Genomic DNA, 461,373 nt, shown 5'->3' on the forward strand with positions numbered 1-461,373 from the left:
GTCGTGGTGGGGGAAACTGCTAGTGCCTTCGCCGCCGGGAAATGGTCACCGGCTCGCGGTCAGGCGACCCGATGCCGTGCGGCGGCGGAGCCGGTTCGAACCAGCTTCCGGCGCTCCAGCTCGGTGGTTCCCCCGAAGATCCCGTTGCCGAGACCGTTGTCGAGAGCATAGGAAAGGCATTCCGCGCGGACCGGGCATCGCGCGCAGACCGCCTTGGCCTTCGCGACCTGCTGCGCCCCCGGACCCATGTCGGAAATCGGGAAGAACAGTTCCGGGTCCTCGTCCTGGCACGCCGCGCGAGCGAGCCAGCTGGTGGCCGTGAGTTCCATTGTTGCTTTTCACCTCCTGTCCTCATTGTTGAACCGTGGTCAACCGACTTCTCCGCGCGCACAGGCCAGCCATGCCTTCGGAGGGTGTTCGGTGGGCTTTTCGGCCGAACCGCCCCGGGCCGCGAGGGACCCGTCGGACGACCGGCTTTCCAAGTTACCACCGATCACCGCCCGCGCGGGGAATTTCGATTCAGCTCACATCGCGGACGCGCTTGCCGCCGGACGTGCTACGGCGTCGCGGCCGCCCGGCTTTCCGCCCCGGAGAGCCCGATTTTCCTTGTGCGCACGCTGTTTCCCCCTTCCGCCGCGTCGGCGGGCGAAGTGGCCGTCCGAACGAGGTACCCGCCGGTCCCGCCCTCGCACACATTTCCGTGACCGGATCGTTACATCCCACGGGCGCGTCACCGCACCTGTTCGACAGGTCCGGGTTCGGGAGGGGTGCGCGTGGCGGGATTCGACGGTTTCTTTCGGGGCGATTTCCCTCGCCTCGTGGCGTTCCTGTGCGCCGGCGGGCTCGGACCGGGCACCGCGCGCGAGGTGGCGGTGGAGGCGTTCGTCCAGGAAACCGGGACCTGGCCGCCGCAGGGCGACCCGCGCGTCGCGGTCCGGCTGACCGCGGCCCGGCTCGCCGCCGAGCAGACGTGGTTCGACGGCGGCGCCCCGCCCGCGGACCCGCCGGGCGACCGGCTGGCCGCGGTCGTGGAGCGGAACGCGCGCGGGGTCGAACTGCTCGCGACCCTGCCGGAGACCCAGCGCACAGTGCTCACCTGGTCGCTCGACGGGTTCTCGCCCGCCGCCATCGCCTCGGCGCTCGGCATGGCGGGCACCACTGTCCGCTCGAATCTCCGGCATGCCAGGGAACGGCTGAGACACCGGCTCGGCGCGGCCGGTCGCGAGGAGGCCCTGATGACCGCACTGCTCGAAGCCGAAACAGCACTGGTCAGCGCGCTGCGCTCGGCACTCGACGTCGAAGAGGCGCTGACCAGGGTCAAAACCGAGGCGACCGCGTTGGCCGCGCCGCGCGTCCCGGCCGGCCGGTTCGGGTTCGACGGCCCGGTGCGCGCCGCGGTCGACGGCGATCCGGAGGCGGCGCAGGACCTGCTCGCCGCGGTCCAGCCGCTGATCGTGCGCTACTGCCGGGCCCGGCTCGGCGGCGCCGACGCCTATTCCTCGGCCGACGACGTGGCGCAGGAAGTCTGCCTGGCGCTGCTGACCGCGTTGCCCGGCTATCGCCATCAGGGCAGGCCGTTCCTCGCTTTCGTTTACGGGATCGCGCAGCACAAGGTCGCCGACGCGCACCGGGCGCAGGCGCGCAACCGGACCGAGACGGTGGCCGAGCTGCCGGAGTCGGTCGATCTCGCCGACGGGCCGGAGGACCGCGCGCTGCGCTCCGAACTGAACCGTCAGCTGGCTCGGCTGCTGCAGCTGCTGCCGGAGCGACAGCGGGAGATTGTGTTGCTGCGCATAGTAGTCGGGCTGTCCGCCGAAGAAGCGGCTGAAGCGGTCAGCTCCACGCCGGGCGCGGTCCGGGTCGCGCAGCACCGTGCGCTGCTGCGGCTCCGCTCAGCCCTCGAACGACGGCACTGACCCGATCCGCGCCACGACGAACTCCGCCAGCGCGGCGACCGGCCCCTCGCCGCCGTCGCGGGACAGCAGGATGAAATCCACGTCACCCGGGTCCGGAAGGCCGAGTTCGGCGGGCAGTTCGACGAGATCGGCCGGCACCAGGCTCCGCGCGTGCACGGTGACGCCGAGGCCGGCGGCCGCCGCCGCGCGCAGCCCGGTGAGGCTGGAGGTCAGGCAGGCCGCCCGCCATTCGAGCCCGGCGCGTTCCAGCGTTTCCACCGCGAGCTGCCGGGTGACCGACGGCATCGGGTACTGCACCAGCGGCACCGGCTGGCCGGGCAGGAGTTCGGTGGCCGCCGAGCCGATCCACACCAGCGGTTCGCGGCGCAGCAGCCGTCCCGGACCGGACGCGCCCGGACGGCGTTTGCCCAGCACCAGGTCGAGCCGCCCGTCGGCGATCCGCCGGGCGAGCACATCGGACAGTTCCACGTGCAGTTCGACGTCCACCAGCGGATGGCTTTCCCGCAGCCGGCGCAGGATTTCCGGCAGCTCGCCGAGCGCGAAGTCCTCGGACACACCGAACCGGACGCGGCCGCGCACCTGAGCGCCGCGGAAATGCCGGATCGCGCGCTCCTCGGTGTCCACAATGGTCTGCGCGAACCCGAGCATCGCCTGCCCGCGCGCGGTGAGGTCGACCGCGTGCGTGTCCCTGGCGAACAGCAGCCCGCCCGCCTCGGTCTCGAGCCGCCGGATGTGCTGGCTGATAGTGGGCTGGCCCACACCGAGGCGCCGCGCGGCCGCGGTGAAGCTGCGAGTTTCCGCCACGGCAAGGAAAGAACGGCACAAGCGCGGATCCAGCATGCGTCACATCTTATCGTCTTTCGGAATGACAGTCAGTACGGTCATCGGGGTTCCGAATGACCGACCCCGGCGAGAGAATGAACGGGAAAGGAGATCCACCGTGCTCGCTTCGTTCGCCCGCCCCGTCTCGGCCTTGCTCGCCAAGCTGCGGATCGACCCGTTCATCGCCCTGATCCTCGTCACCGTAGGCATCGCGTCGCTGCTTCCGGCGTCCGGCGCGACCGCGACCGGATTCGGCGTCGCGACGAAGATCGCGGTCGGTCTGCTGTTCTTCCTTTACGGCGCAAGGCTTTCCAGTCAGGAAGCGGTCGAGGGGATGCGGCACTGGCGGTTGCACGTCACTGTGCTCTGCGCCACGTTCGTGCTGTTCCCGCTGCTGGGGCTCGCCACGTCGTTCCTCTCCCCGGGCTGCTGACGACGCCGCTGTACACCGGCGTGCTGTTCCTCTGCCTGCTTCCGTCCACAGTGCAATCGTCGATCGCGTTCACCTCGATCGCGAAGGGCAACGTCGCGGCGGCGATCTGCAGCGCGTCGCTGTCCAACCTGCTCGGCATCGTCCTGACGCCACTGCTCGTCGCGCTGCTGCTGGCCACCGACGGCCCGGGCGTGAGCGGTTCGGCGGTGCTGGACATCGTGTTGCAGCTGCTGGTGCCGTTCGTGGCCGGGCAGCTGGCGCGCCGCTGGATCGGCGGCTGGGTTTCGCGGAATTCCGCGCCGCTCAAGATCGTCGACCGCGGTTCGATCCTGCTGGTGGTCTACACCGCGTTCAGCGAGGGGATGACCGAGGGCATCTGGCACCAGCTGGAGATCGGCCCGCTGCTGGTGCTCGTCGCGGTCTGCGGCGTCCTGCTGGCCGCGGTGCTCGGCGCGACCAGCGGCGGCGCGCGGCTGCTCGGCTTCGACCGCGCGGACCGGATCACGATCATGTTCTGCGGTTCGAAGAAGAGCCTCGCGAGCGGCCTGCCGATGGCGACGGTGCTGTTCGGGCACGCCGAGGTCGGGCTGATCGTGCTGCCGCTGATGCTGTTCCACCAGATCCAGCTGATCGTGTGCGCGGCGATGGCGCGCCGGTACGCACGGCAGGCCGCGGCGGCGGAGCAGGGGGAACTCGCGCCGGTCGGCTGAGGCTGCGTGGCGGAAGTGCCGTGAAGGACTCCTTGCGGGAATCTGATTCCCGCAAGGAGTCCTTCACGGACGTTGGGCGGGCTACTCGCGCATCCCGATCCCCTCCACCGGCCGGGCCCGTAGCGCGAACCTCGCCGGCACCAGCACCGACGCGGCGCCCACCAGCGCGGTCGCCGCGACGATGCCGAGGTACAGCAGCGGCGGAATGCTCGGGATCGGCGATCCGGTGAGGCCCAGGCTGACCGTGACCAGCGGGACCAGCGGCACCGCCGAGCCCACCGCCACCGCGATCAGCACCACTGTCAGCGCCTCGATCCGCAGTACCTTCAGCACCTGGTCGCGCGTCATCCCGACCAGCCGCAGCAGCGCGAACTCCCGTGTTCGGGCGAGTGTCGTCATCACCAGCGTGTTGGCCACCGCGAGGGCGATGTAGGCGAAGACCAGCACCAGCGGCAACGCGCTGCTCAGCAGCGAAGCCGTCGCCGCGTCGCGTTGTTCGTCGGACAGGCCTGCCTCGGCGGACACGGTCAATCCTGGGTATTTCGCGGACAGGCTCGCCAAGGCCGGCTCCAGATCCTCCCCGGGCGGGCCCGGACCAGCACCTGCTGGTCCAGCTGCCGGACGCTGTGCGCGAACACGTCCTCGTGCGCCAGGGTGACGTCGCCGAATCCCATGCCCCGCTGGTAGATCGCGACGACAGCCGGGGTCGCGGCGAAACCGTCCGGGAGGTTCAGCTTGATCTGGTCGCCGAGTTCGACCCCGAGCGTGCTCGCCGCGCTGGCGCTGACGGCGACCTTTCCCGGGGCCAGATCGGCGAGATTTCCCGACGAGACCGCCAGATCCATTGTCTTGGCCGCGTTGTCGACGGTGATGCCCTGGGCGGGGAATTCGAAGATCTCCGGCGAATCGAGCACCTTCGCCGAGGCGAACACCTGCACCCGCGCCACCCCGGTCGCGGCCTCCGCGCCGGGCAGCGCGGCCGCGTCCCGGACGGCGTCGTCCGGCAAGCCGCCCGCCACGCCGGTGAGCGTGTACTGCGCGGTGATCCCCTCGTCGGCCTGGTCGGCCGCCGCGGCGGCGAGGGTGGCGGGGATGAACAACTGCACGCAGGCGAACCCGATCGCCAGCACCAGCGGTCCGATCCCGGCGGCCAAGCGGCGCGCGTTGGCTCGCGTGCTGGCGGCGGCGAGGTAGCCGTATTCCTTGAAGCGCCGCGTGATCGGCCCGGCCAGCAGCCGCGTCGCGAATGCCGCCACCGGAGGTGCGAGCAGCAGGATCGCGACGATCATCAGCAGTCCGCCGCTGCCCGCACCCGCCACGGCGAAGACACCGGAGAAGAACACCGGGAGCAGCGCGGCGGCCAAACCGAGCAGCAGCAACAGCACCCCGAGCGTCCGGCGGCCGCCGCTGATGCCCGGCTGCTCGGCCGCGGCGTCGCTCAATGCCTCGACTGGTCGCACCGACGCGGCTTTTCGCGCCACTGCGAACGTCGCGATCTGCGCCGTTGCGACCCCGGTCGCCACCGCGACAAGCATTGGCACAATGCCGACGGAGAAAGAGAAATCGCTGGGCACGACGCCGATCAGGACGAGCGCGCCGCGCAACAGCTGCGCGGCGAGGATGCCGGGCAGACACCCGAGCGCCGACGCCACGGCCGACAGCACCAGTGCTTCCGCGGCGAGCATTTTCCAGATCTGGCGCGGGGTCGCCGCGATCGCGCGCAGCACAGCCAGTTCGCGGCGGCGCTGGTGGACGCTCAACGCGAGTGTGCTGGCCACGACCAGAATCGAAATCAGGATCACCGTGCCGCCGAGCGAACCCGCGATCTCTTGCAGAGAGCCGCGTGCCGATGCCACGTCGGGGTTCTCGATGCGGCTCCGGTCCTCTTCCGTCGTCACCTCTGCCTCGGCACCGACTCGAGAGGCCAGCCGGTCGGCCAGGTCTCCGGGATCGGTGCCCGGCCGGGGAAACACCCCGACGGCGTCCACCCGGTCGCCGCGTCCGGCCAGGCTTTCCGCTTCCGCGTCGGCGAAGAACACCACCGGTGCGCGGAGTTCTCCGTCCACACCGGACAGTTTCGCCACGCCGACGACGCGGTATTCGGCCGCGGCCTTGGTTGTCTGGATCCGGACCGCGGCGCCCAGCCCGGTGTCCTTGGCCAGCCCGGCGTCCAGCACCACCTCGCCGGGCCGTTGCGGTTCGCGGCCCTCGACGAGATCGAACGGACCGAGCCGGGCGCTCGACCACGGATGTCCGGCCGGAGTGCCGTCGCCCTCCGCCAGCACGGCGGGAAAACTCACGTCCGGCACCACCGAGCCGACGCCGTCGGTCCCGGCGATCTTCCGCACGGTCTCGCGGGTCAGCGGCACCGGGTCCTTGAGCGTCTTGGACTTGGTCTTGCCGTTTTCCCGCACCTCGAACGATTTCGCGCCGCCGACGACCACCGGGACCCCGGCGTACCGCTGCGGAGCCACCCCGGCTTCCGTCCCGGACTGCAGGAGAATGCCGAACGCGGTGACCAGCATCGCCGCGCCGAAGAGTGCGACGAACGCGCCGGCGAACCCGGAAGCGCGCCCGCGCAGTGTTTTGACCGCGAGTTCGAGCATCGCTCACCACTGCCCGAGCGTGGTCATCCGCTCGGCCACGCGATCCGCGGTGGGCTCGGTCATCTCGTCGGCGAGCGCGCCGTCGGCGAGGAAAACCACCCGGTGCGCATACGAAGCGGCCACCGGATCGTGCGTCACCATGATCACCGTCTGGCCGGTCTCGTCTACGAGCTGCCGCAGCAGTTCGAGCACCTGACGGCCGGTCCGGGTGTCGAGCGCGCCGGTCGGCTCGTCGGCGAACACCACCTGCGGCCGCGGCGCGAGCGCGCGGGCGATCGCCACCCGCTGCTGCTGGCCGCCGGACAGCTGGGCCGGGCGCCGGTCCAGCCTGCCGTCGAGCCCGACGCGCCGCACGACCTCCGCCAGCCAGGCCTGGTCGGGGGCCACCCCGGCCATCCGCATCGGGAGCGAGATGTTGTCCGCGACGGTCAGCGACGCCAGCAGGTTGTAGGCCTGGAAGACGAACCCGACCCGCTCCCGGCGGAGCACGGTCAGCCCGGTCTCGTCCAGTCCGGCCAGGTCCGTGCCGCCGAGCAGCACCGTCCCGCCGTCCGGCCGGTCGAGCCCGGCGGCGCAGTGCAGGAAGGTGCTCTTGCCCGCGCCGGACGGGCCCATGACCGCGGTGAACGACCCGCGTCCGAACCGGACGGTGAGGTCGCGCAACGCCGTCACCTGGCCCGTGCCGGAACCGTAGGTCTTGCGGACCGACCGCAGCGAGACCACGTCGTCCGGCGGTGCTCCGGTCTCAGCCGGTGCCGGGCGTTGCCGTTTTTCGCGTGCCACTTCGTCCTCCGGATGCGGTGATCTTGCTCCTCCCGGACGCTACGGAGCCGGGATACGGCCGGACAGCACGTATCCTGCAGATCCCAGGTGCAGAAAACTGCACCTGCCGAGCGAATCCCCCGGGGGACGGATGGAGCCGGTGGCCGCAGACCGGCGGTTTCCCTGGTCCAGTGCGCGCGACTACCTCGCCGCGTTCGGCGTTTCCTTCCGCTACCTCGCCGTCGGCGCCGCGGCCGGGCTCGCCGGGCTGCTGCTGTGCTGGCTGGCCGCGGGCAGCCTGCTGCTGAGCCTGGCCGGGATCGGGCTGCCGCTGCTGGTCCTGCTCGTCCCGCTGGTGCGCCGATTCGCCCGCGCGCAACGGAAACGGGTCGAACGGCTGCTGGGCACGCCGGTCGGCGAGAAGTACGCGGTGCCCCGCTCGCCGTTCGGCGTCCTCAAAGACCGTGCGGTGTGGAAGGACCTGGCGTTCCTCGCGGTCAGCACCGTGCTCGGCACGCCGCTGTGCTTCCTCGGGCTGAGCCTGCTGTCCGGCGCGCTCTGCTGGGGCACCGCGCCGATCTGGTGGACCCTCCTTCCGCCCGCCGCGCATCTCACGTTCCGGCCGGTCACCAGCTGGGCACAGGCGTTCGGCGCGACCGGCATCGGGCTCGGGTACGCCGCCGGGCTGATCCTCCTGACGCCGCTGCTGGCTCGCGGGCACGCGATGCTCGCCAGTGCGCTGCTGCGTCCGCCGCGCGGCAGCAGGCAAGCCCGCCGGATCGAGGAGCTGACGGTCAGCCGGGCCGAGGCACTCGAAGCGCACGGCGCGGAGCTGCGCCGGATCGAACGGGACCTGCACGACGGCACCCAGGCCGGGCTCGTCGCCATCTCGCTCCGGCTCGGGCTGATCAAGCACGCCCTGCGGAACCAGCCGGACAACGCGCTCGGGCTGCTCGAGGACGCGCAGGAGCTGACCGAGCATTCGCTGGCGTCGCTGCGCACGATCGTCCGCGGGATCTACCCGCCGCTGCTGACCGACCGGGGTCTGCCCGGCGCGGTGCAGGCGCTCGCGGCGAGCAGCGCGGTCCCGGTCGAGGTCGACGTCTCGGGCGGCGGGCAGGCCCCGGCCGCGGTGGAGGCGGCCGCCTACTTCGTGATCGCCGAGGCATTGACGAACATCGCCAAGCACAGCGGAGCCGACCGGGCGTGGATTACGCTCGCGCTCGGCCGGGAAAGGATCAGGATCACTGTGCGCGACAACGGAAAAGGCGGAGCCGCGGAGAACTTCGGCACCGGGCTGGCCGGGATCCGCCGCCGCGTCGCGGCCTTCGACGGCAGCACCGAGCTGAGCAGCCCCGAAGGCGGCCCGACGGTGCTGCGGGCGGAGCTGCCGTGCGCGTCGTGATCGCCGACGACAACGCCTTCATCCGGGAAGGGCTGGCGTTGCTGCTGTCCACGGTCGGCCACGAGGTGTGCGCCGTGCTGGAGCGCGGGCCCGACGTGCTGCCCGCGCTGCTGGAGCACCGGCCCGACGTCGCTGTGCTGGACGTCCGGCTGCCGCCGGGTTACACCGACGAGGGCCTGCGGGCGGCCGCCGCGGCCCGCGAGGAAATCCCGGGCCTGCCGGTGCTGATGCTGTCGCAGTACGTCGAACCCGCCTACGCGGCCGAACTGCTGGCCAAGGGCGCGTCCGGAGTGGGCTACCTGCTGAAGGACCGGGTCGGGCGGATCGAGGAATTCCGGGAGGCCATGGACCGGGTCGCCGCGGGCGGCACGGCGATGGACCCCGAGGTCGTCTCGCAGCTGATGGCGCGCCGGCACGCGGCGAACGTGCTCGACGTGCTCAGCCCCCGCGAACGCGAGGTGCTCGCGCTGATGGCCGAGGGCCACGGGAACGGCGCGATCGCCGAGAAGCTGTTCATCGCGGAAACCTCGGTGAACAAGCACGTGGGCAACATCTTCGCCCGGCTGGGACTGTCCGCGGGCACCGGCGACCACCGGCGGGTGCGGGCGGTGCTCGCCTACCTCGGCGCCTAGCCCGAAAACCGGTGGAGCCGTGCCGGTGCGCGCGGCTACTCTCGCTCGACCAGTGCTGCCCAGGCAAGGACGTGCCGTTGTACATCGCGTGAGGCATCCCAAGCTCTGATTTCGTCGCGCGCCGCGTTCATGCGCCGCGCTTCTTCGTGCTGCGGAATTCTCACTGGAATCGGTGTACTCCTGTGCTCTATAACTGGACAGTCCTGCCCACTCGCCTGCCGCTCGTCCGGCGCCGGTGCCACACCTGCGCGTCCGGAAGCTTCCGGGCGGACGGCAAATTCCGGGTCAACGCCCATCACAAACTCATCGACGCCTGGCTCCTCGTGCTCTGTACCGGCTGCGGGGAAACGGCGAAACTCACCGTGTTCGAACGGGCGAAGGTGCGCTCGGTCCGACCGGTTCTGCTGGATCGCTTGCACCACAACGATCCCCGCCTCGCTGCCGAACTGCTCCAGGACCCGGTCCTGCTGCGGCGCAACCACGTCGCGCTCGACTGGGACGGCGCCTGGCGGCTCGACACTGGTGGTTCGGACCACTTGAAGCACGACGCGATCGACGTCTCGGTCAGCTTCGCGGCCCGGATCCCGGTCCGGCCGCTGCGGCTCATCGCCGAGGGCTGCGGTCTCGCGCGGGCTGAAGTGCAGCGGCTGCTCGCCGAGGGGAAGGTCGTGTCCGGCGTCCGGCTGAGCGGCAAGCTCTCCGGCGACTTCGCCTTCACGCTCAAGTACTGAGCAGACGGACGGGTCCGGCCTCGCCGCCGGACCCGTCCGTCCTCAGTGGACAGCCCGGGTCCACTCGCGACGAGCGCTGTCCGCTCGCATGAGCGCGGAACGCTAACCAGGGCAACAGCGGTGGCTGAACGGGCAATGCCGCGTAACCGCTTCCGGCGAAAGGCGTTGCCGCAATTCACCGCACCCAGGTGGAGGAGCCGGTTGCCCACCCGACCGCGCGCTGGTGTTCAGAAGGGAACAACGCGGCGACAACCCGTAGACCGGCGCTTACCGTAAGTCCGCAGTCTCCCCACTGCTCTTTCGTATCGGCCGAACGAAGGGCATCCGCGGCGACGTCGGCGGCCTGGCATGCCAGTCCGTCATATCCGGAGAACCCGATCAGAGGAGAAAGCATGGCTTCGCAGGACGGCGCACGCGTCGACACCAACGTCATGCGCAAGGGCGCGCAGACGATCAGCGACACCGGGCAGAACATCACCGGGGTGAACCAGAAGGTCGACGGCACGATGCAGACGCTGTTCGGCACCTGGCAGTCGGACTCGGCGAACGTGTTCCACCAGGCCATGGGCCAGTTCGACCAGACGGTCCGCAAGATCGTGCAGAAGCTGGACGAACTCGCGCAGAACGTGCAGACCTCGGCGAGCGAGTACGACAGCCGCGACTCGGACAACACCTCCACCGCCAACAACGCCTCCGCGGTCATCGGCGGCGGCGGGCTGCGCGGCTTCTGATCCCCTTCCCTTCCACGAAAGGACGCTTCCCATGGCTTTGGGCCAGTTCCAGATCAGCTTCGCCACCATGCAGGACACCGTCGGGCAGGCCAAGCAGCAGTCCAACCAGATCACCGAGCTGCTCGACCAGATGAAGGCGGTCATCGAGGGCCAGCGCGAAAACTGGACCGGTGTCGCGGCGGACATGTTCCACGAGACCTACAACTACTGCCACCAGGCGGCGCTGACCCTGCCGCAGGCGCTCGACGCCGCCGCGCAGACCCTCGGCCAGATCAACGAGGGCACCTCCAACACCGAGGGCAACAACGCCAAGCGGTTCGCCGCGAACTGACGCCGCCGCCCCGGGCACGACTGACCTGAAAGGAGGGTGAACGACAGTGGACGGAAACGGCAACGGGGAGCACAAGGACACCTCCTCGGACAACCACCAGACCACTTCGGACGACGGCAAGTTCCACAGTCCGGGCGACCAGACTCCCCGGACGTGAAGAACGAGTGGATCCCGCCGGGCGACGTCGGCAAGCCGCCGCCGGTGCCGGGCGGCTCCGAGCATCCGGGCAAGGGCGTCACCGCGGTCAACACCGAGGCGATGCGCACGTTCGCGAAGAACATGCAGGCGCTCGCGGACGGGCCGCTGAAGGATCTGCCGGCGAAACTCGACAGCATCCAGCTCAAGCCCGGCGTGTTCCTGACGGCGCAGAGCAAGATCTTCACGCCGATCCAGGGCACGAACGCGCTGCGGGACACCACCCGCACCGCGATCCACGACCTCTGCAAGGCGCTCGACGAGGTGGCGGACGCGGTGAACAAGGCCTCGAAGGCGTACGACAACGCCGACGAGGTCAACAAGATGTCCGCCGACGATTACAACCAGTATTTCAACACAGTCAGCGGCCACATCACCGGCGCCGGTCAGAAAGCCTGACCGGACGGGCGGCGGTCTTTCCGGGTTCTCTCCCGGGTCTCTCAGGTTCGAAGCGATCGAGGGAAGATGGCGGACGAAAACACCCACGGGTTCACCTCGGACGACAACGGGGTCTGGCCCGACACCACGCAGACCGGCAACCAGAACACCACTGGTGACCCGTCGAAGGATTTCGACGGGCTGACGTGGAAGCAGATCGAAGCGGCGATCCTCGGCGGCGGTTCGCTGTCGGGCGGCCAGGACAACCGGGACAAGGCCTACGGCAACGTCAACTGGCAGTCGCTTCAGGACGCGGCCGGGGTGTTTCAGGAGACGCAGCAGAACCTCGCGATGGTCGCTCAGTCCATTCAGGACCAGACCGCCGCCCTCGCCGGACCGGACGGCCCGTGGAAGGGCGACGCCGCGACGAAGTTCAAAGACATGATGACCACGCTGCAGAACAAGTTCTCCGATCTGGCGGACCGGATCGGCGACGGCGGCGGGTCGAACAACGTGCCGGCGAATCTGGTCAATTCCGCGGCCTACCTCAAGTGGGCGCAGGACACGATCCGCTACATCGACAGCTATTACGCCAGCCAGGTCCTCGCGCAGGGCAGCAAATACGAACTCAACGACGGGCGCGCGTACATCTCGCAGTTCCCCGAAGCCGTCGAAATGATGACCAACGACATGCGCAAGGTGGGCGGCCAGCTCGCGCAGAAGTACAACACGGTGCACGTCAACGCGGGCAAGACGACCCCGCCGCCGACGCCGGGCGGTGGCGACGGCAACCCGCCTCCGCCGCCTCCCCCGCCGCCGACTCCGCCGCCGCCACCCACTCCGCCGCCTCCTCCGCCGCCGGTGACGCCTCCGCCACCGCCGCCCGTTTCTCCGCCGCCGCCACCGGTGACGCAGCCGCCGCCTGCCCCGAAACCGCCGCCGGTGTCTCCGCCGCCGGGCGGCGGCAATGGCGCGCCGCCTCCGCCTCCGGTGAACCCTGCCGCGATTCCTCCGCCGCCGGGCGGCAACAACGGTCCCGGCGGGAACAACGTGCCGCCGCCGCTCAAGAACGCCGTCGTGCAGCCGCCGCCGGGCGACCTCAAGGGTCCCGGCGGCGAGGGCGCGCCTCCTCCGCTGAACCCTGCCGCGATTCCGCCGCCTCCCGGCGGGAGCAACGGTCCCGGCGGCAAGTCGCCGAACCTGCAGAAGCCTCCGGGCGACGGAGGTTCGCAGCCTCCGCCGCAGGTCAAGCCGCCTGCCATTCCGCCGCCTCCCGGCGACTCCGCCGGCGGCGGCAACGTGAAATCGCCGCAGCTTCCGCCTCCGCCGGGAGATTCGGCCGGCGGGAACAACCTCAAGACGCCGTCGGTCCCGCCGCCGCCGGGAAGCTCGGGCAATAACCTGGGCGGGCACGTCAACCCGCCGTCGATCCCGGCACCGCCCGGAAGCTCCGGCAACAACCTCGGTGGGCACGTCAACCCGCCCTCGATCCCAGCACCGCCCGGAAGCTCGGGCGGCAACCTGGGCGGGCATCCCTCCGTCCCGGCACCGCCTGGAAGCTCGGGCGGGTCCGGCCACGTCAACCCGCCGTCGATCCCGCCGCCGCCGGGCGATTCCGGCAACCTGGCGAACAACGCGCTCAACCCCGCGCATCTGCCGCCGGGCGTCAACAACCCGCCGGGCAGCCAGCCGCCGGGCGGCAGCGGCATCCCGATGATGCCGCCGGGCGGCATGGGCGGGGGCGGCGGACTGAACTCGCCGTCCGCCGAACGACCGGACTCCTCCGGGCTGCTCGGCAACATCAAAAAACCGTGGCTCAGCCCTCCCCCGGACGGCATCGGCAACCCCGACTCGCACGGCGACACCCCGCCGCTCAGCTCGGCCAAGTGGGCTCCGCCGCCCGGCGCGAGCGGCGGGACCGGCAACGGCGCGGGCGGGCTCGGCAACGGTCCAGGCGGACTCGGCGGCCACGGCGACGGTCCGGGCGGGCTCGGCGACAGCGGTCCCGGCGCGATCAAGGGCCTCGGCGAAAGCGACCTGCCCAAGCTGCCGGACCCGATCGGCAACCAGAACCACGAGCAACAGCAGCAACTCCCGGGCGCCGGGACCCCGCCGATGGTGCCGCCGGGCGGCATGGGCGGCGGCAGCGGGCTGAACACGCCGTCCGCCGAACGACCGGACTCCTCCGGACTGCTCGGCAACATCAAAAAACCGTGGCTCAGCCCACCGCCGGACGGCACCGGCAACCCCGACTCGCACGGCGACACCCCGCCGCTGCACTCGGCCGAATGGGCACCGCCGCCTGCTGGCGTCGGCGGTCCTGGCACTGGCGGTCCAGGTGCCGACGGCATCGGCGGTCCCGGAGCGGGCGGACCAGGGGTTGACGGCGTCGGCGGCCCGGGCGTTGACGGTCCGGGCGCTGGCGGCGGAGAGCCGGTCGGGCCAGGGGTCAAGGGCCTCGGCGAAAGCGACCTGCCGAAACTGCCGAACCCGATCGCCAACCACGAACAGCAGCAGCTCCCGACCTCGGGAATGCCTCCGATGATGCCGCCCGGCGGCGCAGGCGGCGGGCTGAACACACCCGCCGCCGAACGACCCGACTCGGCCGGGCTGCTCGGCAACGTCCAGGAGCCGTGGACCGCGGACCTGCCCGGTGGCGTCGGCGACCCGAGCGCGTTCGGCGAGACTCCGCCGAGCGAATCGGCCGACTGGGCACCTCCGGCGAAGAGCCCCGGCGGTCCCGAGCATGCGCCTGGCATGCCCATGGTTCCGCCAAGCGGCGGCCTGAACACGCCCACCGCCGAACGGCCGGACTCGGCCGGACTGCTCGGCAACGTCCAACAACCCTGGACAGCAAACCCACCGGACGGCATCGGAAACCCTGACGCCCCAGGCGAAACCCCGCCAAGCACCTCCGCCGACTGGGCCCCTCTGGCGAAGAACCCCGGCGGTCCCGAGCAGGCGCCTGGCATGCCCATGGTCCCGCCAAGCGGCGGCCTGAACACGCCCGCCACCGAACGACCCGACTCCGCCGGACTGCCCGGCACCATCCAGCAACCCTGGGCAGCAAGCCCACCGATCGGAAACCCCAACGCACAGACCGAAACCCCGCCAAACACCTCAGCACAGAACAACAGCCCCACCCCGCAAGGCCCCGGCATGCCCATGCTCCCGCCAGGCGGCACCGCCGGAACGAACACCCCCGCCGAACGACCCGACTCCGCCGGGCTCCTCGGCAACATCCAGCAACCCTGGACAGGAAACCCACCGGACGGCATCGGAAACCCCACCCCACAGGGCGAAACCCCGCCCACCGAGCCCGCCCCCTGGGCGTCCACGACAAATCCGCCGGTCGTTGCCCCACCGGTTCCGCGCGACACCAACCGCGCCCCGGCGAACACCGGCTGGGCCACCACCCCGGACGACGTCCGGATCCCGGTCGTGCAGCCGCTCGACACCGAGGACACCTCCGCCTGGGACGTCGGCACCGCTGAGTTCCTCCCCGCCCTCCTGCCGGTCAGCACCCCGGCCGACGACCGGGCCGAGGAGATCAGCACCGATTTCGTCCAGCGCAGCGACGCGCCGTGGCGGCCGGCCGACGAGCCGCTCAGCACCTACCAGCGGGTGCGCGGCGGACCGGCCGAAGTCCTCCCCGACGAGCTGCCCACCTGCGGCGACGCTCCGGAACCGCCGGAGCCAGACACCGTCGAGGAAGAGACCGAGGAAGAGGAAGAAGAGGAACGCACCATGGCCGATCTGCTGCGGCAGGACGACGCGGCCTGGGGCAAGCGGCGCGGAACCTCGGGGGTGCTCGAATGAGCACGGAAACGGTGAAGCGGGGCCCGCGCGCGGCGGGCCCGGAAATGCCTGAGGGGCAAGAGGAACTGCAAGAACCGCCAGTCATGGCGGAACCGGCGGCGCGCGATTTCAACTCGCTGCTCATGATGCTGCCGATGGCCATCGGGTCGCTGGTGATGGTGCTGGCGTTCTCCGGGGTCGCGGGCAGTTCGCCGTTCACCTACGTGATCGGCGGCGGCATGGGCGTGTCCATGATCGCGATGAGCCTGGGGCAGCTGTCCCGCGCGGCCGCCGAGCGCAAGCGCAAGATGCAGGCCGAACGGCGGGACTACCTGCGTTACCTCGGCCAGGTCCGCGACCGGGCCCGGTCTACTGCAGAGGATCAGCGGCACGCGGTGGCCTGGAACAACCCGGCACCGGATTCGCTGTGGTCGCTCGCGATGGGGCCGCGGCTGTGGGAACGCCGGATCAGCCACGAGGACTTCGCCCGGGTGCGGATCGGGCTGGGCACGCAGCAGTCGGCGCTGGAGCTGGTGCCGCCGGTGACCAAGCCGATCGAGGACCTCGAACCGCTTTCGGCGATCTCGCTGCGCCGGTTCACCGAGACCTACCGCACGCTGTCCGGCATCCCGACCGCGGTGGGGCTGCGCAGCTTCACCAGCGTCGAGTTCGACGGCGACCCGGACGCGGCCGCCGCGCTGGTCCGGGCGATGCTCGCGCAGCTGGTCGCCTTCCATTCGCCGGACGAACTGCGGCTGGCCGTGCTCACCACGGAAGCCGCGCAGGCGCAGTGGGACTGGGTGAAGTGGTTGCCGCACAACAACCATCCGACGCTGCGCGACGCGGCGGGCCCGCTGCGGCTGCTCGCCGCCGACCACGACGAGCTGATGGACCTGCTCGGCCCGGACGTGGCCGATCGCGACGACCACGACAAGACCGTCGGGCCGACGACGACCGAGCCGTTCGTGGTGGTCGTCGCGCATCTGGCGACGATCCCGGAGTCCTCGCGGCTGGTCGGCGCGGGCCTGCGCAACGTGGTGCTGCTGGACGTCACCGGCGCGCTTCCCGGCGGTCCCAAGGTGCTCCGGCTGACCACCAAGGACGATCTGGTCGAGTTCCCGGCGGGCAGCGGCGTGGGTTCGGCGACCCGCGACGAGCTGTCGGTGACCCAGGTCGAGGGGCTGGCCCGGCTGCTCGCGCCGAAACGGACCAGCGGCACCCTGGAGATCGCGGACCAGCCGCTGGAAAGCGATTTCGGGCTGACCGCGCTGCTGGGCATCAAGGACGTGCACACCTTCGACGTCCCGGCCCAGTGGCGGCCGCGGGCGGCGCAGCGGGCGCGGATGTCGGTGCCGATCGGGGTGACCGAGGACGGCGAGATCGTCGAGTTGGACCTGAAGGAATCGGCGCAGGGCGGCATGGGCCCGCACGGGATGCTGATCGGCGCGACCGGTTCGGGCAAGTCGGAGCTGCTGCGCACGCTCGTGCTCGGGCTGGCCGCCACGCATTCGTCGGAGATCCTCAACTTCGTGCTCGTCGACTTCAAGGGCGGCGCGACGTTCCTCGGCATGGACCGGCTGCCGCACACCTCGGCGACGATCACCAACCTCGCCGACGAACTGCCGCTGGTCGACCGGATGCAGGACTCGCTCAACGGCGAAATGGTGCGGCGGCAGGAACAACTGCGCGCCAGCGGCTACCCGTCGCTGTACGAATACGAAAAGGCGCGCGCGGCCGGCGAACAGCTGGCCCCGATGCCGACGCTGTTCCTGGTCGTGGACGAGTTCTCCGAACTGCTGAGCGCGAAGCCGGAGTTCATGGAGCTGTTCGTCTCCGTCGGACGGCTCGGCCGCAGCCTCGGCGTGCACCTGCTGCTCGCCTCGCAGCGGCTCGACGAGGGCCGCATCCACCGCGTCGAAGGCCACCTGTCGTACCGGATCGCGCTGCGCACCTTCTCCTCGATGGAGTCCCGCAGCGTGATCGGCGCAGGCAGCGCCTACGAACTGCCGCCGGAACCAGGCAACGGCTACCTGAAGATCGACACCACGAACCTGGTGCGGTTCAAAGCCGCCTACGTCTCCGGTCCGGTCCCGGCGGGCAATGGCGAGAACTCCGCGGCGTCCGCGGCGCGGGCCAGCCGGGAGGTCGTCCCGTTCCGCACCGAAGCCCGGCCGGCCAAGCTGATCATCCGCGACGACGAACCGGAACCGGCCGAGAAGGTGTCCGATGTGGACGCTCTGGAAGCCGCCGTGCCGGGCGGGCCGACGCTCGCCGACGCCTTCATCGACCGGCTGACCGGCGCGGGCCCGGCGGCGCGCCAGGTGTGGCTGCCGCCGCTGGCCGAATCGCCGAGCCTCGACTCGCTGCTGCCGAGCGTCACGCCGGACCCGGTGCGCGGCATGGCCGTGCAGGACCCCGCGCACTGGGGCAAGCTCCGGGTGCCGATGGGGATGATCGACCGGCCGTTCGAGCAGGTCCGCGAGCTGCTGACGGCGGACCTGTCGTCGGCGGCCGGGCACGTCGCGGTGGTCGGCGGGCCGAAGACCGGCAAGTCGACCCTGCTGCGCACGCTCGTGCTGGCGCTCGCGATGACGCACACCCCGCAGGAGGTCCAGTTCTACGGGCTGGACTTCGGCGGCGGCGGGATCATGTCGCTGTCCGGGCTGCCGCACGTCGGTTCGGTCGCGACCCGGCTCGAGCGCGACCGCGTCGTCCGGACGATCGAGGAAATCTCGCAGGTCATGGAAGGCCGCGAGACGCTGTTCTCCGAGCACGGCATCGAGTCCATGGACGCTTACCGCGCATTGCGCCGCAGCGGCCGGATCGAGGACCCGTTCGGCGACGTCTTCCTGGTGGTCGACGGCTGGTACAGCCTCAAAAACGACTACAGCGACCTCGAGCAGAAGATCGGCGAGCTGGCCTCGCGCGGCCTGTCCTTCGGTGTCCACGTCGTAATCGGCGCGACCCGCTGGTCGGAGATCCGGCCGTACCTGCGCGACCTGCTGCAGACCCGGTTCGAACTGCGTCTCGGCGATCCGATGGAATCGGAAATCGGCTCCCGCAAAGCGAAAACGGTCCCGAACCAGCCGGGCCGCGGCCTCACCCCGGACGGCCTGCACTTCCTGGCCGGGCTGCCGCGGATGGACGGCAGCGGCAACACCGACGACCTCGCCGCCGCGGCCAAGGCCGTCGCCGAAGAGGTGCACCTGTTCTGGCCGGGCGCACCCGCGCCGTCGGTGCGGCTGCTGCCCGCGAAGCTGCCGATGGCGCAGCTGCCCCCGCCGGACGGCGACCTCCGGATCGCGCTGGGACAGGACGAGCAGCGGCTCATGCCGGTGTGGCACGACTTCGCGGCCACCCCGCACCTGCTTGCCTTCGGCGACAACGAAACCGGCAAGACCAACCTGCTCCGCGTGGTCTTGCGTTCGGTGCTGGCGCGCTACTCGCCGAGCGAGGCGAAGATCGTGCTCGCCGACCCGAGCCGCCAACTGGACGCCGAAGTGCCCGAGGAATACCGCGTCGGGTACGCGACGACCACCGAGGCACTGCAGGAATTGGCGCAGCAGGCCAGCGTTTCGCTGACCCCGCGCGTGCCGGACCAGACCATCACCGCGAACCGGCTCAAGCGCCGCGACTGGTGGACCGGCCCCCGGCTGTTCTTCGTGATCGACGACTACCAGCTGCTGACCAGCGGCATGGGCTCGCCGCTGGAACCGCTGCTTTCCTTGCTGTCGCAGGGTTCCTACATCGGGTTCCACCTGATCCTCGGGCGCAGCACCTCCGGCGCGATGCGCGCGCTGAGCGACGCGGTGGTCCGCCGGATCTGGGAACTCGGCAGCCCCGGCGTGGTGTTCTCCTACCCCAAGGAGGAGGGCAAGTTCCTCGGCGAGGCGGCCCCGCGGCAGCTGCCCGCCGGCCGCGCGCAGCTCGTCACCCGCCGCGGCGTGAAGCTCGTGCAGACCGCGATCGCGGAAGAAGACCGGGCGGGCGAAACCCGGTCCCCGCTGGCGATGACCGAAAGGGGCGTGCGATGACCGCGTCGACCGGCGAACTGTGCCGGATCACCGTGTACGGGCCGCAAGGCAGGGCGGACCTGGCGGTGCCGATGTCCGTCCCGCTGACCAGCCTGCTGCCGGTGCTGCTGGAGCACACCGGCGGCCGCGACGACCTCGGCGACGCCTGGGTGCTGCAGCGGCTCGGCGAGGAACCGCTGGACGCGTCCGGCACTCCGGAGTCGCTGGACTGGAAGGAGGGCGAGGAATTCCACCTCCGCCCTCGCACGGACCCGTTGCCTGAGCTGGATTTCGACGACATCGCGGACGGCATGGCCACCGCGGTCAGCCGGCATCCCGGCCGCTGGCGACCGGAGTACAACCGCGGCCTGTTCCTCGGGTTCGCGATCTTCTCCCTCGCGGTGCTCGCGAAGGTGCTGCTCTACCCGGGTTCGGCCGGGCTGACCGCGATCGGCGGCGGCGTGGTGTCGCTCGGGCTGCTGGTCGCGGCCGTAGCGACCGGGGTGCGTTCCGAGGACAAGGCCCTGCTGACGTTGCTCGGGCTCGGCGGCTGCGCGTTCGCGTTCCTCTCGGGCGCGGTCGCGGTGGCCGGGCTCGATCCGGCGTTCGACCTGCAGGGCGCGCCGGTGCTGACCGGCTGCCTGACCTTCGCGCTGGCCGGCGGCCTCGTGCTCGGCGGACGGGCCGCGTGGTCGCCCGCCATCCCGTTCGTGCCGTTCGGCGCGGTGGCCGCGACCGGGCTGGCCGGGGCGATCTCGCTGTGGCTGCACCTCGGCGCCGGGTTCACCACCGAACAGGCGGCCGGGCTGGTGTCCTTCGTGCTGGTCGGGCTGATGGTGTTCGCGCCGCGGATCGGCATCCGGTTCGCCCGCATCCGCGGTCCGCAGCTGCCGCGTTCGGCCGGGGAACTGCAGTACGACATCGAACCGATGCCCGCCGCGCAGATGACGCACCAGACCGAGTACGCCGACGGCTACCTCACCATCGCCTGCCTCGCCGCCACCGCGGTTTTCGTCGGCTGCTTCCCGTTCCTGATCGGCCACGGGCTGTTCCCGGCCATCCTCGGCGGGCTGGTTTCGGCGGCGGTGCTGATGCGTTCGCGGGCGCTGCTCGGCGTGTGGCAGCGGGTTCCGCTCGCCGCGGCCGGCGCGATCGGGCTGGTGCTGCTCGGGCTGTCGCTGATCCAGCCGTTGCCGGCGCAGTGGCGGGGCGCCTGCCTCGCCGGGCTGTGCCTGGTGTTCTTCCTGCTCCTGCTGGCGATGCTGCGCCCGCCGCCGCGCCGGCTGCTGCCGATCTGGGGGCATCTGGCGAACTGGCTCGAAACGCTGAGCGCGGTGGCGATGATCCCGATCCTGCTGCAGCTGTTCGGCGTCTACGCGTGGGCCGTCGGGCTCACCGAATAAGCGAAGGAGAGGTGCGATGGTGCAGACGCAGAAGGACCACGTCGAGGCGTACTCGTTCCTGATCGGGCGGATGACCTCGGCGCTGGTGCTCGGCGACGCGAGCCACCTCGACGTGCCCGCGCGGCGGGCCTGGGTCGGCCTGCTGGTCGGGCTGGTGCTCGGGCTGCTGATCGCGGTCGGGTTCTTCGTGTACGGGCTGATCGCGCACCACACCGGCGCGGCCCCGGCCGTCGGCCGCCGAGTCTGAGAAGGAGGCAGCCATGGAGCTTTCGCTGATCCGGCGCGACGACGGTGCCTTGGAGAAGAAGACCGTCGGCAACGCGCTGGTCGTGCACCTCGCGGAGGGGATGACCGGCGAGGCGCAGTCGCTCGCGCTCGGAGTCGCGGCCGATCCCGAGCACGACCTGGTCGTCGTGGACCTCCCGGTGGATTCCCCCATCGCGATGTGGGAATCGGTGGCCAAGGCGCTGCCCCGGCGCCGGCGCGGCGTGCGGCTGGTGATCGGCGGCCGCTCGCGCGAGACCACCGCGCTGGCCGGGCAGTGGCTGGCCGAGCGGATCAACCGCCCGGTGCTCGCGCCGGACGGTTCGGTGATCCCGAGCGCGGGCGGCGCGCTGTTCGTGCACGCCGGACGCGGCGGCGGCTGGGTGCGCTTCCGGCCGGGCCGTCCGCCGTCCTGGGAGGCGAAGCGGTTTCCGCGGCCGGCTTGGGATTCCGGGATCGCCGCCGAGCTGACCCCGACGAGTTCGCGCGGGGTCGCGGAGCCTCTCCCGGGCGGTCTGTGGGTCCGCCCGGTCGGCTTCGACGCTCCCCAGCGGCACCACCGCACGGCGCTCATCTCCCGGATGCCCGCGCAGCACGACACCATGACGATCGTGCTGGGCTGCCCCGGCTGTCCCCCGCTGGCCCTCGACGACGCGGCCCGGCTGTGGGTGCAACTGCCGGAGAAGGTGCGGGCCAAGGCGCGGTTCGTCCAGTACGGCCCGCTGGCGGTGCCCGGCGAGGCCACCGTCGGACAGGCGCTGGCCGATCTGCTCGGCAAGCCGGTCGCGTTCTACGCCGGGGTGCCGGTCGGTTCGCCGCAGATGCCGACATTGCAGACCGTGCTCTTCGACGGCCGGTTCGGCTGGCGTCCGTTCGTCACCGAACTCGGCTACGAACCCGGCGCGCCCATGCCGGAGCTGCTTTCGCACCGTCCGCCGGTCCACGGGCTCGACCAGATCTCGCCCGCGGTGTACTGGTACTCGCCGGACGCGGTGGTCGAGGTCGTGCAGTCCGGCCTGCTGGTGCGTCCGCCGCAGGACGGCCCGTCCACCGCCGCGGTCCGCGAGATCACGCTCGATGCTGCGGTGCACAACCTGACCTTCGACGCGCCTGACGAGCATTCGGTGCCCCGGATGCGGTTGCTGGCCGAGGACCTGCTGGGCCGGTTGGATGAGCGGACCCGCCGGATGAGCCGGGTGCTGCCCGCCGCCGCGCTGCTCGCCGAACGTGCCCGGCCTCGGGTTGCTGCGCGGGCTATGGAGGCGATCGAGGCTGGGCAGCCGGTGCCTGTTGCCGAGACTCCGGCGGTGGTCGAGGCTCCGGTCGCTGTCGTCGCTCCGGTCGTTGCCGAGGCTCCGGTCGCGTATCAGCCCGCGGCTCCAGCGGCGCTGGGGATCGCCGCGCCTACGGAGGTCCCTGAGGCGATCGTCCCGGCAGAGGCTCCCGACGCGGCCGAGCCGCCACCGGCCAAGGTCTCCGCCGCTCCTCCGGCAGCACCTCCGGTCCCCCGCATCGTCTCGCCGAAACCGGCCGAACCGCCGGTCGCGAAGCCCCCGGAAAAGCCCGCAGCTCGCCCGGCGGAGCTGCGCTTCCAGGAAACCCCCGGCGCGGAATCGACCGCCCTGCTGCCCAAACGCGGCGCGGACAAGGAACGCCAATGGCTGCGCAAATCGCTCGGCGCGGAGTTCGGCCTGATGTCGAACACCGTCGCGCGGATCCTGTCCGAGCACCCGGGCTTCCAGGGCGTGCTCTCGACGTCGTCCTCGGCTGAAGTACTCACCGACGCCGTAGCCGTGCAGCTTTACCTCTCCCCCAAGGGTTCGACGATCGACGCGGGGCTGCGGCGCGGCGCGAACGGTCCGCACGTGCCGGTCGCCCGGTGCGTCGTAGCCGGGTTGAGCCGGCTGCCGTCGCACCGCGGCCCGGCGACCTTCGCGACCGAGCTGCCGCCGTCGGCGTGGCCGCTGCTGAACAGCCGGAAAGTGCTGACCGAATGGGGTTTCCTCAACGCGCTGACCCAACCCTCGTCCACTGTGGACGGCGGGACGGACGTGCTGGTGTGGTCGATCACCGGACGGCGCACCAAATTGCTGGAACCGAGCGAGGGCGGCGTCGAGAACCGCGTGCTGTTCGTGCCGGGGACCAGCTTCAAGGTGCTGGAAACGCGCGAGCCCGCGGCGGGCGAGCGCGGCGCGGTGCTGCTGCGGGAGCTGACCGCGAGCGAGATCGACGAGACCGGCCGGGTCGCGAACGACCGGGCGTCGCTGGACGAACTGGCCATGAACTCGCTCCGGCAGACGATGCGGACCTGGGCGGAAGCGGGCGAGGACCTGGTGCGGACCGTGATGGACGAGCAGGCGGCGGAGCGGTTCGGGGCGCTCCCGGGCCTGGCGTGAGTGCGGAGAGGCGGAGACGATGAACCGACAGCTGCTCGTGGTCGGCGGCGACCGGCCGGGTGCGTTCGGCACCATCGGCGCGGCGCTGGCGCAGGCGCAGCCGGGGGCGACGATCAGCGTGCACCCGGGCCGGTACGAGGAAAACCTCGTGGTGGACCGGATGGTTTCGCTCGTGGCCGAACAGGGCGCGGGCACCGTGGAAATCGTGGCGAGCACCGGAAGCGCGCTCGTCGCGAACGCCGAAGCCGTGCAGCTGAGCGGATTCGTCCTGACCGGAGCCGACGATCAACTGGTCACTGTGGACGTGGTCCGCGGCGAGGCGGCGCTGGACGGCTGCCAGGTGTCCGGGAATTCGTGGGCCACGCTGCTGGCGCGGCTGGAGGGTTCGCTCGCGCTGCGGGGCTGCACGGTGACCAGCACCGGCGGTGCGGGCGTGGTGATCGCCTCGCCAGTGCAATCGGCCATTGAGGACACTGAGATCGTGGACGCCGCGTCGTCCGGCGTAGTCGTGGCCGAGGCAGGTTCGGTGCTGCTGCGCCGATGCGCGGTGCGGGGCGCGGCGGGCAACGGGGTGTGCGTCAACGGTGAAGCGGTCGCGATTGTCGAACAGTGCGAGATCGTGGGCGCGCAAAAACCGGCGATGGTCGTGGAACAGCAGGGGCGCGCGACGATCACCGGACTGACCGTGCGGGACAGCGCGAACGTTGACCTTTACGTCACCAGCAAGGGCCGGGTTTCCGTGGCCTCGTCGCAATTCCGGTCGGCACCGATGCAGGCGGCGCACATCGCCGCGTCCGCGGAACCGCTGCTGCGCGAGTGCGTTTTCGCCGGTGCGGGCGCGAACGCGGTGCAGGCCACCGGAACCGCGGTGCCACAGTTCGTGGACTGCACCTTCGAGGGTTCACCGGTCACGATCCTGGTCGACGACCAGGCCCGGCCCCGGTTCGAACGCGCGACCGTTCGAGGCTCGACGCACACCGCGCTGTCAGTCAGCGCGGAAGCCGCGGTGACCGTCGGCGGACTGCGCATGATCCCGGAGAGCGGCCTCGGTGTCGTCCTTTCCGGACAGTCCACGTTGGATCTAGCCGACGCTTCCATTGAGACCGGCCGGGAAAGCGGAGTGCAGGTCACCGAGGATGCCCGGTTGACCGTGACCGACCTCCGGGTCGATTCGACCGCGGACGAAGCCGTCTCGTTCGCGGCCAGCGCACCGTCCTCGGCGAAATCGGTCCAGGTGCGCGGCGGTGGCCTGCACATCGCTGGAACCGCGGAAGTGTCCTTACAGGACTGCGAGGTCATCGATTCCACAGTGGACGGAATCACGGTCGCTTCGGGTTCCTCGCTGACTGCTTCACGGTGCCGGGTGCGCAACGCGCGAGGCAACGGCGTGTACGTCGCGGCTCAGGCGTCCTTCACCGAATGCGAGGTCCTCGGCGCGGGCCAGGACGGCTTCCACGTGGACACTTCCGAACCGGTCAGCATCCGCGATTGCGTGGTCAACGACGCCGCAGGTGAACTCGTGAGCGGCGAACACGCGGACGTGGACAACCTGAGCACCGATTCCGCGCGCCCGGTCGAACCGATGCCCGCCGACCCTCCTTCGGCCGAGCAGACCGTGAGCGAAGCCGCGGGCGAGGTGCTCGAAGGCCCGCTGGGCGATCTGGAGGCGCTGGTCGGGCTGGCCGGGGTGAAGAAGGAGGTCACCGGCCTGATCAACCTGATCAAAATGTCCCAGATGCGCGAGCGGATGGGGCTGCCGATGCCGCCGATGTCGCGGCATCTGGTGTTCGCCGGCCCGCCCGGCACCGGCAAGACCACCGTCGCCCGGCTTTACGGCACGGTGCTCGCCGAACTCGGCATCCTGTCGAAGGGGCACATGATCGAGGTGGCCCGCCAGGACCTGGTCGGCCAGTACATCGGGTCGACCGCGATCAAGACCACCGAGGTCGTGGAGAAGGCCGTCGGCGGCGTGCTGTTCATCGACGAGGCGTACACGCTGAGCGCGCCGACCGGCGGTTCCGGCCCGGACTTCGGGCAGGAAGCCATCGACGCGCTGATGAAGATCATGGAGGACCAGCGCGATTCGCTGGTGGTGATCGTCGCGGGCTATTCCGAGCAGATGGAGCAGTTCCTGCAGTCGAACCCCGGTCTCGCGTCGCGGTTCACCCGCACCATCGAATTCCCGAACTACAGCGTCGACGAACTAGTCACCATCACGACCGGACTGACCCGCAAGCACTACTACGAAATGACCGACGACGCGCTGGCCGCGCTGCGCGAGTATTTCGAGCGGGTGCCGAAGAATTCGACGTTCGGCAACGGCCGCGTCGCGCGCAAGCTGTTCGAGGCGATGGTGAACAACCAGGCGTCGCGGCTGGCGCTGCACCCGCCGTCCAAGGACATCGAACTGAACCGGCTGACCGCCGACGATCTGCAAGCGGAACTGACGCAACTCCCCTCCGCGACAAAGTCGGCGGTCTCGGTCACCGCCGATCCAGCCGCCGCAGTTTCGACCAGCACGGGCTGGAAACGGCTCAGCAGCCTGGTCGGCCAGAAATCGGTGCGGGAGAACGCGGAACGGCTGCTGCTGAACCTCGGCAGGCTCACCCACGAACGGAAACCCCTCGGCCATCAGGCAAACCTGGTGATCAGCGGCAAACGCGGCACCGGACGGTCGGAATACGCGAAGCTGTACGCGCAAATCCTCTCCGAATTCGGCATGACCCCGACGGGGCAGCTAGTCCGCCGCACTCTCGCCGAAGAACTGTCGCCGCAATGGCCGGGCCAAGCCGAACACCTGGTCCGAGCCGCGGTGGAAGACGCGTCCGGCGGCACCCTGGTCATCGATCTGGACGGCGAGTGGGACACCTCACCGCACACTCCCGGAATCGAAGCCCTGGAAGCGTTGTCCGAAATGATCAGCCGCCGCCCGGCCGACCCCGTCGTGGTGTTCACCGGAGAAAGCACCCGCGTCGGCGAACTGCTCGCCCAAATGCCCACTCTGCGCGACGCTTTCCCCTACGGCTGGCAACTCAGCGAGTACACAGTGGACGAACTCGCCGAAATCGCCGTGCGCCTGCTGGTCCGTCGCGGCCACGAGGTCCCCGACGACGTCCGCGACGCACTCGCCCACGAACTCTCCGCCGCGTCCGACCACACCGCACACGCCGCGCACGAACTCGCCCGCACCCTCTCGGCCGCCGCCGCGTCCCGCACGCTCGCCGCCGCCGACCTGCGCGGCATCCGCCCGCCCGACACCGGAGCCATGGCCCTCGGACCCGGCCTGGCCTCGGTCGGCTGACCCCTTACGGAGACCCGATGAGTTCGCAGCACGAAAAGATGCTCGAGGACGCGATGAGCGCCTACCAGCGCCAGCGCGACCACTTCGCCGAAACCCGCCGCGAGGTCGAAACCGCCACCAGCACAGTCACTTCCGCCCGCCGCGAGGTGACCGCGACCGTCGGCCGCACCGGCGAGCTGACCGAGCTTTCCTTTCCCACCAGCGCCTACAAACGCATGGCCCCGGCGGAACTGGCTTCGGTGATCGTGCAAACCGTCTCCGCCGCACGGGAGAAGTCGATCGCCGCCGCCGCGGAATTGATGTCCCCCATGCTGCCGCCCGGAATCTCCGCACAGGACCTGATGAGCGGAAAAGCCGACGTGAACGCTCTGTTCTCGGCCAGGGTGCCGGGATTCGACGAAGGGATCCTGCCGTGACCGACCAGTTTTTCGTAGACGCCGACGGTCTGGACGGCGGCCGCGACGGCTTCGACGGCAAGAGCGACGAACTGCGCACCCTCGCCCAGCGCGTGCAAAGCCTGGCCAACCCCAGCCGGATCCAGGACGCGGCCGGAAACGACAAGAACGGCAACGAGTTCTCCAAAACGCACATCCAGTCGGCCGCCGAGATCTACAACGGCATCAACGCCTGGGCCTTGGCCGTGGAAGCGACCCGCGACGCGATCAGCGACATGGCCACCTCATTCCGCGAAGCCGACCAGGGCGCCTACGACGGATCCAACGCGCTTTTCAAGAACTTCACCGACCTGAACGGCAAAGTCCACAAAGCCGACCCAGGCGGCACCGATTCACCGCCGACCGAGTACCGCCGCGGCGTGCGAATCCAAGGCAAACTCCTGGGCAAGCAAGACCCCGACGCCGAAGACGGCAGCGGCTGGACCCCAGCCAAAAGCCTCCAGGCACAGATTCCCGACCGAGGCGAAGAACCCCAGCGTTTGAGGCGGCTCTCGGTCGAACGCCCCGTGCCCGCCGACGGCAAGACCGAGGAGGGCGAGGTCACCCCGCTGCAACCGGTCTTCGTCCGCTCGCGGGCACCCGAGGTTGCCCACCCGCTGGAACCGACGGAGTCCTGGCTGCCCGCCAGCCGGGAGAAGTCGATCCCCGCCCAGCCGCCCATTCCCCCGGAAGACCCCGTTTCCTGACTTTCCGCTCCGCACAAGGAGGTGACCCGCGATGAGCCTGATGGTGGACCCCAGCCTGAACTGGGTGTTCTACATCATCGCGGGTGACGCCTGGCCGCAGGGCGACGAGGACAAGGCCCGCGAACTGGCCGCCGAATGGGACCAGGTGGCGCAGCAGATCGCGGCCGCGGGCACCGGTTTCAGCCAGCTTTCGCAGCAGGTGGTGGCCAATGTCGGCGGCGAGGTAGCGACGAACTTCGCCGACTACGCGAACAAACTCAGCACCATGGGCGCCGGTTTCTCCTACCGGGCGCAGCAACAAGCCGCCGCCCTGCGCGAATACGCGCTGAATGTGGAAAACGCCAAATACGGCATCCTGATTTCGATCGCAGTCACTGCCGCGGACCTGATCTGGGCGATGACGAACCCGTTCACCGCCCCGTTGATCCCCGGAATCTGGGCAGCCGGACGGTCCGCCGTGATGCAGATCGAACGCTCGCTGATGTCGCGCTTGATGAGCCTGCTGTCGAGGGTCGCGAGAGAGGCCGCGCAGGAAGCCGCGGAAGAGGCGGCCGAGGAAATGCTGGCCGAATTCATCCAGATCGCCCAAGGCAATCGCGACGGCTTCGACTGGAAACAGATCGGCCAAAACGCCGCCCTGGGAGCAATCGGCGGCGCGTTCGCCGCCGGCGCCCACAGCGGTTTGGGAAAGTGGGGCCACAACGTCTTCGGCGCCGCCGGCGTGGAAGCGGCCACGGAGGTAGTAGTCGGCCTGTCCGGCGCCGGCCTCTTCGGCGGAGACCTGGACAGCCTAGGCTGGGGCGCCCTGAACGGCGGCCTCAGCGGCGCAGCCACGCACGGCGCACACCATGCCGGACAAAGCCTGCACGACAAACTAACTGGCGGCGATGCGGGCGGCGGCCAGGGGAAGGGCCCGAACGATCCCGGCGGGGACGGCGGGACGGGGAACATCAACGTCGACCCGATCAACGGCCCTACCCCACCTGGCGGCTCCGGCGGCTCGGGTGGCTCAAACGGCACCGGCGGCTCGAGCGGTTCAGGCGGGTCCGGCGGCTCAGGTGGGCCGGGCGGCCCCAACGGCACCGGCGACTCAAGCGGGTCAGGCGGTTCCGGCGGGTCAGGTGGCCCTCGTGGCTCGGATGGCTCCAGCGGTCCTGGCGGATCGAGCGGCCCTGGAGCCTCGAACAGTCCGAACGGCTCCGGCGGCCCGAACAGCTCCAACAGCCCGGGTGGCCATGGCGGATCGGGTAATCCGAACGCGCCCGGCGGATCCGGCAACACCAACGGCCCGAACAGCTCCGGCAATCCTGGCCACTCCACCGGCACAGGCGGCCCGAACGACTCCGGCAGCTCCCGGGGTCCCAGCAGCGACAACTCCCCCGCCAGCAACTCCGCCACCCCGAACAACCAGCCCCCGCCGGGAAACTCCCCCGGCAGCTCAACTACGACAAGCACCCCCAACCCATCCACCAACCAGAACCCCACGAACGACTCACCCTCGGCTGGCAACCCCAGCGACTCCAACGGCTCGACCAGCAACCCCAACACCGCGGGCAGCCCACCCCCGGCAAACGCCCCCAGCAGCTCCGACCCCACCCCCGCGAGCACCCCACCGTCGACCGCGGCAAACAGCTCGCCCGGCGACTCCAGCGCACCCAACGGCTCCGCAGGCAACACCACGTCAGCAAACAGCTCCAACTCGACCGGCAATTCCCCGCAGAGCCCCGGCAGCAACCACAACGCCGCCACCCCCTCCCCGCCCGGCACCAGTCCCAGCGCCGGAAACGAGGGCGGAGCCAACCACAACGTCACCACCCCCGCCGCTCAAAACCCGACCGGCAACCAGACCCCACCCCCAGCCACCAGCCCCAGCACGAACGCCAACCAGACCCCATCCACCAGCCCCGGTACAAACGGCAACCAGACCCCGTCCCCAGGCGCGAACTCCTCACCCCCCGGAACCAGCCCAAACCCAGCCCCCACCGGCCAAGGCGCGACCGGCACCGAGCACAACACCACTCCGCCCCCGTCCACTCAGGACTCGGTCAGGACCGGAACTCCCGTCGCACCCCCGACCGACGCCGGCAACCCCGGGACGTCGACCCCGTCCACACCAGCCCCCGTCAACCCCGGCAACCCCAACGGCCAGCCGATCCCCCCACCCACGGGCAACCACAACCCCACGACAACCCCCGCCAGCAACCACAACCCGGCAGCAACACCCGCCCCCAGCAACCACGTGCCCACCCCGTCCCCCATCACCACCCCGCACCAGGGCACCGGCCTCCCCGGCTTCGACGGCACCCAGAACGCAACCCCCAGCTCCGCACCCCACCCCAGCCCATCGAGCACCACCCCTCACTCCACCCCGGAAAGCACCGACAACCACCCCGGCACCAGTTCCGCGCACAACCCCAGCACTCAGACCAACACGAACATCAACACCTCCCCGGCCCCGCCGCCAAGCCCATCGCCCGGCCCGAACCCCGCACTTTCCCCAGCCCCCAGTCCAAACCCTTCCCCGGCTCCGGCCGACAACAACGCCTCCCCGTTCCCCGACCCCAGCCGCACCTCGAACACCAACCCAGGCCCGGCCTCCGTCACCCCTGGCGCGAAAACCACCTCCGCGACCAACCCCGGCCCCACGCCCACCAACTCAAACACGTCCCCGCAGCCCAAGCCGGCTCCCCCGCCGACGTCCACCAGCGTCACCGGCATCGACTCCACTCCAAGCCCGACGCCCACACCAGGCACGGTCACCAGCCAACCCATCTCCCCGGCCCCGCACGCCAACGCACACCAACCCGACACCCCGGCCTCGAACCCGAAGCACTTCGCCACCCCCAGCCCGATCCCTTCCACCAACCCGCCGATCACCGGCCCCACCACGGCTCCAGCTCCAAACCCCAGCCCGAGGCCAGCCCCCTCCCCAAACCCGGCGACGAACCCCAACTCAGCCATAGCCCCGCGCCCGACGACCCGTCCAGGCCCGAACCCGGCTACAGACCCAACCCCGAACGCCACCACCGCCCCAGGCCCGAACCCGCGCTCCACCCCAGCGACCGGTCCAGGCCCGAACCTGGCCGCAGACCCGGACCCGAGCCCCACGACCGACTCACGCCCCAACCCGGCCACAGACCAGCACCCCACCACCGATCCACGCCCCAACCCCGCTGCCGACCAGGCCCCGAACCTGACGACGCACCCAGGCCCAACCCCGGCGGCGAGCCCCAGCCCGGATCCATCAGCCAATCCGGATCCATCGACCAACCCCGCCCCGTCGACCAACCCGGGTCCAACCCCGGCGGCGAGCCGCAACCCGGATCCGTCAACCAACCCGGGCCCATCGGCCAACCCGGGCCCGTCGAGCAACCCGGATCCGTCAACCAACCTGGCCCCGGCACCAAACCCCGCCCGAAACACCAGCACCTCCCCCACCGCCAACCCGAACCCAGGCCACACCGCCACCCCCAACCCGGCCGCCGCGAAAACCGACCCCAAGCCACCCTCTGCCCCAGCGAAGCCGATCAGCACCAACCCCACCCCCGCCCCAAAACCACGCCGCAGCCTCCCCAACCCGGCCGCCGTGAAAACCGATCCCAAGCCACCCCCGGCCTCGGCGAACCCGATCAACACCAACCCCACCCCGGCCCCCAAACCAGGCCGCCCCCTCCCCTCCCCAGCGCGAGGCAATCTCCACACCCCAGTCGCCGCCCCGAAGAAACCCGCCTCCCCCAAGAACCTCCACACCCCCGTCGCGGCACCGAAAAAACCCGCACCGGCCACCGGACCCGGCCCGAATGTCGGCAAGCAGCCTCCGGTCACCGGCGGCAAGGGCGACTTCGCTCAGCACCACAAGAACTTCAAATACACCGTCGTCCACGAAACCGGCATCATCGGCAACCTCGGAACCCGCAACGAAACCAACCAGAACAGCATCGGCGTAGTAGCCACCGTCGCGGCGACTCCGAACGACGATCTCCGCACCATCGCCGAGAAGTACTCCACCGGGTTCGCCGAGAACTCCGCAGACGGCCGCTTCGCCCTCGTAATCGGACTCAACGGCACACCGGGAACAGAACGAGCAATAGAACAGAAGATCCAGCAATTCCAGAATACCTGGGACAACCGCTTCCCGGTAGCGATAATCGGATTCACCTGGAAACACCCGAGCAACCCGAACATCGACCAGAAGACCATCCCCTACGGCGGAATCCGCGAGACCATCGCCCGCAACCCGGTCACCGGGCAGCTCGTCGACAGCATCCGCGAAGCAGGCGGGAACAACGAGGTCTACCTGCACACCGGCGACGCTGACGTCCACTCCCTGAACACCCGCAACGGGCCGCTGTTCGACGCGGTCAACACCGCGGTCGACCAAAACCCCGAAGGGCCGCCTGAGGCCATCAGCGGTGGTTATCACGTCCGGCCGGACGACGGTGACCTCGCGAACCGGGCTGCCCAGCTGGATCTTGACGTGCGGCAGGCCTTGGCCGGGGTCGACTCCCGATCCGTCTATTTTCCCGAGCCGAACACCTTCGTCCGAATGGCGGGGAACAAGCTCGAAAACGACGTGACGTTCGGCGTCAAGAACCCCAACACCGGCACCTTCGAATACGGGGCGAAAGAGGGCCGGGGAATCGTCGATTCGGTTCTGTCGCAGCGCAATCCTGGCTGGCAATACAGCGACCATCCGACCGCGATCGCGAAATTCTCCTCCGACCTCGCCATTCAGACCGACGGATCGCGCATCGCGGGCAAGCTCGGCACGGATCCGAACGGCATTACCGCGCTCGCCCAGAGTCACGCGAACGAGACGCGCTGGGCCGACCAGATCGGGCATTATCTCGGCAATCACACGACTCTCGACCCGAATCTGGCGAAGATCGCCGCCAAAGCCGCGTTCCACGGGATCACGGCGACCGGTCCGACGCCAAGCAAACCGGACAAGTTTTCCGACGCGGTCGCGAATCTGCCCAAGGACGACCGCACCGCGCTGGTCAAGGGCATGAAGGAAAACGTCGAGGACGGCAAGAAGCTCGCTGAACTTACGCTGGCGACCCGGCAGGCCCTTGTGGACAACCTCAGCGGCAACCGTCCGCCGAATATCCAGACTCCGGCGGCCGCGCCGAGGAATACCGGGAACACGGCGAAAGACCTGAAACCGGAAAAGAAATTCCCGGGGCCGAAGGACTGGAACGGCCGTCGCGATACCGCACCGGTGACGCGGTTTTCCTCGGAGCGGTTCGATCCGATCAAGAAAATCGCCGGGCAGTTCGCCGGAAATCGCTCGGGTCTCAAGGGCGGGCAGCTCGCCGGAGCGATGGCGCAGATCCGGTTCGACGTGCGGCGGTTCGAGATCGCGCCCGGACAGTGGGTCCGCGAGCACACCGTCCCGATCGATCTCACCTCCCATTCGGGGTCGGTGTCGCCCGAGCAGCGCGATCAGTTCGTCCAGGACTTGCAAAACCACCTCGACGACTGGGTCAACCAGTCCTACCGGCTGCCCGGCGGCGACCAGCTGCACGTCCGCCTCGACGTCCGCGTCGCCGACGACATCCACCCGGACGACACCGGCTGGCAATCCGACCCCCGCCGCCGGATCCCGGTGAATCTGCACGACTCCACTGTGGACCCCGAAACTCCGGAAACGAACCAGCTGAACTGGGACGTGCGCGATTCGAGTTTCGGCGCTACGCACGAGTTGATGCATTTCCTCGGCCTTGGCGACGGCTACAAGAACGACGAAATGCTGTTCAACCGCGAAGACCAGACCGGCGTGATGGGGCCGGAAGCATGGCATGACTCCCGGTTGAACCAAGGCAATCTCGATCAGCTCGAGTCGGTGTCGAACACGGCGAATATCCGCGACCACCATCTCGGCGACGCGCCCGCACCAAATCCGCAGCCGAGTCAGGACCACCACTCACAGCCCGATTCCGACGGCAAGCCGAGTCTGCACACGCCGATCAAAGCCCCGCAGGAGCAGCACGAAGACGCGGTGCTCGTAGCGGACGAACAGACCGAGGAGAAACCCGACAACCGCCCCCTCTCGGAGCGGCTGCCCGAGTTCGCCCGCAACGGAAAGGCGCTCGGCTCGGTTGTCCCAGTCGACGTCCGCGGCGCGAAAGACGTCGGCACGAGCATCGAGAACCTCATCCACCGCCTGAACCCGAAGCAGCAGAACCCGCCGCGGGCGCACGGGATCGACGCCATCACCGATTCGTTGTCCGGCCCCGAGTTCGAGTCCTTTATGGGCGATGGACGCAAGTCGATGGTGCGCGTCGGCGAGAAGTGGTACGAGGTGCACGTCACCGCGGAACCGGACTTCAGCACGGTCAACGCCGACCAGATCACCAAGCTGCCGCAGCCGACGATCGGCGACGTCAAGAACGAGGTCAAGACCACCCACGCGAGCGCGAATACCGACACCACCGCGAACGTCGTCGGCACCTCGTACTTCGGGCTGTTTCCGGCCGGTCCGTACGCGTCGGTCGGCGGAACCGCACAGCTCGCCACTCCTTCCGCCGAGCACACCGGCACGACGACCGGCACCGAGCAGCGGGTGATCCGCACCGCGGGCGACACGCAACGCGCCGACGCACCGGTGACCTACAAGATCACTGTGCGCAACGAAACTGGCGGTCTGGTCGGTTCTACTGTGGATGGACAAGTTGGACTCGTTCTCTCCACTGATCTCGCCAACCTCAAGCAAGAGCAGACCGCCGGATCGACGGAGCCGAAGCCTGACTGGGCCAAGAAGATCGAGTTCCTCTCGCCCGAAGCGGTCGACTTCGACGAGAACGCGCTGTTCGATCAAGTAAGCAAGAACCTGCATCCGTCGGTGACGAAATTCGGTGCCCCGGGCCGCACGTCGCTGCGGGAGTTCCTCAGTCGCGGCGGGGTGCGCAGCATCCTCGGCACCGCGATGCAAGGCAGCCCGGTGATGTCGAACGACCTGCTCAGCCCGCACGGTGCCCACCGCGACGCAGTGCAGCTGGCGGCTCGGCCGACGAAGGTCGAATACCTCGGCACAATTCCCGGCGACAGCGAGCTGCGGTTCAACGATTCCTCAGTGAACGGCGGAAGCACCACCGTCTCGTCAAAGTACGGTGGAGAGGTCAACGCGATCTTCGGCGGTGGGTCCTATGTGCCCGGTGCGGTCGGAGGGGTCGGCGGGGTCAGCGGCAGCTATTCCCGGAAGGTCAATCAACAGTCCACAAGCGGCACCAGTTTCACCAACAAGTCCACAGTGAACGCGAAGGGCGACATCGGGCTGTACAAGGTGACTGTCGACCTCGACGTCACCACCTCCACCGGCGAGAACACCACCGTACAGGCCACTTCGTACACGCGGATGGGTTTGCCCGAGGCGAAAGCGCAGGGCCTGCCGGTCCCGAAGAACACCTCGGCGAAGTTCAAAGACGTTGGCGTGCGGTACGAGCCGCCCTATCTCGCGGCGGCGATGGCGGCCGGGACCGCGCGGCCTGGGTCCTTCGAACCTGCGACCCGGGTGCAGCCACAGATCGAAAACGCGTTGCGGAATCTTCCTGGCGCGGACAAGTTCCTCCCCCGCTGGGACAAGTTCCAAAGCGACCAACAAGGCTCCAGTCGCGACATCTCCGAACGGTTCGCGAACCTGCGGAAGATCACGTCCACCTTCTCGGTCGCCTCGCTACGGGGCAAAATGGACAGTCTGTTCACGCAAGGCGTGTCCGCGCAGCTCAAGCGGCGCGGCCTGTTCACCGACGAGTTCATCAACGTCACGGTAAAGGCGAAGCCCGGGCCCGGCCGGCACCTCGGCCAGGCGGACGGCCGCGCGGTCAAGAACAGCAACGAAACGAGCCCGTCGCTGACCAGCGCGACTACCACGGAGCGAGGCTGGTCGGTCGGTGTCGAAGGCCGCGTGATCATTCCGGGGGCATCAGCGGTCGCGAATCTCGGCATCAGCCCGACCGTCACGCCGCTGCAATACTCGGACAACCGGACCTGGAAGAATTCCGGCGGTCCCACCGTCACCACGACAACCGGCAAAGGCGGCAGCCCGGATTCGCAGGTCTTCGAACACGACGTCGAATTCGAGGTTGAGATCACCAGCTACACCCGCAACCGGCCGTGGGTGCGGCGGCTGACGCCCGGGTCGCCGTTCCGGGTCACGCCCAAGGTGTCCACTGTGGCCAAAACCGGCGATCCAGATCTGCCGCCGATCTCCGGCAAGGTCGATGTGTGGGTCAACGATGGTGCCGCACTGAAGAAGGACCCGGCCGAATTCAAGCCGGGCAAGCCGGGAGTCGTCTCGATGCGGCCGGACGAGACTCCCAGTATCGACGATCTGCTGACTCAGCAGCAGAACCAGACGACGCCGAAGTTCCTGCACGTGGAAGCATTCGCCAACACCGAAGCGCTGCGGGACGAGGCATTGCGCCAGCTCCAACGCGCCGCCGGCGGTGACGCGGTACTCGGCCTGCCGGGCAGCGAAGCGCGTGCTCGCGTGGACCGGATGTTCTCCCCGGAGAATTTCCGCGGCCTTACCCCGAAACTGCTGAAACAAGGCGGAACGGCGAACGGATTCCGGTATGAACGACGTGTCGCCGATCGCGTCGGCGGCCTTGGCATCGGTGTCTCGCTGAGCAATCCGAAGCTCGTCGCGGTCTCGGAGACCGGCGGCGGAGACCGGACGTATTCCGGCGGTTCCAAAGCCAGCTACGAGGGCTCGCACAAGCAATCCGTCGAAGCCAACGTGCAACTAGGCCTCACGGTTCGTCCGACGGGCAATGACGCGCATGGCCAAGGCCAGTTTTTCGGGACCGCCAAATGGAGCCCGTGGCAGCGGAGTTCGGGTTCGTCGAACGAGATCACCGCGAGCATCGACCACACCAACCGGTCCTCTTCGGACAGTCGCACGGTGCTCGTGCAGTACGACACGAATGTCCGGCTGATCACGGAAAGCCGCCAGGAAGGCTTGCTCAACGGCTCGATTTCGCGAGCGGGCGCGGACGTCAAGCTGCCCGGCTCGGTCTTTGTGGCGATGACCGAGGACGAGGCTCGCGCGGAAGGACTGCTGCCACCGGTCGAGCCGCGTACTCCGGCACCGGGCAAGCTTTCCGCTCCGCCGCTGGTCGGCGGCAAGTCCAGCTCGCTCGGCGCGGCCGTGCTGGAGGACGCGCCCAACCTGTCGAAGCTGGTGCAGGACGCGAGGCAGCAACTCGGCAAGCTCGGCCACCGGCTGCTGCCGAAGTCGGTGCTGGACGATTCGATGAACAACCTCCAGCGGACGCTCGACACCGCGTCTCCGGAAGCCGTGACCTCCCTTGTGGACGGTGCGCTAGACGGCGGCGTCTCGTTGCTGGCCCAGGATCCAGGCGTGCTTTGGACGGACAACTACCAACTGCTGCTCAAGGCGAAGATCCTCGACACGCAGTTCCTCGACGTGAAGCACGACGGCAGCGAAGTCGACCACGTCGTCAATTCGACCCGGACGGACAAACAGAACTCCGGCCACGGTTCGTCCTATGGCGGGCAGATCCGCGGCGCCGGCCGCGGGTTGTTCCAGGACAGCCAGCCCAAGGTCAGCGGCTACGACGGCGCGTATCTCGGAGTCTCCGGAACCAAGGCGAAGAGCGACCAGACCGTCGAGAACAAAGCCACGACCACGGCCTTGACTTCGTCGTCGAGCGGGCCGTCCGCGCGGTATCAGCACCAAGTCCAGTTCGAGTTGGTCGTCACCCGGGACGGGCACACCTATCCGGTCGCTTCGCAGGAAGCGACGGTGACTTCGAGGTCGTCCGCGGATGATCAACAGATCTCCGGCAGCGAGCAGTATCACACCAAACTGTACGGATCTCGGACCACCGAACTCAGCGCCGCGGAGTCCACTTCGGACCGTCTCGATGCCTGGCAGCAGGAGGGTTTCGGGCCGCTGCCGAAGTCTTCGACGGTCGAAGGGATTCGCGGTGCCGGCGATGTGCGAGCCGCCGCCATTCGCGCGCTGCGGCTCGCTGGGGCGGGCAATGGCCTCACTGGGCCCGGAACCGGCGCGCACAATACGCTTTCCTCCTCGATCACCAATGAGACGCTGCAGGCGCATCTCCCGAACATGGTGGGCAAACCGTTCGCGACGCCGGACCTGCATTCGTCCGCGATGACCGGCAGCAGCCACGCCTCGGTAAAGGTGTACACCCGCGTGGTGAAACCGGATCTGGTCGGCCTGAGCGATTCGGTGAAACTGGAGCGTTCGGACCAAACCACCTCCACCTTCACCGGCGAGGCGAAGGAAACGGTCACCGGCGAACAGCAGGGCAACCTCGGCAACGGCGGGATCACCGATCCGGGACGGAACACGCAATCCTGGGGCGGGCTCGACGTTCGCCGCCCCGTCGGCCCGACCGATCCGACTTCGAGCACCAGCGCCGCGCAGCGGTCCGTCGTCGGCAAGGACAAAGGCCGGACCGGTCTGGTCGGGTTCGATGTCGAGTACCGTGTCGTCGCGACGGTCGACGGCAAGACCGCGGCGGTCGAGGTGCGGGTTCCGCAATCCTCGCGGACGCGGATGAGCGAGACGGACTTGGAGCAGTCGCTGGGTCAGCCGTTGCCGGAGACGCTCGCCTCAGCGCAGGACGCGGTGAAGAAGGCCGCCGAGGAATGGCGCACCGCGGAAGAGGAACTAGAAAAGGCGCAGCGCGATTTCGACGACGCGTGGCTGTCCGAGAACGACAACGTGCGCACCGCGACTGAGGGTGCGCACGGGCTGAACATCGCCGTCGATGACAACGCGGTACAGCAGATGCGACAAGCGGTGCGGGACGCGCAGAACGAGGCGCGCGACGTGGGCCAAGCACTGCGTACCGGCAACGACGAGATCGCCCGGCTCAACGAACTCGACGAACAGTTTCTTTCCTTGGCTCTCGGCGAGGAACCAGGATCCGTCGCGCAAAGCGATCTGGTCGCGAATGCGTGGAATGCGCAACGGCAAGCTCAGCAGATCCGCAACGAGCAGGCCGAACTGGTCCAGCAGCGGCAGGCGGCCCAGGATCGCGCGGCGGAAATCCTGGCCGTGCTCGACGAGTACCGCAACAACCACACCGAACATGCTGCGCGGCAGGACGACGCGAACAACCGGATCCAACAGGCTCGGGAGAAGGCCGACGAAGCGCTGCGAAAATGGTGGCAGGCCAAGTCCGATGTGGACACGCAGGTCACCGCCCACACGTGGCCGCGTCCGGTCGAGGAAACCCCGGAGCAGCACCACGAAGGCACCGTCGAGGCGAACGACACTACGACAGTGTCCGGTTGGGACAGCGACACCGACCGCCCGTACGACTTCGACCTGTCCGAAATCCAGACCCGTCGGATCACCGACAGAACCGGCCGGGTCCGCGCGATCTCGTTCCTTCCGGCGAACGAACACACGGAGGGCGTCGAACAGGACTGGGTGAACGACAATTCCGGCACGGTCAGCACCCTTCCGCAGGGTGCGACGCCGGAGAAGTTCAACCCGCTTTTGAAACAGGCCAACGCGAACGGCGCGACCCCGGAGCTGGCTGGCCGCCGATTCGGCGAATGGGGCGACGAAACCACGGCACCGTGGGACAAAGATTCCCTCTTCGTTTTCGCCCACGGCCGTTCGCAGTCCGTCAAGGTGAACCTTCTCGGCGGCCGGACGGTGCGGGTCGACGGGGATACCTTCGCCCGGATCGTGGCGCAAGCCGCTCCGTTGGCTCAATCCCATTCGTCGATCACGCTCATCGCGTGCAGCACCGGCCAGACCGACGGCCCCGGCGGCCTCGCGCACGATTTCCAGCGAGCGCTCAGCGAACTCGGCGGACCGTCCACAGTGCACGCCCCGACCCAACCAGCGTTGTTCGGCCGGAGTTCGGCCACGCTCGGCAAAGCCGTCGGAGCGACACACGGTTTCACTACCGTCACCGATGACGGGCATTTCCGCACCTTCGGACCTCCGGCCGCGGTCGCCCCCAGCGAGCAGCACCACGAGGAAAATCACTACTCGTCGCCCACCGACCTGGTGGCCGACCTGCACCGGACCAAGGTCAACGGCCCGGCGCCGGCTCCGTTGCTGGGCCCGGATCTGTTCGGCCTGTACCGCGCTCCAGAGCCGCCGGAATTCCTGCGCGGACACGACTTCGGCACCCTCACCGCCGGACAGGGCATCAGCTTCCTGGACCTGCTGGACCTGACCAAGGGTTACCAGCTGAGCCGGGAACACCTGGATCCCGCGCAACTGGACGACAATCGCGAGTGGACACTGGAGAAGGAACGGCCCGACGACAAGCTGGCCACGTGGGCGCCCGGCGACGTCGAGCCCCTCGCCAAGACAACGTCGACACCGTTGCTGATGCACGCTATCTGGCTCGGCGGCCCGCTCCAGGACACCGGCACCATGCACACCTTCCGCCGGAATTTCGGCGACGCGGCCGACCGGCTCGGCGAGGGCATCGTCCCCGTGCTGTGGACCGACGTACCGCGCTGGCAGACCGAACTGGCGCTGACCACCGCTGCGCCGGAAGAAGGCCCGGACCCGCTGCACGATGTCCGGGATCTGCTGCGCTGGGCGGCGGAACACCGGATCCAACTGGTCAATGTGGACGAAGTCTTCACCAGCGAGCATCCTATGCGGACACAGGAGTTCTACCTGTCCGAGCTGGCCAAGCAGACCGGACCGGGCTTCGCGGCCGCGAGCGACATCCTGCGGCTGGAACTGATGCACCGGTTCGGCGGCCTCTACACCGACGGCGACAACGTCGTGCACGGGCTGGGCGACGTCGTCCGCGCCGCCGAGTCCGACGCCGGTTACGCGGTGCACCGGGTCGGCGGGAACATCGCGAACTCGGCCTTCACCATGTCGAAAGGACACCCGTTCGCCGAGTCCTATTTGGACCAGCTGCGCGACAATTACGGGCAGACGCAAGCGAACCTGATGCCGCGCGAAGTCGACTCGCTCGGCCAGGGCTTCTTCGCCACCCCGCTGGGCCGGGTGCACCGTCAGTCGGTGATGTACCGCTCAGGCCCGGTCGCGATGACCGAAACGGCCCGGCGGATCGGCCTGAACTCTGCGCTCGAACTGCCGGGCATGACCGAAATCCGGATGAACAGCGACCACAGCTGGTTGCTGCCGCCGCAGGGCGATCCGGCTCCGCTGTCGGACCGGTTCGAGACGCTGGAGCTGACTCAGCGCGTGGTCCAGACCCTGGTGCGTGGCCTGTACAACCGGGACGGCGACTTGCATTTGACCGCCGTCGAGCCCGCAGTGCGCAAGCACGCCGATCCGGACCTCGTGTGGCAGGCCGCGTTGACCTATCTCGCCGACGATCCGGAATTGTCCGCCCTCGTCCGGACAGTCACCGATCGCAGCAGCTACACCGGCAAGGTGCACGACGTTCCCCTGCCCCCGGCCGCTCGCGCGCTGCTGACCATTGAGGACAGTCGCGTGCACTACCACCTTGGCGAGGTGCAGCGCGCCGCCACCCTGCACGCCGCGGAGGCCGTCCTGGTGGCGGACTCGCCGGACCCGCTGGAAAACCTGATCGACACGCTCCGCTCGACGGACGGTCCGGTCGAGCCGATCGAAGTCACTGGAACGGGACCGGACGGCCGGGCGCACGCCACCGCCGCAGCTCGCGAACTCGCCGGGCATCTCGCCGACACCTTGGGCTCCGACGTGCTGGACCGCGTACCAGTGAAGATCCGAGTGTCCGAAGGAGACGGTCGCGTCCACATTTCCTTCCGTCCGACCCCGGCTCCGAGGGTCTTCCGCGGTCTGGACGACGAGCCCGCGCCCGCGACGCCACGGCCCTGGACGCAGAACGGCCGCACCGTGGGAATGCACTACTCAGTCCCCGATGGACCGTCCACAGCGGACTTCACCCTGACCACCGATGCGACGGTCACCCGAGCCTTCACCGAGCAGCTGCGTACCGACGGCACCGACCGTCCGGCCGACGCGATCAGCGTCCAGCTGTCGGCCAGTCCACACCCCACCGCGGACTACCTGATCAGCGGCGGCGAGCGGACCGCCGAAACGGACCTGATGCTCGAAGAGCTGGTCCGGACCGCCTCGCACCGCTGGTGGTTCCGTCCGCGCCCGCCAGCCGGGCCGATCGCCCTGAACGACCGGAAGGGCACCGTCAAACTGCTCGGCTGGGTCCTCGCGGAACTCCGCCGGGATAAATTCACAGACTCGATCGACGTCTCCCGCCACGAACGTCCGGATTTGATCTGGGCCGCTGCTCGCGAACTGGCCGCGCTGTCATCGCTTCACTTGACCGAGCAGCACGCCCTACTGCAACTGCACGGCGTAACCGACACCCTGCTAGGCAAACCGGACGCGGCCGCAGTGCTCGCGGACCTGGCCGAAGCGACTCACGACGTCACTCGCGTCGCCGAGGCAGTTGAGATCCTGGACCGGCACGGCACCTTGGACGCCGTCCTCAACTCCCCCGGTGGCCGCGCACTGCTGCTGGAAGAGATCGCCCGGATCGCCGACCGCCCGAACCCCGACGGCTACGCCCGCGACCTGGCCGCCGCCATCGAGAAGCTGGCCGCGAAAGACCTGACCCCGGACGCGTTCCGCACCGCATTGCGCCACACCCTCGACGGCTCCCGGCCGACCTGGCATCGGCTGAGCGTCGTCGGGCTGGGCTGGCTGGACCGCTGGCACACCGCCGCCGCCATCCGCCGCTACCAGGCCGAGGAGCGCGCCGCGTCCGCCCGGCAAGCCGCCGAACTGGCCGGACTCGCGACCCGATCAGTAGATTCACCGGAAGGCAGAGGAGGTACCGGCGATGTCCGATAGCCAGTGGGTGCTGCTAGTCGACCCGGCGTGGCAACCGGAGTCGACGGCCTCGAGCCCGCCACCGCAGTCCGTCGTCGGCGGCTGGCTCGCCCGCGAGGACGGCTCCGTCAGCCGCTTCGAGCCCAACCCGGCGTACGAACCGGCCGCGGAAAACTCCCCGACCGACCCGCTGGACGCCGTACTCCGCCTGACCGCCCGCGGCGAAGCCGACTTCGACCAGCTGGCGACCGTCTTCCGCGAGTCCGCCTTCGCCGTCGCCGTGGACACTGACGAGACACCGCTGATCGCCCCGTCGCCGGACAACATCCCCTGTCTGCTCGTAACGACAGCCCCGGCGCACCGCCACCGGGTCCGCGCCGCCGGCTGGCGTCCGGCCGCGCCCGTCGATCTGCTGCGCCTGCTGAACGACTACGACGACGTCGACCTGCTCCTCAACCCCGGCTCGCCGGGCTGCCTCCGGCTGCTCGCGGACAGCGTCCGGGAAATCATTTCCTGACGGCCGTCAGGACGCTGCTTCGCTTGCCACACCCCGGAATCCGGTGATCCTGTCCCGCCTTCGCTGGCTGAGACTCCGGTTTTTGTCGGTGCCCCGCGCGATGATGTCTCCGACAGCAGCCGAAGGGGAGGAACGGCGATGCGAGTGATGATGAGCGGCGAAGCACCGGTCAGTTACGGGCAGATCTATGTCCAGAGCGATCAGGGGCCGCCAAGGCTTGGCGAGTGTTTCGGCGGCCAGCGCAACGGGCTGTGCGGCGGTGCGGTGCCAGGAGCGCTGGCCTTGATCACCGGGCTGCACACCGGCGAGGTCGGCTTCCGGGTGGAGTCGCACGACGAGGAACCGCCGCTGGACGACGCTTGGGAGGAGATCGTCGAGGTGTCGTTTCGTCCGGTCGGCGAGGCAGCGCTCGTCTCCTGGGGCGGAAGTGAGTTCTGGCCGCTCGACCTGCGCGAGATCGACTATCGGGTGCGCTACAGCGGAACGCGGATGGACGAGGCGCGCCGGCTGGGCATTTCGGAGGACGAGTATTTCGAGCCCGACCGCTACCTGCTCCAGTTCTGGCCGAGTCCGCCGGGGCCGGACCGCGTGGTCAAGCAGACCAGCGCGGCCGCCGCCTACTGGCACGACGCGGCCAGAAAGCGGCCGCCGCCCCCGACTCCGGAGGAGAAAGCCGAAGCCGAGCGTCTCGCTCGCCTGGAACAGGAACGGGTCGCCGAGGAAGCGCACCTAAGGGCGGAGAAACAGGCGTGGGGCGGGAGCCTGCCCAGCGAACGGCTGCGGCAGCTGCGGGGCAACGTGATGAGCGTGGCGAGGCTGGACCGGTCGCTGGTCGACGCCATCGAGCGGACGAATCCGGCGAGCCAGCGGCAGATCGCCCGGTGGACGGCGCGGCGCGCGTTCGCCGAGGCGCGGCTGACCGAGGTCGAGTGGATCGCCCCAGCGCTCGCGGCGATGGACCGGGGAGCGCCGCTGCCGCCGCCGTTCGACGGCGACCGGCGGGCGGCGTGGGATCGGCTGTTCGCGGACGAACAGGTGCCGCACACGCTGGCCACCTCGCCGGACGGACAGCACGACAACTGCCTCCAGCAGGCGATGGCGTTTCCGGCGGTGTTCTCCGCGCGGGAACCGGATCCGCTGGCTGCCGCGTTCGACGCGCTCTGGGACGCGGCGGTGACGTTCGGCTATGGACGGCACGGGGTGTTGTTCACCGAGGTGCGGCAAGCTTTTCCGGCGCTCGAGGGAGGTGAGATCGGATAAGCGCGAACCCTTGGCACACAGCCGTTTTGGTGTGCTCGAGGGCGCGTCCGAGCAGAGGCGAACCGGATCGACGAGACACCGCACCGGGAGGTCAACCACGCGGCATACGCTGGGCCACATCAGCACTCACAACGGCACCGACCGAACCGGCGAGACGCCTGGCTGCGAGTCGACCGACAGCCAGTCGTTGCGGGTGGCGTGCAGGGCGAGCTGGAAACGGTTGGCCGCGCCGGTGCGGGCCATCAGGTTCTCGAGGTAGCGGAACATCGTGCGGCGGCTGACGCCGAGTACACGGGCGACCTGGTCGTCGGTGAGGCCTGCCGCGAGCAGGCCGAGCAGACGGCGTTCGCTGGGCCGGATGGCGGGGCCGGAGGTGTCGTCGGCGAGGCCGAGCGGGAGGGCGACCTGCCAGCACATGTCGAAGAGTCCGGCCAGCGCGTCGAACAGGCCGCAGGCGCGGATCAGCAGCACGGTGCGGTCCGCGCCGGAGAGTGCGGCGCAGTCGTCGACGATGAGGAGCTTCACCGGCACCTCGGGCAGCACCCGGGCTTCCTCGCCGCTTTTCCCGCAGGGCAGGATGTTTTTCGCCACGTACTCGGGCCGCTCCAGCGCGAGCCTGCCGTAGACGGCGCGGTAGCGGACGCCTCGGGCCAGGTTCTCCAGTTCGATCTCGTTGGCGTCCGCGTCGGCGTAGTACGGCGGGGAGTCCAGTCCGCGCACCTCGGTCCGCGCCGCCCGTTCGAGCTGCTGCACGCGTTCGGCGGCGGTGGTCCCGCTGACCACCTCGATCATCGGGTCGGCGACGTCGCGGACCGACTGTCTGCGGTAGTGCTCGTACAGGCGCGTCATCGCCGCTCTGGCACCAGCCAGTTCGGCCTCGCGCTGTCTGCTCAGCACTTCCAGCACCGGCTCCGGGCGCAGCGCGGACATCGGCGAGCCGGGGCCGTCGACCGGGCCGGCCAAGCCGATGCCGGCCAGCGCGGTCAGCACGCGGCGCACCTCGCCCGGGTCGCGGCCGGTCGCCGCGGCTAGGCGGTCCGGCGGAACCGGGCCCGACGAAAGTAGGTCGAGATAGATTTCTGCTTCGTCCGCTTTGAGCCCGAGAAGCCTGAGATGGCCGGTTGCTTCGGGAACCATTCGGGGGCACCTCCACCGGGCGAGCCGACACCATTGCGCCACTGGCACCAGCGCGACACCGCCAGGGCTGAACGAACTGTAGACAACGGAGCACCGAATGGCCCGACGCCGTTCGCAGGAATTTCCCTGGGAGGGATCGTGTCCCGTTCAGCTCGAAGAATCCTTGCCATGGCCGGTTTCGCGGCCTTGGCCTTGACCGCCCCGGCCCTGCCCGCCGTGGCCGCGCCCGCCGCGGCGCATCCGACCGCCCGCGTCTGCGCCGAGAACGCGAAGCCCGGCATGGTCACGTGTTTCGCCGAACGCCAGACCGACACCATGCGGGCGCTGCTCTCCCCGGGCGCGCTGCCCAGCGGGTTCGGCCCGGCGGACCTGCGCTCCGCCTACAACCTCACCGCCGCGGGCAGCGCGTCGGCCACCGTCGCCATCATCGACTCCAACGACGACCCGAACGCCGAATCGGACCTCGCGAGCTACCGCTCCACCTACGGGCTCCCGGCGTGCACCACCGCGAACGGCTGTTTCAAGAAAGTGAACCAAAACGGGCAAACCAGCCCGCTGCCGAGCGCGGATTCCGGCTGGGCGGGCGAAATCTCGCTCGACGTCGACATGGTTTCGGCGATCTGCCCGAATTGCCACATTCTGCTCGTCGAAGCGAACCAGCCGAGCATGGCCGATCTCGGCACCGCGGTGAACACCGCCGTGTCGATGGGCGCGAAGTACGTCTCCAACAGCTACGGCGGCGGCGAAGACGGCTCTGAACCCTCCTCCGACTCGAGCTACTTCCACCACCCGGGCGTCGCGATCACCGCGAGCACCGGCGACAGCGGCTACGGCATCAGCTACCCGGCCTCGTCGCAGTACGTGACCGCGGTCGGCGGCACCTCGCTGAGCCGCAACAGCAGCGCGCGCGGCTGGGGCGAAACCGCGTGGAGCGGCGCGGGCAGCGGCTGCTCGGGCTACGTGGCCAAACCGTCGTTCCAGAACGTGACGACCAGCTGCAGCAAGCGCGCGGTCGCCGACGTCTCGGCCGTGGCCGACCCGCAGACCGGCGTCGCGGTGTACCAGACCTACGGCGGCAGCGGCTGGGCCGTGTACGGCGGAACCAGCGCGTCCGCCCCGATCATCGCGTCCGTCTACGCCCTCGCCGGCACGCCCGGCGCGTCCGACTCCCCCGCCGCCTACCCGTACTCGCACACCGGCAACCTCAACGACGTGACCTCGGGCAGCAACGGCAGCTGCTCGGCCACCGTGCAGTGCAAGGCGGGACCGGGCTGGGACGGCCCGACCGGGCTCGGCACCCCCAACGGCACCGCGGCGTTCACCGCGGGCGCACCCAGCGGCGGCGTCACGGCGGCCAACCCGGGCAACCAGAACGGCGTCGTCGGCACCGCGACGAGCCTGCAGCTGTCCGCGTCCGGCGGCAGCGGCGGCTACACCTGGACCGCCAGCGGCCTGCCCGCCGGGCTGTCGATCAGCTCCGGCGGCCTGATCTCCGGCACGCCGACCACCGCCGGCACGTACTCGGTGACCGCGACCGCCAAGGATTCCTCCGGCGCCACCGGCGCCACCACGTTCACCTGGACGATCACCCCGACCGGCGGCGGCACCTGCTCCGGGCAGAAGCTGGGCAACCCCGGCTTCGAGAACGGCACCAGCCCGTGGACCGCGTCCAGCGGAGTGATCAGCACGTCGTCCAACGGCGAACCCCCGCACGGCGGCACCTACCTGGCCTACCTCAACGGCTACGGCAGCGCGCACACCGACACGGTTTCGCAGTCGGTGAGCATCCCCGCCGGATGCCACGCCACGCTGAGCTACTACCTGCACATCGACACCGCCGAGACCACCGCCTCGACGTCGTACGACAAGCTGACCGTCAAGGCCGGTTCGACCACGCTCGCCTCGTACTCGAACCTGAACCAGGCAAGCGGATACCAGCTGCGCACCGTTGACATGTCGGCGTTCGCCGGGCAGACGGTGACGCTGACCTTCACCGGCACGGAGGACTCGAGCCTGCAGACGTCCTTCTGCCTCGACGACACGGCGCTGACCGTGAGCTGAGGTTGTAGCGGAGGAAGGCCGTCCCGTACGCGGGGCGGCCTTTCCTTGCTGCGCGGGGAACTGCTCAGCGAGCGTCGTCCGGCTCGGCGGTTTCGGTAGCCAGCAGATCGAGTCCGAGCGGAGTGCACTGGTGGCGCACAGCTTTGCCGTCGCGAAGCGACACGATCAGCCCGGCCTCGCGCAAAGCCTTGGCGTGCAAGGACGCCGCGGCGACTGACACGGAAAGCTTACGGGCGAGCCCGGTGGTGGTGCGCCCGCTGACCAGGCAACGAAGGGCCCGCGCGCGAGTGGCTCCGAGCAGCCCGGTCAGCGGGTCCGCCGCGCTGTCCGGGTTCAGCAGCGGGGTGAGCGCGGGATACAGCAGCGTGGTGGGACGGTCCGCGTAGTAGGCCACCAGCGGATGCCCCGACCACAGCAGCGCGGGCCGCAGGACGATGCCGTGCCCGTGCAGGGCGAGGTCGACGTCGCGGGGAAAGTCCGCTTCGAGCGTCCGGCCGCTCCACCGGACAGCCGGGCCGAGGCTGGCGAACAGCGCGCGGATGCCTTGCCGCGCAAGGATTCTCGCCCGCCACGCGGTTTCGGCGTCGAAGCCCGCGCGCAGGCCGCGCCAGCGTTCGGTCCGGTAGCCGGCGCGCATGGCCTCCTCCAGCACCTGCCATGCCTCGCGGCCCTGCCTGGCCAGCCCCTTCGTCCTCGGCCGGCGGTCGATCGCGCGGAGTTCGGCGCCCGCGGCCGTCGGGCCCGAGCGCGTTGCGAGCTTCAGCAGCGGCTTGCCCTGGGCGGACACCTGCGTCGCCAGGACCAGCTCGACGAGCGGTGCCGGACGTTCGGCGATCGACACGCGCAGAAGGTCTTCCGGTGTGCAGCGCAACCGAAACACGCAATCCCCCTTGGTTTGAGTTTTAGCTTAAACCATCGCGCCGCCGCCTTCCGCTGCGCAAACATCGAATTTACCAGCAGGGGGACGGGAATTGAGCTTTCACCCGGACCGGCGGCCGCGTTCGGCCCATCGGGATGCTCCGTTCGCACCCCTGGACAGCGATACCGGAAGAGGGGTTTTCATGCGAGTGAAAATGGGTGCGGTCCTGGGGGCGGCGTTGATTTCGCTGGCCGCCGTCGCGACGACGGCGGCGCAGGCGGAGGCCTCCCCGGCCGGGGGCTTTGCCGCACAACTGCGTTCCGCGGGGTTCACCGCCCAGCAGACCGCCACGCTGCAGAGCGAGATCGACCGCGACCTGACGGTGCTGCACGGGAGACAGGTCTCGCCCAATCAGATCGTCACGGGCGACAATTCCGTTGTCACGTATCCTTTGCCCGGCGATAAGTATGCGCACGCGTTCGGCGACGGACTGAACGGCAACGACCCGCGCACGCCGTTCGTACTCTGTTCGTACGGTGCTTTCTGCGGATGGAAGAAAGACAACTTCGAGGGCCCCGGATTCACGCACGCGACCTGCGGCGATTTCTACGAAATCCCGAACGGCTTCAAGGACGGCGGCTCCTGGATCAACAACCAGACGCACCACTACACGACCTCGTTCTACGGGAAGGTAGGCGAGTACCTGTCCACCTCGCCGAAGGCCTACTACAAGCAGCCGCACGGGAACTGGCGTCCCGTGGGGTACATCTCGAACAACTGCTGACTGATCCGGCGGCGGCACCCGGCAGGATGCCGCCGCCGTGTCACGCGTCGAGCACCTCGGCCAAGGTCGGCAGCGACGGATGCGCCCCAGGCCGCGTCACGACCACAGCCGCTACCTTCGCCGCGAAACCGCACGCTGCCACCACATCCGCCGTGGTCGGCTCGCCGGGCATCTCCGCGAGCCGGGCGGCAAGGGCTCCGACGAACGAGTCTCCGGCCGCCGTCGTGTCCACTGCCCGTACGGCGACCGCCGGGACCTGCGTGGCCGACGCGGCATCGAGGACCACGCATCCCGCGGCCCCGAGCGTCACGATCACCCAGCGGCATCCCGCGGCGAACAGCCCGGCACTGCCGCGCCGCGCACCGTCGAACGGGTCCTCGCCGGTGAGCTGGCGGAACTCGATTTCGTTCGACACCACCACATCGCTGAGCGGCAGCAGCCTCGCGGCCACGTCGTCCACCGGCGCGGTGTTGAGCACCGTCAGCACGCCACGCGCACGAGCGGCCGTGAAAGCGCGTTCCGTCGCTTCCACCGCGGCCTCCAGCTGACCCACGACGACCCGAAGCCCCGGCAGGTCGCTGATCGCCGTTTCGGCCGCGGCAGCCGGAATATCGGCATTCGCCCCGGCCACCACGACAATCGAGTTGACGCCCTCCGCGTCAACGGTGATCGCTGCCCGGCCGGTCGGCGACGCTGACCGTCGCACGTGCGTCACGTCTATGCCCTCGGCGAGCAGAGCTTCCAGGTACTCGTCGCCGTCCTCGTCCTGGCCGACGCAGCCGAGCACGGCCACGCTCGCGCCGAGGCGGGCGGCGGCCACCGCCTGGTTGCCGCCTTTCCCGCCCAGTTCCCGGCTCGTCGAAAACCCCAGCAGGGTCTCCCCCGGCTCCGGAATGCGCGGCGCCTGGACGATGTGGTCGACGTTGAGCGACGCGACCACCGCTACCGAGGGGCTCATGCGGTGAGCCACCGCGCCGGGACGTCGCGCATCAGCCGGGCCACCGCGTCGGCCGGCACGCCTTCGGCTTCGAGGAGATCAGCGAAGATCGTCGGCACGAACACGAGCCCGTTGCCGCCGTTGTGCGTCCACATCTGCTTCAGGAACAGGTCGTGCGACAACATGATCTGCTCCCCGAAGCCCTCGTGCACCCACCGCGCCACAGCCCGCGCGGTCTGGGCGACCGTCGGGGCCACGCCTTCGCCGGGGAACGAGATGTCGAGCCCGATCATGTCGAACTCCAGCAGCACGCCGCGTTCGAGAAGCTCGCGCTGATAGCCCGGGTCGTCGCCGGACGGATCGCTGTGCGCGAGCGCCACTTTGGCCGGCCGCGCACCGCATTCGTCCAGCACGAGGTCGAGCACCTCGTGCCCGCGGCGCTGCCAGCCCGGCATGTGGATGTTGAGCCCGACGGCAGGCCGCTCCGCCTGGGCGAGCGCCGCGGCCCGCAAGGAAGCCCGCTCCCCGTCGGTGAAGAGCGGCGAGACGCCGACCTCGCCGATGACCCCGGCCCGGATTCCCGTTTCGCCGACACCCTGGTCCAGCTCCGCGAGAATCCGCGAGGTCTGCGCGTCGACGGCGACTACGGTGATGCGCTCGCCCTCGAACTTCTCCAGATACGCGCCCGTGCCCATGACGACGTTGACCCCGGTCGCCTCGGCCACCGCCGCGAGGGCACGCGGATCCCGGCCGATCGCGGCGCTGCCGGTCGCGTCGACCACCGTGCCGCCGCCGGCCGCGGCGAACGCCGTCACCTCGCGCACGACGCTCGCGTGGTCCTTCACCGCCACGTTATCCGTGCAGCAGTACGGATCCTGGCGAAGCAGGAACTGCCAGCCCGGCCCCACTTCCGCGTCGACGAGCCGCCGAGTGGACGCGTAGGCGGGTTCGGCGACCGCGGACGACAGGTCGTTGAAGAGGTGCTCGTGCGGCAGCACCAGCCCGAGGTCCGCCGCGTCGATCGCACCGAGGACGCCGCGCACCTCAGCCATGATGCACCTCCGCGGGTTGCGCAAAGGCCGCTGGTTCCGCGGTATGCCGGGACGGGATCATCGCGATCGCCGCGGCCGCCAGAGCCACGAAAGCACCGATGACGGTGACCAGATGCAGGCTGGACCCCGCCGCGGGAGCGACGACCTCGAGCAGCAGCGACCCGATGAGCTGGCCGGCGGTGGAGGCCAGCCCCAGCAGCAGAAGCCCCAAACCGCGCACCAGCAAGGCCATCAGCGCGATCGACAGCAGCCCGAGCGGTCCGCCGAAGTACATCCACCACGTGCCGGGCAACGCGAAGTGCGCGCCCGAGGCCGCCATCCGCACCACGTACACGAGGCCGAGCGCGACGAAGCCGATGAGGAAGTTCCAGGTGATGGAGACGAACATCGACCCGGAGAGCAGGCCGATCTCGGAGTTGCCCGCGGGCTGCCATCCGGCGAGCAGGCCGCCGACGAACGGCATGACCGCCAGCGCGATCATGTGCGGGGCCGACCAGTTCGGGGAAACGACCAGCACGGTGGCGCAGATGGCCAGGATCGCCCCGGCGATGCGCGGCGCGCTCATCGCCTGTTTGAACGGGACGCCGATGCCGAGCCGGTCGCACACCACGCCGGAGATGACCATCCCGGAGATCAGCGAGGTCTGGAAGATCGCCACCCCGAGGAAGCCCACCGTCACGCCCTCGGAGAGCACGATCACCGCGCCGCACAGACCGGCGAAGAAGTTCCACCTCGGGATCTCGCCGCGCACCAGCTGTCCCGGCAGCCGGAGGAACGCGGTGCGCGTTTTCGGCCGCGACAGCACGAGGATCAGCATCAGCACGAGGCCGGTGCCGAAGGACACCAGCGCGGCGGCGTGCCCGTCGCCGAGCGCGGTGCCGAGATGCCCGTTGACGAGCGACTGCAACGGGCCGAGCATCCCGGCGAAGACGGTCGCGATCGTCAGTACGACGACCGAGGTCGCGCGGCGAGTGGGTGACGTACTCATCGAATCCTCCTTGATCCTGAGTGCGGCGCGGCTCAGATTTCGCGGCCGGCGAGCCAGGCCATCGCCTGCGCGAAGAGCTTGCGGTAGCCGTCCCAGCTCATGAATTCCTCGGGAGCCCAGTGCGGGGAGATGTCCGAGGTGAACGCGAGCGTGCGGCCGCGGCCGACCTGGCGCGCGGCCAGCATGACGTCGCCCTCGACGGTGGCGAGCAGTTCGGCGTCCGGCTTCAGCGTCGTGTGCTGGTAGCCCAGCAGGATCGGCCATTCCTCGTCGAGCCCCGCGACCACCGGGTGGGAGGACTGCACGACGCGGGCGTTGACGCCCTCCGGGGTCTCCACGCGGTCGTCGTGCGGATCGATGTCGACCGGCAGGATCTCCTCGATCGGCGTGCGGTGGTAGTTGGCCTTGCCCTCGAAGCCCTGGAAGCTCAGGTAGCCGCCGGCCATCATGAGCCCGCCGCCGTTCTCGACCCACTCGCGCAGCAGCTTCAGCCGGTTCGGCGTCGGACGGCCGCGGGTGAAGGTGTCCGGGTGCAGCAGGAGCGTGTTGGAGCCGACGTCGGACAGCAGCACGACGTCGTAGGCGCCGAGTTCTTCCAGCGTCTGCGGGAATTTCTCGGCCACGTCGTGCGAGCGCAGGTGAGTCACCTCGACCCCTTCCGCCGCCAGCGCCGCGAGCAGCCGCTCGCACCCGATCTCGACCTGCGTGTGCGCGAACGGGTCGTATCCCTTGTGGTCGATCGTCGCACTGACCCACGACTCCCCGGCTAGCAGGACCTTGACCATCGACGACTCCTTCAGGGCGAAAACCGTTTAGCGTGTGTTGCGCAACGTAGCGCAACACCGCCAATATAGGATGCGGTTGCAGTCGCCGTCAACGCTCGAACGGGGAGGAGCCGGATGTCGCTGGCGAAGGTGGCCCGGGAGGCCGGAGTGGCCGTGTCGACGGTGTCGAGGTATGTCCGGGGCGAGCTGAACGTCGCCACCGACACCGCCCGCCGCATCGACGCCGCGCTGTCCGCCGAAGGGCATCCGCCCGTGCAGAAACAGGCGACCGGCCTCAGTCTCGGCCTGGTCGTCCCGTCGCTGGAAAACCCGTATTTCTCCGCGCTGGCGGACGCGGTGGTCGACGCCGCCGCGGCGGACGGCATCGACGTGTTCACCGCGCTCACCGGGTCCTCGCCCTCGCGCGAGCGCGCCAGCGTGGAACGGCTCATGCGGCTTCCGGACGTGTCCGGGCTGATCTACCTGGGGATGAACACCACCAACGAGGCCTTCGCGAACCGCTTGCCCGGCGACTTCCCGGTCGTCTTCCTCGACGAGTACGTCAAGGCCGCCGGGCAGCGGATCGCGCACATCACCGCGAACAGCTTCGGCGGCGCCTTCCAGGCCACGACCCATCTGCTGTCCCTTGGCCACCGGCTCATCGCCCACGTCGGCGGCCCGGCCGGGCTGCGGACAGCGGACCAGCGCGAGGCCGGGTACCGGGCGGCGCTGAAGGCGTACGGGGTCGAGGCGAACGAATCGCTGATCGTGCGCGGGGCCTTCAGTTCAGCCTTTGGCATGAACTTTTTCGCGCACATGGCCCGGGCCGACGCCACGCCGACCGCCGTGTTCACCGCCAGCGACATCGCCGCCGTCGGCCTGCTCGAAGCGGCCCGGCGCGCGGGGATCTCGGTGCCGAAGGACCTGTCGGTGATCGGCTGCGACGGAATCGCTCTTGGCGAATGGACGTCGCCGAGGCTGACCACCGTCGCGCAGCCGACCGAGGACATGGCCCGCAAAGCGGTCGACGAGATCACCCGCCTCGCGGCCGGCATCGCCCCCGCGGACCACGTGCTCTCCATGCAGCTCGTCGTCCGCGAATCGACCCAGGAGTACCCCGCATGACCGACGAAGCCCTGGCCCTGCTCGGCGATCTGGTGCGCCAGGACACCACCTCGGGAGGCAACGCCGCGCAGTCCGCCGCCCAGGAGCTGGCAGTCTCGTACGCCACCGCCACCTCGGGCGTACGCGTCTTGCAGCGCTCGGCCTCCGGGCGGCCATGGGTTCTCCTCGGCACCGGCTCGCCCGACGGGCCGCTTTTCGTATGCCACATCGACACCGTCCCGGTCGGTTCGCTCGACCTCTGGGACCGCGCCCCGTTCTCCGCGGACGTCGACGAGGAGTTCCTGCACGGCCGCGGCAGCGTCGACATGAAGGGCGGGCTCGTCGCCGCCTTGGCCGTGTTGCGCAACGCCGCGGAAGCCGGCGCCGACGCGCAGGTCCTCATCACCAGCGACGAGGAGATCGGCTGCCGGGGCGCCGCGGAGGCCTCGGCGGCGCTGAACCTGACGCCCAGGATCGTCGTCGTGCCGGAAGCAACCCAGAACCACGTCTCGCTCGGCCACCGCGGCGCCACCTGGCTGCGGCTCGCCGCCGAGGGCAAGGCCGCGCACGGCTCCACGCCCCACCTCGGACGCAACGCGATCCAGCTGCTCGCCGACCGGGCCCTCGGCGCGCTCGGCTCCCTTCCACTGTCCACCGAGGACTATCTGGGCGAGGAAACCGTCAACGTCGGCACGTTCGAAGGCGGTACCGCGACGAACATCGTGCCCGCGTCGGCGACCCTGACCCTGGACGTGCGCACCGTGGACGGCGGCGCGCCCGCGATCGCCTGGGCGGCCTCGCTCGATCCGGCGATCACCGCCGAAGTGGAGCTTGACCTGCCCGCGGTCCGCACCCCGCACCTGCCGGACGCGCTCGCGGGCCACGCCACCGCACCGGCTGCCAGCTATTTCACCGACGCCTCGGCCCTGTCCGGGTCCGTGGGCGGTGCGCCGATCGTGATCTGGGGTCCCGGCGATCCCCGCCAGATGCACGCGGCGAACGAGAAACTGGAACTGGAGTCGTGGCGGCAGGCGTTGCGCAACTACCGGGAGCTGGTGCTGTCCGTCGCGCGCTGACTGTTGCCCCTCCCGGTAGTCCGATGTCGACGGTCAACCGTCGCCGGGCGGCTTCGGCAGGGCCGAGACAAGCAGCAGCTCGCGCTGGGCAGCCTCCAGCGCGAGCGCGTCCGCCACGCGCTGCACGGACATGATTTGCGGATTCCGGTGCTGCCCGGTCTCCCAGCGTCGGATTGTGCGCTCGGAAAGGCCGGCCATTTCCGCCAGCTCTTTCTGGGTCAGATTCCGTTGCTTCCGATGGCTCCGCAGCACGGCACCGAATGGCGCATCCACAACGCTTCCCCGTTTTCGGTTTCCCCGATCCTCCTCCGCGAACAGTAGTTGACTTCCTCGCACCGGCAAGCGGTTCGGCCCGGACGCGGACATAGATGGCCGGTCGGCCGGTCTAGCCAAGCTTCGGCCTCGTCGCCAGGATGGAAAGCGCCATCCGAGAATTCGGCGCGAACGGAACGACCTGATTTCCGCACCGCATGGATGCGGCTGCCGCGATACCGGAAAGGTCTCCGTCGCGAAAACCAGAAAAGGGGAGATAGGGTGAAAAACCGACGCCTTACCGCGTTTTCCGCGGTCGTTCTCGGCGCCGTCGGGTCGCTGGCGGCCGCCGCTCCAGCGGGAGCGGCTCCGCACCGCGTCGAGACCGTGATGCACATCGGCCGGTTCGACGCGGCGGTCGCGGCCGCGCACGGCTACGAAATCCGCACCTACCCGAACGGCACCCAGTACTCGGTGCCCAAGGGCGCGCCGGCCGGGTTGGCACCGCACAACGTGGTGACCGGCGACTGCGGCAGATCCTGGGTCTGGGAGGACGGAATCGGCAACGCCTCCGTGCACCTGGACACCGGCTTCAACGTCCGCACCGCCGTCATCGGCCGATCGTGGACCGTCACGCTCGACGACAACGGCGGCGAGAGCACCCAGGGCTTCTCCGGCGGGCCGAGCGGAGCCTACTGGGACGAAGGACGCAACGTCGGCGGCCTGACCCGCGGCCCGGGCTACGCGGTCGTCAAGGGCGGCGGCGGGAACTTCGCCATCCTCATCGACGGCGGCGTCTGCTATTCCGGCGGCCCCTCGGCAAGCACTACCATCTACTGAGCGCACCCGGAAACGCCTGGATCTGCGATTGCGAGCGCCGCATGGACGCTGACGGAAGCGGGGTCCCGCCACCGCGGGGCCCCGCCCTCGCCGACTACCTCACCCGTTTCCCCTGCCCTCTCGCGGCCGCGAGGAAAGCCCCGCCGCGAGCTGGAACGTCCAGGGCACCGACTCGCTGGTGACCGCGCTCGAACTGGTCTACGAAAGCGACGCCCGCTGCCAGCTGACGGTCAAGACCGTCCGTTCCCGCGAGGGCCTCGATCCGCGCGGCCTGCCGTTCGACACCACCGCCGACCTGCTGAGCAATTTCCTCAGCCGTGCCGACGTCGTCGCCGATCCGGAGCACGCGTCCGATCCCGCCGCCCGCCGCGAGCGCTATCAGCGCATCCAGCACGCCGCCGGCCACGCCCCCAGCAGGCCCGCGACGGTGTCCTGCGACGGAGCCCCGGCCACCGGGCAGCGCATCGACGCCCTCGGCCTCGCCGTGCTCGAACTGCCCTGGCACGACGGCGCGACCGTGCTGTGCGTCGGCGTTCCCGAACTCGTCGACCGCCTGGTCCTGCACACCGCCACCGCCGAAGACCTCTCCCGCTTCTGACCCGATGCCAGCGCCAGGCTGACCATCCACAAAGGACACAAACTGCCACCGGAATGCCCGGTTGGCGTCCATTTACCCGTATTCTCAAGCCCGCTAGGGCGAGCGGGGAGCCGAGGCGGAGTCCTGTTTTCGACGCACTAATCCCCTGGCGCGGCGGGGAATCGGTCGGATCCGGACTGCGTTCGCCAGCACGGCGCAAGGCTCCGGGCCGGAAGCCTCCGGTGCTAGAGCATTGTTGCCCTAGCCGGGGCCGGCGGTCCGGCCATAGCGTCGGGAGTTCGTGCAGTCCTCAGCACGGAGGCGCGGCTGTGGTGATCGAGCAGGACCTCGCCCGGATCTACGAGGCGATCCGCGCGCTCGCCGGGGGTTCTCCGGTGGCGCTGCGGCATGTCGTCCAAGTCTGCCGGGAAGTGCTGGCGGCCGACGGCGCCGGGGTGCGGCTGACGGATCCGCGCGGGCTCGGCGAACCGGCCTACGCCACCGATCCGCGCGCCGAGCGGATGCTCGAACTCCAGATCACCGTGGGGGAAGGCCCTGGGCTGACCGCGTTGCGGCGCCGGTTCGCGGTGCTGTCCGCCGGTCTGGACGAGCCGCGGCGGATCCGGCAGTGGCCGCTGTTCGCGCCGGCCGCGGTCGACGAGGGGATCCGCGCGATGTTCGCGTTCCCGCTGTCCACCGGGGCGGCTTCGATGGGGGTGCTCGAAATCTACCGGGCGAGCGGCCGGACCCTCTCCGATCCCGAACTGGATCTGGCGCTGACGATGGGCCAGGTCACGACCGGCCACCTCCTCGACAAGGTGGCCCGCACGGCCGCCGGCGAGGCCGACGCGATGCTCGACGAGGAGCTTTACCACCGCTGGCGCACCGTGCACCACGCCACCGGGACGCTCGTGGCGCAGCTGGGCTGTCCGGTCACGGAGGCGTTGCTGCGGCTGCGCGCCCACGCGTACGTCACCGGCCGCCGGTTGTCCGAGGTGGCGGACGACGTCACCGCCGGCGTGCTGCGGCTGCCCTCTGACCAGCACGACGACCGCGAGAAGAACGACTCGGAAGACCGCCGCGACGAAGACGACGGCGGCGAGGGCAGGAGGCGGACGGAATGAACACGTTGGGCGGAGAGTGGGCGTCGCTGCTGCTGGAGGCGGCCCGGACGGTGGCCGTCCCCCGGGCCGGGCTGGACGCGGCCTGCTTGCTCACCGATCTCTGCGTCCGATTGCCCGGCGTGGACGAAGCCGTCGTGCTGCTGCCCGACGACCACGGCCAAGCTGTTCCGCTCGCGGGCACCAACGGGCAACTGTTCGACGATTTCCTCGCTTTCCGGGCCGACGAGGACTTGTTATCGGCCGGGAAACCCGGGCAGGGCCACGAAAACAACGATGCCGTGACGGTGTACGCCGACCTCGGCCGGCAGGCCGTCCGGTGGCCTGGACTGGCCCAGATCGCCGCCGTGCACGCCGTCACCACCGTGCACACGGTCGCGATGGAGGCGTTCGGCACGGTAGTCGGCACCGTCGTGCTGACCAGCCGCGAGCACTGGACGCCGTCCGCGAGCGAGATCGACGCCGTGCGCGGATGCGCCTCGATCGCCGCGGCGGGCATGCTGGCCGACGTCGTCGCCGACAGCTTGCCCGACACCGCGCTCCGGCTGACCCGCTACACCGCGCAGCAGGACCAGATCGCGGTCTGGCAGGCCACCGGGATGGTCGCCACCAGCCAGGGCGTCGGCCTCCCGGCGGCGGAGGCGATGCTGCGCGAGCACGCCCGGAACCGGGCCCAGCCGCTCGCGAGCAGCGCCGCGCACGTCGTGGACCGCGGCCCGGACGCCGCGGACGAGTTCGCCGACCCCGGCGACGATCCCCGGATCCTCGTGGTGGATCCGGACCGGTTCACGGTCAGCTGCCTGTCCGACGTGCTGCGTGCGGCCGGTTTCGAGGTCACCGCGACCACGTCCGCGACGGCGGCGCGGACGGCGCGCACCGCGCTGCCGCCGCCGGTGGCGATCGTCGACCAGACCGCCGCGGGGGCGGCCGAGCTGATCCGGAACCTCGCCGAGGAGCCGGGCACGCAGGTGATCGTGATCTCGCCGATGGCGGTCCGGCAGGCGCCGCCCGCCACCGCCAGGGTGCTGCCCAAACCCGTGCACCCGTCGCAGATCCTGGCCGCGGTCCGCGATCTGCATCCCGCCTCGGGCAAGCGGGTCGCGTGATGAAACAGCGGCTCGCCAGCGGGTGCGACCGGCTGGACACGATTCTGGGCGGCGGGCTGATCGACCCGTCGATCACCCTGCTGGCGGGAGCCCCCGGGTCCGGCAAGACCGTGCTGGCCCAGCAGTACGCGTTCGCCAACGCCGACCCCTCCCGTCCGGTGGTGTACTTCAGCACCCTCACCGAACCCCTGTCGAAGATCACCCAGTTCCTCGACGGCCTCACCTTCTGCGCGCCGGACCGGATCGGGACCTCGGTGCTGTTCGAGGACCTCGGCGACGTGGTGACCTCGGGCGGGCTGAACGCCGGGCTCGCGAGAATCACCGAGATCGCGACCCGCAGCCGCTGCGCGATGCTGGTCGTCGACAGCATCAAGGCCCTGCGGTACGCCACCCCGGACCCGGCCGCCTACACGCGGTTCCTCTACGAACTGGCCGGGCGGCTCAGCGCGCTGGCGACCAGCACCCTGTGGCTGGCCGAATACGGGAGCGCGGAACTCGCGACCTCGGCCGAGTTCACCATCGCCGACACCACCATCGCGCTGTCCACCCAGACCAGCGGCCAGCGCACCAACCGCGCGCTGCAGGTGCTCAAGCTCCGCGGCAGCGGGTTCCTGCCCGGCTGGCACGCCTACCGCATCTCCGAGGACGGGCTGGACGCCTTTCCCCGGCTCAGCGACTCCTCCGACGGCGACGGCGCGCCCGACCCGGCCAGCCCGGCCCGGGTGAGTTCGGGCATCGCCGGGCTCGATTCCTTGCTGGACGGGGGTTTCTGGCCCGGGTCGAGCACCATCGTGGCCGGGCCGCCCGGCTCCGGCAAGACCGTGATGGGCCTGCACTTCGCGTTCCACGGCACCGAACTGGGCCAGCACAGCACGTTCACCACCCTGCAGGAAAGCCCGCTCCAGCTCGACCGGGCCGTGCACAGCCTCGGCTGGCAGCCGCGGTCGCGCGGCGTCACGCTGCGCTGCGAATCCCCCAACGACATCTACATCGACGAATGGTGTTACGACCTGCTGGAATCGCTGAACGCCACCCAGTCCCGCAGGCTGGTCATCGACAGCCTGACCGACCTCGCCGCGGCGTGCGAGGACGAGCGGCGGTTCAGCGAATTCCTGCACTCCCTGCTGGGCCGCTGCGCCCAGCTGGGGGTCAGCACGATGCTCACCCTGGAAATCCCGGACCTGTTCGGGTGGGAGGGGCTGTCCGACAGCGGGGTTTCCCACCTGTCCGACAACGTGATCCTCCTGCAGTACCAGCGCGCCGCCGCGCGCGTCGACCGGGCGCTGACCGTGCTGAAAACCCGGGCCAGCACGAACCGTCCCTACACCACCACCTTCGAGATCACCGGCAACGGCATCGTCATGGACAGTCCGGCTGACCCGGACCGTCACCGCAGCGGGTCGTAGGCGCTGAGGTCGATCCCCGGGTCGGCCTCGCGAGCCAGCCGGGCCGCGATCGACCCCGCGTACGGCCCCATCGTGAGCCCGGACGCGCCGAGCCCGTTGGCCACCACCAGCCCCTTCACCTGCGGCACCGTGCCGAGCAGCGGCCGGAGGTCCGGCCCGGCGGGACGGAATCCGACCCGGGTCTCCACGTACGTCGCGTCCGCCAGTCCCGGTGCCACCGCCAGCGCTTCGGCCAGCACTTCCGCCAGCCCGGCCGCGGTCACCCGGTTGTCGAACCCAGCGCCGTCCTCGCGCGTCGCGCCGACCACGATCCGCGAATCGTCGAAGGCCAGCAGGTAATGGCGCGACTGCGGCAGCACCACCGGCCAGTGCGCGGTTTCCGTTCCCGGCAGCCGGAGATGGACGATCTGCCCGCGCTGCGGTTCGACCCGCACCTCGACCCCGAGCGGCTTGAGCAACGCGGGCGACCAAGCCCCTGCTGCCGCGATCACCGAATCCGCGCCGAGGAACTCGTCGCCGACCCGCACTCCCCCGTCCGCGATTTCAGCAGTGCCCTCGACAATCCGCGCCCCGCGCCGAACCGCGGCCCGGCGCATCGCTTCGCGCACCAGCCGGCCGTCCAGGCGGGCCGCGCCTGGAATGTGGACGGCCGGGCCGTCGTGCGCGAGCGGCGGGAACAGTTCCCGGGCCTGCTGCGCGTCGATCAGCTCGACGTCGCCCGCCAGCGGCGATTCCTTCGCCCGGTTCGAGATCCGCCGAAACTCTTGCGCCGCTTCGCTTTCGGAGACCAGCCGCAGCGAGCCGACCCGGCGGTAACCGAGGTCGGTCTCCCCGTCTTCGGCGAGCGCCGCCCGCAAGCCCTCGTAGTACTCCGCGCCGCCGCACGCCATCCGGTACCAGTCCGGATCGTCCACGGCGGACGACCACGGGCAGATGATGCCCGCGCCCGCCGACGTCGCGCGGCCGCTTGCCGCCTCGTCCACCAGCACCGTGTCCACCCCGGCCCGGACCAGCTCGTATCCGGCTGCCGCGCCGACGATCCCGCCTCCGACTACGACTACCCGCATTTCGTCCGCCCCTTCTCGTCCGATTGTTTTCTTCTCACCGCACGCCGCTCATCCGCCGCTGCACCCAAGGCGCGAGCAGCAGCAAGACGACGCCCGCCGCCATCACCGACGCGCCGACCCCGGCGAAATAGCCGATTTCGGTGTCCTCGCTGTACAACTGCACCAGTTGCGCGTTGATCCCGCTCGCCGCCGCGGACGCCAGGAACCACAGGCTCATCATCTGGGCGAGGAACGCCCGCGGCGCCAGCTTGGTTGTCGCCGAAAGCCCTACTGGCGACAGGCACATCGACCCGCAGATCACCACGAAGTAGCTCGCGACGAGCCACCACGGACTGGCCGGCACGTGCACCCCGTGCAGCAGGCCCGGCCCGGCCATCAGCACGAACGACGCTCCGCCGAGCAGCAGCCCGAGCGCGAATTTCCGCGGCGTCGCGGGCTGCCGGTCCCCCAGTTTGATCCACAGCCAGGCGAACGCCGGGGCCAGCACCAGCGTCGCGATCGGGTTCAGCGACTGAAACCACGACGACGGCACGGAAAACCCGAAAATCTCCAGATCCGTTCGCTTGTCCGCGAATTGCGCCAGCACCGAACTGGTCTGCTCGTTGACCACCCAATAACACACCGCGCCGAGGAACAGCGGAATGTAGGCAAGCAACCGAGACCGCTCGACGGCGTCCGTCCGCGGGCTGCGCAGCATCATCGCCAGGTACGCCACTGGCAACACGACTGCCAATACCGTCACCGCGTTGATCAGCGTGCGCACCGTCAGCGCTCCGGCAATCCCGAACGCGCCGACTATCAGTGCCAGCACCACAATTCCCGCACCGGCCCGAATCGCGACCCGCCGCCGTTCCCCGTCGCGCAGCGGATTCGTCGGCGCTGCCCCGGCCTGGCCCAGGTGCCGGCCGCGAGCGAACACCAGCAGCCCGGCCGCCATCCCGACCGCGGCGAGCGCGAACCCGACGTGGTAATCCACCTTCTGCCCGAGCGTGCCCACGAGATAAGGCGCGATGAACGCACCGAGGTTGATTCCCATGTAGAACACGGAAAACCCGGCGTCGCGGCGATTGTCCTTCATCGAGTACAGCTCGCCGACCAAACTGGACACATTCGGCTTCAGCAGCCCCGTGCCCGCGACGATCAGCAGCATCGACACCAGCAGCGCGGGCAGCCCGCCCGGCACCGCCAGCGCCAGGTGCCCGCACATGATCAGCGCGCCGCCGGCCTGCACCGCGCGCCGCATGCCCAGCACCCGGTCGGCCAGCCATCCGCCGCCGACGCCGGACATGAACACCAGCGCGCCGTAAATCGACACCAGCGCCGAGGAGGTCGCCTTGTCCAGGCCGAGGCCGCCCTCGGAAGTCCGGTCGTACAAGTAGTACAGCAGGATCGCGGACATTCCGTAATAGGAAAACCGCTCCCACATTTCGACGAAGAACAACGTCGCGAGGCCGCGGGGATGGCCGAAAAACCGTCGGTCATGCGCGGACGGCAGTGCGGACGCCATTGTCTGCTCGTTCATAGCCGCCTTTCGGTAAAGAGGGCAGTCGCTGAACGAAGAAAACGTTCAGCAGGTCGCGCCGTCGGACCGCCGCAGCAGCGGACGGTCGACAGTCCAGAGCACCTCGGCGACGACGTCGCCCTGGTTGTGCACCGCGTGCGGAGTCGTGGACTTGAAGTGGATCGAATCCCCTGCCGCGAGCACCACGGTCTCGTCCGGCAGCAGGAAGGCCAGTTCGCCGCTCAGCACGTAACAGAATTCCTCGCCGTCGTGCTGAGTGACCGGCGACGGCTGATCAGTGGGACGCACCCTGGTGGCCAGCACCTCGATGCGCTGGTCCGGCAAATCCGCGGTGAGCACGCGGTGTTCCCGCTCGCCCAGCACCACCCGGGCGGCGCGCGGATCGTCGTGCCGGGTCACGGCGTATTCCGCTCGGCTCCGCTTGCCCGCGGCGCCGAGCAGTTCGACCGCGTCCGTCTCGAGCGCGCTGGCGATGGAAAACAGCGAGGTCAGCGAAATCGCATTGACGCCGCGTTCGGCCAGCGAGAGAAACCCGGGCGAAAGACCGCACCGCTCGGCCAGCTCCCGCAACGTCAGGCCGCGTGCGGACCGGAGCCGCTTGATCGCCGCCCCGACTTCACGGGCTGGATCTGCTTCCGCCACGGCTCCGACCTCCTTCCGTCCGCCTGAGTTTAGTCCGGCAAAACAGAGCCAGTCAATACTAAACACGAGTGCGCGCACCGCATCGCTCGGCGAATTCCCTTGCCGGACAACGAGAAACGCGTTCAGCCCGCCCGGTGGCCGGCGGGCCGGGCGGTGACGGCCGCGGCCTCCGCCGCGACCACCTCCTCGGCATCGTCCAATCGGGCCGCCAGATTGGCCCGCGCCTGCGCTACCGCCCCGGACACCAGCTGCTCCGCGAACTCCTTGTGCACGGCCAGCCGTTCCTTGAGGTTCTCCCGGACCTGCGCCTCCTGCTGCTCGGTCGCCGTGATCACCAGCCGCAGCTTCTCCATCAAATGCCGGTGCGCGCTGGTCAGATGCCGCGACCCGAGCAGCTCGACCACCTCGACGTGGCACCGGATGTCCGCCTGCACGAACCCGGTGACGTCGTGGTCGTGCACCGTCTTCTCCAGGTCCCGCACCGCGTCGGTGATGCGCGCCAGCTGCTCGGCCGAAGCGTGCGCGGCCGCCTCGACCCCGCCCAGTTCGAGGAACCGCCGGGCCCGGTAGATGTCCCGCACGTCCTCCGGGCTGAGCGTGGTCACCTGAAGCACCCGGGTCGCCGGGTGCCGGGTGAGCAGGCCGTCCATCAGCAAGGTGTTGAGCGCCTGGCGGATCGTCGCCCGGGACGCCCCGAGGTCCTCGGCCACCGCGTCCTCGGTCACCGGCGTGCCAGGGCTCAGCTCGCCGCTGAGAATGCGCTCGCGCAGAATCGCCACGCTCTTCTCGGCGACCGTCTCCCGCTGAATTCGGCCCATACCCCCGGTTCCCTTCTCGAACAAACCTGGATCGATTCTACTGGTCGCCCGGGCGGCGAGGCGGCTGCGTGCGGGCGTGCCGGACCCCCGGCGCGAGAAGCCGATCGGGCCGGAAGTCCGCGAGCAGGTCCTGCGCCGCGCCGTCGTGCACCTCCTTGGCCACGAGATCGCCGAGCAGCGGCGCGAGGGTGACGCCGCTGTGCGTCGCGACCACGTAGAGCCACGGCTGCGCGGGCACCGGCCCGGCGACGGTGAGCCCGTCCGCCGGAAGCGCCCGCTGGCCGACCCGCAGCTCCGAAACGGTCGCGGCCCTGGTGTGCCGCAGCACGCTCCGGAGCCGGTCGAGCAGCTCCTCCGCGAGCGGCGACCCGGGATCCGGCACGGCCCGCGGATCCGCCGTGCGGTCGAGGTCGAGCGCCTGCAGCTGCAGCCGGCCCGCCCCGTCTGGACGGACGTTGAGCCGGGACGTCGTGAGCAGCCCGCGCAGCGCGGCCGGGACCGGGCTGGTGACCGCGAGATAGCCGACCGTCGCGTCGCCGGGATGGGTGAAGGTTTCCATCGCCAGCGGCACGTCCGCCTGCGCCAGCAGCTCGCTGGTCCACCGGCCGACGCAGCTGACCACCCGGTCGCAGCCGAGCGCCGTGCCGTCGGCGAGCCGCAGCACCGGCCGCCCGCCGTCGGTATCGAACGCCTTGACCTGCGCCCCGCTGACCACCTGCACGCCCAGCTCTTCGGCCGTCGTGAGCAGGTGGGCGAGGTAGAGCTGCGGATAACAGTGCGCCTCGCTCGGGAAGTAGGCGATCAGGCCCGGGTCCGGCGGGACGAGGAGGTCCGGAACGAGCTGCCGCGCGCGTTCCGCCGTGACCTGCTCCACGGGGTAGCCATGACCGGTCAGACGCGCCATCCGCTGTTCCAGCTCCGCGGCGTGCGCCGGGTCGGTCGCGACCTCGAGGTGCCCGCCGGTGCCGAGCCAGCCACCGCCGGTGGTTTCGGCGAGCCGGCGATGCGCGTCCATGCCCGCGAGGTTGAGTTCGTAGTAGGACTGGGGCTCCTTCTTGTTCGCGTTGACCCAGGCGTAGCTGGTCGAGGACGTGCCCGCGCCGGGGACGTGCTGGTCCACGACGGTGACGCGCGCGCCGCGGCGGGCGAGCGCGGTGGCGACGGACAGGCCGATCACCCCGGCCCCGATGACGACGATCTGCACGGAACGCTGCCCCTTTCCAGGCTTTCCAGGCGCGAGGGAGTTCACAGGACTTTCCCGAGGAACGCTTTCGTCCGCGGATGCTGGGGATCGGTCAGCACCTGCGCCGGATTCCCGCTCTCGACCACGACCCCGCCGTCGATGAACACCGCGTGGTCGGCGACCTCGCGCGCGAACCCGATCTCGTGCGTGACCACGACCATCGTCATGCCGGAGCGGGCGAGATCCTTCATCACGTCGAGGACCTCGCCGACGAGTTCCGGGTCGAGCGCGGACGTCGGCTCGTCGAAAAGCATCAGTTTCGGTTGCATGGCAAGGGCTCGCGCGATCGCGACCCGCTGCTGCTGACCACCGGAAAGCGCACTGGGATACGCCGACGCCTTGTCAGCGAGCCCTACCCGGTCGAGCAGTTCCAGCGCCCGTTTCCGGACGACTTCGCGCTTCTCGCGGCGGACGCCGACCGGTGCCTCCATGACGTTCTGCAATGCCGTCATGTGCGCGAACAGGTTGAACCGCTGGAACACCATGCCGATCTCGGCGCGCCGCCGCTGCACAGCCGAGGGCGGCAGTTCATGCAGCCGCCCATTGCGTTCGCCGTAGCCGATCAATTGCCCGTCGACGTACAAGCGACCGGCGCTCAGCGTCTCCAGATGATTGATCAGCCGCAGAAAGGTGGACTTCCCGGACCCCGACGGCCCCAGCAACGTCATCACCTCGCCGCGCCGCACTTCGAGATCGATTCCCTTCAGCACGGCGGCGGAACCGAAACTCTTGCAGACGTTCACCGCCTCCACCATCGGCGCTTCGCTGCTGGTCATCGGCCCTCCGAAGGAATCGCGCGCCGCGACACGGCCCGCTCGCTGCGGTTGAACCGGCGCTCCAGGAAATGCTGGCCGACATTCAGCACCGACGTCATCAGCAGATACCACAGCGACGCGGTGATCAGCAGCGGAATCGTCTTGAAGTTCGTCGAATAGACGAGCTGCGCCGAATAAAGCAGCTCCGGAAAGGCCAGCACGCTCACCAGCGAGGTCGTTTTCAGCATGGTGATCACCTGGTTCCCGGTCGGCGGAATGATCACCCGCATCGCCTGCGGCAGCACGACCCGGCGCAGGGTGCGCAGCCGCGACATGCCCAGCGCCTGCGCCGCCTCGGTCTGCCCGCGGTCGACCGACAAGATCCCCGCCCGCACGACTTCCGCCATGTAAGCGCCCTCGTTCAAGCCCAGCCCCAGAATCGCCGCGATGAACGGCGTGATCAGCACGTTGGTCGGCGCGGACACGAACTGCGGCCCGAACGGAATCCCCAGCCCGAGCCGCGGATACAGCGCCGAGGCGTATCCCCAGAACAGCAACTGGACGAACACCGGAGTACCGCGGAAAAACCAGATGTAAAGGGAGGAAAACCCCTTCAGCGCCGGATTCGACGACAACCGCATCACCGCGAGCGCGACGCCCAGCACGATCCCGATCGCCATCGCGATCACGGTCAGCTCGATCGTCTTCCCCAGCCCGGCGAGGATTTCCCCGGACCCGAGATAGTTCCCGACGATGTCCCAGCCGAAGTTCTTGTTGGTGAGCAGGGTGTGGACGAACATCGCCGCCAGCACCGCCGCGACCGCGTAGGTGACCCAGCGCCCCGGGCGGCGCAGCGGCACTACCGGTTCTTCCTGGATCCGTGGCGCACTTATCGCTGTCATGTTCCCCGTTTCCCTTCCGGGTCCGCCGTTTCCCGCTTACGATTGCGCGCCGTTGATCTCGGACTTGTCGATCGCGATCTTCTCCAGATTCCACTTCTTCAGAATCGTCCGGTAAGTGCCGTTCTTGATCAGCACCCCGATCGCCTCGTGCACCGGCTCCACCAGCTTGCTGCCCTTCGGAAAGGCGACCCCGCCCGGATTCGGATTGCGGAAGAACGGCCCAGCGGTCTCGAAGACGTCCTTCTGCTGCGCGGCGACCGCCAGCAACGGCGGAGCGTCCTCCATGACCCCGTCGATCCGCCCGCTCTGCAACGCGAGCTGCGCCTGCGGCCCGTTCTGGTAAACCTCGACCGTCGCGGCCTGCTTCCCGGCCCCCGCGCACTTCGCCGCCTGCGACGGCAGGAAACTCGTCTGCTGCAAGGACCCGCGAATCACCCCGACGCGCGCACCGCACACCTGATCGGCCTTGAGCTGCGCCGGATTCCCGGTTTTCACCAGCACCAGCGTGCCGTTCCAGTAGTAGGTGACCAGATCGACCGTGCGCTCCCGTTCCTTGGTGTCGCCGATCGACGACATCGCGAGATCGACCTTGTTCGAGGTCAGCGACGGAATGATCGCGTCGAACGAGGTGTTCACGAACTCCACCCGCACCCCGAGCACGCCGCCGATCGCGTTCGCCAGGTCCGGATCGAGCCCCACCACCTTGCCCGCCTGAACCGACTCGAACGGCGGATAGGTCTCGTCCATCGCCACCCGGAGCACCCCCGCGCTCCGCACCTCCGCGGGCAGCTTGGCCGCCAGCGCGGCGTCCTTGGCCACCGCCGGAACCACGACCTCCGACGACGGCGCGGCCGCCTCCCCGCCACCGCCTCCACACCCCGCCAGAGCAGCGCAAACAGCGACAGCGCCGGTGACGAGCAGGGCGGCTCCACGTCGGTTCATACTGTCTCCTTGTCATTCTGTCTAGCTGTCTGACAGCAGACTCTCCTATGGACGAGGGCGCGGGTCAAGAAGCAAAAAAGTCGATCTAGAAACCGGGACTGCCGGGAGCAGGGCCTGGCGGAGCGGCGCGGCCCCGGCTTCAGACCGTCCGGATCCGCCGGTCGATTTCGCGGATCACAGCCAAACTGCCGACCTCGGCATTGGACAGCACCACCACGTCGAGATCCTCGACCGGATAGTGCCGGGCAATGCCGCCGACGCCCGCGTTGCCGCCGTCCTTGTAGTAATTCAGAACTGAACCGTCCGGCCGCAAAGTAAACTCCAGCCCGAAGCCGAACCACACCTCTCCGTGGTGGTGCACCTGCGGGGTGAGGAACAGCTCGGTCCGCTCGGTCGACATCAGCTCACCGGCACGCACCGCGCGCAGGAACCGCACCAGGTCGTCCGCGGTGACGTGCGCTCCGCCGTCGGGCGAGCCGATCGGCGGATAGCTGAAGATGTTCTGCTTCCAGCCGGTGATCCGGCCCTCGGAATCGGTGACCGGATCCCAGCCCTCGGCGACGTTCGGGGCAGCTTCGCGGCGGTCGTAAAAGTCCGACGAGGCCATTCCCGCACGCGCGAAAACGGCGCTCCGAATGTGCTCGCGATACTCGGTCCCGGTGATTTCCTCGATCGCCAGCCCGACCAGGACGTATCCGGCGTTGCAATACCGGCATCCCTCGCCCGGCGGGAAATTCGGCGGCTTGTCAGCGAAATTCGGCACCAGGTCCCGCGTCCGCGTCACCGAATAGACCGGCTTGTCGACCCACAACGCCTCGTAGCTCTCGCCGGCTTCCTCGTCCGCGTCGTCGGCGATCCCGGAGGTGTGCGTGAGCAGCTGCCGCACGGTCACGCGCGGCGAGATCGCCGTGCCGGCCAAGTCGACGAGGCCGGTGATCGGCGCGTCCAGGTCCAGCCGTCCTTCGTCCACCAGCTGCAACGCGGCGACCGCGGTGAACAGCTTGGTGATCGACGCCGTGTCGAACCGGAGGTCGAGCCTGTTCGGCACCGCCCACCGGCGGCTGGCCTGGCCATACGCGCCGGAGAACACGACGTCGTCGCCGCGGCGGATCAGCACCACGCCGGAGAACTGGTCAGCGGCGGCTCTCGCGCTGAGCCAGGAATCCAACCCGGTGAAGCACATTCTCGAATAGTAGCGTCGCAGGCCAGACCAGCGTCTCGCGAAACAGCGGCGGCCGAGGCGGCGACTCTACGGACATGAGACCGATGCGGCGTGCGCGCGTGGCGTCATGAACCTGCCCGACCGGACCCGGCGCTGGCGGGGTTTGTTTGCCGCAGAAGGCACCGAGCGCCCTCGCCGTCTCGGCCGGGGCTCTCGCCCTGACCGCGGTCATACCGAGAATATGGACAGTGCTGTCCCAAGGTCCGGCCGCCGCGACGGCCCCGAAGGCAGCCCCTCCCACCAAGGCGGCGCGCCACGGTCTCCCCGGGCCGAATTTCGACGTCGGCCTCGAGGCCAGCGAATTCCATGGATGGCAGAAAGAAATCGATACGTCGCCGTCGGTCGCCCTCCAGCTGATCGCCGAATATGCCAACACCGGGTCGGTACGACAGGACAACGTGACGCTGAGATTCGAACTTCCGCCCGAACTCGTCTACCAGCCGGGCACTGCTCGACTGGGCAACGGTTCCCACCCAGACGGCGTGCAGACCAACGACATCACCGGTGGAATGAACATCGGCAGCTACGCCCCGGGAGCCAATGCCTGGGTCTTGTTCAGCACAACGCTGAAAGACGAAAAGACCTTCCTCTGCGACACCCGGACCCTGGTTCCCGCAGTCCGGGTCGAAACCGACAACGGGACCAAGAGCGCCGAGGTGACCATCAGGGTAAAGCGCCGCTGCTAACCCCGTACTGCCTCCCGACCGCACGCGAACCCGATGGACAATGCACCGCATCGATCGCGCACCGGGGAGGCAAGGCGTGGCAGACCCAACCGGAGATTCCTGGCTGCAACTCCTCGTCGACGGAGCCGAACTGGCCGACCTCGAAGCCTTCCGCGCCCGTTCCGTCGACACCGCACCGCCGGGCACCGTCGCGCAGGTCGAGTCGGATGCCCGGCGGGCGCTGCATCTCCACGCGCTGCTGGCCGAACGCAAAAGGCACGCCGCCGAGCTCACCGTGCTCAACGATCTGGCCCGCCAGCTCACCGCGTTGCGCGAGCCGAACGTCCTGCTCGCCGAGATCGCCGTGCAGGTCCGGCGGTTGCTGACCGTGGACGTCGCCTACGTCATGCTGACCCGCGAGGACGACGTGCTGCGGATCGAGGTGGTCGACGGGTCGATGGGGGACGCGTTGCGCGGCATCGAGCTGCCGCGCGGCGTCGGTCTCGGCGGGCGGGTGCTGGAGACCGGCAAGGCGTATTGGTCCGGCGATTATGTCCGGGACACCCTGCTCGCCCACGAGTCCACAGTGGACGAAGCGGCGGTCAGCGAGCGGCTGGGCGGCATTCTCGGGGTGCCGTTGCGGGTGGGCGACGTGCCGATCGGGGTGTTGCTGGCCGCCGGGCGCGGGCCGCGGACGTTCAGTGAGCACGAGGTCGGCCTGCTGACGTCGCTGGCGGCGCACGGAGCGATCGCGATCCACAACGCCACGTTGTTCGACCAGTACCAGCGGGCGGCCGAGGAAATCCAGCGCAATGTCGACCTGCACGACCGGCTGACTAAAACCCTGCTGGACGGCGCGGGCCTCGCCGAAATCGTCGAAGCGCTGGCGCTGGTGCTCGACGCCGGGATCGTCGTGCTGGACGCGGAAGACGCGGTGCTGTGTTCGGCCGGTGATGACGTCGAAGCCGCGTGGTCCCGTGTGCGGGGCACGACGCGCACGGCCAGCGTAGGAGTGGCACCGATCGTGGTGTCCGAAAGCTACGCGGGTTGCGTCGTCGCACTGCGCGAACGCGGGGTGGACGACGGCACGGTCCGGCTGCTGGAGACCGGTGCCACCGTGGTCGGGCTGGTTCTCGCGTCGGACCGGGCGGTGGCCGAGGCCGAGCGACGCGCGCACGGCGAGTTCGTCGCTGAACTCCTCGGCGGCCACGCGGACGACCAGACGATCGCCCGGCGCGCCGGTACCGCCCGGATCAACCTGGGCGCGATCGGGTGCGTCGCCGTGCTTCGGCCGGTCGCCGAGGACAGCGAGGCGACGACCGGCGGTGCCCGGCTCGCGCGCCAGGAACGCGGCTGGTCAGCGCAGTACGAGGGTTCTGTCGTAGTACTCCTGCCGACACACGACGTGCTTCGCGTCCGCGACGACATCCGCCGCTGGGACGCGCCGGTGACTGTTTGCGTGGCAGAAGCCGACGGCACCGCGGCAGGCGTGCGCGCGGCCTATCGGCAGGCACACAACGGCACCGCGCTGCTGGCCGCGCTGGGCCGGGCCGGAACCTGTGCCGCAGCGCGTGAGCTGGGCATCTACCAGTCGCTGTTCAACCAGGTCGGCCGGGACGATCTGCGTGCCTTCATCGACTCGACGGTCGGCGCGCTGCTGCGCCACGACCAGCGCTACCGCACCGGCCTCGTGCCGACGCTGGAGACGTACCTGTCCCACGGCGGCAGGCACAGTGCGGCGGCCAGCGCGCTGCGCATCCACGTCAACACCCTCTACCAGCGGTTAGCCCGGATCTCCGACGTGATGGGCGAGGGCTGGAAAGACTCCGGCCGGACGCTGGAGATCCAGCTCGCGCTGCGGCTGCACCGGCTGACGGAGTCCTTGCCCGGCTAGGGCACTGGAGATTTCCTCCATCGCCAGTCGCGCGGAGCGGCTGGTTCGTCCATTGAGCCGGACGCTCGCCCGTCGCTAACGTCCCGTTCCATGCGCGATGAGGCGATGCGGCGTGAGCTGATCGAGGAACTGGACCGGGTCCTTCCGGCCGGCCGGATGATCACCGACCCGGCCGTGGTGTCGGGCTATGTCCACGACGAAGCCGAATGGGCGCCGTACGGCACGCCCGCGGCGGTGGTGCGGCCACGCACCGCCGAGGAAGTCCGCCAGGTCGTCCGGACCTGCCTCCGGTTCCACACCCCGATCGTCCCGCGCGGCGCGGGCACCGGGCTGTCCGGCGGGGCGAACGCGCTCGAGCACAGCGTGATCGTGTCCACGGAGGCGATGACGGCGATCAAGGAGATCGACAAACGCGAGCGGCTCGCCGTGGTCGAACCCGGCGTCGTCAACGATCACCTGCGAGCAGCCTGCGCGGAACACGGCCTCTGGTATCCGCCGGACCCGGCGAGCGCGCCGTGGTCCACGATCGGCGGCAACGTCGCGACCAACGCGGGCGGGCTGTGCTGCGTGAAGTACGGCGTCACCCGGGACTACGTGCTGGGCCTGCAGTTCGTGACCGGCACCGGCGAGCTGGTGCGCGTCGGCCGCCGTACCGCCAAAGGCGTCGCCGGTTACGACCTCGCCGGGCTGCTCGTCGGCTCCGAAGGCACCCTCGGCGTGATCACCGAGGTCACCGTGCGACTGCGCCCGGCGCGCCAGCCTGAGCACACCGTCGCGGGCTACTTCGGCTCGATCGTCGACGCCGGGCGCGCGGTCGCCGCCGTCGCCGAGGCCGGGCTCGAACCCTCGGCGCTGGAACTGATCGACCGGCATTGCCTGGCAGCAGTCGACGAGTGGAAGCACATGGGCCTGTCGACCGAGGCCGACGTGGTGCTGCTGGGCCGCACCGACAGCGCAGGCCCGGCGGGAGAGCTGGAAGCCGACGCCATTCTCGCCTGCTTCGAAAAGGCGGGAGCAACCTTCGCGGTCCGCTCGACCGACCAGCAGGAAGCCGACGCGCTGTTCGACGCGCGCCGCCTGGCCTACCCGGCGCTCGAACGGCTCGGCCCGGTGCTGACCGAGGACGTCTGCGTGCCCAAAGGCGCGGTCCCCGACATGCTCGCCCGGATCGAGGAAACGGCGCTCCGGCACGACACGCTGATCGCCAACATCGCCCACGCCGGCGACGGCAACCTGCACCCGCTGCTGATCACCCGGCCCGGCGACGAAGCCGCGAAAAAGCGTGCGCAGGCGGCATTCGACGACATCATCGCGGCGGCGCTGGAACTGGGCGGGACGGTCACCGGCGAACACGGGGTCGGCCTGCTCAAACGAGACGGCCTGGCCGCCGAGGCCGGACCCGCGGTGCTCGCGCTGAATCGGGCGGTGAAGGACGCGCTGGATCCGCACGGAATCTTCAATCCCGGCAAGGTCATCGCTGGCGGGCAAGAATAGTCCACATTGGACCGCTGGTCAGGCCTGCGTGCTGTCGACTGGTTCTCGCGTACGATCGCTCCCCCGCTGCCGGACCAAAAGGCACGTAACGGCACCGACCGCGATCACCGCGATGGGCAGCGCGAGGGTCGGCCGCATCGCGTCGACCACCCCGTGCCCGAACACCGAGGCCGCGGCCTGCTGAACGTCGCGGACCACCTCGGCCGGCGTTCCGGGCGGCAGCGGGATCGTGGCTCCGGACTGCCCGGCATCGAGGGCCGTCCCGCTCCGAGCCACGTTCTCGAACCCCGCCGCGAACCGGTCGCGGACGCTCTCCGGAAGAGCGGCGGCTCGCGCGGCCGCCTCCTCCCGAAGCGAGACGGCGAGCCGGTTCTGCAGCACCGCGCCGACTGCCGCGCTGCCGATGACCGTGCCAATCTGCCGGATCGTGTTCAGCACGCCGGAAGCGGCGCCAGCCATCGCGGGCTCGACGTGGTACATCGCGACCGTGACCATCGGACCGAACACGCCGCCGATGCCCGCCCCGACGACGAGCAGCGCGGGCTGGAACTCCCACCACGCGCGTCCGGCCTCGGCCACCGCCGCCAGCCACGCCATTCCGGCCGCGAACAACGCCAGGCCGGTCATCAGGAGGTACTTGCCGCCGAGCCGGTCGGCCAGCCTGCCCGCGACCGGGGACAGCACCGCCGAGACCACCATCGCCGGCGCCATCACCAGCCCGGCCTCGACCGCGCTGAAGCGCAGAACCGACTGCAGATAGATCATCACCGGCAGGAACAGGCCGATCATGCCCACCTGGACGGTCGCGGACACGAAGCTCATCACCGCGTACCCGCGATCGCGAAACAGCGCGAACGGCAGCAACGGATCGTTCCGCTGCCGTTTTCCTTGCTGCACAAGGAATACCGCCAGCAGCAGCACCCCGGCGGCCAGCAGGAGCCAGATCGTCGCGTTCCACTCGTACCGCTGCCCCTCGGTGAGCGCGAACGTCAGGCTCGCCAGCCCCGCCGCGGCGAGCACCACGCCGAGAACGTCCACCCGGCGGCGGGCGCCGTGCCGCAGGTCCGGCACCAGCATCGCGGCCAGCACCAGCACGAGCAGGCCGATCGGCACGTTGACCACGAAAATCCACTGCCACCCGGCCGAGCTGACCAGCAGCCCGCCCAAGGTCGGGCCCGCGATCGTGGCCACCCCGGCCACCGCACCCCACACTCCGAGCGCAGTGCCGCGGCGCGCGGGCGGAAACGTGCCGATGATGATCGTCATCGTCTGAGGAGCCAACGCGGCCGCCCCCAGCCCCTGCACCGCCCGAGCGGCGATGAGCTGCGCCGGATCCCGCGACAGGGCACACAGCACGGACGCCGCCGTGAACACCGCGGTGCCCGCGATGAACATGGCACGCGGCCCGAACACGTCCCCCAGCCGCCCGAACGCGATCAGCAGCGCGGCGAGGACGAGGATGTAGACGTTGATCACCCACAGGGCCTGGTCAAGCGAGGCGCCCATGCTTTCGATCATGCTGGGGATCGCGACGTTGACCGCCGTCAAATCCAGCAGGGTCAGGAAAAATCCCAGGCTGAGCGTCACCAGCACCGCCCAGGGATTGCCGCGCCAACGGTTCATTCCTCTCCTTCCCGGACCCCGCTCCGTCGCCGGCTAGAATGCTAGCATCCTACCAAGCTAACGAGGTAGCCCGAGTTTCCCGGAAAGGACGGGCCGCACCGTCCACAAGGGACCGGTCCCCCGCGGACTGGACAGCCGGGCCGCCGCGGGTATGCTCTGCCCATGCGCGCGATCATCATTCGCTGGCGCGTCGGCTAGACCAGGTCGCCGGCGCGCAGTCCTTTCGTGCGCTTCGGAACCTGGTCCGGATCTTTCCTTCCAACACTGGTGCAGGAGATCCGTCTTGTCTGAAACAACCATGAGCGTCGCAGCCGCGCCGTCACCCGAGTTTCCCGTCTATCGCGCCGTCACGGCCCATGTCACCGGCGGGCTGGCCGGCACGCTGCGGGTCATGACCCTGCTGCACAGCAGGCGCTACCCGGTCCGCAGCCTCGACATCGACGTCCGCGAAGGCGTCGTGGAAAGCCGGGTGAGCTGCACACTTCTGTTGACCGCCGGGGAAACCGGCCTGCTGCTGGAGCGGCTGCGGCGCATCCCGGTGGTCGTGTCCGCCGAAAACGCTTGAGCCTGGACCCCGGTGCCAGCCTGGCACCGGGGTCCAGGAGAGGTCAGCCGGTGACGAGCGAGAGACCGTAGGTCTGCAGGATCTCGTTGACGGGCTGGAACCAGGTTTCACCGCCGGAGCCGCAGTTGCCGAAGCCGCCCGAGGTGACTCCCTGGGCTTGGTCGCCGGTGATGAAGGAGCCGCCGGAGTCGCCGGGTTCGGCGCAGGCGTTGGTGTGCGTCGCTTCGTAAACCGCACCCTGGGCGTAGTTGATGGTTTCGTTGAGGCCGAGGACGGTGCCGCAGTGCCAGTGCGAGGTCGAGCCGGAGCGGCAGATCGAGGAGCCGGCGGGCGCGACCGCGGAGCCGCGGACGATCACGTCGCTGACCGTGCCCCAGCCGAGCACGACGGGCGCGGTCCACCAGCCGTTGCCGATGGTGATGTAGGAATAGTCGTTGCCGGGGAAGGAAGATCCGGCGAACGTGCCCATCGCCGAGTTGTCCCAGCCGACGACGGAGCTGCCCTTGCTTCCGCAGTGCCCGGCGCTGACGAAGCCGCCGTGGACGGAGAAGCCGATGGAGCAGCGGGTGTTTCCGTTGATGTAGTAGGGATCCCCGCCGACGGTGCCCGCCGAGAAGGTCTGCGGGCGGGAGCCGGTCGCGAGGGTCACCGGGCCGGTTTCGCGTGCTCGGGCGAGGAATGCGTCCACGTCCGCGCCGTGTGCGCCGGGCTGGAGGGTGACGACGAGGCTGCCGCTGCGGGGGTCCGCGTGCCAGCCGCTGACCGCGGCCGGGGCGCGTTTCGTTTTCGCGGCGGTGTCGAGAGCCGTCTTTGCCGCGTCCAGCGCCGCGGCGGTCACGCGTGCCGGGACCGTGTCCGCTCCGGTGCGGTGCACCGCGTCAGCCGCGGCCGGATCGGTCACGCCGACGACCAGCTTGCCAAGGGTCGGGTCGAACCAGGCGCCGCCGAACGCCGCGCCGGCTGCCTGCTGAGCCGCGGGCAGTTGCCGGGACGCGGTCAGTTCTTGCCGGACCCGGGTCTGCGCTTGCTGCGCGCTCAGGCCCAGATCTCGTTGCATGGCCGCGATCAGCCCGGGCGACGCCTGCGCGGCGGGCGTGACCGCGGCGGCGAGGCTCAGTGCCAGAGCGGCCGCACCGGTGAGGCTGAGGGCGATTCTTCGACGCATCGGAACTCCTCCAAGGCCGGGGGAAAGAAACCCACTGTCGGCTGAGTGTGGGGAGGCTCTCCGAAGCCGGTCCAGCGGCGGCCCGCATTTTGTCCGAAATCTGTCGCCCCGGCTGCTCCGTTCGTCCACGCCGGACTGGACTTCCGGGCAACCGCCGCGCCCGCCGGTCAGGTCAGATGATCGAATTCACCGCTGACCCAACGGATGTGCGTGTCGGCGGAACGGTGCACGACCGCCTTGGCGTCGGCGTCGATGGTGTCGCCGCCGAGGGTGTAAAGACGGTCGTAGGACCAGCCGTCCAGGCGGTCCACGATCCGCCGGACCACCGCGGCCGACAGCGGGATGTGCTTCGGGAAATTGCGCTGGAACGACACCCAGTTCGGCGCGAGGCCGCCGCTGATCGAGTCGCCGGACAGGAGCGTGCCGTCCGGCGTACGCAGCACGGAGCTGCCCAGCATATGGCCGCCGACCTCGATCAGCTCGACCCCGGGCACCGGCTCGGCGTGGTCGGTCCAGAACTCGAGCACCGGGTCGGTGCGGCCCAGCCATTCCCGGCCCGCCTCGTTCACCAGCACCGGAATCCGCCCGAACGCGTGACTCCAGCTGACCTGGGCGGCGAACATGTGCGGATGGCTGGTCGCCACCGCGGCGACCTCGCCGAGCGCCCGGACCGCGGCGAGCGTGTCCGGCTCGATGGAGGTCGGCGGATCCCAGAGAACGTTCCCCCGCTCGGTCTGTACGACGAACGACCACTGCCCGATGCCCACCGCCGGTTCCCGTCGCAGGCTGTGCAGCCCGCGCCCGTGGTCCCGCTGCCGCACCGCGTGCGGTTCAGCGGCGAGCTGTTCGTGCGTCCGCCAGCTCCCGGAGTGCGGGCCGAGGTCCCCGCGCTCCTCGATGCCGACCTCGCCGCGGTCCAGCACGCAATGCGGGGGTTCGGGGGTGCCGGGTTGTTCGATGCCGCATCGGTCGCAGATCCACAATGTCATGATCGCGATTCTGGAACCTCGACCATGGTAGAGGTCAACCGGCGGTTCAAGCCCGGTCAGACGCCCGGCCGGCCGCCGAGCAGACGGGTGGCCTGCTCGGCGGCGCGGACGACGACCGGAGCCCATTCCGCGCCCTGGTGCGGGGTGATCCGCTGGGCGGGCCCGCTGATGCCGATCGCGCCGACGAGCGCTTGGGCCGGGCCGAACACCGGCGCGGACACCGAAGCGGCCCCGGCGTCGCGTTCCTCCGACGTCATCGCGTACCCCTGCTGCCGGGTCTGCTTCAGCAGCACGGCCAGCAGATCCGGATCGGTCACCGTGCTCGTCGTGAACGGCTCGAGCGGCCGGGCCAGCACCTGCGCCGCCTTGGCGTCGTCCCAGGCGAGCAGGACCCGGCTGGCCGATCCGGCGTGCAGCGGCATCAGCTTGCCGACGTACATCTCCCGCCGGATCGCCTGGTAGGTCTCGGCCATCGCCACGCACACCCGCAGGTCGCCCTCGCGCCGGTACAGGCACGCCGTCTCGCCGGTGGTGTCGCGCAGCCAGGTCAGCGCCGGGTGGACGATCTCGCTGACGTCGAGGCCGGCCCCCGAGGGCGCCGCCCAGTACGCCAGCCGCAGGCCGATCCGGTAGCGGTCGCCGTGCCGGTCGAGAAACTGCTCGGCGACCAGGTTGGCGACCAGCCGCTGGCAGGTGCTCGGCGGAAGGTCGGTCGCCTTGCGGATGTCCTGGAAGGACAGTTCGGGCCGGTCCGGGGCGAACGCTTCGAGGATCTGGCGGACCTTGCCGAGCACGAGCACCGGCCGGATCCCCTTGGGCAGCGCCCTCAGGTCGCCGTCGTCCGCGCTCGCGCCCGGTTCGGCGGCCGGGCCGGTGTCGTCCAGATCGTCGTCCACGTCGTGATGCTATCCGGCGTCAGCCGAGGCAGTTGCTCAGCTCGACGAGGTTGCCGTCCGGGTCCCGCACGTACAGGCTCAGGATCGGCCCGGTCGCGCCGGTCCGCTCGACCGGACCCTCCTCGACGGCGATCCCGGCGGCGGCCAGTTCGGCGGCGACGTCCTCCAGCGGGTCGGCCACGATCAGGCAGAGGTCGGCGCTGCCCGGGGTGGGCCGGTGCGCCTTGGGCTCGAACTCGCGGCCCGCCTGGTGCAGGTTGATCTTGCTGCGGCCGAAGGCGAGCGCCGTGCGGCCGCCGCGGAAGGTCACCTCCGCCATGCCGAGGGCACGGTAGAACTCCACGGTCTTCTCGATGCTGGCCACGGTCAGCACGAGGTGGTCGAGCCGGTCGATCTTCACGGGACGCTCCTTTCGGGGGCCGCCGAAGCGGCGGGATTGACCAGGTTGCCCGGCCGGGAGCCCGCGAGCACGGCCAGGACGTTGCGGGCGCAGATCCGGGCCATGGCGGCCCGGGTCTGCTCGGTGGCACTGCCGACGTGCGGCAGCAGGACGGTGTTCGGGGCGCCGGGCAGCCCGGGAGCGAGCCGCGGTTCGTGTTCGTAGACGTCCAGTCCGGCGCCGGCGATGACGCCCGAGTGCAGGGCTGTCACGAGGGCCGCCTCGTCGACGACGGCGCCGCGCGAAGTGTTGACGAGGACGGCGTTTCGCTTCATGGCGCGCAGAGCGGCCGCGTCGATCAGGTGGCGGGTCTGCGCGGTGAGCGGAACGTGCAGGGACACCACGTCGGCGCGGCGCAGCAATTCCGGCCACGAAACGGGCTCCGCGCTGGTGCCGGTTGCGGGGACGGCGGTGGCGGCGGGCGGACGGCGGCAGTACAGCACCCGCATGCCGAAGCTTTCGGCCCGCCGGGCGACGGCCTGGGCGATGCGGCCGAACCCGGCCAGCCCCAGCACCGATCCGCCGAGATCCTGGCCGAGCAGGAAGTCCGGGCGCCACCCCGGGAACTCGCCCGCGCGCGTGATCCGGTCGCCGTCGAGGACGCGCCGCTGAAGGGCGAGCAGCAGCGTCATGGCGAGGTCGGCGGTCGCGTCGGTGAGCACGTCCGGAGTGGTGGTCACCGCTATCCCGAGCCGGGACGCGGCGGCCAGGTCGACGTTGTCGTGCCCGGCCGAGTACTGGCAGATCGCCCGCAGCCGGGCGCCGGCCGTGGCGAGCCGCTCCGCGTCCAGCCGGTCGGTGAGCTGGCTGACCAGGACCACCGGATCCAGCGCCAAAGCGCGTCCGATCCGATCCGGTCCGTCCGGGACCACCTCGATCCGCGCGTGCGGCGCCAGCAAAGACTCCGCCGGTTCGGGAAGCGGGCAGGTAAAGGCGACCAGCGGGGCGGTCACTGCGTGGCCGCCAAAGCCCAGGGGTGGCTGCCCGGCGATCGGCTGGCGCCGTCGGCCGCCCGGCTTCGCTCCGGTTCGCCGAGCTGCTCCAGCAGCGCTCGCCCGCGCGCCAGCAGTTCGCGGAAACGAGCCGGCGTCAGCCACGACGGCCGCAGCGCGTAAAGCACGTCCTCCAGCGCCGTGTTCCCGCTCGCACCCGGCGCGAAGGGGCATCCGCCGAGGCCGCCGAGCGCGGCGTCCACAGTGTCCGCGCCGGCTTCGAGCGCCGCCAACGTATTCGCGACGCCGAGGCCCCAGGTGTCGTGGCCGTGAAAGACCAACCGTCCCGGAGCCATGGCCGAGCGCACGGCCGCGGTGAGGCGGGCGACGTGGGCCGGGTCCGCCTGGCCGATGGTGTCGCACAGGACAAGGCTGTCGAGTTCGAGGCTTCGGCTGTCCTCGACGACGTCCAGTACCGCTCCTTCCGGCGTCCGGCCCTCGAAGGGGCACGTGAACGCGGTCGCGAGGCCCAGCTGGATCCGGACCCCGTGGCTCCGCGCGTACTCGGCCGAGACAGCGAGATCGTCCATGCTGTGCCGCACCGACCGGCCGACGTTGGCCTGGTTGTGCGACTCCGACACCGAGAGCACGTACTGGACCTGCTTCGCCCCGGCTTCGGCCGCTTTGCGGACGCCGGTCGAGTTCGGCACCCAAACCCAGCTGCGGCCGAGGCTTGCCGCGTCGAGAGCGCCGATCACCTCGAGCGTGTCCGCCATCGCGGGCACGCGGTCCGGCCGCACGACCGCTCCGATCTCGATCTCGGGCACGCCGGCGGCGAGCAGAAACCTGGCCAGCGCGACCTTGTCCGCGGTCGGCAGCGTGGCACGCACCAACTGCAGCCCGTCTCGCAAGGTCACGTCGCGAATCGTCGCGTCGTTCACCGAAGTACTCCTTCGCGTTCGAGTTCGTCGATCTCACGGCCGCCGACGCCCAGCAGCTCGCCGAGGACTTCACGGGTGTGCGCGCCGAGGTCGGGGCCGAGCGAAGCGATTTCCGCGTTGTGCCCGCCGATGCGCGGCACGATTCCGGGGAAGCCGACGCCTTCGAGGACGCGGTCGCCGGCGCGGACGTCGAAGCGCTGCACCATGCCCCGCTCCGCGTACTGCGGATCGCGGGCGATGTCGTCCGCCCGGTAAATCCGCCCCGCCGGGACCCCGGCCTCTTCGAGCCGCGCCAGCACCGCTTCGCTGTCGAGGCTCAAGGTCCACTTCGCGATGGCGTCGTCCAGTTCGTCCCGCGCTTGCCATCGCCCGTCGTTGGCCGCGAGGTCGGCCCGATCCGCGAGGTCGGAACGACCGATCACGGTCATGAAACGCCGGAAGATCGAATCGCCGTTCCCGGCTACGACGACTGTGCGCTCGTCGCCGCAGGGGTAGGCGTTGCTCGGTGCGACTCCTTCCATCCGCCCGCCGAGCCGCTCCCGCCGGACGCCGTAGGCTTCGAAATCCGGGAGCAAGGACTCGGTCAGGCTGAAGACCGCCTCGTGCAGCGCCACGTCGACCAGGTCCGGAAACTCTTCCCCCGCAACGGGTTCCGCGGCACCGCGCCGCCGCTCGCGGCGGAACAAGCACATCACCGCGCCGGCGACCGCGTAGATGCCCGCCAAGGAGTCGGCCAGGCTGACGCCCGTGCGCACTGGCACCCGGTCGGCGTCGCCGGTCAGCTCGCGCAGCCCGCCGACCGCCTCCGCGATGGCTCCGAAACCCGGCCGGTCCCGGTACGGCCCGGTCTGGCCGTAGGCCGAAATGCGGACCAGCACCACCTCGGGGTTCGCGGCGCGCAGGTCGCTGGGACCGAGACCCCAGCGTTCCAAGGTGCCCGGCCGGAAGTTCTCCAGGACGACGTCGCTGCGCGCGGCCAGCTCGAGCGCGAGTGCGCGCCCGGGCTCCGTGCGCAGGTCGAGAGCCACCGAGCGCTTCCCCCGGTTGATCGCGCGGTACAGCAGCGACGTGTCCCCCTCGGCGAGGCGCCAGCGGCGCAGTTCGTCCCCGCCTTCCGGGCGTTCGACCTTGATCACGTCCGCGCCGAAGTCCGCGAGCATCCGCCCGGCGGTCGGCGCGGCGATGTAGTTCCCGAGTTCCAGCACCCGGACCCCGGCCAGCGGCCGCGCGCCCCGATCCGGCGGTGAACTGCCCATGAGACTGCCTCCCATCGATCACTATGCGGCGAAGTTACCACTATGCGGTTCACCCGCGCTATGGCTCGGGTCACGACTATCGCCCGATGAGGACCCGAGAAGAGCCTTGCGCACGCGGCGGGAGCGCCTTACGGTGCTCACCACATAGCGGCACTGACGCCGCAATATGGTTGGAGGTAGCGCGATGCTCGACAATGTGGCCGAGTCGTCGGGGACTCGGGTGGCCCGGCTCCTGGACGACCTCCCCGTCACCCGCTTGCACCGCAGAGTGGTGTCGGCGGTCGGGCTCGGGCTGTTCTTCGACATGTACGAGGTCTTCCTCGCCGGGACCATCGGGACCGCGCTGAGCAAGGAGTTCGGGCTGTCCGGGACCGGACTGGCCCTGATGCTCGGCTCGGCCTTCCTCGGCATGTTCGCCGGGGCGTTCTTCCTCGCCCGGCTCGCCGACCGCCTCGGCCGCAAGAAGATGTTCCTGTTCAGCCTCGTCTGGTACTCGCTGTTCTCGCTGCTCGGCGCGTTCAGCCCCAACGCGGCCGTGCTCGTGGCGACCCGGTTCCTCGCCGGCGTCGGCGTCGGGGCCGAGTACCCGGTGTCCGACTCTTACCTCAGCGACGTGCTGCCGGCCCGCTCCAGGGGCAGGCTCGCCGCCTGGGCCTACACCTGTTCCTATCTGGCGGTTCCCGCGCTCGGCTTCCTCTCGCTGGGCCTGGCCGGCCGGTCCCCGCTCGGGATCGACGGCTGGCGCTGGCTGCTGGCGATCGGTTCGCTGGGCGCGCTGGCGGTCTTGTCGCTGCGGCGGACGCTGCCGGAGTCCCCGCGCTGGCTGGAAAGCGTCGGCCGGGACGCGGACGCGAAGAAGGCGTACGCACGATTCGCCGAGGCGGCTCCGCTCAAGCGGCAGCCCCGGCAGCCGAAGCTGCCCGCCGCCAGCCAGCCGCCCGCGCCGGCTTCGGCCGCGCGTCGCCTTCCGGCCAGCGCGCTCGCCCGCCCGCCGTACCGCGGCCGGTTGGCGATGCTCGCGATCTTCCATCTGCTGCAGACGTTCGGCTACTACGGTTTCGGGACCCTCGCGGTGCTCGTCCTGTCCGAGCGGGGATTCGCCGTTCAGCACTCCCTGCTCTACACGGCCCTGTCCTACCTGGGTTATCCGCTGGGCTCGCTGCTGTCGATCCCGCTGATCGCCCGGCTGGAGCGCAAATACCTCGTGATCGGGTCGGTGCTCGCGATGGCCGTGGCGGGAATCGCGTTCGCGTCCGCCGGCGCGCCCGCGGTCATCGTGCTGGCCGGCGTCGCGTTCACCACGCTCAGCAACGTGTTCTCGAACGCCTACCACATCTACCAGGCCGAAATCTTCCCCACCGAACTGCGCGCGTCGGCCACCGGTTGGACCTATGCCCTGTCCCGCGCGACCACCGGCCTGATGCCGTTCCTTCTGTTGCCGCTGCTGCATTCCCGCGGTTCTGTGGCCGTGTTCGCGGTGGTCGCCGCGGCGATGGTGCTGGTCGCCGTCGACATCGCGATGCTCGGACCGCGGACGTCGGCCCGCTCGGTCGAAGCGATCAACCCGCGATGATCCGCCGCGTGCTCATCGCCCCCGACACGTTCAAAGGCTCCCTCAGCGCACCCGAGGCCGCTGAAGCGATCGCGAGTGCCGCCCGGCTCGCCTGGCCGGACGCCGAAGTCGACCTCATGCCGCTGGCCGACGGCGGCGAAGGAACCCTGGCCGTCCTGTCCTCCGCCGGGGCGACCTTGACGACGACACGGGTCACCGATCCAGTGCACCGCGCACTGAACGCGTCCTGGGCGATCCACAATGGACGGGCGATCGTCGAATCGGCGGAAGCCAGCGGTCTCGGGCACGTCGTCCCCACGCCGTCCACCGCGGCGAACGCATGCACCTGCGGGACCGGGGCGTTGCTTCGCGAAGCCGTCGACCGCGGCCTGCGGGACATCGTGCTGACCGTCGGCGGAACAGCCACCACCGACGGCGGCTCCGGTGTTCTGCGTAGCCTCGGCGCACGGTTCCTCGACGAGGACGGCAAAGACCTGCCGTGCGGCGGTGCCACACTGTCCACACTGGACCGCATCGACTTCATCGGCCTGCCCGAAGCCCTGGCGGACGTCCGCCTCAGCGTCGCCACCGACGTGGACAGTCCCCTGCTCGGCAGCCGGGGAGCCGCCGCCGTCTACGGGCCGCAGAAAGGCGCCACGCCGGAAACCGTTGCCGCACTTGACCGCGGACTGCGCCGGCTGCACGAAGTCCTGTTGCGCCAGACCGGGGTCGAGACTGACGTCCCCGGTTCCGGAGCCGGAGGCGGAATCCCCGCCGCGCTGCTCCCGCTCGACGCCGCCGTCGGCTCCGGAGCGGATCTCCTGCTCGACGTCATCGGTTTCGACCAAGCCGCCGCGACGGCCGACCTCGTCGTAACCGGCGAAGGGTCATTGGACGACCAAACGCTGACCGGAAAGCTCGTCTGCTCCGTGGCCGCACGATCGCCGGTGCCGGTCGTCGCCGTTGCTGGACGGGTAACGCTTTCGCCCGCCGCACTGCACGCGGCCGGCATCCGCCAGGCCGAAGCCCTCGTCACGCACGCGGGTTCCGCCAGCGCAGCTGTCGACAAAGCGGCGCACTGGACAACCGTCGCGGCCCAAGCACTTTTCGCGCGCTATCAGCCGGTGCCGCGGTGACTTGCGCGCTCACACCGGAAGCAGCAATGGACGTTTCGCGGTGCGGCCGTCGCCGGAAGACCTGCCCAGCAGTCGCCGGACCAGCCAAGGACCGAGAAACTCGGCGAGCCAGCGAAGTTCCGCGCCCGCTGTGCGCCACGCCGGCCTGCGGACAGCGGGCGGCAGCGGATCGCTCCAACTGCCGTCGCTGCCGGGGAGACCGAGGCTGTGCGCAACAGCGGCCGCGATCCGCGCGTGTCCGAGAGGGTTGGCGTGCAAGCGATCCGCACACCAGAGCCGCGGATCGCTGGCGACCTCGTGCCGGTCACTGTCCACAACGGTCACCCCGTATCGGGCCGCCGCAGAACGGATCCGGCGGTTGAGGTCAGCGACTCGCGGCCGCAACGGCGCGGCGATCGGCGCGATTCTCCCGATGTCGGGGAAGGCAAGGGTGACCACGGCGGCACCCTCGGCAGTGAGCGCGGCGAACATGGCCGTCAGGTGCGCTTCCACCGAGTCGGCGTCGTAGCCGGGGCGGAGCACGTCGTTCATCCCGGCGACGACGGTGACCAGCGTCGGACGCAACGCCAGCGCCGGGCCGAGTTGTTCGGCACGCACCTGACCGGCGAGGCGTCCCCGGACAGCGAGGTTGGCGTACTCCACCGGTTCGCCGGCCGCCGCGAGATGTTCGGCGAACCGGTCCGCCCAGCCTCGGTAGCCAGCGGCCTCGTCGCCGTCGCCGATGCCCTCGGTCTGACTGTCGCCCAAGGCCACGTAGCGAATGGTCACGCACCGGCCTCCTGTTTGATCTGCTCGAACCGGGCGGCCATCGCTTCGCTCAGCGCCGTCGCCGCGGAGAGCGGGCGCACCATGACGGTGAAATCGTCGATCAGCCCGTTTTCGTTGGTGTGCAGGAAATCGCAGCCGTTGATCTCCTTGTCCCCCACCTTCGCGGTGAACACGAGGGCGTGGTCGTGGCCATCGGCGCTGGAGATCTCCCGGACGTAGCGGAAGTCGGCGAAAACCCCGGTCACCGCCCGCAGAATGGCGGCCGTGATCGGCTTGCCGGGGTACGGCCGGTACGCGACCGGGCTGGTGAACGTCACGTCGTCGGCGAGCAGGGCTTCGACGGCCGCGTGGTCGTTGTTCTCGATGGCCTTCCGCAACGGGTGCACGCTGCCTCCATAGTAACTTTGTTGAATAGGTGCAGACGAGATTAATCACCGGAGTGCTACCGTGTCCAGGTGTCCCTGAAGTTCGCGATCCTCGCCGCCCTGCTGGAGGGCGAGTTCTCCGGCTACGACCTGGCCAAGTCGTTCGACGCGTCGGTCGCCAACTTCTGGCAGACCACCCCGCAGCAGCTCTACCGCGAACTCGAACGGCTCTCCGCCGACGGCGTGATCGCCGCGCGCGTCGTCGAGCAGGAACGCCGCCCCAACAAACGGATGTTCAGCCTCACCCCCGCCGGACGCCGCGCCCTGCACGAGTTCACCGCGACCCCGGTCCAGCCCACCACGATCCGGGACGACCTCCTGGTCAAGGTGCAGGGCAGCGACGCGGGCGACGCCGACGCGGTGATCGCCGCCATCGAGGAACGCATGGACTGGAGCCGCGCCAAACTCGCCCGCTTCGAACGACTGCGCGAACGCATGCTGGCTGGCCGGACGGAAAGCGACTACCTGCGCGACAACGACCGCGTCGGCCCCTATCTGACCCTGCTGCGCGGCATCTCGTTCGAGCAGGAAAACCTGCGATGGGGCGAGCACGCCGCACGGACCCTCCGGCAGCGCGTTTCCAAACCCGCCTAGCGAACCCGTCCTCATTGACGTATACCCCTACCTGTGACGGCTTCCACGGTAGGACTGCTGCATCCAGGCCGGATGGGTTCGGCGATCGCAGCGCAACTGATCGCCGCCGGGCACCAAGTGCTGTGGTGCCCGACCGGACGATCGGCAGGCACAGCGCGACGAGCCGCGGAAACCGGACTAACCGCGGTAGAAACGCTCCCCCTGCTCCTCGAGCGGAGCACAGTCGTGTTCTCGATCTGCCCGCCCGCCGCAGCCGAGGAGGTCGCCGGGTCCGTCGGGGACTACGACGGGATCTACGTCGAGGCGAACGCAATCAGTCCACACAGGACGATCGCAATCGCCGGCCGGCTCCGCGCGACCGTGGTGGACGGATCGATCATCGGACCACCCCCGGACGAGCACTCGACCGCGCGCCTCTACCTCTCCGGCCCAGAGGACGCCGTCGAACTGGTACGGAGACTGCTGGCCAACAGCAAGGCCGAACCAGTGCCGCTCGGCGAACGGATCGGCGCGGCAAGCGCGGTGAAAATGGCCTACGGCTCATTCCAGAAGACCTCACGAGCCCTGGCCGCGGTCAGCCACGCCATCGCCGACGACTACGGCGTCGGCGAGCACCTCCTCAAGGAAGCGAACGCCTTCGGCGGCAACGCACTGGCGGACCCGGACGGACTACCGTCCGCAGCCGCGCGCGCTTGGCGCTGGGCACCGGAAATGCTGGAGGTCGCGGAAACCGCACGGGCACTCGGCCTCCCAGACGCCCTTGCCACCGGCTCAGCCGAAGTCCTGTCCCGCTGGGCGGACGATAAGGACGATTTCGACCTCAGCCTTCCGGCGACGCTGCGCAACCTGCATCGCGAATAGCGGCCACGGGATCGTGCGTCGCGACGTCTCCGGAGCCGGTCTCGCCCGGGATTCGCTTCGCCGGATCCACCGATTGAGCACTGCCGAAACACTTACGCCTGAGCGATGCAGTTATGAGAGAGCAACTCGCCGATGCGACAATTCGTCCGTTTCCGAACGTATTCGAAATACCGCTCGAGTTCCCGCTGTCCGACCAGTATGACCACGCTGCCGAGGCAGGCATCGATCGTGAAATCGCCCGATTCTTGGCCCTCAGGTGCATTCTCTCCGAAACAAGCTCCCCGGGCTCAGGCACCTCCACGGGTGGCTCACCGGTTCCAACGCCTCCGCCGAGACTGTTTCAAGATCATCCGACAGTGCGTTTCCACTGGTCAGAAGCTGCATGGAGAGCAAGATAGTGGGCCGCGCCGACGGCCAAGGGATTATGAGTCTTCCTGGGCCGAACGGTGTGCTAACCCGTGAAAACACAGGTCAGCGACGAGCATCCGCGGCAAAATCCCGTGGGTTTGGGAAGATCCTCCCAACGGGGATCACAGCCCGGTGTCTACCGTACCCCTCAGAGCGCCAGCACTACCGGGCGCGGAGTGCGCCCACTTACCTCGGCGGGCGCGCGTTCTGCGAGACCTCGGCAGCCTCGCGGAACGCCGAGTCCGCCGTTGGTCTGCTGTGCCAGCCACCCGACCCGCTACCGCCGCTGTCGCTGCGGACGCAATCAGCCTTTGAGGCGAGGGAACAGGTTCTCCGAATTTCCCCGGTCAATCGCCGCCCGCAGAGCGGCGTCCAAGGGATAACGCTCGAAGGTCTTGTTCATGAACCCGACAGCGGCCGCGGGAGCGAACGGGAAGTCGCTGCCGTAGGTGATGTGGTCCGGGTCCGCCACCTCCAGGAGGCTCGGCAAGGCCGAAGGCGACGCCGAAAGGGCGATGTCGTAGTAGAACTGCCGCAGGACTGAGAGCTGCTTGGGGACCTGGTGCTTCTGGTCCAGCAGCGCCCAGGCTTGCTGTGCCTTGTTCTTCGTGTTCAGCATCGTGAGCAGGATGCGGTACGAAATGTAGGGCACGAACCCGCCCGCGTGGGCGAGGATGAACTTGATCCCCGGGTATTTTTCCATCGAACCCGACAGGATCAGGCTGATCGCGGTGCGCGTGGTGTCGAGCAGGAAGTCCGCGGTGAAGGTGGGGATTCCGGGCACCTCCGGCCCGGGCAGCTCGCCCGGGTGAACGAAGACCGGCGTCCGGCGTTCGTGGAGGAACTGCAGCAGCGGCTCGAATCCGGGGTCGCCGAGGTAGCGGCCGTCGTTGTTAGCCAGCAGGACGATTCCGTCGGCGTGCAGCGTGTCGAGCGCGTATTCGGCTTCGGCTAGTGCGCCTTCGACGTCGGGCAGGGTGAGGGTGGCGAAGAATCCGAACCGGTCCGGCCGGTCGGCGACGACTTCGGCGGCGTACTCGTTGACGTCACGCGCCCAGCGGCGGGCCTCCGGGATGTCTCCGAAGTAGACCCCTGGGGTGGAGAGGGACAGGATCCCAGTGGCGATTCCGTGGCCGTCCATGAACTTCAGCGCGGACGGTGCCGACCAGGACGGCAGGTCGATCCCTCCAGGACGAATTCCTTTGTCCTGCATCCATTTCGCGTAGCGAGGTGGCACGAGGTGCTGATGGGTGTCGATGCGCTGGGCACGGCTCATCGGAGCCATCCTTTCTCGGAGTGGGTCAGCGAAGCCGGGCAGCGAGGTCGACTACCGCCTGGGCGTGCAGCTCGAACAAGCGCATCAGGTCCACGCCGTCGCCGCCGATTTCCTTCGCGACGAACAGGCCGTCAGCGCCGGCCATGGCGTACGTCGTGAGCAGTTCGACGGACTCAGAGTCCAGTTCGGGCATGAATTCGGCGATCATGGCCGCGACGCGTTCATGCGCGATGCCGCGCACTTGCAGGAACATCGTCCGCGCGCTGGGCTCTTCGGGGCGGCGCTCCAGGGTCAGCATGAGGCCGAGGCGCAAGAAATCCGGGGCGTCGAGCAGCGCCTTCGCGACCTGCTGAGCCAGCCCGGTCACGCGCGCCAGTGGCGTTCCGTCTTCCTCGGGCAGGGACAACGCGGTGAGCCAATTGTCGAAACTGCGCTCGATGACCGCGGCGATCAGGTCGTCTTTGTCCTTGAAATGCCAGTAGATCGAACTCGCCGGAAGCCCGCATTTCTTGCTCACCAAGGCGATGCTGGTTCCCTCGTAGCCGCGTTCCCCGGCGACCTCGACGGTCGCGTCGAGGATCTTGCGGCGCGACTCCTCGCCATTCGCCCGTCGGCGTCGCGCACCTCGCTCGTTCACGCTCACTCCTTCACCTTACCGTATCGGTCACTACAGGAAGGGGTTGACCGACGCCGTCCGCTCAGCTTACCGTAGCGATCGATCCAATTGTAGTGATAACTACAGGAACACTGTTCCCGACTCGACGTGGAGGCCTCGTGCCGTCGACTGGCTCACCAACGTCCGCCGTGGTGCGGCGTACTGAGAGCACCGTCCGGGTCGGTGCCCGCGACATCTTCCTGACCGAGGTCACCGCCGAGGAGAACGCGGCGAACGCGACGCCGGTGGTCCTGCTCCACGGCGGCGGCCCGGGCGCGACCGGCGCGTCCAACTACGTCCGCAACGCCGACGCGCTCGCGGCGGCCGGTCATCGGGTGCTGGTTCCGGACATGCCCGGGTACGGCCGGTCGTCGAAGGAACTGGACCATGCCGACCCCTTCGGCGACCTCGCGATCTTCGTGCGCGGCCTGCTGGACGCGCGAGACATCGAGAAGGCGCACGTGGTGGGCAACTCCTACGGCGGGGCGGCGGCGCTGCGGCTAGCGCTCGACCGGCCGGACCGGGTGAAGACGCTCGTGCTGATGGGGCCCGGCGGCATCGGCACGACCCGGCAGCCCCCGACCAAGGGACTGAGAGCGCTGCTGGGGTACTACGGCGGCGAGGGCCCGTCCCGAGCGAAGCTGACCTCGTTCATCCGCGAACACCTGGTCTTCGACGCGTCCGAAGTGCCGGAAGAACTGATCGAACTGCGCTATCAGACCAGCATCGACCCGGAAGCGGTGGCGAATCCTCCCCTGCGCCGCCCGTCCGGGCGCGGAGCGCTGCGCACATTGTGGCGCATGGACTTCACCCGCGACCGCGACCGGCTCACGCGCTGCCAGGTGCCCACGCTGGTCGTGTGGGGCACCCATGACAAGGTCAACCGCCCGTCCGGCGGACCGTGGCTGGCGCGCACCATGCCGCGCTGCGATCTGCATCTGTTCGCCCGCACCGGCCACTGGGCGCAATACGAGCAGGCGCCACGGTTCAACCGGCTACTGCTCGACTGGCTCGGGGAGGCCAGGTGACCATTGTGGACACCACAATCCGCCCGGACGTCTTCGGTGCCGCACGGCTGGGCTACGTCGTCGTCGAGTCGCGGCGGCTGACCGACTGGAACCGCTTCGGAGCCGACGCGATCGGCCTGCACGTCGACGAACTCACCCGCGACACCCTGCGCTTCCGCCTCGACGACCGCGAATGCCGGTTCCTTGTCCGGCGCGGCCCCGCCGAGGACGTCATCGCCGCCGGCTGGGAGATCGACAACCACGAGATCTTCGAAATCGTGCTGGGACGGGTCGCCGCCGCCGGACTTCCCGTCACCGAAGGCTCGCCGGAGGAGGCCGCCTTGCGCGGGGTCGAACGGCTGTGGCGATTCCCCGGTCCGAAAGGCATCGCCACCGAGGTCTTCACCCGTGCCCGCACCACCGCCGCGCCGTTGCGGATGCGCAACACCGCATTCGTCACCGGCCGTTCCGGCATGGGGCACCTGGCGATCACCACCACCCGGCCCGAGCAGCTGCACACCTACTGGAACAACCTGCTGGACCTGCGCCTGTCGGACCGGATCGTCGAACGCGTCGGCCCGGCGAAACTGAACATCCGGTTCCTGCGCAGCGGGCAGCGGCACCACTCCATCGCGCTCGCCAACGTCGCCGGGCTGGCGCTCGACCCGGTCCGCACCTCCGTGCAGCACGTCAACATCGAGATCGCCACCCTCGAAGACCTCCTCGCCGGCTTTCACCGGGTCACCGAACTCGGCTTCGCCATGGCCTGGTCGATCGGCCAGCACACCAACGATCGCGAGCTGTCCTACTACTGCGTCACCCCGTCCGGGTTCGAACTCGAGGTCGGCTGGAACCCGGTCCTCGTCACCCCCGAACGGGAAGAGACCTGGGAACCCACTACGTACCAAGGCATTTCGCTTTGGGGGCACACCACGGCCGGCGCGGGCGTCGCCACCCTCATGTCGCGTTTCCAAGCCGCGGTCCGGTCGCTGCGCGAGCAGGAGGACACCGTTCCGGCGCTGTCCTCCGCCGCGTTGGGCGCCCACCGCTGACATCCGTCCCAGCCAAGGAGGCACACGGAAGTGTCCGAAATCCCCCGCTACGACGTGGCCGTCATCGGGTACGGGCCCACCGGGGTCACTGCCGCCAACCTGCTTGGCGCGCAAGGCTTGAAGGTGGTCGTCGTCGAACGCGACGCCGAGGTCTACACCCGCGCCCGCGCCATCTCCACCGACGAGGAAGTACTGCGCATCTGGCAACGGGCCGGGCTGGCCGAAGAGCTGCGGCGCGACATGCTGGCCGGTCTGCCGATCGACTTCGTCGATCATCGGGGACGGCCGTTCCTGTCTGCTTCCTTCGACCCGGCGGGCCATGGCTACCCGCCTCAGCTGTTCATCTACCAACCGGTCCTGGAAGAGACCCTGCGCAAGGGCGTCACGAGGTTCCCGAACGTCGACCTGCTGCTGGCCCACGAATGCCTGCGCGTGCGCCAAGACACCGGCGGCACCGAACTGCTGCTGGCCGAGGACGGCGGCGAACGCCTCAAACGGGTGCGGGCTTCCTGGGTCATCGCCGCGGACGGCGGTTCCAGCCCGACCCGCGGCCAGTTCGGCATCGGCTTCGACGGCCGCACCTACGAAACCCGCTGGGTGGTCATCGACACCGAGGTCAAGCGCGAGTGGCCCGGTCACGACCGGCTGCTCTTCCACTGCGATCCGCTCCGCCCCGCCGTGGACTGCCCCACCCCGCTGGGACACCACCGCTGGGAATTCCCCGTCCTTCCCGGCGAGGACGAAAACGAACTCGTCACCGATGCAGCCGTGTGGCGTCTGCTCGGCCGCCAGGGCATCACTCGTGACGAGGTGACCGTGCTGCGGGCGGTGGTCTACAGCCACCACGTGCGCGCCGCCGCCCGCTGGCGCGCCGGCCGTGTCTTCCTCGCCGGCGACGCGGCCCACGCCATGCCGCCGTGGATCGGCCAGGGCATGGCCGCCGGAGTGCGCGACGCGGCCAACCTGTGCTGGAAGCTCGCCGCCGTCATCCGCGGCGAATTGCCCGAGACCGTGCTGGATTCCTACGAGACCGAGCGCAAACCGCACGTGCGCGAGGTGACGCGCCGCGCGGTGCTCGTCGGCAGGCTCATCACCGAACGTCGTCGCCCGCTCTGCCGGATCCGTGACACGCTGGTGCGTCCGCTGGCTCGGCTGTCGCCGGTCCGGCGCCTCCTCGTCAAGCTGTCCTGGCTGCCCGAAGCGCACTACCCGCGCGGATTCCTCGGCAGCGGCACTCCCGCGGTCGGCCACAAGGTGCCCCAGCCGTGGGTCCTCGACAGCGATGGCGCCCGCCGCAGGCTCGACGACGTCCTCGCCGGCAAGTGGACAGTGCTGAGCACCCGCGCGGCCCTCCCGGCCCCGGCGTGGGTCGCCGCCGTTCGGCTGACGGTCCTGCCTCCCGGAGCACAGCCGGAAAACGGATGCGTGGTCGACATCGACGGCACCCTCCTCGACTGGATGCGGACGCACCGGGCCCACATCGTGGCTCTGCGGCCGGACGGCTTCGTATACGCCGCCGCAGACGCCACCGCCGCGCTCTCCCCGCCACCCGCCGGATTCCGGCCGCTCGACGCTGATCGTCTGCTGTCCTGACTCGGAAGGACCACCGCCATGAACCGAAAGTTCACCCGTCGCCGCGCTGTCGGCACTGCCGCGGCCCTAGCCGGTGCCAGTTTGTTCAGCACCGCGGCCGCGATGCCTTCCGGCGCCTATCGAATCGACGTGCACGCGCATTTCCTGCCGCCCGAGTACCGGGCTTGCTTGCTGAGCCACGGCTACTTCACCATCGGCGGCTACCCCACGCCTGACTGGTCGCCGGAGGCGGCGCTGGATTTCATGGACCGCTACGGGATCGCCGCCCAAGCACTGTCCATTTCGGACCCCGGCGTGTCCTTCCTCCGCGGCGCGGAAGCACGCGACATGGCCCGGTATTGCAACACCTACGCCGCGGGCTTGTTCAAGTCCCATCCGACTCGCTTCGGCGGCTTCGCGGTGCTGCCCATGCCCGACGTGGCAGCGTCGATCGCCGAACTCGAATACGCGCTGACCGTGTTGCAGCTGGACGGCGTCGTGCTGCTGTCCTCCTACGACGGCGTGTATCTCGGCGACCCGCGCTTCGAACCGCTGATGGCCGCTCTCGACCGGCACAACGCGTACGTTTTCGTCCATCCCGCGGCCGTGTCCCGGGACTCGAAACCGGAACTGCCCCTCCCGGACTTCCTCTACGAGTTCACCTTCGACACCACCCGTGCCGCGACGATGCTGATGTACACCGGAACGATGCGCCGGTATCCCCGCATCAGGTTCCAGCTCGCGCACGCGGGCGGCACCATTCCGTTCCTGACCTACCGCTTGGGCGTGCTCTCGAAAACCGGAGCCGCCGATCTGTTCCCGCCCGGCGTGCCGCGGCCGTCGGCGTTCGACGTCGCCGCGCTGGTCAAGACCTTCTTCTACGACACCGCGTTGAGCCCGGCCGCGACGGACCTGCGCAGCGTGCTCGCGGCCGGGCAGCAATCCCGCGTCGTTTTCGGCAGCGACTGGCCGTTCTCCCAGTTGACCCTCACCGGTTCCGGAGATCCGCAGCCCGAACTCGATCAGACCTTCACCGCCGGCGACCGGCTTCAGATCGAGCGAACCAACAGCTTGCGTGAACTCCCCCGGCTGGCGCGGGCCGTCGGGTCCTGAATCACCGGCCCGCGGTCGTCAGCGCCGTGAACAGCCGAGGGAGCACGTCGGTCAGATAGCGGCTGTCTGCCTTGTCAGGGAGTTCGTCGAGGATCGCGCGTTCGAGCATGGTCTCGTAGAGCGCCACGATCGCGACGACGGCACTGCTCGGGTCGACGGTCAGCCGCATGTCCAGCCGGTCGAGCAGGTTCTGAAGAATGTCGGCGAGGGCGTCGTGGAAGCGGCGTTCCGCGGCCGCGGCCGGCGCGCGCAGGTCCGGCTGACGGAGCGCCTGCGCCCGGAACTCGGCGTTGAGCAGGTACCACGTCTCGTCCGCCGCGAGCGATTCCATGAACAGCAGACCGGCTTTCCCCAGCACCTCGTCGACGGAACCGGGCACGGCCCGCTCGACCGCCTCTTCGACGGCACCGCGCAACCGCTCGGCGCGCTCCCGCATCTCCACCTCGTAGATCGCGAGGAACAGTTCTTCCTTGCTGGCGAAGTTCGAGTAGAAGGCGCCGCGGGTGAAGCCGGCCCGTTCGCAGATCAGTTCGACGGGAGCGTCCCGGATGCCGGTCTCGGCGAAGACCTCGTAGGCGGCGGCCATGACTCGTCGCCTCGTCTCCGCGCGCCGGCGGGTCATGCGCTTCGGGGTTTCCAGGCCCGCGCCGGTCGTCGGCATGTCGCTCACCCTATCTCCCCCGACCAGGTGATCGGATACACGTTGCATCGGATGCACACTGCATTACGATACACCTTGTATCCGACGTGTTGGGAGCGCCCGTGTCGTCCTTCCTCTACCGGCTGGGCCGCGCCGCCGCCCGGGCGCGTGTGCTCGTGGTGGCGGTGTGGGTCGTGATCCTGGCCGCGGCCGGCGGGGCGGCGCTCGTGGCCAACCAGGGCACCGACGACGCGTTCGCCATTCCGGGCTCGGAGTCCCAGGACGCCCTCGACCACCTCGGCCGCGTCTTTCCGGAGGTCAGCGGCACGTCCGCGCAGCTGGTGCTCGTGGCGCCGGCGGGCGCGAAGGCCGATACCCCGCAGATCCGGGCCGCGGTCGCCCAAGCGGTGCAGCGGATCGGGAAACTGGACCAGGTCGCCACGGTCGTGAATCCGTTCGACAAGGGCGTCAACGGCGCGGTGTCGAAGGACGGCCGGGCCGCGCTCATCGCCGTGCCGCTGAAAGTGCAGCTCGCCGAGGTCGATCCGGCCACCAAGACGCAGGTCGCCGGGATCGCCGCCGACCTCGCGAAGGCGACCGGCACGGAGGTCCGCACCGGCGGCGACGCGTTTTCCGACCGGGTCCCGAAGCTCAGCCCGACCGAGGGCATCGGCCTGGTCATCGCCTTGCTGGTGCTGGTGCTGATGTTCCGGTCGCTGATCGCCGCGGCGATGCCGCTGGCCACCGCGGTCCTCGGGGTCGGCGTCGCGGGCGGCCTGATCTTCCTGGCCACGCTGGTCACCCCGATCTCCTCGACCGCGCCGATGCTGGCGGTGATGATCGGGCTCGCCGTCGGGATCGACTACGCCCTGTTCCTGCTCTCCCGGCATCGCGACCAGCTGGCGGAAGGCCTCGACGTCGAGGAGTCGATCGCCCGGGCCACGGCCACCGCCGGGTCGGCCGTGATCTTCGCCGGGCTGACCGTGGTCATCGCCTTGCTCGGGCTGGCGGTCGCGGGCATCCCGTTCCTGACCACCATGGGCATTGCCGCCGCCGTCGCGGTCGCGCTGGCCGTCGCGATCGCCGTCACGCTGGTGCCCGCGCTGATGTCCTTTGCCGGCAAGCGATTGCGGCCGCGGGTCAGGAAACCGCGGCGGCGGACCCGACGCCGCCAGAAGCCGCAGGTCGCGCGCGGGTGGGTCCGGCTCGCGACCAAGGCGCCGCTGGTCACCGTGCTGGTCGTGGTGGCCGGTCTGGCGGTCTGCGCGATCCCGGCCCTGTCGTTGCGCTTGGCGTTGCCCGACAGCGGAACCGAGGAGCACGGCAGCCCCGCGCGCGATACCTACGACGTCGTCAGCGAACATTTCGGCCCCGGCTACAACGGTCCGCTGATCGTCACGGCGGACATCATCACCAGCACCGATCCGGTCGGGCTGATGAACAAGCTCGCCGAGGAGATCCGGCACGTGCCCGGTGTCGCGTCGGTTCCGCTGGCCACGCCGAACCCCAAGGGCGACACCGGCATCGTGCAGGTCATTCCCGCGACCGCGCCGGACTCCGTGCAGACCGACGACCTCGTCGCCCGGCTGCGCGGGATGGAGCCGCACTTCCGGGACGCCTACGGCGCGCAGACCGCGGTCACCGGGATCACCGCGGTCGGGATCGATGTCTCCGCGCAGCTCGGCGACGCACTGGTGCCGTTCGGGATCCTGGTGGTCGGGCTCTCGCTGATCCTGCTGGCCATGGTGTTCCGGTCGATCTGGGTGCCGATCAAGGCGACCGCGGGCTATCTGCTTTCCGTCGCCGCGGCTTTCGGCGCGACGTCGTTCGTGTTCGTCCAAGGACATCTCGCGGACGTCCTCAACGTGACGCATGTCGGGAGCGTGATCAGCTTCCTGCCGATCATCCTCATGGGTGTCCTTTTCGGACTGGCCATGGACTACGAGGTCTTCCTCGTCTCGCGGATCCGCGAGGACTACGTCCACGAAGGCGATCCGCACCACGCCATCGAATCCGGGTTCGTTTCCGCGTCGCGGGTGGTCGTCGCCGCCGCGGTGATCATGCTCGCAGTCTTCGCCGCGTTCGTGCCCGAGGGCAGCGCCACGATCAAGCCGATCGCGTTCAGTCTCGCGGTCGGCGTGTTCATCGACGCCTTCATCGTGCGCATGACCCTGGTGCCCGCGGTCCTCGCGCTGCTGGGCCGCCGCGCCTGGGGACTGCCTCCGAAGCTCGACCGCGCCCTGCCGGTGTTCGACGCGGAAGGCGACGCGCTCGTCCGCGAACTGCGCTTGGCCGACTGGCCCGCGCCAGACAGCACCGAAGCGGTCAGTGCCCGGGCTCTCCGGCTCGAAGACGACCGGGGCCGTCCGGTCTACTCAGGAATCGAGCTGCACCTCCAGGGCGGAGAAGTCCTTGTGCTGCACGGCGCGGACGCGTGCGGGAAAACAGCTTTGCTGTACACGCTCGCCGGACGGGTCACGAAGTTCACCGGCGACCTGAAGGTGCTCGGGCGCGTCCTGCCGCAGCACGCGCACGCCCTTCGCCGGGACGTCGCCGTCGTTCCCTGCCGCGATGAGAAAGACCCCGCCCGCCAGATCGCGGACGCTCTGGGGAGCGACGCCGGGCTCGTCGTCGTAGACGACGTCGACCTCGTACTCCGCACCGACGTCCGCGACCGGGTGCGGGCCCTGCTCGGCGATCGCCGCACCCGCTCCGGCGAAGCCGCCACCTTCGTGCTCGCCTGCCAGGATCCCGACCGCATCCGGGACCTGCTGCCCGCCCGAGCCACCCGCCTGCACGGTCTCACCGCCGCCCAGCCCGCCGAGGTCCGCTGATGCTGAAGCCGTTCGCCAACTCCGCCCGCGCACTGGCCACCGGGCCGCTGACGTGGCGCACCTGGGCCGGCCTGATCGCTGTGCCGCTGATCATCATGGGCCTGCTCACGTGGGCGTTCTGGACGCCGGACGCGAATCACGGCACCGCCAAGGCGGCCGTGGTGAACAACGACGAACCGGTGCAGGTCAACGGGCAAACCATCCCGCTCGGCCGTCAGCTCGCCGGATACCTGACCCACAGCGAGGATTCCGCGTACACCTGGGTGCTCACCGACGCCGACGACGCCGCCTCCGGCCTGGCCGACGGCAGCTACGCGGCCACAGTCACGATCCCGAAGGACTTCTCCGCCCGCGCCACCTCCAGCGCCACCGGCAAACCACTTGAAGCCCGGCAGGCGCGGCTGCAGGTGCAGACGTCCGACGCCGCCGGGGTCACCGATCCCAGCTTGGCGACGCACATCGCCAAGGCCACGCAGGACACTCTCAACCAGCAAGTCGTGGAAACCTACCTGGACAACGTGTACGTCGGGTTCACGACGCTGCACAAGCAGGTCGGTCAGGCAGCCGACGGGGCGGCCCAGCTGGCCGACGGGAACCGGCAGCTGGCCGACGCCGCCGGTCAGCTCAACGAGGGAGCCGGCCAGCTCGCCAACGGGACCGAACAGCTCGCCGCCGGATCCGGGAAACTGTCCACCGGACTCACCCAAGCCGAGCGCGACACCGCGCAACTGCCCGCCCTGACCCGCCAACTGGCCACAGGGGCCGATCAGGTCGCCGACGGCAACGAGCAACTCGCTGCCGTCGTCGTGCCGCTGGCCAACCGGATCATCGCCGCCATCGACGCCCTCCCGTCGGCGAACAATGCCGCGGAGCAGTTCCGGCAGCTGGCCGACCAGTGCCCCGCCAACGGCGGTTCGGCCTCCTTCTGCAGCGACCTGAGCCGGACCGCGGACCGGTTCACCGCCGACGCGCAGAAGATCGACAACGCGACTGCCGCTGTCCGGGCCAACGCCGTCAAGGCTCGCGACTCCGTCCAGGCCCTGGCCGCCGGAGCCCGCAAGGTCGCCGACGGCAATGCCCAGCTGGCCGACAAATCCGGACAGCTCGCCGCCGGAATCGCGTCCGCCGCGGACGGCGCCCGCCAGCTCGACAACGGTGTCCGGCAAACGAATTCCGGTGCCCACAAGCTCGCCGACGGCACCGGGCAACTGACCGACGGAGCCAAGAAGGCCGACCACGGCGCCCACGAACTGGCCACCCAGCTCGACAAGGGCCGCGACCAAGTACCCAGCTACACCGATGCCGAACGCGCACACCTCAAGACCGTCGCCGCCACCCCGAGCACCTCAGCCGCCGACGCAACCCCGACCGGAACCCTGGCCCTCACACTGTTCGCCGCCTTGGGTCTCTGGGCGCTGGCACTGGCCACCTACCTCATCACCCGCGCAGTCCCCGACGCAGTGCTCACCGCCCGCGAACCCACCTGGCGAATCATCCTGCGCGCCGCCCTCCCCGGCGCGACCGCGGCCGGGCTCGCCGCCATCGCCATCACCGCGATCGCCGTCCCCGTGCTCGAACTCGGCCTCGGCGGCACCGCCGGGTTCCTGCTGATCGCGCTGCTGGCCGCATCGGCGTTCGTCGCCCTCAACCAGGCGGCGACGGCGATCTTCGGCCGGGCCGGCCGGATAGCCTCGCTGGCGGTGCTGGTCCTGGCCGGAGCCACCGGTGTCGTCTCGACACTTCCCGGACCGCTGTACGCACTCGCCGACTACCTGCCCACCCACGGCGCGGTACTCGCGCTGCGAGCCGCCGCCACCGACGGGACCGGGCTCGCCACGGGTGTCGCCCAGCTCGCCGCGTGGCTGCTGGTCGGCGGTCTCGTTTCGATCCTGGTCACCGATCGCCGCCGGTACCTTTCCGCTCGAAGCATCCGGCTCCGGCGGAGTCGTGCGCTGTCCGCCACTTGATCGGAAGGACACGACGGGCGGCCATTCCCCGCACTACGATGTCGCCAGACAGCACCAAAAATGACCGCCCGGTCCCGCAGCTCGACAAATTTCTTTTCCCTTTTGCGGTGACCAGCGTCTTCAGTTCATTTCCACCCAATACCGCCGGAGAATTGCTCGGAACGGCGACAACTCGGCACCGCCATCGAAGTCGAGGCAGCCGTCGACCGTTGAGCCGGCCCGCGGGCACCTCAACGGCGGTATGAAAACAGGCTTACTCGAACAATCCCTTGGGTTACCAGCGCTGCGCTCGTCTCCAGTGCTCCCACGAGACCTCGCCTCAAGATCGTTTTCAAGCCCGTTTCCGCAGTTCAGACCCTATACAAGGGGAGGCAGAGTGGGCCGGGTCGGGCTCGAACCGACGGCCAAGGGATTATGAGTCCTCCTGGACCGAGCGGTGTGCTGACCTGCGAAAACGCAGGTCAGCGGCGAGCATCGGGACCAAAATCCCTTGGGTTTGGGAAGATCCCCCAAATCGGGGATCACAGCCCATCGTCCACCGTACCCCTCAGCGCGCCCAAACTGCCGAGCGCGGAGCGCGCTGCAGCGCGGCGGTTGACAGCCCACCGAGGGGCTGTCAACCGCCGTGCTCACGTCCGACCGGAGCGTCGCACCCGCCACACGGCCCGCCATCACTGGACGGACACAGCCCGTTGACGAGCCGCGGTGAACAAGCTCAGGCCTCTGCTCAACAGCTAAATACAACTCGAACGCTGAATTCGCCGAGGTGCGAATACACACGCTGCTCCCACCTGAGTTCGCGAGTTAGCTCGGCTTGCGCTGAATGCACCTCGGATGACAGCCGGTTTTGACTCGCAGAAACGACGGCAGCCCCATCTCGCGACTTGGTCCGCGAGCTATGTCCAATGGATCAGCTTTCGCTGCTTGCTGTTGACGCGCGGGCCAAGGAGTTATCGTGCCGCGGCTACCGCACAGAACGCGTGACCACGATCTTGGCGGTCACGCCAACCAGGGCGGTGATGGCTCACGGCATGGAGGCTTCACGCACCCCGAGATCGCGAAGCTGGATTCGCAGCACTTTCCCCGGCGCGCCGACTGCGCCGGGGGCCTCGCGGCTTTCTTGGTTGGTGATTCCCGGTGAGCCGCTGCCCGGACGAGCCGGTGGGGGCAACCGTCCAAAAAGGTCCTCGCCGTGGCCGCTCGAGGAAGGGGCTTGCACAAACGCCGCTGTGTCGCTTCCGTCTGAAGACTGACGTCGCGCACATGGCCACAAGCGTGTCCGCTCACAAGTCCTTACGGGCCTTGGGAAACGACATCTAGCCTTGGATCGAGGCACCGAACGAGAAGCCGCACCAGTTCGCTGTGGCTGACCTGCGCGAGAGGTGGAACGCGTTCTTCTTCTTGAGTAGGGTTCGATCATGGACATTGGAATCGCGTTGCCGACGATGTGCCGTGGCTACGACCGCGCCGCCACCGTGGACTGGTGCCGGCTGGCCGAGCAGGGTCCATTCTCCAGTATTTCCTGCGGCGAACGGATGACTTTCCACAACCCTGATATGTGGATCACGATGGCCGCCGCCGCTGCACTCACCGAACGACTGCGGATCTTCATCAACCTGTCCGTGCTGCCGGCGCACCCGACAGCGCTGGTGGCCAAGCAGGTCGCCACGATGGACGTGCTGTCCGGCGGCCGGGTCACCCTCGGTGTCGGAGTCGGCGGCCGGGAGCACGACTACCGTTCGCTCGAATCGTCGTTCGACCGCAGGCACGTGCGGCTTGACGAGGGTGTGGCCGGCTTGCGGTCGTTGTGGGCGGGCGAGCCGCCGTTCCCCGAGGCCGACGCGGTCGGCCCCGCGTGCGTGCAGCCTGGCGGACCGCCGATTCTCGCGGGCGCGCTCGGTCCCAAGGCGATGGCCCGTGCGGCGAAGTGGGCCGACGGGGTGGCCAGCTTCAGCGTGGCCGGCGATCCTGCCGAGATCGCCGCCGCGGCGCAGGCCGCCCGACAGGCCTGGAGTGCGGCCGACCGTGAGCCGCCGCGTCTGGTCGGCGGCTGTTTCTACTTGCTGGGCGAGCCCGAACCAGGGCCGCGGCTGCGCGAGTTCACCGCCGAGTACCTGGCCATCTTCGGGTCCGCCACCCGGCCGTTCGCCGAGGCGATGCCGACGTTCACCACCGATGCGGTGAACCGGGCGCTCGACGGCGCCGAGGAAGCCGGGCTGGACGAGTTCATCCTGGTCCCCGCCGGCACCAGTCTCAGTGTGCTGGAATCGACAATCGAATTGGTCAACGCTCGCGGGTAACGCCCGTGAGGTGTACGCCAAGTCGCGGTGCCACCCGCACAATGGTGTGCCGAGCGCAGGCGGCCGTCAAACCCGGGGCGTGACAGGTGTCGCGTGCCCGCCGCATTTCCGGTTGGCGGGCCGAGGACAGTGGGTGGTCCGCTGAGGGAGCATGTTGCGGATCAGCCGTGCGGAGCGATCATGGAGACGGCTGCCGCATGTCCGGAAATGCCGATGTCAAAACGTTTCGCCGTTCGGCGTTGCGCCGAGTCGTTGTGCGACCCGTCGCGCTGCCCGCTCGAGTGCCGGGCTGCGATTGCCCGGTCCATAGCGGCGGGCCGTGAGTACTGCGGCCGCGACCACTGTGCCGTGTTCGGCGACGGGGAGGGCGATGGCACGGATATCGGGATCGGCGAGCCCGTCGCTGCGTGCGAGGCGTTCGCGCCGGATGGCGGGCAGCTCCGCGGTGAACGCGGCCGCGCCAGGCGTGTCCGCCGCCAGCCGCAGCAGGCGTTCCCGGTCGGCGTCGTCGGCGTAGGCGAGCAGCAACCGGCCCGCTGCGGTGCGCAGCAGGGGACGCGGGATGTGGTCGTCGGCGACGCGTTGGAGCTGCCGGGGCGCGCGCGGCCCGGCGTGGTCGAGATAGAGCAGCTGGGTTCCGACGAGTGCGGCCAGCCCGATCGGGACGCGAGCGTCGCTGCTGAGCGCCTGCAGCGCGTCGTGATCGAGTCCGCCGGGCGGGCCGGGTTGGGCGGCGAGCACGCCGAGGACGTGCGGCCGCGGCCCCAGCCGGTAGCGCCGGTCGGTTTTGCGCAGGTAGCCGCATCGGCACAGGTCGTCGACGAGGTCCTGGGTGGTGCTGACCGGCGCGCCGACGGCGGCGGCGACCTCGGTCAGCGTCAGCGGCGACCGGGCGCGCGCGACCGTGTCGAGAATCCGGTCGGCCCGCATGATGGCACGCTGCTCCCGCATGTCCACATTTTACGGATATTCGGAAGTCCCGGCGGTCCGGTGCACTTCCGGATCAAGCTGGAGACATGGACGCAATCGATTCGCAGGCAACACAAGGCACCAGGGCAGCCCACGCCGGCTCGGAGAGCATCGCGGCCTCGCTGGCCGAGACATTCGGGCAGGATGTCGGCCCGGTCCGGATTGTCGGCAGCGATCCCCTGACGCCTTCGGTACACCGGCTGGGCGATGCCTCGGCCGCCGCGATCGCCGCCTTCGGCCAGCAGATCGCCGCACTCGCGGGGAAGGTGCCGGTCACCGTGCACGCCGACGCCGCCATCGACCAATTGCGCGCCAGCTTTCTGACCACGATCAACGGCCAGGCCGCGCACCGGCTCGCCGACGATCCGGCATCGTTGGCCAACAACGACTTCTACGCCGCCCGGGACGGCCGCTGGATCTTCCTGATCACCACGTACCCGCGTCAGCGGGACGCGGTCTGCCGGGTGCTGAACTGTCCCCCGTCCGCCCAGCGCATCGCCGAGGCCGCCGCGCACTGGGACGCGTTCGCGCTCGAGGACGCGGTCTGCGCAGCCGGCGGGGTGGCGGCTGTCGTGCGCAGCGCCGGCGAATGGCGCAGCCTGCCCGCCGGCCGGCACAGCGCGGCGCACCCGGTGGTGCGGATCGACCGGATCGGCGAAGCCGAGCCGCGCTCGCTGCCCCGGGGCCAGCAATGGCCCCCGCTGCACGGGCTGCGCGTGGTCGACCTCACCCATGTGATCGCGGGGCCGGTGGCGGCGAAGCTGCTGGCCGCGTTCGGGGCGGACGTGCTGCACGTCAGCCGGCCCGATCTGCCCGACCCGGTCGCCATGATCGCGTTGACCGGCGGCGGCAAGCGCAACGCCTACTGCGATGCACGGGATCCGGGCCAGGCCGCGCGGCTGCGGGAGGTTGCTGCCGGGGCGGACGTCTTCGTCAACGCGTACCGCGGGATGGCCGCCCGCGGCTTCGCGGCGCACGACCTCGCGGCGGCGAATCCCGGGATCGTCACGCTGGAGTACCACTGCTGGGGCGCGGACGGCCCCTGGGCGGCACGCGGCGGATTCGACCAGCTCGCCTGCTCCGCAACGGGTTTCGCACTCGAGGAAGCTGTCGAGGGCAGGCCCTCGCTGCCACCGACATACCTGCTCAACGACTATCTCGCCGCCTACCTCGGAGCTGCCGGGACCGTTGCCGCGCTGCGCCGGCGCGCCGTCGAAGGCGGCAGCTGGCGCGTGCGGGTGGACCTAGCCCGGGTCTGCACCTGGGTTCAGGACCTCGGCAGTTTCACACCGGAGCAGGTTCGTTCCCTGCCGCGACCGGGTGCCGCTTCGATCGCCGAGCACACCGTGCGCGGCCCGCTCGGCACCCTCGTCGAACCAGCGATCCCGATCAGCTTCACCGGCCTGCCGACACCCACCCCCGGCGCGCCCGCACTGCTGGGAACCTCGGAATTGCAGTGGTAGCCACACGATCGCATCCCTCGGCAGCCGCGTGCTGCTGACCCTGGCCCGCGACTCCGCGGAAGCCACCGCCCGACTCGTCCTCGACGCAGCCTGCACCACGGGCACTCTCGCCTGCGGGTGTCGCGACGGCGACGCCGGGAGGCGACCCGTCGCCCGGTGCCCGCCGGCAGACGAACCCGCCGCACGAACGCCGCCGCCTAAGCGTGCACCTGCCGCACCCCGGCCATCCGGTCCACCGCGTCCTCGACCGCCAGCGCCGCACGCCCGCGCAACGCCACGCTCTCAAAACGCGCACGCCCCGCAGCGTCGGCGACCAGCGTCGCGCACCCGCTCAATGCTCGTCCCCGTGCCCGTTTGCCATCCCCGGCGCGGGAGCCTCCTCGCCGATCCGGGCCCAAGCCTCGCTCACCACGTCCCCCGCGACCAGCCGGGCCTTCTCCGCACCGGCCTCCGCCGCACGGGCGCCTCGCAGTCCCCACGCCGTCACCGTCACCGTGGCCTGCCGGACCGCGTTCGGCTTGGCGACCTTCTTCACTCCGTCATACGCCGCCGCACCGGCCAGACCCGTCGCTACGACCTACGCTGCCTTGACGATCACGTGCCGCTGGGCAATCGCGCTGCTTCCTCCGCAGCTGCCATCGCGACCTCGCCGCAATGATCAGTCTGTCGCGTCAGCGGTGGCGTACTTCCTTCTGTTGCAGGAAGAAATTTTTCAGGCAGGCGTCGCGCATCCGGCGGCCAGGTCTTGTCTTTCAGGCGGGGACCAGTCGCGCCGTCGTCATCCGCGGAAGCGCTCCGCTAGCCATTCGCCGATCTCCGCCGCCGCGAGGCTGGCGCCGGTGGGTCCGCCGGGGCGGAGCGGGCCGCCGAAGTGGGTTCCGGCTACGCGTCGATGGTCGACGTCGTCAGTGCCCAGCGCGGCGACCATCGCTTTCGCATCGGCCGGGAAACAGGCCGCGTCGCCGGTGAGTTCCACGAACAGCGACGGGGTCCGCACGCCGGGAGCGCAGCGCAGGAAGTCGGCGTTCGTCGTGTTCGCCGACCAGATCGACAGCCACGCTTCCGGGGTGACCAGCCGGGCGAAGCCGACCAGACCGTAGTCGGTGAGGTCGGGGCGGCGGCCGAACAGCGAGCCGTACGGGCGCCCCGCCGAGGATCATCCGCAGCGCGTGCAGCGATGCCTCGTAATGTCAGCCGTAGTCGCCGGTGGTCAGGATCTGGTTGATCGGATCCGCCGAAGCCCGTGTAGTACGCGCCGGCGACCGGCTTCGGCGGCGGCGCCGGGCGCAGGTAGATCGGTGCGTCGAGCCGAGCCGCGGTTTCCAGGACCGGAGTGAACAACGGGTCGTCGAGGAACCGGCCGCTGAGCGTCGCGTCCACAAAGCCCAGTTCGCCGACGGCGCTCCAGTCCGGCCACGGCGGCGTCGGGGGCGGTGGCCGACAGCGTGGCGAACGCGGCGAAGCGGTCGGGATGGTCCTCGACCATGCGGTGCAGTTGTTCGTTGACCTTGGCAGCTAAGGGCTTTGCGGATCAACGAAACGGGCGAGGAGCCAACCCGGGTCCGCTCCTCGCGGATAAACGCCGACACCGCAACCACCTTGAACCGACAACGCGACAGCGGTAAGACCGAAACATGGCACCCTCACCCGCCGACAGCGTGGATTCAGGACAGCTGCTCGATCAACTCGAATTCCTGGAACTACGGTTCGACAGCCACGCGCACCTCGCGGGCAGCGACCTGACCGACCCAGGAACATCAGACTGGTGGGCCACCGCCGGGATGACGGTGTCGCCGGACGAAGACGACCCTGCCGATCAATGGTATTTCTCCGAGAACGCCACCCTCTCGGCGAAACCCGACCCGCAAGGCTACGTCGACGTCAGCATTCTCGAAGCCAGCGGCCTGACCATCGACCTGCAGCACGTCGACGGAATCTTCGACGCCCTGGACGCGCGCAGCTCCGACTACGCCAAGTTCATCCCCCTGTTCGGCAACCGCGACGAGTACGGGTTCCTCGGTCTCGACGACCGCCTCCAGAGCACGACCCACGCCTTCGGCACCCACGTCGTCATCGTCGACCGGGTACGTCTCGCGCCCGCCTGGCGCGGTCTCGGCGGCATCGGACGCTTGCTTACTGCCCGTGTCCTCCGCTGGATCTGCAGCGACCCGCGCCTCATCGCCGTCCAGCCCTTCCCGATCGACCTCGACCGCAGCCTCCTCCGAGACGCCAGCGTCTTCGAACCGGCTCTCGACAAGGTCCGCCGCACCTGGGCGTCGCTGGGGTTCGTCCCGGCATTCGGGGGCATCTGGGTCGCGGACCCGGGCCGTTCCGCCTACAGCAACGCCGTCGAAGCCCTGGAAAGAAAATTCGGCCTTCGGTAGGGGCTCCTCGGCTTCGAGGCAAGCGGGGTCTGACGATGTAACACGATCTCGCGGAGTCGCGACTCCTGCTGTGATCGTGAACAGCGGAGGGCAGCGGTATGGGATATCGGTTCAATCCGCCACCGAACTGGCCGGCCGTCCCCGTCGGCTGGACGCCTCCGCCTGGCTGGCAGCCGCCAGCCGACTGGCCCGCGCCGCCGAAGTTCTGGCAGCTGTGGACGCTCGAAGCCGACCCGCAATCTGAAACGGAACCGCCCCAAGCAGGTCCCGCTCCCGCATCGGGCAAGCCCGGGTTGTTCGGCTCCCGGAAACGGGCTCGGGAACTCGAAGCCGAACTGGCCGCGGAGACCGCCAAGTTCCACCAAGCCGTCTCACAAGTCCGTGAACTCAGCGCACACAAAGCTTCATTGAACGCGGAACTGACGGACCTCAAGACCAAATACGCACAACTCCGCGGCCGGGACGCTCTGGAGGCCGAGCGAGAAATCCGGCAGATGCGCCAGACTCTCGCCGAACTCAAGCAAGAGGCGCAGAAGCAGCGAGACACACAGGTACAGGACCGAGACGGCGCGAAAGCCCACCTTGCCTCGATCCAGCGGCAGGTCGACGAGGCATCCGCGAAGCTCGCGTCGATCCGCGGCGAAATCGTCGAGACCGAGGAGATCGCGCTGCTCCAGGAGGCCGGAATCTACGAGTTCCGGCACCGGCTCGCCGACGCCGTCGCCTACAAAGCAGCGCTGCAGCGGCTGAAGGACTCCATCAAAGTCTCCGCGAAGAACAACCACGCGATCACCGCCAGCACCGACTGGACGGTCAACGGCTCCGCTGTCCAAGGCCAGCGCATGGTCCGCGACTTCTCCAAACTGATGCTGCGCGCCTACAACGCCGAAGCCGACAACTGCGTGCGATCCATGCGCCCCTACCGGCTCGACTCCGCCAAAGACCGGTTGAGCAAGACCCGCGAGATCATCTCGCGCCTCGGCAAGACCATGAACATCAACATCTCCCCCAGCTATCACCGGCTGCGGCTCGAAGAACTCGAACTCACCGCCGACCACCTCGCCAAGGTCGAAGAAGAAAAGGAACGCATCCGCGCCGAACGGGAACGCCAACGGGACGAACAGCAGGCTCAGCGAGAGTTCGAGCGCGAAAAAGCCAGGCTGGCGAAGGAAGAAGCGCACTGGCGCAACGTCCTGCAGAAGTGGGCCGAGTCCGGCGACGACCAGCAAGCCGAAGCAGCACAGGCCAAACTGGACGAGATCGGCGACGCCATCAGAGGCGTCGAGGAACGCGAGGCGAACATCCGCACCGGCTGGGTCTACGTAATCTCCAACGTCGGCTCCTTCGGCGACGGTGTCGTCAAGATCGGCTTGACCCGGCGGCTCGATCCGCTCGAACGCGTCCGCGAACTCGGCGACGCCTCGGTCCCGTTCGGGTTCGACGTCCACGCCAAGATCTTCGACGCCGACGCGGTGAGCCTCGAAACACGGCTGCACCAGCACCTCGCCGACCGCCGCGTCAACCGGGTCAACCTTCGGCGCGAGTTCTTCTACGCTACTCCATCCGAGATCCTCGCGATCCTCGAAGACCTGGGGCTGAAGGACAACCTCGTCGACTACGTCGAGGAGCCCGAAGCGCAGGAATGGCGCACCAGCAGGCAGTTGGCCCGCGGCAACGACGAGTTATCTGTCCCTGCGGCGTCGTAGCAGGCAACCGCACAGGCAGGGAGGTACTGGGGATGGGCTTCTCAGTGAAGTTGACTCCGGGCGTGCGCATCAGGGCATCCAGCCGAGGGCTGCGGGCCAGCGTCGGGCCACGAGCCGCCCGGGTCCACGTCGGCGGCGGTCGTGCGAGCATCTCGACGGGCGTCGGCCCGGTGGGGTTCTCCACGTCACTCGGCGGCAGCCAGCGAACGCCTGCCCGCAGAACCTCCACCGCGACGTCGTCCAGGTCGCTCGCGGCCGCGGTCAAAGCCCAGCAGGCCGAAGCACTGGCCTCGGCGTTGCAAGCCATCCTCACCCTGCATCGACCGGCCTTCCCCGAAGCTCGACGCCCCGTCGCCCCGGAGCCAGCCGACCCGGACGAGCGCGAGATCTTCGAGCGGCATCGGAAATCCAGTTTGTCCGGCATCGGCGTATTCGCACGCCAAGCACGCAAGCAGGCGAAGGCCGTCGGCGAGCAAGCAGCGCAGGCCGAATTAGCCGCTCTTCGCGAGGAGCATCGCAGGCTCCGCGACCAGCAGCAGGCCGAACTCGACGGGCTGTGGCAACGGTTGCTCGACAACGATCCGGACGTCGTCATGGGCACGCTCGCCGAAGCCTTCGAGGACAACGATGCCGCCGCCGCACCGATCGGCGTCGAGGACGGCGAAGCGTCCATCGCGGTCCTGGTTCCGAGCCCCTCCGCGCTCCCCGAACGTTGTCCCACAACGACGGCGGCGGGGAACCTCTCGTTGAAGAAGCTGACCAAGCGCGAACTCGCCGACCTCTACACGCTGATGGTCTGCGGCTACGTCCTGACGACGGCGAGAGAAGCGTTCGCCGTCGCACCCGGACTGCTCAGCCAGCGCATCATCGCGCTGCGCGCCACCGCACCCGACGCCTACGGACATATCCACGCCGAAGCGATCCTCGCCGCCCGATTCACCAGGGAAGCGCTGAACGGCATCCAATGGAACAGCGCCGACGCGGCCACGATCGTCAACGACGCCAGCGACGAACTCCGGCTCAGGACGACCGGTCCGAGTCAGCAGCTCGCAGCCCTGTCCACCTCCGACGAGCCAGACCTCGCAGCCCTCATCGACGCCGTCGACCTCGACGAACTCCCGGCACAGCACAACCCGATCAACCGCACCGGCCGCTTCGACGTCGTCCTCGCCGACCCCGGTGACAGAAAAATCCAGGTGATCAAGGTCGTCCGCGAGTGCGTGAACGGACTGGGGCTCAAGGAAGCGAAAGAGCTCGTCGAATCGGCACCATGTCCGCTGCTCACTCGCGTCAACTGGGAGCAAGCGGACAACGTCAAGGTCACGCTCGAGCGTGCTGGCGCGGATATCGTCGTAGTAAACAGTAACTAGAAACCCCGGACACGGAAACGCGGCCTAAAAAATGCCACGACAGTCTGGTATGCGAGGGGCAGAATCCGCATGACGTCGAATACGCCGCAGGAAGATCCAGAATTCGATCTATCCTCGAAGAGGATCGTGCAACTCGCCGGCCTCGCGGACGCCGCTGCCGCGGGCGCTAAGCGCGGCTGGTACGAAATCTCCTCCGCGCTCACGGACAAGCGGGAAGCCGCGGACGTCGACACCGTCGCAGTCGCCTTCGACTACCGGCTGCAGGATCGCGTCGACGGAAACAGCAACCCCGTGTTCCACACCGCGCACTTGATGCCCCTCGCCCAACTGCCGCCGACCGTGGCCGACCTCTGGGCGAGCGTCGCAGCAGTCGCCACGACGGCTTCAGTTCGTGCGCGCCTGCACGATCTTCTTTTCACTCTCGGCCGACAACCCAAGCACAAGCACGCCGAGCAGGCCTGTTCCGCATACCTCGAGCTAGGCGGCGCAAACTGGGACTCGCTCTACCGTGCACGCGCGGTGATCCGCGCACTGGACATCGCCCGGCAGATGAAGCTCGAAAGCCGCGCAGACGATGCGGTGAAGCAGACCATCTCCAACATCCGCGAATGCCTCGGCAGCAATGAACGCAAGCCCGGCGTGACGCTGCGTCTGCTCGGCCGTCTCGTTGAGGAAAAGAATCCTCCGGCAGACGTCGACGAACTCTTGAAGGCAGCTCGAACCCGCTACGCTGGAGACCCGTACATCGAAGTCGACGCAGCGATGTTGCAGCGCCGCCGCGCGAAGGGCGACAAAGACGCTCTGCAGGTACTCGACCGTGAGATCGTCGGCATTTGGACCACGGCTGCGGACGCGTCGTCCGGACTTCAGAAGCTCGGCCATCTCACCAAGGCGGTCGACTACGCCAGAGACCACGGGCAGACCGACCTGCTCGCCGCAGCCACAACAGCTATGCAAGCAATCGGCATCGAAGACCTGGAGATGCAGAGCTTCAGTGTGCCCATCGAGGTTTCCGACGAGGAGATCAGGAAGTGGGTCGGCTACTTCACCCAGGGTGACGACTGGCGCGCCTGCCTCGTGCGCTTCGCGAACGGCGAGCAAGGAGCACCTCCGAGCGGGCACACCGACGACAACCGCATACAGGTGGAGAACCTCAAGAAAGAGGCCCCGCTGTACTCGATGCTCCCGCACGCCAAAATCGGCGGAGACGGATTGCCGCGTTGGGAACCACAGAGCGAAGACGATCAGGAACTACAGCGTCTAACCGATGTGGAACTCTTCCGGATACAAGTGGTCGCGCCGCTCTACGCCAAAGCGCTGCAGGAGATCGGGACGCTCCACCGCCCGATCCGCGAGGAGGTCGAGGAGTTCTTCGCCGAACATGCCTCGCTGCCGCCAGACCTGCCTCGGGTACTGGCGGACAGCCTGACCAGATACTGGCACCAGGACTACGAACCCTGCGCCTACCTTCTCGCGCCAAAGATCGAGACAATGCTGCGGTCTCTCGCCAGGACCGTCGACGAGCCGGTCTACCTGACCCAACGGAAAAGCACGCCCGGCAAGTACGTCGGACTCGGAACCCTGCTACCGATACTCGGCAAGCACGGCCTCGCCGAATCCTGGAACAGATACCTCACCACGCTCCTGGCCGGACCGACAGGATTGAACCTGCGGAACGAACTGGCACACGGATTCGTCGACGAAGTTTCTGCCCCGATCGCCGCCATGATGGTCCAAGCAGCGATGTACGTTGCGACTCTCACCCCGCGCCGGAAGGGTGGCTCGGTGCCGGGTGTCGTCGAGGCCTAGGAACCCGAACTCGTCGTTGGCTCAGGTTCTTGCCCACATCAAACCGGGCTCCGGTTCCATGCCCTCCGGGCACGACCGGAACACCACCTCCGCGAGCGTCTGTCGCAGCGCATTCCCGACTCGGTGACGCGCTCGCTACAAATGGATCGCCATGAAACGTCACAGCACCGACGGTCGAGACCTCACTTGAAGCAACAGAAGTTCGATCATGAGTGGAGCCTCTCGCCGTTGTCGTGCGGGCAACAGATTTCTCCAGAACACGTCTACGCTTGCGCTTGAATGCTGGCTCGCCCCGAGGCACCCGTGCTCTCCTAATTCCCCGAGGGAGAGAGATCGAGCGGGCCAAACCGGACGACTAGGCCCGTTTCAACTGACCCGTCACCGGCAGGCCTGCACCCCCGATTCTCCTGCCCGGTGCTCGACGACAGCCGGCACCAGTCGCGCCAACAGTCGGCAGGCGCGCCGTCTTGGCCGGCATCCGCGCCACGAGCGTGTGTCGACCGCTTCTCCGGTCCAGGCCCTTAGCTCCGCCAACCTGCATCTGACCACCGCCATCGACTGTCTTTCCGCCGCAGCGATCCGCTGGTCAGCGACGAAGTAGGCGGTTTTCGCACCTTGGCGTTACTGATCGATTACAGTGATTGTTGGGGAGGTCTCGCGCCGGATGCCCCACCGTGGTGGTGACATGTCGCTTGAGGGGTGCGCATCGTGGGTCAACCTGCGTCGAAAGCAGGCAGCTGGCTTGACGGCCTGATGTTCAACATCGGGGACCCGCCGGGTGGCGGAGGCGGGGCTGCCGCGGGCGGCGGTCCGGGTTCGAGCGGGCAGGGATTCAGCCTCAGCCATGATGAGGCGATGAGCATGCTGAACCTGGCGCGCGGCATCCGCGACGATCTGGCGAAGATGATCCCCAAAGCAGAACGTCTCACGCACCTGAGCCCGCCAGCCGAGGACCCTGCAAGCAAGGGCTACAACGCGCTACTTTCAGGATCAGGCGCGGGTGCCAGCGCGTTCGGCCACGGCTTGGGCCACATTCAGCGTGAACGCGACTACGTCTCGACGCTGATCGAGCGGCTGGAGAAGGCCCTGCACATCACCCAGGGCAGCGATGACGACGCGGCGGGAGCGGTGCAGAACGCCGCGAACTCGGGCGGAGGACTCGCCTGATGGGTTCGCGCACGCTCATGCAAGCCGCTGGACTGGTCGTGCTCGCCGCGGTCGCGGCCGGCTGCAGTTCCCCTGGCAATTCCGGTTCCGCCGTGCCGACGTCCACAGGTGCATCGACAAACACGTCCGCGGCGGCCGCGCTGCCGCACAGCGGCGCGCCGAAGGTCGCGAACCCGCTGCCGTCGACGATCCTGGACGGTTCGCCCTGCGACGGCGGCCTCACCACGGCGCAGTTGAACGAGATCATCGGCCAGGCCCCGCAAGGCTCGCCCGACACCAAGTCCAGCCTGGGCCCGAGCTGCACGTGGATCAACAGCGGCAAGGGTTCCTACGTCGACGTCGCCTACGACACCAAGAGCGACGACGGGCTCAGCTCGTGGTACGCGAACACCAAGCCGAAGTCGGTGGTGTGGAAGGAATCCGAGGTGCTCGGGTTCCCATCTGTCGCGCACGTGACGCAGAGCAGCGACTCCCCCGACGAGTTCTGCCAGGTCACCATCGGGATCAACGACCAGCGGACCGTGGACGTCTCCATCGGCCTCAGCGCAGCGAAAAAGGGAACCGTCGACCCCTGCTACGTGGCGAACGTCGCCGCCCAGCGGGTGATGACGAATCTGAAGCACAAAGCGGGTTCGTGATGTCGATCTTCGATGTCCTGGGCGACGCGGCGAAAGCCGTCGGGCACGCCGTCGAAGGCGCCGTCGAGTGGGTCGGGGACCGAGCCAGCGACGTGGGCGGATGGTTCGGCGATCTGTTCGAGGGCAACCTCGGCGAGCAGGCCGTGCCCCAGTCGGAACTGGTCAAGCAGATCATGGCGAGCAAGGGCGCGCCGGACTGGCACGGCGGCGCCGACCAGGCCGCGGAACTGGCCGAGCAGCACGCGCAGGTCAGCGGCCGCGTGCAGCAGCTGATGTCGGGCATGGAATCGTCCTGGACCGGCGGCGGCGCGGACGCCGCGCAGGCGCGGATCAAGCCGCTGGCGGACGTGTCGCAGGCCGCGTCGCAGACCTTCACCGCGAACTCGCAGAACGCCAGCGGCCTGGCGCACGGGTTCGACCAGCTGAAGGCGTCGCTGCGGCCGATGCCCGAGACTCCGCCGCACCGGACGTTCCTGGACGAGGCACAGTTCTGGCGGACCACCGACACCGAAGCGAAAATCAACCAGTACAACGAGATCGCGCAACAGAATCTCGACAAGTACAACACCTACGCGGACACCGCGAAGTCCGCGGGCCAAGGCTTGAAGATCGACTACGGGCAGCTGCAGGACTTCGGCGACGGCAACGTCGACATCAGCTCGCAACCCCAGGAGCCGGTGGACCACAGGGCAGGCCCGGACAATCCTCACCTGCGCAGCGGCGGCCACCAGCCGCCCGTGGCAGCTCCGGGGACCAGCGGGCCGGCGCAGTCGTTCGCTCCCCCTCCGCCGCCGTCGGCTCCGGTGCAGTACCAGCCGCCGGCCAGGGACGCGGCGGGGCCGCCGCACTACCAGCCTGGAGACGGACCCGGCGACGGGACGACCACAGCCGGATGGACACCGCCGGCATACGAGCGCCCGAACAGCCCGGGCTGGGCACCTCCCGCGCTGCCGAACACCGGCACAGGCGCCAACGGCGGCAACCCGCCGCCGGGGTTCGCCGCAGGCTTCGGACCCACGGGCGGCTTCGGACCCACCGGCGGACTGCCCGGGAACAGCCCGGGCAATCCCGGCGGAAGCACGGGCGGCCGAGCCGGCGGGTCCGCTGGACCGGGCGCGGGTTCCGGTGCCGCGGAAGAGCCGGCGGCCCGCGGAGGCGCGAACTCGGCCGCGGCCCGAGGCGCGGCCGGTGCCAAGGGAACACCCGGGATGGGTGGCATGGCCGGCGGCGGCAAGGGCGGGAAAGGCGAGGAAGACAAGGAACACCAGCGCAAGTACGGGCTGGATGACGACTCCGCGTTCGACCTCACCGACGACGAGGACGGCCGGCTGCGCGACCCGCGCACCGGCCTGCCGCCGACCCCGCCCACCATCGGAGGCTGACCCGCGCCGATGACGATCATCGACAGACCGGTCCGGATGCCGCGACCGGCGTTCTTCGCCGCCTGGAACTACACCGGCCTGACCAGCCTCCCCATCGTGGTGACCCCAGAACACGCCTACATGACCGCCGAATTCGCCGCCGAGCGAGAGCGGCGAGCGATGGACCGGTTCGCCGCCCTCGGACTCGCCACCCCGGACCACCGGCTGACCCCGCAATTCCGGGCCACCCTGGAACTGCTCGCCGCACCCGCCCGCGAGTGCTACTCCTGGACCGCGTTCACCCACCGCCCGCACGACGACGGCGCGTTCTTCGTCGCAGCGGCCGGACGCGACGCCATCCGGCTGATCACCGACCACCAGTCGATCCGGCTCGACCCGATCCCGCCCCGCAACCTCGCCACCGCACTGGTCGAGGCCCTGCCGGAACACCCGCCAGCCCGGATGACAACCCTGCGGATCCCCACGACCTATCTCGAGGACACTGACGTCGACCCGCTCTCGGAAATGTCCGGCCACGCCGACGACCTGCGCCATCTCCTGCGAAGCGAACGCACTGCCGTGCACAAGCTCCACGCCGCGGTCGGACACAGTGCCGACCGGGTCCACAGCACGGCCCTGACCGTCTACGACCTCACCCGCGCAGGCCGCGTGCTCGCCTTCACCAGCGACGCTCCCGACGGCGGGCTAGAAGCCACCGTATGCAGCGGCAACCGCACCAACCTCGTCGACGCGCTCAACCTCACCCTCAACGGACTCACCTGAACCCATGGATCGCGGCCCCCTGGCATACGCAATCCGATGCGGCTACCCGGGACAGACGGTGATCCTGCCGCAGACACCCGCGGTCGCCTCTTCCGCGTTCAGCACCGGCTCGGGCACGTTGGGGGCGTCACCGTCGGGCCGATCAGCCTGGGGTCGGCAACACCGGGCAAATGGAATCCGAGGCAATCCTCGGCGAACCTTGTTCTCGATCTTAGCCGGTGCTGCCGACCGGGCACTGGCTGCTCAAGGAACTTGGTAAACCTCGCCGTCGATACCCGGAAGAAAAGCAGCAACCAGACTCAGCTGACGCTATAGCAACCTTGTCGGAGCCCAGCAGGCGAAGTCCGAGGGCATGGCGCTTGCGATTCCCGCCATACACCTTCTCCCCCGACGTTCGTGCGCTGTAACAGACTGCGGCGACTAGTTCGATTTACTGGACATCGAACCCAACCTTCATCACTTGGCAGAATGCCTCCTCGCGGAGGCACGAAAGGCACTCGCATGCTCTACCGAATCTGCCCGCCGGCTGCTGTGACCTGGTGCGATATCCCCGGTGGTCGCACGCTTGATCTGGTCCGTGAACGTCCCGAGGCTGACCTTGAGAATCTGCCATGGCTGCCGGCCGAGGCTCGCGGCTTCAGCAACGACCTCCTGCGGATCGCGGTCCGTCACGGCGTTCCGACGCGCGCTGGGATCGTTCTCGATGTCGTTCACACCTTGGATCTGGGGCGGGCGGACGAGCTGCGAAGCAGCCAGATCAGGCTCGACGACGCTCAAGCAAAGCTTCGAGCGAGCACCAGCATGCAGATGATCGAGCGAATGTTCCCCGGATCGATCGGGTCAGGCGAACGGCTCGACGAAGATGTGCGAAAAGCTACGGAAAAAGTCGCTCGGGAAGCCGAGCAAGACCTCGCTGAGGTTCTGGCGGCACCAGTGCAACCGGACCTGGTCGCGCACTGGCGGCGGCTCGGCGGCCACTATCCGGACTAACCGCCTCATCGCACCTGTGGCCAACACCGGGCCACACCGAGGATTCCGCTCGGCAGGCTCACCGCGCGGTCTGCCGCAGGTGGCGCTCGGCGGTTCGACGACGAGCTGGGCCGCGAAGCGACGCATACGCACGGAACGCGTCCACCAGCGTCAGTGCCATGATCGAGGGAATCGCGACGGCACGCTCCGCATGTCTGGCAGACCGCATCCGCTCTCCCCGACCCGATCGGAGCAGTACAGGCGATGTCTCGTATCCAGCCTCCACCCTGGGCGCGGAGGTCCGCAAACTCGAGCACCGCGACAGGCGAGGATCCGAACGCCCCCTTTACTACGGTAATACGTCTTTGCGAATCCCTGCGGTATTAGAGTTCTTCCTTGCGCTGATCGAAGATTGACCGGTGCCTTACGACTTCTGTGCCTTATCTCTCTGAATGTTGTCGGGGCTGGACTCGAGTCGGAAGCCGAGGACAGCGAGGCGCAGCGTTCGCCGGGACTTCTGCACAAATGTGCAGGGCAGCGAGGAAGGACAGCAGAATCATCGCCACGAGGATGACGTACACCATTGTGAGTTCTTTTCTGGCTCGGGATTGCCGGTGAACAACACCAGGCTAGAAAACCTGCTGCGTGCTCCGCACCTCAGACCGATTTCTGCCCTGGCCGAGACGACGAGCGGTCAACCAGCGGTACGAACGGGCTCACGAGCGGCGTCAGTGCTCGGGTTCGTCCGTCCGCGCGGCCTCGAACAGCCGATCGCGCACGGCCCGGGCGTGCCGTCGGCTGACCGGGACGTCGCCGAGTTCGGTGTGGGCGACCAGGCCGCCGACGGGGTCGCTGCGCAGTTCGGTGATCGCCGCGACGGCGGCGAGATAGCTGCGGTGGGTGCGGACGAAACCGGCCTCCTCCCAGGATTCGGCCAGCTGGGAGAGCGGCATCCGCACGGTGTGGATGCCGGAGGACGTGTGCAGTTTGACCGTGTCCCGGCAGGCCTCGACGAAGAGGACCTCGCGTCGCTTGACGTAACGAGTCCGGCCCCGCGCTTCGACAGGCAGCGCCGCGAACGCGTCCGGAGCCGGTTTCGGCGCCCGTTCAGCCGACGGCAGCATCTTGAGCACCCGGTTCACCGCGGTGGCCAGCCGGTCGGCGCTGACCGGCTTCCGGATGTAGTCGACCGCGCCGAGGTCGTAGGCGTCGGCTGCGTGTTCCTCGTAGCCGGTGACGAAGACGATCAGCGGGGGCGCGGCCAGCCTCGCCAGGACCCGGCCGAGGTCGAGGCCGCTCAGCCCGGGCATCTGGATGTCGATGAAAGCCACGTCGAGAGGCACGCCCATGACCAGCTTCAGCGCCTCGCTGGCATCGTCGGCCGCGCTGACCTCGGCAATGCGAGGGTTCTCGCGCAGCAGCCTGCTGAGCCGCTCCAGCGCGAGCGGGGAGTCGTCCACCGCGAGCGCCCGCAAGCCCGGGCTCACGGTTCGTCCGGCAGGTTGAGGCGCGGGCGCGCTCCGAGATTGAACTTCGGCACCCGCAGGGTGACCTTCGTGCCCGCGCCGGGAGCGGTCTCGACCGTCAAGGCGTAATGTTCGCCGAAAATGCTCCGCATCCGGTGATTGACATTGCCGAGACCGACGTGGCTGCCGGCTTTGAGATGGCGGGTGACCTCCTGGAGCTGCCGAGGGTCCATCCCGACGCCGTCGTCCTCTACGCTCACGACCGCCTCCGCACCGGCGTCTTCGGCGATAATCGTGACCGTGCCGCCCCGCGGCCGCCGGACAAGCCCGTGCCGGACCGCGTTCTCGACCAGCGGCTGAACGGTCAGGTAAGGCACCACGACGCCGAGCACCTCGGGCGCGACCTTCATCCGCACCGTGAGCTTTCCGCCGCGCACTGCATTCTCGATGGTCAGATACCGGTCGATGTTGCGGAATTCCTCCGCCAACGTGGTGTATGTCCCGGGAGCGCGGAACGAGTACCTGCAGAAGTCGGCGAAATCCATCAGCAGTTCTCTCGCCTCGTCCGGATCCTTTCGGATGAGCTCGGCGATTGCCGTCAGTGCGTTGAAGACGAAATGCGGGGACATCTGCGCGCGCAGGGCGTTGATCTCCGCCGTCTGCTGTTCCGCCTTGGCTTTTTCCAACCCAGCCAACTCAAGCTGGACGCCGACGATCCGTGCGACCGCCTCCGCGTGCACCATCGCTTGCCGGCTGTGGCTGTCGACCACCACGATCAGCGCGGCAGCGGTCTCCCCGTCGACAACCAGCGGAACGACCACGGCCGCCCGCATTCCGCACGAGCGGCCATCCGGACACGGCAATTGGCTGTGCGCCACCAACCGCCGGTGTCCGGTGCGGCATGCGGCATCGAGGTCGAAGGCCAGGTCGGCATAGTGCTGAGCGGCACCGCCTTCCCAGCTCAGCAATGTCCCGTCGGCGTCAGCGAGGCCGACCGCCACGCAGCCCAGCACGTCGTGAAGCCGCTGAGCGACCCGACCGGCCGCGTCCGCCGTCAAGCCTTCCTGCAGGATCGGTGCTGCGTGCAGCAGCTTGTACACGGCCTCCGGGGATACCCCATTCCGACGTCGGCCACGCAGGTAGAACCAGACCGCAGCAGCAGTCGACACCGCCGACAGCACAGCAAGCGCGACGACCACGGCACCTCCCTGCGGCCAAGCGTAACGGAGAGCCACCTTCGACGGAGAACGCTCCATCAGCGACCGCGACGTCTACTGTGCCTCCTCTCCAGCTCCCGCTACAGCCACCTCAAAGGCACCGCGACATCGCCGCCAGGGTTTCGCTCGTGACGGAAAGTCGCGATCGAAATGCTGTCCGCACACCTCGGGCAGATCCCGCACAAACCGGAGATGGTTCGTTTCCGCTGCTGCGGCGATGCCGGTCGCGGGCGGTCCGGCGTCCTCACCGGGTTGAAACGGAAGCACTCTGATCTGGCACCGCACCAGAAGCGCTTCAACCTCGCGCGCCGAGCCCCTGCCGCAGGACAAGGCGAAATGGAAGAACTCGGCGTCGTGCGCGATGCGGGCTTCGCGACAAACTGCTCGGACGCCGCGCACAGGCGTACAGATTGGCCTGATGCCTTGTCGGACAACTCAATGGCGGGCTCACTTCCACGCGAACCCGCCGACCGCTGCTGAATCGCTTCGGCTGAAAAGTCACCGCCTACGGCGTGCCCACGGGCCCGCAGGATCGTCGGGCGGCTCCGCTCGGCCCGCAACCGGCCCGCCCGGGCGTGTGCGGCCGAGATCGTTGACCGTCCCGATGAACACCGGCCAATACATGTCCACAGTATCCTGGTCGGGCACGTCGCCAGGCGATTTCCGCTGCGCGTGCACATGAACGAGGTTGCGGATGCTGCGCAGCCCGCCCATGATGCGGTAGGCGTCCGTGTCGATCCACCGAAGCCGATGCGCGGCATAGATCAACGAGTGCAGCGTGAGTTTGTCCGCGGGCGCTCGCCGTACGCGCTCGGCCTTCGCCTCAGGCTCGTCCCAGATCTCGTCCGGGATCGGGCGACTCGCTGCCGCGTCCATGAGCAGCCCCTCGACTACGCCTCCGAGGTGGAACATCGCAGCCAGGTAGCAGCCGTTCGCCCGGCATTTTTCGATTTCGACAATGCGCTGGTTGAGCAACGGCACGAGAGCCTGGTCGGTGATGATCTCTTCGATCGAGTACTGCAGTTTCTGCCGGCTGATGTCCTCAGGCACGGATTTCGGCGCGACCCGGCCGTTCTTGACGACCGGGCGCAAGTCCTCGTCCAGTTCAACATGCAGGTTCTCGACTTCGAGGAGAAGGTTGAGCCCGTCCAGGACTTCGTCAGCCGATTCTCGGTCGTGGGGGTACTCGCGAGGGTCGGTCAGCCTGGTGAGCACCTGTTCGATCGCGTCGGGCTCGTTCTGCCGACGGAGAAGATGAGCGACCGTCCACGACTTGCGAGTGTCCCCGTCGTACCCGGTGACCTCTTTCCAGCCCGCGCGCCGGAAGAACTCCGCGAGTTCGTTTGCTTTCCGGTAGAACATGGTGCCGTCACCGCAGATGAGGTCCGCGACCGCGATCAAGGTCTGTTCGTCGATGGTGTCCACGCTCATGCCTCCGCCAGCTCGATCTTTTCCGCGTTCAGGGCTTCCCAGACGACGTCCAAAGCCTCCTCGGGGTCCAGAACGAATTGACTGTGCACAACCCGGCAGAACGGCCACCCCGCACGGCTCAGCTCGCGGAGGGATTCGTCGTCCCTGCGTCTGCGTTCGGTCTTGAGCCCCCGGTACTCGTCGCACATGATCACCACGGACCGCACTCGGCCACGAACGACGATGTCCAACGGCCGGCCGCCGATGTCCACATGCGGCTCCGCGTCGTAGCCGCGGCCTCGCACAGCCAGGTACACCTGCTGGACGAACAACGACCGGAACGGCGTCGCGAGCTGTGCCGGAGAAACGCCGGTGATGTCCAGGAGGTCCGGAGAGGGGCTCTCCAGTTCCTGGTAGTGACTCAGCATCCGACGCCGGATGTCTTCACCGTCAAGGCTTTCTCCCAGCGAGGTCACGAGAATGAGCTGGTCCCGGGCACGACTGACGGCGACATTCAACCTCCTGTCGTACCGGGGGTCGTTGCGGATGGTCTGAGTTCGACCGGCCGCGACAGTTGACACCAGCATGACGTCGCGTTCGTCTCCCTGAAAGCTTTGCGCGACTCCGACACGGATGTCTCGAGCCTCGATCTCGGAGGCGAGCATGCGCTTCCGGATCAGCTGGTCGAGCACTTTGACCTGTTTGGCGCTTTGCATTGCTATCACGCCGAAGGACTTTCCCTCGTACGCCGGATCCTCCAGGCAATCGGCCAGCAAATCGACGACGTACGCGGCTTCGGCCCGGTTTGTGAGGGTCTCGGAGCTCCCGGTTGTCTGACCGTCCGGAACGAATCGGATCTGAACGGGCTCGAGCCGGTCTGTCCCGTGTTGACGCAAGGGGACGAGGTCGTCGTTGTAGAACTCCTTCGACGACCAGGAGATGATCTCGGGCATGCACCGGAAGTGCTCGCGCAGTCGAACCACCGAAGGGAAGGCGGTGCTCAGGATGTCGTAGAGATTTCCGTGCGGCAGCAGAATCTCGCGGACGTGGTCGGGGACGTTCGGGAACTCGGCCTTCAACCGCGCGATCACCGGTTCCAGCCCGCGCTGGCTGCTGAACGGACTGCATTGTTTGTCGTCACCGACCACGATGACCCGCTGCGCCAGCCAGAGCAAGAATAAGGATGTCGGCTCCGCCTGGCTCGCCTCGTCAACGATCACTACGTCGAAACTGTTCTGCTCAGCGGGAAACAGATCCGCCGCTTCGTCGATTGTCATGACCCAGGCCGGGACGGCGGACTTCGCGTCGACGATGGCCGAACGCGCCGACCTCTGATTCCGCGCAGCAGGCTTCCCTCTGCCGCCCTGTCGCTGCGCGAAATGAGAGTAGGAGCGAAGCGCACGCCTCGCCGACGGATCCATTGTAGACAAGCAACTCGACCACGCCTGCGCGATGGCAAGCTCTTCCGCCGCGGCGCGCAACGACTCCTTCGCTGCCGCCAGATCCGCTTCACGCATTGCGTCCAAGCCCGGTCGGTGCTGATCGCGGACGAAGCGTTCGGCCACAGCCCAGTTCCACGCGTCGCCCACCACCGCGAAGCGCTCTTCCCACGCCTCGTTCTGACTGGATTCCTTTAGCACGGACATAAAGTCCGGATGTCCCTCTTGCAGCTGTTCGCACAGGTCACGCAGCCGGCGATGCCGGTAAATTGTCGTACGGGCCTGCCCGACCGCTTCAGCCGCGACACGGAAGGCGTCGATGTCTCGAGCACGAAGAGCCGCCGCGATACGGCCCGATTCCGGTGCGGCATCCTCGGCCGCCGCGATGTATTCCCACCACGCCAACAGCTGACCATGGTATTTCTCGTGCTCCGCGACTTCCATCCGACGTCGTGCCAGGTGTGCCCCATCCCGGAACGCGAACCAGCTTTCCCGGGTCGTCAACAGGGCGAGAATCCGGTTCTCGGCCAGGCTGCTGCGAAGACCGACGGCGATGTTTCCGAGTTCCGCCAGCATCGGCAGCGCTGCTTCGGCCGCAGCGAGCCAGCGAAGCCGGTTGGTCGGGTCCGGTGCCGGGCTCTCCAGCCAGACCACGAAACTCCACGCGTGTTCCAGGTCGGTCAGCGTCGTGAGAATGTCGAGCACGTCGTAGACGGCGGCCGCGGACTCCGCGGTCCGCAGTTCGCGTTGCCGGTAGCTGCACTTCTGCCGGACCAGCGCGGTCTCCTTGCCGAAATCCGTGAGGTGGCGGAAGATCCTGGTTCGGAACGGCCGCTGATGCTGCAGGCCCCGCAGCAAGATCCGTGCCTCGTCGCGCAGGTCCCGGATAACTGCCGGATCAGTCTCGTCGTGCCGCACGTCTCGCAGCACCGGATTCCTCGAACGGGAAGAAAGCTGTTCGGCCGCAGGCGCGCGGTTGATGAGTTCTCGCCATGCGTTCAGGTTGTTCCCGGACAACATGTCCGAGACCGCACCCTGCAGCCAGCGTTCGGTCTTCGCTCCGGCACGCTGGTCCAGATGCCGGACGATCTCCGCCAACCGGCCGAGGTCAGCCAGCCACCGATCGAGTTCCGCCGGGTCAACTGCCGCGCACCGGTCGGCGATCTCCTGGACCTGCGGGACAGCGGACGGCAGCTCGAGGCTCTTGAACAGCTGGGCAATCTGCTTCGGAGAATGGACCTCCTCTGGCGGCGGCACCGACTGGTCGGCTCGGCACGGACCCTCGGGGTGCGCTTCGAGGAGCCCTCGCAGCTCGGCAAGTTCGACAGGAAGAAGCGGGCAAGCCGCAGGTGCGGAGGCTGGCAGCTGCGGCAGCCAGCCGAACCGGTCGCGTCCGGCCCGTACCGATGAGGCGATATCCGCCAAACGCCCTTGATACCCCGGAGCGACCGGCGGGTGCTCCGTGTACTCCGATTCCCGCAACGCAGCCAGATCGCTCTCCGCGGCGAGCAACCTAGCCCGAGCCAGGTTCCACTGCTCACGGCACGTCTCGACCCGGGCCTCGGCCTGGGTCTCGGTCGTGCTCGCCAAATACTCCGACAGCGCCCGAACACACGCTTCGAGCTCACTCATGCGACCGCGCTTGCCTCCGGCGAGCGAGACGCACATGCTCCGCAGTTCCGGCGGGAGCATGCCGCGGAGAACACCGAGCGGCTGCTCGCGCTGGCTGACCACCAGGACTCGCAGACCTTCCGCCAGCATCGCCACCAGAAGGTTGGCGATGGTGTGGGTCTTCCCGGTTCCCGGAGGCCCCTGCACAACCGCCCCGTTGTCGAGCCGAACCCGGTCCAGCACAAGCCGCTGCTCACGGTTGTACGGCTTTACGAAGAGCGGGTTGTCCCCGAGCCGTTTCGAGTTGCCGGCCGCGGTCGCCCACTCCTCCTGTTCCTCCGGCGTCAGATCGTGAAGAATCTGGACCAGTGCTTGCGGCACCGGGGTATGGACGTCCCGCAGCTTCTCCAGCACATCCTCCAGAAAGGCGGCCACACTGGAACGGTCACGTCGCCGGAAGACCAGCGCCGGCGACGCCGACACCGACAACCTCTCGACACGATCTGAAGGAGGCGGTTCCGCGGTCTCGCGGTAGCGCGGCGCGTCCGGCAGCAGGCGCTCGCTCCAATCGGCGAGCCACTTGCCTGCCCCTTCGCCAGACGGCAGCAGATCCGAGTTCTCGATCTCCGCCCGGATGTCGTCCGCCCGGCCCAGCCGGTCGCCGAGCACCGGAGCGAGAAACCGGCGGTCCTCCATGGTCAATGCCGCCTCTTCGACCGGGCCGACGGTGACCCGCGAATGGCCGTCTCCGATTCGGGCGAACATCCGTTTGACCAGTAAATGCCGGTAAACGCGGCGGCCACTCTCGGCGGTACCCGCCACCAAGCCGCTGCACAGCACAAGCTCGAACTCGTCATCCCTGGTCGCCAGCCGACCGGCGACTTCGAGCAACTGTTCGAAGAGCTGGCGTTGCGGGCGACCTCGCTCTACTTGGCGCAGCCATTTGTCCCTCGCAGCCCGCGCCGCGCGCCAAACAGCCGCCAGTTCTTCTCCTGTCTCGGGATCGGACATCCGGGCAGCCAACTCGTCGGGCACATCGACCTCGGTTACGTCGTGGTCCTGCCACTGCAGGCCGTCGAGGTGTCCAGCGAGGTCCGCCGGCAGTGAAGGCGGCAACGGCAGCGGAACCAGGTCCACGGCCAGGAGCACCCCGTCGGAATCCGGCTCGGACCGCAGCCGCACCCCTCAGGCAGATCGGCCAGCCACCAGCAATCCTCGAAATCAGCCAGGTCGCAGCTGTCCGCTCTGGTCGAAGCCGCAATGTCCTGGAGGTACTGCACCAGTTTGATCGCCTCGCGGCGAGCGTTCGGGTCGTTCGGACGCATCGAGTCCCCATCGCCACGCTCACCCCCTCTCGGTGAGCAGTAGAACAGGATCGAGGAGCCCTCCCTCTTGAACAAGCCATGATCAGGAAAGCCGCTGGATTGTCGTACCCCAACTCACTGTCAGTAACAGGCAGCGTGACAGGAACCACCGCACCGGACGACTTGCCCGCACCGGTTCAACGACATCGAGCGGGCCTTACTCCGCATTCCGTCTCGCACGTCGTCCGGATATCCCCGGATCCCGCACTCGCGATGCCGCCAAGCGGCTCATCACCGATTTCCTTATGAGGCCGCCCGCTGGCAAGCGCCACCGACCTCAAGGAACGCCGCTCACAGCTCGCCCCGCCCATCCTCAGCTGTCGACACTTCCGCAACCGCATCGAGACGGCCTGCCGCTCTCCGCCGCCGGAGGACTCGCCGCCCGTAGCTGTGCGTCCCGCCATACGGTCCAACTCCGCACCCGACGGCCGACGCCGACCGCGACCTCCTGCTGGTAGCGCAGCCACATCCGCTGCTCAGCAGTCAGCTCGCCGTCCACGCGAAGATGCTCAGCGCCGACACGGTCCCGACATTCGCACAGCGCGAAAGCGAGATTCCGAACAGGAGTGCCGCCCACGCCAGCCAACGGCCGCCCCCGCTGACCCCGCCACATAACAAATCCGCAGCTCAGAAGCCTGCGACCGCGGGTTTCAGAAGTGCATCCCCGGGGCACCCGAAAGTTCTTGTTTTCACAGGTCAGAGACTTCCCGCGTCGATCGAGTTCGAATCCTGAGGCTCGGGAAAGAATCGCGACGTCACACCGGGAAAGCAGGACGCGCTAACGCCATGCTCGGTTGCCGGAGGCGGGAATCGGCACGTCGCCCTCACCGTCGCAGACCACGTCTATCGCGAACAAACCCGCCATCTCGAAGTCGAGGCCGATGACTCTGCGCGGGATTAGCGAACTGAGGAAGCCGCCCCGCCAGCACTCGAGCGAGAGCGCCGGGGCTCGGAGTCCCGGCCAGCACGAGATCAGTGCGAGACCAGATCTCCAGCGCCCGGTCGAACCTCCTCGCCATCCGCGGGTGACGAAGACGACTCTCCACCATCGTCAACGGGCTTTCACCGACTTCACCGGCACACAGCGAACTCATCACAGGCCCTCCTCAAGTCGCGACCGCTTCGCCCCGACCCTCCGAACGACCTGCACCTCCGTTGCTGAACCCGATCCTTGCCCCTCGCCGAGAGCAAGCGTCGATTCACCCATTGCGACGACACGTTCACACCCATGCCCGCCGGAAACGCGCACCCCTTGCCCCACCCACCGCAGCAGCCGACCACGACCGCGTTCCGGCCGGTTTGACTTCCCGTGCGAACACATGTTCGACTCCCGTTCTGGGCCGCCGGGAACCAGGACGGCCCGGGAACATGGAAGCGAGCGGGTGACCTGAGGTGAACGAGTGGCCGTCGACCGTGCGGAAAGTGGATCCGCCGATTCCGGTGTGGGTGGGCGTGCGCAAGCTGCTCGTGCTCGGCACCGAGATCCTCGCACCGCGCGACCGCGCCGGGCTGCGGATCGAGACCGAGCATCCCGGGCTGCTGTTCGAATGGGCGCGCCGCGAGGACGGCGGGCTGCTCGGCTGGGTCACCTACCAGCTCGTCACCGCCGACGACCAATGGTCGCGACCGGTCAGCCACTACGTGCCCGCACACCTGCTCCGCCGCCGCGGACCCGCCCGCCGCCAGCAGTACGGCGACCACCGGCCCCGCACCCACGGGTAGCCGAGTCGGGCGTGCCACCAGCCCGGCAGTTGACCGCCTGATCCCAGCGTTCCGCCGCGTCTGCGCTCATCAGGCAAGAGACACAAAGCCGGACGTTGCGACCCGTTCAAGCAATATCTGGACAAGCTCGGCTTCCACTCGGCATACAGCGTCAAAGCGCCACCGCGATAGGCACCCAACCAGACGCGGTGGTGATCGGCCTCAGGTGTCGCGGTTCTTGCCGCCTACCTCGCCAACAGCCAGCCGACCGAGCACCCGTCCTCGGACCGCCTGCCGCAACTTGATCTGGCCCCAACTGCCGGATACGACCAGGCACAGCACGAATGTAGCGACCAGGTCACGTACCACCTGCTTTGCAATTCGCCACATGTGATCGCCAGCAATGCCGAACCTTCCGGCCAGCCTCTGTTCCACAGCGCCATCAAAGGGAGTCGGGATGAGCAGCACCCCAGCAGTCTCGGGTCGATCAGGAACGGAAGTCGCGGGTGCTTACAACCTGCTGCAGCAGGCGATTTGTTCGAGGACCGCGAGCTCACCGCAGCGGACGACAACCGTTTTCGATCACAGGCGAATCGCCGGCCAGCTCGTCGAGCTCGAGACCACATTGGAGGCACCGACCAACATCGCGCTGTAGGCCCGTGGGAGCAGGCAAGACTGAGGTTTCCCCTGAGAGCCGGTCACCGGGCTCAAGCCACGTGGGCGTGGTGACGACGATCGCTCAGGCGGGTTTCGTGGGGCGTGCGGTAGCAGAAGGGTGGCAGGCGGTGGCGGTTGCAGTAGGCGAGATAAGCGAAAGCGGCTTCGCGTGTGCATGGTTGCGGATGCCGATCTCGGTTTTGAGAGGGTGGCGAGAAGGGGTTCGACGGCGGCGTTGCCGTAGCAGGCCCCACCCCTGCCCATCGAGGGCCGGATGCCGTGTGCGGTCAGCGTGGCGCGGAACTCTGTTCAAGGCGTATTGGGTGCCGCGGTCGGAGCGGAACCCCGCGCCCAGACCGGCCAGGCCGCGCTCCGCCGACACTACTCGGGACACCTCGACGAACCAGACACAAACGCATCCTTCCCCAGGCTAAAGCCAAGGATCAGAGTGTCCGGCCCACCGGGAGAACCCTCACCGACGTTGACGTTATCCACTGGCCAGCAGTATCGCAGACTCGGGCTGGCGGTGCCGCGGGTGTTGCGGTCCTGCTGGCACAGCTAGCTTGGGTTGATGCCACACGCGGACTTGGCCCGGCGTGCAGTCGACCTGCACCGCCGCTACCTTGCGACGAACGAACTGGCCGATCTGCGCGAGTCGGTGGAACTGCTGCGACGGGCCGCCACGGCTCCAGAACCCAAGCTCTCCTGGGTGGCGAACCTCGGCGCTGGCCTGATCCTGCTGTTCGAACGCGTGGGCCATCTCGACTTGCTGCTCGAGGGGGTAGCAACGTGCCGGCGGGTGGTCGCGCTGGTGCCCGGCAATCCCGCCTATCTGTCCAACCTGGCCGCCGCGCTGGAGATGCTGTACTGGCAAACTTCCACCAGCGAGGTGCTGGACGAAGCGGTACGCGTCGCGCGAGAGGCCGTGGCGGCGACACCGGACGACGACCGTTCGCTGATGATGCGGCTCTCAAACCTCTCGAACTCCCTGCGCACGCAGTACGTGCGCACCGGTGATGAAGCGACGATCCGGGAAGCGGTCGACGTCGGCGAGCGCGCTGTGTCCATGTTGGACGGTACTGGAGACAGCGCGAGCAGGCTCCTGTCCAACCTGGCCAACGCGACATGGGATCTCGCCACGCACAACAGCGACCCGGAGAAGCTGGCCGCTGCTGTGGCCACGTTCCAGAAGGCGTTCGACGCCACGCCCGAGTCCCACCCTAATCGGGCCGACGTCCTGTCGAACCTGGCCCTGCGCCGCGCCGCTGCCGCGGTTGACCTCGCCGACGTCGAGGCCGGCGTGGCCCTCGCGCGACAGGCTCTCGAATGGACCGATGGGCAGACCCCTGACCGGGCGCACAACGAGGCCTGCCTGGCGTCGACCTTGCGTTCTCGATTCAACTTCACCGGTGAGGTGAGTTCGCTCGCCGAGGCGGCCGGACTGGCGCGGTCCGCGATGCTTCGCACCCAGAACGACCACAAGAACCTCGCCAACAGGCTTGTCGATTACGGCACCGCGCTGCGCGTCCTGCACGAACGCACCCACGAACTCGCGCTCGCACAGCAGGCGGTTGAAGCGATCGGCACTGCCCTTTCGATCACTTCGGTCGAGGAGCCAGCTCACCTCGATCACTTGGTCGACACAGCCAACGCGCTGCTGGCGCTGTATGAGCGCACGGACGACGTCGACCACGCGCGCCGGGCTGTGGAGCTGTGCCGGCAGGCTATCGGGGAACTGGATGCCGATCATCCGAAGCTGCGGTGGGTGCTCATCCATGCGATCGCGCCCATGGTCGCGCTCGCCTCGGAGACGAACGACGAGGCGTTGTTCGGCGAGGCCGTGACCATCGGTCGTCGTGTCGCCGCAGTACCCGATGACGATCCCGAGGCGAGTTCGGCGTGTTCGAACGCGGCGTACGCGTTGCGACGGCGCTACGCCCACACTGATGATCCGGACGATGCGCGTGAGGCCGCCCGGTACGCCCGTCGCGCGGCGAACCTGATCCCGAGTGGATCGCCGCACCGGCCGTCCGCCCTGATCAATCTCGGCACCGCGCAATTGGACGCGGACCTGCTCGATGACGCCCGAGTAACCTTCACCGAGGCGACCACCACGCCGGCGGCGACTCTGCTCAACCGGATCCACGCGTGGTGGCGCCTCGGGCGTATCGAATCGAAGGCGGACCGCGCGAACGAGGCCGTCACCGCGTTCGAGGAGGCGATTGCCCTGCTTCCTCAGCTGAGCCGACGGCACCTTGCCCGTGGCGACCACGAGTTCAGCGTCGGGCAAACCACCGGACTGGCGGCTGAGGCCGCAGCCGCCGCAGTGCGCGCCGGTCGATTTGACCACGCGGTGAGGCTGAGCGAACAGGCTCGCGCCCTCGTTATCGCGGAAACCTTGGACGCACGGTCCGATCTGCGGGCCCTTCGGGAGCACCACCCCGAACTCGACCGCGAATACCAGCGCCTCCGCGATGCGATCGACGCGGTCGATCATCCCGTCATTGGCGACCCGGTGATCGGCGACTACGTGGCCGCGCCGCCGTCGGCTCGCCGTGAGGAGCTTGTGGCACGCTGGCTGGATCTCGTCGAGCACATCCGTGCGAACACAGAGCTGCGCACGTTCCTGCTGCCGCCGGAGCCTCAGGTCAGCAAGGGTCCGGTGGTAATAACGTACGCGACACGTTCGGAGGCCGGCGCACTCGTGCTCCGTCCGGGGCGGCCAGTGGACCACGTGCCGCTGGCTATCTCCGACATCGCCGCCGCAGAACAGGCGGACCGCTTTGAGCGGGGATGCCTCGCGACTGCACCGGCGAGGTCCTACGCCGACCGCAAAGCCGCACTGGACGACATGCACAGGGTGCTGCGCTGGCTGTGGGACAACGTCACCGAACCCGTGCTCGACCATCTGGGCCTCGGCCAGCCGAGCGACAAGGATTGGCCGCGCGTGTGGTGGTGCCCGATCTCGGCAATGGGTTCGCTGCCGCTGCACGCGGCGGGCTATCACGAGGATGGCCTGCGCCGGACGGTGATGGACCGGGTTGTCTCCTCGTACACGACAACGTTGAGGACGCACGCCCGCACGCCCCGCACGCCAACCGAAGGCCAGGTGCTGATCGTGGCGATGCCCACCACGCCTGGCAAGGACCCGTTGCTTTCGGCGACCGGCGAGGCCGACATGATCGCGAGACTGTTCCCGACGGCAACCAAGCTGATCGACGAGACCGCCACGCATGACGCGGTACTCGAGGAGATACCCCGGCATTCGACCGTCCACATAGCCAGCCATGCGGTCGGCGACCCACGGGATCCCAGTGCGAGCCATTTGGTGCTGTACGACCACGCGACCGCGCCGCTCATCGTCGCCGAGATCTCCGATCTCGATCTGCCGGACGCCGACCTCGCCTTCCTGTCGGCGTGCAACACCACCGACGCCGCTCCACGGCTCATCGACGAAGCGGTGCACATCACCGGCTCATTCCACCTGGCCGGCTACCGTCACGTCATCGGTACGCTGACCCCTGTGAACGCCACCGCGGAAAGGGTCGCCGCAGCGGTCTACAGCCAGCTGGCCCCGGACGGCGCGACCGCACCCGCGACCGCCGACACCGCCCTCGCGCTGCACAACGCGGTTCGGCTGGTTCGCGAAGACCACGTGGACGCGCCACACACCTGGGCAACCTGGATTCATGTCGGCATCTGACGCGCGAGACCAAGTGTACGTCGCCGAGGTCGAGTTACTTCTCACCGAGGAGTTGCGGTCGTTCAGTGCCGCTGACATCCGCATCGGTCGCATCGGCGTACAGGCGATGCAGGTCGATCACATCAGCGTCGACGACGGCGACGATGTCTACCTGATCAAGATCATGTACGACCTGCTCGCTGAGGAAAGCACTCCGCCGCTGCGCTCGGCTACGCTGGGCATCGAGTTCCACACGCCGGACGTCCGGGTCCGCGACGCCTGGCCGCGACTGGTGACGGCACCGTGCCCAGCCGAGAGACTGGCCGTCACCGAGCGGCTGGAGTTCGTCCGGCACACACCGGATGCTCGTGGCCTGCTCGTCGATCACGTTCCGGTGCCCGAACTCACCCCGGAAATTCGAGTCTCCAGTCCGGGTGGTGCCGAGATCCGTTGGCAGCACACCGCGACAGTGCGGCCAGGCGCCCATAGCGGCTGGCTGATCGTCATGGCCCCCGGCGATTGCCGCGAGATCGAGGCTCGCGTAAGCGGGAACCACTCGCTGGAGCGCACACTCGGCATGCATGCTCGCGGCAAGCCCGACACGGTGACCATTCGGCTGCCTCGCCAGCGTCCGGAAACAGACGGCCTACGCTATCGAATCGGCTTCACGGTCGACATCGTCGACTACAGCTCCCGCCCGAGCGATCAACAGCTCGTTGCGCAGCGGCGGATTCTCGCGCTGCTTAAGCGATTTTCGCAGCACACGGGGGTCGACGTCGAACCGACATACTTTCAGGCCACCGGTGACGGGTTCAACTGTTTTCTCCCGGATATCGACGCGGTCGCAGCCGTGCGACATCTGGTACGTACGATGCCTCATCTCCTCGACGAGGACAATCTTGAGTACGCCGACCAGATCAGATTGAGAATGGCGATCGACGTCGGCCCGGTCGAGCCGAGCGACCTGGGATTCGCCGGCCCGACCGTCATCCGATTCTGCCGAATGGTCAACAGCGAGCCCGTGCGCCAGGCAATGGGCGGAGCAGACACGACCATGGCAATCGTCGTATCGGACACGCTCTACGACGACATAGTGCGGCAGCACCGCGACCTGTCCGAACTGTCCTTCACGCGGCACGATGTGGCCGTGAAGACCTATCAGGCGACGGCGTACCTTCTCAGCCACACCTCGTGAGATCGCCGGGGGAAGATATGGTCCACACGCTGGCCATGGGACACACTCGACCGGTGACCGACACCGAGGACGCCTGGAAAACGCTGCTCCAGACCAATGATTGGATCAAGGTCGCAGACGCCAAGGCCGCAGCCACGCTCGCCGCGAGCGGGGTGCTCGGAAGCGTGCTCGCCCGATCCGCGCCAGGACCGACCGCTTGGCGACAAGAGCCGTGGCTGGCCAGTTTGACTATGCTGAGCCTCACCCTCACAGTGATCAGCGCCTTTTTCGCACTTCGCGTCTTCGCACCGCGTCTTCGCGCCGGCGAACCTCGGTCACTGATGTACTTCGACCACATCGCGCGGAGATATCCGAAAGCGTTGGACTTCAAGCTTACGTTCATCTGCATGCTTGACCGTGACGGCCTGATGCGCGAGTCGATAATCGAACAACTGTGGGCCAACAGCCGGGTGGCTCGCCGAAAGTTCAAGCAGGTCGCATACGCGATCTGGCTGCTTGGCGGGGCGTTGGCCACACAGGTGGCAGCAGGACTGGCGCAGGCATTGCTAAGTCCATGACGGAAACTGTTCGGCCTGGGTAGCCGAGCATAGGTCGAATAGGCAACCCAGGGAAAAAGTGCGCGGGCCAAGGCAAGCGTCATCCGGACCAAGAGGGTTCCGCCTGCCGAAACACCTCTGCTCAGAATAAAACTTATCCCGACGCGAGTAGGTACTCGCTCACCAGGACCGTCTGCCACCATTCTTCTCCCAGAACCCTGGCAGCCGATTCCCGGTTTCGAGGGGCTGCACGGGGCAGCAACCAGCGTCGCACCCGATCCGCAAGGGCCTCGGGGCCTGAATCAGACGGGAGCTTCGGACAAGTCCGTACGGCTACTCGCGGATCACTTTTGCACAAGCACCAGGGCAGCAAGGACATTCTCGTCCATCGGGCCGCGCTGCTCGCGTTCGTCGGCCCCTGCCCAAGGGCTGGTATGACTGCCACACCAACGGAGCGAAGGACGACAACCGGGTGGACAACTTGCGGTGGGACAGCCCAAAGGGCAAGACCTCAGACACGAACAAGGCCAGGAGCCATGTCTCCGTCATCGCGCGCAGGCAGCCCTATGCTCACCGGGCAACCGATTCGGCGAGCGGCCGGTGAACGACGAGGAGCGAAGCGGGCGCTACGCTGGTTCCCTCGCCAGGAATCCTGGCGCTGATCGAGCAGGCCCAGCGACGGACCCCGGTGATGCAGCGGAGATGTTAGACGACGAGGGCTAGTTGCCTACTGATGGCGAAAGGTTGCCATCCCATGCTCGAAACCACCTGTATCCATTCGAGTCGGTGAATTGGACAGCGAGCTTGGTGCCCCGCATGAAGTAGAGCAATCCCGCCTCTTCATCGGTCTCAAACGTCTTACGTCGTTCTTCATCGGTCTCATTCGGCCACGTATGGACGAGGTAATTCCGGAGTTCACGGATGAGCCTGCGGGTGAGAGTCGATGCCCCGTCTTCGAGTTGTTCGGGTTCAGTCGTCGGTGCGCACACCGGATAGGTCCACGAGAGCATGTCGCCAGAGCGCAGCATAGCTGTGACCTCGACGTCGTAGATCGGCAGTCCTCCCACATTGTTGTACATAATCCTGGCGCGTCGGCTGATCGGCTCCGATGCGGGGAACCGATCGACGTCATCAAGGGTCACCGGGGCAGGCTCCACCCAAACCGCGAATCGACTTGCCAACTCCTCCCGCCGGAGTTTCTGCACCTCCTTCGCCTGTTGTTTGGCCTGTTCGTCGGACTTTCGCCAACCCTCCACCGCGACCCAGGCGGCAACAGCCGCAGCAGCGATCGAGCCGATGCCTCCGACCCATTGGCCCCATGCTGCCCACCAGTCCGCTGATTGACTGGTTGCGATACCGACATCGAGAAGCACGATGAAGCCGATAGCGGCGATGAAGGCGACAAACATGCCGCGTTGTCCGAGTTTGATGCCGGGTCAGTCGCTCCCCGGCTGCTGATCGTTTCGCCGCCACCTGCACAGAGTGGAGCCTGCCAGGCGTATCGAGTTGCTAGCGGGCGATCACGACCATCCGGTGTGGGGCATGAGCTTCCCTTCGTGCGTCCGAGTCCACCGGATTCCGGCGCTGTCGGAGAAGTGCACCTCAATCCAGCCGAACGGCACGACGTTGCCGATTTCGACCTTCGCCTCGGTCGACAACTCATAGGAGTCCGTGTCTTGCTTTGAAGACACGTAGGCTTCCTTGCCCAGATGCTCGTCGGTCAAGTCCAAGAGGTGCTGCCTCAGATACTTCGTCGCGTCGGGGATGCGCGTACGGCTCGGCTCGCGGGCCGACGATGCCGATCTCGATGATCGACTTTCGCGGGCTGACGAACCCTTGTCCCAGCTCTCGGTCCAGGTACCCGGGCGGGGGAAGTCGAATTCCAGTTGGACCCGGTACATCGGCAACGGTCCGCTGTTGGCCACCATGACGCTCGGCAGCAAGATCTGCTCATGATCAATCCAGGCCACGAATTTCGACGCCAGGTCGCGCTCGGCCTGCTCACGGTACTGCGCGTCCGACTTGCGCCACCCGATGACTGCGATCCACACGGCGGTGCCAGCAGCCGCGACCGAGCCCAACGCGCCTGCCCATTGACCCCACGCCGCCCACCATGTCGCGTCCTTGCCGTTCGCGACGCCCACAACGAGCAGGACCAGGCCACCAATGATGACCAGGAACGCCCAGAACATCGCACGGTCGCTCAATCTCATGTGCCGGAGTATCGCGCGCCGAGCGGCATGGCCTCGGTACCAACACCGCGTGGTGCTACACGCCACGATAAGGGCGCGCATGAAGGTCTGAGCAACACCGGACCCTCGGCAAGACAAGGCAAGTCGCGGTGAAGATTCGCAACATTGAAGCACGTGGTGCGCTCGTGACGACCTGGGACACCGGTATCGGCTGCATCGCCTCCGTACTTACCGACGTGCCTAAGTCAGCTGATTGTGAGTCGCGATCGGTTTGGCGTTTGCTTGACCGACCTGTCGCGTCAGGTGTGGCGCACCTACACCCATCCTGCGAGCGCAGCCGGCAGTCTGGAACCGAACACCGAGGGCTGGCGGCGCCAAGGTGAACGTGACGCCTTTGCCGAGGTTGTCAAATCGTTGCAGAGCCCCAACCTGCCCGACGGCGACCGCATCGTGCGGTCCTACGTCCTCGTCGAGGAAGCTGCGCATCGAGTAGGCCGTGCGTTACACGCACTTGGCGATCAGGCTCTGACCGACTGCGTCGTCGCCGACGTCGAGGACGAACTCGCCGCGGTCGAGCGCGCCGAACTGACCGGTCGGGCGAAGCAGGCAATGCTCCTGACGCGTGCCGACGCATCCCCCGTTCAGGTCGGCGCTGCGGACGACCTGCTGCGCCGGCACCCACTGGAATCGACGCGCCTCCTCCAGGATACCGAACTCCGCGCCCGCGGGCAGCGGCGCTCCCGCAAGCGGATCGCACCGAACTCCCGCGCGGCGGCAGGACGGGTCAACCGCTCGTCCGGAGCCGGGCCGTCGCTGCTTCGTCCACCTCGATCTCGGCTCCTGGCACGTCGAGGAAAGCGACCCGGTACACCTCTGTTGCCTGTTCCCTCGACACCAGCCCTTCCAGCACGTCTTCCAGCACCGCGCCCGGATCGCGGCGAGCCGGGTCGCCGAATCCGCCGCCGCCCGCGTCGGTGCCGATCAGGTTCGTGCCGGGCTCTACCTGGAATTGGCCGAAGCCCGGCAGCGGTGTCTGTTCGCCGGTCGCGTTGTCGAGGAGGGCGACGGAGCTGGCTCGGCCGGGCAGTCCGCCTGCCGCGCCTTTCGCCGGGTTCTTGGCGGAGTCCGCCATGACCGCCACTGACATCGGGCCGAATCGCGGGCCGTACGAGACGCGGGCGCTGGGGCCGCCGCGGAACTGGCCCGCTCCTCCGGAATCCGGGATCAGTTCGAGGCTTTCGAAGGAGATCGGGTATTTCTGCTCGTCCAGTTCGATCGAGTCGCGCAGGATCAGGCCGCCCGTGACCGGGAGCATGTAGGTCAGCCAGCCGTCGCAGTTCGCCGATGCCGGGCCGCCGTTCACGCCGACCACGATCTGGTTGACGAACGGCGCGCCATGGCTCCGGGCGTCAGCGCCGGCGACCACCGCGGTGCCCGCGCCCATCGACGCGCCGCCTTCGGCCAGACCGACCCGGGCGACGCCCGACAGCGCGGACTGGGTGGCGTTCACGACCCGGTCGGCCACGTTGGTGGTGGACATCGAGCAGCACCGCGGGTGCACCGGGTATCCGGCCACGCAGTTCTCCCGGATGTGCACCGTGATCCGGCGGAAGGTGCCGTGATTGTGCGGCAGATCCGGTTCGAGGACGTTGAACAGTCCGGTCGCGGCGCTGTTGACCGAGGTCGCCCGGGACAGGTTGATGCCCGCGTCCAGGCAGTCCGGGTTGTCCCGCAGGTCGATCTCGACGCGCCCGTTCTCCGCGTCGACGTCGGCCGACACCTTGATCGGGATTTCCTCGTCGCTCAGGCCGGGCAGCGCGTCGTGTGCGGAGGTCGCCTCGTACCGGCCGGACTCCATGCCGCGCAGTGCGTGGTCGACGCGGCGTTCGGAGTAGTCGAACCATTCCTCGACGAACTCTTCGATCAGGTCCGCGCCGTATTTCTCGACCAGTTGGATCATCCGGCGTTCCCCGATCCGCGCGGCTCCGATGCAGGCGAGGTAGTCGCCGTACCACTGGTCGGGCACGCGGATCCGCATGCGACACATGCGGATGATGTCGCCGACGTCGTGGTAATTCCGCTGGATCCGGGTCGCGGGGAAGATCAGCGCGCCCTCCTCGTAGACGTCCTTGGCCATCGCCATGTACGTCGTCGGGAAGCTGTTGCCGATGTCGGCCTGGTGCGCCTTGGCGACCGTGGTGAACATGTGCTTTCCGGCGGCGAACACCGGCACGAGGATGGTGTGGTCGGCGTTGTGCGTGTTGCCGCTGTAGGGGTCGTTGTGCAGGAACGCGTCGCCGGGTGCGATGTCGTCGTGCAGTTCCGACATCGTCTGTGTCTGCAGATGCGAGCCGAAGATGTGCACCGGCAGGCCTTCGGCGGTGGCCAGTAGCCGGTTGTCCGCGGTGACCAGCGAGCACGAGAAGTCCCGTGCGGTCGAGAGGACCGCGGAACGGCCGGCGCGCAGCAGCGTGTTCGTCATCTCCCGGAGGATCGCGTCCATGCGGTTCGCGATGACCGCCATCAGCGCGGGCCCGAGGGTGCGGGTCGAGTCAGTCATCTCAGGCCTCCAGCTCGATCAGGTAGTTCTTGCTCGACGTGACGGTGGCGGTCGTGCCCGGGTACACGACCAGCGTGGTGGTCGGTTCCTCGATGACCGCGGGACCGGCGATCCGGGTGCCGATCGGCAGTTCCGGACCGTCGTAGGCGGCGACCGTCGTCTGACCGGTTTCGCCGAAGTACGCCGGGCGGTGCGACGCGGGCGCGGCGCTGCCGCCTTCGTGCTGCGCGGTCACCGCGGGCTTGTCGACGGCCGCGGTGAGCCGTGCCTTCCATTGCAGTGTCTCGACGGCCGAACCGGGGTCGGCGATCGCGAAGACCCGTTCGTGGGCCTCGTGGAACTGCCGGACGAGCTGGTCGACGTCCTCGTCGCGTTCGAACCGGTTGGCGGGCAGGGGGATCTCCAGTTCCCAGTTCTGGTGCTGGTAGCGCGCCTCGGCGAAGTAGGTCCGGCGGATGTCGGTGATGCCGCGGGCCATGAGCTTCTTCACCAGGTCCTCGAACCGGGCGTCGAGGTCGTCCAGCGTCGCGTTGACCGCTTCGCGGTCGAACTCCGAGGTCACCGCGTAGCGGCTGGCCGCCTGTTCGGCGACGATGTCGGAGAATTGCGCTCCGCACGCGCTGAGTCCTCCCGCGGTTCGCGGGACGAGCAGCCGCTTGACGCCGAGTTCCCGTGCCACCAGGCCGATGTTGAGCCCGGCCGCACCGCCGCCCGCGACGACGAGGCATTCCTCCGGGTCGACGCCTTCGTTGATCGTGATCTCCTGCACAGCCTCGACCATGTGCTCGCCCGCGATGCGCAGGATCGCCATCGCCGCCTCGTCCGCGCCGAGGCCGAGTGGTCCGGCCACTGTGGACACTGCTGCGCGGGCGGCGTCGACGTCGAGGGAAAGCCTGCCACCGAGGAAGTTCGCCGGATTGAGATAGCCGAGCACGACCGCGGCGTCGGTCACGGTCGGCTGGGTGCCGCCCTTGCCATACGCCGCCGGGCCCGGCTCGCTCCCCGCGCTTTGCGGTCCGACCCGCAGCAGCCCGCCCGGGTCGACCCAGGCGATGGAGCCGCCGCCGGCTCCGACGCTGCGGGCGTCCACCGAGGCCAGCCCGGTGAGGTGGCCGAGGAACCGGCCGCCGAGCCAGGTCTCGCGGGTGAAGACGACCTCGCCGTCGCGGACCATGCTGACGTCGAAGCTGGTGCCGCCGGTGTCGCAGATGACGATGTCTTTCGCGCCCAGTTCGGCCCCGCCGTAGGCTTTTCCGGCCACCGGTGCCATCGACGGGCCGCTGCGGGTGGCGTAGATCGGGCGTTCGACCAGGTCGAAGATGTCCATCATCCCGCCGAACGAGGTCGCCGCGAACAGTTCGCCGGCGAAGCCCGCGTCCGCGAGATCCTGTTCCAGGCCGCGGAGATGGCTTTGCATCAGCGGTTTGAGGGACGCGTCGATGACTGTCGCCGACGCGCGCCGGTACTCGCGGATGATCGGGTTGATCCGGTGCGACAGGGTGTACGGGACGCCAGGCAGCTCTTCTTCGATCAGTTCGCCCAGCCGGTTTTCGTGCCGCGCGTTCGCGATCGACCACAAGAGACAGACGCCGACCGATTCCACGCCCAGTTCGCGCAGCCGCCACAACGTCGCCCGGGCCTGGTCCTCGTCGAGCGCGGTGACGACATTGCCTTCCGCGTCGATGCGTTCGGCGATCTGGAAGGTCAGCCGGCGCGGCACGTACGGCTTCGGGAAGGGCGTCGAGAAGTCGTATGCGTTCGGCCGGCCGCCTTCCCGCAGGACCAGCGTGTCCGGGAATCCCTGCGTAGTGAGGAAAGCGGTCTTCGCGGTTTTGCCCTCGATGATCGCGTTCGTGGCACGAGTGGTCGCGTAGATGAACAGCGACGTGTCGGCGAGCAGGTCGTCCAGCCCGATGCGGAACTGCCCGGCTGTCACGCGCAACGCCTCCTCGATCCCGGCGTAGACCCGGTCGTGATCGGTCAGCGCCTTGTTGACGAAGAGGTTGTGGTCCGCGTCGGCGACCACCACGTCGGTGAACGTGCCGCCGGTGTCGACGGCGATGCGGTAGGTCATGAGCTTCTCCTAGCGGTCGATTCGGCGGCCGGAACGGGTTCGGGGACGCGGGAACGGTTCGCGACGCGTTTCACGCCGTAGGCGGCCAGCGCCACCAGCGTGAGGCCGCTGGTGCAGAAGAACTGGAGCCGCAGGCCGGGCAGAAATGCCTGCGCCGCATACAAAACCACTGACGCGGCGATGAACAGATAGGACAGCCACGGGAACAGCCACATCCTGGCGGCGAGGCCGTCGTCGCCGTGTCTCTTGCGCAGCCGGACCTGCGCCGCGGCGATGAAGCCGTAGACGATCAGCAGCACCCCGCCGGTGCACGTCGCCAGGAAGGTGAACAGCGATTCCAAACTGGACAGGTTGATCATCGTGAATCCGGCCCCGGTCGCAGCGCACACCAGCACCGCGACGACCGGGGTGCCGAACCGGTTTTCTTTCGTGACGAACGCGGGCGCCTCGCCGCGGTCGGCGAGCGCGGTGAGCATCCGGGACGAGGTGTAGATCGCCGAGTTCATCACCGACAGCACCGACAGGAAGATGACGACGCTCATCACCCGCTCGGCCCCGCCGAGCCCGGCTACCCCGAACACGCTCGCGTACGGGCTGGCCAGCCGCGTCTGGTCGTCCCACGGGATCACGGCCGCGATGATCGCCACCGAACCCACGTAGAACAGCAGCACGCGCAGGAGGACGCTGCGGATGGCGCGCAGGACGTTGCGCTGCGGATCGTCGCTCTCGCTGGCCGCGATCGCCGCGATCTCGGTTCCGCCCATGGAAAAGACGACGAACACCACGCTCGACAGCACCGCGGTCCAGCCGAGCGGGGCGAACCCGCCGTGCCGGAAAAGGTTTCCCAGTCCGGGATTCCCGGTGGCCGCGGGCAGGACACCGGTCACCAGCAGCACGCCGACCACCAGGAACGCGATGATCGCGAGGACTTTGACCAGCGCGATCCAGTACTCCGCGTTGCCGTAGAGCCGGATCGAGAACAGGTTCGTCGCCGTCATCGCGCCCAGCAGCACCAGCGCGGCCGCCCAGATCGGAACGCCGGGGAGCCATTGGCGGGCGAAAAACCCCAGCAAGGACGCTTCGTAGGCGATCAGGATCACGAACACCAGCCAGTACAGCCAGCCCACAAGGAACCCGGCCCACGGGCCGAACGCGTCCTTGGCGTAGGTGGAGAACGAGCCGCGCGCCGGTTTCCGCGCCGCCATCTCGCCGAGCATCCGCATGCACAGCACGAGATACAGGCCGCCGATCGCGTAGGAGACGATCACGGCGGGACCGGTGGACAGCACGGTGGTCCCGGTCCCGACGAACAGCGTCGCCCCGATCACGCCGCCGATCGCGATCATCGTGACATGGCGGCGCAGCAACAGTTTCTGCCCGCTCCGCGGTGTGTCAGCCACGGTCGCCACCTCCGGATGGTTCCGCCGCGCCGCTGGCGAGCGCGGCCAGCCGCCGTCGGTCCGCCTTCCCGGTCGCGGCCAGCGGCATTTCATCGAGCACTACGAACTGCGACGGCCATGCGTAGTCGGGCAGCCGCTTCCCCAGGTTTTCCCTGGCTGCCACCGGATCGAAGGTCTCGCCCGGCCGCGGCACGACCGCGACGGCCACCCGCTGCCCGAGCACCGGGTCCGGCAGGCCGAACACCGCGACGTCAGCGAGCGCTTCGTCCTCGCTCAGCACCTCTTCCACCGCGGCGGGCAGGATCTTCTCCCCGCCGCGGTTGATCACGTCGTCCATTCGTCCCCGCAAGCGCAGGCGTCCGGCCTCGTCCAGGACTCCGCGGTCGCCGGTCCGCAGCCACTCGCCTGCGAGCGCTTTGGCGTCCGCGTCCGGATTGCGCCAGTAGCCGAGCATCCGCTGCGGCCCGGCGAGCCAGACCTCGCCCGCCGTTCCGGCCGGCACGGCGGCACCCGTGTCGTCGCGGATTTCGCACCGGGCGCCGAGGACCGGACGGCCGACCGAGTCGCCGTGCTCGAGCACCTCGGGGCCGTCCAGCACGTGGCTCAGGGAGGTGAATTCCGTCAGGCCGTATCCGTACATCAGCCGCGCTTTCGGCCACCGGTCCGCGAACTCGCGAGCCCAGGCGACCGGCATCGGGCTGCCGCCGTAGCCCGCGGCGGTGCAGGCGCCGAAGATCCGGTCGGCCTCCTCGCGCAGCATCAGCATCCGCAAGATCGTCGGCACGGCGACGACGAGCGTCGGCGGCCGCCGGGTCATCGCGGCGACCGCGGCGTCCGTGCGGAACCGCGGCACGAGATCGACCTGCCCGCCGGCCACGATCAGATGCGCGAGCTGGTCGACGTATCCGGTGTTGTGAAAAAGCGGGACCAGCACCGTCGTCAGCGCGTCCTGGCCATCCGGCAGCAGGTCCAGCCACGACTTCGCCCCGGCCAGGATCGAGCCGTGGCTGATCAGCGCACCCTTCGGCGCGGACGTCGTGCCGGACGTGAAGCTGAGGATCGCCGGGGAACCCGCGTCGAGGTCCGGAGGCGGGCACTCGCGCGGAGCCGGCGGAAGCGAATCCAGTGCGGCGGGCAGCCCGGCGCCAAGGGAAACCAGCCGCGGACCAAGACCAGCAGCGGCGAAGACGGAGGCTTGGGTGTCGTCGGCGAGGACCAACGCGGGCTCGACGTCCGCCAGCAACGCGGGCACTTGCTCCGCCCCGAGGCGGGAGTTCAGGGGCACGACCACGGCACCGCACCGCAACGCCGCCAGGAAGGCGACCACCCAGCCCGGTGTGTTGATCCCGGCGAGCACGACCCGCTCCCCCGGGCGGATGCCCGCCGAGCGCAAGCGAGCCGCGCCGTCCTCGACCAGCTCCGCCAAGTCCGCATAGGACAGTTCCGCCTCCGCCGCGGACACCGCGACGGCGAACGGCCGCTCCGACGCCCAGCGGCGGACGCAATCGTGCAGGAAGAGCATCGCGTCACCCCTTCTCGACGGCGACGGTGTACAGCTCTCCGGCTGCCTCGGGCAGGACGTACCACGGCGCGAGCCGCTCCATGAGCAGGTCGAACGGAACGACTTCCTCGGGCGTCACGACCCCGCGCCGGGTGATCTCGCCCCGCAGCACCATCCGCAGCGCCGCGGCCGCCGGAAGACCGGTGGCACCGGCCATCCGCCCGGCAGGCCACTTGCCGAGACCCGCACCGACCCGGCAGGGCTGTCCGTCGCGCAATCCCTTGGCCCAGGCCCACAACGTCGGCGTCCGGAGCGTGGCCGGAGCGTCTGCGGGACGGCAGACCTCGTCCTCCAGCACGACCGCCGCCCCGTGCGCGGACAACTCCCCGGCCTCCACCCTCGCCATCAGTCCGGCCAGGTGGTCGAAATACCATTCCGGCCCCGACATGACGTTGACGCACCGGGAAAGCCCGGGCATCGCACGCGGCAAGGTCACCGCTTCGGGATGGCCGACCGTCCGGACGCGGATCTCCCCCAGCCCCGGATAGTCCAGGGTCATCGGCCGCAACGGCCGGACCAGTTTCTCCTCGCCGTCCTCGACGACCTGGATCGACCCGGTGGCCTGCTGCACCAGATGCAGCAGCGCGGCGCTGGGCCGCGCACCGCCCGGCTCGGCCTTCGCGCCCGCCAGCGCCCAGCCCGTCACGAGTTCGTGCACGACGTCGAGTTCGGCGGCGGCCCGCATCGCGAGCACGTTCGACACACCAGGGCTGGCGCCCATGCCGATCAACGCGGTGACGCCCGCCTGCCTCGCCCGCGCGTCCAGCGACAGCACGTCGAGAGTCGGCTCCCAGTCGTCGTTGATGTCGATGTAATGGCACCCCGCCCGCACCGCCGCCTCGATCGTGCTCCGCCCGAACACCGTGAACGGCCCGAGAGTGCTGACGACGGCGTCCGCGCCCGCCAGCAAGCCGGCCAGATCGTCCTGCCCGGCGTCGAACGGCACGGCCTTCGCCTTCGGGCCGGCCGCCTCCGCCACCGCCTCGGCCCGATCCGCGTCCCGGTCCAGCACCAGCAGCTGGGAAACCTCGGCGAACCCGGCCGCGGCGGTCACCACCGCCCGGCCCATGGCACCGGCGCCGCCGACGAAAACAACTCGCATGACTCATCCTCCTTGATGGCGTCAAGGAGACGGTAAGCGGCGTCCTTGATAGCGTCAAGGACGACATCGGCGACGGACAGGAGCACGAAACATGACCACGCTCGCCCACGCCCCGGCGCAGGCTCGGCCGTGACCGGCCAGGCGGAGACCGCCGACCGGAGCGAGAGCCGGCCGGCGGGCGACACCCGAGCCAAAATTCTCGCTACCGCACGGGAACTGTTCCTGCGCAACGGTTACGCGGGCACGAGCATGGTGTCCATCGGCAAGGCGCTCGGCATCTCCGCACAGGCGCTGTACTGGCACTTCCGCTCAAAGGAAGCGCTGGTGTTCGCCCTGGTCGAAGAACCGCTGGCCGATTTCGCCGCAGCCGTGGACAACCCCGCCCCCGACCCCGCCGACCGGCTGTCCAACATGGTCCGCGACTACGTCCTGTACCAGCTCGCCCGGCAACACGACCTGCCCGGCTACACCTCGCTGGCCCGCGTCGCCCAGTCCGGTCACATCCTGAGCCCCGAACACCAAGCGACGCTGAGGAAAATGCAGCACGCCATCTACCGGCGTTACCTCGCGACCCTCAACGAAGGCGCCGACGCCGGGGTCTTCCGGCTGGCCGACCCGGTCGCCACCGCGTTCGCGATCATCTCCATGTGCGAGCACGTCAACGACTGGGCACGGCCCGAGGGCAGGCTCGCGCCCGCGGAAGTCGCCGGCGAGTACGTGCGACTCGCTCTCCGCATGGCAGGAGCGCGCACCGGCCGATGACAAGCCGGTTCGCGAGTTTCCGGCTCGGCAGCGGAGCTTCGCGGAGAGCGGGTCAGTTCACTCCGCGGGCCATGCCGGTCCAGTACGGCGCGCGCAGCTTGAATTTCTGCAGCTTGCCCGTGGCCGTACGCTCCAGCGCGTCGCGGAACTCCACCGAAGTCGGCGCTTTGTAGCCCGCTGCCCGGTCCTTGCACCACGTGATCAGCTCCTGTTCCGTGTCCGGCCCGGGAGCCGCGTCGCCTGACAAGACGACGAGGGCTTTGACCGTTTCGCCCCATCGGTCGCTCGGCACCCCGATCACCGCGACCTCCGCCACCGCGGGGTGGGAGAACAGCAGGTCCTCGACCTCGATGGAACTCACGTTCTCGCCGCCGGTGATGATGACGTCCTTCTTGCGGTCCCGGATGGTGACGTATCCGTCGGCTCCGATCTCGGCACCGTCGCCGGTGTGGAACCAGCCGCCGGACAACGCGTTCGCGGTCTCCTCGGGCTGGTTCCAGTAGCCTTTCAACACCACATTGGCCCGGGCGAGCAACTCGCCGGAAGCTCCCGTCCCGTGCTCGGGTTCGCTCAGACTGAGGCGGACACCGAGCGCCGGAACGCCTGCGCGGGCGACGCGCGCCGCCCTTTCTTCGGGCGCCAGGTCGTCCCATTCGGCGCGGGAGCGGTTCACGGTCAGCAGGGGCGAGGTTTCCGTGAGCCCGTAGAGCTGGATGAACTCCCAGCCGAGTTCGTTCTCCACGCGCACGATGGTCTTGGTCGGCGGCGGGGCTCCCGCCACGACAATGCGGACCTTGTGCCGCCCCGGGATCTCGCCTTCCCACGTCCGCGCCGCGTCGAGAACCGCGGAAACTACTGCGGGGGCACCGCACATGACAGTCACGCCGTGGTCGCGGACCCGGCGGAGGATCTCCGCCCCGTCGATCTTGCGCAGCACCACTTGCTTGACGCCGAGTCCGGCCATGGCGAAGGGCATGCCCCACCCGTTGGCGTGGAACATCGGCAGCGTGTGCAGGTAGACGTCCCGGTCGCGGACGGTGGTGTGCAGCGCCAGCGTGACCGCGTTGATCCAGAGGTTGCGGTGGGTGATCTCCACGCCTTTGGGCCGGGCCGTGGTCCCGGACGTGTAGTTGATGCAGGCGGTCGCGTCCTCGTCGGGTGTCCAGGGCTCCGGCTCCGCGTCCTCGGCGCCGTAGAGCGCGGCATCGTCGCCGAGGACGATGCGGTGCTCGACCGTGATGTCGGACAGCGCCTCGTCCAGTTCGGGGTCGAGGCAAAGCACCCGGGCTCCCGAGTGGTCGACGATGAACTGGACCTCTTCGGGACGGAGGCGGAAGTTGATCGGGACCAGGACGCGCCCCGAGCCGGAGACGCCGTAAAAGCTCGACAGCAGCCGGCTGCTGTTGTGGCTGATGACCGCGACCCGCTCCCCGGTGCCCACGCCCAGCTCGTCCAGCCGGGCAGCCTGCCGGCGCGCCAGGACGCCGAACTCCGCGTAGGTCAGCGAGCCCAGCGATGGGGCGGGCTGGTCGGGCTCGTCGACGACGCCGACGCGGTCTCCGTAAACGGCCACTGCCCGGTCGAGATAGTCGCGGACGGTCAGGGGGACGAACATGGTGCCTCCTCTCGGTCAAACGACGTGTGCGGTGGAGCCGCCCAGTTCGGCGACCGCCTCCCGCAGCTCGTCGAGATGGTTCGCGTACACGCCGCGGGGGCTCGTTCCGTGCGTGAGACAGACCTTGGCTCCCGCGGCGGCGGCGACGGCGTGCTGTGCGCCGTTGCCCATGAACTTGGTGACCGACCCGGCGACATGAGTCACGCTGATGTGCTTGCCCGCCATCAAAAGGTTGTCGAGGTCTGCCGAATAGAGGCAGCGGAAGGGCACCTCGAAGGGAGCGTCGTCGCGGGTGTCCCACTTCCAGTCCCGCAGCCGGAAGTCGTATTTCTCGTGCCCTGGATAGTGCAGGCAGAACGCGCCCGAGTTCCACGCCACGATGTCCGGGAATCGCCGGTGCTCGCGGATGTCGTTCTCCGTCAGCACGTAGTCGCCGAGGTACCGGCAGAATTCGCCCTGGGCGGGCACGTGCGCGACCCAGTCCAGTTCCAGGTTGGCGTAGGTCTCGGGTTCGAGCGTCTTGACATTCGAGAAGGTTCCGTAGATCGCTCGCAGCAGGTGGTCGCGGATGTGCTCGGCGTCGGCGTAGGGGTCGAGATGCTGGCCGTACTCCCAGAAATGGCTGAGCGGGGAGAGCATGCGACGGCGAATGCCCGGATCAGGCGTCCGGGCCGGACCGGCGACCGGGCCCGGTCCGTTGTCGACGCCGGGTTTTTCGAGCTGGCCGCCGAGATTCGCGTAGTCCTTCGCGACCTCGACGGCCCAGGGAACGTCCGGAAACGCCACCGGCCTCGCGGCTTCTCGCGTTCGGAAGAACACGGTGTTCCCGTGATGGGACTCGGTTCGTTCCGCCGGAGCGAGCGGTTCGCCGAACTCGGACCGGCTCTCCTGGCCGGACAGGCAGCGGGCACCGGCCAGGAGGCCGAGAATCGCGGTACCGGTGCAGTCGATGAACATCGTGCCTCGGAAACGGGTCTCTCGACCGGAACGCGCGTCGCGCGCGTCGACCGAGGTGATCCGGGTGCCCGTCTTGGCCAGGTCGAAAACCTGGTGCTCGAGATAGACCGATACGGCTGGTTCGGCGCGCAGCAGGTCCAGCGCGACGAGGTCGCCGTCGGCGGTGCGGTCCGCGAGAGCTTTGACGAGAGGACCGGTCTCCCCGCGGGGAGTGATTCCGATTTCGTTGCTGGCATTGCCTCCCAGGACCGGTCGGTTCTGGATCAGCGCGACGGTCAGTCCGAGCCGCGCGGCGGCGAGGGCAGCCGCGGCGCCGGTGACTCCCCCGCCCGCCACGACGACGTCGAACGTTCCGCCGTCCACCGGTTCGTCCGGCAGTCCGCGCAGCCGACGCCGCCAGGCGCGAGCGTCCGGGCCCGCACCGTTCGGCGGTTCGTCGTCCCCGGTGGTCAGGTAGACGGCATCGCACCGTCCGTCGAATCCGGTGAGGTCGGTCAGGGTGATCGTGACCGGTCCGGCAGGCAGGTCGATCCGGCCGGCGGCCTCCCAGGCCCAGTCTTGTCCGTTCGCCCCGAACTCGATCGGCAGCGTCTCGCCGTTGATCGAGACGGCGAAACGGCCGGGATGGTGCGACGGCACCCAGTCCTTGGCGCGCACCCAGACGCGGTAGGCGCCGGCTTGCTTGACCTCGATGGCCGTTGTGGCGTCGTCGACCGGGCTACCGAGGCCGTGAGCGAGCAGATAGGGCGATCCCATTTGCACGTCGAATTGCGCATCGAGAGTCCAGCCGCCGTAATGGTCGAACTCCTCGGCCTCGACAAGAATCTGGTTCACGACTTCCCTTTCCGGTCGCCGACGGCGGCCAAAGCGGAGAACCCCAAGTGCCCTGCCCCGGCTGCTTCGGCGGATCCGAGGAAACCGGCCGCTGTGTCGAGCATCCGCGCCTCGTGGCCCGCCGAACGCATCGCGTCGCGGCATGACACCAGCCCCGCGCTGTACACCGAAATCGTCGCCTGGTCGGTGTCGTGCTTCCCGGACTCGATGCACTGGGCGATTTCCGGGACCGTGACGCGCATCAGGTCGACGACCGTCTCGCTGATGCCCGCCAGCTCGGCGGCCGACAACCCTTGGCTCAGCGCGTACGCCGCAGCCTCGACGTACGCAACCAGCGAGGCGATGTAGAACCCGCCGGCGAAAGTGACGTCGAGAACGCTCGCCCCTCGGGTCTGTGCGGAGACGTGGACGGGCTGGCCGAGCGCCTGCAGCACCGGCTCGTGCAGTTGCCAGATCTCCTCGGGGCCGGAGAAGAGCAGCAGGCCGTCCGGCGTGCCGATGTGCTGCGGGTAGCAGAGGATCGCCCCGTCGAGGTAGGCCGCACCGCGGTCGGCGGCCCACTGCCGCATCGCGTCGACCTCGTCGGGCGTGCCTGTCCCGACGTTGACGAGCGTGACATCGTCCCACGCAGCGACCTGCCGGAGTGCATCCAGCGTCGTCTCGTAGGTGGAGGTGCACGCCAGGATTACGCGGGACGCGCGGACGGCGTCGTCGAGGTTCTCGATCGCGCGCACCCCTGCGACGGCGAGAGCTTCGGCTTTCTCCGGGCTGCGGTTCCAGGCCGCGACGTGGTGGCCCCGCTGGGCGAGAGCGCGGGCGAGGGCGGATCCCATCAGGCCGCAGCCCACGACGAGCACCTCGTACGTCTTCGTTGACGGTGAAGGCATTGTCAGTTCCTCAGGCTCTCAGGCGGGATTCGGGGTGGCGCGGCGTCCGGTGCGGATTCGGGAGACCGCCACGGTGAGCACGATCAGGGCGGCCAGACCCACGGCGGTCCAATAGCTCGTGCTGTACTCGCCCTTGTTCGCGACGGCGATGTCCGTCCCCGGGATCACCACCGTCGACGCGGTGAGGATGGTGGTCACGATCGCGGACCCGAGCGCGAATCCGATCGCCATCGCGGTGCCGGCGATCGCGGCGGCCATCCCGGCTTTCTCCTCGGGCACGGCCATCTGGACGACAGCGAAACCACTGGCGTAGCCCATCGAGCACCCGAGGCCGATAATGCCCGCGCTCACCAGGTACTCCCATGGCCGATCGTGGGCCACCGCGAGCAGTGCGAGACCGCCGAGGCTGACGATCGCGCCGGTGATGAGCACCGCCGCGCCGCGGCCCTGAGCGACCGGCTTCTCCGCCACCGTTCCTCCGACGAGGAAGGTCACCGCGAACGGCACCATCAGCCATCCCGTCTGCAGAGCAGTCCGGCCCAGCCCATAGGAATCCTGCGGAGCCAAGGAGGCCGGGTCAGTCTGCGCGTAGTTGCTCAAAAGGACGAGGAACGCCGAATTCACCGTGGCGAAGAGTCCCACCGCGACGCACGCGGCAGTCACGAACGGCGACTTGAGAAGAGCGCGATCGAACACCGGCGTCGAGGTCTTGCGCTGCGCCCACAACCAGACCGCCGCACCGACGAGGCCTGCGGCCAGCGGGATCAACGCTTCCTCGCCCCACACCACACCCTGGCTCAGCGCCAGCAGGATCGCGCCGACCCACCCGATCAGGCACAGGGTGCCCACCGCTCCGATGCTCCCGCCCGAAGCGCTCCGGCGGTACTGGGGAATGGTGAGGTAGGACGCCGCCGTCGTCGCCGCGAAGGCCGCGGCCAAGACGAACAGGAAGGTGCGCAGCGAGAGGTTCTGGACGATGAACCCGCCCCCGATCATGCCCGCGACAATGCCGACGCCGGTGGCGACGACCAGCACCGCGACCGCGATGGAGAGACCGTTGTCGCCCAGGCTTCGCCGCAGGAAGCCGAGCGGCAGCATCTGCGCGGCCATGCCGAATCCCATGACGGTCGCGCCGACGAGCAGCGCCGCGTAGGAATCGCCGATCGCCGCGATCAGGGCTCCGGCAGTGAGCGCGGCACCGGACAGGACCGCCGTGTCACGATCGCCGATCACGTCCGAAAGCCTTGGCATGAGCACGAACCCGGCGCCTCCGCCGAGAGTGAGCAGCGTGAAGATCCACGTCACCGAGGACACCGTGGTCAGCTGGTAGTGCGCCTGGATGACCGGGAGCAGCGGGGGCAGGATGAAGACGATCGCGTTGGTCAGGATCACCAGGAGAGCCGCGACGCCGACGAGCGGCACACGTCCTGAGGTCCTGCGCGGGTCGGTGGTTTCCGAACTCTCGATCATGTCAATCTCCTTGCGACGAGCGGGCGTTGTCGACGTACTCCGTCCTGATTTCGAAGAGAGGTCCGGCCGGGTCGGGAAGGGTGTACCGGGGTGCCAGCGCCTCCATGAGCAGTTCGAAGGGCACAGCTTCTTCCGGGGTGTTGACGCCGGGACGGGCGATCTGGCCGCGGAGGATCATCCGCGCGGCCATGGCCGCGGGGATCGCGGTGGCGCCGGCCATGCGTCCTTCGGACCAGCGCCGCAGACTGACCGCGGTGCGAGCGGGCCGCCCGGCGATCTCGCCGTGGGCGAGCGCCCAGAGGTTGGGCGTGCGACGGGTTTTCGCCGCGGTCGCCGGACGTTCGATGCCGTCCTCGATCCGGAGCGCGGCGTCGTGGGCCGACAGGGTGCCGGCGTCGACCGCGGCCATGATCGGAGCGATCCCGTCGAACCACCAGGCCGGACCGGCCATGACGTTGTAACACCGCCGGAGCTCAGGGAACCGGCGCGGCAGGGTGATCGTCTCGGGGTGTCCGATGGTGCGCACGTCGATCTCGCCCACGCCGGGGAAGTGAAGCCGCATCGGCTCCATCGGGGCGACGAGCGTCGGGGCTCCTGCTTCGAGGACCTGGACCTTGCCGGTGCACTCGTGCACGAGGTGCAGCAGGGCCGCCGCCGGACGAGTTCCGCCCGGTTCGCTCTCGGTGCCCGCCACCACCCAGCCGGTGTACAGCTCGTGCACTTCTTCGAGTTCGGCTGCCGCGCGGGCGGCCAGCACGTTCGAGACTCCGGGGCTGGCCCCCATCCCGATGAGCGCGGTGATCCCGGCAGTCCGCGCCCGGTCGTGCCAGTCGAGCGCGGCGATCGTGGGTTCCCAGTCGTCGTTGATGTCCACGTAGTCGACACCCGCGGCGACGGCGGCGCCGAGGACTCGCTCGCCGAAGACGGTGAATGGTCCTAGCGCACTGAGCACCACGGCCGAGTTCTCGAGGTGGAGAACCAGATCGTCAGCGAGCGCGTCCACGGCCACCGGCACGATCTTCCGGCGCTCGCTCTCGTCCAGGTCGAGCAAGGAGAGGGCAGCCACGGCACGGTCCAGGACGCGCACTTCGCTGACCTCCTCGAACGATGCAAGCGTCTCCACCGCCTTGCGCCCCATCGCGCCGGCGCCGCCTGCCACTGTCACTCGCATGAGGTTCTCCTGATCGTCAGTGCTCGTAGCGCAGGACGCCGTCGTCCACGGAATCGAGCAGCCGTTGGGTTTCGGCGTAGTTCTGGGGGTTGGTCCACGGCGCCCGGTCGCCTTGGTGCGGGAAGTGCCTGGCCGCCCGCCGCAGATAGCCGGAATCGACGCCGGTCACGTACGGGCGTTCGGGAAGCGCGGTGCCCGGCGGAAGCTCAGGGGTGACTCGGGTGGCGCCGATCCGGTCCATGTGCCGGAGCACGCGGCACCAGTACTCGTTGACCACTTCGATGCGCAGAGTCCACGAGGCATTGATGAAACCGAAGGCGTAGACGAGGTTCGGCACTCCGGACAGGGCGAGGCCTTTGTAAGTCCAGCGTCGGCCGATGTCCACCGGCTCGCCGTCGATGTCGAAGGCGGCTTCCCCGCCCATGACGACGTTGAGCCCGGTCGCCTTGACGATGATGTCGGCGTCGACGTGGCGGCCGTCTCGCAGAAGAACCCCGGTCTCGGTGATCCGGTCGATCTGCCCGGTCGCGACCTCCGCTCGCCCGTCCCGGATGGCGTGGAAGAGGTCGGCGTCCGGCACCACGCACACGCGTTGGTCCCACGGTTCGTAGGCGGGAGTGAAGTGCTCCTTGCGGATCTCTTCGCCGACGATCTCGTCGATCGCTTCGAAGATCAGCTTTTTGAACGCGTCCGGGTCCTGGCGTGCCGCGGCGTAGGTCTTCTGCTGGTTTTCCAGGTTGCGCAACCGAATCCGGGAGAAGGCGCCCTCGGGACCGAGTTCTTCGCGCAGTCGCGCGGCTTCCGGATCGGTCGCGGGCTCGATGTACACATAGGAGGGCGACCTCTGGATCATCGTCGCTTTCGCCGCCCGGCGCGCCAGGTTGGGCACGAGGGTGACCGAAGTGGCCCCGGAACCGATGACCGCGACCGACTTGTCGCGGTAGTCGAGGTCGTCGGGCCAGTCCTGGGCGTGCACAACGGTTCCCGCGAAGGAGTCCTCGCCGGGGATGGGCGGGTTGTAGCCGCCGCGGTAGCTGTAGTAGCCGGTGCCGAGATAGAGAAACCGGCTCCGCAGCGTGGTTGTGCCTTCGCCGTGCTCGACGGTCAGGGTCCAGGAGTTGCTGTCGCTGCTCCAGGAAGCCGCGGCGAGGCGCGAGCCGAACCTGATGTGCTCTTCGATGCCGAACTCGCGCGAGGTGTCGTCGAGATACTGCCGGATGGCGGTGCCCGAGGCGATCGCATTCGGTTCGACCCAGGGCTTGAACGCGTAGCCGAGGGTGAACATGTCGCTGTCGGACCGGATTCCCGGGTAGGTGAACAGGTCCCAGGTTCCGCCGACCCGGTCGCGCATTTCGAGGATCAGGAAGGACTTGCCCGGGCAGCCCCGCCGCAGCTGTACGGCGGCCGAAATGCCGGAGATGCCCGCGCCCACGATGATCACGTCGTAGGTGGTGTCCATGGTCAGCTGGCCCCTTCCAGGTAGTTGCGCGCGATCGCGCGACGGTCGGCCTTGCCGGACGCGGTGCGCGGCAGCTCGTCGCAGACGGCCCACCGTTCGGGGACGGCGTAGTCCGGAAGCTGAGCGAAAAGCTGCTCCCTGGCCGCTTCGACGTCGAACCCGCCGGCCTTCCGGAGGATCACGGCGACCCCGATGCGTGCCTGCAGAACCGGGTCGGGGATGGCGAAGACCGTGGCCTCGGCGATCGCGGGAAGCGAGGCGACCTTCGACTCGACATGGGCGGGCAGGACTTTTTCGCCGCCGCGGTTGATGACGTCGTCGATGCGACCGGTAAGCCAGAGGAGGCCGTCGCCGTCGAGGCGACCGAGGTCGCCGGTGCGCAGCCAGGCTCCGGCGATCTTCGCCGCGGTCAGCTCGGGCTGCTCCCAGTACCGGCTCATCCGGGTGGGGCCCTTGACCCACACCTCGCCGATTTGCCCGGTGGCGGCGGGAGTGCCGTCGTCGCGGGTCACCTGGACACGCACGCCCGGGACCGGCAGGCCGACCGACTCGCCTTTGGCGGTGATCAGCTCTGGCGGGAGGACGGTGCAGCCCGAGGTGAACTCGGTCAGGCCGTACCCGTGCAACAGCACGAGCCGCGGCCACCGGTTCAACAGTTCCTCGGACCAGGCGGCTGGCATCGGGCTGCCGCCGAAGAGCACGACCCGCGTCGCCGCGTAGGCAGCGTCGGCGTCGTCGGCCACGGTGAGCAGCCGCAGGATGCTGGGTACGGCGGTCAAGTACGTCACCGGTCGCCGCTTCAGTTCGGCGAGGGCGTCGGAAGTCCGGTAGCGGCGCAGGAGATGGGTGCGTCCGCCCGCGACCAGCAGTGCGCCGAGCTGGTCGTTGAAGCCGGTGTTGTGGAAGAGCGGGACCAGCACCAGCGTGCTGTCCTGCGCCCCGAGGCCAGCGCAGTCGGCGATGGTCCGCGCGGCAGCGAGGATCGCACGATGCGAGAGGACAGCGCCCTTCGGGATGCCGGTGGTGCCGGAGGTGAAACTGATGACGGCGTCCTCGTTCTCGTCCGGCCACGGGTAGCTGCCGACGAGGGGCTCGTGCTTGCTCGCGACGAGGTCCTCCAGCCGGCACGTGCTCCGGCCCGCGTGCTCAGCGAGGTGCCGGTGGTCGTCGTCGTGGGCGACCACCCGGGCGTCGAGGAGGTCGCACTGCTCGCGGAACTGGTCGGCGTTCAGCCGGTTGTTGGCGGGCGAGACGATCGCGCCGAGCCGCAGTCCGGCCAGATAGGCGACCACCCACCCGGTGCTGTTGTGCCCGACGATGACGACGCGGTCCCCGCGACGGACGCCCAGATCCAGCAGCTGGCCTGCTGCCCGGTCCGCCCGCAGGCGGAGTTCGGCGTAGGTCAGCTCTTCCTCGCCGTCGACCAGTGCCACGCCCGAGCCGCAGGTCCAGACCGCTTCGGGCAGTGTTTTCACCGGGACTCCCCGACGAGGCAACGGTCCCGGGCCTGTTCGATCAGCCAGGTGAAGCACGGCTCCAGGTCCGCGCTCGCCTCCGGATGCCACTGCAGCCCGAGGACGGCGTGCCCGGGCAGCTCGATCGCCTCGACCACGCCGTCCGGTGCGCGACCGGACGCGACAAGTCCGGTGCCCAGCCGGTCGACGGCCTGGTGATGCCACGAGTTCACGTCGCCGCGAGCACCGTACAAGCGGCACGCGAGGGTGCGTTCGGCGAAGGCGACCGCGTGCTCCTTCCCGGGACGGCGGTCGGGCATGCTCTCCTTCGAGAGGTGCCGGACGTCGGTCTCGGTCAAGTGCGGCACGAGGGTGCCGCCCAGAGCGACGTTCAGCACCTGAATCCCCCGGCAGATGCCGAGGACGGGCAAGCGCCGCTCGATCGCGTGCCGCACCAGCGAGATCTCGTAGTCGTCGCGGCGCCGGTCGATCGCGAGCACCTCGCCGCCGTGCCCCTCGCCCGGAGCCGGACCTCCCCACACCTCGGGGTCGACGTCCTGCCCGCCGGTGAGGATCAGTGCGTCGATCCGGTCGATCGCCTCCGGCCCCGCGCTCTCGTAAGGCAGCTGAACCGGAATGCCGCCCGCCTCGGCGACTTTCGTGCCGAACTCGGACCAGAACAGGTCGGCCTTGCCCGCGGCCCAGCGTGGATCGAGCCCGGCCAGCGTGGTGGCGGAGATCCGCCTGCCGGTGATCGCGACGAGTGGTTTCACGCGTGCCTCCTGATGTCGGCGATGACGCGGGTCAGGCCGCCCTGCTTCATGCGCGCGAACCCGTCGCCGAGTTCGTCGAGGCCGACGAAAGCCGAGAGCATGGAGTCGAGGTCGAGGCGGCCCTGTTCGTAGAACCGCACGTATCGCGGGATGTCGGTGGGAAACTGGTTGGCACCCATGAACGCCCCCTGCAGCCGTTTCTCGAGCGCGAACAGCTCCGCGGCGCGGATCGTGAGCGGCTGGCTGTCCGGCACCAGGCCGAGCACCGTGGCGGTGCCGCCGGGGCCGAGCATCGCGAAGGACTGCTCCACCGTCGCGGCGAATCCGATCGCCTCGAACGAGTAGTCGACCCCGCCGCCGGTGAGTTCGCGGACTGCTTCGACGCTGTCGGTGCTGGACGCGTCGACGGTCGCGGTGGCACCGAAACCGAGGGCGTCCTTGAGCCGCGCTTCGTTGGTGTCGACGGCGATGATCTGGCTGGCGCCGGCCAGTTTGGCGCCTTGGATCGCGGCGATGCCGACGCCGCCGCACCCGAGCACTGCTGTCGTCGCGCCCGGTTCGACCCGGGCACTGCGAAAGACGGCGCCGATGCCCGTGACGACCGCGCATCCGAGGACCGACGCGGCGGCCAGCGGCATCGTGTCCGGGATCCGCACCAGCGAATGCTGATGCGCCACCATCGCAGTCGCGAACGCCCCGAGCCCGGCCGTGGGGTGCACCGGTCGTCCAGCCGCGTTCGTGAGGACGGGTGCCGCGCGCGCACGCAACTGCCCGCGTCGCGCGCACAGCGTAAGCCGTCCGGCCAGGCAGAATCGGCAAGTGCCGCAATAGGAACTCAGGCAGGTCACCACGTGGTCGCCGGGCCGCAGGCCGGTCACCCGGTCGCCGGCCTCCCGCACCACGCCCGAAGCCTCGTGCCCGAGCACGGTCGGGCAGCTCGCCGGCCACACGCCCTCGATCTCGTGCAGGTCGGACCGGCACAACCCGGCGTAATGGACGTCGACGAGCACTTCGTCCGGGCCGGGAGCGTCGAGCCGGACCGTCTCCAGCGCGAGCTTTCCGGGGGCCTCGTTGAGCACGGCGGCCAGGATTTCCTCGCTCACAACGAGATCCAGGTGTGCTTGAGGTGGGTGTACTTGTCCACCGCATAGCTGCCCTTGTCCGAGACGTTGCCAGACAGCTTCCGCCCACCGAACGGTGTCGCCGGGACGCCCTCCTCGTAGGAGTTGACCCAGACGTTGCCGACGTCGAGCCCGCGCGCCATCCGGTGGATCCGCGACACGTCGCGGGTCCAGACCGAAGCGGCGAGACCGAAATCGGTGTCGTTGGCCAGACGGAGCGCCTCGGATTCGTCCCGGAACGGCTGGACACAGACGACCGGGCCGAAGATCTCTTCGCGGGCCACCTGCATCGAGGTGTCGGTTCCGGTGAAAACGGCCGGCGCGACAAGGGGCCGGGTGGCATCGAGGGGCTGGGCGCCGCCGCTTCGCAGGGTCGCCCCGCTGTCGAGTCCGGACGCGATGTAGTCCAAGACGGTGTCGCACTGGCCGCGACTGCTCAAGGGGCCGAGGTCGGTGCCCGGGTCGAGCGGGTCGCCGACCGCAAGGCGTTCAGCGCCAGCGCAGACGCCCTCGAGGACTTGGTCGTAGACCGATTCTTCGACGTACAGACGGCTTCCGGCGGTGCACATCTGGCCGGTGTTGAAGGTGAACGCCCACACGGCGGTCGCGATCGCCGCGTCCAGGTCCGGCGCGTCGGCGAAGACGATGTTCGGCGATTTGCCGCCCAGCTCCAGCCACACGGTTTTGCCGTTCGACACCGCGGAATCGCCGAGCAGGCGCAGGCCCACCTCGGTCGAACCGGTGAACGTCACGCAGGCCACCGCGCGGTGCCGGGTCAACGCCGTGCCGACCGTGGCGCCACGTCCGGTGACGACATGGAAGACGCCGTCGGGAAGGCCGGCGAGACTGCTGAGTTCGGCCAGCCGGAGCGACGATGCGGACGTTTGCAGCGCGGGCTTGAGGACCAGGCTGTTGCCCGCCATCAGCGCCGGGGCGATTTTCAGCATCGCCAGGCTGAGCGGGAAGTTCCACGGGGTGATGGCCGCGACGACCCCGACCGGTTCCCGGGTGACGAGCGCCAGCGAATCGGTCAGCCCGCGCGGCGACTCGTCCATCAGCTTGTCGGCCAGCTCGCCGTACCAGCGCAGCATTCGCGCGGTGGTGGCGATCTCGATCTCACGGGCGTCGCGGACAGGCTTGCCCATCTCGCGCGACACGAGCACCGCGAGTTCGTCGGCGTGCGTGTCGATCAGGTCGGCCCACGCGAGCAGGACTCGGCCGCGTTCCTGGGGCAAGATGCGAGACCACGAACCGGATTCGAAAGTGTCCGTCGCTTTCTTGACGACGCGGTCGACATCGGCTGCCGATGCCGAGGGCACCCGGGTGAAGTCGTTGCCAGTCCAAGGATCGCGCAGGGCGAGGGTCTCGAAGCCGGCCGCCTCGGCCCAGTCGCCGCCGTCCCACATCCCGAAGGACGCGGGAACGGCAGCGGCCAGGCTGCGCCACGTGGCGGGATCGGACATCAGGAGTCCACCCCGGCGAGGAGCCCGGCGCCCTCGACCTCGCCCAGCACGACCCGCGGGTCGGCCATCTCGCCCTCGAACTCGACCCAGCCCATGTAGGGGTTCGAAGCGGAGTAGCCGAGGAGCCCGCGGATCTCCTCCGGCAACTCCTTGACCTCCTCGATCGAGAGGGAGAGGTAGTGGTTCTCCTCCTGCCGGAGGTAACCGCGCGAGATCCCGAGAATGGCGCCGGTGCGGACCGAGTCGGCGGACACGTTCTGGCCGCCGCCGTGGTAGGTCCCGCCGAGCCACATCACCGCCGAGCCCGCGCTCATCTCGGCCGGGATCGTCTCGCCGATCTCGGGCATCCGCTCGTCGTCCCACCGATGGCTTCCCGGGATCACCCGGGTCGCGCCGTTCTCCTCGGTGAAGTCCGACAGCGCGAACATCATGCCGATCGCGTCGGTTTTCCCGGGGTGGACCGTGTAGAAAATGCTGTCGTCGCGATGCAGGGGCTGCAGGCCCTGTCCCGGGTGGATCTGGATGCACTGCGTCGCGCCGATCTGCATGGTCGGCGTCTCGTCGACCCGGTCCTGGCCGTACCACATTCCCTTGGGCGGGCAGAGGAAATGCTTCGCCGTCTCCAAGAAGACAGTGCTGGTCGCAGCCGCGTCGAGTGCCCTCGTGTGCTTGAAGATCCGCCCGAGCCGCCGCGTTTTGGTTCCCGCGAAGTACGGGTCGCTGCCGCTGGGCGTCTCGTCCATCAGCGGCAGAAGGTCGTTACGGACGGTTTCGAGCTGTTCCGCGGAGAGGAGGTTCGGAATGCGGACGACGCCGTCGCGTTCGAGGATCTCGACTGCCTCGGCAGCGGTGGAGGCGTCGCGGAGCTGTGCGGTCATGATTCTTCTTCCTTCCGTGAAGATGCCGGTTCGAGGCGAGGTGATCAGGCGAGTTCGAAGTAACGTTTGGACTCCCAGACCGACAGCTGCGTGTCATCGCGCTCGGTCTCGGTGTGGAAGATGAGCCATTCCCAGCGGCGCAAGCCGATCCAGTAGTCGACGAGTTCGGCGCCGAGGTACTTGCGCAGCGCGGCGTCCTGCTCGAGTGCCGCGATCGCGTCGTAGAGGTTCGACGGGAGGCGGGGCGCGATCTCCTCGGGTGCTCCCCAGGCCATCAGCTCGTAGGCGGGCGGCGGGGTCGTTTTGTCGGCCAGACCGGAAAGTCCTGCCGCGAGGAACGATGCGAGGGTGAGGTAGGCGTTCGAGTCGGCGGACGGCACCCGGTACTCGAGACGGCTCGCGTCGGAGCCGGCGAGAACGGCCCGCACGGCGCACGATTTGTTGCCGACGCCCCAGGTCTGAGTGACCGGAGGGCCTTCGAGATCGATCAGGCGGCGGTAAGCCGTGATCGTGGGCAGCGCGAAACTGGTCGCGCCGGCCAGAGAACCCATGACGCCGCCGAGGAAATGCTGCATCCGCTCGCTCGGCTGATCCGGGTTCGCGCTGTCGAAGAACAGGTTGCCGTTCTCGTCGCTCACCGAGACGTTGAGGTGCGTGCCCTGGCCGTATTCGGCCGACCACTTCGACATGAAGGTGATGCTGCGGCCCTGCGCGTACGCGACTTCACGCATGACCTGACGGGTGCGTGCCCAGAGGTCTGCCGCGGTGACGGCGTCGGCGGGAGCGAGGTTGAACTCGATCTGCCCGCTCGCTGCCTCGTCCGACCAGGCTTCCCAGTCGATGCCGAGCTCGTTCAGCCGAGCGGTCACGCCCTCGCCGTATGCCACGAAGTCCGGTGACTTCGCGAGGACTCCCGCCGCTCCGGCCGTTCCGCCCAACGGGGTCAAGCCCTGGTAGTCCTGCGCCCGGGCCTGATCAATCGACTCCTGGAAGACAGTGGCCTCGATCTCGACCGACGCCTTGACGGTGAGACCTCGTTCGGCGTATGCCGCGACGACCCGTTTCAGCGCCTGGCGCGGATCGGCCTCGACCGGCTCGCCGTCCCGGGTCCAGAAGTCGCAGATCACCGACGCGGTGCCGGGCTTCCATTCGACCAAGGTGCTTTCGTCCGGCCGCAGGTGCAGGTCGGGCATGAAGCCCTCCTGCCGCCACGCGGGGAACGCGAAGCCCAGTTGACCATGATTGGTCAGGTCCAGGCCGAGGATCAGGTCCGCGAAAGCGATCCCCTTGATGCGTCCAGCCCGGTACTTGGCCGGCGAGACGACCTTGCCGATCAGGACGCCGTCGTGGTTGGTCGCTTCGACGCGAACGCTCGCGAAGCTGTCGAGGCCGCGGGTGTCTTCAGAGTTCACCGCACACCACCTTCAGGTTGGCGCCCAGCAGGACGGAGAAAACGGGGAAAGAGACGTTGATGCCGAACTCGCCGCCCTCCAAAGCCTCGATGAGGGTCGACCGCCCCGAGAAGAAGCCGGTCAGCGCCGCGGCGGTGCCGAGCACTCCCTGCCCCTCCGGCTGCAGGTCGCCGACCACGGCTTCGCTGCCGTCGTCGGCGCACAGCACGTGCAGTCCGCTCGGCATGCCGGCGAGAGCGCTCGTCCGCTTCCAGAAGCCCTCGGCCGCCTCGCGCCAATCGGCGTCGCCGCCGGACAGCAGCCGCTCGACCGCCTGGGCGAAGTCGTCGCCGGGGGAATCGCTCGGCACCGGATCCGGCCAGCGCACCTGCCACGTGACGTCCGGATCACCGGTCGCGTCGGCGGCGACCACGACCTCGCCGCCGCTGAAAGTGACATAGGCCCGCTGGGCGTCGGTCGCCGAGAGCAGCGCCACCGTCCGGCTGCCGTCCGGGATCCGGGTGCCGCGCTCGATCCCCTCGCGGAGGCAGCGCGTCACGGACAACACCATCGGAGTGCGGCGCCCGGCGATGGTCACTTCGGCAGCAGCGGGAGCTGAACCTGCGGTATCTGACATGTCCGACCTCAGATCTACTCATGTGACCTAAACGCTTGATTAGGTCCTGTGATTAGAGTCATCCTGACCGGGTCGCGTCAAGAGTTTTGGCCAGAGTTTTTCCGCGGAGGGTTGCGATGGGACTGTCGATGCCGACCATGCTCGGGCTGCTGGACGAGGACGCCCGCAGGCTCGCTGAGCTGCTGTTGCGGGACGGACCGGAGCCGCCGTACCACCGTTACGGGGTGGACTCGATCCGGGCGATGTTCGACGCCTCCCCCGGGGATTCAGCGATCCCCGTCCACGACGTCCGCGAGTTAGCGGTGCCGACCGCAGCCGTCGATCTGCGCGTGCGCTGCTATCGGCCGACAGCCGACAGCGACCTGCCCGCAGTGCTGTACCTCCACGGAGGCGGCTTCGTGCTCGGGACCTTGGACGGCGTCGACGATCTCTGCCGGACGCTCGCCGTCGAGGCCGGTTGCGTCGTGGTTTCAGTCGAGTACCGGCGAGCACCCGAATCGGTCTATCCAGCCGCGGCCGACGACTGCCTCGCCGCGTACGACTGGCTCGAGCGTGACGGAGCGACCTTGGGAATCGACACCGCCCGCCTCGCGATCGCTGGCGACAGCGCCGGCGGAAACCTGGCGTTGTCGGTATGCACGACGCTTGCCGCGGCTGGCCGCAGGATGCCGCGATGCCTCGCGCTCGCCTACCCCGCGACTTCGGCCAGCTTCCAGGGCCCGTCCTGGGAAGCGTTCGAACACGCCCCGGTGCTGTGCAAGGCCGATGCCCAGTGGTTCTGGAGCAACTACGCCAGCGGCGACGACCTGCTCGACCCCCGGGCAGTGCCGGAGCTGTCGACGACCTCCCTCCCGCCGTTCCTGGTGATCTCCGCCGAGGTCGACCCGCTGCGATCGGACTACGAACGCTTCGCCGAACTCGCCGCTGCAGAGGGGATCACGGTCGAACTGCGCCGCTACGACGGCGTGCTGCACGGGTTCTTCACCGAGGTCAGCCTGTTGCGCAAGGCCCGCCTCGCCGCGACAGACACGGCGGACTACCTCGCTCGCCATCTGACCCTAACCGCGGGTAAACCCGGCGAAACCGGCTACTCTGATCACGAACCTATTCACGTGACCAACTCGGGCGGGCCGCCCGAGGACCAGCAAGGAGCCAGGCATGGCGCACATCCCCGCAGCTGAACGACGACGCCAGATCGTCGAGGTCGCTGCTCGGGTCATTGGGCGCGAGGGGGTCGCGAAAGCCACGACGCGCCGGATCGGCGCCGAGGCGAAAGCGAACATCGGGACCATCCACTACACCTTCGGCAGCAAGGAAGACCTCATCGAGGCGACGTTCGCCTACTGCTGGGACATCGCCAGCGAAATCATCGACGAAGCCGTGAAAGCGGGCGAGGGCACCAACGGAACCGCGCGCGAACTGGTGACCCGCTACGTCGACCTCGCGATCGCCGACCCCGACATCATCGCGGCCCAATACCAACTGCTGAACTGGGCCCTCGCGGACGAGAACCGCAAGCACCAGGCCGTGAACCTCATGCGACAGCTCGACGAGGTCGTCCAGAAGGCCCTGCAGCAGGCGGATGGGGCCGACGAGATGACACCGACGCACGAACGCCTGGGCCGCCTGGTGGTTTCGATGCTCGACGGGATCTTGCTGCGCTTCGTCGTCACACGTTCGGAAGAGGACATCCGGGTCGACCTGGAGACCACGATCGAACTGATGGAGTCGGCCTTCGCCCGGGCAGCCTCTGCGTAACGCCGGACATCGCGCGCTGCCCTGATCCGCGATCGGGGCGCACAGTCACAGCGGATCGCCGGAGGGACTCCGCACTCCGCGACCGAGGACTGCGCTCAGATCCCGCTCAGCTGCGGCATGTTCCCCCGGACATCCCGCATCGAGATCGTGACCAGATCGCCCGCATCGCGCTGTCCAGCGAGCTTTGCCATTGCCGCAGCGATGAATTCCGCCCACGATCACGATGAAATGCTCATCGCTCCGTCCGCCTTTCCGTCGGCTGCCGCTACTGCGTCGAGTGGATCAGTCCGCCGAGCCGATCACGACGCCGAACCCGTCCGGTGCCGGTCAAGCGGCCGGGTACCAGGACTTGATCGGGCGGCCGTTGGTGCAAGGAGCGATGGGGTCGATGGTGGTTGAAGTGATCGACATACTCGGCCAGCACTTGCTCCAGGTGACGCTGGTTCACGATGAGTATCCGATCCATACACTCGCGACGCACACTGCCTGCCCATCGATCAGCGATCGCGTCCGCCCGAGGAGCTCCGACAGGGCTCCGCAGGACGTCGATGCCGACCGACGGGAACACCGCATCGAACGCGGCCGTGAACTTCGCGTCGCGTGACGGACCAGAAACCGCACACTGTCCACTCGGTCGCCAAGTCCCACTAGCAAGTCCCGGGCCTGCTGCACCAGCCACTCCGCAGTCTGATAAGCCGTCGCCCCCAACGACGATCACGCTCGACGACAAACAACACCTGCAGCCGGCGCAGCAACACCGTGTCCACGTGAAAGAAATCCATCGCCAGAATGCCTCCGGCCTGGGCAGTCGGAACTGCTTCCACGCCGGTCCCGATCGGCGCGGCGCCGGGTCCACTCCCCCATCCCTGAGGACCTTCCACACCGTCGACGGCTCAATCGGGTATCCCAGCCCGACGAGTTCGCCGTGGATTCGGCGGCAACCCCAACCCGGATTGTCCCTCGCCATCTCCACCGCCAACCGGCGGATCATCACGGCAACAGCTGGCCGACCCGGTCGACGCCCGCAGGCCCACCGACGTCGCACCAGCGCCGCACGCCACCGCAGAATCGTGCGCGGCGACACGATCAACCACAGCCGACGCCAGCCCGGCACGAGCCGCACCAACGCCGGCAACACCGCACGATCAAACCCAGGTCAAACGCGGCCGCACCATCTGACGCTGAAGCACCGCGAACTGATGACGCAACACCCCGATCTCGGCATCCTTCGCAGCGTCCGACCGAGAGCACAGCACCAGCCAACCGAACACCCGCGTCACCAGCAGATACAGAAACCTCATGACCACAGCAAGTGATCATGAACCACGGCACCCGCGCCCCATCAACCACCCGCCCACACATCACGAACCAGCCGGTCGGCACTCACGACAACGTTTCCGGCACCCACAAGGTCGGCGTACCGTCACGCCAGCGCACCCAGATCCACCGGCACGCAAACCCCATTGATAGCTGATGCCGCGGGCGAAGCCAGAAACGATATGGTTGCCGCCACTTCTGTCGTCTCGACAAAGCGCTTGACGGGTTGCTCCTCGAGGAACGCCGCAAGAACCTCGTCCCGGGAGGCCTCTCGCAGCCGCATTTGATCGGCGAGCTGCTTCTCCACCAACGGGGTCATCATCCACCCCGGAGCCACGGCATTCGCGGTCAAACCAAGTTGACCACCCTCGACGGCGGCGGTCTTGATGAGCCCGAGCAAGCCGTGCTTGGCAGCGTTGTATGCCGCTTTGTTGGCCTCAGCGCGGAAGCTCAACGTGGAGGCGGTGGCGACAATGCGACCGCCCGGCGTACCGGTGAGCGCCGGCCACGCGGCCTTGATGGCGTAGAAGGGGCCGTTGAGGCACACGTCAAGAACCCGCTGCCACTGGACGTCATCGAATGATTCAATAGGCGATGCGTGCTGCACCCCGGCGTTCAGGACCAAAATGTCGAGCTGTCCGTGCAGCTCCAGGGTGCGGGCGACCATCGCCGCACATCCTTCCTTGCTCGCTATGTCGAATTGCTCGCAATCCCCGCCTACGACATCCACGCCCACGACGTCGACGCCGGATTCGCGTAACTCGGCCGTAGTGGCCCGCCCCAGCGCCCCGGCGGCACCGGTGACGATAGCAACTCGTTTCTCCAGCTTCTTTACCATAGTCTTCCCTTTCGCCCGCCCGCGCCTGCTCCCGGGCAAGCACATGATCCCGCTGACCACAACGACGCACGGCCTCGACGACTCTCGTCCGCGGACCGGACGCGTAGTCCGAACTTGTTGCTTAATTCACTCTGGCAAATAATTCTCAGACCAACTGTCACCCGCTTCCCCTTTGGCGATCATTGCGTTGACGCGCTCCTCTGAGTAGCCGATACCGCGCAATACCTCACGGGTTTGCGCGCCATATTTCGGCGCGTCTCCCGGGATGACGACACGACCCCGTTCGGGCCGTACCGCATTCGGCGCGACAAGATCGATCCAACGACCCATCGGATGGCGGTCGTGACGGACAACGCGGAACGTAGCCTGGGCGAGGTCGATCTCACCTTCGCTCTCGGCCACCAGCGCGGCGGCGCGCGTGGCGCGCAGCGAGCCGATGCGGATAATCGCCGAAGATGTGCCCGCTAAGGACTTTTCCCAGTAGGCGACGTCGCGTGTCGCGAAGCGCGCCGCCAACGCGGCGCCCAGGTTCTCCTCGGCTTCCTCCGCGAGGTCCGCCAAATCAGGGACTGCCCTGAGTGCGACTCGCCGCTCTTCCGGCGCGGCAAAAAACATCCAGTCGTCCAGGGCCTGATAGCAGTGATAAAAAGGCCCCTGCCCGCGCGTTTCACGCCCGGCCGGCTCAGAAAATGGAGCGCGGCCCGGATAGTCGAACATGAACGGTGCCTGGATCAGGTTTCCCGCGGCGGCCAGCGAAGTACGCGCGACGCCGCCCTGCCCGGTTCTCCTTCGGCGTTCCAACGCCGCCCCTAGAGCAACACAGGCGCTCAGACCCGCGATCACGTCGATCGTGCCCATATGAGCATGCTCCTCCGGGGTCGCCAGGCCTCCGCCGAACCGGACCATGACTCCCGTCGCCGCCTGGGCCAAGTCGTCGTACCCGAGATGATCGGACTTGGGGCCACGCCGTGGACCGCCGAACGCATCGACTTGAACGAGGATGACCGTCGGGTTCAGCGTGCGGAGACGTTCGATCGAAAGACCGAGTTCCTCACGCTGCGAGTCTGTGCAGTTCATCGTGACCGCGTCAGCCCCGGCAATCAGCTTTTCGAGCGCTTCGCGTCCCGCGAGAGTCTTGAGATTCAGCAGAGCGCTCCGCTTGCCGCGATGAGCGTGCACGCCAAGCGTCACCGCACCCCATGGATCGAGCGACGGCTCCACCGGCTGTACTGACACGACGTCCGCGCCGAAACGCGCCACCGTCGATCCGATGGTCGGACCGGCGACGACATTCGTCAGATCGACCACCCGCAGCCCCTCGAGCCATCCCGAGGATTCCGCGCCGCCGCGCAGCGTGCGCGGCGCCTCCGCGAGGATCGCCGGGAGCCTTGACGCCGCATCGTCGAGGGCGGGCCCAGGGCGCTTTTTTCCGCCGCGGAATCGTCGGCCAGCCAAGCGACGTTTCCCATTTGCCGCATCTCGCCGCGGCGTGGATCGGAGACTCTCAAGACCAGACCGGAGGCCAGCGCGTGGGGATCCGAAAGCCATTCCCTGGTAGATCGCTGCAGGGTACCGGGCACCTTCGCCGCCCCGAAGAGTTCCTCCCATTCGCGAGCTGGACGCCCGAGGAAGGCAGCCTTCATCACCCCGGCAAGACGTTCTCGGTCACGCTCCCCCACCGGAGAGTTTCGCATGCTCCACTCGGCCGGCCAATCTTTTTGGTCGAGATAGGCGTCGAAGTCGGGAAGGCTCCGCGCGAGCTCCTCGAGCCCCAGCGCCCGAAGCGCTCGCTGGGGATGCCCCGAGACACCGGCTGCGCCGACAAAGAACCCGCGCCCGTCCGCACACTCGTACGTCCGGTAAAATGGATCTAAATATCTCTCCAATTCCGAAAATGGAAGATCGCAAGGGAGCCCTTCAGTTTCACGCCGGTCAAGTTCTATCTCGCGCGCGGAACTGTAGCGTTTTGGATAGTCTTCAATCTGCTCGCAGTTGTAGACAAGGCCTTCGAGCAGCGCCGACGCCAGCGGAACCTCGATGTGATCCCCGCCGTTTCGGTCCCGGGCGCCGAGCGCGAACAGCGTCGCCATGGCCCCGAAGGTCGCACCATACGCGGAAGCCAGCGGAAGCGGCGTGAAGCTGGGGTTGATTCCCATGAGGCGGCGGTTCAGGCCCATGTCACTGAACTGCCCGGTCCGTGCGGCGATCACCGCCTCCCATGCCGCGACAGGCGCCAGACCGGGATCGGTCGAAGCAAAACCAGGCAGCGACAGACTGATGATCCCGGGATTCGCCGCACGCAGTTCGTCCGGCCCCAATCCGAGCCGTTTCATGACACCAGGACGGAAATTCTCGATCGTGATATCAGCGCGACGCACCAGCTCAAGGGCCGTAGCCAAGCCATCGGAGGACTTGAGGTCGAGAGTCAAAGACGACTTGCCGCGCGACAGCATATCGGTAGCAGGTGAATGCAACCTGGGACCGCCGGGAGGGTCGATGCGGATGACCTCCGCACCCAAGTCCGCCAGCATCATGCCGACGAGAGGTCCGGCAAAATACTGCCCGAAATCGAGAACGCGAATGTGCGACAGGGGCCGAATCAACGGCATTTCCCCGGAGCGACCGCTGCTCGACGGTCGCGATCCGGCGTGACCTTCAGTCATAGATTAAGCCCTTTCGAAGGTGAGCGACAGCCGTAGCGAACCATCGGACTCAGAATCAGAGACTGCACCCTGGCCTTTGGCGAGGGATATCCGCGAGACGCCGGGCGCGCCCTGTCATGGCCCGACTGCTGGCGGCGACTAGCCTGCCGACGATTGGCGGGCAAGTCATCGCACCCTTTTCCCGGGGGCCGTTTCGGGCGAGAGCAGCAGTGCGATCAGGCAGGCCGCGGCCAACACCATGACGATGAATGCCGGAGAGGCCGCGATGCCCGTTCGGCCGATGAGCCAACTGGAAAGAAGAGGAGTGGTGCCCGCGAATATCGCTACTCCGAAGTTGAAGAGGCTCGCAAAACCGGTAAAACGGACGTTAACCGGGAATGATTCGACGAAGAAGGTGGCGAAGGTGGAGTCACTGAAGGCGAACATGCTGGTCATCAGAATCTGGACGGTCAGCGCGACGGCAAACCCGCCATGGTCGAGCACCAGGAACGAGGGGAAACTGAACACCAAGAACAGCAGAGTATTAGCGATCAGGACCGGCTTGCGCCCAATGCGATCGGACAGCCGGGCGAGACAGTAGAGAGTGGGCAGGTAAACAAGCAAGGCGATGGTGACGATCAGATTGGACTGAAAGGCGCTCAGTTGAACTTCTTCCTGGAGGTAACTGGCCATGTAGGCCAGCACGAGATAGTAAGCTCCGGCATTGATTCCCATGACGAACAAAAGCCGCAAAAAGGTTTTCCAGTGCGCCGAGAAGCCCGCAAGCAAAGGAGGCGCGCTTTGGACTGTACCGTTCCGCACTTCCGCGAAGGCCGGCGTTTCGTCGATCTTTCGGCGAATGTACCAGCCCACGAGCGTCAGCGGTGCGCTGAGCAGGAACGGAACGCGCCAGCCCCACGACTGCATCGCCGCGGTGTCCAGCACGGCCTGCAAGACGGTGACCGAAATCGACGCAAGCATAAAACCCGCGGAGTTTCCGATGGCGATGAAGCTGACGTACCGTGCGCGCCGCCCGGGCGGCGCGTGTTCTCCGACGAGAACCGCCGCACCCGCGTATTCGCCTGAGGCGCAGAAACCTTGGCAGAGCCTAGCCACGAGCAGCAAGATCGGCGCCCAGAAGCCGACCACCGAGTACACGGGAAGCAGACCGATGACAGTAGTGGTCAGGCCAGTGCCGATGATCGTAATGCTCAGAGTGCGCGCACGGCCGATGCGGTCGCCCACATATCCCCAGAACAGCCCGCCCAACGGACGAATGAGAAATGACAGGGCGAAAAGGCCCCAACTCTGGATCACCGCCAAGGCGGGATCGCCGCCGGCGAAGAACACCACCGCGATCGTCCCGGCGACGTAGGCGTACGAGCCGTAATCGAACCATTCGATGATCGTGCCGGCGCACGCACCCGCAATTGTGCGCCGCATCTGAGGCGTGGCCCCTCGCCGAGTTCGGCCATCGACTGCCGTATCGCTCATCAGAACTGCCTTCCTTGGCGTGTCGGGACTCGCGGAGGTCGCTCGTGCGCGACGGGGCTCCGGCCGGCGGGCACCGCGCACGGCGGGCCTTCTCACACGCTGGCCGCGCTCCGTGCGGCTCTCCCGCGTTCCGGCGCGGCATGCCTTGATCAGCAACGACCTGCTGCGCTGACGAGACAGTAGATCGTGGAACAATATTAGTCAACAAGACAGATGACGTCGATCAAATGTCCAGCTAGATCCCATGTTTTCACTCGGACTGGCGGTCCATGCCGTTGCATTGTGGAACGATCTGAGCTAACTTTGGCTCGTGACAGAGGACAGTGAGATCTTCGATCAGGCTGCTTCGGCACCCGCCGACGAGCGGATCGCCAGGGCACTGCGCGACCGGATACTCGAGGGACACCTGCCGCCCGGCACTCAGTTGCGCGACAGCCGGTTGTCCGCGGAGTTCGCGGTTGCCCGCCACACCTTGCGGGGCGCACTGCGCCGGCTGGAGCACGAGGGCCTGATTGTGTACCCGATGCACAAGAGCGCGGCGGTCAAAACGCTGACCGCCGACGACGTGCATGAGATCTACCGTGTCCGGCGGGCATTGGAACTTGGTGCCATCGAGAACAGTTCGGCAGCGCCCGCAGAGGCCTTCGAAGCTCTCGAAGCGACTGTTCACGCCGCCGAGAGCGCGGTGTCGCAAGAAGCCTGGAACCACGTGGGCACGGCGAGCCTGCGTTTTCATCAGGCGATAGTGGGCATGTTCGGCAGCGTCAGCATCGACCAGTTCTTCAGCGGTGTCCTCGCTCAACTGCGGTTGGCGTTCGCCGTCATGAAGGACGAGGCACAGTGGCAGACGCCATGGGTTCCGCGCGATCGAGAAATCTGCGGCCTGATCCGGAGCGGCAACCGTGCCGGGGCGGCCGCGCTGACTCGGCAGTATCTCGACGAATCCGAGCGCGGAGTGGTCGACGTGGTCCGGGCAAACGAAATGAACCAGCGGCGACCAGCACGACGACGCCGGCACAACGCACCCGAGGGAGGACAGTAGATGAGCACCGTGGAAGCGGCGTACCGACCGACCGCCGGAGGTGCGCTTGAGGTGGATCGCGCGTTTTACCAACGGCTGGCGGCGACTCACAATCAGCACAAGCTGGTCGACTCGTTCGAGATACCGATCCGGTCGGGCCGGGCCTGGAAAGTGCCACAGGGACACATCTGCCGCCTGGTGACCATTGACGGACCACAGGTCGCCGACTTGAACGTGTGGAACGCGCATGACCCGCGTGAGCGCATGTGGGCAGCGCGAACCCGGCAGCTGCAGCGTGCGCATGTGAGCACCTTCGATCGGCTGTGGTCGACCTTGCCGTTCCTCCGCCCGCTCGTAACCGTCACGCACGACACCCTTTCCGGCTACGGAGTCGACGGCGACGGCGGACGGGTGCACGACCTGCTCGGCACGCGGTGCGACCCCTATGTCAACCGAATGCTCACCGGTGAGAATTTCGACTTCCACTGCCATTCGAACCTGGTCCGAGCGGTGCTGCCCTACGGTCTCACCGAGTTCGATGTCCACGACGTCCTGAACGTCTTTCAATGCACCGGCCTCACCGATGAAGACCGATACTTCATGAAAGCGTGCCCTGCGCGGCCCGGGGACTTCTTCGAATTCTTCGCGGAACTCGATCTGCTCTGTGCGCTGTCCACCTGCCCAGGCGGCGACCTGTCGGTGCCGATGTGGGGACCGGACGCGCGTGATCCCTTGGATGTCTGCCACCCGATCGGCGTCGAGGTCTACCAACCCAGTCATGACCTGCTCCGCGGATGGCAGCCGCCCGAACGGGCCGCCTACGACACAATGCACGGCCTGCGGGCGCCGCAATGGCAGCACACCCGCTGACCGGCGCGCTCGGCCAGATCACGGCTCACGGCTCACGAAAAGGACCAGGTCACTCGATGCCTCCATGCACGTCCGGGCCGCTGCCCGCCAGGTGCCAATCCGCGAACAGCCGTGCGCCGACGTACATACGGAGACGGCCGGACGAGCGGGACGATCGAACCGAACACGGCACCCGGCGCGCACTTCGGCAAGTTGCCGAGGCTGGACCGCTCGACGTCGTCACCCGCGCCGCCGTCGACTTCGGATTTCAGATCGACGCCGCGAACATCGTGCGGCACTTCCGCGCTCCCGCTTCGGTGGCGCTTGACCACACCGACAACGACCACGTCATTCGCGCCGCCAGGCGGAGGCGGGCCAGCGGCGCGACAGACCACAGCGGTGCACTCGATCAATCGGCGAAGGCGCCAAGGCGCACTGCCCTCGGAGCCGTGATCTGATGCCGGAACCGTTCGTCCGCAATATTCCGACACGATGGACCGACTTCGATGCCAACCGCCACGCCAACAATGCCGTCTACCTGACCTACCTCGAGCACCTTCGCGATAGTTTCTTCATCCAGGCTGGCATTCGCAGGGACTCGACAGTGCTCGCATCAGCCAACCTCACATTCATCACCGCCATACCGCTAGGCGTAACGGAGGTAAGAGGATCCCTGACCGGCATTCGCGTAGGGAGATCCAGCATAACGACCACTGAAATTCTCGCCGCCGACGGCGCACCGGCGATGGAAGCGACATCGGTATCTGTCTATGTCGACGAACAGGGCCGACCATCTCCTGTGCCCGACCATGTCCGCCGTCAACTCGACGCCTACCGCATACCCGTCTCGACCGGAGAGGAGCACCTGTGAAAAACAGCGCGTGTCGCCATAGGATGATCTGCGGTGCCCGAGCCTCGCTCCGGCAATCAGGCCACAACGGCGGTGCGGAAAATCCGTCGATTGCCGACACAAATCGCGCGGCACCAGCGCGCCTTCCTGCACAGGTCTCTTAAAGAAGAAACCCATGTGATCGCCGACGAATTCGTCGCAACTCTCCCACTTGTGATTCCGAGCACAATGGGATCGACGAAGGAAGAAGCTGGAACACTCTCACGACCGAACCGCGCTTATCCGCGAACTCCTCGGTTGGACTACCTGACAAGACTCACGACGGAAAGGTTGACGATGAGTCGAGAAGTCATGATCACCTGCGCTTTGACCGGCAGCGGCGACGGGCACAAGAAGAACCCCAGCGTTCCCGTCACTCCGAAGCAGATCGCCGAGGACGCGCTGCGCGCCGCCAAAGCCGGAGCCGCGGCAGTCCATGCGCACGTCCGCGAACCGGACACCGGCGAGCCGTCCCGGCGTCGCGAACTCTACCGTGAAGTCCTCGAACGGATTCGAGAGGTCGATGACTCCCTGATCGTCAACCTGACTGGCGGCATGGGAGGGGAGATGCTGTTCGGACCGCCGGACAGTCCCCTGGATTTCCCCGCAGAGATGGACTTCGTCAGTCCGACGGAACGCATCGAGCATATCCTCGAGCTTCGCCCGGACATCGGCAGCTTCGACTGCGGATCGGTCAACTTCGGCGACGCGGTCTACGCGACGACTCCGTCATGGCTCGAACAAATGGCCCGGCAACTGCGAGAAGCCGGCGTGGCACCGGAGGTCGAAGTATTCGACCTGGGCCACATCGAACTCGCCAAGAGCCTGATCGCCAAGGGGCTGCTGCCGTCGCCAACGATCTTCCAACTGTGCCTCGGGGTCCGTTACGGCGCCCCCGCCACGCCTGAAGGCCTGCTGGCGATGCGAAGCAGTCTTCCAGCAGACTCCGTCTGGTTCGCGTTCGGCGTGGGTGCACGGCAGCTGCACATCGCCGGCCTCGCCGTGCTCCTTGGAGGACACGTGCGAGTCGGACTCGAAGACAACATCTATCTCGCCCGTGGAGTGCTCGCGACCAACGAACAGCTCGTAGAACGAGCCGTCAAGATCATCGAATCCCTCGGCGACAGGGTCATGGACGTGACAGCGGCGCGCCGCATGCTCGGCCTGACTGCTGTCAAGCCCGGGACATAAGCCCGCACCCGCGCTGGACCGCGCCGCACAAACCGGGTGGGACGCGGCCGCCGCGTCCCCGCGCCCCGCCCGGCTTCCACAGCAAGCCGGTCTGACCGGCAAAGAGAATCACGGAAGCTGGTTCTGCGAGACGGACCGGCTTCTACCCGATCCCGGACACTCCCCGGCGGTGCCGGTCCGCGCGGCCGGCAGGGCGCCCGTCGACCGGGACAGCGCCCGGGGCGCCGTCTCCCGCAGACCGAGGCTGAGCAGCACAACGAGCACCGCGCTCGCCGCCGCGATGACCATCGCTGCTTGCAGGCCCCACCTGTCCGAAGCCCATCCGGCGAGCATGGGGCCGAAGGCGCCGCCCAGCAGTTCGCCCGCGCCCATCGTCACCCCGGCCACGGTCGCCAAGGCACCCGGCGGGACGGATTCGGCGGGGATGACCGCCATGAACAGCGTGAAGCAGCCGACACCGGTGTAGGTCAGCATCATCGCCGCGCCGAGAAGCCACGCGTTGTCCACGAACATCACCGCCAGCGGGCAGCAGACGGCCAGGACCGTGAAGCCGGCCAGCGCGGGCTTGCGGCCGATCCGGTCCGAGATGGCGGGCGTGACGACACCCCACACCATCCAGGCCACGCCGAGGCACGTCATCACCGTTCCCATCGTCCCCGGGGCGAATCCCTTGATTTGCAGCAGATACAGAGGGGTGAACGTGACGATCGCGGAAAACCAGGTGAGGTAGCAAACGGCGATCAGGATGCACAGCACCACATTGCGCGAGCCCAGGGCCTGGCGGAGCGGTACCTTCACCGTCGGCTTCGCTGTCGATCGGGCGGCCGGGAGCAACGGACGTTCGCGGACGATCACCATCAGCGCGGCCGCGATCAGCAGCCCCGGCAACAGTGTCAGGAAAAACGACCAACGCCAGCCGATGGACTCGGCGAGCCAGATGAAGGCGAACGGCGCCGCGATGCCGCCGAGCAATCCCGCCGAAGCCCCCTGGACCAGGCCCATGTTCAGGCCGCGTCGATTCGGCCGGGACGCCTGGATCATCAGCGATTGCGACAACGGGATCACGCCGCCCTCGGCCGCGCCCATGAGAGCCCGCGCGATGAGCAGGCCGGCGAAACCCGTCGCCAGCCCGGAGACCGCGGAGATCAGGGAGAAGAGCACCACGGCCGTGATCAGCAGCGACTTGCGTCGTCCGAGCCGGTCGGAGAGGGCGCCCATCAGGATTCCGGACACCGCCCAGGCAAAGGACAGCGCGCCAGCGGCCAGGCCGAGCTGTGCCGACGACAGCCCGAAGTCGACATTGATGTAGGGCGTGAGGAACGCCAAGGCCTGCCTGTCGAAGAGGACGAACCCCACCCCCAGGAACAGGACGATAAGCAGGCGCCGCTCGTAGCGGTGTGCGTCGGAGCGGGCTTCGCCGGGCGTCATCACGCCGCCTCCGCGCCGGCGAAGCACTGCGAATGACGCTGATGCTGATTGGCAAGCAAGAGGCTCTCGAAATACCCGGGCATCGTTGCCCTGCCTTCCGTCGGGAATCGAATCGGCGTCCGTGAATTCGGTGATTGCGAAGGCCGGGCGCATGAGTTTCAGCTCACGGCAGCGGCCGAGGAATCTCGGCCGCTGCCGTATTGGTGGCCGCTACAGCCGGGTGGCCGACCCGCGTTCCAAGCGGCGCACGACGCCGCCGCCGACCGCGTTGCTCAACATGCCGACGTATTTCGCGGGGTCGAGCGTTTCTCCTTCGTGGATCGGGATGGCGACGCGCGGCGCGACCCGCCGGACGTAGTCGATGGACTCGGCGATCTTGAGCCACGGTCCGTCGATCGCCACGGCGAGGACTCCGACCTCCACTCCGGGCTCGTGAAACGAGTCCCCGGGGTGGAAGAACGCGCCACCGTCGATCAGGTAGCCGAGGTTGGCGCAACTCGGAATCGTTTCGTGCACGGTGGCGTGGACACCGCCGACGATGTCGACGACGGTGTCCCCGAACCGCAGTGTCTCCCCCGGTTCGGCCGGGCGATGCCGCGGCAGGCCGGACATCGTCTCGCCGAGGTCGCCGGGGGCCGCCAGTACTGCCCGGCGGCTCCTGGCCAGCACGCCGCGGACCTTTTCCGGATCCACGTGATCGGGATGCTTGTGCGTGAGCAAAACCGCGTCGATGCCGTCGACGCCGTCGATGTCGGACATGACGCCGGGATCGATGAGAAGCCGGGCGGACCCGGTGTCGACGAGCACGCAGGCGTGTCCGAAGTGGGTGATCTGCAAATGCCTCTCCTGCTCGGTCGGGACGGAGCCGAAAACAAACGGGGTCAGGTGGTGGTGTGGCCGCCGTCGATGTCGAACACCGCGCCGGTGACGAAGGTCGAATCGCGGCCGAGAAGGTATTCGACGAGGCTGGCGATCTCGTCCGGATCGGCCCAGCGCTTGAACAACTGGCGGCCGGTGAGGATTTCCAGCCCGCGTTGCTTGTCCTCGAACGGGTCGAGGGCGGCCCGTCCCAGCGCGGTGTCCACCCCGCCCGGACAGACGGCGTTGCATCGGACATTGTCGGCGGCGTACTCGGCGGCAACGCCGCGGCTCAGGCCGATCACGGCGGCCTTGGACGCGCAGTACACGCTCAGGTTCGGCAGCGCGACCCGGGCGCCCACCGAGGAGATGTTGACGATCGAGCCGTACCGGGCGGCGGTCATGACCGGCAGGACCGCCTGCATCATGAGCAGGTGGGTTTTCACGTTGACCGACATGACCCGGTCGAAATCCTCGGACGAGGTCTCCCGGAGCGGCCTGGGCAGGGTGATGCCGGTCGCGTTGACCAGGCCGTCGATCCTGCCGAAGGTCTCAGTCGCCTTGGCGACCAGGGCCGTCGTCACGCTGGTGTCCAGGCCGTCTCCGGCCTCGACGACCGGCTCGGGGCTGGCCTTGGCGACCTGGTCCGCGGTCTCTCGCAGCGCGGACTCGTTCACGTCGGTCAAGGCGAGGCGGGTGCCATGTCCCCCGAGGCGCACCGCGATGGCCCGGCCGATGCCACCACCGGCCCCGGTCACCACGACCACATCCGAACCACTATTTTTCGCGGTCACGTAGCTTCTCCTGATTCGTAGTCACTGGAATGATTCTTTTCTTCGGCGGCGGACCGTCCGTGCGGTGTCGTGGCACGAGAACGGTAAGAACCGCTGCCAGTACCGCTGGAATGGCGAAGGCGTAGAAACTCCAATTGGCGGAGAGTGCGCCCGCGTTGACCTGGGTGAGAATGTAGCCGCCATAGGTGGGGCCGATGATCGCGCCGATTCTGCCGACGCCGAGTGCCCATCCGAGCGCGGTCGCGCGAGCCTGCGGAGGATAGAGCCCGCCGATGAACGCGTTGACCAGGGTTTGCGTGTTCGAGCCGAATCCGGCGAGTGCGCCGACGAGGAGCATCGGCGCGGTCGCGGGCCTGAGGATGAAGAGCAGGACCGCGACGGCGGCGACGCAGAACGAGCAGGCGATGACGAGTTTCTCGCCCACCCGGTCGGCCAGCGCGCCGGCGATGATCACGCCGGCGACAGCACCGATGTTGAACACCAGCAGGAAGGTCAGGGCAGATCCCATCGGGTAGCCCGCGTTGCGCATCAACTGCGGCAGCCAGGTGTTGAGCCCGTAGACCAGCAGCAGCCCGATGACGGAGATGATCCAGAGAAGCGAAGTCATCGGCAGACGACGACCGCCCATGATCGTCTTGGCTGTCTCGACGAGCCCGCGCTTCGGATCGGCGGGCCGGGAATCCGTCGGCGGCTCGTACTCAGCGAGACCGAACCGCCGCGCGTAGGCCGCCGCCTCGTCGTGCCGTCCTTTCGCCGTGAGGAAGGCGATCGATTCGGGCAGCATCCGGATGGCGAGCGGCACGACGACGACCAGGGGCGCGATGCCGATGACGAACATGATCCGGAACCCGCCGACGGGCAGCAGTACGAGCGCGAGGACCGCGGCGAGCATTCCTCCGATCGAATAGCCGGAGAACATCACCGCGTTGTTGAGCTGTCGACGCCGCGCTGGGGAATACTCCGCGGTCAGCGCGATCGCGGTGGGGATCACTCCGCCCAGCCCCAGCCCGGTGACGAAGCGCAGCAGGGTGAAAATCTCCGGATTGGGCGCCAGCGCGGTCAGCGGCATGGCGATCGAGAACCAGACGAGGCAGCCGATCATCGTCCGGCGCCGGCCGACGATGTCGGTGAGCGTGCCTACGACGAGCGCTCCGGCCAGCGTCCCGACGAGCGCGAGGCTTCCGATGTGGCCGACGTCAGCCGGAGTCAGTGCCCACGGCCGGTAAGCGAGCAGGTCGGGGACGACGGTCCCGTACACGATCAGGTCGTACCCGTCGAAGACCACGGTCAGGCAGCAGATCAGCAGGATCCATCTGGTGCTCCGCGCGGCCTCGCGGCCCGTCGCGACATTGCGAGCGGACATGGTTCTTTCCGTTCTCCTGGGGGAAGGCAGGACAATTCCGCGCCGTTTCCGGCCTCATTTCGCGGACTGCCGGCGGTAATGGGGTTGGCTACCCGTAGCTCGGGTCCGCGGCCACCTCGATGTCGAGCACCAGCGGGCCGGTCCGTGCGGCGAGTGCCGGCAGGTGTTCGGCGAGTGTCGCCGCCAGCTCGTCGTAGTCGCTGATCCGCTGGGCCGGGCAGCCGAGCCCCGCCGCGATCCCGGCGATGCTCACCTCGGCGAACGACGGCCATGGCGGTTTGCCCTGCCCGGACTGCTCCGCGAGCCGGTCCATGATCGCGTAGCCGCCGTTGGACAGCACCACGAACAGTGCCCCGACGCGGTAGTGGGCGGCGCTCCACAGTCCTTGGATGCCGTAGAGCGAGGAACCGTCTCCGAGCACGGCGACGACGGGGCGGCGTGGTGCGCCCAGTTTGAGCCCGATCGCCGCGGGCAGGCCGAATCCCAGGCCGCCCGCGGCCGCGCTCACGAAACCGAGCGGAGCGCGGGCGGGGACGCGGCGGTGCAACTCGGGCCGGCTCGACGGCGACTCCTCGACCACGATCGTGTCGCGCGGCAGTCCGCGGGCCAGGAGGTCGAAGACGTGTCCGGGCCGAAGCGGCTCTCCGGTTCGCGGAGGAGCCAAGGGAGTCACCGGCGGGCGGGCGGCGGCGGGTCGCCCGTCGCGGGCGCGGACCCGGCCGGCGAGGGCTTGGCAGGTCAGCGCGACATCGGCGACGAAGGCACGATCGGCGACGCTGTGATGGGTGTCGTCCGCATACGGTGTCACCTGGAGGACGGTGCTTGTCCGGGGAACCAATTCGCCCGGCTCCCAAGGATACTGCCGAAACACCGGCGCGCCGAGCACCAGGATCACGTCGTGCCGGCCCAGGACCGACCGCACCGCGGACCGTGCCGGGGGCAGGTGCCCGCTGAACGCGGGGTGGTCCTGGGGAAAGCCTGCGCGCGCACCGAACGGCTCCTGCCACACCGGTGCTCCGAGGCGCTCGGCCAGTGCGGCGACGGCGGCCCAGTTCGACTGGCCGTCCGAGGCGGAGCCGACGACGAGTGCCGGTGTGTGGGCGTTGTCGAGGGCGGCAGCGAGATCGTCGATCTCGGCGCCGAGGGTGGGCCGTCCCCGGCGGATGTCGGCAGGGGCCGCCGCGCGGAGTTGCCCGGCGGGTTGAAGCCAGTCGTCCATCGGCACCACGACCAGCGCGGGGCCCTCGCCGGTGACCGCTTCGTGGTGCGCGCGGGCGACCGCACCGGGGACGTCCTCCGCGCGTGCCGGATGGCCCGTCCACACGGGATAGTCGCCGACGAGTCCGGACAACCGGCCGGCGAGGAAGGGATCATGGGCGAGATGGCGGCGGTCCTGTTGCCCGACCACGACCACCAGCGGCACCCGGTTGGTCCGCGCGGTCGCGAGCGCGCCCGCGGCGTTGGCGAGCCCCGCCGTCGTGTGGAGATTGACGAACGCGGGACGGCCGGTCGCGGTCGCCCAGCCGGTGGCCATGCCCACGACACTGCCCTCGTGCAGCGCGAGCTTGAAGTCAAGGTCGTCCGGAAGTCCGGTGAGGAACGTGATTTCCGTCGATCCGGGGTTGGCGAAGATCGTGGTCGTCCCGTGGTGCCGCAGTACTTCGAAGACCGCCTTCCGTACGGTTTTCTCCGGAGCGGCTTCGTCGACGACGAGATCGGGGTCCGCGGTGGTCATCAGAGTTGTCTCCTCGAGCGGGTGGTGAAGGAAGCGCGGGCTCAGATCGGGTAGTGGCGCTCGCCGGACTGCTGCGTGATCCAGCGCAGTTCCGTGAACTCCTCGAGAGCGGCGCGGGAGCCGAACCGTCCCCATCCGCTGGCGCCGACGCCCCCGAAGGGCATCTGCGGTTCGTCGTGGACGGTCGCGCCGTTGATGTGGCAGATGCCCGACCGGATGCGGCGGGCCACGTCGAGGGCCTGCCCGCCGTCGCGGCTGAAAACGGCCGCCGCAAGCCCGTATTCGGTGTCGTTGGCGGTAGCGACCGCCTCGTCCGCGTCGGCGGCTTCGATGACCGACACGACCGGGCCGAAGGTTTCCTCGTGGTAGATCCGCATGGCCGGGGTGACGTGCCGGAGGACAGTCGGCTGCACGTACAGCCCGTCCGCCGAGCCTCCGGCGAGCACCTCTGCCCCCTGTCGCACAGCGTCCTCGACGAGCGCCATCACGTGGTCGCGGGCTCCGGCGTGCACGAGCGGGCCGATCTGGGCGGCGTCGTCGTCCGGCGGGCCGACGACGAGCTTCGCCGCTCGTTCGGCCAACAGCGCGCTCAGTTCGTCAGCCGCGGGGCGTTCGACGATCACCCGCTCGGTGGACATGCAGATCTCGCCCTGGTTCATGAAGGCCCCGAAACTGGCAGCCGCCGCAGCTGCCTCGAGGTCCGCGTCGGCGAGGACCACGACCGGAGCTTTGCCGCCCAGTTCGAGCACCACGCGCGTCAGGTGCCGGCCGCCGAGTTCGCCGACGATCCGGCCAACTCTGGTGGAGCCGGTGAAGTTGACCCGTGCGGTCGCCGGATGGGCCACCAGCGCCTCGACGATCGACGGCGCGTCCTCGGGCGCGTTGGCGATCAGGTTGACCGCTCCGGCCGAAGCCCCCGCGTCGTGGAGGATCTCCACGATGGCAGCGTGCGTGAGCGGCGTTTGCTCGGACGCTTTGAGCACGACCGTGTTGCCGTAAATCAGCGGCATCGCCACTGCCCGGACTCCGAGGATCAGCGGCGCGTTCCAGGGCGCGATCCCCACTACGACACCGGCGGGCTGGCGGATCCCCATCGCCGTCAGGCCCGGCACATCGGACGGGATGACCTCGCCCACCGCGGAATAGGCCTGCGCCGCGGCTTCGGCGAGGAGGTCTTGCGCGACCTGGACGTTGAATCGGCACCACGGCCGGGTCGCGCCCATTTCCCGGCCCATGATCGCCGACAGCTCGGCGGCCCGTTCACCGAACAGTTCGGCGGCGCGCAGCAACACTTTCCGCCGCCGCGCGGGCGGAGCCCGGCCCAGCCGGGCAACGCTTCCGCGGCCGCGTCGACCGCGCGCCCGGCGTCGGCGACGGTGGCCGCCGCGACGTCCGCGATCGGTGCCGCGGTGACGGCCTCGACAGTCCGCACGTAGCGGCCGTCCTGCGCCGGCACGGATCGGCCGGCGATGAAAAGGCCGGACTTCCCGACTCGCGGCTCCTCGGCCGATCCGGTTCCGATGGGCGACATCGGCCTCTCCTCCACGCTTCGGTGTTCTGGTGGCCATCACCAGACTGCGGCGAGTATCCGGAGCCGCCGGGGAGAGGAACAACGCCTTCGTTCATTGAACGGACATCGGCCGCGCTCAGCCGTTGCGTGCCTTGATGCCCGGACGCCAGCCGAGCATCCGGGAAATGCCGAGCCCGCTGGCGATGACGGACGGGAGAACCGCCTGCCGTTGAACCGATCCGGACCGCACGACGACCGAGAGCGCGGCCACCACGCGTCCTTCGTGGTTCATGACGCGCGTCGCGATCGAGTCGGCGCCTTTGGTCAGTTCGCCGTCCACCAGCGCGCTGCCGGTGCGGCGGCAGTCGGCCAGTTCGCGCCGAAGCGCACCGGGGTCAGTGATCGTCCGCGGCGTGTAGCGCTGCAGCCCGCTTTCCAGGATCTTGTTCGTCAAGGCGGGTCCTCCGTGGCTGAGCAGCACCTTGCCGACTCCGGAGCAGTGCAGCGGCAGCCGTCCGCCCACCTGCGAGACCAGCCCGAGGGCACGGCGCGCGGACAACCGCTCGATGATCACCGCCTCGGTGCCCTCCAGGACGGCGAGCTGAACGTGCTGGTGCAGGGCGGTGTACAGGTCTTCCATGACAGGCTGGGCCATCGTGCGCAGCGATTCGGTCAGGGGCGCGAGCGTCCCCAGCTGCCACAGGCGAAGACCGACAGCGAAGCGGCCGTTGGGACGTTTCTCGAGCGCGCCGGCACTGGTCAGTTCCAGCACGAGCCGGCGCGCGGTCGGATGCGGCAGCCCGGTCTTGCGCGCGAGGTCGGCCAGGCTCAGCTCGACCTCGCCCGGCCCGAAGGAGAACAGCAGATCGAGAAGCCGGGAACTCACGCTCCGCCCGGGTTCGCTGGTCCGCGGCACGCCGATCACCTCGCTGTCTTCGCGCCCCTCGAATGTTCGTTCAATGAAACATCATGGCCCGACGCCGGCCCAGCCGGGCAGCATGGGCGGGGTGAAAACAGACCGTGGCCACGCATCGATCGCGCGGATCGCCGGAGGAGACGAAGAATGACAGCACGCACGATCGCAGGGCCGAGGATCGCGATTCTCGGCGGGGGCATCGGCGGGCTCGCCGCCGCGGCTTTCCTTCAGCAGCAAGGGATCCAGGCCACCGTGTACGAGCAGGCGGCGCGGCTCGCCGAGGTGGGCGCCGGTCTCGTGATCGCTCCCAACGCCGGACGCCAGCTGCGCAAGCTCGGCGTCCTCGACCGCCTGCGCGAGGACGCGGTCCGGCTCGACACCGGCTGGCAATTCCGGCGCTGGGCGGACGGCACGGTGCTCTCCGAGGAGAATCTCGCGGCGTCCTGTGAGCGTCTCTACGGCGAGCACACCTACACCGCACACCGAGCCGCGCTCCTCACGGCCATCCGGTCATGTGTGCCGCGGCATCTCGTCAAGCTCGGCCACAAATGCACCGGCCTCGACGCCGTCGGCGGTGCCTGGCGGATCCGCTTCGCCGACGGCCGCTCGGCCGAGGCCGACGTCGTGATCGGCGCGGACGGGGTGCACTCCACCGTTCGCAACACCATCATCGGCTCCTCGCCCGCGACGGACTCCGGCTTGTGCGCCTTCCGGGCGCTGGTTCCGGCCGGCGACGCACCCGACTTCGCCCGTCAGCCCGCGCAGACTTTGTGGATCGGGCCCGGCCATCATCTGGTGCACTACCCGATCTCCGCGGGCAAGTACGTCAACCTGGTCGCCTTCGCGCCCGCGGGCGGCGACACCGTCGAGTCCTGGACCGCGACCGCGACGGTCGAGGAATTCCTCGCCGAGTTCGGCGGCTGGGACCGCCGTCTGACCAGCCTGATCCGGGCCGCGGGCACCCCCGGGCGGTGGGCCTTGCTCGACCGCGCCCCGCTCGCCCGGTGGTCGGAAGGCAGCGCGACGCTCCTCGGCGACGCCGCGCATCCGATGTTCCCGTTCTTCGCCCAAGGCGCCGCCCAAGCGCTGGAGGACGCCGCGGTCCTGGCCCGTTGCCTGGCCGAGGACATCGACGATCCCGCGACCGCGCTGCTGCGTTACGAAGGGCTCCGCATCCCCCGCACTACCCGGCTCCAGACGGTCAGCCACGGCCGCTCCCACGTGAACCACCTTCCCGACGGCCCGCAGCAGCGGGCCCGCGACGCCGCGTTCGCCCAGGAGGACCCGCTGGTCGCCAACGGCTGGATCTACGAATACGACCCCGACGCGGTGCTCGCTGAGAGGTAAAGAGCATGGGTGTGCTGGAGCGCTTCGCGGTGTTGAGTTCCCCGGACCTCGACGAGTTCCGCCATTCGGTGTCGCAGTTGCTCACGCCGCACCGGCTGACGCCGCTCGCCCCGGGCACGCCCGAGGTGCGCACCGACCTGGCGAAGGCCTCGCTGGGGCCGGTTTCGCTGGTGTACTGCCGTAATCTCGGCACCGAACTCGGCGTGCAGCTGACCGAGCAGGTGGACTACTACGACATCAATCTGGCCCTGCACGGCCGCAACCGGGTCGTCTTCGGACGAGACGAGGTGGTCGTCGACCAGGCTCGCGCAGCAGTCATCTCCCCTCGGATGCAGGTGGACATGCGGCTGAGCGACGACTACCGCCAGCTGCACGTCCGGGTCGAGCGCCAAGCCCTCACCGAGCACCTGGAGGCCATGCTCGGCTGCTCCGCGTCCGCCGTCCTCCGCTTCCGGCCGGACATGGACCTGACCGCACCGGCCATCGGATCGTGGTGGCGGACCGTCCGGTCGCTGCTGCGAGAGCTCGATCATCCGGGAAGCCTCGCCGAGCTCTCCCCTGCCGCGGTGCCGTGGGCAAACCTGCTGATGACCGGCTTGCTGCTCGCACAGCCCCACAACTATTCCCCGCAGCTGGACCGGATCGCGACCGGACTGCACCAGCAACCGCCGGTGCGGCGGGTGATGGAGATCGTCGAAGGCGACCCCTCCGCAGGACTGAGCGTCGAGCGGCTGGCGCGCGCCGTGCGGATGACGCCGCGCTCGTTGCAGCGGCACTTCCGTTCGGCGTTGGGCATGTCGCCGCACGAGTACGTGCAGCAGGTGCGGCTCGCGCGCGCCCACGAGGAACTCCGCGCCGCCGAACCTCACAGTGTCACAGTGACCGAGGTGGCGCTGCGGTGGGGATTCACTCACGTGCCGCGCTTCGCCGCCCTCTACCGCAAGCGCTACGGGACCAACCCGTCGCACACTCTGCGCGGCACGGCCTGACCCGCGCGGACTTGTTGGCCGACGAGTTCGCCAAGCAAGGGCGGGAAAACGGTTCGTTCAATGATCAGCAGCCTTCTGCCGACACGGCCGTCGATGCCAGGCTCGTGCCGCAATCAGAAACCGAGTCCGTCCGGAGTGATGTAGTGCGATTCATCCATACCACGCTGCCGCAACGAGTCCGGTTCGCTTCGGGAGCCGCGGCGGCCGGAGTGCGGGCGGAGGCGGAGTGGCTCGGCGCCCGGCGGGTCATGGTGATCGCCGCCGACGCCGAACGGGCGCTCGCCGACGAGATCGCGGCCGATCTTCCGGTGGCGCTGCGGCACCACGAGGTCGCCATGCACGTCCCCGTCGAACTGGCCGAACGAGCCCGCGCCGCGGCCGCGGACCATCAGGCCGACGCGATCGTCTCGGTCGGCGGCGGCTCGACCACCGGACTGGCCAAAGCGACCGCCCTCACGACCGGACTGCCGATCATCGCCGTGCCCACCACGTACGCCGGCTCCGAGGCGACGGACGTCTGGGGCCTGACCGAGAACGCGGTGAAGACCACCGGACGCGATCCGCGCGTGCTGCCCGCCGCGATCGTTTACGACCCTTCGCTGACGCTCACCCTGCCCGCGGACCTGAGCGTGGCGTCCGGGCTGAACGCGCTGGCGCACTGCGTGGACAGTCTCTGGGCTCCGCGAGCCGATCCGATCAACGCGGCGCTGGCGGCGGAGGGGTGCGGGCACTCAACGCCGGGCTTCCCGAGGTGGCTGCGGATCCGTCCGGATTGGACGGTCGCGAGCATGCCCTGTACGGCGCTTACCTGGCCGCGACGGCGTTCGCCTCGGCCGGTTCGGGGCTGCACCACAAGATTTGTCACGTCCTCGGCGGAATGTACGACCTCCCCCACGCGCAAACCCACGCTGTCGTGCTGCCTTATGTCCTGGCGTTCAACGCACCGAACGCACCCGACGCCGACCGCCGGCTCGCAGCGGCATTCGGCACCGATACCGCGCTGGCTGGCCTGCAAGCCCTGCGCGCGCAGCTAAGCGCACCGGCGGCCTTACGGGACTACGGCCTCGCCGAAGCCGACCTGCCCGCCGCGGTCGAGGCGATCCTCGAAGCCGTGCCCGACAGCAATCCGACCCCCGCCACCGTCGACAACCTCGCCGCGCTGCTGCGCGCGGCATGGGAAGGAAGTGAACCCGCATGACGACCGACCGGGAAACCCCGGCGACGGTCTCGCCGGAGCAATCCGAACGCGAGGCCGAGCTGATCCGGCGAGTGCTGAGTTCCTTCGACGGCTGCGGCGACGAACGGCTCAAGCAGCTCATGCAAGCCCTCGTCCGGCACCTGCACGCCTTCCTGCGCGAAGTGCGGCTGACCGAAGCCGAGTGGGGCGAGGCGATCGAATTCCTCACCGCGGCCGGGCACCTCACCGACGACAAACGGCAGGAGTTCGTACTGCTCTCCGACGTCCTCGGCGCCTCGATGCAGACCATCACCATGAACAACGAAGCATGCGGCGACGCGACCGAAGCAACAGTGTTCGGCCCGTTCTTCGTCGAGAACAGTCCGGAGATCGAACTCGGCGGGGACATCTCCTTCGGGGCGAGCGGCGAACCGTGCTGGGTCGAGGGAACGGTCACCGACACCGAGGGCAACCCACTGGCCGGCGCGCGCATCGAGGTCTGGGAGGCGGACGCGGACGGTCTCTACGACGTCCAGTACGACGACGACCGCACCGCGGCCCGGGCGCACCTCTACACCGACGACGAGGGCGGCTACCGGTTCTGGGGCGTCACCCCGACCCCGTACCCGATCCCCGACGACGGACCGGTCGGCCGGATGCTGACGGCCGTGCGCCGCTCCCCGATGCGCGCGTCCCACCTGCACTTCCTGGTCGCCCACGAGGGCCACCGGACCCTCGTCACGCACATCTTCGTTCGCGGCGACCGCTACCTCGGCTCGGACTCCGTCTTCGGGGTCAAGCAGTCGCTGGTCAAGGACTTCAGCCGGCAGGAGCCCGGCTCCGCGGCACCCGACGGCCGCGACCTCGGCCGGACGAGCTGGTCGAAGGCCCGGTTCGACATCGTCCTGGCCCCGGCGGGCACGTGACCCCCGTACTTCGGACAACGATGGCAAAGGAGCACGAGTGACTGACTACGACCCGTTCGTCAACGAGGTGGAACCCGCGCCCGGCACGCACCGGATCCGGCGGATCGTCACCGGGCTCGACCCCGACGGCGAATCCACCGTGGTGCTCGAGGACCGGGGGCGATGGGCGCGCACCGGCCACGGCGTGCCGGGCTATGTCGTCACGGATCTCTGGCGCACGGACACGACGCCCGCCGACAACAGCGGGCCGCCGCGGGACCCGATGGACACCGACGAGAAGCTCCCCATCGCACCGACAGCGACCGGCACCGTGTTCCGCACGCTCGAACTGCCGCCAGACTCCGAATGGCGCTTCGACCGGGACGGCAACGAAATCCGGCCGCTGGCCGTGCACACCACCCGTTCGATCGACTACGCGATCGTCCTGCGCGGCGAGGTCTGGGCGGTCCTGGACGCGGCGGAAAGGCGCATGGCGGAAGGCGACGTGCTGGTGCAGCGAGGCACCTCCCACGCGTGGTCCAACCGCTCCGGCGAGCCGTGCCTGATCGCCTTCGTGCTGGTCGGCGGGACCCTCCCGGAGGACGGCCCGCCGGCCTGACGATCCCGGCTGGCAGAGCCCGGTCCCCCGCCGTTCACGACGCGTACGGCGAGGGGCCGGGCTTGTCGTCCAACGGCACCCGGCCCGAGCGGGCGAACCGGCAGATCATCATGTAAACGCCGACGACGTACAGAAGTTCGGCGATCGCGCGCGAGGAGAGTTCTCGCGCAGCGGCGGCGTAAACCGCATCGCTCACGTCGACATTGCGCACGCAGTCCTCGGTGAAGGCGAGCGCCGCCCGGTGCTTGAGACCGAACGCGGCAAAGTCGCCGCGGTCGATCGCGGCGATCTGCGCGTCGGAGATGCCGACGCTTTTGGCGGTCACGATATTCTGCCGCCAGACGTAGTGGCAGTCCGACAGTTTGCCGACGAGCAGCACCGCGAGCCGTTCGGTCCGGGCGTCGAGCTCCAGGTCCTGAAAGAGCCCGGCCAGGCAATCGACGAACGGCGGATACAACGTCGTGGCTCCCGCCATGGCCCGGAACAGGTTGACGTCAGGCAGCTTCGCGAACGCGGCCCGCACTTCCTCCGGGGCCGAATCCGGGTCGATCAGCGGGAGCCGTCCGGCGTTGTCGTTCATTGCGCATTCTCCTCGTCGGCGGAGCGCCTGTCGGCGTAGTTCTTGATGGCGGTCACGATCGCGGCATAACCGGTGCAGCGGCACAGGTTCCCGCTGATGGCCTGGCGGATCTCGTCCTCGTCCGGAGCGGGATTGCGTTCGAGCAGGTCCTCCGCCGAAAAAAGCATGCCCGAAAGGCAGTAGCCGCATTGGAACGCGTTGGCGTCCCAGAACGATTCCTGGAGTCCGCTCAGACCTTCCGTGCTCATCGACTCCAGCGTCTCGATCTCCGCGCCGTCTTCGGCGACGGCGAGCCGGAGGCAGGACTTGGTGATCCGGCCGCCCAGCCGGACCGTGCAGGCCCCGCAGTCGCCGGTGAGGCAGCCGATCTTCGGTCCGGTGACGCCGAACCGGGTGCGGAGTGCTTCGATCAGCAGATCACGCCGGTCCACCGCCGCCGTGCGGCGCTTCCCGTTCACGGTCAGCTCAAGGACCGTCAGGTCGTCATCCATGCCGTTCCCCCTCAGTGCCCGGTCTTGCTGCGCGTTTGCCGATGCCCGCCCGGGCCATAGCGAGCGCCCTGCGGGCCACCGGGCCCGCGACCGCGGCGCGGTACTCCCCCGGGGCGAGCACGTCGGTCCAGGGGACGGAAACCGCGTCCGCCGCCTGCGCCGCGGCCGCATCCAGTTCCTCGTCGCCGAGCGGACGTCCGAGCAGACCGGAGAGATCGACCGTGAGCGGCACCGGCTCAACCCCGCCCAGGACGAGCCGCACATCAGCGCAGCGGCCCGCATCATCGAGGCGCAGAAGCACCGCCGCGGTGGCGATCGGCCAAGAACTGCCGCCCCGCTTCACCTTCACGTAGCCATGCGCGAAAGCACGCGAAGACGGCACCTCGAAACCGGTGATCACCTCGGCGGCAGCGAGCACGGTTCGCCCGGCGTCGAGGAACAGTTCCGCGACCGGCACCCGGCGTACTCCCGCCGGGCCTGCGACGACCACGTTCGCGCGGAGAGCGACGAACGTCGCGGGAACGTCGGACTGCGGCCGGGCAGCCGCAACGGAACCGCCGATGGTGGCCTGGTTTCGCAATGCCGCTCCGCCGGTCACCCCGGCTGCCATGGTGTGCAGGAGCGGCGCGTGGCGCGCGACGTCCTCGCTGGCAAGGAGATCGCTGTAGGTGCACATCGCGCCGAGACACAGCCGGGATCGCTCGACCGAGATCGTCGCGAGCCCGGCATGGCGGAGATCGACGACGCGTCGCGGGCGGGACTCGGCACGTTCCATCTCCGGCACCACCCAGGTGCCGCCGGCCAGCAGCCGGCTCTCGCCGTCCAGTGCGGCGACGAGACCGGCGACGGTCCGCGGCGCGAGGTACTCGAAGCGGGTCGGGATCATCGCCGCGCCTCCCTGAGCGCGCGCAGGATCGCGACCGGGCTCAACGGCGTGCGGTCGAGCGAAGCCCCTAGCGGCGCGATCGCGGCGTTCACCGCGTTGAACGCCGCCGCCAGCGCCCCGGAGAATCCCGCCTCCCCGACGCCCTTCGCGCCCAGCGGCGTCCCCGGAGCCGGGGTGCAGAGGTGGCCGAGTTCGACCCGCGGCACGTCGACCGCTCGCGGGAGCAGGTAGGTCTTGAAGCCGGTCGTGAGCGGGATCCCGTTGTCGTCGAAGAGAATTTCTTCGCCGAAGGCCGCGCCGAGGCCCATCACGACGCCGCCGGTGACCTGCCCGTCGACCATCAGCGGATTGATCACGGTGCCGCAGTCGTGCGTCGCCACGTGCCGCAGCAGCGTGACGACCCCGGTTTCGGTGTCGACTTCGACGACGGAGGCGTGCACCGCGTAGGGATAGGTCGTATACGTCTGCATCCGGCCCAGCGCGTCCGGCACCTCGCGGATGTTGGCGGGCCGGTACGTGCGGGTCGACTCCAGGTGCGGCTCGAAGTCGAGCTGGAGCAAGTAGGAGCGGGTGTACACGGCCGTGGCGACCTCGGCGACGGAGACGCTGCGGGACGAGTCGCCGACTAGCCGGACGACGCCGTCCTCGATCAGCACCGGTTGCCCGGGATCCGCTCCCAGCAGCACGCGGGCAGCCGTGCGGATCTTGCGCGCCACGTCTCGTGCGGCGAGCACCGCGGCGTTGCCGCCGGTCACCAGGGAACGGCTCGAAATATTGCCGAAGCCGTACGGACAGGTGCCGGTATCGCCTTGCACTACGGAGACGGCGTCCAAACCAACACCCAGTTCGTCCGCGACGAGCTGGCAGATGCCCGTATCGCTGCCGGTGCCGGGACTGGTGACTCCGGTGAGCACCGACACCCGGCCCGACGGGCTCATCCGGACTGTCGAGGTGTCGTACGCCGCGACGAAAGCGCCTGGGATGTCCGCACTTTCCGGCATGAGCTCGAATCCGATGCCGATCCCGAGGCAACGGCCTTCCTCCCGCAGCCGCGCCTGCTCAGCGAGCAGCTCTTGGCAGGAAAGGATTTCCAGCGTCTTGTCGAGGGCGGCGCCGTAATCGCCGCTGTCCAGCTCCAGACCTGAGGTGTGCCGGTATGGGAAGGCGTTCGCACGGACGAAGTTGCGCCTCCGCACGGTGATGGCGTCGATGCCGGTCGCGGACGCGATCCGCTCCATGATTCGTTCCAGCAGCAGCGTCGCGCCGTCCTTGCCGAACGGTTTCGTGCCGCTCCACGGCGCCTTGTTCGTAACCACCACCCGATAGCGCACCTGGCAGTGCGCGATGGCGTAACCGAGTCCCGTCGAGAGCGCGCCGACGTACGCCATCCCCCAACCGTGCGTCGGCGCCGCGGCACCGTGATCGGTGAGGGCTTCGACGTCGAGGGCGAGCAGGCGGCCGTCGCCGTCGAAAGCCACCCGGTAAGACAGCACTTGTTCCCGGGCAGCGGGCAGCAAGGACGCCGCGCGTTCTTCCCGCCAGCTGACCGGCCTGCCGACAATCCGCGAGAGAACAGGCGCGATGAAGTCCTCGCGGCTCCCGTACATCTTCAATCCGAACGAACCGCCGACCTTGGGCGCGATGACGTGGATGTGCTCCTCGGGCAGTCGCATCGACGCGGCGAGCACTGTCCGAAGCACATGGGGGTTCTGTGTCGACGCGTAGAGAGTCAGTTGCTGGCCGTCGGCGTCCCAGTCGGCCAGGTACGTGCGCGGCTCCATCGGTGCCGCGGTGCCACGGTGAGTGCGCAGTTCGCCTTCGAGCACCTGCGCGGCACCGCGCGCCGCCTCGGCGAAGTCGCCGCTTCCGACTTCGCCTTCGATGAGGACGTTTTCGCCCCAGTCCGGATAGAGGAGCGGGGCGTCCGCGGCGAGCGCGGACTCCACGTCGAGCACGACCGGCAGCGGCTCGTAGTCCACCTCGACACTCGAACAGGCCGCACGGGCGTCCGCCTCCGAAGCCGCGACCACCGCAACGACCGGCTCACCGGCGTAGACGACCTTCCCGACGGCCAGCGGGAACACGGCGCTGTGATGTCCCCCGAGCAGCCCGGCGTCCAGGCCGTGCGGAATCTCGTCGCACCACGAGGCCAGGTCTTCGCCGGTGACCACCGCGATCACGCCGGGAGCGCTTTCCGCCGCCGCCGTCTCGACAGACCGGATCAGCGCGTGCGCGAGCGGCGCGCGCACCAGGGCGGCGTAGACCGTGCCCGGCAGCACGATGTCACCGGTATAGGTCGCGCGCGCCGTCAGGTAGTCGTCACCGTCGTGCTTGCGGACCGGGCGACCCACAACCTTGCCCGTGGCCCGCGTTCCCGCCTCCGTGGGCGTATCTCCGCGCGTCACCGCGCTCCGCCATTCCGGACATCAGCCATGGACGCACGCTAGGACTCGGCCAGGCCGCGGTCGATCCGTTCCCCGACAGCGTGATCCGGTTCCCGCCAGAAACAGCGGCGGTCTCCGGCGAAACCGGCCGCCCGGTCATTCAATGAACATGACGTTGTGCGCGGACCGGCGGCGGCGCGAGCATTCCGTGCCAGCACTCAGAACTCCGCGCAATCACAAGGAGACCAGCCGTCGTGAAATTGTTCGACGTTCGCAGCGTTCCGTCCGGAGTCGACGCCGCACTCGCGCGCGTCGAGAATCCCCGGCATCGGCACATGCTGAAAAATTACCGCCGGCACGCGCTGCTGGAGGTGTCCGGATTCTGGGAGGACATCCTCGTTCCCGCCATGATCGTCGACAATCCTTCGTACCGGATCAGCGAACGCGGCCGTACCACGGTCTGCGAAGGCATGGCGGAAGTCCGTGCCTTCTACTCGAAGGTCGTCGGGGAGAACATGAACGTTTTCGGTGCACTGGAAGAAGAAGTCGCCGTCTCCGACTACGGCATCTTCATCGAAGCCGTCTTCGCGCAAATACTGCGAGGGGACGATCCCGCTCTCGCCGGCGAGGACACCGACCCGCAGCGCACCTACCAGGTGTCGCACAATTTCGCCGCCGCGTGGCCCTACCGCGACGGGCGGCTGTACGGAGAGTTCATCTACGAGGACTTCGGCAGCTGGCGGGTGGACGAGGTGGACGCCTCCGCGCTGACCACTCCCGAGCAGGCACGCACCATCTTGGCTCCCTACCTCGCCGAAAGCCCGCTGTCCGAGATCGAAGAAGGGTTGAAACTCTTCGAGAACGGCCTCCGCTAAGTCTTTCGAAGTCCGTTCCCACGACAGCGCAGTCGAAGGACTCAGCAATGGACGCGAAACCCGCCCCCCAAGCGACCCCCTCGAACAGCATCCGCCCGCCGGTTCGAAACTCGGCAGGGCTGATCGTGCTCCTCGCGAGCGCGGCCCTCGGCGCGGAAGCCGGTGCCGTGCTCGGTCCGGTCGTCGTGCTGATCCGCGACGATTTCCGCCTCTCTCCTGGCCAGGCAGGTCTGGTCATCTCGATGCACGGCCTGCTGATCGCGGCCTGCGCCCCAGTGGCCGGCGCTCTGGCGGACCGGGTCGGCACGAAACGACTGCTTACGGCGTCCCTCATCGCCTACGGCGTGTTCGGCGGGCTGGGAGCCCTGTCCGGAAACTATCCGCTGCTCCTGCTGATCCGGGCGCTGTTCGGCGTGGCCGTCGGCGTCATGACGGTCGCCTACACAGTAGGCATGCTCACCCTCCGGCACAGCAGGGACCGCGCCACCGTCATGGGCTACCAGTCCGGGATCGGGAACGTCGGCCAGGTGCTGTGGCCGCTGCTGGCCGGAATCGTCGGCGGCCTCGGCATCGGCTGGCGCGGCCCCTTCCTCCTGTACCTGGTCGCGCTGCCTCTCGCCGCGGCGGCCGTCTGGCTTCTTCCGGACACTCCGAGGAAGAACAACTCTCAGCCTTCCGCACACTCTGCCGACACCGTGCGCATGCGGTCGGTAATCCGCGACGCCCCGGTCCTCCTCTGGCTGTATGCGCTGATCTTCATCGTCGCCGTGCTGCTGTATGTTCTCGTGGCGTTCTTGCCCCAGCGCCTGAACCAACTCGGAGTGTCCGGCCCGCTGGAAGTGGCGGGGTTCCTCGCCGCGGCCACCGGTCCCGCGGCCGTCGTCGGCATGGCCTACGGCCGGCTCCAAGCACACCTTCGGCCTCGCACGATCCTCGTGCTCGCCCTGGCCTCGCCGGCACTGGGATTCGCGCTGCTGGCCCTCTCCGCCAGGCCCTTGCTCCTGCCGTTCGGCGCGGCGTTGATCGGCGTCGGAATCGGCCTCGTCATGCCCGCTGTCCCCACGCTGGCCAGCGAATCCGTCACGGCGGCCGCACTCGGCCGCGCCACGTCGTGGATCTACGCCCTGTTCCCGCTGGGAAACTTCGCCGCCCCGCTGCTGCTCGGCCCCCTGGCCGACGGCCCGTTCGGCTTCCGCGCTGTCTTCGGCGTGTCCGCGGCGATCAGCCTCCTGTCCGCCCTCGCGTATTTCGCAGGCCTGCGGCACGTCCGGTTCGGAAACGGATGCCGGACCGGCCAAGAATCGGAGACTTGATGACTTCACTCCCGGACAACGGATACATCGACATCCACGCGCACTTCACCGTTCCGGCAACCGAGGACCAATCGAGACGCGCCTGGCAAGCGATGCTCGGCCGCGGAATCTTCCTCCCCGAACCGTTCGAATGGTCCTTGGACCGAACATTGGCCTACTTGGACCGATCAGGTACGGCAATGCAGTTCCTGAGCAACATTCCGGGCACGCTGGACGCGTTGCGCACTTCCAACGACTACGGCGCGGCGATCGTGGCACAACATCCCACCAGGTTCGGACTGCTGGCCGCCCTGCCGACCGACAACCCGGCCGTCGCACTCGACGAGGCCGTCCGTGCGCGGGAACTCCTCGGCACCGACGGGTTCGCTGTCACCGCGAATTACCACGGCACCCACCTCGGCAACGAGGCTCTCCTCCCACTCTGGGAACAGCTCAACGAATGGGGATCCGTCGTATTCGTCCACCCGGACGCCCGGCGACCACCGACCTTGGATCACCCGGCGCCGCTGTACGAAGTAGCCTTCGAGACCGCCAGGACCGTCTTCGACATGCTGTTCCGGAAGGTCTTCGCCCAGTTCCCGGGCATCACGTTCGTATTCGCCCACTGCGGCGGAGCGTTTCCCGCACTCGCCGGTCGGGTGTCGTTGCTCGGGAACGAGTCATGGGTGCCGCACGGACTGTCGGCACACGACCTGGAAGACCAGCTGGAAACCGTCTACGTCGACACCGCCGCGACAGCCTTCCCGAGTTCGCTCCTGCCAGCAGCGGCGATCCTGGGAGCCGACCACATCGTGTACGGCAGCGACTGGGGCGCACCATGCACCACTGTGGACACCGCGGAAGAAAACCGGAACAGCCTCCAACACTGTGGTGTGTTGACCGCAGCGGAGACCGCGACCGTCCGCCGGCGCGCGCTGGACTTGTTTCCCCTCGCCGCCCGCCGATTGGGAACCACACCGAAAACGCCTTGAGCGTCAGAACGCTCAGCTGCGCAGCAAAGGTGCCAGCTTCGTGTCCAGCCGCAGCCGCTGCCTGACCGTGACGCCGCCCGCCAACATCGAGGAGAACCCGTCGCGACGAACATGCCGCCGCCACAGGTACACCTCCTTGGAAATACCAACTCCCGCTGGTCTACTGGCCTGGCCGGGTACGGGAGCGCCCAGGGACACCCCGTCGGGGCTCGGTAGAGGTCCTCGTACGGTCCATGGTCCGGGCTATTCCGTGCCTGGCCGCGGCTTCTCGACCGGCTCGGCTCATTCTCGCGCGGAGGGCAGGGTCGGCGGTCAGTTCCAGCAGGCGTTCACCAGCACCTCTGTCTTGCCGGGCGGGTAGAGCCACCCGGTCCGGCCCGGGATCGCCAGGTGGGGCAGAGCCATTGTGTCGGCGGCCATCGCTTCCATCGTCGCCAGGCTTCGCAGCTCGGCGGTGCGTGCGGTCAGCATCAGGATCGGCACGAAGTCGCCCTCGGCACGCAGCACGCGGCAGTTGTCCAGACCGTCGAGCACCGGCACCATCACGTCGAGCACGACGCCGCCGCAACGCACGGTTGAGCAACTCCACGGCAAGCAACAGAGCAAGCGGAGGGCAAGCCGCCACCGTCACCCCGAACACACTCAACGACGGAGCCACACCGATATTTGCGCAGAGTGACAACGAAATCCCGAACAAGAACGCCGCCCACGCCAACCACCGACCACTCCCCCGCTGACCACGCCACAACTCCACCGTCGCCAACGTCAACAACCCGTCCACAATCAACGGCCAAATCACCGCCGTCGTCCCATCAGCACCAAACCGCAACGCGAACACCCGACCATGCTGATACGACGCATACACCGCACCCAACACCACCAAACCCGTCGCACCACACTGCACCCGCAACGACCACGACCGACCCGACATCACGCGCCACCACCCCGACGACGCACCATCTCAAACTCCACCACACCACAAATCCGCAGCTCAGAAGCCTGACAGACCCGTGGGGTTTTCACCGGTGCCTCCCCTGGGGCACCACCTCCCACTACCGACGTGGACACGGCCGCACGCTGGCCGCGTTGAAAGCCGCCGAGGCCCTGCACGACGAGCCCTAGCCAGGCACTGCCTCCGCTCAAATCCGGCCCTCCGACCACTGCGACCAGGCTCGCCATTACCCCCATCGCACAAACCAGACAGCCAGCAACTGCCCGCTCGCCCGCGGCTCGCAAGCTCCACGACTCCTGCCGCACCAGTTTTCTGATTCGCATCGTGTATACCGCGAAGGCGATCCCGGGGACGGCGCCGCCGATCCGGACGACCGCGCCCAGCTTCCGCGGTCGCCGGGTTGAAGGGCACGTCGCGCACGCGACGCCCTTTGCCCAGAACGCGGACGACATCGACGTCGAAAACGAAGCTGCCGCGCTCCTGTTCCGCTGGATTTGCCACCGTCAACAGCGACAGCTCGCCGACCCGGACTCCGCAGTCGACCAGCACCAGAATGATCGCCCGGTCCCGGAGTTCGACAAATCCTTTCCCTTTCGTAGTGGCAAGCAGCGCTTTCAACTCTTTTTCGCGCAAGACCGTCGGCGGATTGTCCGGGACGTGCGGCACCTCCATTTTGTAAAACGGGGACAGCTCGACAATCTCTTCCACGTCATCAAGCCAGCGCCAGAACTGCTGCAAGTGCCGGTACTGCTTGGCGATGTAACTGTGCGACAGCGACTCCCCGGTGCGGAAATTCGGCCGTTGGCGGAGATATTCGAAATACCGCTCCAGCTCCCGGCGACCGATGTCGGGAGCCACCATCGAGATGTCTTCGTCGTCGAGGTAGTTGACCAGCATGGCCATGCTGTCGAGGTAGGCGTCGATCGTGGAGTCGGCGCGGTTCTTGGCCCTCAGATGCGTTCTCCAGTCCGAGACGAGCTCCCGGATGTCATCGGGCTCCAGCACCTCCAGCGGTGCCTCAACGGCGGTCATGAAAACAGGCTTACTCGAACAATCCCTTGGGTTACCAGCGCTGTGCTCGTTTCCAGCGCTTCCGCGACACCGCTCCTCAAGATCATTTTTGAGGGCGTTTTCGCAGGTCACACACTATGCAAGGGGAGGCAGAGTGGGCCGGGTCGGGCTCGAACCGACGGCCAAGGGATTATGAGTCCCCTGCTCTAACCAACTGAGCTACCGGCCCCTGGGTTCGCTTCCGCAGGTCGATCCCCCCAGTTCGACTCAACTTAGCACAAGGGCCGGACGGACCCGGGGCCGTAGGCCGATCGGGTCCAGACCCCGTCGCGGAGGCCGCCGGTCGCCTAGATTGCTGGGGGTCGGGTCCCGAGAGGAGACCGCCATGCCCATCCCCGGACGGGTTCCGCTCGCGCTTCTCGATGCGCTCGCCGCTGGTCTCGGGCTGGGCTATCTCGCTCGCGACTACCGCGACACCCTGGTCTCGCACGGGCCGGTCCTGTCGATCGCCGTGGTGGTCAGCGTTGCGGTAATCGTGCTGGCACAGCGTGGATACCGCGTGCTTCGCAGCGCGAACACCCGCATGGACGCGATAATCGCGGACGAGCTGTCCCGGCGTAAGCCGTCGCCCCGGCCGCGCAGGTGAGGCTGCGGAATCCCTTACGCCTGGCCTAGTTCGACGATAGCCGCATGCACGCCCGGGGCGAGCGCCGCCGCTAGGCCGCCCGGCGGTGCCGCTTCGCGCAACAGGTGCAGCCAGGCGAAAACCGAGCCGAGCAGCATCGCGTGCACGACGACCACCTCGGGGCGGCGGGACAGCTCGCCGCGGTCGACCGCGCGGTCTAGCACTTCCGCCAGATAGGCCCGTTCCCGCACCAGGAACAGTTCGCCGAGGCGTGCGGTCGGCGCGTCCTCGCTCTGGAGGTCGGCGAGCAGGCCGGGCAAGGCGTTTCGCACCTGCGGTCCGTCCAAAGCGGACTGAATGTCGGCGAGAACCCCTGCCACGTCACCGCGCAAGGTGCCGGTGTCGGGTGGTGCGGCGAGCGCGTCATCGTGCACGACCGCCGCGAAGACGAGTTCCGCCTTGGACTTCCAGCGCCGGTACAGCGCGGCTTTGCCCACCCCGGCGCGCGCGGCGATGGCGTCGACCGTGCACCGCTGGTAGCCGACCTCCTCCAGCAGCTCGTTGACCGCGGTCCGCACCGCGGCGTCGATGCCCTGCTCCCGCGGCCGTCCGCGCCGGTTGTGCGTCATAGCGCACAGTTTACGAGACTGGCAGTTCCGTATATCTTCGGGGGCATGACTTGGGACAAAACCTCCGTTCGCACTCTTCCGGTCGAACCCGGCGCGCTCTGGGACGTCCTCGCCGACGTCGAGAGCTGGCCGCGCTGGGACCCGGACGTCGCGGGCGTCGAACTGCACGGGCCGATCGCTGCCGGTTCGACCGGATTCATCCACCCCAGCGGCGGCTTCCGCGGCCGCGTGCACGACCGGATCGCGCAGGACTTCACCTTCACGACCTGGCGTCCCGGGCACGAGATCGGGCTGCGTCAACCCGTTCCGCTCGGGCAGATGAACCTCGGATGGAGCGTCGCGGCCGTTCCCGGCGGCGCCGAGTTAACCCAGCACATCGTCATCGACGGCCCGTTGCGCCTGGTCATGGTGCGGATCATCGGCGGCGACATCGTGGCGAACTTCGACCGGAAATGCGCCGCGCTGACCCGCCTCGCCACCGCCGCGAAAGCGGGCTGAGGCCCTTGCGGTCCCGGCCTGGACCGCAAGGGCGCCCGCGCTAGTTCCGGTACCGGAACAGAATCCGGCCCCGGTCGAGGTCGTACGGGCTCAACTCCACCAGCACCCGGTCATACGGCACGATCTTGATGAAGTTCTTCCTGATCTTGCCGCTGATGTGGGCGAGCACGTGGTGCCCGTTCGCCAGCTCGACCGTGAACCGGGCGTCGCGCAGACACTCGACCACGGTTCCTTCGACTTCGATCCCGCCCTTACCGGCCATAGCGCACCAGCTCCACCGTGCTGTTCGCCCGCCGGGCGCCGACGCTCTCGAACAACGCCGTCGCCGCCTCGTTGGCCTCGTTCACCTCGGCCGACGCCGTTGTGATCCCTGCTCGGTGCAGAACGCCGAGAGTGTGAATCATTAACACGCGCGCGATGCCCCGGTGTTGCCGATTCGCACGGACGGCGATCAGCCCGATCCGGGGCAGGCGCTGCACCTGAACCACCCGGATCAGACCGGCGTACTCGCCGTCATCGACAGCCACGGCGTACTTCGACGGGTCCACCACGGTGTCGCCGGCCGGGCGGGGCAGCACCTCGGCCGGCATCTCCGACCAGCCGACGGTCGCCTCGACCTCGGCTCGGATAACGCGGTCCAGCTCCCGCAACGGCCCGTCCTCGACCGCCCCGGCGGGCACGATCGTGACGCCCGGCGGCAGCACAGCCAGCCCGGTGACCTGCGGATCGGTGGGCACGACGTACTCCCACTCGCGCCGCCGGACTGTCAGACCGGCCTGGTGCCAGCCGTCGAGAAGTTCGCGGTCGGTCTCGTCGACCACTGTGTGCACCGTTACCGGCAGCGCGGCCAGCATTTCGCGGGCTAGCTGGTCGAAAACGGAGCGGTGCCAGGCGTCGATGCTGAGGAAAACCCGTCCGTCGGGCCGGGTGCTGGTCTCGCCGCGACCGGCCAGCCGGCCGTCGTCGTCGTCCAGCGCCTGCCACAGTCCCGGTTCGACCCGGGTGATTCGCACCGCGGGCTCGCCCGCGGTGAAACGCAGAGTGTCCAAGATGGTCACCTTTCGGAGTGCCTTGATCAAGGCGCTCCTGGCAACCCTCCGTCAGCCGCCCGACCGTGACGACACGGGGAGCACCCACATCGAAACAGTGTTCATGGGGCTCACCTCCCGGCGTCGAGTCACGGTCGGGCGAACCATAACCACGCGCCGCGACCCCCGTCCAGCGAATTAATCCGCCTCAGCCGATCCGGAGCACCACCTTGCCGCGCCCGTGCCCGACCGCCACCTCGCGATGAGCGCTCGCGACGTCTTCCAGCCGGTACTCCGCCCGTACCTCGACCCGCAGTTCTCCCCGCGCGCACAGGTCGAGCAGTTCCCGAAGCCGCCGCGCGGACCGGTCGCTGTTCAGCCACTGACCGCCGATTTCGGTGGCCAACGCCGGTTCCACAATGGTCCCGATCCGCCCGCGATCGGCCACGATCTCCGCCGCAGTGCGAAGATTCCCGTGCCCTGCCGTGTCGAAAGCGAGGTCGATCCCGTCCGGCGCGGCTTCGCGGATCCGGTCGAGTTCGCCGTCGCCGTACACCACCGGCGTGGCACCGAGCGCGCGGAGATACTCCTGATTTTCCGCGCTGCCAGTTCCGATCACCCGCAGACCGCGGTGGTGTGATAATTGAACAGCCATCGATCCGACGCCGCCGGCCGCGCCGTGAATGAGGATCGTTTCGCCGGAACGTGCGCCGAGCCGTTCCAACGCGGTGTGCGCCGTCTGCCCGGACGCGGACAACGCCCCCGCCGTCAGCCAATCGACACTCTCGGGTTTGAGGACCACCTGACTGGCCGGCGCGCTGACGTACTCGGCATAGCAGCCCAGCACCCGGAACCCGGCAACCTGTTGTCCTGCCTCGAATTCGGTCACCCCAGCGCCGACCTGGACGATCGTGCCGGCGAACTCGTTGCCCAGGATCTGCGGGAACTCGATGGTCGCGCCCGGCGGCGTCCACCCGTCCCGGATCGCCACGTCGGTCGGCTGAACGCCAGCCGCCTCGACGCGCACCAGCACCTCCCCAGGACCCGCCGCCGGCGTCGGCAGTTCGCGAACGATCAGCCGTTCCACCGGCCCGAACTCGTCGATCGCGGCCGCGCGCATCACCTCCGGAATCCCCGTCATCAGGCCGCCGCCTTCGCTGCCGACTGGACGAATTCCACCAGCTCCGCAACACTGCGTGCCCCGGCGGCAGTGTGATTTCCCCACGCCACAGTCGGCACGGAACGCACTCCGCGAGACTGTCCTTCTTGGTGGTCCGCAAGCACTTCCGCCGTATAATCGGCGCTTTCCGCGAGCGCGAGAACCTCGTCACGCTTCAGCCCAGTTTCCAATTCTGCCAGCACCTTCCAATCCGCCACATCAAGGTTGTCCCGCAAATGCGCGGCGAACATCGCTTCCCACGCCTCGGTTTCGTCCAGCCCGCGCGCCGCGACGAGCTTGAGCACGCGATGCGCCGGCCGGGAATCGAGCGCCCACGCGGTATCCATGCGAATCCGCAGCCCGTCCGCGCGCCCCGCCTGCTCGATCCGGTCCCGGCGCCGTCCCCATTCCGCCGCGCTCATTCCCCATTCGCCCGTCGCGACCTCAGCGATCCGCCGGCGCAGCGGGCCCGGCCCTTCCGGGGACAGAAGAAAACTCCGATGTTCGACGCGCGCCGGAACACCGGACTCCGCGATCGCTCGCGCGAGGCGGCGATGCCCCATCCAGCACCACGGGCACAACACGTCGGCCCACATCCGCAGGGTCGTAGTCGTCACAAAATCCCCTTCACGCGCTTTCGTCTCCGCCGGCTGAGCGGTGTTTACAGTGGACTTCATCAAGCGGACTTGATGTCAAGCACGGAAAGAGCTGCGATGCCCCAGATCACAAGCGAGGTCGTCTGGCTGAAGCCGGGACAGATCGCCGAACGCGCCGGCGTGAGCGTCCCGACGCTGCACTATTACGAAAGCCGCGGCCTCATCACGAGCAGGCGCACGAGCGGCAACCGGCGCGAATACCGCCGCGACACGCTGCGGATGATCGCCTTCATCCGCACCGCGCAACGGGTCGGGGTATCACTGGAGGAAATCAAGGACGCGCTGGCCGAACTCCCCGACCAGCGCATCCCGACCAAACGCGACTGGGCCCGCATCTCCCGCCGCTGGCACGACCGGCTCACGGCCCGGATCGAGGAACTGACCGCACTGCGAGACCGCTTCACCGACTGCATCGGCTGCGGCTGCCTGTCGCTGAAATCCTGCCCGTACTCGAACCCGGACGACGTCCTCGGGCAGACGGGTGCCGGGGCGCGGAGGTTCCCGCATTAGCGGGATGGTGCCTCCCGGCGGTGATGTTGCTCGCCAGTTCGCTGGCCGAGTGTGATTCGCTAACACCGCTGCGGGGCTCTGCCAGAAGCCGAGTGTGATTCATTAACACCGTCAGGGCCTGTCGAGAGGTCGGGGCCGCGCCGATCGCCGAGTGTGATCCGTGAACGCTTCGGCCGGGCCCCGCCAGTAGCGGGCTGTGATCCGTTAACACCGCCAGGACCGTCGAGCGCGACTCAGAAACACGGCCCCGATCGCCGCCTGACGGTGCCACCGTGCCCGAGGCGCTGTCGACAGACCTTCCCTGCCAGCACCGACCTCAGCCCGCAACTGCTGCCCGGCGGCCCGTCACCCATCGAGGACCGCCATCACTGAGACCCACGCCCCCACCGAACCCGTGACCCACTGAGGCCCGGCACTCACCGAGGCCCGTGCCCGCCGAGGCCCGGCACTCGCTGAGGTCCATGCCCGCCAAGGTCCGCCACTCACCGAGGCCGGTGCCCCACCGAGGTCCGCCACTCGCTGAGGCCCATGCTCCGCCGAGCCCCGCCACCCACCGAGGCCTGTGCCCCATCGAGCCACGGCACCCATCGGGGCCCGTGACCCACCGAGCCATGGCGCCCACCAAGGCGTGTGACCCACCGAGGCCCGGCACCCACCAAGGTCCATGTCCCGCCGAGACTTGCCACTCACTGAGGCCTATGCCGCACTGAGCCCCGCCACCCACCGAGACTCATGCCCCACCGAGCCCCCCGGCACCCATGAGACCTGTGCCCCACCGAGGTCCGTGCCCGCCGAACCCCGCGACTCGCCGAGGCCCGTGCCCCGCCGAGCCCCCGCCACCCACTGAGACCCGTGCCCCACCAAGCGCCCGGCACCACGATTCCCAGCCAACCACCGACCCGAGCCCGCCAATGCCACCCGCCCGCACCGAGCCCACGGCGGCAACGCCCGTCAACCGCCAAGGGCGGCCCGGAAATACCGTCCCGTCGCCCCGTCGTGCTCGGCGAGTCCCTTCGGCGTGCCGGTGTACAGCACCTGGCCGCCGTTCTCGCCCGCGCCGGGGCCGAGGTCGAGCACCCAGTCCGCCGCGGCGACCACGTGCAGCGAATGCTCGACCACGACGAGCGTCCGGCCCTCGTCGACGAGGCGGTCCAGCAGCGCCACCATCCGCGTGGTGTCACTGGGGTGCAGGCCGGCCGTTGGCTCGTCCACGAGCAGGTCGTCGCTGGTCGAGTCGAGCTGACGGGCGAGTTTCAGCCGCTGCCGCTCGCCGCCGGAAAGCGTGTCGAGGGTGCGGCCGCTCGCCAGGTGCCCGAGTCCCAGTTCGCCCAGCAGCTCGGCCAGCCGCACGACGTCCGGATGCGGCACGTACCGCGCCAGCGCCGACACCGGCGTGCCCAGCACCTCGAGCACGGTCCGTCCCTCGAGCCGCGTTTTCAGTGCCTCAGCACGGAATCCGGTCGCGTTGCACTCCTCGCACGGGGTGTCGACGTCCTCGAGAAATGCCAAATCGGTCCGCCGCACCCCGGTGCCGCGGCAGGCCGGGCATCCGCCCTGCGAACGCGGGTTGAACAGGCGCGGCGACTCCCCGCTCACCTCGGCGAACGCGCGCTGCACCGGGTCGGCGAGGCCGAGCCAGGTACCGACCGTCGACCGCGCCGTCGCGACGATCTGGCTCTGGTCGACCACCGTGAACCGCGGGTGCCGCTCGGCGAGTTCACCGGCGAGCGTCGATTTCCCGGAGCCGGCCACGCCGGTGATCACTGTGAGCACTCCGGTCGGCACGTCGACGTCGATGCCGCGGAGAGTGTGCCGGTCCAGCCCGCGCAACGGCAGCCAGCCCGTGGGTTCCCGCAGCGTGTCCTTGAGCCGGACGCCCGTGCGCAACGCCCGCGCGGTCGTCGTGTCCGCCTTCCGCAGCTCTGCCGGTGGTCCGTGAAACACCACGCGCCCGCCCGCTTCCCCGGCTCCCGGGCCCAGGTCGATCACGTGGTCCGCCGCCACCATCACGGCTTCGTGGTGATCCACGACCAGCACCGTGTTGCCGTGATCGCGCAGCCGCCGCAGAACGTCGACCAGCGACGCGACGTCAGCCGGATGCAGGCCGTCTGTCGGTTCGTCCAGCACGTACGTGAGATCGGTGAGACTCGATCCCAGATGTCGCACCAGCTTCAGCCGCTGCGATTCACCGCCGGACAACGTCGGTGTTGCTCGATAACAGTGCAAATGGCCGAGCCCGAGAGTGATCATCGATTCCAGCCGCAGCCGTAGCGCCGCCACCAGCGGACGCGCCCATTCGTGATCCAGCCCGGCGCAGAATTCCAGCAACCCCGCCGCGTCGCGATATCCTAAGTCCACAATGGACACGCCGTTGATCCGGCTTTCCCGCGCGGCGGGGGCGAGCCTGCTGCCATCGCAGTCCGGGCACGGCCGTTGCCGAGTCACTTCGGCGAGCGCCGCCCGCACCGCCGGGCCCGGCTTGGCCTCGCGTTCGACGAGCAGCCGCCGGATCCGCGGCACCATCGACTGGTACTTGGCGCTGGCCGGGAAGCGGGGCAACGGATTCGGCGGCTTCTGCGTCGGCCCGTGCAGAAGAAACTGCACCAGTTCCTCAGGCCACTCCCGCAACGGCAGGTCGTTGTCGAAGAATCCCGAGTAGACATAACGCTTCCAGATCCAGCTGTCCACGGCGAAACTGGGGAAGATCATCGCCCCGTCGTTGAGCGAACGGCTGCGGTCGATCATCCGCTCGCCGTCGATGTCGGTGACCGTGCCGAGCCCCGCACAAGCCGGGCACATGCCGGACGGATCGTTGAACGAGTAGGCGGGCGAGTATCCCGCGGACGGTTCGCCCAAGCGGGAGAACAACATCCGCAGCATCGTCCACACCTCGGTGGCGGTGCCGACCGTCGACCGCGAATTCGTCCCGAGCGGACGCTGATCCACCACGACGACGGTGGTGAGCCCGCTGAGCGAACTGGCCTCGGGCTGCGGATCGTGCGGCAGTTTGGTCCGCACGAACGCGGGCATCGTCGAGTACAGCTGCCGCCGCGACTCGGCCGCCAGCGTCGCGAACGCCAGCGACGACTTGCCCGAGCCCGAAACGCCGGTGACCGCGACCAGTTGATGCTTCGGGATGTCCACGTCCACATCGGCGAGATTGTGCGTGCGCACACCGCGGAGGCTGATCATGTTCGACGGCATGTCCGCCAGCCTACGTCCCGCCCGAGGTGGCGCCGGGGCGGGTTGATCAGGTTGCCGCCGGCTGGCCGAGGTCCGGTGACGCAAGTCCGGGAAACCCTTGTCGGGCAAGGGAAAACCTGGGTCTTTGGCCTGGATTATTCCGCGCGGAACATTCGGCTCCTAGCGAGCACCAGCTGATATTCCTTGGCTGGCACTGTTATTTCTTCTCACTCCGCTGTCAGCTCGGTGTGATTCAGCATCAAGAGTCCGCACGAGGCTGTCTCGGTCTTGCAATATCAAAGTCCGCACGAGGCTGGCTCGCGACCCGACCCCGATCCGGCCCGGGCCGCCGACACAGAGCAGTCCCCTGTGACACCCTTCTCACCGCCCGGCTCCCCCGCTGTGAACGGATCACACCCTCCCGTTTTTGGACTTGCTGGTCCATTTTTGCCCGGGCACCCTGGCCGAGCCAGGCGGGAACCACCCGCGCGTGTTTTCGGGAACGGAGCGATGACCCCGATGTCTCTTGACCAGTACTACCTGCTCGGCCGGTCCGGACTGCGCGTCAGCAGGCTCGCGCTCGGCACGATGAATTTCGGCACCAGCGGGTTCCACGCCGCGTACGGGAAGACCGCGGAGGAGGCGCGGCCGATCTTCCGCAAGTACGTCGAGGAGGGCGGCAACTTCATCGACACGGCTGATTTCTACACCGCGGGCGAGAGCGAGCGGCTGCTCGGCACGTTCATCGCGGAGGCGGGCAACCGGGACAGGCTCGTGCTGACGTCGAAGTTCACCAACAGCGTCGACCCAGGCGATCCGAACGCGGGCGGCAACGGCCGCAAGCACATGATCCGGTCGGTGGAGGAGTCGCTGCGCCGGCTGGGCACCGATTATCTCGACCTGTTCCTGCTGCACACGTGGGATCGGATCACACCGGTCGAGGAAGTGCTGCGAACCTTTGACGACCTGGTGCGAGCCGGGAAGATCCGGTACGCGGGGCTGTCCGACGTGCCAGCCTGGTACGCCAGCCGCGCGCAAACCCTCGCCGACGCGCATTCGCTGCCGCCGATGATCAGCCTTCAGCTGCCGTATTCGCTGATCGAGCGGACGATCGAAACCGAGCACGTCCCGGCGGGTCAGGAACTGGGCCTGGGAATCACCGCGTGGAGCCCGCTCGGCAGCGGATTCCTGAGCGGCAAATACCGCAGCTCGTCCGCGGGCCTGACCGGCGAAGGACGACTGGCCGGAGAGGGCGGGGCCTGGACCGCGCAGCAGTGGGAACTGCTGAAAACCCTCGAGACGGTCGCCGACGAACTGAACGTGACGATGGCGCAGGTCGCGATCAACTGGGTCGCGACGCAGCCGGGCATCGCGTCGGCGATCGTCGGAGCGAGCAGCGCGGAACAACTGGGCGCGACGATGCGCGCTCTCGACTTCACCCTGCCCGCCGACCTGCGCGACGCCCTGGACCAGGCGAGCGAAGTGCCGCCTGCCGGGGTGTACCGGATGTTCACGCCGGACTACCAGTCGTGGCTGGTCAACTCCGGGGCGAAAGTGGGCGACAAGCCGGAGGGCTATCGACCGGCCGTGCGCAACTGGGTGCCGGCGAAGCAGCCGTGAACCGCGCGGGAATCCGCGCTGTGTGAAGAATGATTTCCCCCGCCCTTTTCAAGATATAGCGCACCCCGGGGCTTGCCGCAAGCCCCGGGGGATGCCGCAGAATCGCTGCTCGACCGTGGGATTTCGAGCTGTCGGGGGTTGGGGTGCGATTGCGGTGGGCAGGTTTCGGACGCAGGGCGTACGGGGATGGCGCGGTGGCAGCGAGCCGCCCGGTGTGGCTGGGGAGGGCTCGGTCGCGTGGGTCTTGAGGCTCCGGGTGCGACGGGGTTGCGGCTGGGGTGCGGGGCCGATGGTTGGGTGGTGTTTCCGGGGAACGGGCTGATGTGTGACGCGCATGGCTCGGTGCGCTGTGATCAGGGCTCTGTGCCCGATCCGCGCGGCCGCCCTGCCGCTGCGCGGCGTGACGCTGCCTGTCCTGCGTGACCCTGCCTGTCCGGCTCTGCCTGGATCAGCTCCGTCCGGCCTGCCCGGTCCGCGCCGCCTGGCTCTCCGCCGCGCAGTCCGCCAACACCCGGCCCGGCTTACCCGACCAGCCTTGCCCGACTCGGCTCGACTGACCTGGCTTGACGGATCTGGCTCGGCGGCCGACCCCGCGACGATCCGAGCCCGCTTGCCCTAGCCCACTCCGCCGCCGAGGGACATCACGCCGGGACGTGGCCACCGCGACTGGCCTCGACTTCGCCGTCGGCCACGGCTCGGCCCGCCTGGTGCGCCTCGGGACTCGGCTCGGCCCCCAAAGCCAGGACCGCAGCACCGAGAATCGGCGCGCCAAGGGCTCGACCCGGCCCGCCTGGTCTGACCGACACCTGGGCATCCGCCGAACCCATCCGGCTCGGCTCGGCTCGGCTCGGCTCGGCTCGGCTCGGCTCGGCTCGGCTCGGCTCGGCTCGGCTCGGCTCGGCTCGGCTCGGCTCGGCTCGGCTCGGCTCGGCTCGGCTCGGCTCGGCTCGGCTCGGCTCGGCTCGGCTCGGCTCGGCTCGGACGAGCGTGCACCACAACCCGGCCAGCCACCACAACCCGGCCAGCCACCACAACCCGGCCAGCCACCACAACCCGGCCAGCCACCACAACCCGGCCAGCCACCACAACCCGGCCAGCCACCACAACCCGGCCAGCCACCACAACCCGGCCAGCCACCACAACCCGGCCAGCCAAAGCCGGAAAGCCAGAGAAAAAGCCCCAGTCCCACCAGCCACTTGACAAAGGGTGGACAATAAAAAATCGACGCGTCTTCAATCCCGATAAGAAGTTCGCGCCGAATCTGGGTTCAGAATAACAGCAGCGAGGGGCACGTGTCAACTCAGGGGTACGAAGAAGAACTGCGGTCCGAACAGGACTACGTCGCCGGGCTGTATCGGCGGCTTGACGAGGAGCGGCGGCGGGCTCAGGAGCGGTACACCGCTGCCCTCAAACGAAATGACGAGACTCCGGGCGAGCGGGACGTCGAGGTGCGTGCGCTCACTCGCGAAACGCGGCGGTTGTCCGTCGCTGACTCCGGGTTGTGTTTCGGGCGGCTCGATTCCGCTGAGGGCGACCATTCCTACATCGGAAGAATCGGGCTTTTCGACCAGGATGACGACTACAAACCCGTCCTTCTCGACTGGCGGGCTCCGGCTTCCAGTGCGTTTTACACCGCGACCGCCGCTACGCCCGAGAACATGCGGCGGCGGAGGCAGTTCCACACGCGTGGGCGGCAGGTGACCTCGTTCACCGACGAGGTTTTCGGAGACCCCGACAACCAAAGCAACGACGCCGACGCCGCGTTGCTCGCCGCGGTCAACGCGCCGCGTGGGGAGGGGATGCGGGACATCGTCGCGACGATTCAGGCCGAGCAGGATCGCATCATCCGGCTCGATCATCCCGGCGTCCTGGTCATTGAGGGAGGGCCGGGAACCGGGAAGACCGTCGTCGCGTTGCACCGCGTCGCGTATCTGCTCTACACGCAGCGGGAGCGGATGGAGCGGCACGGGGTGCTCGTCCTCGGGCCGAATCCGTCGTTCCTGAATCACATCGGGCGGGTGCTGCCGTCGCTCGGGGAGTCCGACGTGGTGTTCACCACGCCGGGCGGGCTGCTTCCCGGGTTGGACACGAGCGCCGAGGACGAGCCGGAAGTCGCGCAGTTCAAGGGGTCGCTGCGGATGCTCGACGTCCTCACCGCAGCGGTCGCGGACCGGCAGGAGCTGCCGGACGAGCCGATTCTCATCGAGCTTCGCGACAGCACCCTGCGGATCGACGCGGCAACCGCCGAGTGGGCCCGGGACGAGGCGCGGCAGAGCGGGCGGCCGCACAACGAGGCGCGGGCGACGTTTGTCGAGATCGTCACGTACGTGCTCACCGAACGCGCCATCGCGCGGATCGGGCGCGGTTGGCTCACTCGCGACGACAAGGAGGAGTGGGAGGATTTTCGCTCGACGCTCGTCAAGGAACTCCTGTCCGACCCGAACTTCGTCAAGGCGATCGACCGGCTGTGGCCCGTTCTCACCCCGGAAAGCCTGCTGTCCACGCTGTACTCCTCCCCCGCTCGGCTCGACGCGGCCGGTGCCAGCCGGGCGCTGCTGCGCGAGCGGGGCGACGCCTGGACGGTGTCGGACGTCCCGCTCCTCGACGAGCTGATCGACCTGCTCGGCAAGGCGCCTGACCGGGCGAAGCAGCAGGAGGACAAGGCCGAACGCGAGGCCGAGGCCGAGTACGCGGCCGGCGTCCTGGACATCATGCGGCTCGACCGCGAGGAGATGGATGAGGACATCGGCCTCTCCGCGGAGCACCTCCTCTACGACACCGATCTGGCCGAGCGGTTCGTCGAGTCCGACACCCGCGACCTCGCCGAACGCGCCGCCGCGGACCGGGACTGGACCTACCGGCACGTCGTGGTCGACGAGGCGCAGGAACTGTCCGAAATGGACTGGCGGGCGCTCATGCGGCGCTGTCCGAGCCGGTCGTTCACGGTGGTCGGCGACCTCGCGCAGCGGCGGTCGGCGGCGGGGGCGACGGACTGGGGTTCGATGCTGGAGCCGTACGTCCCCGGCCGCTGGGTTTATCGGTCGCTGACCGTCAACTACCGCACCCCGGCCGAGATCATGGCGGTCGCGGGCGCGGTGCTGGCCGAGTTCGCGCCGGGGGTCGAGCCGCCGGAATCGGTGCGCGCGTGCGGGGTCCGGCCGTGGTCGAAGAAGGTCACCGACGACGAATTGGCCGGTGCCGTCGAGGAATTCGTCCGGGAGGAGGCGGGCCGGGAAGGGACCAGCGTCGTGATCGGGCCGCCGGACGTGCCGGGTGCGGTGCGGGCGTCGGACACGAAGGGGCTGGAGTTCGACGCGGTGCTGCTCGTCGATCCGGACTGGATTCTCGAAGACGGTCCGCGCGGCGCGGCTGAGCTGTATGTCGCGCTCACCCGGGCGACGCAGCGGCTCGGCGTGCTGCACCGCGGCGCGTTGCCGGCGGTGCTGAATGGGCTGGAGGAACGGAGGTAGCCGTCAGGGGCGCAGCTCGGGGGTGAGGACGCTGCTGCGCTTCAACGCTTTCAGCACCACCCCGGTATGCACCGAATCCGCCTGCCGGGACCATCCCGAGCTGCCGACGAACTCGTGCAACGCGGCGATGTCGGGCAAGGTCACGTCAGCGAGCAGCTGGTACTCGCCCGTCATCGCCGCCGCGTACCGGACGTAGGGCGAGCCGAGCAGGGCCCGCCCGATGTCGTCGACGTGGTGCGGGCGGCAGCGGATCCACAGCAGCGCTTCCACCGGCAGCCCGAGCACGGACGGCTCCACCACCGCCCGGATGAACACCTTTTCCTCCCGCCGCAACGCTTCCAGCCGGCGGCGGACGGTCGATTCCGAGATTCCGGCGGTGCGGGCGAGTTCCTCGTGGGTTTGCCTGCCGTCCTCGCGCAGCGCGCGCACGATGGCTCGCTCGTCGCTGCTGAAGACCACTCCGTCGGGTTGCCGGGGCTGCGGGGTCGGCTGCGGCAGCGAGGAGATCGCCGTCGTCTCGGCCGGGCTGAGCAGGCCGGGCTGCCATTCGTGGATGGTGCGGTAGTAGCGGGTGACGGTATCGGCCGTCAGATCGTGCAGGCCGGGGATTGCCGCCATCTCGTCGAACATGAAGGTCGGCAGCCGGTTGCGGTCGCAGAAGACCTCGGCGACCAGTTCGCCCTGTCCGGTGATCAGGTAGCAGAAGCTCGTCTCCGGCCGTCCCGCGAGCGCGGTGCCCGCGGGACGGCCGAGCCCGGCCCGGCAGCGGCCGCGCACCAGCAGCGGCACGCCGTGCGGCGAAACGGCGACAACCGTCACGACGCCGGTGCGCAGCAGGTGTGTCCCGCGGCGGGCCACCGTGCGTTCCGGCGCGTCGAGCACCTCGGCGATCCGCCGCCAGGACGCGCGGCCGTCGACTTGCAGCGCGCCGGCGATCCGGCGGTCGAGGGGGTCCAGCCGTGCGGTCATCAGCCAATATTGTGGCTGATTCCGTCATTTGTCGAGCAGGTCTTGTCTGACCTCAGCGCCGCGCGGCAGGCTGACGTCTCGAACGGACGCCGGGGTCAGGAAGGGACGACAGTGAGCGCCGAGGAGATCTGCTACCTGCCCGCCCGCGAGCTGGCCCGCCGGCTGCGCACCCGCGAGCTGTCCGCCCGCGAAGCACTGCAGGCCCACCTCGACCGGATCGAGCAGGTCAACCCGCAGATCAACGCGATCGTCACGCTCACCGCCGAGCGTGCGCTGACCGAGGCCAAGGCGGCCGACGAACGGCTCGCGCACGGCGAGGACGTCGGCCCGCTGCACGGGATTCCGGTGGCGCACAAGGACACGCACGAGGTCGCCGGGGTCCGCACTACCTTCGGCTCGCCCATTTTCGCCGATCACGTGCCCGACAGTGACACGCTCGTCGTCGAACGGATCCGCGCGGCCGGCGCGGTCACGCTCGGCAAGACGAACGCGCCGGAGTTCGGCGCCGGTTCGCACACGTTCAACCCGGTCTTCGGGCCGACGCGCAATCCGTACCGGCGGGATCTCTCCGCGGGCGGCAGCAGCGGCGGCGCGGCGGCAGCGCTGGCGGCCGGACTGCAACCGCTCGCCGAGGGCAGCGACATGGGCGGTTCGCTGCGGAATCCGGCGTCGTTCTGCAACGTCGTCGGCCTGCGTCCGTCGCCGGGCCGCGTGCCGACCTGGCCGGCGACGATGCCGTGGGAGGCGCTGGGCGTGCAGGGGCCGATGGGGCGGACAGTCGCCGACGTCGCGCTGCTGCTGTCCGTCATCGCCGGGTACGACGAACGCAACCCGATCGCACTCGACCAGCCCGCCGCGCCCTTCTCCGGGTCCCTCGACGCCGACCTCACGGGCCTGCGCGTGGCGTGGTCGCCGGATCTGGGCGGGCTGCCGGTCGACCCGGCGGTCAGCGCCGTGCTGGAACCGGCGGTGCGGACGTTCGCCGATCTCGGCTGTCACGTCGAACCGGCCTGCCCGGACCTCTCCGGCGCGGACGAGGTGTTCCGGACTCTGCGCGGCTGGCTTTTCCACGACGGGCTCGGCGGCCTGCTCGAAGAGCATCCGGGCAAGATGAAGCAGACGCTCGCCGACAACATCGCTTTCGGCGCAACGCTTTCCGGCGCTGACATCGCGAACGCCCAGAAGCGGCAGCTGCAGCTCATCGGCGGGATGCGGGAGTTTTTCACGCGGTATGACCTGCTGCTCGCGCCGGTGAGCCAGGTGCCGCCGTTCCCGGTGGAGTGGGAGTATCCGGAAACCGTTGCCGGGCAGCCGATGCACGACTATCTGGAGTGGATGCGCTCGGCGTGGTCGATCTCGGCGACCGGCTGCCCGGCGCTGTCGGTGCCCGCCGGGTTCACCGAGGACGGGCGGCCGGTGGGGCTGCAGATCATCGCGCCGCTGCGGGGAGAGCTGGGGTTGCTGCGGGCCGGGCACGCGTTTGAGCAGGCCACGGGGCAGGGGAATCGGCGGCCGGTGTTCTGAGACCTGCGGGGCAAGGGGGTGGGCCGCGCATGATGGTCGCCCGTCGGCGCGCCGAGCCGATCGGGTTCTGCTTGCGGGAGTTCCGTCGGATCGGCCGGCCGAAAGTCGTCTTCGCCGAGGATCGACTGGCGGTCGGTCGGCGACGGTCTGGCGGGATTCTGCCGCGTCGGACCGCATCACGGTCGATGCGTGGTTCCTGGGTGCCGGTCGGTCGACGTGCGCGACCGGATCGAGCGCGAGGGCTGGTCCTGCGGGATCAGCGCCGCGAACTGGCAGTCTGGCTGGATCAGCCAAGGACAGCCTGAGCCACGGCGATCCCCTCCTCGCCGCCCGCGCGGAACTCGGCGGCGAACTCTGCCGGGCCGAGGACTTCGCTTGTGTGGGCGGTGATCCGGTCCACGTCGTCCCGCTCCGCCGCGGGCAACGGCGCGCCGACCCCGGCCCGGGACGCCGCGGCCGCGCCCAGCAGCCGGGCAGCCTCGCGAGGTGCCCCGGCCAGTGCGTGCGCGCCTGCCAAGCCTTCCAGCGCCAACGCGACCGCGCGCGGATCGCCGGTCCGCTGGGCGATCTCGAAACCTTCCCGCTGCAGCCGCAGCGCGGCCGACGGGTCGCCGCGCAGTTCGGCGACGAAGCCGAGTTCGGCGAGGATCAGCGTGTTGCCCGGTTCGAAATCGACCTGCCGGTTCCACGCTAGCAACGTCTGGAGCTGCTCCTCGGCGAGATCGAGGTCGCCTTCGCGGCGGGCACCGAGGGCCAGGCCGGTCAGTGCGTACATCTCTCCCGGCGTGAAGCCGTGCTCCGCGGCGACCTCGTGCGCTCGGCGATGCAGCTCTCGCGCCTCGGCGTAGTCCTTGCGCAGCAACGCGACCCGGCCTTGCCACGACAGCTGGTACGACACCTCCGGCCACAGACCCAGTTCCTCGGCGATCCGCAGTCCTTCGGTGTACCCGGCTTCGGATCGGGCGTAGTCGCCGGAAAGCGTGCCGAGCGTGCCCTGCGCGAAAATCGCCTGCAGCTGGCCCCATTTGTCGCCGATTTCGGCGAACAGCTCCGCGCAGCGATCCGCGTAACGCCGCGCTCCGGCGATGTCGCCTCTCGCCAGCGCCTGGCTCGCGCGATCGCCGCTGGCGGCGGCGATCCCCCACCGGTCGTCGGACGCTTCGAAGGCGGCGAGCGCGTCGAGGGTGAGCGGTTCGGCGCCGGGCAGATCGGCCACTGTGGACAGTGCGTAGCCGAGGAACCACTTGGCCCGCGCGCTCATCGGCTGCTCGGCCACCGGACGCCAGTCCGGCCGGTCGCTGACCAGGACCGCGAGCGCGGTGAGCGTCGCCTGTGCTTCCGCGCGCAGTTCGGCATCGCCGCCGGGCAGGGCGAGCGCGGCGCGCAGGGAGCGCATCGCCTCCGCCGTCCGGCCGCGCAGGAACCGGTACCAGGCCAGCCGGTTCGCCAGCCGCACCGCGTCGTCGGCGCTTCCCCAGCCGGCCAGGTTCTCCGCCGCGGAGCGGAGATTCGGCAGGTCCGCGTCGAGCCGCTGCAGCCAGCGCCGCTGGTCCCGGCCGCGCAGACCGGCGTCCGCCACGCCCGCGAGCCGGACGTAGTACTCCGCGTGCCGGCGCCGCGTCCTCTCGACCGCACCGGCCTCGCGCAGCCGCTCCAGGCCGTACACCGCCACCGATTCGAGCAGCCGGTACCGAGGCGCGCCAGTGCTCGCGGGCACTACCAGGGAGCGGTCGACGAGCTTCGCCAGCAGCCCCAGGACCTCGCCCTCGTCGACGCCGTCGCCCGAGCACACCGCCTCGGCCGCGTCGAGCGCGCAGTCCTCGGTGTGCACCGACAACCGTTGCAGCACAAGACGTTCGGGTTCACTTAATAATTCCCAGCTCCAGTCGATCATAGCACGCAAAGTCTGCTGCCGGGCGGGAACGCCCCGGCGGGCAGCGTCCAGCAGGCGGAACCGATCGTCCAGGCGACGCAGCAATTCCGGCACGCCCAGCGCACGCACGCGGGTCGCGGCGAGTTCGAGCGCCAGCGGCAATCCGTCCAGCTTCCGGCAAATCTCCGCGACCGCTTCGGCGTCGGCACTGTCCACAGTAGACCCGGTGTCCGCGACGCGGGCGATGAACAGCCGCGCGGCGCTGTCGTGGTCCAGCGGCGGCACCGGGAACTGCGTTTCCCCGGCGAGCCCGAGCGGTTCCCGGCTGGTGGCGAGGATCCGCAGCCCGGGCGCGGCGGCCAGCAGCCGCCCGGCGACCGCGGCGACCGGCTCGATCAGCTGCTCGCAGTTGTCCAGCACGATCAGGATCTCCTTGCCGCGCAAGGACTCCGCCAGCCGCTCGGCCGGGTCCGCCGGCGCGGGCACCGCCGCGTCCCGGATGCCGAGCGTCGCGGCGATCGCCTCCACGACCCACTCGTCCGGCGGGCACTGGCTCAGCCCGCATTCGTGCCGGTCCATGCCGGTCAGCTCGACCAGCCACGCGCCCGCGGCGAAGTCCTCGCCGAGCCGGTGCGCGGTCTCCAGCGCGAGCCGGGTCTTGCCGACGCCGCCCGGCCCGGTGAGCGTCACCAGCCGGGATTCGCCGACGAGCGTGCTGATCGCGCGCGCCGCGGCGGTCCGGCCGACCAGTTCGGTGAGCGGCACCGGAAGCCGCGGAGCCGCCTCGGTCAACGCCGGGTCCTGCGCCAGAATCGACCGGTGCAGCGCGGTCAGCTCGGGACCGGGGTCGAGGCCTAGCTCGTCGGCGAGACGGCGGCGCAACTCCTCGTACGAGGCCAGCGCTTCGCTCTGCCGCCCAGCCGCGTACAGCGCGCGCAGCTGGAGGCCGCGCAGCCGTTCCCGCAGCGGATGCTGCCGGACCAGCTCGGCGAGTTCCGGGACGAGCGCCGCGTGTTCGCCGAGCGCGAGCCGGGCGTCGGCGAGATTCTCTTGTGCGACAAGGCGTTCCTCTTCGAGCCGCTGGATCACCGGCTGCGCGAAGGGTTCGTCGGCGAACTCGGCGAGCGCCGGGCCTCGCCACAACGCCAGCGCTTCGGTGAGCGACGCGACCCGGGAACGCGGGTCCTCGCCCGCCGACGCCGTCAGCGCACGGAATCGGCCGACGTCCACCGCCTCCGGCTCGGTCCGCAGGACGTAACCGGGCGCCTGATGCACGAGCGCGCCGCCCTGCCCCGGTTCGGCGCGTTCGAGCGCGCGGCGCAGCTGCGAGACCTTCGTCTGCAGGGTGTTGACCGGGTTGCCCGGCAGCTGCTCGCCCCACAGGTCGTCGGCCAGCCGGTCCGCCGACACCGGGCGGCCCTCGTGCACGAGCAGGACCGCGAGCAGGGTCCGGACCTTGGCCTCGGGCACCCGGACCGGCCTGCCGTCGTCGCTGTACACGGCCAACGGCCCCAGGATCCCGAATCGCACGAAACCACCGTAACCGCACTCGTGCGCGGACCCCCAGCGAACCGTGCGTGCGCCTCGGCACCGTGGTCGGCAGATCGAGAAACGGGAGGGACGACATGTCCGGGAATACGGCCTCAGCGACCGTGCTGGGACTCGGCGCGATGGGCAGTGCGCTGGCCGGCGCGCTGCTGGCGGCGGGACGGCCGGTGACGGTCTGGAACCGCTCGGCGGACAAGGCCGAGCCGCTGGTGGCGAAGGGGGCGGCCACGGCGGAATCGGCCGCCGAGGCGGTCGCGGCGAGCGAGCTGGTGATCGTCTGCCTGCTGGACGACGCGTCCGTGCGCGAGGTGCTCAGCACGGTCTCGCTGGCGGGCCGGGCGGTGGTGAACCTGACCAACGGCACCCCTCGCCAGGCCCGCGAGCTGGCCGGATGGGTCGCGGAGCAGGGCGGGAGGTTCCTCGACGGCGGCATCATGGCGATTCCGCCGATGATCGGGCAGCCGGGCGCGTTCGTGTTCTACAGCGGGCCCAAGGACCTGTTCGAGACGCACCGCGCGGCGTTCGACACGTTCGGCGGCAGCAACTACGTCGGCGAGGACCCGGGGCTGGCGGCACTGCACGACCTCGCACTGCTGTCGGGGATGTACGGCCAGTTCATCGGCATCCTGCAGGCGTACGCGCTGATCCGCAGCGAGGGGCTCTCGGCCGTCGAGTTCGCGCCGTTGCTGAACGGATGGCTGAGCGCGATGGGCGGCTTCGCCGAAGAGGCCGCCGGGCAAATCGACAGCGGCGACTACAGCCAGAACGTCGTGTCGAACCTGGGGATGCAGGCCGCCGCGTTCGAGAACCTGCCCCTTGCGGCGGCTGACCAGGGCGTCAGCGCCGAACTGCTCGCACCGCTGCATCAGCTGCTCCTGCGCGGGGCCGCCGAAGGGCACGGCGCGGAAAACCTCGCGAGCGTCATCGAACTGCTGAAGAAGTAAGGAGAAATGCGATGAGCGTGACATTGATCGGCCTCGGTCCGATGGGCCAGGCAATGGTGCGAGCCTACCTGGCCGCCGGCCACGAGGTGACGGTGTGGAACCGCACCGCGAGCCGGGCCGACGCACTGGTGGCCGAGGGCGCGAAGCGCGCGGCGACGGTCACCGAGGCGCTGGCCGCGAACGAGCTGGTGCTCCTCAGCCTCACCGATTATCAGGCGATGTACGACATTCTCGCGCCGACCGAGGACGCGCTGCGCGGCAAGATCGTGGTGAACCTCAGCTCGGACACGCCGGAGCGGACCCGGGTGGCCGCGGAATGGCTGGCCGCGCGCGGCGCGGAGATGATCGCCGGCGGGATCATGGTGCCCGCGCCGGTCGTCGGCACCGAGGGTTCGTTCGTGTTCTACAGCGGCGCGCAGCCCACTTTCGACCGGATCGAGCCGACCCTGCGCGTCATCGGACGGCCGGACTACCGGGGCGCGGACCCGGGCCTGGCACAGCTCTACTACCAGGCGCTGCTGGACCTGTTCCTCACGACACTGTCGGCGTTCCTGCACTCGGCGGCCCTCGTCGGCACCGCCGGGGTGTCCGCCGCGACGCTGGTGCCGTACGCGTCGGAGCTGCTCACTCTCGTGCAGACGTTCCTGGACGAGACGGCGAAGAACATCGACAGCGGCACCCACCCGGGAGACCAGGCGAACGCCAAGATGATGGGCGCGACGGCCGACCACATCCTCGCCGCGAGCCGAGACGCGGGGATCGACGTGTCCCTGCCCGCCGCGGTGAAGGAGCACTACGACCGCGCCGTGGCGGCCGGGCACGGACGGGACAGCTGGACCAGCCTGATCGACGTGATCCGCAGCAAGGCCTGAGCCGCCGCGGTCTGGGAAGCCGGTGAGGACCGTCCGCCGACGGATCCGCGCCGGTCTCCGGGTTCCCAGACCGCATCCTGGGACCTGGAGCCGCGCTGGGGAGACGCGGACCAGGGGTGGTTTCGATGCTGTTTTCACGACCGAGGACCTGGGTCGGGTGCGCGTCGCTGGCGGCGCGCACCCGGCCTGGGAAGGTCCTGGCCGGAACCCAGCACCGCCCCCGGCCGCTGGCACTGGCTCAAGGCCGCCGCCGAAATCGTCCCGCTGGGCGATTTCCCGGACTTCTTGACGCCCGCGCCGGACGAGACGGACGTCGGCGCCTACTTCGGCAACATCCTGTCCCAGCCGAAGGCCGCCCTGCGCGAGGACGTCGTCCGCGCCTTCGCCCAGCGGACGATCCGCGCGACCGCACGGTGGCCCTCGACGGCCGGGGGTTGCTCCTGGTGCCAGCGCATTTCTGCTGGGACGCGCCGGTGACGTTCATCGACGCGGCGCAGCGTGCCCGGCGGCGGGCCTCGTCCCGGATGAACCACTCGGCTCGGGTGAGGAACAGCTGACCGGCCTCCTCGGACGCACCCGGGCGGGCGTGGCGGTGCATCACTCGCTTACGCCGCGCGGGAGGGCGTTTCTTGGCTCGCGGTAGCGCTCAGCCGAACGCGGCCAGAGAGACCTGTTGCCACTGACGCCAGGTGCTGAGCCGCTCCTCGTAGAGGTCGGCGACGTCGGGGAAGGACTTGCCGAGGAAGATCCGCAGCGGGGGCTCGTCCGCGTCGACGATCCGGAGGATCGCGTCTCGGGTCGCCCGCGGATCGCCGACCTCGAAGTCCGGTGCGGACGCCGCGTGGACCTCGGTGTAGTCCGGGTGCGGTTCGCTGTGCCGGGCCCCGCTAGCCAGCCAGTCGGTGGCGTACGGGCCAGGCTCGACGTTGGTGACGCGGATTCCGAAGGCCGCCACTTCTTGCGCCAAGGATTCCGACAGTCCCTCCAGCGCCCACTTAGAGGCGTGGTACGCGCTGATGCCGGGGAAAGCGCGTACTCCGCCCTCGCTGGTCACCTGCAAGATCCGTCCCGAACGCTGGGCCCGCATGAAGGGCAGCGCGGCCTGCGTAACCCAGACCGCGCCGAAGAAATTGGTCTCCAGCTGAGCCCGGAGTTCGTCCTCGCCGAGTTCCTCGACCATGCCGAAATGGCCGTAACCGGCGTTGTTGACCACGACGTCCAGCGAGCCGAAATACGCCTGGGCCCGCTGGACGGCCGCATGCACCGCAGCACGATCGGTGACGTCGAGCCGGATCGGCAGGATCGCGTCGCCGTACCGATCGGCTAACGGGGACAGGCGGTCGACGTCCCGGGCGGTCGCCGCGACGTGGTCGCCGCGCTGGAGGGCGGCGTCCGCCCACTCGCGGCCGAACCCTCTCGAACTGCCTGTGATGAACCAGGTTTTCGCCATGACCGATGCTCCTCGCGAACGAATGTGCTTTCCATCGTGCGGGCGGCGAGGGCAGTCCCACCAGCGAAGGTTTCGCACCGGAGCCATGCGCTCCCGGAATGTGCCAGGATGACGCCGTGGCCGACTTCACGCTCACCGGCCTGCGCGTCGTCCAGGCTGTCGCCGACCTCGGCTCGTTCACCGCCGCGGCCGACGCGCTCGGATACACGCAGTCGGCGGTGTCCCGTCAGGTGGCGGCGATCGAGGCCGCGGCGGGCATACCGCTGTTCGTCCGGGGCGCGCGCGGGGTCGTGCCCTCCCCCGCTGGCGTGCTGCTCGCCCGTCGAGCCGCGCGGGCGCTCAACGAAATCGACGCGGTCGGCACGGATCTCGCCCGGCTGCACGACCATCTCGCCGGACGGGTCGTCCTCGCTGCCTTCCCGGCCGCGGCCGCCGTGCTCATCCCCCGGACGCTGGCCCGGCTGCGCGACGAGCACCCGGGCCTGCTCGTCGAGTTCGGCGAGGCTTCCTCGCCCACCCAGCTCCGCCAGCTCCGCGCGCACCGGGTCGACATCGCGGTGATAGGCGTGGGTCCGGGCCTGCCCGATTACGATTTCGAGGGCCTTTTCCGCGACCTGCTCCTCGACGGCAGGCTCCTGCTCGCCGTCCCCGAGAACCACCGGTTCGCCGATCGCGGAAGCGTCCCGGTGGCCGAGCTGAGCGACGAAAACTGGATCGTCGGCAAGGGGCTGCGCGACGATCCCCAGTTCGGCGCGTGGCCGACCCTCGAACGCCCGCGCATCGCCTACGCGACCCGGGAATGGCCCTCCCGCCTGGGTTTCGTCGCCGCCGGGCTCGGCATCGCCGTCCTGCCCGAGCTGGCCGCCGCGTCGGTCCCGCCCGGGGTTCGCACCGTCCAGGTCGACGACCCGGCTTGGCTCGGCCGGGCCACCGTCGCTGTCACCGATCGCAACCGGTCCCCTGAGGTGACCGCCGCCGTCGAGGCGCTCCGACAGGAGGCCGCGCAGCTTCGGGTGGCGCGGTAACGGGGTCTTTCACCACCGCCACCGGACGCCGTGGATTCCCGGCCCCTGCCCGGTCCGGATCACGTGAACCGGCACGCCGGGGCGCACCCGCACCTCCGCGGTCTCCAACTCCGGACCGGTGGGCGAATCCTGCCGATACGAAACGCATTCCGCGGGCAGCACCGCAGGATCGAAATGCACTTCCAGCAGATGTTCCGCCACCGGCAGACGGAACCGGCGGTCGTAACGCAAATCCGGTTCCTCGTCCCGGAACGCGAACCGGTACTCCACGATCGCCGTCTCGCCGGGTGCCAGCGGATAGTCCAGCACTAGCTCCGTCACCGAAAACGCTTGTTCCGGAGTCAGCTGCACATTCCCCGGGCGGCAATACCGTGCGGACACCAGCGTCGGCGCCTGCCCAGGCGTAAAGCCCCGCATCGCGACGATTCTCCCGAAAACCGGCTCGTCCAGTGCGCGTACCACTTCTCGCACGTGAAGACTCCGCATCCGGCCTTGAGCGTCGACGCGCAGCGCCTCGTGCACGCTGACCGATTCCAGCGACGCGTCCTCGAACGAGTTGAGCACCGCCGGCAGCAGGCTGCGGTTCTCCCACAACCGGTCCCAGCGCGTCGGGCGCGGGGCCGGGGCACCGGTGCGCGGCCGGTCCAGCAGCGTGCGCAGCGCATCCGGCGGGACGTCCAGCATCCGTTCCAGCAAAGTCAGCGCCCGCAACGATTCCGGCCGTTCCGGACGGCTGCGGCCGGTGCGCCACGAGCTGAGCGTGGTCGTGCTGACCGGCACGCCGGAGGCCGCGAGCCGTTCGCGCAGCCGCGCCAGGCCGAGGCCGCTGCGCTCGATCGCGAGCGTCAGGGCGTGTTCGAACGGGCCCTCAGCCAAAGCCTGCGCGAGCCGTTCCCGCACGGGGGCCGGGGCGAACAACCGCATTCCGCTCCTCCTGGAAAAAACGGACCGGTCGAAACGGATTCTCGGCATTCGTTCACCGGTTGGCAACCCGACGAAAGTCGCGTCGCCGCCGCTTGCCTGCCACCGGAGTTTCGGCGGATTCCGCGGTGCGGCCGCGCTGCTTACGTTCGAAAGCGTCCCCATCGGAAAACAGTTCCCCAAGGAGCGACATGCGCGCACTCACCCGGGCCCTCGCCGTGCTGACCGGTTCCTGCGCGGCACTGGGCGCGTTCGCCGTGACCCCCGCGTCCGCGAGCCCCGCCGCGCCCGACGCCCAGCCGTCGATCATCGGCGGCAGCACCGCGCAGAACCCCGGCTACATCGCGCGGTTCAACGGCCACGCCAACGGCTACACCTTCTTCTGCACCAGCACGCTGATCGGCAGCCGCTGGATCCTCACCGCGAAGCACTGCATGTACGACAACAACGGGCAGCGCCTCACGGACATCGACCTGTACATCGGTTCCAACAGCGCCAGCGGCGGCGTGCACGCCAAAGCCGCCTCCACCTACGTCTACTCCGGCGGCGACCTGGCGCTGATCAAGCTGAACACCGACGGCGGCAGCACGTTCGCGCGCCTGTCCAACAGTTCCAGCGACGCGCAGGAGGGCGACAGCGCCACTGTGTACGGCTGGGGCGCGACGCAGAGCACCGACGAGGGCCACCACCAGTCGAGTGTGTTGAAGCAGGCCGTGGTATCGATCTCGAACACTCAGGACAGCGACAACGCCGGCGGACCCGCGATCACCGCGAGCACCCCGAACGGCGCGGTGGCCGGCGGCGACTCGGGCGGGCCGATGGTCGACGACGGCATTCAGGTCGGGGTGTGCTCCACCAGCGACCGTTCCAGCGTCACGACCTACGGGAGCGTCGCGGCGGGACGCGACTGGATTCAGCAGACCTCCGGGATCTGACCGCCGCGGCCCGCGCCGGAGGGGCTCCCGGCGCGGGCCGCAGTCAGTCTTCCAAGAGGCGATCGTCCTGATGAGCCCCGTAGAACCGGGTCTGCCGAGCCATGATCTCGCGCATCGGCGCACCCCGCGGCACGCCGTACACGGTGCCGGGGAAGTCCATGGTGCGCTGGATCTCCCACAGCTCCTCGTGCCGGTCCGGGGAGAAGAGGGCGGCCGGGTCCCCCGCCGCGATCCAGCCGATGGGCAGCACCGCGCCGGGTTCGAGGCGGGAATTGACGTGCAGCACGCTGTTGATCCGCAGTTCCGCCCCGGCTCCGGCGACCGAGCCCGGGAACAGGGCGGCCCCCGTCGCCACGAACGCCTCGTCCTCGACGACGGCTCCGTTGACGTGCGCGTGCGGCCCGACCAGCACCGAGTCCCCGAGCGTCACGGGGTGCCCGGCTCGACCGCGGACCAGTGCGTTTTCCATGATCACGACGTCCGAGCCGGTGCGGATCTCCCCGTCTTCCGCGGTGAGCACCGCGCCGTGCAGGACCCGGGCCCGCTCGCCAAGGACCACGGCCCCGCACAGCACCGCGGACGGTGCGACGTACGCCGACTCCGGCACCACTGGCCGTTGCCCTCGATGTTCGATCAGCATCGTTCCACGCTAACGGTTTCGGCTCGGTCCGGACGGGATATCCGTATCCGACGCAAAGGCAGGAGGGAGCCATGACAGAGCCATTCACGGTCGGAACCTCGCCGGCCGAAGGCGATCTGACGGTGCCGGCCGATGCGGTCGGAGTGGTGGTTTTCGCGCACGGCTCGGGCAGTTCGCGGCACAGTCCGCGCAACCAGGCCGTCGCCCGAGCCCTGCAAGACCACCGCTTCGCGACGCTGTTGTTCGACCTGCTGACCCCGGAAGAAGACCGCGACGACCAGCTGCGGTTCGACATCGATCTGCTGCGGGACCGGTTGCTGCGTGCGCTCGACGGCCTCGGCCGCCACCCCTCGGTGACCGGGCTGCCGGTGGGGTTGTTCGGGGCCAGCACGGGAGCCGCCGCCGCGCTGAGCGCCGCCGCGGCCAGGCCGGACGTCGTGCGCGCGGTCGTTTCCCGGGGCGGACGGCCGGATCTGGCCGAAAACGCCCTGGCGGAGGTGCGCTGTCCGGTGCTGCTGATCGTGGGAGGACACGACGACACCGTGCGCCGGCTGAACAAAGCCGCCGCTTCGCAGCTGCCGGGCGACCGGGACCTGGTGGTGGTGCCGGGAGCCGGGCATCTGTTCGAGGAACCCGGGGCGCTGGAGCAGGTCGCCGACGCGGCGGCTGGCTGGTTCGGCCGCCACCTTCCGGACAGTGGTGAGCACGCCTTCATCCTGTGAGGGACGGCAGCAGCTTGTCGAGCGTGATCGGCAGATCCCGGACGCGGACCCCGGTGGCGTGATGGACCGCGTTGGCGACGGCGGCCGCTGTGCCGACGATGCCGATCTCGCCGATTCCCTTGCTGCCCATGGGATTGAGGTGCGGATCGTTCTCGTCGAGCCAGTCCGCGCGCAGGTCTTCGACGTCGGCGTTGGTCGCGATGTGGTACTCGGCGAAGTCGTGGTTGACCACGTGGCCGAACCGCGGGTCGAGGACGCTGTTCTCGTGCAACGCCATCGACAGGCCCATGGTCATCCCGCCGAGCAGCTGCGAACGCGCGGTGACCGGGTTGACGATCTGCCCGACGGCGAACGTGCCGTGCAGCCGCGACACCCGGACTTCGCCGGTGTCGGCGTCCACCCGCACCTCGGCGAACTGCGCCCCGAAGCCGTACATCGCGTAGTGCTCCGCGGCCGGGTTTTCCGGGGTGTCCGCCGATGCCTCGTCGCCGTCGCCGGGTTCCGAGCCGTACTTCTCCCGGAACGCCCGCGCGGCCGCGACCACCGCTGAACCCCAGGAGGCGGTTCCGGTGGAACCACCGGCCACCGTAGCCGTCGGGTAGGAGGTATCGCCGATCCGGACTTCGACGGAGCCGACGGGCACGTCCAGTGCGCCCGCGGCGATCTGCGGAAGGATCGTCCACGCGCCGGTCCCCAGGTCGGCCGCGCCGATTTCGACGGCGTAGCGGCCTTTCTCGAACCGGATCGCCGCGGTCGACCCGGGCATCCGCTTCGCCGGGTACACCGAGGCCGCGACGCCGCTGCCGACCAGCCACGGCCCGTCGCGGCGGATCCCCGGCCGCGGGTCGCGCTCGTGCCAGCCGAAGCGTTCGGCACCGGTGCGCAGGCATTCGACCAGGTGCCGGCTGGAGAACGGGCGGCCGGACTCCGGGTCCCGCTCCGGTTCGTTGCGGACGCGCAGTTCGACCGGGTCGACGCCGAGTGCCTCGGCGAGTTCGTCCATCGCGACTTCCGGGCCGAACATGCCCGGGCACTCCCCCGGCGCGCGCATCCACGACGGCACCGGCACGTCGAGACTGGCGAGCCGATGACTGGTGGACCGGTTCCGCGCGGCGTACATCATCCGGGCGGGCGCGGCGGTCTGTTCGGCGAACTCCTTGATCCGCGAGGTCTGTTCGACGACGTCCATGCCGATCGCCGTCAGCCGCCCGTCTGGCCCGGCACCGAGGCGGACCCGCTGGATCGTCGGCGTGCGGTACCCGGCGAGGCTGAACATCTGCTGCCGGGTCAGCGCGAGCTTCACCGGGCGGCCGGGCACGCTCCGGGCGGCCAGCGCGGCGAGCACGACGTTGGCGTGCGGCATGCCTTTCGAGCCGAAGCCGCCGCCGATGTAGGGGCAGATCACGTGGACCTGTTCGGCGGGCAGGCCGAACAGCTTCGCCAGCTTGGCCCGCACCGGGTGCACGCCCTGGGTGGAATCCCACAGCGTCAGCACGCCGTCCTCCCACAGGGCCGTCGTCGTGTGCGGCTCGAGCGGGTTGTTGTGGTACGTCGACGTGGTGTAGGTCTGGTCCACTGTCACCTCTGCGGCGCTGAACGCGGCCTCGACGTCGCCCTCGGCCGTGTCGGTCGGGAAGTTCGGGTTGACCTTGTCCGGCTTGTACAGTCCCGGATCGTCCGCGGTGAGCCGGGCGTCGAAGGGGTCGTTCTCGTACTGCACGTCGACCAGCTCCGCCGCGTGCCGGGCAGTCTCGGAGTTCTCGGCCAGGACGAGCCCGATCACGCTGCCGCGAAACGGTATTTCGCAGTCCTGCAGCACGGTTAGCTCCGCGTCGCCGGTGTCGACGAGCCGCTCGGCGGTGAACGGCGTGAGCAGGCTCCGGACGCCGTCAAGGGCTTCCGCTTTGACTGTGTGTATCCGCAGGCAGCGGCCGCGGGCGATAGTCGCCTGGATCGGATGGCAGTACAGCGGTTCCTGGGCCGGGACTTCGTAGGCGTACGGCGCGGTTCCGGTGACCTTCGCCGGACCGTCCCGGCGGGTGAGCCCACGTCCGATCGCTCGGGGTTCCAGCAGTCCGGTCATTGGCCGCGCTCCTCGGCGGTCAGGTCGCGCAGCACCGCGGTGAGGGTGCGCGCGGCGAGGGGGATCTTGAAGGCATTTCCTCCGTCGAGACCGTCCAAAGGCGTGGCGTCCGAGAGTTCGGCCTCGGCGGCCGCGAGGAAGACGTCGTGACTCGGCCGGGAGCCCCGGAGGACCTGCTCGGCCCGCAAAGCACGCCAGGGTTTGTGCGCCACTCCGCCGAACGCGAGCCGGACATCGTCGATCCGGCCGTCTGAAATGGACAGTCCAACTGCGACAGAGACGAGCGCGAAGGCGTAGGAAGCCCGGTCGCGCACTTTGCGGTAGGCCGACCGGCGCAACCAGGAGGTGACGGGCAGCGTGATGTCCGTGATCAGCTCGCCGTGTTCGAGCACGGTGTCGCGCTCGGGGTGCTCGCCCGGAAGCCGGTGCAGCTCAGCATACGGCAGCACCCGCTCACCCGACGGACCGACCACGCGGACGCGCGCGTCAAGCACCGTCATGGCCACCGCCATGTCCGAAGGATGCGTCGCGACGCACTGGTCGGACGCGCCGAGGATCGCGTGATGCCGCGTGTAACCGCCGAGCGCGGAACAACCGGAGCCGGGCGAACGCTTGTTGCACGGGGTCGTGACGTCCTGGAAGTAGACGCATCGGGTGCGCTGCAACGGGTTTCCGCCGACCGTGGCCATGTTCCGCAACTGCGGCGACGCCCCGGACAGCAGCGCTTCGGCCAGCACCGGATACCGCTCCCGGACCCGCCGGTCAGCCGCGAGGTCGCTGTTGCGGACGCCCGCGCCGATCACCAGCCCGCCGTCGTCGTCGCGGATCTCGGCCGACGTCAGCCCGGTCACGTCGATGACGCGGTCCGGTTGTGCCACACCGAGTTTCAAGTGGTCCACGAGATTGGTGCCGCCGGCGAGGAACATCGCGGACGGCTCGGCCGCCACTGCCCGCACCGCTTCGGCCGTCGTCGCCGGTTTGCCGTACGCGAACGGTTTCATCGCTGTTCTCCCGCCTCGCGGACCGCCGCGACGATGCCGGCGTAAGCGCCGCAACGGCAGAGGTTTCCGCTCATCCGCTCGGAGATTTCCTCGTCCGTCCATCGCGGCGCATCGGCGACCGGCGCGGTGACGTGGCTGGGCTCGCCGTCGCCGAACTCGGCCAGCAATCCGGCCGCCGAACAGATCTGGCCCGGCGTGCAGTATCCGCATTGGAACGCGTCGTGGTCCACGAACGACTGCTGGAGCGCGTGCAACTCGCCGTCCTCGGCCAGACCGGCGGCAGTCGTCACCTCGGCCCCGTCGCAGGACAACGCGAGTCTCAGGCAGGACAGCGCTCTCCGGCCGTCGAGCAGAACTGTGCAGGCTCCGCACTGGCCGTGGTCGCAGCCCTTTTTGGCGCTGTAGCCGCCGAGTTGCTCCCGCAGCAGGTCCAGCAGGGTGCGGCGCGGATCGACGGTCAGCCGATGCGCGGTCCCGTCGACGTGCAGCGCGATCGTCCGTGCCGTTTCCGTCTCGCCCGGTCGCATGCCGACGCCATACCCGCTCGTCCCGGCCTCAAACCTCCGCCGCCCACCGCAGAATCTCCTCCGCGGTCCGCACCGGAGCCTCCCTGGGCGGGAAGTGCCCGACGTCCTCGAAAACCACCCGCCGATACTCCCCAGCGAACAACTCGTCCTTGCCCGCGCTGGTCGACGGCAGGTTGTCGGCGTCCTTTCCGCCGTGCAGCACCAACGTCGGCACCCGCACCCGCGGCGGCTTCGCCAGCTCTCGTTCCAGCTCCGCGTAGGCCGGATCGCCGTCCTGCTCGCCCCACCGGTGCAGGTAGGCGGAGATGGTGATCTGCGGCCAGTCGTCGTTGTCCCAGGCCAACGCCGCCCGGTCGAACTCCGCGGCGGAAAACTCCCAGCCCGGCGACCACGTCCGCCACAGGTACCGGCTGAACGCCCGCCGGTCGCGGTGCATCGCGTCCTGGCCGCGCTTCGTGGCGACGAACCACTCGTACCAGTACGCGTGCGCGAGCGGATAGTCCAGCGGCGTGTCGGGACCGCTCGCGCCGTGGCCCGCGGACATCGCGACCAGCCGGGAAACCCGCTCCGGGAACAACGCGCCGACCACGTACCCGGCCCGCGCGCCCCAGTCGTGTCCCGCGAGGACGACGCCGGAAAGGTCGAGCGCTTCGAGAAAGTCCCGGAGATCCTGGCCAAGCGCCCCGGACTGCCCACTGCGCGGCTTGTCCGGCGTGCGGAACTCCGTCGGGCTGAACCCGCGCAGATACGGCCGGTACACCCGGTAGCCGGCCTTGGTCAGTTCGGGCACCACGCCGTCCCAGCAATGCGGATCGTCCGGCCAGCCGTGCACCGCGACCAGCGGCCGTCCGTCCGGCGGGCCGTCTGCCTCGTAGCCGATCTTCAAGTCCGGCGTCCATACGAACTCCGTCATGCTCTGGGGCTACCCGGGGGTTAGCGGACGACAAACCCGACGGCGCAGCAAAGGACGGAAAGACCGGCCCCGGCCCACATGACCGAATGGATGCCGGACAGGAACGCTTCGTGGGCAGCGTTGGCGACCGCAGCAGGCGCACCCGCGGGAGCGACGCCTTGGGCGACGGTGCCCGCGCCTTGCTCGGCGAACTGCTGAGGCAATCCCGAAGCGAGCAAAAGGTCGCGGAACCGGGCGGACGCGGTGGTCGCCAGAACCGCGCCGAGGACCGAAATGCCCAGCAAGCCGCCGATCTGGCCGGCCGCCTGCTGAACCCCGGCCGCGGCACCGGCGTCCTGCTCAGCGGCGTTGCCGAGCACCGCTTGGACAGCGGAATTCATTACCAGCGAAAGGCCGAGCCCCAGCACGGCGAACGACGCGGCCATCGCTAGGTACGAGCTTCCCTGCTCGACATCGGTCAGCAAAGCAAACCCCACGGCGGAAATCAGCGCGCCCGCGACGATCACCGGACGGCGGCCCGCCTTGGGCAGCAACCGCGCGCTCACCGTCGAGCCGAGCACCGCCGCCACGCCTAGCGGGGCGAGACGCAGGCTCGCCTCGATCGGAGTGCGGCCGTCGGTTTTCTGCAGCAACAGGGACACGAAGACCGGCAAGGCGATCATCGCGAAGTCGGTGGCGACGCTGAGCACGATGCCGCCGCTGATCGACCGGTCGGCGAAAATCCGCAGCGGCACAATGGGATTGCGGGCTTTCCGCTCGACGAGCACGAACGCGGCGCCGATCGGCACCGCCGCGATCAGCGAACCCAGGACGACAGCATCGCCCCACCCGGCACTCGGCGCCCGGACCAGCCCGTAGGCCAGCGCCAGCAACCCCGCGGTGAGCAGCGCGGCACCGCCTAGATCGAAGCGTCCTGGACGGCCGGGGCTGAGCCGCGGCAGCGCCCGCAGCCCCGCCAGCAGACTGAAAACCGCGACGGGCACGTTGACGAAGAAGGCCCAGCGCCAGCCCAGCTGATCCACCACAACCCCGCCGACGACCGGCCCGGCGGCGATCGAGGAAGCCGCGAGCGCGCCGAACACCGACACCGCGGCCGGCAGCCGTTCGGGCGGGAACGTCGCGCGCAGCAGAGCCAGCGCGTTGGTCATGATGAGGCCGCCGAAGAACCCCTGCACGCTCCGCGTCACCACCACCATGGCCACCGAGCCGGCCAGCCCGGCGGCCGCGGAGGCGAGGCCGAATCCGGCCACCCCGGCGAGAAAGACGCGGCGGCGGCCGAACCGGTCGCCGATCCGGCCGGCCAGCACCGTCGAGGGCGCCATGACCAGCAGGTAGATGTTGGTGATCCACTGCAGGTCGCCGAGTGTGGCCCCCAGTTCCGCGCTCAGCCGAGGATTCGCCGCGGCGACGATCGTGCCGTCGAGAGCGACGACGACCACCCCGAGCACGACCGCGACGAGCCCGGCCCACGGGCTGACCCTCTTCGCACTGGTCGCCGAAGTCACCGCCGCTGCCCGCGATAGGCGGTGTCGATCGCGCCCGGCAGCTCCGCGACGCAACGCCGCGTGTGGCTCAACAACGACTCGACCGACTCGCCGCCCTCGGCCCGCCATTCCTTGACGGCCACGTGAAACGCGCCCTCGAACCCGGCGACGGCCAACTCGGCCCGCACCCCGCCGAGGCCGGGCCGCGTCGCCGCCACCTCGATCAACCGCTCGCGCTGCCGGGCGTCCCTCCGCGCGTTCGCCGCCAGGAGCGCCGGATGCGCGTCGACCAGCCGGAACAGCTGGAGATGCTCGCGGTCGAGGCGCTCGCCCCAGCATTCCCGCCACGCCCGGCTGAGCGCCTCGCACAGGCCGGCCAGGACGGGCTCGTCATCCGGCCGTTCGGCGAAACAGGCGAGCATCCGGTCGTCGAGCCCCTCCAGCACGGCCAGGGCCGCGTCCTCCTTGCTCGCGAAGTAGCGGAAGAAGGTGCGCGACGAAACATCCGCCTCGGCGGAGATCCCCTCGACCGTGGTGTCGTGATAGCCCCGGCCGACCAGCTGCCGCACCGCGGTTTCGATGATCCGGTCCCGGGTGCGGGCTTTCTTGCGCTCGCGCAGGCCGGGCTTCCCCTTCTCGTCCACGGCGGCCACGCTAGCAATAATGTCGCACTGCGACAACTGTCGCGGTACGACATTTTTCGGTTCAGCGCTCCCGCTCCCGGCCGGGAGCCGAATCGAAGCTCGCGCCCATCCCGACTCCGGCCCCGCCGTCGACCGGGATCACCGCGCCGGTGACGAAGCCCAGGTTCGGCGACACGAGGGCACCGGCCACGTCGGCGAACTCCCGGGGCTCCCCGATGCGTCCCCTCGGCAGCCCGCTTCCCAGCCGGGCCTTCGAGAGTTCCGGCTGCCGGTCGAGTGTCCGGCCCAGCAGTGCGGTGTCGAAGTAGCCGGACAGCAGGGTGTTGACGGTGATGTCGTACTGCCCGACCTCCAGCGCCAGCGTCTTGGCGTAACCGATCACCGCGGACCACACCGAAACGGGCGCCGCCATTCCGGCGGCCGGGCACTCGACGACACCCGAGACGACGTTGAGGATGCTGCCCCCTTCGGCCGTCATGTGCGGCAGCGTCGCCCGCACGGACCGGACCACGTAGAAGAAGTGGCGTTCGAAGGCTTGGCGCCACACGTCGTCGGTGAGTTCCGAGATCCGGCGGATCGGCGGGCCGCCGTCGTTGGTGACCAGGACGTGGACCGCCTCGCCGAAGCGGGCGAGTGTCTCGGCAGTGACCCGTTCGAGGTCGGCTTCGACTGAGCAATCGGCGGCGAGCCCGAGGACCCGCTCCGCGCCGTATTCGCCCGCGAGTCGTTTCGCGGCGGCCGAGATCTTCTCCGCGCGACGCGCGAAGATCGTGACCGAGGCGCCTTCCCGCAAAAGGCGCTCAGCGATCGCGAAACCCAGGCCGTCGCTGCCACCGCCGACAATGGCTACTTTTCCAACCAGTCCCAGGTCCATCACTCGACTCCGATCGATGCGAGGAAAGCTTCGGCATTTCCCGAGAACACGTCGTCGAGGACGTCCGGCGAAAAACCTTCCGCACGCCATTCCGCCACCAGACGCTCGTGGCTGAGCATCGGGTAATCGGCACCGAAGAATACCCGTTTGCGGAGCCGCTTCCCGATCTCGCGTTTGAGTTCCTCCGGGAAGTAGCGCGGCGACCAGCCGTGCAGTTCCATCCAGACGTTCGCTTTGTGGAGCGCGACCGCGATCATTTCCGACTGCCACGGCCACGCCACCCGGGCCGCGATCACGTTCAGGTCGGGATACGCGGCCGCGAGGCGGTCGACATACCGGGGATGGCAGCCCTCCAGGGTGATGCCCATGCCGCCGCGGGTGCCGGCGCCGGTCGCCGACATGCCCACGTGGACCAGCACCGGGCGGTTGGCCTCGACGCACAGGTTCAGGCAGGTCTCCCACCCCGGCTGGTCCGGCGGTCCGGCCGGGGTGAACGAGTGCACCGTCAGCCCGGTCAGCCCCGGCCCCTCGCTCAGGCAGCGCTCGAATTCCTTGACGTGGTCCGGCCGCGTCGGGTCGATGCTGATCCAGTTGCCGAGCACGACGTCGGGGTGCTCGCGAGCGAAGGCGAACGCGTAGTCGTGCTGGTCTCGGAGCGCACCGGCGTCCATTTGGTAGGTGAACGCGAAGTCGAGCATCACCTTGGCGTTAGCCTGCCGGAACTGCGCCGCCTGCTCCTCGTCGCTGACGAAGTCCATGCCCCATTTGAAGTAGCCGCGGAGGGCCTCTCGGTCCTCGGCGGTCTCATACGGGCTTCCTTTCCAGCCGCGCTCCGTTCCCCAGTGAGAATGGAAGTCGATGAGCCGGGGTGCCGGTGTCGTCAATGCCGTGTGCCTTTCGTGAAAAGTGGAGAAAAATCAGTGGACTTCGCGCGTCGAGTCGCGCCAATAAGGTGCGCGCAACGCCTTCTTGTCCACTTTTCCGACCGTCGTCTGGGGCAGCGAATCGACGACCACAACCTTTTTGGGCGAGTACATCGAGCCTTTGACCCGCTTGACGAAGTCCCGGAGCGCGGGAACGTCGACGTCGTGGCCGGGGCGCGCGACGACGAACGCGGTGACGATCTCGCCCCACCGGTCGTCGGGCACGCCGATCACCGCCGCCGAGCCGACCGAAGGGTGCTCGGCCAAGGCGGCCTCGACTTCGCTCGCGTAGATGTTGAACCCGCCGGAGATGATCATGTCCTTCTTGCGGCCGACGATGTAGAGCAGTCCCTCGTCGTCCTGCCGCGCCAGGTCTCCGGTGTGCAGCCAGCCGCCTTCGAGCGCCGCCGCGGTCTCCTCGGGAAGGTTCCGGTAGCCGAGCATGACCCCGCGGTTGCGCATGACGATCTCGCCGACCTCGCCGGCGGGGACGTCGCGCCCGTCCTCGCCGACCAGCCGGACGCGGTTCCCGACCACGGGACGGCCGCAGGAGGCGAGCCGTTCCAGGTTCGCCGTCTCGTGCGCGGCCTTGGGCAGCACCGTCCCGATGCCCGTTGACTCCGTTTGCCCGTAGATCTGGGAAAAGACCGGCCCGATGCGCTCCCGGGCCTCGGCGAGGCGCACCGGGGACATCGGCCCGGTGGCGTACCAGATCACCTCGAGACTGGACAGGTCTCTCGTCTCCGGGCGTTCGTGGTCCAGCAGCGTGTAGATCATCGTCGGAATGCCGCTGACGCAGTTGACCCGTTCCGCCTCGATGACGTCGAGGAACCGGCCGGGATCGAAACCCTGCTCGATCACGACCGTGCCCCCGCGAAGCAGCGTCGGGAGGACGCCGAGCCCAGCGGCGTGCGTGAGCGGAGCCGAGGCCAGGTACCGCGGCGAGCGCGGCTGTTCGAAATCGGCCAGGTGCGCGTAGACCATCTGCACCATCGACCGATGCGGCTGCTGCACGCCCTTGGGTTTGCCGGTCGTCCCGCCGGTGTACTGCAGCCACGCGAGGTCCGTCTCGGCGGCCGGACCGGGATCGAGCGGCCGCGCCGCGGGATGGTCGCCCTCGGGCGGGCCGCCCGCGCCCGGGATCACCAGCAGCTGCCGCAGCGAACCGACCTCGGCGACGAGCTGGCGCCCGTGTTCCTCCAGCGGCGCGGTCACCACCAGCACCTCGGCCCCCGCGTCCGCGCAGACGACGGCGTGGTCCTCGATCGAGGCCAGCGCCTGAAGGCCGGTGAAGCGCGCGCCCAGGAGGTACGTCGCGGCCTGGACGATCCACGACTCGGGCATGTTCGGGCTGAGCATCGCGACCCCGGTGCCGAGCCCCGCGCCGCGACCGGCCAGCGCGGCCGCGTACCGCGAGACGAGATCTCGGACCTGGCGGTAGGTCAGCCGCCGGTCACCGGCGACGAAGGCCTCGGCCGAGCTGTGCCGGGTGAGGGCCTGGACGATCAGATCGCCCAGCGTCACGCCGGAGGAAGCCGTTGCGGCGCAAGCGCTCTGCTCGTGGACGGGATCAGCCATGCCTCAACCATCGGTGGTGCCCCTACCGGCGTGCCACCGATGTTCCGCCAGCAATTACGGGTAACCCGCCACGCTGGTGCCGACCGCGCGCGCCGCGGAGCGGTAGCGGCCGGGGGTCTGGCCGACGAGATCGGTGAAGGCTTCGATGAAGCTGCTCGGGTTCGCCCAGCCCAGCCTGATCGCCGTGTCGGTGACCGAGGTGCCCTCGCCGAGTTCGAGCAGTGCCCGCTGAACGCGGAGCAACGTGCGCCACTGGTGGAAGCTCATCGACAGTTCGCTGCCGAACAGCCTGCTGAGCGTGCGTTCGCTGGAGCCGGTCCGGTGCCCCAGTTCCGCCAGGGTCGCCGGGCTGGCCGGGTCGGCGTGCAGCAGGTCGGTGACGGCCTTGAGGCGGGCGTCGCTCGGCTCCGGGAGACGCAGTGGTTCCTGCCGGGCGCGCACCAGCTCCGCGACGACGACCTCGAGCAGCAGCCGCGCGCGGGGGCTGTCGGCGGGTTCGTTCTCGCAGAGCAGCGCCAGGTACGCCTCGCGCATCAGCGCGCTGGCCACGAACACCGAGGGCTCCGCCGGAAGCCGCTCGGCCAGTTCCGCCGGAACCGTGAGCAGCCGGACATCGGTCTCGCCGTACGAGCGGCTGCGGTGCACGTGGAAAGGCGGCACCCAGGTGATCCGGTTCGCCGGCGCCGCCCAGGTGCCGGCCTCGGTGACGGTGACCAGCGCGCCGGAAGCGGCGTACCGGAGCTGGCCGAAGTCGTGGAAGTGCGGGGCGACGTCCTCGCCGTGGGCCAGCGGCCCGCAGAACGCCGAATCGTCGGTCCAGAACACCGGTTCGGCGGCAGCTTCGGTCATGGGTGCCCAGCCTAGCCCCGGTTGGCGGGTTATCGCAGTTTCCTGGCGGGACACCGGTGGCACGCCCGCCGCGCGGCGACGATCGTCGAGGTGTGCCGGTTTCACCCCAAACCAGGAGAATCATGCGAGTCATCACCCAGCAGCAGTTCGGCGGTCCCGAAGTGCTCACGATCGCGGACGCGCCCGAACCCCGGGCACTGCCGACCGAAGTCCTCGTCCGGGTCAAGGCGATCGGGCTGAACCCGCTGGAGGCGCGGCTGCGCGACGGCGAGTTCCCGCTGCTCGGCCAGCCGCCGTTCATTCTCGGCTGGGATGTCAGCGGTGTCGTCGAGGAGGCGTTGACCTGGCGGTTCCGGCCCGGCGACGAGGTGTTCGGCATGCCGTTGTTTCCCCGCGCGGCGAACGCGTACGCGGAGGTCATAGCGGCCCCGGCCTTGCACCTGGTGCGCAAACCGGCGGCGCTCTCGCACGTCGAAGCGGCGGCGCTGCCGATCGTCGGGCTGACCGCGTGGCAGGGACTCGTCGACCTCGGCGGCGTGACCGCGGGCGATCGCGTCCTGATCCACGCCGGCGGCGGCGGAGTCGGCCACGTCGCCATCCAGATCGCGAAAGCGCTGGGCGCGCACGTGATCACGACCGCCAGCGCGAGCAAACGGGACTTCGTCACGGGACTGGGCGCCGACGAAGTCATCGACTACGCGACGGTCGACTTCGCCGAGGTCGTCCGCGACATCGACGTCGTACTCGACACCGTCGGCGGCGACACCGCCGCGAGGTCGCTCGGCGTGCTCCGGCCAGGGGGCACCTCGTGACCGCGGTCGCCGACGAAGACACGGAACTGATCGGGAAGTTCGAGGCAGCGGGCCTGCGCTTCAGCGGCATCGGAGTCGACCCGGACCCGATCGCCTTGCGCGGCCTCGTCGACCTCGCCGAACAGGGCAAGCTCCGCGTCCACGTGCAGGCGACCTTCCCGTTCGAACGCGTCGCCGACGCACACCGGCTGCTGGACGGCGGTCATCTCCAGGGCAAGGTGGTACTCACCCTCTGACCCGCCGCGGTCAGCCGAGCCGGTCGGCCATCAGCTCGCCGGCCATGATCGCGGCCAGGTTGGTGTTAGCCCTTGGCACGTAAGGGAAAATCGACGCGTCGACCACCCGCAGGCGCTCGAAGCCGAGCACCCGGCAGTCGGAATCGACCACGGTGTCAGGGTCCCCGGGGTCGCCCATCCGGCAGGTGCTGGTGGCGTGCTGCGAGTCGCCGGCGGTGGCCAGCAGGTGGTCGTCCAGAGCGCGGTCGTCGTCCAGAGCGGCGAACAGTGCCTCGTTCGCGCTCTCCAGCGAGCCGCCGAGGATCGGCGCGGTCTCGGTGGCGCGCGCAAGCTCCACCAGCGCCCGCACGCCCGCGCGCAACCGCGGCAGGTCGCGTTCGTCGGAGAGCATCCGCTGGCGCACCAGCGGCTGGACGTCCGGGTCCGCCGAAACCAGGCTGACCTCGCCGCGCGAATAGTTCTGATTGAGCCACACCCCGTAGGCCCCCGCCCCGGCCCCGGTGTCCGCGAACGCCATGGCGAGCACGCTCTGGTTCATCGAGACGAACATCAGGTCGCCCTCCGGGGCGCCGGAACCGCTGGTGAAGCGGACGCAGACGTTGGTGTGCCGGTCGTCCGGCGTCTTGATCGCCGCGGCTTCGGTCAACGGAAGCTGGACCATCGCGATCGGATGATCCTGCAGACCGCGTCCGGCGGGCAGATCCGCGCGGACGTCGATGCCGAGCGACCGCAGGCGCGCCGCGGGTCCCACGCCGGAGCGCTGCAGGATCGCCGGGGTGTGAATTGCCCCGGCGCTCAGCACGACCGTGTCGGCGAGTTCGGTCACGACCGTCCCGCCGAGGACGACCCGGACGCCGATCGCCCGGTTGCCTTCGAAGAGCACCTGGTCCACGAGCGCGTCCCCGCGAATGGTCAGCTTCGGCAACTCGCGACTGGGTTCGAGGTAGGCGTCGTTGACCGAAACCCGCCGTCCGGCACGGGAATTGATCGGATAGGGCGCGACGCCGCTGGCCGCGGGCGCGTTCACGTCCGGAGCCCAGCCGTATCCGGCGGCGATCGCCGAACGGTGCAGCGCGGCGTCGACGGCGCCCCAGTTCTCTTGCGGCGTCCGGTAAATCGGGATCGGGCCGCCGCGGCCGTGCCCGGGCTCGTCGCCGAAAACCTCGTCGTCCTCCAGTTTCGCGAAGTACGGCAGCACATCCTCCGGGGCCCAGCCCGGCACTGCCCAGTCGGCGAAATCCGCCATCGGCGGGCGGATCGCGATCTGCCCGTTGATCGACGAACTCCCGCCGACGCCCCGGCCGCGCCAGTACAGCGCCGGCTGCTGCCGGTCCGTCCGCGTGGCGTCGAGGCCCTGCCACACCAGGCTTTCGGCCGCTGTCGGATGCAGCAGGGCGACGATCGGATTGGGCGAGCGCCACGCCTCGTGCATCTCGGCCGACCGGTAGTCCGGACCGGCCTCGAGCAGCAGGACCCGCTTGCCCCGCTGGGCCGAGCGCACCGCCAGCGCCGCTCCCGAGGATCCGGCGCCGACCACGATCAGGTCCCAGCCGCTGTCCGCCATGTGCCGCTCCTTCGCCGTCGTGGCGGCTAGAATGGTCCCCGGCCGAACGTTCAGTCAAGAGTGAACGTTCAGTTTTTCCTGAGTCATAGGGAGGTGCCGATGGCCGTGCCCGCGAGCGACGCCCAGCTCGTCGAAGACTTCGGCCTGCGCATCGGCCGGGCCATGGGCTGGCCGCCGATGGCCGGCCGCACCAGCGGCGTGCTGATCCTGAGCGAGGAGCCGCTGACGCTCGCCCAGCTCCAGGACAAACTCGACGCGAGCAAGGGTTCGGTGTCCGAGATGACCCGGCTGCTCATGGTCAACGGCGTCGTCGAGCGCGCCAAAAACCCCGGCAGCCGCCAGTTCGTCTACCGCTGGCGCGACGACGCCTGGCTAGGCTGCCTGCAGCACCAGGTGACCGCGACCCGCGAACTGCTCGAACTGGCCGAGAACGCCCAGGACCACGGGAAACACCTGGCCGCCGAACAACGCGGCCGGCTGCGGCAGATGCGCGACTACTACGTGTTCATGACCGAACAACTCGAAGCGCTGCTGGCCGAGTATTCCGACCGGGTCGGGACGGATTCCGTTCACCACGGGGAGTAGGAGAAGACCGTCGTCGACAGGCTCAGATGCCGGTCCGGCCCGGGACTGATCCGGGCGGGCGAACCCTGGCAGCCTCGTTGCGGGTACAGGAAATAGCCGAACTGGGAGCCGTTGACCAGCGCTTGGAAACCGGGATCGCCCGCGCCTACCGTGACGCAGGTGACCGGATCGCCGGTCCGCGGCAGGTCGTACCGCGCGCTGACCCTCTCCGCCCCGCGGTAGAAACACAGCGCGTCGAACGCGCATTTTCCCCCGTTGATGATCCGAGGCCCCGGCTGAACTGAGATCATGTTCGACGCCCTCGGCGGCGCACTTGTCGTCGAGACCGAGCGTTCTGGGGTTTGCATCGCCGGACTCGTTGGCTGCGCACTGGAAATGGCGACCGGCGGCGCGGCCTTGGGCGTCGACGGCGGCACCGGCACGGTCGGCGGCGCGGCCTGCGCGAGCGGCACCTCGGCTGGCCGTTTGTCCGCCACCGGCCACCATCCCGCCCGGCTGAGCGCCAGCCCCGCCCCGAGAGCCAGCAGAACGGCCAGCGCGACCCCGGCGGCCACCGGTCCGCGGCGACGCCGTTTCCGCAGCGGGCACGGCGGCGCGGAGATACGCACAGAGTGAAAGTCTCGTCCCTGCACGACGGGCCCGTTCGCCGGACCGGCGATCGTGCTCTGCGTGGAGCCCCCGTTGCCATCGCGGCCAGGATCGCTCATGGTCGCCACTCCCCTTGGACCATTCAGACGCTGTCATTACGCCAATTAGCGCAATCTGGTCACCTGAGGCTACCGCTCGGCCATTCTCCGCTTACGACAGGTTCGACCACATCGGATCCCGTCAACAATTTCGGCATTCACCGCTGATTCGGCAGCCGAACAGTCCTGCGAGGGGTAATTCAGGCGGATGGCCGGGTGTCCCCGGGATTTGTCCGCGCCAGCACGGCGATCTCCGCCTGCCTGATCTGGTTGCGTCCGTTCTGTTTGGCCCGCAGCAAGGCGCCGTCGGCGGAAGTGAGCAACTGATCGGCGGACGCACCGTTGTCCGGATAGGACGCGACCCCCATCGAGGTGCTTACGCCGGGTAGCGTGCGCGGCCTCCCGTCCGTGGTGGCAGTGAGCACGATCGGGGTATTCGCGAGACGGGAACGAATCCGCTCGGCGACGGCCAGCAGTTGGTCAGACCTGAGGCCTGGCAACAGGATCGCCAATTCGTCCCCGCCGTAACGCGCCACGAGGTCTTCGGACCGGACCTCGGCGCGGACGAGATCGGCGACGGCGCGGATGGCCTGGTCCCCGGCCGGATGCCCGTAGGTGTCGTTGATGGCTTTGAACTTGTCGATGTCCAGGAACAGCACGCCGAGACGGGTCTGGCTGAGCTTGGCGCGATCGAGCGCCGCGGTGACGACGTCGGCCCAATACACCGGCGTCGCCAGGCCGGTCTTCTGGTCAGTCCGAGACGCGCGAACGTACTGGGGCAGCAGGAGATCGCGATGCACGCACAGCACGGCGATCATCGGCGCGGGCAGCGCCCACGGCTCGTGGACCAGCAGGACGCCCATGGTCGCGCCGAGCCCCAGCGCCGAGGCGACGACCAGTTGGTCGCCCGGATGCCCCAGCGCCTGCCGGACAGTCACTTCCTCGTGTGCCGACAGCCCGATCGCGACGACGACCAGGGCGTAATTGACCAGCCACCAAGCAGCCGCCGCGGCCGTCACGAGCAGCAGCGACCACGCGTCGTGCGGCAGCCTCCCGCCCGCCGCGTCGGGCTCGATCCCGTGCAGGACAACGGAAGCGGCGGCCGACGCGAGTACGAATGTCGCGGCGGAGTAGGCCTTCCGGAACAGAATCGTCGGCCCGTACACCCGGTACCAGCAATACCCGTACGAGACCGCGGTCAGCGCGATGACGAGCGGCAGCGGCAGCACGAGCAGCGCGGCGAACACCCACAGGCTCTTGAGATTCGTGTACGGCGCTTTCTTCGACGCCTGCTCGCGGCGGCGCTCGATCGTGCGCACCGCCTCGAGATGCGCGATCGCGGCCGCGGTGAGGACGGCGAACCACAGCCACTGGGTCCGGGTGACCGCAACGGAAACCGACGAAAGTACGGTGATCGCGACCGCGACGGCGTCCACTGTGAGCACCAGGCACAGCGCGGCGCGCGGCAGGGACCACAGCCCCCACCTCGCTCTGCGTCTGACACCCTCACCAGTCACGCTGGTATCCGTCCCTGTCCACGAAGAGTCACCACAGTAATCGCATTTGTCACCGGCCGTCGATAGGCCGGCCGGACCATTCCCCGCGAGAAAGGCATCACTATGCGCAACGCACCCGGCAACGAATGGACCCGTTTCGGCCGCGGCAACGAATGGACCCGCTGCCAGGGCAACGAGTGGACGCGCCGAGGCAACGAGTGGGACCGCCGCCGCGGAAACGAGTGGGCCCGCTAGCCCGTTCCGAAAGCACGGCGGGCGCGGTGCCAAGCCGCGCCCGCCGCCAGCACGCCGAGTCCCCCAGCGACGGCGAGAACGGTGCTCGCGCTCGCCGCGGTCGCCGCGAGCCCGGCCAACGCGATCCCGGCCCCCTGGCTGGTCGTCAACGCGGTGGCGGCCAGCCCGTACGCCTGCGCCCGCCGATGATCGGGCACCGCCAAGGTAAACGCCGCCGACGCCGGAAGATGGTACGCGCTGGCCATCCCGGACAGCCCCCACAACACCGCCGTCACCACCAGCCCCGGCCGGACCGCACACACCACGAGCGGCACGCTGGCCGCCACCGCGAGCGGCCCCAGCAACCGCATCCGCACCGGCGACGGCAGCCGGGCCACGATCAGCATCCCGAGCACCGCCCCCGCCGGACTAGCCGCGAGCAGCACCCCGACCGCCTGCGCGGACCCGCCGATCGACTCCGCATACGGTGCCGCCAGCCCCTCGACCGTCACGTAAAACCCAGCCACACAAGCCAAAGCCACCAGAGAACGCAACCGAGGCGTCTGAGCGACGAGCACTGTCCCGGCCCGCAGATCGGCCCACCACCGCCCCAGCCGTATCCCGCCCCGTGCTTCCGGCACCCCCGGTGCCGGCCGCGCCCGGATCCCGAACCCGACCGCCACCGCCGAAACCACGAACGTCACCCCGTCCGCGACCAGCGCCTGCCCCGGCCCGAGAAACGCGACCAACGTGCCACCCGTGGCGAACCCGACGACCTGGGCCAGCTGGACCACCATGTCCAGAACCCCTTTGCCCAGCACGAATTCGTCCCCCGGCAGCGCCGCCGCCGCGGTAGCCGCCCGAGCGGCGTTGCCCGGCGCGCCGGCCGCCTGCACGACCACCAGCAACGCGGCCACCACCGGCAACGGCAGCGAGGGAATCGCCATCACCGTGACCAGCCCGGCCCGCACGAGATCCGCCACCACCATGACCCGCCGCCGCGGCCACCGGTCCGCCAGCCCGGAGAGCAAGGGCCCAGCGAAAATCGACGGCACGTAGGTCAAGGCGTAAACACCCGCGGTCCAGCCCGCCGACCGAGTCCGGTCGAAAACGAGCAACGACAACGCCACCCGAGCGAACTGATCCCCCGCGACGGACACCACCATGCTCGCGAACAGCGCCCGGAACTCCGCCCTGCCGAACACCTGCCGATACGTCGCCACCCGCCCAGCTTGGCCGATCACTGGCGACCCGGCACACCCTTCGGAGGTACGGGCTTTGCGGGAGTTTTCGGCGATGGAGACCGCCGTCAAGGCCGGAGCTGTATGCCGATTCCGCAGTCTCCGCCGCGAAGATCGGGACGGGCACAGCGAAATCGAACTCACCGCAGTAATCCGGCCGCGGGAGTTCGCGAGGGAGCCACGTCTTAATTCAGCCGCGTCCGGAGGCCAGTTACGCCCGGGAGAGTTCGAGCACAGGAATGGTCCGGATCCCCGCGGTCTTGCGTTCATACTCCGCGAAACCCGGGTAACGCCGTGCCTGTTCGGCGTAGACGCGATCGCGTTCCTCCCCCGGCAGCTCGCGGACCGTCACGTCGTAGGCCTCGGTTCCCCGTTCCACGCTGCCACCGGACTCGGTCAGGTTGTAGTACCAGTCCGGGTTGACCGGCGCGCCGCCGCGGGTCGCGAACACGTAGATGAGGTCCGGTTCGGTCTCATGCGGCAGGTACATCACCGGGCTGACGTACTCCCGCCCGCTTTTCCGGCCGCGATGATGCAGCAGGACGACCGGGGCGCCTTCGAACTGCCCGCCGACGCGGCCGCCGTTCGCCCGGAACTCCTCGATGATCTTCGCGTTCCCCTCGAGTGCACTGGCCATGATGGACTCCTGTCGGGCCGATGTTCGACTGCACGGTCAGCGTAACGAGCCCAGCCGTCAACCGAGCCTCACCGAAAGCAACTGAACCGGATCGTGCACCGAATTCGCCGTCGCCCGGTTCAGGGCCGGGCCACGCTGAGCGCGGACGCGTCCAGATAAGCCGCGAGCCGGATCCGCAGGCCGCGCAAATCCCGCAGCGCCACCGGAAACCGGTAGACGGGACGGTAGCCGACCGCCCCGCCCGGGATACCGCACGGCCCGGACACATAGACAAACCCCTCCTCCGCGTCCCAGTGCGCGGCACCCCACGGCTGCTCCTCCCAGGGACGGCCCGCCCGACGACGCGCGATCCAGTAGCCCGGCCTTCGCATCGCCTCGGCCACCGCGGCCGCGAGACCGCGGACGTCGGCGTCACTGACCCCTAGCCCACGCCCCGGCCACATCCGCGGCAGAACCCGGACCGCCGAAGGCTCTTCGCTCCTCGGCGCACACCGGAACACCGCCAGATCGCCGTCGATCGTCACTGCCCATCGCCGCATCGCCGCGGTCGGCGGAATCTCATACATCGCGGCACCCCACCAAGCCCCGCTCAAGAGGAAGACCACGGATCGCGGCACCAGTGAACAGCACCAGCACGAAGGCGGCGGACCGTTTCCGGCTGTTCGGCCGAACCCGCGGCCGCGCGGCGCTTCCGGTTCGACCGGTTTGCGCAGTGATGCTGCTGGCATCCCGCCTCGGGTGCGCCAGATGCCGGAGCCAGCTAGGTTGCCATGAGGCACGAGCAGCCACCGCCAGCAGATCGATCGACTAGCCTATCCCCGCTGCCAGGCGAACCACGTCCGGCCGCGGCGATCAAACCAGATGCTCCCGTCCCGCCTCCAACCGTAATATCCAACGGGTGACCGAGGACGACCTTCTTGAGCGGTACGGCCTGCATCCCACCGGCGGCCAGCTGGACGACGTCCGCGGCATCCTCGCCGCGGCGATGCAGGACGGGCTCGACGCGGACACCGACCTGATGAAACTCTGCTGCATACAACTGTTCCACCACGGCTCACTGGACGACGTGCTGCTCATCTGGGAGGCCAAGGAATCCGGCTGGGACGCCCACTGCTCGATCGACGTGCAGCTCTTGTGCGGCGCTGGCCTCGACGCGACCAAGACGTTTCTCGGCGCTCATCCATCCGCGATGGCACGAGAGGCCCTCGAATACCTGACGGAATGCGAAGAAGCCCGCGACTTCGAACTATTCTCCGTCGAAAGCCAGTCAGCGGAATACCACCGGTACTACGGCGTATGACGCGCATTGAAATCACCACCGCCATCGCGGCGCCCGTGCAGCGCGTCTTCGAGGTCTCCTTGGAGGTCGAGATCCACACCGCCTCGATGGCCCGCTCCGGCGAGCAAGCCATCGGCGGCGTCACCTCCGGGCGGATGAAGCTGGGCGACACCGTCACGTGGCAAGCCAGACACTTCGGCCTCCGCTGGCGGATGACCTCCCTGATCAGCGCCTGCGATCCGCCTGGCTACTTCGTCGACGAGCAGGTCACCGGCCCGTTCAAGCGCTGGCACCACGCCCACCACTTCGGCCCGGACGGGAAGGGCGGCACCGTCATGCGCGACGTCATCGATTTCGCCGCCCCGCTCGGCCCGCTGGGGACGGTCGCCGAACTCGCCGTGCTCAACCGGTATCTGCCTCGGCTCATCCGGATCCGGAACGACCACGTCAAGGCCGCGGCTGAGGCACATCCCGGTCCGGCCAGCTGACCGATCTTTTCCTTCCGTAACAAGACATCCACCGATGTCGATCTTAATGAGGTTGTCTCGGATCGAATGGGGTGGACGGTGTTCGCTGGTCTCGACAAGGTCGACTGGGCGCGGATGGCGCACGCGTACGGGCCGGCCACCGATGTTCCGGACATGATCCGGGGATTGGTCTCACCGGACCCCGCAGTGCGGGAGCGTGCCCTGGACGGCATGGAAGGCGCGGTCCATCACCAGCTCGACGTCTATGACTGCACAGTCGCGGCGATGCCGTTCCTGCTGGAAGCGGCGACCACGCCAGGATTGCCCGGCCGCGCCGAGGTACTGGGACTGGTGGCCAGCATCGGCAGCGCGGGACGGAGTCAACACGCGGCGGAGGCCACGCGGAAGCTGGCCGCTGCGGGTCCAGAGCTGCTGAACTTGCTCTCCGACGCCGATCGCGAAGTGCGCCAGGCCGTCTGTGCGGCACTGCCCGGATGCCACGACGATCTGGCACAAGTGGTTTCCGCAGTACTCTCCCGGCTGCCGATCGAACCCGACACCGAGGTCCAGGCGGCGCTCATCAAAGCGGCGGGCGCACTGCGCAAGCACACACGATCGAACGAGATCGACGCCGCGCTGAAGGCGACAGCCGCCAGTACGCAGTCCGCCCGGGTCCGCGTTGCCGCGCTGACCGAAAGCGTCCGCAGCGGGCCCGCACAGGTGCCGCCGGGTGTCGTCGCCGCTCTCGCCGCGGCGGCGGAAGCCGCGTACGCCGAGCAGCCACCGCCGCCGCGGCCGGACCCGGTCAGCGCCGAAACCTTGCGCGGCATGCTCCACCAGCGCCAGCTGAGCGAGGGATACGCCAGGCCAGCGCCGCATCTTGACGACCTCGTCCGCGACGTGAGCTGGGCTTTCGGCGACCGGGTCGCCGAGCGCAGGGCATTCCTGGCGGCGCAGCTGCGCGCTCGAAACTGGGCGCAGCGCTACCACGCCCTCTTCCCCGCCCAAACGCTGCTGTTCGGCTGGCGAGGCGACCACAGCGAGCTGGTTTCCCTGATCGGTGACCAGCTGACCGACTCGCACCCGAAGCTGCGCCTGCAGGCCGCCACCAGGTTGGAGATCTTCGGCGAGCTGTCCGCTCCGGCGGCGGACGCGCTGGCGGACTGCATCGAGTCGGCGCCCCGCACCGGGGAGTACTCCCTGGCCGGATCTCTGGCATGGACCGCACCGCATCGGTCCGGCGCGAAGGTCAGCCCGGCGATCCGTGCGCTGGCCCGGATCGGCGACCGCCGGACCGTACCGGTGTTGCGATGGCTGCTCGAACAGGATCCCTTGCCGGACTACTTCGATTCGCTGGTCGCCGGTCTCGGGTCGAAGGCGGCGGAGCTGGCGCCGCTGATCCGGGACCGCCTGCGAAACCTCGGAACGGATCACGACCGAGCGCGCACCGCCTTGTGCCAAGCCCTGGCCGAAATCGGCCCCGACGCGGCCGACGCGGCACCAGACGTCCTGGCCGCGCTGGAATCCGCCGATCCGGAGCTTGCCGCTTCCGTCCTGATCAAGATCGGCGCCGGCACCGAGGCCATTCCGCTGCTGCGATCGCTGCTCGAGAACGCGAACACCGCGGTCAAGGCCGCAACGGCGCTCTGGAAACTGGACGGAGACACCGAGACCGCGCTGCCGGTGTTCCTCCGGGCGCTGAACGAGAACGAGTTCACGGCCAGCGCGGCCGCGACCGGCATACGGCACCTTGGCCCAGCAGCCGTCGCCGCGATTCCGGCGCTGCGCGCCCTTCTCGATCGCGACGACGAGTACGGGTGGCTGCACCAGAACGCTGCCACCGCGTTGTGGCGGATCACCGGCGATCCCGGACCCGCGGTCGCCGTCCTGCAATCGGTCTGGCAGCTCGGCCGCCACCGCTGGCCCCACGTCGCGCGCGACCTCGTCGAACTCGGGCCGGCAGCAGCCCCCGCCGCGCCCCTGCTGCGCGCCGCGCTCGCCTCGCCACGGCGCTACCTCGTCGAAGAGATCGCCGAGTCCGACGACGGCTTGGGCAACTCCATCGACATCGCCGGCGACGAAGCTTTCCAGCGCGACTGCCGCACGGTGCTCACGACCGTCGCCAGCGACCCGGACGCGCGCGCCTGAGGCCGGAAGCCCTCGCAAGCATTCCCGCTCTGCGCCGCGATTCGCGAGAATCAGGTTCGTCGCCCGCGCACATGCAGTCCAGTCCGTTCACCGGAGTGACCTGCCCTGCAGCAGCGCGTCGCCCAAGGCAGTGCGGCGGTAGAGCACTCGATGCCGGCTGCGGTCGCTGACCAGCAGCCCGGCCGCGCGCAAAGTGGTCAGGTGCGCGGACACTGTCGCTGGCGCGAGGCGCAGCTGCTGGGCGAGGTCGACGGTTGCCGAGGGCCGGTCCAAACAGGCCAGGAGGAGTGCGCGTGTCCGGCCGATCAGGCTGGTCAGCGGATCCGGCGGTTCCGTTGGCGGAGCCCACAACGACGCGACGCCGCGAGCCGGGTACAGCAGGGCCGGCTGCCACGGCGGCACGGTCACCACCCCGACGTTCGGCCACGCGAACACGGCGGGGATGAGCAGCAATCCGCGGAGGTCGAGGTCGAGCCGTTCCCGGGATTGGACGTCGACGAGGATGGACGTCCCGGCCAGCCGCACGTTCGGGTGCAACTCGGCCAGCGCCTTCGCGAGCCCGCCCTCGCCGAGCAGCCGTGTCCGGTGCGCGATGTCGGCGGTGAGCAGTTCGCGCAGCGCGGGCCATTCCGGCGCGAGCAGGGCGTTCCAGACGGTCTCCAGCTGGTCGGCGAGCAGGTCCCGGGCGGTCGCCGGGTCGTCGGGCAGTTCGCTCAGGTCGGCGTCGACCATCGCCAGCTCCAGCGCGACCTGCTCTGGCGGCGTGGCGCGAACGGCGTCCAGCTGTGTTTCCGCGGTCGTTTCCGGGCCGTCGGGCGGCGGGCTCAAGAACTCGGTGAGGTAGTGCCGCGCACTCAGCACCGCTGCCAGTTCGGGGACGCCGAGGTCGTCGAGGGCGGGAACGCCGGACACCCACGGCAGGTGGATCGGATGTCCGCGGACGCCCAGCAGCGTCTGCACGGCGCCGAGCACTTCCTCCAGCGGCGAGATCGCGAACCGGATCCGCTGACTGCCCGCCGCGGTCATGACCAGCTCGATCACGGCAAGCCCACAACATTCGGTTCCACCCGAATCACTATGCCGTGCCGCGGGGCCGGGCGAGCGTACTCGCATGTCATTGCTCAGTCATCGGGCGTACTGGCGCTGGTCGGCGGGTGCCCAGTTCGCCCGGCTCCCGGCGACCATGGCGCCGCTCGCGTTCACTCTGCTGACCACCGCCGCCCTCGGGTCGTATCGGCTCGGCGGCGTCCTCATGTCGGTCTATGTCGTCGCCGAGATGGCCGGAGCGGTGCCGCTCGCGCGGGTGCTGGACCGCGTCGGCGTGGCGCGCGGCCTCACCATTTTGCTGCTGCTGGCCGCAACCGGGTTCGCCCTGCTCACCGCAGCTGCGGCCGCGCACGCGCCGGACACCGTGCTGCTCGCCCTCGTCGTGGTGCCCGGTGCCGCTGCGGGCGCGTCCTCCGGTGCCTTCCGGACGCTGCTGGCCGACACGGTCGACGACGAACTGCTGCCGAGGGCAGTTTCGGTGGACGCGGCCATCCTCGAATGCACGCTGGTCGGCGGGCCGGTGGTGGTCGCTCTTCTCGCGCTGGCCGGACCGCTGCTGCCGCTGGCCGCCATGACCGTCGTGTGCCTGCTGGCCGCAGTCCTGGTCCCGCGCCGCGCGCGCCCTCAGGCCGGGGCTACGGATGATGTCCCGTCGGCATCGCTGATCACGTACCTGCCGTGGCTGTGCTGCGCGTTCACCGTCGGACTGCTGCTCTCCACCATCGAGGTCGCTCCGCTGCCCCTGGTCCATCGCCTCGGTGCTCCCGATACGGCCGCGCCGGTGGTGATCGCCATGCTGAGCGCGGCCAGCATCGCGGGCAGCGCGCTCTGTGCGTGGCGGGGAAAAACGGGCGACCCACGGCTGTTTCTCGCCGGTCTGGCCACCGGCGGGCTCGCGCTCGCGGCAAACCTGGGCTGGCCCGGTCTGATCGGCTCGCTCACGCTGATCGGCGGGTGCACCGGTCCGTTGGTCGCCGTGACCTCGGTTAGCCTCCAGCGGCTGCTGCCGAAGAACCGGAGATCCGCGGGGTTCTCGCTGTCATTCACCGTACAGGCGTGCGGCTTCGGACTCGGTTCACTGGCAGTGGGTGTGCTGCCGTTGTGGCTGGCACCGCTGTTCGGCGTCGGCTCCGCGGCTGTCACTACCGGGATGCTGCTGCTTTCAGGCCGACGCCACCGTATGTCGCCAACTCCCCGCGCGAAGCGACCTTAAGCTTGCGCAGCACACTAGCCACATGCTGTTCCACCGTCCGACGCGACAAGAACAGCACCTCAGCAATCTCCCGATTCGTATGCCCGTCCGCAAGAAGCCGAGCGACGTCCTGTTCTCGCGGGGAAAGCTCGTTGCCATAACCACGTCTGCCACGCCGCGACGGCACCACTGCACCGGTCGCGCGGTGGGTGTGGCGGCAGCGGGCGGAGGCTCGGGTCGCGCCTAGGCGGGCGAATTCCTCTGCCAGGACAGGGAATTCCTCGGCCGCACCCGGTTCGCCCATCGCGAGTTTGCTACGCGCGAACTGTTCCCGCGCCAGCGCCGCCGGATACGGGGCGGGCAGGTGGTCGTAGGCGTCGCTCGCTTCGTGGAAGAACTTCGCTGCATGCGCGTGGTCATGGCGATGTGCGGAAAGAATGCCGTGGCACAGGAGCAGCGCGACGGCTGCCAGCGGTGCATCGAGGTGGCGCACCTCTCGCTCGGCCTCCTCGACCAATGCGGCCGCGGAGCGCCCGACGCGGCAGTATGCCTCGACAGCGACGGGCAGCAGCTCGCCGGACCAGGCCCAGACTCCCTTGGCGCGCAACAACTCCAGCCCGAGGTCCGCACGGGCGGTGGCCGCATCATCTTCGGAGTGGGACAGCAGCATGCTCGCGATCCCGGCGTGCGCGGCGAGCACCACAGGGGTTACCGCGTTCTCTGGTTCGTCGGGGCCGACCGCGGCGAAATGGGCTGCGGCCCGGTCTCGTTCGCCTCTGGCGGTTGCCAGCAGGCCGAGCACTAGGGAAAGCTCGCCGCTCATCGGCAGCAGCTCCCGGTACTCGGCCAGCAGCGAACGGGCCTTGTCCTCGAGCCCGTCCCACCTTCCGGTGAGCCAGTCGGTGTGGACGCCGGTGGAGCGCGCGATGCCGATCAGGTACGGCGCGCCGCAGTTCGACGCGAGTTCGATCGCGCTGCGCACCAGGCTGCCTGCGCGCCGGTGGTGGCCGATCCACGCGCACGCGTCGGCGACATTGGCGTGCAACCGGGCCAGCTGGCGTTGTTGTTCGGCCGAGGAGACCGCGGTCGAGACGGTGCCCATCGCCGCCAGCGCGTCGGGGTCGCCGATCTGGAGTCGGGAGGGGAGGCTGCTCGCCAGGAGGGTCAGCACGAGGGTGCGGTCGGTCGTGTTCGCGATGACCTCGTCCACCCGATCGAGCCAGCGCAGGTGCTCGGCGACCGGCGTGGCCCCGAACCACGGCTGGCCCAACACCGCGATGCCGCGGCCGGCGAGATCGGGGCGGTGACCCAGATCGTGCACGGCGAGCCCGATCTGGGTGCGCGCCGCTTCGATGCTGCCTGCTTGGCGGATTAGCAGGAGGCCGCGGCTGAGCCGGATCTGCCCGCGGTGCGTACGCGACAGCCGGTCGTCGGACAGCAGCCGCTCCAGCGCGCTCGCCACTTCGTGCTGGGCGGTGCCGTAGTTGGCCAGCTCGCTCAGTTTCACCGCCATCCGGTCCACATCGGACGAATCGAGCCCCGGGTCCGACAGCAGGGTGCACAGCAGTTCGGTCGCGGTCGCGAGATCACCGGCCGACGTCGCGGCGTCGGCCGCCGCCTCTCCGTAGCGCCGCGCGTCGGCGAGTGCGCCTGCCTTCCGGCTGTGCTGGGCCAGCTGCGCCAACGGCACCGGATTCTGTTGGGAGAGAAGGGGAACTGCTCGCCGGTGCAGTTCTTGCCGATCGGGCCCGGGGATGGTGCCGTACACCGCCTGTCGCGCGAGCGTGTGCCGGAAGCCGTAGTGGAAGTCGTCCAGTTCGATCAGCGCGTGCCGTTCGAGAGCGAGCACGAGAGCCTGTCTGACCCGCTGTGGCGGCAGCCCTGCCAACTCACCGAGGAGTTCCGCGGACGCGGGTACCGCGAGCACTGCGGCGGCCTCGGTGATCCGCCTCGCGGGTACCGGAAGACCGGCGAGTCGTTCGCGTGCGGCTTCGCGGAGCCTCGCGGGCACAGCGACGCCGTCGAGGATACGGCGCGACGTCATGCGATCGGCGTGCGCGGCGGCCTGTGCGTCCAACGTGCGCACTGTTTCCTCGATGACGAACGGAATTCCACCGGTACGCTCGTGCAGCAGCGCGGCGAACTCGGCAGATACGCTGCCGCCGAGCAGTTCGCTTGCGAGCCGCCGAGTCTGTTCGGTGTCGAGGGGACGCAGTTCCAGCAACAGGTTCGTCGCGCCGGCCGCGGGCCGGAAGGCGCTGCCAGCTCGGCGGTAGGTCAGCAGCAGGCTGGTGTCGCGCGGCGGCTCGGCCGCGAGAAACCGCAGCAGCCGACGCGATCCGTCGTCGCACCAGTGTAGGTCTTCGACAACCAGCAGCACCGGGCCGAGCGCGTCGAGCACCTCGCGGACCGCACGAAAGAGCCGATGCTGGTCGGCACGGCGGTCGCCGAGAGAAGGCGGAGCTTCCGTAAGCCAGGCACCGAGTTCGGGCAGGTACGGGCGGAGCGCACCGGTGACGCCGTTGAGCGGCCGCGCGTCGGGCAGGTAGCGGCCGGCGTCGTGCAGCGCTTCGAGCACCGCGCCGTACGGGAACGGCTCGCGCATCGGCTGCCCGCGTCCGGCGAGGATCCGGCGTCCGTTCAGCTCACGGCACCGGAGCAATTCCGTGACCAGCCTGGTCTTCCCGACGCCCGCCTCGCCCTCGACCAGCACGACCGACGGCGGCCGGATACTGGCCGCCACCACCGAACGCAGCTCCTCGGCCCGGCCGACGAGCGCGGCGTCGCTGCGCACCATCGCCTCCCGATTCCGGAAAAAGCGGCACAGTACCCAAAACCCTCTCGCGAACGGAGTTTAGGTCGCCGAGGGTGCTCACGGAACCCGCACGGCCGGTTACCGGACTTTCGTAGGACGGCCCCGGGCAGACCAATAGATACGTAGTCCTACGGACCGCAGCCTCGCTTGTTCGCACCCGGCGAGCGGCCGAAGAGTGGTGCCTCTGTGGCTCTCCGTCACAGGCAACCGACGAGTTTCGGGGTGAGTTCCAGATGCGCAGGAAGGCAACTACGGCACTGGCGCTCGCCGTGTTCGGCGCGACGGCGCTGGGCACGGCGAGCGCGGCACAGGCGGCAGAGGGCACTGTCGTGCCGGCCAGACAGCATTACGGCGACCAGTACATCGTGACGCTCAAGGACGCCTACCGCGGGCAGTCCTCGGCCGCTTCGCTCACGCAGCGTTACGGCGGCGAAGTCCGCTCCACCTACTCAGTCACGATGCACGGGTTCTCCGTGCGCGGGATGACCGCACAGCAGGCGCGCCGGCTCGCCGCCGATCCGGCCGTCCGCACCGTCTACGAGGACGGCACGGCCAAGATCGCCGGCAGCCAGCAGAACCCGACCTGGGGCCTCGACCGGATCGACCAGAAGAACCTGCCGCTCGACCACGCCTACGCCTACCCCAACACCGGCGAAGGCGTCACCGCCTACGACCTCGACACCGGGATCAAGCCGGACAACCCGGAGTACGAGGGACGCGCGAGCGTCGGCAAGGACTTCGTCGGCGGCGACGGCATCGACTGCAACGGGCACGGTTCGCACACCGCGGGCACGATCGGCAGCAAGACCTACGGGGTGGCGAAGAAGGTCAAGATCGTCGGGCTCAAGGTGCTCGGCAACGACTGTTCCGGCAACGGCCCGGACTCCGCCGCGGTGGACGCGATGGAGTGGGTCACCGCGAACGCGGCCAAGCCAGCCGTGGCCAACATGAGCCTGACCATGGACCAGGTCGGGGTCGGCGACGACGCGATCAAGAAGTCCATCGCTTCCGGCGTGGTCTACTCCGTCGCCGCCGGGAACTCCTCGACCGACGCGTGCGGCACCAGCCCGGCCCGCGTGCCGGAGGCGATCACGGTCAACGCCTCCGACGAGAACGACAACCGGGCGTCGTTCTCGAACTACGGCTCCTGTACCGATATTTTCGCGCCAGGCAACAACATCACGTCGCTCGGGCTGTCCAGCGGAAGCACCGCGAACATGAGCGGGACGTCGATGGCCACGCCGCACGTCACCGGCGCGGCAGCGCTCTACCTCGCCGCGAACCCGGGTGCCACCGCGCAGCAGACACAAGACGCCCTGGTGGCCGGCGCGGTCGACGGCGTGATCAAGAACGCGGGCAGCGGGTCGCCGAACAAGCTGCTGAACGTCTCCTTCATCGGCAGCACCGGGCCCGCCCCGAAGTGCGGCGTCAAGTCGAACACCGCGCCAGTGGCCATTCCGGATGCCGGCGACGCGGTGACGAGTTCGGTCACCCAGGACAGCTGCGACGGCAAGGCGACGGCGACTCTTCCGGTGAAGGTCGACATCGCCCACACCTACACCGCGGACCTCGCGGTGGACCTCGTCGGCCCGAGCGGAAAGGTGTACTCGCTGCGGAAGTCCGGCGGGATCGGCGAAGCGACCGGCGTGCACGCCACCTACACCGTGGACGCCTCCGCGGAAGCGGCGAACGGCACCTGGAAGCTGAGCGTCCGAGACGTCAACCGGTTCGACACCGGTTCGATCGAAGGCTTCTCGATCACCTTCTGACCCGCGAATGCCGGTGCGCCGCAGCCTCTTCGGCCGCGGCGCACCGTGCTGTCACCGGACGGTGAGGGTGTAGGTCGCGCTGCCGCGCTTGCCATTCGCGTCAGTGGCGGTGACGGTGACCGGGTAGGTGCCCGCCTGGAACGGCGCGAACACCTGCATGGTCGAACTGCCGCCGGACGAGATGGTCTGCGGGTTGAAGAACGGCGCGATCTGCAGCCCGGACGCGGACAGCTTGAGCGCGCCGGTCCCGCCGGTCGCCGACACGGTCACGGTGCTGAACGAGCCCGCTCCGGCCGTGCTGCTTCCGGGCGTCACAGTCACTTTGACATCACCCGTCGGCGTGCCCTTGCCGACAGTCAGCGTGAGTTTCGCGGTCGCGGTGTCCGTGGCGCCTTTGCCGGAAATCGTTACTGGGTAAGCACCTTCGGGAGTGCTGGCCGCGGTTTCGATGGTCAGCTTGGCGGTGTCGCCCGAAGTGATACTGGCGGGCTGGAAGGTCGCCTTCGCGCCGCTGGGAAGCCCGGACGCGGTGAGATCGACCTTCTCGGCGCCGTTCTTGCCTGCCTTGCTGGTGACCGTGGTCGAGATGTACTTGCCTGGGTCGACCTGGACCGAACCGGGGCTGACACCGAGGGAGAAGCTGTCGGTGCCGACGTTTCCGATCTGCTCGGCGACCCAGTCGCCCATGTCGTTGTTGAGCCGGCCGTAGACGCTGTACCACTTGAAATCGCTGCGGCTCCACGACGCGACGCCGACTACCTTGCCGTCCACGATGAGCGGGCCGCCGCTGTCGCCGGGCAGGATCGTCGGGTCGCCGTTGGAGTAACCGGCGCAGATCATCGTGGCGTCCTGGAAACCGGCTCCGACTCCCTGGCAGTTCGAACCCTCGCGGATCGGCAGAGTTGCTTTGTCGACCGTGACGTCCCGCGAGTCGTCGTTGAAGTCCTTCTTGCCGTACCCGACGCCGACGCCGTTCTTGCCGGGCTTGTTGAGATCGGTGTCCGCCGACGTGGCGACCTTGGCGTACTGGCCGTTCGGCACCGGGATGTCCGCGTCCGTGGTGACGACCGCGACGTCGTAGCCCTGGTCGAAGTTCACGTACTTGGGATGGGTGTCGTAGCTGACGACGCCGAGCCGGGTGCCGCCGCCCGCGTTCAGGTCGTCGAGGCCGTACAGGAAGGTTTTCTTGCCCTCGGCGGCCTTGCAGTGCGCCGCGATGAGGATCTTGCGCGGCGCGACGACTGAGCCGGTGCAGGTCTGGCCCTGCGGACGCGAACCGCCTTCGCGCAGGCCGGCGATGATGAACGGGAACTCCGCGACCGAACTGTCCTGCCCGTGGTAGAACTGCGCGCGCATGGCGGGCGGGATGTGCACGTCGCCGGTCGGAGCCACCGCGGTGGCGTTCGGAGTCGCTTGCGCGGTGCCGCCAAGCAGCGGCGCGGAGAGGACGGCCAGCCCGGCGGCCAGCAAGCCCAGTATCCGGTGGGGTCTCTTCACAGCGATTTCCTTTCCTAGGACTGGAAAATCACCTTCCGGTGCGCGGCCGTGCGGTAGCAATCCGGGAACCGGACCGTATGGGTACGGATCTATCCCGCGCCGCGGCTGTCGCCGAAGACCACCGCCAAGAAGTATTTGACCGTGCGGTCCAGATCTGCCAGAATTACGGACCGTACAGTCCATAACTGACGAGGAGGACGGCATGGCCGTCTTGGCGAGACAAGGTCGCCGTGGTCACCGGGGGCAGCAGCGGCATCGGATTCGCGACCGCACGGGCGTTCCGCGACGAGGGCGCCAAGGTCTTCATCACCGGTCGCCGCAAGGACGCGCTCGACACTGCAATCGCCGAACTCGGACCCGCCGTGACCGGCGTGGTCTGCGATGTCTCAGTACCCGCGGACCTCGACGCGTTCTACCAAACCGTGCGCGACCAGGCCGGCCGCATCGACGTGCTGGTCGCCAACGCCGGCGTCGGCTCCGCGGCCCCCTTCGGCGAGGTGACGGAGGAGCTGATCGACTCCGTGTTCGCCACCAACGTCAAGGGAACGGTCTTCACCCTGCAACAAGCGCTGCCGCTGCTCAGCACGAACGCCTCGGTGATCCTCACCGGCTCGACCGCCACGACCCGCCCCAGCCAGGGACTCGAGATCTACGCCGCGTCGAAGGCCGCGATCCGCAACCTCGCCCGAGGCTGGGCGCTCAGCTCGCGCGCTCACGGCTTCCGGGTCAACGTCGTATCCCCCGGCGGCACCCGTACCCCCGGTCTCCTCGATCTGGTTCCGCCCGAGGCACTCAAGCAGGCCGAAGCCGAAGTCCCGCTCGGCCGGCTCGCCGAACCCGGGGAAATCGCCGCCGTGACAACGTTTCTTGCCTCGGACGCGTCCAGTTACGTCAACGGCGCCGAGTTCTTCGCCGACGGCGGTTTCGCGCAGGTGTGACCGCTCCCGAACCAATCGCTGACCACGCTGCGGCATAGGAAAGTCCGCCGCTGCCCAGGTCGTCCGGACGACCTGGGCGCGCTCGAGCCAGCGTGGTGAATCGGCTGAAGACCGTGCTGGCGCGATTTCCTCGCCTACGGACTGTCCGCCCCGCCGGGCCTGTTCGAGCCGCCCGGCTCGCCGCTGCCGTGCAGGTCGTGGGCCGGGAACGCCAAGTCGGTGAAGAACCGATCCGCTTCGCGCTTGCGGATGGCGAAAAGCTTCCTGGCGAACACCCGCGTGATCTCCCGCTGTTCGGAACCCGGCCCGTCCGCGCCGGGACCGGCCGCCTCCATCCGGCCGTGCCACTCCCACCAGGCCGCGGTGATCGCGCGCTCGGTGTTGCGCAGCAGGATCCAGGACTGGTCCCACCGGTAGAACCCGCGCAGCGCGGTCACCCCGGCGACGAGCACGCCCGCGGCCGAAACGATCAGGCTCCGGCCCGCGTAGTCCAGCGTGACCAGCAGCGGCAGTGCCGCGCCGACCACGATCACGGTGATCCCGCTGAGCCGGAAGAACCGCCGGTGCCACATCGCGCGCGCGTTGTAGAAGCTGCGCAGGCGCAACGCGTACGTCTCGACCGCCGCCGGGTGCCCCAGAGAGCGGGGATCCGGCAGGGTGCGCGGGAAAGGCGGGTGAAAGTTCATAGCCATGCGTCCCCCAGACAACCTGTCCGGCCGAAACCGCGAACCTCGCCCCATGCTACTGAACGGGACGCGTCCAGAGCGGAGTCTGTTTCGTCACCTCGCGCCAAGGCGAGACCAGCACAACACCTTCGGCGGCCAGTCCCTGGCTAAGCTGCGAACATGGCCGACACGACACCGCCGACTCCGCAGGAAGCGTTCGACCTGCTCATGGCTGGCAATCAGCGCTTCGTCACGAGCACCCCGGAACACCCCAACCAGGACGCCGCCCGGCGCGCCGCGATCGCACCGAACCAGACCCCGTTCGCGGTCCTGTTCGGATGCTCCGACTCCCGCCTCGCCGCCGAAATCATCTTCGACCGCGGTCTCGGCGACCTGTTCGTCGTGCGCACCGCGGGCCAGGTGATCGGCTCGGAGGTCCTCGGCAGCATCGAATACGGCGTCGACCTGCTGGACTGCCCGCTCGTCGTCGTACTCGGCCACGACTCCTGCGGCGCCGTCGGCGCGGCCCGCGCGGCGCTGGAAGACGGACTCGCCCCGGTCGGCTACGTCCGCGACGTCGTCGAAAAGGTGACCCCTAGCGTCCTCGCGGCACGGGCGGCGGGCCGGGTCGAACCGCACGAGATCCTCGCCGAGCACGTCAAGCACACCGTCGACCTGCTGCTGGACCGCTCCCGCGTGCTCGCCGACCGGGTCGCGGACGGCCGGGCCGCCGTCGTCGGCCTGCGCTACCGCCTGGCCGACGGCAGCGCCGAAGTCGTGGCCGCGCACGGGATCGACACCCCCACCGCCAATCCCGCGGCCTGACCGGCCCCGGGCACCCGAACCGGAAACTCGTCGGCTTACCGGTCGTCGCGACCACGACCCGGCCCGGCTCACCGGCTGACGGTTCGGGTCAGCGACGGCGCTCGGGGTGAGAAGAGTGATCGCCACCCGGGCAGCACATTCGGCACGCCTGACCACACCGGCGTGGCTGATCTCGCGGAATTCGCGCGCATTCCGCGCTGATTCCGGAGCAATAGGAGATCGGCACTTCCGCGGGTTTCTGCTCAGATGACCGAGCGTTCCGGATCCGGCTGTTCGCCGCCGAGCCAGCCGTTCTCCCGAAGGAAGTGCTCGGCCAGCGGCGTGCGAGTGTGCCGCACCGCCGTCCCGAGCCGAGTTGTCGTGACGAGGTTGGCCTCGCGGAGGATCTTGACGTGCTGGCTGATTGCCGCCGGAGTGACGCCGAGCCGTGCCGCGATCGCGGTGGTCGACGCACCCGCCGACAATTCGGTCAGAATGCGGGCCCGCGTCCTGCCCAGCAGTGTTCCGAGGCGGTCGGTCGCCCGGTCTCGGCGGCGTCCCGGCCTTCGACGTGCGCGGGCACGACCAGCGTCGGCACCAGGCCAGCGTCGAGATAAGTCACGGGTGCTCCCCAGCAGAAGTGCACCGGCCTGATGACGAGGCCGCGACCGTGCAGATACAGGGTCCGTTCGACGGGGTAATCCGCGTCGAGCACTGGGGCGTGCCAGCGGATCGACGGGTGAAGGCTGGCGAGCAACCGGTCTGTTCCGCCGTCCAGGAGGGCTGACGCATACCGTGCCCCGGAGCGCATGAGGACTGCCAGGTGTTGACGCTCAGCACCAATTCCCAGAAAGGATGCGGAAAGCGGGCAACCCGGATCCGTCCGCGATCCGCGGCGGAGAACACCACGCGCAACACCATGCCCCTCGGCCCGTGTTCCGGCCGGGACGGCCCCCCACAACCGCCCCGGCCGGGCCGCCCGCTCCGCGCGGGCGTCCGCGGCGGCGACCTCCGACAACTCCCCCGGTGCCGCCCGGCTCTTGTCTAGCCCGATGAGGTTGTTCTGTGTCGGTCCCTGGACGCCGAACACCAAGCGCCGAACAATGGGCAGCGGGCGGAGGGGGAAGGCTCATGCCTAGACGGGAGCGGCCGCTGGATCCAGGCGGCGACGCGCTGTCGCGGTTCGCGCAAGGGCTGCGGGACCTGCGCGAGAAAGCCGGCAATCCGACATACCGGGAATTGGCGCGACGCGCGCATTACTCCGCGGGCACGTTGTCCGACGCGGCCGGCGGCCGCAAACTGCCGACGCTGCCGGTGACGCTCGCGTACGTCCGGGCCTGCAGCGGAGACGTCTCGGCCTGGGAGGAAAATTGGCACTCCCTCGCGGCGGAACTGGCCGAGGAAGATGCGGAGCCCGGCGAGCAGGATTCGGCGGACGACGCACCGTACGTCGGGTTGCGGGCATTTCGGACGGAGGACGCGGACAGATTCTTCGGCCGCGAGCGGGTGCTCGAAGAACTGGAGGACAAGCTCTCCCGCCGTCGGTTCCTCGCGGTGTTCGGGCCGTCCGGGGCCGGTAAGTCTTCGCTGCTGCGGGCCGGTTTCGTGCCGCGCCGGGCAGATTCCGTCACAGTGTTATTCACCCCGGGTCTCCATCCGTTCGAAGAATGCGCGCTGCGGCTCGCCCCGCTGCTTTCCACCACAGCGGCTCAGGTCCTGGAGGAATTGACGTCGGCTCCGGGCAACCTGCGGCTTCTGCTCCGCCAGGCGGGGCGCGACCGAACCGCTCTCGTGGTCATCGACCAGTTCGAGGAACTGTTCACCCTGTGCTCCGATCCGGCCGAACGCACCGCGTTCCTCGACGCGCTGCTCGACGCCGCCACGCCGGGGGCGGCCGAGGTCGTCATCGGCGTCCGCGCCGACTTCTACCCTCGGTGCGCGGAGCACCGCGGGCTCGCCGAAGCCGTCTCCGGCGAACACCTGCTGCTCGGGCCGATGAGTGCCGGAGAGCTGAGGGACGCGATCGTCAAGCCCGCGACTCGAGCCGGGCTCAGCGTCGAAAGTGCCCTGGTGGCCGAACTGGTCGCCGAAGCGCACTCCGAACCCGGCGTGCTCCCGCTGCTTTCGCATGTGCTGCTCGAGACCTGGCATCGCCGCCAGGGTGTGGCCCTCACCCTCGCTGCCTACGACCGTACGGGCCGGTTGGAACACGCTCTGACCCGAACCGCCGAGTCGGTGTACAGCTCGCTGGACGCCGAACAGCAGATCGTGCTTCGGCACGTACTGCTGCGGTTGACCGCGCTCGGCGACGGCACCGACGACACCAGGCGACGGGTCCCGTTGCCCGAACTGACCGCCGACCCGGACCACGTCGCCGTGCTGGACGAACTGATCTGTGCCCGGTTGGTGACTGTCGATCGCGACACCGTCGAACTGGCGCACGAGGCGCTCATCCGGCAATGGCCTCGCCTCCGCGGCTGGCTCGCCGAGGATCGCCAAGGACTCGAGATCCACCGCCAGCTCACGCTGGCGGCAGCAGCGTGGGAAGCGCTCGGGCGCGACACCGGATCGCTGTACCGCGGGCGGCGCCTTGAGATCGCGCTGGCTTGGTCGACCCGCGACGGCCGCGCACCGATCCGAGAAGCGCCGAACCTGGCGTGGAACGAACACGGCACTGAGCAGCTCAACGACCTCGAGCGGGAGTTCCTGGCCGCGAGCGCCCGGGAAAGGGACCGCGAACGGCTGGCGAAGCGCCGCCGGGTGCGGATCGCGTTGACCAGTCTGAGCGCCGCGCTGGTCGTAGTACTGGCGCTGGCGACGATCGCCCTGGTGCAGGCCGAGCAGGCGCGGCAGCAGCGTGATCAGGCCCTGGCCGACAAATTGGTGTCCGCCGCGAAAGCTCAACTGCTGTCGGATCCCGAACTGTCGGTGCTGCTGGCCAGGCGCGCCCTGGAGATCGCGCCGAGCGCGCAGGGCGAGTCGGCGCTCGCGCAGGCAATGGCCGACTCGCACGTCCGCAGCGCCTGGCAAACCGAACAGGGCCAATCGATCGGCGTCGCCTTCAGCCCGGACGGGAAATGGCTCGCGTCCGCGGGCCACGACCACACAGTGCGCGTCCGCGCGGTCGCCGGCGACCGCGCGCCTCTTGTGCTTCGCGGCCACACGGACCGGGTGCTCGACGTCGCGTTCAGCCCGGACGGCAGCAAGCTCGCCAGCGTGAGCCAGGACGGCACGGTGCGGATCTGGCGCACTGACGGCACCGGTGCCCCCACGGTCTTGCGCGGTCCGAAGACTTACGTGCACGCGGTGTCCTGGCATCCGGACGGGCAGCGCCTCGCCACCGGGAGCGAGGACGGGGCGGTGCGGGTTTGGCGCAGCGACGGCACCGGTGAGCCGGTCGTGCTGACCAGGCATCCCAGCCGCGCGCTCACGGTGGCGTTCAGTCCGGACGGCGCCCGGCTCGCCAGCGGCAGCGGGGATTCCACGATCCGCGTGCTCGACACCGCCACTGGCACGACCCTCACGACGCTGACCGGGCACACATCGTCCGTGGAAGATCTGGCCTTCGGCCCGGACGGGCAGCGCATCGTCAGCGGCAGCACCGACGGCACCATGCGAGTCTGGCGGATCGACGGAACCGCTGCCCCGATCGTGTTCTCCGATCACCAGGACACCGTGGAAACGGTGGCGTTCAGCCACGACGGGCGGCACGTGGTCAGCGGCGGCAACGACCGCACCGCGCGGATCCACCGGGCCGCCGGCGGCGGCGACCCGGTCGTGCTGCGGGGCAACGGCGGGCCGATCTGGAGCGTCGCGTTCAGCCCCGACGACCGCGTGGTCGCGACAGGCGGCGACGAAGGCGTGGTCCGGTTGTGGGAATCCGCCGCGAAACCGGGACAGCGCACCCTGGACGGGCACAACGGCGCGGCCTGGAACACCGCGTTCAGCCCGGACGGCACGCGGGTCGCGGCCGCCTGCGACGACGGCACTGTGCGGATTCAGCAGACCGACGGCCGCGGGGCACCGGTCCTGCTCACCGGGCACCGCGGTGCGGTCGAAGCCGTGGCATTCAGTCCCGACGGACAATGGCTGGTCAGCGGAGGCGACGACCGGACCGTGCGGATCTGGCGGGCCGGCGGCGAGCCGGTCCGGACGATGACCGGACACCAAGGCCGGGTGTGGAGCGTGGCCGTCAGCCCCGACGGCACGCACATCGTCAGTGGCAGCGACGACCGGACGGTCCGGATCTGGCCCGTGACCGGCGACGCCGCGCCGGTGGTCCTGCCGACCGGCGCCGGCGCTGCCCGCGACGTCGCGTACAGCCCGGACGGCGGGCGGGTGGCCAGCGGAAACCGCAACGGCAGCGCCGAAGTGTGGAATCTGGCCGACAGCGGTCGCCCGGTAGTCCTGCCCACCGGGCACGAAGGCGTGGTGTGGAGCATCGCGTTCAGCCCGGACGGCGCCGACCTCGCCGGTGCGAGCAACGACGGCACCGTCCGCGTCTGGCACGCCGCCGGCGATCCGGCCCCGATGGTGCTGACCGGCCACGAGGGGCTGGTATGGAACCTCTCCTTCAGCCCCGACGGGCAACGCCTCGCCACCGCGGGCAATGATCACACCGTCCGGGTCTGGCGCCGTGCGCCAGCCGTCGACCCGATCACGTTCACCGGACGAGGCGCGTCCTTCGAAAGCGCGTCGTACGGACCGGGCAACCAGCTCGCCGCCGGGCGGAACGACGGCACCGTCGACGTGTGGACGTGCGAGGAATGCGTGCCGCTCGACCAGCTGCTCGCTCTGGCGGCGCACCGCGTGACTCGCGATTTCACCCCGGCGGAGCGGCAGCGCTACCTCGATTGACCGCCGGATCGATTGAGACAGCGCTCTCCGTCCGCAGGAAAGGCATCAACCTTTCTGATGAACGGCCGCGGTCGTTTCATTTTCGGCAGTTCAGAGATTGTTGTTCGCTGCTGCGCACCCGACCGCGAACAACGAAAGCGGACTACAACGGTAGGGCGTTCGCCGGAACATTTCCGAGCAAAACAAGCAAAGAAAGGGAAGAAACGTGAACATCCTTCGAAAAGGCATGGTTGGCGCGGCCGCGGCGGTCGCGCTGGCCGCATTGCCCGCGACCGCTGGCGCGACGGAGCCGAACAGCACGGCGAGCCCGCCGGAGGCCCAGCTCCTGGGCCAGTGCACGGCGAAGCCCTGGTTCTGCGGGATCATCCGGAACCTGTCGAGTTCGAACCAGGCCCTGCGGGTCACTACCGACTGGTCCGGACGCAACAACCCCAGCACCTGGGTATCAGTGCCGCGCGGGCAGACCTCGCGCGACCGCGGGGTCCTGGACGCGGACGGATACTGGGTCGCCCGCGGCTGCACCGCTTACCAGGGCGTCTTCACTCACCAGGGGCCGCAATGGGTGCAAGTACACGACCTTCCCGGCGGAGAATGGCAGGTCAAATACCGCTGCTAGGGTTTTGCGGCGGAATTTGACGATCTGAAGCGCGTGCGATCGCTGCGGCGGCCGCACGCGCTTCCGTCTCCGCACGTCGATAGCGCTTTACCGTCCCGGTGCCGAGAATTCGGCCCAGGCCGCCGCGATCCGCACCTCACAGTGCATCAGGGCAAGATTTACTGAACCATTTTCATCCTGGTCCGGATGTGCGACCGGCCGGGTCGCCGTTGGTCTCACCGGCGGCCCGCGCCTACCAATGCCCAGTCGCGGAAGGTCCGGCCTGCCGGGAGGGTGATCGGAATGCTGCCGTCCTCGGCCACCATCGGCACGGCCGTCCGCAGCTGCACGGTGGCCGTCCGCGAAGTGCGGGCGAGGACGACCGCGCGACCGATGCCGGCAAGCCGGACCGGCGCCGGCGTGCCCGCCGTGCGGGCCACGCTGATCACATCGAACGCTGTGTTCAGCGGCACGGTGGCCATGCCCACGGTTCGATCGGTCGGGCGGATGAAGCAGCCGTTGACCGGAACCGAATCCCAGCTCGGATAGGTCTGGATGTATTCGCGCATCGCCTGGACGTATTCGGCTCTGGCCGCCGCGGCTTGCTCCCGGCTTTGCGGCTCTCGCAGCGTGTCCGTGACCTGCGCTTCGGTTCCCGGTTCGGCCGTTGGCGCGCCGCCCCGTACCTCCGCGACCGCCTGGCGAATCGAAGCCACGACGTCGTCGACGGACCTGCCGGTGGCCGGACCGACCCTGGCGATCAGCCGGTTCGCCTGGTCGGCGGTGATATCACCCGGTACGGCACCGAGAATCCGGCGCACCCCGTCGTCGTCGACCCGGGGACCGTCCTGACCGGAGACGAGCGCCTCGACCACCCGCCGCTTGGGCGCGGGCGCGGCGGCGACCTCGGCGCGCACCGCGGATGACAATCCCGTGGTGCGTTCACCTGGCGCGGCGCCACCCGTCCGGCCGGTGCCCGTCGTCGGCCCGGCCGAACCCGCGCCGCCCCCGGCGGGGACCGGGGCTGGGCCGGCACCACCTGGTCCGGTGCCCTGCGCGGTCCCGCCGGTCCGGCGGCGTTGCTGTTCGGCGGCGATGGCGGCGCGCAGTTGCGCGACGCTGGTCGGTGCCCGTCCTCCGGCGGCGCGGGCGTTGGCCGAGGACAGCAGCAGGTTGAGTTCCTCGTCGGTGAGTTCGTGGGCGTGCGCGGACAGGAATTCCAGGCTCTGCCGGTCCAGTTCGCGCACCAGCCCGGACGCGTCACCGGTTTCCGCGGCCTGTTCGGCCAGCTGGCGCAGCACCGGGTCGTTCTCGATCATTTCCCGCATTTCCGGCGTGGGCGGTGTGCCGTTGCGGGTCATCACGGCGTACAGCGCTTCGAGGCCCGACCGGCCTGGTCCGGCCTCCGCGCGGGCGTTGCCGCTGAGCACCAGCAGCAGACCGGCGGCCATGGACGCCACCTCGACGATGACCACGGCCCTGCCCACGGCGCGGCCGGCCAGCCGTCCCCCGGCGCGCGCGGCTGCCGCCCGCTCCGCTCTCCTGGCCGCCGCCTCCTCCGCGGCCCGCCGCCAGGCCGCTTGCAGTGCCTGCTGCTCGGCCTGCCGCCGGGCCAGTTCCACGGCCGCCCGCCGGGCGGCGATCTGGGCCGCGCGGCGCCGCGCGAGCGCCGCCGCACCCGCACCGGCCGCGGCGGCCCCGGCTCCGACCAGCACCGGAGTGGTCACGTCGTCGCGCTCCTCGTCGGCCACGGGCCGTGCCACCGGCTGGTCCTGGACCTGCCGCTGTTCCTCCTCGACCTGGCAGTCGGTGTTGGTACAGCCGTAGCTGACCCCGCCGGCCCCGTTGACCTGGAAGACCAGCCGCCGGATCCGTACTCCCTTCCGCCCGCGCCGCGTGCAGTCGACCAGCACCGGAGGGCCGGCCGGATAGTCGGCGCCCGGGCTGCCACCGGCGAACAGCACGGCCTGGAAAGAGGTGAACGGCTGGTCGAACTGCTGGTTCAGGCGCTGTTCGAGGCTGCGGAAGAACGCCCACGCCTGGCGGTCCCGTTCCTCGGCGAGGTCCACCCGCGCGGCGGCCAGCGCCTGGTGTTGCCGGGCCGCGCTGAGCTGACGCAGTCCGGGCTGGGCGGCCACGGCCCGCGAGACCGCGACGATCCGGGGGCCGAGGCCGTTGAGCATATTGACGTATCCCTCGGCCTCGCGAGTGGCCAGCGCGCAGCCGCCGTTGAACTCGGTGGCCCGCGACTTCACCTCCACCACCTCGACCCGCAGCTGCTCGCCGACAGTGGCCCGCAGGCCGTCCAGCCGGCCGCGGGCACGGCCCGCCTTTCGCGGGTTGGGCGGCGTCTGCACCTGGGTGGCCCAGGCGCCTCCGAAATGCGTGCGCAGTCCCAGATCGACGATGCGGGTGTCGAGGTCCTCGCTGCTCTCCTCACCGGTCTCGATGTTGACCAGGCCCCAACGGTAGCCGCCGCATTCGGGTGGCCGGCCGTCGTGGCCGCAGGCCTGCCGGCGGATCACCCCCGGGCCGGCGGGCCCGCTGGAGCGGACCGGCACGCCGCTGAAGTCGGCCGGGCCGTCCAGCACCCGGTCCGCCACCTGGTCGGCTTCCTGCTCGGTCGCGTCCGCGACGGCACCGACCTGGAGTCCGGTCAACGCCATGCCCGGGGCGGTGCCGCGCTGCTGAATGGTGTGGGTCAGCTCGTGGGCGAGCAGTCTCCGCCCGGACGCGGTATCCGGGGCGTAGGCGCCAGACCCGAACACGATGTTCTGGCCGAGGGTGTAGGCGCGGGCCCGAACAGCCGCGGCGGACGCCGCCGCACGGGCGTCGGTGTGCACGCGAACCTGGCTGAAATCCTGACCGAACCGGGGTTCCAGGTCGGCGCGGACCCGGCTGTCGAGCGGAACTCCAGGTGAGCGCAGCACAGCATGAACCAATTCAGGCGCGGTGCCGGGGGCCTGGTGCTCCCCGCTGCGGCGCAGGACCGGCTCTTCCCCGTTCTGCTCGCAGCCGCAGGGCGCGCCACCGCAGCGGCGCAGGGTGGGCGAGGCCGGCTGAGACAGACCGCGCAACTCGATCGGCTCGCGGCGTGCGGGGGCGGGCATTGCCTGCGTTGCGCGCATCGTCGCACCGTCCTGTCGCCGAGCAGTCCCTACCGGTCACGGTGACTGGTTGGCGTCACGGCGGCGTCACAGCCGACGACGCGCGCGACCTGAACGCCAACGGCACCGGGCTCGTCAAGCCGTACGCGCAATGCATTTGTGCGGCGAGTCTTTCCGACGCAAGGTGGTGTCGAACAATTTCGAATTCTCACCCCAGAAACCTGCCGCGGTGAATTTTCTCACCATAATCCAGTGAATTACTCAACCACTTTTCGCCGCCGACTTTCGACGGGTGGCGAATTCGGATTTCCGCGCTAATCCTAAACGGGCGGTGAGCAACCAATCGCGGAGGAGAGTACGTGAGACCAGGTATCTTTCGTGCCGTCGCCACGGGCGTGGGCGCGGTGCTGTTGACGGGCCTCGCGCCCGGCGTTGCCGGAGCATCGTCCGCGCCGTATCGCCTCGGCGGCGGGGTGACGGAGCCGATCTATTCGTACAGCGACGCCATCCGGGAGTCGGTGTGGGTGCCGATCCAGCGGGACGACGACCGGGACGGCAAAACCGACCGGGTGGCGGTGGACATCGTGCGGCCGAGCGAACCGGCGGCGCGAAACCAGAAGATCCCGATCGTCATGGACACCAGCGGGTACTACGGCAACCTGGGCAGAGGCCGCGAGTCGCAGGTCAAGACTTACGACCGCAACGGGACCATGCTGCAGTCCCCGTTGTTCTACGACAACTACTTCGTGCCGCGCGGCTACGCGGTGGCGCAGGTCGACATGGCCGGCACCAACCGGTCCACCGGCTGCAACGACGACAACGGCCCGAACAGCACGGCGAGCAGCACAGCCGTCATCGACTGGCTGAACGGGCGGGTCAAGGGGTACGCGAGCGCGGACGGGGACGTCGAACGGACTGCCGGATGGTCGTCGGGTTCGGTGGGCATGATCGGCAAGTCCTGGGACGGCGCCGCGACCATGCGGGCGGCCGGCAGCGGTGTCGACGGGCTCAAGACCGTGGTGCCGATCTCGGCTGTCAGCTCCCAGTACACGTGGACCTACGAGAACACCGGCGCACACAGACCGAACAACCGGACGCCGTATCAGTACGCGAGGGACTTCATGAGCCCGGCGCAATTGCCGAAGTGCCGGAAGTTCCTCGAGGACCTGAAAAGGAGAATCGAGCCGCCGGGCTACGTCTCCGGCGACTACTCGCCCGGCTGGGCTGAGCAGGACGCCACCCTGACCGCGAAGAACGTCCGGGCGAGCGTCTTCCTCGTGCACGGCCAGGCCGACTGGAACGTGACGCCGCTGCAGTACGGAGCCTGGTTCGATCAGCTCCCGGCCGGCGTGCCGAAGAAGATGTGGCTGTCCCAGACCGGACACGTCGACCCGTTCGACTTCCGCAGGGCCGAATGGGTCGCGACTCTCCACCGCTGGTTCGACAAGTACCTGTACGGCATCGACAACGGGATCGACACCGAACCCGCGCTCAGCGTCGAGCAGGCGCCGGACCGGTGGGCGGACTATGCCGCGATCCGCGATCCCCGGGTGCAGTCCCGGATCCTGTCGCCGACGCTGTCGACGACACCCGGGACGGGCGGCCTCGGCGAGAACCCGGCACCGCAGGAGAGCCTGACGATCAACGCCGACCACGGCAAAACGCTGGCCGATCTGGCGAAAGCGGATCCCGGCACCGTGCTGAAAGCCGAGAACGGGAACCTGAACCGGCTGGTGTACGCCACCGGAAACCTGACCGGCGAGCTGCGGGTGTCCGGCACGCCCACCGTGGCCGTCACCGTCCGGCCCACCGAGGACGTCGCCAAGAAGGGCGCGGCGCCGGTGAGCGCGTATCTCGTCGACTACGGTCCCGCCACGATCCGGACCGATCCGACGAACGACGGCGGGATCAACGAACTCGACGAGTCGAAGACCACGAGCTGCTGGGGCGGCTATACCGCCTATGACACCGGATGTTTCAAAGACGCGACCGCGACGAGTCAGGAGACGACCGCGACGGTCATCTCGACAGGGCACGGCGATCTGCGGCACGCCAACGACCTGGCGAAGGCGAACCCGGTCAAGTCCGGCGAAACCTACACACTGAACATCCCGCTCTACACCGTCGATCACGTGGTGCCCGCGGGCCACCGGCTCGGGATCGTCATCGCGGGCTCGGACGACTACGTCCCCGGAGGCTCAGGCCAGTATTCGGTCTCGCTCGGACAGACGTCGCTGCGAGTCCCCATCGTCGGCGGCCAGGTGCCTGCCGCTACTCCCGCGACCACGCCGGTCGTCACCCGCGTCACGCCGCGGGACAGCGTCCGGCCGGAGCGAATGATCGACCTGCCGGCGAGCAGCTGACCTTCGCCCCGCATCGCGTCCATTTCTGTTCAGGAGATAACCGTGCATAAATCGAACAGGTTCCGCACTGTCAGACGTCCCATGCTCATGATGTCCGCTGCGGTGTTAGCGGCCACCATGGTGCCAGCGGCGCTCGGATTCCCGGCAGCCCAGGCGGAGCCCGGAAGCGTCGACCAGATCCAGTGGAAGAAATGCCCTGACGAGTTCTTCACTGAGGCGGGGATAGCCAAGGCGGACAAGCCTCGCTTCTCCTGCGCTACCTATGCGGTGCCGATCAGCCACGACGACCCGACCCAAGGCTCGTTGAACATCGCGCTCTCCAAGAAGGCTGCGGGGAAGCCGTCGGCCAAGGTCGGATCGATCTTCGTCAATCCCGGCGGCCCAGGCGTGTCCGGCTGGACCTTCTCGGCTACCTCCGGGCTCACGACGGGCGTGGAGGACCGTTTCGACATCATCGGCTTCGACCCGCGAGGGGTAGGCCGAAGCAATCCTTTCGGATGCTTCACCACCGACGCGGAGGCCCATGACGCGTGGTCGAAGATCTCGGCGCGGCCCAAGACCAAGGACGAGATCAACACGACTTTGACCGGATACGCGGATATCGCGCGGTCGTGTAAAACCCACAGCGGGTTGCTCCTGGACCACATGGCCACCCGAGACGTTGCCCGCGATCTCGACCTGCTGCGAGCCGCGGCCGGCGAGGAGAAACTGGATTACGTCGGATACTCCTACGGCACGCTCATCGGCGCGACGTACGCCAACATGTTCCCGCGCAGCGTGCGGTCGATGGTCCTCGACGGGAACGTGGATCCGGCACTGCGGACGACGAACGGTGTCGAATACGACCGGCAACGGGCCGAGGGAGCCCAGATCAGCGTCGACAAGGCGTTGGATCGGTGCGCCAAAGTAGGAGTCCGCTGCGAGTTCGGAAAGGGCGACCCGAAAGCGAAGTTCGACCGGATCACCCGGCGGCTGAGCAGCGGACCGATCACGATGGCTTCCGGCGAGGTCGTCACCGAGGAGGAGTTCGGCCGAGCGGTGGGCCTGGCGCTGCGCAGCGGCGACCGGGCCGGTCTGTGGGCTGACCTTCAGGACATTTTCGAGGCGGTCGCGGGGCCGGTGCGGGAACGGAAGCCGCAGCCGTTGCGGGTGGTCACCAAGATCGCCGGAGATCCCCGTTTCGAGATGTCGCCGGAAGCCTCGGACGCGGAGAACAGTCACGAGTCCTTCTTCGCGGTGAACTGTGCGGACAAGCCGTTCAGGAACAAGCAGCGAGACGTCCCCGCGATGGCCGCAAAATGGGAGCGTCAGTATCCCGAGCGCGGACGCGCGCAGGCATTCAGCGAGTCCGCCGCATGCCCCGTCTGGCCCGACAAATCCGACCCCTACCAGGGCCCGTGGCGCGCTGACACCGACAACCCGATCGTCGTCGTCGGGAACTACTTCGATCCGAACACCCGGTACGAGTTCTCCCGGCGCATGGCACAGGAGCTGGGGTTCTCCCGGCTCATTTCCACCGATGCGGACAAGCACTGCATCCTCGGCGACATTCCTGAGCTGGACAAGGTGGTGGAGAGCTACCTCGTCGATTTGAAGACTCCGGCCGCGGGTCTGTTCTTCGAATACGACGACTGACCCCGAACCGGGGAACCACGCGCCGTCCGCATATTGCAATATTGCTGGAGTATCGGGTGAGCCGGCGCCACCCATTCTCGCGACAGTTCCGGCGCGTCCGGGACGCGGACGAAAGGCCGTGGATCACGATGACCGGTTCCGACGGGCCGTACGAGCCGACGCGGGAGTCGTTGGCTCGTCATCCGCTGCCCGAGTGGTGGGACGACGGCAAGTTCGGCATTTTCGTGCACTGGGGCGCGTATTCGGTGCCCGCGTTCGGTTCCGCGTTGCTGCCGGGTACGGGCCGAATTCGCTCGCGGCTGCCAAAGACCCTGGGCGAATACTGCGCGGGCGAGTGGTACGCGCGCCTGCAGCAGATCCCGGGCACCTCGGCCTGGCTGCACCACCTGCGCCGCTACGGCCCGGCCGCGCCCTACGACCATTTCATCGAGCAGTTCGGCGCGGAACGATTCGACCCGGACGACTGGGTCAGCCTGTTCGACGAGGCTGGCGCACGCTATTTCGTGCTGACCGCCAAGCACCACGACGGGCTCGCCCTGTGGCCGACCGCCACCACGGGCCGCAATACGGCCGAGTTGGGGCCGCGACGTGACCTGGTCGGCGAACTGGTCGACGCGGCCCGCAAGCACGGCGGTGTCAAACCGGGGCTGTACTACTCCGTGCCGGAATGGTTCAACCCCGCGCCCTACCGAGGCGGCAGGTCGAGCTGGGGCGAGAGCGCGCTGGTCAACCGGCTGATGTTCCCCCAACGAGCACCGCGCAATGCCTACACGCGCCGTCGCGTCCCGTATACCGGCCAGGGAATCGTCTTCGACTACGCCGAGAGCATCGTCCGTCCCCAACTGCGCGAACTCGTCGACCGGTACCGCCCGTCGATGATCTGGTGCGACATCGGCGGCGACGAGAAGTACTTTCGTGGCAACGAAACCATCGCCTACTACTACAACCGGGCAGCTGCCGCGAATCCGGACGGCGTCCTGGTCAACGACCGATTCGGCGACGGCCGCACCCACCGCGACTACACCACCGTCGAACAGGGTGCCGGCATGAACCAGCAGCCCACCGGCGAACGCTCCGAAGTGTGCCGCACGATGGCGGAATCCTGGGGCTACGACAGCCTCGAAACCGGCGATGCCCTGCGCGGCACCGGCGAACTGGTGCACCTGCTCATCAATTCCGTCGCGGCCAACGCGAACCTGTTGCTCAACATCGGCCCGCGCGCCGACGGCACCATCCCCGAGCCGATGCGCGAGCGGCTGCGCGGCATCGGCGCGTGGCTGAAACTCAACGGCGAGGCGATCTACGGCACGCGACCGTGGACCCAGCCGACGTCAGGGAACCTTCGATGCACGGTCGGCAAGACCACCGATGTGCTCTACCTGACCGCGCTGTCCTGGCCTGGCCGCGAACTCGTCGCCGACTGCGGAGTCCCGACCAGCGAGCGGACGCGGATCACGCTGCTCGGCTCCGACGGACGTCCGCTGGGCTGGCGCCGCGACGGCCGCCGCCTCATCATCGCCACCCCAGCGGCCGATCCAGCCCGGGCCACCAGCAGCCAACACGCCTACGTCTTTCGCATCGACAACCGGTAAAACAGATGCCCACATCGGCTCACGGCGACCACCGCACGCCCGACCAGAAAGGACCCTCCCCATGCCCACTATCGACCCGACGCGCACCGCCTTGATCGCGATCCACCTGCAGCACGACATCGTCGGCGCCGACGGTGCCTTCGCGCCGTTCTTCCGGGCGGAAGTCGAGCGCACCGGCGTGCTCGACACGTCCGCCCGGGTCTTGACCGGTGCACGCCGAGCCGGCGCGAAGATCGTCTACACCCGTGTCGCGTTCCAGCCCGGACATCCTGACCTCGTCGCGAACTCCCCTCTGCTGGGCATGGTCGCCGCGAACAACTGCCTCGTCGACGGCACGCCCGGCGCGGCGCTCGTCGAATCGGCCGCCCCAGCCGCTACGGACGCGATCGTGACCCACACGCGGATCACCGGTTTCCACGCCAGCGCACTGGATGTAGTCCTGCGCGCCAGCGGAATCGACACCGTCGCGTTCGCCGGCGTGGCCACCAACATCTCAGTCGAAGGCACCGCCCGAACCGCCTCGGAACTGGGCTACCGCACCATCGTGCTCTCCGACGCCTGTTCCGCCGGATCCGAAGCCGCGCACCAGGCATCGCTGGAGTCGCTCAGCCTCCTGGCCGAGGTCAGCACCGCCGACGACTTCCTCTCCGCGCTCACCGGCGAATCCGAGGCCGAACGCGCCTAGAACGCGGAATCCCCTCCGGTCGGCGGAGTCCCTGAACCACCGACCGGAGGGGAAGAAGCCCCGCCATGGACTGCGCTGGAAGGGAACAGCCCATCGCGAAGCACCGCCAGTCTAACCCGAAATACCCTTAAAGAGCAGCATATCCGCGAACATTTTCCACCAGAAAGACAACATTTCTAAGACGTCGCATGATACGCGGCAGAACCATTTTAATCCGGCCGCACCGAAGGATAGGTGAGAAATTCATGCCGGGTCGCGGATTTCCGTCCCGAGCGCTCAGGCGCGGATTGTTCCGGAAAGCAGGACTGCGGGTTGGGTCCCGATGGTGAGCTGTCCGTCCGTGTGCGGACCGATGGCGCTCTTGTCCGCGGTGACGGTCATCTGCAGGGTACGGTGGTCGGCGCCCGCGGGGGATCCGGGAAGGTTGAGCTGGATCGGGTCGAGCACGACGAGGATTCGGCCGTCGTCCTCGATCCGGGTGCGGAGATCGCGTCCCGGGCCGCCGGTGTCGGCGACGTGGGTCGCCAGGCCGGTGAACCGGAAGCCGGTGGGTGCGACGAATCGCTGTTCGGCCGCGGTGGACACGGGCATGCCCTTGGGGGCGGCGAACGAGACGGTCAGGACGGTGTTCGTGCCTGCTCGTGCCTCCGGGACGAAGGTCTGCTCGGTGTGCAGTGCCGACTCCCCGGCCGGCGTCAGGGTGAAGGGGACCTTCGCGGACTGACGCTGCTGTCCAGCGGCCGTCAGGGTGTGCTGCCCGGATGCCAGGTTCACCGGCAGCGTCGTGCGCCAGGCACCGTCCTTCGACGCTCCCGTTTCAGCAACGGCGGCACCGTCAACGGTCACGCTCACCCGCTGGCCCGGCGCGGCGGTGCCGCTCACCTCGGCTCCGGGCCGCACCGACGCGCCCTTCCCCGGCGAAGCGACGACTGGCGCCGGTTTGAGGTCGCCTGGATAGAGGTACTCCGGCGCCGGCTTGCCATTGCGGTAGATCCAGGCATCGAAAAAGCCCTGCAGATCCTTATGCGACACCTCCTCGACGTAGCGCTGGAACTCCTGCATGTTCACGTTTCCGTCGCGATGCAGTGCGGGCCAAGTCTTGAGCACGCGGTCAAACGCCTCCTGCCCCACGTACTTGCTCAGTGCGTGCAGCATGACCGGCCCCTTGTCGTACACGTCGGTGAATTCGTTGCCCGGGCCCATGTCGTAGAGCTTGCCCACCCAGAACTTTTTACCGTTCGCGGCGATTTCGTCGAAGTACCTGGCGTCGAGGTCCACGCCGTCCTTCGCCTGTTCCCACTGCCAGGTCGCGTAGGACGCGAAGCATTCGTTGAGGCAGATGTCCTTCCACTTGTCGACGGCCACCGAATCGCCGTACCACTGGTGCGCGTTCTCGTGCACGATCGTGCCGATGTCGCCCGCGCCGCCGGAGTAGATCGGACGGCTCATGGTTTCGAGCGAGTAGGGGAGCTGCTCGTTCAGGTAGATGCCGCCCGCGGCGCTGGCCGGGTACTTCCCGAACTTCGATTCCAGGAAGTCGAGGATCTCCGGCAGCCTCGCGTCGGCCTGCTTGGTGGTGTCCGGGATGCCCGGAGCGTACGCGCTGACGATCGGGGTGCCGTCCGCGCGCTGGCGCTTGTTCAAGGTCCACTTGTCGATCGCGAGCGTGGTCATGTAGGGCGCGGCCGGAGTGTCCTCGGACCACACGTGCGTGGTGCCCCCGGCGGTCTTGAACGTGCCCGCCTCGCGTCCGTTGGAAATCGGCTTCCACTCGTCCGGAACCGTGACGGACAACCGGAACCGGGCCTTGTCGCGGGGAGTCTCGTTGGCCGGGTACCAGGTCATGGCCGACTGCGGCTGGCCCGCCGCGAACGCTCCGCCGGACCTGGTGTACTGCCAGCCGTTGCTGTCCGAGCCGAACGGACCCGTTATCGCCTCCGGGACGCCGTGGTAGGCGATCTCGGCGCTGAAGCGCAGCCCGCGCACGAGCGAGTTGCGCGGCGTGATCACGAGTTCGTGGTCGCCGGTGCGGCTGAACTGGGCGGGAAGGCCGTTGACCTTGACCGAGTCGACGGTGAGGCCGCGCAGGTCGAGGTTGAACGAACTGAGCGATTGGGTCGCCCGTGCGTTGACTGTCTGCAGGCCGGTGAGCTGGCGGCTGCCCGGCGCGTAGGCGACCTTGAGGTCGTAGTCGGAGACGTCGTACCCGCCGTTGCCGTCCTGCGGGTAGTAGCTGTCCCCGGCCCCGTCCGCGCCCGGGGCCGGCCCGTCCTGGCCGGCCGAGGCGACGGTGGCGCCGAGCGTCAATGCGGTGAGGGTGGCGGCGACGGTCACTGCCGGACGACGCCAGCGTTGCGGTGCTGTCATGACACTCCTGATCGTGGTGGAAACGTCGGTGTCCTGAGCCCGTGGGCCGTCCCGAGAGGACTGAGACGGCCCACGGTCAGGTCAGCGTGCGGCGACGAGCGCCTAGGCCCGCGACTTCATCAGCTTCGGATATTCCTTCTGGAACTTCTCGATCACCGTGGCGGACGAAACGATCTTGTTCGGGTTGTCCTGCTTGAGAGCTTGCTGCGCGCCCCACGTACCCGCGGCTTTGCGCTGGGCGGGAGTGCCGTGACTGTGCTCGCAGTCGCCGATGGAAGCACTCAGGTAGCCGAACTCCTGCTGCGTGCGGGCGTCCCACGCCGCGCCCTTCGCATGCGCGAGGAAATAGCCCGCGTAGGCGTCCGGGCCCATTTCCCCGGACTCGTCGCTCGGCGAGTTGTCGTGCGCGAAATCGACGTGGTGCCCGTACTCGTGTCCCAAGACTCCTTCCACCGACACATCGCCGAAGCCGTCCTGGCCGACCAGGTCGAGCAGGCCGTCGCCCAGCAGGATGCGCTTGCCGCCCGCGCTGCCGGGCGGAGCCGCGAACGCGTTGGCCGACAGCAACGGGTTCCGTCCGCCCTGCAAGGCCGGCACCTCGTGCACGACCTTGCTCGCCAGCGCGCCCGCCGCCGCGGCCCGCTCCGGGGCGAAGCCGCGCGCGAACGTCTCCTTCATTTTCTCCGGGCTGGCCGCGTCCGTGCCCTTGTACGCCACCAGTTGGATGTTCCAGCTCTCGATGTCCCAGAACCCGCGCAGCTTCTCGATCGCGGCCGTGGCGCGGGGCGTGTACTGGCCGTCGGTGCCGAAGACCTGCGGGCTCTTGTCGTTCGCGACAACCGACGCGTACAGGTTGTTGAGGCCGTCGACCACGGACGCCGCTCGCTGTTCCACCTCCGTGAGCGATGCCTGGAGCTTTTCGAACTGGGAAATCAGCGCCCCGGGGGTGCAACCCGGAATGGCGCCCGGCTCGCCTTCGGCTTCGCGACCGGGTTTGAAAATCGGCGACTCGATCAGCGGCTTGCTGTCGCGCAGCACGCTGGCGACTCCCGGCACCTGCACGAGATCCTGGAATTCCCGCTCCAACTGGGCGACGTCCTTCTCGACCGACGAAGGCTTCGGCGCGGCCGCTGCCGCCGGGGCGGCCGTACCGGCCGCAGCCGCCACGAGAACGCCGACGGCGACAAAGGTTCTGCTGAGAGTTCGGGGGCGTAGTGACACGAGGTACCTCTCCTCCGGTTCATCAGTGCGAAGCTGCGAACGTAAGTCAATCTCCGCCGAGAGAACAGGTACGCGAACTAAAAACCCCAGCATCGAGGCAGAACTTTGGTAGTGAATCGGACCGCCGTGTTCCCCTTTGCCGGAACGCGCACGAATGGTCAAGCGTTCCCGCTAAAGTCATGAGAAAAATAATGTCCGCGCGACTGCGGTGAAAGCGGACTATCGCGACTCGTGTCCGGAACTGCTGGCCGGAGAACTCGCGGAACTGGTCGCCGACGTTTCGGTGCTGGGGCCGCATTCGCCACCAAGTCCGTCGGGTGACTTCTCACCGCTGCTGCGGCTTCCTTGCGTCGGTGGTTCCGAAGACCGCGACGCCTTTTCTTCAAGTGTCGACGGAACTTCGTCCGGGGTCGGCGTTTCGCACCTCGGGGGCGTCGGGCTGGTCGGCGGGGTCGTCGGTTGCGGCTTCGTCGAGGTGACGGGAAGCTCTCCGGTGGCAGGCGCGCTGCTGCTTGGCGAGTTCGCGGTCCCCGTGTTGTCCGGAGCCGCGGAGGTCGGTGCCGCGGGCGGTTGCGGGACCGGGACCGCGCTCGGCGCGCTCTCGGCCGGTTTCCCTGGCGGGGCACCGATCGGCGCGTCGGCGTCGGGCAGCTCCGCCGCTCCGCCGCGGTAGCGAACCGCCCACGCCATTACAGTGTCCACATAGGACTGCGAGTTGTTGTACCGGCGTACGGCTATCCGCTGGCCGCCGTCCGAGGAAAGGTCGAGACCGCCCGAGCAGAGGTAGCGGCCCGCAGCGAGAGTTTCGTCGTAAACGTTGTTCGGGTCGGAAACCCCGTCCCCGTTGCCGTCGGACGCGTACTGGCGCCAGGTGCCGGTGATGAACTGCATCGCGCCGACGGCGTGGTCCCACACCGGGTCGCCAGTGAACACGCCGCCGTCGGAGGAGCGGATCGCCGCGAATCCGCCCGTTCCGTCGAGCGCCGGGCCCAGGATCCGCTCGAGGGTGTTCCCCTTCTCGTCCACGTAGCCGCCGCGCGCGTGGTTCGACTCGATGCGGCCGACGCTGGCGAGCAGCGCCCAGTCGACGCGGCAGCCCGGCTGTTGCTTGCCCACGAGGTCGGCCGCGTTCCGGTATGCCTTGAGCATGCTGGCGGGAATCCCCAGCGGGCCGGGCGCTCCGGCTGAGCCGGAATCGACACGCGGCTCGGGCGGCTCGGGTATCTCGAACACCTCGGGCAGTTGCGGCAGACGTCCATCGACCGACATCGGCGGGACTTCAGCACGAGGGCCCGCCGGGGCGGGGAGTTGCTGAACTCCAGGCCGGGTGAGCGCGACCGGCGAACTCGGCCCGCTGGCCACGACCGCTGGGAGGATGGCCAGGACGCCGCCCGCGAGGGCAGCCGCCGTCCGCCCTCGTGCCGAACGCGTTCCGCGTTTCCCGTCAGGCCACATCGCCGCCTACTCCCCCGCCATTCCAGTCAAGCGCTGAGCGTTAATTACGCATCCCCTCACTGGGTCCGCATAACCTCTTCTCGATCCACGTTAACTCGCCCTGATGCCGCTTTCGACAATGAAATAGCACTGACCTGCTGTGCAATTTTTCATGCGGGCAGGCTCACTTCCGCGCGGGCACTTCAGCAACGCGAGCCGCCGTGGCGGAGAGGCTTTCGCCTCGCCTCCACGGCGGCTCGTCAACCCCGGCCCCGCTGGTGATCAGCGGTGTTTCGGGAACTCCACCAGCTGTTGATACGTCGGACGGTTCTGCCATCCGATGCTGGGCACCAACGCCGCGCCCATGGGCGTGAACCGGATCTTGTCAGCGCACCACGCGTCGCCGGCCTTGCATTCGTCGTCGCCCGGATAGACCTCCGAACTCGGCGTGTCGACAGCTTCCTTGAGCGTGCGCAACAGGGTGCCGCGGCAGTTTTCCAGCGTTCCGCAGAAGCTGGCCGGCATCGGACCGTTCACCTGCTGTCCCAGCGTGGCCCGCAGGTCCTTGTCCACATAGGACCACCAGCCGTACTCGAACGCGGATCCTCGGTGCGGAGCCGTCTTCCCGCCCGGAACGGGCGTCGAGGGCGCCTCGTCGATCTGCAGGTTCCGTTGCGTGGCCGCGTACAGTTCGTCGCCCATGCCCGGCCGGAACATCGCATCCACCAGCCGCGGCCACCACGCGTCCATGATCTTGATGGCACGGTCGTCGATGTAGATCTTGGCCCCGGGCATCGTGTTCCGCTTGGCGCCGTGCTCCTTCCACCTTCGCAGGTCGTCAAGGCCCTTCTTGACCGCGGGATCGACGCCGCCCGAGCCGCTGTCGATCACCTGCAAGAGGTTCGGGAGGATCATCTCGCCCCGCAGGTCCGCGACCGCCGCGTCCTCCATGGCCTTCGCGAGGTCGGCCCGGTCGATTTTCCGCCCGTTCGCGATCAGGTCCTTCACCCGCCGGTCCAGCAGGTCCCCCCGATGCACGGATCCACCGCCGAAACCTCCGCTCACCTGGCCTTCCGCGGACTTGTTGTTCCAGCTGATGTAATAGTCCTGGTCGATCGAGGCCGGATGCTGCTCGCTCGGCATCCCTTGCACCACATTGGTCTTCGGGTCCCAGTTCCGCCATTCGGTGTCCGGCCGCGCCCAGATCGGGAGGTTCGGGTCGACGTTCGCCGCCCGGACTGGCTGGAGACCGGAGTTGTAGTACGCCGTGTGCTTCGAGTCCGCGTAGAACCAGTTGAAGGTGAATCCGATCTCCGAGGCCGCCTTCTGGAAGTCCTCGGGCCCCTTCATCTGCTCCGGGTCGTTGAACCGCATGAACCCGGAAACCGCCTGCATTTCGTTGCGGTAGGTGGACCGCAGCTCCGTATAGGCGACCGGAACCCGCTCGACGGTGGCCCGCTGCCGCACGATGCCGTACTTCGTCCGCAGCACCCGCAGCCCGTCCGCGCTCTCCACCGGATCCAGCTTCTCGCACTTGCCGCCGTCCAGGTAGCCGTCGGACTCCTTGCTGGCCGGGCTCCCGTCGACGTTGCAGAGCTTCACCGTGTACGTGTCGATGATGCTTTGATGCGACGACGTCGCGCTCCACGAGTAGTCCGGGCCACGGCCGATCTGCACGTACGGACCGGTGCCCGGGAACATCACCCCGTGCGCGCTGATCCCCGGCCCTTGGATGTCCTGGAGCATCAGGATCTCCGGAGCGAAATACGCTGTCTGCGGCCCGAACAAGGCGATCGGGCTCCCGCTCTTCGTATGTGTCCCCGAAACCACCAGCGCGTTCGACATTCCCTTTGCCCGGCCGAGATAGTTCTTCGGCAGCGCCTCCGGGGACGACGACGCTCCCCCGGTTCGCGCACCCGTGCTCGCCGAACCGCCCGAGCCGGCCTCCACCGGCTCCTCCTGCAGCGACCCCGGATCAGGCATCGCCACGTGCTGCGGGTCCTTCGGGCTGACCCCGTAGGGGACCTTCGCGGGGCCGTGCTGGGTCACGGTCGTTTCCGGATCGTTCGCCGACCGCAGCGAGTCCCACACCTTGCTGCCCTGCTCCTTGCCGTACTTCAGCTCAGCCGCCACCTTCGCGACCGCCGCGAGCGCCTGCCCGCCGCCCGCTGCGCCGAACTGCCCGCCCAGCAAGGTCGCCGCTCCGACCACGTCGTTCAGCGTGAACGGCCTGATTTCCGGCGCGCGCAAGACCTCGAGCAGCTTAGGAGCATTGGCGATCAGCTTGCCGAGGTCGATGGAAGAAAACTGCCCCTGCAGCAGCTTCGAAAGCTCGCCCACGACCGCGGTGCCCGGCTCCAGGAGCTTTCCCCAGTAGTCGGCGGGAAGATCCAGCTTGAGCGAATCAATGAATGCCCTGTCCCCAGCGGACAAGTCTTTCGCCGTGGAAAGGTTCTTGAGGTATGCGCTGCTCCGGCTGGCGTCCTTGATGTACCGGTTGATCCCGTCCACATAGTTTTGGAGGTCGCGCACGATCTTCACGCCGTCCGGCCCGCTATTGCGAAGCCGCTCGATCTGCCGGTCCCGGTCTTCGACCGTTTCCGCGATCTTCGGCCACAGTTCTTTCTGGAAGTCCCCCGCGACGCTCCCGGCGAACTGCACCGCGGACCCGTTCACCATGTTGCGCAGCAGGTCCATCATGAAGAGGCGGTCCTGGCCCGCCGCGTAGCCGGAGCCGAACGTCGCGCCGTCCCGGGTCGTTCCCTTGATGTACGGGACTCCGCGAGCATCCCGGGCAATGGTCACGTCGTCGCGGCCGGGCACCGGCACCGGCCCGGTACCGCCTTGCGGCACGGCGAACGACGAGGAGTTCATGAACTCGCCGATCTTCTCGTTCGTCAGGTTCTGATAGTTCGTCCGCAGCGCATCGTAGGCTGCCACCTGATCGCGTCCGTGCGGCACTTCGAAAGAGAACGACCTGGTCTTCGCGAACTGCTGAAGCGCTTCGGACCTCGACAGATTGCTGCCCTGTCCGGGCGGCAGAATGTCGTGGCACTGGTCCCCGCAGTAGTCGGCGTAGGCGCCTTGATCGGGTCCGGGAGCGCCTGGCGAGGCACCCGCCACGCCGGGCACGGCCACCGATGCCACGACGACGACCAGGGCCTGACACGCAAGCCCCACTTTTCGAGCAACGCTGCTCTTTGACATGCGACACTCCTTGGTGCACGTCCGACGACGCGCGAACGGACTCGTTCTCCTCCGGAACACGACGAGCAATTCTCGAAGGAAGCCAAATCCATATCCAGAATGGAATTGAATTACTGCACCCGCATCATTGCGGACAATCTTTTCAGTTGACTGACCGTCGGGAGCCGTGTCCCCGGTCTTCGGAACGGCGGCCGCGGTTCGCCCGCACTCAGCAGCGGCTGCTTCCCGCTGGTCACGTCGTCACCCGCCCGGTGAACGGAGCGGTGCCGAAACCGTCGACCGTCACCTGTCCGCCGGTCTTCTCGCCCGCGGTCGCGTTCGCGTCGGCGGTGACATGGAACGTCACGTGGAGCTGGTTCGGCGGGTAGCCGCCGCCGGACAGCTTCTTGACGACGTCGTCGCGGCTCACCGGGTCCACGGCGGGGAAGACGAAGGTCATCGTCTTCCCGTCCGGGCTCACCGAAACGAGATCGGCCAGCCACGTGCACGCGCCGTTGTTCCGGCCGTTCTTGTCACTGGCGTTCGCCGTGATGTTGTAGCGGCCGCGCACCGTGGACTTCTCGTCCGAGATCGGCTGGAACGTGAAACCGTCCGGAGCCTTGATGGTGATCTTCTTGCCCACCACCGACGAGAGGTCGCCGTTCTCCGGCTGGATCGCGAAGGTCGCCAGGTGATCCTCGCCGGGCGCGGCGGACGGGGACCAGAGCACGGAGATCGCGCTGGCTTCAACCGTTCTCGGGTCGGAGAACAGCGCATCCGACACCGGGGTCGCCGCGTCCGTCGCCCGAATCCGGACGGCCGTTCCGGGCGGCACGTTCTTGTCCAGCGAGACTCGAGCCGTTCCGTTCTCGATCGTCGCCGGGGGCCCGAGCGGCTTGCCGCTCTGGTCGACCGGGGTGACCGTGGCCCCGTTGCTGCCGGAGACCGTCAGCACCTGACCGGGCGATACCGCGCCGTCTTCGGGGTCGGTGATCACCGGCCGGGCCAGTGCCGGAAGCACCGTCAGCCTGCGGCCCGCCGACTGGCCCGTGACCTTGCCGTCGCTCGTCTCGGACGTGACGAACACCTGGTGCGGCTTGCCGTCCGCGGGCACGGCCGGCGGCACCCGCAGCGCCCACTTGCCGTCGTGGCCGACGTAGGCCGTCGGGGCCGGAACTCGCGCACCGTCGATGTTCCACCTGATCAGCGTGTCCCTGGGGCCGGTCCCGGTCAGGCCGCCGCCCTCGTGGACGACGAGGTCGTCCGGGCCGTCGACGGCCGGAGCGTCCGGTGCTTCCGGGAGATCCACGGGGAGAAAGGCCCGGCCCTCGACGTCGGCCGCGTTGTCGCCGCCGGACTGGACGATGCCCGCCACCTCGATGTTCCGGACCAGGTCCGACGGGACGCGGAAGCGGCAGGATGCGACGAGCGAATAAGTACGCAGTTTGGCGAGATCGGCGGCGGGGTCGGCGCTCTTGCCCATCTTCGCGATGATGTCCTGCACGAACGCCGCGAACGCGGTGCCGTCGACGTCGCGGCCGTCCTGCTGACCGTCGGTAACCCGCAGGGTTCCCATCGCGTCGTCGTAGTCCTCGCACCGGTACCCGTCGAGCTTGATCGTGGCGAGTTTCGACGATGCGAAATGCTGAAGGCCTTGCAGGAACTCGATCTGCCCGCCGGCGACGCCTCGCCGCGGCGCCACGACCGACATCCGCGCCAGCGCCAAGGACATTTTGACTGTCACGACGCTGTCCGGTTTGGCCCCCGCCCGCGGCGCGTCCGTGGAAAACTGCATGCCGGGCGGCGTGCCGGCTTCCGCCGGAAGATCCCGGAACTCCGCCGGGGTGCCGGCCGACGCGACCCCGCCGCCGAACGCACCTCCCGCGGCCGCAATCAGCGTCGCCACGGACACCGCTCTGCGAGTGGTCGACGCGACGCGTCTCATCGCGTTTGCCATGAAGCGCCTTCTTTCGCCCTGAAGACCGAAGAATTCAGCCTTTGCCAAACATCGGCCCCGCGCCGACGAGCTTCGCGTGATTTACGAGCACTTTAAGCACGCGTTCCCCGTGTTGGCAATGTCACAACTCGCATTCGTTGGACCATCCCGCCGGGGGTATGCATTTTTACCCGCGGGAAAGATGATATTTTCACGTCGGCCGTTCCAGGAGTGTCCTGTGTGGACCGTCCCCGTGGGGAACCGGAGGACGCGTCAGCTCCATCCCGGCAGAAACCGCTCCACGTCCACGTCTTGAAACGGCGACCGGATGAAGCGGTCCCGGAGGTTCCACGGCACGGTGCAGTCGAAGATGACCTTCGTCGAAATGCCTGGTTCGACATTCGTCCACAGCAGATCCGGGCTGGCGGACGGATCGAGCGCGTGACACCGGACCCCGGGAATCGGGACGACCGACCGTTCGGCCTGGAAGCGCGTGGTCATCGCCCAGAGGACGTCGTCGGTGTCGAAGATGTCGACGTCGTCGTCGACCAGGATCACGTGCTTCATCTCCGGGAACGCCCCGAACGCCACGATCGCGGCCTGCCGCTCCCGGCCCTGGTCCGCGGCGCTCCGCTTGCGGATCTGGAGAATGCCGACGTACTTCCCGCCGCCGGAGGGGTGTGCGTAGACGTTCTCGACCAGTCCCGGTACCGCGTTCTCCAGTGCCTGCGTCAGCGAGCCCTCGGTCGGGATCCCGGCCAGGCTGACATGCTCCTCCCCCGGGCCGACCAGCGTCTGCAGGATGGGCCGCGTCCGGGTGGTGATCGCCGACACCTTGATGACCGGCAGCGACGGATTCGCCGCCCCGTCGTATCCGGGGAATTCCGGCATCGCGAAACCGGTGCCGGTGTTCTGGTCCTCCGCGACCCGGCATCGGGGAAGGAGATGCCCTTCGATGACGATCTCCGCCGACGCGAGCGCGTACTCGTCCACCGATTTCGCCTTCACCAGCTCGACTGGAGAGCCCTTGAGGCCGCCGGCGAACTCCAGTTCGTCGAATCCGTACGGGGTCGCCGGCGGCTCGAATGAGATCGCCATGTATTCGACCGGCGAGATGCCCATCGAAACAGTGATCGGCATGGGCTCGCCGCGCGCCTCGTACTTCTCGTACATGAGGCCGATGTGCCTGCCCGGCAGCATGAACACCGAAAGCTCGTCGCGCCCCTGCACGCACAGCCGGTGGATCGTGACGTCGTGGCTTCCGGTGTCCGGATCTGTGCCCCGCAGCACCGCCATGCAGAAATACGGACCGGCGTCCTCGGGCGTATTGGTCGGCGCGGGCAGGATCTTCCTGAGGTCGAAGTCCGGCTCCGACGCGAGCAGCACCTGCTCCTGGCACGCGGCTTCCGGGACGACAACCGGAGGCTTGGCGTGTTTCATCGCGGACAGCATGTGCTGCCCCAGCCGCCGCTCGTCGGCGCCCAGGAACAGCGCGACGCGTCTGCGCGAGGCGAGCACACCCACTATCACCGGGATGTCGTAGCCCTTGACGTTCTCGAACAGCATCGCCGGCCCCACCCTCGTCGGCCGGGAAACTGTGCCGCCGGCGCCTACTTTTTGTAGACGCCGGCCAGCTCCGCGTGCGGGGAAACCTCCACCGCGGTCGAAACGAACTGTCCGTCGTGCCGCTTCAGGAGTTCGATTCCCTCCCGCAGATCCTTGATGGGCGCTGTCGGCGCACCGTTGGCAAGGTCTTCCTCCGCCATCAGCTGTCCCCCTTCGAACGCAGCGCGGCTCGCAAACCGGCGTCCCAACGCGGGAAGACGTCCGTGTGAATACCGAACTGGTCCAACGTCCGGCCGACCGTGTGGTCGACGATCTCCTCCAGCGAGGACGGATTGTGGTAGAACGCAGGCACCGGCGGAAAAATGATTCCCCCCGCCTCGGTCACGGCGGCCATGTTCCGGAGGTGGACAAGGTTCAACGGCGCTTCCCGCGTGAGCAGCACCAGCCGGCGGCGCTCTTTCAACGTCACGTCCGCGGCCCGCGAGACCAGCGAACTGCTGACCCCGGACGCGATCTCGCCCAGCGTCCGCATCGACGCCGGGGCGATCAGCATTCCCCCGGTCAGGAACGAGCCCGACGAGATCGGGGCGCCGACATCCGTGTGGTGATAAGCGACGTCCGCGCGGCCGGCCAGGTCCGCGGCGTCCAGCCCGGTCTCGTACGAACTGGTCAGCGAACCGGCCTTCGTCACCACGAGATGGGTCTCGATTCCCGCCGCGCGCAGCAGGTCCAGCGAGCGCACCGCGTAGATCACGCCCGAAGCACCGGTGACGGCGACGATCATCCGCCGCACCGGAACGTCCACCAGCTCCACTGATTTCTCCTTCGCTCTTCGCCGTGCTTCACGACGGTCAGGCCTGGAACTTGCCCGATGATCGCGACGAACTCCCTCGATCGAACGCGGTGGGTGAAGCGCGACGAAGCCGCGCTTCACCCACCGGTTGCCGATCAGATGCCGGAGGACTCAGCATTCTCCCGACGCCGGGACAGCGCCAGCGGGTCCGCCGACAGTGGTGCTAAACGGAACCTCACTGAGCGTCCGCGGCCGGCGTGCCCGGGCGGCACTCGACATGTCCGAGGTTGATCCGCTCGCTGCCGAAGCCGGCCGAGACGGCGTCGACCGCGATACCTCCGCCGTCCAGCTGGGTGACCGTATTCTTCTTGATGCTGAACGGCTTCCCGTTGGCTTCAAGGTTCAGGGGCGATTCCAGATCGACCAGTGCGTGGTCGACAACCTTCCCGGCGATCGGCAGCGTGACCGTGATGGTGGCTTTCACGCCCTTCGCGGTCGCGGTCGGCTTGGCGCCCGACGGACCGGCCTGACAGCTCGAATCAAGTGCCGTCAGGGAAAGCGAGACGTCGGCTTTCGTGTCCAGCCCGACAAACTCGGCCAGTGTCCGGAGGGTGGGGCCGACCACGGGAAGCGCGCTGATGATGCCGCCGAGTTCGGCCTTCCCGTCGATGGTCGCGGTGCCACCGCTGACTTTCGCCGTCGAGACGCCGGTGGCCGGGTCTGCCGTCGTGGCGACCTTCGCCAACGCGGCGTTGCCGTCGACCTTGAGAAACGTCCCCGAAGCAATAGTGAACTCCTTGTTTCCGGCCAGTGCGTTGGTCGGAGCCGTCGCGGCGGGGTCGGAGGCCGGCGGCCGCGGCGACGCCGCCGACACGTACTTCGCCGACAGCACCTGCTCGACGATGTCGCCCTGCCCTCCGAGGACGTACCCGTAGGAGCTGGGAGCGACTGGTTCCGGGGTGGCGGCGCTGGCCAGCCCGGCCGTCCCGACGGCTCCGGCGAACCCGACCACGCCCACCGTCGCGGAGAGCGCGGCAATCCTGGTGAATTTCATGCGTACAGTCCTTACGTCACTCGGACGGAATTTGACGGCCCGCTGTGCGAACCTTCCCAGCTTGGCCGGACCACATATTGCCGATCTCACATCGAAAACGGCAAGTAAATTCCCGAAGATCATCCTTTTAGCCAATGAACAAATCATCGGCGAGCAATGAAATAATCACGTCCGCCGGAGAATGTCAGAGGGCGAGATCCCGGCGCGGCCTGTTGATCAGGTCCTCGACCCGCCGTCCGACGAGCGAGTCCCACAGCTCGTCGACCGCGTCCGCGGGCAGCGGACGGTAGAACGGGGCCCCGATGACCCACATCCCGGCCCTTCGCGCCGATGCCGCACCGGTCTGACTGTCCTCGACGGCGACACAGTCGCTCGGATCGACGCCGAGCAGGCCGGCGGCGCGCGCATACGCTTCCGGCGCGGGCTTTCCTTCCGCTACGTCATCTCCGCTCACGACAACCGCGAAGAAGCCGAACCCCACGTCCCGCAGCACCCGATCGACCACCACGCGGTAGGACATCGTGACGAGACCGACCCGGATGCCGGCTCCCGCCAGCGCCGCCAGGAAATCGCGAGCGCCGTCGCGCCACGGCACCGATTCCCGGAGCCTGGTCACGACCCCGGCCACGATGTCCTCGATGACGGCCTCCGCGGACAGATCGAGGCCGGTCGCCCGGACGAGCGCGGCGAGCGTCTCCATCGACGATCCGATGGCCGCGATCCGAGCCTCCTCGCTCAACGCCAAGCCGTGCGCGCCCAGCAATTCATCGGCGACTTCGAGATAGAGTTCTTCCGTGTCGATCAGCGTTCCGTCGAGGTCGAGGAGAACCGCTCGGGGCAGGGTCATGCGGGCACCGTCACTTCGTCGTCGAATGCGTTTGCACCGGCACCGCGGTCCGCGCGCCGAACGGGCACCCGCCTACCCCAAGGCGGGTGCCCGCTCCCGTCGCGACCCGTCCCCATTTCGCGAGGGAGTCGACACCCGGCCGGCGCACGGGAGGGGCCTGCATACGCCGACCGGGCTGCTGTGAAAACGGGAATTGCCGCAGCTTTATGCGCAGTTTTCCCGACGTAAAGCGCCCTGTCACCACCCGAAGAAATCCAGTGCATTTTTCCCGCCCGCCGCGTGACATTATTCATCACCGGCGAAGGATTTATTCCCGCCTACGACATTATTGTAGATTTGTTGAACGATCCTTAGACTGAGGGCAGTCCAGACGTCGACGTCCCGTTCTTCCGAAAGCAGGGATTTGACATGGTCGTATTTTCCCGCCCACTCCGGTGGCGCTCGCTCGTTCCCTTGGTACTGGCTGCTGCGTTGACACTGCCCGGAGTGGCGCATGCCGATTCCGCGACGCCCAGCTGGCAGCAGTTCGAGGACAGCCGGACCGGCATGCTGAAGAAGCTGGCGGAGCCGGTGCTGAATTGCGTCAAAAACAAGGACGATATAGCAGCGGACAGCCCGATTTTCCACGGCTGTTACGACTGGCATTCGGCCGTGCACGGGCACTACGCCCTCTACGCGACTTATCTGGCCACGCACGACAAGAAGTACCTCGACGCCGCGGAGAAGCAAATGCAGCCCGCGGGTGATCCCGGCGTCGTGGCGCGAGAACTGAAGTACATGCAGGACGGTTCGATCGGCGAGTACACCGCGGACACCCCGTATGGAATGGCCTGGCTGCTCGAGATGGAGCGGGCGCGCGAGCAGGCCACCGGAACCCGCACGACCCGGCCGCTCGCCGACGAGGCGGTCAAGCAGATCAAGTCGTGGCTCGCCGACGGCAACGCGGAGCAGAATCTCTTCTACGACATGCATTCCAACCTGTCTTGGACGCTGCAGACTCTGGCCGGCTGGGCGCAGTACACCGGCGACAACGCCCTTCTCTCGTCGGTACGCGAAGACGTGTCGAAGTACCTGAAGACCGACGAAGCGGACCAGCAATGCGCGGAGGTGTTGCCAGGCGAACTCTCCGGCGAACTGGAACCCAAGAGCGACATCACCGAGAATGGCTTCCTGGCACCATGTCTCATGCGTTTGGCCGCGGTGGCGAAGGCAGGCGGGCCGGGCACGGCGGAGTGGGTTTCGCGGCGGCTGCCCAAGGATGTGTCGGTGTCGCTGCTCACCGATCCGCGGTCGGCGCATTCGGCGGGGCTCAACTTCTCCCGGGCCAACGCCCTGTGGGAGATCTACCAGGTCACTCGCGATTCCGCCGTTCGCGACGGTTTCGTCAAGCTGGTCACGGCGGAGGTCGCCCGGCCGCAGGACTGGGACACGACCTCGGACTACCTGAACTCTCATTGGATCGCGCAATTCGGAATCCGGGCGATCGACCAGACTTTCGCTCACGCGGAGCAAGGGCACGGTCGCTGACCGAAGCAGCGCGTTTCCCGCGGTGCCATCGCCGCACTTCGGCAGCCCCCCGAAGCGGGGATATTTCCACCCCGGAAGTCCGCCGTGGTTGACACGGCCGCGGCAAATGTCCGATTCTCGGGTGGTCCGCACCAGCGGCAGCTGATGCGCTCATAAAATGGGGGTCCTTGCGTTCAACGTTTCACAGCGCCAAAAATCCTGCCTTTCCCTGAGCGCCTAAAAACGTTGAACCCATGCTTGACCGCTCCATATTCGCGAGAGAACGCCTCCGGGCGAACAGTGATGGGAGAGAACGCGATGCACACGATGACCGAAACCGATCTGCTGAGCGGTTACACCGCTTACACCACGGCTGAGGAGCTGGACCAGTTCGACGGCAAGGCCGCGCCCGCCGCGACCACCCCCGTCCTGGCTCCGATCCTCATCCGGGCCAGCATCATCGCCGCGCGTTCCTCGCAGCAGTGCGCGGCGGGGATCGCCGCCGCGGGCGGCGGCATCTGGAAGACCATCAGGAAGGTCTGCTGACCGCCGAAGAGCGGTTCGGCAAGCCTCGGGGCCGGCGTTCTCGCCGGTCCCGAGGTCCTTTCCCGGCAGTACTCACGATCCGGAAGCGACTATGCCCGAACTCTATTCCTCCGACCTCGAAGCGGTCGACGTCGTCACCGGCGAGGTGACGTTCGAGCGCATGCTGCTGGTCGGTTCAGGAGCGCTGAGCGCGGCATTCCTGCCGTACTGGATCAACTGGATCGACGCCGTGCTGCCCTCGGTCTCGCTGAAGGTCGCCCTCACCAGGTCCGCCGCGAATTTCGTTTCCCGGCACGCCGTCTCGGCGTTGTCCCGGACCGATGTCCTGCTCGACGAATGGCCGGACGAGCCGAGCCGGGAAGCACCGCACGTCGCGCTGGCGAAGTGGGCCGACGTGATCGCGGTCTATCCCGCGACCTTGAACTTCATCTCCCGTTTCGCGTTGGGCCTCGGGGATTCGCCTGCGCTGCTCGCGCTCCAGTGCACCGACGCGGTCGTCGGCATCGCCCCCGCGCTGCCGCCCGGCGCGGCGAACAACCCGGTGGTGGCCGCACATCTGCGTTCGTTCGCGGAACGGCCGCGAGTCGTGGTGAGCCCCACCGAAACCGCCGTGAGCGCCAGTTCCGGCGAGTCCGCGGCGGGCAGCGTCGCGCCGCTCTCCGAGCTGATCGGCTTGCTGGAACGGCGGTACCGCGAGCTAACGGCTGAGAAGAGGCCGTGATGACGCACGCGAACGACGAGCCGGAAGCGATGCTCGTGGAGGAGTACAGCAGCTGCCTGCGCCGGACGGAGATCCATCTGCTTCCCGACGGGGCCTTCCAATGGACACACCGGCCAGGCACGGACAGTCCGGTCCGGATGGCCGCGCCGGATCGCGCGCTGGCCCAAGCGATCGCCGCCTGCTCGGTGCCTGCTCTCCGCTGGGTGCCCGCGTCCGCCGACGACGCCGGTGCGCTGACCTATCTGGCCAGCAGCCCGCTGTCCGCGATGAGCTGGCTGGACCTCGAACAACCCCGCACGCAGCAGCTCTTGGCCACGACCCTGGAAGGCACCGGTCGCGCACTGCGCGCACTGCATCAGCTCCGCGGACCCGACGTCGCGAGCACGCCATCCGGCCCGCGACGCGTCGCCCGCTGGCTTGACGAACCCGGCCTCGGCCCGGCGAGCTTGGCCAAGCTGGCTGACCTCGCTAGGCCGCGATGGGGCCGCGCCAGGCTGTCCCGGCTGCGCGGATGGTGCGTCACGCCGAAGCAGGAAAGGGTGCTGTTGCACGGCTTCGCCTCCTTGGGCACCCTGCTGCCACCGCTGGCCATTCCGGAAACGGATACCCCGCAAGGCGAATTCTTGATCGGGTCGGATCTGGCGGCGGGACGGCCGGAGTCCGACCTCGGCTGGCTGCTCGGCGAACTGCACGAGCTGCACTGGGTCGGCGTCCACCCGTGGATGGACTTTCCCGCGCTGAGCCAGGCGTTGCGCCGGGGCTATGGGCCTGGTTGCGACGAGGCGGCGTTGGGGCGTAGCGCTGTCCTGCGGCTGATCACCCACATGCACGACTACGCCGCCTACGCCGGATGGCTCGACGAGTTCACCGGCTACGTCGATTTCGCGGCTGAGCTGATCGATGACGAAGGCCGCCGCGCGGCACGTGGAGAAGCCGCGTGACCAGTATCGACGAAACAGTTTCCTGGCAGCTGCCCGAGACCAGCACCACCGCCCCGACCGCCGAGGTCAACCGGCTGCTGGACAGGCTCCGCCTCGGCACGCTCGGCAGCACCGGAACGACCTCCTTCGGCGGCCGCAACGACAACTGGGCGGGCACCACCAGCAATGGGGCGAACGTCTTCGTGAAACAGCTGCCGGACACGGGCGAGGCGATCCATCCCGGGATCGCCCGTTCGCTGGCCTTCGAACGGGCCGCCGCCCTGCTGGAGCCGCGCAGTCCGCTGGCTTCGCCGGAGCTGCTCGGCCACGACGAGGAGAGCCGGCTCCTGGTATTCGCGTTGCTGGACAACGCAAAGCCCGGCATCGAGCTTTCCGTCGCCGGCGAATTCAGCGAGGCTCTGTGTTTCCGCGCCGGAGAAGCGATCGCGACCGCGCACGGGCTCGACCCGGCCGGTCTGGACACTTCCCCGCTGTTCTTCCCTCCGCTTTCCTGGCTTGCCGGACTTCCCTGGGAAGTCGTCCAGGAGAACACCTCAGCGCAACTCGCCGCCTGGCAGTTGCTGCAGGACGACGAGGAAGCGGTGCACGCGCTGCACGAACTGAGGACGCTGGAAGACGCCGCGCCGCCCGTCCCGGTGCACGGGGATCTCCGCTTCGACCAGTTCATCACGTCCGGCGAACGGCTGTATTTGTGCGACTGGGAGAATTTCCAGCTCGCCGATCCGGCACGAGACGTCGGCGCGTTCATCGGGGAATGGCTTTACCACGCCACCTATACGATCTTCGTGGATCCGGCGCGCCGGGACGGCTCGCGGTTCGCCGGTTTCGGCGCCACGCACCAGGACATCCTCGATCGCGGCATGACCAGCCTGCGCCAGGCCGTCCCCCGGATCGGCGCCTTCTGGGCGGGCTACCGCACGAGGCGCACCCCCGACCCGCATCTCGCGGTGCGCGCCATGCGGTTCGCCGGCTGGCATCTGTACGACCGGCTCATCGCGGGCGCGGAATCCCAGCTCCAGCTGAACCCGGTGGCCAAAGCCGCGGCCGGAGTCGGGCGCGGCGTCCTGCTCAACCCGGAGGGCGCCGCCGGGCTCCTCGGCCTTGCCCGAGGGAGGCAGGCATGACCGCCGGACTGTCCTGTCCGTTGAACCCGAGGCTGGTCGCCGCGTTGCACGAGGTCTCGGTAGCGCCCGACGGCTGTTCCGCGGAAGTCGCGGGCACCCGGCTGACCGGTTCCGATCCGCGCGATCTGCGCGGGCGGCTCGCGAACGCGCTCTACGAACTTCTGCACGCCGGAACGCCCGGTCCCGGATCCGCGGCCAAGGAATTCAGCCGCGATCGCGCCTTCGAGCACCAACTCGCCGACGCCGTCCCGCACGCCTGCGCTCCGGTCGACGGGGTGCTGCTGGCGGCAGGAGACGAGGAACTCATCGTGCGCACGGCGCTGGTCACCGTCCGGGTGCCGCGCGATCGGCTCGCCGGCCCGGCCGACGCGGTTCCCGGCACCCCGGTCCGGCTGCGGCTCGACGCCGCCCGCCCAGCGCTTTCGCCCGGCTTCTTCTACGTCCTCGGCTCACAACGGCGGCGGCGGACGGATCCGGCGGTGCGCCGGATCTTCGTGCACCTGACCGATCCGGACGGCGCGGTCCGGGTCTGGCGCGACGTCCTGCGCGAGCTGGAATCCCTGCGCGCCGACTATCACGCGAAGATCCTGTCCGTCCGCACCGGCTACCCCCGGCGGGACGCGCTGGTGATCTACCTGCACGGCGAATCCCAGTCCGTCGAAACAGCGATCGCCCGGCGGCTGCGCGACGATCGCGCGCTGGGCGCGGCCACCTCGGTGCTCGCCCAGCGGCTGGCCCGGGGCGTCGCCGCGGCCTGGGAACCAGCCGACGCCCGGCCCGGCCAGCAGAACCTGAGCTTCGGCCAGCACCGCTGTTTCGCGCTCGCCAAGGCCCTCGTCGACCACGCGCTGGATCCCGTCGAGGGCACGCGGGAGCTGCGCATCACCGCCGAATTCCGTGCGGCGGGCATCGATCCCCTGCGGCCGCAGCGCAACGTGTCCCAGCGCACCGGTACAGAGGAGCCCCGATGACCCGCGCCGTCCACCGGTTCACGCTCGACAACGGGCTGCGCGTGATCGTCGAATCCGATCATCGGCACGACCTCGTGGCCGTCGCGGTTTCGGTCGGAGCGGGCTCGCGGGACGACCCGCCCCGCGCACGCGGGCTGGCGCACGCGGTGGAGCACCTGATGTTCCCCCGCGAGCACGAGGAACAGGCCGGGCATCTGCGGACGGTCGAGGCCATGGGCGGACTCTGCGACGCCAACACCTTTCGCGACCACACCAGCTACTTCAGCGTCGCCGACGCCGACCGGCTCGAGCCGCTGCTCGCCGCCGAGGCCGCCCGCTTCGCCGGGTTCGCGCCGGACCAGCGCGCGCTGGACGGGGAGTTTCCGGTGATCGAGGAGGAGATCCGCGGCGCCGTGTTCGCGTCTTCCGGCGGGTTTCCCTGGACCATGGCGGCTTCGGCGCTCTGGGGCCCGGACCGGCACGAGGGCGGCGACCACGGGATCATGGCGCACCTGCGGGAGCTGACCCCGGCCGAAGCCCTCGCCTTCCACCGGGAGCATTACACCGCGGGCAACATGGTGCTCGCGCTCGTCGGCGCGGCGGATCCGGCACGGGCCGAGGCCGCCGTGCGGGAAGCGTTCGGCGAACTCCCTTTCGGCCGCCGCGCGGCACGCCCGGACCTGGCACCCCGGCCAGGGGCGTGGTTCAAGCACACCGCCGAACAGTTCCGCGGCACGGCCCTCGCGATCGCGACTCCGCTGCCGGACGCGAACACCGCTCCCGCCGACTATGTCGCGCATGCGGTACTCGCCGAGATCCTGTCCGCCGCCTGGCTGCCCCGGTGGCGGAAGCGCCAGCCGCGGCTGCGCTCGGCCTCGATCCGGTGCGGATTCAACGGCGAATGGTTCAACACCGCTTCCCCCGACCTGCTGGTCGCCACCTTCCTGCCGGAACGGGCTTGGCCGGTCCACGAACTGCTCGCCGAATGGGACGCCCTGCTCGAGGAGCTGAGCAGCACCGGTCCGGAGAAGGCCGAACTCGACCGCGCGATCGCCCTGCTCCTGCTGGGCCATCACCGGCAGCTGGATTCCGTGGTCACCCGCGCCGTCGCGCACGGGCGGTTCGCGGTGCTCCTTCCCCGGCTGGACGGCCCGCACCAGATCCCCGGCCTGCTCTCCGCGATCACCGCGGCACAGGTGGCGAACGCGGCGAGAGCGGTACGCGCGGCGCCGGCGGCGTGCGTCGAACTGGCTGGAGGCTCCTGATGAAACTCCTTGCCGAGGCGGTCGAGGCCGTCCTGCCGAACGGACTTCGCATCGTGCTGGCCCAGGAGCCGGGAGCGGAGGTCGCCGAAATCCGGCTCGCGCTGCCCTTCGCCACCCGCCCGGAGCTGGCCGCGCCGATGGAACTGCTCGCCGCGTGCCTGCTGCGGGGCACCTCCGAGCTTGGCGAACGCGCCGTCGTCGACCGCGCCTCGGAACTCGGCGCGGAGCTGTCGGTCACCCGCGACAGCGAAGCCCTGCTGGTGGCCGCCAGCACGCTCAGCACCCAGCTGCCCGAGGCGATCCGCCTGCTGGCGACAGTCGTGCGCCAGGCCGCGTACCCGGGCCGCGAACTGGACCGGGTCGTGGAAGCCATGGTGTCCCGCGAGCGGTCCGGGCCGAGGGCAGCGGCGTATCGGCAGCTGCTTCGCCATCGGTACGGCCGGCATCCGCTGACCGCCGAACCGGCCAGCGCCGAGGATCTCCTCGCGGTGACCACCGAAGACCTGCGGCGCCTGCACGCCCAAGCGATTGTGCCCAGCGGAGCGGTCTTGCTGATCCTCGGGCCGCTGCCCGCCGACACCGCGCTCGCACAGGCCGTCCAGGTCTTCGGCGACTGGACCGGCACCGCGTCCGGGCTGCGCCTGCCGCCCTTGGCCGGCACCGGCAACACCGGCCGCCTCACCCTGCCCGCCGCCGCGGGAACCCCGACGCTGGTGCTGACCGCGGGCCCCGGGCTGCCTACCGGCGATCCGCGACACCCCGCGCTGCACCTGGCCAACCTGATCCTCGGCGGCTCCGGCTCCTCCCGGCTGGTCCGGCGGATCCGCGAACGCCTCGGCCTGGCTTACCGGGTCCAGTCCTCGCTCGAGGAAACCGGGGCAGGCGGCTGGACCACCGTGGAAGCGGTGACCGGACCCGGCAACGGAAGCCGGACAGCCGGCGAACTCGCCGCCTGCATGGCCCGGTTCGCCGACGAAGGGCCCACGGCCGACGAGGTCGGGGCGGCCAAACGGCTCGCGAGAGGATTCGCCGCCACCGGGCTGGCCACCAGAGCCGAAATCGCCAGCGCCGCGACCGGCTTCGTGCTGCGGGGGCTGCCTCCCGACTGGCTGAACCGCTACCTGAGCCGAGTCGACCTGCTCAGCACCGCCGAGGTGACCGCCGCGGCCCGCCGGCATTTCGACCCCGCCGCGCACGCGACGGTCGTCGCCGACGAGCTTTCCGATCCTTCCGAACAGCACAGTCCATCTGGGGACGCGTCATGAGCACCGTCGACGATCGGCCCGTCCGCCCGCTCCGCGCGTTGCTCGGACACGCGAAACCGCACCGCTGGCCGCTCGTGCTGGTCCTGGTGCTCACCCTGGCGGGAAGCGCGGCAGAGCTGGTGCAGCCCCTGATGGTGGAAACGATCATCGCCAAGCTGTCCCTCGGCGAAAGCCTGCGCAAGGAACTCCTGCTGCTGATCGGCGTGTTCGCGGTTTCGGTGGTGCTCAACGGATGGCACACCTGGATCGGGCAGCGCACCGCCGAACGGATGGTGTTCGGCATCCGGCGCGGCTTGATCCGGCGGCTGATCCGGCTCCGCGTGTCCGAATTGGACCAGCGCGAACCCGGGACCCTCACCACCCGCGTCACCTCCGACAGCACCGTGGTGCAGCACGCCGCCACCACCGGGCTGATCGACGTCGTCAACGGGGTGCTGCACCTGGTGGCCAGCCTGGTCATGATGGGGCTGATGAGCCTGCCGCTGCTGGGCATGACCGCGGGCGTGCTGGCCGTCGTCGGAGTCGTGCTGGGCTTCGTCATGCCCAGAATCCGCCAGGTGGTCCTGACCACCCAGGAATCGGTCGGCGAGATCGGCGCCGCGCTGGACCGTTCCCTCGGCGCGGCGCGCACGGTCAAGGCCAGCGGCGCGGAAGCCGAGGAGACCGAGCGGGCGGTCTCGGCCGCGCGCACGGCCTACCGCGCCGGGCTCAAGGGGGCCCGCTACCAGGTCGTCATCGCCACGGTGTCCGGGATGGCCGTGCAGACCTCGTTCCTCGTCGTGATCGGCTTCGGCGGCGTGCTGGTGGCGACGGGCGGCCTCAGCGTCGCGACGCTCATCGCGTTCCTGCTCTATCTGTTCAATCTCGGCACCCCGATCCTGTCGCTGGTCACCGGTTTCGCCGCGCTCCAACAGGGTCTCGGCGCGCTGGAGCGGATCGAGGAGGTGCACGAGATGACGGTCGAGGACGACGTCGACACCGAGGTCAGTGCGCCGGCCGGACCTCCGCCGCGGGTGGTCGTGAACGAGGTCTCCTTCGCCTACCCCGGACGCCCGCCCGCGCTGAACGGCGTGTCGTTCACCGCGGAGCCGGGCGAGATGACCGCGATCGTCGGCCCGTCCGGAGCCGGAAAGACCACGCTTTTTTCGCTGCTGCAACGGTTTTACGACCACCAGGACGGCCGGATCCTCCTCGCGGGCGACGACATCGCGCGGTGCGGCCGGGCCGAGGTGCGCCGCCGGATCGCCTACGTCGAGCAGGACTCTCCGATGCTGGCGGGCACGTTCCGGGAGAACCTGGTGTACGCGGCGCCCGAAGCCAGCGCGGAAGCCATCGCCGAGGTGCTCGGCCGGACCGGACTGGACCAGCTCGTCCAGCGGCTGCCGGACAGCCTCGACACGCCGGTCGGGGTGCGCGGGATCGCCCTCTCCGGCGGGGAGCGCCAGCGGCTGGCGATCGCGAGGGCGCTGCTGCGCCGTCCCCAGGTCCTGCTGCTGGACGAGGCCACCGCGCATCTGGACGCACGCAGCGAACAGGCGCTGCGGCACACGATCGAGGCAGCCGCGCGGGAATGCACGGTCCTGCTGATCGCGCACCGGCTGTCCACTGTGCTCTCGGCGCACCGGCTGGTGCTGCTGGACCAGGGCAGAGTCCGGTCCATCGGCACCCACGCCGAACTGCTGGCCGTCGACCCGATGTATCGCGAGCTGGCCGCCACTCAGCTATTAGTCTCGGAAGCCGATCAAGAAAGGGACCCGGCATGCCCCTCATCGCGACCCGCACCGTCGACGACGCCTTCTACGACGAACTGAGCATTCGCACTGACGACGCACGCGGCGTGGTCGAGGTCTCCGGGGCACAGGTTCCCACGGTCGTCATCACCCGCTCCCCCGAGGCGCCGCTCAACCGGTTCGTGCCCATCGGCTCCCGCGAGCCGGGCCAGCTGTCCATGACAGTCGGCGAGGCCGTCGCAGATCTCCGCCCTGGCAAGGGAAAATGGACCCGGGGCTCGTACCGCGTCGACCTCACGGCGGCGGGCAAGCGCTACCGGTTCAAGCCGAACTCCATTGCCACCAGCCAGCTGATCCGCGACGGGAAGAAGATCTTCGAACCCTCGATGGACGACGAGGACGGCGACTTCCTCGTGCAATGGCTGGTCAACCGCGACGACACCGAACCGGCCGACGCGGCCATCGGGTACGCGCTGGCGGTCGCCTTCCGCACCGGTGCGATGAGCCTTTTCTCGATGCTGCTGAGCGGCGCCGAGATGGCCGGGCCGGGCTGACCCTCTCCGCCGGTCGAAGCCGGGCACTTGACCGGCAGTCCGAGGACAACTACACCTGCTGGTCGAAATTCCGCAGGGAGGCAACCGCCGATCGTGCGACCGCGACATCTTGCCGCCAGGTTCCGCCGGAAACGCCGAGGGCCCCCAGGCACCGCCCTTTCAGGGAAATCGGTTCTCCCCCGGGCAACGGCACGAATCGTTCGAGGGCCATCAGGTCGCGGGAAACGATGAGATCGTCCTGAAGCATCTCGGACCAGTCCGCGGTCGAGCGCCCGGTCCTCCCCGCGGTGTACGCCTTGTCCTGCGAAAGAGGGCAGGTGTACAGGGGCGCGTCCGGTTGCCGCTCGAAGTAGAGAAGATCGGCGCGCGAGTCGACGACAGCGAAGCTGAACGCCACCCCCAGGTCCCGCGCTTCCGCCTTCGCCACGTCGATCAGGACCGAAAGCCAATCGTAATCGGGGTATTCACCGACTGGTTCCGGCATGATCAAGACCCGCGAACCTGTCCGGCAACCGAAACACCATGATCCTTCCGATCGACTGCGGGGAGACCGCGAATCACCGCAGGATGTCCCATTCATGAGCGATGTGCACGGCGTGCGAACGATTCCGCGCGCCCATTTTGGCCAAGACCTTGCGCACGTGGGCCTTGATCGTGTCGACGGACAGGCCCAGTTCCCGGGCGATCGACTGATTGTCCCCGCCGACCGCGATCAACGCCACGATCTGCCGCTCTCGCGCGGAGAGTCCTTGCGCGCCCGCCTTTGCCTGCCGCCGGGAGCTGGTAATCGAGTAGCGCGGAATCTGACTCGGCCCGGCGTGATGCGGTTCGACGGACAACCCCGCCGAATGGAGCGCGTTCGCCGCGACCGCCGCGGCCTCGCCGGCAACCAGATATGCGGCGACGAAGCCGCCCGGCGATTCCGTGCCGGGCACCGTTTTCCGCAGCGCCGGACCAAAATTCTTCGTATCTTCTCGAAGCCGCACCCTGATCTCTCCTCACCGCTCGGCTTCCGCCGGTGCCGGTCTCGTTCTCAGCGTTTGCCGTGCAGGACGGTGACCAGCTTGGCGACCAGCGCGTCCGTGGATTCCTTGCGGGAAAACGAGGTGAGCGTGAGCGGCGCGGTGAACCGCTGCCGCGCCACCGCCTTCGGCCGCGCGAACTCCCGCAACCCCTCCGGACCGTGGATCCGGCCGAACCCCGAATCGCCCACCCCGCCGAACGGCAGCGACGCGATGCCCGCGAACGACAACGGCGCGTTCACCGACGTCATCCCCGCACGCAGCCGCGACGCCAGCTCAGCCCCGCGCCCCCGGGAGAACACCGTCGAACCGAGCCCGTACTTCGTCGCGTTGGCCTTCTCCACCGCCTCGTCCATGTCACGAACCCGGGCGATCGTGACCGTCGGCCCGAACGTCTCCTCCCGCACCGCCTCGGAATCCTCCGGGACATCCACCAGCACCGTCGGCTGCACATAGCGGTCGCCGACGCTCTCCACCCCGCCGACCAGCGCCTTCCCACCGCGCTGGAGCGCGTCCTCGATGTGCCGGCGGATCACCGCGAGCTGCGAGGGCATGGTCACCGGCCCGTACTGCGCGTCCTCGTCCGAGCCCGCACGCACGTTCTTCGCCTTCTCCACCACCCGCGCGACGAACTCGTCGGCCACCCGCTCGTGCACATAGACGCGCTCGACGCCGATGCAGGTCTGGCCGGAGTTGGAGAACGCGCCCCACACGGTCGCATCCGCCGCCGCCTCCAGGTCCGCGTCCGTGTCGACCAGCAGCGCGTCCTTGCCGCCCGCCTCGATCACCACCGGGGTGAGCGTGTCCGCCGCCGCGGCCATGATCTTCTTGCCGGTCGCCGCCGAACCGGTGAACGCGATCTTGTCCACCCCGGAGCCCACCAGCGCGGCCCCGGTCTCCCCGAAGCCAGTGATCAGCTGCAGCACCGGCTGCTCGGGCACGATCTCGGCGAACGCGTCCACCAGCCATTTCCCGACGCCGGGGGTGTACTCGCTCGGCTTGAACACCACGGCATTGCCCGCGGCCAGCGCGTACGCGATCGAACCCAGCGGCGTGAACACCGGGTAATTCCACGGCCCGATCACGCCAACAACGCCCAACGGCACATACTCGACCGAGGCCGTGTGATTCACCGTCAACAAACCAGGCGTGCGCCGCTGCTTGCCCAGCACCTTGCGAGCATGCTTCGCCGCCCACGCGATGTGCTCAATCGCCAACACGCTCTCAAGCTGAGCGTCTGCGATCGGCTTCCCGGTCTCGTCGCGCACCACCTGGCACAACTGCGGAAGCCGCCGCGTCAGCACACCCTTCCAGCGCCGCAACCGCTCCGCGCGCCCAGCGAAACCGAGACCGCCCCACCAGCCCGCGGCCGCCCTCGCCCGTTCGACAGCCGCGCCGACTTGACCGGCTGTGTGCACCGGATAAGTGCCGACGACCTCGCCAGTCGCCGGGTTCAGCGAATCGAACGTCTCGCCGGCCTGCGCCGCATTCAGCTGGACCACGGTCATCGGCACCTCCCCGTTTCAGTGAACCCTCAGATTACGATCTTGCTAACACACTGCCAACAGTTTCCGGCGGTTCAGCTTCCGCGACGGGAAAAGTGAGGCAAAATTTCACCGTCGCCGCAGGAAGGAATTCTCGGCCGAATCGCGCGGGAAAGGATCGGCGAAAAGCACCCGCCCGGCCCGTGCCGGGTGCCCGGCCGATGCGTCACTGGGGGCCACACGCATCGACCGGGCTTCCGCCGCCCATCGAACTGCCGGATCCGAATGCTCGTCCCCCCGATCGGAGAAAAGCGCTTTCAGCCAGCGGGCGTAATCACAGGCTGCCCGAATCGGCGCGCCCTGTCACTTCCTCGGGAAAACTCGTGAATATTTCATGCCCGGCGCCCTCAGGACACGCTCCGGATCGGCAGCACACAGGCCGCGGCAGCCAATCCGGTGACGGCGGAGGCGAGGAACAACGAAGGGAAACCGCCCGGCGAAGTGATGAGGACCCCGCCGACAGCAGCGGCGGCGATCGACGGCAGCGCGCTCGCGAGCTGCAGCACGCCGAGATCCTTGCCGCGGTCTTCCGACCGGGGCAGCACCTGCGTCACCAGTGCTTGGTCGACAGAAAGATAAGCGCCGTAGCCGATTCCGAGAAGCGACGCGCCCAGGATGGCAGCAGGCATGGTCGGCACGAAGGCGAGGACCAGCGCGGCCGCGCCCTGGACGGCCGAAGACCACACGACCACCCGCTTGCGCTTTCCGCTCCGGTCCGAAGAGCGGCCCACCGGGATCGCGACAACCACGATGCTGGCCGTGTAGCACACCATCAGGATCAAGGTGCCGAGGTCGGGATCGACGTGCACCGCGTCTTTCAGGTACTGGTAAAGGAAAATCTGCGCGAGCGCGTTCGACAGATTGATCAGCGACCGCTGCCCGCACGCCCAAGCGAAGTCCGGGCTGCGCAGCGGCGCGAAGATGCCGACGGCGATCGCGCGGAGCGCCAGCGGCGGACGTTCCGCTCTCCGCAACGGTGTCCCGCGGATGCGGAGACCGAAAGGGAGCACGCACAGCAACAGCAGCAGGGCCAATCCGACGTAGGCATCGAGGATTCCGGTGAACAGGAAGGTCACCACGGCGACCCCGAGCAGCGGCCCGACCGCGGTGCCCACCGCGAAATAGCCGGAGACCCGGCCCCGCTGGTTGACCGGCACGTCGTCGGGCACCGCCGCGGAAAGCGCGACCATGACCGCGGAGGAGCCCGCCGTGAAGAGGGCCCATCCGACGACAACGCCCACCATGCCGTGCTGCAAGCCCTGGAACACGAACGCGACGGCGGACAGCACGGCGCCGTAGAGAATCCACACCTGCCTGCGGCCGGTGCGGTGCAGGGTGCGGTCGGACAGTGCCCCGACCAGAATCGAAGCGACCACGGTCACCACCGCGGCGCAGGCGTTGGCCCAGCTCTGCGCGACCACGGCGGCGTTTCCCTCGCCCGCGATCGCGTTGGTCTGCCGCGGCAGCAAGATCTGCTGCGTGCCGTAGTTGGCCAGGAACAGTCCCAGATTCGCGAACGACCAGCAGACCGTCCACACGCGACTGACCGGGCGTACCGGTTCGTCCAAAGCGGACCGGCCGCCCGCCGCGGCCACGCCCGCGGTCACGCCGGCTCCCAGGTCACGTTCGCCAGCACCGGAAAGTGGTCGCTCGCGGGACGGCGAGGCCGGAACGGGACGGTACAGGTGGTGATGCGCGGGACCGGCCGCAGGCCGTTCTCGTTGATCGACCCCACGTAGTCCAGCACATTGCGGTACCCCGGCTGGGAACGCGCCACGAAGCGGTTGCTTGCGCTGTCGAACGTGTGCGCGTGCATGTCGCCGTCCGGTTCGAGCCGGCCGCCGACCGCATCGGCCGCGTCGGCCAGATCCTGGCCACGCTCACCGGGAACGCCGCGCGCGTCCGCCGCGTAGTACTCGACGTTCAGATCCCCGACCAGCAGAACAGGCGCCTCCGGCGGTGCCGTCCTCGCGACGAACTCGCGCAGCTCTTTCAGCTGTTCCAACCGCACCGCACGGGTGGCGGACACCGGCGTCGGCGGCTCGTCGGCCTGCAGATGGGTCGCGGCCAGCCACACCCGGCCGTCCGGGGTGTCCAGCTCCACCAGCGCGACCCCCTTCGCGCACAACGCGTCCTGAGTCTTCCGCTGGACCGCGTTGTACAGATGCTGGCCGCACCACCGGAGCGGATACCGGCTCAGCACCCGGACCCCGCCGCCCACCAGCGTTCGCACCGGCGAAACCCGGGGCGCTTCCCCGTCCCAGCCACGACGGCCCCGCAGCGCGCCGATCTGAGGCGACGCGTGATAACCGCGCCGCTTCAGCCGCGAGACCAGCCGCCCGGCGGCCGACAAGGCGAATGCCTCGTTCAGCACGATGACGTCCGGATCGACGGCACGCACGGCATCGACAGCCCAGCCCGCCCGACGCCAGCCACGAGGCGAAGCCGAGATTAAAGGGAGCTGCAACACGTTGAATGTCAGTAGACGAAGCATGGAATGCACGCCTCCTGCCTGGCTCGAAGGGCGGCCCCGCACTGGGCCGCAGAACCACACCGTAGATAGAATGTGAATTTGATTCAAGTTTTTCGCCGCGCAATACCCCTCTGGGTGAGCCCGGCGTGTGCTCGCTGTCAAGCGCCCAAACCGCGCTCATTCGTCAGCCGGCACGTCCTCCGGCACCGGGCTGTTCGCCGGCAGTGTCACGCGAAGCACGAAACGGTCGCCGGTGCTTTCCGCACCGTAGGTTCCGCCGATCCGCTCGACCCGCTCGGCGATGCCGGCCAGCCCGTGCCCCGGCACCACCGATTCCGTGGAGAGCAGGCCGTCGTTGCCGATCAGGAACTCGAACCGGTCTTCGATCCGGACCAGCTCCAGCGTGCAGTTCACCGGCTGGCTGTGGCGCAGGATGTTCGTCACGGCTTCCCGGACCACCCAGGCCAAGGTCTCGGCGGCAGCGCCCTCGGGCTGGTCGCCGATCCTGATCTGGCAGACCGCTCCGCGCGACTCCAGCAGGTCGATCGCCGCGGCGAGTTCGGCGTCCAAATCCGCGACCAGCGTGCCGTGCGCGATGCTGCGCATCTCCTGCAGGGTTTGCCGGGCCAGCCGATGCGCGGCCCGGCTTTCCCGTTCGGACTGCCTGCGGTCCCCCTCCGCCAGCCGCTCCGCGAGTTCCGTGCGCAGCATGATCGACACGAGATTGTGGCCGAGCCGGTCGTGCAGTTCCCGGGAAATCCGGGTGCGCTCCTGATGCACGGTCAGCCGCGCGATCTCCGCATTCGCCGCGGCCAGCTCGACCGTGCGGAAAGCAAGCCAGGACGTGGCCCGCACGGCGACCGCACCGACGATCCCGACGACAGCTCCCTGCGCGATCGCGGCGTCATCCGGCATCGACGATTCAGGCATCGGCCACAACCAGAACGTCGCGAGCGCGATCAGACCGATGCCGCAACATACTGCCCAGACCCACCCGTTGCGGACCAGAATGAGCAAGAGCATCCCGACCATGGAGATGGCGCCCGCGGGACTCAGCACATCGTGAAAGGCGGTCGCGACGACGACTGTGATCAGCGTGCTCGGCACGGTCAGCGGCCACGTTTCCCGGAACTGCACCCCGGCCGCGCGGAACACCAGCCCGTGCAGGCAGATCAGCGTCTGCAGCAAAGTCAGCACGGCATACCAGGCGGACAGCGGAAGGTCGGCGGTGTCCACAAGGATCTTCCCCGTGCCCGGCGTGACGACTCCGCCGACGACGACCCCGACGATCCCGGCCGCGGCGAGCAGAAACGCCCGGCCGCCGATGCGAATGGTCCGCCAGTAACGAGCCTTGCCCAGCACCGGCCACAGGAAACGGTCCATCTCGCGCCCTGCCCCTCGCCAGACCTGCCTTACCGGAGCGCGATGCTAACCGCGCCGCGGGCGTCCCACCGAATCGGATCATCCGTTCGGGTGGCAGGAACCGGCTGAAGACACGCCGCTCGGCAATGCGGATGAGCGAATACCCGGACACCACCGCCCCGCTACTTCGTCAGGAACGAGAAGTTCCAGAGGTTGTCCAGGAACACCTGTGCGTCGGGCTTGTCGTTCTGTGCCTTGGTGCGCATGAAGACAGTGCCGAGCCGATCCGACAGCGGGGTTTTCTGCCACTGCGGGCCGATCCAGTAGTTCAGGTAGTAGCCCGGCCCGGCCACCGCGCCGTTCGCCGACCAGAAGCCGTTGCGCGGGTCGCGCACGTAATCGAGGACGGAGGTCGAAGCCCCGCCGGTCCACGCCGACCCCGCGTCGTCCGAACCGGACAGCATGACCGCGAGCTGCAGGTTGCGGCTCCGCAGCCATTCCGGGCTGAGACTGCCTGCGGACGACTCCCGGCTGGCGAGGCCGCCGAGGTCGATCGTGGACCGGTCGGCCTCGTACGGCAGCACGCCGGAGTCGCCGATCGCGATCGCACCGTCGGGCAGCTTGGTCGCGCGGATCGTCTCGCCGACTTCCTGATGCGCCATGATCCGGTACCGATAGGCCAGCAGGTTCGTCGTCTCCGCGGAATTCCCGAACCCGAGCACCGCGGCCAGCCCGATCGCGCCCAACAGCGCAGCCCCGGCGATCTTCCGGACCCCGCCGGCGTACAGGGCGATCGCCACGATGCCCGCGCCCACCCAGACGTCCGTCGTCAGGTTTCCCGGATCCCAGGCCACCGCGGTACCGGCGGCGACGGCGACCGCGATCAGGGCCAGGAGCGCGGACCGGTCCAGCTCGCGCGGGCCGGTCAGGCGGATCCGCCTGCTCAGCACGACCAGCACCACCGGGAACAGCAGCTGCCAGTAGAAGCGGTGGCCGGGGTCCATCACCAGCATCGACTGCCGGTAGAGACCGAGGACGACGGCGGCCGAGGTCACCGCGAGCAGTACCGGCACCGCGTCCCGCAGCAGATCCGGGCGCTCCAGAATCGACGTCTTGGCGCTCCTCCGGTAAAGCGCGACCCCCATTGCCAGGCCCAGCACGATCGGCAGCAGGATCGGCCCCACCACGGGCATCGCGTCCAGGATCTTCGTCGGCAGCGGAATGTCGCCGGCGACCTTCTTGTAATAGGGATTCGGGAAGAACGACCCGAAATACCACCATCGGGCACCCCAGTAAACCGCCCAGCCGGCCAGCACCGCGATCGCGCCGCGCCGGTTTCCCCGGCTCCGGTCGATCAGCAGCGACCAGCCGATCGCGACCGCGGCCAGCACGATTCCCTCCGGCCGGCTCAGCGCGACCGCGGCGGCGACCGCGAAACCGGTGCGGCCCAGCCCGCCCCGCCGGTAGACGATCGCGTACAGCCAGCCGATCAGCAATGCGAAAGAGGCGGTCTCCAGGCCCATGAACAATTGAAGGAAGAAGATCGGGCTGGCCAGGGCGACCGCCAGCAGCACGAACTCCTGGACCCGCGGCAATCCGGCCCGGCGCACCACCACGACGTAGCCCACCGCGAGCGCGACCGAAACGATCTTGAAGAACAGTTCGGCGGACATGCCCAGCAATGCCGGGATGATCGACAGGAACGCGTAGAGCGGATTGCTGTACCCCTCGACCGGCGGACCGTCGGCGTTCCAGCCCCAGACCCCGTGCTCGACCAGGTTTTCCCCGTACCGCCAGGTGATGAACGAATCGTCGATCGTCACCCGGAAGAACAGGAACGCCAGGACCAGCGCCACCAGGCCGAGCATCGCGTAGCCCAGCCGCCACAAACCCATTCCCCGGGAGGCACCGCCCTCCGCCGGGGTTTCCGGCGCGGGTTCCGCTTCGCCGTCCGGCTCGGCCGCGTCCAGCGGATGCTCCCGCCACGCGCGCAACGCCTCCGGTGCACCGGCCCCCGTCACCGACTCCTGGTCGACGGGTACGAACTCGGTGACCCCGTCCAGCCGGATGACGGCGATCTTCCGGTTCAGCGCGTCGCCGACCGCGAGCAATCTGGCGCCCGGCCCGCATTCGCGGAACGCCGTCCAAGCCGCGATCGGCTGGCCGAACACCTGCGGGGTGTCCTCGTCGTCGCCGTACACCGCGAAAGCGGCCGCCGGATTGTCCGGCGCGAGCGCGAAAAACCCGGCCAGCCGATCGGAATCGCCGGCACTCGCCCAACTGTCGGCCAGCTCGGCCATCAAATCCCCGCTGACCACCGCCGTGGCGGCGGACGAGGACGGCGCGGGACCGGAGGACTCCGGCGGTTCGGGGGCGCCGGTCTGGCCGGACGCCGGATTACCCGTTGCGGACATGTTTTTCTCCAGGGACTTTCCAAACGGAGGCCGGCCGGAAGTCCGGCCGGAACGAAGCGATGTGGCCGTAACCACGGCAGACTCCCGACCACGGTTACGGCCACATCGGCGGAACTTCAGGCGACCGGGGAAATCTCCCCGGCGAGGCTCGTTACCGAGCCAAGGTCACCTTGAGCGGAGCGGTGTATCCGTCGACCGTCGCAGTGCCATTGGTCTTCTCGCCCGGGGTCGCGCCCTCGCCTGCCTTGGCGGTAGCCGTGACCTTGAACTCGACCATCTTGGAATTCTTCAACTCGTCGGCAGACGGCAGCGTCACCGTCAGGGTCTTGCCGCCATTGCTGACCTTGGCGAGGTCTTCTCCGAGCCAAACCCCGCCACCCTTGAGCGGGTTGTGGGCATCGTCAAAGGTCTGGTAAGACGCTGCGCCAGTGAAGACCACACCGTCCGGAGCCGTCAACACCAGCGTCTTGCCCGCGATCTTGGAGAAGTCGCCGTCCCTCGGCACGAAGCTCACGTTCACCGGACCGTCCTTGCCCGGCTGCACAGTCAGCGGGTCGCTCTGGAACAGTTCCGGCTTCTCGGCGACGACGTTCTTCGGGTCCGAGGCCTTGCCCTCGCCGCTGCCGTCCTTCGGCTTCGCGACGACCTTGATCTGCGTGGCGCCGCCGAGGTCCGAAGGCAGCTTGATCTTGGCCTGCCCGTTGGCGATCGTCACCGGACCGGCGAGCACCTTGCCGTTCTGGTCGACCGCGCTCACCTGATTGCCGTCGGCCCCGGTCACCGTCAGTTCGTCGCCCGCCTTCACGTCGCCGGTCGGCGAGGTGATCACGGGCTTGTCCACCGCGTCGTTGCGGCCCGTGACCTCGATCAACCGGGGCTCCGTCGAAGCGGAGTCCGGGTCGCCGTTCTGGCCCAGCGATCGAGCGGTCAGGATGTACGGCTGGGCAGGAGTGTCCGCCGGAACCGCGACCTGCCAGTTCCCGTCCTCGTCGACCGACACCGGGCCAAGGGTCTTGTCGCCGAGCTTGACCTGGATCTTCGGCTTGTACCCGCCGTCCGGAACTCGCCCGCGGATGAACTCGCCCGGCGCGATCTTGCCATTCGGCCCAGGGCTCTCGATGGTCGGGACGTTCGGCGCCCGGAACGCCGCTACCGGCAGGGTCGCGTTCGTTTCGACATGCTTGTTGAGGATGCCGAAAAGGTTGCTCCGGTCCAGTTTGTAATTGATGGGCAGCCCATCCGCACTGGCATCTTTAGGAACAACGAAATCACACTTGGTCTCGACGGTGATCAGACCATCGGAACCGAGCATTTGCGGAATGACGTTGATGGCCCACTCGCCGACATTGAGCAGATCGACCGGCATCCAGCCGCCGCTCGTGCCGTTGCTGTAGTTGGGCCGTGCCGCCAGTGATCCACCGAGATTCTTGCAATCCCGGCCGCCCACCTGGATCGCGCCCGACCAGCTGGAGCCCAGCTTGAAGAGGTCGTTCTTCCAGTCAATCCCGTTGCCTTCGGAGTGGAATTTGATGACATCGAAGAGGTTGCGATTCGCGTACCTCGCGGAAACCCAGGCAGGCTGTCCTGGCCGCACTTTTTCGTCGCTGCTCCGGACTTCGACGCGACCGTTTTCATCGCCCGTCGCGTTCAGCTTGTAGCCTTCGCCGTCCGCGAGCTGAGCGGTGCTGCCCTTCTCGTCTGGCTTGGCACCGTCCTGCTCAGCCATCGCGGGGCCGACGAGTCCGACGCCCAGCCCCACCACCAACGCTCCTGTCATCGCGGACTTCGCGAGCCAGGACGGCCGGAAATTGTGTCCCCGTTCGACTTCAGTCATGAATCGGTCTCCACCGCTTGCTGTTTCCCCCTGCACGTTCCGGGGGCTTGCGGAGAACTATGCGACCCGCGGCCGAAGACGGACAAGCGAAATCGAACTTCCCCACCCTATAGGAGTGTACAGAAATTGACTGCCGAACAGTGAAGAAATAAATGTCCAGCCAGGTCGAAGCCCGCACCGGACGGAGACGTCTCCGCCGAGCACAGTGGCATCAGGATGTCGCGGGCCCGGTCGGACGCAACGGACCGTATCAGCCTCCCCGGAGCAGGCACGAACCCGGTTTGCTCGCGGCCGCGGCCACTTCGGACAATACCCATGGACGATACGTGCAAATATTCACGGCCAGTCCGTTAAATACTTCACCATCCGCCGAAACTCACGCCGATCATCCGCGCGTTACTCAACGATGACCTCATCCGAACGCGCCCGTGAAAGTGAAACCGGAGCATTGCCGACATGGACTTTTCGTTGCGGACGACAGGTATCGCGGACAACGGCCTCGGCGCGGTCGCGCAGCTCGGCCGGGTCCACCTCGTCGGGTGCGGCGGCGTCGGCATGGCCAGCCTCGCCGAGGCATTGAGCTTGCGCGGATTGCGGGTGAGCGGCAGCGAGATCGAAGACCGGCCTGAGCTAGCGCGGCTGCGCGCCGCCGGATGCACGATCTACACCAGCCACCGAGAGAGCAATCTCCACGGCGTCGACACCGTCGTCTATTCCACCGCGGTTCCGCCGGACAACGTCGAGTTGCGTTCGGCCGCGGACCGGGGCATCCGGGTGGTGCATCGTTCGGTCGCGCTCGCGGCGCTGATGGAGGGCCGGTTTTCGGTGGCCGTCGCGGGGACGCACGGCAAGACCTCGACGGCCGCGATGCTGGTCAGCGCGCTGTCCGGGGCTGGAGCCTCCCCGGACTACGTGATCGGCGGGCGGGTCGGCAACCGGTCGGGAGCCGGTGCCGGGGAGACCTCGACTGTCGTGGTCGAGGCGGACGAAAGCGACGGGTCCTTCTCGGCCTATCAGCCCGACGCGGTCGTCATCACCAACATCGACACCGACCACCTCGACCTTTACCGCGACATCGACACTCTGGCCCGCGCGTTCTCCGGATTCGCCGAACGGGTCGGCGAGCACGGTTTCGTCGTCATGCCGGAGGACGACCCCTATTCGCGGCGGGTGACGAGAGACCTTCGCGCCAAGGGGATCCGGGTGTACACCTTCAGCGACGGGAATCCGGCCGACCTGTCCGTGCACGTCGAAGGCGAATTCCCCGATTCGGTGCGCTTTATCGCCCGGTTCCCCGACCAGGACGACGCGGCGGTGGAGGTTCCGGTCCCTGGACGGCACATGGCATTGAACGCCGGCGCCGCGATGCTGACCGCCATGCGACTAGGGGCGTCCCGGTCGGGAGCGATCCTCGGCATCACTCAATACGCTGGCGTCGCCCGGCGATTCGAGGCGAAAGGCGCGCCCCGCGGAATCCGGGTCTACGACGACTACGCCTGCCACCACACTTCCATCCGCGCCTCGCTGACTGCCCTGCGGCGGACCGCGATGGGCGGCAGGCTGATCGCGGTCGCCGAGCCGTGCCGGCAGTACCGCATGGATCAATTCCAGACCGAGATCGCCGACGCGCTCTCCGTCGCCGATCGCGTCGTCGTGCTTCCGGTCTTCGATTCCGACGGCTCCTTCGACCACGCCGCGCCCTCGGAGGCCTTGACGTCGTTGGTGAGCCTGCCAGACCACGACAAATTCCTGGCGCGCACTCCGGACGCCGCGGCTCGCGCGGTCGATGCCTTCGCGCGCCCCGGCGACTTGGTGGTCACGCTGGGAGCCCCGGGCGTGGCGCGCGTCGCCGAGCAGATCGTCCAGACCCTCGAACACACCCGCTGACCGAGAAAGGCCGGGAGATGAAATTTGCCAGCTACATCCGCGAATCGGCCATCGCGAGGACGGACGCCCGCCGTCGCGTTTGCAGCGCCGCGAGCATCCGCACGCTGGCGCGGGAAAGCCAGCCCAGCCGGAACTTCCGGCGAGTCTGCCAGTCCTGCCGGCTCTCGGCGGTCTGCGAAGTCAGGTCCGCCGGCCAGGCACGGACCGCGGTGGCGCGCGGCTGTCCCGCGCTCAGTGTGCGCACCTGGCGGGACCGTGACCTCGACCTGTTCGCGGAGCTGGCGGACGTCTGCCTGGCGACGAGCGTTCCGACGCTTCAGCGCGATCTGATCGCGTCCGAGTACCAGATATGGGAAGCCCGTGCTTTCGGCGCGGACGCCGTCACCCTGCTGCCGGCGCTGGCCGAGCCCGCCGAGCTGGCGCGGTTCGCGGCACTCGCCGAGGAACTGGGAATGACCGCGGTTTTCGAGGTCTACGACGAAGAAGACGCGGAAGTCGCTTTCGATCTCGACGCACAGGTGACCGTGGCGGCAGGTTCCGACCTCGCCACGTTGCGCAGCATCCGCGACAGCCTTCCGCCGACCCTGCTTGTGCTCGCCGAAGCGGGTGGCACCATGGCGCTGATCGGCGGGGAACTCCTGCAGGTCGCGCTCGCAGTTAAAGAAAACTCGCCCCATTGCCGACGAATCTGAATAACATGAAATATTCACGCACCAATCAGGAATTTCCGCACATATCCCGCACCGGATGTCGCGTCGCCTACCAACCGCCGCGCATTGTCGGCTAAAGTCGGCTCGCACTCGCCCGAATTCCCGGGAAAACCACGGCTCTGCCCGCTGCCGCGATTCTCGCCTGGCGCGAATCGGGCACGGTGGAAGGACAACCTGATGGCTTCGGTCCCCTGCTCGCGCAGAAGACCCAGAACGGCCGGACGCGCCGGTCCGAGGAGACGGCGTTCACCCTGTGCTCGGCCGACCAAGACGTCCTGTTCCAGCTCGGGGTCAAAGCGGTGGTCGACCGGTCGCGCCGGCTCAGCTGGATCGGCGCGATCAACGACGGGAACCGCGCACTGACGCTCAGCAGCCGGATGCGGCCCGACATCCTGCTTCTCGACGCCCGGCTCGACGTCGGCGGCAACCTCATCCGGGCGGTGACCTCGAGCCCCGCCGTGGGGACCGTCATCGTCCTGGTCAGCGCCGCGGAACTCACTCCGGAGCGGGTCGGCAAATTCGCCGAATACGGCGCCGTCTGCCTGCTTGACCGGGCGGTCGGCCCGGTCAAGCTCGCCGAACGAATCGTTCAGTACCACCTCTGGGGCAGCTCCGCCGAGTTCCTTCCGGGAGCGCCGGAACCGCGCATCCCGCGAGCACGCCGCCGCAACAGCGACGAACTCACCCTGCGCGAAATGCAGATTCTCGGCTTCATCAGCATCGGGTTGACGAACGCCGAGATCGCGGAAGCCCAATCCGTGTCCGCGGAGACCGTGCGCAGCCACGTCAAAAACGTGTACCGGAAGCTCGGCGCCCGCAACCGTGCGCACGCGGTCGCGCTCGGCCACCTGGAGAACTTGATCGGCCCCCAGGCGGCGCAACCGGCGCCCGCGCAATCCGCCGCCCGATGACCGGCACCGGCCAAAAAATCCATCGTCTGAACGGGAGAACTGAACCATGGCGGAACAGACCGAACGGCAAGGCCCGGTTTTCGTCGGCGCGGACCCGGAGGCGCTTACCCGTGCCCGCGACTATCTGGAAGCCAAGGGCATCGCACTGACCTCGATCAGCAGACCGGTGAGCCCGCTGCAGGTTTTCGTCCGCACCACGGCGATCGACGAAGCGCGGGCGCGGACGGGCGCCATCTCCGACTCCTCCCTGCTTCAGCTGCGCATGATCGCCGGGGGATTGACCAACGCCGAAATCGGCAACCGGCTCGGCCGATCCGAGAACACCGTCAAGGCAAGCCTGAAAGCACTGTTCAGAGCGATCGGAGCGCGCGATCGCGCCCATGCGGTGCTGATCGGATGCCGAGCGGGACTCATCTGAAGCCGAACCGCCCGCCTGCCGCGGTCACGACGGGAGCATCGCGCGGGGCGTCTCCGACCACGCTGCATCCGCCACAGGTGCGAGATCAGTCCAAGACCGGGCTCGTCGTCATGAACCAGTCGTCCAGCAAGGGATACAGGCCGAACCACAGTCCGGCGCAGGCCGCGGCGAACAGCACCGCGAGCAGCACCGCCCGCACCCAGGCCGGGCCGGGCAGGATCCGCCAGAGGCGCGCGATCATCGTGTTCCCTCCGCTTTCGCCGCGCTGCCGACCAGGTGCGCGTCGACGATCAGCCGTTCGTAGTTGTCCCACTTGGGGTTGCAGGTCGTCAGGGTCAGCCGGGCTTCCGCCGGGGTCTGTCCCGGCTGCCCGGGAACGGGCAGGAGCACCCCGACGTCGTCCGGGCGGACGATCCGGTTCGTGTCGACCTCGTAGACGTAGCGGCGGGTCCGGTCCTCCACCGTGATCTGGTCCCCTGGCTTGATCGTGTCGAGGTCCCAGAACATGCCGCGCACCCGATGCCCGGCCACCGCGAAGTTCCCGATCTGGCCGGGCAGCGCCGTCCCGGCATAGTGCCCCGGCGCGTGTCGCAAATCCTTCGACCGGGTCCCCTCGACGACCGTCCACTCCAGGCCCAGTCGCGGTATCGCGAGGACCGCGGCCGGGCCGCCGTCGGCCGGAGGCTCGGCGACCGCCTGCGGCGCGCCGCTGATCGTGGGATCGCTGTCCCACAAGGCCTTGCGCTCCTGCTCGAGCTGGCTCTGCGCGGCGTTCAGCTCGCCCACAGTGCCCCACATCTCGTACCCGAGGAAGCCGAGCATCACCAACCCGACGATGAGGACGGCTTCCCCGAGCACCCCGAACACCGTCCACCGCGCGCTGCTCCGCCGCCTCGGAGCCTGGGTGTCTTCCTCCTCCGCGAGGCGCCGCGCGGTCATGCCGCGCCCGGGCTCGCACCGGCCGTCAGATCCCGGTCATAGTCCAGGATCCGGCTGCGGAGCGCTTCCATGGTCAGCCGGGCCGCGTCGCCGCGACCGAACGGATTCGGCGTTCCCGGCCCCTTCTCCCGCCCGGCCAGCACCGCGCGTGCGGCGGTCACGACCTCGGAGAAGTCGGTGCCGACCAGCCGCGCCCAGCCCGCGTCGACCGCCTCACGGCGCTCTGTCGTGTCGCGGGCCACCAGCACCGGCACCCCGAAGGTCGGCGCCTCTTCCTGGATGCCGCCGGAGTCGGTGATCACCAGCGCGGACCTCGACAGCGCCCAGATCAGGTCCGGGTAGTCCAGCGGCTCGGTCACCGTCACCGCGTCGCACGTCCCGAGGATCCGATGCACGATCTGGCGCACCTTCGGATTCGGATGCGACGGAAGCAAAAACCGCGCGCCGGGGAACTCCCGGGCGATCTGCATCACCGCGCCCAGCACTTCGCCGATGCCGCTTCGCCACGACTCCCGCCGGTGCATCGTCACCAGGATCCGCGGCCTGAGCCCGGCGAAGGCCGCCGCGACCGCGACGTTCTTGGGCGGCAGGCCCTGTCCGGCGATGTGCAGTGCCGCGTCGACGACGGTGTTCCCGGTCACGACGATCTTCTCGTCCGGCACTCCCTCCGCCTGCAACGCCGCGGCGGCCGCCGGCGTGGGAGCGAGGTGCAGGGCGGCGATGCGGGAGACCAGCTGGCGATTGGCTTCCTCGGGAAACGGCGATTCGAGATCTCCGGTGCGCAAGCCCGCCTCGACATGCACGACCGGAATGTGCCGCCAGAACGCGGCCAGCGCGCACGCCAGGGTGGTCGCCGTATCGCCCTGGACGACGACCGCGGCCGGGCGGCGCTCCGCCAGGACCCGGTCCACTTCGGGCACGAGCCGCGTGAACAACTCGCTCAGCGAGCCGGTCTCCCGCGACAGGACGATCCGGTCGTCGGGCGCCACCCCGAACGGGGCCAGGCCCTGGTCGACCATGGCCGGGTGCTGCCCGGTGGCGACAATCCGGGCCCGAAACCCGAATTCCCCGGCCGCGAGCGCGACCGGCGCCAGTTTGATTGCTTCCGGCCGGGTGCCGGCAAAAAGGAGCAGTTCTGGATTCATCGTCATTTCTTCCCCTCCGCGAGTGGCGGACGCCCGCAGTGGCGACAGGCGTCCGCCACCTTCGATCATTTGTCGGATTCCTCCGCCATCCTGCGTCGCCGCCGGGCGAACAGGACGAACATCGTTCCCAGGGCCACGAGGGCGACAGCGAGTGCGATCCACCAGCTCAGGCTGGCTCCGGTGACCGCGAGGCCGCCCGCCGTGCCCGTGCCGACGCGTCCGTGCTTGTACATCCAGGTCCTTTCGGTGCGAGTGTGTGACCAGTGGCTTTCGACGGGCATCCCCGGTTGCTCATGCTTCGACGGCAACCTCCTCCTGATTGAATGACTCGGCGTTCCGCCGCGTTTTGGCCCAGCCGTGCCGGCCTCGCATCATCCGATACACCGCACGCAGCGAAGTCACGTAGAACAACCCGACGTACAACGTGAAGGCCAGTCCGTAGCCGACGCCGGCGAGCAGATTCGGTCTTCCGATGCACCGGAATTGGTAAATGATTCCCCACACCACGAACGGCCCGGTGGAGATCGCGACGAAAAGCAAGAGAAGGAATACGGTTCGCATCGACGCCGCTCCCGCCAGCATCGCCGGGTCGCGGATCACCGCGCCCAGCAGCAGCGCGACCGGAACCGGGTAGACGACGGCGCCGATCAGCTGGAGCCAGGGCTGGATCAGGTAGTAGCTGGCCTCGATCACGCCGAGTTCGCTGAACTGCGAAGACCGCCAGATCGACGGCAGGTACCGGGCGCACTGCATCGTGCCCTGGCCCCATCGGGTGCGCTGCGTGACGAATCGCCGGAGGCTGTACAGCCCTTCCTGGGACACATAGGAATCCGACGTCGCTGCGGTCCGCCAACCGGCCATCAGCAGGTGCAGCCCGAGTTCGTAATCCTCGAGCAGCAGCCCGCGCCACGGCTGCCCGGTTCCCCGGTCGATCGTGCGCAGCGCCGACATCCTGGTGAACTGCCCGTTGCCGCCCATCGCCACCGTGCCCGCGTACGCACGTGAATGCTGTACGGCCGAAATCGCCGTGCGGAACTCCATGTCCTGCAACTGCACCAGCTTCAGCTCCGCCCAGCGTCGCCAACGACTGCCGGAGGAGGGCGGGGTGTGCCGGTTCAGCATGCGCACTTCCAGCTGGACCGCTCCCACCGACGAGTCCCCGAACAGGTGGCCCGCCGCGCACACGTCCAGGCAGTCCGGAGCGAGCACGCCGTCGGCGTCGACCACCCCGACGATGACCTTCTCCCAGTGCTCGTGCCTGCCCAGCCAGGCCGCGAGCTGCTGGTAGGCGGAGTTGAGCGCGTCGCCCTTCCCGGTGCGCGCGTGCGGCGGACGCCGGCTGACCAGGTGGACGAACGGATCCGGGCTTTCTCCGGCGGCGAGCGACCGGACGATTTGCGCGGTGGCGTCATGCGAGTCGTCGTCGATGACCCACACGTGCGCGTCGGGGAATGTCCTCCGCAGCCGCCGGACGGTATCGCCGATCACCGCTTCCTCGTCCCGGCACGGCACGAAGAAGTGCCAGGAGAAGTCGGCCTGGGATCCGGCCGGCGCCCGCTTCCGGCCGAGGAACGGCACGACGATGGCGCACACATAAGCGATGAAGACGCCGCTGCTCACGAAGGTGAACACGCCGATAATTGTCGCTAGCATGTCCGGGCGAGCCTCTCCGTGACGCACCGCGCGAAGCGGTGCCGGCGTTCGGCGAGCGCAGCGTCGACGATGATCCGACTGGTTTCCGGCATGACATTCCCCGTGGCCCCTCGTGATTGCCTCGCGAATTCCGCGGAACGCAATCAATCCATTCGCACTCGGCGATTCCGAGAATTTTCTCCCCAGAGTATGGACAGCGCCGTCAACGCAGATCAAGAAGATCGGCGTTTTACCCCCGCTGGGCTATAGCAGTTTTAACGGCGGACGCGTGAAACATTCACGCCGCGCGGCGCGGGTCAGCTGCACACCTCGGCCTGAACCGCGTCCCCGATCCATCCGGCCAGTTCCGACGCCGACCGGCCGGCGAGCGCGGGGACGCCTGCCTCCCAGAAGCGAAGCGTGCGCACGCTCGCCGCGGACGCGACCGCGGCATCGCACGCCAGACCGGACCCCAGCTTCCACGACCGGAACACCGCGGCGAAGCCCGGCCCCGGCTCAGCGGGCCACTCCGGCGAGCCCGCGGCGCGAATCCAGCTCCACACGCGACGCAGCCTGGCCCTGCTTCCCAGCAATGCGTCGCCGTCGTCGACGGCTTGCCACATGGCCGGCAGCAACGCCGCCAGCACACTGTTGAACGGCTCGCCCATTTCGAACGCCAATTCGGCCGAGACCGCCCGCGAAGCCGTGACGACCGGTTGGTGGCCGGCCAGCGGAAGACCGAACTGGGCCATGTCCGCACAGCTGGCGAGCAGGCGATCGTGTGCGTCCAGCCCGTCTTTCCCCGCTCGCATGCCAAGCGACACGAGCAAGCTCACGGCGGTCCTGGTTTCCGCCTCGGTCAACGGGTTGGCGTCCTCGTCCGCGACATACCAGTCGGCCGCTCGCATGACCGACGCGGAGATCCCCTCGACAATGGCCTGCGGCGGCAGCGACGTGGTGAACGCGCTGTCGACGACGGCGATGTCCGGCGTCAGTCCCGCGCCTTCCACCAGCCTGGGATGCCCCCGGAGCACTACCGACGCGAAGGGCCGTACCGCCGCGGCCGCGCCGATCGTCGTCGGGACGAACGTCCGATGCAGCTGCGCCGGCGATTCGGGCGGCAACCGGACGACCCCCGGCGGGCACCGCGGGCACGCACGGTCGGCAGCGTCCGCCGGTCGGCCAGATGACGGCAGGCGAGTTTCGTCAGGTCCAGCACCGAGGAGCCGCCGACCGCCACCACCCCGTCCGCCCCCGCCCTCTCCAGCGCGCCCGCCAGCTCTTCGACCTTGCCGAACGTGCAGGGCGACTGCACGAACAGCACCCGGTCGGCCTCGACGCCGAGGTGAACTCGCAGCGTCTCCACCAGAAGGAAGTTCGCCGCGGCGAACCCGGCGCCCACCACCAGCATGAGACGCGATCCCAGCGCCGCCCCGGACGGCACGGCACGCCACACGTCGTCGCCCGCGTACACCCGGGTCCCGCATTCCCACCGCACCACATCGTTGACCCGTCCCATAACCCCTTCGCCTGACTCCCGTCGCGGGTGGCGGCGCATTCCGCGTCCCGATCGCGTGCCGAATCGGGCCGGACGGATTGCCGGCCCGGCCACTGCCGTCGAATTATGCCCAGACGAGCGCGGCGGACCTACACACAATGGGGCACGGTTTGCGACCGAATGGCAAACCGCCGTCGTACCGGGTCAGGCCTGAACCGATTAATGCCATGATATTTTCACGCCATAACCAGGAATAAATGAATGGCATTGCGCCGCAGCTCGGGGCAAGGCCTTCGGCACGAATGACTCGGCCGCCCTCGCTCCGGGCCGGACGGCCACGCCGTGCCCGGCAGCTCCCGTCCAACCTGCTCGCGCGCTACGGATCTGCGGGTGGGCAGCCGACCAGCGCCACCCATCAGTGCTACTGCCAGCAATACCAGCGCCCAAACTCACCCTGAAGGACCGCTCACGAATCACCCGAACAGGTAGGTTTAACGCGCCGGTATGAGCTGATCCCGCATCTAGGATGAAATTATCCGCATTTCACCAGGCTGCGGAATCACGGCTCGGCGGGCCCGATGCCGGGGCAGGAGGAATACGTGACCGTGGCGACCTCATGGTGGACCCGGCGGCGTCCACCGGTCGCCGGACGGCTGGCCGAGCGAGCGAAGTCACCGCGCGGAACGCGAGGATGCCGCACCCATGCGTAGCAGGCTGTTCGACCCCGTAGCCGGCCTCGCCAAAACCGTATGGGCGAACGGGCCGGGCGTTCGGCTGGCGACCTCGGGCATTTGCGCGTTGTACCTGTGGTCCGCGGTGCTGAGCGAGTACCAGCAAGCGAAGCGCACGCACGGAGAGTTCGGAGCCGCCCTGATCGGGGCGAGCTATCTCCCGTTCCTCGCGGTCTGCATGATCGGCCTCGCCTTCCGGATCCGGCCGACCGCCAGCGCCAGGGCCGTCGGCACGCTCGTCCTCGTCCAGTTTTCCCTGGTCTGTGCCAGGGCATTGTGCTTGCCGGACAGCTGGGCTCCCTCGCTCATTCTCACCGGTTGGCTGTGCCTCATCGTTGCCCGCGAGGCCCGCGTCGCGTGGTCGGCCTACGGCCTGCTGCTGACCGTCGGCATCGTCAGCTTCGTGGCTCCGGCCCCGATCAGCACCGGCGACAAGATCTATCACGGCATCAATTTGCTGGTCCAATTCATCGCGATAGGAATCAGTATTCGCGCCTTGACCACTATGGCCGTGCTGACGATCGAGTTGAGAAAGGCGCATTCGGAGATCGGCCGCCTCAGCGCGGCACAGGAACGCGCCCGGATGTCGCAGGAACTGCACGACCGCCTGGGCCACAGCCTGGTCGTGATCATGCTGCGCAGCGAACTCGCCGGACGGCTGGCCGGAACCGACGCGGCGCGGTCGCGGTCCGAGATCACCGCGGTGAACCACCTCGCGAAAGACTCGCTGGACGACATGCGCGGCATCGTGCACGGCGGACTGAACACCAGTTTCGACCAGGAACTCCGCGGCGCCGTCGAGCTTCTCGAGGCGGCCGGCGTCCACTGTGAACTCCGCGTCGCCGCGTCCCCGGACGGGATCACGGCCGAGGCGCTGGGGTGGATCGTCCGCGAAGGAACCACCAACATCCTCAAACACGCTTCAGCCTCCGAATGCACCATCACACTGATGAAAGAAGACCACGACTACGTTTTCCGGCTCGAGAACGACGGCGCGGGTTCAGGGCCTGCTCCGCTACCGCGCAGCATCACCGACCGGGCCGCCCGGCTCGGCGGCTCGGTCAAGGCCGAGCAGGCGAGCGGAAAATTCACCCTCGACGTACGATTGCCCGCCTTGCCGTTCGATTCGGGCAATACCCAGGAATCCTTGCCGAGACAGGAGGCAGCCGCGTGGTGATCCGGGTAATGCTGGCCGAGGACCAGCGAGTCCTCCGCGAGGCCTTGGTCGCGTTGCTCCAGCTGGAGCGCGACCTCAAGGTGGTCGGGGTGGCCGAGCGGGGAGAGGAGGCCGTCCAGCTCGCCGACAGCCTGAAGCCGGACGTGCTGATCCTCGACATCGGGCTGCCCGACATCAGCGGCCTCACCGTGGCCTCCCGGGTCCGGGCGCAGCTTCCGGCGATCCGGATCCTGATGCTGACCTCGCTGGACAAGCCCGGCGTCGTCAGGGAGGCGCTCACCCTAGGCGTAAACGGTTTCCTGCCCAAGGGCGTCGCCGCCGCCGATCTGGTCGAAGCAGTCCGCGACGTCCACGCGGGCAAGCGAGTCGTTTCGCCCGACCTGGTCTCCTCCGCCCTGGCAGCGGGCGAAAACCCCCTCACGCCTCGCGAACGCAGCATCCTCCAACTGGCCGCGACCGGCACCCCTCCCCCGCAGATCGCCACCCAACTGCACCTGGCCGAAGGAACGGTGCGAAACTACATCACCCGGATCATCGCGAAACTCCGCGCCCGCAACTCGACGGACGCCATCCGAATCGCCAAACATTACGGCTGGCTTTGAGCGGGAACAGGGCCCTGGCCTTGTGCGCCCGGACCGCCGGAACTGCTCGGGATTTCTCGAGGACACATCCGTTCCCAGGCCAAAAGCCAAGGACCGTCTGCCGAGTGGCGGTGGGCGGGCAGTCAGAAACCCGGCAACAAAGTTGCGAGTTCTTCAATTCCCTGCATTCGCACGGCAAAGCGGCGCTGGCGGCAGTCCACGCGGAGGAACTCGAGCAAGCGGTCAGCGACCGCCGGACCGACACGTCGTCACGTGGTCGTCCATGGCTGCCGCACTGTCGGGAACACTGGTGTCGCTCCACCAAGAGCCGGAGCCCGCTCGTATGCGAACCCCAACTCTTGGCTGTATCCGGTAGGGCGCGCCTTCAGCGGCTCAACGGTCGAGCGAGTCAACCGGAGGCGACGGGCCGCTCCACGCCCGTCGGACGCTTTCCCTGAATGCAGTCATGCGCTCGCGGACATCGCCGCCGTCGCGCAGGCGACCCTCGCACGCCACCGCGAAGCAGCAGAGCAGAACCAGCCAGGAGAGACGAGTCCACGAAATCCTCCGCCAGGTGGCCGACCAGCGTCCTGGCGCTCCTGCGACGCGAGGGCCAGTGAACCGCCTGCGTCGGCGCAAGAAACGTCAGCTCCTCCGGTCGGCTAACGGCCTGCCGAGGTGAATCGCCGAACCGGGGAGACGAGCGCCGCCGGGCCTCGCGAACACAAGCCTCCCCCATCTGGGAACCGCCGTGGTGCGCCCGGCTGGGCACACCACGGCGCCGCGTCAGAAGACCCAGTCGTAGTTCGACCAACCGGCTTTGATCAGCTGGCCAGTGGCGGCGTTGAACACCGTTTCGGGCTTCGCCGGGTTCCACACGCCGGAGTGGAGGACTCCCCGCAACTCGCCGGACGCGGTGAGCCGGGCGGCGAAGTCGGGGTAGTCGTCGTGGTTGAAGTCGGGGAACAGGATGTGGTCGGCCGTGTTCATGCCCGACCCGATGATCTTGAACCATTTGGCGACGGGCTTCCCGCTGGAGTCGACGTCGGCGAAGAGGTCGAGCATCCACAGGGTTCCGTCGGACATCGTGATGAGGATGTCCTTGAAGTAGTCGCCAGTCAGGTCGGCCAGCTGGATGCCGGTCACGTAGTCCGCGGCGGTCAGCAGCTGACCACGGTAGCTGTAGGACGGCTTGCCGTTGACCATTCCGTCGTTGACGTAGAGGTCGATCGCCTTCGTGCTGGCGTTCTTGATGATGATGTCGGCGCGGCCGTCCGGCTCCAGCGGGTTTTTCGGGTCGCTGCCGACGAAGTCCGCCAAGCAGATCGGCGAACTCGGGGTGAAGCCGGAGATGAACGACGCGTCGGCGCTGAGCTGGGGCACCCCGGCGACGGTGCCCTGGTTGTACGCGGCGTACATCACGCCGGCGCTGTCGATGCTCGCGACGTCGTTCCGGCCGTCTCCGTTGAGGTCGCCCTGGCCGAACCACACCCGGTCGGGAGTCGATGCCCGGATCTGGGTGGGACCGGTGAGGGTGGCGGCGCCGTTGAGGCTTCCGCTTCCCGCGAAGACGTCCAGCCGGGTGGTGGCGCGGTCTCTGGCGATGACGTCGTCGATCCCGTCGCCGGTCAGGTCGTTGGCGGACGAGGTGATCGCCGCACGGCTCTTCGCGGGGGCGGCTTTCTGGTGCTGCAGCATCGTCGCGAGTGCCGGTCCGACGCTCGGCACGGCGGTCTTGTGCGGGGAACCTTGAGCGGTCGCGCTGGTCGTCACCAGCGTGGAACACAGCAGTCCGGCAGTGATCATTCCGGCCAGCAGCGGTCTCTTCGTGGTGCGTTTCATGATCGTCTCCCCCAATTCGTGGTGTGGGTGGACTACCCGGTCAGCTGGCGAGCCAGGTCCGGGACGAACTCGCCCGCGCGCGAGGCGGGCGCGGCTCCGCAGGGACCGTCAGAGACCCCTGGGACGGTGAGCCAGGCTTGCTGAAGTGCGCCCGGCTGGTCGGACAGCACCGAGTCCGGCCCGATCCGGGCACCGGCGGGATTGCAGGTCCCGGTGACGACGGCACCGTTGCGGGAGCTGTCAGCCAGCAGGAAATAGTCGCTTCGGCCGGTAGCGGCAGCAAGGGCTTCGTAGAGTTGCCGAGCGGGCCCGGCCAGCTGTGCGGCCGGGGTGTAGCCGCCGACGCCGAAGGTGACGCCGGCGGCCTGCGCTACCCCGGCGGAAATCAACCGCGCACGCTGCTCGTCGACTGTTCCGCCTGCTGACACGTCCAGGAACACGAACGCGTTGGGTGCCTCAGCGCGGAGCTGCCGCACCGACGCGTCCAGGTAGCGGGTGACCCTCGCGGTGTCCGCGCATTGTCCGCCCAGCAGGCGGGGCTCGAGCACCACGATCGCTTTGCCGTCGCCGAGGCCGCGTGCGAGGCCTCCGACAGCGGACGAACGCTCGGCGGGACAAGCACCAGGCTCGGTGAACGCCGCGACGAGCATCGGCATCCAACGCTGTTTCGCCGCCTGGGCTTGGTAGTCGCGGACGTGCTGGCTCAGGTCCACGTCAGCCGCGGTGAAGCGGTGCGCGACTGGGGTGTAGGCGATGTCGCGCTGGATCGCTTCAGAAGGCTGGCGACTTGCCGCCAACGTTCTGGCGCGTCCAGATCGCGGCTGGGCTTTCGGGATCACGGGCTAGCCGGAACGTGCCAGCGAGCAGGCGCGACGCCGGTGGCGGACCCGCTTCGCCGGGCAGATCGACACATCCGCCCACGAGCAGCAGCACTGCCAGCAAGATCGGTCCCAGCCGGTTCACCGCGCCGCCTCCTCGTCCAAACCGGGGACCGGGTTGGCGAGCGAACGCGCTAAATAGCGCAGCACTCGCTCGCATCGCGCGGGCACCGCCTTCGCGACCGACTCGTCGACCGCACGGAGTTCTCCCGCGATGGTCTCATCGAGTTTTTCCGTCAGAACGTTTCTCCGGGCCCGCATCTCGTTCTCGCTCAACTGTCCGAATCGAACTGGCAACCCGGTGAGGCGCGCGGCTAACGCGCCGGTCAATGTGGTGTCCAGCCTTCCTCGCCGCTCCAGCAGCAACGCCCGGTCCTCGGAAAGGAGGAAAAGCCTGCCGCACGTGCGTCCGAACTGGCGCAATACGTCGACCGTCGCGTCATCCGAGCCCGCCGTATAAGCGCCAAGGCGAGCCGGGAATTCGAAGAAGGTCTCGAACAGCGCCTCCGTCTTGTGTTCCGCCCGAAGCGCGACGAGCGAGGTCAGCCAGGCCGCGAAAGCCGCGGCCAGGTCTGGTCGCGCAGTGGTCAGGACGTCGGTCGCTGTCGCCAGCAGGTAGTCCGCGGCCATCACCGAGGAGGCATAACGCCAGTCCACGCCACAGCTCGGAGCGCTCGCCTCCCCGGCGGGAACGCTGTGCGCGAGTGCGCCGAGAAGGGCCAGTTCGATCGCAGCGGCCACTGGCACCTGACGCACGTCGGGATGGTCGCCTGCCGCCATCAACGCGCCCGCGAACAACGCAGAGGGCCGGATGCCCCGATGAAGACCGTCACGGCCGCCAAGCGTGTGCATCGCTAACAATGGCCATTCGTCACCGATCCTGCGGACAGCCACTTCATTGCAGGCCATGGTGAACGGCGCGAGGTACAGCCGCACAGGATCGGCCGGTTCTCGCCGAGCCCGGAGAGCGTCGTGTGCCATCGCGCCGCCGAAAAGGACCGCACGATGGCTCTGCCGGAAGAACGGATGCTCCGAGGACGCCGAACTCGACAGGATTCGCCAGGCCAGGTGGTAGTGCCGGATCGCGTGCCGGGCGGAGTGGAAGTAGCCGACGAAGGAAGCCCGGAGCCCTGCCTGGTAGGCATCGCTGACCCGCGACGGATCGTTTCGATGGCGAGCGACCGCCTCAGCCGCGATCTCCGCGCTGCGAATCGCGTAGGAGATCCCGTCGCCGGTGAACGGGTTGACTAGTCCTGCCGCCTCGCCTACTGCAAGAGCACCGTCTCGGATCGCGTTCTCCGGCGCGAAACCGGCGTTGACCGGATAGACCGTCAACGGACTGACCGCGACCGCTGCGGCCATCCGCGGGTCAGCCGCGCGCACGACGGACTCGATGCGGTCTCCGGCGAGCGGCCGGGACGACATGGTGGTCACGGACACCGTCGCCGTCCCGGGTGCGCCCGAAACCGGAACCACGCGGACGACCGCCGGGGCCGCCCGCGGATTCTCGTCGTCCGGTTGGGTCAGGTGGGTTACCACGGTGCCTTCGACGGCGCAGTTCCGCCAGGTTCCGGTGACTGTCCACCCGTGTCCCGGCCGCTCGCCGTGCGGCGGTGCACCGGTCGCGTCGACCACCAGCCCGGGCAGGTCTTCGTCGGGCACCGCGGTGGCGATCACGGCACCGGCGGCGACCGCGGCTTCCCGCAACGACTCGACCAGCGTGCGATATGAGCAGATGACCATGCCCGAGCGGCCGAAGTCCCGCGGCGCTTCACCGCCGAACGAAAGCAGCAGACGGCTCACCCCCGCGGCGGAAGCAGGTGCGACGGACTGTTCGACCACCATCTGGTGGTCAGGTCCGGTCCGGGGCCGCTCCACCAGCAGGACGTCGAAGCCGGACGCGGCGAGGAGCCGCGCCGCGGTGCAGCCTGCCGGGCCGGCCCCCTTCACGAGAACATCCATACCGCTTCGGTCACCTCCCGCAGCCTCTTTCCGGCGGCCTCGCGTTCGAACGGGCGAAGTGCCTCGAACGCCAACTCCCGATGGCGGCGGGCTTCGCCGATCGCGTGGTCCAGGCCACCGGACGCGACGACCAGCTCGCGGATCCGCCGCACCGCGGTCGCGTCCATTTCCGGAGCGAGCAGCAACGGCTCAAGCTCGGCGGAACAGACGCGCAAGGCGTGCAGCGTCGGCAGCCCGTAGAGGCCGAGTTTGTGGTCTGTGCCCGCGGGTTTCCCCGAATCACCGGGCAGGAAGTCCTTGCAGTCGTCCTGGATCTGGAAGCACACGCCGATCTCCGTGGCGAACGCCGCGACCGCGGTGACGAACGAGCTGTCGCGGCCAGCACTTCCGGCGCCGAGGACACAGCTGAGCACGAACAGCTCGCTGGTCTTCTTGACCACCATCGCCACGTAGTCCTCGACGTCGAGTTCGGTGTCGTACGCCCGCTCCACATCCATCATCTGGCCCAGCGCGAGATTCGCGGTGCACCTGCTGACGGCGGTCGCGGTGCGCGGCCCGAGGTCGGCGGCTTCTTGCCCCACCAGCGCGACGCAGGCAGTGCCGGCCAAGAGCGCGACGTCGGCTCCCTCCCGCTCGTGCGCGCTCGGCAGGCCACGCCGGGTCGCGGCGCGATCCACCACGTCGTCGTGGACCAGCGACGCGAGGTGCAGCAACTCGACGAGCGCGCCGAGGCGCACCAGCTCCGAACGCCGGGCAGAACTCCCTTCGGCCGCGGCCGCCACCAGGGCGGCCCTGATCCCCTTGCCCGGCCGCTGGACCAAAGGCACCACCGCCGGACGCAGCACCCTGGGCAAGTCTTCGGTCAGCTCGAGGAGTCTCAACCGGACGGAGGCCGGGAAATCCGTCACCCGCTCGAAATTCGTCACCGCGGCCGATGCTCGGCCCCGTAGAGCGATCCGAGCGCCCGGATGGTCGGCACCACGGCCGTCGTGTCCCAGACCTTGTTGAACACGTCAGTCCGGTTCATGAACGCCACCAGCTGCTGGTGGTTCATTCCCTCGGTCTGGCGGACGAGCGAGGTGAACAGATCGTTGGTCGCGTTCGTCTCCTCGGCCGTCATCCTGCCCTGCAACGACGCCAGCCCCAGCGCGGCATCGTCGATGTTCTCCCTGGTCACCACAAGACCCGGCCGATCAGGGTTCGCCAGCGCGGAGTCGACGAAGTTCCGGTACTTGTCGTACATGCTCGCCGCGCCCGCCTTCTCGCTCGGCGACGCCTCGATTCCCTGCGTGCGGTCCAGGATCACGCCGTTGTTCAGGTAGAACAGCTGGGTCAGGAAGTTGCCCGTCGTGCTCGAAGCCATGAACTGGTCGCGAACGCGGTCAGCGAGCGGGATGTCGTTCTCCAGCGGCAGGTCGTACATGGACGCGACCGCGCCGGTCACCTCGCATTTGCTGAGGCCGAGATCGATCGGCAGCCGGGTGTCGCCGTCGCCGCCGAGCCGGATCGTGGAGCCGGAGTCGCCCGGCCAGCCGAACCGGGGAACGCCGACGAGATCGGTGAACCACGCGATCCGCATGCCCCCGTTGATGTTCATGAACACGGGGAACTTCATGTTGATCGCGTGGATGCGGGACGATGCGTATCCGCTCCGCGCGCCGACCTTCTCCACCGGGGCATTGAGATCCGGAGGGCCGGGCACGTAAATGGCTTCCGCGGTCAGCAGGTCGGCGCCGACCTCGGTCAACGTGTTGTCGATCTTCGCCGAGACGCTGTAGAAGTTCGTCGGATCGGCCGCGAAGAACAATCCGACGCAGGGGTGGTCGGTGCTGTAGGGCTCCATCAGGTCTTCCGCGACCGCGTCGGTCACCTGTTTGGCCTCGGCCTCGGACAGCCGCGCCAGTGCGGCATCCGTGATATTCGGCTTGGTCACCCCGAACGTGTAAGGCACGAACCGCGTGACGTTCGCGACCGTGTCCGCCGCTTTCCCGGTGAACGGCTGGGTAATCGCCTGTCCGATCGAGGTGCTGGAGTTGTTCAGGACGAGCACGTGGTTGTTCGACAGGATGCTCGGCCAGCCGTCCTTGAGGTCGCGGACGATCGCGCCGAGGCTGCCGTAGCCGTCCATCGCGATGTTGCTGATCTGGCTGCCCTGGCGCACCGGCCGGTACCTGCCGGTGATCGTCGCCGGCGCGTCCGGGTCGAATGTCGTCGTGCCGCCCAGCATGAAGGGACCGGCTTCGACCACGTCGATACCGTGGTTCACCCCGTCGACGTTCACCTGCCTCGGCAGCAGATCCTCTTGCAAGAGGAGTGCGGGCGAACGTTTCTTTGTCACGAAGGCAACGATTACGGGCTCGTCGGTTGTCTCGCCGTTGCGGATGCGGTAAGCCACGCCCGCGCCGTTGAAACCCCGCCGCTGCGCGAATCCGCGGATCAGGTCGTCGCGGCCCTGCTGCAGTCGATTGTGGGCCTGCCGGGAGAACGTCATCTCGCTCCGGCCTCTCTCCCGCGCGCCGGCATCGCGGCGAACCTGCGTGCGTAATCCAGCCACAACTCCGCCGCGGGCCGCTGCCCCGGTTCGAACCGGGACGAGATCGTCGCGATCGCAGCAGAAACCACGGCCAGCAGTCCGCGGACCTGAGCGGAACTCGCGGCCGCCCGGCCGAAGGCCCGGACGACCGTTTCCTCGTCGTCCCGCACCGACAGCATCGTCCGCACCTGGGCAAGACCGTCGACGAGATCGCCGCGAATGTCATCGCTCATGCGCGAAAGCACCTGCTGCAACCGCTTCTTGGTGACCCGCTGCTTCGCAGTCCCCTGCTCGTCGAACGCGGGAAAGGCGACCGGGAGAACCGCGACTGTGCCCGCGACGTGCAAAAGCAGTTCCTCGTCGGAATCGTGCGAGGTCAGGGGTGCCGCGGCAGCGGTCGGTGCCACACCGACAACAGACACCGCAGCGGCTGCAACAGTGCCCGCGAGCACTGTTCGCCGCGCGATCCGCTCCGCCGGGGCACCGGCAGCAGAGTGGGCAAGACTGGAACGCTGGGGAAACACAGCTTCCTCCTTGGACTCCGTCGTCGCCTCCGGTGCGTCGAACGCACGCTCCCCCAGTCCCCCCCCCCAGGGCGGATGCGAAATCCTTTCACCACGCTAACCGCCGGACTACGGCACCGGAACCGGCTGACCGGGTGACCTCCAGGCGGAGCAACGGGCGGAATTCAGCAGGCCGATCGCTGGGTTGCTGATACCGGAAAGGAGTCTCGTGAAGGATCTCCGGCGTGAAGACAACGACTCGGAGAAGCGTCGGAAGCGCGTTTGATGGATTGGTCCAATTCGGTCCTTGCGGTTTCGGTTAGGCCGTGCCTTCCAGCAGCGGCCGGATTTCTCCGAAGGCCCCTGCACGCCGAGGCGACGAGCTGGCAGCCCGCACCCAGCGCGACCGCGAGGCCGCGAAGGCGATGGCGGCGAAGGAGAAGGAGCAGCAGGCCCAGGCGACCTGGAACACCGCCGAGCAGGACCGACTCGACGCCGACACCCGCAAACTGCCGGACGAGGCAGCCGCACCCGAAACGCCCCGGGCCGAAGCAGTGGCGAAGGCCCGCAAGGCAATGATGCAACGACGCCCTCAACAACAACGGCAGATTCGGCAACCGCGGCGGCGCCAGCGGAGGCGGCGAGGAGAAGACAGACGGCTGCACGGCCCCCTGCAGCACCACCGACCGGGACGTCTGTGACGAGCGCCTGGCAGCGGACCTCCGCGACGCCTGTATCAACCAGTACGATTGCTGGGATCCGCACCGCTACATCTGTGGTGGTCTTATGACCACTATCTACTACTCGTTCGTCCGCAAACTCGAGGAGTCCAACTATCAGGGGAGCGGGAAAGTAGCCGGCCTGGCCACCGCGTACACACGTCAGCCAGCAGGAAAGCAACCATGATCAGCAATGTCAGGCTCTTGACCACCATCGCGATCTGCCTCATCGCCGCCGGGGCCGCGTTGCTGGGCACGGGATTGGTCATGCTCATCACCCAGCGACCCGATACCGGTGCCAATATCGGTGCCGGCGGCGCCTTCTTGTTCGGTCAGGCCGCCACCGTGGGAGGCCTGCTGATCGGCGGGGCGGCCGCGTCCGCTTGGCTTCGGGCCCGGAAGCGCGAGCCGCGCCCCGCTACCCCTTTGCCGGCTTGGCAAAAACTTCTCAGGTACTTGACCGTGGTCGCGGTGGTTCTGCTCGCCGCCGGGGCCATTGTGGAGAGCGCGGGATCCGTCAGCTTCACCCGCAACACCGCGCACTCTGACTTGAGCGGTACTTATGCGATGCTCGTGGTCGGCTTCGGCATGGTCGCTTTGGGTTTACTCGCGGGGATCGCGCCCGCGTTGTACTGGTGGTCGAAGCGGAGGACCAGGAACGTTCTCTGACGTTGCGCGCATAACCCTGGCGGAGCTGAAAGCAACAACCGGACGAGTACGGAGGAAACGGTTCTCGGCCCGACGGACGGGACCGAATCCCAGTAACGACAAGGACTCCTCCCACAGCTCGACGCAGGTTCAGGCAGGCCCTCATCGTCCGCCTCGCGCGCTCAACCTACAAGAAGGCGCGCACCCGCCTCGTCGCCCCAGCAGACGAACACACCCTAGGCCTCGAGCACCTGCCCATCGTTATGGCAGCGCCCGAGTTTCTCGCCCATTTCGACTTGCGCAAGGCCTCCCTCGCGAACCTACGGATCCCTTTGTTAGCACGAAACGCGGGTGTCAGATGCCTCTCCTGCGGGTCGGCCCAGCACAGCTGCGGCGCAGGTAAAAGAGCCACCCCAACCTGCTGGACCGACCAGCCAAGTCGAAGGAGCAGAGATGGCTGGGCGAGGTCGCCGCAATCGTCAGCCACCAAGCAGAAGTATGTCGGCGACGCGCAGCCGCAAAGCCCTGCTGGCCGGTTCCGGCCAGCAGGTGCGCCAACTACGAAAAGCAGGCTGGGCCTCGGAATCTCGACGACGAGACAAAACTGACCGGGCCATCCGAGTGTCGCGCAGGTTCTCCCCTATGCCGTTCTACCCCGCCCTCGCCGACCGCAGAACCACCGTCTGGTCGGCCGGGATCTCGTCAATGACCGCGACCGACATGTAGGCCGGGATCGGGTTCCACGGTGAATCCGCGCGGTCTGAAAGCGGATGCGTGGCGAGAGGCGCCGCACGCGTACAAGGGCACCGTCGTCACGGGATTCCCCAACCTCTTCATCGTGACCGGTCCGCACACCCAGGCGAGCGGGTCCATCATCGCGGTCATCGAGCGCTGGTCGACGTGTCGACCGCGCAATGGAGGCCGGTGCATGCCACAGCTGGTGTCGCCTGGCATGACCGGGCAAGGTCGTGACCAAATGGCCCGGAAGCCTCGCGAGCTTCAACGAGCGGCGATCGGAGAACTCGACGGAAGGCGTCGGGGAAACTTCGTAGCAATCGGTCCGTGCCCACGCGGCCAGACCGTCTCGGCATGCCGCGCGACCACGGGTGCCGCGGCATGTCAAGACGGAAAAACTGCGGTGCCGCTGTTCGCCGGACCGCGGCAGCATCGCCAGGACTGTCCGGTACCGATTCGATCGCGGCGCTCCGCGCCACCGACCAACGGCGGTTGTTCCGTCCTGACCAGCGCTATAGGAATAGCCCGTTCACCGGCGAAATACCCAAAAGGGGCAACCATATGAGACGACTCCGCTACGCGGTGGTGATCCCGGCGATCGCCGGCACCTTGCTGGCCGGGTTCACGCCCGCCTTCGCGGGCCAGGAGGCTGCCACCGGCAAGCAGCCGCCGAGCCCGACCGGCATCCCCGCGCAGTACGCGAGCCAAAAGCTGGACTGGCACCCGTGCGCGGTCCCCTCCGAGCTGCCGACTCCCCCGCCCGACGGCGCCAAGGACATGGAGTGCGCGACCTACAAGACGCCGCGCAACTGGTACCAGCCGAACGCCCAGATCGACCTGACCATCGCGGTCAGCCGGCTGAAGGCGGCCAAGAACGCGACAGCCAGCGTCGTCACCAACCCGGGCGGCCCGGGAGCGCCCGGACGCAATTTCCCGGCGCGGCTGCGCAACCAGGCCAAGCTGCGAGAGCACCAGGAGATCGTCGGATTCGACCCGCGCGGCACGGGCAAGAGCACCAACATCACCTGCGGCGGAGCCATCGGCACCGGCTCGGACCTCGACCCGCGCGACCGCAGCAAGCAGAACCTGAACCTGATCCTCCAGGCGACGAAATACGCGGCGCTGTCCTGCCAGCAGAAGTCCGGCGAACTGGGCCCGCTGATCAACACCGACCAGACGGTCAAGGACATCGACCTGCTGCGCGTGCTCCTCGGCCGCGACAAGATCAACTGGGTCGGCTATTCGGCGGGCACCTGGATGGGCGCGCACTACGCCCAGGCCTTCCCCGCGCACACCGGCCGGTTCGTCCTCGACTCCGCGACCGAGTTCACCACGACCTGGCAGAAGTCGTTCGACGCGCAGCCGCTCGGCTTCGAGCGCCGCTGGCGGCAGGACTTCCTGCCGTGGATGGCGAACTACGACAAGCTCTACCACTTCGGCACCACCGGCGAGGCGGCCCGCCAGACCTACGAGCAGGTCCGGTACGCCCTGACCCAGAACGCGGTCACCCTGCCGGACGGCTCGCACGTTTCGGCCAACGGTCTCGACTCGTTCATCGCGGCGCAGATCTACTCGAAGCGCGCCTTTCCGGGGCTGGCCGACTACCTGGTCAACGTCCGCGCGCTGACCCAAGGCACGACTTCGGCCCAGGACAAGGCGTCGGCCGCGCAGCGGGTCAAGGCCGCCGACAAGAGCACCACGACCTCCGGCCCGCAGCCGCTGATGGTGCCGGCCGACGGTGACTCCTACGACGCGTCGTTCTGGACGATCCCGTGCAACGAAGGCCCGTGGACCGGCTCGACCCAGAGCGCCGTCAAACAGTCGCAGAAACTGATCGACCGGCAACTGCCGCTGCTCGGCGCCGGCTGGTTCATCCAGCCGTGCCTGTTCTGGAAGAACCCCCGGCCCCGCTGCCGGTGCTCAACGGCAAGGGCGTCCCGCCGGTGCTGATCGTCGAGTCGGAGCACGACCCGGCGACGCCGATCGAGGGCGCGCGCCGCGCGCACAACGCGTTCGACAACTCGCGGATGCTGACGATCACCGGAGAAGGCGACCACGGCATCTACGCCGGCGGCAACGCGGGCGTAGACAAGGTCGTGGAGGCCTACTTGGTCGACGGCGTCGTGCCGAACGACCAGAACCTCCCCGGCATGCCGCTGCCGGTACCCCCGGGAGCCTGACGCCACCAGGGCCTTCGCGGCCTTGCGGAAATGGGCATTGTCGGCCGGGCATCGGACCCCGCTGCCCGGCCGACACGCTGTGCCGTCAAGCTGCAACCGTCACCGATCACTGTTGACGAACGAGGTATCGGGTCGCTGCAGCAGCAATGATCACGTTCGCTGCGGATGCGGTACCTGATCGTGTTTTAGCTTGACGCGTTGCCAGCGGCCGAACGTCGCCCGCAACGAACCGGCAAATCGTGGACAGCGTGGCCGGTAATGGAGCTGAGCGACGCTCTCGTCGATCCCGGCGACTTCCTTTCGAAAACGATCTCGTCGCCTCGCGTCGTCACCACCCGCAGTTCGCGCGACTGCGGCAGGTAAGTCGACGACGCGAAGGCGCTACTGGGCTCGAAGGGCTCTCGTGTCAACGGTCTGGTCACTACCGTACCGTCTGCTAGAACGACCGACATCGTTCCGTCCCCGAGCGACGCGCAGCGCATGGACCCGGTCGAAGAGCGAACTGCTCACTCCGCCTCCGCGCTCTCAGACAGATCAACGAAACGAGCCGCGTAGGACAAAGTCGCCAACATCTCCAATGCTTCCCGAGGGCCTGGATCCGGCCATCCGGGATGCGCGACAAGGTTGCGCACAGCCAGGAATGCGCCGCGGACCAACGCAGCGGCGCCTTCGTGGGCCGATTTTCCTGTTCGCGAAGCTACGTCCAACCCGATGATCCGCAGGCGCGGCGACCCTGGTACCGGATCAGTCACCGAGAAGAGACCACCGAGGCCCTCGCCGGCTACGGCAGGACCAGCGAAGCCCTGCAGCAGCCCCTCCAAAGCGGTCGCTGCGGTCTGGACTGCGGCCCGGTAGTGCCCGTCGTCCCACAAGGCAGCCGCGGCACCCCAGATCACTGGATGCAGTTCGGATGCGACCAGCCGCGGTCCCACGGGGCCGATGATCTCAGCCAGTTCCTCCCGTTGAGACAAGATCGCCATCGCCTCGACGATCGCGACGCGAGCCTGAGAGAACGGATGCCCGCCGTACATCCCCTCCTCGTGCTCGGTCACTTTCTCGGCGAGAGCGTCCTCGCCCATCGCGAAGATCACGTCATGGGCGAGCTTCGTACGGGCTCGCACAGTGTCCCGTCCCTCGTCCAGCGCCGCAGCGAGACCGGGATCTTTCCCATGTCGGGAATTCTTACCCCACCGACGATCGTACAAGGATCCCCAACGGTCGATGAGGTCCAAGACTTCGGCGAGACGTTCGTGGGCAAGCGCATCATTCACGGCGGGAACAGTACGCCGAGGCCCCGACAAAACCGGCTACGCGCACCGCGCACCCGCCGGAGGGAATCGCTCAGTGCGTCGCAGCCCGGCCTTTGTCCGACCGAGCATCACGAGCCGCGTCAGGAATTCTCGGTCTCGGGAGAGGTCTTGTCAGTCACCTGCGCATTGCGGGACGGGTTGCGTGGCTCGACGACGATCGCTGACTTCCAGAGCGATTCGTAGCGGTTACGATAGAGCCGCTTCACTTCCTGGTCCGGGTGCATGATCGCGGTGAAATTCTTGCCGACACCGGTCACTGAACTTCCCAGCAGCTGTACGTCTCCGTCGGCAGTGATGATGCACCGGTCATGCAGCTCAGGGCTGTCGGTCGAACGAACTTCGAGAACGCCGGCGTCGGGGACAGTGGCGAGCGCGATCGCCATCAACCCCAGGTCTCGCTGCGCCTTCGGATGCCTCGACGAGATCAGCACTCGACGCATCGTGGTGCTGTCGACAAGCCACGGCACGAAGTCGGCCTTGAAATACGCGTCGACGAGCAGACCTTCACCCGCTGCGCCCACAACCCGCGTCAGGCTGACCCAGGCGAGCGGATCCTTCGGTTCGAGCACGACATCAGCAACGGCCGACGACTGGGCGGGGTCCAGGTCTTCGGTCCCGAGCCCGGCAAGGACAACCCGGCCCAAGCTGGTGAGCTGCACGCGAAAGTCGTCCGCCAGAGTGGCCCACCCCATGCTGACCAAATAGTCCACTACCGGCTCCGCCTTGCGCACCGCCTGCCCACGGAAGATATCCGGCAAAGCGGGGAAGAAAGGGCTCCCGAACTGCGCATCCCGGGGAGGAGGCGACACGGCGAAGCCGTCGAGATGAAACTGAAGCGGGTCGACGCCGCCGTCGTTCAACAACTGGAGATACGCCAACGCGCGATGGACATGTTCTGAAACCAGCTCCGTCCAACCAAGCCTGCCATGGCGACGGCTCTCCGGGCGAGCACGGACTCGTGTCTGCCGTGGACAGTGCCGCGCGAGTCCGGCTACGCCCTTCCCGAGGCATCTGCCCGGACGAGAATGCTTAGCCCGCAGTATAAGTCGACAGCTCAGCCGCTACACGGCCCTCTTACCCCGCAACAGTGACTCAACCGCGGTTGCGTCGATTGACGGACCCACCGCGAGCGGGATCCTGGTCGGCACCAGCCGATCCCCTGGTGCGTCGCGGCCTGGCGCTGCTGGACGGACGCCCACGGAACCCTTGGGCTCGAAACGCCGAAGGAGCGCGAAACTGTCAAAGTCCCGCACCGAGTCGAGTACCAGGCGTATCCGATGCGCCATGTCCCAGGCCTTCGGCAAGCACAAACGCCAGTCATGCCTGTTCAGATCCGCAGCGGTTACGTCGATTTCCACGTCCGGTGCCCTACCCCCACGCGCACTCGCCTCCGCCCATCGGGGGAGCTGAGTCGCGAGTTCTTCGAACACGGCGGGCGAAATCTTGTTGACAACCTGGACGGCGGCCACTGAACCGGAGCGGGTCAGGGCGACCCGATATCGCACGGGCTCTTCCGGCGACGAGCAGATCTCGGCGAAAACCGGCGTTCGCACGGTCCAGAGCTTTCCTGGAGCGACGCGCTCTGCCCATCGCTCCGCTAAGCTCGTCCAGCTCGTTGCGAGGGGCGGCACCCGGCTCCACCGCTCCTTCGATGACAGACCCGGGAAATTCCAAACACAGCTGCTCGAGATCCCGGAGCAGGCGGGCCAGGCTGTGCCGTTCGCCATCGAAGATCACGAGATAGCGGTCGTCCATGCAGTCGAGAACCATCAGCCCGGGGCAAACGAGTTCGAACATCATTCGGAGCAGCCGGTCATCGAGAGCGGCGCTCGGGCGGTCGCCGAATTGCACTTGCACCGCACCGAACCGCCCCCGGAGAAACGCGCCGGAGTCGCTGAGCTTTTTCCCAGCACCGTCAACGGAGGGAATGTCGCACTCGTCCGGGTACCGGGGTTGTGCAGGACTGCCACCTGGCATCCCGACGCGGTCCAGCGCTGCACCTGCCAGCTCTCAATGTGACCATAGCGGTGGTGGTAAACCAGGTGGTCGGCGCTCTCCGACCAGCCCCGGACCAGCTGAGTCCACCGCATGCCGCCGAGTTCAGCTGCGGAACACCCGGTGTGCCTTTCGAAGCTGTTGTTCGCCCACAGGATGCGATCGTCGGCATCGAGAATCGCTGCTGGCATGGGCGCGTCAGCGTAGTGCGCGCTCAGCCGAGCGGCCGCCGCTGCCGGTGTTGCTTCTCCTTCCCACTGGCTCAATTGCCGATCCTGGCGGTCCAGGATTTGTCCGACGTTGGCCAGCCCGGCGGTGACATCGAGCAGCATGGTTTCAGGAGTAACGACCGGCTCGGCGGCTGGAATGCCCGTCGTCGACAACCGCTGGCCGAGTGCCTCCAGCACCGCCTGCGCGTCGTCGGCCAGTCGTTCAGCGCGGCCTCGTTCGTCTCTCGCTCGCTCCAGATAGAATTTGGCCTCCGCCTCGTCTTCGGCCGCGGAGGCGCCAGATCCGACCAGGTGGACCAACACAGCCCGCAACGCGGTAATGATCTGCTGCGCCTGGAATTCCAGGCGCATGCCCGCGAGCAGTTGGTCCTTCGCCAGGCTCAACTCGGACAACACGCGAACAGTCTGCGCCTGCGCACGTGCCGTCTCGGCCTGGGCTTCCAGGACCCGTGTCCGGGCGTCGGGCACCACCGGTTCCCTGGCCGGAACAGGCCGGCGGCCGAGCAGCTTCCGCAGTTCCTTCTTCTGCACCGGCCACTCTGCCCGCGGCAAGCACGCCTCGATCACCTGATCGCAGAACTTCAACTGCGGCCCCGCGGCCCCGTTGATCCGGGCCGACACCGTCGACGGCGCACACTCACACGCCGCAGCGACCTCCCGCACGGTCCGACCGGATCGCTTCATCAAGTCCCTGAGCCACAGCGCCGCACCGCGGACGACCTCGTCCTCGGCTTGCACCGCGCCCCACGGCCGTCCGGCCACAGCTTCCCCCTCTGTTCGCGAACAATTCGCCATTGTTCGACCCTCACCTGCATTGTTCACCCGAACAATCCCGTTGGCCGGCAGGACGCTCCATGCTCGCCGCTGCCATCAGCGACAGGAAGGCGACAGCATGTCCCGCGAATTGTGCAAGGTACTCCGGGCAGCACTGAGGTCCTGGTCCGCGACGCTCCGCCTTTGCTTGATCGCACTCGCCATCGGAACGGCCATCGCGCTCAGCGGAAGTGCCGGGCCCGACGGCCAGAGCGACATGATTGGCCATGAAGGCGGGAGGCAGGCACACGTTTCCGGAAGCATCGTCGCACCATGAAGGGAGACGATGCGGTGCGGTGAGCTGCGGGGTGCCAATCCCTCGAGTCAAACGAGCCAGGCTGGATCTGTCACTCGGTTGGCCGTTCTCAGTTCGACGACCCTGGCGTTACGTTCGGTAGTCGTGGTCAGCAGACGGGAGGGCTGATGACCCAGTTACCGATGTTCGGCCAGCCGACTGACCCGCCGCCGAAACCGGCGAGCGACCAGGCGGTCACCCTGCAAGTCCTGGTCACGGTCAAAGCCGCGCCGAACCCGTCCGACAAATACGGGGAGACCGTCTGTGTCGCCGGGCTGAGCCTGGATCCAGCGCGTCCAGGCTGGATCCGCCTGTACCCGATCAACTTCCGCGAACTCAGCGACCGGGAAAGCTTCAAAAAGTACGACATCATCACGGTCAAGGCAGTGCCCGCGCGCCAAGACAGCCGACGTGAAAGCTGGCGGCCCCGGATGCCCACGCTCGAAGTGACCGGTCACCTCAGGCCCTGGTCTTCGCGACGCTCCTGGCTCGATCCGGCCATCAGCGCCGACACGACGATGTGTCGACTCCACCGGGGAGCGACCATGGCGAGCACATCACTCGCGTTGCTCCGGCCCCGCCGAATCACTGACCTACGCATCACGCGCCACCCCGGATGGACCGCCGCGCAGAAAGCCAAGATCGAGGCCTACGTCAGTCAGTTCAGCCTCTTCGGCGACGAAGATCGCACCCCGCGATTCTCCGGCACCTATCACTACGAATGCCTAGAACCCGACTGCAACGGTCACAAGCAAGGCATCATCGACTGGGAGTTCGTCACCTTCCAGCTGCTGCGCCTGCGCGCCATGGGCGATGCCGAAGCAGCCGAGCGCCTGCGTCACAGGTTCCTGGACGAGATCTGCGCGCCCGATCGCGACGTCGCCTTTTACGTCGGCAACATCGCTGCGCATCCGAAAACCTTCAGCGTCCTCGGCGTCTACTACCCGCCGCGGCCGGAGTCAGGCCCGAGATAGCCGGCCGACGATCTCGCCGAGAACCACGTCCCGGTGGCAACGGCGCTGATCAGCTTCGAAGCACAGCACCGCGACCGACTCGTTCGCCGCGACGTGCGCCAAGTCGTCCAGACTCCGCTGGGGCTCGTCCTCCTCCAGCAGCGCAGAGTACCGGGCCTTCGCGTCGGCCAGCTCGAATTCGGATCCGCCGAAACCGGCCCGGTTGGACTTAGGGTTGCCAAGCTCGCGGCGGTGCTCGTACTGGATGCCAGCCTCGACCAGGGCGTTTCCCAGAGCAGTCTTGCTGAACCCACGCTTGCGCGAGATCGGCGTCAGCCGAATATCGACCAGCCTGGTCACCCCTCGGCGGACCAGCGCCGCGACGAAGCCGTCGATGTCCTGGCCCTCGTACCCGACTCCGATCACCCCGCCGCGAACACCCGCATCCGCTGCGCCTGCCGTCCTCATGGCCACACCTTTTCACGGGCGCATCGCGGCCGCTACGCCAGCCTGCAGACAGGCCCACCGAAGCCCCGAAGGCCGGACCGCACCAATTGTGGCGCGATGAACGGTCCCCTCATCGCATTGGCTGAGGAGCCTGTGCCGAGGTCGCGCTGGCCCCGTGCCGACGAATCCAACGACGGGTGGCGGCCACACACCCCGACTCGTTCCGCGAATCCACGGGCCACCTCAGGACGCACCCGCCAGGACGTGTCCTGTCTTGCCGTGGGCAAGCGACATTTCCGCGACTGTATCGAAACGCCCCGCGGCGTTCCACTGACGAAGCACTCGCCGCCAGTAATCGTGAGTCCCAGCTACCCGGTCCAGCTCCGCGCCCGACGGCCGGCGACCCGCCGCTGCCTCCTGGCCCGCAGTACACCCGCATTCGCAGCTCAGCAGTCGACTCGTCGCCCTCCAAGACCTGCTCCGGCACCGACTCCACAGCGGGATCGGCATAGGCGGCTAGCCTGCTCTGCTCAATGCCTGGTCGATGGCGCGTCATGCCCGGTTGAGGAACTCCACCGCAAGCAACAGAGCAAGCCACGGGCACGCCGCCACCGTCGCCCCGAGCACACTCAACGACGGAGCCGCACCGATATCGCACAACGCGACTGCGAGATCCCGAACAGGAACGCCGCCGACCCCACCCAACGATCACTCCCCCGTTGGCCACGCCACAACTCTCGCCGTCGCCAACGTCGACAAACCATCCATGATCAACGGCCACGTCGCCGCCGTCGTGCCACCCGCGCCAAACCGCAACGCGAACGCCCGACCATGCTGATACGACGCATACGCAGCACCCAACGCCACCAACCGTCGCGCCGCAACGCACCCGCAACGACCACAACCGAACCGCCCTCCGCTACCCAACGGTCACTTGAGGTGAACGCACCTCAGCTTTGCTGTGGCCACGGCCAACGCGGGCCATGTCCAGGTCAGCATCCGGTCCGACTGCGCCAGAGGGACGACACCGACGTACTACGGGCGACTTCGACTGACGGCTGCGGTCGCATGCGGCCGGCCCTTCTCCAAGCCCGCGAAGAGGAGTTCGTCTTACTCTCTACCCGGGCGAAGACGCGACAGCGACGTCAGCTAAGGCGCACGATAATGACATGGACGGAACCGCACGTGCATGCGAGATGTGCGGCGAACAGATAAAGGGAACGCTGTCTCGTCGCATCCGCTTCTGCTCCAGCCGTTGCCGCGCCCGGCACTGGCGGCTGCGAGCGCGCATGGCTCAGCGAGTTCAGACTCTTGTTCGTTCCTCCGACGAGACGGTCCGCGTGTGCCCCGGCTGCGGCCGGAGTTGGCAGCCCGGGATCGATCGCCGCCAGAATGTGCGGACCTGCTCTCCGCGGTGCCGAACTCGCGCCTGGCGGAAGCGGCATCGTTCGGGATAGCGTCACCGTGACAGTTTCGCGAACGTTCAAAAACTCACGCTGACCTGCGCAAATATCCTTGATTGCGCTCTTGCCCCGAAGGCTCTGGCGGGGCACACTGTCTCCGCTAATCCCGCACACCGACGGAGGCCGAGTCCCCCCGCCAGCCATGTGGATAGGGGCAGCACCATGGCAACCAAGAAGGTCGGACACGTCACCAGCCGACGCTACGATCAACTGCTCAGGCAAGCCCTCAGAGCTGTCGATTCCATGAGTTCGTGCCAATTCGAACTCGGCGACATTGCTCTCGAAATCGAGCCGATGCACACGCCGGGAGGTGTCGACGAGGGAACCTACGAAACCTTGACGACATTCGCGAATGATATTGGAGTCGAATTCTCCACCTTGCTCAGTTACCGATCCACTTCCGCCGCATGGCCAAGAGAGAAACGCCAGCTTCAACTGGCCAGCTTCACCACGCATCGAATGCTGAACAGCATGCCGAAGCGATTCTCGATCATCAAGAAACCTCCCGCGAACCCGCGGAGCGGGCGGCGCTACTGGCGAACCGACGACGCCGCACGGATCGCCGGGAGGACTCCAACCCACCCGGAAACAACCGGAGAGAAGATCGCGCGAGTTCACGACTTGGCGCGAGACGACGAAGTTGCCACCACGGTGGCCACCACCCTGCTCCATCGTCCCGAGGTCGCAAGCCGCGTGATGGCCGACCAAACCGCCCGCCATTTGGTCAACAGCGCACAAGTCGAGCGCGCACGCCAAGCGAGAAGCGACGTCGAGACACGAGTTCCTGCCGTGCGGCAGCTACGGTATTCAATGGAGGTCACCCAACTGCTAGGCGGCTGCGCAGCGTTCACCGCCGCAGTGACCAGGGCCCTGCCGATGCTGCGAGCGCACCGCCTCACAGGCCAGGAGGAAAACGCAATTCACGCCCAACTCGACAAAGTGAATGCCGCGGCAGACTGGTGCAGGACCGCGGTGAACACGGGCGACACGAGCATGGATCAACAGTTCGCTGATCTGCTCGCCGAGGACTGAGTCATGTCACGCGGGGCCCTGCCCAAAGCCGTCACCGGCGAGCGAGTGCGCCTGGCCCTCGTCGAAGCTCGCCCAGGCGGATTGACAACGAAGGAATTGATAGCTGTCACGGAACTTTCCCTCTACCAGGTCCGCAACGGCATCCGTTGGATCCGGGAAGCTGCCGCAGCGCAACACAGAACGCCCTTGACCTGGACACGGCTAGGCGGCTGGTCGTTCACAGACGACCTGTCAGCGTGGATCGACTTCGAAACCCATGACGTGCGGATTTCCTTGAGCCGCCTTCGGCTGATCCTCACCGGAACGGCGTTGCCGCACCAGGAGCGCCTGCCCGATGATCAGTACGCTGCCCTCGTCGTGCAGCAGCTCAATTCGACCATCGGGCTGCTCGATTTCCTGATCCGGAACGCACCACAGAAGCAAACCGGCCGCGGTCCCCGAACACGAAATCTGAACATAGCGGCGGAGCGCGGATCTAGCCCCCTCGAATCGTCCCGTAAGGAGTGACGCTCGGCTGTTGTGCTACACCAGACCACAGAGCCGCGGCGGTCTGACCAGAACATGGCAGGAAGTTTCGCGGTCCTCGCCCGCCAGCGCCGGTCTGACTAACGATCTTCGCGTGCAGGAGGGTGGATCAGCAGCACATTCGAGATGCCGCCCTGATTCACGCAATCCTCCGCCAGGTCGTGAACTCGCCAGAAGTAGTCAGAGGATGCAACTGCGACGTTGACGCTCGTCTCAACCGGCTGGTAACGGTGCAAAGGAATTGACACCCCGCCGTAGTCGAAACCCATGTTGTCCGTGGTGAGAATTCTGAACGGCTCCGATGGGGCACAAACGATCCCGACGCGCACGTCGTACTCGTCGTTACTCGTCACATCAGCAGTTGCGCGAACGAGTGCCATCATGTCAGCAACAGCACATTCGATGGCTGCAGATGTGATCTCTCTGCCATCGCGGTACTCGCCATCAGGTCTTCGGTGTCCGCCGACAGCGGTTGCGAGCGTCACCGACCCGTCGTGATGGATGCTGACCCAGGACTCCTTCCACTCCGAAATCGCGTCTGTCGCGGTGTTGACCGCGATCCATCGGCGCAGGCCAGGCCGAGGATTCAGCCGATCGACGCTCTCCAGAGGATGAATCCCGTTGCGCGACGCGTACACCAGCGCTAGCTCGGCCGACTCCTGCAGCACCCTCCGCGCCTCATCACGGGTCAGGGCACCCCGAGAAACCGGGATCCGCGGGTGAGCGACCGCGACCAACCACGCCCGATGATGTGCATCCCGGCCAGCGGCAGCGTGATCATACAGCGCATCCAACGCGTCGGTCGCGTGTCGGCGCTCGTCGAATCGGGCTCGGTACATGGCCTCGATCTGGCGCTCCCTCATCCACACTGTGTCGGAGTCGTTGCGGATCGGCGCACCGAAATAGTCATTTTTATAGATCAGATGAGGACCGTCGACGCTCGGCGGAACTTCGACCACCACGGCGCGGTTGCCCTCAACGCCAAGGCGGTGAACATTCAACCCAAACACCGGCGGGGAAATCGCCGTGATCGCCGCACTCCGCAGCGACCGCTCGTAGCTTTCATCGAAATCACCCACATCCACGCGCTCAGTCGCTGCCTTTTGCTGTTCGCGGACGCCGAAGACGATCACGCCGCCTCCGCTGTTCGCCATCGCGGCCACGTCTTTCGGGAAGTCCGTCTGCGCGATTCCTTTCGCCGGCGGCAGTTCGGACTTCCAGTCCAAGTCGCGCGCCTCTGTCGCCCCGGCGGCGACTGCGGCGTCAAGGAGGTTTCCGTCGAGGGGGCCGGGCTCCGCGCCGACAGCGCGGTGAAGTGCAGTGAAGGCCATTCGACCAGCCTAGGACATGCGACACGAACGCCTGACGCGATGGACTACGCGCTATTCACGTTCAGATCGCCCCACAGCTCTCCAACCCGGACCGAACCCCCGGGCGACAACAGTTCGAACCGCGCTAGTCGCGGCGGCGAACATTGCCCCGTCACGACCCCAGTAGGCACTGATCGCCGCACCCGCGTGTCGTGAGTAGGTAGCCGACGTTGCTGGCGAGACCCAGGTGACCGGCTTCGCCCTGGTCGACATACGAGAGACCGCGCCGTCGGCTTCGAGGTGGCTCCCGACTGCACTCCGCTCGGCGAGAGCCATGCCGCTCGCCGCACGACACTTCTCCGGAATCCGGAGAAGCCACGATCTCTCTCGGCATCAGAAAGAGGAGAGCCAGCGGCAGAGACGAGCGTCCCGTCGCCGACCAGAAGCGGAGGTCCTGGCAGGCTTTCCGGCCCGGACCGCAATGGACTCGACGTTCCGGCACGGCAGGAGCTGACGCGAGTCACGCATCCGATACAGAGGCCACGACAACCAGCCGGGGCGGCAGCAGCACGACGGCTGGTCGCTAGACAACCGTCAAAATCGACACTAAATCGCCCCTACTCACAGGTAGCAAAAAAGCCCAGGTCGCTGACCTGGGCTTTGCTCCCCCGCTTGGACTCGAACCAAGAACCCTCCGGTTAACAGCCGAATGCTCTGCCAGTTGAGCTACAGGGGATCGTGCTCCGCCGGTCCGGATCTCTCCGGGCTGACAGGAAGAACTTTAGCCCATCCCCTTCCGGCCCCGCACAGGGGGTGGGTCTTCGGCGGTCCCGCGCGGAAGCCGGTTGTGTTGGACAATGGACAGTCGGAAGTCCTGCTGACGAGAGGTGTGGCCGCCGATGAAGAAGTTCCTGCTGGGTGTGGGCCTGGGGTACGTGCTGGGCACCAAGGCCGGCCGGGGACGGTACGAGCAGATCGTGCGCACCTACCGCAATCTGGCCGACCATCCGATGGTCCAGGGGGCCGCCGGGGTGGCCAGGGCGAAGCTCGGCGAGAGGTTCGGGCGCGGGAACGGCTGACCGGCTCAGGACGGTTTCTGCCAGGTGAGCGAGTACCGACGCAGCACATGCCTCCGGTATCGCACTCCTGGCAGCAACCGCCGCGCGGTCGTTCGGACCTCGCGGTAGCTCATCCGCGGCTGCATCGCCGGCATGCCTTCCGGGCCGTGTGCCCGGCGGAGCGTCTTCACGATTCGCACGATCGGCGCGGCCGCGATCGTCGCCATCCAGTCTCGCGGGCTCGCGTCGCGGGCCAGGCCGACTACGACCAGAGTGCCGCCCGGATTAAGCACGTCCCGCATCCGGCGCAGCGCGGCTTCGAAATCGAGATGGTGGATGGTGGCCACGGAGCAGACGAAATCGTAGGTACCCAGGTCAGCCACCATAAAGTCGCCTTCGATGAAGGTGTCGGCGGACTGCGAGCGGGCCTGAGCGATCATCTCCGGCGAGCTGTCGACGCCGGTCACCGAGGGCACCACCGCGGCCAGTTTCCGCGCCAGCAGGCCGTCTCCGCAGCCGACGTCCAAGGCGGTCGAGCAGCCGGCGGGCACGGCGCGGAGGATCCCGGGGTGCCGGGCGACGTTGGTGTTCCAGTAGGACATCAACCCGGGATAGTAGCGACGAAGAAGATCCGCCGGAATTCGAACCACGTCGTGCCGTCTGGGCGGGGCGGGTAGGCCTCGTCCAGCAGCGGGGCCAGGTCGTCTTGGAACTCAGCCCAGTCCTCGTCGCCCAGGGCCGCGCGGATGGGACGCAAGGCGGTTCCGGTGATCCACTCCAGTACTGCTCGCGAGCCGGAAAGTCGTTGTACGTAGGTGGTTTCCCACGCGTCGACCAGGCAGCCGGCGTCGGCGAGGAGGTTCGCGTAGTCGCGGGGCTCGCCGACGGCGTCTTCGGCCCGCAGAGTGACCGACGAGAGGCGCGAGGCCCAGGCTGGCGACGCCGCTAGTTCCCGGCTGATGGCGTGCGAGGGGGCGGAGAAGTTGCCGGGGACCTGCACTGCCAGCACCGCCCCGGCGGGCAGTTCCCCGGCCCAGCGGCGCAGCAGGTCCTCGTGGCCGGGCACCCATTGCAGGACCGCGTTCGAGACGACCACGTCGGTGTCCGGCTTCGGGGTCCACGACCGGACGTCGCCGACCTCGGCGGACACCCCGCGTTCGCGGGCCGCGGCGACCATTTCCGGCGAGCTGTCCATCGCCTCCAGCACCGCGTCCGGCCAGCGCATCGCCAGGTCGAGGGTCAGGGTGCCGGGGCCGCAGCCCAGGTCGGCCACCCGGCGGGGCGAGGAAGCCGAGATGCGCCCGATCAGGTCGTAGAACGGCCGGCCGCGCAGGTCGGAGTAGTCGAGGTACTTCGCCGGATCCCACATGAGCAGCCTCCCGCCAGTAACAGTACGTCCGTACTGAGTACGAGCGTACTGCTACTCCGCGCGGTTGGCCAGCTTCTCCCCGACCTCCGCCGCGACCGCCTCCACCAGCGCCGGGTCGGTGCCGGGATCGGGGCGCACCTGCAGCTCCACGCCGTCGCGGCCGGGGACCTTGCGCTGGACGAACCAGGCGCCGCCCTCGGGGAACTCGTGCCGGTGCCGTCCGCGCACCGAGCCGTCGACCCGCAGGCGCACCTGCTGCGGCACCTTCCCCGGCTGCGGCAGCCGGAACCGCACCGGCTCGCGGTCGGCCAGCACCGCGACCGCGCCGGTGCGCCCGGTCTCCTCCGATTCGGTCAGCGTGAACACGCCGTCGCCCCAGGTCGCCTTGGCCACCAGATGCCAGCCGACCCGGCGCGCGCCGTCGCCGGACGGGATCCACAGGCCCAGCGACGTCACGACGAGGTGCCCGCCCGATTCGACGGCGGCCGCGGCGACCGGGTCCTCGCCAGGGGCCAGTTCGCCGGGGAACCCCTTGGGCAGCCCGCCGCCGAAGAACCGGTTCAGCAGTCCCACGTCACTCCCACCCGCTGGCCGCCTGCTCGCGCAGCGACTTCCGGTACTGCTCCAGCGCGACCAGGTCGCCGAACAGCGCGCGGTAGTCGTCCGGGGCCTCGACCGGCGACAGCCGCTGCAGCTTCGACTTGATCTCGCCGATCTGCCTGCCGACGAGGTTCTCCTGCACGCCCGCGAGCACGCCGGAGATGTAGCGCGAGTCCACTTCCCCCAAGGCGCGCAACGGTTCCACCGCCAGTTCGCTGAGCACCCGCCGGACCGTCCCTTCCGGACAGTGCGCCGACGCCGCGTCCAGCAGCGCGGGCCCGGTGAGCCCGGACGCCGCCCCGCCCGCCTTCAGCACGGCCAGGTGCACCGCGATGTAGACCGGATGCGTGAACGCCTCTTCCGGCAGCGAGTCGTACTCCGGACCGGCGATCGCGGGCTGCTGCAGCGCGGCCTTGAGCGCTTCGCGCTGCCCGATGAACCGCGGGTCGTTCGGCGCGGGACGCGGCAGGTCCTGTTTCTCGGGCTCGGGCGCCGGGGCTTCCTGCCGGGCCGCCGCCCGCCGGGGCTGCGGTTCGACCGGACCGCGCCGGGCCGCCGCTCCGGCCGCGCCGCGCACCCGGTTGACCACCTGCGCGACGTCCTGCCAGCCGACCCACCAGGCCAGCTTCGACGCGTAGCCGTCCCGGCTGGCCCGGTCCTTGATCGCGGCGACCATCGGGACCGTCTTCTGCAGCGCGGCGACCTGGCCGTCGACCGAATCGAGGTCGAACTGCTTCAGCATGCTCTTGATCACGAACTCGAACAGCGGCGTGCGCCGGGCCACCAGGTCGCGCACCGCGGTGTCGCCCTTCGCGATGCGCAGCTCGCACGGGTCCATCCCGTCCGGCGCGACCGCGATGTAGGTCTGCCCGGCGAACGTCTGGTCGCCCTCGAACGCCTTGAGCGCCGCCTTCTGCCCCGCCTCGTCGCCGTCGAAGGTGAAGATGACCTCGCCGCGGAAGGCGTCGTCGTCCATCATCAGCCTGCGCAGGACCTTCATGTGGTCCTCGCCGAACGCGGTCCCGGACGACGCGACCGCGGTCGGCACGCCCGCCGCGTGCATCGCCATCACGTCGGTGTAGCCCTCGACCACCACGACCTGATGCCGTTTCGCGATCTCCCGCTTCGCCTGGTCGAGGCCGAACATGACCTGCGACTTCTTGTAGATCTGCGTTTCGGAGGTGTTGAGGTACTTCGCCGAGATCCGGTCGTCGTCGAAGAGGCGCCGCGCGCCGAAGCCGACCACGTCGTTGCCGACGTCGCGGATCGGCCACACCAGCCGCCGGTGGAACCGGTCCATCGGGCCGCGCTGGCCCTCCTTCGACAGGCCGGACGCGAGCAGCTCCTTCACCTCGAACCCGCGGTTGAGCAGGTGCTTGGTGAGCTTGTCCCAGCCGCCGGGCGCGAAACCGCAGCCGAACTGCTTGGCCGCCGCCGCGTCGAAACCGCGCTCGGACAGGAAGTCCCGCGCCGCCTTCGCCTCGTCGGTGACCAGCTGCTCGACGTAGAACTCGGCCGCCGCGCGGTGCGCCTCGATCAGCCGGGACCGGGTGCCCCGGTCGCGCTGCACCGACGCGCCGCCGCCCTCGTAGGTCAGCCGGATGCCGACCCGGTCGGCGAGCCGCTCGACCGCCTCCACGAACGACACGAGGTCGATCTTCTGAATGAACTTGATGACGTCGCCGCCCTCGCCACAGCCGAAGCAGTGGAAGGTCCCGTGAGTGGGGCGCACGTTGAACGACGGGGTCTTCTCGTTGTGGAACGGGCACAGGCCCTTCAGGCTGCCCCCGCCGGCACGGCGCAGCGCGACGTACTCCCCCACGACCTCGTCGATCCGGTTGCGCTCACGCACCTCCGCGATATCGCTCTCCCGAATCCGTCCTGCCACGCCAACCACAATAGTTCTCCCTCCCGCCGCGCCGTGCGGCACACTCGGGACATGAGCACCACGACCGCGCTGGACGGCTACGCCGCCGAGTTCGCCGTCCACCGGCCGCACCTGATCCGGGCCGCCTACCGGCTCACCGGCACCCGCGCCGACGCCGAGGACGCGACGCAGGAGGCCTGGCTGCGGCTGTCCGGGCTCGACGACGCGGGCCGCGCCGCGATCCGCGACCTGCGCGGCTGGCTGACCGCGGTGGTCGGCCGGATCTGCCTCGACCGGCTGCGGTCGGCGGCCGTGCAGCGCGAGAAGTACGTGGGCGAATGGCTGCCCGAACCGATCGTCACGCCGCTCGGCGCGCCGGCGAGCGAGGACCCGCTCGAGACCGCGGTGCGCGACGACGGCCTGCGCATGGCCGCGATGGTGGTGCTCGATCGGCTCACCCCGGAGCAGCGCGTGGCATTCGTGCTGCACGATGCGTTCGCGGTGCCCTTCGCGGAGATCGCGGAAGTGCTCGGCTGCAGCCCGGCGGCGGCGCGGCAGCACGCTTCGCGGGGCCGTCGCGCGGTCGAGGATTCCGATCCGCCGGCCCGGCTCGAACTGGCGCAGCAGCAGCCGGTGCTGGAGAAGTTCGTGGTCGCGCTGCTCGCGGGCGACATCCGCGCGGTCACCGAACTGCTGCACCCGGACGTGGTCATGATCGGCGATTCCAACGGCCGGTCGCGCACCACCCGCCGGATGATCGTCGGGTCGGACAAGGTGGCCCGCTTCGTGCTCGGGGTGCTGGCGAAGTACGCGCCGGGCACGATGGAGCGCGGGCGGCCGGTGCTGGTCAACGGCGATCTCGGCCTGTGGCTGCCGCAGCTGCCCGCCGCCGACGGCTACATTGCCCTCGACGAGCGCGTGCAGACCTTCAGCGTGCGCGACGGCCGCATCGTCGGCGTCTACGACCAGGTCAACCCGGAGAAGCTCACCCGGATCACCCGGCCGGAGCAGTGACGCCCCGGCCGGGCCGGGCGGTCACGGGATCGGGACGCGGCAGGCGTCGCCCGAGGTGAAGCCCTGGTCGACGATGCCGAGCGCGCTGTTCATCCGCGCCCGCGAGTTCTCCAGGCCGATCTGATACGTCAGCTCGACCACGCCCTTCTCGCCGAATTCGGCCACCAGCTCGGCGATCTGCTCGTCGGTGACCGTGACGGCCGGGCCGGACATCGCGTCCGCGAGCGCCAGCGCCAGCCGCTCCTGGCGGGTGAACAACGGCGACGTCGCGTACTCGTCGATGTGCTTGAGACGGTCGATGTCGAGGCCGTCGTGCCGCTGCAGCATCGTGCCGAAGTCGACGCACCACGAGCAGCCGATCTGCGTGGCGACGCGGTAGACCGCGAGTTCGCGGACGTTCGCGGGCAGATGCTTCGACGCCTTCTCCGCCATCAGCTCGTGGGCGATGCTGGTCCGCAGCAGGCCGCGGTGGTGCGCCACGACGGCCATCGGCTCCGGCACCGCGCCGTACCGCTTGCCGGCGATCCGGTAGAAGAGCTTCAGCACCGGGCCGCCGTCGGTGGCTCGTTTGACCGGGATACGAGGCATGTCGGGTCCTCCTTCTGAGTGGTTCGAGGGAGGAACGGGACAGCCGCGCGAGATGTGACAGCGTCAGCGGCGGCCCGTGATCGGGCGCACATCCCAGATCCACACGCCGTCCACGAACTGCGCGGGTTTGCGCAGCAGGAGGTCCACCGTGGCGCGGTAGGCGTCGCTGTGCTCGCGCGGGATCAGCACGAGCACGCTGGCATTCCAGTAGCGCAGGTCCTCGATCGCCTGGTCGCGGTCGGCGTCGGTGATCTCCTGCGCTCGCTTGGTGTCGCGGACCCGGTCGAACAGCGTCGAGGTCGGCCGCTGGTAGGAGCCGTAGCGGCCGCGTTTGTCGTCCGGGCCCTGCGGTCCGACGAAGTAGCCCTCCGGCATCGAGTACCGCAGCCCGGCGTCCATCTGCCAGTGCAGCGGCTCCGACTCCCCCGAACTCGGCAGCGGCACCGGCACGACGGTGCCGCCGGGCGCGACGTAGGTCTGCCAGGTGCCGTCGGCGAAGAACGCGGGCGTCGGCGGGCGTTTCTGCACCAGCAGCTGCGTCGGCGCGATCGGCAGCAGCACGGCCGCGACCGCACCGAGCCAGATCAGCCGCACCGGCAGTTTCAGCTCGCCCTTCCCCGCGGCGGCGAACACGCGGTCGGTCGCGATCGCGAGCAGCGCCCCGATCGCGGGCACGCACGCCATCGCCAGCCGCGATTCCAGCAGCGATTCGAACAACGGCAGGTCCGCCAGCAGCTTCCACGGGCCGGGCACGCCGGTGTTCTCGTGCAGCACGGTGATTTCGGAGCCGAGCGAAAGCCAGGCCATCAGGAACATCGAGATCGCCAGCGAACGGGCCACGACCTCGCGCCACAGCCACGCGGTGACCACGACCATCAGCACGATCAGCGGCCAGCCGAAGAACGCGTTCTCCTCGGTGCGGTTCAGCGACACCGCGGCCGCTGCCTCCGGCTGCCCGGACACCGACTGCGTCGCGAACCGGGTCATCGCGGCGGTGTCGTTGCCGACCTGGCCGTGTTCCAGCCCGGTATAGCTGTCCGGCCCGAAGAACTGCCACCACAACGGGAACGCGACGACCACCAGCGTCAGCACCAGCGCGATGCCGCCGCCGAGCAGCACCGGCCGCACCATCGCCTTGATCTCGCGCGGCCGCGAAGCGCAGTAGGCGATCGCGAAAATCAGGAAGCCCAGCGCGAAGATCAGCAGCGGTTCTTCGCCGAGGAAAATCTGGTACGCGGTGAGCACGCCGAGCCAGATCCCGTTGCGCACCGGGCGATTGCCCTGCGCCAGCTGGATCACCTTGAGCGCGATGAACGGCAGGACGAACCACGCGACGAAGTTCGGATGCGCGTTGGCGTGCGAGATCATCGGCGGCGCGAATCCGGCGAACGCGCCGCCGATCGCCGCGGACACCCGGTTGCGCACGAGATGCCGCGAGAACACCCAGTACCAGGCCGCCGCGCTGCCGGCGAGGCTGCCGGTGAGCGCGATCGCCCAGGTGACCGTCGGGCCGAAGGCGAGCGTGATCGGGGTGAGCGGGACGCCGATGCCCAGCATGGCCGTATTGGCCATCATGTTCACGCCGAGCGGGTAGTTCTGCAGGCTGCTGGTGAGCGGGTTTTCCAGGTGCTGCACCGATTTCGCGGTGACCGCGAAGAACCATTCCCACAGGTTCTGGTCCGACGCGCTGTTCCACAGGTAGCCCTGGCCGAGGTCGGCCCACAGCCCGCCGAACAGGATCACCGAGAACGCCAGGTACGCGCCGATGATCCCGGCGTCGGCCCAGGACCGGCGCATCCGAGGTTCGGCTTCGACCGCGACGGGACCGGGTTCGCGAGGCGGTGCTTCGGTTTTCGCTTCGGGACGGAACACGCTCACGCGGGGCGCACCACCCGGGCGAAGAAGTACACCGCACCGCTCTCGGCGTGCCGGACGAGCAGCAGGAACGGCCGGTCGACCCGGACTTCGAGCGGCTCGCCGGAGATGAGCGACATGGTGCGCATCTGGATCGCGGTGGCCGCGGCGCCTTCGAGGCCTTGTTCGTCCAGCCGCAGGACGGCCTGATGCAGGATGCTGTCCACCCACAGCGGGCGGTAGTCCGTGAGACCGCTGAGATCAGCCTCTCGGGTGAACAGCTCGCGCACGCCGAGGCCCTGCAGCGCCCGTTCCAGGTCAGCCCGTACGTCGAGGGAGATCTTGGGCAGCGAAAGCTGGATCTTGCGCTGTTTCGGGCTTTCCAGCAGCCCGCGCAGCGCTTGCGCGTCGAGCGCGGCTTCCGCGGCGTCGAGGTCGCCGTCCGGGAGCAGGACCACCGTCTCGACGCCGCCCTCGGCCGCCAGCCGGACTACTTGCCAGCCGTTTTCGTGCGCGTAGCCGACGGTTTCGTCCAGGTGCATCGTCGGCACCTGGCGCACGCCGCCGGGGGTGTGGAAGTCCGCGTCCGCCGTCGCGTGCTCGGGGAACGGGCGACGCCAGGCGGTCTTCAGGTAGAGCGCGTTGACCAGGCTGGCGCGCGTGTCCGCGTGGATCGCGCCGTCCGGAAGCAGTTCCGGGATCAGGCCGTGAGTGGTCTGGTCCACGTCGGCGTTGATCCGCTCGCGCGCGCCCTCGGGGTCGGTCTTGAACGGCGCGGTCTCGACCTTGCCGCCGGGCCAGCGCACCAGTTCGTCCCGGAAGCCGTCCTCGACGGTGATCAGGTCCGAGGCCCAGAGCGTGTTCGCGACCGCCAGCTGGACGTCTTCGCCCAGCTCAGCGGCGGCGCGCAGCAGTTCGCCCTGATCGTCGCCGAGTACCGCGCCGAGTTCGTCCGCGGTCCGTCCCCGCGCGGCCAGGCGGGCGAGGACGAGCGCACTCGCCGCCGAGTACGGCGAGAGACACGCGTCGGCGCCCGGGGTCGCGGTCGCACCGTGCAACGCCAGGGTGAAAGTGAGGTGGCTGTCCAGGGCCATGCGGCGACCGTACCGGAACGGGTGGTTCCTCGGCTCACGGTTCGGCAGGCGGCGCCGTTCCGTGGCGTCCGGTGTGCCAGCGATGCCACTCGTACGCCTGCGCGTCGGTGAGCGATGCCACCTGGTCCACCACCACCCGCAACCGCGCCGCGTCGTCGGACGCCGCGTGCCACGCCGGGACCAGCAGCGGATCCAGCGCCTCGGGCGCGCGCCGGCACAACGCCGCCACCAGCTCGGTAATCACCTCCCGCTGCCCGTCCTGCATCGCCAGCCGGCGGCGATCGCTCATCACGTAGCGCAGCGCCAGCGCCTTGAGCAGCGCCACCTCCGCACCGACCTGGTCGGGCACCGCCAGCCGCGCGGCGTACCGGGTGAGCGGGCCCTCGCCGTAGCCCGCGCGGGTGCCGGTGACCGCGGCCGAGGCGAACCGGCCGACCAGCTCGCTGGTGAGCCGTTTCAGCGCGACCTGCGCGCGCAGCGAACCGTCCGGCTCCGCGCGCACCAGTTCGGCGACCACCGGCAGGTCGAGCAGCTCCTTCGCCGCACCCTCCAAAGTGGACACCGACAGCGTGGAGAAATGCCGCGCCGCGGCCTCGGCGACCGCCGCGCGTTCCTCCGGATCGGCCAGCAGGCGCAACCGGATCCGGCCCGCCAGCACGCCGTCCTCGACGTCGTGCACCGAGTACGCCACGTCGTCGGCCCAGTCCATGATCTGCGCTTCCAGGCACCGGCGCAGGCCCGGCGCGCCCTCGCGGATCCAGCCGAACACCACCGTGTCGTCCGGGTACACGCCGTACTTCGGCTCCCCGGACCGGCGCGGCCACGGGTACTTCGTGGTGGCGTCGAGACACGCCCGGGTGAGGTTGAGCCCCGCCGTCGCGCCGTCGGCCGCGACCGCCTTGGGCTCCAGCCTCGTGAGGATGCGCAACGTCTGCGCGTTCCCCTCGAACCCGCCGCACGGCTGGGCCGCCTGGTCGAGCGCGCGCTCGCCGTTGTGCCCGAACGGCGGATGCCCGATGTCGTGCGCGAGCCCGGCGGTGTCGACCAGGTCCGGGTCCGCGCCCAGCTCCTCGGCGATGCCGCGGCCGATCTGCGCGACCTCCAGCGAATGCGTGAGCCGCGTCCGCGGCGCGCCGCTGACCTCCGCGCCCTCGCCCGGCCCGACCACCTGCGTCTTGCCCGCCAGCCGGCGCAGCGCGGCGGAATGCAGCACCCGCGCGCGGTCGCGGGCGAACGCACTGCGCCCGTCCGGCCGCGCACCGGCCAGCGCCGCGCCCTTGGGTTCCTCGGCCAGCACGCGGGCGCGGTCGTGCTCCCGGTAGCCGTCACTCACCCCGCCAGCTTAAGCGGGACCACCGACAATTCAGCCCATCGTCGTGCCGAACAGATCGTCGGCGGGCGACTTGGTGAGTTCGTAGAACAGCAGCGCGCCGGTCTCGCGGAAGATGTAGCGCACCTGCGTCGACCGCTCCTGCACGATCGGCCCGCTGTGCGTCGGCGCGGTCCACGCCTCCAGCCCGAGATCCTCGGACATCGTCCGCGACCGGTACGAATGCCACGGATCGCTGACCAGCACCACCGAACGCCAGCCGTGCGCCTTCACCTGATCGGCGACCGCGCGGAGGCTGCGCAGGGTGTCATTCCCCTCGCCGACCGGCAACGTCGCGGCCTCCGGGACGCCGTGCTTGGTCAGCCACCGAGCCCCGGCGGTCGCCTCGGTGTAGTTGTCGCGGCTTTTCTTCCCACCCGCGGTGATGACGGTCTTGGCGACGCCGTCGGCGTAGAGCTGCCGCGCCTTCTCCAACCGCGCGGTGAAGATCTCCGACGGCTTGCCGTTGTACTGCGCGGCGCCCAGCACGACGATCGCATCGGCCGGAGTGCGATCGTTCTCGCGCGCGACCTGCCACACGCGGAACGCGGTGCCCCCGATGACCGCGACAAGGGCCAGCACCACACCGAAAACGATGCGGCGCACCCAGTTTCCCGCCGTAGGACCTGTCCACGCATCCATGGCGGCCATCCTCGCAGAGCCGTCGGGCGGTGCTGGGGAGGCACCCCGGCACGGTACCCGATCCAGCCGTCTGTGAAGGACTCCTTGAGGGAATCAGATTCACTCAAGGAGTCCTTCACGGACCGCTCTTCGCGAGCGAGCGGCGGCGGACCCGGCTAAAGCCAGCCGCGCTCCTCCGACAGCCGTACCGCCTCCGCGCGCGTCCGTGCGCCCGTTTTCCCGATCGCCGACGACAGATGGTTCCGCACAGTTCCGTCGGACAGGAACAGAGACTTCGCGATATCCGCGACCGTACTGCCGTCCTTGGCCGCGCTCAGCACGTCGCGTTCCCGGGCGGTGAGCGGGCTCGTGCCGGTGGCCAGCGATTCGGCGGCCAGCGCGGGGTCGACCACCCGCAGTCCACTGTGGACCCGGCGGACCGCCTCGACGAGCTGTTCCGGCGGTGCGTCCTTCACCACGAATCCGGCCGCCCCCGCGGCCATCGCCCTGGCCAGGTAGCCGGGGCGGCCGAAGGTGGTGCAGATGATCACCCGGCACGCCGGGAGCGCGGTCTTCAGCTCGGCCGCCGCGGTGAGCCCGTCCATGCCGGGCATCTGCACGTCGAGCAGGGCGACGTCGGGCACCGCCTCTTTCGCCGCGGCCACCACCTCGTCGCCGGTGCCGACCTGGGCCACCACTTCGATGTCGGCCTCCAGGCCGAGCACGGTGGCCAGCGCGCCGCGCACCATCGCCTGGTCGTCGGCCAGCAGCACCCGGATCACGCCAGTCCTCCAGCGGGCTCGGCCCGCACCGTGACGGCGGATCCGTCCGGACGAGGCTCCGGGACCTCCGCCCGGACCACCCATCCTCCCCCGGGCCGCGGCCGCGTCGCCAAAGTGCCCCCGACCGCGGCCAGCCGTTCGGACAATCCGCGCAAGCCGTTGCCCTGCGGCACCTCACCCGCGCCGCGGCCGTTGTCCTCGACCTCCAGCCAGTCCCGGCCCAGCCGCACCTTCACCAGCTTCGCGCCGGAATGCCGCAGCACGTTGGTGACCGCCTCGCGCAGCACGTAGCCGAACGTGCTCTGCAGTTCCCCGCGCACGTTGTCCACCGCGTGCGGCAGGTCGGCCTCGATCTCCGCCGCACGCAACGCCGCCCGCGCCCCCGCGATCTCCGCGGACAGCGACACCTCGCGATACTCCGACACCGTCGCCCGCACATCCGACAACGCCGAGCGCGTGAGCCCCTCGACCTCGCGGATCTCCCGCACCGCCTGGTCGATGTCGCCGGAGCTTTCCAGCACCCGCCGCGCCAGCCCGGACTTGACGGTGATCGTGGTGAGGCTGTGCCCGAGCAGATCGTGCAGATCGCGGGCGACCCGCTCGCGTTCGCTGGCGACCGCGAGCGTCGCGATCTCCTGGTTCGCCAGCTCCAGCCTCCGGATCACCCGGACCAGATTGGCCATGAAGAACATCGCCGACGTGACCGAGGCGACCGTGATCACGTCGGTGAGATGGTCCGGCAGATCCCCGCGCAGGTACAGGACCAGCACCAGCAGGCCGAGCGCCGACCCGTTGAAGATCACCGCCCACGCCGCCGGGAACAGGAAGGCCAGCGTCGCGGTCGCGTAGAGCAGGACGTACGGGCTGGCGTCGGTGATCAGCGCGCACAGCAGGCCCAGCACCAGCATGACCCCGCCGAACCAGAGCTTCGTCCGCCGGGGTTTGCCGAAAACCGCCGGGAAGACGGCGTAACAGGCGCAGTACGCGTAGACCAGCACGCCGAGCAGGATCCGGATCCACAGCGGTCCGGGGTCCGCTATCAGGCCGCGCGTCGCCGGAATCAGCAACGGCAGCAGGAACGCCAGCGAGATGATCGGCCAGCCGATCTTGTTCGGACCGCGCCCAGGACGCGTCGGCGGATCGTCCCACCAGGACGCCCGGTCGGTGAGCCCGAACCGGTGCTCGCCGGTCGCCGCCCCATGGCCGTGTGGCCGCACGTCGTTCTTCCCTCCCCGCCCGGTCAAACCCGAGCGCTGTCCTTACGGTAACGCCTGACCACGACAATCCCGAGAATCAGCGTCCACGCCCCGAGCACCCCGATCGCGGCGGGCAGGCTCACCAGCAGGTGGTCCGTCACGGCCGGGCGGACCAGGCCGAGGACCCAGTAGGTGGGCATGATCTGCGCGACGTCGTGCATCCAGGACGGCATGCCCTCCAGCGGAATCCAGAGCCCGCCGAGGAAACCCATGCCGAGCGTGACGATCATGCTGATCGGCTGCATCGACTCCGGTGTGCCGAACTGGCCCAGCAGCAGTCCGAGCAGCACCAGCGGGACGGTGCCGAGGAAAATGCCGAGGAAGACGCGCAGCCAGTCCGCCGGGTCGAGATGCACGCCCTGGGACAAGGCCGCGATGGCCGCGACCAGGATCAGCGCGGGCAGCCCGGCGAGCATCCCGGACAGCGTTTTGCCGCCGAGGTAGCCCATTCCGGACAGCGGCGTCAGCCGCAGCTGCCGTTGCCAGCCGCCCGCCCGCTCGATCGCAAGCCGGGCGCCGTTCGTGGTGGCCGCGGCGAAGGCGCCGAACGTCATCATGTTGACCATGAGCACGGCCGCGACCGCGACGTGGTCCGAGGCCGACGGATCGGTGAACACGGTGGCCTGCAACAGGAACATCACCGCTGGGAAGGCCACGACGAGGACCAGGAACCGCGGCGAGCGGAACAGCCTGCGGGTTTCGACGAGCAGATAGGCGGGGTTCATCGGACTGCTTCTTCCGTTTCGTCGGAGGTCAGGGAAAGGAACGCGCCTTCGAGGCCGACCGCGCCGATTTCGATGTCGTGCACGGCCGGGACAGCGGCGAGCAGCGCGCGCAGGGTGGTGTCGGAGTCCGAACTGGACAGTGCGACGCGTTCGCCGCGCAGTTCGAAGGAAGTGACCGCGGGCAGCGCCGAGACCAGCCGGTCGCTGACCCCGGCGGGCAGCACCGCGCGGATGGTCCGGCCGCCCGCCAGCGCGCGGACCTGCGCGACGGACCCGTCGGCGACGACCTCCCCGGCCCGCATCAGCACGACCCGGTCGGCGAATTCCTCGGCCTCTTCCAGGTAGTGGGTCGCGAACAGGACGGTGCGGCCGGTGTCGGTGAACGAGTACATCGACTTCCAGAACTCGCGCCTGCTGCCGACGTCCATCGCCGCGGTCGGCTCGTCCAGCACGAGCAGATCGGGGTCGGACACCAGCGCGACCGCGAACCGCACGCGCTGCTTCTGCCCGCCGGAAAGCTTGTTGGCGCGCCGGTCGGCGATGTCCTCGACGCCGGCGCTGCGCAGCGCGTCCCGCACCGGCATCGGACGGCGGTGCAGCTTCGCGACGAGACCGACGGTCTCGCGCACGGTCAGGTCGTCCAGCAGCGTGCCGCCCTGCAGCATCGCGCCGATCATCCCCGCGCGGACCGCGTCGGCGGGCGTCCGGCCGAACACCGAAACGGTGCCCTCGTCGGGGGTGGTGAGCCCCAGAATCATGTCGACGGTGGTCGATTTGCCCGCCCCGTTGGGCCCGAGCAGCGCGACCACTTCCCCCGGCGCGATGGTCAGGTCGACGTGCTTGACCGCGCGCACGTCCCCGTAGCGCTTCGCGATCCCGCCCAGCCGGATCGCCGCCCCCGCCGCGATTTCCTGTGTGTTGTCCATGCACTGAAGCGTGCCGCGCCGAGGCGGCCGGTACGCAGGCCGAGCGTCACGACCCGACCGTGACAGGTGTCAGGGGTGCCCGGCGCGTCGAGGGGCGGAAATGCCGGACGGCCCTCCCCGCGGTGCGGGAAAGGGCCGTCCGTAAAGGGTTTCGCGCCGGTCAGCAGCCGATCAGGCGGCCGGCCAGGTACGACTCGACCTGGTCGATCGAGATGCGCTCCTGCTTCATGCTGTCGCGCTCGCGGATGGTCACGGCGTTGTCCTCGAGGGTGTCGAAGTCGACCGTGACGCAGTACGGCGTGCCGATCTCGTCCTGGCGACGGTAGCGGCGGCCGATCGCCTGCGCGTCGTCGAAGTCGACGTTCCAGTGCTTGCGCAGCCGCGCGGCCAGGTCGCGCGCCTTCGGCGACAGGTCGGCGTTGCGCGACAACGGCAGCACCGCGGCCTTGAACGGCGCGAGCCGCGGGTCGAGGTGCAGCACGGTGCGCTTGTCGGTGCCGCCCTTGGCGTTCGGCACCTCTTCCTCGTCGTACGCGTCGACCAGGAACGCCATCATCGAACGGCCGACGCCCGCGGCCGGTTCGATCACGAACGGCCGGTAGCGCTGGCCCGAGGCCTGGTCGAAGAACGACAGGTCCACGCCCGAGTGGTTCGAGTGCGTGGTCAGGTCGAAGTCGGTGCGGTTGGCGATGCCTTCCAGCTCGCCCCACTCCTGGCCGGCGTTGAACGCGAACCGGTACTCGATGTCGACGGTGCGCTTCGCGTAGTGCGAGAGCTTTTCCTTCGGGTGCTCGAAGTGGCGCAGGTTCTCGGCCTTGATGCCGAGGTCCTTGTACCACTCGGTGCGCGCGTCGATCCAGTACTGGTGCCACTGCTCGTCGTCGCCCGGCTCGACGAAGAACTCCATCTCCATCTGCTCGAACTCGCGCGTGCGGAAGATGAAGTTGCCCGGCGTGATCTCGTTGCGGAACGACTTGCCGATCTGGCCGATGCCGAACGGCGGCTTCTTGCGCGAGGCCTTCTGCACGTTGAGGAAGTTCACGAAGATGCCCTGCGCGGTCTCCGGGCGGAGGTAGTGCAGGCCTTCCTCGGACTCGACCGGGCCGAGGTGCGTCTTCAGCATCATGTTGAAGTCGCGCGGCTCGGTGTACTTGCCGCGGGTGCCGCAGTTCGGGCACGGCACCTCGGACAGGTCGTCCTCGGTGGTCGCCTTGCCGGTGCGCGCCTCGAAGTCCTCGGCGAGCTGGTCGGCGCGGAACCGCTTGTGGCACGACAGGCACTCGATCAGCGGGTCGGTGAACACGTTCACGTGGCCCGAGGCGACCCAGACCTGGCGCGGCAGGATCACCGACGAGTCGATGCCGACCACGTCCTCGCGGCTCTGCACGACGGTCTTCCACCACTGGCGCTTGATGTTGTCCTTCAGCTCAACGCCGAGCGGCCCGTAGTCCCACGCCGACCTGGTGCCGCCGTAGATGTCTCCCGACGGGAAGACGAAGCCACGGTGTTTGCACAGACTGACGACGGTTTCGATTTTGTTGGCGGGCACTCCACGCTCCGGACGCATGCGGGGACGGTTATCGGACTAGAAGACCCAGCGTATCCGGCCGGTCCCGGGCACCTCCGCGCAGGTCGGAGGTCACGAACGGGTGACCGGCGAGGCCGTCACGACCCGGTTGTCGTCGTAGCCTTCCTGTCCGCCCACGTAGTCGCCGCCGCACGTGACGAGCACCAGCCGGTGCGGCCCCTCGGGGTCGAAGAGCTTCGCGGATTCGGCGGCCAGGTTCGTCTTGTGGATCGTGCGCACCTCGTCGATCTTGTACTCCCACTGCTTGCCCGCGGTGTCGGTGACGGTGACGATCTGGCCGGTTTTCATCCGCCAGAGTTCCTGGAACGGCCCGGTCTTGCCCGCCCAGTTGACGTGTCCGGACAGCAGCGTGACGCCACGGGCGGCCCCGACGCCGGAGCCCCACCAAGCCGCCTCGGAGAGGCTCTTGGGGATCGGCAGCGCGCCGTCCTCGCCGACCTCCTCGGGGATCAGCTTCGCCTGCCCGCCGCCGGGCAGCTTGACGGTGCCCGGGGTCTGGCCGGGATCCGGCTGGCTGTTCCCGGCCTGGCTGCTTCCCTGGTCAGTGCCCTGATTGACGCCTTGGCTGGTGCCGGGCTGCTGCGGTGCCGAGTCCGCGCTGTCGTTGCCGGTGAAGAAAATCAGCACCGCGGCGATCACCGCTGCCACGACTACGGCCGCGACGACGATCAGTGCGCCGAGCTTGCGTGCTGGTTGGGCCTGTGTCCCCTGCATCGTGCTCCCCTGGTCCGGAGGTTTCTCCGGGGAGACATGCCGCGGGGACGGGGTGGGGTTGCACGGTTTTTCGGCGGGCTGCCCGGCGGCTCAGTCCGGCCGGGAGACCAGGTCCGCGGTGACGATCCGGTTCTCGTCGTAGCCCTCGGTGCCGCCGACGTAGTCGCCGCCGCAGGTGACCAGGACCAGGCGATGCGGGCCGGTCTGGGCGAACCAGCCGGGAGCCTGCGCGGGCAGCTGTTCCTTCGGGATCGTGGCCGCGCCGGTGACGCGGTAGAGCCAGCGGCCGCCGGACGCGTCGACGATGCTGACGTTGTCGCCGTCGCGGACGCGCCACAGGTCGTCGAAGGGGCCCTTCGTGCCCGCCCAGTTGACGTGTCCGGACAGCACCGCCGCACCCTGTGCCGCGCCGAGGCGAGCGCCCCACCACGCCGCGTCGCCGAGGCCGCGCGGGATCGGCAGGATGCCTTTCTGGGTGATCTCGACGCGTTTCAGCCGCGCCTCGGACCCGTCCGGCAACCGGATGCTGCCGGGCCGCTGGAGGCCGATCGCCTGGCCGTCGGAGGGCAGCTCGGCGGGCGCGCCGTCCTCGCCCGGCAGCGAACCCGGCGGCGGATCGGCCACGACGGCGGTCGGGGCGGGCACCCAGGTCAGGACGATCACGCCAGCCGCGATCGCGAGGACGGCGATCACCGCTGACGCGACCGTCAGCACGGTGCGCGACACTATTCGCCGCGGGAGCGGACGACCCGCGCCGCGCGGCGCCGGCCGAGCACGATCGCGACCGCGCCGAAGAGCAGACCGCCGCCAAGCAGGCCGAAGCCGAGCGGAAGGCGCAGGTCACTGGACGGCGCGGCGGCCCCGGCGTAACCGGCCGGGACCTCGGTGGGCACCGACGGCTGCTGCACGGTGTTCGTGGAGCCCGTGCCGGAGCCGTTGCCCGCCGCGGCGACGAAGTTCTTCGGGATCGAGCAGCTGACGCCGCCGAGCACCATGGTGGTCTGCACGTCGCTCAGCTTGGTGTTCTTGCTGTCGTGCGCGTGCGTGGTGATCTCGACGCGCCAGCCCGCCTGCGCGGTGACGTCGCCCGAGCGCCAGCCGTCCTGCTTGATCAGCTGGTCGAACGCGGAAACGCGGGACACGACGACGTCTGAGGTGGTCTTGCCGGCGTCGGTCTGCGGCACGTCAGTGGGCGCGCCCATCTTGAGGCCGGTGACGGTGAGCGTCCCGCTGGCCGGCATCGCGACCTGCTTCAGCGCGTCGTCCGCGCCGCGCACCCAGACCCGGGCGGCCGTGGTGGCACCGGTGACCTTGCCGGGGCCGGAGCAGTCGACCGAACTGCGCGCGCCCTCGAGCACGAGCATCGTGTTGTCGAGCGCCTTGGGCTTCTTGCGGCCGTTGTCGCGCAGCGCGTAGTTCGTCTCCGCGACGGCGGTGGGCACGTGCGTGGTCTGCAGCGCGGCGATGACCTGGTGGTCCCGGCTCGCGATGCCCGCCGGGTACGGGCTCGCCGAGCCGTCCCCGTACTTGCCGAGGTCGATCTGGTAGTTCGGGCCGAAAGTGGTGCGCTCGCCGTCGTTCTTCGGCACCGCCACCCGGTCGGTGCCGAGCTGCGACTGCCCGGGCGTGAGCGGGGACCGCTGGGTTTCGGTGATGAGCGCGCCGCCGTGCTGCGGGTCGCCGCCGAGCCGGACGGACGCCACGTTCGCGAACGACACCGGCCCCGTCTTCTCGTCGACGGCCTGCCCGGCCGGGGTCTGCGCCGATGCGGCCGGAGCCAGCGCCGGCAGTGCCACCAGGGCCGCCACCGCGGCCTTCGTCACGAAACGAGTCATGTCTCCCCACTGCCCTCCGGCAACCCCGAGCGATCCGCCACTGTACGAGACGCGGCGAAACGCCCCCGCGACAACCTTGCACCGTCCGCCACCACTTGCGAAGCCGACAAGCCAAATCTTCACGAACTCACCCGATCGGGTCAATCCGGAACGCGGCTCCCCCTGGGCCCGGCGATCACCGGGCCCAGGGAAGGGAACACTACGATGGCGGCGAAGGTTATCGGCAATGACATCCGGCTTCGGAAACGCCGCCCCCGGTCCCGCCACGGTTCCCGCCGCAGGCCCGGAGGCAGCGGACGAGGCTGGCGGCGGGACGCGAGTGGGAGGCAGCGATGACATCGGCACCTTCGAGCGCCCTGTCCGACGGCTGGGGAGCCGGGGTTTCTGGCGTGACCGGGAACGCTGCGGAGCCCGGGGGGAACGACGTCCCGGCTGGAACCGCTGGGGCTTCTGGGGCTTCCGTGGAGCGGGCTGGCACGGCTACGGCCAGTTCGGCCAGCGCAGCTTCCGCTGGAACTTCCGCGGAGCAGGCTGGCACGGCTGCGGCAGGCTCGGGCGGTGCAGGCTCCGCTGCGGCTTCCTCGGAGCAGGCTGCGGCTAGTTCGGCCGGTGCAGGTTCCGCTGGTTCGGGCCAGGCTGCCAGCGATGCTCGGGCGGAGCTGCCTGCGGACCCGCCGCATCCCGCCGCCGATGGCTCAGCCAGCCGACCTGACGGTTCCAGCGCCGCGGGCGAGGCCGCCAGCGGCACGCAGGCAGAGCTGCCCGCGGACCCACCGCATCCGGTCGGTGCGGGCGGGTCAGCCGGGCGGTCCGCGGGTGCCGGACCGGCGGTCGTGCCCGCGGGTGCGCTCGCCGACGCGGGCGAACTGCTCCGGGCGCTCGCCGCTCCGGTGCGGATCGCTATCGTGCTGCAGTTGCGGGAGGCGGACCGGTGCGTGCACGAACTCGTGGACGAACTCGACGTCGCCCAGCCGTTGATCAGCCAGCACCTGCGCGTCCTCAAGACCGCGGGCGTGGTGCAGGGTGAGCGGCGCGGCCGCGAGGTCGTCTACCGGCTGGTGGACGACCACCTGGCGCACATCGTCGTCGACGCGGTCACCCACGTGCAGGAAGGGAAGTGACGATGTCCTCGGTCCCCAAACCGGTCCCGGTGCCAGGCCGGCGTTCCACGAAGCAGCGCGCGGCGGTGGTCGACCTGCTCAGCACCGTGGACGACTTCCGCTCCGCCCAGGAGTTGCACGACGAACTCCGCAAGCGCGGCGACGGCATCGGCCTGACCACCGTCTACCGGACGCTGCAGTCGCTCTCCGAGGCGGGCGAGATCGACGTGCTGCGCACCGACTCGGGCGAGGCGATCTACCGCCGGTGCTCGTCGCACCACCACCATCACCTCGTGTGCCGCGTGTGCGGGCGCACGGTGGAGGTCGAGGGTCCCGCGGTGGAGCGCTGGGCGGAGAAGATCGCGGCGGACCACGGGTTCACCGACATCAGCCACACCGTGGAGATCACCGGGACCTGCGCCGAGCACTCGAGCTGACCCGCTCCCGAGGCACACCTGCCCGGGCTCGCTGGAGCGTTCCGGTTCGCGGAGCGCATGCGGTGCCGAGCCTCAAGCTGCCCGTCCGGCGGCGGAACCGTCCTGGGGCTGTCCGGGGAAGCTGGCGAGGATCCGAAGGCCAGCGGAGTGCTGCGAGGCCGCACGGGTTTCGCAAGGCCGCAGGGTGTCGCAACTCTGAGCGACTCGAACCGGTCGCGGTCAGGATTCCGTCCGGGGGCTGTCTCAAGTGGCGGGCTTGAGCGAGCGTGCGAGGCGGAATCCGCTCCGGGATCAGCCGAAGAAACTCAGGTGCACCGGGCGGGCGGATGCGGCGGTCCGCGTTCCGAGACGGTCGTCGCCGAGGGGTCGGGGGCGTTGCTCCTTTCAGTACTCATACGGGTCCTTCGGCGCGGTGATCCGCTCGACTGTCGCCGGGACCAGGTCTGGCGTGTAGCTGTTCGCCTCGGTCGCCGTGCCCGGGACGATCTGGCCGGTGACCCGCAGCCAGGTGTCGCTCGGGAAGCGGTCGGCATCGCCGCCCTTGAGGTGCACGGTCACTGGTGCCGCGTCGGCCGCGCAGCAGCTGATTACCAGGCGGGCCAACAGGGTTTGGCCTCCGGTGTGGACGACGAATCCGGAGATCTCGACGGTGCGGCCGTTCATGGTGCCGTTGGCGTCCCAGCCCGCTCGGGTGACGACCTCGTTCATCGCCATCGGCACCACCGCGCCCGCGGGCAGCGGGGGGAACGCGGCTGCGGACGTAGTCGCGGCGCTGGCGGGCAGGCGGGCTTCGGTGCGGGTGACGGAATCCGCGCCGAGGGCGGGCGGAGCGACGAGGAAGACCGCCAGCACCGGGACTACCAGCAGCCAGGCCGATCGCGCTGGGTGGTGGTGGCCGTGACCGTCCGCGGCTGAGTGCGCAGTGTCCACTTCGGACTCGTGGGCCGCTTTCGCCGCAGCGCGCACGGTGGCGATGTCGCGGACGATGGCTGCGACTCCCAGCAGGAGCATCACTGCGCCGCCGGCGATGATCCATGGCTGCTGGGCTGGCTTCACGTAGCGCAGGTAGTCGCCGTTGAGAGCGATCTTCACTAGCGCGCCGCCCAGCAGGATCAGCAGCACGTTCTGCGTTTCGCGCCTCATTGGACTCCCCCGAGGAAAATCACGCCCGCCACGGTGCCGCAGGCGATCGCCACCACGAAGGTGACCGGGGCGAACCTCGCGGTGAACGAGCGGCCGAAAGTGCCGGTCTGCAAGGCGAACAGCTTGACGTCGATGGCCGGGCCGACCACCAGGAACACCAGCTTCGGCAGCAATGGCACGGCGGTGAGCGAAGCGGCAACGAACGCGTCAGCCTCGCTGCACAGCGCGAGGACCACGGCCAGGACCGCCATCACGACTACGCCGACGATGATCTGTCCGGACAACACTTCGAACCACTTCGCGGGCACGAGAACGTTGAGGGACGCGGAAATCAGCGCGCCGAGCACGAGAAATCCGCCTGCTTCCACGAGATCGGTGCGTGCGGTTTCGGCGAATACGCGCCATCGATGTCCTGGCTCGACGTCGGGCAGCCGGCGCAGCGCGCGTTCGGTGATCCACGAGAGTTTGCCCCACCGGGCCCAGATCCAGCCCATCACCATCGCGGTGGCGAGCGAACCGGCGAACCGCGCCAGCACCATTTCCGGACGGCCGGGGAAGGCGACCGCTGTGGCCACCAGCACCACCGGGTTCACCGCGGGCGCGGCGAGCAGGAAGGTGAGCGCGGCGGCGGGCGCGACGCCCTGCCCGATCAGCCGCCGCGCGACCGGGACCGACGCGCATTCGCAACCGGGCAACGCGACGCCCGCCAGCCCGGCGACGCCGACCGCGGCCGACGCCTTCTTCGGCAGCACCCGTTCCAGCACGCGGGCGGGCACGAATGCCGCGATCGCGCCGCTGATCAGCACTCCGAGCACGAGAAACGGCAGCGCCTGCACGCACACCGCGACGAACACGGTGGACCCGGTGCGCAGCGCGGGCACGTTGAAGAGGTCCTGGAGCTGGCTCTGCGCGAGGACAGCCACGAGCAGCACGGCGCACAGGATCTCGATGGAGCTGATTCGGAACCGCCTCGTGCGGGGACGCTCCTCGGCGGCGTTGTTGGAAAGGGTTTCCACGAAGGCGATGATGCCAGCCGGGTCCGACAGAACCCTAGCCGCCGGTGTCGCGAGGGGACCCCTCGTGCCGGTTTTGCGGGAATGTCACTCGATGGGGAGGGAGGAAAGGGCGGAATCGGGCGGGTGGAGACGCGGGATCGGGATGGTGGCGGGGCTTGGGGCGGGTGGCGGAACGGGCCGGGACGGCAGCAGAGCCACGCACGAACGACCGAACGCAACCGCCGCAACAGCGGGGCTCGGCACGAACAACCGAGCGCAACCACCACAACAACCGGGCTCGGCACGAACGACCGAACGCAAACACCACAGCAGCAGAACCACGAGTCGTGGAAGCTTGAACGGACGGAGTTGGCGGCGGGACGAGCAGGCGGGGGGCAACCTGGCCCACCTGCGAGCCCCAGCCCCAGCAGGTCAGCGGAACAGGCGGAAGAACCCGCGCACCTGTTCGACCAGCGACTCCGGCTGCTCCAGCGCGGCGAAGTGGCCGCCACGCGGCAGCTCCTCGAACCAGCGCAGGTCGGTGAACCGCAGTTCGGCCTCGCGTCTCGACGGGCGGGTGATGTCGCGCGGGTAGATCGACAGTCCGGACGGTGCGGTCACCTTGTCCCGGAAATGGGCGAAGCTCTCCCAGTACAGGCGCGCCGACGACGTGGCCGACGCGGTGAACCAGTAGACCGAGATCTCGTCGAGGATCGCCTGCCGCGGCACCGCGTCCTCGGGATGGCCGTCGTTGTCCGTCCACGCCCAGAACTTCTCGGCGATCCAGGCGGCTTGTCCCGCCGGGGAGTCGGTGAGGCCGTAGCCGAGGGTCTGCGGCCGGGTCGACTGGAGTGCCGAGTATCCCCGGCCGGTGCGCTGCATTTCCTTCTCTGCCTCGAGATTCGCCAGTTCCGCGGGCGTCGGGTCGTCGAACGTGCCCGCCGCTACGGAGCCCAGGTTCAGGTGCACGGCAGCGACTCGCTCGGGGGCTACCTCGCCCAGCGCGCCGGACACTGCCGAACCCCAGTCGCCGCCCTGGGCGCCGTAGCGTTCGTAGCCCAGCGAGACCATCAACGTGTCCCAGGCGCGCGCGGTGCGAGTGACGCCCCAGCCGGTCGTCGACGGCTTGTCGCTCCAGCCGTATCCGGGCAACGACGGCGCGACTACGTGGAACGCGTCCGCTGGGTCGCCGCCGTGGGCGCGCGGGTCGGTCAGCGGGCCTAGGATCTCCAGGAACTCCAGCACCGAGCCCGGCCATCCGTGCGTGAGCACGAGCGGGAACGCGTCCGGCTCCGGCGAGCGGACGTGCAGGAAGTGGATGCCCAGCCCGTCGATCGTGTCTCGGTACTGCGGGAACGCGTTCAGCCGCTTGGCGAAGCCGAAGTCGTAGTCCTCGGCCCAGCTGCGGCACAGCTCTTGCGCGTACGCCAGTGGCAAGCCCTGCGACCAGTCGTCCACTGGCTCGCGTTCGGGCCATCGGGTCCGGCGCAATCGGTCGCGCAGGTCCGCGATCTCGGCTTCGGTGACGCTGACCTCGAACGGCTCAGCAGGCATGGCAAGGCTCCTTACTGGACAAGGTCAGGCTGAGGACAAGCCCGGCTAGGGGAAGCGCCGCGAGCATCGCGAGGGCCACCGGCGCGGGCACGATGCCGGACAGACCCGCGACGGCGGCCGGGCCGATCCCGCCGCCCAGGGCGTTCATGAAGTTGAGCAGGCTTTGCGCGGTGTCACGGTCGTCCGCGGCGACCAGGTCCGGAACCAGGCCCACCAGCACGGCCTGGGCGCCGGCGAACCCGCACACGGTCAACGCCGTGCCGGCGACAACCGGGATCGGCCCGGGGAAGATCGCGACCACGAGCACGCCGGCGACGGTGAGCGCGGCAAGCCCGGCCGACACCTGCCAGCCGGTGAACCGGGCGGTCAACGTGCCGGCCAGCCGCCCGGCCAGCACCGAGCAGGCGGCGGCCGGGACCAGCAGCAGGCCGGCTTCCAAAGGGCCGCCGCCGGTGGCCTGCTCGATCAGGGATGGGGCGCGGAACAGGACCCCGTAGTAGCCGGCGAAGACCGTGCTGCCGATGAGCCCGGCCGCCAGGAAGCCGCGGGACGCGATCACCCGCCGAGGCACGAATCCGTCAGGGGTGCTTCGCACGCGCCACCACAGTCCCACGGCAGCGAGCGCTCCAGCGGCAGCCACGACGAGCGTGACCGGAGCGGGCAGGCCGACCGAATGTGCCTGCAGCAGCGTGATCAAGGAGCCGGCGAGCACCGACAGCACGGCCGCGCCGACGATATCGAGTCGCCTGGTCGAGCCGGTTCGCTTGCCGCTTAGCGCGCGCCTGCTCGGCCACGCGGCCAGCAGGAGAGGCAGCGCGAGAACCGGGATCGCGAGCACGACACGCCATCCGAGCCATGCGGTCACCGCCCCGCCCAGCAGGGTCCCGCACCCCGACGCCGTCGCGCTGGCGGCCGCGATGATTCCCAGTGCGCTGATCCGTTGCCGACCGGGAAGAGCGGTGGCCGCGGCGAAGACGGCGATCACGGTCGCGCCCGCCCCAGCGCCGCCGATCAGCCGGCCGACGATCACGACGGACAGTGTCGGCCCGGCTCCGGCGAGCGTGGAGCCCGCAGCGAGCGTCACGACCCCGGCCACGAGGATGTGGAAGGGGCTCCAGCGGACCAGCAGCCGGCCCGCGATCGGCATCGCGAGCGCGGAGGTCAGCGACCACGCGGCGAGAATCCACGCGGTGGCCCCGAACGGCACCGCGAGTGCGCGGCCGATGGCGGGCAGGGCGACCGACGGCGCGCCCAGTGCCACGTACATCGGCAGCACCAGCATCCCCAGCGTCAGCCCCAGCCGACGCCCGTCCGGGACCGTCCCCCGCCGAGTATCGTGTGACACGAGAAAGTTCATTTGAGTGTCACGATACGAGGCAGCGAGGAGACACGTCAAATGCGGGATGCGTGTTACAGCCCGGCGGCGGTCCAGACGGCTGTCGACCTGGCCAACACCTTGAAACCAGTCAAGGGAGAGGACGCGCTCGAGACCGTGGAGCAGCTCCGGGACTTCCTGGACGACCATCTCGCGGCGATGAGTTCGCGCCGTCTCACCCGCGTCGACCTGGCGGAAGTCCGCGAATTGCGCGCGACGGTGCGCGAGGTGCTTGAACGAGCGAACGAGGACGCGGTCGAAGCCGCGGATCTGATCAACGACGGTCTGCGTCGCAACCGCGCCACCCCGGTACTGCGCCATGAGGACGGCCGCTGGTGGACCGAGGTGACCGCCGACGCCGACAGCTGCTCAGCACACCTGGCCGCGGCCACGCTCAGCGCACTGGCCTCCGTAATCGCCACGCTCGGTCCCGAGCGTCTGGGCGTCTGTGCCGGGCCGCACTGCCGGGCCACTTACGTGGACCTCTCCCGCAACGGCTCGAAGCAGTACTGCACCCGAAACTGCGCGCACCGGGCCAGCGTCGCGGCCTACCGGAGCCGACAGCAAACATAACCAGGCCAAGGAAAAACGCAGAAACCCGGCTCAGGCCTCGACTCCGGGCAGCTCCGCCCGCAGCTGCGAAGCCGTGGAAACCACCAGCATCAGCAACGTCCCAAGAGGCGACGGGTCCATCCCCTCCGCCGGGAACGCGTACCGCAGCGTCACGTCCATCCCGCGCTCCGTGTGGCCGACCCCCAAGGTCCCGAACAGGCCCTGCCCGGCCCGTTCGGCGACGGCGACCGCGAGGGCCGGGTCGTCGGCCAGGTCCCAGGCCACGACGCAGGTCAGGCTGAGCACCGTGAGGCCGTCGGCCAGGCGGGTCGCCTGGATGACGCACGGGACGTCCGCGTGGGAGAACGTGATCGCGCCGTCGTCGTCGACGTGGACTTCCAGGTAGCGTTCCAGTGCTTCGCGCGCCCGGGTGAGCAGTGCGCCGGTCTCGGCGGCTTCCGCGGTGCTCATTTCGTGCTCCCTGCCTGGTCCACCGCACCGCCGAAGCGACGGTCGCGTTTCGCGAAGTCGAGGCACGCCTGCCACAGGTGCGTCCGGTCGAAGTCCGGGAACAGCGTGTCCTGGTAGACCATCTCCGCGTACGCCGACTGCCACACCAGGAAGTTCGACGTCCGCTGCTCCCCGGACGGCCGCAGGAACAGGTCCACGTCCGGCATTTCCGGCTGGTACAGGTACTTCCCGATGGTGCGCTCGTCGATCTTGTCCGGGTTGATCTTGCCCGCCGCGACGTCCTGGCCGATCCGGCGCATCGCGTCGCCCAGCTCGGCGCGGCCGCCGTAGTTGACGCACATCGTCATGTTGAGCTTGGTGTTGTTCTTGGTCTTCTCTTCGGCGATCTGCAGTTCCTTGATCACGCTGGCCCACAGCTTCGGCCGCCGCCCCGCCCAGCGGATGCGCACGCCGATCGAGCCGAGGTAGTCGACCTGGCGGCGGATGGTGTCGCGGTTGAAACCCATCAGGAACCGGACTTCCTCGGGGCTGCGCTTCCAGTTCTCCGTCGAGAACGCGTACACCGACAGCCACTTCACGCCGATCTCGACCGCGCCGCTCGCGACGTCGATCATCACGGCCTCGCCGCGTTTGTGGCCCTCGATCCGCGGCAGGCCGCGCTGGTTGGCCCAGCGGCCGTTGCCGTCCATGACGAGGGCGACGTGCTTCGGCACCAGCTCCGCCGGGATCTCCGGCGGTTTCGCGCCGGAGGCGTGCGGCTCCGGGTCTCGCAGCTCGTACCCCGCCGAGCGGGTCTCCCGTCCCCTGCGCAGCACTCACGGCCTCCTGAAGAATGGACTTCCTACCCGGCCGACCCTACTGGGCCCGGACCGGCGGCCTCCCGGGCACGCCGCTCCACGAGCGGAAGCGACCGCAACTGCCGTTCCAGATGCCATTGCAGATGCGCCGCGACCAGGCCGGACGCGTCCCGGCGGGTGATCCCGGGCGACGATTCGGCGACCGCCCACTCCCCCTGCAGCAGCGCGTCGAGCAGGGTCAGCACCTCGGGCGCGGGATGCACCGAGCCGGCGATGCGGCAGTCCGGGCACATCGAACCGCCGGCGGCGACGTTGAACGCGGCGTGCGGGCCGGGCAGGCCGCAGCGGGCGCATTCGGTGATGGCCGGGGCCCAGCCCGCGTAGGCCATGGCCCGGAGGAAGAACGCGTCGAGCACCAGCGACGCGTCCCGCTGTCCGCCGACCAGTGCGCGCAACGCACCTACGACCAGCAGGTACAGCTTCAGGACCGGCTCGCCCTCCTCAGCGGACAGCCGGTCCGCGGTTTCCGCGATCGCGGACGCCGCGGTGTAGCGCTGGTAGTCGGCCACCAGCGGCAGTGCGAACGCGTCGACCGTCTCGACCTGGGTGATGACGTCGAGCGAGCGGCCGGGATAGAACTGCACGTCCACGTGCCCGAACGGCTCCAGCCGCGCCCCGAACCGCGACGAGGTGCGCCGCACGCCCTTCGCGACGGCCCGGACCTTGCCGTGCCGCCTCGTGAGCAGGGTGACGATCCGGTCGGCCTCGCCCAGCTTGTGCGTGCGCAGCACCACCCCGGTGTCGCGGTAGAGGTTCACCACCCCGACATCGTCCCACTTCGGGGGCGACGCCGGGGCGGGACACCCTGGTTCAGCAGTAGCTGCCGGTGCAGTAGTAGCTGTGCACCTCGGACGCGGCCACCAGGCTGATGATGATCAGGATGATCGCGACGACCCAGCCGAGCGCCCCGAGGATGGTGGCGATGAGGCACAGCGTCTTCGTCGTCTGCGACGCCTGCTGGGCCATCGCGTAGTTGCCCTGCATCTTGTACGTCTGGACCTCGTTCGACTTCATGATCGCGAAGATCGCGAGGATCCACATCAGGAAGATGCAGCCGATCGCCCAGCCCTTATAGTCCTTGATGGCGCTCATGTCGCCGCCGGGCGCGCCGCCGCCGAAAGCGGGCTGGCCATACGGCGCGGGCTGGCCGTAGTGCTGCTGCGGGTACGGCTGTGCCGGGGTGGCGCCGGACTGCGGATACGGCTGCTGGCCGTACGGCTGCTGGGGCTGGCCGCCGTAGGGCTGCTGCGGCTGGCCGTAAGGATTGGTCATCTGGGTTCTCCCCCGGTTTACTCGTTCTTACAGTGAATCGGTACGGATCAGGACTGCGGTGTTTCCGGTGTGGTCATCTGCGCTGGTGCGGGTTCATCGGCTGCGGCTGGCCGGCATGGCCGGGGTGGCCGAATCCTTGCCGCGGCCCGGTCCCCGGCGCCGGCGGCTGGCCGAAGCCCGGGTGCGGAGCGCCGAAACCGGGCTGTGCGGCGGGAAATCCGCCCGGCTGCCCGTATCCCCCGGCCCGCGGCGCCGAAGGAACAGGCACGACGACGGTGTTCAGGATCTTGTCCGAGAACGTCTGCGCCTTGTCGTCCCACAGCGGCCACAGGAAACCGAGGGCGAACGCCAAGCTGTCCAGCGCGTGCGCGAGGTCGCGGACGAACGCCGTCCCGGCGCCGATCGGCTCGCCGGTGGCCTCGCTGACGAGTTTGATGCCGACGACGCGCTTGCCGAGCGACTGGCCGGTGTTGCCGCCGTTGATCCAGCGGTTGACGACCGTCCAGGCGACGTTGCCGAGAATGGTCAGGGCGTAAACGATCGTGCCCGCGATTCCCGACACCATCGTCAGGAGCAGCGCCGCGAGGAGCCCGGCGAGAAGCGGGGCGAGGTCGATGAGGTAGGCCCCGGCGCGCTGGCCCCAGCTCGCGTAGACCGGGCCGTACCCGGCGAACTGGGGGTAGCCGCCCGGTGCCCGCTGTCCCGGCGGCGCGCCCAGGGACGGTCCGCCTTGAGGCGGGCCGCCGGGGTGGCCGTAGGGATAGGTCATCGAGTGTCCCCCTCGTCGTGGTCTCGGCAGGCGAGCGCTGTCGCGGCCTTTGTGGACACGTCAGTGCGCGGGAGCGTACCTCGTCCGGCGGGGCCGGGCCGCGCAGGTGTCCGCATCGGGTGACGGGTTGGACGCGACGGCGGCCGGGCCGGTTCCGGCGACGGCGAAAACGGGGCTAACTCAGACGAACAGGCTGGTGAACGGCGGGAACGGAATGTTGCGCGCGACGAACCACAGCACGAACACGACCGCGACGACGTGCGGCGTCCAGCGCCAGTGCAGCCAGGACCGCATCGTCCGGCCGCGCAGCCGTCCCAGTGTCCACGCGAGACCGCTCCACGCGAACAGCGCGACGAACCCCAGCGCCACCGCGTTGTAGTGCAGCGCGGCGGAAAAATCGCCGTGCAGCACGCTGTATGCCATCCGCAGCCCGCCGCAGCCGGGGCAGTCGATCCCGAAAAGCAGCTTCGTCGGGCACACCGGGAGCGGGCCGCCGGGGGTGGTCGGATCGGCGAACCACACCACGGCGCACGCGATGCCGATGCCGCCCGCCGCGGCCGCCGGAGCGGCGAGAGCCCTTGCCACCGCACGGGTTCCGCGCGCCGGCAGTCCGGAGTAGACGGTGCTCAATGCCACCAGAGCACGTTTCCGGCGATCAGCAGCACGACGAGCGCGACGAGCACGTACAGCCCGACCAGGATGGCGATGCTGAGCGCCGACCACATCGCCCACTTGCGCGCCTCGTCCGCGGCGCGGTGCGCTTCGGCCGCGTATCCCTGGTACCACAAGGTGTTCACCTGGCTGGCCTTGACGATCGCGACGATCCCCAGCGGCAGGCAGCAGAACACGGTCGCCAGGATCGCCCACACCAGATTGCTGTCCGGCGGCGGCGGATACTGCGGCGGGTAACCGTACGACGGAGGGTACGGGCCCTGCGGCGGATACGGGCCGGTCATGCGGTCCCCCTGGACAAATCGGGTGCGGTTCGGCCTGACGCTACCCGCCCGCGCGGGCGGGCGGGATCACCACCGGTCAGAAACCCAGCCTGCGCAGCTGCTTCGGGTCCCGCTGCCAGTCCTTGGCGACCTTGATGTGCAGGTCGAGATAGACCTTCGTGCCCAGCAGCCGCTCGATGTGCTTGCGCGCGGTCGCGCCGACCTCCCGCAGCCGTTCGCCCTTGTGCCCGAGGATGATCCCCTTCTGGCTGGGGCGTTCCACGTACAGCAGCGCGTGGATGTCGATGAGGTCGTCGCGGTCCTCGCGCGGGATCATTTCCTCGACGGTCACCGCGATGGAGTGCGGCAGTTCGTCGCGGACGCCTTCGAGCGCGGCTTCGCGGATCAGCTCGGCGACGAGCGTCTGCTCGGGCTCGTCGGTGAGTTCGCCGCCCGGGTACAGCTGCGGTCCTTCGGGCAGCCGCTGCACCAGCAGGTCGGCGACCGTCTGCACCTGGAAACCGTCCACAGCGGACACCGGCACGAGGTCGGCGAACTCCATCACCTCTTGCAGCGCGACGAGCTGCTCGGCGACCTGTTCCGGCTTCACCAGGTCGGTCTTGGTGACGACGCCGATCACCGGGGTGCGCCGGGCGATCTTCTTCAGCTCGGCGGCGATGAACCGGTCTCCGGGGCCGATTTTCTCGTTGGCGGGCACGCAGAACCCGACAACGTCCACTTCGGACCACGTCTCGTGCACGACGTCGTTGAGCCGCTGGCCGAGCAGCGTGCGCGGACGGTGCAGGCCGGGGGTGTCGATGATCACCAGCTGCGCGTCCTCGCGGTGCACGATGCCGCGGATGGCGTGCCGGGTGGTCTGCGGTTTGCTGGAGGTGATCGCGACCTTCGAGCCGACGAGCGCGTTGGTGAGCGTCGATTTGCCCGCGTTGGGACGGCCGACGAAGCAGGCGAAACCGGAACGATGCGGCTCAGTCACGACTGGAGCACCTCGACCACGGCACCGGACGGATCGGCGAAGATGATCGGCGCGGCCTTGGTCACGTCGCGGACCGCGTGCACGGACGCCTCGGCGACCAGCGCGTCGGCGGTGACCACGGCGGCGGCTTCGAGCCCCTCCGCGCCGCTGGACAGCGCGGCGGCGACGGCGGCCTGCACGGCGGTGAGCTTGAACGACGGCTGGTCGACGGTGGCGGCGGCGTAGGTGCGGCCGTCGCTGTCGCGGACCGCGGCGCCTTCCGCGGCTCCGGTGCGGGCGCGGGCCGACCGGGCCAGGGTGACCAGCTTCTGGTCCTCGGCGTCGAGGTCAGGCATGTTCGACTCTCCTGTCGTGCTCTTCGGGCTGGGGCGGGCGGGTGCGCGGGCGCGCCGACGACGGCCGGACGACCACGGACGTGATGCGCATCCGGCCGCGGCGGTCCTTTCCCCTTCGGCGAACAGCCGAAGACCGGCGACCTCGGCTTCGGCCCCCGGCAGCGGGACCCTACCCAGTCGCTCGGCGAGCAGCCCGCCGACGGTCTCCACGTCGTGGTCTTCGAGGTCGATGCCGAACAGTTCGCCGAGGTCGTCGACGCTGAGCCGGGACGACACGCGGACCGAGCCGTCCTCGAGTTCTTCGACGTCGGGGCGTTCGTCGGCGTCGGATTCGTCGGTGATCTCGCCGACGATCTCCTCCAGGATGTCCTCGATGGTGAGCAGGCCCGCGGTGCCGCCGTACTCGTCGACCGCGATCGCCATGTGGTTGTGCGTGCGCTGCATTTCCTTCAGCAGCTCGTCGAGCCGCTTGGAGTCGGGCACGAAGCTCGCCGGATTCATCACGGCGTCGACCACGGTGCTCGGCCCGTCCGGGCCCATGTACTCGGGCATGAGGTCTTTGATGTTGACCACGCCGACGATGTCGTCCACCGAATCGTCGATCACCGGAACGCGGGTGAAGCCGGTGCGCAGCGCGAGCGCGAGGGCCTGGCGGACGGTTTTGGTGCGCTCGATCCACACGATTTCCGTGCGCGGCACCATGACCTCGCGGGCGACGGTGTCGCCGAGTTCGAACACCGAGTGGATCATCTCGCGCTCGGAGTCCTCCACGACGCCGCGTTCCTGCGCGAGGTCGACCAGCTCGCGCAGCTCGACCTCGGAGGTGAACGGGCCTTCGCGGAAACCGCGGCCGGGGGTGATCGCGTTGCCGAGCACGATCAGCAGCCGCGACAGCGGGCCGAGGACCGTGCCGAGGGCGCGGACCGGTCCGGCGACGATCGTGCCGACGCGGTAGGGATGCTGGCGGCCGATGGTGCGCGGGCCGACGCCGATGATGACGTAGCTGACCACGACCATGACGACCGCGGACACCAGGATGGCGAGCCACAGCCGGTCGAACCACGCGACGAAGGACACGGTGACCAGCACCGTGGCGGTGATTTCGCAGGCGAGCCGCAGCAGGAGCAGCAGGTTGATGTGCCTGCGGCGTTCGGCGACGACCGCGGCGAGCTGGCGGGCGCCGACGCGGCCGGTGCGGACGAGGCCGTCGACCCTGGCCTGCGACACCGTGCCGACCGCGGCGTCGGCGGCGGCGAACACGCCGGCGAGCAGCACCAGCGTCACCGCGATGACGACCTGTGCCGGGGGGTTTCCCATGGTCGGACCCTAGGGCGTTTCCCCGGGCTGCGGCGCGTCGAGCCCGGCGATGCCGAGCACGCGGTCGTCGACGTCGCGTTGCGCGTCGCGGGCCTCGTGCGCCGCGACCGCGGCCTGGAATTCGCCGAGGATCCGCTTCTGCAGCCCGAACATCTCGCGTTCCTCGGCGGGTTCGGCGTGGTCGTAGCCGAGCAGGTGGAGGCAGCCGTGGACGGTGAGCAGGTGCAGTTCGTCGATCAGCCGGTGGCCCGCGGTTTTCGCCTGGTCCTTCGCGAAGGCCGGGCAGAGCACGATGTCGCCGAGCAGCGCCGGGGACGAGTCGGGCGCGTCCGGGCGGCGCGAGGAGTCGAGTTCGTCCATCGGGAAGGCCATGACGTCGGTGGGCCCCGGCAGGTCCATCCAGCGTTCGTGCAGGTCTTCCATCACCTCGAGGGTGACGCACAGGATGGACAGCTCGGCGAGCGGGCTGACCTCCATTTTGTCGAGCGCGTAGCGGGCGGCGGAGACGATGGACGCCTCGTCGACGTCGACGCCGGATTCGTTGGCGATCTCGATGCTCATCGGCGGGTGCCTTTCCAGCCGCCGGTCTGCTGCTCCTGCGCGTCCTGCACGGCCTGCCACTTCTCGTACGCGTCGACGATGTCGCCGACCAGTTTGTGCCGGACGACGTCCTGGCTGGTGAGTTCGGCGAAGTGCAGGTCCTCGACGCCGCCGAGGATGTCGCGCACGACGCGGAGCCCGCTGCGCTGCCCGCCGGGGAGGTCGATCTGGGTGATGTCGCCGGTGACGACGATCTTGGCCCCGAACCCGAGCCGGGTGAGGAACATCTTCATCTGCTCGGGCGTGGTGTTCTGCGCCTCGTCGAGGATGATGAACGCGTCGTTCAGCGTGCGACCGCGCATATAGGCCAGCGGTGCGATTTCGATCGTGCCCGCCTGCATGAGCCGCGGAATCGACTCCGGCTCGACCATGTCGTGCAGCGCGTCGTAAAGCGGCCGCAGGTACGGGTCGATCTTCTCGTTCAGCGTGCCCGGCAGGTACCCGAGCCGCTCGCCGGCTTCGACCGCGGGCCGGGTCAGCACGATCCGCGTGACCTGCTTGGCCTGCAACGCCTGCACGGCCTTCGCCATCGCGAGATACGTCTTGCCGGTGCCGGCGGGCCCGATGCCGAAAACGATCGTGTGCTTGTCGATCGCGTCCACGTACCGCTTCTGGTTCAGCGTCTTGGGCCGGATGGTCTTCCCGCGCCGCGACACGATGTTGAGGCTCAGCACCTCGGCGGGCGACCCGTCGCCGCTGGACAGCATCCCCACCGTCCGCCGCACCGTGTCCGGCCCGACCTGCTGCCCGCCGCCGGCGAGCTGCACCAGCTCGGTGAACACCCGCTCGGCGAACGCCACGTCGGCCGGGGTGCCGGTCAGCGTGACCTCGTTGCCGCGCACGTGCACGTCCGCGGCCAGCAGCTCTTCGGCCACTCGCAAATTCTCGTCGCGCGACCCCAGCAGGCTCAGCTGAGCCCCGTCCGGGATCGGAAATCGAACCTGTGCCTCGGCCGATACCCGATTGTCAGGTCGGGCGGCTCCACCCGTCTCAGTTCCGGCCACGTGGCCTCGGTCCTGCTTTCTGCGCACTTCGCAAGTCGACGTACAGGGACCCTTGAATGCTACTTGCCCTGCTCCCCGCGCCGCAGCCCGGTTTCAGTGCACTCCGGCGCCTGGCCGCCCGAACAACCCCAACTGCTCCCCACCCAGGACATGGGCATGCACATGAAACACCGTCTGCCCAGCATCAGCATCGGTATTGAACACAACCCGATACCCACTCTCCGCAACACCCTCGACCTCAGCGACCTTCCGAGCAGCCACCAACACCCGGCTCAACAACTCGGGATCAGCCTCAGCCAACTCCCCCACATTCCGATACCTCTTCCGAGGCACCACCAGCACATGCACCCGAGCCTGCGGATTGATGTCCCGAAACGCGAACGTAGCGTCATCCTGATACACCACGTCCGCCGGAATCTCCCCAGCAATAATCCGCTCAAACAACGTCTCCGCCGCATCGCTCATGGGAACACCCTACAAACAGAGGCCCACCAACCCCAGAAGGCGACCGACGACGCACCAAGGCGACCGACGCACGAGACGCAACCACCGCACCGTGGGGGTCCGGGGGGCTCGGCCCCCCGGGAGTAATGGCGGAACCAGCGGCGGCGAAGAATCGCGCCAGCGATTCGAAGACGCCGCGGCGCGGTGGAGCCTGGGGGTCGCTCCACCGCCGCCGCGGCTCCGCCGGACCGAGGGGGAGGTGCCCGGCGGGGTTCGGGTTCGCGTACTCAAGAGTAATGCCCGCGGGCAAGCAGGCTGAAACCCTCGTGTTCGCACGTTGCGAAGCAGCGTAGCCGCCGGGGGTGCGGCGCGCCATCACCTGGTGCCGATGTTTAGGGGTTCTGCCGGGTTTTCCGGGCTCGCGGCTCAGTGCCAGCGGCCGGTGAGTACGCCCAGCGCACCCAGCGCGACGGCGGCCGCGGTGGAGGTGCGCAGGACGGTCGGGCCGAGGCGGACCGTGGTGGCTCCGGCGGCTTCGAGGGCGGCGAGTTCGTCGTCGGTGATGCCGCCTTCGGGGCCTACGACGAGGAGGAGGTCGCCACCGTCGGGCAGGTCGAGGTCGGCGAGTTTGCTGGTCACGCCGGATTCGAGGACCAGCGTCGCGGACATCGTGGCGGCGAGCTGCGCGAGTTCGCGCGTGCCGACCGGTTCGGCGACCACGGGCACGTGGGCGCGGCGAGCTTGTTTCGCGGCGGAGCGGGCGGTTGAGCGCCAACGGGCCAGTGCTTTGTCGCCGCGGGGCCCGTCGTCCCAGCGGGCGACGCTGCGGGCGGCGCGCCACGGCACGATCGCGTCCGCGCCGGCTTCGGTGGCCAGTTCGACGGCCAGCTCCCCGCGGTCGCCTTTCGCGAGCGCCTGGGCGACGTGGACGCGCAGCGCGGGCGGTTCCTCCTGCCAGCGCTCCAGGACGGTGAGGGTGACCGTCGGGGCGCGGCCGGCTTCGACGGCGTCCACGGCGCAGCGGGCCATCGCGCCGGCTCCGTCGGAGAGCACGAGCTGCTCCCCCACGCGCAGCCGGCGCACGGTGGCCGCGTGCCGGGCTTCCTCGCCGTCGAGCAGTGCCCGTCCTTCGGCGGGCACCGCCGGGGCGAGGAAGACCGGCAGTGTGGTTTCCGGCACAGTCAGCGGTTCTTCGCGCGCAGCTTGGAGAACAGGCCGCCGTGCTTGCTGCCGTTGGCGGCGAGCGTCGGCACTTCCTCGCCGCGCTGCTGGGCCAGCTCGACCAGCAGGTCGCGCTGGGACTCGTCGAGCTTGGTGGGCACCACGACGTCGATGTGCACGTGCAGGTCGCCGCGGCCGTCGACGCGGCCGGACGAGCGCAGCCGCGGCATGCCCTTGCCGGTGAGCACCAGTTCGGTGTTGGGCTGGGTGCCGGGTTCGACGTCGAGTTCGTAGTCGCCGTCGACCAGGGTGGCGATCGGGACCGTCGCGCCGAGCGCCGCGGTGGTCATCGGGATGCGGAAGTTGCAGTGCAGGTCGTTGCCCTCGCGGACGAACACCTCGTGCGGGGCCTCGTCGATCTCGACGTAGAGGTCGCCCGCCGGGCCGCCGCCGGGACCGACCTCGCCCTGGCCGGACAGCCGGATCCGCATGCCGTCGCCGACGCCCGGCGGGATCTTCGCGGTGACGTTGCGCCGCGACCGGATCCGGCCGTCGCCGCCGCACTGGCGGCACGGGTCGGGGATGACCTCGCCGAAGCCGCGGCACACCGGGCACGGGCGGGCGGTGACGACCTGGCCGAGGAACGACCGCTGCACGGACTGGACCTCGCCGGCCCCGCCGCAGGTGTCGCAGGTCTTGGTGCTCGTGCCCTCGGCGGTGCCCGCGCCGCGGCACAGGTCGCAGACGATCGCGGTGTCGACGGTGATCTCGCGGTCGACGCCGGTCGCGCACTCCTCGAGGGTGAGGCCGAGCCGGATCAGCGCGTCGGAGCCGGGCTGCACGCGGCTGCGCGGCCCGCGCCCCCGTCCGCCGCCTCCGCCCGCGGCGCCGAAAAAGGCGTCCATGATGTCGCCGAGCCCGCCGAAGCCGGCGAACGGGTCGCCGCCCCCGCCGCCGCGGCCGCCCGCGTCCATCGGGTCGCCGCCGAGGTCGACGATCTTGCGCTTCTGCGGATCGGAGAGCACCTCGTACGCGGTGGTCACCTCGCCGAAGCGGTGCTGGGCGTCCTCCGACGGGTTCACGTCGGGGTGCAGCTCACGGGCCAGCTTGCGGTACGCGCGCTTGATCTCCTGATCGCTCGCGTTCTTGGCCACCCCGAGGATCCCGTAGTAGTCCCTCGCCACGTTGCTCTGCCTTCTCCTTCGTGTTCCGCCACGTCCCCGGCCTGCCGCCGGTTCAGCGGCCGGACAGGATCTGCCCCACGTAGTTGGCGACCGCTCGGACCGCCGCGATCGTGCCCGGGTAGTCCATCCTGGTCGGCCCGACGACGCCCATCCCCCCGAGCAGCATGTCGTCCCGGCCGTAGCCGATGGACACGACCGAGGTGCTGCGCATCTGCTCGTCCTCATTTTCCTCACCGATGAGCACGGTGACCGCACCGGGGTTGCGGGCCGCGGCGAGCAGCTTCAGCACCACCACCTGTTCCTCGAGCGCCTCGAGCACCTGCCGCAGCGAGCCGGGGAAGTCCGCGACGTTGCGGGTGAGGTTGCCGGTGCCGCCGAGCACGATCCGCTCTTCCGGGTGCTCGACCAGCGATTCGACCAGGGTGGTGCAGATCCGGGTGAGGTGGTCGCGAAGGTCCGCGGGAGCGCCTTCGGGCAGCTCGGCCACGTTGGCCGCGGCGTCGGCCAGCCGCCGTCCGGCGAGCGCGCCGTTGAGCACCGTGCGCAGCCGCAGCACGGTCTCCTCGGTGACCACGTCGCCGAGGTCGACGGTGCGCTGGTCGACCCGGCCGGAGTCGGTGATCAGCACGAGCATGAGCCGCGCGGGCGTGAGCGGGACCACTTCGAGATGGCGCGCGACGGTGTTGGTGAGCATCGGGTACTGCACCACCGCGACCTGCCGGGTGAGCTGCGCGAGCAGCCGCACCGACCGGCGCAGCACGTCGTCGAGGTCGGTGCCGGAGTCGAGGAAGCTGGTGATCGCGCGGCGCTCGGCGCTCGAGAGCGGCTTGATCTCCGCGAGCCGGTCGACGAAGAGCCGGTAGCCCTTGTCGGTGGGGATCCGCCCGGCGCTCGTGTGCGGCTGCGCGATGTACCCCTCTTCCTCGAGAGCGGCCATGTCGTTGCGCACGGTGGCACTGGAAACGCCGAGGTTGTGCCGCTCGACGATCGTCTTCGACCCGACTGGCTCCTGGTTGGAGACGTAGTCGGCGACGATCGCGCGCAGCACCTCGAAGCGACGCTCGTCCGTGTTCGCCACCGGCACCTCCTTCGCGGTCATCCTGCTACTCACAACGAGTTTACGGACCCGGGAGTGCCCGGCGCGCCCACCGGTCTCGCCAGGGCCGGGTAAAACGCGGGCAAACAATTTTTAATAGCGACGAACCGGGCAATTCGAAACTTCGCTTGCACGGGGAACCGGAACCGGGTTTTCTGCCTCGGAAAGACTGTGAACAACTCGACCCGAAAGCAGCGGCCGACATGAACGCACTTTCTCCCGAAATCGCCGAAATCCGGCAACGGGCCGCCGAGGCGCAAGAACGGCTGAAGCACGTGTCGGCGACCGCCACGAGCCAGGACGGAGCGGTCACCGCGACCGTCAACACCGCCGGTGCGCTGCAGGAACTCCAGTTCGGCTCCCGCGCGGACGAGATGCCGCGCGCCGCGCTCGCCGCCGCCGTCCTGGCCACCGCGCGGCGTGCCCAAGCCCAGGCGGCGCAGCAGCTGACCGCGATCATGGCCCCGGTGATCGGCGAGAACAGCGACGCGATGAAATTCCTCGAAGAACAGATCCCGGAACCGGAAATTCCGGAGGAAAACCCCCGCCGTCGACCCCGCAGCCGCAATTCTTCGACGCGCAGGACGATTCCGCGCCGCCCGCCCGGCCCGCGCGGCCGGTCCGCCGCCCGGCGGACCCGACGGACGACGACGACTACTACGGCGGCCCGGTACTGGGGAGGAACTGATGGCGGACGGTGCGAAGGTCGACCTCCCGGCGCTGCGCGCGCACAAGGGCGAGGTCGAGGACATCGCGGCGGGCGTGCACACCGCGGCGCAGGCCACCGAGTCCGGCCAGTCGTTCGGCGACGACGCGTTCGGCATCGTCGGCCAGGTGTTCGCGATGCCGCTGCAGATCTGGATGTCGGTGGCGACCTCGTTCGTCCAGGACGTGGCCGGCGCGGCCGACGACATCGCGGACCGCCTGCAGCAGGCGCACGATCACTACGACAACCACGAGAAACAGACCGTCGGCCACATCAACGGTCTCGGCAAGGAGCTGCCGGAATGACCGAGACGCAGGAGAACCCGCTGGTCGCGAAGTCGGAGTCGCCGAGCGGGCTGACCACGAACATGGGGTCGTCCTCGAACGAACTGGACAACCTCAACGCGCAGACGTCCGGCTCCGGCATGCTCAACGACGTCGCGGCGACGCTCACCGACGCCCGCAAGGGCGACTGGGGCAACCTCGCGGTCGACGGCCTGACCGACGGCCTCGACCTGCTCGGTGCCGCGATGGACCCGCTCGGCACGCTGGCCAGCGCGGGCGTCGGCTGGCTGATCGAGCACATCAGCTTCCTGAAGGAGGGCCTCGACCAGCTCGCGGGCAATCCGGAGGCGGTCACGGCCAAGGCGGTGACCTGGTCGAACATCTCGAAGCAGCTGACCGAGAGCGCGGAGCAGTACGAGCAGGCCGCGAGCAAGGTCGCGCCGAACTTCCAGGGCCAGGGCGGGCAGGCGTACCAGGAGGCCGCGAAGGGCTACGCGGAGACCCTTCGGGGCGCGGCCGGGCACGCGAGCAGCGCGTCGACCGGGATGAACGTGGCTGCCGCGCTGGTCGGCACCGAGCGCGGGCTGATCCGCGACATGATCTCGTCGTTCGTCGGCGAGCTGATCATCAAGGGCCTCGCCGCGCTCGCGTCGTCGTGGTGCACTTTCGGCGGCACGGTGGCCGCGTTCATCGCCGACACCGTCGTCGAGGGCGGGATCCTGGCGGAGAAGATCGGCACCCGGATCGCGAAGGTCGTGGAGAAGCTGGACAAGCTCGCGGAGAGCGCGGGCAAGTCGAAGGCCGCGATCGAGCAGGCCGCGAACGCGTTGCGCAAGGTCGGCAAGGCGGCGGGCAAGGTCACGGACAAGAGCGTCGACATCGCCGCGGGCCTGGAGAAGAAGGCCGGTGATCTCAAGGAGGCCGGCCGGGCCGAAAGCGCCGCGGAGAAGGCCGAGCGCTGGACTAACAACGCCAAGGAGAAGGTGCCGGGCCGCGAGCATTTCGAACACGCTGGCGAGACTTACTCGGAGGACGGGCGCAGCGTGCTGAACCAGAAGAAGTGGCGTGAGGGAGACGGAGTCCCGGGTTGGAGTCCCGCGGACACTCTCGGCGCCGGTGCGGAGGCAAGGCGGCAGGAGAACGAGCAGTACGACCGGTACGCCGAGGGCTCCGAGGCATACGAGAAGGAACATGAGAAGACCGAAGGCGGCTCCGGCGAGTGAGCAGCGAAACCGCGCAGGCGGCCGCCGACCAGGCCAACCGGGAAGGCCGCCTGCACCCGTCCCAGCGCACGAAGCTGCTCGACGGCAATTTCTGGGTGTCCGTGCTGCTGGTCGCGGCGGGGATCGCCGGGGCGGTCCTGGTTCCGCTCAAGCTGGGCGCCGACAGCGCTTACCTCCGCAACGCCAACGCGGTCAACGCATTCCTCGGCAAGCCGTTGGTGACGTACTGGTCGTTGAACTGGAAGCTGTACCTTCTCGCGCTGTTCCCGCTCGCGCTGGCGGTGTGGTTCGGAAGAGTCGCCTGGCGGCGGCTGGCGGAGGTGCGCGGCGGCAAGCTCGATGTAGTCGCCGGTTGGACACACGACTACGGCCACGTGCTCAAGCCGCCTTCTGGCGGGCAGCACGCGCTGTACCTGTACGAGATCACTGAGCGGATAACGTTCACTTACCTCGTCGTGCGGGGCAAGTCCTACCGGCTCGACCACGACCTGAAAGGCCGGGTGCTCGGCGGGCGCACCAACGCCGCGATCCTCACCCCGCGCAGCAAGATCCTGGTCAACGTGGTCGCGGCGTGACCGCCGATCCCAGAGAGGTGGCGGCGGCCAACCTCGCCGGGAGGTTGCACCGCAGCCAGCGCGGGATGGTCCTCGACGGGCTGTTCTGGGCAGTCTGGGTGCTCGCCGCCGCGATCGTCTCGGTCGGGGTCGTCGCGGTGGTCAAGTCCGGGTTCACCGCTTCCGCGCTGGTGGCCGTGGCGGTCGCGGTGGTGACGGCCGCGGGCGCGATCCGGTTCAGCGTGCATCGCTGTGCCGAGTTCCGGGCACCGCTGACCGTGATCGCCGGGCCCGCGCACGATTTCGGCGCGGGCCCGATCACCGACGACTACCCGATCGGCGTCAAGCACACTCCGCGCGGGCCCGGCGAGATCGAACGGTGGCAGCTGCGCGCGGGCGGGCGCACCTACCCCGTCCCGCGCGCGCAGTGGGACCGCATGGTCGCGGAGCGGATCACTGCCGTCTGCGTGCTGGAGAACCGGCGGCGGGTGGTGAACATCGTCCTCGACGGCGGTACCCGGTGAAGCGGTTCAAGAGTTCTTCGGGAACCCCAAGTTCACCCCCGCGTGCGAGGTGTCCGGCCAGCGGGACGTGACCACCTTCGTGCGCGTGAAGAAATGGAACCCCTCCGGCCCGTACGCGTGCGTGTCGCCGAACAGGGAGTCCTTCCAGCCGCCGAACGAGTAGTAGCCGACGGGCACCGGGATGGGCACGTTGACGCCGACCATGCCCACTTCCACCTCGTTCTGGAAGCGGCGCGCGGCGCGTCCGTCGCCGGTGAAGATGGCGGTTCCGTTGCCGTACGGGTTGGCGTTGATGAGCGCGAGCGCGTCGTCGAAGCTCGTGGTCCGCGCGACGGACAGGACCGGGCCGAAGATTTCGTCGGTGTACACCGCCATACTGGGGGTGACGCGGTCGAAAAGCGTGGGGCCCAGCCAGAATCCGTCGTTCGCGCCGTCCGCTTCCACGCCCCGGCCGTCCATCACCAGTTCCGCGCCTTCGGCCACCCCTTTGTCCACATAGGACGAAACGCGCTCGTGGTGTGCCCTGGTGACCAGCGGGCCCATCTCCGACGACGGCTTGCGTCCGTCGCCGACGCGCAGTTTCCGCATCCGGTCGACGATTTTGGCCACCAGCTCGTCCGCGATCGGTTCGACGGCGACCACCACCGACACCGCCATGCACCGCTCCCCCGCCGACCCGAAACCGGCCGAGACCGCGGCGTCCGCGGCCAGGTCGAGGTCGGCGTCCGGCAGCACGATCATGTGGTTTTTCGCCCCGCCGAGCGCCTGCACGCGCTTTCCGTGGCTGGTGCCGGTTTCGTAGACGTAGCGGGCGATCGGGGTGGAGCCGACGAACGAGATCGCCTTGACGTCCGGGTGTTCGAGCAGGCCGTCGACCGCGACTTTGTCGCCCTGCAGCACGTTGAACGCGCCGGCGGGCAGGCCCGCTTCGGCGAGCAGTTCGGCGATGAACAGCGCCGCGGACGGGTCCTTTTCGCTCGGCTTGAGCACGACGGTGTTGCCGCACGCCAGCGCGTTCGGCACGAACCAGAGCGGCACCATCGCGGGAAAGTTGAACGGCGAGATCACGCCGACCACGCCGAGCGGCTGCCGGATCGAGTAGACGTCGACACCGGTGGAGGCGTTCTCGCTGAACCCGCCCTTGAGCATTTGCGCCGCGCCGCACGCGTACTCGACGTTCTCGATCGCGCGCGCGACTTCGCCCGCCGCGTCCGACTCGACCTTGCCGTGCTCGCTCGTCACGATCTTCGCCAGCTCGTGCTTACGCGCCTGAAGCAGTTCCCGAAAGGCGAAGAGCACGCGCGTCCGCCCGGCGAGCGACGTGCCCTGCCAGCCCGGCAACGCAGCGGCCGCGGCGGCCACCGCCTGCTCCACCTCGGCCGGTCCCGCGAAGTCCACCTGCGCGCTGACCTGGCCGGTCGCCGGGTCGTACACGTCGCCGGTGCGTCCGGTGCCGACGACCGGCTTGCCGTCGATCCAATGGCTGATGCGGTCGGTCACGACGTCCGCTCCTTCCGGTCGGGTGCTCACGAGTCTCCGGGCGAGGCGCCTGGGTCCGCCATCGACAACGTGTACGGACTACCCCTCTCCGCCGTACAGTCTGTGCCCTGACGGCCAGCAAGGGGGAACCGATGTACCCGACCGTCGCCGAGGCGCTCGCGTTGCCGGTGCTGCGCCAAGGCTGTCCGCGCGTGGTCGCGGGCAGCACTGGGCTCGAACGGCGGGTGCGCTGGGCGCACGCGGCCGAGGTCGCCGACATCGCGCATCTGCTGCGCGGCGGGGAACTCGTGCTCACCACGGGAGTCGCGCTCCCCGACGACGACGCGACGCTGACCCGGTACGTCGCCGACCTCGCCGATGTGGGTGTCGCGGGCCTGGTGGTCGAGCTGGTGCGGCACTGGAACGACCGGCTGCCGCGCGCCCTCGTCGCGGCGGCTGAGCAACGCGGGCTGCCGCTGGTGACGCTGTCGCGCGAGACCCGCTATGTCGCGGTGACCGAGGCAGTGAACGGGATGATCGTGGACGCGCAACTCGCCGAGCTTCGGGCCGCGGAGCGGGTGCACGAAACGTTCACGTCGCTGACCGTCGCCGGAGCCGAGCCCGCCGCGGTGCTGGCCGAGGTGGCGCGGCTGACCGAACAACCGGTCGTGCTGGAGACGCTGGAACACGAAGTCCTCGCCTACGACACCGCGGGCACGGATCCGGGCGAGCTGCTCGTCGGCTGGCCGGCTCGGTCGCGCGTGGTGCAGGTCGGCGAGCGCACCGGGTACCACTCGGCGGCGGGCTGGCTGGTCACCGTGGTCGGCGCGCGCGGGCATGACTGGGGACGGCTGGTGCTGGTGTGCGCCGAGCCGCCGCCGCATCGGTATCAAGTGGTCGCCGAACGGGCGGCGTCTGCGCTCGCGGTGCACCGTCTCGTCGCGCGTGACTCGGACACTCTCGAACGGCAAGCGCACCGCGCAGTGCTGACCGAACTGCTGAATTCGCCCGCGCCGACTGCGGAAATCCTCGCGCGGGCGTCTGCGCTCGCCGTGCCGCTGACGGGCCGACAGTTGGTCGGTCTAGCGGTGCGGCCACGCATCACCAGCACTACGCGACCGACGCTGTCCACGCCGCCGCTGTTGCGCGAGTTGGCCGAAGCCACCGCACTCGCGACGAGGCGAGCGAAGGTGTCCGCGCTAGTCTCGACCGACGAGACCGCCGTACGCGCGCTTCTCGCACTCTCGCCGGAAGCCAACGCCGACGCGGTCCTTCAGCGCCTAGCCACCGACATCCACGACGCGCGCGCTTCGGCGCCCGCAGCGCTCGGCGTAGGCACGACCGTCACCGGACCCGCTGAAGCACAACGCACTTTGGTCGAAGCCGCACACGTCGCTGCCGCCGCGCTCGACGAGGACGACGGCCAACCCTTGCACCGTCTCAAGGACGTTCGGCTACGCGGCCTGCTGCACCTTCTCGCCGACGACGAGCGCGTACACGCCTTCGCCGCGCGAGAGCTGGGCCCGCTCCTGGAACGTGACGCAGCGTCTGGCAGCCGCCTCGTTCCGGCGCTGCGGCACTACTGCGCGCACGGCGGCAACAAGTCTGCCGCAGCCGTCGCCGCCCACACGTCGCGGACGGCGTACTACCAGCAACTCGCCCGCATCGAACAGGTGCTGGGAGTGCGACTGGAAGATCCGGAGTCGATGCTGTCGCTGTACGTGGCATTACTCGCGCACGACCTCGGCGCCACCACCCGTCCGAGCGAGGAAAACCCACCCGGACGAGGAGCACAGTGATCGGGTTCGCGGTGCCGATATCCCTCGTATGGTGTTCTCTTCCTTCGCTCCGGTCGCCGCGGCTCTGATCGGATTCGGCGGCGTCGCCGCGCCGCACGTCCCGGAGTCCACGATGCAGCTGACCGTGCACGAAACCTCCGGCCGCGTCACGAGCGCGTCCCTGACCTGCGACCCCACCGGCGGCACCCATCGCCACCGCGACACCGCCTGCGCGACGCTCGCCGCGGCGGACGGCGATTTCGCCCGCATCGCACCGCATCGGCAGAAGTGCACGATGATCTATTCGCCGGTGGACGTCACGGCGCTGGGCAGCTGGCGGGGCACGCGCGTGACGTACCGCGCCACGTACCCGAACAAGTGCGTGGCGGACAGCCAGTCGAACGGGGTGTTCGCGATCTAGCCCTCGTGCTCAGTCGCAGCGAGGGCCCGGGAGGACAGTTTCGCGGGCCCGCGCGCGGCTGAGATTCCAGTCGGGCCAAGCGTCGTCAGGCAGCCTGGTGAGCACTGGGCGCAGGATGCAGGCCGCGTCCGGACGCCGTTCGGCCACCGTGGGAACGACGTCGGCGGAGAACCGGGACAGGTAGCGGACGTCCAGCGGTTTGCCGTGCGCCGCGCGGTCGAGGTTGGCGTCGGCGATCAGGGCCTCCGGGTTCGCCGTGGCCAGGCCCAGCAGCGCCAGCGCGCCGGTCGCGATCGCCGCGCGGGGCAGCCAGCTCGCGCGGAGCGTGCCCAGTGTCGCGGCCGTCAGGAGAAACACCACGCCCAGCCAGATCTCGCAGACCTCCACCACCACGCGCAGCACGGTGAACCCGTAGGCCTGCTGGTATGTCCACATGCGACTCAATGCCGAAAGCACCAGCACCAGGCTCAGCACCGCCAGGGCACCGAGCAGCGCGCGCAGCAGAATCCGGTCGGCGCGGCTGGTTTTCGGGGCCCAGCGCAGTGCCGCGGTCACGATGCCGAGCGTCAGGACCGTGCACGCGCAGAGCTGCCAGAAACCGCTGCGGGCGTAGTCGGCCGAGGTGAGGCCGTCGGTGCGGAGGACGTAATCCGTGCCGCCGAAGAGGGCCACCGCCTGCACCAGGACGTATGCGGTGAACAGCACTGCCAGGGTAGCGAGCGCGGCCGTCCACAGTAGACGGTCGCCTGCGGTGGTAGTCCGGTTTTCCCGCTCCGGCAAGGGATCCGCGGAGATCAGGAACGCACCGGCGGTGCCCCCGAAGGCCACCACGAACACCAGCGCCCATTGGAAGGCCGAGTCGGGTCGCACTGCTGGGACGAGACCGTCGACGAAATGCGCGAAGTTCGCGTCCGCGCTGATCAGCAGCGGCAGGAACACGGCCACCACCAGCGCGGGCACCAGCACCGCCGCGAAGACCCGCGTTTGACCCCGCCCGGAACGCCGCTCGCGGCGAAGCACCCACGGCACCGCGCGGAACGCTTCGAGAGGAATCGCGAGAGCGTCGTAGGTGGTGCCGTGGACGGTCCGCCGCCCGACCACCGCGAGCGACGCCGCGACGCCCGCCGCCAGCACACACAGCACGAACAGCCAGTCCGCCGCCCGCACCGCGCCGACGCTCAGCAACGCGACCGCCAGCACTCCCCACCCCGCGCGCCGCCACCGCAGGCCCTTCCGCACGACCAGCACCGCGACGCCCGCCAGCGCCGCCGCCAGCACCCACCCGACCCCGGGCCGATCCACCGGCACGAGCGTCGCGGCGGCCACCGCGACCGCCACCGCCGCCAGCCTCGCCCCGGCGGGCACCGCCGCCTCGGCACGGGCGAACAACGGCCGCGGTCCCGAACGCCGCTGGTCTATCACCACAATCCCAGGCGGAACCGCGTGCGCGGGCCGGACTTCGACGTCTTCGGACATGAACCCTCTCTTCGCAATCGCAAACTTCGGCGGGAACTTCGCTCCCCTGGGCAGGACAAGGCGGGGTCAGTGGCCGGTGAGGTGCCGCAGTGCTTCAGGGAGCCATCCGGCGGCTCACCGCCGCGAGCCGTCGGACCTCAGCGGCGATGCTCCGCCAGGCTCAGCGGCCAACCGCCTCGGTCATCCCCGGCCGCTGACCCCACGACCAGCTCCGCCAGATCAGCCACGGCCAAGCAGCCAGCCACTCGCGCCGCGACGATCCGCCCCACCAGAAGGCCCAAGATTGGCCCTGAAACCCCGGCTCAAGCAGGCAGTGTCACCCGAATCCGGCACCCCGGCCCGCTCCCGTCAGGCCTTCCGGATTCCGCCCGGTCCGGGTCCGCGTCGACCACCGCGACCGTCCCGCCGTGCAGTTCCACCACCCACCGCACGATCGCCAGCCCCAGCCCGGTTCCGCCGCCCCCGGCGCGTTCTCCCCGGGTGAACCGCTCGAATACCCGGTCCCGGTCCGGTTCCGGGATCCCCGGGCCCTGGTCGTGCACCTCGATCCGCGCTTCCCCGGCCTCGACGCGCGCCAGCACCGCCACTTCTCCCCCGGCCGGACCGTGCCTCGCGGCGTTCTCCAGCAGGTTCACCACCACCTGGTACAGCCGTTCCCGGTCGGCGGGCACGGTCGCGCCCGGCGGGGTCACCGAGACCGTGAACCGGACTCCCCGGCCCGCCGCCGCGGCCATCGCTTCGGCTTCGGCCGCGACCTCGGCGAGCAGGTCCGCCAGGTCGACCGGCGTCCGGTCCAGCGGCAGGGTGCCAGCGTCGATCTGGGACAGGTCCAGCAGCTCGGTGACCAGCCTGCCCAGGCGTTCGGTCTGGTTCAGCGCGGTGCGCAGCGTCGCGGGATCCGGCGAGGCGACCCCGTCCACCAGGTTCTCCAGGACGGCGTTCAACGCGGTGATCGGCGTCCGCAGTTCGTGCGAGACGTTCGCGATCAGCTCCCGGCGCTGCTGGTCCGCAGTGGACAGATCGGCGGCCATCCGGTTGAACGCCTCCGCCAGCGAACCGACCTCGTCGCGGGCGGTCGCGCGGACCCGGCGGGTGTAGTCGCCCTTGGCCATCGCGCCCGCGGCGGCGGTCATCTCGCGCAGCGGGCGGGTCATGCCGTGCGCCAGGATCTGCGACGTCACCAGCGCGATCACCATCGCCATCACCGTCGTCTGCGGCGGCAGCCAGCCGATCTGGTAGCGGAAGAATCCGAACGCGATCCCGCCGGACGCCACCATCAGGATCGCCAGCTTCAGCTTCACCGACCGGATCGGATCCAGCGGCCGGGGCAGCAGGTCGACGGCCTTCGCGAGCAGCACCCTCACGCCGGCACCTCCAGCGCGTACCCGACGCCGTGCACCGTCCGGATCAAGTCAGCCCCGAGCTTCCGCCGCAGCGCCTTGATGTGGCTGTCCACCGCCCTCGTGCCGGCTCCGGTCGCGTGCACATCCCAGTCCCACACCTCGCTCAGCAGCCGCTCCCTCGGCTGCACCGCGCGCGGCCGGCGCGCGAAATGCACCAGGAGGTCGAATTCGATCGGCGTCAGCTGGGCGGGTTCGCCCCCTCGGCGAACCCGCCGCTCCGCGATGTCGATCTCCAAGTCCCCCAGCACGATCCGCTCCTCCGCCGCCGCCGAGGACCGCTCCACCCGCCGCAGCAGCGCCTGGATCCGCGCGGACAGCACGCGCATCGAGAACGGCTTGGTGAGGTAGTCGTCCGCGCCGACGCCGAGGCCCACCAGCAGGTCGGTCTCGTCGGCGCGCGCGGTGAGCATCAGCACCGGCACCGGACGGCGCGCCTGGATCCGGCGGCACACCTCCAGTCCGTCGAAACCGGGCAGCATCACGTCGAGAACCACCAGGTCCGGACTGGTCGCCGCCTCCGCCTCGACCGCGGCGGGACCGTCGTGCGCGACCTCGACCGAGAATCCCTCGGCGCGCAACCGGGCATCGATCGACGCGGCGATGGTGAGGTCGTCTTCCACGACCAGCACCCGTCTTCCCCCGTTGTCCATGCCGCTGACTTTAAGCAATCGCCGTGGAGGCCATCCGGGTGAGATGTGGAGATCCGGTGGAGATGTTTCCGCCGTTTTGCCCGCGCGTGACAACCAGGGTGTGACGCAGGTCATGCACTCCTGCGCGGCCCGGCGCAATCGACAGACTGCGCCAAGGGCGTCCGAACAGTGAACAGTCTGTCTCTGCCCCCGGCCCCCGCCCGGCGCGCAGGATTCCGCAATGGAGCCGACGACACGTGAGCACAGCCGGGTGGACCTCGGCGACGTGCGGGCGCTGCGGGGCAGCCGGTTCTTCAACGACGAACTGGCCCCGGTCCCGGTCGAGAAGCGGACCTGGACGACCTACAACTATTTCGCGCTGTGGATGGGTATGGCTCATAATATCCCGTCATATGCGCTGGCCGCGTCGCTCATCGCGCTCGGCATGAACTGGCTGCAAGCGCTGATCACCATCACGATCGGCAACCTGATCGTGCTCGCGCCGATGCTGCTCAACAGCCACGCGGGCACCAAATACGGCATCCCGTTCCCGGTGTTCGCCCGCGCGTTCTACGGGCTGCGCGGCGCGAATCTCGCCGCGCTGCTGCGCGCGTTCATCGCGTGCGGCTGGTTCGGCATCCAGACCTGGGTGGGCGGCGAGGCGATCTACGTGATCGTCGGGCGCCTCGCCGGATCCGGCTGGCGCGATTCGGCGATGATCGCCGGGCAGCACTGGACGCTGTGGTTGTCGTTCGCGGTGTTCTGGCTCGTGCAGATGCTGATCATCTGGCGCGGCATGGAGGCGGTCCGCAAGTTCGAGAACTGGACCGCGCCGCTGGTATCGGTCGGGTTCCTGATCCTGCTCGGCTACGTGCTGGTGAAGGCGGGCGGGCTCGGCCCGATCCTGCACGACAACGGCAAACTCGGCTGGGGGCCGGAGTTCTGGAAGGTGTTCGCGCCGTCGCTGATGGCGATGATCGCGTTCTGGTCGACGCTTTCGCTGAACATGCCGGACTTCACCCGGTTCGGCGGCAGCCAGCGCAAGCAGATGCGCGGGCAGATCTTCGGGCTGCCGACGACGATGACGTTCATCGCGATCGTCGCGATCCTCACCACGTCCGGCGGGCACGTGCTCTACGGGCAGGACATCTGGGATCCGGCGCAGCTGGCGGACAAGTTCTCCAGTCCGATCGTGGTGGTCGTCGCGCTGATCGCGCTGGTGCTGGCGACGATCTCGGCGAACCTGGCGGCGAACGTCGTCAGCCCGTCCTACGATTTCTCCAACGCCTTCCCCAAGCGGATCACCTTCGCGCTCGGCGGGCTGATCACCGGCGTGATCGGCATCCTGATCCAGCCGTGGCGGCTCTACTCCGACCCGGACATCTACATTTTCGCCTGGCTCGGCTTCTACGGCGGGCTGCTCGGCTCGGTCGCCGGCGTGCTCGTCGCCGGTTACTGGGTGGTGAAGCGGACCCGGCTGAAGCTGGCCGACCTGTACCTGCCCAGCGGCGAGTACTGGTTCACCGCCGGTTGGCACTGGCGCGCGCTCGTCGCGACCTTGATCGGCGCGGTGCTCGCGGTCGGCGGCGCTTACGGCGGGCCGTTCCCGGCGGACGGATTGATCCCTTTCCTGAAACCTTTGTACGACTACAACTGGGCAATGGGCTTCGTCGGCGCTTTCGTCGCGTACGTCCTGCTCAGCCTTCCATTGAACGCGCACCGGAACGAGGAGGAAACCAGTGTCTGACACGGTCCGAGCCGGCTTGATCCAGCAGCGGTGGACGGGTGACAAGGAGTCGATGATCGCGAACGCGGTCGACGCCATCGGCAAGGCGGCTTCGCAAGGCGCGCAGGTGGTGTGCCTGCAGGAACTGTTCTACGGTCCGTATTTCTGCCAGGTGCAGGACGCGGATTTCTACTCCTACACCGAGGCGATCCCGGACGGCCCCACCACGAAACTGATGCAGGAGGTCGCCGAGCGGCACGGCGTCGTGCTCGTGGTGCCGATGTACGAACAGGAACAGCCGGGCGTCTACTACAACACCGCGGCGGTGATCGACGCCGACGGGAAATACCTCGGCATGCACCGCAAGAACCACATTCCGCAGGTGAAGGGATTCTGGGAGAAGTTCTACTTCAAGCCCGGCAACCTCGGCTATCCGGTATTCGACACCGCCGTCGGCCGGATCGGCGTGTACATCTGCTACGAACGGCATTTCCCGGAAGGCTGGCGCGCGCTCGGGCTGGCCGGGGCGCAGATCGTGTTCAACCCGTCAGCGACGAGCCGCGGACTGTCGGAGTACCTGTGGCGGCTGGAGCAGCCCGCCGCCGCGGTGGCGAACGAGTACTACGTGGGCACCATCAACCGAGTCGGCGTAGAACCGCTGGGCGACAACGACTTCTACGGCCAATCGTACTTTGTGGACCCACGCGGGCAGCTCGTCGGCGAGGCCGCGTCGGATACGGAGGAGGAGATCGTGGTCCGCGATCTCGACATGGGCAGGCTCGCCGAGGTCCGCGATCTGTGGCAGTTCTACCGCGACCGCCGCCCGGACAGCTACGGCCCGCTCGCGGAGGCCTGATGACTACCCTGATCCAAGGCGGGCAAGTAGTTTCGCCGTCCGGCGCGGTCACCGCCGACGTTCTGGTGGACGGCGAAACCATCGCGGCGGTCGGCGCCCCCGGCACGCTGACCGGTGACGAAACTATTGACGCGACCGGGAAGTACGTGCTTCCCGGCGGAATCGACGCGCATACGCACATGGAGATGCCGTTCGGCGGCACACATTCGGTCGATTCCTTCGAGACCGGCACCATCGCCGCCGCCTGGGGCGGAACCACGACGATCATCGACTTCGCCGTGCAGGCCAAGGGAACCTCCCTGCTGTCCACTCTGGACAAATGGCACGCCAAAGCGGACGGCAACTGCGCGATCGACTACGGGTTCCACATGATCGTGTCGGACGTCAACGATTCCACGCTTAAGGAAATGCGGGCGTGCGTCGACGGCGGCGTCGGCAGTTTCAAGATGTTCATGGCCTACCCCGGAGTTTTCTATTCGACAGACGGGGAGATCCTGCGCGCCATGCAGCAGGCGCGCGAGATCGGCGCGACGATCATGATGCACGCGGAAAACGGCATCGCGATCGATGAACTCGCCGCGCAAGCGGTCGCCGCCGGAAACACCGACCCGGTGCAGCACGGCCTGACCCGCCCGCCCGAACTGGAGGGCGAGGCGACCTCACGAGCGATCCGGCTCGCCCAGGTGACCGGATCACCGCTGTACATCGTGCATTTGTCGGCTTCCCAGGCGCTTGCCGCGGTCGCCGAAGCACGGGACAGCGGGCAGAACGTCTTCGCCGAGACCTGCCCGCAGTACCTGTATCTGTCCATTGAGGACCTGGCCAAACCCGACTTCGAGGGTGCCAAGTTCGTCGCCTCCCCGCCGTTGCGGGAGAAATCGCATCAGGCGGACCTCTGGCGCGGGCTGCGCACCAACGACCTGTCCGTGGTGTCGACCGACCATTGCCCATTCTGTTTCAAGGACCAGAAAGAACTGGGGCGCGGCGACTTCCGGGCGATCCCGAACGGGATGCCGGGCGTCGAGCACCGGATGGATCTGCTGCACCAGGGCGTGGTCGCGGGCGAGATTTCGCTGGGCCGCTGGGTCGAGACGTGCTCGGCGACGCCCGCGCGGATGTTCGGCCTGTACCCGCGCAAGGGCGTGATCGCGGCGGGTTCGGACGCGGACATCGTGGTCTACGACCCGTCAGCGCAGCAGACCCTTTCCGCGGAAACGCACCACATGAACGTGGACTACTCGGCGTACGAAGGCTTTTCGCTCACCGGGAAGGTCCACACTGTACTGTCGCGCGGTCGTGTCGTGGTCTCGCCGGACGGATTCCACGGCAGTCCCGGACACGGCAAATTCTTGTCTCGCGAACTCAATCAGTACTTGAATTGAGGGTTTCCTGATGGATTTCGGGATCGTGCTGCAGACCGACCCGCCCGCGGCGGAGGTCGTGCGGATGATGAAGGCCGCCGAGGACGCCGGGTTCCGGTACGGGTGGACGTTCGACTCGTGCGTGCTGTGGCAGGAACCGTTCGTGATCTACTCGCGGATCCTCGCGGCGACGTCGGCGCTGGTGGTCGGGCCGATGGTGACCAGCCCCGGCACCAGGGACTGGTCGGTGATGGCGTCGACCTTCGCCACGCTCAACGACATGTACGGCAACCGCACCGTGTGCGGCATCGGCCGCGGCGACTCCGCGCACCGGGTCGTCGGCCGCCCACCGTCCACTTTGGCCACGGTGCGGGAATGCATGCGCATGGTGAAGGACCTCGCCGAGGGCCGCGAGGTCACGATGAACGACACCGCCGTCCGCATCCCGTGGATCCGCGGCGGCCGGCTGGAAATGTGGATGGCCGGGTACGGACCGAAGGCGCTGCAAACGGTCGGCGAGCACGCGGACGGCTTCATCCTGCAATGCGCCGACCCGGCGATCGCCCGCTGGACCATCGGCGCGGTCCGGGACGCCGCCCGGGCCGCCGGCCGCGATCCGGGCGGAATCACGATCTGCGTCGCGGCCCCGGCGTACGTCGGCGAAGACCTGGCGCACCAACGAGAACAGCTGCGCTGGTTCGGCGGAATGGTAGGCAACCACGTCGCGGATCTGGTGGCCCGATACGGCTCGTCAGGCACCGTGCCACGCGAGCTGACGGACTACATCCGCGAGCGCGAAGGCTACGACTACTCCCACCACGGCCGCGCGGGCAACCCGTCGACCGCGTTCGTCCCGGACGAGATCGTCGACCGCTTCTGCCTGCTCGGCCCGGCATCGGCACACATCGCGCGGCTGGAGGAGCTGGCGGAACTGGGAGTGGACCAGTTCGCGCTGTACCTGATGCACGACGAGCGGGAGGAGACGATGGCCGCGTATGGGGCGCAGGTGATTCCGAAGCTGACCGCGTGATCAGTCCAGCATCGCCTGGTACACCAACTGCCGCAGCTGCTGCCGGATCGGGTGGGTCGACGACGGCAGCAGCTGCGTGTAGAACGCCACCGTCAGATCCTCGTCCGGATCCACCCAGAACGCCGTCGACGCGGCCCCGCCCCATGCGTATTCCCCCGGCGTGGCAAGGGTTTTCGCCTTCACCGAGTCGATCAGGACCGAGAACCCCAGCCCGAATCCGTACCCGTCGAAAGGCATCTCCGCGAACAGCGGACGGCCGTACGCCTCCAGGTCCACGTGCCCCGGCAGGTGGTTCGCCGTCATCAGGTCCACGGTCCGCGGGCTCAGCACCCGCACGCCGTCGAGTTCGCCGCGGCGGAGCAGCATCTGCGTGAACCGGTGGTAGTCCGCGGCCGTCGACACCAGGCCGCCGCCGCCCGAAAGGCACGCCGGGCGCGCCTTGCCCAGCGCACCGAAGGTGTCGTTGCGGACCAGCTGTTTCGTCTTAGGCGCGGGCAGGTACAGGGCTGCCAGACGGTCGGTGTCGGACGTCCAGAATCCCGTGTCCGTCATGCCCAGCGGGCCGAAGATCCGCTCGGCGAACACCTCGTCGAGCGGCTTCCCCGCCAGTACCTCGATCAGCCTGCCGAGGACGTCGGTGGCCACCGAATAGTTCCATTCCGCACCGGGCTGGAACACGAGCGGGAACTGCGCCCACGCCTTGGTGCACGACGCCAGGTCCAGGCCGGGCGGAGTGCCCCATTCGTAGCCGCCCGCCCGGTAAACCGCGTCGACCGGGTGCGTGTGGTGGAAGCCGTAGGTGAGGCCCGAGGTGTGCGAAAGCAGGTGCCACAACCGGATCGGCTCAGTCGCCGGTTCGGTGACCGGGGCCAGCGCCGAGCCCTTGACATACACCCGCGGCTCGGCGAATTCCGGCAGCCACCGCGAGATCGGGTCGGTGAGGTCGATCAGGCCTTCCTCGACGAACGTCATCGCCGCCACCGAGGTGACCGGCTTCGTCATCGAGAAGATCCGCCAGATCGTGTCGGTCTCGACCGGGGCGCCGGCCTCGACGTCCCGCGCGCCGTGCGACGCCACGTGCACGATCCGGCCGTGCCTGCTCACCACGGCGAGGAAGCCCGGCAGCAGGCCGTCGTCGACATATCGGGCGAAATGCCGGTCGATCCGCCGCAGCCGTGCCCCGTCGAAACCCGCGTCGGCCGGATCGGCCTCCACCTTCACCTCGGTCGCCATGCCGGCGACCTTACGCCGAACTGGCCGCTTTCCGCTCCGCTGCCTTTTCCTCGCGCCAGGCCTCGTCGTTCTTGCCCTCGCGCCAGTATCCGGACAGCGACACGGAATCCCGGTCGACCCCGCGCTCGGTGAACAGGTACCGCCGCAGTTCCCGCACGAAGCCGGCCTCGCCGTGGACGAACGCGTGCACGTCGTCGCCCGGCCACGGCAGCGCCTTCACCGCCGCGACCAGATCGTCGGCCGCCGAGCGGTGCAGCCACGTGACCTGCGCGTCCGCCTTCGTCGCGAGCGCCTGGTGCTCCGATTGGTCCGCCACGAGCAGGAACACGTGCGCCCGCGCCCCCGCCGGCAGCGCCTCCAGCGCGGCGGCGATGGCGGGCAACGCCGATTCGTCGCCCACCAGCAGGTGCCAGCCGGCGTCGGCGCGCGGCGCGTACGCCCCGCCCGGACCGGCGAGCAGCAGCTCGTCACCGGGTTGCGCGCCCTGCGCCCACGGACCGGCGAGGCCCTCGTCGCCGTGCACCACGAAGTCGAGCACCAGTTCGCCGGCCGCCTGGTCGTACGAGCGGACGGTGTACGTGCGCAACCGCGGCGCGTGCTCGCGCGGCAGCTCCTCGCGGATCCGGTTCAGGTCGAACGGCTCCGGATACTCCACCCCCGGCACCTTGAAGATCACCTTCACGTACGCGTCGGTGAACTCGTTCGCCCGGAAATCGCGCAGCCCGTCGCCGCCCGCCACGATCCGGATCATGTGCGGGGTGAGGTGCTCCTTGCGCAGCACCTCCAGCCGCACCGCGGTCCTCCCCTTGCGCGCCGGACCTTCGGCCATCGAACACCCCTGTTTCAGTAAGGTTTACCTAAGTCGTCCCCCACGGTACGCGCCTTCACCTGTTCCGCCCAGCGCTCGCTGTCCCGAGTTCGGCCAGCATTGCCCGAAAGCCCTCCCGGACCCGGTCCCGGAACCCGACGAAGAACCGGTTCGCCAGCAGCACTCCCCACCACTGCCCGGTGGCCGCGTTCCGGACGCGGTGCGTGACCCTCGACCCGGCCGGATCGTCGGCGACCTCGTACTCGCCGCGGTACCACCAGCCGCCCTGCGCGGCGAGGAACCGGCGCTCGCGGTCCACCTCCAGTTTCATCGGGTACTCCGAGCCGGCCAGCTGCCGCTCCAGCCGCGCGAAGACGTCCGCGGGCGCGGCGGAGACGACCCCGGAGACCTCGACAATCGTTCTCATGCTTCCCACGGCTTCGAAACCCGGGTGTTCTGGAACGCGGTGATCCGCCAGCCCTCGTCGCCCCGGACCAGGACGTAGGTCAACGTGCTCTCGCGGCCTTCCGCCGCCGGGTCGTCGCCGCCCGTCAGCGACGAGCCGCCACCGGTCACGATGACCGCGACGTCGTCCCGCAGGAACCGCACGCGCGGCTCGCCGAAGCCGGTGAGCTTCGAGCCTTTCAGCGGCCCCTGGAACAGCTCGCGATGCGCGTCCGCGATCGCCTGGCGGCCGACCGACCGGTACCCGAAAAAGGTTACGTAGTCCGCATCATCGGTGAACAGATTCCCGTAAGCGTCGGCGTCGCCGCTGTTCCAGGCATCGGCGAGGCGGGAGAGAACGGACAGGACTTCTTCGTGCTGGGACATGCTGGCTCTCCTTAACGAACGTCGTTCGCGTACGAGTCCAGTTGTACTCACGAACACCGTTCGCGTCAAGCGCGGGGTTCGTCTAGGCTTCGGGAATGACCGCACCGCCCCCGCCGTGGCGCCGGACGCCGAGCCCGCGCCGGCGCGCCGCCAAGCAGATGCTGTCGCAGGACCTGATCGTGAAGACCGCGCTCGAAATCCTGGCCGCCGAGGGCATCGACGCCGTCTCGATGCGGCGGGTCGCGCAGCAGCTGGAGACCGGCCCGGCGTCGCTTTACGCGTACGTGGCCAACAAGGAAGAGCTGGACGAGCTGATGCTCGACGCGGCACTGAGCGAGGTGCCGTGCCCGGAACCGGATCCGCAGCGGTGGACCGAACAGGTCAAAGAGCAAGTGCGGCAACAAATCCGAGCGATGATGGCGTATCCGGGCATCGCGAAGGTCGCGTGGCAGACGCCGATCCCGGTCACGCCGAACTCGCTGCTGCAGGGCGAAGTGATGATCAAGCTGCTGCGCGCGGGCGGTCTGGACCTGCAGCAGGCAGTGTTCGCCGGAGACGCGTTGAGCACGTACACCAAGGCGTTCGCGTACGAGGCCAGCGGCTGGACATTCGGCGATTACGACCCGGCGGAGATGAGCGAACGCGAGCGCCAGATGGTCGACTACATGCGGTCGCTTCCCGCGAGCACGTTCCCGAACCTGTTGCAGGCCGGGGAATTCTTCAACGCCGACACCAGCCAAGCCCGGCTCGAATTCGCCCTGGAGGCGTTCGTGGCCGGGCTGGCGGCGATGGTCAGAAAGTGAGCACGATCTTGCCGCGAGTGTGCCCCTGTTCCAGCTCGCGGTAGGCGGCCTGCACTTCGGCCAGCGGGTACGTCGCGGCAATCGGGACGTCGAGCAATCCCTTGTCCGCCAACGCGACGAGGTCCCGCATCACCTCGGCGCTCGCTCCGGCGATATTGCCCTCGGTCTTCACCCGGTACGTCTCGGCGGCGGCGAAATCGACCACCGTGTCGATCCGGCCGGGGTAGACGCCGAGCCGCAAGGCGAGTTCGACGTAACCGTCGCCGTAGGTGTCGATGAACGCGTGCACCTGGTCGCCGGTCAGCTCCCGGAGCCGCTCTTCGAGCCCTTCGCCGTACGCGATCGGCACGATGTCGTGCTCGCGCAACCACTCGTGGTTCGCTTCGCCGGCAATGCCGATCACGGTCGCGCCGGTGAGCTTCGCCAGCTGCACGGCCAGCGAACCGACCCCGCCGGCCGCCCCGGACACCACGATCGTGTCGCCCTCGCGCGGGCACACCGCCCGGACCGCGGCGTACGCGGTCGTTCCGGCGACGAACAAGCCGCCCGCGACCTCCCACGACAGCCCGCTCGGCTTCGGGACGAGATGCTCCGCCGGGACGACCACGTACTCGGCGTGGCTGGAGCGGGTGTGCACGAAGCCGACGACCTCGTCCCCCACCTGGATTTCTTCGACGTCCGGGCCCAGTTCGGCCACCACGCCGGCCAGGTCGCTGCCCTGCCCGGACGGGAAGGTGGACGGCCAGCGTTCCGCCAGCGCGCCCACCCGGATTTTCGCTTCCCCCGGATTGATGCCCGCGGCCCGGACCCGCACGAGCACCTGCCCGGATTCCGGTGCCGGCCGGGGCACTTCGGCCAGCTGCAGCACTTCGATCCCGCCGTGTTCGCCGTATCTGACCGCTTGCGGCATACGCGTCTCCCTCGCTCGTATGCTTAGCCCAACAAACGATCGAGCGGATTTATGCCCGGCAGGCGAAAATTCAGCCGGCGAGGCGCCGGACCACGGCATCCGCGAGCAGCCGCCCGCGATCGGTGAGCACCGCGCGGCCCCGGCTGTCCAAATCGGACACTTCGAGCAGCCCCTCCGCGGCCGCCGCGCGCGCTTCCTTGATTCCGGCGTCGTCGAGCGCCGACACCGCTAGCCCGTCGGAGATCCGCAGCTCCAGCATGATCCGCTCCAGGTGCCGGTCTTCCTCGGTGAGCACCTCGCGGTCGGCCTCCGGGCTCTGCCGTTGCGCGAGCAGGCTGGAGTACTTGGCCGGATGTTTGACGTTCCACCATCGCACGCCGCCGACGTGGCTGTGCGCGCCCGGACCGGCGCCCCACCAGTCGCCGCCCTGCCAGTAGCCGAGGTTGTGCCGGCACCGCGCGGCCTCGTCCGTCGCCCAGTTCGACACCTCGTACCAGGTCAAACCGGCACCGGCGAGGACCGAGTCGATCAGCTCGTAGTAGCTGGCCAGCGTGTCGTCGTCCGGCGCGGGCAACTCGCCGCGCCGGACTCGGCGAGCCAGCGCGGTGCCGTCCTCCACGATGAGCGCGTACGCGGACACGTGATCAACCCCGGCGGACAGGACCGCGTCGAGCGACGCGCGCAGATCTTCGACCCGCTCCCCCGGCGTGCCGTAAATAAGGTCGAGGTTGACGTGCTCGAACCCAGCGGCGCGGGCCTCGCGCGCGGCGTCGACCGGACGGCCGGGGGTGTGCACGCGGTCGAGCACCTTCAGCACGTGCCGGGCCGCGGACTGCATGCCCAGCGACACCCGGGTGTAACCCGCGTCACGGATGCCCGCGAAGAACTCGGGCGAAGTGGACTCCGGGTTCGATTCGGTCGTCACCTCCGCACCCGGCGCGAGCCCGAACACCGACCGGACGCCGTCGAGCACCTCGGCCAGCCCGTCCGCGCCGAGCATGGACGGCGTCCCGCCGCCGACGAAAACCGTCTCGGCCGGGGGTGCACTGCCGAGGATTTCGGCACCCAACTCCAGCTCCCGGCGCAACGCGTCCAGCCACGACCGAGGTGAGGCAGCGGAGCCGAGTTCGCCCGCGGTGTAGGTGTTGAAGTCGCAGTAGCCGCAGCGGGTCGCGCAAAACGGCACGTGGACGTACACGCCGAACGGGCGGGTACCGAGGCCCGCGAGCGCGGTCTCGGGCAGTCCAGCGGACGGGCGGGCGGTGTCGGGAACAGGCACGACACCCATTCTCCCCCGCCTCGCCGGAACCTCCGCGCGCCCCCGCACCACCCAACGGAAAGTTCTGCCGCCGAACGATGCGGTACCCGCCGGGACCCAGGCCGCCCAGCCGCCACGGCTGTCCCACTAAGCGTCCGAAAGCCGGGAAAGACCTGGCAGATCGTCCGGCCAATGCACATCCGCGGCGGTTCCGCACCGCTGGAGTGAGCCTTCTCCCACCATCCGGACGCCCTTGGACGACGTTCGGCCCGCGTGGCAATCTGAGCCGGTGAGTCCTGCCGGTGTCCTTCTCGTGGCGCGCCGCCACGTCGACCTTCTCCGGGTCGCGAGCGCGCTCTGCCGGCCTGTTCGCTGACTCCCCCGCAACGCCTGCCCAGCCCACCACCTGGACCACCGGCCCCGCTCCCGCCCCGCATCGACGCCGCGGCGGGCCGCCGGAGCCGCCTCGACAACCCCGCCCGGAGGATCTCCATGTCCGCACCCACGCGTGAAACGCCCGCGAAGGGCCGCACGCCCCGGCCGCGCCAGAAGCGGGGCGAGGGTCAGTGGGCGCTCGGTTACCGGGAGCCGCTGAACCCGAATGAGCGCTCGAAGAAGGACGACAGCCCGCTCAACGTCCGGGCGCGGATCGAGAACATCTACGCGCACCGGGGTTTCGACTCGATCGACCCGGGAGACCTGCGCGGCCGGTTCCGCTGGTTCGGCCTCTACACCCAGCGCAAGCCGGGCATCGACGGCGGCCGCACCGCGTTGCTGGAGCCCGAAGAGCTGGACGACCGCTACTTCATGATGCGCGTCCGCATCGACGGCGGCGCGCTCACCACTGAGCAGCTGCGGGTGATCGGCGAGATCTCGAAGGAGCACGCGCGCGACACCGCCGACATCAGCGACCGGCAGAACGTCCAGTACCACTGGATCCAGATCGAGGACGTGCCCTCGATCTGGTCGCGGCTCGAGGCCGTCGGCCTGAGCACCACCGAGGCCTGCGGCGACTGCCCGCGCGTCGTGCTCGGCTCCCCGGTCGCCGGCATCGCCGAGAACGAGGTGCTCGACGCCACCCCCGCGATCGACGAGATCCTCGAGCGCTACATCGGCGATCCGCGCTTCGCCAACCTGCCGCGCAAGTTCAAGACCGCGATCTCCGGGCTGCCGGACATCGTGCACGAGATCAACGACATCGCCTTCGTCGGCGTCAACCACCCGGAGCACGGCCCCGGCCTCGACCTGTGGGTCGGCGGCGGGCTGTCCACGAACCCGATGCTCGCGCAGCGGGTCGGCGCGTGGATCCCGCTGGACGAGGTGCCCCAAGTGTGGGAAGGCGTCGTCTCCATCTTCCGCGACTACGGCTACCGGCGGCTCCGTTCGCGGGCGCGGCTGAAGTTCCTGGTCAAGGACTGGGGGATCGAGAAGTTCCGCGAAGTTCTCGAAACCCAGTACCTGAAGCGGAAGCTGATCGACGGCCCGCCGCCGGAGAACCCCGCGACGCCGGTCGACCACGTCGGCGTGCACCGGCAGAAGGACGGCAACTACTACGTCGGGGCCGCGCCGATCGCCGGGCGGGTGTCCGGCAGCAGGCTGGTCGCCGTCGCGGACGCGGCCGAGCGGGCCGGCTCGCGGCGGGTCCGGCTGACCCCGCACCAGAAGCTGGTCGTGCTCGACGTGCCGGAGGACAAGGTCCCCGCGCTGCAGACGGAGCTGGCCGAGCTGGGCCTGCACACCAAGCCGTCGCCGTGGCGGCGCAGCGTGATGGCGTGCACCGGGCTGGAATTCTGCAAGCTCGCGATCGTCGAGACGAAGGTGCGCGCGCAGCAGCTGGTGGCGGATCTGGAGAAGTCGCTCGCCGACATCAACGCCCAGCTGGAAACCCCGGTCACGGTGCACCTCAACGGCTGCCCCAACTCCTGCGCCCGCGTGCAGACCGCGGACATCGGGCTCAAGGGCCAGATCGTCACCGACGCCGACGGCAACCAGGTCGAGGGCTTCCAGGTGCACCTCGGCGGCGGGCTCGGGCTCGACGCCGGGTTCGGCCGCAAGCTGCGCGGCCACAAGGTCACCGCCGGCGAGCTGGTCGAGTACGTGGAACGCGTGGTGCGCGCGTACGTCGCGGGCCGCGAACCGGGCGAACGGTTCCCGCAGTGGGCGGCGCGGGCGGACGAAGGGGTGCTGCAGTGACGTCGGTGACGGACTATCGGGCGCTGGCCGAACGCGCCGAGAAGGAACTGGCCGAGGCAACCGCCGAAGAGGCGCTGCGCTGGACCGTCGAGACCTTCGGCGACGACTTCATCGTGGCGTCGAACATGCAGGACGCCGTGCTGATCGACCTCGCCACGAAGGTCAAGCCCGCGGTGGACGTGCTGTTCCTAGAAACCGGCTACCACTTCGCCGAAACCCTCGGGGTGCGCGACGCGGTGCAGACGGTGTACCCGGAGGTCCGGATCGTCAACGCGCAGGCCGAGCAGAGCGTCGCCGAGCAGGACGCGGAGTACGGCCCGAAGCTGCACGAACGCGACCCCGGCCAGTGCTGCTTCCTGCGCAAGGTGGTGCCGCTGCGGCAGACGCTCGGCAAGTACTCGGCGTGGGTCACCGGCGTGCGCCGGGTGGACGCGCCGACCCGCGCGAACACGCCGATCGTCACCTGGGACGAGCGCAACGGCCTGGTGAAGATCAACCCGATCGCGGCGTGGACCGACGACGAGTTCAACGGTTACCTGCACGAGAACGGGATTCTGGAGAACCCGCTGGTGTCGATCGGGTACCTCTCGATCGGCTGCGCGCCCTGCACGGCGAAGGTCGAGCCGGGCCAGGATCCGCGCAGCGGCCGGTGGGCCGGGCAATCCAAGACCGAGTGCGGACTGCATGGCTGAGGAAGGACGCATGACGACTTTGGAACCGGCAGCCGACGCCGCTGTCGACAACCTGGCCGCCCTTGAGTCCGAGGCCATCCACATCTTCCGCGAGGTAGCGGGCGAGTTCGACCGGCCGGTGATCCTGTTCTCCGGCGGCAAGGACTCGACGCTGATGCTGCACCTGGCGATCAAGGCGTTCTGGCCCGCGCCGGTGCCGTTCCCGCTGCTGCACGTCGACACCGGGCACAACTTCGACGAGGTCCTCGAGTTCCGCGACCGGGTAGTCGAAAAGCACGGGCTGCGCCTGGTCGTGGCGAAGGTGCAGGACTGGATCGACGACGGCAGGCTCGAGGAGCGCGCCGACGGCCTGCGCAACCCGCTGCAGACCACCCCGCTGCTGGAGACGATCGCGGAGAACAAGTTCGACGCGGTCTTCGGCGGCGGTCGCCGCGATGAAGAACGAGCGCGCGCGAAGGAGCGGATCTTCAGCCTGCGCAACGCTTTCGGCCAGTGGGAGCCGCGGCGGCAGCGCCCGGAGCTGTGGAATCTGTACAACGGACGGCACCGTCCTGGCGAGCAGGTCCGCGTGTTCCCGCTGTCCAACTGGACCGAGGCCGACGTGTGGAACTACATCGCCCGCGAGAAGGTCGAGCTGCCGTCGATCTACTACGCCCACCAGCGCGCGGTTTACCAGCGCGACGGCATGTGGCTCAGCGAGGGGCCGTGGGGCGGGCCGCGTCCCGGCGAGGACGTCCGCGAGCTGAGCGTGCGCTACCGGACCGTCGGCGACGGTTCGTGCACCGGCGCGATCGAGTCCACGGCGTCCACTGTGGAAGAAGTCATCGCCGAGGTCCAGGCTTCGCGGCTCACCGAACGCGGCGCCACCCGCGCCGACGACAGGATGTCCGAGGCGGCCATGGAAGACCGCAAACGGGAGGGCTACTTCTGATGTCGAGCCTGCTGAGGCTGGCCACCGCGGGCAGCGTGGACGACGGGAAGTCCACGCTGGTCGGGCGGCTGCTGTACGACACCAAGTCCGTCCTCGCCGACCAGCTCGACGCGGTCACCCGCGCGTCCGTCGACAAAGGACTGTCCACTCCGGACCTGTCGCTGCTCGTGGACGGCCTGCGCTCGGAGCGCGAGCAGGGCATCACGATCGACGTCGCGTACCGGTATTTCGCGACGCCGAAGCGGTCGTTCGTGCTCGCCGACACTCCAGGGCACGTGCAGTACACCCGCAATACGGTCACCGGCGCGTCCACCGCGCAGCTCGCGGTGCTGCTGGTCGACGCGCGCAACGGCGTGGTCGAGCAGACCCGGCGGCACGCGGCCGTGCTCGCGCTGCTCGGCGTGCGGCAGCTGGTGCTGGCGGTGAACAAGATCGACCTCGTCGACTACGACGAGAACACCTTCGGCGTCATCGCCAAGGAGTTCACCGCGCACGCGGAATCGCTCGGCTACGACCCAGCCTCCGTCGTCACCATCCCGGTGTCCGCACTGGTCGGCGACAACGTCGCCACCCGGTCGGAGAAAACCCCGTGGTACGACGGCCCGTCGCTGCTGGAGCACCTCGAAAACGTGCCGGTGGCCCCGGATCCGCACGATTCCGCACTGCGCTTCCCGGTGCAGTACGTGATCCGCCCGCGCACCCCGGAGTACCCGGACTACCGCGGCTACGCCGGCCAGATCGCGGCCGGCACGGTGCGTCCCGGCGACGAGATCGTCGTGCAGCCGCACGGCATTCGCAGCCGGGTCGAGCGGATCCACACCGCGGACGGGCCGCTCGAAGAGGCCGGTGCCGGCACCTCGGTGACGCTGCTGCTCGCCGACGACATCGACATCAGCCGCGGCGACCTGATCGCGGCCGCCGACTCGCCGCCGGAGGTGACCGACGAGATCACCGGCACGCTGTGCTGGCTGTCGGCGAAACCGCTCAAGCCCGGCGCGCGGGTGCTGATCAAGCACGGCACCCGGACCGTGCAGGGCCTGACCAGCGAGTTGCACGCCCGGTTCGACGAGCAGACACTGTCCAGTGTGGACTCTCCGGAAAGCTTGGAGCTGAACGACATCGGCAGCGTCACCCTGCAGCTGGCCGAGCCGCTGCCGGTGGACGACTACGGCGTGAGCCCGCGCACCGGCGCGTTCCTGGTGATCGACCCGAAGGACGGCGACACCCTCGCCGCCGGTCTCGTCGGAGAGCGGTTCTCGTGACGCCTCCCCTGGTCGCCGTCGCGCACGGCAGTCGTGATCCCCGCTCCGCCGCGACGGTGCGGGCGCTGGTCGACGTCGTCCGCGCGCAGGCACCGGGGCTGGAGGTCCACGAGTCGTTCCTCGACCTGTCGGAGCCGCGCGTCACCGACGTGCTCCGGAAGCTTTACGCGGACGGGCACCGCTCGGCGGTCGTCGTGCCGTTGCTGCTGGGCAGCGCTTTCCACGCGCGGGTCGACCTGCCCGCGCTGGTCGACGAGGTGACCGCGGAGTGCCCCGGCTTCCGCATCCAGGTGTCGGACGTCCTCGGCGCCGACCCAGCGCTGCAAGCCGTCGCCCTCGACCGGCTCGCCGGAGCGCGCCACCGCGGTGGGACCGGGGTGCTGCTGAGCGCGGTCGGCTCCTCCAGTCCCGAGGCCAACGCGGTCGTCGCCGGATTGGCCGCACGCTGGGAAGAGCAGCTCGGGCTCCCGGTGAGCGAGGCGTTCGCCAGCGCCGCCCAGCCGGACATCCCGGCCGCGGCCGCCCGGCTACGCGCCCGCGGCGTCCGGCATCTCGTTGTCGCGTCGTGGTTTCTGGCCCCCGGCCTGCTGCCGGACCGGATCGCGTCACTGGCCTGCGAGGCCGACCCGAACGCCTTCATCGCCGAGCCGCTCGCGGACGACCCGCGCGTCGCGGACGTCGTGATCGGCCGGTACGCCGCCGCGATCTCCGGTCTGCTGCGGACCGCCGCCTGACCTTCACACCGGACAGCCCACCCCGGTCACCTGCAGCGAAGCCTCCCACAACTGCTTTCGCAGGCTCTCGTCGTGCGAGCGCGCACTGGACTTGACCCGCTCCGGATAGCCGCCGATCTCGAAAAGCCCGCCGGGACCGTAGTACTCGCCGTTGCTCGCGCCGGGATCCGTTGCCGCGCGCAAGGTCGGCAGCGCGCCCATCGCGGGCGTCCGCCCGAACAGCCGGGCCACCGCCAGGTTCACGCCCCGGAACACCGGCGACGAGTACCGGAAGATGTCGGTGGTCGCGCCGCCGGGATGGGCGGCGAGCGAGACGGTTTCCGTACCCTGCAAGCGTTTCGCGAGTTCGTAGGCGAACAGCAGATTGGCCAGCTTCGACGCCGGATACCCGCTGGCCGCCCTCAGGTCCGCCGGGTCGATCCGGCCGAACCGGTGCGCGATGCTGCTGACCGTCACCACCCGGGAGCCCGGCACGTCCAGCAGCCGGTCGAGCAGCAGCGCCGTCCACGCGAAGTGGCCGAGGTGGTTCACCCCGAACTGCAGCTCGAAACCGTCCGCGGTCCGGCCGGCCACGCCGGTCACCCCAGCGTTGTTGATCAGCAGGTCGATCCGGTCGTGCCGGGCGCGCAGCTCGCTCGCCGCTTCCCGCACGGAATCCAGCGACGCCAGGTCCACCCGGATCACCTCCGTGCCGGGACCGATCCGGCGAGCCGCATCCTGCGCTTTCTTCGGATCCCGGCAAGCCAGCACGACATGCGCGCCGCGGTCAGCCAGCGCGCGGGCGGTCTCGAAGCCGATGCCGGTGTTCGCTCCGGTGACCACCGCGACCCGGCCCTTCACTAACCTGAACCACTCGTTCATGTTCTATAGTGAACCATCAGTTCATCTTCTTCGGCAAGGAGCGACAGGTGCGAGCGGACGCGGCACGAAACCGGACGGCGATCCTCGCGTCCGCACGAACCCTGCTGATCGCGCGCGGACCCGAGGCGGGGATGGACGAGATCGCCGCCGAAGCCGGGGTCGCCGTCGGCACCCTCTACCGGCATTTCCCGACCAAACAAGACCTCGTGCGCGAGATCGCGGAAGACCTCGGCACCGCGATCGCCGAGGTGCTCGACAGCGCCGCCGCCCGCGTCGCCGCCGGTCAGACGACCGCGGCCGACGAACTTCGGGGGCTGATCCGTCGAGTCGTCGTCGACCTCGGCGAGGAACGCCTGCTCCGCGCCGCACTCTCGGACCTCTCCCCCGAGCCGCTCCGCGCAATGCGCGAGCACGCCGTAGCGGCCATCGAATCCATGATCGACACCGCGCATCGAGACCACGCCCTGCGTCCGGGAATCTCCGCCGAGGACGTCGGACTGCTGCTGGCCACCTCGCCCGGCGCCGACGTTCCGGAGCCCGCCCGGAGCCGCTGGACCGAACTGGCCTGGCTCGCCCTGTCGGACCACTGTCGGTAGGCCCGAACGGCCGATCAGGCCACCCCCTACCGCCACGAGGTGAGCGATATTCACATTTTTCGTCACCGTGCGCGCCTGTGAACGGTCAATCCTTGACGCGCTACTTAACTTGCCGGTAACTCTCTAAACGCTGCGCAGCTTTCTCTCTCCCCCGTGAAACCCGCAGGTAGGAGCACACAGATGAAAGCACCTCACTTTTTCCGGCTAGCTGCCTTCACCGCGGTGGCGGCCCTTCCGATCGCGCTGGCGGCCCCGGCTTCCGCCGCGACCGCGATCAACTTCGACTGCCAGGCCGACGCACCGGTGGTCGGTCCGCAGCAGGTGTCGCTGACCCAGAACGCCGACGTCACCGCACCCGCGACGGTCGCGCCCGGCGGCGCGTTCGACGTCGTCATCGACCCGGCGCCCAACACCGTCCCGAGCGACGTGGGCGGCAACAAGGTCAAGAACATCAACACCTTCGCGCTGAAGTTCCCGATCCCGGCGAACTCGACCTACGTCAGCGCCGACCTCGCGGGCGGCTCCGGCCTCGGCGACACCCCGCCGACGGTCACCGTCGCCGACGGCGTCGCGACACTGAGCTTCCCCGGCCCGATCGCCGGCGGTTCGACCTTCGAACTGCCGACCATCACCGCCCACCTCAAGGCGGGCGATTCCGGCAAGATCGAGACCAAACTGTCCGGCACCAGCTACAGCGACCCCGGCCTCACCTTCAAGGCCGTGGCGAGCAGCATCATCGGCGACGTGACCGCGCCGACGGCGTGCTTCCCCAACCCGAGCCCGGTTTTCACGACCACGACGATCGGCTGATCCGGACCGCGGCCACCCGCTGCGCCCGGGTGGCCGCGCCCGGTTCACGGCACCAGCAGTCCCCAGTAGACCGCCCACGGCACGAACACCAGCCCGGCGACGAGCGGTGCGATCGTCCCGCGCCGACGGTCCGGTTTCCGCAGCCCCGCCACGGTGATCGCCAACGCCACCACCGTCGCGGCAGCTAGCGCTTGCACGGCCAGCCACGGCAACGGCCGTCCGGCAATCACCGGCCCGAGGTCCTTCATCCCGGACAGCTGAGCCCAGCCGAGGAGCGCGACAAACCCAGCAACCGTCGCCGTCCCGAGTCCAGCCAGCCATCGCGCCGACCTGGTTCCTCGGCGGCGCACCAGCGAAGCCACTCCGCCGACCGCGAACCCACCCAGCAGCAGGACGAGCGCGATCCCTTGCGCCCAAACGGATTCCCACCACGCCAACGGCCGGAGCGCTTCCGTCGGACGCTGCGTGAACGCCGCGGTCTCGACGTGCGCACCCCGCCGATCCGCCAGCCACTGGTCGACCGCCGCCGGATAGCCGGGCACGACCCGAGGCAGCCGGTCGAACCCGGCGTCGCTGGTCGCGTACAGATCAGGCCCGCCGTCCGCGACGAACCGAATCGCGTGATCCGGATGCCCTGCAAGCGCGTCCGCGAAAATCCGGGAACTTTCGACGGGCGCGTGGTTGATGTCGAGGTCGCCCCACAACGCCAGCAACGGCTGTTTCAGCCGCCGCAACACCGGCACCGGGTCGTAGTCCGCCTCGGGAAACAACCCCGCTCCGATCGCGAACCGCGTGCCTTGCACCGGCAACGTCGTCAGCAGCGAACCGGAAATGCCTTGGTGGCGAAGGACATTCCCCCAATACCATGAGGTCTGCCGAGCCCCGCCCAACCCGGATCCGCCGACAGTGATCACGTACGAGATGTCCGCCGTCCGCGTCGCCGCGAGCGGCGCGACCCACGCACCCTCGCTGACTCCCCACACGCCGACATCCTTGGCTCCCGACTGCGCCCGCAACGCGCGCACTGCCGAGACCAGATCGTCCGCCAGCACGCCGTAGTCACGCTGGGTCTTGGAATAACCGCTGGTACGCCGGTCGTACACGAGCGTCGTGACGCCGAGCCGCGTGAACATCTCGGCCTGCACGCGCAGGTCGTTTCGCGTCCGCCAGTCCGACCCGCCTTGCAGGACGATCGCGGACCTCGCCGGTCCGTCCGGCCGGAAGACCGTGCCGTGCAACGTGATTCCGCCAGTGCCAGCGAACGTGACGTCCGCGGACGGTGATGCTTGTGCCGGCTGGGCGGTCGGCAAGACCGAGCCCAGCACGAGAATCGCGGCCGCGAGCCGCGATTTGCCCCAGGGCAGCATGAAGTGTTCTCCTTGCTTCGGGAGATCGTGCGCGTTTTCCCTTTCCTGGGTGCCGAGTGGCCGCTCGGCACCCAGGGCCTTCCTTCAGTTCAGTCCTGCACCGCCTCCTCTCCGGCCGGAGCCGGGAACGCGAGCATCCGCGTCTCGACCCGGCGCGCGCCCTCCGGGATCTCGTCGTCCGGCCGCTGATACCGGCGCAGCAGCGCGAGATACGCCTCGAAAAAGTCGCCGAGTTCGTCCAGCGTCACGGTGATCGCGCCGCGCGAGTACGGAATCGCGTCCGCCCACTCCCCCAGCCGCGGCCGCTCGCGCTCGAACCGCTCGTACAGTTCGATGTCCCCCGCGAGCCACAGCCGATGCAGCTCGCCGATCGCTGCCTTCGCCGGATCGTCGCGTTCGTCCGCGGGCGGAAGCCGCAGGTCGTGCGGCACCGCGCGCCACCAGCGTTCCCGCCCGCGCGCGCGTTCGGGCAACTCCTCGACGAACCCGTTCTCCGCCAGGACCCGCAGGTTGTAGCTGGTCCCGCCGCTGGTCACGCCCAGCCGCTCGGCGAGCGTCGTCGACGTCGCCGGCCCGGACGCGGTGAGCAGCTCGAGAATCCGCTGCCGCAACGGATTCGCGAGCGCCTTCAGTGCCTTCAGGTCAGCGGTGCGCGGTTCTGCCATCCCCCCAAGGTAGCGGTGCACGAGTTTTCATGCACGAGTTTTCGTGCATGAACTTCACACCCGCTGCCCGGCAGGCGGTGTGCGAAAGTGTCAGGCATGGCTGACGAACTGGTGCACTACGAGGTGGCGGCCGGCATCGCCACGATCACCCTGGACTCCCCGCACAACCGCAACGCGCTGTCGGCGCAGCTGCGGCGGGAACTGAGCGAGTCGCTGGACAAGGCCCGCGAGGACGACGCGGTGCGCGTGGTGCAGCTGACCCACACCGGCCCGGTCTTCTGCGCCGGAATGGACCTGAAGGAGGCCCGCGGCGCCGGTTCGTCCGACCAGGGCGTGAACGAGTTCCCGAAGATCCTCGACCAGCTGTGGACGAGCCCGAAACCGGTGGTCGCCCGGCTGGCCGGCCCCGCCCGCGCGGGCGGCATTGGCATGGTCGCGGCCTGCGACATCGCGGTCGCGGTCCCGGAGGCGACCTTCGCCTTCTCGGAGGTCCGCATCGGCGTGATCCCGGCGGTCATCAGCCTGACGGTGCTGCCGCGGCTGAACGCTCGTGCCGCCCACGAACTGTTCCTGACCGGCGACGTCTTCGACGCGAAACGCGCGGTGGAGATCGGCCTGCTGAACGCCTGCGTGCCGTCCGAGGACCTGGACAAGACCGTCGAGGGCTACCTCAAGTCGCTGACGCTGGGCGGCCCGAAGGCGTTGGCCGCCACCAAGGAACTGCTCGCCCGCCCGCGTCCGGCCACTCCGGCGGACGGCTTCGCGGACATGAACGCGCTGTCCGCGGGCTTCTTCGCCAGCGAGGAAGGCCAGGAAGGCATTCTGGCCTTCGCGCAGAAGCGCAAGCCGAACTGGGTTCCGCAGGACTGACGCCGATCCGTGAGGGGAACGTCGACGTTCCCCTCACGGCTTCAGCAATCCACCAAAACCACAGTCAGCCGGCGCTCGCCGGAACCCATGGCGCGCTGAGCGTCCGAAAGCACGCTCCGCACCGCCAGATAAGCCTTGGGCTCCGCGGCTTTCAGCCCGTCCGAGCCGGCCCAGATCAGCACGTGCTCCCCGGCGGGCAGCCACGACAAATCCGTGAGCATGTCGTAGAGCGCGTCCAGATTCCGCCCGAAATACGACGGAAACGACAGCGCCTCGCCGATCGCGTCCAGCGCCGACAGCTTGTCCAGCGTGCGCGTCCCGTCGACCCGGTGCGGATACCCCCGCGCGCGAACGCGGCGTCCGCCGCGGCCTGCGCCGTTTCGCCGCTCACCGCGCGGGGTCCACAACGACGAACGACGCGTAATGATCAGCTGTGTAATACAATTCTTTCCCCGCCCCCGTGATCAGCCTGCGAGCCCCTCGGTCCGGGCTTCCCGGCGTTTTCACGGTGTATTCGTGGTAATAGCCGTTCTTCTGCGCGGGCAGCACTTTCTCCCGGTTCTGGAAGACGACGTCGTCGTTGCGCGGGTACGGGTAAGGCCCGCCCTTTTCGATCAGCTTCCAGGTGTCCGCCGCCTGCGGAGGCAGCGAGGACAACGGCTTGACCGGCAGCTTGGAATCGGCCCCCGGCACCTTTCCGGACGCGGCGGCGGGAGCGCTCGACGAAGACGAGGGGGCCGGCGAATCCGGCGACCCGGCGGTTTCCTTGACGAGCCACCCGCCGAGCACCAGCACGAGGAGACCGACGAGCGCGGCGGTGATCCGCCTACGGTTGACCATGGTGTGCCAGCTTAGGAGCGGCCGGGACCGTCGTCGTCACGGGCCGTGCCGAACCGGCGGCCGAAGCGCTCGACCAGCTTGTCGATGGCCCACGCGGCGAGCAGGCACAGCGGCACGAGCACCGCCATGACCAGCACGAACTGCACGGGGAACCAGGCTTGCGCAAGCCACAGCTCGACCCCGTCCCACCAGTTGGCCAGCCCTTCGAACACGAATGTGAGCCTACGCGCGCTCGCCTGCGCGGGCGCGGGCAGGGGAGGTAGGTTGCTGCCATGTTCGCCGTATACGCGCAGGAACCCAACGCCGAGTCCCCGCTCGATTCGCTGGTCGTCGGCGAGCGGCCGGAACCCGAGGTGCCCGAAGGCTGGGTCCGGGTGCACGTCAAAGCCGCCAGCCTGAACATGCACGACCTGTGGACCTTGCGCGGCGTCGGCATCAAGCCCGATCAGTTCCCGATGATCCTCGGCTGCGACGGAGCGGGCACGCTCGACGACGGCACCGAGGTCGTGCTGCATTCGGTGATCAACGCGCCGGGCTGGCAGGGCGACGACACGCTCGACCCGAAGCGCACCCTGCTCACCGAGAAGCACCAGGGCACGTTCGCCGACCAGGTCGTGGTCCCGGCCCGCAACGCGGTGCCGAAGCCGGCCGGCCTGACCTTCCCCGAGGCCGCGACGATGGGCACCGCTTGGCTCACCGCGTACCGGATGCTGTTCGTGAAGTCGGACCTGCGGCCCGGCCAGACGATGCTGGTGCAGGGCGCGTCCGGCGGGGTGTCGACCGCGCTGATCGCGCTCGGCCGCGCGGCCGGGTTCCGAGTGTGGGTCACCGGGCGCACCGAGGAGAAGCGCGCGCTGGCCGAGAGCGTCGGCGCGCACCAGACGTTCGAGTCCGGCGCGCGGCTGCCGGAGCGGGTCGACGCGGTGTTCGAGACCGTCGGGAAGGCGACCTGGGGGCACACGCTCAAGTCGCTGAAGCCGGGCGGCGTGGTCGTGGTGTCCGGTTCGACCAGCGGCCCCGACCCGTCCGCCGACCTGCAGCGCGTGTTCTTCCTGCAGCTGCGGGTCCTCGGCTCGACCATGGGCACCCGCGACGAGCTGGCCGACCTGCTCGCCTACCTCGATCTGAAGGGCATCAAACCGCAGATCGGCACTGAGCTACCCCTTACGGAGGCCCCCGCGGGCTTCGCCGCGATGGCCGCCGGGGAGACCGCGGGCAAGATCGTCTTCACCCGCTGAGTCCAATCGCACCGCGCTGGCCTGGGCTTTTCCTCTTTAAGTGAGCCCAGGCCAGCGCTTTTACCTGCTCGCCGGTGAATCGTCAACACCCCAGCTTCGCAACCAGATAGTGACCCCCGAAATTCGACCAGATCTCGACCTTGGGCGGTTAACCTGGAGAACATGACCGCGACGCAGCGGCCCGCACCGGTCGGCCGGGGCGGCCGGCACCCCAGTGACCCGGAGCCGATCCGGGAGTCGTTCCGGCGCTTCGCCGGCATGCGCACGCGCGTGCTGGAGGTCGGGCCCTCCGTCGTGGAAGCGCCCGCACCGAAGCGCACGCGGCGCAAGGGCGGCGAGAAGCCCCGCGCGCCTCGGCTGGTGCTGCTCCACGGTTATTGCGACAGTGCCGACACGTGGCGTCCAGTACTCGGAGAACTAGCCGCCGCGGGCATCGCCGCGATCGCCGTCGACCTCCCCGGCTTCGGCGAGGCGCAACCGCTGCGCCCCGGCCCGATGCTGCCGCAACTCGACGCGTTCACCGCCGCGGTGGTGCGCGAGCAGGCCGTGCTCGGCCCGGTCGTGCTCGCGGGCAACTCGCTCGGCGGCACGATGAGCCTGCGCGCGGCGCAGAACCACCGGCTGCCGACCACCGGCGTGGTGTCGATCGCCGCGCCCGGTTTCGTCGACTCGTGGCTGGTGCGCACAGTCGGCCGCAACCCGCTGCCGCTGCGGCTGTACTCCTCGCTTCCGTTGCCGGTGCCGGGTTTCCTGGTCCGCGCGGTGGCCGAACAGCTCGTCCCGCGGATCCTCTACGCCGACTCGCGGCAGGCGGACGCGGGCCAGGTCCGGCGGTTCACCACGCTCTTTCCCGACTACCGGGCCACCACGTCCCGGCTCGAACAAGCCCGCCAGCTCGTCGCGGAGCTGGCGGACGCCTACCGGCTCGACCAGATCCGGATCCCGCTGCTCGCGGTCGCGTGCGGCAAGGACAAGCTCGTGACGGCCGCGTCCGGGCGGAAGCTGCACACCCTGGTGCCGCACAGCAGGCTCGTCGTCCGGGAGGACTGGGGCCACTGCCCGCAACTGGACGACCCGCCCGAGGTAGCGGAACTGCTGACCTTCTTCGCCGCCGGCGCCGTCCGCTCGGGCGACCGCCCGGCGCCCACGGTCAACACCGTCGCGGAAGACTCCGCGACTGGGTGACCCAGACTGCCAAGCTCGTCACACTACGGAGTCGGTGACAGGCGAGGCGCCGCCGGGTACGGTGCGCTGCCAGGGCTCGGAACCCGGGCCCGTCGCACGAGCAGTCGAGGAGACAGCGATGTCAGCTCCGCGCAGCCCGAACCTGGGCTCCGGGACCGGGATCTTCCGGCGGAAGCCGATCGAGACCATCGAACAGGCCGGCGAAAGCGGCCTGCAGCGCACACTCGGCTTGCGGCAGCTGACCGCGATCGGCGTCGGCGGCATCATCGGCGCGGGCATCTTCTCCCTCGCCGGCGCGGTCGCGAACAAGACCGCGGGCCCCGCCGTGCTGATCTCGTTCCTGATCGCGGGCATCGCGAGCGCCGCGGCCGCGTTCTCCTACGCCGAATTCGCCGGCCTGATCCCGCGCGCGGGCTCCGCCTACACCTACGGGTACGCGGTGCTGGGCGAGATCGTCGGCTGGTTCATCGGCTGGGACCTGCTGCTGGAGTACACCGCGATCGTGTCCGTGGTCGCGATCGGGATCTCGGGTTACTTCAACGACCTGCTCGGCTTCCTGCACGTCTCGCTGCCGTCCTGGATGTCCGGCGCACCAGGCACGGAACCGGCGGGCGTGGAACCAGGTTCGTACAAGATCAACCTGTTCGCCGTGCTGCTCTGCCTGCTGATCGCGTTCATCCTCAACCAGGGCATGAAAAACGCGGCGAGGTTCGAGACCCTGCTGGTGTACCTGAAGGTCGGCCTGGTCGTGCTGGTGATCGTGGTAGGCGCCTTCCACATCCAGAGCGGCAACTACAGCAACTTCTTCCCGTTCGGCATCAGCGGCGCTTTCACCGGTGCCGCAACAGTGTTCTTCGCAGTCTTCGGTTACGACGCCATGTCGACTGCGGCCGAGGAGTCGCAGGACTCCCAGAAACACATGCCAAAGGCGATCATCTACTCGCTGGCGATCTCGATGGTGCTGTACGTGCTGGCCTGCCTGGTCCTGACCGGCATGGTGAAGTACACCGACATCAACCCGGAAGCCGCGTTCTCCAGCGCGTTCGCAAAGGTCGGCCTAGGCTGGCTGGGCGCGATCATCGCGGTGGGCGCGATCATCGGCATCCTGACGGTGCTGTTCACCTTCCTGCTGGGCGCGACGCGCGTCGGCTACTCCATGAGCCGCGACGGCCTGCTCCCGAAGTGGTTCGCGAAGACCCATCCCGTGCGGAAGGTCCCTTCGCGCATCACGTGGATCCTGGGCGCCGCGTCCGCACTGATCGCCGGCCTGCTGCCCATCGGCGAAGCCGCGGAACTGACGAACATCGGCATCCTGCTGGCCTTCGTGGTGGTCTGCATCGCGGTGATCGTGCTGCGCTACAAGCGCCCCGACCTCCCACGCACGTTCCGCACGCCCGGCATGCCGCTGGTGCCGATCATCGGCGTGGTGTTCTCGATCTGGCTGATCACGTTCCTGAAGCCGGAAACCTGGCTGCGCTTCGCAATCTGGTTCGCGATCGGCATGGTGATCTACTTCGCCTACAGCAAACGCCACTCCGCAATGGAACGCGGCTCGAACGACCTCGGCTCCGGGGGCGGGGAGACTGACGGGGCCGGTGGGGTTAAGTCCACTTCGGACTGATGCATCGGTGAGGTCTGAATGCGGGGGACGCCTTGGGTGGCGTCCCCCGCTTTTCTTTGCGCTTACGCCGGTCTCGCTGGGCTCGCGCCGGTCTGGGCTTGACTCGCACCGGTCTGCTGGGCTCGCGCAGGTCTACTGGGCTCGCTCTGGCCTGATGCCTTTCATCCGCGTGCCCAATCGGGCACCGTTTCCAGCCCACGAGCGCACACCCGTCTCCGTCTCGCGGCCGCCCTCGACGACACCGCCCGTGACCAGATCACGCACGGTTGCTCGGCCACCGGCGTACGACGGGCCGCGGGAGCGCATGGCGCAACCGGCCTCTCGTCGCTCCGCCGCCGACGTTCCGGCAGAAGCCCGCTCTCTTGCCTTGCCGCAGCAGGGTTCTCAGCACAACCAGCCGAGCCACTCCACTGACACCACAGGCCGCCCACGCCCCGCTACGCCGGACGTCTCAGCACAACCGCTCGAGCCGCTCCGCCAGACAGCACCTGCCCTTGCCCAGCACCGCCGAAAGGATCACCCGCGACTAGCCGAGCCGCTCCCGCCGTCGACCTTCCGCGAGGAAGCCGCCCCGGACAGCCGCGCCGAGGACATCACCGCAACCAGCCACGCCGCTCGGCCGTCGACGTTCCGCCAGAACGCCTCGCCCGACCATTGCCCGCGGCAAGGTCACCACAACCAGCGAGACCGCCTAGCTGTCCGTGGTTCTGGGCAGAACGCCCCGAGGTCACCGCAACCGGTCGAGTCGCTCTGTCGCGGCCTTTGCTTCCGCGCGAAGCCGGGCCATGATCGACGCCGCTGAACCGTCGCTGGCGAGCGGGTAGGTCTGCCCGGCCCACAGGGACATCGCCTCCGGGTCGCCTGCTTTGGCCGCGGCCGCGCGGACTGGTTTGCTCAGGTGGTGCAGCTGCGGGTACGCGGCAGGCGCGCCCGCGGACAAGTCGCTCAGGACCCGGTTCACCATGCCCCGCGCCGGTCGTCCGCTGAACGCGCGCGTGAACCCCGTTGCCCGGCCGCCCTCGGCGAGAGCGCGCCGTTGAGTGTCGCCGGTGCCCGCCTCGGTCGCGAGCAGGAACGCCGTGCCGAGCTGCGCCGCCGACGCACCGGCGGCCAGCACCGCCGCCACGTCGGCACCGTTGACCAGTCCTCCGGCCGCGATCAACGGCAGGCTCGTGCGCGCGCCAAGCAACCGCAGCAGGGCGAGCAGGCCGTACTCCTCGCCGCCGGCTAGGTTGCCCGGGTCGTCGGTGAACAGGCCGCGATGCCCGCCTGCCTCGAAGCCCTGCACCACCAAGGCGTCGGCCCCGCGCGCCGCCGCGAGGTCGGCTTCCTCCGGATTCGTGACGGTGACCGCGACTTTGCCGCCGGCTTCGTGGATCCGCTGCACCTCGGCGGACGTCGGCGCGCCGAAGGTGAACGACACCACCGGAACCCGGTGCCGCACGACGAGGTCGAGTTTCGCCGGGTACTCGTCGTCGTCCCAGACCGGGTCGCCGAGTTCGACGCCGTACCGCACGGCTTCGGCGAGCATCCGTTCGCGGTGCGCGCCGAGATCCGCCACCGACCGGCCGCCGGGCACGAACAGGTTGACGCCGAACCGCCCGCCGGTGAGGTCGGCGGTGTGCGCGATCCGGGCGTCCAACGTCTCCGGGCTGAGGTAGCCGGCGGCGAGGAAACCGAACCCGCCCGCGTTCGTGACGGCGCCGACCAGCTGCGGAGTCGTCGGCCCGCCCGCCATCGGCGCCACGATCACCGGGAACTCGAGATCATCGAACATGTCCCGAGCCTAGTGCCGAACCGGAAATGCGCCGGGCCGCCGCCGCGTTGCAGACAAGCATGACGGCAACCCTGGAGCAGCTCCGCGCGCTGACGGTGGAGGAGAACGGCCTCGCGACCGTGGCCACGACCCGCGCCGACGGCACCGTGCACGCGTCCGTGGTGAACGCGGGCATCCTGAACGATCCGGTGACCGGCAAGCCGAGCGTAGGCTTCGTCGCCGTCGGCGGCGCGCACAAGCTCGCGCTGCTGCGCCGCAACGGCCACGCGACCGTGACGTTCCGCCGAGGCTGGCGCTGGCTCTCGGTGACCGGCCCGGTCCGCCTGATCGGCCCGGACGACCCCGACCCGTCCTTCCCGGCCGACGGCCTCCCGCCCCTGCTGCGCGACGTGTTCCGCGCCGCCACCGGCACCCACGACGACTGGGCGGAGTACGACCGCGTGATGGCCGCCGAACGCCGCGCCGCGGTGTTCGTGGAGGTGGGCAAGATCATCGGGAACGGCTGAGCTGCCACCGGCCCAATCCGATCACGCCACCGCACGCATTGCCGCAGCCTTTGACTAGGGGCGAGGGCGAGGGCGAGGGCGAGGGCGAGGGCGAGGGCGAGGGCGAGGGCGAGGGCGAGGGCGAGGGCGAGGGCGAGGGCGAGGGCGAGGGCGAGGGCGAGGGCGAGGGCGAGGAAGGCTACCGGTAACACCTCAGCCACCACCGACCGACGCCGAACACGCCATGTCTTCGCGAAGGTCGGGAAGACACCTGGCGGCCTCCGCGCCACCGCCAGCCACGGGGCGTGACAGTCGCGCCGTCAAGCAACGCGTCACCACCGTCGCGGAGATCGGCGCATCCTGATCCGGCACCAAATCAGGTACGCACGATCGCCTACCAGGCAGGCGGTGCAAGCCTGGCGAGCGACGCCGAGCGCGCGGTCTCGCGGTCTCGCGGTCTCGCGGTCTCGCGGTCTCGCGGTCTCGCGGTCTCGCGGTCTCGCGGTCTCGCGGTCTCGCGGTCTCGCGGTCTCGCGGTCTCGCGGTCTCGCGGTCTCGCGGTCTCGCGGTCTCGCGGTCTCGCGGTCTCGCGGTCTCGCGGTCTCGCGGTCTCGCGGTCTCGCGGTCTCGCGGTCTCGCGGTCTCGCGGTCTCGCGGTCTCGCGGTCTCGCGGTCTCGCGGTCTCGCGGTCTCGCGGTGAACCATCGTCCAGCAGCTAGCCGACGCAAAGGCAAACCTGTCAAACCACCACATCCCCTCATCCAGATCGGACCCGAGTCACCGTCGATTCATCAGCACCTCCGGCACCACTCGGACTCGAAACGGCCGCTCCGTCTCGAATGTCTCCCGTCCGCTGACTTCAGCGATCTGCCGATAACCACCGTCCTCGCTCATCTCGAATGCCGTCAGGGAAAGCGCGACCGGGTCGACCACCCAGTAGTCCGGCACTCCCAGCCGTTCGTAAACCGCTTTCTTCGTCACGCGATCGTGGATCTCCGTGCTCGGCGACAGCACTTCGACCACGAGCAGCGGCGGCACCGGCAGATCGACGTCGGTGAAGTCTTCTGCCCGCCCCACCACCACATCCGGCCGCAGTTCGACGTGGTCCCCGGACCGCACCGCGAACGGTCCGCCGACTACCTCCATCCCCGGCGGGCAACCTGACTCCAGCAACCCGTAAAGCTGGTAAGTCACCCGCTGATGCGGCAACCCTGGCGCAGGACTGACGTACAGCACGCCGTCGACGAGTTCGTGCCGCCGCCCGTCCTCCGGGATCGCCGCGAGATCCCGCACGGCCATCGGTTGTGAATGGGAAGGCCAGCCAGTGAGAGTCATGAGCGCGTTCCTTTCTCCGTCGCACTCAAGGACACCAGCCCCCACCGACAAAAACGGCGGCCCCGGGAAACCCGGAGCCGCCGTTCACCCGAAGGTGGAACTACTTCTTGTTCTTTCCATTGTCCTCAGTGGACAGTGCAGCGACGAAGGCCTCCTGCGGAACCTCCACCCGGCCGACCGTCTTCATGCGCTTCTTGCCTTCCTTCTGCTTCTCCAGCAGCTTCCGCTTCCGCGAAATGTCGCCGCCGTAGCACTTGGCGAGGACGTCCTTGCGGATGGCGCGGATGGTTTCGCGGGCGATGATGCGCGAGCCGATCGCGGCCTGGATCGGGACCTCGAACTGCTGGCGCGGAATCAGCTCGCGCAGGCGCGTCGCCATGCGGTTTCCGTAGGTGTAGGCGGCGTCCTTGTGCACGATCGCGGAGAACGCGTCCACCGTCTCGCCCTGCAGCAGGATGTCGACCTTCACCAGGTCGGCCACCTGTTCGCCGGACTCCTCGTAATCGAGCGACGCGTAACCGCGCGTGCGCGACTTCAGGGTGTCGAAGAAGTCGAAGATGATCTCCGCGAGCGGGATCGTGTAGCGCAGCTCAACGCGGTCCTCGGACAGGTAGTCCATGCCCAGCAGGGTGCCGCGCTTCGCCTGGCACAGCTCCATGATCGTGCCCACGAACTCCGACGGAGCCAGGATGCTCACCTTCGACACCGGCTCGTGCACCTCGGCGATCTTGAGCCCGCCCGGCCAGTCCGACGGGTTCGTGACGATCACCTCGCTGCGGTCCTCCAGCACCACGCGGTACACGACGTTCGGCGCGGTCGAGATCAGGTCCAGCCCGAACTCGCGCTCCAGCCGGTCCCGCGTGATCTCCAGGTGCAGCAGGCCGAGGAACCCGCAGCGGAAGCCGAAGCCCAGCGCCACCGACGTCTCCGGCTCGTACGTCAGCGCGGCGTCGTTGAGCTGCAGCTTCTCGAGTGCCTCGCGCAGTTCCGGGTAGTCCGAGCCGTCCACCGGGTACAGGCCGGAGAACACCATCGGCTTCGGGTCGCGGTAGCCGGCCAGCGGTTCCTTCGCTCCGTTGCGCTCGGACGTCACGGTGTCGCCGACCTTCGACTGGCGCACGTCCTTCACGCCGGTGATCAGGTAGCCGACCTCGCCGACGCCGAGTCCCTTGCTGGCCTTCGGCTCCGGCGAGATGATGCCGACCTCGAGCAGTTCGTGCGTCGCGCCGGTGGACATCATCTTGATCTTCTCGCGCGGCGTGATCTTGCCGTCCACCACGCGGATGTAGGTGACGACGCCGCGGTAGGTGTCGTAGACCGAGTCGAAGATCATCGCGCGGGCGGGCGCGTCCGCGTCGCCGACCGGGGGCGGGACCTGACGGACGCACTCGTCCAGCAGCTCGGTCACGCCCATGCCGGTCTTGGCCGACACGCGCAGCACGTCCGAGGGCTCGCAGCCGATGATGTGCGCGATCTCCGCCGCGTACTTCTCCGGGTCCGCCGAGGGCAGGTCGATCTTGTTCAGCACCGGGATGATGTGCAGGTCGTTCTCGAGCGCGAGGTACAGGTTCGCGAGCGTCTGCGCCTCGATCCCCTGCGCGGCGTCGACCAGCAAGATCGCGCCCTCGCACGCCTCGAGCGCGCGCGAGACCTCGTAGGTGAAGTCCACGTGGCCGGGCGTGTCGATCAGGTGCAGGACGTGGTCCTTGCCGTCGACCTGCCAGGGCAGCCGGACGTTCTGGGCTTTGATCGTGATGCCGCGTTCCCGCTCGATGTCCATGCGGTCGAGGTACTGCGCGCGCATGGCCCGCTCCTCGACGACGCCGGTCAGCTGCAGCATCCGGTCCGCCAGCGTCGACTTGCCGTGGTCGATGTGGGCGATGATGCAGAAGTTGCGGATCAACTCCGGCGGCGTGAAGGTGGTGTCGGCGAACGTCTTGGGCGCTGTCACTCGGGCTGTCCTCGGGATGGTGGGGGATGTCCGTACCCCATCGTCCCATGGACCTCCGGGTGCGGGTGGGGGTCATCCCCGATGCGGCCCCGCGCGTCTCGTGATGACCTCGAAGGATGAGCACTTCACCCTCCCCTCGCCCGGCCCCGGCGTCCTCGACGCCGCGCTCGACCGGGCCTTCGGCCACCCCAGCGGCCTGCTGGGCAGGCTCGGCGGCAAGCTGATGTCGGTCGGCAACGCCGCGACCGAACACCGGATCGTCGACCTCGCCCGCCTCGAACCCGACGAGGTCGTCCTCGTCGTCGGTCCCGGTCCCGGCGTCGGCCTCGACGCGGCGAGCAAACTCGCCGGCGAGGTGATCGGCGTCGAACCCTCCCCCGAGATGCGCGACCTGTGCACGGACCGCTGCGGCGACCGCGCCGAGGTGCGGGCGGGCAGCGCGGCCCGGACCGGCTGCGCGGACGCGTCCGCGGACGTCGTGCTGACCGTGAACAACGTCCAGCTCTGGGAAGACCGCGCTGCGGGTTTCACCGAGCTGTTCCGCGTGCTGCGGCCGGGCGGACGGCTGCTGCTGTCAGCGCACGAGAAATGGCTTCCGGTGACGCGGCACGAACTCGCCGACGAGGCCGCCGCCGCGGGGTTCACCGACCTGCAGACCTGGACCTGGGACCCGCCCGGGTTCGCCGCGCTCGCCGCCCAGCTGCGGGCCGTGAAACCGGGCTAGCGCTTGTCGCGGCGCAACGGATGGTCCTCCGGGACCTCGACGAGGACGATCCGCAGGCCGTCCGGGTCGGCGATCCACGCCTCGTCGGTGCCCCACGGTTCGCGGCGGGCCTCGCGCACCGGTTCGACGCCGCGCCCGGCCAGTTCGGCCAGCGTCGCGGGGAGATCGCGGACCTGCAGGAACAGATTGACGTCCGGACCGGGCCCGGCCTCGCCCGTGCCGACCACCTCGATCGACCCGCCGCCGGCGAAAAACCGCGTGCCGCCGGGGAATTCGCGCTCGATCGCGAGGCCGAGAACGTCGCGGTAGAACGCGGTCGACACCTCGTGGTCGCGGGGGTGGATCAGCACCCGGCTGCTCAGTACGTCCATGGCTCCTGCCTACCCGAGCCGCTCAGGCGACCGCAATCGCAGCGATCCCGGCCAGCACGACCAGCGATCCGGCGAGCCGGCGGACCGCGTTGCGCTCGCGGAGCACGAGCCAGGCGGCGACCCCGCCGAAGACGATCGACAGTTCGCGCGCCGGCGCGACTAGGCTGACCGGCGCGATCCGCAGGGCGTACAGGACCAGCAGGTATCCGGCGGGCGAGGCGAGCCCGACGATCAGCACCTCGCGCCGGTGATCACGCCACAGCCGCTTGATCTCGGACCGGCCGCGCGCAGCGGTCGGGGCGAGCAGGATGCTCTGCCCGATCGCACCGCCTCCGAAGTAGACGAGCGGAGGCACGCCGAGCGACGTGACCGAATGCGCGTCCCAGAGCGTGTAAGCCGCGATGACGACTCCGGTGGCGATGCCGTAGAACACCCCGGCGCGCCGGGCCTGTGCGTCGCCAGTGCTGCCGCCGAGGCTGATCACGAGAACGCCGCCGACCACGAGGAAGGCGCCGATCAGGCCGAGCACGCCAGGCCGTTCCCCCAGGACCGTGACGGCCACGAGCACCGACACCAGCGGCCCGGTGCCGCGGGCCAGCGGGTAGACGATCGAGAGGTCGCCGACCTCGTAGCCGCGCTGCAGCACGATCCCGTACACGACGTGCAGGACCGCGGTGACCAGCGCGGCGACCAGCCAGGTCCACTGTGGACGTTCCGGTTCGACGGCCAGCGCGACCGCGATCACCGGGAGCATCGCGACGGCCGAAACGGTGTAGTACAGCCAGACGAACCGCGGTCCGCCGGAAACCCGTTTGGCGGCGAGGTTCCACGCGGCGTGCACGACCGCGGCGACGAGGACCATGGCGAGGGCAGTGGTGTTCATCGGACCCTTTCAGGTTTTCAGCGCATGCTGAAGACCGGGTCCTCCAGGCTTTTGTCCCGTCAGATGAACGGCAGGGCTCGGTGTCCCGCCGAAGGTGCCGCTCGGACCAGTCCCGCCCGCCCTCGTTGTCTTTCGCGACCCGCTGTGCGGGACCACGGGCAGGCGACGGAACCCTAGGCACTACCGAGATCCACCGTAACGGAGCCGCGGGCGGAATGCCGAACGGTTAACGGCTCCGGGGCCCACGCAAGGGCCGCGAGCAGGGCTGTTAAGATTTTCGACTGTTGCCGTGCGGCATTCCGTCAGGGAGGAAACCCGGCAGTCCCTCGGGACTGATCCGGAGCCACACGAACGCGGCAGCGACCTTCACCGAGTGAAAGAGGAACGCCTCCATGGCCAACATCAAGTCGCAGGTCAAGCGCATCACCACGAACGAGAAGGCGCGGCAGCGCAACCTGGCGATCCGGTCCTCGGTGAAGACCGCGATCCGCAAGTTCCGCGAGGCCGCCGAAGCCGGTGACAAGGACAAGGCCCTCGAACTGCAGCGCGACGCCGCTCGCAAGCTCGACAAGGCCGTCACCAAGGGCGTCATCCACGCCAACCAGGCCGCGAACAAGAAGTCGGCTCTCGCGAAGCGCGCGAACCAGCTCTGAGCGCAGTCTTTCCGGAAGGCCCGGCGGCTTCGGCTGCCGGGCCTTTTCCGTGCCCGGGGCAGGGCGGCTCCGACGGCAGACGCCTTGCCGCTCAGCGATCTCCCTTGGCCGCGACCACGTCGAGGACCGCGCGCTGCAGGGCATAGGTCGAGTCGGCCGCCGCGCCCTTGACCTCGGCGTTCAGCCGCGCGACCACGCGCATCGCGGTCGCCAGGCCGTCCTGGCCCCAGCCGCGGGACTGGCCCTGTGCCTTGCGGATCTTCCACGGCGGCATGCCCAGCTCGCCCGCCATCTGGTTCGGGTTGCCGCGTCCGGCCGCGGACACGCGAGCGATCGTGCGGACCGCGTCGGCCAGCGCGTCCGCCACCAGGACGTGCGGGACGCCCAGCTGCATCGCCCACTGCAGCGACTCCAGCGCGGCCGCCCGGTCGCCCGCGACGGCCTTTTCCGCCACCGCGAAGCCGGTCACGTCGGCGCGTCCGGTGTGGTAGCGGCGGACCGCCTGCTCGTCGACGACTCCCCCGGTGTCGGCGACCAGCTGCGTCGCCGCCGAGGACAGTTCGCGCAGGTCCGAGCCGACCGAGTCGAGCAGGGCCATCAAGCCGGCACCGTCGATCTTGCCGCCCGCGCGGCGCACCTCGTTGCGGACGAACGACTCGCGCTCGGCCGGCTTGGTGAGCTTCGGGCATTCGGTGATTTCCGCGCCCGCTTTTTTCAACGCGCCGGGCAGCGCTTTGGCGGCCTTGCTCCGTCCGCCGCCGCTGTGCACGACCACGAGGACGATGCCGTCGGCCGGTGCTTTGAGGTAGGCGAGCACCGCGTCGGACAGCTCCTGCGAGATGTCCTGCGCCGACTCCAGCACGATCACGCGCCCCTCGGCGAACAGCGAAGGACTCACCAGCTCAGCGAGCACGGGCGGTGTGAGATCGGACACCCGCATCCGCGTGAGGTCGGCCGTCGGGTCGGCGGCCTTGGCCGCGTCGAGCGAGGCGCGCACAGCCCGTTCGATGAGCAGTTCTTCCTCGCCCGTGACGAGGTGCAGCGGCGCGGGTGCGGTGGTCACCCGGCCATCTTCTCACCCGGTCGCCGGGCCGTCCGCTCCGGTGATGTGGGCCGCCTCCGTGGCACGAGCTGATCGGGATGTCGTACGGTGTAGCCGAGGACGCGCCCACCGCGCTCCGACAACCGAATACCGCTCATCCAGAGGGGCAGAGGGAACGGCCCGACGAAGCCCCGGCAACCGGCGTACAGCCTGTCATCCCGCGATCGCGGGGTAGCTGACGACCACGGTGCCAATTCCGGCCCGCTTCGGCGGGGCAGATGAGGAAAGGAACCTCGCGATGACTGCAGCCCTCAGCGCCACCTCCGCCAACAAGACGATCGACCTCGGTCCGGCCGTCGAACTGGTGTCGAAGGAAGAAGGGCACCGGCAGCCGCTCGCTCCGGAATTCGTCTCCGTCGAAGACTTCTCGCCGCTGGAAGTCGCCTACGACTTCGGCCGCGTCCGCCGCGAGGACATCGAGGCGGGCCCGCGCAACATCTGGCGTTACAAGCGACTCCTTCCCGTCCCCTCGAACGTCGAGGAGATCCCGAACACCGAACCGGGCTGTACCCGGCTGGTGCGTGCTGACCGGCTCGCGAAGGCGCTCGGCCTCAAGAGCCTGTGGGTCAAGGACGACACCGGCAACCCGACGCACTCGTTCAAGGACCGCGTCGTCGCCGTCGCGCTGGCCGCCGCCCGCGAGTTCGGCTTCGAGGTCCTCGCGTGCCCGTCGACCGGCAACCTGGCCAACGCGACGGCCGCCGCCGCGGCGCGCGCCGGCTGGCGTTCGGTCGTACTGATCCCGAAGAGCCTCGAGCGCGCGAAGATCCTCACCACCGCGGTCTACGACGGCGACCTGATCGCTGTCGACGGCAACTACGACGACGTCAACCGGCTCGCCACCGAACTGGCCGGCGAGCACCCGAAGTGGGCGTTCGTGAACGTCAACGTCCGCCCGTACTACTCCGAGGGCTCGAAGACGCTCGCCTACGAGGTCGCCGAGCAGCTCGGCTGGCGGATCCCCGAGCAGATCGTCGTGCCGATCGCCTCCGGTTCGCAGCTCACCAAGGTGGACAAGGGTTTCCGCGAGCTGGGCCAGCTCGGTCTCGTGGACGCCAGCCCGTACAAGGTGTTCGGCGCGCAGGCCACCGGCTGCTCGCCGGTCTCCACCGCGTACCGCAACGGCCACGACGTGGTCCAGCCGGTGAAGCCGGACACCATCGCCCGCTCGCTCGCGATCGGCAACCCGGCCGACGGCCCGTACGTGCTCGACGTGGTCAACCGCACCGGCGGCGCGATCGAGGACGTCACCGACGAAGAGGTCGTCGAAGGCATCCGGCTGCTCGCGCGCACCGAAGGCATCTTCACCGAGACCGCCGGCGGCGTCACCGTGGCGACCGCGAAGAAGCTCGTCGAAACCGGCAAGCTCGACCCGGAGGCCGAAACCGTCCTCCTCATCACCGGCGACGGCCTCAAGACCCTCGACGCGGTCGAGAACCACGTCGGCCCGAAGGCCACCGTGCCGCCGTCCGCCGAAGCCGTCGCCAAGGCGCTCGGCTACTGACGCGCTGACCCGGGGTCCGCACGCCTACCGCGGCGGACCCCGGGGCTCACCCCTGCGCGCGAGCCCGCCAGGAAGAACGGCAGTGTCACCGTCCACATCGGTCCGAGTGACGAGCACTCCCATCGTGCCGAGAACGTCCACTGTGGACTTGCTCGGATGTCCGTATCCATTGCCAGCGCCGACACTGATCAGCGCCGTACGCGGGCGCACCGCCGCGAGGAACTGCGGCAGCGAGTATCTCGAGCCGTGATGCGGCACTTTCAGGACGTCGGCACGCAGGTCGACGCCCTCGGCGAGCAGATCCGCCTGCGCGGCAAGTTCGACGTCTCCGGTCAGCAAAACCCGTCCAGCCGACGTGTCCGCGCGGAGAACGACTGAGCTGTTGTTGATCATCGTGCCGTCCTGCAAGGCTGGTGACCGAGTGGTGGCGTAGCGCGGACCGAGCACGTCCAGCGACAGACCCGGCCATTCCAGCCGCTGCCCTTCGCCCAACTGCACCAGCGGAACGCCGCGACGCCGCGCTTCTCCGGAAACCGACTGCCACGCCCACGCCGGAGCGCGCCCAGGCCCGACCGCGATCGCGCCGACCGCCCGTCCGTCGAACACCGAGGCGAGCCCTCCGACGTGGTCCGCGTGCAGATGGCTCAGCACAAGCAACGGCACTCGCTCGACGCCCAGCCTCCGCAGGCATTCGTCGGCCGGCCCCGGTTCCGGCCCGGTGTCGACGACCACCGCCCGGCCAGGTTCGGCAGTGGCGAGCACTACCGCATCTCCTTGCCCCACATCGCATTCCACCATCGCCCAGCCGTCCGGCGGCCAGCCAGGCAGCAGGACCTTGGCCGGCACGACCGTCAACAGCACGACGACCAGTCCGGTCGCCACCAGCAGCCGGAACCGGCGGAATCGCGCTGCCACCACGACAACGGCCAGCAGGACCGCCGCGCACAATCCGCCCCACCAGCCACCGGGCCAGGGCAGCGCTGCTCCGGGTGCTCGGGCGCCATGCCGGGCGACGGTGATCAGCCATCGCGCTTCCGGATCCGCCAATCGGATCAGCAAATGCCCGGCCCCCGGCCACCATGGCCCGACGACGGTCGCGAGCACGCCTAGCACGGTCACCGGTGCGACAACTGGTGCCGCAAGGACATTGGTGACCACCGAGACGAGACTGACCGTGCCCGCCATGCCGGCGATGACCGGTGCGGTGACTACGAACGCGGCCAGCGGCACGGCCAGACCTTCGGCGTAGCCCGGCGGAACTCCCTTTCGCACCAACGAATCCGCCCATCTCGGTGCGAGCAGCACCAGCCCCGCGGTGGCCAGAACGGAAAGCGCAAAACCGAAATTGGCCGCCATCGTCGGGTCCCACGCGACCAGCACGCACACCGCGAACGCCAGTGCCGGCAACGCCGAACCGCGCCGTCCGAGAGCTAGCGCGAGCAAGCCGATGCCGCCCATGACACCGGCCCGTACGACGCTCGGTTCGGGACCGACCAGCACGAGGAACCCGGCCAGGCAGGTGCCTGCCGCCGCTGCGGAAAACCTCGGGCCAGCCCGCGCCAACCGGCACAGCAGCAGGACGGCTCCGCCTACGATGACGAGGTTTCCACCGCTCACCGCCATCAAGTGGGTCAGTCCGGAGGCGGTGAACTCGCCCTCGACCCGTTGCGGCAGCGCGCTCGTATCGCCCAGCACCAGCCCGGGCAGCAAGCCCGCCGGTTCCTCCGGCAGGATCTCGCATAGCGAATGCAAACTGTTGCGCAGCGCTGCTGCCGCGCGTTGCCACCACGGCGCTTGCCCGACGTCGGCAGGCGCGGCCCGGACAGAGACCACCGCGGCCGTCAGCTCGCCTGCGCGGGCGGGCAAGAGACGGCCGGACGTCGTCACTTCCTGGCCTGGCAGCAGGCCGTTCCATCCCGCGACGGGTGCCAGCAGCAAGACCCGGCCAGTCGATTCGACTGGCTGACTGTCCACTGTGGCCGTTATGACTCGCGCCGGGATCGCCACCGACCGGGTTCCCGCCTGTTGATCGGCATAGCCGGCCTGGTGGATCGACCGTGGACGTTCGCTGATCTCGACCCGCAGCGTCGCCGTGACGCCACGTGCGGCAGCGGCTCCCAACGGGTCGGCGGCTGCGTCGTGAATGCGCAGAGCGGTCGGGACAGCCGCAACAAGCCCGACTAGCAACAACGCTCCCCCGGCCCCGACGTAGCGGGACCGGCCGCGCAGCAGAAGCACCACGGCACCGATGACCGCGACGGCACCGACCACGGTCGCGACCCACCAGCCGAGCTGGAGCCCGGCGAGCGTCGCCGCCCATCCGGCGACAGCGGCGGGAACGAGGCGGAAATCGTGATCACGGCGCGGCTTTTCCTCGCTTTCCGACTTCATCCGACAGTCACCTGCTCGCGAAGCTTCTCGAACTTGCTCTCGCCGATGCCATCTACGTCGCGAAGTTGTTCGACGCTCGAGAATCCGCCGTGCTGGGCGCGCCAGTCGGCGATGCGCCGGGCAGTGACCTCACCGACCCCGGGCAGGCTGTCGAGTTGTTCAGCCGTCGCGGAGTTCAGGTCGATCTTGCTGGCTGCGGCCGCTGAACCGGCTGGTGCCGCCTGAGCAGCCGGGACACCCACCGCCAACTGCTCGCCGTCAGTGAGTTTGCGGGCAAGGTTCAGCGCGGTCAGGTCGACACCCGGATTGGCCCCGCCGGCTGCGCGGAGGGCATCAGCGACGCGGGAACCCGACGGCACGGTGACGAGTCCTGGTGCGCGCACGTGGCCGACGACGCTGATCACCAGCTTTTCGCTGGCCTTCGGCGCGTGCGGCACCTGGGCCCGGGCTGTCGGCAGCGACGGGGCGACTTCAGCTGCGGGTGAGCGACCGAAGATCGCCAGGCCACCGGCTATTACGGCGGCAGCTGCCAGCAAGGCCAGGGCGAGGATCATTCCTCGGCGGGCGAGAAAGCCCGGTATGCCGTTCGAGCCGGGAAGCCACCGGGGTATCAAGCGCGGTCCGCTGGGCTGGGGCAGCCAGCGGCGCACCAATTTTCCCGCAGGCAGCTCGCTTTCCGGAGAGTGTGGGCTGTCAGCAAATGCAGACAGGCGTGCGCTCAGGCCCGTTGGTCGCGGAAGTGGTGCGGCACCGGGCAGCAGACCGTCCGCGTTGTCCGCACCTGCGGACAACGCTGCGTTCCGGGTGCGCGGAGCCGAACCGTCGCCAGGCAACTCCGCGAGCGCCGACCGGCCTCCGCGCAGCCAGCGGCGTGCGGACTGGTTGCCGGGTCCGGCGGCATGCGGGGCCGCGGCCAGCTGATCGGAGAGCCAGGCGAGCCTGACGTTGACGGGAGTGCCCGGATCCCGGGCGGACTGATCGAACACACGATCGACGCTAGGCCCCGGCGGCCGCGGCGGCGAGAGGGTTCCGCGCAATCTGTGGACAACCCGCCCCTTGGGGACAACTCGGCCGTCATCGCAGGTGACGCGCCGGAATTTGTCGGGGCACGCGGTCATACTGACAGGTTTGGCCCGCAGCACCGGTGATCGAAAAGCGTTCGCCCCCGCCGCGGGCATCCGCTAGACCTGGTAGCCGACCGCCGAACGGGAGCTGCCGCAGCCGTGGACCACACTGACCTGACCGTGCGCCCGATCTCCGGGCCGGAAGAACTTGATCTCTTCTGCCAGCTTTCTTACGCCCTCGACCACGAACTCGCCGACGATCTCGCCACCGGCCGGCGCAGGCCGGGCTGGATGTGGGTCGCGCTGCGCGACGGCGAACTCGTCGCCAGGGCCGCGTGGTGGGGTCGCGCCGGGGAGGCTGTCCCGTTTCTACTGGACTTTTTCGATCTCGAGGACGTGAGCGTCGGTGCGCGGCTGCTCCGGACCGCGATGGCGGAGATCCTGCCCGCAGACACCAGGCGTCCGGTCTACCATCGGATGATTCCCGTTGAGTGGCGCGAAAAAGCCGCGACCCGGCGCGTGGTCGGAGACCGGATGGCCGCACTCGAACAGACCGGGGCTCGCCTTCTCGCCGAACGGCTGCGTTTCGAATGGCGTCCGGGGACTCCTGTAGCCCCGCCGCGAAACCGCCTGACCTTCCGCGAGATCCGCGACGAGGACGAGGTCCTCGGCTTGATGACCCGCGTCCTGGAAGGGACGCTCGACGCCCACAGCCGCGACGACCTGACCCGAATGTCCGCCCGCGAAGCGGCGATCAGGCACTATGAGGACGAACTGGCGCATTACCGCAGTCCGCGGGATTGGTGGCGAGTCGCCACGCTGCCCGACGGCACGCCGGTCGGATTCGTCACGCCGGCCCGCAACGACTACAACCCGATCATCGGGTACCTTGCGGTCTTGCCCGAGCACCGCGGCAACGGCTACATCGACGAAATTCTCGCCGAGGGCACTCGAATCCTTGCCACACAAGAGGTTCCTCGTATCCGGGCGGCGACAGACCTCGGCAACATCCCGATGGCGAACGCGTTCCGGCGCGCTGGCTATGTCAACTTCGAGCGCACGATCACGATGGCCTGGCCGTGATCCGACGGGAACCTTGGGAGCGCGCGGTCGCGCACGTGGCCGCGTTGGCGACTGGCGGTCCGGCTGATCCGTCGTGGCGGGTCACGCTGCATTTCCACCCGGACCGGCTGGTCGGCGGGGTGCCGATCCTGGAGTGCATGGCACGCGACGGCCGGTACCGCTCGCAGTTCGAGACCGGAGTCAGCAACGGCGGACTCACCGCGCATCCGGGAGGGGACCGCTGGCGCTGGGAAAGCCGGTTGTTCGCCGGCACCTACGACGACGTCGGGGCCGCGCACCGGCCGAAATACGGGTCGCTGAATTTCCGCGGCCGGAAGGTGGGCGGCTCGCCGCGGTTCGGGTCGGCGTATCTGCGGCTCGCCCGGCACACGATGTCCCGCACCACTTTCAGCTATCCCGACAGCGTCTTCGAGCCGACGGCTTTCGGCGTCGAAGCGCATCTGTCCGGCCTGGTCGCGACGGCTGAGGCAGACGACAAAGATTTGCTGGACGACTACATCGAGGCGCAGGTGCACGGAGACCTGGACCTGGCCCGGGACGTCGAAGCGCTGGTTCTCGATCCGTCCTATCGGGGGACGGAAGTCGAGGCTGCGGCCAGAAAACTGGGTACGGTCGAATGGCACGAAGGGTTCCGGCTCACCACCGAAGAACTGCTCCGGCACCCCGATTACCGAGGTCCGGAGTTCACCGCGCTCGGTGCGGAACTCGCCGAGGACGGACGCCTCGACCCCCGCATCCTCGGGCACGCCACGGGCCATGACGAGCAAGATCTCAAACGCGTCTGGCACCTGCTCGCGCGATTCGGCAACCAGGAACTCGGCTAGGCGCGCTGCACGACCACGCCGAGCACGCCGGGACCGGTGTGCGCGCCGATGACCGCGCCGATCTCCGACACCACGCATCCCCCGGCGCAGCCCGGGATCGCTTCCTCGAGCCGGTTCGCCAGTTCGACCGCTCGCTCCGGCGAGGCGAGATGGTGCACCGCCAGTTCGACCGGACCGGTACCGGCCGCTCGCACGGACAGCTCGACCAAACGCCCGATCGCGCGGTTCATCGTGCGTACTTTCTCCAGCGGCAGGATCCGGCCGTCGGACATGTGCAGCACTGGTTTCACCGCCAGCGCGGTGCCGAGCAACGCCGCGGCCGAACCGATCCGGCCGCCGCGGCGCAGGTGTTCCAGCGTCTCGACCACGAACAGTGTCGAGGATCGTTCAGCCGCTTCTGTTGCGGCTGCTTCGACTTCGGCTGGGCTGGCTCCGGAAGCGGCGGCGTCCGCGGCGTGCAGGGCAGCGAAGCCCAAACCCATCGCTGTGGTGCGGGAATCGACGACACGGACGCGATCAGAGCCGACTTCTTCCGCCGCCAGAACGGCGGCTTCCCAGGTGCCCGACAGCTCGCGCGACAGGTGCACGGAGACGACGGCGTCCGCGCCCGCGTCGAGCGCGGACCGGAATTCGGTGGCGAACTCGGCCGGAGTGGGCCGTGAGGTGGTGACGATCTTGCGCTCCCCCAGCGCTTCCGCGAGCGCGGCGGGGCCCATCTCGACGCCGTCGAGGGAGCACACTCCTTCCACCAGGACGTGCAGAGGCACCACCCGCACCGAGTGCCGCTCGGCGAAGCCTTCGGGCAGGTGCGCGGTGGAGTCCGTGACCACGGCGACCGACACGTGGTCAGCCTACGTTGCCGGAGCCGAGGTGCGGCGCAACCAGTTTCGCCATCGCAGTGCCGACAGCTTCGTGCCCAGCCCATCCCCAGTGCATGCCGTCGGGATTTCCCGCGCCGCTCAAGACATGTTCGCCAACCACGCCGGGCGTGTCGAGCAACGGCACTTCGCGTCGCGCAGCCCACGAAGCGATTGCTGCAGCCGCTTCAGCGCGTCCCGTGTGTACGCGGCCGTACGCATCAGCGCGGTGCACCGAAGGCATCATCCCGAACACAGGAAGCTCAGGCCGCAACGCGCGCAACGCCTCAACAGACTGGTCCAGGTAGCTGACACTCAACCGCGCAGGGAGCACGCGAGGACGTCCGCGCATCACGACAGACAACCGTGGCTGCGCAGCGAGATAAGCCCCGCGTACGACGCGACGCACACCGTCGGGGCGAAGGTAGCGAAGCCCTTGACGCAGGTACGTCGGCAACGGCGACGGCAGCGTGTCCATGTGACCGACAGCGAGCACGACAGCGTCGACACGGCGCAGATCCGCCCATACGCGCGGGTCACCGGTGAGCGACCACCACAGGTCGCGCGCGGTCCAGCCGATGCCGGCGACGAGATCGGCTTGTCCGGACAACGCGTTCGCGGCGACGTTGGGCCACAAGCGCGGATCGTCGGCCGCACAAGGGCCTTCGGGGCCGTGGAAACAGAGTGAATCGCCGAAGACAAGCAGCTGCGGGCTCATCGGGTCAGCCGGTGATGCCCGCGTTGTACGCGTGCAACCGCCACTTCCCCTCGCGGTGGCCGAGTTCGACCCAGTGGCAGTTCATGATCCCGCCGAGCGACGGCCAGACCTCGACCGGAAGGCCGAGCAGCTTCGCGGTGAGCGCGAGGATCAGCCCACCGTGCGAGGCGAGCAGGACCGAGTCCCCGGGGTCGGCGTTCGGCTGCATCAGGTCGCTGACGACCTCGGCAGCGCGTTCGGCGACCTCGACCCGGGACTCGCCGCCCGGCGGAGCCCACGCGGCGTTGGTGCGCCACAGCTCGCGGTCGCCCGGATAGCTCTCGTCGACCTCGGCTCCGGTCAGGCCCTGCCACTCGCCGAGGTGCGTCTCGCGCAGCCGCTTGTCGATCTGCAGCGGCACGCCGATCGCCTCGGTGAGCACCGTCGCGGTGTCGGTGGCGCGGCGCAGATCGGAGGCGATCACCAGGTCCGGCGCGAACCGCGCGAGCGCGGGCACGGCGAACCGCGCCTGGTTCCAGCCGACCGGGGTCAGCGCCGAATCGAGGTGTCCCTGCATGCGGCCGGCGGCGTTGTAGTCCGTCTCGCCGTGCCGCCAGAGCAGCAGCCGCCGCGGGCTCACGCCTCCGGACCGTCCGCGTCGTCGGTGTCGTTCGCGGAGACCGCCGCCAGCCCTTCGACCTCGATGCGCGGGCAGTCCTTCCACAGCCGCTCGAGGCCGTAGAACGAGCGCTCGTCCGCGTGCTGGACGTGGACGACGACGTCGACGTAGTCGAGCAGCACCCAGCGGCCCTCGCGGGCCCCTTCGCGCCGGACCGGCTTGTGCCCGTCCAGGCGGAGCTTCTCCTCCACGTTGTCGACGATCGCGCCGACCTGGCGCTCGTTCGCCGCGGACGCGATCACGAACGCGTCGGTGATCACGAGCTGCTCGGACACGTCCAGGACGACCACGTCGCTGGCCAGCTTGTCGGCCGCCGCGTGCGCGGCCGCCACCGCCAGGTCCCGTGCCTCGGACGTCGCTGCCACAGTGCTCCTTCAGATTTCGGGTATGCCCGGACGAGGGTACCCGGTCAGGCCTCGGCGTCCTTGCGGTAGAGGTCCTTCTTGGCGATGTAGCGCACAACGCCGTCGGGCACGAGGTACCAGACCGGCTCGCCGCGCTCGACGCGTTCGCGGCATCCGGTGGACGAGATCGACATCGCGGTGACCTCGACCAGGCTCACCTTGCCGCTCGGCAGATGGTGCGAATTGAGCCGGTAACCCGGGCGGGTGACACCGATGAAATGCGCGAAGTCGAACAGCTCGTCGGCCTTGTGCCAGGTCAGGATCTGCTCGAGGGCGTCGGCCCCGGTGATGAAGAACAGCTCGTCGTCCGGGTATTCCTCGTGCAGGTCGCGCAGCGTGTCGACGGTGTAGGTCTGGCCGCCGCGGTCGATGTCGACCCGGCTCACCGAGAAGACCGGATTGGACGCGGTGGCGATGACCGTCATCAGGTAGCGGTCCTCGGCGCGCGTGACGCGGCGGCCGGACTTCTGCCACGGCTGCCCGGTCGGCACGAAGATGACCTCGTCGAGCGCGAATCGTGACTGGACCTCGCTGGCCGCGACGAGGTGGCCGTGGTGCACGGGGTCGAAGGTGCCGCCCATGACCCCGATCCGGCGTGGTGACATAGCCGGTGAGCCTATACGCGCGGGCACGCGAGGGCTTCCCGTCGCGACTGCGACCTAGGTCATGTTTGTGACATGAGTCACATAACTCTGCGTTGATCGCTGGAAACTGTCCGTCCGGGACCGGTCGGCTCCGGTATTGTCGGGGGCATGGGGTAGACCGGAGGACGTGGACACCACCGATACCACCCCAGCTCTCCGGACCCGCGCCGAGACCCTGCTCCGAGCGCTCGCCGGAGACAACGCCGCCCTCCGCGAGGACCAGTGGACCGCCATCGAGGCACTGGTCGCGCACCACCGGCGTGCGCTCGTCGTGCAGCGCACCGGGTGGGGGAAGTCCGCCGTGTACTTCCTGGCCACGGCGCTGCTGCGGGAACAGGGAGCGGGGCCGACGGTCATCGTGTCGCCGCTGCTCGCCCTGATGCGCAACCAGATCTCCGCCGCCGCCAGGGCGGGGATCCACGCGGCCACCATCAACTCGGCCAACGCGCAGGAGTGGGACCAGGTACAGGCGTCGGTGGCCGCGGGCGAGGTGGACGTGCTGCTGGTCAGCCCGGAACGGCTCAACAACCCGGACTTCCGCGACAGCGTCCTGCCGAAGCTCACCGCGAGCGCCGGCCTGCTGGTGGTGGACGAGGCGCACTGTATTTCCGACTGGGGCCACGACTTCCGGCCGGACTACCGGCGGCTGCGCACGCTGCTGGGCGACCTGCCGGAGGGCGTGCCGGTGCTGGCCACCACCGCGACCGCGAACGACCGGGTGGCCACGGACGTCGCCGAGCAGCTCGGCATCGGCGGCGAGACGGACACGCTCGTGCTGCGCGGTCCGCTCGACCGGGAAAGCCTGCGGCTGGCGGTGGCCGAACTGCCCACCGACGAGGCGCGGCTGGCCTGGCTCGCCGAACATCTCGCGGAACTGCCCGGGTCGGGCATCATCTACACGCTCACCGTCGCCGCCGCGCACGACGTGACCGCGCTGCTGTCCGACCGCGGTTATCCGGTGGCCGCCTACACCGGGAAGACCGATCCGGCCGACCGCCAGGCCGCGGAGGACGACCTGCTGGCCAACCGGGTCAAGGCGCTGGTGGCGACGTCGGCGCTCGGGATGGGGTTCGACAAGCCGGACCTCGGTTTCGTGGTGCACCTTGGCGCGCCGTCGTCGCCGATCGCCTACTACCAGCAGGTCGGCCGCGCCGGTCGCGGCGTCGAGCGGGCCGAGGTGGTGCTGCTGCCCGGGCGCGAGGACAAGGCGATCTGGGCGTACTTCGGGTCGCTGGCGTTCCCGGACGAACTGCGCGTCACGCAGGTGCTCAACGCGCTCGCCTACGCCGACCGTCCACTTTCGACAGCCGCGCTGGAGCCGTCGGTCGAGCTTTCCCGGTCGCGGCTGGAGATGGTGCTGAAAGTGCTCGATGTGGACGGTGCGGTGCGCCGGGTGCGCGGCGGCTGGGAAAGCACCGGACAGCTGTGGGAGTACGACCGGGAACGGTACGAACGCGTCGGAGTCGCGCGGGCGGCGGAGCAGGAGGCGATGCTCGGCTACATCCGCACCGCCGGGTGCCGGATGGAGTATCTGCGGCGGCAGCTCGACGATCCGGAGGCGGCGCCGTGCGGCCGGTGCGACAACTGCACCGGGGAGCACTGGAGCACGGCGGTGTCCGAGGAAGTCGCGGGTGCCACTCGGGAACGACTGGACCGGCCCGGGGTCGAGGTGGCGCCGCGCAAACAGTGGCCGAGCGGGATGAAAGGGCTCGACGTGCCGCTGTCGGGCCGGATCAAAACGGAGGAGCAGGCCGAGCCAGGACAGGTGCTGGGCCGGCTCACCGACGTGGGCTGGGGCGGCCGGTTGCGCGAACTGCTCGGCCCGGGCGCGACGGACGCCGAGGTGCCCGACTCGGTTTTCGACGCGTGCGTGAAGGTGCTCGCGGGATGGCAATGGGCGCAGCGTCCGGTGGCGGTGGTGGCGATTCCGTCGGCGACGCGGCCGCAACTGGTGGACAGCCTCGCGCTGCGGCTGGCCGCGATCGGGCGGCTGGATTACCTGGGAGAGCTGGCGTCCGCCGGCCCGCCGCCGCGGCAGGCGAACAGCGCGCAGCGGCTGGCCGATCTGTGGCGGAGGTTGAGCCTGCCGGAGGACGTGGCCGCGAGCGTCGCGCAGACCCGCGGGCCGGTGCTGCTGGTGGACGATCTGATCGACACCGGCTGGACGATGACGCTGGCGGCGCGGCTGCTGCGCCAGGCCGGGGCGGAGGGGGTGTTGCCGTTCGCGTTGGCGACCACGGCTTGAGGTGCGCCGGGTTGGATGGCTGGCGAATTGCAGGACGCGGGGTCGTCGGTCTCTACGAAGACAGTGGCGAACGGCGGGACAAGCGACGCGACTCCGGATCGGCCCGAAACTCGAAGTGGGACCGGGTTTGGCTACCTTCATTAGCTCTGCCAGGCTGAAACTGGTCACTAGCTGGCAAATCGAGCATGGCTGGCGTGCGTGGCGGGTAGTCACGGAATGCTGAATCGGGCTCGCATCACCTCCCGACCGATGTCCGTGCAGCCGGTAGGGTTTGCGATGTTGAAGGGCAGGAAGGGAAGCCATGGCACTGACCACGTCCCTTGCAGGTCGCGTCCGGAATACGAGTCTGCCGAAGAGCCATGCTCTTCTTCCCCTCCTGGAGGCGGTCGTCAACGGTATCCAGGCTATTGACGCCCGCTTCGGCGACGACGTCGAGCGAGGATGTCTGAGCGTGAAGATCCGGCGCAGCCCGCAGGTCGAACTAGACCTCGGGCCTGCTGGCCCCGGCCGTGCAGCGCTGAAACCGATCGTCGGGTTCAGCGTCGCGGACAACGGAGTGGGCTTCACTCCAGAAAACATGATCTCGTTCGAGACGCTGGACAGCGACTACAAGGCGAAGCTGGGTTGCCGTGGCGTGGGACGTCTACTCTGGCTCAAGGCGTTCGACAAGGTCTCGATACGCAGCGCCTACGAAGACGCTGCGGGAGACTTGCGAGGACGCCAGTTTCGATTCTCCGTAGATCGGGAAGTCGAGCATGACGCCGAACCGGACGACTTCGACGACGCGGGTACGGTAGTTCGTCTGGACGGGTTCAAAGATGCCTTCCAGGGAAGCGCGCCGAAGACCGTCGACGCGATCGCGCGTGAGATGTTCGAGCACTGCATCTGGTACTTCCTCCGACCAGGCGGCGCGCCCGAGGTGACGGTTGCCGACGACGACGAAGTCGTGTCACTCAAGGAGTTGATGAACGACTTCGTGTTTTCCGAAATGCCCACGACCACCATCGATGTCAAGGGCGAGAAGTTCGACATGGTCAACCTCTGCCTCAAGTCATCCACCCGCAATCCGACATCTCGGCTGTACTGGTGTGCCGCGAGCCGCGTGGTCATGGAGGAGAATCTCACCGGCAAAGTGCCCGGTCTGTACGGGAGGCTCAAGGACGAAACGTCCGCAGAATTCACGTACGTCTGCTACCTGTCTTCCTCTTACCTCGACAACCACGTCCGCGCAGACCGCACTGCCTTCGACATCAGCGAGCGCGTTGCGGGCGCAACGCTGACCGATGACATCTCGCTGGACGACATCCGAGCAGGCGTACTGGACGAGGTCGAGAAGATCCTGGCCGCCCCGCTCATTGCAGCTCGCGACGAGGGCAAGGCGCGTGTCAATGCTTTCGTGAGCAACCATGCGCCGAGATATCGGCCCGTCCTAGCCCGACTTGAATCGCTCGGTGTGACCATCGATCCTTCCATCAAGGACCAGGACCTCGAACTCCTCCTACATCGCAACCTGCAGAAACTCGAGGCCGATGCGATCGCCGAGGGCCAAGCGGTCTTCGCCGAAGCAGGTTCCGCACCTCTAGAGGACTACGAAAAACGGCTCTCCCGGTACCTCGAAACTCTCAAAGACATCAACCAGTCAGACCTGGCAGCATACGTATCTCGACGGCGAGCGATCCTCGACATCCTTTCCCGGCTGATCCGGTCCAATGAGGACGGCAAATACAGCCGAGAAGACGCGATTCACTCCCTTCTGATCCCCATGCGAACCGACTCAAATGAGATCGGCACGGACGCCTCGAACCTCTGGATCATCGACGAGCGACTCGCGTTCCACGACTACCTTGCCTCCGACAAGACACTCAAAAGCATGCCAATCACCTCATCGGAGTCTACGAAGGAGCCGGACATACTGGCGACGCGACTCGTCGATTCGCCCGTGCTGGCGGCGGAAGGCGAAGCTCTCCCGTTGCCTTCGATTGTCGTGGTCGAGATCAAGAGACCTATGCGGAATGACGTCACGGAGGACAAGGACCCGATCCAGCAGTGTCTCGACTACGTGAAACGCGTGCGGGCCGGAGGAGTGCTAACGGCCTCCGGGCGTCCGATCCCACGGTCTCCGGAGCCTCCCGCCTTCTGCTACATCGTCGCTGACCTCACTTCAAAGATGGTGGACAGGTGCGAATACGCGAACCTGCGCCCGACCCACGACGCCCTCGGCTACTTCGGCTTCAATGAGCCAGCCAAGGCATACATCGAAGTCATGAGCTTCGACCGTCTCGTCAATGCGGCCACGGAGCGGAATAGGGCATTCTTCGACAAGTTGGGCTTGCCTTCCAGCTAGCGCCTCGGGGCAAGCGAAGCGCTCGCACTGGTCAGACAAAAGTCAGCCTCCAGGCTGTCTTTTATGCCCCTTGAACTGCGAGACACTCCTACGAGCGACCTATCGCCTAAGGAAACGAGGTTGAGGCATACCGTCCAGGCAGGGTGACCGGGCGGCGGGATTAACCCCGTGTACGACATGGTCGCGTCGTCGGCTGGGCTACTGCAGGCACCGGCATAGCGGCGAAGCCGCAGTGTCCGAGTCGCCGCCAAACCGCCAGCATGCCAGCGCAGCCGATACGTCCGGCAACCATCCATCCCCCTCCTTCAGGCTGAACCGAAGCTGCAGTCACGGACCGCAGTGGGACAAGCACCAACTGCCATCCTGTGCCGAGATCTACCGATCTCCGGGCATTTCTGGCAAAGTCCCGTTCCGCCCGTGCGGACGTGTGGAGGTTGCCCGATGGCCGGTTCTACGACCGAAGGCGTCGCCCGGCATCGGTTGCCGGTGCGGAAGTTGTTCGCGGCCAGTGCGGGCAATGCGCTCGAGTGGTTCGACTGGACGATCTACGCGACCTTCAGCATCTACTTCGCCGGCGCGTTCTTCCCTCCTGGCAACGAAACGCTCGCGCTGATCAACACGTTCGCCACCTACGCGCTCGCGTTCTTCTTCCGGCCGCTCGGCGGAGTGCTGCTCGGGCGGTTCGCCGACGTGCACGGGCGCAAGCCCGCGATGCTGCTCACCATCTCGCTGATGGCGGGCGGATCGGTCGCGATCGGGGTGCTGCCCACGTTCGCGCAGGTCGGGTGGCTGGCTCCGATTCTTCTGCTGCTCGCGCGGATCGCGCAGGGGCTTTCGCTCGGCGGCGAGGTGTCCAACGCTTCCGCCTACCTCGGCGAGGTCGCGCCCAAGGAGCGGCGGGGTCGTTATTCGTCCTTTTTCTACATCTCCACCGGGTCCGCGGTGCTCATCGCGACGGTGCTCGGGTTCGTGCTCGCCCGCACGATGGACAAGGCGAACCTCACCTCGTTCGGCTGGCGGATTCCGTTCCTGCTCGGCGGGGTGCTCGGGCTGGTCGGGCTGTGGCTGCGGCGCAGTCTCGCGGAAACCGAGCTGTTCCACGAGAAAAAGGAAGCCGCGCGGCGGGTTCAGCGGCCGTTGCTCACCACGGTCACGAAGCATCCGAAGGCGGTTGGGCAGCTCATCGGGTTCTCGATGCTCAACACGCTTTGCTACTACACCTTCTTCAGCGCCCTCCCGTCGTTCTCGGTCAAGGGGCGCGGCGCGAACGACGTCGACGCGTTCCTCGCGCTTTCCATCGCGACCGCGCTCTTCGTCGCCCTCCAGTATCCGATGGGCGCGCTCGCCGACCGGTACGGACGACGGCCGCAGCTGCTCGTCTGGTCCGGCGCGACGGCGCTGGTGATCGTCCCCCTCTCCTACCTCGTGCGGCCCGGGCTCGGGAATCTGCTCATCGTGTTCTGCGTCGGCCTCGCGCTCTACACCGCGATGACCTCGCTCGCGCCGGCGATCATGAGCGAACTCTTCCCCACCGAACTTCGCGGGCTCGGGATCGGCGCTTGGTACAACCTCACCGTCGCCGTGTTCGGCGGGACCGCGCCGCTCGTGCTCAGCGCGCTGTCCGCGGCGGGCGCGGCCACTGCCTTCTTCTGGTACGTCGCGGCCGGGGCGGCGATCACGTTCGTCGTGATCCTCCGGATGCCCGAAACGAAGGGCAGCGAACTGCGGTAAACCCGCTCGCGCGCGGTCGGTAGGCTTCAACGATCGACTACGCGAAGGAGGGACACCGTGCGCAAGCCCGAGGTTAGTGAGGAACTGGCCCGACGCGTGGTGGCCGCTCTCCGCCGCGCGTTCGACGTCGACCTCGACCCGTCCGCGGCGCTCATCGCGGTGTCCACTCGCGACGGTGTCGACTACCAATGCAACCTCGCGATGAGCCTCGGCAAACGGCTCGGCAAACCGCCGCGCGAGGTCGCGGCCGGGATCGTCGAGAACCTGGAGCTGGACGGCGTCGCCGACCAGCCCGAGATCGCCGGGCCCGGATTCCTCAACTTCGTGCTGCGCCGCGAATGGCTTGAGCAGCGCGTCGCCGAACAGGCGAAAGACGACCGGCTGGGCGTGTCCGAGGCCGAGCAGCCGAGGCGGATCGCGCTCGACTACAGCAGTCCCAACGTCGCCAAGGAAATGCACGTCGGGCACCTGCGCTCCACGGTGATCGGCGACGCGATCAGCAGGCTGATGCGGTTCGTCGGGCACGAAGTGCTGCCGCACAACCACCTCGGTGACTGGGGCACGCCGTTCGGCATGCTCATCGAGCACCACCTGGACGAACCGTCCGGGGACCGCAGCGACCTCAACGCGTTCTACCAAGCCGCGCGCCGGAGGTTCGACGCCGACGAGGCGTTCGCGACCCGCTCCCGCGAGCGCGTGGTGAAACTCCAGGGCGGCGACCCGGAAACGCTCGCCTTCTGGCAGGAACTCGTCGACGAGTCGACACGGCACTTCAACGCGGCCTACCGCCAGCTCGGCATCACGCTCACCGACGACGACATCTACGGCGAAAGCTTCTACAACCCGTACCTGGGCGAAGTCGTCGACGAACTCGAAGCCGACGGGCTCACCGAGATCAGCGACGGCGCGGTCTGCGTGTTCCCCGAAGGCTTCACCAACCGCGAAGGCGACCGGCTCCCGCTGATCGTCCGCAAGCGCGACGGCGGCTACGGCTACGCGGCCACCGATCTCGCCACCATCCGCTACTGGACCGCCGAACGCGGCGCGACCGATCTGCTGTACGTCGTCGGCACCCCGCAGGCGCAGCACTTCGCGATGATCTTCGCGGTGGCGCGCGCGGCCGGCTGGCTCGAAGGCGTGCACGCCGAGCACATCGGGTTCGGTTCGATCCTCGGCGCGGACGGCAAGGTGATGCGCACCCGCGCCGGCGAGACGGTCAAGCTCTCCAGCCTGCTCGACGAAGCGGTCGCGCAGGCCGCGGAAATCGTTGCCGAACGCAGTGAACTCAGCAAGGAAGAGCAGCGGGAAGTCGCGCGTGCAGTCGGAATCGGCGCGGTGAAGTACGCCGATCTCTCCAGCGACCGCGAGCGCGACTACGTGTTCGACTGGGACCGCATGCTCGCCAAGGACGGCAACACGTCCGTCTACCTGCAGTACGCGCACGCGCGGATCGAGTCGATCCTCGCCAAAGCCGGAGAACCCGCCGAAGACGCTCCGGTCCAGCTGCAAGAACCGGCGGAACGCGCGCTCGCGCTTACGCTGCTGCGGTTCAGCGAAGCGATCAGTGCGGCGACGTCCGCGTACGCGCCGCACAAGCTCTGTACGTACCTGTACGACACCGCGGTCACGTTCTCGCGCTTCTACGAACAGTGCCCGGTGCTGACCGCGGAAACGCCGGAGCTGCGCGCGTCGCGGGTACAGCTCGCCACGCTCACGTCACGCACGCTGGTGCAGGGCTTGGCGCTGCTCGGCATCGAAGCGCCGCGCCGCCTCTAGCTCACCGTCCGATATGGACGAGCGCCATCAACGTGTCGGCGACCTCGTCTACCGCCTTTCCCCGCGCGGCGGACGGCAGTTCACCGCACCACGTCGGCGCCTGGCTCATCGCGGCGTGCATGCACTGCAGCACGGTGTCGACGCTGGTGACGGTGAACTCGCCGCTCGCCAGGCCTTCTTCGATCAGCGCGCGGAACAGCGCGTCGTGGCGGAGGCGGAGTTCCTTGATGCGTTCGCGTTGCGCGCTCGGCCATTCGCGGGGCATCAGGAACAGCCGCAGCGCCGCCGGATAGTCGTTGACCGCGATCGTGACGTGCTCGTGGATCAGCGCGCGCAGCCGGGCTTCCGGCGTGCCCTCGGTGCGGTCGAGCAACTGCTCCAGCCGCGCCGTCCACTCGTCGCCGAGGGTTTCGATCGCCGCCGTGCCTAGCTCGTCCTTGCTGGAGAAGTAGTAGTACAGCGAGCCCTTCGTGACGTCGAGGCGCTCGGCGACGTGCTCCAGGCTCACCGCGTCGTAGCCGCGCTCGCCGAACAGTTCGGCCGCCGCCGTCAGGATCTCCTGGATCCGCTTGCCCCGTTTGCGCTGCACGCGCTCGGACGGCGGCTTCACCGCGGCCATCTCGCTCCTCCACCTTCGTCGCTGCCCGAAAGCCTACCGGTTGACTATGAGTTCAACTCTTGACTCAACAGTCAAATTTTGTCACCGTGGTCAGAAGACAGACGGGAGCGGACGATGGAGTTCGAGGACATCCGGTACGAAATCGACGGCCCGGCCGCGGTCGTCACGATCGACCGGCCGGAGCGCTACAACGCCTTCCGCGGGCGGACGGTCGACGAGCTGATCAAGGCGTTTCGCCTGGCGTGGGCGGACAAGCAGGTGCGGGCGGTGATCCTCACCGGGGCCGGCGAGAAGGCGTTCTGCACCGGCGGCGACGTCAAACAGCGCGCGGAGACCGGCGACTACGGCCCGACCGAAAGCGGCCTGTTCGAGATCGGCTACCTGCACAAGCTCATCCGCGACCTCCCGAAGCCGGTGATCGCCGCGGTCAACGGCGTCGCGATCGGCGGCGGACACGTGCTGCACGTGCTGTGCGACGTCACGATCGCCAGCGAGACCGCGCGGTTCGGCCAAGCCGGTCCGCGCGTCGGGTCGTTCGACGCCGGGTTCGGTTCGGCATATCTCGCGCGGGTGGTCGGCGAGAAGAAGGCGCGCGAGATCTGGTTCTTCTGCCGCCAGTACGACGCGGCCGAGGCGGAGCGGATGGGACTGGTCAACGCGGTCGTCCCGCCGGGCGAGTTGCTCAAGACCGCCAAGGCCTGGGCCGAGGACACCGCCGCGCTGAGCCCGACCGCGCTGCGTTTTCTCAAGCAGTCCTTCAACGCCGACACCGACCATCAGGCCGGACTGTCCAATTTGGCCATGTCCGCGCTCGACCTGTTCACCGCCTCGCCGGAGGGCCGGGAAGGCGCGCAAGCGTTTGCGGAGAAGCGCAAGCCGGACTTCGTCTCGCACGTGATCTGGCACTGACCATGGACTTCACGTTCACCGAGGACGAGGACGCCTACCGCCACGAGCTGCGCCGGTTCGCCGCGAAAGTCCTTGCACCGCATTACCAATCCGACGACAAGGCGGCGAAGCTCCGGCCTCAGCTCGTCAGCGACCTGGCGGCGATGGGCTTGACCGGCCTGCGCATCCCGGAACGACACGGCGGCCAGGAAGCCAGCGCGGTCGTCGCCGGGATGGCGGCCGAGGAGGTCGCGCGCGGCGACTTCAACGCTGCTTACCTGATCATCGTCAGCGCGCTGGTCAGCGACATCCTCACCCGCAACGCGACCGAAGAACAGCAGGCCGCGTGGCTGCCGCCGATCGCGTCCGGCGAGGTCGTGCCCGCGTTCTGCATCACCGAGCCCGGGCACGGCACCGACGCCGCGAAGCTGGAGATGAAGGCCGAACCGGACAGCGCCGGCTGGCGGCTTACCGGCGAGAAAACGTCCATCACGCTGGGCATGTCCGCCGACGTCGCGCTCGTGCTCGCCCGCACCGGCGGTCCCGGGGCACGCGGCGTCAGCGCGTTCTGGGTCGAACTGGACGACGCATATGTCTCGCGGGCGGCGTTCGACGATCTCGGCAGCCGGGCGATCGGACGCGCTTCGCTGCACTTCGACGGGCTGCCCGTGCCGCGCGAAGCCTTGGTCGGCGGCGAGGGTCAGGGCTTCGTCTCGGTGATGCAGGGCTTCGATTACTCGCGCGCGATCATCGGGCTCGCTTGCCTTGGCGCGGCTCAGGTTTCGCTGGACGAGGCAGTGCAGTGGGCCCGGGATCGCGAGGCGTTCGGCAGTCCGATCGGGACTTTCCAGGGCGTCGCGTTCCCGCTCGCCGAGCAGGCCGCGTACCTGCGCGGAGCCCGGCATGTTTGCTACGAAGCCTTGTGGCGCAAGGACAACGACGTCGAGCACAGCACCGAAGCGGCGATGGCGAAGTTCTGGGCGCCGAAGCTCGCCGCCGAGACCATCCACCAGTGCCTGCTGACGTTCGGCCACCTCGGTTACTCCAGCGAGAGCCCGATCGGGCAACGGCTGCGTGACGTGATCGGCCTCGAAATCGGCGACGGCACCGCGCAGGTGTCGAAGCTCGTCATCGCGCGAAACCTCCTCGGCCGCGCGTACGCCCCCTAGGGAGACACCATGCTCAAGGACAAAGTCATCATCGTCACTGGCGCGGGCCAGGGCATCGGCCGCGGTATCGCCGAGAAGCTGGCCGCCGACGGCGCGACCGTCGTGGTCAGCGACATCAACGAAGCCACGGCGAAGGAAACCGCCGCTGCGATCGGCGGGATCGGCATCAAGACCGACGTCACCTCCCCGAATCCGTCGCGGCCGCCGTCAAGCGGGTGCACGCGGAGTTCGGCCGGATCGACGTGCTGGTCAACAACGCCGGCTGGGACAAGGCGGGCCCGTTCGTGGAGTCCGACCGCGCGGACTGGGACCGTGTCGTGCAGATCAACCTCTACGGCGTGCTCAACACCTGCCGCGAGGTGCTGCCGGTGATGGCCGAGCAGGGCTTCGGCTCCGTGGTCAACATCGCTTCCGACGCCGGTCGCGTCGGCTCGTCGGGCGAGGCGGTGTACTCGGCGGCGAAGGGCGGCATCATCGCGTTCACGAAGTCGATCGCCCGGGAACTGGCGCGCAGCAAGGTGAACGCCAACGTCGTGTGCCCCGGTCCCGCCGACACCGAACTGTTCGCCTCGCTCGGCGGCGACAACCCGAAGCTGCGCGAAGCGCTGACGAAAGCCATCCCGTTCCGGCGGCTCGCGCAGCCGTCCGACATCGCGAACGTGGTCGCCTTCCTGGCCTCCGACGAGGCCGCCTACGTCACCGGCCAGACCGTCAGCGTCAGCGGCGGCCTCACCATGAGCTGATCCGGAGCCCGCCATGCCGTTCGCGACGATCCTCAACGACGAGACGATCGAAGCCCACACCCGCGCCGGGTACTGGGTGAACCGCACCATCACCGACTACCTCGACGACGCCGCCGCGGCCACGCCGGACAAAACCGCGTTCGTCGATTCCCAGCGCAGCATCAGCTTCGGCCAGCTCAAACGGGAGGTCGACCGATGTGCGCTCGGGCTGCTGGAGCTGGGCGTCCGGCCGGGCGACGTCGTGTCGTTCCAGCTGCCGAACCGGATCGAGTGGATTGTCGTGCACTACGCGGCGAGCCGGATCGGTGCGGTCAGCAACCCGCTCATCCCGATCTACCGGGACCGCGAGGTCGGCTTCATGGTGGCGCTCGCGCGGTCGAAAGTGCTGGTGGTGCCGCAGGAGTTCCGCGGGTTCGACTATCCGGCGATGGTGCGGCGGCTCCGTCCGCGGTGGCCGGATCTGGCGCAGGTGCTGGTGGTCGGCTCGTCCTGGGACGAGTTCGCCGCGACGCCGTGGGAAGAGCGGCGGGAACTGCCGTCGTGGCGACCCGATCCCAACGACGTCACGCTGCTGATCTTCACCTCCGGGACCACCGGCGAACCGAAGGGCGTGATGCACACGCACAACACCGCCGTCGCCGCGAACAACCCGCTCCCCGACCGGCTCGGCATCACCTCCGGCAGCGTGCTGCACATGGCTTCGACGCTCGCCCACCTGACCGGTTTCCTTTACGGCGCACGGCTCGGCGTGCAGAACGGCGCGACCTGCGTACTGCAGGACGTGTGGGATGCCGCGCGATTCGTGGAGCTGGTCGCCGAACACGGCATCACCTACACCTCCGCCGCCACTCCGTTCTTGCACGATCTGCTGTCCGCCCCGAATCTCGCCGACCACGATCTCAGCTCCCTGCAACGGTTCTGCTGCATGGGCGCACCGATCCCCCGGGCGCTCGTGCGGCAGGCCCGGCAGAAGCTGCCCGGCCTCGTCGTGCTCGGCGGCTGGGGGCAAAGCGAGGACGCGCTGGTCACGCTCGGCATCCCGGGCGACCCGGACGACAAGCTGATCGACACCGACGGGTACCCGTGGCCCGGGATGCGGATCCGGGTCGTCGACGCGAACGGGACCGAACTTCCGCCGGGCGCCGAGGGCCGGCTGCAGGTCGCCGGGCCCTTCCTGTTCGTCGGCTACGCGGAACGGCTCGAGCTGGCCAGGGAGAGTTTCACCGGCGACTGGTTCGACACCGGCGACCTCGCGACCATCGACGCCGACGGATACCTCCGCATCGCCGGCCGCACCAAGGACGTGATCATCCGCGGCGGCGAGAACATCCCGGTCGCGTACGTGGAGAACGTCCTTTACGAACACCCGGACGTCGAGGCGGTCGCCGTGGTCGCCGTTCCCGATCCACGCCTGCAGGAACGCGCCTGCGCCTGCCTCGTGCTCAAGCCCGGCGCGCGGTTGGACCTGGAGAAGCTGCGCGGTTTTCTCGCCGAGAAGGGCGTGGCCAAGCAGTACTGGCCCGAGCGTGTGGCACTGTTTCCGGAACTCCCCCGGACCGCCAGCGGCAAAATCCAGAAGTTCCAGCTCCGTGCGCTGGTGGAAAGGCACAACGGGACCGGTCCCGAGCCGGTTCCGTAGCTTCGGGCGCGAGAGAGGGGAGAATCTCGTGTCCCGCAACGATCCTGACTACACCCGCGCCCTCGCGCTGGTCGACGAAGCGCTGTCCCGGCTGCGCGGCCCGATCCGCCGCGAACGACGGCGGCTGCGCTGGGAGCAGTGGCGCCGGCGGCCGTACTACCGCTTCGAACCGGACGGCAAGAAGCCGCAGCTCGTGCATCTGGCCGGACTTCGTGTCACTCCACTGTGGACGACCGTCGGCACCGGGGTCTCCGACGTCGACGTGCGGTACCCGGTGGCCGCGCGCCGCCGGTTCACGATCGGGTGGCGCTGGCTCGTGCGGCACGACTACGACGAGTTCCGCGTGCCGATCTCGCTGGTCGCCGACGCCAGCGGCCAGGCGGTGCTGATCGCGCCGGGCGGCCGGACGTTCGCCGCGGACGAGACCGGCTGGCAAGCCCTGGCCGGGCTGTTGTACACGGAGTACGCCATGCCGCCCGGCGGTCGCTGGTACGGCGCGGGCTGAACTCAGCTCCGCAGCTTCCGACGCAGCGAGAGGCCCGCCCCCAGCGCGGCCATCGACGCGCGCATCGCCCCGCGGCTGAACCGGCTCTCCGTCACGAACTGCCCGGCGCTGCGCAGCGAACCACGCACCTGCGGGTACGCGTATTTCCGCATCTGCCGCTCGTAATCGGCAACCGCGGCCGTCACATCGCCGCCCTGGGAAAGGTTGCGGCACAACACTTGCGCGTCTCGCAGGGCGATGTTCGCGCCGATGCCGCGGAACGGCGTCATGCTGTGTGCGGCGTCGCCGAGCAGGGTGACCGGACCGGTCTCCCACCCGCGGACGGGCACCGACGTGCGGATCGGCAGCATGCTCACCGTGCCGTCCGGCGAATCCCGCACCAGGCGGCTGAACGACGGATGCCAGTCGCGGATCCGGTCCAGGATCAGCGAGCGCAGCTCGGGACCGGACAGTTCGGCGAGGTCGGCCGGGAAATGCGCCGCCTTCGCGCCGTAGGACCACATCACGTAGCTGCCGGTGTTGTCGAACAGCACTGGGTCGACAGTCGCGGTCTCGTCGTTCACCGAAGCCGCCGGAAACTCGTGCGGCGCGGTGAACATCCCGCAGCCGGGCGGGGGCAGCACGAGCGTCGGAGCCGTCGCCAGCTGGTGCGGAATCAGCGCGCTGGACTCAGCGGTCAGCGGGAATTTGCCGATGACGGTGCGGATTCCCGTGTCGACCCGCTTGGCGTGCGGCAGCAACTGCGCGCGGACCCGGGAGCCCGCACCGTCCGCGCCGACCACCAGGTCCGCCTCGGCGGTGGTGCCGTCGGCGAAGTGCAGCACGACGCCTTTGGAGTCGTGCTCGTAGCGCACGAATTCCTTGTCGTACCAGAGGATTCCGTCCAGACCGGACGACAGCACCTGATGCATCGAGATCCGGCTGACCGAATGGTGCGCGGCGGCCGGGTCGGCGCTGGGCGGAGCGTCGAAGATCGCCAGCTCGCGCATGCGCTCGGTCACGAAGCCGAACGTGCCCTCGCTCACCCCCGTGGTGGCCAGGAATCTCTCCCACGCCGCCGGCGGAAGGCATTCGCGCAACGCGGCGGACCCCATCGGCGCGATGTGCACGCGGTAGCCCTGCAGGCGTTCGGTCCGGGTGCGGCTGCGCTCGTACACCGCCACCTCGACGCCAGCCCGCGCCAAGCCGTGCGCCAGGCACAACCCGCCGGTGCCGCCGCCTACCACCGCCACCTTGATCTTGTTCACGGTCACTCCCCTCTCGGTTGCCTGCCGCCATAATTATCCACACGGATGATTGTGTCAACCTTCGGGATGATTAACGGGTCGGTTAGGCTGCGGTGGTGTCCGAGACCACGCCGCGCCGCGCGCCGCGCCCCGCCGAGCGGCAGCGCGATCCCGAACGCACGAAGGCCCGCATCTTCGAGGCGGCGAAGGCCGAGTTCGGCAGCAAGGGGTACGCGGCCGCGCGGGTCAGCGACATCGCGCAGCGCGCGGGGGTCAACAAACAGCTGATCTCGTACTACTTCGGCGGCAAGGAAGGGCTGTACTCCGAGGTCGCCAGCGAACCGTTCGCCGGGTTCGCCGCGATGACGACGCCGGACCGGCCGCTCGCGGACGTGGTCGAGGACTTCGCGAAGGGCGGCCTCGCCGACCAGGACCAGGCCCGGTTGTTCCTGCGGGAGAACATGGCCGAGGGCACGCCGGGCGAAGCGGGCGCGGAGTCGCAGCGCGAGTTCCTGCAGGGGCAACTCGAGTACATGCGGGCGCGACAGGAGGCGGGCGACTTCCCGTCCGAAGTGGACCCGAAAGCGCTGCTGCTGATGCTGATGGCGGCGGCGAGCGCGCCGATGTCGCTTCCGCGGATCGCTGAAGCGCTTACCGGGGAAGATCCGTCGTCAGAGGCGTTTGTGGAGTATTACGCGGAGCAGCTGGCTCGGTTGACCCGACATCTCGCGCGCTGAGCGAAAATCAGGCGGGCGCGCCGAGGACCGCGTCCAGCAGGCCGGGGAACCGCGCCTGCAGTTCAGCTTTTCGCAGCGTGAGAATCCGCTGCGAACCTTGCACCCTGGCATGCAGGATTCCCGCCTCGCGCAGCACCTTCTGATGATGCGAGAAGGTCGACCGGCTCATCTCGAGCCCGGCGTCGGCCTGCAGCCGGGTGCAGTCGGACTCGCCCAGCCGGGCCAGCGCCCGCACCGTGGCCAGCCGTCCTTCGTCGCCGAGCGCGGCCAGCACCCTGGCCAGCCGCAGTTCGCTCGCGTCGGGATGCAGTCCGTCGGTCGTCACGAACCGAGCGTATCCCGCGCCTTCCGCTATGTCGAACTTTCTTGTACTGTTCGATAATCTTCAAACACGTCGAAGTTTATCGAACAACAGGGAAGAGGGTCGCATGGTCGGGTCCGGCCGCCGTCCGCTGCTGCTGCCAGTCGTGCTCGCGGCGATGTTCATGTACGGGTTCGACCTGAACGTCGTCAACGTCGCCGTCCCGTCGCTGCACCGCGACCTGAACGCCGGAGAGGCGGCGCTGGAACTGGTCGTCGGCGGGTACGCGTTCGCCTATGCCGCGGGGCTGGTGACCGGCGGGCGCCTCGGCGACCTGTTCGGCTACCGGCGGATGTTCCTGTCCGGCATGGGCGCGTTCACCGTGGCGTCCGTGCTGTGCGGACTCGCCCAGTCCCCCGGCCAGCTGGTCGGGGCCCGGCTGCTGCAGGGCCTGACCGCGGCGATGATGGTGCCGCAGATCCTGGCCGTGATCACCAGCAGCTTCGCCGCGGCGGAACGGCCCAAAGCGCTGGCCTGGTTCGGCGTGACCGCCGCGGTCAGCGGGGTCTTCGGGCAGGTGCTGGGCGGGCTGCTGCTGAGCGCCGACGTCCTCGGCCTCGGCTGGCGGGTGATCTTCCTGCTCAACGCGCCGGTCGGCATCGTCGTCCTGCTGCTGGCCGCGCGGGTGCTGCCGCGCGCCGCGACCGGCCGGACCGCGGGCCTCGACCCGGTCGGCGTGCTCGGCGTCTCCGGCTCGCTGGCACTCGCGCTGGTCCCGCTGGTGCTGGGGCGAGGCGCGGGCTGGCCGTGGTGGTGCTGGGCGATGCTGGCGTCGTCCGTCCCGGCGGTCCTGCTGAGCCTGGTCCACGAACGACGGCTGCTCGCTCGCGGCGGCGCCCCGCTGCTCGATCTGTCCTTGTTCCAGGTGCGTGGTTTCCGCGCCGGATTGGCGATCAGCGCGGCGTTCATGGCCTCCTTCGCCGGCAGCATTTTCGTCGTCAGCCTCTTGCTGCAGAACGGGCTCGGGCTCGGGGCTTTCGAGGCGGGACTGACGTTCGCGCCGATGGCGCTCGCCGGGGTCGTCGCGCCGCTCGCCGGCAAACGGCTGATCGCCGCGTACGGCCCGGCCAGGACGATCCTGCTCGGCTGCGCGGCCGACCTCGCCGCGCTGGCCGGTCTCGCCGTCCTGTGCCACCTCCGGGGCGGCGCGATCGGAAGCTCGTGGCTGGCGATCGTCCTTGCCTTGCTGGGACTGGGAAACAGCCTGATCCTGCCCGCGTTGCTCGGTGCCACACTGTCCGAAGTGGACTCCCGGCGGGCGGGCATCGCTTCCGGAACGCTCAACACCGCGCAACAGTTCGCCGGCTCGGCCGGGTTGGCGGTCATCGGCACGATTTTCTTCGCCGTACTGGGCGATCGTCCTTCGGGCGTGGCACAGTACGCGTCCGCGACCGAAGTGGCGGCTTGGCTCTGCGCCGTTCTGGTCGTCGCGATGGCGGCACTCACCGCCCTGCTGACCCGGAACCGCACTGTCCCGGAACGGGAGCCCGCGGCGGCGCGAAGCTGACTTGGGCTAACGACGCAACGGAACGAGATCGTCCGCGTGCACGACCTCCCGGCGGTGCTCCACCGGAACCTCGTGGCTGGACCGCCCGATCAGCGCGGGCAGCTCCCCCGCGTCGAAGCCGACCACGCCGCGCGCTACCGGGACGTCCGCGGAATCCACGAGATCGACGACGTCCCCAGCCTCGAAATCCCCTTCCAGGCCGGTGATTCCCGCCGCAAGCAGCGACCGGCGGCGCAGGATCGCCCGCACCGCGCCGTCGTCAAGGCGGAGACGGCCGGAGGTGTCGGCGGCGTAGCCCAGCCAGAACCGGCGGGCGGACAGCCGGGTGTCGGCGGGGGCGAAGGCGGTGCCGACGTTCGCCTCGCGCAACGCCTCCCCGGCGTCGGCGGCCGCGGCCAGCAGCACCGGGATTCCGGCCCCGGCCGCGGTGCGCGCGGCGGAGAGTTTCGAGACCATGCCGCCGGTGCCCAGCCCCGAGGACGACATCCCGACCGCGATGCCCTCCACATCGGACTCGCCGCGCACCTCGGTGATCTTGCGGGTCGCGCCGTCGCGCGGATCGCCGTCGTACAGACCGTCCACATCGGACAGCAGGACCAGTGCGTCCGCGCCGACCAGGTGGGCGACCAAAGCGGCGAGCCGGTCGTTGTCGCCGAAGCGGATCTCTTGCGTGGCAACGGTGTCGTTCTCGTTCACGACCGGCACCGCGCCGAGCGCGAGCAGCCGGGAGAACGTGCGCTGCGCGTTGCGGTAGTGCGAGCGGCGGACGACATCGTCCGAGGTAAGCAGGACCTGGCCGACCGTCAGCGAATAACGGCCGAACGATTCCGCGTACGCGTGTGCCAGCGCGAGCTGCCCGACGCTCGCCGCGGCCTGCTGGGTGGCCAGGTCGCGCGGCCGTTTGCCCAGCCGCAACGGCGCGAGCCCGGCGCCGATCGCGCCCGAGGACACGAGCACGATCTGGGCGTCGCGGGACACGCGGTCCGCGATCGCGTCGACCAGCGCGTCGAGGCGGGCCACGTCGAGCCCGCTTCCCGCGGTGGTCAGCGCCGAGGATCCGACCTTGACGACCAGCCTGCGGGCTTCCGCGATCTCCTGGCGCGTGCCGCTCACCGGTCGCGCTCCGCCTGCTCCTCGTCGTCGTCCCACACGTCGTCGAGTTCTGCGTCGACAGACGGGATTTCCTCGTCGACCAACTCTTCTTCCTCGTCGACCCCGTCGCGGCGGATCCGGCGGGCTTCCTTGCGCTCGGACGCGCTGACGCGGTCGTTGCGCTCCAGCCGGACGTCCGTGCCCCGGCCGGACAGGTGCACCGCCACGCCCGGCGTGGAGGGCTGCCATTCGAACTGGATGTCGCCGATGGTGACCGGGCTGCCCGGCCGCGCGCCGTTCTTCGCGAGCGCTTCCTCGACGCCGAGCCGGTTGAGCCGGTCCGCGAGGTAGCCGACGGCCTCGTCGTTGGCGAAGTTCGTCTGCCGGATCCACCGCTCCGGACGCGAACCGCGGACGATGAACCCGCCCTCCTCCTCCGGATCGCGTTCGACGGTGAACCCGCTGTCGTCGATCGCGAGCGGGTGCAGCACGATCTTCTCCGGCTCCAGCACCGGCTGCGCCTCGCGGTAGGCCTCGACGACCTCCGCCAGCGCGAAGCTCAGCTCCTTCAAGCCCTTGCGCGACGCGGTCGACACCTCGAACACGCGCAACCCGCGCGCCTCCAGGTCGGGGCGCACGAACTCGGCCAGCTCGGCCGCTTCCGGGATGTCGATCTTGTTCAGCACCACCACGCGCGGGCGTTCCTCGAGCTTGCCGCCCAGCCCCGGCGTGTAGCGGGCCAGCTCCTCCTCAAGAGCGTCCACATCGGACAGCGGATCGCGGCCCGGCTCCAGCGTCGCGCAGTCGACCACGTGCACCAGCACGGCGCAGCGTTCGATGTGGCGCAGGAAGTCCAGGCCGAGGCCGCGGCCCTCGGACGCGCCCGGGATCAGGCCCGGCACGTCGGCCATCGTGAACACCGACGATCCGGCCGTGATGACGCCGAGGTTCGGCACCAGCGTAGTGAACGGGTAGTCGGCGATCTTCGGCTTCGCCGCGGACAGCACGGAAATCAGCGACGACTTGCCCGCGGACGGGAAGCCGAGCAGGCCGACGTCGGCGACCGAACGCAGCTCCAGCACCAGGTTGCGGCTCTCGCCCGGCTCGCCGAGCAGCGCGAACCCCGGCGCCTTGCGGGCCTTGGACGCGAGCGCGGCGTTGCCGAGCCCGCCGCGGCCGCCCTGTGCGGCGACGAACCGGGTGCCGGGGTTGGTGAGGTCGGCGACGAGTTCGCCGTCCTCGGTGAACACGACGGTGCCCGGCGGGACCTTCATCTCCAGTCCCTCGCCCGCGGCGCCGTTGCGGTTGCTGCCCATGCCCATTTTCCCGTTGCCGGCGCGGGCGTGCGGGCGGAAATGGAAGTCGAGGAGGGTGTGCACGTTGGCGTCGACGACGAGCGTGACGTCACCGCCGTTGCCGCCGTTGCCGCCGTCCGGGCCGCCGAGCGGCTTGAACTTTTCGCGGTGCACCGAGGCACAGCCGTTTCCCCGTCCCCGGCGGTCAGATGGATGACCGCGCGGTCCACGAACCGGGACGCCATGGGTTTGCCTCACTTCACCTGAAAGCCATAAGAAACAAAAACGGTGCGGACCACGCTGGGTCTGCCAGCGGCCGCACCGTGGGGGTCCGGGGGCTCGGGCCCCCGGGTGACATGTAACGAGCGACGTGGTCCGCGTATTCCGCGGACACACGTCGCCCGTAAGAAAAGCTCGTTACGCCTCGACTGGCACGATGTTGACCGTCTTGCGGCCGCGCTTCGAGCCGAACTCGACCGCACCGGCGGCGAGCGCGAACAGCGTGTCGTCGCCGCCACGGCCGACGTTCACGCCCGGGTGGAACTTGGTGCCCCGCTGGCGGATCAGGATCTCGCCCGCGTTCACCTCCTGGCCGCCGAAGCGCTTCACGCCCAGTCGCTGGGCGTTCGAATCACGACCGTTGCGGGAGCTGGACGCACCCTTCTTGTGAGCCATCGCTCAAGTCCTCTTTCTCGAAGATCCGAAGAACTACTTGGAGATGCCGGTGACCTCGACGCGGGTCAGCTTCTGCCGGTGACCCTGGCGCTTGTGGTAGCCGGTCTTGTTCTTGAACTTGTGGATCCGGATCTTCGGACCCTTGGTCTGCTCGACGACCTTGCCGGTGACCGAGACCTTCGCCAACGCGTCGGCGTCCGTGGTGACCTCGCCACCGTCCACGAACAGCACGGCGGGGAAGGTGTGCTCGGTGCCCGGCTCGCCCTCGAGCTTCTCGACCTCTACGACGTCGCCAACGGCAACCTTGTACTGCTTGCCGCCGGTCTTGACGATCGCGTACGCCGACACGGAAGTCTCCTGCATTACTCGACAATGGGTTAAGGGGCTGGCGCGGCCGGCCCGCCGGGAGGCGGTCCAGGTGCTCGCGCAGCGGCTCATGCTTGCGATGAGCCGTACTACAGGTTACGGGAGGCCCCGGGCGCTGCTGCACCCGGGGTACCCGTGGTGGATCAACTCTGGTCCGAAGCCTTCACCGGAGGCCCCGCCGGACGCGAAGCGGCGCGGCGCGGACGCCGCCGGGTGCTCCGCACGGCCGGGGCCGGGACGTCGACCTCGGGTTCCTCGCCCGCGTCCGCCTCGACGGCCTCGGGCTTGGCTTCGGGCTGCCCGGCTTCGGCTTCCGGCGCGGTCTGGCCGACCACGGGCTGGGGCTCGGGCTGCTGGACGGGGGCCTCCGTCTTCGGCTCCGGCTGCGCGACCGTCTCCGGCTCCTTCGCCTCGACGGGCTCGGCTTCCGGAGCGGGGTGCTCGTGCTTCGCCTTGGACGCGTTGGCCATGGCCTGCACCGCCGACACGACCGACTCGCGCTGCTCCGGCGTCGGGGCCGGGGCCGCCTGCTCCGGCTTGGGCTCGTGGTGCTGCTGCTCCTCGCCCTTGCCGCGGCCGCGGGAACGCCGCGAACTCTTGGTGTCGCCGCCGCCGTGGCTGTGGCCGTTGTGCCCGTTGCCGCCGTTGTGCCCGTTGCCGTTGCCACCGCCGCCGGTGCGCTGCGGTTCGGTGGACACGACGACGCCGCGGCCCTTGCAGTGCTCGCACGGCGTGGAGAACGCCTCGAGCAGCCCGGTGCCGATCTTCTTGCGCGTCATCTGCACCAGGCCCAGCGACGTGACCTCGGCCACCTGGTGGCGCGTGCGGTCGCGGCCGAGGCATTCGGTGAGCCGCCGCAGCACCAGTTCGCGGTTGGACTCGAGCACCATGTCGATGAAGTCGATGACGATGATGCCGCCGATGTCCCGCAGCCGCAGCTGGCGGACGATCTCCTCCGCCGACTCCAGGTTGTTGCGGGTCACCGTCTCCTCGAGGTTGCCGCCCGAGCCGGTGAACTTGCCGGTGTTGACGTCGATGACGGTCATCGCCTCGGTGCGGTCGATGACCAGGTAGCCGCCCGAGGGCAGCCAGACCTTGCGGTCGAGCGCCTTCGTGATCTGCTCGTCGATCCGGTGGTCGGCGAACGCGTCGCCGGTGCCGGTGTAGCGCTTGAGCCGGTCGGCGAGGTCGGGCGCGACGTGCCGCACGTAGCCGTGGATGGTGTCCCACGCGGTCGAGCCCTGGATCTCCAGCTTCGCGAAGTCCTCGGTGAACAGGTCGCGCACGACCTTCACCAGCAGGTCCGGCTCCTCGTACAGCATGGTCGGGGCGCCGCCCTTCTTGGCGGACCCGGCCGAGGCCTTCTCCTTGATGACGTCCCACTGCGCCTTGAGCCGCTGGACGTCGCGGTCCAGTTCCTCCTCGCTGATGCCCTCCGACGCGGTGCGGATGATGACGCCCGCGTCCTCCGGGACGATCCGCTTGAGGATGTCCTTGAGCCTGCGGCGCTCGTTCTCCGGCAGCTTGCGGGAGATGCCGGTGGCCCCGCCGGCCGGGACGTACACGAGGAAGCGGCCGGGCAGCGAGATCTGCGTGGTCAGCCGGGCGCCCTTGTGCCCGACCGGGTCCTTGGTGACCTGCACCAGCACGCTGTCGCCGGTGGACAGCGCCTGCTCGATCTTGCGCGCCTTGCCTTCCAGGCCCGCGGCGTCCCAGTCGACCTCGCCCGCGTAGAGCACGGCGTTGCGGCCGCGGCCGATGTCGATGAACGCGGCCTCCATGCTGGGCAGCACGTTCTGGACGCGGCCGAGGTAGACGTTGCCGACGATCGAGCCGGTGCCCGACGACGTCACGAAGTGCTCGACCAGCACGCCGTCCTCGAGCACGCCGATCTGCGTGGAGTCGCCCTTCTCGGCGACGACCATGGTGCGCTCGACCGACTCGCGGCGGGCGAGGAACTCGGCCTCGGACAGGATCGGGGCGCGGCGGCGGCCCGCCTCGCGGCCGTCGCGGCGGCGCTGGCGCTTGGCCTCCAGCCGCGTGGAGCCGCGGACGCTGCGCACCTCGTCGCGCGCCGGGCGCTCGGCCTCCGCGGCCTTGGCCTGGCGGACGTGCGTGACGGTGTTCGGCGGGTCGTCGCCGCCGGTGGCCTCGGCAGCGTCGTCGTCCCCGCCCTTGCGGCGGCGGCGACGGCGGCGGCGCTTGCTGCCGCTGTCGGACTCGGCGTCGTCGTCGGAGTCCGCGTCGACCTCGCCCGCCTCGTCCGGCTTCTCGGTCTTGTCCTTGGTGTCTTTGGCGTCCTTGCTGTCCTTGGCCTGCTGGTCGTGCTGGCCTTCGGAGGTTTCGTCCTCGTTCTCGGACTGGGCCTCGTCGCCGCCCTTGCCGCGGCCACGACCGCGACGGCCGCGACGGCGGCGGCGACGGCCGCTCGCGTCGTCGCCGTCCTCGTCCGGACGCTCGTCGCGAGCCTCGCCGGAGGTCTCTTCCTCGGCGGTGTCGGCGGCGCGGTCGGTCCGGCCGGGACGTTCGGCCTGCTCAGAGGCCTCGCCGACGCCGAACACCGGTTCGGGCTTGCTGCGCGTCTGCTGCGCGGGCTCGGGCGGCAGGAAGACCGGCGAGGGCGCGGCGAAGACCGGCACGTGCACCGGGCCGCGAGCCGGGGTGGCCTGCTCGGTTTCCTGCTGCTCGGCCGGGATCGCGGGCGCGACGGCCCGGCGGGAGCGACGGGTGCGGGTGCGAGCGGGCTTCTCGCTCTCCTGCTCGGCGGCGGTTTCGGCGGCAGTCTCGGTGGCCGGCTGCTCGGGGGCTGCTCCGGTCTCCTGCGCGCCGCTCGGGGCGGCAGCGCCCTGCTCCGTCTCGGCGTCCGGCGCGGCGGTTTCCGCGGCGGTGCCAGGCGCGGCAGCAGTGTCCTGAGCAGCGGCGTCGCTTCCGGCGACGGCGGCGACGGTGGCTTCCTGCGCGGCCTCGGCGGTCGCGTCCTGCCCGGCCGCTTCGGCGGTCTCCGGCTCGGAAGCTTCGGCGGTTTCGGCGGCCTCCGCGTCGAGGATCACCGCCACGCGGTGCGCGACCTCCTTGGTCACGCTGGACTGCGCGCTGCGGGGGCTCTCCCCCAGCTCGGCGAGCTTGCCGAGCAGGTCGCGGCTGCTCAGGCCGAGCAGCTTGGCCAGTGCGTGCACGCGGATGCGCGGCGGCAGCTCGCCCAGCCTGCTGGTCGTGGGTGCGACGGTATTCCCGCCGGTCTGATCGGCGGGTGTGTCCGCGTTCGACATATGTCTCCTCCGCCCCCGGGCGCGTCAGCCGGTTCGCACCGGTGGTGACGCGGCCGCGCAGGGGCCCTTTCTGTTCCGTGCCCGCCGTGGTGGTGACCAGCGGCGGGAATCCTGCTGGCAGCCGTGCGGTCCGCCGGGTCGGCGGCCGCGCGGTTCCTGGTCTGCTCGGCGGGGTGCCGGCCTGCTCGCGACCCCCGGGCCACCCGCCACGACATCGACCTTGGCCCGGCCTCCCGGGGGCGACGCGCGTGGTGCCGGTCCGGCACTCCTCCGGGCCGCTCACGACGCGAACAGGATGCCCGTCGGCGCAGCGGCCAACGCGAGTATCCCACACCCGGGGGCGCACCTGGTGTAGTCGGTGCCCCGCGGCAGGCGCCCGGGCGCGCCGCGCTCATGCGCCCGGGCGAACTTCCGCGCTTCGCTTGTCGCGCCGGGCCCGGGGTGGTTAGCGTGCGGGCTCGGGCGCTCGCGCGGGCGCCCGGCATAGCCCCGCGCGCGGTGGGAGGTCCGGTGTCTGTGCTGGCGCGGCCGCTGCGCGCGGCCGTGTGCTCCCTCCTGGTCCTCGCCGGCTGCGCGGCGGTTTCCCCGCCGGCCGTGGCGAGTCCGGAGTGCGCCCCCGGCGGGCGGGCGGTGCGCTACGTCGTCGCGTTCGACCGCGGTACCCCGGAATCTTCCGCCCGCCAGCAGGCGAGCGCGAGCTGCGGGCAGCTCGTCGGCTATTACCCGCAGATTTCCGTGGCGGTCGTCACGTCAGCCGATCGGGCGTTTCCGGATCGCGTCGGCCCGGAGCGGGCGTTCAGCGCGCAGGCCACCCGGACGGCCGCCGAACAGCCGGGCGTCGCCGCCGCTCAGCCCGCGCGGTCTCCGCTGCCGCTCAGCGACCCGGCGAAGGTCCCCGCCGCGGACCTGTCCTCTCAGCAATGGGACATGAACCTGATCGGGGCCCCCGCCGCGCACCAGGTCACCGGCGGA

The 461,373-nt window shown here is 69.0% G+C and carries 390 protein-coding genes, 2 tRNA genes, 13 pseudogenes and 1 riboswitch (1 of these 406 only partly in view); of the genes and pseudogenes, 170 read left to right on the forward strand and 235 right to left on the reverse strand.

The genetic code is table 11. The features are described 5' to 3' along the window. Window positions 1–59: 59 nt before the first annotated feature. Window positions 60–329 carry a WhiB family transcriptional regulator gene (locus tag RPX00_RS44380; RefSeq protein ID WP_037812602.1) on the reverse strand — a complete coding sequence of 90 codons (270 nt, stop codon included), beginning with the start codon at window positions 327–329 and terminating at the stop codon, window positions 60–62. Between the two features lie 699 nt (window positions 330–1,028). Here RPX00_RS44380 and RPX00_RS44385 point away from each other — a divergent pair. Beyond that, window positions 1,029–1,184: pseudogene (locus RPX00_RS44385) on the forward strand (sigma factor-like helix-turn-helix DNA-binding protein); the annotation flags it as partial. 51 nt (window positions 1,185–1,235) lie between these two features. Then, the gene (gene shbA, locus RPX00_RS44390; protein ID WP_406643308.1) at window positions 1,236–1,916 is read left to right on the forward strand and encodes an RNA polymerase sigma factor ShbA; all 681 of its coding nucleotides are present in this window, start codon (window positions 1,236–1,238) and stop codon (window positions 1,914–1,916) included. Here shbA and RPX00_RS44395 read toward each other — a convergent pair. Beyond that, window positions 1,893–2,756: a LysR substrate-binding domain-containing protein gene (locus tag RPX00_RS44395; protein ID WP_406634947.1), complete on the reverse strand. Its 864-nt coding sequence runs from the start codon at window positions 2,754–2,756 to the stop codon at window positions 1,893–1,895. The two genes, shbA and RPX00_RS44395, sit on opposite strands and share 24 nt — an antisense overlap. Before the next feature lie 25 nt (window positions 2,757–2,781). On the opposite strand from RPX00_RS44395, the pseudogene RPX00_RS44400 reads away from it, so the two are divergent. After that, window positions 2,782–3,881, forward strand: a pseudogene (locus tag RPX00_RS44400) (bile acid:sodium symporter family protein). Window positions 3,882–3,962: 81 nt separating this feature from the next. Here the strand turns inward: RPX00_RS44400 and RPX00_RS44405 are convergent. From RPX00_RS44405 to RPX00_RS44415, 3 genes are read right to left on the reverse strand one after another with little or no spacing between them, the layout of a single operon-like run. Continuing rightward, a complete protein-coding gene (locus tag RPX00_RS44405; RefSeq protein ID WP_406634949.1) occupies window positions 3,963–4,406 on the reverse strand; it encodes an ABC transporter permease in 444 nt (147 codons plus the stop codon). A gap of 2 nt (window positions 4,407–4,408) precedes the next feature. Continuing rightward, the gene (locus tag RPX00_RS44410) at window positions 4,409–6,487 is read right to left on the reverse strand and encodes an ABC transporter permease (protein ID WP_406634951.1); all 2,079 of its coding nucleotides are present in this window, start codon (window positions 6,485–6,487) and stop codon (window positions 4,409–4,411) included. Window positions 6,488–6,490: 3 nt separating this feature from the next. Next, window positions 6,491–7,210, reverse strand: coding sequence for an ABC transporter ATP-binding protein (locus RPX00_RS44415; protein WP_406643309.1), 720 nt, complete (start codon window positions 7,208–7,210; stop codon window positions 6,491–6,493). Between the two features lie 199 nt (window positions 7,211–7,409). Here RPX00_RS44415 and RPX00_RS44420 point away from each other — a divergent pair, with 199 nt between their 5' ends. The 14 genes from RPX00_RS44420 (at window position 7,410) to RPX00_RS44485 (ending at window position 27,968) form a co-directional block, all read left to right on the forward strand. After that, the gene (locus RPX00_RS44420) at window positions 7,410–8,654 is read left to right on the forward strand and encodes a sensor histidine kinase (RefSeq protein WP_406634953.1); all 1,245 of its coding nucleotides are present in this window, start codon (window positions 7,410–7,412) and stop codon (window positions 8,652–8,654) included. After that, window positions 8,642–9,286: a response regulator transcription factor gene (locus tag RPX00_RS44425; protein ID WP_406634955.1), complete on the forward strand. Its 645-nt coding sequence runs from the start codon at window positions 8,642–8,644 to the stop codon at window positions 9,284–9,286. The genes RPX00_RS44420 and RPX00_RS44425 overlap by 13 nt, the downstream gene beginning before the upstream one ends. A 182-nt stretch (window positions 9,287–9,468) precedes the next feature. After that, complete coding sequence (locus RPX00_RS44430; RefSeq protein WP_406634957.1) at window positions 9,469–10,017, forward strand: DUF1062 domain-containing protein; 549 nt, start codon at window positions 9,469–9,471, stop codon at window positions 10,015–10,017. Between the two features lie 392 nt (window positions 10,018–10,409). Further along, window positions 10,410–10,748, forward strand: a complete 339-nt coding sequence (locus tag RPX00_RS44435) for a WXG100 family type VII secretion target (RefSeq protein WP_406634959.1) — start codon at window positions 10,410–10,412, stop codon at window positions 10,746–10,748. A gap of 31 nt (window positions 10,749–10,779) precedes the next feature. Continuing rightward, window positions 10,780–11,079, forward strand: a complete 300-nt coding sequence (locus RPX00_RS44440; RefSeq protein WP_037812613.1) for a WXG100 family type VII secretion target — start codon at window positions 10,780–10,782, stop codon at window positions 11,077–11,079. A 153-nt stretch (window positions 11,080–11,232) separates the two neighbouring features. Beyond that, window positions 11,233–11,673 carry a WXG100 family type VII secretion target gene (locus RPX00_RS44445; protein ID WP_406634961.1) on the forward strand — a complete coding sequence of 147 codons (441 nt, stop codon included), beginning with the start codon at window positions 11,233–11,235 and terminating at the stop codon, window positions 11,671–11,673. Between the two features lie 66 nt (window positions 11,674–11,739). After that, window positions 11,740–15,471 (forward strand): hypothetical protein, encoded by a 3,732-nt coding sequence (locus tag RPX00_RS44450; RefSeq protein WP_406634963.1) that lies wholly within the window; start codon window positions 11,740–11,742, stop codon window positions 15,469–15,471. Beyond that, window positions 15,468–19,484: a type VII secretion protein EccCa gene (gene eccCa / locus RPX00_RS44455; protein ID WP_406634965.1), complete on the forward strand. Its 4,017-nt coding sequence runs from the start codon at window positions 15,468–15,470 to the stop codon at window positions 19,482–19,484. Before RPX00_RS44450 ends, eccCa begins: the two co-directional genes overlap by 4 nt. Continuing rightward, complete coding sequence (gene eccD / locus RPX00_RS44460; RefSeq protein ID WP_406634967.1) at window positions 19,481–20,866, forward strand: type VII secretion integral membrane protein EccD; 1,386 nt, start codon at window positions 19,481–19,483, stop codon at window positions 20,864–20,866. Before eccCa ends, eccD begins: the two co-directional genes overlap by 4 nt. 16 nt (window positions 20,867–20,882) lie before the next feature. After that, on the forward strand, window positions 20,883–21,113 hold the full coding sequence (locus RPX00_RS44465) for a type VII secretion protein EccB (RefSeq protein ID WP_063631965.1): 231 nt from the start codon (window positions 20,883–20,885) through the stop codon (window positions 21,111–21,113). Window positions 21,114–21,126: 13 nt separating this feature from the next. Next, window positions 21,127–23,526 carry a hypothetical protein gene (locus RPX00_RS44470; protein ID WP_406634970.1) on the forward strand — a complete coding sequence of 800 codons (2,400 nt, stop codon included), beginning with the start codon at window positions 21,127–21,129 and terminating at the stop codon, window positions 23,524–23,526. A 19-nt stretch (window positions 23,527–23,545) separates the two neighbouring features. Further along, window positions 23,546–26,827: a right-handed parallel beta-helix repeat-containing protein gene (locus RPX00_RS44475; protein WP_406634971.1), complete on the forward strand. Its 3,282-nt coding sequence runs from the start codon at window positions 23,546–23,548 to the stop codon at window positions 26,825–26,827. Window positions 26,828–26,844: 17 nt separating this feature from the next. Continuing rightward, window positions 26,845–27,243 (forward strand): YbaB/EbfC family nucleoid-associated protein, encoded by a 399-nt coding sequence (locus RPX00_RS44480; protein WP_406634973.1) that lies wholly within the window; start codon window positions 26,845–26,847, stop codon window positions 27,241–27,243. Further along, window positions 27,240–27,968, forward strand: a complete 729-nt coding sequence (locus RPX00_RS44485; protein ID WP_406634975.1) for a hypothetical protein — start codon at window positions 27,240–27,242, stop codon at window positions 27,966–27,968. Before RPX00_RS44480 ends, RPX00_RS44485 begins: the two co-directional genes overlap by 4 nt. Before the next feature lie 282 nt (window positions 27,969–28,250). Here the strand turns inward: RPX00_RS44485 and RPX00_RS44490 are convergent, their stop codons facing one another. Continuing rightward, on the reverse strand, window positions 28,251–28,703 hold the full coding sequence (locus RPX00_RS44490) for a hypothetical protein (protein WP_406634976.1): 453 nt from the start codon (window positions 28,701–28,703) through the stop codon (window positions 28,251–28,253). Window positions 28,704–30,389: 1,686 nt separating this feature from the next. Beyond that, window positions 30,390–30,929, reverse strand: a complete 540-nt coding sequence (locus RPX00_RS44495) for a hypothetical protein (protein WP_406634978.1) — start codon at window positions 30,927–30,929, stop codon at window positions 30,390–30,392. A gap of 625 nt (window positions 30,930–31,554) precedes the next feature. Here RPX00_RS44495 and RPX00_RS44500 point away from each other — a divergent pair. The 3 genes from RPX00_RS44500 (at window position 31,555) to RPX00_RS44510 (ending at window position 44,533) form a co-directional block, all read left to right on the forward strand. After that, window positions 31,555–42,777 carry a TcdA/TcdB catalytic glycosyltransferase domain-containing protein gene (locus tag RPX00_RS44500; protein ID WP_406634980.1) on the forward strand — a complete coding sequence of 3,741 codons (11,223 nt, stop codon included), beginning with the start codon at window positions 31,555–31,557 and terminating at the stop codon, window positions 42,775–42,777. Further along, window positions 42,767–43,273 carry a type VII secretion system-associated protein gene (locus RPX00_RS44505; RefSeq protein WP_406634982.1) on the forward strand — a complete coding sequence of 169 codons (507 nt, stop codon included), beginning with the start codon at window positions 42,767–42,769 and terminating at the stop codon, window positions 43,271–43,273. The genes RPX00_RS44500 and RPX00_RS44505 overlap by 11 nt, the downstream gene beginning before the upstream one ends. Window positions 43,274–43,411: 138 nt before the next feature. After that, complete coding sequence (locus RPX00_RS44510; RefSeq protein WP_406634984.1) at window positions 43,412–44,533, forward strand: hypothetical protein; 1,122 nt, start codon at window positions 43,412–43,414, stop codon at window positions 44,531–44,533. Between the two features lie 126 nt (window positions 44,534–44,659). On the opposite strand, the gene RPX00_RS44515 is transcribed toward RPX00_RS44510, so the two are convergent. After that, complete coding sequence (locus RPX00_RS44515) at window positions 44,660–45,670, reverse strand: helix-turn-helix domain-containing protein (RefSeq protein WP_406634986.1); 1,011 nt, start codon at window positions 45,668–45,670, stop codon at window positions 44,660–44,662. Window positions 45,671–45,838: 168 nt separating this feature from the next. Between RPX00_RS44515 and RPX00_RS44520 the strand changes: the two genes are divergently transcribed. Continuing rightward, on the forward strand, window positions 45,839–47,731 hold the full coding sequence (locus RPX00_RS44520) for a putative Ig domain-containing protein (RefSeq protein ID WP_406634988.1): 1,893 nt from the start codon (window positions 45,839–45,841) through the stop codon (window positions 47,729–47,731). Window positions 47,732–47,795: 64 nt separating this feature from the next. Here the strand turns inward: RPX00_RS44520 and RPX00_RS44525 are convergent, their stop codons facing one another. Continuing rightward, window positions 47,796–48,572, reverse strand: coding sequence for an ArsR/SmtB family transcription factor (locus RPX00_RS44525; RefSeq protein WP_406634990.1), 777 nt, complete (start codon window positions 48,570–48,572; stop codon window positions 47,796–47,798). A gap of 220 nt (window positions 48,573–48,792) precedes the next feature. Here RPX00_RS44525 and RPX00_RS44530 point away from each other — a divergent pair, with 220 nt between their 5' ends. After that, the gene (locus RPX00_RS44530; RefSeq protein WP_406634992.1) at window positions 48,793–49,374 is read left to right on the forward strand and encodes a hypothetical protein; all 582 of its coding nucleotides are present in this window, start codon (window positions 48,793–48,795) and stop codon (window positions 49,372–49,374) included. A 40-nt stretch (window positions 49,375–49,414) separates the two neighbouring features. Here the strand turns inward: RPX00_RS44530 and RPX00_RS44535 are convergent, their stop codons facing one another. The 4 genes from RPX00_RS44535 to RPX00_RS44550 are packed head-to-tail and all read right to left on the reverse strand — an operon-like array spanning window position 49,415 to window position 53,136. Then, window positions 49,415–50,332, reverse strand: coding sequence for a ribokinase (locus tag RPX00_RS44535; RefSeq protein ID WP_406634994.1), 918 nt, complete (start codon window positions 50,330–50,332; stop codon window positions 49,415–49,417). Next, window positions 50,329–51,363, reverse strand: a complete 1,035-nt coding sequence (locus RPX00_RS44540) for a phosphotriesterase (RefSeq protein WP_406634996.1) — start codon at window positions 51,361–51,363, stop codon at window positions 50,329–50,331. Before RPX00_RS44540 ends, RPX00_RS44535 begins: the two co-directional genes overlap by 4 nt. Next, window positions 51,356–52,351: a DMT family transporter gene (locus RPX00_RS44545; protein WP_406634998.1), complete on the reverse strand. Its 996-nt coding sequence runs from the start codon at window positions 52,349–52,351 to the stop codon at window positions 51,356–51,358. Before RPX00_RS44545 ends, RPX00_RS44540 begins: the two co-directional genes overlap by 8 nt. A gap of 32 nt (window positions 52,352–52,383) precedes the next feature. Beyond that, on the reverse strand, window positions 52,384–53,136 hold the full coding sequence (locus tag RPX00_RS44550) for a glutamine amidotransferase (RefSeq protein ID WP_406634999.1): 753 nt from the start codon (window positions 53,134–53,136) through the stop codon (window positions 52,384–52,386). Between the two features lie 114 nt (window positions 53,137–53,250). On the opposite strand from RPX00_RS44550, the gene RPX00_RS44555 reads away from it, so the two are divergent. Continuing rightward, on the forward strand, window positions 53,251–54,240 hold the full coding sequence (locus tag RPX00_RS44555; RefSeq protein ID WP_406635001.1) for a LacI family DNA-binding transcriptional regulator: 990 nt from the start codon (window positions 53,251–53,253) through the stop codon (window positions 54,238–54,240). Continuing rightward, entirely contained in the window at window positions 54,237–55,295 is a 1,059-nt protein-coding gene (locus tag RPX00_RS44560; protein ID WP_406635003.1) for a M20 family metallopeptidase, read from the forward strand. Before RPX00_RS44555 ends, RPX00_RS44560 begins: the two co-directional genes overlap by 4 nt. A 33-nt stretch (window positions 55,296–55,328) precedes the next feature. Here the strand turns inward: RPX00_RS44560 and RPX00_RS44565 are convergent, their stop codons facing one another. Further along, on the reverse strand, window positions 55,329–55,568 hold the full coding sequence (locus RPX00_RS44565; protein WP_406635005.1) for a helix-turn-helix transcriptional regulator: 240 nt from the start codon (window positions 55,566–55,568) through the stop codon (window positions 55,329–55,331). A 261-nt stretch (window positions 55,569–55,829) separates the two neighbouring features. Here RPX00_RS44565 and RPX00_RS44570 point away from each other — a divergent pair, with 261 nt between their 5' ends. The 5 genes from RPX00_RS44570 (at window position 55,830) to RPX00_RS44590 (ending at window position 60,597) form a co-directional block, all read left to right on the forward strand. Then, window positions 55,830–56,387 (forward strand): hypothetical protein, encoded by a 558-nt coding sequence (locus RPX00_RS44570; protein WP_406635007.1) that lies wholly within the window; start codon window positions 55,830–55,832, stop codon window positions 56,385–56,387. Window positions 56,388–56,565: 178 nt separating this feature from the next. Further along, a complete protein-coding gene (locus RPX00_RS44575; RefSeq protein ID WP_406635009.1) occupies window positions 56,566–56,985 on the forward strand; it encodes a hypothetical protein in 420 nt (139 codons plus the stop codon). Between the two features lie 308 nt (window positions 56,986–57,293). Then, window positions 57,294–58,088, forward strand: coding sequence for a GAF and ANTAR domain-containing protein (locus RPX00_RS44580; RefSeq protein ID WP_406635011.1), 795 nt, complete (start codon window positions 57,294–57,296; stop codon window positions 58,086–58,088). Further along, window positions 58,085–59,191, forward strand: coding sequence for a hypothetical protein (locus RPX00_RS44585; RefSeq protein WP_406635013.1), 1,107 nt, complete (start codon window positions 58,085–58,087; stop codon window positions 59,189–59,191). Before RPX00_RS44580 ends, RPX00_RS44585 begins: the two co-directional genes overlap by 4 nt. Next, on the forward strand, window positions 59,191–60,597 hold the full coding sequence (locus RPX00_RS44590) for an RAD55 family ATPase (protein WP_406635015.1): 1,407 nt from the start codon (window positions 59,191–59,193) through the stop codon (window positions 60,595–60,597). Before RPX00_RS44585 ends, RPX00_RS44590 begins: the two co-directional genes overlap by 1 nt. On the opposite strand, the gene RPX00_RS44595 is transcribed toward RPX00_RS44590, so the two are convergent. The 9 genes from RPX00_RS44595 to RPX00_RS44635 form a co-directional block, all read right to left on the reverse strand. After that, a complete protein-coding gene (locus RPX00_RS44595) occupies window positions 60,579–61,664 on the reverse strand; it encodes an NAD(P)/FAD-dependent oxidoreductase (RefSeq protein WP_406635017.1) in 1,086 nt (361 codons plus the stop codon). The genes RPX00_RS44590 and RPX00_RS44595 overlap by 19 nt on opposite strands. A gap of 34 nt (window positions 61,665–61,698) precedes the next feature. Beyond that, complete coding sequence (locus RPX00_RS44600; RefSeq protein ID WP_406635019.1) at window positions 61,699–63,171, reverse strand: peptide MFS transporter; 1,473 nt, start codon at window positions 63,169–63,171, stop codon at window positions 61,699–61,701. 60 nt (window positions 63,172–63,231) lie between these two features. Beyond that, entirely contained in the window at window positions 63,232–63,828 is a 597-nt protein-coding gene (locus RPX00_RS44605) for a helix-turn-helix domain-containing protein (RefSeq protein ID WP_406635021.1), read from the reverse strand. A gap of 122 nt (window positions 63,829–63,950) precedes the next feature. Then, on the reverse strand, window positions 63,951–64,646 hold the full coding sequence (locus RPX00_RS44610) for a GntR family transcriptional regulator (protein WP_406635024.1): 696 nt from the start codon (window positions 64,644–64,646) through the stop codon (window positions 63,951–63,953). Window positions 64,647–64,683: 37 nt separating this feature from the next. Beyond that, complete coding sequence (locus tag RPX00_RS44615; protein ID WP_406635025.1) at window positions 64,684–65,850, reverse strand: NAD(P)/FAD-dependent oxidoreductase; 1,167 nt, start codon at window positions 65,848–65,850, stop codon at window positions 64,684–64,686. Between the two features lie 41 nt (window positions 65,851–65,891). Then, on the reverse strand, window positions 65,892–66,665 hold the full coding sequence (locus RPX00_RS44620) for an amino acid ABC transporter ATP-binding protein (RefSeq protein ID WP_406635027.1): 774 nt from the start codon (window positions 66,663–66,665) through the stop codon (window positions 65,892–65,894). After that, the gene (locus RPX00_RS44625; RefSeq protein ID WP_406635029.1) at window positions 66,662–67,546 is read right to left on the reverse strand and encodes an amino acid ABC transporter permease; all 885 of its coding nucleotides are present in this window, start codon (window positions 67,544–67,546) and stop codon (window positions 66,662–66,664) included. The genes RPX00_RS44620 and RPX00_RS44625 overlap by 4 nt, the downstream gene beginning before the upstream one ends. A gap of 36 nt (window positions 67,547–67,582) precedes the next feature. Next, window positions 67,583–68,488, reverse strand: coding sequence for an ABC transporter substrate-binding protein (locus RPX00_RS44630; RefSeq protein ID WP_406635031.1), 906 nt, complete (start codon window positions 68,486–68,488; stop codon window positions 67,583–67,585). Window positions 68,489–68,627: 139 nt separating this feature from the next. Continuing rightward, the gene (locus tag RPX00_RS44635; protein WP_406635033.1) at window positions 68,628–69,671 is read right to left on the reverse strand and encodes a serine hydrolase domain-containing protein; all 1,044 of its coding nucleotides are present in this window, start codon (window positions 69,669–69,671) and stop codon (window positions 68,628–68,630) included. Between the two features lie 227 nt (window positions 69,672–69,898). On the opposite strand from RPX00_RS44635, the gene RPX00_RS44640 reads away from it, so the two are divergent. From RPX00_RS44640 to RPX00_RS44650, 3 genes are all read left to right on the forward strand, one after another. Continuing rightward, window positions 69,899–70,396, forward strand: a complete 498-nt coding sequence (locus tag RPX00_RS44640; RefSeq protein ID WP_406635035.1) for a hypothetical protein — start codon at window positions 69,899–69,901, stop codon at window positions 70,394–70,396. A gap of 76 nt (window positions 70,397–70,472) precedes the next feature. Then, complete coding sequence (locus tag RPX00_RS44645) at window positions 70,473–72,269, forward strand: helix-turn-helix domain-containing protein (RefSeq protein WP_406635037.1); 1,797 nt, start codon at window positions 70,473–70,475, stop codon at window positions 72,267–72,269. Between the two features lie 90 nt (window positions 72,270–72,359). Next, the gene (locus RPX00_RS44650) at window positions 72,360–73,763 is read left to right on the forward strand and encodes an FAD-binding oxidoreductase (protein WP_406635039.1); all 1,404 of its coding nucleotides are present in this window, start codon (window positions 72,360–72,362) and stop codon (window positions 73,761–73,763) included. 18 nt (window positions 73,764–73,781) lie between these two features. Here the strand turns inward: RPX00_RS44650 and RPX00_RS44655 are convergent, their stop codons facing one another. Beyond that, window positions 73,782–75,386: a DHA2 family efflux MFS transporter permease subunit gene (locus RPX00_RS44655; RefSeq protein WP_406635041.1), complete on the reverse strand. Its 1,605-nt coding sequence runs from the start codon at window positions 75,384–75,386 to the stop codon at window positions 73,782–73,784. Between the two features lie 283 nt (window positions 75,387–75,669). Here RPX00_RS44655 and RPX00_RS44660 point away from each other — a divergent pair, with 283 nt between their 5' ends. Continuing rightward, complete coding sequence (locus tag RPX00_RS44660; RefSeq protein ID WP_406635043.1) at window positions 75,670–75,951, forward strand: hypothetical protein; 282 nt, start codon at window positions 75,670–75,672, stop codon at window positions 75,949–75,951. A gap of 43 nt (window positions 75,952–75,994) precedes the next feature. On the opposite strand, the gene RPX00_RS44665 is transcribed toward RPX00_RS44660, so the two are convergent. From RPX00_RS44665 to RPX00_RS44695, 7 genes are all read right to left on the reverse strand, one after another. After that, entirely contained in the window at window positions 75,995–77,116 is a 1,122-nt protein-coding gene (locus RPX00_RS44665; RefSeq protein ID WP_406635045.1) for a S1 family peptidase, read from the reverse strand. A 167-nt stretch (window positions 77,117–77,283) separates the two neighbouring features. After that, window positions 77,284–78,105, reverse strand: a complete 822-nt coding sequence (locus RPX00_RS44670; RefSeq protein WP_406635047.1) for a hydrolase — start codon at window positions 78,103–78,105, stop codon at window positions 77,284–77,286. A gap of 56 nt (window positions 78,106–78,161) precedes the next feature. Beyond that, window positions 78,162–79,001: an IclR family transcriptional regulator gene (locus RPX00_RS44675; protein ID WP_406635049.1), complete on the reverse strand. Its 840-nt coding sequence runs from the start codon at window positions 78,999–79,001 to the stop codon at window positions 78,162–78,164. A gap of 19 nt (window positions 79,002–79,020) precedes the next feature. Further along, entirely contained in the window at window positions 79,021–79,401 is a 381-nt protein-coding gene (locus tag RPX00_RS44680; protein WP_406635051.1) for a VOC family protein, read from the reverse strand. Further along, window positions 79,398–80,393: a 2-hydroxyacid dehydrogenase gene (locus RPX00_RS44685; protein ID WP_406635053.1), complete on the reverse strand. Its 996-nt coding sequence runs from the start codon at window positions 80,391–80,393 to the stop codon at window positions 79,398–79,400. Before RPX00_RS44685 ends, RPX00_RS44680 begins: the two co-directional genes overlap by 4 nt. Further along, the gene (locus tag RPX00_RS44690; RefSeq protein ID WP_406635055.1) at window positions 80,390–81,313 is read right to left on the reverse strand and encodes a hydroxymethylglutaryl-CoA lyase; all 924 of its coding nucleotides are present in this window, start codon (window positions 81,311–81,313) and stop codon (window positions 80,390–80,392) included. The genes RPX00_RS44685 and RPX00_RS44690 overlap by 4 nt, the downstream gene beginning before the upstream one ends. Further along, entirely contained in the window at window positions 81,310–82,569 is a 1,260-nt protein-coding gene (locus RPX00_RS44695) for a CaiB/BaiF CoA transferase family protein (protein ID WP_406635057.1), read from the reverse strand. The genes RPX00_RS44690 and RPX00_RS44695 overlap by 4 nt, the downstream gene beginning before the upstream one ends. 184 nt (window positions 82,570–82,753) lie before the next feature. Here RPX00_RS44695 and RPX00_RS44700 point away from each other — a divergent pair, with 184 nt between their 5' ends. Together RPX00_RS44700 and RPX00_RS44705 are read left to right on the forward strand one after the other, a co-directional pair. Continuing rightward, window positions 82,754–84,142: an MFS transporter gene (locus tag RPX00_RS44700; RefSeq protein ID WP_406635059.1), complete on the forward strand. Its 1,389-nt coding sequence runs from the start codon at window positions 82,754–82,756 to the stop codon at window positions 84,140–84,142. 8 nt (window positions 84,143–84,150) lie between these two features. Next, on the forward strand, window positions 84,151–85,257 hold the full coding sequence (locus RPX00_RS44705) for a glycerate kinase (RefSeq protein WP_406635061.1): 1,107 nt from the start codon (window positions 84,151–84,153) through the stop codon (window positions 85,255–85,257). Between the two features lie 9 nt (window positions 85,258–85,266). Here the strand turns inward: RPX00_RS44705 and RPX00_RS44710 are convergent, their stop codons facing one another. Both RPX00_RS44710 and RPX00_RS44715 read right to left on the reverse strand, forming a co-directional pair. Continuing rightward, complete coding sequence (locus tag RPX00_RS44710; RefSeq protein ID WP_406635062.1) at window positions 85,267–86,025, reverse strand: SGNH/GDSL hydrolase family protein; 759 nt, start codon at window positions 86,023–86,025, stop codon at window positions 85,267–85,269. Continuing rightward, complete coding sequence (locus RPX00_RS44715; RefSeq protein ID WP_406635064.1) at window positions 86,022–86,411, reverse strand: nuclear transport factor 2 family protein; 390 nt, start codon at window positions 86,409–86,411, stop codon at window positions 86,022–86,024. Before RPX00_RS44715 ends, RPX00_RS44710 begins: the two co-directional genes overlap by 4 nt. A gap of 69 nt (window positions 86,412–86,480) precedes the next feature. On the opposite strand from RPX00_RS44715, the gene RPX00_RS44720 reads away from it, so the two are divergent. Both RPX00_RS44720 and RPX00_RS44725 read left to right on the forward strand, forming a co-directional pair. Further along, entirely contained in the window at window positions 86,481–87,044 is a 564-nt protein-coding gene (locus RPX00_RS44720) for a PadR family transcriptional regulator (RefSeq protein ID WP_406635066.1), read from the forward strand. Between the two features lie 33 nt (window positions 87,045–87,077). After that, window positions 87,078–87,905: a DUF1932 domain-containing protein gene (locus tag RPX00_RS44725; protein WP_406635068.1), complete on the forward strand. Its 828-nt coding sequence runs from the start codon at window positions 87,078–87,080 to the stop codon at window positions 87,903–87,905. A gap of 712 nt (window positions 87,906–88,617) precedes the next feature. Here the strand turns inward: RPX00_RS44725 and RPX00_RS44730 are convergent. Further along, the gene (locus RPX00_RS44730; protein ID WP_406635070.1) at window positions 88,618–89,589 is read right to left on the reverse strand and encodes an amidohydrolase family protein; all 972 of its coding nucleotides are present in this window, start codon (window positions 89,587–89,589) and stop codon (window positions 88,618–88,620) included. Window positions 89,590–89,614: 25 nt separating this feature from the next. Continuing rightward, window positions 89,615–90,226, reverse strand: coding sequence for a TetR/AcrR family transcriptional regulator (locus RPX00_RS44735; RefSeq protein ID WP_406635072.1), 612 nt, complete (start codon window positions 90,224–90,226; stop codon window positions 89,615–89,617). 170 nt (window positions 90,227–90,396) lie between these two features. Between RPX00_RS44735 and RPX00_RS44740 the strand changes: the two genes are divergently transcribed. The 4 genes from RPX00_RS44740 to RPX00_RS44755 are packed head-to-tail and all read left to right on the forward strand — an operon-like array spanning window position 90,397 to window position 94,988. Continuing rightward, entirely contained in the window at window positions 90,397–91,272 is an 876-nt protein-coding gene (locus RPX00_RS44740) for an alpha/beta fold hydrolase (RefSeq protein ID WP_406635074.1), read from the forward strand. Next, window positions 91,269–92,303, forward strand: a complete 1,035-nt coding sequence (locus RPX00_RS44745; protein WP_406635076.1) for a VOC family protein — start codon at window positions 91,269–91,271, stop codon at window positions 92,301–92,303. The genes RPX00_RS44740 and RPX00_RS44745 overlap by 4 nt, the downstream gene beginning before the upstream one ends. 30 nt (window positions 92,304–92,333) lie before the next feature. Then, a complete protein-coding gene (locus RPX00_RS44750) occupies window positions 92,334–93,896 on the forward strand; it encodes a bifunctional 3-(3-hydroxy-phenyl)propionate/3-hydroxycinnamic acid hydroxylase (protein WP_406635078.1) in 1,563 nt (520 codons plus the stop codon). A gap of 18 nt (window positions 93,897–93,914) precedes the next feature. Beyond that, the gene (locus RPX00_RS44755; RefSeq protein WP_406635080.1) at window positions 93,915–94,988 is read left to right on the forward strand and encodes an amidohydrolase family protein; all 1,074 of its coding nucleotides are present in this window, start codon (window positions 93,915–93,917) and stop codon (window positions 94,986–94,988) included. Between the two features lies 1 nt (window position 94,989). Here RPX00_RS44755 and RPX00_RS44760 read toward each other — a convergent pair whose 3' ends face one another. Beyond that, window positions 94,990–95,649 carry a TetR/AcrR family transcriptional regulator gene (locus RPX00_RS44760; RefSeq protein WP_406643311.1) on the reverse strand — a complete coding sequence of 220 codons (660 nt, stop codon included), beginning with the start codon at window positions 95,647–95,649 and terminating at the stop codon, window positions 94,990–94,992. 101 nt (window positions 95,650–95,750) lie between these two features. On the opposite strand from RPX00_RS44760, the gene RPX00_RS44765 reads away from it, so the two are divergent. The 3 genes from RPX00_RS44765 to RPX00_RS44775 all read left to right on the forward strand — a co-directional run bounded on the left by RPX00_RS44765 (window position 95,751) and on the right by RPX00_RS44775 (window position 102,729). Continuing rightward, window positions 95,751–98,462 carry an MMPL family transporter gene (locus tag RPX00_RS44765; RefSeq protein ID WP_406635082.1) on the forward strand — a complete coding sequence of 904 codons (2,712 nt, stop codon included), beginning with the start codon at window positions 95,751–95,753 and terminating at the stop codon, window positions 98,460–98,462. Next, window positions 98,462–100,429 (forward strand): YhgE/Pip family protein, encoded by a 1,968-nt coding sequence (locus RPX00_RS44770; RefSeq protein WP_406635084.1) that lies wholly within the window; start codon window positions 98,462–98,464, stop codon window positions 100,427–100,429. The genes RPX00_RS44765 and RPX00_RS44770 overlap by 1 nt, the downstream gene beginning before the upstream one ends. Window positions 100,430–101,847: 1,418 nt before the next feature. Further along, a complete protein-coding gene (locus RPX00_RS44775) occupies window positions 101,848–102,729 on the forward strand; it encodes an LLM class flavin-dependent oxidoreductase (protein ID WP_406635086.1) in 882 nt (293 codons plus the stop codon). Window positions 102,730–102,945: 216 nt separating this feature from the next. Here RPX00_RS44775 and RPX00_RS44780 read toward each other — a convergent pair whose 3' ends face one another. Continuing rightward, window positions 102,946–103,680 carry an IclR family transcriptional regulator gene (locus tag RPX00_RS44780; RefSeq protein WP_406635088.1) on the reverse strand — a complete coding sequence of 245 codons (735 nt, stop codon included), beginning with the start codon at window positions 103,678–103,680 and terminating at the stop codon, window positions 102,946–102,948. Between the two features lie 65 nt (window positions 103,681–103,745). On the opposite strand from RPX00_RS44780, the gene RPX00_RS44785 reads away from it, so the two are divergent. Further along, window positions 103,746–105,161, forward strand: coding sequence for a CoA transferase (locus RPX00_RS44785; protein WP_406635090.1), 1,416 nt, complete (start codon window positions 103,746–103,748; stop codon window positions 105,159–105,161). Window positions 105,162–105,358: 197 nt separating this feature from the next. On the opposite strand, the gene RPX00_RS44790 is transcribed toward RPX00_RS44785, so the two are convergent. The 3 genes from RPX00_RS44790 to RPX00_RS44800 form a co-directional block, all read right to left on the reverse strand. After that, on the reverse strand, window positions 105,359–105,496 hold the full coding sequence (locus RPX00_RS44790; protein ID WP_406635092.1) for a hypothetical protein: 138 nt from the start codon (window positions 105,494–105,496) through the stop codon (window positions 105,359–105,361). After that, window positions 105,493–105,723 carry a DUF1490 family protein gene (locus RPX00_RS44795; protein WP_406643312.1) on the reverse strand — a complete coding sequence of 77 codons (231 nt, stop codon included), beginning with the start codon at window positions 105,721–105,723 and terminating at the stop codon, window positions 105,493–105,495. Before RPX00_RS44795 ends, RPX00_RS44790 begins: the two co-directional genes overlap by 4 nt. A 216-nt stretch (window positions 105,724–105,939) precedes the next feature. After that, window positions 105,940–106,158 (reverse strand): hypothetical protein, encoded by a 219-nt coding sequence (locus RPX00_RS44800; RefSeq protein WP_406635093.1) that lies wholly within the window; start codon window positions 106,156–106,158, stop codon window positions 105,940–105,942. 637 nt (window positions 106,159–106,795) lie between these two features. Here RPX00_RS44800 and RPX00_RS44805 point away from each other — a divergent pair. The 9 genes and pseudogenes from RPX00_RS44805 (at window position 106,796) to RPX00_RS44845 (ending at window position 117,369) form a co-directional block, all read left to right on the forward strand. After that, the gene (locus RPX00_RS44805; protein WP_406635095.1) at window positions 106,796–107,545 is read left to right on the forward strand and encodes a hypothetical protein; all 750 of its coding nucleotides are present in this window, start codon (window positions 106,796–106,798) and stop codon (window positions 107,543–107,545) included. A gap of 407 nt (window positions 107,546–107,952) precedes the next feature. Then, window positions 107,953–109,251, forward strand: coding sequence for a DUF4041 domain-containing protein (locus RPX00_RS44810; protein WP_406635097.1), 1,299 nt, complete (start codon window positions 107,953–107,955; stop codon window positions 109,249–109,251). Window positions 109,252–110,405: 1,154 nt separating this feature from the next. Then, window positions 110,406–110,621 (forward strand): annotated as a pseudogene (locus RPX00_RS44815) (ribosomal protein bL12); the annotation flags it as partial. A gap of 69 nt (window positions 110,622–110,690) precedes the next feature. Continuing rightward, entirely contained in the window at window positions 110,691–112,430 is a 1,740-nt protein-coding gene (locus RPX00_RS44820) for a DUF4209 domain-containing protein (RefSeq protein ID WP_406635099.1), read from the forward strand. Between the two features lie 708 nt (window positions 112,431–113,138). After that, complete coding sequence (locus RPX00_RS44825; RefSeq protein WP_406635101.1) at window positions 113,139–113,597, forward strand: hypothetical protein; 459 nt, start codon at window positions 113,139–113,141, stop codon at window positions 113,595–113,597. Then, window positions 113,597–114,235, forward strand: coding sequence for a DUF3558 domain-containing protein (locus tag RPX00_RS44830; RefSeq protein WP_406635103.1), 639 nt, complete (start codon window positions 113,597–113,599; stop codon window positions 114,233–114,235). The genes RPX00_RS44825 and RPX00_RS44830 overlap by 1 nt, the downstream gene beginning before the upstream one ends. Then, a complete protein-coding gene (locus tag RPX00_RS44835) occupies window positions 114,235–115,617 on the forward strand; it encodes a hypothetical protein (protein ID WP_406635105.1) in 1,383 nt (460 codons plus the stop codon). Before RPX00_RS44830 ends, RPX00_RS44835 begins: the two co-directional genes overlap by 1 nt. Before the next feature lie 9 nt (window positions 115,618–115,626). Further along, window positions 115,627–116,379: an ESX secretion-associated protein EspG gene (locus RPX00_RS44840; RefSeq protein ID WP_406635106.1), complete on the forward strand. Its 753-nt coding sequence runs from the start codon at window positions 115,627–115,629 to the stop codon at window positions 116,377–116,379. 501 nt (window positions 116,380–116,880) lie between these two features. Beyond that, entirely contained in the window at window positions 116,881–117,369 is a 489-nt protein-coding gene (locus RPX00_RS44845) for a hypothetical protein (RefSeq protein WP_406635107.1), read from the forward strand. A 707-nt stretch (window positions 117,370–118,076) separates the two neighbouring features. Here RPX00_RS44845 and RPX00_RS44850 read toward each other — a convergent pair. The 4 genes from RPX00_RS44850 to RPX00_RS44865 form a co-directional block, all read right to left on the reverse strand. Continuing rightward, window positions 118,077–118,835 (reverse strand): LytR/AlgR family response regulator transcription factor, encoded by a 759-nt coding sequence (locus RPX00_RS44850; protein WP_406635109.1) that lies wholly within the window; start codon window positions 118,833–118,835, stop codon window positions 118,077–118,079. Next, entirely contained in the window at window positions 118,832–120,013 is a 1,182-nt protein-coding gene (locus tag RPX00_RS44855) for a histidine kinase (RefSeq protein WP_406635110.1), read from the reverse strand. Before RPX00_RS44855 ends, RPX00_RS44850 begins: the two co-directional genes overlap by 4 nt. A 516-nt stretch (window positions 120,014–120,529) precedes the next feature. Next, window positions 120,530–121,462, reverse strand: coding sequence for a hypothetical protein (locus RPX00_RS44860; protein WP_406635112.1), 933 nt, complete (start codon window positions 121,460–121,462; stop codon window positions 120,530–120,532). Beyond that, window positions 121,459–125,628, reverse strand: coding sequence for an AAA domain-containing protein (locus RPX00_RS44865; protein ID WP_406635114.1), 4,170 nt, complete (start codon window positions 125,626–125,628; stop codon window positions 121,459–121,461). Before RPX00_RS44865 ends, RPX00_RS44860 begins: the two co-directional genes overlap by 4 nt. 1,619 nt (window positions 125,629–127,247) lie before the next feature. Between RPX00_RS44865 and RPX00_RS44870 the strand changes: the two genes are divergently transcribed. Further along, the gene (locus RPX00_RS44870; protein ID WP_406635115.1) at window positions 127,248–127,577 is read left to right on the forward strand and encodes a hypothetical protein; all 330 of its coding nucleotides are present in this window, start codon (window positions 127,248–127,250) and stop codon (window positions 127,575–127,577) included. A gap of 201 nt (window positions 127,578–127,778) precedes the next feature. Here RPX00_RS44870 and RPX00_RS44875 read toward each other — a convergent pair whose 3' ends face one another. Beyond that, complete coding sequence (locus RPX00_RS44875) at window positions 127,779–128,024, reverse strand: hypothetical protein (protein WP_406635117.1); 246 nt, start codon at window positions 128,022–128,024, stop codon at window positions 127,779–127,781. 760 nt (window positions 128,025–128,784) lie between these two features. Between RPX00_RS44875 and RPX00_RS44880 the strand changes: the two genes are divergently transcribed. From RPX00_RS44880 to RPX00_RS44890, 3 genes are read left to right on the forward strand one after another with little or no spacing between them, the layout of a single operon-like run. Continuing rightward, window positions 128,785–131,916, forward strand: coding sequence for a CHAT domain-containing protein (locus RPX00_RS44880; protein WP_406635119.1), 3,132 nt, complete (start codon window positions 128,785–128,787; stop codon window positions 131,914–131,916). Continuing rightward, a complete protein-coding gene (locus RPX00_RS44885; protein ID WP_406635121.1) occupies window positions 131,903–133,090 on the forward strand; it encodes a hypothetical protein in 1,188 nt (395 codons plus the stop codon). Before RPX00_RS44880 ends, RPX00_RS44885 begins: the two co-directional genes overlap by 14 nt. Window positions 133,091–133,143: 53 nt before the next feature. Continuing rightward, on the forward strand, window positions 133,144–133,647 hold the full coding sequence (locus RPX00_RS44890) for a Pycsar system effector family protein (protein ID WP_406635123.1): 504 nt from the start codon (window positions 133,144–133,146) through the stop codon (window positions 133,645–133,647). A 698-nt stretch (window positions 133,648–134,345) separates the two neighbouring features. On the opposite strand, the gene RPX00_RS44895 is transcribed toward RPX00_RS44890, so the two are convergent. The 8 genes from RPX00_RS44895 to RPX00_RS44930 all read right to left on the reverse strand — a co-directional run bounded on the left by RPX00_RS44895 (window position 134,346) and on the right by RPX00_RS44930 (window position 144,515). Beyond that, on the reverse strand, window positions 134,346–135,035 hold the full coding sequence (locus RPX00_RS44895; protein WP_406635125.1) for a hypothetical protein: 690 nt from the start codon (window positions 135,033–135,035) through the stop codon (window positions 134,346–134,348). Between the two features lie 111 nt (window positions 135,036–135,146). Continuing rightward, window positions 135,147–135,839, reverse strand: coding sequence for a hypothetical protein (locus RPX00_RS44900; RefSeq protein WP_406635127.1), 693 nt, complete (start codon window positions 135,837–135,839; stop codon window positions 135,147–135,149). A gap of 480 nt (window positions 135,840–136,319) precedes the next feature. Then, the gene (locus RPX00_RS44905; RefSeq protein WP_406635129.1) at window positions 136,320–136,496 is read right to left on the reverse strand and encodes a hypothetical protein; all 177 of its coding nucleotides are present in this window, start codon (window positions 136,494–136,496) and stop codon (window positions 136,320–136,322) included. A 106-nt stretch (window positions 136,497–136,602) separates the two neighbouring features. After that, entirely contained in the window at window positions 136,603–138,378 is a 1,776-nt protein-coding gene (locus RPX00_RS44910) for a hydantoinase B/oxoprolinase family protein (protein WP_406635131.1), read from the reverse strand. A 1-nt stretch (window position 138,379) separates the two neighbouring features. Further along, a complete protein-coding gene (locus tag RPX00_RS44915) occupies window positions 138,380–140,452 on the reverse strand; it encodes a hydantoinase/oxoprolinase family protein (RefSeq protein WP_406635133.1) in 2,073 nt (690 codons plus the stop codon). Then, the gene (locus RPX00_RS44920) at window positions 140,449–141,852 is read right to left on the reverse strand and encodes an amino acid permease (protein ID WP_406635135.1); all 1,404 of its coding nucleotides are present in this window, start codon (window positions 141,850–141,852) and stop codon (window positions 140,449–140,451) included. The genes RPX00_RS44915 and RPX00_RS44920 overlap by 4 nt, the downstream gene beginning before the upstream one ends. Then, a complete protein-coding gene (locus RPX00_RS44925; protein WP_406635137.1) occupies window positions 141,845–143,374 on the reverse strand; it encodes a class I adenylate-forming enzyme family protein in 1,530 nt (509 codons plus the stop codon). The genes RPX00_RS44920 and RPX00_RS44925 overlap by 8 nt, the downstream gene beginning before the upstream one ends. Window positions 143,375–143,378: 4 nt before the next feature. After that, window positions 143,379–144,515, reverse strand: coding sequence for a saccharopine dehydrogenase family protein (locus RPX00_RS44930; protein WP_406635139.1), 1,137 nt, complete (start codon window positions 144,513–144,515; stop codon window positions 143,379–143,381). 129 nt (window positions 144,516–144,644) lie between these two features. On the opposite strand from RPX00_RS44930, the gene RPX00_RS44935 reads away from it, so the two are divergent. Continuing rightward, window positions 144,645–145,277 (forward strand): TetR/AcrR family transcriptional regulator, encoded by a 633-nt coding sequence (locus tag RPX00_RS44935; RefSeq protein ID WP_406635141.1) that lies wholly within the window; start codon window positions 144,645–144,647, stop codon window positions 145,275–145,277. A gap of 52 nt (window positions 145,278–145,329) precedes the next feature. Here the strand turns inward: RPX00_RS44935 and RPX00_RS44940 are convergent, their stop codons facing one another. The 13 genes from RPX00_RS44940 to RPX00_RS45000 are packed head-to-tail and all read right to left on the reverse strand — an operon-like array spanning window position 145,330 to window position 161,387. Beyond that, window positions 145,330–146,892 carry an AMP-binding protein gene (locus RPX00_RS44940; protein WP_406635143.1) on the reverse strand — a complete coding sequence of 521 codons (1,563 nt, stop codon included), beginning with the start codon at window positions 146,890–146,892 and terminating at the stop codon, window positions 145,330–145,332. Window positions 146,893–146,907: 15 nt separating this feature from the next. After that, window positions 146,908–148,683, reverse strand: coding sequence for an FAD-dependent oxidoreductase (locus RPX00_RS44945; RefSeq protein WP_406635145.1), 1,776 nt, complete (start codon window positions 148,681–148,683; stop codon window positions 146,908–146,910). Next, window positions 148,680–149,570: an NAD(P)-dependent oxidoreductase gene (locus RPX00_RS44950; protein ID WP_406635147.1), complete on the reverse strand. Its 891-nt coding sequence runs from the start codon at window positions 149,568–149,570 to the stop codon at window positions 148,680–148,682. Before RPX00_RS44950 ends, RPX00_RS44945 begins: the two co-directional genes overlap by 4 nt. 18 nt (window positions 149,571–149,588) lie before the next feature. After that, complete coding sequence (locus tag RPX00_RS44955; RefSeq protein WP_406635149.1) at window positions 149,589–151,040, reverse strand: MFS transporter; 1,452 nt, start codon at window positions 151,038–151,040, stop codon at window positions 149,589–149,591. A 1-nt stretch (window position 151,041) separates the two neighbouring features. Further along, window positions 151,042–152,211, reverse strand: coding sequence for a saccharopine dehydrogenase family protein (locus RPX00_RS44960; protein WP_406635151.1), 1,170 nt, complete (start codon window positions 152,209–152,211; stop codon window positions 151,042–151,044). A 16-nt stretch (window positions 152,212–152,227) separates the two neighbouring features. Then, window positions 152,228–153,670, reverse strand: coding sequence for a flavin-containing monooxygenase (locus RPX00_RS44965; protein WP_406635153.1), 1,443 nt, complete (start codon window positions 153,668–153,670; stop codon window positions 152,228–152,230). Between the two features lie 2 nt (window positions 153,671–153,672). Beyond that, entirely contained in the window at window positions 153,673–155,145 is a 1,473-nt protein-coding gene (locus tag RPX00_RS44970; RefSeq protein ID WP_406635155.1) for a class I adenylate-forming enzyme family protein, read from the reverse strand. After that, window positions 155,142–155,897, reverse strand: coding sequence for a gamma-glutamyl-gamma-aminobutyrate hydrolase family protein (locus RPX00_RS44975; protein ID WP_406635157.1), 756 nt, complete (start codon window positions 155,895–155,897; stop codon window positions 155,142–155,144). Before RPX00_RS44975 ends, RPX00_RS44970 begins: the two co-directional genes overlap by 4 nt. Beyond that, a complete protein-coding gene (locus RPX00_RS44980; protein ID WP_406635159.1) occupies window positions 155,894–157,000 on the reverse strand; it encodes a Zn-dependent alcohol dehydrogenase in 1,107 nt (368 codons plus the stop codon). Before RPX00_RS44980 ends, RPX00_RS44975 begins: the two co-directional genes overlap by 4 nt. Beyond that, window positions 156,997–158,481, reverse strand: coding sequence for an aldehyde dehydrogenase family protein (locus RPX00_RS44985; protein WP_406635161.1), 1,485 nt, complete (start codon window positions 158,479–158,481; stop codon window positions 156,997–156,999). The genes RPX00_RS44980 and RPX00_RS44985 overlap by 4 nt, the downstream gene beginning before the upstream one ends. Then, window positions 158,481–159,359, reverse strand: a complete 879-nt coding sequence (locus RPX00_RS44990; RefSeq protein WP_406635163.1) for a phytanoyl-CoA dioxygenase family protein — start codon at window positions 159,357–159,359, stop codon at window positions 158,481–158,483. Before RPX00_RS44990 ends, RPX00_RS44985 begins: the two co-directional genes overlap by 1 nt. Before the next feature lie 44 nt (window positions 159,360–159,403). Beyond that, the gene (locus RPX00_RS44995; RefSeq protein WP_406635165.1) at window positions 159,404–160,771 is read right to left on the reverse strand and encodes a glutamine synthetase family protein; all 1,368 of its coding nucleotides are present in this window, start codon (window positions 160,769–160,771) and stop codon (window positions 159,404–159,406) included. Beyond that, window positions 160,761–161,387: a hypothetical protein gene (locus tag RPX00_RS45000; protein WP_406635167.1), complete on the reverse strand. Its 627-nt coding sequence runs from the start codon at window positions 161,385–161,387 to the stop codon at window positions 160,761–160,763. Before RPX00_RS45000 ends, RPX00_RS44995 begins: the two co-directional genes overlap by 11 nt. A gap of 116 nt (window positions 161,388–161,503) precedes the next feature. On the opposite strand from RPX00_RS45000, the gene RPX00_RS45005 reads away from it, so the two are divergent. Further along, the gene (locus RPX00_RS45005; protein ID WP_406635169.1) at window positions 161,504–162,568 is read left to right on the forward strand and encodes an alpha/beta hydrolase; all 1,065 of its coding nucleotides are present in this window, start codon (window positions 161,504–161,506) and stop codon (window positions 162,566–162,568) included. Further along, window positions 162,546–163,145 (forward strand): TetR/AcrR family transcriptional regulator, encoded by a 600-nt coding sequence (locus tag RPX00_RS45010; RefSeq protein ID WP_406635171.1) that lies wholly within the window; start codon window positions 162,546–162,548, stop codon window positions 163,143–163,145. Before RPX00_RS45005 ends, RPX00_RS45010 begins: the two co-directional genes overlap by 23 nt. Window positions 163,146–163,410: 265 nt before the next feature. Here the strand turns inward: RPX00_RS45010 and RPX00_RS45015 are convergent, their stop codons facing one another. The 5 genes from RPX00_RS45015 to RPX00_RS45035 all read right to left on the reverse strand — a co-directional run bounded on the left by RPX00_RS45015 (window position 163,411) and on the right by RPX00_RS45035 (window position 169,436). Next, window positions 163,411–164,136 (reverse strand): integrase core domain-containing protein, encoded by a 726-nt coding sequence (locus RPX00_RS45015; RefSeq protein ID WP_406643314.1) that lies wholly within the window; start codon window positions 164,134–164,136, stop codon window positions 163,411–163,413. 432 nt (window positions 164,137–164,568) lie between these two features. Beyond that, entirely contained in the window at window positions 164,569–165,300 is a 732-nt protein-coding gene (locus RPX00_RS45020; RefSeq protein WP_406635173.1) for an SDR family NAD(P)-dependent oxidoreductase, read from the reverse strand. A gap of 126 nt (window positions 165,301–165,426) precedes the next feature. After that, window positions 165,427–166,608, reverse strand: a complete 1,182-nt coding sequence (locus RPX00_RS45025; protein ID WP_406635175.1) for a CoA transferase — start codon at window positions 166,606–166,608, stop codon at window positions 165,427–165,429. Continuing rightward, complete coding sequence (locus RPX00_RS45030) at window positions 166,596–167,963, reverse strand: CaiB/BaiF CoA transferase family protein (protein WP_406635177.1); 1,368 nt, start codon at window positions 167,961–167,963, stop codon at window positions 166,596–166,598. Before RPX00_RS45030 ends, RPX00_RS45025 begins: the two co-directional genes overlap by 13 nt. Window positions 167,964–168,128: 165 nt before the next feature. Further along, a complete protein-coding gene (locus RPX00_RS45035) occupies window positions 168,129–169,436 on the reverse strand; it encodes an MFS transporter (protein ID WP_406635179.1) in 1,308 nt (435 codons plus the stop codon). A gap of 310 nt (window positions 169,437–169,746) precedes the next feature. Here RPX00_RS45035 and RPX00_RS45040 point away from each other — a divergent pair, with 310 nt between their 5' ends. From RPX00_RS45040 to RPX00_RS45055, 4 genes are all read left to right on the forward strand, one after another. After that, a complete protein-coding gene (locus RPX00_RS45040) occupies window positions 169,747–170,478 on the forward strand; it encodes a GntR family transcriptional regulator (RefSeq protein ID WP_406635181.1) in 732 nt (243 codons plus the stop codon). Continuing rightward, window positions 170,479–171,327, forward strand: coding sequence for an urea carboxylase-associated family protein (locus RPX00_RS45045; protein ID WP_406635183.1), 849 nt, complete (start codon window positions 170,479–170,481; stop codon window positions 171,325–171,327). It abuts the gene before it with no gap. Window positions 171,328–171,763: 436 nt separating this feature from the next. Further along, window positions 171,764–172,177: an acyl-CoA thioesterase gene (locus RPX00_RS45050; protein WP_406635184.1), complete on the forward strand. Its 414-nt coding sequence runs from the start codon at window positions 171,764–171,766 to the stop codon at window positions 172,175–172,177. Window positions 172,178–172,210: 33 nt separating this feature from the next. Continuing rightward, window positions 172,211–173,386, forward strand: a complete 1,176-nt coding sequence (locus tag RPX00_RS45055) for a 3-keto-5-aminohexanoate cleavage protein (RefSeq protein WP_406635186.1) — start codon at window positions 172,211–172,213, stop codon at window positions 173,384–173,386. Window positions 173,387–173,494: 108 nt separating this feature from the next. On the opposite strand, the gene RPX00_RS45060 is transcribed toward RPX00_RS45055, so the two are convergent. The 7 genes from RPX00_RS45060 to RPX00_RS45090 all read right to left on the reverse strand — a co-directional run bounded on the left by RPX00_RS45060 (window position 173,495) and on the right by RPX00_RS45090 (window position 181,990). Continuing rightward, window positions 173,495–174,967, reverse strand: a complete 1,473-nt coding sequence (locus RPX00_RS45060; RefSeq protein ID WP_406635188.1) for an MFS transporter — start codon at window positions 174,965–174,967, stop codon at window positions 173,495–173,497. A 57-nt stretch (window positions 174,968–175,024) separates the two neighbouring features. Beyond that, window positions 175,025–175,651: an MBL fold metallo-hydrolase gene (locus tag RPX00_RS45065; protein ID WP_406635190.1), complete on the reverse strand. Its 627-nt coding sequence runs from the start codon at window positions 175,649–175,651 to the stop codon at window positions 175,025–175,027. Window positions 175,652–175,695: 44 nt separating this feature from the next. Continuing rightward, window positions 175,696–176,466 (reverse strand): SDR family NAD(P)-dependent oxidoreductase, encoded by a 771-nt coding sequence (locus RPX00_RS45070; RefSeq protein WP_406635192.1) that lies wholly within the window; start codon window positions 176,464–176,466, stop codon window positions 175,696–175,698. After that, complete coding sequence (locus tag RPX00_RS45075) at window positions 176,450–177,829, reverse strand: MFS transporter (protein ID WP_406635194.1); 1,380 nt, start codon at window positions 177,827–177,829, stop codon at window positions 176,450–176,452. Before RPX00_RS45075 ends, RPX00_RS45070 begins: the two co-directional genes overlap by 17 nt. Window positions 177,830–177,917: 88 nt before the next feature. Continuing rightward, window positions 177,918–179,564 carry a thiamine pyrophosphate-dependent enzyme gene (locus RPX00_RS45080; protein WP_406635196.1) on the reverse strand — a complete coding sequence of 549 codons (1,647 nt, stop codon included), beginning with the start codon at window positions 179,562–179,564 and terminating at the stop codon, window positions 177,918–177,920. A gap of 41 nt (window positions 179,565–179,605) precedes the next feature. After that, window positions 179,606–180,856, reverse strand: coding sequence for an aldehyde dehydrogenase family protein (locus RPX00_RS45085; RefSeq protein WP_406635198.1), 1,251 nt, complete (start codon window positions 180,854–180,856; stop codon window positions 179,606–179,608). A gap of 354 nt (window positions 180,857–181,210) precedes the next feature. Continuing rightward, window positions 181,211–181,990 carry an IclR family transcriptional regulator gene (locus tag RPX00_RS45090; protein WP_406635200.1) on the reverse strand — a complete coding sequence of 260 codons (780 nt, stop codon included), beginning with the start codon at window positions 181,988–181,990 and terminating at the stop codon, window positions 181,211–181,213. 147 nt (window positions 181,991–182,137) lie between these two features. On the opposite strand from RPX00_RS45090, the gene RPX00_RS45095 reads away from it, so the two are divergent. The 5 genes and pseudogenes from RPX00_RS45095 to RPX00_RS45115 all read left to right on the forward strand — a co-directional run bounded on the left by RPX00_RS45095 (window position 182,138) and on the right by RPX00_RS45115 (window position 187,027). Further along, window positions 182,138–183,337, forward strand: a complete 1,200-nt coding sequence (locus RPX00_RS45095; RefSeq protein WP_406635202.1) for an FAD-dependent monooxygenase — start codon at window positions 182,138–182,140, stop codon at window positions 183,335–183,337. Window positions 183,338–183,342: 5 nt separating this feature from the next. Beyond that, window positions 183,343–184,326 carry an AraC family transcriptional regulator gene (locus RPX00_RS45100; protein ID WP_406635203.1) on the forward strand — a complete coding sequence of 328 codons (984 nt, stop codon included), beginning with the start codon at window positions 183,343–183,345 and terminating at the stop codon, window positions 184,324–184,326. A 209-nt stretch (window positions 184,327–184,535) separates the two neighbouring features. After that, window positions 184,536–185,524: pseudogene (locus tag RPX00_RS45105) on the forward strand (maleylacetate reductase). Next, complete coding sequence (locus tag RPX00_RS45110) at window positions 185,521–186,429, forward strand: dioxygenase (protein ID WP_406635205.1); 909 nt, start codon at window positions 185,521–185,523, stop codon at window positions 186,427–186,429. Before RPX00_RS45105 ends, RPX00_RS45110 begins: the two are co-directional and overlap by 4 nt. A 37-nt stretch (window positions 186,430–186,466) precedes the next feature. Further along, window positions 186,467–187,027: a cupin domain-containing protein gene (locus RPX00_RS45115; protein WP_406635207.1), complete on the forward strand. Its 561-nt coding sequence runs from the start codon at window positions 186,467–186,469 to the stop codon at window positions 187,025–187,027. A gap of 34 nt (window positions 187,028–187,061) precedes the next feature. Here RPX00_RS45115 and RPX00_RS45120 read toward each other — a convergent pair whose 3' ends face one another. The 4 genes from RPX00_RS45120 to RPX00_RS45135 are packed head-to-tail and all read right to left on the reverse strand — an operon-like array spanning window position 187,062 to window position 191,335. Next, on the reverse strand, window positions 187,062–187,607 hold the full coding sequence (locus RPX00_RS45120; protein ID WP_406635209.1) for a carboxymuconolactone decarboxylase family protein: 546 nt from the start codon (window positions 187,605–187,607) through the stop codon (window positions 187,062–187,064). Beyond that, window positions 187,604–188,098: a (2Fe-2S)-binding protein gene (locus RPX00_RS45125; RefSeq protein ID WP_406635210.1), complete on the reverse strand. Its 495-nt coding sequence runs from the start codon at window positions 188,096–188,098 to the stop codon at window positions 187,604–187,606. The genes RPX00_RS45120 and RPX00_RS45125 overlap by 4 nt, the downstream gene beginning before the upstream one ends. Next, a complete protein-coding gene (locus tag RPX00_RS45130; protein ID WP_406635212.1) occupies window positions 188,091–188,984 on the reverse strand; it encodes an FAD binding domain-containing protein in 894 nt (297 codons plus the stop codon). The genes RPX00_RS45125 and RPX00_RS45130 overlap by 8 nt, the downstream gene beginning before the upstream one ends. Beyond that, window positions 188,981–191,335, reverse strand: a complete 2,355-nt coding sequence (locus RPX00_RS45135) for a xanthine dehydrogenase family protein molybdopterin-binding subunit (RefSeq protein WP_406635214.1) — start codon at window positions 191,333–191,335, stop codon at window positions 188,981–188,983. The genes RPX00_RS45130 and RPX00_RS45135 overlap by 4 nt, the downstream gene beginning before the upstream one ends. A gap of 287 nt (window positions 191,336–191,622) precedes the next feature. Here RPX00_RS45135 and RPX00_RS45140 point away from each other — a divergent pair, with 287 nt between their 5' ends. Genes RPX00_RS45140 through RPX00_RS45150 form a run of 3 tightly spaced genes read left to right on the forward strand, consistent with a single transcriptional unit; the run spans window position 191,623 to window position 194,527 of the window. Continuing rightward, window positions 191,623–192,243 carry a hypothetical protein gene (locus RPX00_RS45140; RefSeq protein ID WP_406635216.1) on the forward strand — a complete coding sequence of 207 codons (621 nt, stop codon included), beginning with the start codon at window positions 191,623–191,625 and terminating at the stop codon, window positions 192,241–192,243. 47 nt (window positions 192,244–192,290) lie between these two features. Continuing rightward, entirely contained in the window at window positions 192,291–193,556 is a 1,266-nt protein-coding gene (locus tag RPX00_RS45145; RefSeq protein WP_406635218.1) for an MFS transporter, read from the forward strand. Continuing rightward, window positions 193,556–194,527: an amidohydrolase family protein gene (locus tag RPX00_RS45150; protein ID WP_406635220.1), complete on the forward strand. Its 972-nt coding sequence runs from the start codon at window positions 193,556–193,558 to the stop codon at window positions 194,525–194,527. The genes RPX00_RS45145 and RPX00_RS45150 overlap by 1 nt, the downstream gene beginning before the upstream one ends. Before the next feature lie 312 nt (window positions 194,528–194,839). On the opposite strand, the gene RPX00_RS45155 is transcribed toward RPX00_RS45150, so the two are convergent. The 4 genes and pseudogenes from RPX00_RS45155 to RPX00_RS45170 form a co-directional block, all read right to left on the reverse strand. After that, on the reverse strand, window positions 194,840–195,100 hold the full coding sequence (locus RPX00_RS45155) for a hypothetical protein (protein WP_406643349.1): 261 nt from the start codon (window positions 195,098–195,100) through the stop codon (window positions 194,840–194,842). Next, window positions 195,078–195,458 (reverse strand): annotated as a pseudogene (locus RPX00_RS45160) (DUF2637 domain-containing protein); the annotation flags it as partial. The pseudogene RPX00_RS45160 and the gene RPX00_RS45155, both read right to left, overlap by 23 nt. A 60-nt stretch (window positions 195,459–195,518) precedes the next feature. Continuing rightward, window positions 195,519–196,511 (reverse strand): tyrosine-type recombinase/integrase, encoded by a 993-nt coding sequence (locus RPX00_RS45165; RefSeq protein WP_406635222.1) that lies wholly within the window; start codon window positions 196,509–196,511, stop codon window positions 195,519–195,521. 134 nt (window positions 196,512–196,645) lie between these two features. Further along, window positions 196,646–196,719: transfer RNA gene (locus tag RPX00_RS45170), tRNA-Ile, on the reverse strand. Window positions 196,720–196,875: 156 nt separating this feature from the next. On the opposite strand from RPX00_RS45170, the gene RPX00_RS45175 reads away from it, so the two are divergent. Continuing rightward, window positions 196,876–197,136 carry a hypothetical protein gene (locus RPX00_RS45175; protein ID WP_406635224.1) on the forward strand — a complete coding sequence of 87 codons (261 nt, stop codon included), beginning with the start codon at window positions 196,876–196,878 and terminating at the stop codon, window positions 197,134–197,136. Between the two features lie 14 nt (window positions 197,137–197,150). Here RPX00_RS45175 and RPX00_RS45180 read toward each other — a convergent pair whose 3' ends face one another. Next, window positions 197,151–197,744 carry a TetR/AcrR family transcriptional regulator gene (locus RPX00_RS45180; RefSeq protein WP_406635227.1) on the reverse strand — a complete coding sequence of 198 codons (594 nt, stop codon included), beginning with the start codon at window positions 197,742–197,744 and terminating at the stop codon, window positions 197,151–197,153. A gap of 45 nt (window positions 197,745–197,789) precedes the next feature. On the opposite strand from RPX00_RS45180, the gene RPX00_RS45185 reads away from it, so the two are divergent. Beyond that, window positions 197,790–198,242, forward strand: a complete 453-nt coding sequence (locus RPX00_RS45185; RefSeq protein WP_406635229.1) for an SRPBCC family protein — start codon at window positions 197,790–197,792, stop codon at window positions 198,240–198,242. A gap of 40 nt (window positions 198,243–198,282) precedes the next feature. On the opposite strand, the gene infA is transcribed toward RPX00_RS45185, so the two are convergent. From infA to RPX00_RS45205, 4 genes are all read right to left on the reverse strand, one after another. Next, the gene (gene infA, locus RPX00_RS45190) at window positions 198,283–198,504 is read right to left on the reverse strand and encodes a translation initiation factor IF-1 (protein ID WP_116202922.1); all 222 of its coding nucleotides are present in this window, start codon (window positions 198,502–198,504) and stop codon (window positions 198,283–198,285) included. Continuing rightward, window positions 198,494–199,291: a GNAT family N-acetyltransferase gene (locus tag RPX00_RS45195; protein ID WP_406635231.1), complete on the reverse strand. Its 798-nt coding sequence runs from the start codon at window positions 199,289–199,291 to the stop codon at window positions 198,494–198,496. Before RPX00_RS45195 ends, infA begins: the two co-directional genes overlap by 11 nt. Before the next feature lie 187 nt (window positions 199,292–199,478). Then, window positions 199,479–200,411, reverse strand: coding sequence for an NADP-dependent oxidoreductase (locus RPX00_RS45200; protein ID WP_406635233.1), 933 nt, complete (start codon window positions 200,409–200,411; stop codon window positions 199,479–199,481). Further along, a complete protein-coding gene (locus tag RPX00_RS45205; protein ID WP_406635235.1) occupies window positions 200,411–201,046 on the reverse strand; it encodes a DsbA family protein in 636 nt (211 codons plus the stop codon). The genes RPX00_RS45200 and RPX00_RS45205 overlap by 1 nt, the downstream gene beginning before the upstream one ends. Before the next feature lie 96 nt (window positions 201,047–201,142). Between RPX00_RS45205 and soxR the strand changes: the two genes are divergently transcribed. Further along, entirely contained in the window at window positions 201,143–201,595 is a 453-nt protein-coding gene (gene soxR / locus RPX00_RS45210) for a redox-sensitive transcriptional activator SoxR (RefSeq protein WP_378312230.1), read from the forward strand. A 951-nt stretch (window positions 201,596–202,546) separates the two neighbouring features. Here soxR and RPX00_RS45215 read toward each other — a convergent pair. After that, window positions 202,547–204,799 carry an ATP-binding cassette domain-containing protein gene (locus tag RPX00_RS45215; RefSeq protein WP_406635237.1) on the reverse strand — a complete coding sequence of 751 codons (2,253 nt, stop codon included), beginning with the start codon at window positions 204,797–204,799 and terminating at the stop codon, window positions 202,547–202,549. A 489-nt stretch (window positions 204,800–205,288) separates the two neighbouring features. Here RPX00_RS45215 and RPX00_RS45220 point away from each other — a divergent pair, with 489 nt between their 5' ends. Then, complete coding sequence (locus tag RPX00_RS45220) at window positions 205,289–206,398, forward strand: aldo/keto reductase (RefSeq protein WP_406635239.1); 1,110 nt, start codon at window positions 205,289–205,291, stop codon at window positions 206,396–206,398. 641 nt (window positions 206,399–207,039) lie between these two features. On the opposite strand, the gene RPX00_RS45225 is transcribed toward RPX00_RS45220, so the two are convergent. Beyond that, window positions 207,040–207,594 carry a hypothetical protein gene (locus RPX00_RS45225; RefSeq protein WP_406635241.1) on the reverse strand — a complete coding sequence of 185 codons (555 nt, stop codon included), beginning with the start codon at window positions 207,592–207,594 and terminating at the stop codon, window positions 207,040–207,042. A gap of 96 nt (window positions 207,595–207,690) precedes the next feature. Here RPX00_RS45225 and helR point away from each other — a divergent pair, with 96 nt between their 5' ends. After that, on the forward strand, window positions 207,691–209,868 hold the full coding sequence (gene helR / locus RPX00_RS45230) for an RNA polymerase recycling motor ATPase HelR (RefSeq protein ID WP_406635243.1): 2,178 nt from the start codon (window positions 207,691–207,693) through the stop codon (window positions 209,866–209,868). Between the two features lie 3 nt (window positions 209,869–209,871). On the opposite strand, the gene RPX00_RS45235 is transcribed toward helR, so the two are convergent. After that, entirely contained in the window at window positions 209,872–210,837 is a 966-nt protein-coding gene (locus tag RPX00_RS45235) for an Lrp/AsnC family transcriptional regulator (RefSeq protein WP_406635245.1), read from the reverse strand. A gap of 111 nt (window positions 210,838–210,948) precedes the next feature. Here RPX00_RS45235 and RPX00_RS45240 point away from each other — a divergent pair, with 111 nt between their 5' ends. Next, entirely contained in the window at window positions 210,949–212,361 is a 1,413-nt protein-coding gene (locus RPX00_RS45240) for an amidase (RefSeq protein ID WP_406635247.1), read from the forward strand. A gap of 286 nt (window positions 212,362–212,647) precedes the next feature. On the opposite strand, the gene RPX00_RS45245 is transcribed toward RPX00_RS45240, so the two are convergent. Continuing rightward, the gene (locus tag RPX00_RS45245; protein WP_406635249.1) at window positions 212,648–215,764 is read right to left on the reverse strand and encodes a BTAD domain-containing putative transcriptional regulator; all 3,117 of its coding nucleotides are present in this window, start codon (window positions 215,762–215,764) and stop codon (window positions 212,648–212,650) included. A 95-nt stretch (window positions 215,765–215,859) separates the two neighbouring features. On the opposite strand from RPX00_RS45245, the gene RPX00_RS45250 reads away from it, so the two are divergent. From RPX00_RS45250 to RPX00_RS45260, 3 genes are all read left to right on the forward strand, one after another. Further along, the gene (locus RPX00_RS45250; protein WP_406635251.1) at window positions 215,860–216,726 is read left to right on the forward strand and encodes an NAD(P)-binding domain-containing protein; all 867 of its coding nucleotides are present in this window, start codon (window positions 215,860–215,862) and stop codon (window positions 216,724–216,726) included. Between the two features lie 11 nt (window positions 216,727–216,737). Further along, window positions 216,738–217,598 (forward strand): NAD(P)-dependent oxidoreductase, encoded by an 861-nt coding sequence (locus tag RPX00_RS45255; RefSeq protein WP_406635253.1) that lies wholly within the window; start codon window positions 216,738–216,740, stop codon window positions 217,596–217,598. A 285-nt stretch (window positions 217,599–217,883) separates the two neighbouring features. Next, window positions 217,884–218,075, forward strand: coding sequence for a hypothetical protein (locus RPX00_RS45260; protein ID WP_406635255.1), 192 nt, complete (start codon window positions 217,884–217,886; stop codon window positions 218,073–218,075). A gap of 169 nt (window positions 218,076–218,244) precedes the next feature. On the opposite strand, the gene RPX00_RS45265 is transcribed toward RPX00_RS45260, so the two are convergent. Beyond that, window positions 218,245–219,048 (reverse strand): SDR family NAD(P)-dependent oxidoreductase, encoded by an 804-nt coding sequence (locus RPX00_RS45265; protein WP_406635257.1) that lies wholly within the window; start codon window positions 219,046–219,048, stop codon window positions 218,245–218,247. 116 nt (window positions 219,049–219,164) lie between these two features. Here RPX00_RS45265 and RPX00_RS45270 point away from each other — a divergent pair, with 116 nt between their 5' ends. Then, a complete protein-coding gene (locus tag RPX00_RS45270; protein WP_406635259.1) occupies window positions 219,165–220,073 on the forward strand; it encodes a LysR family transcriptional regulator in 909 nt (302 codons plus the stop codon). A gap of 9 nt (window positions 220,074–220,082) precedes the next feature. On the opposite strand, the gene RPX00_RS45275 is transcribed toward RPX00_RS45270, so the two are convergent. Next, window positions 220,083–220,997, reverse strand: a complete 915-nt coding sequence (locus RPX00_RS45275) for a hypothetical protein (RefSeq protein ID WP_406635261.1) — start codon at window positions 220,995–220,997, stop codon at window positions 220,083–220,085. Window positions 220,998–221,185: 188 nt separating this feature from the next. On the opposite strand from RPX00_RS45275, the gene RPX00_RS45280 reads away from it, so the two are divergent. Then, on the forward strand, window positions 221,186–221,929 hold the full coding sequence (locus RPX00_RS45280) for a S1 family peptidase (RefSeq protein ID WP_406635263.1): 744 nt from the start codon (window positions 221,186–221,188) through the stop codon (window positions 221,927–221,929). A gap of 43 nt (window positions 221,930–221,972) precedes the next feature. Here RPX00_RS45280 and RPX00_RS45285 read toward each other — a convergent pair whose 3' ends face one another. Continuing rightward, complete coding sequence (locus tag RPX00_RS45285) at window positions 221,973–222,569, reverse strand: gamma carbonic anhydrase family protein (RefSeq protein ID WP_406635265.1); 597 nt, start codon at window positions 222,567–222,569, stop codon at window positions 221,973–221,975. A 71-nt stretch (window positions 222,570–222,640) separates the two neighbouring features. On the opposite strand from RPX00_RS45285, the gene RPX00_RS45290 reads away from it, so the two are divergent. Further along, on the forward strand, window positions 222,641–223,291 hold the full coding sequence (locus RPX00_RS45290) for a dienelactone hydrolase family protein (RefSeq protein ID WP_406635267.1): 651 nt from the start codon (window positions 222,641–222,643) through the stop codon (window positions 223,289–223,291). Here the strand turns inward: RPX00_RS45290 and RPX00_RS45295 are convergent. From RPX00_RS45295 to RPX00_RS45340, 10 genes are all read right to left on the reverse strand, one after another. Then, window positions 223,281–225,374 (reverse strand): xanthine dehydrogenase family protein molybdopterin-binding subunit, encoded by a 2,094-nt coding sequence (locus RPX00_RS45295; protein ID WP_406635269.1) that lies wholly within the window; start codon window positions 225,372–225,374, stop codon window positions 223,281–223,283. The genes RPX00_RS45290 and RPX00_RS45295 overlap by 11 nt on opposite strands. Then, the gene (locus RPX00_RS45300; protein ID WP_406635271.1) at window positions 225,371–226,375 is read right to left on the reverse strand and encodes an FAD binding domain-containing protein; all 1,005 of its coding nucleotides are present in this window, start codon (window positions 226,373–226,375) and stop codon (window positions 225,371–225,373) included. Before RPX00_RS45300 ends, RPX00_RS45295 begins: the two co-directional genes overlap by 4 nt. Continuing rightward, window positions 226,372–226,902 (reverse strand): (2Fe-2S)-binding protein, encoded by a 531-nt coding sequence (locus RPX00_RS45305; protein ID WP_406635273.1) that lies wholly within the window; start codon window positions 226,900–226,902, stop codon window positions 226,372–226,374. Before RPX00_RS45305 ends, RPX00_RS45300 begins: the two co-directional genes overlap by 4 nt. Before the next feature lie 28 nt (window positions 226,903–226,930). Beyond that, window positions 226,931–227,815: an alpha/beta fold hydrolase gene (locus tag RPX00_RS45310; RefSeq protein WP_406635275.1), complete on the reverse strand. Its 885-nt coding sequence runs from the start codon at window positions 227,813–227,815 to the stop codon at window positions 226,931–226,933. A 20-nt stretch (window positions 227,816–227,835) separates the two neighbouring features. Further along, window positions 227,836–229,320 (reverse strand): DHA2 family efflux MFS transporter permease subunit, encoded by a 1,485-nt coding sequence (locus RPX00_RS45315; protein WP_406635277.1) that lies wholly within the window; start codon window positions 229,318–229,320, stop codon window positions 227,836–227,838. Then, window positions 229,317–229,943, reverse strand: a complete 627-nt coding sequence (locus RPX00_RS45320; protein ID WP_406635278.1) for a TetR/AcrR family transcriptional regulator — start codon at window positions 229,941–229,943, stop codon at window positions 229,317–229,319. Before RPX00_RS45320 ends, RPX00_RS45315 begins: the two co-directional genes overlap by 4 nt. A 61-nt stretch (window positions 229,944–230,004) precedes the next feature. Beyond that, window positions 230,005–230,817 carry an SDR family oxidoreductase gene (locus RPX00_RS45325; RefSeq protein ID WP_406635280.1) on the reverse strand — a complete coding sequence of 271 codons (813 nt, stop codon included), beginning with the start codon at window positions 230,815–230,817 and terminating at the stop codon, window positions 230,005–230,007. Further along, entirely contained in the window at window positions 230,817–231,701 is an 885-nt protein-coding gene (locus RPX00_RS45330) for an amidohydrolase family protein (RefSeq protein ID WP_406635282.1), read from the reverse strand. The genes RPX00_RS45325 and RPX00_RS45330 overlap by 1 nt, the downstream gene beginning before the upstream one ends. 33 nt (window positions 231,702–231,734) lie before the next feature. Further along, window positions 231,735–233,318 carry an AMP-binding protein gene (locus tag RPX00_RS45335; RefSeq protein WP_406635284.1) on the reverse strand — a complete coding sequence of 528 codons (1,584 nt, stop codon included), beginning with the start codon at window positions 233,316–233,318 and terminating at the stop codon, window positions 231,735–231,737. Between the two features lie 54 nt (window positions 233,319–233,372). Further along, entirely contained in the window at window positions 233,373–234,167 is a 795-nt protein-coding gene (locus tag RPX00_RS45340; RefSeq protein WP_406635285.1) for an AraC family transcriptional regulator, read from the reverse strand. 122 nt (window positions 234,168–234,289) lie between these two features. On the opposite strand from RPX00_RS45340, the pseudogene RPX00_RS45345 reads away from it, so the two are divergent. Continuing rightward, window positions 234,290–235,215 (forward strand): annotated as a pseudogene (locus RPX00_RS45345) (NADP-dependent oxidoreductase). A gap of 10 nt (window positions 235,216–235,225) precedes the next feature. On the opposite strand, the gene RPX00_RS45350 reads toward RPX00_RS45345, so the two are convergent. After that, window positions 235,226–236,779 (reverse strand): GMC family oxidoreductase, encoded by a 1,554-nt coding sequence (locus RPX00_RS45350; protein WP_406635287.1) that lies wholly within the window; start codon window positions 236,777–236,779, stop codon window positions 235,226–235,228. 99 nt (window positions 236,780–236,878) lie between these two features. On the opposite strand from RPX00_RS45350, the gene RPX00_RS45355 reads away from it, so the two are divergent. Next, a complete protein-coding gene (locus tag RPX00_RS45355; protein ID WP_406635289.1) occupies window positions 236,879–237,364 on the forward strand; it encodes a GbsR/MarR family transcriptional regulator in 486 nt (161 codons plus the stop codon). On the opposite strand, the gene RPX00_RS45360 is transcribed toward RPX00_RS45355, so the two are convergent. The 5 genes from RPX00_RS45360 to RPX00_RS45380 form a co-directional block, all read right to left on the reverse strand. After that, complete coding sequence (locus RPX00_RS45360) at window positions 237,349–237,972, reverse strand: hypothetical protein (RefSeq protein WP_406635291.1); 624 nt, start codon at window positions 237,970–237,972, stop codon at window positions 237,349–237,351. The genes RPX00_RS45355 and RPX00_RS45360 overlap by 16 nt on opposite strands. 278 nt (window positions 237,973–238,250) lie before the next feature. Then, the gene (locus tag RPX00_RS45365; protein WP_406635293.1) at window positions 238,251–239,495 is read right to left on the reverse strand and encodes a diguanylate cyclase; all 1,245 of its coding nucleotides are present in this window, start codon (window positions 239,493–239,495) and stop codon (window positions 238,251–238,253) included. 302 nt (window positions 239,496–239,797) lie between these two features. Beyond that, window positions 239,798–241,003 (reverse strand): MFS transporter, encoded by a 1,206-nt coding sequence (locus RPX00_RS45370; protein ID WP_406635295.1) that lies wholly within the window; start codon window positions 241,001–241,003, stop codon window positions 239,798–239,800. A 229-nt stretch (window positions 241,004–241,232) separates the two neighbouring features. Next, entirely contained in the window at window positions 241,233–241,658 is a 426-nt protein-coding gene (locus tag RPX00_RS45375) for a nitroreductase family deazaflavin-dependent oxidoreductase (RefSeq protein ID WP_406635297.1), read from the reverse strand. Between the two features lie 119 nt (window positions 241,659–241,777). Next, window positions 241,778–242,224 (reverse strand): hypothetical protein, encoded by a 447-nt coding sequence (locus RPX00_RS45380; RefSeq protein ID WP_406635299.1) that lies wholly within the window; start codon window positions 242,222–242,224, stop codon window positions 241,778–241,780. A gap of 332 nt (window positions 242,225–242,556) precedes the next feature. On the opposite strand from RPX00_RS45380, the gene RPX00_RS45385 reads away from it, so the two are divergent. From RPX00_RS45385 to RPX00_RS45395, 3 genes are all read left to right on the forward strand, one after another. Then, window positions 242,557–242,958, forward strand: coding sequence for a hypothetical protein (locus RPX00_RS45385; protein WP_406635301.1), 402 nt, complete (start codon window positions 242,557–242,559; stop codon window positions 242,956–242,958). After that, entirely contained in the window at window positions 242,955–243,425 is a 471-nt protein-coding gene (locus RPX00_RS45390; protein ID WP_406635303.1) for a cyclase, read from the forward strand. The genes RPX00_RS45385 and RPX00_RS45390 overlap by 4 nt, the downstream gene beginning before the upstream one ends. A gap of 66 nt (window positions 243,426–243,491) precedes the next feature. Next, window positions 243,492–245,552 carry a HEAT repeat domain-containing protein gene (locus RPX00_RS45395; protein ID WP_406635305.1) on the forward strand — a complete coding sequence of 687 codons (2,061 nt, stop codon included), beginning with the start codon at window positions 243,492–243,494 and terminating at the stop codon, window positions 245,550–245,552. 87 nt (window positions 245,553–245,639) lie between these two features. Here RPX00_RS45395 and RPX00_RS45400 read toward each other — a convergent pair whose 3' ends face one another. Beyond that, window positions 245,640–246,593 (reverse strand): DUF5937 family protein, encoded by a 954-nt coding sequence (locus tag RPX00_RS45400; RefSeq protein WP_406635307.1) that lies wholly within the window; start codon window positions 246,591–246,593, stop codon window positions 245,640–245,642. 70 nt (window positions 246,594–246,663) lie between these two features. On the opposite strand from RPX00_RS45400, the gene RPX00_RS45405 reads away from it, so the two are divergent. Next, a complete protein-coding gene (locus RPX00_RS45405) occupies window positions 246,664–247,812 on the forward strand; it encodes an MFS transporter (RefSeq protein WP_406635309.1) in 1,149 nt (382 codons plus the stop codon). Here the strand turns inward: RPX00_RS45405 and RPX00_RS45410 are convergent. Beyond that, window positions 247,742–250,588 (reverse strand): ATP-binding protein, encoded by a 2,847-nt coding sequence (locus RPX00_RS45410; protein WP_406635311.1) that lies wholly within the window; start codon window positions 250,586–250,588, stop codon window positions 247,742–247,744. The genes RPX00_RS45405 and RPX00_RS45410 overlap by 71 nt on opposite strands. A gap of 251 nt (window positions 250,589–250,839) precedes the next feature. Here RPX00_RS45410 and RPX00_RS45415 point away from each other — a divergent pair, with 251 nt between their 5' ends. Continuing rightward, window positions 250,840–252,375 (forward strand): S8 family peptidase, encoded by a 1,536-nt coding sequence (locus tag RPX00_RS45415; RefSeq protein ID WP_406635313.1) that lies wholly within the window; start codon window positions 250,840–250,842, stop codon window positions 252,373–252,375. Between the two features lie 51 nt (window positions 252,376–252,426). On the opposite strand, the gene RPX00_RS45420 is transcribed toward RPX00_RS45415, so the two are convergent. Continuing rightward, window positions 252,427–253,872, reverse strand: coding sequence for a trypsin-like serine protease (locus tag RPX00_RS45420; protein ID WP_406635315.1), 1,446 nt, complete (start codon window positions 253,870–253,872; stop codon window positions 252,427–252,429). Between the two features lie 230 nt (window positions 253,873–254,102). Between RPX00_RS45420 and RPX00_RS45425 the strand changes: the two genes are divergently transcribed. After that, window positions 254,103–254,810, forward strand: coding sequence for an SDR family NAD(P)-dependent oxidoreductase (locus RPX00_RS45425; RefSeq protein ID WP_406635317.1), 708 nt, complete (start codon window positions 254,103–254,105; stop codon window positions 254,808–254,810). A gap of 134 nt (window positions 254,811–254,944) precedes the next feature. Here RPX00_RS45425 and RPX00_RS45430 read toward each other — a convergent pair whose 3' ends face one another. Then, entirely contained in the window at window positions 254,945–255,496 is a 552-nt protein-coding gene (locus tag RPX00_RS45430; RefSeq protein WP_406635319.1) for a DUF4231 domain-containing protein, read from the reverse strand. Between the two features lie 159 nt (window positions 255,497–255,655). Here RPX00_RS45430 and RPX00_RS45435 point away from each other — a divergent pair, with 159 nt between their 5' ends. Beyond that, on the forward strand, window positions 255,656–256,300 hold the full coding sequence (locus RPX00_RS45435) for a carbonic anhydrase (RefSeq protein WP_406635321.1): 645 nt from the start codon (window positions 255,656–255,658) through the stop codon (window positions 256,298–256,300). A 242-nt stretch (window positions 256,301–256,542) separates the two neighbouring features. Here the strand turns inward: RPX00_RS45435 and RPX00_RS45440 are convergent, their stop codons facing one another. Both RPX00_RS45440 and RPX00_RS45445 read right to left on the reverse strand, forming a co-directional pair. Further along, on the reverse strand, window positions 256,543–256,764 hold the full coding sequence (locus tag RPX00_RS45440; RefSeq protein ID WP_406635322.1) for an ArsR/SmtB family transcription factor: 222 nt from the start codon (window positions 256,762–256,764) through the stop codon (window positions 256,543–256,545). Between the two features lie 5 nt (window positions 256,765–256,769). After that, window positions 256,770–256,901, reverse strand: coding sequence for a hypothetical protein (locus RPX00_RS45445; protein WP_406635324.1), 132 nt, complete (start codon window positions 256,899–256,901; stop codon window positions 256,770–256,772). A 509-nt stretch (window positions 256,902–257,410) separates the two neighbouring features. On the opposite strand from RPX00_RS45445, the gene RPX00_RS45450 reads away from it, so the two are divergent. Continuing rightward, window positions 257,411–261,136 carry a hypothetical protein gene (locus RPX00_RS45450; RefSeq protein ID WP_406635326.1) on the forward strand — a complete coding sequence of 1,242 codons (3,726 nt, stop codon included), beginning with the start codon at window positions 257,411–257,413 and terminating at the stop codon, window positions 261,134–261,136. 205 nt (window positions 261,137–261,341) lie between these two features. After that, window positions 261,342–261,752: a hypothetical protein gene (locus tag RPX00_RS45455; RefSeq protein WP_406635328.1), complete on the forward strand. Its 411-nt coding sequence runs from the start codon at window positions 261,342–261,344 to the stop codon at window positions 261,750–261,752. 215 nt (window positions 261,753–261,967) lie between these two features. Here RPX00_RS45455 and RPX00_RS45460 read toward each other — a convergent pair whose 3' ends face one another. Further along, on the reverse strand, window positions 261,968–264,859 hold the full coding sequence (locus tag RPX00_RS45460) for a DUF4157 domain-containing protein (protein WP_406635330.1): 2,892 nt from the start codon (window positions 264,857–264,859) through the stop codon (window positions 261,968–261,970). Between the two features lie 338 nt (window positions 264,860–265,197). Here RPX00_RS45460 and RPX00_RS45465 point away from each other — a divergent pair, with 338 nt between their 5' ends. The 4 genes from RPX00_RS45465 (at window position 265,198) to RPX00_RS45480 (ending at window position 271,113) form a co-directional block, all read left to right on the forward strand. Beyond that, window positions 265,198–267,201, forward strand: coding sequence for a CocE/NonD family hydrolase (locus RPX00_RS45465; RefSeq protein ID WP_406635332.1), 2,004 nt, complete (start codon window positions 265,198–265,200; stop codon window positions 267,199–267,201). A 90-nt stretch (window positions 267,202–267,291) separates the two neighbouring features. Beyond that, on the forward strand, window positions 267,292–268,836 hold the full coding sequence (locus tag RPX00_RS45470) for an alpha/beta fold hydrolase (RefSeq protein ID WP_406635334.1): 1,545 nt from the start codon (window positions 267,292–267,294) through the stop codon (window positions 268,834–268,836). A 128-nt stretch (window positions 268,837–268,964) separates the two neighbouring features. Continuing rightward, window positions 268,965–270,428, forward strand: a complete 1,464-nt coding sequence (locus tag RPX00_RS45475) for an alpha-L-fucosidase (RefSeq protein ID WP_406635336.1) — start codon at window positions 268,965–268,967, stop codon at window positions 270,426–270,428. 61 nt (window positions 270,429–270,489) lie between these two features. Further along, window positions 270,490–271,113 carry a cysteine hydrolase family protein gene (locus tag RPX00_RS45480; protein ID WP_406635338.1) on the forward strand — a complete coding sequence of 208 codons (624 nt, stop codon included), beginning with the start codon at window positions 270,490–270,492 and terminating at the stop codon, window positions 271,111–271,113. 933 nt (window positions 271,114–272,046) lie between these two features. Here RPX00_RS45480 and RPX00_RS45485 read toward each other — a convergent pair. The 10 genes and pseudogenes from RPX00_RS45485 to RPX00_RS45530 form a co-directional block, all read right to left on the reverse strand. Next, a pseudogene (locus RPX00_RS45485) lies at window positions 272,047–273,480 on the reverse strand (M1 family metallopeptidase); the annotation flags it as partial. 102 nt (window positions 273,481–273,582) lie between these two features. Further along, on the reverse strand, window positions 273,583–274,701 hold the full coding sequence (locus RPX00_RS45490; RefSeq protein ID WP_406635340.1) for a M48 family metalloprotease: 1,119 nt from the start codon (window positions 274,699–274,701) through the stop codon (window positions 273,583–273,585). A gap of 219 nt (window positions 274,702–274,920) precedes the next feature. After that, the gene (locus tag RPX00_RS45495; protein WP_406635342.1) at window positions 274,921–275,970 is read right to left on the reverse strand and encodes a lytic transglycosylase domain-containing protein; all 1,050 of its coding nucleotides are present in this window, start codon (window positions 275,968–275,970) and stop codon (window positions 274,921–274,923) included. A gap of 447 nt (window positions 275,971–276,417) precedes the next feature. After that, window positions 276,418–279,075 carry a penicillin acylase family protein gene (locus tag RPX00_RS45500; protein ID WP_406635344.1) on the reverse strand — a complete coding sequence of 886 codons (2,658 nt, stop codon included), beginning with the start codon at window positions 279,073–279,075 and terminating at the stop codon, window positions 276,418–276,420. A 499-nt stretch (window positions 279,076–279,574) separates the two neighbouring features. Then, window positions 279,575–281,227, reverse strand: a complete 1,653-nt coding sequence (locus RPX00_RS45505; RefSeq protein WP_406635346.1) for a hypothetical protein — start codon at window positions 281,225–281,227, stop codon at window positions 279,575–279,577. Between the two features lie 303 nt (window positions 281,228–281,530). Continuing rightward, window positions 281,531–282,823 (reverse strand): UbiD family decarboxylase, encoded by a 1,293-nt coding sequence (locus RPX00_RS45510; RefSeq protein ID WP_406635348.1) that lies wholly within the window; start codon window positions 282,821–282,823, stop codon window positions 281,531–281,533. Between the two features lie 44 nt (window positions 282,824–282,867). Next, window positions 282,868–283,023, reverse strand: a complete 156-nt coding sequence (locus RPX00_RS45515) for a hypothetical protein (protein ID WP_406635350.1) — start codon at window positions 283,021–283,023, stop codon at window positions 282,868–282,870. After that, window positions 283,023–283,637 (reverse strand): UbiX family flavin prenyltransferase, encoded by a 615-nt coding sequence (locus tag RPX00_RS45520; protein ID WP_406635352.1) that lies wholly within the window; start codon window positions 283,635–283,637, stop codon window positions 283,023–283,025. The genes RPX00_RS45515 and RPX00_RS45520 overlap by 1 nt, the downstream gene beginning before the upstream one ends. 214 nt (window positions 283,638–283,851) lie before the next feature. Beyond that, window positions 283,852–284,670 carry a hypothetical protein gene (locus tag RPX00_RS45525; RefSeq protein WP_406635354.1) on the reverse strand — a complete coding sequence of 273 codons (819 nt, stop codon included), beginning with the start codon at window positions 284,668–284,670 and terminating at the stop codon, window positions 283,852–283,854. 184 nt (window positions 284,671–284,854) lie between these two features. Then, entirely contained in the window at window positions 284,855–285,517 is a 663-nt protein-coding gene (locus tag RPX00_RS45530) for an HAD family hydrolase (protein ID WP_406635357.1), read from the reverse strand. Between the two features lie 486 nt (window positions 285,518–286,003). On the opposite strand from RPX00_RS45530, the gene RPX00_RS45535 reads away from it, so the two are divergent. From RPX00_RS45535 to RPX00_RS45580, 10 genes are all read left to right on the forward strand, one after another. Then, entirely contained in the window at window positions 286,004–287,044 is a 1,041-nt protein-coding gene (locus tag RPX00_RS45535) for a DUF2891 family protein (RefSeq protein ID WP_406635359.1), read from the forward strand. 306 nt (window positions 287,045–287,350) lie between these two features. Next, window positions 287,351–287,569 carry an LxmA leader domain family RiPP gene (locus RPX00_RS45540; RefSeq protein WP_406635361.1) on the forward strand — a complete coding sequence of 73 codons (219 nt, stop codon included), beginning with the start codon at window positions 287,351–287,353 and terminating at the stop codon, window positions 287,567–287,569. 91 nt (window positions 287,570–287,660) lie between these two features. After that, a complete protein-coding gene (locus RPX00_RS45545) occupies window positions 287,661–288,290 on the forward strand; it encodes a flavoprotein (RefSeq protein WP_406635363.1) in 630 nt (209 codons plus the stop codon). Next, window positions 288,290–289,231, forward strand: a complete 942-nt coding sequence (locus tag RPX00_RS45550) for a hypothetical protein (RefSeq protein WP_406635365.1) — start codon at window positions 288,290–288,292, stop codon at window positions 289,229–289,231. The genes RPX00_RS45545 and RPX00_RS45550 overlap by 1 nt, the downstream gene beginning before the upstream one ends. Continuing rightward, the gene (gene lxmK / locus RPX00_RS45555; protein WP_406635367.1) at window positions 289,228–290,355 is read left to right on the forward strand and encodes a class V lanthionine synthetase subunit LxmK; all 1,128 of its coding nucleotides are present in this window, start codon (window positions 289,228–289,230) and stop codon (window positions 290,353–290,355) included. The genes RPX00_RS45550 and lxmK overlap by 4 nt, the downstream gene beginning before the upstream one ends. Beyond that, a complete protein-coding gene (locus RPX00_RS45560) occupies window positions 290,352–291,326 on the forward strand; it encodes a T3SS effector HopA1 family protein (protein WP_406635369.1) in 975 nt (324 codons plus the stop codon). Before lxmK ends, RPX00_RS45560 begins: the two co-directional genes overlap by 4 nt. Further along, a complete protein-coding gene (locus tag RPX00_RS45565; protein WP_406635371.1) occupies window positions 291,323–292,570 on the forward strand; it encodes a M16 family metallopeptidase in 1,248 nt (415 codons plus the stop codon). Before RPX00_RS45560 ends, RPX00_RS45565 begins: the two co-directional genes overlap by 4 nt. Then, window positions 292,570–293,835 (forward strand): M16 family metallopeptidase, encoded by a 1,266-nt coding sequence (locus tag RPX00_RS45570; protein ID WP_406635373.1) that lies wholly within the window; start codon window positions 292,570–292,572, stop codon window positions 293,833–293,835. Before RPX00_RS45565 ends, RPX00_RS45570 begins: the two co-directional genes overlap by 1 nt. Next, the gene (locus RPX00_RS45575; RefSeq protein WP_406635375.1) at window positions 293,832–295,646 is read left to right on the forward strand and encodes an ABC transporter ATP-binding protein; all 1,815 of its coding nucleotides are present in this window, start codon (window positions 293,832–293,834) and stop codon (window positions 295,644–295,646) included. The genes RPX00_RS45570 and RPX00_RS45575 overlap by 4 nt, the downstream gene beginning before the upstream one ends. After that, window positions 295,595–296,119 carry a hypothetical protein gene (locus RPX00_RS45580; protein WP_406635377.1) on the forward strand — a complete coding sequence of 175 codons (525 nt, stop codon included), beginning with the start codon at window positions 295,595–295,597 and terminating at the stop codon, window positions 296,117–296,119. The genes RPX00_RS45575 and RPX00_RS45580 overlap by 52 nt, the downstream gene beginning before the upstream one ends. Window positions 296,120–296,168: 49 nt before the next feature. Here RPX00_RS45580 and RPX00_RS45585 read toward each other — a convergent pair whose 3' ends face one another. The 8 genes from RPX00_RS45585 to RPX00_RS45620 all read right to left on the reverse strand — a co-directional run bounded on the left by RPX00_RS45585 (window position 296,169) and on the right by RPX00_RS45620 (window position 306,768). Beyond that, window positions 296,169–296,603 carry a GlcG/HbpS family heme-binding protein gene (locus RPX00_RS45585; RefSeq protein ID WP_406635379.1) on the reverse strand — a complete coding sequence of 145 codons (435 nt, stop codon included), beginning with the start codon at window positions 296,601–296,603 and terminating at the stop codon, window positions 296,169–296,171. 73 nt (window positions 296,604–296,676) lie between these two features. After that, complete coding sequence (locus tag RPX00_RS45590) at window positions 296,677–297,054, reverse strand: helix-turn-helix transcriptional regulator (protein WP_406635381.1); 378 nt, start codon at window positions 297,052–297,054, stop codon at window positions 296,677–296,679. A 98-nt stretch (window positions 297,055–297,152) separates the two neighbouring features. Beyond that, complete coding sequence (locus RPX00_RS45595; RefSeq protein WP_406635383.1) at window positions 297,153–298,649, reverse strand: aldehyde dehydrogenase family protein; 1,497 nt, start codon at window positions 298,647–298,649, stop codon at window positions 297,153–297,155. 383 nt (window positions 298,650–299,032) lie between these two features. Beyond that, a complete protein-coding gene (locus RPX00_RS45600; protein WP_406635385.1) occupies window positions 299,033–300,292 on the reverse strand; it encodes an MFS transporter in 1,260 nt (419 codons plus the stop codon). After that, a complete protein-coding gene (locus RPX00_RS45605) occupies window positions 300,289–301,179 on the reverse strand; it encodes an endonuclease/exonuclease/phosphatase family protein (protein WP_406635387.1) in 891 nt (296 codons plus the stop codon). The genes RPX00_RS45600 and RPX00_RS45605 overlap by 4 nt, the downstream gene beginning before the upstream one ends. 156 nt (window positions 301,180–301,335) lie before the next feature. Next, the gene (locus RPX00_RS45610; RefSeq protein WP_406635389.1) at window positions 301,336–302,541 is read right to left on the reverse strand and encodes a sensor histidine kinase; all 1,206 of its coding nucleotides are present in this window, start codon (window positions 302,539–302,541) and stop codon (window positions 301,336–301,338) included. A gap of 161 nt (window positions 302,542–302,702) precedes the next feature. After that, window positions 302,703–304,934 carry a hypothetical protein gene (locus RPX00_RS45615; RefSeq protein WP_406635391.1) on the reverse strand — a complete coding sequence of 744 codons (2,232 nt, stop codon included), beginning with the start codon at window positions 304,932–304,934 and terminating at the stop codon, window positions 302,703–302,705. 151 nt (window positions 304,935–305,085) lie between these two features. Beyond that, window positions 305,086–306,768, reverse strand: coding sequence for a hypothetical protein (locus RPX00_RS45620; RefSeq protein WP_406635393.1), 1,683 nt, complete (start codon window positions 306,766–306,768; stop codon window positions 305,086–305,088). A gap of 456 nt (window positions 306,769–307,224) precedes the next feature. Between RPX00_RS45620 and murC the strand changes: the two genes are divergently transcribed. After that, complete coding sequence (murC, locus tag RPX00_RS45625; RefSeq protein WP_406635395.1) at window positions 307,225–308,655, forward strand: UDP-N-acetylmuramate--L-alanine ligase; 1,431 nt, start codon at window positions 307,225–307,227, stop codon at window positions 308,653–308,655. Between the two features lie 31 nt (window positions 308,656–308,686). On the opposite strand, the gene RPX00_RS45630 is transcribed toward murC, so the two are convergent. After that, the gene (locus tag RPX00_RS45630; protein ID WP_406635396.1) at window positions 308,687–308,899 is read right to left on the reverse strand and encodes a hypothetical protein; all 213 of its coding nucleotides are present in this window, start codon (window positions 308,897–308,899) and stop codon (window positions 308,687–308,689) included. Between RPX00_RS45630 and RPX00_RS45635 the strand changes: the two genes are divergently transcribed. The 3 genes from RPX00_RS45635 (at window position 308,892) to RPX00_RS45645 (ending at window position 310,694) form a co-directional block, all read left to right on the forward strand. Continuing rightward, window positions 308,892–309,347, forward strand: a complete 456-nt coding sequence (locus tag RPX00_RS45635; protein WP_406635398.1) for a hypothetical protein — start codon at window positions 308,892–308,894, stop codon at window positions 309,345–309,347. The genes RPX00_RS45630 and RPX00_RS45635 overlap by 8 nt on opposite strands. Window positions 309,348–309,526: 179 nt before the next feature. After that, window positions 309,527–310,276, forward strand: coding sequence for a LuxR family transcriptional regulator (locus RPX00_RS45640; RefSeq protein WP_406635400.1), 750 nt, complete (start codon window positions 309,527–309,529; stop codon window positions 310,274–310,276). A gap of 46 nt (window positions 310,277–310,322) precedes the next feature. After that, on the forward strand, window positions 310,323–310,694 hold the full coding sequence (locus tag RPX00_RS45645; RefSeq protein ID WP_406635402.1) for a LuxR C-terminal-related transcriptional regulator: 372 nt from the start codon (window positions 310,323–310,325) through the stop codon (window positions 310,692–310,694). 85 nt (window positions 310,695–310,779) lie between these two features. Here RPX00_RS45645 and RPX00_RS45650 read toward each other — a convergent pair whose 3' ends face one another. From RPX00_RS45650 to RPX00_RS45680, 7 genes are all read right to left on the reverse strand, one after another. Further along, on the reverse strand, window positions 310,780–310,935 hold the full coding sequence (locus tag RPX00_RS45650; protein ID WP_406635404.1) for a hypothetical protein: 156 nt from the start codon (window positions 310,933–310,935) through the stop codon (window positions 310,780–310,782). Further along, window positions 310,932–311,633 (reverse strand): class E sortase, encoded by a 702-nt coding sequence (locus RPX00_RS45655; RefSeq protein WP_406635406.1) that lies wholly within the window; start codon window positions 311,631–311,633, stop codon window positions 310,932–310,934. Before RPX00_RS45655 ends, RPX00_RS45650 begins: the two co-directional genes overlap by 4 nt. After that, on the reverse strand, window positions 311,630–312,784 hold the full coding sequence (gene wecB / locus RPX00_RS45660) for a non-hydrolyzing UDP-N-acetylglucosamine 2-epimerase (RefSeq protein WP_406635408.1): 1,155 nt from the start codon (window positions 312,782–312,784) through the stop codon (window positions 311,630–311,632). Before wecB ends, RPX00_RS45655 begins: the two co-directional genes overlap by 4 nt. A gap of 59 nt (window positions 312,785–312,843) precedes the next feature. Further along, window positions 312,844–313,011, reverse strand: coding sequence for an LPXTG cell wall anchor domain-containing protein (locus tag RPX00_RS45665; protein WP_101438528.1), 168 nt, complete (start codon window positions 313,009–313,011; stop codon window positions 312,844–312,846). A gap of 58 nt (window positions 313,012–313,069) precedes the next feature. Continuing rightward, entirely contained in the window at window positions 313,070–314,431 is a 1,362-nt protein-coding gene (locus RPX00_RS45670) for a glycosyltransferase family 2 protein (protein ID WP_406635411.1), read from the reverse strand. A 296-nt stretch (window positions 314,432–314,727) separates the two neighbouring features. Then, complete coding sequence (locus RPX00_RS45675; RefSeq protein ID WP_406635413.1) at window positions 314,728–315,534, reverse strand: iron-containing alcohol dehydrogenase; 807 nt, start codon at window positions 315,532–315,534, stop codon at window positions 314,728–314,730. Further along, window positions 315,444–315,929, reverse strand: coding sequence for an iron-containing alcohol dehydrogenase (locus RPX00_RS45680; RefSeq protein ID WP_406635415.1), 486 nt, complete (start codon window positions 315,927–315,929; stop codon window positions 315,444–315,446). Before RPX00_RS45680 ends, RPX00_RS45675 begins: the two co-directional genes overlap by 91 nt. A 681-nt stretch (window positions 315,930–316,610) precedes the next feature. Here RPX00_RS45680 and RPX00_RS45685 point away from each other — a divergent pair. Together RPX00_RS45685 and RPX00_RS45690 are read left to right on the forward strand one after the other, a co-directional pair. Further along, window positions 316,611–317,816 (forward strand): sensor histidine kinase, encoded by a 1,206-nt coding sequence (locus RPX00_RS45685; RefSeq protein WP_406635417.1) that lies wholly within the window; start codon window positions 316,611–316,613, stop codon window positions 317,814–317,816. Then, window positions 317,810–318,418: a response regulator gene (locus tag RPX00_RS45690; RefSeq protein WP_406635419.1), complete on the forward strand. Its 609-nt coding sequence runs from the start codon at window positions 317,810–317,812 to the stop codon at window positions 318,416–318,418. Before RPX00_RS45685 ends, RPX00_RS45690 begins: the two co-directional genes overlap by 7 nt. A gap of 765 nt (window positions 318,419–319,183) precedes the next feature. Here the strand turns inward: RPX00_RS45690 and RPX00_RS45695 are convergent. From RPX00_RS45695 to RPX00_RS45725, 7 genes are read right to left on the reverse strand one after another with little or no spacing between them, the layout of a single operon-like run. Beyond that, a complete protein-coding gene (locus RPX00_RS45695) occupies window positions 319,184–320,239 on the reverse strand; it encodes an FG-GAP repeat domain-containing protein (RefSeq protein ID WP_406635421.1) in 1,056 nt (351 codons plus the stop codon). A 32-nt stretch (window positions 320,240–320,271) separates the two neighbouring features. Then, on the reverse strand, window positions 320,272–321,036 hold the full coding sequence (locus RPX00_RS45700) for a hypothetical protein (protein ID WP_406635423.1): 765 nt from the start codon (window positions 321,034–321,036) through the stop codon (window positions 320,272–320,274). After that, window positions 321,011–321,202, reverse strand: coding sequence for a hypothetical protein (locus tag RPX00_RS45705; protein ID WP_406635425.1), 192 nt, complete (start codon window positions 321,200–321,202; stop codon window positions 321,011–321,013). The genes RPX00_RS45700 and RPX00_RS45705 overlap by 26 nt, the downstream gene beginning before the upstream one ends. Beyond that, the gene (locus RPX00_RS45710; protein WP_406635427.1) at window positions 321,199–323,079 is read right to left on the reverse strand and encodes an FAD-dependent monooxygenase; all 1,881 of its coding nucleotides are present in this window, start codon (window positions 323,077–323,079) and stop codon (window positions 321,199–321,201) included. Before RPX00_RS45710 ends, RPX00_RS45705 begins: the two co-directional genes overlap by 4 nt. Continuing rightward, on the reverse strand, window positions 323,064–324,005 hold the full coding sequence (locus RPX00_RS45715; protein WP_406635428.1) for a polyprenyl synthetase family protein: 942 nt from the start codon (window positions 324,003–324,005) through the stop codon (window positions 323,064–323,066). The genes RPX00_RS45710 and RPX00_RS45715 overlap by 16 nt, the downstream gene beginning before the upstream one ends. Beyond that, window positions 324,002–325,570 (reverse strand): hypothetical protein, encoded by a 1,569-nt coding sequence (locus RPX00_RS45720; RefSeq protein WP_406635429.1) that lies wholly within the window; start codon window positions 325,568–325,570, stop codon window positions 324,002–324,004. The genes RPX00_RS45715 and RPX00_RS45720 overlap by 4 nt, the downstream gene beginning before the upstream one ends. Further along, window positions 325,567–326,019 carry a hypothetical protein gene (locus tag RPX00_RS45725; protein WP_406635431.1) on the reverse strand — a complete coding sequence of 151 codons (453 nt, stop codon included), beginning with the start codon at window positions 326,017–326,019 and terminating at the stop codon, window positions 325,567–325,569. Before RPX00_RS45725 ends, RPX00_RS45720 begins: the two co-directional genes overlap by 4 nt. A gap of 422 nt (window positions 326,020–326,441) precedes the next feature. On the opposite strand from RPX00_RS45725, the gene RPX00_RS45730 reads away from it, so the two are divergent. The 3 genes and pseudogenes from RPX00_RS45730 to RPX00_RS45740 all read left to right on the forward strand — a co-directional run bounded on the left by RPX00_RS45730 (window position 326,442) and on the right by RPX00_RS45740 (window position 330,397). Further along, on the forward strand, window positions 326,442–326,816 hold the full coding sequence (locus tag RPX00_RS45730; RefSeq protein WP_406635433.1) for a hypothetical protein: 375 nt from the start codon (window positions 326,442–326,444) through the stop codon (window positions 326,814–326,816). A 201-nt stretch (window positions 326,817–327,017) separates the two neighbouring features. Then, window positions 327,018–327,503 (forward strand): hypothetical protein, encoded by a 486-nt coding sequence (locus tag RPX00_RS45735; protein WP_406635434.1) that lies wholly within the window; start codon window positions 327,018–327,020, stop codon window positions 327,501–327,503. Window positions 327,504–328,778: 1,275 nt separating this feature from the next. Beyond that, window positions 328,779–330,397, forward strand: a pseudogene (locus tag RPX00_RS45740) (alpha/beta hydrolase). Window positions 330,398–330,903: 506 nt separating this feature from the next. On the opposite strand, the gene RPX00_RS45745 reads toward RPX00_RS45740, so the two are convergent. The 3 genes from RPX00_RS45745 to RPX00_RS45755 all read right to left on the reverse strand — a co-directional run bounded on the left by RPX00_RS45745 (window position 330,904) and on the right by RPX00_RS45755 (window position 334,694). Beyond that, window positions 330,904–331,518, reverse strand: coding sequence for a TIGR02391 family protein (locus RPX00_RS45745; RefSeq protein ID WP_406635437.1), 615 nt, complete (start codon window positions 331,516–331,518; stop codon window positions 330,904–330,906). A gap of 269 nt (window positions 331,519–331,787) precedes the next feature. Continuing rightward, entirely contained in the window at window positions 331,788–332,585 is a 798-nt protein-coding gene (locus RPX00_RS45750; RefSeq protein ID WP_406635439.1) for a hypothetical protein, read from the reverse strand. Window positions 332,586–333,503: 918 nt separating this feature from the next. Further along, a complete protein-coding gene (locus RPX00_RS45755; protein WP_406635441.1) occupies window positions 333,504–334,694 on the reverse strand; it encodes a PAS domain-containing protein in 1,191 nt (396 codons plus the stop codon). 474 nt (window positions 334,695–335,168) lie between these two features. Between RPX00_RS45755 and RPX00_RS45760 the strand changes: the two genes are divergently transcribed. Beyond that, on the forward strand, window positions 335,169–336,014 hold the full coding sequence (locus RPX00_RS45760) for a hypothetical protein (RefSeq protein ID WP_406635443.1): 846 nt from the start codon (window positions 335,169–335,171) through the stop codon (window positions 336,012–336,014). Here the strand turns inward: RPX00_RS45760 and RPX00_RS45765 are convergent. After that, window positions 336,000–336,461: a DUF488 family protein gene (locus tag RPX00_RS45765; protein WP_406635445.1), complete on the reverse strand. Its 462-nt coding sequence runs from the start codon at window positions 336,459–336,461 to the stop codon at window positions 336,000–336,002. The two genes, RPX00_RS45760 and RPX00_RS45765, sit on opposite strands and share 15 nt — an antisense overlap. Window positions 336,462–337,148: 687 nt before the next feature. After that, complete coding sequence (locus RPX00_RS45770; protein WP_406635447.1) at window positions 337,149–337,307, reverse strand: DUF2637 domain-containing protein; 159 nt, start codon at window positions 337,305–337,307, stop codon at window positions 337,149–337,151. Window positions 337,308–338,065: 758 nt separating this feature from the next. On the opposite strand from RPX00_RS45770, the gene RPX00_RS45775 reads away from it, so the two are divergent. Then, a complete protein-coding gene (locus tag RPX00_RS45775) occupies window positions 338,066–338,935 on the forward strand; it encodes a DUF6192 family protein (RefSeq protein ID WP_406635448.1) in 870 nt (289 codons plus the stop codon). A 3-nt stretch (window positions 338,936–338,938) separates the two neighbouring features. Then, window positions 338,939–339,442 (forward strand): hypothetical protein, encoded by a 504-nt coding sequence (locus RPX00_RS45780; RefSeq protein WP_406635450.1) that lies wholly within the window; start codon window positions 338,939–338,941, stop codon window positions 339,440–339,442. Window positions 339,443–339,540: 98 nt separating this feature from the next. Here the strand turns inward: RPX00_RS45780 and RPX00_RS45785 are convergent, their stop codons facing one another. Together RPX00_RS45785 and RPX00_RS45790 are read right to left on the reverse strand one after the other, a co-directional pair. Further along, a complete protein-coding gene (locus RPX00_RS45785; RefSeq protein ID WP_406635452.1) occupies window positions 339,541–340,791 on the reverse strand; it encodes a helix-turn-helix domain-containing protein in 1,251 nt (416 codons plus the stop codon). Between the two features lie 642 nt (window positions 340,792–341,433). Beyond that, window positions 341,434–341,506: transfer RNA gene (locus tag RPX00_RS45790), tRNA-Asn, on the reverse strand. Between the two features lie 163 nt (window positions 341,507–341,669). Between RPX00_RS45790 and RPX00_RS45795 the strand changes: the two genes are divergently transcribed. Beyond that, complete coding sequence (locus tag RPX00_RS45795) at window positions 341,670–341,849, forward strand: hypothetical protein (protein ID WP_406635453.1); 180 nt, start codon at window positions 341,670–341,672, stop codon at window positions 341,847–341,849. 5 nt (window positions 341,850–341,854) lie between these two features. Here RPX00_RS45795 and RPX00_RS45800 read toward each other — a convergent pair whose 3' ends face one another. From RPX00_RS45800 to dnaG, 4 genes are read right to left on the reverse strand one after another with little or no spacing between them, the layout of a single operon-like run. Further along, a complete protein-coding gene (locus RPX00_RS45800) occupies window positions 341,855–342,430 on the reverse strand; it encodes a class I SAM-dependent methyltransferase (RefSeq protein ID WP_406635455.1) in 576 nt (191 codons plus the stop codon). Then, window positions 342,430–343,197: a trans-aconitate 2-methyltransferase gene (locus tag RPX00_RS45805; RefSeq protein ID WP_406635457.1), complete on the reverse strand. Its 768-nt coding sequence runs from the start codon at window positions 343,195–343,197 to the stop codon at window positions 342,430–342,432. Before RPX00_RS45805 ends, RPX00_RS45800 begins: the two co-directional genes overlap by 1 nt. A 51-nt stretch (window positions 343,198–343,248) precedes the next feature. Then, on the reverse strand, window positions 343,249–343,770 hold the full coding sequence (locus RPX00_RS45810; protein ID WP_406635459.1) for a hypothetical protein: 522 nt from the start codon (window positions 343,768–343,770) through the stop codon (window positions 343,249–343,251). A 1-nt stretch (window position 343,771) separates the two neighbouring features. Next, a complete protein-coding gene (dnaG, locus tag RPX00_RS45815) occupies window positions 343,772–345,685 on the reverse strand; it encodes a DNA primase (protein WP_406635461.1) in 1,914 nt (637 codons plus the stop codon). Window positions 345,686–345,736: 51 nt separating this feature from the next. Here dnaG and RPX00_RS45820 point away from each other — a divergent pair, with 51 nt between their 5' ends. Next, the gene (locus tag RPX00_RS45820) at window positions 345,737–346,678 is read left to right on the forward strand and encodes a sigma-70 family RNA polymerase sigma factor (protein WP_406635463.1); all 942 of its coding nucleotides are present in this window, start codon (window positions 345,737–345,739) and stop codon (window positions 346,676–346,678) included. Between the two features lie 21 nt (window positions 346,679–346,699). On the opposite strand, the gene RPX00_RS45825 is transcribed toward RPX00_RS45820, so the two are convergent. The 13 genes from RPX00_RS45825 to RPX00_RS45885 all read right to left on the reverse strand — a co-directional run bounded on the left by RPX00_RS45825 (window position 346,700) and on the right by RPX00_RS45885 (window position 360,030). After that, entirely contained in the window at window positions 346,700–347,266 is a 567-nt protein-coding gene (locus RPX00_RS45825) for a carboxymuconolactone decarboxylase family protein (RefSeq protein ID WP_116204669.1), read from the reverse strand. Window positions 347,267–347,329: 63 nt separating this feature from the next. After that, window positions 347,330–349,144: a glycosyl transferase gene (locus tag RPX00_RS45830; RefSeq protein ID WP_406635465.1), complete on the reverse strand. Its 1,815-nt coding sequence runs from the start codon at window positions 349,142–349,144 to the stop codon at window positions 347,330–347,332. Then, window positions 349,141–350,214 carry a serpin family protein gene (locus RPX00_RS45835; RefSeq protein WP_406635467.1) on the reverse strand — a complete coding sequence of 358 codons (1,074 nt, stop codon included), beginning with the start codon at window positions 350,212–350,214 and terminating at the stop codon, window positions 349,141–349,143. The genes RPX00_RS45830 and RPX00_RS45835 overlap by 4 nt, the downstream gene beginning before the upstream one ends. A 34-nt stretch (window positions 350,215–350,248) precedes the next feature. Further along, window positions 350,249–351,547, reverse strand: a complete 1,299-nt coding sequence (locus RPX00_RS45840; protein ID WP_406635469.1) for a deoxyguanosinetriphosphate triphosphohydrolase — start codon at window positions 351,545–351,547, stop codon at window positions 350,249–350,251. A gap of 30 nt (window positions 351,548–351,577) precedes the next feature. Continuing rightward, window positions 351,578–352,225: a YdcF family protein gene (locus tag RPX00_RS45845; RefSeq protein ID WP_406635471.1), complete on the reverse strand. Its 648-nt coding sequence runs from the start codon at window positions 352,223–352,225 to the stop codon at window positions 351,578–351,580. 155 nt (window positions 352,226–352,380) lie between these two features. Beyond that, entirely contained in the window at window positions 352,381–352,986 is a 606-nt protein-coding gene (locus tag RPX00_RS45850) for a response regulator (protein ID WP_406635473.1), read from the reverse strand. Continuing rightward, on the reverse strand, window positions 352,983–354,203 hold the full coding sequence (locus RPX00_RS45855) for a sensor histidine kinase (protein ID WP_406635474.1): 1,221 nt from the start codon (window positions 354,201–354,203) through the stop codon (window positions 352,983–352,985). Before RPX00_RS45855 ends, RPX00_RS45850 begins: the two co-directional genes overlap by 4 nt. Window positions 354,204–354,226: 23 nt before the next feature. Then, window positions 354,227–354,967 (reverse strand): ABC transporter permease, encoded by a 741-nt coding sequence (locus tag RPX00_RS45860; protein WP_406635476.1) that lies wholly within the window; start codon window positions 354,965–354,967, stop codon window positions 354,227–354,229. Further along, the gene (locus RPX00_RS45865; protein WP_406635478.1) at window positions 354,964–355,893 is read right to left on the reverse strand and encodes an ABC transporter ATP-binding protein; all 930 of its coding nucleotides are present in this window, start codon (window positions 355,891–355,893) and stop codon (window positions 354,964–354,966) included. The genes RPX00_RS45860 and RPX00_RS45865 overlap by 4 nt, the downstream gene beginning before the upstream one ends. Window positions 355,894–356,053: 160 nt before the next feature. Next, window positions 356,054–357,442: a glycine--tRNA ligase gene (locus RPX00_RS45870; RefSeq protein WP_406635480.1), complete on the reverse strand. Its 1,389-nt coding sequence runs from the start codon at window positions 357,440–357,442 to the stop codon at window positions 356,054–356,056. Between the two features lie 90 nt (window positions 357,443–357,532). Continuing rightward, window positions 357,533–358,195 (reverse strand): class F sortase, encoded by a 663-nt coding sequence (locus tag RPX00_RS45875; protein ID WP_406635482.1) that lies wholly within the window; start codon window positions 358,193–358,195, stop codon window positions 357,533–357,535. Window positions 358,196–358,285: 90 nt separating this feature from the next. Further along, window positions 358,286–358,921, reverse strand: coding sequence for a class F sortase (locus RPX00_RS45880; protein ID WP_406635484.1), 636 nt, complete (start codon window positions 358,919–358,921; stop codon window positions 358,286–358,288). Further along, a complete protein-coding gene (locus RPX00_RS45885; protein ID WP_406635486.1) occupies window positions 358,921–360,030 on the reverse strand; it encodes a hypothetical protein in 1,110 nt (369 codons plus the stop codon). Before RPX00_RS45885 ends, RPX00_RS45880 begins: the two co-directional genes overlap by 1 nt. A 758-nt stretch (window positions 360,031–360,788) precedes the next feature. Here RPX00_RS45885 and RPX00_RS45890 point away from each other — a divergent pair. Both RPX00_RS45890 and RPX00_RS45895 read left to right on the forward strand, forming a co-directional pair. Next, a complete protein-coding gene (locus RPX00_RS45890) occupies window positions 360,789–361,151 on the forward strand; it encodes an ArsR/SmtB family transcription factor (RefSeq protein ID WP_406643316.1) in 363 nt (120 codons plus the stop codon). Window positions 361,152–361,153: 2 nt separating this feature from the next. Beyond that, complete coding sequence (locus tag RPX00_RS45895; RefSeq protein WP_378312363.1) at window positions 361,154–361,567, forward strand: Fur family transcriptional regulator; 414 nt, start codon at window positions 361,154–361,156, stop codon at window positions 361,565–361,567. 384 nt (window positions 361,568–361,951) lie between these two features. On the opposite strand, the gene RPX00_RS45900 is transcribed toward RPX00_RS45895, so the two are convergent. The 4 genes from RPX00_RS45900 to RPX00_RS45915 all read right to left on the reverse strand — a co-directional run bounded on the left by RPX00_RS45900 (window position 361,952) and on the right by RPX00_RS45915 (window position 366,604). Beyond that, a complete protein-coding gene (locus tag RPX00_RS45900; RefSeq protein WP_406635488.1) occupies window positions 361,952–362,710 on the reverse strand; it encodes a TIGR03943 family putative permease subunit in 759 nt (252 codons plus the stop codon). Continuing rightward, window positions 362,707–363,726, reverse strand: coding sequence for a permease (locus RPX00_RS45905; RefSeq protein WP_406635490.1), 1,020 nt, complete (start codon window positions 363,724–363,726; stop codon window positions 362,707–362,709). Before RPX00_RS45905 ends, RPX00_RS45900 begins: the two co-directional genes overlap by 4 nt. A 411-nt stretch (window positions 363,727–364,137) precedes the next feature. Beyond that, entirely contained in the window at window positions 364,138–365,259 is a 1,122-nt protein-coding gene (locus tag RPX00_RS45910) for an epoxide hydrolase family protein (protein ID WP_406635492.1), read from the reverse strand. Next, window positions 365,249–366,604, reverse strand: a complete 1,356-nt coding sequence (locus RPX00_RS45915) for an MFS transporter (protein ID WP_406635494.1) — start codon at window positions 366,602–366,604, stop codon at window positions 365,249–365,251. Before RPX00_RS45915 ends, RPX00_RS45910 begins: the two co-directional genes overlap by 11 nt. Window positions 366,605–366,655: 51 nt before the next feature. Here RPX00_RS45915 and RPX00_RS45920 point away from each other — a divergent pair, with 51 nt between their 5' ends. Then, on the forward strand, window positions 366,656–367,207 hold the full coding sequence (locus RPX00_RS45920) for a CGNR zinc finger domain-containing protein (protein ID WP_406635496.1): 552 nt from the start codon (window positions 366,656–366,658) through the stop codon (window positions 367,205–367,207). A 30-nt stretch (window positions 367,208–367,237) separates the two neighbouring features. Here the strand turns inward: RPX00_RS45920 and RPX00_RS45925 are convergent, their stop codons facing one another. The 16 genes and pseudogenes from RPX00_RS45925 to hrcA form a co-directional block, all read right to left on the reverse strand. Beyond that, on the reverse strand, window positions 367,238–367,657 hold the full coding sequence (locus tag RPX00_RS45925; protein WP_406635498.1) for a YbjN domain-containing protein: 420 nt from the start codon (window positions 367,655–367,657) through the stop codon (window positions 367,238–367,240). Beyond that, window positions 367,654–368,472 carry an isoprenyl transferase gene (locus RPX00_RS45930; protein WP_406635500.1) on the reverse strand — a complete coding sequence of 273 codons (819 nt, stop codon included), beginning with the start codon at window positions 368,470–368,472 and terminating at the stop codon, window positions 367,654–367,656. Before RPX00_RS45930 ends, RPX00_RS45925 begins: the two co-directional genes overlap by 4 nt. 26 nt (window positions 368,473–368,498) lie before the next feature. Beyond that, window positions 368,499–369,275, reverse strand: a complete 777-nt coding sequence (gene recO / locus RPX00_RS45935; protein ID WP_406635502.1) for a DNA repair protein RecO — start codon at window positions 369,273–369,275, stop codon at window positions 368,499–368,501. Window positions 369,276–369,324: 49 nt separating this feature from the next. Next, window positions 369,325–369,786 (reverse strand): CD225/dispanin family protein, encoded by a 462-nt coding sequence (locus tag RPX00_RS45940; protein WP_406635504.1) that lies wholly within the window; start codon window positions 369,784–369,786, stop codon window positions 369,325–369,327. A 73-nt stretch (window positions 369,787–369,859) separates the two neighbouring features. Beyond that, window positions 369,860–370,555: an RDD family protein gene (locus RPX00_RS45945; RefSeq protein ID WP_406635506.1), complete on the reverse strand. Its 696-nt coding sequence runs from the start codon at window positions 370,553–370,555 to the stop codon at window positions 369,860–369,862. A gap of 180 nt (window positions 370,556–370,735) precedes the next feature. Beyond that, the gene (locus RPX00_RS45950; RefSeq protein WP_406635508.1) at window positions 370,736–371,191 is read right to left on the reverse strand and encodes a DUF2752 domain-containing protein; all 456 of its coding nucleotides are present in this window, start codon (window positions 371,189–371,191) and stop codon (window positions 370,736–370,738) included. Beyond that, window positions 371,182–371,511, reverse strand: coding sequence for a CD225/dispanin family protein (locus tag RPX00_RS45955; RefSeq protein ID WP_406635510.1), 330 nt, complete (start codon window positions 371,509–371,511; stop codon window positions 371,182–371,184). Before RPX00_RS45955 ends, RPX00_RS45950 begins: the two co-directional genes overlap by 10 nt. Window positions 371,512–371,587: 76 nt before the next feature. Then, window positions 371,588–372,487 carry a GTPase Era gene (gene era / locus RPX00_RS45960; protein WP_406635512.1) on the reverse strand — a complete coding sequence of 300 codons (900 nt, stop codon included), beginning with the start codon at window positions 372,485–372,487 and terminating at the stop codon, window positions 371,588–371,590. Further along, window positions 372,484–372,822: a cytidine deaminase gene (locus RPX00_RS45965; protein ID WP_406635514.1), complete on the reverse strand. Its 339-nt coding sequence runs from the start codon at window positions 372,820–372,822 to the stop codon at window positions 372,484–372,486. Before RPX00_RS45965 ends, era begins: the two co-directional genes overlap by 4 nt. Further along, window positions 372,815–374,139, reverse strand: a pseudogene (locus RPX00_RS45970) (hemolysin family protein). Before RPX00_RS45970 ends, RPX00_RS45965 begins: the two are co-directional and overlap by 8 nt. A 9-nt stretch (window positions 374,140–374,148) precedes the next feature. Beyond that, window positions 374,149–374,700, reverse strand: a complete 552-nt coding sequence (gene ybeY, locus RPX00_RS45975) for an rRNA maturation RNase YbeY (RefSeq protein ID WP_406635516.1) — start codon at window positions 374,698–374,700, stop codon at window positions 374,149–374,151. Then, entirely contained in the window at window positions 374,697–375,743 is a 1,047-nt protein-coding gene (locus tag RPX00_RS45980) for a PhoH family protein (protein WP_406635518.1), read from the reverse strand. Before RPX00_RS45980 ends, ybeY begins: the two co-directional genes overlap by 4 nt. A gap of 93 nt (window positions 375,744–375,836) precedes the next feature. Further along, window positions 375,837–376,208, reverse strand: a complete 372-nt coding sequence (locus RPX00_RS45985) for a histidine triad nucleotide-binding protein (RefSeq protein ID WP_406635520.1) — start codon at window positions 376,206–376,208, stop codon at window positions 375,837–375,839. Between the two features lie 405 nt (window positions 376,209–376,613). Continuing rightward, on the reverse strand, window positions 376,614–377,366 hold the full coding sequence (locus RPX00_RS45990; protein ID WP_406635522.1) for a 16S rRNA (uracil(1498)-N(3))-methyltransferase: 753 nt from the start codon (window positions 377,364–377,366) through the stop codon (window positions 376,614–376,616). Between the two features lie 2 nt (window positions 377,367–377,368). Next, window positions 377,369–378,532, reverse strand: coding sequence for a molecular chaperone DnaJ (gene dnaJ / locus RPX00_RS45995; protein WP_378312389.1), 1,164 nt, complete (start codon window positions 378,530–378,532; stop codon window positions 377,369–377,371). A 52-nt stretch (window positions 378,533–378,584) separates the two neighbouring features. Further along, on the reverse strand, window positions 378,585–379,610 hold the full coding sequence (gene hrcA / locus RPX00_RS46000) for a heat-inducible transcriptional repressor HrcA (protein WP_406635524.1): 1,026 nt from the start codon (window positions 379,608–379,610) through the stop codon (window positions 378,585–378,587). A gap of 221 nt (window positions 379,611–379,831) precedes the next feature. Here hrcA and RPX00_RS46005 point away from each other — a divergent pair. From RPX00_RS46005 to RPX00_RS46025, 5 genes and pseudogenes are all read left to right on the forward strand, one after another. Continuing rightward, window positions 379,832–380,044, forward strand: a pseudogene (locus tag RPX00_RS46005) (YbaB/EbfC family nucleoid-associated protein); the annotation flags it as partial. 271 nt (window positions 380,045–380,315) lie between these two features. Next, window positions 380,316–380,639 carry a type VII secretion target gene (locus RPX00_RS46010; RefSeq protein ID WP_406643318.1) on the forward strand — a complete coding sequence of 108 codons (324 nt, stop codon included), beginning with the start codon at window positions 380,316–380,318 and terminating at the stop codon, window positions 380,637–380,639. After that, entirely contained in the window at window positions 380,636–381,841 is a 1,206-nt protein-coding gene (locus RPX00_RS46015) for a hypothetical protein (RefSeq protein ID WP_406643320.1), read from the forward strand. Before RPX00_RS46010 ends, RPX00_RS46015 begins: the two co-directional genes overlap by 4 nt. Beyond that, the gene (locus RPX00_RS46020; RefSeq protein WP_406635526.1) at window positions 381,838–382,416 is read left to right on the forward strand and encodes a hypothetical protein; all 579 of its coding nucleotides are present in this window, start codon (window positions 381,838–381,840) and stop codon (window positions 382,414–382,416) included. The genes RPX00_RS46015 and RPX00_RS46020 overlap by 4 nt, the downstream gene beginning before the upstream one ends. After that, window positions 382,413–382,919, forward strand: coding sequence for a hypothetical protein (locus tag RPX00_RS46025; protein WP_406635528.1), 507 nt, complete (start codon window positions 382,413–382,415; stop codon window positions 382,917–382,919). Before RPX00_RS46020 ends, RPX00_RS46025 begins: the two co-directional genes overlap by 4 nt. 6 nt (window positions 382,920–382,925) lie before the next feature. Here the strand turns inward: RPX00_RS46025 and RPX00_RS46030 are convergent, their stop codons facing one another. Next, complete coding sequence (locus RPX00_RS46030) at window positions 382,926–384,419, reverse strand: CoA-acylating methylmalonate-semialdehyde dehydrogenase (RefSeq protein WP_406635530.1); 1,494 nt, start codon at window positions 384,417–384,419, stop codon at window positions 382,926–382,928. 131 nt (window positions 384,420–384,550) lie between these two features. Here RPX00_RS46030 and RPX00_RS46035 point away from each other — a divergent pair, with 131 nt between their 5' ends. Further along, window positions 384,551–386,197 carry a PucR family transcriptional regulator gene (locus RPX00_RS46035; RefSeq protein ID WP_406635532.1) on the forward strand — a complete coding sequence of 549 codons (1,647 nt, stop codon included), beginning with the start codon at window positions 384,551–384,553 and terminating at the stop codon, window positions 386,195–386,197. A gap of 28 nt (window positions 386,198–386,225) precedes the next feature. Further along, the gene (locus tag RPX00_RS46040; RefSeq protein ID WP_406635534.1) at window positions 386,226–386,597 is read left to right on the forward strand and encodes an SSI family serine proteinase inhibitor; all 372 of its coding nucleotides are present in this window, start codon (window positions 386,226–386,228) and stop codon (window positions 386,595–386,597) included. 9 nt (window positions 386,598–386,606) lie between these two features. Here RPX00_RS46040 and RPX00_RS46045 read toward each other — a convergent pair whose 3' ends face one another. The 3 genes from RPX00_RS46045 to RPX00_RS46055 form a co-directional block, all read right to left on the reverse strand. Next, entirely contained in the window at window positions 386,607–388,073 is a 1,467-nt protein-coding gene (locus RPX00_RS46045) for a DUF4153 domain-containing protein (RefSeq protein WP_406635536.1), read from the reverse strand. Between the two features lie 302 nt (window positions 388,074–388,375). Beyond that, window positions 388,376–389,437, reverse strand: coding sequence for an ATP-binding protein (locus tag RPX00_RS46050; RefSeq protein ID WP_406635538.1), 1,062 nt, complete (start codon window positions 389,435–389,437; stop codon window positions 388,376–388,378). After that, window positions 389,434–390,105, reverse strand: a complete 672-nt coding sequence (locus RPX00_RS46055; RefSeq protein WP_406643322.1) for a response regulator — start codon at window positions 390,103–390,105, stop codon at window positions 389,434–389,436. The genes RPX00_RS46050 and RPX00_RS46055 overlap by 4 nt, the downstream gene beginning before the upstream one ends. Before the next feature lie 241 nt (window positions 390,106–390,346). Between RPX00_RS46055 and RPX00_RS46060 the strand changes: the two genes are divergently transcribed. From RPX00_RS46060 to RPX00_RS46075, 4 genes are read left to right on the forward strand one after another with little or no spacing between them, the layout of a single operon-like run. Then, on the forward strand, window positions 390,347–391,852 hold the full coding sequence (locus RPX00_RS46060; protein WP_406635540.1) for an NCS1 family nucleobase:cation symporter-1: 1,506 nt from the start codon (window positions 390,347–390,349) through the stop codon (window positions 391,850–391,852). Beyond that, window positions 391,845–392,687: a nitrilase-related carbon-nitrogen hydrolase gene (locus tag RPX00_RS46065; protein ID WP_037813646.1), complete on the forward strand. Its 843-nt coding sequence runs from the start codon at window positions 391,845–391,847 to the stop codon at window positions 392,685–392,687. Before RPX00_RS46060 ends, RPX00_RS46065 begins: the two co-directional genes overlap by 8 nt. Next, a complete protein-coding gene (gene hydA, locus RPX00_RS46070; RefSeq protein WP_406635542.1) occupies window positions 392,687–394,069 on the forward strand; it encodes a dihydropyrimidinase in 1,383 nt (460 codons plus the stop codon). Before RPX00_RS46065 ends, hydA begins: the two co-directional genes overlap by 1 nt. Before the next feature lie 10 nt (window positions 394,070–394,079). After that, complete coding sequence (locus RPX00_RS46075; RefSeq protein WP_406635544.1) at window positions 394,080–395,078, forward strand: TIGR03842 family LLM class F420-dependent oxidoreductase; 999 nt, start codon at window positions 394,080–394,082, stop codon at window positions 395,076–395,078. On the opposite strand, the gene RPX00_RS46080 is transcribed toward RPX00_RS46075, so the two are convergent. The 4 genes from RPX00_RS46080 to RPX00_RS46095 are packed head-to-tail and all read right to left on the reverse strand — an operon-like array spanning window position 395,079 to window position 397,950. Next, entirely contained in the window at window positions 395,079–396,311 is a 1,233-nt protein-coding gene (locus tag RPX00_RS46080) for a serine hydrolase domain-containing protein (RefSeq protein ID WP_406635546.1), read from the reverse strand. It lies immediately after the preceding gene. 10 nt (window positions 396,312–396,321) lie between these two features. Continuing rightward, window positions 396,322–397,140, reverse strand: coding sequence for a siderophore-interacting protein (locus tag RPX00_RS46085; RefSeq protein ID WP_406635548.1), 819 nt, complete (start codon window positions 397,138–397,140; stop codon window positions 396,322–396,324). Window positions 397,141–397,195: 55 nt separating this feature from the next. Then, a complete protein-coding gene (locus RPX00_RS46090) occupies window positions 397,196–397,546 on the reverse strand; it encodes a hypothetical protein (RefSeq protein ID WP_406635550.1) in 351 nt (116 codons plus the stop codon). Further along, window positions 397,543–397,950, reverse strand: coding sequence for an SgcJ/EcaC family oxidoreductase (locus RPX00_RS46095; RefSeq protein WP_406635552.1), 408 nt, complete (start codon window positions 397,948–397,950; stop codon window positions 397,543–397,545). Before RPX00_RS46095 ends, RPX00_RS46090 begins: the two co-directional genes overlap by 4 nt. A gap of 95 nt (window positions 397,951–398,045) precedes the next feature. On the opposite strand from RPX00_RS46095, the gene RPX00_RS46100 reads away from it, so the two are divergent. Further along, window positions 398,046–398,753 (forward strand): TetR/AcrR family transcriptional regulator, encoded by a 708-nt coding sequence (locus RPX00_RS46100; protein WP_406635554.1) that lies wholly within the window; start codon window positions 398,046–398,048, stop codon window positions 398,751–398,753. Here RPX00_RS46100 and RPX00_RS46105 read toward each other — a convergent pair. Both RPX00_RS46105 and hemW read right to left on the reverse strand, forming a co-directional pair. Then, window positions 398,743–399,663: an NADP-dependent oxidoreductase gene (locus RPX00_RS46105; RefSeq protein ID WP_406635556.1), complete on the reverse strand. Its 921-nt coding sequence runs from the start codon at window positions 399,661–399,663 to the stop codon at window positions 398,743–398,745. The genes RPX00_RS46100 and RPX00_RS46105 overlap by 11 nt on opposite strands. 70 nt (window positions 399,664–399,733) lie before the next feature. Next, a complete protein-coding gene (hemW, locus tag RPX00_RS46110) occupies window positions 399,734–400,942 on the reverse strand; it encodes a radical SAM family heme chaperone HemW (RefSeq protein WP_406635558.1) in 1,209 nt (402 codons plus the stop codon). A gap of 268 nt (window positions 400,943–401,210) precedes the next feature. On the opposite strand from hemW, the gene RPX00_RS46115 reads away from it, so the two are divergent. The 6 genes from RPX00_RS46115 to RPX00_RS46140 all read left to right on the forward strand — a co-directional run bounded on the left by RPX00_RS46115 (window position 401,211) and on the right by RPX00_RS46140 (window position 406,733). Next, window positions 401,211–401,297: a putative leader peptide gene (locus RPX00_RS46115; protein ID WP_350540000.1), complete on the forward strand. Its 87-nt coding sequence runs from the start codon at window positions 401,211–401,213 to the stop codon at window positions 401,295–401,297. A gap of 116 nt (window positions 401,298–401,413) precedes the next feature. Then, on the forward strand, window positions 401,414–403,114 hold the full coding sequence (locus RPX00_RS46120; RefSeq protein WP_406635560.1) for a nitrite/sulfite reductase: 1,701 nt from the start codon (window positions 401,414–401,416) through the stop codon (window positions 403,112–403,114). Continuing rightward, window positions 403,111–403,806 carry a phosphoadenylyl-sulfate reductase gene (locus tag RPX00_RS46125; RefSeq protein ID WP_406635561.1) on the forward strand — a complete coding sequence of 232 codons (696 nt, stop codon included), beginning with the start codon at window positions 403,111–403,113 and terminating at the stop codon, window positions 403,804–403,806. Before RPX00_RS46120 ends, RPX00_RS46125 begins: the two co-directional genes overlap by 4 nt. A gap of 10 nt (window positions 403,807–403,816) precedes the next feature. After that, window positions 403,817–404,737 (forward strand): sulfate adenylyltransferase subunit CysD, encoded by a 921-nt coding sequence (gene cysD, locus RPX00_RS46130; RefSeq protein WP_037813676.1) that lies wholly within the window; start codon window positions 403,817–403,819, stop codon window positions 404,735–404,737. After that, window positions 404,737–405,999: a sulfate adenylyltransferase subunit 1 gene (locus RPX00_RS46135; protein WP_406635563.1), complete on the forward strand. Its 1,263-nt coding sequence runs from the start codon at window positions 404,737–404,739 to the stop codon at window positions 405,997–405,999. The genes cysD and RPX00_RS46135 overlap by 1 nt, the downstream gene beginning before the upstream one ends. Beyond that, complete coding sequence (locus RPX00_RS46140; protein WP_406635565.1) at window positions 405,996–406,733, forward strand: sirohydrochlorin chelatase; 738 nt, start codon at window positions 405,996–405,998, stop codon at window positions 406,731–406,733. Before RPX00_RS46135 ends, RPX00_RS46140 begins: the two co-directional genes overlap by 4 nt. A gap of 3 nt (window positions 406,734–406,736) precedes the next feature. Here RPX00_RS46140 and RPX00_RS46145 read toward each other — a convergent pair whose 3' ends face one another. Further along, complete coding sequence (locus RPX00_RS46145) at window positions 406,737–407,594, reverse strand: oxidoreductase (protein ID WP_406635566.1); 858 nt, start codon at window positions 407,592–407,594, stop codon at window positions 406,737–406,739. Between the two features lie 47 nt (window positions 407,595–407,641). On the opposite strand from RPX00_RS46145, the gene RPX00_RS46150 reads away from it, so the two are divergent. Together RPX00_RS46150 and RPX00_RS46155 are read left to right on the forward strand one after the other, a co-directional pair. Beyond that, the gene (locus tag RPX00_RS46150) at window positions 407,642–408,190 is read left to right on the forward strand and encodes a TetR/AcrR family transcriptional regulator (RefSeq protein ID WP_406635568.1); all 549 of its coding nucleotides are present in this window, start codon (window positions 407,642–407,644) and stop codon (window positions 408,188–408,190) included. A 180-nt stretch (window positions 408,191–408,370) separates the two neighbouring features. Next, window positions 408,371–409,000 carry a cyclase gene (locus tag RPX00_RS46155; protein WP_406635570.1) on the forward strand — a complete coding sequence of 210 codons (630 nt, stop codon included), beginning with the start codon at window positions 408,371–408,373 and terminating at the stop codon, window positions 408,998–409,000. Window positions 409,001–409,044: 44 nt separating this feature from the next. Here the strand turns inward: RPX00_RS46155 and RPX00_RS46160 are convergent, their stop codons facing one another. Together RPX00_RS46160 and RPX00_RS46165 are read right to left on the reverse strand one after the other, a co-directional pair. Then, window positions 409,045–410,367 carry an alpha/beta hydrolase family protein gene (locus RPX00_RS46160; protein WP_406635572.1) on the reverse strand — a complete coding sequence of 441 codons (1,323 nt, stop codon included), beginning with the start codon at window positions 410,365–410,367 and terminating at the stop codon, window positions 409,045–409,047. A gap of 89 nt (window positions 410,368–410,456) precedes the next feature. Then, on the reverse strand, window positions 410,457–411,032 hold the full coding sequence (locus RPX00_RS46165) for an ArsR/SmtB family transcription factor (protein WP_406635574.1): 576 nt from the start codon (window positions 411,030–411,032) through the stop codon (window positions 410,457–410,459). Between the two features lie 96 nt (window positions 411,033–411,128). Here RPX00_RS46165 and RPX00_RS46170 point away from each other — a divergent pair, with 96 nt between their 5' ends. After that, complete coding sequence (locus RPX00_RS46170; protein WP_406635576.1) at window positions 411,129–411,902, forward strand: enoyl-CoA hydratase family protein; 774 nt, start codon at window positions 411,129–411,131, stop codon at window positions 411,900–411,902. Window positions 411,903–411,943: 41 nt separating this feature from the next. Here the strand turns inward: RPX00_RS46170 and RPX00_RS46175 are convergent. From RPX00_RS46175 to RPX00_RS46185, 3 genes and pseudogenes are all read right to left on the reverse strand, one after another. Then, window positions 411,944–412,293, reverse strand: a pseudogene (locus RPX00_RS46175) (barstar family protein). Continuing rightward, window positions 412,290–412,742, reverse strand: coding sequence for a ribonuclease domain-containing protein (locus RPX00_RS46180; RefSeq protein WP_406635578.1), 453 nt, complete (start codon window positions 412,740–412,742; stop codon window positions 412,290–412,292). The pseudogene RPX00_RS46175 and the gene RPX00_RS46180 overlap by 4 nt, the downstream one beginning before the upstream one ends. Window positions 412,743–412,753: 11 nt before the next feature. Beyond that, window positions 412,754–412,954: a hypothetical protein gene (locus RPX00_RS46185; protein ID WP_182894188.1), complete on the reverse strand. Its 201-nt coding sequence runs from the start codon at window positions 412,952–412,954 to the stop codon at window positions 412,754–412,756. A gap of 60 nt (window positions 412,955–413,014) precedes the next feature. On the opposite strand from RPX00_RS46185, the gene RPX00_RS46190 reads away from it, so the two are divergent. The 3 genes from RPX00_RS46190 to RPX00_RS46200 all read left to right on the forward strand — a co-directional run bounded on the left by RPX00_RS46190 (window position 413,015) and on the right by RPX00_RS46200 (window position 416,786). After that, window positions 413,015–413,980, forward strand: coding sequence for a zinc-binding dehydrogenase (locus tag RPX00_RS46190; RefSeq protein ID WP_406635580.1), 966 nt, complete (start codon window positions 413,015–413,017; stop codon window positions 413,978–413,980). Between the two features lie 162 nt (window positions 413,981–414,142). Further along, complete coding sequence (locus tag RPX00_RS46195) at window positions 414,143–415,165, forward strand: alpha/beta fold hydrolase (RefSeq protein WP_406635582.1); 1,023 nt, start codon at window positions 414,143–414,145, stop codon at window positions 415,163–415,165. A gap of 118 nt (window positions 415,166–415,283) precedes the next feature. Then, complete coding sequence (locus tag RPX00_RS46200; RefSeq protein WP_406635584.1) at window positions 415,284–416,786, forward strand: amino acid permease; 1,503 nt, start codon at window positions 415,284–415,286, stop codon at window positions 416,784–416,786. Between the two features lie 727 nt (window positions 416,787–417,513). Here the strand turns inward: RPX00_RS46200 and RPX00_RS46205 are convergent. Then, window positions 417,514–418,563: an NAD(P)H-dependent flavin oxidoreductase gene (locus RPX00_RS46205; protein WP_406635586.1), complete on the reverse strand. Its 1,050-nt coding sequence runs from the start codon at window positions 418,561–418,563 to the stop codon at window positions 417,514–417,516. Window positions 418,564–418,622: 59 nt separating this feature from the next. Here RPX00_RS46205 and RPX00_RS46210 point away from each other — a divergent pair, with 59 nt between their 5' ends. Together RPX00_RS46210 and RPX00_RS46215 are read left to right on the forward strand one after the other, a co-directional pair. Continuing rightward, complete coding sequence (locus RPX00_RS46210; RefSeq protein ID WP_406635588.1) at window positions 418,623–419,069, forward strand: pyridoxamine 5'-phosphate oxidase family protein; 447 nt, start codon at window positions 418,623–418,625, stop codon at window positions 419,067–419,069. A 50-nt stretch (window positions 419,070–419,119) separates the two neighbouring features. After that, a complete protein-coding gene (locus RPX00_RS46215; RefSeq protein ID WP_406635590.1) occupies window positions 419,120–419,257 on the forward strand; it encodes a hypothetical protein in 138 nt (45 codons plus the stop codon). 568 nt (window positions 419,258–419,825) lie between these two features. Here the strand turns inward: RPX00_RS46215 and RPX00_RS46220 are convergent. Together RPX00_RS46220 and lepA are read right to left on the reverse strand one after the other, a co-directional pair. Next, the gene (locus tag RPX00_RS46220; RefSeq protein WP_406635592.1) at window positions 419,826–420,383 is read right to left on the reverse strand and encodes a Uma2 family endonuclease; all 558 of its coding nucleotides are present in this window, start codon (window positions 420,381–420,383) and stop codon (window positions 419,826–419,828) included. Between the two features lie 100 nt (window positions 420,384–420,483). Continuing rightward, window positions 420,484–422,334, reverse strand: a complete 1,851-nt coding sequence (lepA, locus tag RPX00_RS46225) for a translation elongation factor 4 (RefSeq protein WP_406635594.1) — start codon at window positions 422,332–422,334, stop codon at window positions 420,484–420,486. Window positions 422,335–422,437: 103 nt separating this feature from the next. On the opposite strand from lepA, the gene RPX00_RS46230 reads away from it, so the two are divergent. Beyond that, complete coding sequence (locus RPX00_RS46230) at window positions 422,438–423,058, forward strand: class I SAM-dependent methyltransferase (protein ID WP_406635596.1); 621 nt, start codon at window positions 422,438–422,440, stop codon at window positions 423,056–423,058. Here RPX00_RS46230 and RPX00_RS46235 read toward each other — a convergent pair. Both RPX00_RS46235 and RPX00_RS46240 read right to left on the reverse strand, forming a co-directional pair. Next, the gene (locus RPX00_RS46235) at window positions 423,055–423,429 is read right to left on the reverse strand and encodes a VOC family protein (protein WP_101434259.1); all 375 of its coding nucleotides are present in this window, start codon (window positions 423,427–423,429) and stop codon (window positions 423,055–423,057) included. The genes RPX00_RS46230 and RPX00_RS46235 overlap by 4 nt on opposite strands. A gap of 22 nt (window positions 423,430–423,451) precedes the next feature. Then, complete coding sequence (locus tag RPX00_RS46240) at window positions 423,452–424,312, reverse strand: DMT family transporter (RefSeq protein ID WP_406635598.1); 861 nt, start codon at window positions 424,310–424,312, stop codon at window positions 423,452–423,454. 392 nt (window positions 424,313–424,704) lie between these two features. On the opposite strand from RPX00_RS46240, the gene rpsT reads away from it, so the two are divergent. Further along, on the forward strand, window positions 424,705–424,965 hold the full coding sequence (gene rpsT / locus RPX00_RS46245; protein WP_009081037.1) for a 30S ribosomal protein S20: 261 nt from the start codon (window positions 424,705–424,707) through the stop codon (window positions 424,963–424,965). A gap of 91 nt (window positions 424,966–425,056) precedes the next feature. On the opposite strand, the gene holA is transcribed toward rpsT, so the two are convergent. Then, window positions 425,057–426,028, reverse strand: a complete 972-nt coding sequence (holA, locus tag RPX00_RS46250; RefSeq protein WP_406635601.1) for a DNA polymerase III subunit delta — start codon at window positions 426,026–426,028, stop codon at window positions 425,057–425,059. Window positions 426,029–426,158: 130 nt separating this feature from the next. Continuing rightward, window positions 426,159–426,292, forward strand: a riboswitch (SAM riboswitch). A 13-nt stretch (window positions 426,293–426,305) separates the two neighbouring features. Between holA and thrC the strand changes: the two genes are divergently transcribed. Then, window positions 426,306–427,571, forward strand: a complete 1,266-nt coding sequence (gene thrC / locus RPX00_RS46255; RefSeq protein ID WP_406635603.1) for a threonine synthase — start codon at window positions 426,306–426,308, stop codon at window positions 427,569–427,571. A 24-nt stretch (window positions 427,572–427,595) separates the two neighbouring features. Here the strand turns inward: thrC and RPX00_RS46260 are convergent, their stop codons facing one another. Further along, window positions 427,596–429,962, reverse strand: a complete 2,367-nt coding sequence (locus tag RPX00_RS46260) for a ComEC/Rec2 family competence protein (protein WP_406635604.1) — start codon at window positions 429,960–429,962, stop codon at window positions 427,596–427,598. Next, window positions 429,959–430,516 (reverse strand): helix-hairpin-helix domain-containing protein, encoded by a 558-nt coding sequence (locus tag RPX00_RS46265; RefSeq protein ID WP_406635606.1) that lies wholly within the window; start codon window positions 430,514–430,516, stop codon window positions 429,959–429,961. The genes RPX00_RS46260 and RPX00_RS46265 overlap by 4 nt, the downstream gene beginning before the upstream one ends. 669 nt (window positions 430,517–431,185) lie before the next feature. On the opposite strand from RPX00_RS46265, the gene RPX00_RS46270 reads away from it, so the two are divergent. Continuing rightward, on the forward strand, window positions 431,186–432,109 hold the full coding sequence (locus RPX00_RS46270) for a GNAT family N-acetyltransferase (RefSeq protein ID WP_406635608.1): 924 nt from the start codon (window positions 431,186–431,188) through the stop codon (window positions 432,107–432,109). Next, window positions 432,100–432,933, forward strand: coding sequence for a DUF3626 domain-containing protein (locus RPX00_RS46275; protein WP_406643323.1), 834 nt, complete (start codon window positions 432,100–432,102; stop codon window positions 432,931–432,933). Before RPX00_RS46270 ends, RPX00_RS46275 begins: the two co-directional genes overlap by 10 nt. Here RPX00_RS46275 and RPX00_RS46280 read toward each other — a convergent pair. From RPX00_RS46280 to nadD, 5 genes are read right to left on the reverse strand one after another with little or no spacing between them, the layout of a single operon-like run. Continuing rightward, window positions 432,930–433,775 (reverse strand): DegV family protein, encoded by an 846-nt coding sequence (locus tag RPX00_RS46280; RefSeq protein ID WP_406635610.1) that lies wholly within the window; start codon window positions 433,773–433,775, stop codon window positions 432,930–432,932. The genes RPX00_RS46275 and RPX00_RS46280 overlap by 4 nt on opposite strands. A gap of 4 nt (window positions 433,776–433,779) precedes the next feature. Continuing rightward, window positions 433,780–434,508, reverse strand: coding sequence for a diglucosylglycerate octanoyltransferase (gene octT / locus RPX00_RS46285; RefSeq protein WP_406635612.1), 729 nt, complete (start codon window positions 434,506–434,508; stop codon window positions 433,780–433,782). A 4-nt stretch (window positions 434,509–434,512) separates the two neighbouring features. Next, window positions 434,513–435,127 (reverse strand): histidine phosphatase family protein, encoded by a 615-nt coding sequence (locus tag RPX00_RS46290; RefSeq protein WP_406635614.1) that lies wholly within the window; start codon window positions 435,125–435,127, stop codon window positions 434,513–434,515. Continuing rightward, entirely contained in the window at window positions 435,124–435,531 is a 408-nt protein-coding gene (rsfS, locus tag RPX00_RS46295) for a ribosome silencing factor (RefSeq protein WP_406635616.1), read from the reverse strand. The genes RPX00_RS46290 and rsfS overlap by 4 nt, the downstream gene beginning before the upstream one ends. Before the next feature lie 44 nt (window positions 435,532–435,575). Next, a complete protein-coding gene (gene nadD / locus RPX00_RS46300) occupies window positions 435,576–436,175 on the reverse strand; it encodes a nicotinate-nucleotide adenylyltransferase (protein WP_078870493.1) in 600 nt (199 codons plus the stop codon). 166 nt (window positions 436,176–436,341) lie between these two features. Here nadD and RPX00_RS46305 point away from each other — a divergent pair, with 166 nt between their 5' ends. The 4 genes from RPX00_RS46305 (at window position 436,342) to argS (ending at window position 444,310) form a co-directional block, all read left to right on the forward strand. After that, a complete protein-coding gene (locus tag RPX00_RS46305) occupies window positions 436,342–438,459 on the forward strand; it encodes a RecQ family ATP-dependent DNA helicase (RefSeq protein WP_406635618.1) in 2,118 nt (705 codons plus the stop codon). Window positions 438,460–438,760: 301 nt separating this feature from the next. Beyond that, the gene (locus tag RPX00_RS46310) at window positions 438,761–440,803 is read left to right on the forward strand and encodes an ATP-binding protein (protein ID WP_406635620.1); all 2,043 of its coding nucleotides are present in this window, start codon (window positions 438,761–438,763) and stop codon (window positions 440,801–440,803) included. Window positions 440,804–441,244: 441 nt separating this feature from the next. Further along, complete coding sequence (locus RPX00_RS46315) at window positions 441,245–442,534, forward strand: MFS transporter (RefSeq protein WP_406635622.1); 1,290 nt, start codon at window positions 441,245–441,247, stop codon at window positions 442,532–442,534. Window positions 442,535–442,591: 57 nt separating this feature from the next. Then, window positions 442,592–444,310 carry an arginine--tRNA ligase gene (argS, locus tag RPX00_RS46320; RefSeq protein ID WP_406635624.1) on the forward strand — a complete coding sequence of 573 codons (1,719 nt, stop codon included), beginning with the start codon at window positions 442,592–442,594 and terminating at the stop codon, window positions 444,308–444,310. A 1-nt stretch (window position 444,311) separates the two neighbouring features. On the opposite strand, the gene RPX00_RS46325 is transcribed toward argS, so the two are convergent. Continuing rightward, on the reverse strand, window positions 444,312–444,929 hold the full coding sequence (locus RPX00_RS46325) for a TetR/AcrR family transcriptional regulator (RefSeq protein ID WP_406635626.1): 618 nt from the start codon (window positions 444,927–444,929) through the stop codon (window positions 444,312–444,314). A 114-nt stretch (window positions 444,930–445,043) separates the two neighbouring features. Between RPX00_RS46325 and RPX00_RS46330 the strand changes: the two genes are divergently transcribed. The 5 genes and pseudogenes from RPX00_RS46330 (at window position 445,044) to RPX00_RS46350 (ending at window position 449,873) form a co-directional block, all read left to right on the forward strand. Continuing rightward, complete coding sequence (locus RPX00_RS46330; RefSeq protein WP_406635628.1) at window positions 445,044–445,838, forward strand: enoyl-CoA hydratase-related protein; 795 nt, start codon at window positions 445,044–445,046, stop codon at window positions 445,836–445,838. Window positions 445,839–445,840: 2 nt separating this feature from the next. Further along, the gene (locus RPX00_RS46335; RefSeq protein ID WP_406635630.1) at window positions 445,841–446,986 is read left to right on the forward strand and encodes an acyl-CoA dehydrogenase family protein; all 1,146 of its coding nucleotides are present in this window, start codon (window positions 445,841–445,843) and stop codon (window positions 446,984–446,986) included. 9 nt (window positions 446,987–446,995) lie between these two features. Next, window positions 446,996–447,729 (forward strand): annotated as a pseudogene (locus tag RPX00_RS46340) (SDR family NAD(P)-dependent oxidoreductase). Between the two features lie 13 nt (window positions 447,730–447,742). Continuing rightward, a complete protein-coding gene (locus RPX00_RS46345; RefSeq protein ID WP_406635632.1) occupies window positions 447,743–449,368 on the forward strand; it encodes an AMP-binding protein in 1,626 nt (541 codons plus the stop codon). A gap of 28 nt (window positions 449,369–449,396) precedes the next feature. Beyond that, on the forward strand, window positions 449,397–449,873 hold the full coding sequence (locus tag RPX00_RS46350; protein WP_406635633.1) for a hypothetical protein: 477 nt from the start codon (window positions 449,397–449,399) through the stop codon (window positions 449,871–449,873). 2 nt (window positions 449,874–449,875) lie between these two features. On the opposite strand, the gene RPX00_RS46355 is transcribed toward RPX00_RS46350, so the two are convergent. After that, window positions 449,876–451,120 (reverse strand): FAD-dependent oxidoreductase, encoded by a 1,245-nt coding sequence (locus RPX00_RS46355; RefSeq protein WP_406635635.1) that lies wholly within the window; start codon window positions 451,118–451,120, stop codon window positions 449,876–449,878. A 95-nt stretch (window positions 451,121–451,215) separates the two neighbouring features. Here RPX00_RS46355 and RPX00_RS46360 point away from each other — a divergent pair, with 95 nt between their 5' ends. After that, window positions 451,216–451,836 carry a TetR/AcrR family transcriptional regulator gene (locus tag RPX00_RS46360; RefSeq protein WP_406635637.1) on the forward strand — a complete coding sequence of 207 codons (621 nt, stop codon included), beginning with the start codon at window positions 451,216–451,218 and terminating at the stop codon, window positions 451,834–451,836. Between the two features lie 7 nt (window positions 451,837–451,843). Here RPX00_RS46360 and RPX00_RS46365 read toward each other — a convergent pair whose 3' ends face one another. Continuing rightward, complete coding sequence (locus tag RPX00_RS46365; RefSeq protein WP_406635639.1) at window positions 451,844–452,161, reverse strand: ArsR/SmtB family transcription factor; 318 nt, start codon at window positions 452,159–452,161, stop codon at window positions 451,844–451,846. A gap of 103 nt (window positions 452,162–452,264) precedes the next feature. On the opposite strand from RPX00_RS46365, the gene RPX00_RS46370 reads away from it, so the two are divergent. After that, complete coding sequence (locus tag RPX00_RS46370) at window positions 452,265–453,704, forward strand: MFS transporter (protein WP_406635641.1); 1,440 nt, start codon at window positions 452,265–452,267, stop codon at window positions 453,702–453,704. Between the two features lie 6 nt (window positions 453,705–453,710). Here the strand turns inward: RPX00_RS46370 and proB are convergent, their stop codons facing one another. The 5 genes and pseudogenes from proB to RPX00_RS46395 all read right to left on the reverse strand — a co-directional run bounded on the left by proB (window position 453,711) and on the right by RPX00_RS46395 (window position 460,401). After that, complete coding sequence (gene proB / locus RPX00_RS46375; RefSeq protein WP_406635643.1) at window positions 453,711–454,817, reverse strand: glutamate 5-kinase; 1,107 nt, start codon at window positions 454,815–454,817, stop codon at window positions 453,711–453,713. Further along, a pseudogene (obgE, locus tag RPX00_RS46380) lies at window positions 454,814–456,336 on the reverse strand (GTPase ObgE). Before obgE ends, proB begins: the two are co-directional and overlap by 4 nt. A gap of 172 nt (window positions 456,337–456,508) precedes the next feature. Next, window positions 456,509–456,766: a 50S ribosomal protein L27 gene (gene rpmA, locus RPX00_RS46385; RefSeq protein ID WP_009081082.1), complete on the reverse strand. Its 258-nt coding sequence runs from the start codon at window positions 456,764–456,766 to the stop codon at window positions 456,509–456,511. Between the two features lie 33 nt (window positions 456,767–456,799). Next, on the reverse strand, window positions 456,800–457,114 hold the full coding sequence (gene rplU / locus RPX00_RS46390; RefSeq protein WP_009081084.1) for a 50S ribosomal protein L21: 315 nt from the start codon (window positions 457,112–457,114) through the stop codon (window positions 456,800–456,802). A gap of 161 nt (window positions 457,115–457,275) precedes the next feature. Next, a complete protein-coding gene (locus RPX00_RS46395) occupies window positions 457,276–460,401 on the reverse strand; it encodes a translation initiation factor IF-2 N-terminal domain-containing protein (protein WP_406635646.1) in 3,126 nt (1,041 codons plus the stop codon). Window positions 460,402–460,911: 510 nt separating this feature from the next. On the opposite strand from RPX00_RS46395, the gene RPX00_RS46400 reads away from it, so the two are divergent. Continuing rightward, window positions 460,912–461,373, forward strand: partial view of a S8 family peptidase gene (locus RPX00_RS46400; RefSeq protein ID WP_406635648.1) — the 5' portion only. It continues 972 nt past the right edge of the window; the window shows 462 of its 1,434 coding nt (coding positions 1–462); its start codon is at window positions 460,912–460,914; its stop codon lies off the right edge, out of view.

Origin of the sequence: Amycolatopsis sp. WGS_07, assembly GCF_045278895.1 — a bacterium.
Lineage (GTDB): Bacteria > Actinomycetota > Actinomycetes > Mycobacteriales > Pseudonocardiaceae > Amycolatopsis.

What these genes read in the sequence shown, in the direction of transcription:
- RPX00_RS45780 (WP_406635450.1), top strand. Translation starts at nt 338,939, where the DNA reads ATGTCACGCGGGGCCCTGCCCAAAGCCGTCACCGGCGAGCGAGTGCGC.
- RPX00_RS45940 (WP_406635504.1), bottom strand. Translation starts at nt 369,786, where the DNA reads ATGACCAATCCTTACGGCCAGCCGCAGCAGCCCTACGGCGGCCAGCCC.
- RPX00_RS46095 (WP_406635552.1), bottom strand. Translation starts at nt 397,950, where the DNA reads ATGTCCCAGCACGAAGAAGTCCTGTCCGTTCTCTCCCGCCTCGCCGAT.
- RPX00_RS45795 (WP_406635453.1), top strand. Translation starts at nt 341,670, where the DNA reads ATGAAGAAGTTCCTGCTGGGTGTGGGCCTGGGGTACGTGCTGGGCACC.
- RPX00_RS46100 (WP_406635554.1), top strand. Translation starts at nt 398,046, where the DNA reads ATGACCGCACCGCCCCCGCCGTGGCGCCGGACGCCGAGCCCGCGCCGG.
- RPX00_RS45595 (WP_406635383.1), bottom strand. Translation starts at nt 298,649, where the DNA reads ATGACCGTGGTCCAGCTGAATGCGGCGCAGGCCGGCGAGACGTTCGAT.
- RPX00_RS44665 (WP_406635045.1), bottom strand. Translation starts at nt 77,116, where the DNA reads ATGCGTCGAAGAATCGCCCTCAGCCTCACCGGTGCGGCCGCTCTGGCA.
- RPX00_RS44540 (WP_406634996.1), bottom strand. Translation starts at nt 51,363, where the DNA reads ATGGCTGAGGTGCGCGGCGTCCTCGGTGCGATCGACGCGGCGGACCTC.
- RPX00_RS45305 (WP_406635273.1), bottom strand. Translation starts at nt 226,902, where the DNA reads ATGCGACCGGGCGAGACGGAAACGGCACGGACGATCGCGCTGCACGTC.
- RPX00_RS45075 (WP_406635194.1), bottom strand. Translation starts at nt 177,829, where the DNA reads ATGTCCGCTCGCAATGTCGCGACGGGCCGCGAGGCCGCGCGGAGCACC.
- RPX00_RS44555 (WP_406635001.1), top strand. Translation starts at nt 53,251, where the DNA reads ATGTCGCTGGCGAAGGTGGCCCGGGAGGCCGGAGTGGCCGTGTCGACG.
- RPX00_RS45895 (WP_378312363.1), top strand. Translation starts at nt 361,154, where the DNA reads ATGTCCTCGGTCCCCAAACCGGTCCCGGTGCCAGGCCGGCGTTCCACG.
- RPX00_RS44650 (WP_406635039.1), top strand. Translation starts at nt 72,360, where the DNA reads ATGCGCGATGAGGCGATGCGGCGTGAGCTGATCGAGGAACTGGACCGG.
- RPX00_RS45645 (WP_406635402.1), top strand. Translation starts at nt 310,323, where the DNA reads ATGGCGGAACAGACCGAACGGCAAGGCCCGGTTTTCGTCGGCGCGGAC.
- RPX00_RS44950 (WP_406635147.1), bottom strand. Translation starts at nt 149,570, where the DNA reads ATGCCTTCACCGTCAACGAAGACGTACGAGGTGCTCGTCGTGGGCTGC.
- RPX00_RS44785 (WP_406635090.1), top strand. Translation starts at nt 103,746, where the DNA reads ATGGACGCAATCGATTCGCAGGCAACACAAGGCACCAGGGCAGCCCAC.
- RPX00_RS45680 (WP_406635415.1), bottom strand. Translation starts at nt 315,929, where the DNA reads ATGGGACGGGTCAACGATGTGGTGCGGTGGGAATGCGGGACCCGGGTG.
- RPX00_RS45775 (WP_406635448.1), top strand. Translation starts at nt 338,066, where the DNA reads ATGGCAACCAAGAAGGTCGGACACGTCACCAGCCGACGCTACGATCAA.
- RPX00_RS44755 (WP_406635080.1), top strand. Translation starts at nt 93,915, where the DNA reads ATGAACCGAAAGTTCACCCGTCGCCGCGCTGTCGGCACTGCCGCGGCC.
- RPX00_RS45390 (WP_406635303.1), top strand. Translation starts at nt 242,955, where the DNA reads ATGACGCGCATTGAAATCACCACCGCCATCGCGGCGCCCGTGCAGCGC.
- RPX00_RS44990 (WP_406635163.1), bottom strand. Translation starts at nt 159,359, where the DNA reads ATGACCGCACAGCTCCGCGACGCCTCCACCGCTGCCGAGGCAGTCGAG.
- RPX00_RS44590 (WP_406635015.1), top strand. Translation starts at nt 59,191, where the DNA reads ATGAAACAGCGGCTCGCCAGCGGGTGCGACCGGCTGGACACGATTCTG.
- RPX00_RS45265 (WP_406635257.1), bottom strand. Translation starts at nt 219,048, where the DNA reads ATGGCGAAAACCTGGTTCATCACAGGCAGTTCGAGAGGGTTCGGCCGC.
- RPX00_RS46330 (WP_406635628.1), top strand. Translation starts at nt 445,044, where the DNA reads ATGGAGTTCGAGGACATCCGGTACGAAATCGACGGCCCGGCCGCGGTC.
- RPX00_RS46060 (WP_406635540.1), top strand. Translation starts at nt 390,347, where the DNA reads ATGGAGCCGACGACACGTGAGCACAGCCGGGTGGACCTCGGCGACGTG.
- RPX00_RS45550 (WP_406635365.1), top strand. Translation starts at nt 288,290, where the DNA reads ATGACGCACGCGAACGACGAGCCGGAAGCGATGCTCGTGGAGGAGTAC.
- RPX00_RS44695 (WP_406635057.1), bottom strand. Translation starts at nt 82,569, where the DNA reads ATGGGCAGTTCACCGCCGGATCGGGGCGCGCGGCCGCTGGCCGGGGTC.
- RPX00_RS45760 (WP_406635443.1), top strand. Translation starts at nt 335,169, where the DNA reads ATGACCCAGTTACCGATGTTCGGCCAGCCGACTGACCCGCCGCCGAAA.
- RPX00_RS45200 (WP_406635233.1), bottom strand. Translation starts at nt 200,411, where the DNA reads ATGACGGGGATTCCGGAGGTGATGCGCGCGGCCGCGATCGACGAGTTC.
- RPX00_RS45920 (WP_406635496.1), top strand. Translation starts at nt 366,656, where the DNA reads ATGCGGGATGCGTGTTACAGCCCGGCGGCGGTCCAGACGGCTGTCGAC.
- RPX00_RS44520 (WP_406634988.1), top strand. Translation starts at nt 45,839, where the DNA reads ATGGCCGGTTTCGCGGCCTTGGCCTTGACCGCCCCGGCCCTGCCCGCC.
- RPX00_RS44805 (WP_406635095.1), top strand. Translation starts at nt 106,796, where the DNA reads ATGGCACCCTCACCCGCCGACAGCGTGGATTCAGGACAGCTGCTCGAT.
- RPX00_RS45180 (WP_406635227.1), bottom strand. Translation starts at nt 197,744, where the DNA reads ATGACGCACAACCGGCGCGGACGGCCGCGGGAGCAGGGCATCGACGCC.
- RPX00_RS44960 (WP_406635151.1), bottom strand. Translation starts at nt 152,211, where the DNA reads ATGCGAGTGACAGTGGCAGGCGGCGCCGGCGCGATGGGGCGCAAGGCG.
- RPX00_RS45965 (WP_406635514.1), bottom strand. Translation starts at nt 372,822, where the DNA reads ATGCCTGACCTCGACGCCGAGGACCAGAAGCTGGTCACCCTGGCCCGG.
- RPX00_RS45325 (WP_406635280.1), bottom strand. Translation starts at nt 230,817, where the DNA reads ATGGACCTGGGACTGGTTGGAAAAGTAGCCATTGTCGGCGGTGGCAGC.
- RPX00_RS46325 (WP_406635626.1), bottom strand. Translation starts at nt 444,929, where the DNA reads ATGGCCGCGGTGAAGCCGCCGTCCGAGCGCGTGCAGCGCAAACGGGGC.
- RPX00_RS46220 (WP_406635592.1), bottom strand. Translation starts at nt 420,383, where the DNA reads ATGACTCTCACTGGCTGGCCTTCCCATTCACAACCGATGGCCGTGCGG.
- RPX00_RS44435 (WP_406634959.1), top strand. Translation starts at nt 10,410, where the DNA reads ATGGCTTCGCAGGACGGCGCACGCGTCGACACCAACGTCATGCGCAAG.
- RPX00_RS45005 (WP_406635169.1), top strand. Translation starts at nt 161,504, where the DNA reads ATGGGACTGTCGATGCCGACCATGCTCGGGCTGCTGGACGAGGACGCC.
- murC (WP_406635395.1), top strand. Translation starts at nt 307,225, where the DNA reads ATGGACTTTTCGTTGCGGACGACAGGTATCGCGGACAACGGCCTCGGC.
- RPX00_RS45275 (WP_406635261.1), bottom strand. Translation starts at nt 220,997, where the DNA reads ATGCGGTTGTTCGCCCCGGCCCCCGTGCGGGAACGGCTCGCGCAGGCT.
- RPX00_RS45800 (WP_406635455.1), bottom strand. Translation starts at nt 342,430, where the DNA reads ATGTCCTACTGGAACACCAACGTCGCCCGGCACCCCGGGATCCTCCGC.
- RPX00_RS44835 (WP_406635105.1), top strand. Translation starts at nt 114,235, where the DNA reads ATGTCGATCTTCGATGTCCTGGGCGACGCGGCGAAAGCCGTCGGGCAC.
- RPX00_RS44585 (WP_406635013.1), top strand. Translation starts at nt 58,085, where the DNA reads ATGAACACGTTGGGCGGAGAGTGGGCGTCGCTGCTGCTGGAGGCGGCC.
- RPX00_RS44475 (WP_406634971.1), top strand. Translation starts at nt 23,546, where the DNA reads ATGAACCGACAGCTGCTCGTGGTCGGCGGCGACCGGCCGGGTGCGTTC.
- RPX00_RS45565 (WP_406635371.1), top strand. Translation starts at nt 291,323, where the DNA reads ATGACCCGCGCCGTCCACCGGTTCACGCTCGACAACGGGCTGCGCGTG.
- RPX00_RS45945 (WP_406635506.1), bottom strand. Translation starts at nt 370,555, where the DNA reads ATGACCTATCCCTACGGCCACCCCGGCGGCCCGCCTCAAGGCGGACCG.
- RPX00_RS44550 (WP_406634999.1), bottom strand. Translation starts at nt 53,136, where the DNA reads ATGGTCAAGGTCCTGCTAGCCGGGGAGTCGTGGGTCAGTGCGACGATC.
- RPX00_RS45015 (WP_406643314.1), bottom strand. Translation starts at nt 164,136, where the DNA reads ATGATCCGCCGGTTGGCGGTGGAGATGGCGAGGGACAATCCGGGTTGG.
- RPX00_RS44635 (WP_406635033.1), bottom strand. Translation starts at nt 69,671, where the DNA reads ATGTGCTTCACCGGGTTGGATTCCTGGCTCAGCGCGAGAGCCGCCGCT.
- RPX00_RS45820 (WP_406635463.1), top strand. Translation starts at nt 345,737, where the DNA reads ATGAGCACCACGACCGCGCTGGACGGCTACGCCGCCGAGTTCGCCGTC.
- RPX00_RS46145 (WP_406635566.1), bottom strand. Translation starts at nt 407,594, where the DNA reads ATGAACGAGTGGTTCAGGTTAGTGAAGGGCCGGGTCGCGGTGGTCACC.
- RPX00_RS44770 (WP_406635084.1), top strand. Translation starts at nt 98,462, where the DNA reads ATGCTGAAGCCGTTCGCCAACTCCGCCCGCGCACTGGCCACCGGGCCG.
- RPX00_RS45295 (WP_406635269.1), bottom strand. Translation starts at nt 225,374, where the DNA reads ATGACCGGACTGCTGGAACCCCGAGCGATCGGACGTGGGCTCACCCGC.
- RPX00_RS45695 (WP_406635421.1), bottom strand. Translation starts at nt 320,239, where the DNA reads ATGAAACGCACCACGAAGAGACCGCTGCTGGCCGGAATGATCACTGCC.
- RPX00_RS44625 (WP_406635029.1), bottom strand. Translation starts at nt 67,546, where the DNA reads ATGACAGCGATAAGTGCGCCACGGATCCAGGAAGAACCGGTAGTGCCG.
- wecB (WP_406635408.1), bottom strand. Translation starts at nt 312,784, where the DNA reads ATGACGATGAATCCAGAACTGCTCCTTTTTGCCGGCACCCGGCCGGAA.
- RPX00_RS45335 (WP_406635284.1), bottom strand. Translation starts at nt 233,318, where the DNA reads ATGGCTGATCCCGTCCACGAGCAGAGCGCTTGCGCCGCAACGGCTTCC.
- RPX00_RS46155 (WP_406635570.1), top strand. Translation starts at nt 408,371, where the DNA reads ATGAAAGCACCTCACTTTTTCCGGCTAGCTGCCTTCACCGCGGTGGCG.
- RPX00_RS45580 (WP_406635377.1), top strand. Translation starts at nt 295,595, where the DNA reads ATGCCCCTCATCGCGACCCGCACCGTCGACGACGCCTTCTACGACGAA.
- RPX00_RS44885 (WP_406635121.1), top strand. Translation starts at nt 131,903, where the DNA reads ATGTCGGCATCTGACGCGCGAGACCAAGTGTACGTCGCCGAGGTCGAG.
- RPX00_RS45845 (WP_406635471.1), bottom strand. Translation starts at nt 352,225, where the DNA reads ATGGATGCGTGGACAGGTCCTACGGCGGGAAACTGGGTGCGCCGCATC.
- RPX00_RS46235 (WP_101434259.1), bottom strand. Translation starts at nt 423,429, where the DNA reads ATGGACGTACTGAGCAGCCGGGTGCTGATCCACCCCCGCGACCACGAG.
- RPX00_RS45175 (WP_406635224.1), top strand. Translation starts at nt 196,876, where the DNA reads ATGCCCATCCCCGGACGGGTTCCGCTCGCGCTTCTCGATGCGCTCGCC.
- RPX00_RS45805 (WP_406635457.1), bottom strand. Translation starts at nt 343,197, where the DNA reads ATGTGGGATCCGGCGAAGTACCTCGACTACTCCGACCTGCGCGGCCGG.
- RPX00_RS46135 (WP_406635563.1), top strand. Translation starts at nt 404,737, where the DNA reads ATGTCGAGCCTGCTGAGGCTGGCCACCGCGGGCAGCGTGGACGACGGG.
- RPX00_RS45215 (WP_406635237.1), bottom strand. Translation starts at nt 204,799, where the DNA reads ATGCCGTCGAACATGATCAGCCTCCGCGGTGTGCGCACGCACAATCTC.
- RPX00_RS44930 (WP_406635139.1), bottom strand. Translation starts at nt 144,515, where the DNA reads ATGCGAGTTGTTTTCGTCGGCGGCGCCGGTGCCATGGGCCGGGCGGTG.
- RPX00_RS45575 (WP_406635375.1), top strand. Translation starts at nt 293,832, where the DNA reads ATGAGCACCGTCGACGATCGGCCCGTCCGCCCGCTCCGCGCGTTGCTC.
- RPX00_RS46190 (WP_406635580.1), top strand. Translation starts at nt 413,015, where the DNA reads ATGTTCGCCGTATACGCGCAGGAACCCAACGCCGAGTCCCCGCTCGAT.
- RPX00_RS45875 (WP_406635482.1), bottom strand. Translation starts at nt 358,195, where the DNA reads ATGCAGGGGACACAGGCCCAACCAGCACGCAAGCTCGGCGCACTGATC.
- RPX00_RS46200 (WP_406635584.1), top strand. Translation starts at nt 415,284, where the DNA reads ATGTCAGCTCCGCGCAGCCCGAACCTGGGCTCCGGGACCGGGATCTTC.
- RPX00_RS44600 (WP_406635019.1), bottom strand. Translation starts at nt 63,171, where the DNA reads ATGGCGTCCGCACTGCCGTCCGCGCATGACCGACGGTTTTTCGGCCAT.
- RPX00_RS44730 (WP_406635070.1), bottom strand. Translation starts at nt 89,589, where the DNA reads ATGAGCCGTGCCCAGCGCATCGACACCCATCAGCACCTCGTGCCACCT.
- ybeY (WP_406635516.1), bottom strand. Translation starts at nt 374,700, where the DNA reads ATGAGCATCGAGATCGCCAACGAATCCGGCGTCGACGTCGACGAGGCG.
- RPX00_RS45035 (WP_406635179.1), bottom strand. Translation starts at nt 169,436, where the DNA reads ATGAGCGATACGGCAGTCGATGGCCGAACTCGGCGAGGGGCCACGCCT.
- RPX00_RS45735 (WP_406635434.1), top strand. Translation starts at nt 327,018, where the DNA reads ATGATCAGCAATGTCAGGCTCTTGACCACCATCGCGATCTGCCTCATC.
- RPX00_RS45615 (WP_406635391.1), bottom strand. Translation starts at nt 304,934, where the DNA reads ATGTCCGCAACGGGTAATCCGGCGTCCGGCCAGACCGGCGCCCCCGAA.
- RPX00_RS45045 (WP_406635183.1), top strand. Translation starts at nt 170,479, where the DNA reads ATGAGCACCGTGGAAGCGGCGTACCGACCGACCGCCGGAGGTGCGCTT.
- RPX00_RS44530 (WP_406634992.1), top strand. Translation starts at nt 48,793, where the DNA reads ATGCGAGTGAAAATGGGTGCGGTCCTGGGGGCGGCGTTGATTTCGCTG.
- RPX00_RS45685 (WP_406635417.1), top strand. Translation starts at nt 316,611, where the DNA reads ATGCGTAGCAGGCTGTTCGACCCCGTAGCCGGCCTCGCCAAAACCGTA.
- RPX00_RS45825 (WP_116204669.1), bottom strand. Translation starts at nt 347,266, where the DNA reads ATGCCTCGTATCCCGGTCAAACGAGCCACCGACGGCGGCCCGGTGCTG.
- RPX00_RS46105 (WP_406635556.1), bottom strand. Translation starts at nt 399,663, where the DNA reads ATGCCGCAAGCGGTCAGATACGGCGAACACGGCGGGATCGAAGTGCTG.
- RPX00_RS46195 (WP_406635582.1), top strand. Translation starts at nt 414,143, where the DNA reads ATGACCGCGACGCAGCGGCCCGCACCGGTCGGCCGGGGCGGCCGGCAC.
- RPX00_RS46045 (WP_406635536.1), bottom strand. Translation starts at nt 388,073, where the DNA reads ATGTCCGAAGACGTCGAAGTCCGGCCCGCGCACGCGGTTCCGCCTGGG.
- RPX00_RS45095 (WP_406635202.1), top strand. Translation starts at nt 182,138, where the DNA reads ATGACAGCACGCACGATCGCAGGGCCGAGGATCGCGATTCTCGGCGGG.
- RPX00_RS45495 (WP_406635342.1), bottom strand. Translation starts at nt 275,970, where the DNA reads ATGTCGGTCGATGGACGTCTGCCGCAACTGCCCGAGGTGTTCGAGATA.
- RPX00_RS45020 (WP_406635173.1), bottom strand. Translation starts at nt 165,300, where the DNA reads ATGGTAAAGAAGCTGGAGAAACGAGTTGCTATCGTCACCGGTGCCGCC.
- RPX00_RS45765 (WP_406635445.1), bottom strand. Translation starts at nt 336,461, where the DNA reads ATGAGGACGGCAGGCGCAGCGGATGCGGGTGTTCGCGGCGGGGTGATC.
- RPX00_RS45150 (WP_406635220.1), top strand. Translation starts at nt 193,556, where the DNA reads ATGACTTCACTCCCGGACAACGGATACATCGACATCCACGCGCACTTC.
- RPX00_RS45620 (WP_406635393.1), bottom strand. Translation starts at nt 306,768, where the DNA reads ATGACTGAAGTCGAACGGGGACACAATTTCCGGCCGTCCTGGCTCGCG.
- RPX00_RS44410 (WP_406634951.1), bottom strand. Translation starts at nt 6,487, where the DNA reads ATGCTCGAACTCGCGGTCAAAACACTGCGCGGGCGCGCTTCCGGGTTC.
- RPX00_RS45000 (WP_406635167.1), bottom strand. Translation starts at nt 161,387, where the DNA reads ATGTCAGATACCGCAGGTTCAGCTCCCGCTGCTGCCGAAGTGACCATC.
- RPX00_RS44845 (WP_406635107.1), top strand. Translation starts at nt 116,881, where the DNA reads ATGCTCTACCGAATCTGCCCGCCGGCTGCTGTGACCTGGTGCGATATC.
- RPX00_RS46180 (WP_406635578.1), bottom strand. Translation starts at nt 412,742, where the DNA reads ATGGTCAACCGTAGGCGGATCACCGCCGCGCTCGTCGGTCTCCTCGTG.
- RPX00_RS45285 (WP_406635265.1), bottom strand. Translation starts at nt 222,569, where the DNA reads ATGCTGATCGAACATCGAGGGCAACGGCCAGTGGTGCCGGAGTCGGCG.
- RPX00_RS44830 (WP_406635103.1), top strand. Translation starts at nt 113,597, where the DNA reads ATGGGTTCGCGCACGCTCATGCAAGCCGCTGGACTGGTCGTGCTCGCC.
- RPX00_RS45255 (WP_406635253.1), top strand. Translation starts at nt 216,738, where the DNA reads ATGAGCGTGACATTGATCGGCCTCGGTCCGATGGGCCAGGCAATGGTG.
- RPX00_RS44655 (WP_406635041.1), bottom strand. Translation starts at nt 75,386, where the DNA reads ATGAACCGTTGGCGCGGCAATCCCTGGGCGGTGCTGGTGACGCTCAGC.
- RPX00_RS44940 (WP_406635143.1), bottom strand. Translation starts at nt 146,892, where the DNA reads ATGTTCGTCCCCCTGACCGTCCGCGACTATCTCGACCGGGCAGTGGCC.
- RPX00_RS45670 (WP_406635411.1), bottom strand. Translation starts at nt 314,431, where the DNA reads ATGCTAGCGACAATTATCGGCGTGTTCACCTTCGTGAGCAGCGGCGTC.
- RPX00_RS45460 (WP_406635330.1), bottom strand. Translation starts at nt 264,859, where the DNA reads ATGCGCGCAACGCAGGCAATGCCCGCCCCCGCACGCCGCGAGCCGATC.
- RPX00_RS46260 (WP_406635604.1), bottom strand. Translation starts at nt 429,962, where the DNA reads ATGAAGTCGGAAAGCGAGGAAAAGCCGCGCCGTGATCACGATTTCCGC.
- RPX00_RS45355 (WP_406635289.1), top strand. Translation starts at nt 236,879, where the DNA reads ATGGCCGTGCCCGCGAGCGACGCCCAGCTCGTCGAAGACTTCGGCCTG.
- RPX00_RS45610 (WP_406635389.1), bottom strand. Translation starts at nt 302,541, where the DNA reads ATGGACCGTTTCCTGTGGCCGGTGCTGGGCAAGGCTCGTTACTGGCGG.
- eccD (WP_406634967.1), top strand. Translation starts at nt 19,481, where the DNA reads ATGACCGCGTCGACCGGCGAACTGTGCCGGATCACCGTGTACGGGCCG.
- RPX00_RS46165 (WP_406635574.1), bottom strand. Translation starts at nt 411,032, where the DNA reads ATGGCAGAACCGCGCACCGCTGACCTGAAGGCACTGAAGGCGCTCGCG.
- RPX00_RS45050 (WP_406635184.1), top strand. Translation starts at nt 171,764, where the DNA reads ATGCCGGAACCGTTCGTCCGCAATATTCCGACACGATGGACCGACTTC.
- RPX00_RS45110 (WP_406635205.1), top strand. Translation starts at nt 185,521, where the DNA reads ATGACGACCGACCGGGAAACCCCGGCGACGGTCTCGCCGGAGCAATCC.
- thrC (WP_406635603.1), top strand. Translation starts at nt 426,306, where the DNA reads ATGACTGCAGCCCTCAGCGCCACCTCCGCCAACAAGACGATCGACCTC.
- RPX00_RS46170 (WP_406635576.1), top strand. Translation starts at nt 411,129, where the DNA reads ATGGCTGACGAACTGGTGCACTACGAGGTGGCGGCCGGCATCGCCACG.
- RPX00_RS45120 (WP_406635209.1), bottom strand. Translation starts at nt 187,607, where the DNA reads ATGAACGACAACGCCGGACGGCTCCCGCTGATCGACCCGGATTCGGCC.
- RPX00_RS45145 (WP_406635218.1), top strand. Translation starts at nt 192,291, where the DNA reads ATGGACGCGAAACCCGCCCCCCAAGCGACCCCCTCGAACAGCATCCGC.
- shbA (WP_406643308.1), top strand. Translation starts at nt 1,236, where the DNA reads ATGACCGCACTGCTCGAAGCCGAAACAGCACTGGTCAGCGCGCTGCGC.
- RPX00_RS45560 (WP_406635369.1), top strand. Translation starts at nt 290,352, where the DNA reads ATGACCGCCGGACTGTCCTGTCCGTTGAACCCGAGGCTGGTCGCCGCG.
- rpsT (WP_009081037.1), top strand. Translation starts at nt 424,705, where the DNA reads ATGGCCAACATCAAGTCGCAGGTCAAGCGCATCACCACGAACGAGAAG.
- RPX00_RS45280 (WP_406635263.1), top strand. Translation starts at nt 221,186, where the DNA reads ATGCGCGCACTCACCCGGGCCCTCGCCGTGCTGACCGGTTCCTGCGCG.
- RPX00_RS44380 (WP_037812602.1), bottom strand. Translation starts at nt 329, where the DNA reads ATGGAACTCACGGCCACCAGCTGGCTCGCTCGCGCGGCGTGCCAGGAC.
- RPX00_RS45925 (WP_406635498.1), bottom strand. Translation starts at nt 367,657, where the DNA reads ATGAGCACCGCGGAAGCCGCCGAGACCGGCGCACTGCTCACCCGGGCG.
- RPX00_RS44535 (WP_406634994.1), bottom strand. Translation starts at nt 50,332, where the DNA reads ATGAGCCCCTCGGTAGCGGTGGTCGCGTCGCTCAACGTCGACCACATC.
- RPX00_RS45430 (WP_406635319.1), bottom strand. Translation starts at nt 255,496, where the DNA reads ATGAACTTTCACCCGCCTTTCCCGCGCACCCTGCCGGATCCCCGCTCT.
- RPX00_RS46080 (WP_406635546.1), bottom strand. Translation starts at nt 396,311, where the DNA reads ATGGCGACCGAGGTGAAGGTGGAGGCCGATCCGGCCGACGCGGGTTTC.
- RPX00_RS45710 (WP_406635427.1), bottom strand. Translation starts at nt 323,079, where the DNA reads ATGGATGTTCTCGTGAAGGGGGCCGGCCCGGCAGGCTGCACCGCGGCG.
- RPX00_RS44560 (WP_406635003.1), top strand. Translation starts at nt 54,237, where the DNA reads ATGACCGACGAAGCCCTGGCCCTGCTCGGCGATCTGGTGCGCCAGGAC.
- RPX00_RS45415 (WP_406635313.1), top strand. Translation starts at nt 250,840, where the DNA reads ATGCGCAGGAAGGCAACTACGGCACTGGCGCTCGCCGTGTTCGGCGCG.
- RPX00_RS44910 (WP_406635131.1), bottom strand. Translation starts at nt 138,378, where the DNA reads ATGACTGACTCGACCCGCACCCTCGGGCCCGCGCTGATGGCGGTCATC.
- RPX00_RS45010 (WP_406635171.1), top strand. Translation starts at nt 162,546, where the DNA reads ATGGCGCACATCCCCGCAGCTGAACGACGACGCCAGATCGTCGAGGTC.
- RPX00_RS45300 (WP_406635271.1), bottom strand. Translation starts at nt 226,375, where the DNA reads ATGAAACCGTTCGCGTACGGCAAACCGGCGACGACGGCCGAAGCGGTG.
- RPX00_RS45865 (WP_406635478.1), bottom strand. Translation starts at nt 355,893, where the DNA reads ATGGACAACACACAGGAAATCGCGGCGGGGGCGGCGATCCGGCTGGGC.
- RPX00_RS45860 (WP_406635476.1), bottom strand. Translation starts at nt 354,967, where the DNA reads ATGAACCCCGCCTATCTGCTCGTCGAAACCCGCAGGCTGTTCCGCTCG.
- RPX00_RS45380 (WP_406635299.1), bottom strand. Translation starts at nt 242,224, where the DNA reads ATGTATGAGATTCCGCCGACCGCGGCGATGCGGCGATGGGCAGTGACG.
- RPX00_RS45655 (WP_406635406.1), bottom strand. Translation starts at nt 311,633, where the DNA reads ATGACCGCGCGGCGCCTCGCGGAGGAGGAAGACACCCAGGCTCCGAGG.
- RPX00_RS46230 (WP_406635596.1), top strand. Translation starts at nt 422,438, where the DNA reads ATGACCTCGAAGGATGAGCACTTCACCCTCCCCTCGCCCGGCCCCGGC.
- RPX00_RS45530 (WP_406635357.1), bottom strand. Translation starts at nt 285,517, where the DNA reads ATGACCCTGCCCCGAGCGGTTCTCCTCGACCTCGACGGAACGCTGATC.
- RPX00_RS45585 (WP_406635379.1), bottom strand. Translation starts at nt 296,603, where the DNA reads ATGCCGGAACCAGTCGGTGAATACCCCGATTACGATTGGCTTTCGGTC.
- RPX00_RS44480 (WP_406634973.1), top strand. Translation starts at nt 26,845, where the DNA reads ATGAGTTCGCAGCACGAAAAGATGCTCGAGGACGCGATGAGCGCCTAC.
- RPX00_RS44955 (WP_406635149.1), bottom strand. Translation starts at nt 151,040, where the DNA reads ATGATCGAGAGTTCGGAAACCACCGACCCGCGCAGGACCTCAGGACGT.
- RPX00_RS44895 (WP_406635125.1), bottom strand. Translation starts at nt 135,035, where the DNA reads ATGTTTGTCGCCTTCATCGCCGCTATCGGCTTCATCGTGCTTCTCGAT.
- RPX00_RS44840 (WP_406635106.1), top strand. Translation starts at nt 115,627, where the DNA reads ATGACGATCATCGACAGACCGGTCCGGATGCCGCGACCGGCGTTCTTC.
- RPX00_RS45835 (WP_406635467.1), bottom strand. Translation starts at nt 350,214, where the DNA reads ATGGCCCTGGACAGCCACCTCACTTTCACCCTGGCGTTGCACGGTGCG.
- RPX00_RS45235 (WP_406635245.1), bottom strand. Translation starts at nt 210,837, where the DNA reads ATGACCGCACGGCTGGACCCCCTCGACCGCCGGATCGCCGGCGCGCTG.
- RPX00_RS44510 (WP_406634984.1), top strand. Translation starts at nt 43,412, where the DNA reads ATGCGAGTGATGATGAGCGGCGAAGCACCGGTCAGTTACGGGCAGATC.
- RPX00_RS45410 (WP_406635311.1), bottom strand. Translation starts at nt 250,588, where the DNA reads ATGGTGCGCAGCGACGCCGCGCTCGTCGGCCGGGCCGAGGAGCTGCGT.
- RPX00_RS44505 (WP_406634982.1), top strand. Translation starts at nt 42,767, where the DNA reads ATGTCCGATAGCCAGTGGGTGCTGCTAGTCGACCCGGCGTGGCAACCG.
- RPX00_RS46310 (WP_406635620.1), top strand. Translation starts at nt 438,761, where the DNA reads ATGGCACTGACCACGTCCCTTGCAGGTCGCGTCCGGAATACGAGTCTG.
- RPX00_RS44450 (WP_406634963.1), top strand. Translation starts at nt 11,740, where the DNA reads ATGGCGGACGAAAACACCCACGGGTTCACCTCGGACGACAACGGGGTC.
- RPX00_RS45405 (WP_406635309.1), top strand. Translation starts at nt 246,664, where the DNA reads ATGTCATTGCTCAGTCATCGGGCGTACTGGCGCTGGTCGGCGGGTGCC.
- RPX00_RS44545 (WP_406634998.1), bottom strand. Translation starts at nt 52,351, where the DNA reads ATGAGTACGTCACCCACTCGCCGCGCGACCTCGGTCGTCGTACTGACG.
- RPX00_RS45955 (WP_406635510.1), bottom strand. Translation starts at nt 371,511, where the DNA reads ATGACCGGCCCGTATCCGCCGCAGGGCCCGTACCCTCCGTCGTACGGT.
- soxR (WP_378312230.1), top strand. Translation starts at nt 201,143, where the DNA reads ATGCCCCAGATCACAAGCGAGGTCGTCTGGCTGAAGCCGGGACAGATC.
- RPX00_RS46120 (WP_406635560.1), top strand. Translation starts at nt 401,414, where the DNA reads ATGTCCGCACCCACGCGTGAAACGCCCGCGAAGGGCCGCACGCCCCGG.
- RPX00_RS44775 (WP_406635086.1), top strand. Translation starts at nt 101,848, where the DNA reads ATGGACATTGGAATCGCGTTGCCGACGATGTGCCGTGGCTACGACCGC.
- RPX00_RS44515 (WP_406634986.1), bottom strand. Translation starts at nt 45,670, where the DNA reads ATGGTTCCCGAAGCAACCGGCCATCTCAGGCTTCTCGGGCTCAAAGCG.
- nadD (WP_078870493.1), bottom strand. Translation starts at nt 436,175, where the DNA reads ATGTCACCACGCCGGATCGGGGTCATGGGCGGCACCTTCGACCCCGTG.
- RPX00_RS46010 (WP_406643318.1), top strand. Translation starts at nt 380,316, where the DNA reads ATGGCGGACGGTGCGAAGGTCGACCTCCCGGCGCTGCGCGCGCACAAG.
- RPX00_RS45130 (WP_406635212.1), bottom strand. Translation starts at nt 188,984, where the DNA reads ATGATCCCGACCCGCTTCGAGTACCTCGCGCCGCGGACCGTCGCCGGT.
- RPX00_RS45375 (WP_406635297.1), bottom strand. Translation starts at nt 241,658, where the DNA reads ATGGCCAGTGCACTCGAGGGGAACGCGAAGATCATCGAGGAGTTCCGG.
- RPX00_RS45185 (WP_406635229.1), top strand. Translation starts at nt 197,790, where the DNA reads ATGACTTGGGACAAAACCTCCGTTCGCACTCTTCCGGTCGAACCCGGC.
- RPX00_RS46395 (WP_406635646.1), bottom strand. Translation starts at nt 460,401, where the DNA reads ATGTCGAACGCGGACACACCCGCCGATCAGACCGGCGGGAATACCGTC.
- RPX00_RS44760 (WP_406643311.1), bottom strand. Translation starts at nt 95,649, where the DNA reads ATGCCGACGACCGGCGCGGGCCTGGAAACCCCGAAGCGCATGACCCGC.
- RPX00_RS44985 (WP_406635161.1), bottom strand. Translation starts at nt 158,481, where the DNA reads ATGTCCGATCCCGCCACGTGGCGCAGCCTGGCCGCTGCCGTTCCCGCG.
- RPX00_RS44925 (WP_406635137.1), bottom strand. Translation starts at nt 143,374, where the DNA reads ATGCTCTTCCTGCACGATTGCGTCCGCCGCTGGGCGTCGGAGCGGCCG.
- RPX00_RS45080 (WP_406635196.1), bottom strand. Translation starts at nt 179,564, where the DNA reads ATGACCACCGCGGACCCCGATCTCGTCGTCGACGAAGCCGCTCCGGAG.
- RPX00_RS45900 (WP_406635488.1), bottom strand. Translation starts at nt 362,710, where the DNA reads ATGAGGCGCGAAACGCAGAACGTGCTGCTGATCCTGCTGGGCGGCGCG.
- RPX00_RS44440 (WP_037812613.1), top strand. Translation starts at nt 10,780, where the DNA reads ATGGCTTTGGGCCAGTTCCAGATCAGCTTCGCCACCATGCAGGACACC.
- RPX00_RS44610 (WP_406635024.1), bottom strand. Translation starts at nt 64,646, where the DNA reads ATGGGCCGAATTCAGCGGGAGACGGTCGCCGAGAAGAGCGTGGCGATT.
- RPX00_RS45785 (WP_406635452.1), bottom strand. Translation starts at nt 340,791, where the DNA reads ATGGCCTTCACTGCACTTCACCGCGCTGTCGGCGCGGAGCCCGGCCCC.
- RPX00_RS46370 (WP_406635641.1), top strand. Translation starts at nt 452,265, where the DNA reads ATGGTCGGGTCCGGCCGCCGTCCGCTGCTGCTGCCAGTCGTGCTCGCG.
- RPX00_RS46345 (WP_406635632.1), top strand. Translation starts at nt 447,743, where the DNA reads ATGCCGTTCGCGACGATCCTCAACGACGAGACGATCGAAGCCCACACC.
- RPX00_RS44915 (WP_406635133.1), bottom strand. Translation starts at nt 140,452, where the DNA reads ATGACCTACCGCATCGCCGTCGACACCGGCGGCACGTTCACCGACGTG.
- RPX00_RS44780 (WP_406635088.1), bottom strand. Translation starts at nt 103,680, where the DNA reads ATGCGGGAGCAGCGTGCCATCATGCGGGCCGACCGGATTCTCGACACG.
- RPX00_RS45475 (WP_406635336.1), top strand. Translation starts at nt 268,965, where the DNA reads ATGACCGGTTCCGACGGGCCGTACGAGCCGACGCGGGAGTCGTTGGCT.
- RPX00_RS45540 (WP_406635361.1), top strand. Translation starts at nt 287,351, where the DNA reads ATGACCGAAACCGATCTGCTGAGCGGTTACACCGCTTACACCACGGCT.
- RPX00_RS45470 (WP_406635334.1), top strand. Translation starts at nt 267,292, where the DNA reads ATGTCCGCTGCGGTGTTAGCGGCCACCATGGTGCCAGCGGCGCTCGGA.
- RPX00_RS44495 (WP_406634978.1), bottom strand. Translation starts at nt 30,929, where the DNA reads ATGGCTGAGTTGGGGTTCGTCGCCGGGTTTGGGGAGGGGGCTGGCCTC.
- RPX00_RS46315 (WP_406635622.1), top strand. Translation starts at nt 441,245, where the DNA reads ATGGCCGGTTCTACGACCGAAGGCGTCGCCCGGCATCGGTTGCCGGTG.
- RPX00_RS46035 (WP_406635532.1), top strand. Translation starts at nt 384,551, where the DNA reads ATGTACCCGACCGTCGCCGAGGCGCTCGCGTTGCCGGTGCTGCGCCAA.
- RPX00_RS45395 (WP_406635305.1), top strand. Translation starts at nt 243,492, where the DNA reads ATGGGGTGGACGGTGTTCGCTGGTCTCGACAAGGTCGACTGGGCGCGG.
- RPX00_RS44965 (WP_406635153.1), bottom strand. Translation starts at nt 153,670, where the DNA reads ATGGACACCACCTACGACGTGATCATCGTGGGCGCGGGCATCTCCGGC.
- RPX00_RS46265 (WP_406635606.1), bottom strand. Translation starts at nt 430,516, where the DNA reads ATGATCCTCGCCCTGGCCTTGCTGGCAGCTGCCGCCGTAATAGCCGGT.
- RPX00_RS45165 (WP_406635222.1), bottom strand. Translation starts at nt 196,511, where the DNA reads ATGACCGCCGTTGAGGCACCGCTGGAGGTGCTGGAGCCCGATGACATC.
- RPX00_RS45060 (WP_406635188.1), bottom strand. Translation starts at nt 174,967, where the DNA reads ATGCGCCCGGCCTTCGCAATCACCGAATTCACGGACGCCGATTCGATT.
- RPX00_RS45570 (WP_406635373.1), top strand. Translation starts at nt 292,570, where the DNA reads ATGAAACTCCTTGCCGAGGCGGTCGAGGCCGTCCTGCCGAACGGACTT.
- RPX00_RS46085 (WP_406635548.1), bottom strand. Translation starts at nt 397,140, where the DNA reads ATGGCCGAAGGTCCGGCGCGCAAGGGGAGGACCGCGGTGCGGCTGGAG.
- RPX00_RS46240 (WP_406635598.1), bottom strand. Translation starts at nt 424,312, where the DNA reads ATGAACACCACTGCCCTCGCCATGGTCCTCGTCGCCGCGGTCGTGCAC.
- RPX00_RS45125 (WP_406635210.1), bottom strand. Translation starts at nt 188,098, where the DNA reads ATGGATGACGACCTGACGGTCCTTGAGCTGACCGTGAACGGGAAGCGC.
- RPX00_RS44620 (WP_406635027.1), bottom strand. Translation starts at nt 66,665, where the DNA reads ATGACCAGCAGCGAAGCGCCGATGGTGGAGGCGGTGAACGTCTGCAAG.
- RPX00_RS45250 (WP_406635251.1), top strand. Translation starts at nt 215,860, where the DNA reads ATGTCCGGGAATACGGCCTCAGCGACCGTGCTGGGACTCGGCGCGATG.
- RPX00_RS45910 (WP_406635492.1), bottom strand. Translation starts at nt 365,259, where the DNA reads ATGCCTGCTGAGCCGTTCGAGGTCAGCGTCACCGAAGCCGAGATCGCG.
- octT (WP_406635612.1), bottom strand. Translation starts at nt 434,508, where the DNA reads ATGAGCCCGCAGCTGCTTGTCTTCGGCGATTCACTCTGTTTCCACGGC.
- RPX00_RS45720 (WP_406635429.1), bottom strand. Translation starts at nt 325,570, where the DNA reads ATGACGTTCTCCCGGCAGGCCCACAATCGACTGCAGCAGGGCCGCGAC.
- RPX00_RS46205 (WP_406635586.1), bottom strand. Translation starts at nt 418,563, where the DNA reads ATGTTCGATGATCTCGAGTTCCCGGTGATCGTGGCGCCGATGGCGGGC.
- RPX00_RS45100 (WP_406635203.1), top strand. Translation starts at nt 183,343, where the DNA reads ATGGGTGTGCTGGAGCGCTTCGCGGTGTTGAGTTCCCCGGACCTCGAC.
- rpmA (WP_009081082.1), bottom strand. Translation starts at nt 456,766, where the DNA reads ATGGCTCACAAGAAGGGTGCGTCCAGCTCCCGCAACGGTCGTGATTCG.
- RPX00_RS45885 (WP_406635486.1), bottom strand. Translation starts at nt 360,030, where the DNA reads ATGACTCGTTTCGTGACGAAGGCCGCGGTGGCGGCCCTGGTGGCACTG.
- RPX00_RS45650 (WP_406635404.1), bottom strand. Translation starts at nt 310,935, where the DNA reads ATGATCGCGCGCCTCTGGCGGATCCTGCCCGGCCCGGCCTGGGTGCGG.
- RPX00_RS45545 (WP_406635363.1), top strand. Translation starts at nt 287,661, where the DNA reads ATGCCCGAACTCTATTCCTCCGACCTCGAAGCGGTCGACGTCGTCACC.
- RPX00_RS45480 (WP_406635338.1), top strand. Translation starts at nt 270,490, where the DNA reads ATGCCCACTATCGACCCGACGCGCACCGCCTTGATCGCGATCCACCTG.
- cysD (WP_037813676.1), top strand. Translation starts at nt 403,817, where the DNA reads ATGACGACTTTGGAACCGGCAGCCGACGCCGCTGTCGACAACCTGGCC.
- RPX00_RS44595 (WP_406635017.1), bottom strand. Translation starts at nt 61,664, where the DNA reads ATGCGGGTAGTCGTAGTCGGAGGCGGGATCGTCGGCGCGGCAGCCGGA.
- infA (WP_116202922.1), bottom strand. Translation starts at nt 198,504, where the DNA reads ATGGCCGGTAAGGGCGGGATCGAAGTCGAAGGAACCGTGGTCGAGTGT.
- RPX00_RS46335 (WP_406635630.1), top strand. Translation starts at nt 445,841, where the DNA reads ATGGACTTCACGTTCACCGAGGACGAGGACGCCTACCGCCACGAGCTG.
- RPX00_RS45665 (WP_101438528.1), bottom strand. Translation starts at nt 313,011, where the DNA reads ATGTACAAGCACGGACGCGTCGGCACGGGCACGGCGGGCGGCCTCGCG.
- RPX00_RS44820 (WP_406635099.1), top strand. Translation starts at nt 110,691, where the DNA reads ATGACGTCGAATACGCCGCAGGAAGATCCAGAATTCGATCTATCCTCG.
- RPX00_RS45220 (WP_406635239.1), top strand. Translation starts at nt 205,289, where the DNA reads ATGACCCCGATGTCTCTTGACCAGTACTACCTGCTCGGCCGGTCCGGA.
- RPX00_RS46075 (WP_406635544.1), top strand. Translation starts at nt 394,080, where the DNA reads ATGGATTTCGGGATCGTGCTGCAGACCGACCCGCCCGCGGCGGAGGTC.
- RPX00_RS46015 (WP_406643320.1), top strand. Translation starts at nt 380,636, where the DNA reads ATGACCGAGACGCAGGAGAACCCGCTGGTCGCGAAGTCGGAGTCGCCG.
- RPX00_RS44880 (WP_406635119.1), top strand. Translation starts at nt 128,785, where the DNA reads ATGCCACACGCGGACTTGGCCCGGCGTGCAGTCGACCTGCACCGCCGC.
- RPX00_RS45030 (WP_406635177.1), bottom strand. Translation starts at nt 167,963, where the DNA reads ATGACTGAAGGTCACGCCGGATCGCGACCGTCGAGCAGCGGTCGCTCC.
- RPX00_RS45525 (WP_406635354.1), bottom strand. Translation starts at nt 284,670, where the DNA reads ATGAAATTCACCAGGATTGCCGCGCTCTCCGCGACGGTGGGCGTGGTC.
- RPX00_RS45435 (WP_406635321.1), top strand. Translation starts at nt 255,656, where the DNA reads ATGGCCGACACGACACCGCCGACTCCGCAGGAAGCGTTCGACCTGCTC.
- RPX00_RS44900 (WP_406635127.1), bottom strand. Translation starts at nt 135,839, where the DNA reads ATGAGATTGAGCGACCGTGCGATGTTCTGGGCGTTCCTGGTCATCATT.
- RPX00_RS46160 (WP_406635572.1), bottom strand. Translation starts at nt 410,367, where the DNA reads ATGCTGCCCTGGGGCAAATCGCGGCTCGCGGCCGCGATTCTCGTGCTG.
- RPX00_RS45450 (WP_406635326.1), top strand. Translation starts at nt 257,411, where the DNA reads ATGCCTAGACGGGAGCGGCCGCTGGATCCAGGCGGCGACGCGCTGTCG.
- RPX00_RS45985 (WP_406635520.1), bottom strand. Translation starts at nt 376,208, where the DNA reads ATGAGCGATGCGGCGGAGACGTTGTTTGAGCGGATTATTGCTGGGGAG.
- RPX00_RS45510 (WP_406635348.1), bottom strand. Translation starts at nt 282,823, where the DNA reads ATGCTGTTCGAGAACGTCAAGGGCTACGACATCCCGGTGATAGTGGGT.
- RPX00_RS44630 (WP_406635031.1), bottom strand. Translation starts at nt 68,488, where the DNA reads ATGAACCGACGTGGAGCCGCCCTGCTCGTCACCGGCGCTGTCGCTGTT.
- RPX00_RS45290 (WP_406635267.1), top strand. Translation starts at nt 222,641, where the DNA reads ATGACAGAGCCATTCACGGTCGGAACCTCGCCGGCCGAAGGCGATCTG.
- RPX00_RS45350 (WP_406635287.1), bottom strand. Translation starts at nt 236,779, where the DNA reads ATGGCGGACAGCGGCTGGGACCTGATCGTGGTCGGCGCCGGATCCTCG.
- RPX00_RS44700 (WP_406635059.1), top strand. Translation starts at nt 82,754, where the DNA reads ATGCTCGACAATGTGGCCGAGTCGTCGGGGACTCGGGTGGCCCGGCTC.
- RPX00_RS44465 (WP_063631965.1), top strand. Translation starts at nt 20,883, where the DNA reads ATGGTGCAGACGCAGAAGGACCACGTCGAGGCGTACTCGTTCCTGATC.
- RPX00_RS44395 (WP_406634947.1), bottom strand. Translation starts at nt 2,756, where the DNA reads ATGCTGGATCCGCGCTTGTGCCGTTCTTTCCTTGCCGTGGCGGAAACT.
- RPX00_RS45310 (WP_406635275.1), bottom strand. Translation starts at nt 227,815, where the DNA reads ATGACGGAGTTCGTATGGACGCCGGACTTGAAGATCGGCTACGAGGCA.
- RPX00_RS45515 (WP_406635350.1), bottom strand. Translation starts at nt 283,023, where the DNA reads ATGGCGGAGGAAGACCTTGCCAACGGTGCGCCGACAGCGCCCATCAAG.
- RPX00_RS44470 (WP_406634970.1), top strand. Translation starts at nt 21,127, where the DNA reads ATGGAGCTTTCGCTGATCCGGCGCGACGACGGTGCCTTGGAGAAGAAG.
- eccCa (WP_406634965.1), top strand. Translation starts at nt 15,468, where the DNA reads ATGAGCACGGAAACGGTGAAGCGGGGCCCGCGCGCGGCGGGCCCGGAA.
- RPX00_RS46040 (WP_406635534.1), top strand. Translation starts at nt 386,226, where the DNA reads ATGGTGTTCTCTTCCTTCGCTCCGGTCGCCGCGGCTCTGATCGGATTC.
- RPX00_RS44860 (WP_406635112.1), bottom strand. Translation starts at nt 121,462, where the DNA reads ATGAGCGTGGACACCATCGACGAACAGACCTTGATCGCGGTCGCGGAC.
- RPX00_RS45605 (WP_406635387.1), bottom strand. Translation starts at nt 301,179, where the DNA reads ATGCTTCGTCTACTGACATTCAACGTGTTGCAGCTCCCTTTAATCTCG.
- RPX00_RS46210 (WP_406635588.1), top strand. Translation starts at nt 418,623, where the DNA reads ATGACGGCAACCCTGGAGCAGCTCCGCGCGCTGACGGTGGAGGAGAAC.
- RPX00_RS46090 (WP_406635550.1), bottom strand. Translation starts at nt 397,546, where the DNA reads ATGAGAACGATTGTCGAGGTCTCCGGGGTCGTCTCCGCCGCGCCCGCG.
- RPX00_RS44670 (WP_406635047.1), bottom strand. Translation starts at nt 78,105, where the DNA reads ATGACATTGTGGATCTGCGACCGATGCGGCATCGAACAACCCGGCACC.
- hydA (WP_406635542.1), top strand. Translation starts at nt 392,687, where the DNA reads ATGACTACCCTGATCCAAGGCGGGCAAGTAGTTTCGCCGTCCGGCGCG.
- RPX00_RS45340 (WP_406635285.1), bottom strand. Translation starts at nt 234,167, where the DNA reads ATGACCGAAGCTGCCGCCGAACCGGTGTTCTGGACCGACGATTCGGCG.